402 protein-coding genes, 13 tRNA genes and 2 riboswitches (2 of these 417 running past the window's edge) are annotated in these 455168 nt (G+C 63.5%); of the genes, 262 read left to right on the top strand and 153 right to left on the bottom strand.

The features are described from left to right. Positions 1 to 117, bottom strand: partial view of a hypothetical protein gene (locus CSQ91_RS12090; RefSeq protein WP_099388364.1) — the 5' portion only. Its footprint begins 411 nt before the window's first position; the window shows 117 of its 528 coding nt (coding positions 1-117); it begins with the start codon at positions 115 to 117; the stop codon falls past the left edge of the window. Positions 118 to 241: 124 nt separating this feature from the next. Between CSQ91_RS12090 and CSQ91_RS12085 the strand changes: the two genes are divergently transcribed. Further along, the gene (locus CSQ91_RS12085; protein WP_070282182.1) at positions 242 to 625 is read left to right on the top strand and encodes a glutaredoxin domain-containing protein; all 384 of its coding nucleotides are present in this window, start codon (positions 242 to 244) and stop codon (positions 623 to 625) included. An 8-nt stretch (positions 626 to 633) separates the two neighbouring features. On the opposite strand, the gene CSQ91_RS12080 is transcribed toward CSQ91_RS12085, so the two are convergent. Next, entirely contained in the window at positions 634 to 870 is a 237-nt protein-coding gene (locus CSQ91_RS12080; protein ID WP_099388363.1) for a DUF3820 family protein, read from the bottom strand. Between the two features lie 144 nt (positions 871 to 1014). On the opposite strand from CSQ91_RS12080, the gene CSQ91_RS12075 reads away from it, so the two are divergent. The 15 genes from CSQ91_RS12075 to CSQ91_RS28670 all read left to right on the top strand — a co-directional run bounded on the left by CSQ91_RS12075 (position 1015) and on the right by CSQ91_RS28670 (position 31062). After that, on the top strand, positions 1015 to 2226 hold the full coding sequence (locus CSQ91_RS12075; protein WP_092606083.1) for an MFS transporter: 1212 nt from the start codon (positions 1015 to 1017) through the stop codon (positions 2224 to 2226). 93 nt (positions 2227 to 2319) lie between these two features. Beyond that, positions 2320 to 3537: a YeeE/YedE family protein gene (locus CSQ91_RS12070; RefSeq protein ID WP_099388362.1), complete on the top strand. Its 1218-nt coding sequence runs from the start codon at positions 2320 to 2322 to the stop codon at positions 3535 to 3537. A gap of 69 nt (positions 3538 to 3606) precedes the next feature. After that, positions 3607 to 5085 (top strand): sodium:solute symporter, encoded by a 1479-nt coding sequence (locus CSQ91_RS12065; RefSeq protein ID WP_099388361.1) that lies wholly within the window; start codon positions 3607 to 3609, stop codon positions 5083 to 5085. A 75-nt stretch (positions 5086 to 5160) separates the two neighbouring features. Then, on the top strand, positions 5161 to 7035 hold the full coding sequence (sppA, locus tag CSQ91_RS12060; RefSeq protein WP_099388360.1) for a signal peptide peptidase SppA: 1875 nt from the start codon (positions 5161 to 5163) through the stop codon (positions 7033 to 7035). A 196-nt stretch (positions 7036 to 7231) separates the two neighbouring features. Continuing rightward, positions 7232 to 7771 (top strand): GNAT family N-acetyltransferase, encoded by a 540-nt coding sequence (locus CSQ91_RS12055; RefSeq protein WP_099388359.1) that lies wholly within the window; start codon positions 7232 to 7234, stop codon positions 7769 to 7771. A gap of 408 nt (positions 7772 to 8179) precedes the next feature. Then, complete coding sequence (locus tag CSQ91_RS12050) at positions 8180 to 9550, top strand: efflux RND transporter periplasmic adaptor subunit (protein ID WP_070255545.1); 1371 nt, start codon at positions 8180 to 8182, stop codon at positions 9548 to 9550. Continuing rightward, positions 9547 to 12666 (top strand): efflux RND transporter permease subunit, encoded by a 3120-nt coding sequence (locus CSQ91_RS12045; protein ID WP_099388358.1) that lies wholly within the window; start codon positions 9547 to 9549, stop codon positions 12664 to 12666. The genes CSQ91_RS12050 and CSQ91_RS12045 overlap by 4 nt, the downstream gene beginning before the upstream one ends. Then, entirely contained in the window at positions 12663 to 15923 is a 3261-nt protein-coding gene (locus CSQ91_RS12040) for an efflux RND transporter permease subunit (RefSeq protein ID WP_099388357.1), read from the top strand. The genes CSQ91_RS12045 and CSQ91_RS12040 overlap by 4 nt, the downstream gene beginning before the upstream one ends. Further along, positions 15920 to 17341, top strand: coding sequence for an efflux transporter outer membrane subunit (locus CSQ91_RS12035; protein WP_180278408.1), 1422 nt, complete (start codon positions 15920 to 15922; stop codon positions 17339 to 17341). Before CSQ91_RS12040 ends, CSQ91_RS12035 begins: the two co-directional genes overlap by 4 nt. A gap of 141 nt (positions 17342 to 17482) precedes the next feature. Further along, positions 17483 to 20095, top strand: coding sequence for a chemotaxis protein CheB (locus tag CSQ91_RS12030; protein ID WP_099388356.1), 2613 nt, complete (start codon positions 17483 to 17485; stop codon positions 20093 to 20095). Then, on the top strand, positions 20092 to 22221 hold the full coding sequence (locus tag CSQ91_RS12025; protein ID WP_240317581.1) for a PAS domain-containing sensor histidine kinase: 2130 nt from the start codon (positions 20092 to 20094) through the stop codon (positions 22219 to 22221). The genes CSQ91_RS12030 and CSQ91_RS12025 overlap by 4 nt, the downstream gene beginning before the upstream one ends. 87 nt (positions 22222 to 22308) lie before the next feature. Then, positions 22309 to 24456, top strand: coding sequence for a S46 family peptidase (locus CSQ91_RS12020; RefSeq protein WP_371933469.1), 2148 nt, complete (start codon positions 22309 to 22311; stop codon positions 24454 to 24456). A gap of 144 nt (positions 24457 to 24600) precedes the next feature. Continuing rightward, positions 24601 to 27372 carry a type VI secretion system Vgr family protein gene (locus CSQ91_RS12015; RefSeq protein ID WP_099388354.1) on the top strand — a complete coding sequence of 924 codons (2772 nt, stop codon included), beginning with the start codon at positions 24601 to 24603 and terminating at the stop codon, positions 27370 to 27372. A 25-nt stretch (positions 27373 to 27397) separates the two neighbouring features. Then, a complete protein-coding gene (locus CSQ91_RS12010) occupies positions 27398 to 29455 on the top strand; it encodes a phospholipase D-like domain-containing protein (protein WP_099388353.1) in 2058 nt (685 codons plus the stop codon). A gap of 2 nt (positions 29456 to 29457) precedes the next feature. Next, positions 29458 to 31062 (top strand): tetratricopeptide repeat protein, encoded by a 1605-nt coding sequence (locus CSQ91_RS28670; RefSeq protein WP_143451017.1) that lies wholly within the window; start codon positions 29458 to 29460, stop codon positions 31060 to 31062. Positions 31063 to 31065: 3 nt separating this feature from the next. Here CSQ91_RS28670 and CSQ91_RS11995 read toward each other — a convergent pair whose 3' ends face one another. Beyond that, the gene (locus tag CSQ91_RS11995; protein ID WP_099388350.1) at positions 31066 to 31350 is read right to left on the bottom strand and encodes a hypothetical protein; all 285 of its coding nucleotides are present in this window, start codon (positions 31348 to 31350) and stop codon (positions 31066 to 31068) included. Between the two features lie 126 nt (positions 31351 to 31476). On the opposite strand from CSQ91_RS11995, the gene CSQ91_RS11990 reads away from it, so the two are divergent. After that, positions 31477 to 32010, top strand: a complete 534-nt coding sequence (locus tag CSQ91_RS11990; RefSeq protein ID WP_143451016.1) for a DUF4303 domain-containing protein — start codon at positions 31477 to 31479, stop codon at positions 32008 to 32010. A 27-nt stretch (positions 32011 to 32037) separates the two neighbouring features. On the opposite strand, the gene CSQ91_RS11985 is transcribed toward CSQ91_RS11990, so the two are convergent. After that, positions 32038 to 32529, bottom strand: coding sequence for a hypothetical protein (locus CSQ91_RS11985; RefSeq protein WP_099388349.1), 492 nt, complete (start codon positions 32527 to 32529; stop codon positions 32038 to 32040). Positions 32530 to 32565: 36 nt separating this feature from the next. Then, positions 32566 to 33213, bottom strand: coding sequence for a TetR/AcrR family transcriptional regulator (locus tag CSQ91_RS11980; RefSeq protein ID WP_099388348.1), 648 nt, complete (start codon positions 33211 to 33213; stop codon positions 32566 to 32568). A gap of 67 nt (positions 33214 to 33280) precedes the next feature. On the opposite strand from CSQ91_RS11980, the gene CSQ91_RS11975 reads away from it, so the two are divergent. From CSQ91_RS11975 to CSQ91_RS11965, 3 genes are all read left to right on the top strand, one after another. Beyond that, positions 33281 to 33799: a DUF2867 domain-containing protein gene (locus tag CSQ91_RS11975; protein WP_099388347.1), complete on the top strand. Its 519-nt coding sequence runs from the start codon at positions 33281 to 33283 to the stop codon at positions 33797 to 33799. A gap of 86 nt (positions 33800 to 33885) precedes the next feature. Then, complete coding sequence (gene pnuC, locus CSQ91_RS11970) at positions 33886 to 34497, top strand: nicotinamide riboside transporter PnuC (RefSeq protein ID WP_070282197.1); 612 nt, start codon at positions 33886 to 33888, stop codon at positions 34495 to 34497. Next, the gene (locus CSQ91_RS11965; RefSeq protein ID WP_070255517.1) at positions 34497 to 35045 is read left to right on the top strand and encodes an AAA family ATPase; all 549 of its coding nucleotides are present in this window, start codon (positions 34497 to 34499) and stop codon (positions 35043 to 35045) included. Before pnuC ends, CSQ91_RS11965 begins: the two co-directional genes overlap by 1 nt. On the opposite strand, the gene CSQ91_RS11960 is transcribed toward CSQ91_RS11965, so the two are convergent. Both CSQ91_RS11960 and CSQ91_RS11955 read right to left on the bottom strand, forming a co-directional pair. After that, complete coding sequence (locus tag CSQ91_RS11960) at positions 35046 to 37223, bottom strand: TonB-dependent siderophore receptor (RefSeq protein ID WP_099388346.1); 2178 nt, start codon at positions 37221 to 37223, stop codon at positions 35046 to 35048. 85 nt (positions 37224 to 37308) lie between these two features. Beyond that, positions 37309 to 37406, bottom strand: a riboswitch (TPP riboswitch). A gap of 77 nt (positions 37407 to 37483) precedes the next feature. Further along, positions 37484 to 38641, bottom strand: a complete 1158-nt coding sequence (locus CSQ91_RS11955; protein ID WP_034779411.1) for an iron-containing alcohol dehydrogenase — start codon at positions 38639 to 38641, stop codon at positions 37484 to 37486. A 142-nt stretch (positions 38642 to 38783) separates the two neighbouring features. Between CSQ91_RS11955 and CSQ91_RS11950 the strand changes: the two genes are divergently transcribed. Further along, positions 38784 to 39089: a ferritin family protein gene (locus tag CSQ91_RS11950; RefSeq protein WP_070282200.1), complete on the top strand. Its 306-nt coding sequence runs from the start codon at positions 38784 to 38786 to the stop codon at positions 39087 to 39089. Between the two features lie 125 nt (positions 39090 to 39214). Beyond that, positions 39215 to 39694 (top strand): Imm26 family immunity protein, encoded by a 480-nt coding sequence (locus tag CSQ91_RS11945; RefSeq protein WP_034779408.1) that lies wholly within the window; start codon positions 39215 to 39217, stop codon positions 39692 to 39694. Positions 39695 to 39819: 125 nt separating this feature from the next. Here CSQ91_RS11945 and CSQ91_RS11940 read toward each other — a convergent pair whose 3' ends face one another. After that, positions 39820 to 41178 carry a sensor histidine kinase gene (locus tag CSQ91_RS11940; protein ID WP_034779404.1) on the bottom strand — a complete coding sequence of 453 codons (1359 nt, stop codon included), beginning with the start codon at positions 41176 to 41178 and terminating at the stop codon, positions 39820 to 39822. A gap of 13 nt (positions 41179 to 41191) precedes the next feature. Next, entirely contained in the window at positions 41192 to 41893 is a 702-nt protein-coding gene (ompR, locus tag CSQ91_RS11935) for an osmolarity response regulator transcription factor OmpR (protein ID WP_223278807.1), read from the bottom strand. Between the two features lie 263 nt (positions 41894 to 42156). Between ompR and CSQ91_RS11930 the strand changes: the two genes are divergently transcribed. Together CSQ91_RS11930 and CSQ91_RS11925 are read left to right on the top strand one after the other, a co-directional pair. After that, positions 42157 to 42546, top strand: coding sequence for a hypothetical protein (locus CSQ91_RS11930; protein ID WP_070255514.1), 390 nt, complete (start codon positions 42157 to 42159; stop codon positions 42544 to 42546). Positions 42547 to 42705: 159 nt separating this feature from the next. Continuing rightward, a complete protein-coding gene (locus tag CSQ91_RS11925) occupies positions 42706 to 44565 on the top strand; it encodes a flagellar assembly protein A (protein ID WP_099388345.1) in 1860 nt (619 codons plus the stop codon). Here CSQ91_RS11925 and arfB read toward each other — a convergent pair whose 3' ends face one another. Then, complete coding sequence (gene arfB, locus CSQ91_RS11920) at positions 44566 to 44964, bottom strand: alternative ribosome rescue aminoacyl-tRNA hydrolase ArfB (RefSeq protein WP_034779396.1); 399 nt, start codon at positions 44962 to 44964, stop codon at positions 44566 to 44568. A gap of 195 nt (positions 44965 to 45159) precedes the next feature. Here arfB and CSQ91_RS11915 point away from each other — a divergent pair, with 195 nt between their 5' ends. Then, entirely contained in the window at positions 45160 to 45642 is a 483-nt protein-coding gene (locus CSQ91_RS11915) for a chemotaxis protein CheW (RefSeq protein ID WP_034779394.1), read from the top strand. Positions 45643 to 45678: 36 nt separating this feature from the next. On the opposite strand, the gene CSQ91_RS11910 is transcribed toward CSQ91_RS11915, so the two are convergent. From CSQ91_RS11910 to dapC, 7 genes are all read right to left on the bottom strand, one after another. Further along, positions 45679 to 47676, bottom strand: a complete 1998-nt coding sequence (locus CSQ91_RS11910) for an ATP-binding cassette domain-containing protein (protein ID WP_070255513.1) — start codon at positions 47674 to 47676, stop codon at positions 45679 to 45681. Positions 47677 to 47814: 138 nt separating this feature from the next. Further along, on the bottom strand, positions 47815 to 48705 hold the full coding sequence (prmB, locus tag CSQ91_RS11905; protein ID WP_099388344.1) for a 50S ribosomal protein L3 N(5)-glutamine methyltransferase: 891 nt from the start codon (positions 48703 to 48705) through the stop codon (positions 47815 to 47817). Positions 48706 to 48761: 56 nt separating this feature from the next. After that, positions 48762 to 49898: a succinyl-diaminopimelate desuccinylase gene (dapE, locus tag CSQ91_RS11900; RefSeq protein WP_099388343.1), complete on the bottom strand. Its 1137-nt coding sequence runs from the start codon at positions 49896 to 49898 to the stop codon at positions 48762 to 48764. A 48-nt stretch (positions 49899 to 49946) separates the two neighbouring features. Next, positions 49947 to 50303 carry an ArsC family reductase gene (locus tag CSQ91_RS11895; RefSeq protein ID WP_070282205.1) on the bottom strand — a complete coding sequence of 119 codons (357 nt, stop codon included), beginning with the start codon at positions 50301 to 50303 and terminating at the stop codon, positions 49947 to 49949. Positions 50304 to 50436: 133 nt separating this feature from the next. Next, positions 50437 to 51984, bottom strand: coding sequence for an FAD-dependent oxidoreductase (locus tag CSQ91_RS11890; protein WP_099388342.1), 1548 nt, complete (start codon positions 51982 to 51984; stop codon positions 50437 to 50439). A 122-nt stretch (positions 51985 to 52106) separates the two neighbouring features. Beyond that, on the bottom strand, positions 52107 to 52934 hold the full coding sequence (gene dapD, locus CSQ91_RS11885; RefSeq protein WP_099388341.1) for a 2,3,4,5-tetrahydropyridine-2,6-dicarboxylate N-succinyltransferase: 828 nt from the start codon (positions 52932 to 52934) through the stop codon (positions 52107 to 52109). Positions 52935 to 52947: 13 nt separating this feature from the next. Next, complete coding sequence (gene dapC / locus CSQ91_RS11880; protein WP_070255503.1) at positions 52948 to 54180, bottom strand: succinyldiaminopimelate transaminase; 1233 nt, start codon at positions 54178 to 54180, stop codon at positions 52948 to 52950. 224 nt (positions 54181 to 54404) lie between these two features. On the opposite strand from dapC, the gene tsaB reads away from it, so the two are divergent. Genes tsaB through CSQ91_RS11860 form a run of 4 tightly spaced genes read left to right on the top strand, consistent with a single transcriptional unit; the run spans position 54405 to position 57484 of the window. Then, complete coding sequence (gene tsaB, locus CSQ91_RS11875; protein ID WP_180278407.1) at positions 54405 to 55130, top strand: tRNA (adenosine(37)-N6)-threonylcarbamoyltransferase complex dimerization subunit type 1 TsaB; 726 nt, start codon at positions 54405 to 54407, stop codon at positions 55128 to 55130. Next, positions 55127 to 55636 (top strand): ribosomal protein S18-alanine N-acetyltransferase, encoded by a 510-nt coding sequence (gene rimI / locus CSQ91_RS11870; RefSeq protein ID WP_070255497.1) that lies wholly within the window; start codon positions 55127 to 55129, stop codon positions 55634 to 55636. The genes tsaB and rimI overlap by 4 nt, the downstream gene beginning before the upstream one ends. Continuing rightward, positions 55633 to 56544 (top strand): uracil-DNA glycosylase, encoded by a 912-nt coding sequence (locus CSQ91_RS11865; protein ID WP_099388340.1) that lies wholly within the window; start codon positions 55633 to 55635, stop codon positions 56542 to 56544. Before rimI ends, CSQ91_RS11865 begins: the two co-directional genes overlap by 4 nt. After that, on the top strand, positions 56537 to 57484 hold the full coding sequence (locus CSQ91_RS11860; RefSeq protein ID WP_180276899.1) for a DUF1853 family protein: 948 nt from the start codon (positions 56537 to 56539) through the stop codon (positions 57482 to 57484). The genes CSQ91_RS11865 and CSQ91_RS11860 overlap by 8 nt, the downstream gene beginning before the upstream one ends. Before the next feature lie 75 nt (positions 57485 to 57559). Here CSQ91_RS11860 and lplT read toward each other — a convergent pair whose 3' ends face one another. Next, the gene (lplT, locus tag CSQ91_RS11855) at positions 57560 to 58822 is read right to left on the bottom strand and encodes a lysophospholipid transporter LplT (RefSeq protein ID WP_034779369.1); all 1263 of its coding nucleotides are present in this window, start codon (positions 58820 to 58822) and stop codon (positions 57560 to 57562) included. A 248-nt stretch (positions 58823 to 59070) separates the two neighbouring features. Between lplT and alr (CSQ91_RS11850) the strand changes: the two genes are divergently transcribed. From alr (CSQ91_RS11850) to fliD, 4 genes are all read left to right on the top strand, one after another. Next, positions 59071 to 60168 (top strand): alanine racemase, encoded by a 1098-nt coding sequence (alr, locus tag CSQ91_RS11850; RefSeq protein WP_099388338.1) that lies wholly within the window; start codon positions 59071 to 59073, stop codon positions 60166 to 60168. Between the two features lie 69 nt (positions 60169 to 60237). Continuing rightward, the gene (radA, locus tag CSQ91_RS11845; RefSeq protein ID WP_099388337.1) at positions 60238 to 61614 is read left to right on the top strand and encodes a DNA repair protein RadA; all 1377 of its coding nucleotides are present in this window, start codon (positions 60238 to 60240) and stop codon (positions 61612 to 61614) included. 131 nt (positions 61615 to 61745) lie between these two features. Next, positions 61746 to 62066 (top strand): PilZ domain-containing protein, encoded by a 321-nt coding sequence (locus CSQ91_RS11840; protein ID WP_071653418.1) that lies wholly within the window; start codon positions 61746 to 61748, stop codon positions 62064 to 62066. A gap of 229 nt (positions 62067 to 62295) precedes the next feature. Beyond that, positions 62296 to 63681: a flagellar filament capping protein FliD gene (fliD, locus tag CSQ91_RS11835; protein ID WP_034779360.1), complete on the top strand. Its 1386-nt coding sequence runs from the start codon at positions 62296 to 62298 to the stop codon at positions 63679 to 63681. A gap of 112 nt (positions 63682 to 63793) precedes the next feature. On the opposite strand, the gene CSQ91_RS11830 is transcribed toward fliD, so the two are convergent. Continuing rightward, complete coding sequence (locus CSQ91_RS11830) at positions 63794 to 64594, bottom strand: AraC family transcriptional regulator (protein WP_070282210.1); 801 nt, start codon at positions 64592 to 64594, stop codon at positions 63794 to 63796. Positions 64595 to 64694: 100 nt separating this feature from the next. Here CSQ91_RS11830 and CSQ91_RS11825 point away from each other — a divergent pair, with 100 nt between their 5' ends. The 3 genes from CSQ91_RS11825 to CSQ91_RS11815 all read left to right on the top strand — a co-directional run bounded on the left by CSQ91_RS11825 (position 64695) and on the right by CSQ91_RS11815 (position 67251). Continuing rightward, a complete protein-coding gene (locus CSQ91_RS11825) occupies positions 64695 to 65945 on the top strand; it encodes an MFS transporter (protein ID WP_244517408.1) in 1251 nt (416 codons plus the stop codon). Between the two features lie 32 nt (positions 65946 to 65977). After that, positions 65978 to 66472, top strand: a complete 495-nt coding sequence (rraA, locus tag CSQ91_RS11820; RefSeq protein ID WP_034779352.1) for a ribonuclease E activity regulator RraA — start codon at positions 65978 to 65980, stop codon at positions 66470 to 66472. A gap of 137 nt (positions 66473 to 66609) precedes the next feature. Beyond that, entirely contained in the window at positions 66610 to 67251 is a 642-nt protein-coding gene (locus CSQ91_RS11815; protein ID WP_099388336.1) for a choice-of-anchor C family PEP-CTERM protein, read from the top strand. A gap of 58 nt (positions 67252 to 67309) precedes the next feature. Here the strand turns inward: CSQ91_RS11815 and CSQ91_RS11810 are convergent, their stop codons facing one another. Further along, on the bottom strand, positions 67310 to 67699 hold the full coding sequence (locus CSQ91_RS11810; RefSeq protein WP_070282213.1) for a MerR family transcriptional regulator: 390 nt from the start codon (positions 67697 to 67699) through the stop codon (positions 67310 to 67312). Positions 67700 to 67781: 82 nt separating this feature from the next. Between CSQ91_RS11810 and CSQ91_RS11805 the strand changes: the two genes are divergently transcribed. Together CSQ91_RS11805 and CSQ91_RS11800 are read left to right on the top strand one after the other, a co-directional pair. Continuing rightward, on the top strand, positions 67782 to 68219 hold the full coding sequence (locus CSQ91_RS11805) for a hypothetical protein (protein WP_099388335.1): 438 nt from the start codon (positions 67782 to 67784) through the stop codon (positions 68217 to 68219). A gap of 101 nt (positions 68220 to 68320) precedes the next feature. After that, positions 68321 to 70138, top strand: coding sequence for a DUF4153 domain-containing protein (locus CSQ91_RS11800; protein WP_099388680.1), 1818 nt, complete (start codon positions 68321 to 68323; stop codon positions 70136 to 70138). Positions 70139 to 70267: 129 nt separating this feature from the next. On the opposite strand, the gene CSQ91_RS11795 is transcribed toward CSQ91_RS11800, so the two are convergent. Continuing rightward, the gene (locus tag CSQ91_RS11795; protein WP_099388334.1) at positions 70268 to 71521 is read right to left on the bottom strand and encodes an MFS transporter; all 1254 of its coding nucleotides are present in this window, start codon (positions 71519 to 71521) and stop codon (positions 70268 to 70270) included. A 62-nt stretch (positions 71522 to 71583) separates the two neighbouring features. Here CSQ91_RS11795 and CSQ91_RS11790 point away from each other — a divergent pair, with 62 nt between their 5' ends. The 5 genes from CSQ91_RS11790 to CSQ91_RS11770 all read left to right on the top strand — a co-directional run bounded on the left by CSQ91_RS11790 (position 71584) and on the right by CSQ91_RS11770 (position 75977). Next, the gene (locus CSQ91_RS11790; protein ID WP_218963751.1) at positions 71584 to 72576 is read left to right on the top strand and encodes an AraC family transcriptional regulator; all 993 of its coding nucleotides are present in this window, start codon (positions 71584 to 71586) and stop codon (positions 72574 to 72576) included. A 10-nt stretch (positions 72577 to 72586) separates the two neighbouring features. Beyond that, positions 72587 to 73135, top strand: a complete 549-nt coding sequence (locus CSQ91_RS11785; protein WP_306508685.1) for a GNAT family N-acetyltransferase — start codon at positions 72587 to 72589, stop codon at positions 73133 to 73135. A gap of 242 nt (positions 73136 to 73377) precedes the next feature. Beyond that, positions 73378 to 73962: a LysE family translocator gene (locus CSQ91_RS11780; RefSeq protein WP_099388332.1), complete on the top strand. Its 585-nt coding sequence runs from the start codon at positions 73378 to 73380 to the stop codon at positions 73960 to 73962. A 10-nt stretch (positions 73963 to 73972) separates the two neighbouring features. Continuing rightward, a complete protein-coding gene (locus tag CSQ91_RS11775) occupies positions 73973 to 75439 on the top strand; it encodes an aminotransferase-like domain-containing protein (RefSeq protein WP_099388331.1) in 1467 nt (488 codons plus the stop codon). A 139-nt stretch (positions 75440 to 75578) separates the two neighbouring features. Further along, positions 75579 to 75977, top strand: a complete 399-nt coding sequence (locus tag CSQ91_RS11770; RefSeq protein ID WP_099388330.1) for a VOC family protein — start codon at positions 75579 to 75581, stop codon at positions 75975 to 75977. Positions 75978 to 76004: 27 nt separating this feature from the next. On the opposite strand, the gene motA is transcribed toward CSQ91_RS11770, so the two are convergent. Beyond that, entirely contained in the window at positions 76005 to 76868 is an 864-nt protein-coding gene (motA, locus tag CSQ91_RS11765) for a flagellar motor stator protein MotA (RefSeq protein ID WP_034779327.1), read from the bottom strand. 42 nt (positions 76869 to 76910) lie between these two features. After that, entirely contained in the window at positions 76911 to 77831 is a 921-nt protein-coding gene (locus CSQ91_RS11760; protein ID WP_099388329.1) for a LysR family transcriptional regulator, read from the bottom strand. Positions 77832 to 77929: 98 nt separating this feature from the next. On the opposite strand from CSQ91_RS11760, the gene CSQ91_RS11755 reads away from it, so the two are divergent. Further along, positions 77930 to 79099, top strand: a complete 1170-nt coding sequence (locus CSQ91_RS11755; RefSeq protein WP_099388328.1) for a mandelate racemase/muconate lactonizing enzyme family protein — start codon at positions 77930 to 77932, stop codon at positions 79097 to 79099. 3 nt (positions 79100 to 79102) lie between these two features. On the opposite strand, the gene CSQ91_RS11750 is transcribed toward CSQ91_RS11755, so the two are convergent. Both CSQ91_RS11750 and CSQ91_RS11745 read right to left on the bottom strand, forming a co-directional pair. Next, entirely contained in the window at positions 79103 to 79465 is a 363-nt protein-coding gene (locus tag CSQ91_RS11750; RefSeq protein ID WP_070255437.1) for a glyoxalase superfamily protein, read from the bottom strand. 42 nt (positions 79466 to 79507) lie between these two features. Continuing rightward, positions 79508 to 80212, bottom strand: coding sequence for a hypothetical protein (locus CSQ91_RS11745; protein ID WP_180278406.1), 705 nt, complete (start codon positions 80210 to 80212; stop codon positions 79508 to 79510). Positions 80213 to 80384: 172 nt separating this feature from the next. Here CSQ91_RS11745 and CSQ91_RS11740 point away from each other — a divergent pair, with 172 nt between their 5' ends. The 8 genes from CSQ91_RS11740 (at position 80385) to CSQ91_RS11705 (ending at position 88336) form a co-directional block, all read left to right on the top strand. After that, complete coding sequence (locus CSQ91_RS11740; RefSeq protein ID WP_180278405.1) at positions 80385 to 81443, top strand: Lnb N-terminal periplasmic domain-containing protein; 1059 nt, start codon at positions 80385 to 80387, stop codon at positions 81441 to 81443. An 85-nt stretch (positions 81444 to 81528) separates the two neighbouring features. Then, the gene (locus tag CSQ91_RS11735; protein ID WP_099388326.1) at positions 81529 to 82791 is read left to right on the top strand and encodes a DEAD/DEAH box helicase; all 1263 of its coding nucleotides are present in this window, start codon (positions 81529 to 81531) and stop codon (positions 82789 to 82791) included. Positions 82792 to 82873: 82 nt separating this feature from the next. Next, positions 82874 to 83338, top strand: coding sequence for a hypothetical protein (locus CSQ91_RS11730; protein WP_143451015.1), 465 nt, complete (start codon positions 82874 to 82876; stop codon positions 83336 to 83338). A gap of 172 nt (positions 83339 to 83510) precedes the next feature. Then, entirely contained in the window at positions 83511 to 84329 is an 819-nt protein-coding gene (locus CSQ91_RS11725) for a response regulator (protein ID WP_257217299.1), read from the top strand. Next, the gene (locus CSQ91_RS11720) at positions 84326 to 84682 is read left to right on the top strand and encodes a hypothetical protein (protein WP_180278404.1); all 357 of its coding nucleotides are present in this window, start codon (positions 84326 to 84328) and stop codon (positions 84680 to 84682) included. Before CSQ91_RS11725 ends, CSQ91_RS11720 begins: the two co-directional genes overlap by 4 nt. Then, entirely contained in the window at positions 84679 to 85518 is an 840-nt protein-coding gene (locus CSQ91_RS11715) for an HDOD domain-containing protein (RefSeq protein WP_099388322.1), read from the top strand. The genes CSQ91_RS11720 and CSQ91_RS11715 overlap by 4 nt, the downstream gene beginning before the upstream one ends. A 14-nt stretch (positions 85519 to 85532) precedes the next feature. Continuing rightward, on the top strand, positions 85533 to 86996 hold the full coding sequence (locus CSQ91_RS11710) for an ATP-binding protein (protein WP_099388677.1): 1464 nt from the start codon (positions 85533 to 85535) through the stop codon (positions 86994 to 86996). Between the two features lie 14 nt (positions 86997 to 87010). Beyond that, positions 87011 to 88336, top strand: coding sequence for an HD domain-containing phosphohydrolase (locus tag CSQ91_RS11705; RefSeq protein ID WP_099388676.1), 1326 nt, complete (start codon positions 87011 to 87013; stop codon positions 88334 to 88336). Here CSQ91_RS11705 and CSQ91_RS11700 read toward each other — a convergent pair. The 5 genes from CSQ91_RS11700 to CSQ91_RS11680 all read right to left on the bottom strand — a co-directional run bounded on the left by CSQ91_RS11700 (position 88333) and on the right by CSQ91_RS11680 (position 93257). Beyond that, a complete protein-coding gene (locus CSQ91_RS11700) occupies positions 88333 to 89661 on the bottom strand; it encodes an ATP-binding protein (protein ID WP_099388321.1) in 1329 nt (442 codons plus the stop codon). The two genes, CSQ91_RS11705 and CSQ91_RS11700, sit on opposite strands and share 4 nt — an antisense overlap. An 87-nt stretch (positions 89662 to 89748) precedes the next feature. Then, positions 89749 to 90420 carry a hypothetical protein gene (locus CSQ91_RS11695; protein WP_099388320.1) on the bottom strand — a complete coding sequence of 224 codons (672 nt, stop codon included), beginning with the start codon at positions 90418 to 90420 and terminating at the stop codon, positions 89749 to 89751. Beyond that, positions 90417 to 91448, bottom strand: a complete 1032-nt coding sequence (locus CSQ91_RS11690; RefSeq protein WP_099388319.1) for an MlaD family protein — start codon at positions 91446 to 91448, stop codon at positions 90417 to 90419. Before CSQ91_RS11690 ends, CSQ91_RS11695 begins: the two co-directional genes overlap by 4 nt. Positions 91449 to 91503: 55 nt before the next feature. Beyond that, positions 91504 to 92322 carry an MlaE family ABC transporter permease gene (locus CSQ91_RS11685; RefSeq protein ID WP_092605990.1) on the bottom strand — a complete coding sequence of 273 codons (819 nt, stop codon included), beginning with the start codon at positions 92320 to 92322 and terminating at the stop codon, positions 91504 to 91506. 68 nt (positions 92323 to 92390) lie between these two features. Beyond that, complete coding sequence (locus CSQ91_RS11680) at positions 92391 to 93257, bottom strand: LysR family transcriptional regulator (protein WP_099388318.1); 867 nt, start codon at positions 93255 to 93257, stop codon at positions 92391 to 92393. A 134-nt stretch (positions 93258 to 93391) separates the two neighbouring features. Between CSQ91_RS11680 and CSQ91_RS11675 the strand changes: the two genes are divergently transcribed. Further along, positions 93392 to 94768, top strand: coding sequence for an MFS transporter (locus CSQ91_RS11675; RefSeq protein ID WP_099388675.1), 1377 nt, complete (start codon positions 93392 to 93394; stop codon positions 94766 to 94768). A 1-nt stretch (position 94769) separates the two neighbouring features. On the opposite strand, the gene ribB is transcribed toward CSQ91_RS11675, so the two are convergent. Then, on the bottom strand, positions 94770 to 95417 hold the full coding sequence (gene ribB / locus CSQ91_RS11670) for a 3,4-dihydroxy-2-butanone-4-phosphate synthase (protein WP_035820303.1): 648 nt from the start codon (positions 95415 to 95417) through the stop codon (positions 94770 to 94772). Positions 95418 to 95512: 95 nt separating this feature from the next. After that, a riboswitch (FMN riboswitch) is annotated at positions 95513 to 95663 on the bottom strand. Positions 95664 to 95848: 185 nt separating this feature from the next. Between ribB and CSQ91_RS11665 the strand changes: the two genes are divergently transcribed. From CSQ91_RS11665 to CSQ91_RS11645, 5 genes are all read left to right on the top strand, one after another. After that, positions 95849 to 98683 (top strand): M16 family metallopeptidase, encoded by a 2835-nt coding sequence (locus tag CSQ91_RS11665; RefSeq protein WP_099388317.1) that lies wholly within the window; start codon positions 95849 to 95851, stop codon positions 98681 to 98683. Positions 98684 to 98776: 93 nt separating this feature from the next. Next, positions 98777 to 98974, top strand: coding sequence for a hypothetical protein (locus CSQ91_RS11660; RefSeq protein ID WP_010399555.1), 198 nt, complete (start codon positions 98777 to 98779; stop codon positions 98972 to 98974). 144 nt (positions 98975 to 99118) lie between these two features. Then, positions 99119 to 100702 carry a methyl-accepting chemotaxis protein gene (locus tag CSQ91_RS11655; RefSeq protein ID WP_099388316.1) on the top strand — a complete coding sequence of 528 codons (1584 nt, stop codon included), beginning with the start codon at positions 99119 to 99121 and terminating at the stop codon, positions 100700 to 100702. Between the two features lie 86 nt (positions 100703 to 100788). Beyond that, the gene (locus CSQ91_RS11650; protein ID WP_099388315.1) at positions 100789 to 101658 is read left to right on the top strand and encodes a ThiF family adenylyltransferase; all 870 of its coding nucleotides are present in this window, start codon (positions 100789 to 100791) and stop codon (positions 101656 to 101658) included. Then, a complete protein-coding gene (locus tag CSQ91_RS11645; RefSeq protein ID WP_099388314.1) occupies positions 101659 to 102759 on the top strand; it encodes a nitroreductase family protein in 1101 nt (366 codons plus the stop codon). A 26-nt stretch (positions 102760 to 102785) separates the two neighbouring features. On the opposite strand, the gene CSQ91_RS11640 is transcribed toward CSQ91_RS11645, so the two are convergent. From CSQ91_RS11640 to CSQ91_RS11630, 3 genes are all read right to left on the bottom strand, one after another. Continuing rightward, positions 102786 to 103781 carry an EDSAP-1 family PEP-CTERM protein gene (locus tag CSQ91_RS11640; RefSeq protein WP_099388313.1) on the bottom strand — a complete coding sequence of 332 codons (996 nt, stop codon included), beginning with the start codon at positions 103779 to 103781 and terminating at the stop codon, positions 102786 to 102788. Positions 103782 to 103890: 109 nt separating this feature from the next. Further along, entirely contained in the window at positions 103891 to 104871 is a 981-nt protein-coding gene (locus CSQ91_RS11635; protein ID WP_070280200.1) for an EDSAP-1 family PEP-CTERM protein, read from the bottom strand. A 187-nt stretch (positions 104872 to 105058) separates the two neighbouring features. Further along, positions 105059 to 106291 carry a glycosyltransferase gene (locus CSQ91_RS11630; protein WP_143451013.1) on the bottom strand — a complete coding sequence of 411 codons (1233 nt, stop codon included), beginning with the start codon at positions 106289 to 106291 and terminating at the stop codon, positions 105059 to 105061. Between the two features lie 133 nt (positions 106292 to 106424). On the opposite strand from CSQ91_RS11630, the gene CSQ91_RS28930 reads away from it, so the two are divergent. The 4 genes from CSQ91_RS28930 to CSQ91_RS11620 all read left to right on the top strand — a co-directional run bounded on the left by CSQ91_RS28930 (position 106425) and on the right by CSQ91_RS11620 (position 107979). After that, complete coding sequence (locus CSQ91_RS28930; RefSeq protein WP_176384904.1) at positions 106425 to 106598, top strand: hypothetical protein; 174 nt, start codon at positions 106425 to 106427, stop codon at positions 106596 to 106598. Positions 106599 to 106800: 202 nt separating this feature from the next. Next, positions 106801 to 106938: a hypothetical protein gene (locus CSQ91_RS28925; protein WP_162483240.1), complete on the top strand. Its 138-nt coding sequence runs from the start codon at positions 106801 to 106803 to the stop codon at positions 106936 to 106938. 129 nt (positions 106939 to 107067) lie between these two features. Then, complete coding sequence (locus CSQ91_RS11625; protein ID WP_034779283.1) at positions 107068 to 107436, top strand: hypothetical protein; 369 nt, start codon at positions 107068 to 107070, stop codon at positions 107434 to 107436. 84 nt (positions 107437 to 107520) lie between these two features. After that, positions 107521 to 107979, top strand: a complete 459-nt coding sequence (locus CSQ91_RS11620) for an acyl-CoA thioesterase (RefSeq protein WP_034750191.1) — start codon at positions 107521 to 107523, stop codon at positions 107977 to 107979. 88 nt (positions 107980 to 108067) lie between these two features. Here CSQ91_RS11620 and CSQ91_RS11615 read toward each other — a convergent pair whose 3' ends face one another. The 5 genes from CSQ91_RS11615 to CSQ91_RS11595 form a co-directional block, all read right to left on the bottom strand. Next, positions 108068 to 109474: a DEAD/DEAH box helicase gene (locus tag CSQ91_RS11615; protein WP_035820280.1), complete on the bottom strand. Its 1407-nt coding sequence runs from the start codon at positions 109472 to 109474 to the stop codon at positions 108068 to 108070. A 382-nt stretch (positions 109475 to 109856) separates the two neighbouring features. Then, positions 109857 to 110378 carry a helix-turn-helix transcriptional regulator gene (locus tag CSQ91_RS11610; RefSeq protein WP_099388312.1) on the bottom strand — a complete coding sequence of 174 codons (522 nt, stop codon included), beginning with the start codon at positions 110376 to 110378 and terminating at the stop codon, positions 109857 to 109859. Between the two features lie 5 nt (positions 110379 to 110383). Further along, the gene (locus tag CSQ91_RS11605; RefSeq protein ID WP_099388311.1) at positions 110384 to 110662 is read right to left on the bottom strand and encodes a hypothetical protein; all 279 of its coding nucleotides are present in this window, start codon (positions 110660 to 110662) and stop codon (positions 110384 to 110386) included. Positions 110663 to 110734: 72 nt separating this feature from the next. Continuing rightward, entirely contained in the window at positions 110735 to 111523 is a 789-nt protein-coding gene (gene fabI / locus CSQ91_RS11600; RefSeq protein WP_092605975.1) for an enoyl-ACP reductase FabI, read from the bottom strand. A 103-nt stretch (positions 111524 to 111626) separates the two neighbouring features. Beyond that, complete coding sequence (locus CSQ91_RS11595) at positions 111627 to 113039, bottom strand: transglycosylase SLT domain-containing protein (protein ID WP_034779271.1); 1413 nt, start codon at positions 113037 to 113039, stop codon at positions 111627 to 111629. A gap of 338 nt (positions 113040 to 113377) precedes the next feature. Between CSQ91_RS11595 and CSQ91_RS11590 the strand changes: the two genes are divergently transcribed. Both CSQ91_RS11590 and CSQ91_RS11585 read left to right on the top strand, forming a co-directional pair. After that, complete coding sequence (locus CSQ91_RS11590) at positions 113378 to 113950, top strand: DUF1415 domain-containing protein (protein ID WP_034779269.1); 573 nt, start codon at positions 113378 to 113380, stop codon at positions 113948 to 113950. Next, on the top strand, positions 113950 to 114144 hold the full coding sequence (locus CSQ91_RS11585; RefSeq protein ID WP_034779267.1) for a DUF1289 domain-containing protein: 195 nt from the start codon (positions 113950 to 113952) through the stop codon (positions 114142 to 114144). Before CSQ91_RS11590 ends, CSQ91_RS11585 begins: the two co-directional genes overlap by 1 nt. A gap of 107 nt (positions 114145 to 114251) precedes the next feature. Here CSQ91_RS11585 and CSQ91_RS11580 read toward each other — a convergent pair whose 3' ends face one another. Next, positions 114252 to 114758, bottom strand: a complete 507-nt coding sequence (locus tag CSQ91_RS11580) for a DUF1993 domain-containing protein (RefSeq protein ID WP_034779265.1) — start codon at positions 114756 to 114758, stop codon at positions 114252 to 114254. A 259-nt stretch (positions 114759 to 115017) separates the two neighbouring features. Here CSQ91_RS11580 and CSQ91_RS11575 point away from each other — a divergent pair, with 259 nt between their 5' ends. After that, complete coding sequence (locus tag CSQ91_RS11575; RefSeq protein WP_070280207.1) at positions 115018 to 118155, top strand: EAL domain-containing protein; 3138 nt, start codon at positions 115018 to 115020, stop codon at positions 118153 to 118155. A gap of 10 nt (positions 118156 to 118165) precedes the next feature. Beyond that, positions 118166 to 120439 carry a xanthine dehydrogenase family protein molybdopterin-binding subunit gene (locus CSQ91_RS11570; RefSeq protein ID WP_099388310.1) on the top strand — a complete coding sequence of 758 codons (2274 nt, stop codon included), beginning with the start codon at positions 118166 to 118168 and terminating at the stop codon, positions 120437 to 120439. A gap of 6 nt (positions 120440 to 120445) precedes the next feature. Here the strand turns inward: CSQ91_RS11570 and CSQ91_RS11565 are convergent, their stop codons facing one another. Then, positions 120446 to 120874: a thioredoxin family protein gene (locus CSQ91_RS11565; RefSeq protein ID WP_099388309.1), complete on the bottom strand. Its 429-nt coding sequence runs from the start codon at positions 120872 to 120874 to the stop codon at positions 120446 to 120448. A gap of 277 nt (positions 120875 to 121151) precedes the next feature. On the opposite strand from CSQ91_RS11565, the gene CSQ91_RS11560 reads away from it, so the two are divergent. Beyond that, positions 121152 to 122069 carry a 23S rRNA (adenine(2030)-N(6))-methyltransferase RlmJ gene (locus tag CSQ91_RS11560; protein WP_034749665.1) on the top strand — a complete coding sequence of 306 codons (918 nt, stop codon included), beginning with the start codon at positions 121152 to 121154 and terminating at the stop codon, positions 122067 to 122069. Between the two features lie 71 nt (positions 122070 to 122140). Here CSQ91_RS11560 and CSQ91_RS11555 read toward each other — a convergent pair whose 3' ends face one another. Beyond that, a complete protein-coding gene (locus CSQ91_RS11555; RefSeq protein WP_099388308.1) occupies positions 122141 to 122890 on the bottom strand; it encodes an SAM-dependent methyltransferase in 750 nt (249 codons plus the stop codon). 27 nt (positions 122891 to 122917) lie between these two features. Beyond that, positions 122918 to 123526 (bottom strand): Maf-like protein, encoded by a 609-nt coding sequence (locus CSQ91_RS11550; protein ID WP_099388307.1) that lies wholly within the window; start codon positions 123524 to 123526, stop codon positions 122918 to 122920. A 223-nt stretch (positions 123527 to 123749) separates the two neighbouring features. Here CSQ91_RS11550 and CSQ91_RS11545 point away from each other — a divergent pair, with 223 nt between their 5' ends. The 28 genes from CSQ91_RS11545 to CSQ91_RS11410 all read left to right on the top strand — a co-directional run bounded on the left by CSQ91_RS11545 (position 123750) and on the right by CSQ91_RS11410 (position 144860). Further along, positions 123750 to 124247, top strand: coding sequence for a YceD family protein (locus CSQ91_RS11545; protein WP_034779242.1), 498 nt, complete (start codon positions 123750 to 123752; stop codon positions 124245 to 124247). Positions 124248 to 124514: 267 nt separating this feature from the next. Further along, positions 124515 to 124697: a 50S ribosomal protein L32 gene (rpmF, locus tag CSQ91_RS11540; RefSeq protein ID WP_034749653.1), complete on the top strand. Its 183-nt coding sequence runs from the start codon at positions 124515 to 124517 to the stop codon at positions 124695 to 124697. 210 nt (positions 124698 to 124907) lie between these two features. Next, positions 124908 to 125975: a phosphate acyltransferase PlsX gene (gene plsX / locus CSQ91_RS11535; RefSeq protein WP_034779241.1), complete on the top strand. Its 1068-nt coding sequence runs from the start codon at positions 124908 to 124910 to the stop codon at positions 125973 to 125975. A gap of 15 nt (positions 125976 to 125990) precedes the next feature. Beyond that, positions 125991 to 126989: a beta-ketoacyl-ACP synthase III gene (locus tag CSQ91_RS11530; RefSeq protein WP_034779239.1), complete on the top strand. Its 999-nt coding sequence runs from the start codon at positions 125991 to 125993 to the stop codon at positions 126987 to 126989. Between the two features lie 32 nt (positions 126990 to 127021). Continuing rightward, the gene (gene fabD / locus CSQ91_RS11525; RefSeq protein WP_099388306.1) at positions 127022 to 127963 is read left to right on the top strand and encodes an ACP S-malonyltransferase; all 942 of its coding nucleotides are present in this window, start codon (positions 127022 to 127024) and stop codon (positions 127961 to 127963) included. 49 nt (positions 127964 to 128012) lie between these two features. Beyond that, positions 128013 to 128756 carry a 3-oxoacyl-ACP reductase FabG gene (gene fabG, locus CSQ91_RS11520; RefSeq protein ID WP_034749638.1) on the top strand — a complete coding sequence of 248 codons (744 nt, stop codon included), beginning with the start codon at positions 128013 to 128015 and terminating at the stop codon, positions 128754 to 128756. A 178-nt stretch (positions 128757 to 128934) separates the two neighbouring features. Further along, complete coding sequence (gene acpP / locus CSQ91_RS11515; protein ID WP_008449912.1) at positions 128935 to 129174, top strand: acyl carrier protein; 240 nt, start codon at positions 128935 to 128937, stop codon at positions 129172 to 129174. A 29-nt stretch (positions 129175 to 129203) separates the two neighbouring features. After that, a complete protein-coding gene (gene fabF, locus CSQ91_RS11510; protein WP_070280213.1) occupies positions 129204 to 130454 on the top strand; it encodes a beta-ketoacyl-ACP synthase II in 1251 nt (416 codons plus the stop codon). A 121-nt stretch (positions 130455 to 130575) separates the two neighbouring features. Further along, on the top strand, positions 130576 to 131124 hold the full coding sequence (locus CSQ91_RS11505) for a hypothetical protein (RefSeq protein ID WP_180278403.1): 549 nt from the start codon (positions 130576 to 130578) through the stop codon (positions 131122 to 131124). Between the two features lie 66 nt (positions 131125 to 131190). Next, positions 131191 to 131814, top strand: coding sequence for an RNA polymerase sigma factor RpoE (gene rpoE, locus CSQ91_RS11500; RefSeq protein WP_070280215.1), 624 nt, complete (start codon positions 131191 to 131193; stop codon positions 131812 to 131814). A gap of 72 nt (positions 131815 to 131886) precedes the next feature. Beyond that, a complete protein-coding gene (locus CSQ91_RS11495) occupies positions 131887 to 132222 on the top strand; it encodes a sigma-E factor negative regulatory protein (RefSeq protein ID WP_099388304.1) in 336 nt (111 codons plus the stop codon). A gap of 253 nt (positions 132223 to 132475) precedes the next feature. Then, entirely contained in the window at positions 132476 to 133978 is a 1503-nt protein-coding gene (locus CSQ91_RS11490) for a DegQ family serine endoprotease (RefSeq protein WP_070255333.1), read from the top strand. A 54-nt stretch (positions 133979 to 134032) separates the two neighbouring features. Further along, a complete protein-coding gene (locus tag CSQ91_RS11485) occupies positions 134033 to 134278 on the top strand; it encodes a glutaredoxin family protein (protein WP_099388303.1) in 246 nt (81 codons plus the stop codon). A gap of 318 nt (positions 134279 to 134596) precedes the next feature. After that, entirely contained in the window at positions 134597 to 136387 is a 1791-nt protein-coding gene (lepA, locus tag CSQ91_RS11480; protein WP_034749621.1) for a translation elongation factor 4, read from the top strand. Positions 136388 to 136390: 3 nt separating this feature from the next. Then, positions 136391 to 137308 (top strand): signal peptidase I, encoded by a 918-nt coding sequence (gene lepB / locus CSQ91_RS11475; RefSeq protein ID WP_034749618.1) that lies wholly within the window; start codon positions 136391 to 136393, stop codon positions 137306 to 137308. A gap of 92 nt (positions 137309 to 137400) precedes the next feature. Further along, positions 137401 to 138216 (top strand): ribonuclease III, encoded by an 816-nt coding sequence (rnc, locus tag CSQ91_RS11470; protein ID WP_034749615.1) that lies wholly within the window; start codon positions 137401 to 137403, stop codon positions 138214 to 138216. A 1-nt stretch (position 138217) separates the two neighbouring features. Further along, positions 138218 to 139120: a GTPase Era gene (gene era, locus CSQ91_RS11465; protein ID WP_034749612.1), complete on the top strand. Its 903-nt coding sequence runs from the start codon at positions 138218 to 138220 to the stop codon at positions 139118 to 139120. A gap of 28 nt (positions 139121 to 139148) precedes the next feature. Next, complete coding sequence (gene recO, locus CSQ91_RS11460; protein WP_070280219.1) at positions 139149 to 139997, top strand: DNA repair protein RecO; 849 nt, start codon at positions 139149 to 139151, stop codon at positions 139995 to 139997. Positions 139998 to 140039: 42 nt separating this feature from the next. Next, a complete protein-coding gene (gene pdxJ / locus CSQ91_RS11455; protein WP_034779221.1) occupies positions 140040 to 140801 on the top strand; it encodes a pyridoxine 5'-phosphate synthase in 762 nt (253 codons plus the stop codon). 14 nt (positions 140802 to 140815) lie between these two features. After that, entirely contained in the window at positions 140816 to 141211 is a 396-nt protein-coding gene (gene acpS, locus CSQ91_RS11450) for a holo-ACP synthase (RefSeq protein WP_099388302.1), read from the top strand. A 24-nt stretch (positions 141212 to 141235) separates the two neighbouring features. Then, the gene (gene uvrC, locus CSQ91_RS11445) at positions 141236 to 143116 is read left to right on the top strand and encodes an excinuclease ABC subunit UvrC (protein WP_070280221.1); all 1881 of its coding nucleotides are present in this window, start codon (positions 141236 to 141238) and stop codon (positions 143114 to 143116) included. A 257-nt stretch (positions 143117 to 143373) separates the two neighbouring features. Continuing rightward, entirely contained in the window at positions 143374 to 143958 is a 585-nt protein-coding gene (gene pgsA / locus CSQ91_RS11440) for a CDP-diacylglycerol--glycerol-3-phosphate 3-phosphatidyltransferase (protein ID WP_034749601.1), read from the top strand. Positions 143959 to 144063: 105 nt separating this feature from the next. Beyond that, a tRNA-Gly gene (locus CSQ91_RS11435) sits at positions 144064 to 144139 on the top strand. Between the two features lie 92 nt (positions 144140 to 144231). Beyond that, positions 144232 to 144307 (top strand) — tRNA-Gly (locus CSQ91_RS11430). Between the two features lie 71 nt (positions 144308 to 144378). Further along, positions 144379 to 144454, top strand: a tRNA-Gly gene (locus tag CSQ91_RS11425). 55 nt (positions 144455 to 144509) lie between these two features. After that, a tRNA-Gly gene (locus tag CSQ91_RS11420) sits at positions 144510 to 144585 on the top strand. An 83-nt stretch (positions 144586 to 144668) separates the two neighbouring features. Then, positions 144669 to 144744, top strand: a tRNA-Gly gene (locus tag CSQ91_RS11415). Positions 144745 to 144786: 42 nt separating this feature from the next. After that, positions 144787 to 144860 (top strand) — tRNA-Cys (locus tag CSQ91_RS11410). Positions 144861 to 144928: 68 nt separating this feature from the next. On the opposite strand, the gene CSQ91_RS28665 is transcribed toward CSQ91_RS11410, so the two are convergent. Beyond that, complete coding sequence (locus CSQ91_RS28665; protein ID WP_143451011.1) at positions 144929 to 145150, bottom strand: hypothetical protein; 222 nt, start codon at positions 145148 to 145150, stop codon at positions 144929 to 144931. Here CSQ91_RS28665 and CSQ91_RS11405 point away from each other — a divergent pair. Next, the gene (locus CSQ91_RS11405) at positions 145140 to 146627 is read left to right on the top strand and encodes a SulP family inorganic anion transporter (RefSeq protein WP_099388301.1); all 1488 of its coding nucleotides are present in this window, start codon (positions 145140 to 145142) and stop codon (positions 146625 to 146627) included. The genes CSQ91_RS28665 and CSQ91_RS11405 overlap by 11 nt on opposite strands. A gap of 33 nt (positions 146628 to 146660) precedes the next feature. Next, positions 146661 to 147113: a hypothetical protein gene (locus CSQ91_RS11400; protein ID WP_099388300.1), complete on the top strand. Its 453-nt coding sequence runs from the start codon at positions 146661 to 146663 to the stop codon at positions 147111 to 147113. A gap of 25 nt (positions 147114 to 147138) precedes the next feature. Here the strand turns inward: CSQ91_RS11400 and CSQ91_RS11395 are convergent, their stop codons facing one another. Beyond that, complete coding sequence (locus CSQ91_RS11395) at positions 147139 to 148845, bottom strand: methyl-accepting chemotaxis protein (RefSeq protein ID WP_070254521.1); 1707 nt, start codon at positions 148843 to 148845, stop codon at positions 147139 to 147141. A 382-nt stretch (positions 148846 to 149227) separates the two neighbouring features. On the opposite strand from CSQ91_RS11395, the gene CSQ91_RS11390 reads away from it, so the two are divergent. From CSQ91_RS11390 to CSQ91_RS11350, 9 genes are all read left to right on the top strand, one after another. Further along, a complete protein-coding gene (locus tag CSQ91_RS11390; RefSeq protein ID WP_099388299.1) occupies positions 149228 to 151372 on the top strand; it encodes a TonB-dependent receptor in 2145 nt (714 codons plus the stop codon). 286 nt (positions 151373 to 151658) lie between these two features. After that, positions 151659 to 154730, top strand: coding sequence for a formate dehydrogenase-N subunit alpha (gene fdnG / locus CSQ91_RS11385; protein WP_092605954.1), 3072 nt, complete (start codon positions 151659 to 151661; stop codon positions 154728 to 154730). Between the two features lie 13 nt (positions 154731 to 154743). Continuing rightward, entirely contained in the window at positions 154744 to 155667 is a 924-nt protein-coding gene (gene fdxH, locus CSQ91_RS11380; RefSeq protein WP_034779207.1) for a formate dehydrogenase subunit beta, read from the top strand. Next, positions 155654 to 156325 carry a formate dehydrogenase subunit gamma gene (locus CSQ91_RS11375; RefSeq protein ID WP_034779204.1) on the top strand — a complete coding sequence of 224 codons (672 nt, stop codon included), beginning with the start codon at positions 155654 to 155656 and terminating at the stop codon, positions 156323 to 156325. The genes fdxH and CSQ91_RS11375 overlap by 14 nt, the downstream gene beginning before the upstream one ends. Positions 156326 to 156434: 109 nt before the next feature. Continuing rightward, a complete protein-coding gene (fdhE, locus tag CSQ91_RS11370; RefSeq protein ID WP_099388298.1) occupies positions 156435 to 157490 on the top strand; it encodes a formate dehydrogenase accessory protein FdhE in 1056 nt (351 codons plus the stop codon). Continuing rightward, positions 157487 to 158896, top strand: coding sequence for an L-seryl-tRNA(Sec) selenium transferase (selA, locus tag CSQ91_RS11365; protein ID WP_099388297.1), 1410 nt, complete (start codon positions 157487 to 157489; stop codon positions 158894 to 158896). The genes fdhE and selA overlap by 4 nt, the downstream gene beginning before the upstream one ends. Beyond that, positions 158893 to 160848 carry a selenocysteine-specific translation elongation factor gene (selB, locus tag CSQ91_RS11360; RefSeq protein ID WP_099388296.1) on the top strand — a complete coding sequence of 652 codons (1956 nt, stop codon included), beginning with the start codon at positions 158893 to 158895 and terminating at the stop codon, positions 160846 to 160848. Before selA ends, selB begins: the two co-directional genes overlap by 4 nt. A 19-nt stretch (positions 160849 to 160867) precedes the next feature. Next, positions 160868 to 160963: transfer RNA gene (locus CSQ91_RS11355), tRNA-Sec, on the top strand. Positions 160964 to 161119: 156 nt separating this feature from the next. After that, positions 161120 to 161833, top strand: a complete 714-nt coding sequence (locus tag CSQ91_RS11350; protein WP_257217295.1) for a substrate-binding periplasmic protein — start codon at positions 161120 to 161122, stop codon at positions 161831 to 161833. An 8-nt stretch (positions 161834 to 161841) separates the two neighbouring features. On the opposite strand, the gene CSQ91_RS11345 is transcribed toward CSQ91_RS11350, so the two are convergent. The 7 genes from CSQ91_RS11345 to fur form a co-directional block, all read right to left on the bottom strand. Then, entirely contained in the window at positions 161842 to 162582 is a 741-nt protein-coding gene (locus CSQ91_RS11345) for a GGDEF domain-containing protein (RefSeq protein ID WP_099388295.1), read from the bottom strand. A gap of 3 nt (positions 162583 to 162585) precedes the next feature. Next, the gene (locus tag CSQ91_RS11340; protein WP_034779193.1) at positions 162586 to 162984 is read right to left on the bottom strand and encodes a DUF1987 domain-containing protein; all 399 of its coding nucleotides are present in this window, start codon (positions 162982 to 162984) and stop codon (positions 162586 to 162588) included. A 22-nt stretch (positions 162985 to 163006) separates the two neighbouring features. After that, entirely contained in the window at positions 163007 to 163564 is a 558-nt protein-coding gene (locus CSQ91_RS11335) for a SiaB family protein kinase (protein ID WP_034756676.1), read from the bottom strand. 65 nt (positions 163565 to 163629) lie between these two features. Next, positions 163630 to 164856: a SpoIIE family protein phosphatase gene (locus CSQ91_RS11330; protein ID WP_180278402.1), complete on the bottom strand. Its 1227-nt coding sequence runs from the start codon at positions 164854 to 164856 to the stop codon at positions 163630 to 163632. A 172-nt stretch (positions 164857 to 165028) separates the two neighbouring features. Continuing rightward, entirely contained in the window at positions 165029 to 165619 is a 591-nt protein-coding gene (locus CSQ91_RS11325; RefSeq protein ID WP_099388293.1) for an NAD(P)H-dependent oxidoreductase, read from the bottom strand. A 59-nt stretch (positions 165620 to 165678) separates the two neighbouring features. Continuing rightward, entirely contained in the window at positions 165679 to 166044 is a 366-nt protein-coding gene (locus tag CSQ91_RS11320; RefSeq protein ID WP_099388292.1) for a MerR family transcriptional regulator, read from the bottom strand. Between the two features lie 79 nt (positions 166045 to 166123). Then, positions 166124 to 166564 (bottom strand): ferric iron uptake transcriptional regulator, encoded by a 441-nt coding sequence (gene fur, locus CSQ91_RS11315; RefSeq protein ID WP_034756687.1) that lies wholly within the window; start codon positions 166562 to 166564, stop codon positions 166124 to 166126. A gap of 237 nt (positions 166565 to 166801) precedes the next feature. Between fur and CSQ91_RS11310 the strand changes: the two genes are divergently transcribed. Continuing rightward, positions 166802 to 167698, top strand: coding sequence for a LysR family transcriptional regulator (locus CSQ91_RS11310; protein ID WP_099388291.1), 897 nt, complete (start codon positions 166802 to 166804; stop codon positions 167696 to 167698). A 166-nt stretch (positions 167699 to 167864) separates the two neighbouring features. Then, on the top strand, positions 167865 to 168482 hold the full coding sequence (locus tag CSQ91_RS11305; RefSeq protein ID WP_034779183.1) for an OmpW/AlkL family protein: 618 nt from the start codon (positions 167865 to 167867) through the stop codon (positions 168480 to 168482). Between the two features lie 88 nt (positions 168483 to 168570). Here the strand turns inward: CSQ91_RS11305 and CSQ91_RS11300 are convergent, their stop codons facing one another. The 8 genes from CSQ91_RS11300 to CSQ91_RS11265 all read right to left on the bottom strand — a co-directional run bounded on the left by CSQ91_RS11300 (position 168571) and on the right by CSQ91_RS11265 (position 177457). Continuing rightward, complete coding sequence (locus CSQ91_RS11300; protein ID WP_034779181.1) at positions 168571 to 169398, bottom strand: MetQ/NlpA family ABC transporter substrate-binding protein; 828 nt, start codon at positions 169396 to 169398, stop codon at positions 168571 to 168573. Between the two features lie 32 nt (positions 169399 to 169430). Continuing rightward, positions 169431 to 170105, bottom strand: a complete 675-nt coding sequence (locus CSQ91_RS11295; protein ID WP_034779179.1) for a methionine ABC transporter permease — start codon at positions 170103 to 170105, stop codon at positions 169431 to 169433. Next, positions 170098 to 170907 carry a methionine ABC transporter ATP-binding protein gene (locus tag CSQ91_RS11290; protein WP_034779177.1) on the bottom strand — a complete coding sequence of 270 codons (810 nt, stop codon included), beginning with the start codon at positions 170905 to 170907 and terminating at the stop codon, positions 170098 to 170100. The genes CSQ91_RS11295 and CSQ91_RS11290 overlap by 8 nt, the downstream gene beginning before the upstream one ends. A 185-nt stretch (positions 170908 to 171092) precedes the next feature. Then, positions 171093 to 172244, bottom strand: coding sequence for a TonB family protein (locus CSQ91_RS29400; RefSeq protein WP_180278401.1), 1152 nt, complete (start codon positions 172242 to 172244; stop codon positions 171093 to 171095). After that, positions 172244 to 172864, bottom strand: coding sequence for a biliverdin-producing heme oxygenase (locus CSQ91_RS11280; protein WP_218963729.1), 621 nt, complete (start codon positions 172862 to 172864; stop codon positions 172244 to 172246). Before CSQ91_RS11280 ends, CSQ91_RS29400 begins: the two co-directional genes overlap by 1 nt. Positions 172865 to 172899: 35 nt before the next feature. Continuing rightward, positions 172900 to 175821, bottom strand: coding sequence for a TonB-dependent receptor (locus CSQ91_RS11275; protein WP_099388290.1), 2922 nt, complete (start codon positions 175819 to 175821; stop codon positions 172900 to 172902). 101 nt (positions 175822 to 175922) lie between these two features. Beyond that, positions 175923 to 176933: a FecR family protein gene (locus CSQ91_RS11270; RefSeq protein ID WP_099388289.1), complete on the bottom strand. Its 1011-nt coding sequence runs from the start codon at positions 176931 to 176933 to the stop codon at positions 175923 to 175925. Next, entirely contained in the window at positions 176930 to 177457 is a 528-nt protein-coding gene (locus CSQ91_RS11265; protein WP_099388288.1) for an RNA polymerase sigma factor, read from the bottom strand. Before CSQ91_RS11265 ends, CSQ91_RS11270 begins: the two co-directional genes overlap by 4 nt. Positions 177458 to 177779: 322 nt before the next feature. Between CSQ91_RS11265 and CSQ91_RS11260 the strand changes: the two genes are divergently transcribed. Beyond that, a complete protein-coding gene (locus CSQ91_RS11260; RefSeq protein ID WP_034779171.1) occupies positions 177780 to 178346 on the top strand; it encodes a YceI family protein in 567 nt (188 codons plus the stop codon). A 120-nt stretch (positions 178347 to 178466) separates the two neighbouring features. On the opposite strand, the gene CSQ91_RS11255 is transcribed toward CSQ91_RS11260, so the two are convergent. Then, the gene (locus CSQ91_RS11255; RefSeq protein ID WP_099388671.1) at positions 178467 to 180242 is read right to left on the bottom strand and encodes an NAD(P)/FAD-dependent oxidoreductase; all 1776 of its coding nucleotides are present in this window, start codon (positions 180240 to 180242) and stop codon (positions 178467 to 178469) included. Between the two features lie 175 nt (positions 180243 to 180417). Continuing rightward, positions 180418 to 181560 carry a sigma-54-dependent Fis family transcriptional regulator gene (locus CSQ91_RS11250; protein ID WP_099388287.1) on the bottom strand — a complete coding sequence of 381 codons (1143 nt, stop codon included), beginning with the start codon at positions 181558 to 181560 and terminating at the stop codon, positions 180418 to 180420. Between the two features lie 209 nt (positions 181561 to 181769). On the opposite strand from CSQ91_RS11250, the gene CSQ91_RS11245 reads away from it, so the two are divergent. From CSQ91_RS11245 to CSQ91_RS11235, 3 genes are all read left to right on the top strand, one after another. Continuing rightward, positions 181770 to 183266 carry an alginate export family protein gene (locus tag CSQ91_RS11245; protein WP_099388286.1) on the top strand — a complete coding sequence of 499 codons (1497 nt, stop codon included), beginning with the start codon at positions 181770 to 181772 and terminating at the stop codon, positions 183264 to 183266. Between the two features lie 28 nt (positions 183267 to 183294). Next, positions 183295 to 184614, top strand: a complete 1320-nt coding sequence (locus tag CSQ91_RS11240) for a serine hydrolase domain-containing protein (protein ID WP_099388285.1) — start codon at positions 183295 to 183297, stop codon at positions 184612 to 184614. A 93-nt stretch (positions 184615 to 184707) separates the two neighbouring features. Continuing rightward, entirely contained in the window at positions 184708 to 186276 is a 1569-nt protein-coding gene (locus CSQ91_RS11235) for a CHASE2 domain-containing protein (protein ID WP_099388284.1), read from the top strand. A gap of 2 nt (positions 186277 to 186278) precedes the next feature. On the opposite strand, the gene CSQ91_RS28660 is transcribed toward CSQ91_RS11235, so the two are convergent. The 4 genes from CSQ91_RS28660 to CSQ91_RS11220 form a co-directional block, all read right to left on the bottom strand. Next, positions 186279 to 187418, bottom strand: a complete 1140-nt coding sequence (locus tag CSQ91_RS28660; RefSeq protein ID WP_143451010.1) for a hypothetical protein — start codon at positions 187416 to 187418, stop codon at positions 186279 to 186281. A 566-nt stretch (positions 187419 to 187984) separates the two neighbouring features. Continuing rightward, the gene (locus tag CSQ91_RS11230) at positions 187985 to 190768 is read right to left on the bottom strand and encodes an Hsp70 family protein (RefSeq protein ID WP_099388283.1); all 2784 of its coding nucleotides are present in this window, start codon (positions 190766 to 190768) and stop codon (positions 187985 to 187987) included. 2 nt (positions 190769 to 190770) lie between these two features. Next, positions 190771 to 192642, bottom strand: coding sequence for an Hsp70 family protein (locus CSQ91_RS11225; protein WP_257217294.1), 1872 nt, complete (start codon positions 192640 to 192642; stop codon positions 190771 to 190773). After that, a complete protein-coding gene (locus tag CSQ91_RS11220; RefSeq protein ID WP_070254543.1) occupies positions 192639 to 193217 on the bottom strand; it encodes a DUF2760 domain-containing protein in 579 nt (192 codons plus the stop codon). Before CSQ91_RS11220 ends, CSQ91_RS11225 begins: the two co-directional genes overlap by 4 nt. A gap of 265 nt (positions 193218 to 193482) precedes the next feature. On the opposite strand from CSQ91_RS11220, the gene CSQ91_RS11215 reads away from it, so the two are divergent. From CSQ91_RS11215 to urtE, 7 genes are all read left to right on the top strand, one after another. Continuing rightward, positions 193483 to 194082, top strand: a complete 600-nt coding sequence (locus tag CSQ91_RS11215) for a transglutaminase-like domain-containing protein (protein ID WP_099388669.1) — start codon at positions 193483 to 193485, stop codon at positions 194080 to 194082. Positions 194083 to 194098: 16 nt separating this feature from the next. Further along, positions 194099 to 194887, top strand: coding sequence for a DUF4349 domain-containing protein (locus CSQ91_RS11210; protein ID WP_070254544.1), 789 nt, complete (start codon positions 194099 to 194101; stop codon positions 194885 to 194887). Positions 194888 to 195085: 198 nt separating this feature from the next. Next, the gene (gene urtA / locus CSQ91_RS11205; protein ID WP_099388282.1) at positions 195086 to 196339 is read left to right on the top strand and encodes an urea ABC transporter substrate-binding protein; all 1254 of its coding nucleotides are present in this window, start codon (positions 195086 to 195088) and stop codon (positions 196337 to 196339) included. Between the two features lie 110 nt (positions 196340 to 196449). Then, positions 196450 to 198063: an urea ABC transporter permease subunit UrtB gene (gene urtB, locus CSQ91_RS11200; RefSeq protein WP_099388281.1), complete on the top strand. Its 1614-nt coding sequence runs from the start codon at positions 196450 to 196452 to the stop codon at positions 198061 to 198063. Beyond that, a complete protein-coding gene (gene urtC, locus CSQ91_RS11195) occupies positions 198060 to 199181 on the top strand; it encodes an urea ABC transporter permease subunit UrtC (RefSeq protein WP_099388280.1) in 1122 nt (373 codons plus the stop codon). Before urtB ends, urtC begins: the two co-directional genes overlap by 4 nt. Next, the gene (urtD, locus tag CSQ91_RS11190) at positions 199178 to 200008 is read left to right on the top strand and encodes an urea ABC transporter ATP-binding protein UrtD (RefSeq protein WP_070280243.1); all 831 of its coding nucleotides are present in this window, start codon (positions 199178 to 199180) and stop codon (positions 200006 to 200008) included. Before urtC ends, urtD begins: the two co-directional genes overlap by 4 nt. Before the next feature lie 2 nt (positions 200009 to 200010). Then, on the top strand, positions 200011 to 200709 hold the full coding sequence (urtE, locus tag CSQ91_RS11185) for an urea ABC transporter ATP-binding subunit UrtE (RefSeq protein WP_070280244.1): 699 nt from the start codon (positions 200011 to 200013) through the stop codon (positions 200707 to 200709). Positions 200710 to 200711: 2 nt separating this feature from the next. On the opposite strand, the gene CSQ91_RS11180 is transcribed toward urtE, so the two are convergent. Both CSQ91_RS11180 and CSQ91_RS11175 read right to left on the bottom strand, forming a co-directional pair. Beyond that, the gene (locus CSQ91_RS11180) at positions 200712 to 201296 is read right to left on the bottom strand and encodes a chromate transporter (protein ID WP_034779146.1); all 585 of its coding nucleotides are present in this window, start codon (positions 201294 to 201296) and stop codon (positions 200712 to 200714) included. After that, positions 201293 to 201880, bottom strand: coding sequence for a chromate transporter (locus CSQ91_RS11175; protein WP_052139945.1), 588 nt, complete (start codon positions 201878 to 201880; stop codon positions 201293 to 201295). Before CSQ91_RS11175 ends, CSQ91_RS11180 begins: the two co-directional genes overlap by 4 nt. Positions 201881 to 202099: 219 nt before the next feature. Here CSQ91_RS11175 and CSQ91_RS11170 point away from each other — a divergent pair, with 219 nt between their 5' ends. Further along, a complete protein-coding gene (locus tag CSQ91_RS11170; RefSeq protein WP_099388279.1) occupies positions 202100 to 202321 on the top strand; it encodes a hypothetical protein in 222 nt (73 codons plus the stop codon). 417 nt (positions 202322 to 202738) lie between these two features. On the opposite strand, the gene CSQ91_RS11165 is transcribed toward CSQ91_RS11170, so the two are convergent. Together CSQ91_RS11165 and CSQ91_RS11160 are read right to left on the bottom strand one after the other, a co-directional pair. Then, positions 202739 to 203338, bottom strand: coding sequence for a response regulator (locus tag CSQ91_RS11165; protein WP_083299743.1), 600 nt, complete (start codon positions 203336 to 203338; stop codon positions 202739 to 202741). Positions 203339 to 203701: 363 nt separating this feature from the next. Continuing rightward, complete coding sequence (locus CSQ91_RS11160; RefSeq protein ID WP_092605902.1) at positions 203702 to 204250, bottom strand: phosphohydrolase; 549 nt, start codon at positions 204248 to 204250, stop codon at positions 203702 to 203704. Positions 204251 to 204460: 210 nt separating this feature from the next. Here CSQ91_RS11160 and CSQ91_RS11155 point away from each other — a divergent pair, with 210 nt between their 5' ends. Beyond that, on the top strand, positions 204461 to 207598 hold the full coding sequence (locus tag CSQ91_RS11155) for an NAD(P)-binding protein (RefSeq protein WP_257217293.1): 3138 nt from the start codon (positions 204461 to 204463) through the stop codon (positions 207596 to 207598). 46 nt (positions 207599 to 207644) lie between these two features. Then, positions 207645 to 208556 (top strand): alpha/beta hydrolase, encoded by a 912-nt coding sequence (locus tag CSQ91_RS11150; RefSeq protein ID WP_257217292.1) that lies wholly within the window; start codon positions 207645 to 207647, stop codon positions 208554 to 208556. Here CSQ91_RS11150 and CSQ91_RS11145 read toward each other — a convergent pair. Beyond that, a complete protein-coding gene (locus CSQ91_RS11145; protein ID WP_257217291.1) occupies positions 208541 to 211591 on the bottom strand; it encodes a hybrid sensor histidine kinase/response regulator in 3051 nt (1016 codons plus the stop codon). The genes CSQ91_RS11150 and CSQ91_RS11145 overlap by 16 nt on opposite strands. Here CSQ91_RS11145 and CSQ91_RS11140 point away from each other — a divergent pair. After that, positions 211590 to 212219 (top strand): LysE family translocator, encoded by a 630-nt coding sequence (locus CSQ91_RS11140; protein WP_034779141.1) that lies wholly within the window; start codon positions 211590 to 211592, stop codon positions 212217 to 212219. The two genes, CSQ91_RS11145 and CSQ91_RS11140, sit on opposite strands and share 2 nt — an antisense overlap. On the opposite strand, the gene CSQ91_RS11135 is transcribed toward CSQ91_RS11140, so the two are convergent. Both CSQ91_RS11135 and CSQ91_RS11130 read right to left on the bottom strand, forming a co-directional pair. Further along, positions 212182 to 212916 (bottom strand): YceI family protein, encoded by a 735-nt coding sequence (locus CSQ91_RS11135; RefSeq protein WP_240317574.1) that lies wholly within the window; start codon positions 212914 to 212916, stop codon positions 212182 to 212184. The two genes, CSQ91_RS11140 and CSQ91_RS11135, sit on opposite strands and share 38 nt — an antisense overlap. 548 nt (positions 212917 to 213464) lie before the next feature. Continuing rightward, entirely contained in the window at positions 213465 to 216170 is a 2706-nt protein-coding gene (locus tag CSQ91_RS11130; RefSeq protein ID WP_034779139.1) for a M1 family metallopeptidase, read from the bottom strand. A gap of 262 nt (positions 216171 to 216432) precedes the next feature. Between CSQ91_RS11130 and CSQ91_RS11125 the strand changes: the two genes are divergently transcribed. Then, positions 216433 to 217056 (top strand): glutathione S-transferase family protein, encoded by a 624-nt coding sequence (locus CSQ91_RS11125; protein WP_099388276.1) that lies wholly within the window; start codon positions 216433 to 216435, stop codon positions 217054 to 217056. Between the two features lie 75 nt (positions 217057 to 217131). Here CSQ91_RS11125 and CSQ91_RS11120 read toward each other — a convergent pair whose 3' ends face one another. The 4 genes from CSQ91_RS11120 to CSQ91_RS11105 form a co-directional block, all read right to left on the bottom strand. Then, complete coding sequence (locus tag CSQ91_RS11120; RefSeq protein WP_180278399.1) at positions 217132 to 219237, bottom strand: prolyl oligopeptidase family serine peptidase; 2106 nt, start codon at positions 219235 to 219237, stop codon at positions 217132 to 217134. Positions 219238 to 219419: 182 nt separating this feature from the next. Then, positions 219420 to 220079, bottom strand: coding sequence for a hypothetical protein (locus CSQ91_RS11115; RefSeq protein WP_143451009.1), 660 nt, complete (start codon positions 220077 to 220079; stop codon positions 219420 to 219422). Positions 220080 to 220082: 3 nt separating this feature from the next. Continuing rightward, on the bottom strand, positions 220083 to 220727 hold the full coding sequence (locus tag CSQ91_RS11110) for a DUF4304 domain-containing protein (RefSeq protein ID WP_099388274.1): 645 nt from the start codon (positions 220725 to 220727) through the stop codon (positions 220083 to 220085). 129 nt (positions 220728 to 220856) lie between these two features. Next, the gene (locus tag CSQ91_RS11105; protein WP_099388666.1) at positions 220857 to 221285 is read right to left on the bottom strand and encodes a RidA family protein; all 429 of its coding nucleotides are present in this window, start codon (positions 221283 to 221285) and stop codon (positions 220857 to 220859) included. Positions 221286 to 221413: 128 nt separating this feature from the next. Here CSQ91_RS11105 and CSQ91_RS11100 point away from each other — a divergent pair, with 128 nt between their 5' ends. Next, entirely contained in the window at positions 221414 to 222352 is a 939-nt protein-coding gene (locus CSQ91_RS11100; RefSeq protein ID WP_099388273.1) for a LysR family transcriptional regulator, read from the top strand. Here the strand turns inward: CSQ91_RS11100 and CSQ91_RS11095 are convergent. Continuing rightward, the gene (locus tag CSQ91_RS11095) at positions 222336 to 224024 is read right to left on the bottom strand and encodes a CehA/McbA family metallohydrolase (RefSeq protein WP_099388272.1); all 1689 of its coding nucleotides are present in this window, start codon (positions 224022 to 224024) and stop codon (positions 222336 to 222338) included. The genes CSQ91_RS11100 and CSQ91_RS11095 overlap by 17 nt on opposite strands. A 323-nt stretch (positions 224025 to 224347) precedes the next feature. Here CSQ91_RS11095 and CSQ91_RS11090 point away from each other — a divergent pair, with 323 nt between their 5' ends. From CSQ91_RS11090 to CSQ91_RS11060, 7 genes are read left to right on the top strand one after another with little or no spacing between them, the layout of a single operon-like run. After that, entirely contained in the window at positions 224348 to 225643 is a 1296-nt protein-coding gene (locus CSQ91_RS11090; RefSeq protein WP_099388271.1) for an MFS transporter, read from the top strand. A 10-nt stretch (positions 225644 to 225653) separates the two neighbouring features. Beyond that, positions 225654 to 228206: a nitrite reductase large subunit NirB gene (gene nirB, locus CSQ91_RS11085; RefSeq protein WP_099388270.1), complete on the top strand. Its 2553-nt coding sequence runs from the start codon at positions 225654 to 225656 to the stop codon at positions 228204 to 228206. 12 nt (positions 228207 to 228218) lie between these two features. After that, positions 228219 to 228572 carry a nitrite reductase small subunit NirD gene (gene nirD, locus CSQ91_RS11080; protein ID WP_070256593.1) on the top strand — a complete coding sequence of 118 codons (354 nt, stop codon included), beginning with the start codon at positions 228219 to 228221 and terminating at the stop codon, positions 228570 to 228572. After that, positions 228569 to 229795: an NAD(P)/FAD-dependent oxidoreductase gene (locus tag CSQ91_RS11075; protein WP_071653678.1), complete on the top strand. Its 1227-nt coding sequence runs from the start codon at positions 228569 to 228571 to the stop codon at positions 229793 to 229795. Before nirD ends, CSQ91_RS11075 begins: the two co-directional genes overlap by 4 nt. A 22-nt stretch (positions 229796 to 229817) precedes the next feature. Then, complete coding sequence (locus tag CSQ91_RS11070) at positions 229818 to 232487, top strand: nitrate reductase (RefSeq protein WP_099388269.1); 2670 nt, start codon at positions 229818 to 229820, stop codon at positions 232485 to 232487. Positions 232488 to 232511: 24 nt separating this feature from the next. Next, positions 232512 to 233081 (top strand): adenylyl-sulfate kinase, encoded by a 570-nt coding sequence (gene cysC / locus CSQ91_RS11065; RefSeq protein ID WP_373630449.1) that lies wholly within the window; start codon positions 232512 to 232514, stop codon positions 233079 to 233081. A gap of 4 nt (positions 233082 to 233085) precedes the next feature. Continuing rightward, entirely contained in the window at positions 233086 to 235101 is a 2016-nt protein-coding gene (locus CSQ91_RS11060) for a diguanylate cyclase domain-containing protein (protein ID WP_099388267.1), read from the top strand. A 3-nt stretch (positions 235102 to 235104) separates the two neighbouring features. On the opposite strand, the gene CSQ91_RS11055 is transcribed toward CSQ91_RS11060, so the two are convergent. The 3 genes from CSQ91_RS11055 to CSQ91_RS11045 all read right to left on the bottom strand — a co-directional run bounded on the left by CSQ91_RS11055 (position 235105) and on the right by CSQ91_RS11045 (position 237726). Further along, positions 235105 to 236022, bottom strand: a complete 918-nt coding sequence (locus tag CSQ91_RS11055) for a pyridoxal-phosphate dependent enzyme (protein ID WP_099388266.1) — start codon at positions 236020 to 236022, stop codon at positions 235105 to 235107. Positions 236023 to 236107: 85 nt separating this feature from the next. After that, entirely contained in the window at positions 236108 to 236611 is a 504-nt protein-coding gene (locus tag CSQ91_RS11050) for a MarR family winged helix-turn-helix transcriptional regulator (RefSeq protein WP_052139937.1), read from the bottom strand. 356 nt (positions 236612 to 236967) lie between these two features. Then, entirely contained in the window at positions 236968 to 237726 is a 759-nt protein-coding gene (locus CSQ91_RS11045; protein ID WP_180278398.1) for a DeoR/GlpR family DNA-binding transcription regulator, read from the bottom strand. 192 nt (positions 237727 to 237918) lie between these two features. Here CSQ91_RS11045 and glpD point away from each other — a divergent pair, with 192 nt between their 5' ends. The 8 genes from glpD (at position 237919) to glpK (ending at position 247102) form a co-directional block, all read left to right on the top strand. Further along, positions 237919 to 239475, top strand: a complete 1557-nt coding sequence (gene glpD / locus CSQ91_RS11040; protein WP_257217290.1) for a glycerol-3-phosphate dehydrogenase — start codon at positions 237919 to 237921, stop codon at positions 239473 to 239475. 74 nt (positions 239476 to 239549) lie between these two features. Next, positions 239550 to 240638: an ABC transporter ATP-binding protein gene (locus CSQ91_RS11035; protein WP_099388264.1), complete on the top strand. Its 1089-nt coding sequence runs from the start codon at positions 239550 to 239552 to the stop codon at positions 240636 to 240638. 1 nt (position 240639) lies between these two features. After that, entirely contained in the window at positions 240640 to 241743 is a 1104-nt protein-coding gene (locus tag CSQ91_RS11030; protein WP_099388263.1) for an ABC transporter ATP-binding protein, read from the top strand. Continuing rightward, a complete protein-coding gene (locus CSQ91_RS11025) occupies positions 241740 to 242624 on the top strand; it encodes a carbohydrate ABC transporter permease (RefSeq protein ID WP_034754965.1) in 885 nt (294 codons plus the stop codon). Before CSQ91_RS11030 ends, CSQ91_RS11025 begins: the two co-directional genes overlap by 4 nt. Then, positions 242621 to 243427 (top strand): carbohydrate ABC transporter permease, encoded by an 807-nt coding sequence (locus tag CSQ91_RS11020; RefSeq protein ID WP_034779108.1) that lies wholly within the window; start codon positions 242621 to 242623, stop codon positions 243425 to 243427. Before CSQ91_RS11025 ends, CSQ91_RS11020 begins: the two co-directional genes overlap by 4 nt. A 28-nt stretch (positions 243428 to 243455) precedes the next feature. Continuing rightward, on the top strand, positions 243456 to 243731 hold the full coding sequence (locus CSQ91_RS11015) for a DUF2160 domain-containing protein (RefSeq protein ID WP_034779613.1): 276 nt from the start codon (positions 243456 to 243458) through the stop codon (positions 243729 to 243731). Positions 243732 to 243803: 72 nt separating this feature from the next. Then, complete coding sequence (locus CSQ91_RS11010; RefSeq protein ID WP_034779106.1) at positions 243804 to 245531, top strand: ABC transporter substrate-binding protein; 1728 nt, start codon at positions 243804 to 243806, stop codon at positions 245529 to 245531. A 77-nt stretch (positions 245532 to 245608) separates the two neighbouring features. Continuing rightward, on the top strand, positions 245609 to 247102 hold the full coding sequence (gene glpK / locus CSQ91_RS11005) for a glycerol kinase GlpK (protein ID WP_099388262.1): 1494 nt from the start codon (positions 245609 to 245611) through the stop codon (positions 247100 to 247102). Between the two features lie 4 nt (positions 247103 to 247106). Here the strand turns inward: glpK and CSQ91_RS11000 are convergent, their stop codons facing one another. From CSQ91_RS11000 to CSQ91_RS10990, 3 genes are read right to left on the bottom strand one after another with little or no spacing between them, the layout of a single operon-like run. Continuing rightward, complete coding sequence (locus CSQ91_RS11000; protein WP_099388261.1) at positions 247107 to 247487, bottom strand: hypothetical protein; 381 nt, start codon at positions 247485 to 247487, stop codon at positions 247107 to 247109. 2 nt (positions 247488 to 247489) lie between these two features. Then, on the bottom strand, positions 247490 to 248050 hold the full coding sequence (locus CSQ91_RS10995; RefSeq protein WP_099388260.1) for a YdcF family protein: 561 nt from the start codon (positions 248048 to 248050) through the stop codon (positions 247490 to 247492). A gap of 54 nt (positions 248051 to 248104) precedes the next feature. Further along, positions 248105 to 248749, bottom strand: a complete 645-nt coding sequence (locus CSQ91_RS10990) for a cysteine hydrolase family protein (protein ID WP_099388259.1) — start codon at positions 248747 to 248749, stop codon at positions 248105 to 248107. A 143-nt stretch (positions 248750 to 248892) separates the two neighbouring features. On the opposite strand from CSQ91_RS10990, the gene CSQ91_RS10985 reads away from it, so the two are divergent. Beyond that, positions 248893 to 249855, top strand: coding sequence for a GlxA family transcriptional regulator (locus CSQ91_RS10985; RefSeq protein WP_099388258.1), 963 nt, complete (start codon positions 248893 to 248895; stop codon positions 249853 to 249855). On the opposite strand, the gene CSQ91_RS10980 is transcribed toward CSQ91_RS10985, so the two are convergent. From CSQ91_RS10980 to CSQ91_RS10970, 3 genes are all read right to left on the bottom strand, one after another. Next, positions 249838 to 250698, bottom strand: coding sequence for a tetratricopeptide repeat protein (locus CSQ91_RS10980; RefSeq protein WP_099388257.1), 861 nt, complete (start codon positions 250696 to 250698; stop codon positions 249838 to 249840). The genes CSQ91_RS10985 and CSQ91_RS10980 overlap by 18 nt on opposite strands. Before the next feature lie 100 nt (positions 250699 to 250798). Further along, positions 250799 to 251443: a response regulator transcription factor gene (locus tag CSQ91_RS10975; protein WP_070280276.1), complete on the bottom strand. Its 645-nt coding sequence runs from the start codon at positions 251441 to 251443 to the stop codon at positions 250799 to 250801. Beyond that, positions 251436 to 253538 (bottom strand): sensor histidine kinase, encoded by a 2103-nt coding sequence (locus CSQ91_RS10970; RefSeq protein WP_143451008.1) that lies wholly within the window; start codon positions 253536 to 253538, stop codon positions 251436 to 251438. The genes CSQ91_RS10975 and CSQ91_RS10970 overlap by 8 nt, the downstream gene beginning before the upstream one ends. Before the next feature lie 173 nt (positions 253539 to 253711). On the opposite strand from CSQ91_RS10970, the gene CSQ91_RS10965 reads away from it, so the two are divergent. Both CSQ91_RS10965 and CSQ91_RS10960 read left to right on the top strand, forming a co-directional pair. Further along, positions 253712 to 254788, top strand: a complete 1077-nt coding sequence (locus tag CSQ91_RS10965) for a GGDEF domain-containing protein (protein WP_099388255.1) — start codon at positions 253712 to 253714, stop codon at positions 254786 to 254788. An 86-nt stretch (positions 254789 to 254874) separates the two neighbouring features. Then, the gene (locus CSQ91_RS10960) at positions 254875 to 256527 is read left to right on the top strand and encodes a methyl-accepting chemotaxis protein (protein WP_099388254.1); all 1653 of its coding nucleotides are present in this window, start codon (positions 254875 to 254877) and stop codon (positions 256525 to 256527) included. Positions 256528 to 256552: 25 nt separating this feature from the next. Here the strand turns inward: CSQ91_RS10960 and CSQ91_RS10955 are convergent, their stop codons facing one another. Continuing rightward, positions 256553 to 256900 (bottom strand): hypothetical protein, encoded by a 348-nt coding sequence (locus CSQ91_RS10955; protein ID WP_099378671.1) that lies wholly within the window; start codon positions 256898 to 256900, stop codon positions 256553 to 256555. A gap of 148 nt (positions 256901 to 257048) precedes the next feature. Then, complete coding sequence (locus CSQ91_RS10950) at positions 257049 to 257549, bottom strand: Lrp/AsnC ligand binding domain-containing protein (protein WP_070222192.1); 501 nt, start codon at positions 257547 to 257549, stop codon at positions 257049 to 257051. A 105-nt stretch (positions 257550 to 257654) separates the two neighbouring features. On the opposite strand from CSQ91_RS10950, the gene CSQ91_RS10945 reads away from it, so the two are divergent. The 13 genes from CSQ91_RS10945 to CSQ91_RS10885 all read left to right on the top strand — a co-directional run bounded on the left by CSQ91_RS10945 (position 257655) and on the right by CSQ91_RS10885 (position 271379). Beyond that, positions 257655 to 258944, top strand: coding sequence for a D-amino acid dehydrogenase (locus CSQ91_RS10945; protein ID WP_034783073.1), 1290 nt, complete (start codon positions 257655 to 257657; stop codon positions 258942 to 258944). A gap of 13 nt (positions 258945 to 258957) precedes the next feature. Then, a complete protein-coding gene (gene alr, locus CSQ91_RS10940; protein WP_257217289.1) occupies positions 258958 to 260076 on the top strand; it encodes an alanine racemase in 1119 nt (372 codons plus the stop codon). Positions 260077 to 260164: 88 nt separating this feature from the next. Further along, positions 260165 to 260722, top strand: a complete 558-nt coding sequence (locus tag CSQ91_RS10935; RefSeq protein ID WP_070280283.1) for an NADPH-dependent FMN reductase — start codon at positions 260165 to 260167, stop codon at positions 260720 to 260722. A gap of 166 nt (positions 260723 to 260888) precedes the next feature. Next, on the top strand, positions 260889 to 262439 hold the full coding sequence (locus CSQ91_RS10930; protein ID WP_244965258.1) for a sensor domain-containing diguanylate cyclase: 1551 nt from the start codon (positions 260889 to 260891) through the stop codon (positions 262437 to 262439). A 135-nt stretch (positions 262440 to 262574) separates the two neighbouring features. Beyond that, complete coding sequence (locus tag CSQ91_RS10925; RefSeq protein ID WP_139144549.1) at positions 262575 to 263111, top strand: hypothetical protein; 537 nt, start codon at positions 262575 to 262577, stop codon at positions 263109 to 263111. Between the two features lie 41 nt (positions 263112 to 263152). Beyond that, positions 263153 to 263578 carry a hypothetical protein gene (locus CSQ91_RS10920; RefSeq protein ID WP_034783080.1) on the top strand — a complete coding sequence of 142 codons (426 nt, stop codon included), beginning with the start codon at positions 263153 to 263155 and terminating at the stop codon, positions 263576 to 263578. Positions 263579 to 263698: 120 nt separating this feature from the next. After that, on the top strand, positions 263699 to 264040 hold the full coding sequence (locus tag CSQ91_RS10915) for a hypothetical protein (RefSeq protein WP_052140184.1): 342 nt from the start codon (positions 263699 to 263701) through the stop codon (positions 264038 to 264040). Position 264041: 1 nt separating this feature from the next. Further along, entirely contained in the window at positions 264042 to 265400 is a 1359-nt protein-coding gene (locus CSQ91_RS10910; protein ID WP_257217288.1) for a TolC family protein, read from the top strand. Between the two features lie 2 nt (positions 265401 to 265402). Continuing rightward, positions 265403 to 266785 (top strand): multicopper oxidase family protein, encoded by a 1383-nt coding sequence (locus CSQ91_RS10905; RefSeq protein WP_034783083.1) that lies wholly within the window; start codon positions 265403 to 265405, stop codon positions 266783 to 266785. 183 nt (positions 266786 to 266968) lie between these two features. Then, positions 266969 to 268624, top strand: a complete 1656-nt coding sequence (locus CSQ91_RS29370; protein WP_306508661.1) for a methyl-accepting chemotaxis protein — start codon at positions 266969 to 266971, stop codon at positions 268622 to 268624. Positions 268625 to 268701: 77 nt separating this feature from the next. Beyond that, positions 268702 to 269469, top strand: coding sequence for a transporter (locus tag CSQ91_RS10895; protein WP_244965256.1), 768 nt, complete (start codon positions 268702 to 268704; stop codon positions 269467 to 269469). A 92-nt stretch (positions 269470 to 269561) separates the two neighbouring features. Further along, a complete protein-coding gene (locus tag CSQ91_RS10890; protein WP_099388251.1) occupies positions 269562 to 270065 on the top strand; it encodes a hypothetical protein in 504 nt (167 codons plus the stop codon). A gap of 15 nt (positions 270066 to 270080) precedes the next feature. After that, a complete protein-coding gene (locus tag CSQ91_RS10885) occupies positions 270081 to 271379 on the top strand; it encodes an NAD(P)/FAD-dependent oxidoreductase (protein WP_099388250.1) in 1299 nt (432 codons plus the stop codon). A gap of 41 nt (positions 271380 to 271420) precedes the next feature. Here CSQ91_RS10885 and CSQ91_RS10880 read toward each other — a convergent pair whose 3' ends face one another. Beyond that, positions 271421 to 271936: a DUF6265 family protein gene (locus tag CSQ91_RS10880; protein ID WP_143451007.1), complete on the bottom strand. Its 516-nt coding sequence runs from the start codon at positions 271934 to 271936 to the stop codon at positions 271421 to 271423. A gap of 147 nt (positions 271937 to 272083) precedes the next feature. Between CSQ91_RS10880 and CSQ91_RS10875 the strand changes: the two genes are divergently transcribed. Next, on the top strand, positions 272084 to 272683 hold the full coding sequence (locus tag CSQ91_RS10875) for a hypothetical protein (RefSeq protein WP_099388248.1): 600 nt from the start codon (positions 272084 to 272086) through the stop codon (positions 272681 to 272683). A gap of 27 nt (positions 272684 to 272710) precedes the next feature. Here the strand turns inward: CSQ91_RS10875 and CSQ91_RS10870 are convergent, their stop codons facing one another. Then, the gene (locus CSQ91_RS10870) at positions 272711 to 273424 is read right to left on the bottom strand and encodes a sensor histidine kinase (RefSeq protein WP_099388247.1); all 714 of its coding nucleotides are present in this window, start codon (positions 273422 to 273424) and stop codon (positions 272711 to 272713) included. Between the two features lie 309 nt (positions 273425 to 273733). On the opposite strand from CSQ91_RS10870, the gene CSQ91_RS10865 reads away from it, so the two are divergent. Then, the gene (locus CSQ91_RS10865; protein ID WP_034783088.1) at positions 273734 to 274129 is read left to right on the top strand and encodes a hypothetical protein; all 396 of its coding nucleotides are present in this window, start codon (positions 273734 to 273736) and stop codon (positions 274127 to 274129) included. Positions 274130 to 274201: 72 nt separating this feature from the next. Here the strand turns inward: CSQ91_RS10865 and CSQ91_RS10860 are convergent, their stop codons facing one another. Together CSQ91_RS10860 and CSQ91_RS10855 are read right to left on the bottom strand one after the other, a co-directional pair. Continuing rightward, positions 274202 to 275185: a GGDEF domain-containing response regulator gene (locus CSQ91_RS10860; RefSeq protein WP_034783090.1), complete on the bottom strand. Its 984-nt coding sequence runs from the start codon at positions 275183 to 275185 to the stop codon at positions 274202 to 274204. Positions 275186 to 275535: 350 nt separating this feature from the next. After that, positions 275536 to 278019, bottom strand: coding sequence for a hybrid sensor histidine kinase/response regulator (locus tag CSQ91_RS10855; RefSeq protein WP_099388246.1), 2484 nt, complete (start codon positions 278017 to 278019; stop codon positions 275536 to 275538). Positions 278020 to 278446: 427 nt separating this feature from the next. On the opposite strand from CSQ91_RS10855, the gene CSQ91_RS10850 reads away from it, so the two are divergent. The 4 genes from CSQ91_RS10850 to CSQ91_RS10835 all read left to right on the top strand — a co-directional run bounded on the left by CSQ91_RS10850 (position 278447) and on the right by CSQ91_RS10835 (position 279074). Further along, positions 278447 to 278523 (top strand) — tRNA-Arg (locus tag CSQ91_RS10850). Positions 278524 to 278605: 82 nt separating this feature from the next. After that, positions 278606 to 278682: transfer RNA gene (locus CSQ91_RS10845), tRNA-Arg, on the top strand. 78 nt (positions 278683 to 278760) lie between these two features. Beyond that, positions 278761 to 278837, top strand: a tRNA-Arg gene (locus tag CSQ91_RS10840). 160 nt (positions 278838 to 278997) lie between these two features. Beyond that, positions 278998 to 279074 (top strand) — tRNA-Arg (locus CSQ91_RS10835). Between the two features lie 55 nt (positions 279075 to 279129). On the opposite strand, the gene CSQ91_RS10830 is transcribed toward CSQ91_RS10835, so the two are convergent. After that, a complete protein-coding gene (locus CSQ91_RS10830; protein WP_099388245.1) occupies positions 279130 to 280002 on the bottom strand; it encodes a helix-turn-helix domain-containing protein in 873 nt (290 codons plus the stop codon). 115 nt (positions 280003 to 280117) lie between these two features. On the opposite strand from CSQ91_RS10830, the gene CSQ91_RS10825 reads away from it, so the two are divergent. Both CSQ91_RS10825 and CSQ91_RS10820 read left to right on the top strand, forming a co-directional pair. Next, positions 280118 to 281077, top strand: coding sequence for a phytanoyl-CoA dioxygenase family protein (locus CSQ91_RS10825; protein WP_099388244.1), 960 nt, complete (start codon positions 280118 to 280120; stop codon positions 281075 to 281077). 94 nt (positions 281078 to 281171) lie between these two features. After that, complete coding sequence (locus CSQ91_RS10820; RefSeq protein ID WP_099388243.1) at positions 281172 to 282317, top strand: alpha-hydroxy acid oxidase; 1146 nt, start codon at positions 281172 to 281174, stop codon at positions 282315 to 282317. On the opposite strand, the gene CSQ91_RS10815 is transcribed toward CSQ91_RS10820, so the two are convergent. The 3 genes from CSQ91_RS10815 to CSQ91_RS10805 form a co-directional block, all read right to left on the bottom strand. Then, positions 282314 to 282820 (bottom strand): AAA family ATPase, encoded by a 507-nt coding sequence (locus tag CSQ91_RS10815; protein ID WP_099388242.1) that lies wholly within the window; start codon positions 282818 to 282820, stop codon positions 282314 to 282316. The two genes, CSQ91_RS10820 and CSQ91_RS10815, sit on opposite strands and share 4 nt — an antisense overlap. 192 nt (positions 282821 to 283012) lie before the next feature. Continuing rightward, the gene (locus CSQ91_RS10810; RefSeq protein WP_099388241.1) at positions 283013 to 283666 is read right to left on the bottom strand and encodes a hypothetical protein; all 654 of its coding nucleotides are present in this window, start codon (positions 283664 to 283666) and stop codon (positions 283013 to 283015) included. Between the two features lie 41 nt (positions 283667 to 283707). Then, a complete protein-coding gene (locus tag CSQ91_RS10805) occupies positions 283708 to 284475 on the bottom strand; it encodes a CPBP family intramembrane glutamic endopeptidase (RefSeq protein ID WP_099388240.1) in 768 nt (255 codons plus the stop codon). A 180-nt stretch (positions 284476 to 284655) separates the two neighbouring features. On the opposite strand from CSQ91_RS10805, the gene CSQ91_RS10800 reads away from it, so the two are divergent. The 9 genes from CSQ91_RS10800 to CSQ91_RS10760 all read left to right on the top strand — a co-directional run bounded on the left by CSQ91_RS10800 (position 284656) and on the right by CSQ91_RS10760 (position 290334). Beyond that, positions 284656 to 285219: a GNAT family N-acetyltransferase gene (locus CSQ91_RS10800; RefSeq protein ID WP_099388239.1), complete on the top strand. Its 564-nt coding sequence runs from the start codon at positions 284656 to 284658 to the stop codon at positions 285217 to 285219. A gap of 2 nt (positions 285220 to 285221) precedes the next feature. Beyond that, the gene (locus CSQ91_RS10795; RefSeq protein ID WP_099388238.1) at positions 285222 to 285461 is read left to right on the top strand and encodes a hypothetical protein; all 240 of its coding nucleotides are present in this window, start codon (positions 285222 to 285224) and stop codon (positions 285459 to 285461) included. A 22-nt stretch (positions 285462 to 285483) separates the two neighbouring features. Then, the gene (locus tag CSQ91_RS10790) at positions 285484 to 285837 is read left to right on the top strand and encodes an SMI1/KNR4 family protein (RefSeq protein WP_143451006.1); all 354 of its coding nucleotides are present in this window, start codon (positions 285484 to 285486) and stop codon (positions 285835 to 285837) included. A gap of 15 nt (positions 285838 to 285852) precedes the next feature. Continuing rightward, complete coding sequence (locus CSQ91_RS10785) at positions 285853 to 286392, top strand: GNAT family N-acetyltransferase (protein ID WP_099388236.1); 540 nt, start codon at positions 285853 to 285855, stop codon at positions 286390 to 286392. Continuing rightward, the gene (locus CSQ91_RS10780) at positions 286389 to 287099 is read left to right on the top strand and encodes a response regulator transcription factor (RefSeq protein WP_099388235.1); all 711 of its coding nucleotides are present in this window, start codon (positions 286389 to 286391) and stop codon (positions 287097 to 287099) included. The genes CSQ91_RS10785 and CSQ91_RS10780 overlap by 4 nt, the downstream gene beginning before the upstream one ends. Further along, entirely contained in the window at positions 287096 to 288319 is a 1224-nt protein-coding gene (locus CSQ91_RS10775; RefSeq protein ID WP_099388234.1) for a sensor histidine kinase, read from the top strand. The genes CSQ91_RS10780 and CSQ91_RS10775 overlap by 4 nt, the downstream gene beginning before the upstream one ends. A gap of 76 nt (positions 288320 to 288395) precedes the next feature. Continuing rightward, a complete protein-coding gene (locus CSQ91_RS10770; protein WP_099388233.1) occupies positions 288396 to 289271 on the top strand; it encodes an extracellular catalytic domain type 1 short-chain-length polyhydroxyalkanoate depolymerase in 876 nt (291 codons plus the stop codon). 65 nt (positions 289272 to 289336) lie between these two features. Beyond that, positions 289337 to 289825 (top strand): hypothetical protein, encoded by a 489-nt coding sequence (locus CSQ91_RS10765; protein WP_143451005.1) that lies wholly within the window; start codon positions 289337 to 289339, stop codon positions 289823 to 289825. Beyond that, a complete protein-coding gene (locus CSQ91_RS10760; RefSeq protein ID WP_257217287.1) occupies positions 289822 to 290334 on the top strand; it encodes a DUF1993 domain-containing protein in 513 nt (170 codons plus the stop codon). The genes CSQ91_RS10765 and CSQ91_RS10760 overlap by 4 nt, the downstream gene beginning before the upstream one ends. A 3-nt stretch (positions 290335 to 290337) precedes the next feature. On the opposite strand, the gene CSQ91_RS10755 is transcribed toward CSQ91_RS10760, so the two are convergent. From CSQ91_RS10755 to CSQ91_RS10745, 3 genes are read right to left on the bottom strand one after another with little or no spacing between them, the layout of a single operon-like run. Continuing rightward, positions 290338 to 290796: a hypothetical protein gene (locus tag CSQ91_RS10755; RefSeq protein WP_099388231.1), complete on the bottom strand. Its 459-nt coding sequence runs from the start codon at positions 290794 to 290796 to the stop codon at positions 290338 to 290340. Beyond that, positions 290793 to 291770 carry a D-2-hydroxyacid dehydrogenase gene (locus tag CSQ91_RS10750; protein ID WP_099388230.1) on the bottom strand — a complete coding sequence of 326 codons (978 nt, stop codon included), beginning with the start codon at positions 291768 to 291770 and terminating at the stop codon, positions 290793 to 290795. Before CSQ91_RS10750 ends, CSQ91_RS10755 begins: the two co-directional genes overlap by 4 nt. After that, positions 291767 to 292729, bottom strand: a complete 963-nt coding sequence (locus tag CSQ91_RS10745) for a LysR family transcriptional regulator (protein WP_034783117.1) — start codon at positions 292727 to 292729, stop codon at positions 291767 to 291769. Before CSQ91_RS10745 ends, CSQ91_RS10750 begins: the two co-directional genes overlap by 4 nt. A 189-nt stretch (positions 292730 to 292918) precedes the next feature. Between CSQ91_RS10745 and CSQ91_RS28915 the strand changes: the two genes are divergently transcribed. From CSQ91_RS28915 to CSQ91_RS10720, 6 genes are all read left to right on the top strand, one after another. Beyond that, the gene (locus tag CSQ91_RS28915; RefSeq protein WP_161789575.1) at positions 292919 to 293089 is read left to right on the top strand and encodes a hypothetical protein; all 171 of its coding nucleotides are present in this window, start codon (positions 292919 to 292921) and stop codon (positions 293087 to 293089) included. Then, the gene (locus tag CSQ91_RS10740; RefSeq protein WP_052140188.1) at positions 293086 to 293946 is read left to right on the top strand and encodes an alpha/beta hydrolase; all 861 of its coding nucleotides are present in this window, start codon (positions 293086 to 293088) and stop codon (positions 293944 to 293946) included. Before CSQ91_RS28915 ends, CSQ91_RS10740 begins: the two co-directional genes overlap by 4 nt. Before the next feature lie 271 nt (positions 293947 to 294217). Beyond that, complete coding sequence (locus CSQ91_RS10735) at positions 294218 to 295462, top strand: efflux RND transporter periplasmic adaptor subunit (RefSeq protein ID WP_034783118.1); 1245 nt, start codon at positions 294218 to 294220, stop codon at positions 295460 to 295462. A gap of 2 nt (positions 295463 to 295464) precedes the next feature. Continuing rightward, positions 295465 to 298665, top strand: a complete 3201-nt coding sequence (locus tag CSQ91_RS10730; RefSeq protein ID WP_034783119.1) for an efflux RND transporter permease subunit — start codon at positions 295465 to 295467, stop codon at positions 298663 to 298665. Between the two features lie 44 nt (positions 298666 to 298709). After that, entirely contained in the window at positions 298710 to 300155 is a 1446-nt protein-coding gene (locus CSQ91_RS10725; protein ID WP_099388661.1) for an efflux transporter outer membrane subunit, read from the top strand. A gap of 175 nt (positions 300156 to 300330) precedes the next feature. Next, positions 300331 to 300888, top strand: a complete 558-nt coding sequence (locus tag CSQ91_RS10720) for a fasciclin domain-containing protein (protein ID WP_092605783.1) — start codon at positions 300331 to 300333, stop codon at positions 300886 to 300888. A 67-nt stretch (positions 300889 to 300955) separates the two neighbouring features. On the opposite strand, the gene CSQ91_RS10715 is transcribed toward CSQ91_RS10720, so the two are convergent. The 5 genes from CSQ91_RS10715 to CSQ91_RS10695 all read right to left on the bottom strand — a co-directional run bounded on the left by CSQ91_RS10715 (position 300956) and on the right by CSQ91_RS10695 (position 303825). Then, on the bottom strand, positions 300956 to 301219 hold the full coding sequence (locus tag CSQ91_RS10715) for a hypothetical protein (protein WP_046684064.1): 264 nt from the start codon (positions 301217 to 301219) through the stop codon (positions 300956 to 300958). Between the two features lie 42 nt (positions 301220 to 301261). Further along, positions 301262 to 301600 carry a hypothetical protein gene (locus CSQ91_RS10710; protein ID WP_070258028.1) on the bottom strand — a complete coding sequence of 113 codons (339 nt, stop codon included), beginning with the start codon at positions 301598 to 301600 and terminating at the stop codon, positions 301262 to 301264. A gap of 115 nt (positions 301601 to 301715) precedes the next feature. Then, on the bottom strand, positions 301716 to 302735 hold the full coding sequence (locus CSQ91_RS10705; RefSeq protein ID WP_099388229.1) for a serine hydrolase domain-containing protein: 1020 nt from the start codon (positions 302733 to 302735) through the stop codon (positions 301716 to 301718). Between the two features lie 223 nt (positions 302736 to 302958). Next, positions 302959 to 303300: a hypothetical protein gene (locus tag CSQ91_RS10700; RefSeq protein ID WP_099388228.1), complete on the bottom strand. Its 342-nt coding sequence runs from the start codon at positions 303298 to 303300 to the stop codon at positions 302959 to 302961. A 216-nt stretch (positions 303301 to 303516) separates the two neighbouring features. Continuing rightward, a complete protein-coding gene (locus CSQ91_RS10695) occupies positions 303517 to 303825 on the bottom strand; it encodes a hypothetical protein (protein ID WP_034783132.1) in 309 nt (102 codons plus the stop codon). 213 nt (positions 303826 to 304038) lie between these two features. Here CSQ91_RS10695 and ligD point away from each other — a divergent pair, with 213 nt between their 5' ends. Continuing rightward, positions 304039 to 306537, top strand: coding sequence for a DNA ligase D (gene ligD / locus CSQ91_RS10690; RefSeq protein WP_099388227.1), 2499 nt, complete (start codon positions 304039 to 304041; stop codon positions 306535 to 306537). On the opposite strand, the gene CSQ91_RS10685 is transcribed toward ligD, so the two are convergent. The 3 genes from CSQ91_RS10685 to CSQ91_RS10675 form a co-directional block, all read right to left on the bottom strand. Then, positions 306521 to 308842 carry a PAS domain S-box protein gene (locus tag CSQ91_RS10685; protein ID WP_180278396.1) on the bottom strand — a complete coding sequence of 774 codons (2322 nt, stop codon included), beginning with the start codon at positions 308840 to 308842 and terminating at the stop codon, positions 306521 to 306523. The genes ligD and CSQ91_RS10685 overlap by 17 nt on opposite strands. Before the next feature lie 105 nt (positions 308843 to 308947). Beyond that, positions 308948 to 309823 (bottom strand): non-homologous end joining protein Ku, encoded by an 876-nt coding sequence (gene ku / locus CSQ91_RS10680; protein ID WP_099388226.1) that lies wholly within the window; start codon positions 309821 to 309823, stop codon positions 308948 to 308950. Positions 309824 to 309826: 3 nt separating this feature from the next. Further along, positions 309827 to 310813 carry an SDR family oxidoreductase gene (locus CSQ91_RS10675; RefSeq protein WP_099388225.1) on the bottom strand — a complete coding sequence of 329 codons (987 nt, stop codon included), beginning with the start codon at positions 310811 to 310813 and terminating at the stop codon, positions 309827 to 309829. A 127-nt stretch (positions 310814 to 310940) separates the two neighbouring features. On the opposite strand from CSQ91_RS10675, the gene CSQ91_RS10670 reads away from it, so the two are divergent. From CSQ91_RS10670 to CSQ91_RS28655, 6 genes are all read left to right on the top strand, one after another. After that, positions 310941 to 311510 (top strand): TetR/AcrR family transcriptional regulator, encoded by a 570-nt coding sequence (locus CSQ91_RS10670; protein ID WP_070280414.1) that lies wholly within the window; start codon positions 310941 to 310943, stop codon positions 311508 to 311510. A gap of 67 nt (positions 311511 to 311577) precedes the next feature. Next, on the top strand, positions 311578 to 313218 hold the full coding sequence (locus CSQ91_RS10665) for a SulP family inorganic anion transporter (protein WP_034783139.1): 1641 nt from the start codon (positions 311578 to 311580) through the stop codon (positions 313216 to 313218). Continuing rightward, entirely contained in the window at positions 313215 to 313604 is a 390-nt protein-coding gene (locus tag CSQ91_RS10660) for an Imm1 family immunity protein (RefSeq protein ID WP_099388224.1), read from the top strand. The genes CSQ91_RS10665 and CSQ91_RS10660 overlap by 4 nt, the downstream gene beginning before the upstream one ends. 1 nt (position 313605) lies before the next feature. Then, positions 313606 to 313878, top strand: coding sequence for a hypothetical protein (locus CSQ91_RS10655; protein ID WP_099388223.1), 273 nt, complete (start codon positions 313606 to 313608; stop codon positions 313876 to 313878). Further along, on the top strand, positions 313868 to 314245 hold the full coding sequence (locus CSQ91_RS10650) for a DUF2750 domain-containing protein (RefSeq protein ID WP_034783143.1): 378 nt from the start codon (positions 313868 to 313870) through the stop codon (positions 314243 to 314245). The genes CSQ91_RS10655 and CSQ91_RS10650 overlap by 11 nt, the downstream gene beginning before the upstream one ends. Beyond that, a complete protein-coding gene (locus CSQ91_RS28655) occupies positions 314223 to 314411 on the top strand; it encodes a hypothetical protein (protein WP_143450341.1) in 189 nt (62 codons plus the stop codon). The genes CSQ91_RS10650 and CSQ91_RS28655 overlap by 23 nt, the downstream gene beginning before the upstream one ends. A gap of 4 nt (positions 314412 to 314415) precedes the next feature. Here CSQ91_RS28655 and CSQ91_RS10645 read toward each other — a convergent pair whose 3' ends face one another. The 7 genes from CSQ91_RS10645 to tssF all read right to left on the bottom strand — a co-directional run bounded on the left by CSQ91_RS10645 (position 314416) and on the right by tssF (position 323696). Next, a complete protein-coding gene (locus CSQ91_RS10645; protein ID WP_099388222.1) occupies positions 314416 to 314892 on the bottom strand; it encodes a GNAT family N-acetyltransferase in 477 nt (158 codons plus the stop codon). Positions 314893 to 314964: 72 nt separating this feature from the next. Beyond that, entirely contained in the window at positions 314965 to 315978 is a 1014-nt protein-coding gene (locus CSQ91_RS29225) for a T6SS immunity protein Tli4 family protein (protein WP_257217286.1), read from the bottom strand. A 104-nt stretch (positions 315979 to 316082) separates the two neighbouring features. Then, positions 316083 to 318011: a lipase family alpha/beta hydrolase gene (locus tag CSQ91_RS10635; protein WP_099388221.1), complete on the bottom strand. Its 1929-nt coding sequence runs from the start codon at positions 318009 to 318011 to the stop codon at positions 316083 to 316085. Continuing rightward, positions 318008 to 320605 carry a type VI secretion system Vgr family protein gene (locus CSQ91_RS10630; RefSeq protein WP_099388220.1) on the bottom strand — a complete coding sequence of 866 codons (2598 nt, stop codon included), beginning with the start codon at positions 320603 to 320605 and terminating at the stop codon, positions 318008 to 318010. The genes CSQ91_RS10635 and CSQ91_RS10630 overlap by 4 nt, the downstream gene beginning before the upstream one ends. A 12-nt stretch (positions 320606 to 320617) precedes the next feature. After that, positions 320618 to 320905 carry a PAAR domain-containing protein gene (locus tag CSQ91_RS10625; RefSeq protein ID WP_373630448.1) on the bottom strand — a complete coding sequence of 96 codons (288 nt, stop codon included), beginning with the start codon at positions 320903 to 320905 and terminating at the stop codon, positions 320618 to 320620. Continuing rightward, complete coding sequence (gene tssG / locus CSQ91_RS10620) at positions 320902 to 321927, bottom strand: type VI secretion system baseplate subunit TssG (RefSeq protein ID WP_099388219.1); 1026 nt, start codon at positions 321925 to 321927, stop codon at positions 320902 to 320904. The genes CSQ91_RS10625 and tssG overlap by 4 nt, the downstream gene beginning before the upstream one ends. Then, the gene (gene tssF / locus CSQ91_RS10615) at positions 321891 to 323696 is read right to left on the bottom strand and encodes a type VI secretion system baseplate subunit TssF (RefSeq protein ID WP_099388218.1); all 1806 of its coding nucleotides are present in this window, start codon (positions 323694 to 323696) and stop codon (positions 321891 to 321893) included. The genes tssG and tssF overlap by 37 nt, the downstream gene beginning before the upstream one ends. Before the next feature lie 174 nt (positions 323697 to 323870). Between tssF and tssK the strand changes: the two genes are divergently transcribed. The 12 genes from tssK to CSQ91_RS10555 all read left to right on the top strand — a co-directional run bounded on the left by tssK (position 323871) and on the right by CSQ91_RS10555 (position 338821). After that, the gene (gene tssK, locus CSQ91_RS10610) at positions 323871 to 325217 is read left to right on the top strand and encodes a type VI secretion system baseplate subunit TssK (protein ID WP_099388217.1); all 1347 of its coding nucleotides are present in this window, start codon (positions 323871 to 323873) and stop codon (positions 325215 to 325217) included. A gap of 162 nt (positions 325218 to 325379) precedes the next feature. Further along, positions 325380 to 328460, top strand: coding sequence for a sensor histidine kinase (locus CSQ91_RS10605; protein ID WP_099388216.1), 3081 nt, complete (start codon positions 325380 to 325382; stop codon positions 328458 to 328460). Further along, the gene (locus CSQ91_RS10600; RefSeq protein ID WP_099388215.1) at positions 328457 to 330622 is read left to right on the top strand and encodes a sensor histidine kinase; all 2166 of its coding nucleotides are present in this window, start codon (positions 328457 to 328459) and stop codon (positions 330620 to 330622) included. The genes CSQ91_RS10605 and CSQ91_RS10600 overlap by 4 nt, the downstream gene beginning before the upstream one ends. 175 nt (positions 330623 to 330797) lie before the next feature. Beyond that, on the top strand, positions 330798 to 333008 hold the full coding sequence (locus tag CSQ91_RS10595; protein WP_099388214.1) for an EAL domain-containing response regulator: 2211 nt from the start codon (positions 330798 to 330800) through the stop codon (positions 333006 to 333008). A gap of 130 nt (positions 333009 to 333138) precedes the next feature. After that, positions 333139 to 334005 (top strand): urease accessory protein UreD, encoded by an 867-nt coding sequence (locus CSQ91_RS10590; RefSeq protein WP_099388213.1) that lies wholly within the window; start codon positions 333139 to 333141, stop codon positions 334003 to 334005. A gap of 25 nt (positions 334006 to 334030) precedes the next feature. Next, positions 334031 to 334333, top strand: a complete 303-nt coding sequence (locus tag CSQ91_RS10585; RefSeq protein WP_034751936.1) for an urease subunit gamma — start codon at positions 334031 to 334033, stop codon at positions 334331 to 334333. A gap of 29 nt (positions 334334 to 334362) precedes the next feature. Continuing rightward, positions 334363 to 334692: an urease subunit beta gene (locus CSQ91_RS10580; RefSeq protein WP_092605741.1), complete on the top strand. Its 330-nt coding sequence runs from the start codon at positions 334363 to 334365 to the stop codon at positions 334690 to 334692. A 1-nt stretch (position 334693) separates the two neighbouring features. Further along, complete coding sequence (gene ureC / locus CSQ91_RS10575; protein WP_099388212.1) at positions 334694 to 336394, top strand: urease subunit alpha; 1701 nt, start codon at positions 334694 to 334696, stop codon at positions 336392 to 336394. A gap of 13 nt (positions 336395 to 336407) precedes the next feature. Continuing rightward, positions 336408 to 336923 carry an urease accessory protein UreE gene (gene ureE, locus CSQ91_RS10570; protein ID WP_034783158.1) on the top strand — a complete coding sequence of 172 codons (516 nt, stop codon included), beginning with the start codon at positions 336408 to 336410 and terminating at the stop codon, positions 336921 to 336923. Next, positions 336923 to 337603 carry an urease accessory protein UreF gene (locus tag CSQ91_RS10565; RefSeq protein WP_099388659.1) on the top strand — a complete coding sequence of 227 codons (681 nt, stop codon included), beginning with the start codon at positions 336923 to 336925 and terminating at the stop codon, positions 337601 to 337603. Before ureE ends, CSQ91_RS10565 begins: the two co-directional genes overlap by 1 nt. A 22-nt stretch (positions 337604 to 337625) precedes the next feature. Next, positions 337626 to 338264 (top strand): urease accessory protein UreG, encoded by a 639-nt coding sequence (gene ureG / locus CSQ91_RS10560; RefSeq protein ID WP_034783159.1) that lies wholly within the window; start codon positions 337626 to 337628, stop codon positions 338262 to 338264. After that, the gene (locus CSQ91_RS10555) at positions 338261 to 338821 is read left to right on the top strand and encodes a HupE/UreJ family protein (RefSeq protein WP_257217285.1); all 561 of its coding nucleotides are present in this window, start codon (positions 338261 to 338263) and stop codon (positions 338819 to 338821) included. Before ureG ends, CSQ91_RS10555 begins: the two co-directional genes overlap by 4 nt. Here CSQ91_RS10555 and CSQ91_RS10550 read toward each other — a convergent pair. After that, entirely contained in the window at positions 338818 to 339429 is a 612-nt protein-coding gene (locus CSQ91_RS10550) for a 1-acyl-sn-glycerol-3-phosphate acyltransferase (RefSeq protein WP_099388210.1), read from the bottom strand. The genes CSQ91_RS10555 and CSQ91_RS10550 overlap by 4 nt on opposite strands. Before the next feature lie 250 nt (positions 339430 to 339679). On the opposite strand from CSQ91_RS10550, the gene CSQ91_RS28650 reads away from it, so the two are divergent. After that, on the top strand, positions 339680 to 339901 hold the full coding sequence (locus CSQ91_RS28650) for a hypothetical protein (RefSeq protein WP_034783165.1): 222 nt from the start codon (positions 339680 to 339682) through the stop codon (positions 339899 to 339901). 179 nt (positions 339902 to 340080) lie between these two features. On the opposite strand, the gene CSQ91_RS10545 is transcribed toward CSQ91_RS28650, so the two are convergent. The 5 genes from CSQ91_RS10545 to CSQ91_RS10525 all read right to left on the bottom strand — a co-directional run bounded on the left by CSQ91_RS10545 (position 340081) and on the right by CSQ91_RS10525 (position 344002). Beyond that, a complete protein-coding gene (locus tag CSQ91_RS10545) occupies positions 340081 to 341145 on the bottom strand; it encodes an alkene reductase (RefSeq protein WP_099388209.1) in 1065 nt (354 codons plus the stop codon). Positions 341146 to 341213: 68 nt separating this feature from the next. After that, complete coding sequence (locus tag CSQ91_RS10540) at positions 341214 to 341510, bottom strand: ArsR/SmtB family transcription factor (protein ID WP_099388208.1); 297 nt, start codon at positions 341508 to 341510, stop codon at positions 341214 to 341216. A gap of 140 nt (positions 341511 to 341650) precedes the next feature. After that, the gene (locus tag CSQ91_RS10535; RefSeq protein ID WP_099388207.1) at positions 341651 to 342823 is read right to left on the bottom strand and encodes a helix-turn-helix transcriptional regulator; all 1173 of its coding nucleotides are present in this window, start codon (positions 342821 to 342823) and stop codon (positions 341651 to 341653) included. 74 nt (positions 342824 to 342897) lie between these two features. After that, a complete protein-coding gene (locus CSQ91_RS10530; RefSeq protein WP_099388206.1) occupies positions 342898 to 343479 on the bottom strand; it encodes a hypothetical protein in 582 nt (193 codons plus the stop codon). Between the two features lie 163 nt (positions 343480 to 343642). Further along, the gene (locus CSQ91_RS10525; protein WP_099388658.1) at positions 343643 to 344002 is read right to left on the bottom strand and encodes a DUF1304 domain-containing protein; all 360 of its coding nucleotides are present in this window, start codon (positions 344000 to 344002) and stop codon (positions 343643 to 343645) included. 212 nt (positions 344003 to 344214) lie between these two features. On the opposite strand from CSQ91_RS10525, the gene sugE reads away from it, so the two are divergent. Both sugE and CSQ91_RS10515 read left to right on the top strand, forming a co-directional pair. After that, positions 344215 to 344535 carry a quaternary ammonium compound efflux SMR transporter SugE gene (sugE, locus tag CSQ91_RS10520; RefSeq protein WP_034783172.1) on the top strand — a complete coding sequence of 107 codons (321 nt, stop codon included), beginning with the start codon at positions 344215 to 344217 and terminating at the stop codon, positions 344533 to 344535. Between the two features lie 23 nt (positions 344536 to 344558). Beyond that, on the top strand, positions 344559 to 344888 hold the full coding sequence (locus CSQ91_RS10515) for an SMR family transporter (RefSeq protein WP_070280339.1): 330 nt from the start codon (positions 344559 to 344561) through the stop codon (positions 344886 to 344888). Here the strand turns inward: CSQ91_RS10515 and CSQ91_RS10510 are convergent, their stop codons facing one another. Beyond that, positions 344889 to 345851: a succinylglutamate desuccinylase/aspartoacylase domain-containing protein gene (locus CSQ91_RS10510; RefSeq protein WP_080753417.1), complete on the bottom strand. Its 963-nt coding sequence runs from the start codon at positions 345849 to 345851 to the stop codon at positions 344889 to 344891. 138 nt (positions 345852 to 345989) lie between these two features. On the opposite strand from CSQ91_RS10510, the gene CSQ91_RS10505 reads away from it, so the two are divergent. After that, positions 345990 to 347102 carry an acyltransferase family protein gene (locus CSQ91_RS10505; RefSeq protein WP_180278395.1) on the top strand — a complete coding sequence of 371 codons (1113 nt, stop codon included), beginning with the start codon at positions 345990 to 345992 and terminating at the stop codon, positions 347100 to 347102. A 3-nt stretch (positions 347103 to 347105) separates the two neighbouring features. Here CSQ91_RS10505 and CSQ91_RS10500 read toward each other — a convergent pair whose 3' ends face one another. Then, positions 347106 to 347570: a hypothetical protein gene (locus CSQ91_RS10500; protein WP_099388205.1), complete on the bottom strand. Its 465-nt coding sequence runs from the start codon at positions 347568 to 347570 to the stop codon at positions 347106 to 347108. A gap of 136 nt (positions 347571 to 347706) precedes the next feature. Between CSQ91_RS10500 and CSQ91_RS10495 the strand changes: the two genes are divergently transcribed. From CSQ91_RS10495 to CSQ91_RS10440, 12 genes are all read left to right on the top strand, one after another. Further along, positions 347707 to 347783: transfer RNA gene (locus tag CSQ91_RS10495), tRNA-Val, on the top strand. 80 nt (positions 347784 to 347863) lie between these two features. After that, positions 347864 to 347940, top strand: a tRNA-Val gene (locus CSQ91_RS10490). Positions 347941 to 348150: 210 nt separating this feature from the next. Beyond that, positions 348151 to 350058, top strand: coding sequence for a threonine--tRNA ligase (gene thrS, locus CSQ91_RS10485; RefSeq protein ID WP_070280420.1), 1908 nt, complete (start codon positions 348151 to 348153; stop codon positions 350056 to 350058). 12 nt (positions 350059 to 350070) lie between these two features. Further along, positions 350071 to 350631 (top strand): translation initiation factor IF-3, encoded by a 561-nt coding sequence (infC, locus tag CSQ91_RS10480; protein WP_205711303.1) that lies wholly within the window; start codon positions 350071 to 350073, stop codon positions 350629 to 350631. Positions 350632 to 350858: 227 nt separating this feature from the next. Next, positions 350859 to 351056: a 50S ribosomal protein L35 gene (gene rpmI, locus CSQ91_RS10475; protein WP_038493025.1), complete on the top strand. Its 198-nt coding sequence runs from the start codon at positions 350859 to 350861 to the stop codon at positions 351054 to 351056. 26 nt (positions 351057 to 351082) lie between these two features. Beyond that, entirely contained in the window at positions 351083 to 351442 is a 360-nt protein-coding gene (gene rplT, locus CSQ91_RS10470; RefSeq protein WP_010399214.1) for a 50S ribosomal protein L20, read from the top strand. A gap of 145 nt (positions 351443 to 351587) precedes the next feature. After that, the gene (pheS, locus tag CSQ91_RS10465; protein ID WP_034751917.1) at positions 351588 to 352604 is read left to right on the top strand and encodes a phenylalanine--tRNA ligase subunit alpha; all 1017 of its coding nucleotides are present in this window, start codon (positions 351588 to 351590) and stop codon (positions 352602 to 352604) included. 78 nt (positions 352605 to 352682) lie between these two features. After that, complete coding sequence (pheT, locus tag CSQ91_RS10460) at positions 352683 to 355109, top strand: phenylalanine--tRNA ligase subunit beta (protein WP_099388204.1); 2427 nt, start codon at positions 352683 to 352685, stop codon at positions 355107 to 355109. 169 nt (positions 355110 to 355278) lie between these two features. Next, a complete protein-coding gene (locus tag CSQ91_RS10455; protein WP_010399205.1) occupies positions 355279 to 355626 on the top strand; it encodes an integration host factor subunit alpha in 348 nt (115 codons plus the stop codon). Between the two features lie 10 nt (positions 355627 to 355636). Further along, positions 355637 to 356041 carry a MerR family transcriptional regulator gene (locus CSQ91_RS10450; protein WP_034783182.1) on the top strand — a complete coding sequence of 135 codons (405 nt, stop codon included), beginning with the start codon at positions 355637 to 355639 and terminating at the stop codon, positions 356039 to 356041. A gap of 210 nt (positions 356042 to 356251) precedes the next feature. Beyond that, positions 356252 to 356884: a response regulator gene (locus CSQ91_RS10445; RefSeq protein WP_034783185.1), complete on the top strand. Its 633-nt coding sequence runs from the start codon at positions 356252 to 356254 to the stop codon at positions 356882 to 356884. 144 nt (positions 356885 to 357028) lie between these two features. Beyond that, positions 357029 to 358444, top strand: a complete 1416-nt coding sequence (locus tag CSQ91_RS10440; protein ID WP_034783186.1) for a sensor histidine kinase — start codon at positions 357029 to 357031, stop codon at positions 358442 to 358444. A gap of 65 nt (positions 358445 to 358509) precedes the next feature. Here CSQ91_RS10440 and CSQ91_RS10435 read toward each other — a convergent pair whose 3' ends face one another. Next, the gene (locus tag CSQ91_RS10435) at positions 358510 to 359319 is read right to left on the bottom strand and encodes a Crp/Fnr family transcriptional regulator (RefSeq protein ID WP_034783188.1); all 810 of its coding nucleotides are present in this window, start codon (positions 359317 to 359319) and stop codon (positions 358510 to 358512) included. A 226-nt stretch (positions 359320 to 359545) separates the two neighbouring features. Continuing rightward, the gene (locus CSQ91_RS10430; protein WP_099388203.1) at positions 359546 to 361603 is read right to left on the bottom strand and encodes a methyl-accepting chemotaxis protein; all 2058 of its coding nucleotides are present in this window, start codon (positions 361601 to 361603) and stop codon (positions 359546 to 359548) included. A 174-nt stretch (positions 361604 to 361777) separates the two neighbouring features. Between CSQ91_RS10430 and CSQ91_RS10425 the strand changes: the two genes are divergently transcribed. Continuing rightward, positions 361778 to 363457, top strand: a complete 1680-nt coding sequence (locus CSQ91_RS10425) for a peptide chain release factor 3 (RefSeq protein ID WP_070280421.1) — start codon at positions 361778 to 361780, stop codon at positions 363455 to 363457. 118 nt (positions 363458 to 363575) lie between these two features. Here CSQ91_RS10425 and CSQ91_RS10420 read toward each other — a convergent pair whose 3' ends face one another. Next, on the bottom strand, positions 363576 to 365468 hold the full coding sequence (locus CSQ91_RS10420) for a putative bifunctional diguanylate cyclase/phosphodiesterase (RefSeq protein WP_099388202.1): 1893 nt from the start codon (positions 365466 to 365468) through the stop codon (positions 363576 to 363578). Between the two features lie 740 nt (positions 365469 to 366208). Here CSQ91_RS10420 and rnk point away from each other — a divergent pair. Beyond that, positions 366209 to 366616, top strand: coding sequence for a nucleoside diphosphate kinase regulator (gene rnk, locus CSQ91_RS10415; protein WP_162835757.1), 408 nt, complete (start codon positions 366209 to 366211; stop codon positions 366614 to 366616). A gap of 65 nt (positions 366617 to 366681) precedes the next feature. On the opposite strand, the gene CSQ91_RS10410 is transcribed toward rnk, so the two are convergent. From CSQ91_RS10410 to CSQ91_RS10400, 3 genes are all read right to left on the bottom strand, one after another. After that, positions 366682 to 367710, bottom strand: a complete 1029-nt coding sequence (locus CSQ91_RS10410) for a transporter (RefSeq protein WP_170846295.1) — start codon at positions 367708 to 367710, stop codon at positions 366682 to 366684. Between the two features lie 116 nt (positions 367711 to 367826). After that, positions 367827 to 368525, bottom strand: coding sequence for a YXWGXW repeat-containing protein (locus CSQ91_RS29365; RefSeq protein WP_306508643.1), 699 nt, complete (start codon positions 368523 to 368525; stop codon positions 367827 to 367829). Between the two features lie 199 nt (positions 368526 to 368724). Then, positions 368725 to 368961, bottom strand: coding sequence for a hypothetical protein (locus tag CSQ91_RS10400; protein WP_099388201.1), 237 nt, complete (start codon positions 368959 to 368961; stop codon positions 368725 to 368727). Positions 368962 to 369283: 322 nt separating this feature from the next. On the opposite strand from CSQ91_RS10400, the gene CSQ91_RS10395 reads away from it, so the two are divergent. The 5 genes from CSQ91_RS10395 to CSQ91_RS10375 all read left to right on the top strand — a co-directional run bounded on the left by CSQ91_RS10395 (position 369284) and on the right by CSQ91_RS10375 (position 376095). Next, positions 369284 to 371605 carry a hypothetical protein gene (locus tag CSQ91_RS10395; RefSeq protein ID WP_099388200.1) on the top strand — a complete coding sequence of 774 codons (2322 nt, stop codon included), beginning with the start codon at positions 369284 to 369286 and terminating at the stop codon, positions 371603 to 371605. Between the two features lie 19 nt (positions 371606 to 371624). After that, a complete protein-coding gene (locus CSQ91_RS10390; protein ID WP_180278394.1) occupies positions 371625 to 373952 on the top strand; it encodes a bifunctional serine/threonine-protein kinase/formylglycine-generating enzyme family protein in 2328 nt (775 codons plus the stop codon). A gap of 62 nt (positions 373953 to 374014) precedes the next feature. Next, positions 374015 to 374734 carry an SIMPL domain-containing protein gene (locus CSQ91_RS10385; RefSeq protein ID WP_257217284.1) on the top strand — a complete coding sequence of 240 codons (720 nt, stop codon included), beginning with the start codon at positions 374015 to 374017 and terminating at the stop codon, positions 374732 to 374734. A 78-nt stretch (positions 374735 to 374812) separates the two neighbouring features. After that, complete coding sequence (locus CSQ91_RS10380; protein ID WP_034783198.1) at positions 374813 to 375211, top strand: OsmC family protein; 399 nt, start codon at positions 374813 to 374815, stop codon at positions 375209 to 375211. After that, positions 375208 to 376095 (top strand): pirin family protein, encoded by an 888-nt coding sequence (locus CSQ91_RS10375; RefSeq protein ID WP_070258114.1) that lies wholly within the window; start codon positions 375208 to 375210, stop codon positions 376093 to 376095. Before CSQ91_RS10380 ends, CSQ91_RS10375 begins: the two co-directional genes overlap by 4 nt. A 7-nt stretch (positions 376096 to 376102) precedes the next feature. Here the strand turns inward: CSQ91_RS10375 and CSQ91_RS10370 are convergent, their stop codons facing one another. The 5 genes from CSQ91_RS10370 to CSQ91_RS10350 all read right to left on the bottom strand — a co-directional run bounded on the left by CSQ91_RS10370 (position 376103) and on the right by CSQ91_RS10350 (position 383003). Further along, positions 376103 to 378583: a TonB-dependent siderophore receptor gene (locus CSQ91_RS10370; protein WP_099388197.1), complete on the bottom strand. Its 2481-nt coding sequence runs from the start codon at positions 378581 to 378583 to the stop codon at positions 376103 to 376105. Positions 378584 to 378698: 115 nt separating this feature from the next. After that, positions 378699 to 379667, bottom strand: a complete 969-nt coding sequence (locus tag CSQ91_RS10365) for a FecR domain-containing protein (protein WP_180278393.1) — start codon at positions 379665 to 379667, stop codon at positions 378699 to 378701. Beyond that, a complete protein-coding gene (locus tag CSQ91_RS10360; protein ID WP_070280351.1) occupies positions 379667 to 380185 on the bottom strand; it encodes a sigma-70 family RNA polymerase sigma factor in 519 nt (172 codons plus the stop codon). The genes CSQ91_RS10365 and CSQ91_RS10360 overlap by 1 nt, the downstream gene beginning before the upstream one ends. A gap of 105 nt (positions 380186 to 380290) precedes the next feature. Further along, entirely contained in the window at positions 380291 to 380893 is a 603-nt protein-coding gene (locus CSQ91_RS10355) for a metal-dependent hydrolase (protein ID WP_070280352.1), read from the bottom strand. Between the two features lie 523 nt (positions 380894 to 381416). After that, on the bottom strand, positions 381417 to 383003 hold the full coding sequence (locus CSQ91_RS10350; RefSeq protein WP_257217283.1) for an FHA domain-containing protein: 1587 nt from the start codon (positions 383001 to 383003) through the stop codon (positions 381417 to 381419). Between the two features lie 439 nt (positions 383004 to 383442). Between CSQ91_RS10350 and CSQ91_RS10345 the strand changes: the two genes are divergently transcribed. Further along, positions 383443 to 383862, top strand: coding sequence for a DUF2177 family protein (locus CSQ91_RS10345; protein ID WP_034783974.1), 420 nt, complete (start codon positions 383443 to 383445; stop codon positions 383860 to 383862). Here the strand turns inward: CSQ91_RS10345 and CSQ91_RS10340 are convergent. From CSQ91_RS10340 to CSQ91_RS10330, 3 genes are all read right to left on the bottom strand, one after another. Further along, positions 383843 to 384793, bottom strand: a complete 951-nt coding sequence (locus CSQ91_RS10340) for a PP2C family protein-serine/threonine phosphatase (RefSeq protein ID WP_099388195.1) — start codon at positions 384791 to 384793, stop codon at positions 383843 to 383845. The genes CSQ91_RS10345 and CSQ91_RS10340 overlap by 20 nt on opposite strands. Positions 384794 to 384942: 149 nt before the next feature. Beyond that, complete coding sequence (locus CSQ91_RS10335; RefSeq protein WP_034751896.1) at positions 384943 to 385389, bottom strand: glycine zipper 2TM domain-containing protein; 447 nt, start codon at positions 385387 to 385389, stop codon at positions 384943 to 384945. A 121-nt stretch (positions 385390 to 385510) separates the two neighbouring features. Then, on the bottom strand, positions 385511 to 386053 hold the full coding sequence (locus tag CSQ91_RS10330) for a GNAT family N-acetyltransferase (protein ID WP_099388194.1): 543 nt from the start codon (positions 386051 to 386053) through the stop codon (positions 385511 to 385513). A 174-nt stretch (positions 386054 to 386227) separates the two neighbouring features. Here CSQ91_RS10330 and CSQ91_RS10325 point away from each other — a divergent pair, with 174 nt between their 5' ends. From CSQ91_RS10325 to CSQ91_RS10305, 5 genes are all read left to right on the top strand, one after another. Next, positions 386228 to 387673: a M20/M25/M40 family metallo-hydrolase gene (locus tag CSQ91_RS10325; RefSeq protein WP_099388193.1), complete on the top strand. Its 1446-nt coding sequence runs from the start codon at positions 386228 to 386230 to the stop codon at positions 387671 to 387673. 255 nt (positions 387674 to 387928) lie between these two features. Next, positions 387929 to 389494: an ABC transporter substrate-binding protein gene (locus CSQ91_RS10320; protein ID WP_139179101.1), complete on the top strand. Its 1566-nt coding sequence runs from the start codon at positions 387929 to 387931 to the stop codon at positions 389492 to 389494. A 64-nt stretch (positions 389495 to 389558) separates the two neighbouring features. Further along, positions 389559 to 390497, top strand: a complete 939-nt coding sequence (locus CSQ91_RS10315; protein ID WP_099388192.1) for an ABC transporter permease — start codon at positions 389559 to 389561, stop codon at positions 390495 to 390497. Further along, positions 390494 to 391279, top strand: a complete 786-nt coding sequence (locus tag CSQ91_RS10310; protein WP_099388191.1) for an ABC transporter permease — start codon at positions 390494 to 390496, stop codon at positions 391277 to 391279. Before CSQ91_RS10315 ends, CSQ91_RS10310 begins: the two co-directional genes overlap by 4 nt. Continuing rightward, on the top strand, positions 391273 to 392880 hold the full coding sequence (locus CSQ91_RS10305; RefSeq protein ID WP_099388190.1) for an ABC transporter ATP-binding protein: 1608 nt from the start codon (positions 391273 to 391275) through the stop codon (positions 392878 to 392880). The genes CSQ91_RS10310 and CSQ91_RS10305 overlap by 7 nt, the downstream gene beginning before the upstream one ends. On the opposite strand, the gene CSQ91_RS10300 is transcribed toward CSQ91_RS10305, so the two are convergent. From CSQ91_RS10300 to gshB, 4 genes are all read right to left on the bottom strand, one after another. Beyond that, positions 392877 to 393641, bottom strand: a complete 765-nt coding sequence (locus tag CSQ91_RS10300) for an SAM-dependent methyltransferase (RefSeq protein ID WP_070280360.1) — start codon at positions 393639 to 393641, stop codon at positions 392877 to 392879. The genes CSQ91_RS10305 and CSQ91_RS10300 overlap by 4 nt on opposite strands. Positions 393642 to 393686: 45 nt before the next feature. After that, a complete protein-coding gene (locus CSQ91_RS10295; RefSeq protein ID WP_099388189.1) occupies positions 393687 to 395732 on the bottom strand; it encodes a TonB-dependent receptor domain-containing protein in 2046 nt (681 codons plus the stop codon). A gap of 245 nt (positions 395733 to 395977) precedes the next feature. Beyond that, positions 395978 to 398032, bottom strand: a complete 2055-nt coding sequence (gene paaZ / locus CSQ91_RS10290) for a phenylacetic acid degradation bifunctional protein PaaZ (protein WP_092605681.1) — start codon at positions 398030 to 398032, stop codon at positions 395978 to 395980. After that, positions 398029 to 398997, bottom strand: coding sequence for a glutathione synthase (gshB, locus tag CSQ91_RS10285; RefSeq protein WP_099388188.1), 969 nt, complete (start codon positions 398995 to 398997; stop codon positions 398029 to 398031). Before gshB ends, paaZ begins: the two co-directional genes overlap by 4 nt. Positions 398998 to 399270: 273 nt before the next feature. On the opposite strand from gshB, the gene CSQ91_RS10280 reads away from it, so the two are divergent. From CSQ91_RS10280 to CSQ91_RS10245, 8 genes are all read left to right on the top strand, one after another. Next, positions 399271 to 399687 carry an acyl-CoA thioesterase gene (locus CSQ91_RS10280; RefSeq protein WP_034783925.1) on the top strand — a complete coding sequence of 139 codons (417 nt, stop codon included), beginning with the start codon at positions 399271 to 399273 and terminating at the stop codon, positions 399685 to 399687. Position 399688: 1 nt separating this feature from the next. Beyond that, on the top strand, positions 399689 to 400246 hold the full coding sequence (locus CSQ91_RS10275; RefSeq protein WP_099388187.1) for a hypothetical protein: 558 nt from the start codon (positions 399689 to 399691) through the stop codon (positions 400244 to 400246). After that, positions 400243 to 400938 (top strand): peptidoglycan DD-metalloendopeptidase family protein, encoded by a 696-nt coding sequence (locus CSQ91_RS10270; protein ID WP_099388186.1) that lies wholly within the window; start codon positions 400243 to 400245, stop codon positions 400936 to 400938. Before CSQ91_RS10275 ends, CSQ91_RS10270 begins: the two co-directional genes overlap by 4 nt. Beyond that, positions 400931 to 401653 carry a glutamine amidotransferase gene (locus tag CSQ91_RS10265; protein ID WP_034783929.1) on the top strand — a complete coding sequence of 241 codons (723 nt, stop codon included), beginning with the start codon at positions 400931 to 400933 and terminating at the stop codon, positions 401651 to 401653. The genes CSQ91_RS10270 and CSQ91_RS10265 overlap by 8 nt, the downstream gene beginning before the upstream one ends. Beyond that, positions 401650 to 402870 (top strand): MalY/PatB family protein, encoded by a 1221-nt coding sequence (locus tag CSQ91_RS10260; RefSeq protein WP_257217282.1) that lies wholly within the window; start codon positions 401650 to 401652, stop codon positions 402868 to 402870. Before CSQ91_RS10265 ends, CSQ91_RS10260 begins: the two co-directional genes overlap by 4 nt. Before the next feature lie 36 nt (positions 402871 to 402906). Then, positions 402907 to 403515, top strand: a complete 609-nt coding sequence (locus tag CSQ91_RS10255) for a flavoprotein (RefSeq protein WP_034783931.1) — start codon at positions 402907 to 402909, stop codon at positions 403513 to 403515. Between the two features lie 23 nt (positions 403516 to 403538). Beyond that, positions 403539 to 404231 carry a glutathione S-transferase family protein gene (locus tag CSQ91_RS10250; protein ID WP_099388185.1) on the top strand — a complete coding sequence of 231 codons (693 nt, stop codon included), beginning with the start codon at positions 403539 to 403541 and terminating at the stop codon, positions 404229 to 404231. 66 nt (positions 404232 to 404297) lie between these two features. Then, positions 404298 to 405425 carry an acyl-CoA dehydrogenase family protein gene (locus CSQ91_RS10245; protein WP_099388184.1) on the top strand — a complete coding sequence of 376 codons (1128 nt, stop codon included), beginning with the start codon at positions 404298 to 404300 and terminating at the stop codon, positions 405423 to 405425. A 203-nt stretch (positions 405426 to 405628) separates the two neighbouring features. Here the strand turns inward: CSQ91_RS10245 and CSQ91_RS10240 are convergent, their stop codons facing one another. The 3 genes from CSQ91_RS10240 to CSQ91_RS10230 form a co-directional block, all read right to left on the bottom strand. Further along, entirely contained in the window at positions 405629 to 406516 is an 888-nt protein-coding gene (locus CSQ91_RS10240; RefSeq protein ID WP_034783934.1) for a LysR family transcriptional regulator, read from the bottom strand. Between the two features lie 234 nt (positions 406517 to 406750). Further along, a complete protein-coding gene (locus CSQ91_RS10235) occupies positions 406751 to 408154 on the bottom strand; it encodes an SLC13 family permease (protein WP_208672423.1) in 1404 nt (467 codons plus the stop codon). Between the two features lie 67 nt (positions 408155 to 408221). Continuing rightward, positions 408222 to 411746: an indolepyruvate ferredoxin oxidoreductase family protein gene (locus CSQ91_RS10230; protein ID WP_099388652.1), complete on the bottom strand. Its 3525-nt coding sequence runs from the start codon at positions 411744 to 411746 to the stop codon at positions 408222 to 408224. A 428-nt stretch (positions 411747 to 412174) separates the two neighbouring features. Between CSQ91_RS10230 and gshA the strand changes: the two genes are divergently transcribed. From gshA to CSQ91_RS10205, 5 genes are all read left to right on the top strand, one after another. Continuing rightward, a complete protein-coding gene (gshA, locus tag CSQ91_RS10225; protein ID WP_099388183.1) occupies positions 412175 to 413806 on the top strand; it encodes a glutamate--cysteine ligase in 1632 nt (543 codons plus the stop codon). A gap of 35 nt (positions 413807 to 413841) precedes the next feature. After that, positions 413842 to 414237, top strand: coding sequence for a lactoylglutathione lyase (gloA, locus tag CSQ91_RS10220; protein ID WP_034783936.1), 396 nt, complete (start codon positions 413842 to 413844; stop codon positions 414235 to 414237). Between the two features lie 85 nt (positions 414238 to 414322). Next, positions 414323 to 415840, top strand: a complete 1518-nt coding sequence (gene bufA1 / locus CSQ91_RS10215; protein ID WP_099388182.1) for a BufA1 family periplasmic bufferin-type metallophore — start codon at positions 414323 to 414325, stop codon at positions 415838 to 415840. Continuing rightward, positions 415840 to 416700 (top strand): MNIO family bufferin maturase, encoded by an 861-nt coding sequence (gene bufB / locus CSQ91_RS10210; RefSeq protein WP_099388181.1) that lies wholly within the window; start codon positions 415840 to 415842, stop codon positions 416698 to 416700. Before bufA1 ends, bufB begins: the two co-directional genes overlap by 1 nt. Beyond that, on the top strand, positions 416690 to 417502 hold the full coding sequence (locus CSQ91_RS10205) for an HvfC/BufC family peptide modification chaperone (RefSeq protein WP_099388180.1): 813 nt from the start codon (positions 416690 to 416692) through the stop codon (positions 417500 to 417502). Before bufB ends, CSQ91_RS10205 begins: the two co-directional genes overlap by 11 nt. Before the next feature lie 8 nt (positions 417503 to 417510). Here CSQ91_RS10205 and CSQ91_RS28900 read toward each other — a convergent pair whose 3' ends face one another. Then, on the bottom strand, positions 417511 to 417675 hold the full coding sequence (locus CSQ91_RS28900; protein WP_180278392.1) for a hypothetical protein: 165 nt from the start codon (positions 417673 to 417675) through the stop codon (positions 417511 to 417513). A 213-nt stretch (positions 417676 to 417888) separates the two neighbouring features. Here CSQ91_RS28900 and CSQ91_RS10200 point away from each other — a divergent pair, with 213 nt between their 5' ends. Continuing rightward, the gene (locus tag CSQ91_RS10200; protein WP_034783938.1) at positions 417889 to 418794 is read left to right on the top strand and encodes a LysR family transcriptional regulator; all 906 of its coding nucleotides are present in this window, start codon (positions 417889 to 417891) and stop codon (positions 418792 to 418794) included. A gap of 19 nt (positions 418795 to 418813) precedes the next feature. Here the strand turns inward: CSQ91_RS10200 and CSQ91_RS10195 are convergent, their stop codons facing one another. The 6 genes from CSQ91_RS10195 to CSQ91_RS10170 form a co-directional block, all read right to left on the bottom strand. Continuing rightward, positions 418814 to 420253 carry an efflux transporter outer membrane subunit gene (locus CSQ91_RS10195; protein ID WP_180278391.1) on the bottom strand — a complete coding sequence of 480 codons (1440 nt, stop codon included), beginning with the start codon at positions 420251 to 420253 and terminating at the stop codon, positions 418814 to 418816. Between the two features lie 5 nt (positions 420254 to 420258). Then, positions 420259 to 423399: an efflux RND transporter permease subunit gene (locus tag CSQ91_RS10190; protein WP_034783941.1), complete on the bottom strand. Its 3141-nt coding sequence runs from the start codon at positions 423397 to 423399 to the stop codon at positions 420259 to 420261. Between the two features lie 9 nt (positions 423400 to 423408). After that, positions 423409 to 424551: an efflux RND transporter periplasmic adaptor subunit gene (locus CSQ91_RS10185; protein WP_099388178.1), complete on the bottom strand. Its 1143-nt coding sequence runs from the start codon at positions 424549 to 424551 to the stop codon at positions 423409 to 423411. Next, positions 424548 to 426017, bottom strand: coding sequence for an MFS transporter (locus CSQ91_RS10180; RefSeq protein WP_081345714.1), 1470 nt, complete (start codon positions 426015 to 426017; stop codon positions 424548 to 424550). The genes CSQ91_RS10185 and CSQ91_RS10180 overlap by 4 nt, the downstream gene beginning before the upstream one ends. A 121-nt stretch (positions 426018 to 426138) precedes the next feature. After that, entirely contained in the window at positions 426139 to 426996 is an 858-nt protein-coding gene (gene cysE, locus CSQ91_RS10175) for a serine O-acetyltransferase (RefSeq protein WP_099388177.1), read from the bottom strand. Between the two features lie 289 nt (positions 426997 to 427285). Further along, complete coding sequence (locus tag CSQ91_RS10170; RefSeq protein WP_034783945.1) at positions 427286 to 428143, bottom strand: MBL fold metallo-hydrolase; 858 nt, start codon at positions 428141 to 428143, stop codon at positions 427286 to 427288. Positions 428144 to 428331: 188 nt separating this feature from the next. Here CSQ91_RS10170 and CSQ91_RS10165 point away from each other — a divergent pair, with 188 nt between their 5' ends. Together CSQ91_RS10165 and CSQ91_RS10160 are read left to right on the top strand one after the other, a co-directional pair. Next, positions 428332 to 428568, top strand: coding sequence for a hypothetical protein (locus CSQ91_RS10165; protein WP_070257673.1), 237 nt, complete (start codon positions 428332 to 428334; stop codon positions 428566 to 428568). 123 nt (positions 428569 to 428691) lie between these two features. Further along, on the top strand, positions 428692 to 428940 hold the full coding sequence (locus CSQ91_RS10160; protein ID WP_034783948.1) for a hypothetical protein: 249 nt from the start codon (positions 428692 to 428694) through the stop codon (positions 428938 to 428940). A 61-nt stretch (positions 428941 to 429001) separates the two neighbouring features. Here CSQ91_RS10160 and CSQ91_RS28645 read toward each other — a convergent pair whose 3' ends face one another. After that, entirely contained in the window at positions 429002 to 429259 is a 258-nt protein-coding gene (locus CSQ91_RS28645) for a hypothetical protein (RefSeq protein WP_143451004.1), read from the bottom strand. Positions 429260 to 429309: 50 nt separating this feature from the next. On the opposite strand from CSQ91_RS28645, the gene prpB reads away from it, so the two are divergent. From prpB to CSQ91_RS10125, 7 genes are all read left to right on the top strand, one after another. After that, positions 429310 to 430197 (top strand): methylisocitrate lyase, encoded by an 888-nt coding sequence (gene prpB / locus CSQ91_RS10155; RefSeq protein ID WP_034783951.1) that lies wholly within the window; start codon positions 429310 to 429312, stop codon positions 430195 to 430197. Positions 430198 to 430266: 69 nt separating this feature from the next. After that, a complete protein-coding gene (gene prpC / locus CSQ91_RS10150; protein WP_034783952.1) occupies positions 430267 to 431421 on the top strand; it encodes a bifunctional 2-methylcitrate synthase/citrate synthase in 1155 nt (384 codons plus the stop codon). Positions 431422 to 431444: 23 nt separating this feature from the next. Continuing rightward, positions 431445 to 434039, top strand: a complete 2595-nt coding sequence (gene acnD, locus CSQ91_RS10145) for a Fe/S-dependent 2-methylisocitrate dehydratase AcnD (protein WP_099388176.1) — start codon at positions 431445 to 431447, stop codon at positions 434037 to 434039. Positions 434040 to 434154: 115 nt separating this feature from the next. After that, on the top strand, positions 434155 to 435345 hold the full coding sequence (gene prpF / locus CSQ91_RS10140; RefSeq protein WP_099388175.1) for a 2-methylaconitate cis-trans isomerase PrpF: 1191 nt from the start codon (positions 434155 to 434157) through the stop codon (positions 435343 to 435345). A 137-nt stretch (positions 435346 to 435482) separates the two neighbouring features. Then, on the top strand, positions 435483 to 437036 hold the full coding sequence (locus tag CSQ91_RS10135; RefSeq protein WP_099388174.1) for an MBOAT family O-acyltransferase: 1554 nt from the start codon (positions 435483 to 435485) through the stop codon (positions 437034 to 437036). Then, positions 436934 to 438277 (top strand): hypothetical protein, encoded by a 1344-nt coding sequence (locus tag CSQ91_RS10130; protein ID WP_143451003.1) that lies wholly within the window; start codon positions 436934 to 436936, stop codon positions 438275 to 438277. Before CSQ91_RS10135 ends, CSQ91_RS10130 begins: the two co-directional genes overlap by 103 nt. A 92-nt stretch (positions 438278 to 438369) precedes the next feature. Next, positions 438370 to 440256: a propionate--CoA ligase gene (locus tag CSQ91_RS10125; protein ID WP_099388172.1), complete on the top strand. Its 1887-nt coding sequence runs from the start codon at positions 438370 to 438372 to the stop codon at positions 440254 to 440256. A gap of 44 nt (positions 440257 to 440300) precedes the next feature. Here the strand turns inward: CSQ91_RS10125 and CSQ91_RS10120 are convergent, their stop codons facing one another. After that, a complete protein-coding gene (locus CSQ91_RS10120; RefSeq protein ID WP_052140253.1) occupies positions 440301 to 441014 on the bottom strand; it encodes a S24 family peptidase in 714 nt (237 codons plus the stop codon). A 149-nt stretch (positions 441015 to 441163) separates the two neighbouring features. On the opposite strand from CSQ91_RS10120, the gene CSQ91_RS10115 reads away from it, so the two are divergent. From CSQ91_RS10115 to CSQ91_RS28630, 12 genes are all read left to right on the top strand, one after another. After that, positions 441164 to 441580 carry a FeoC-like transcriptional regulator gene (locus tag CSQ91_RS10115; RefSeq protein ID WP_034783960.1) on the top strand — a complete coding sequence of 139 codons (417 nt, stop codon included), beginning with the start codon at positions 441164 to 441166 and terminating at the stop codon, positions 441578 to 441580. An 18-nt stretch (positions 441581 to 441598) separates the two neighbouring features. Further along, positions 441599 to 442141 (top strand): zinc finger-like domain-containing protein, encoded by a 543-nt coding sequence (locus tag CSQ91_RS10110; RefSeq protein WP_034783962.1) that lies wholly within the window; start codon positions 441599 to 441601, stop codon positions 442139 to 442141. A gap of 335 nt (positions 442142 to 442476) precedes the next feature. Further along, positions 442477 to 443682, top strand: coding sequence for a phage tail tube protein (locus tag CSQ91_RS10105; protein WP_099388171.1), 1206 nt, complete (start codon positions 442477 to 442479; stop codon positions 443680 to 443682). A gap of 11 nt (positions 443683 to 443693) precedes the next feature. Continuing rightward, entirely contained in the window at positions 443694 to 444209 is a 516-nt protein-coding gene (locus CSQ91_RS10100) for a hypothetical protein (RefSeq protein WP_143451002.1), read from the top strand. Between the two features lie 8 nt (positions 444210 to 444217). Next, a complete protein-coding gene (locus tag CSQ91_RS10095) occupies positions 444218 to 444553 on the top strand; it encodes a phage tail assembly chaperone (RefSeq protein ID WP_070257666.1) in 336 nt (111 codons plus the stop codon). Between the two features lie 115 nt (positions 444554 to 444668). Further along, positions 444669 to 449234 (top strand): tape measure protein, encoded by a 4566-nt coding sequence (locus tag CSQ91_RS10090; RefSeq protein ID WP_099388170.1) that lies wholly within the window; start codon positions 444669 to 444671, stop codon positions 449232 to 449234. After that, positions 449231 to 450700, top strand: coding sequence for a hypothetical protein (locus CSQ91_RS10085; protein WP_099388169.1), 1470 nt, complete (start codon positions 449231 to 449233; stop codon positions 450698 to 450700). The genes CSQ91_RS10090 and CSQ91_RS10085 overlap by 4 nt, the downstream gene beginning before the upstream one ends. After that, entirely contained in the window at positions 450697 to 452871 is a 2175-nt protein-coding gene (locus CSQ91_RS10080) for a hypothetical protein (protein WP_143451001.1), read from the top strand. Before CSQ91_RS10085 ends, CSQ91_RS10080 begins: the two co-directional genes overlap by 4 nt. Beyond that, on the top strand, positions 452868 to 453152 hold the full coding sequence (locus CSQ91_RS28640; RefSeq protein ID WP_143451000.1) for a hypothetical protein: 285 nt from the start codon (positions 452868 to 452870) through the stop codon (positions 453150 to 453152). The genes CSQ91_RS10080 and CSQ91_RS28640 overlap by 4 nt, the downstream gene beginning before the upstream one ends. Then, entirely contained in the window at positions 453149 to 453853 is a 705-nt protein-coding gene (locus CSQ91_RS28635) for a hypothetical protein (RefSeq protein ID WP_143450999.1), read from the top strand. Before CSQ91_RS28640 ends, CSQ91_RS28635 begins: the two co-directional genes overlap by 4 nt. Positions 453854 to 453873: 20 nt before the next feature. Then, a complete protein-coding gene (locus CSQ91_RS10075; RefSeq protein ID WP_099388167.1) occupies positions 453874 to 454704 on the top strand; it encodes a hypothetical protein in 831 nt (276 codons plus the stop codon). Next, positions 454704 to 455168: the start of a hypothetical protein gene (locus tag CSQ91_RS28630; RefSeq protein ID WP_143450998.1), read on the top strand. The gene runs 1425 nt beyond the window's last position; 465 of the gene's 1890 nt are visible here — the first part of the coding sequence; it begins with the start codon at positions 454704 to 454706; its stop codon lies beyond the right edge, outside the window. The genes CSQ91_RS10075 and CSQ91_RS28630 overlap by 1 nt, the downstream gene beginning before the upstream one ends.

Raw genomic sequence — 455168 nt, 5'->3', positions numbered from 1 at the left:
CAGCGCATGGAGCAAGCCGCTTTCAAGGCCTGGATCGGCTGCGGCGTGGGCGCTGGCGCAGCTGGCAGCCAGCAGAAACGAGCCGATCAGGCGGCGGGTGCGGCGCCATTCAAGCATGGGATGGATTGCTGGCATACATTTCACGTGAAGAAGAGAAGAGGCGCAGTGTAGCGCACGCCACGCAGTGCGCATGGCACAATGCGTGATCCGCACGCCACGTGCCACTCACCCCAGGACTTTCATGACCCGCGCCATCCTTGACGAAGCCCAGATCCATCCCGCCGCCCGCCCCTTGATCGGCAGCAAACACAAGGACATCGTGCGCGAGGTGCAGGCGGCCATCGCCGCGCACCAGGTGGTGGTGGTCGGCATGGCGCTCAATCCGTTTCCGCGCAAGGCGCGCAAGATCCTCGACGTGCTGGGCACGCCCTACCAGTACCTGCAATACGGCAGCTATTTGAACCAGTGGCACCGCCGCAATGCCCTCAAGATGTGGACGGGCTGGCCCACGTTTCCCATGGTCTTTGTCAACGGTGTGCTCATCGGTGGCGCCAGCGAGCTGCAAAAGCTGGTGGAAAATGGCGAGTTCAGCGCCATGCTGGCAAAGAAGGTGCGCCAGTTTTAAGGTCTGCCTTATTCCCCGGGCCGCCACGGCGATTTGCGCGTGCGCAAGGGGTCGAGCAAGCTGCGCAAATCGTTGTGGTCGAGCTCGAACATCAGCGCAATCAAGCTGCCCAGTTCGCCCGAGGGGAAGCCCTCGCGCGCGAACCAGCCCAGGTAGTGTCCCGGCAAGTCGGCCAGCAAGCGTCCCTGATATTTCCCATATGGCATTTCGCGCGTGACCAGCAGCGCCAGTTTTTCTGAATTCATGGTGGTGATCCCGTGTGGATGCGGCCAGTGTAGCAGATCGCTCTATTGTTGATCTGTGCGCAACTATCTTCTGCCTGATGAGGTATTTTTCGAAACAAAGAAAACCCCGATACTGCATGCCAACATCATTTATCGGAGTTTGCCATGCCCATTGCCTTGCTCGCGCTGACCCTCAGCGCATTTGCCATCGGAACCACCGAGTTTGTCATCGTCGGGCTGTTGCCCACCATCGCTGCAGACCTGGGCGTCAACCTGCCATCGGCCGGCTTGCTGGTCAGCCTGTATGCGTTGGGCGTCGCCGTCGGCGCGCCCGTGCTGACGGCCCTGACGGGGAAGATCCCGCGCAAAACATTGTTATTGTCCCTGATGGTCTTGTTTACTTTGGGTAATTTGCTGGCGTGGAAATCGCCCGGCTATGAAACGCTGGTGGTGGCGCGCATCCTGACGGGGCTGGCGCATGGCGTGTTCTTTTCCATCGGCTCGACCATCGCCACGTCCCTGGTGCCGAAGGACAAGGCGGCCAGCGCGATTGCCATCATGTTTACGGGCTTGACCGTGGCCCTGGTGACGGGCGTGCCGCTGGGCACCTTCATCGGCCAGCATTTCGGCTGGCGCGAAACCTTCCTCGCCGTCTCGGCCCTGGGCCTCGTGGCGTTCATCGGCAGCCTGCTGTACGTGCCATCGAATATCGCCCACAGCAAACCGGCGTCCTTGCTGCAGCAAGTGCAGGTATTGGGCCAGCCGCGCCTGCTGTTGGTGTATGCCATGACGGCCGTCGGTTATGGCGGCTCCTTCATCGCCTTTACCTACTTGGCGCCGATTTTGCAGCAAGTATCGGGTTTCAGCGCGGGCGCCGTGGGCGTGGTGATGCTCGTGTATGGCGTGTCCGTGGCGTTCGGCAATATCTGGGGCGGCAAGCTGGCCGACAGGAAAGGCCCTGTCAGTGCCCTGAAACTGATCTTTTTACTGCTGGCGGCCGTCTTGCTGCTGTTGACCTTCACGGCGCCGCATCCCGTGCTCGTCGTCATTACCGTGCTGCTGTGGGGCGCCGTGGCCTTCGGTAATGTGGCTGGCCTGCAAGTGTATGTCGTGCAGCAAGCCGAACACTTCACGCCCCGCGCCGTCGACGTGGCTTCGGGTTTGAATATCGCCGCCTTCAACCTGGGCATCGCCGGCGGCGCTTGGGGCGGCGGCTTGATCGTCGAACACCTGGGTCTCGTGCACACGGGCTGGATCGGTGCCCTCGTCGTGCTGGGCGCGTTCGGCTTGACGGCCTTGAGCGGCCGGATGGATAGGCGCTATCCCATCCCCGTGCGTGCTGGCGGTGAAAAGTCGATCCATGCGGTGGGGCATTAAATTTCTGGCGGCCCGGCCTGTACAGTAAGTTTCTGGCAGAAAACATCAAAACGGGCGAGAATAGGGCTTACCTTCCTCTGGCCCATTCTCCCCATGTCCGATACAGCAACGTCACCCCTGCGCTTGCGCGCCGCCATCAATCCGAAACCGCTGGGCGTTGCGCTTGTGCTCATCCTGCTCGGCGCGTGGTACCTGGCGCAAACGGTCGGCATCAAACAGGCCGCGCTGTATGTGGTGGGCGCCTTGCTCGGCATCACCCTGTATCACGCGGCCTTCGGTTTTACGTCCGCCTGGCGCGTCTTCATCGCCGATGGCCGCGGCGACGGCTTGCGCGCGCAAATGCTGATGCTGGCCGTGGGCGTGGCGCTGTTCTTCCCCGCGCTGTCGGCCGGGACCCTGTTCGGCACGCCCGTCGCGGGCCTCGTTTCTCCGGCCGGCACTTCCGTCATCTTCGGCGCCTTCATCTTCGGCATCGGCATGCAGCTGGGCGGCGGTTGCGCGTCCGGCACCCTGTACACGGTGGGGGGCGGCAGCACGCGCATGCTCATCACCCTGGCCGCCTTCATCGTCGGCTCCGTGATCGGCACGGCGCACATGCCGTTCTGGACGGCGCTGCCGCAGCTCCAGCCGATTTCCCTCGTCACGACCCTGGGCCTGGCGCCCGCGCTGGCGCTGAACTGGATCGTCTTCGCGCTGATCGCCGGCATCACGGTGCTGGTGGAAAAGCGCCGCCATGGCAAGCTTGTCGCCACGCCCCTGCGCCCGGCACAGGCGTCACCTTGGCTGCATGGCCCCTGGCCGCTGGTGGCGGGCGCCGTTGCGCTCGTCGTGCTGAACTTCGCCACCCTGGCGCTGTCGGGCAAGCCGTGGGGCGTGACGTCCGCGTTCGCCCTGTGGGGTGCCAAGGCCGCATCCGTGGTCGGCATCGACACGGCTAGCTGGGCTTACTGGTCGACCAAGGCGAATGCCGCCGCCCTGGCCGCTCCGTTGACGCAAGACAAGACTTCCGTGATGGACATCGGCATCGTGCTGGGCGCCATGCTGGCGGCGGCGCTGGCCGGCCGTTACGCGCCCGTATGGAGCATCCCGCGCCGCTCGATCATCGCCGCCGTCGTCGGCGGCTTGCTGCTCGGCTATGGCGCGCGCCTGGCCTATGGTTGCAATATCGGCGCGTATTTCAGCGGCATCGTCTCGGGCAGCCTGCACGGCTGGCTGTGGCTGGTCTGCGCCTTCCTGGGCAATGTCATCGGCACGCGCTTGCGTCCGTGGTTCGGCCTGGAAGTGGAGAAAGTCAAACCGACCGGCTGCTGACGCCGGCGTAATCAGGGGCTTTGCTGTATATTTCTGCCCCTGTTCCCCTTTGTCGCCAGCGCATCGCCCATGTCCCCCCTCATCCTGTTTGCCATCGTCCTCGCGTATTTCCTGATCCTGCTGGGCGTGGCATGGCGCACGTCGCGCCATGCCACCAATGACAGTTTTTTCATCGGCAACAAGGACAGCAACTGGATGCTGGTGGCCTTCGGCATGGTGGGCACGACGCTTACGGGCGTGACCTTCATCAGCGTACCTGGCGCCGTGGGGAGCAACGGTTTCGGCTATATCCAGCTGATGATCGGCTATGTGCTGGGCTATCTGGCCATCACCTTCATCTTGCTGCCGCTGTACTACCGGCTGCAGCTCACGTCGATTTACCGCTACCTGGAACTGCGCCTGGGGCGGCGTTCCTACCAGAGCGGGGCGGCGTTTTTCATCCTGTCGCGGCTGCTGGGCGCCACGGCGCGGCTGTATCTGGTGGTCAATATCCTGCAAGCGACCATTCTCGATAGCCTGGGCGTGCCATTCTGGCTGACGTCGTGCGTCGTGCTGCTGCTGATCCTGCTGTACACGTATGAAGGCGGCGTCAAGACCATCGTCTGGACCGATACCCTGCAAACGGCGTGCATGCTGGCGGGCCTCGTGATTTGCAGCGTGTTCCTGCTGCGCGAGATGGACCTGTCCCTCATCGACAGCCTTGAGCGCATGCGCGCGCAAGGCCTCACGCGCATCTTCACCGTCGACCCGGACAGTCCCGCCTATGTCTGGAAACACATTATCGCCGGCATGTTCATCACCATCGCCATGACGGGCATGGACCAGGAGATGATGCAAAAGAACATTTCCGTACGGACCTTGCGCGATTCGCAAAAGAACATGCTCAGCCTGACCGTGGTGCTGACCGGCGTGCTGCTGCTGTTCCTGTTCCTCGGCGGCTTGCTGCACCTGTATGCGCCGCTGGCGGGTGTCACCGCGACAGGGGATAAACTGTTTCCCGCCGTGGTACTCGGGCATTTCCCCGCCGTGGTGCAGCTGATCTTCTTCATCGCCCTCATTTCCGCCCTGTTTCCCAGCGTGGACGGGGCACTGACGGCGTTGACGTCCACCTTCTGCATCGATATCCTCGGCGTGCAACGCAGGCAGGATTTGAGCCCGGCGGCGCAGATGCGCTGGCGCCGCCGCGTGCACCTGGGGTTTGCCGCACTGTTTTTGATCCTGATCATGGCCTTCAAATGGCTCGATGATCCCAGCATGATAGTCGTGATCCTGAAGCTGGCCAGCTATACCTATGGTCCGCTGCTGGGCTTGTTCGCTTTTGGCCTGCTCAGCCGGCGTGGCGTGCGCGACCGCTGGGTGCCTTTGGTGGCCGTGGCCGGGCCGCTGCTGTGCGCGCTGATCGAAGGGGAACAGGCGCTGCTGTTCGAACATTACCGCATCGGCCTGGAATTGCTGATACTGAATGGTTCCCTCGTGCTGGGCGGCCTGTTCCTCATTTCCACGCCGCCAGGGCAGGGCGCCCAAAGCGCGGCACACTTGTCAAAATAAGACGAATCCCAAGACGATCGCAGCCATTTTCAGCTATATTGATTTCCTTTAGGTACATAACCTCACGGAGCATCAATGTCACTCAACCCCTTCCCGCCGCTGCGCCGCGGCTTTGGCGCATTCTGGCGCGCGCTGGACGCCACCCGCCGCGCGGTCATCAACCTGATTTTCCTGCTGATCGTCATCGCCATCCTGATCGCCATCTTTGGCGGCGGCGCCAAGCCCCTGGCGGAAAAGACCACCCTGGTGCTGGACTTGCAAGGCCCGCTGGTCGAGGAAACCCCGGGCGGCGTGCGCGAGGCGGTGCTGGCCAATGTCAGCGGCGAAGTCAAGAAAAACGTGCAGCTGCGCGATGTGCTGGCCGTGCTCGACACGGCATCGAAGGACAAGAACATCGGCTCCATGGTGATCCTGCTCGACGAGTTGCAGGGCGGCGGCCTCGCTTCGCTGCGCGAAGTGGCGGCCGGCGTGGAACGCTTCCGCGCCACGGGCAAGAAAGTCACGGCCTGGGGTTCGAGCTACAACCAGCGCCAGTACCTGGTGGCGGCCAAGGCCGACGAGGTATTCCTGCACCCGATGGGCGGCGTCATGCTGGAAGGCTTTGGCCGCTACCGCAATTACTACCGCGACGCGCTCGACAAAGTGGGCGTGACGGTGAACCTGCTGAAAGTGGGCACGTATAAAAGCGCGGCCGAGCCTTTCATCGCCAACGGCCCGTCCGAAGCGGCGGCCGAAGCGGACCGTTACCTGAACAATGGCCTGTGGACCACCTATACGACGGACGTGGAAAAGGCGCGCAAGCTGCCGGCCGGCGCCATCATGCAATCGATCGATGCGTTGCCAGCGCTGATGACGGCGGCCGGTGGCGACCTGGGCAAGCTGTCGCTGGACGCCAAGCTGGTCGACGGCCTGAAAACGCGCGATGAACTGCGCCAGTTCATGATGGCGCGCGGCGCCAAGAACACGGAAGGCACGAATTTCCGCCAGGTGAACTATGCCGATTACCTGGCGCGCCTGCGCCCCGTGCACATCGGCGACGCCGTCGGCGTGGTCATCGCTTCCGGTGAAATCGGCGACGGCATCGCGGCACCGGGTTCCATCGGCGGCCTGTCCACCTCGCGCCTGATCCGCCAGGCACGCGAAGACAAGTCGATCAAGGCCGTCGTGCTGCGCGTCGATTCGCCGGGCGGCAGCGCCTTCGGCTCGGAATTGATCCGCCGCGAACTGGAGCTGACGCGCGCCGCCGGCAAGCCGGTGGTCGTCTCGATGGGCAACGTGGCCGCTTCCGGCGGCTACTGGATCAGCACCTCGTCCGATGAAGTGATCGCCGACGCGGCCACCATCACGGGTTCCATCGGCGTCTTCGCGATTCTGCCGACGGCCGACAAGGTGGTGGAAAAGCTGGGCATCCACACGGCCGGCTCGCCGACCACCTGGCTGGCCGACGCAGGCAACCCGTTGCGTCCGCTCGACCCCCGCTTTGCGCAAGTGATCCAGGGTTCGATCAACCACGTGTATGGCGACTTCCTGAACCTGGCCGCCAAGGCGCGCAAGACGACGCCGGAAAAGATCGATGAAGTGGCGCAGGGCCGCGTCTGGACGGGCTTGCAGGCCAAGGAGCGCAACCTGGTCGACCGCATCGGCAGCTATGGCGATGCGCTGGCCTCGGCGGCCAAGCGCGCCAACCTGGGCACCGACTACCGCGTGACGTACCTGGAGCAGGAAACGTCGAACGTGGACCGCCTGATCGGCATGTTCGGCTCCAAGGCCATGGCCTCGCTGGGGCTGGGCGAACACGTGAAACTGGGCCTGGCCACGTCCGGATTGCCGGCCGATGCGGCGCTGGGCATGGCGCAGGAGCTGAGCTGGCTGTCGGGCATCACGCGCGAGCACAAACCGTTCATGGCCCTCACGCACTGCCTGTGCGAAGTGCCACTCGGCAGCAAGTAACACCTGACCAAATCTACTGCGCTCGATGATTTGCGGCCTGCGATGCTCACTGTGCTCAAGCACAGCTCCGCTTCTCGGTCACAACTCATCTTCGCTCGCTACGATTTTGTCAGGCGTTACACGGCAATATAGATGACATACTTAAGCCGGCTTTGCCCGGCTTGTTTCACATCAGGAGCAAGGCATGGCAAGCGACATGAGCGGAGAAATTGACACGGCGATCACCATCCGGCCGTGCGTGAAGGGCGATGAACAGGCGCTGGCGCTGGTGGGGCAGGCCACCTTCCTGGAAGCCTTCGCGGGCATCCTCGATGGCGCCGATGTCATCGCCCATTGCCAGCGCCAGCACGACGCGCAGCTGTACCGCGACTGGCTGGCGCTGCCGGCCATGCGGCTGTGGCTGGCCGAGGCCACGCCGGGTGGCGCGCCCGTCGGCTACCTGGTGCTCAGCCCCGCCGGCTTGCCGGTGGCCGACCCGCGGCCGGACGACCTGGAAATCAAGCGCATCTACCTGCTGCACCGTTTCCAGGGCCAGCGCGTGGGGCAGCGCCTGATGCAGGCGGCGCTGAGCCAAGCGCGCGCCAGCGGGGCAGGGCGCGTGCTGCTGGGCGTGTACGCGGAAAACCACGATGCGCTGGCGTTCTATATGCGCTGCGGCTTTGCGCAGGTGGGCCGGCGCACCTTCCGCGTGGGCCGCACCGACTATCAGGATGTCATCCTCGGCATGACGTTGTAAGCGCAAACGTCCCCGCGCGGCGCCAGGTCAAGCCGGCTGGCGGGAGATTTGTAGCGAGTTTGTATCTGCATGCGAGTCGCCCTCGCCACGCGGTTGTCCGCCTGCGGCGCCCCGCAAGCCTGATTTTTCCACCGTTCCCCCACAGGGGCGGCATGCCTGCCGGCCCGCCTGATCCTCCCATGCCTGCCTGGCTGTGTGTAATTGTTTCAAGTAGAAATGAAACAGTTACATGACTATGCTAGAGTCGTTTCACGCTAGGGAACGATGTTTTTTCAGCTGATTTTCAGCTCTTGATTCCCCCGGCTTTGTACCGAAACAACCCCGAAAAACGGTCGTCCGGCCTGAGTGTGTCCCACCTCGGCCGGCGCCACAGACTCGCCGTGCCAGCGGCCACTACAAGGATAAGCGATGGATTCGCAGACAACACCCAACACCCCGCGGCGCAGCCGCCGTTCGAAAATCGTCGGCACGGTCATCGCGCTGGCCGTGATGGCTGCGCTGGGGGGCGGTGCCTGGTACCTGACCCATTCCGGCACCAGCGCCCAGGGCGGCCCCGGCATGGGCGGCCCCGGCGGTGCCGGCGGGCCAGGCGGCCCGGGCGGGCGCCGCGGCGGCCCTTCGACCACCGTGGGCGTGGCCACGGCCGTGAAATCCGACCTGCCCGTGGTGCTCGATGCGCTGGGCACCGTGACGGCCGCCTCCACCGTGACGGTGCGCCCGCAAGTGTCGGGCATCCTGAAGGAATTGAAATTCAAGGAAGGCGGCATGGTCAAGGCGGGCCAGGTGGTGGCGCAGATCGACCCGGCCCAGTTCGAGATGGCGCTGATGCAAGCCACGGGACAGCGCCAGCGCGATGAAGCGCAATTGGAAAACGCGCGCCTGACCCTGAAGCGCTATCAAACCCTGCTGGGCCAGGATTCCATCGCGCGCCAGGACGTCGACACGCAGGCTGCCCTGGTCAAACAATTGGAAGGCACCGTCATGACGGACCGCGCGGCCGAAGGCACGGCGCGGCTGAACCTGGGCTACACCAAGGTGGTGTCGCCGATCAGCGGGCGCGCGGGCCTGAAGGTGGTCGACATCGGCAACCTGGTGAGCACCAGCGATACGGGCGGCGTGGTGGTGGTGACGCAGCTCTCGCCTATCGACGTGGAATTCTCCGTGCCGCAGGATAAGGTGCAGACCATCCAGGAGCGCCTGAATTCGGGTTCGGCCCTGGCGGCGCTGGCGCTGGACCGCACGCGCACGCATACCCTGGACAAGGGCAGCTTGAGCGCGCTGGACAATCAGGTCGACGTACAGACGGGCACCGTGCGCGCCAAGGCCCGCTACACGAATGACAAGATGGCCCTGTTCCCCAGCCAGTTCGTCAACGTGCGCCTGGAGCTGGGCAATATCACGGGCGCCGTGCTGGTACCCGTGACGGCCCTGCGCCACAGCAATAACGGCGACTTCGTCTACGTGCTGAAAGCGGATAAAACCGTCACCGTGCGCATGGTCACGCGCGGCCAGGCCACCACCGACATGGTGGAAATCCGCGCCGGCCTGGAAGCGGGAGAACAAGTCATCACGGAAGGCGCCGACCGCCTGAAGGAAGGCGCGAAAGTCACCCTGGCGGGCGACAAGCCTGCCATGGGCGGCGCAGGGGGCGCGGGAACCGCCAACGGCGAACGCCGCCACCGCCGCCAGCACGCTGACGGCGCGGCCAGCGCATCGGCCTCGGCATCCGCGCCGGCCAGTGCACCGGCTGCAACCCCCGCGAAGGGCGCAGCGCAATGAGTCCATCGACGCCATTCATCCAGCGCCCCGTCGCCACGGCGCTGCTGATGCTGGCCATCGTGCTGGCGGGGCTGGTCGGCTTCAAGTTCCTGCCGCTGGCCGCCTTGCCGCAGGTGGACTTCCCCACCATCCAGGTGCAGACCCTGTACCCGGGCGCCAGTCCCGAAGTCATGGGGCAGACGGTGACGGCGCCGCTGGAGCGCCAGTTCGGGCAGATGTCGGGCTTGCAGCGCATGAGTTCCACCAGCGCGGCCGGCGTCTCCATCATCACCCTGCAATTCACCCTGGGCCAGACCCTGGACGTGGCCGAGCAGGAAGTGCAGGCGGCCATCAACGCGGGCGGCTCGCTGCTGCCGACGGACTTGCCGGCGCCGCCCGTGTACGCCAAGATCAACCCGGCCGACGCGCCCGTGCTGACCCTGGCGATTACCTCCGACACGATGCCGCTGACGCAGGTGCAGAACATCGTCAACACGCGCCTGGCCCTGAAGATCAGCCAGGTCAATGGCGTGGGCCTCGTCTCGCTGTCGGGTGGCCAGCGTCCGGCCGTGCGCATCCAGGGCGACACCAAGTTGCTGGCCTCGTACGGCCTGGGCCTCGACAGCCTGCGCACGGCCATCGCGGCGGCCAACGTCAACAGCGCGAAGGGCAGTTTCGACGGCCCCACGCGCTCGTTTACCATCAACGCCAACGACCAGCTGGTCACGGCGGAAGACTACAAGCGCCTGATCATCACCTATAAAAACGGCGCGCCCGTGCGCCTGTCCGACGTGGCGAATGTCGTCGACAGTGCGGAAAACACGCGCCTGGGCGCCTGGTCCGGCAAGCAGCCGGCCATCATCCTGAACGTGCAGCGCCAGCCCGGCGCCAACGTCATCAAGACGGTCGACGCCATCAAGGCCCTGCTGCCGGACTTGCAGGCCAGCCTGCCGGCGGCCATGAAGCTCGACGTGCTGAGCGACCGCACGACGGGCATCCGCGCTTCCGTCGAACACGTGGAAATGGAACTGCTGCTGTCCGTGCTGCTGGTGGTGCTGGTGATCTTCGCCTTCCTGCACAGCATGCGCGCCACGGTGATCGCCAGCCTGTCCGTGCCGATCTCGCTGATCGGCGCCTGCGGCGTCATGTATTTGCTCGGCTACAGCCTGAACAACCTGTCGCTGATGGCGCTGACGATTGCCACGGGCTTTGTCGTCGATGACGCCATCGTCATGATCGAAAACATCGCCCGCTACATCGAAGAGGGCGAAACGCCGATGGCCGCCGCCCTGAAGGGCGCGTCGCAGATCGGCTTTACCATCATCTCGCTGACGGTCTCCCTGATCGCCGTGCTGATTCCCCTGCTGTTCATGGGCGACGTGGTGGGCCGGCTGTTCCGCGAATTTGCCATGACCCTGGCCATCACGATTCTGATTTCCGCCGTGGTCTCGCTCACGCTGGTGCCGATGATGTCGGCGCGCTGGCTGAAAAGCCGTGCCGATGAAAAGGTCAGTGCCACGGGCCAGCGCATCCAGGCCTTTCTCGACCGCGTCATCGTGCAGTACGACCATGCGCTCGTGTGGGTGCTGAAACGCCAGGGCTTGACCCTGCTGGTGGCCCTGGCCACCTTGCTGCTGACCGTCGTCCTGTATATCACCATTCCGAAAGGCCTGTTCCCCACGCAGGACACGGGGCAGCTGAAGGCGCGCATCGAAACTTCGCAAGCCGTCTCGTACGAGCGCATGGCTGCCTTGCAGCAGGCTGCCGCCAGCGCGCTGCTGGAAGATCCCGCTGTCGATACCCTGAGTTCCCTGGTGGGCGTGGATGCGGCCAACAACACCATGCTGCATACGGGCAGCATGCTGATCAACCTGAAGCGTCCGCGCAGCGGCAACCAGGATGACATCATGGAGCGCCTGCGCAACCGCGTGGCCAAGGTGGCCGGCGTGACCCTGTATCTGCAGCCGACGCAGGATCTCACCATCGATGCGGAATCGGGCCCGACGCAGTACCGCGTGTCGCTCGAAGGGGCCGACACGGCCACCGTCACCGAGTGGGCCGGCAAGCTGGCCGCGCGCATGCGCGAAAAATCGCAGCTGCGCAATGTCGTCACGGATGCGGGCGCCACGGGCGCCGCCGTCACCGTGGGGATTGACCGCGACAGCGCCGCGCGCATGTCCGTCACCACGGCTACCGTCGACGACGCGCTGTACAACGCCTTCGGCCAGCGCATCATCTCGACGATTTTCACGGAAACCAACCAGTACCGCGTGATCCTCGAAGCGCAGCCTGGCATCGTCACCACGCCGTCCGACCTGTCGGATCTGCAGGTGCGCACGGGTTCCGGCAAGTCGACGCCGCTGTCCGCCTTTGCCAGCGTCAGCGAAAAACAGGCGCCGCTGCAGATTACGCACGTGGCGCAATATCCGGCCACGACACTCGGCTTCGATACGACGCAGGGCGTGGCGCTGGGCAGTGCCGTCGACGCCATCCGCCAGGCCGCAAAGGATATCGCCTTGCCGCCATCGGTGACCCTGACCTTCCTCGGCGCGGCCGGCGCGTATGAAAACTCGCTGTCGAACCAGCTGTGGCTGATTCTGGCCGCCGTCGTCTGCGTGTATATCGTGCTGGGCGTGCTGTACGAAAGCTACATCCACCCGCTGACGATCCTGTCGACCTTGCCGTCGGCCGGCGTGGGCGCCTTGCTGGCGCTGATGCTCTCCGGGCAGGACCTGGGCGTGATCGGCATCATCGGCATCATCCTCCTGATCGGCATCGTCAAGAAGAACGCCATCATGATGATCGACTTCGCCATCGAGGCCGAGCGCGACGAGGGCAAGAGCCCGCAGGAAGCCATCCACCAGGCGGCGCTGCTGCGCTTCCGCCCCATCCTGATGACGACCCTGGCGGCGCTGTTCGCGGCCGTGCCGCTGATGCTGGGCTGGGGCGAGGGCGCCGAGTTGCGCCGTCCGCTGGGCCTGGCCATCTTCGGCGGCCTGATCGTCAGCCAGGTGCTGACCCTGTTTACCACGCCCGTCATCTACCTGGGCTTCGACCGCCTGGGCCAGCGCTTCGCTTCAAAGACACGTGGCGTGAGCCTGGACAAGCCGGCCGATAATGCGGGGAGCGCCGCGTGAACCTGTCCGAACCGTTCGTCAAGCGCCCCATCGCCACCGTGCTGCTGACCATCGGCATCGCGCTGGCGGGTATCGGCGCCTTTTTCGTGCTGCCCGTCTCGCCGCTGCCGCAGGTCGATTATCCGACCATTTCCGTCAGCGCCAGCCTGCCCGGCGCCAGTCCCGCGACCATGGCCACGTCGGTGGCCACGCCGCTGGAACGGCGCCTGGGCGTGATCTCCGGCGTGAACGAGATGACGTCGTCGTCGGGCACGGGCTCGGCGCGCATCAACCTGCAGTTTGACTTGAACCGCAAGATCGATTCGGCCGCGCGCGAAGTGCAGGCCGCGATTGCCGCCTCGCGCGTGGACTTGCCAGCAACCTTGCGCAGCAACCCGACCTACCGCAAGGCCAATCCGTCCGACGCGCCCGTGATCATCCTGGCGCTGACGTCGAAAACGCGCACGCCGGGCCAGATCTACGATGCCGTGTCGAACCTGGTGCAGCAGAAGGTGGCGCAAGTCAAAGGCGTGGGCGACGTGGAACTGGGCGGCGGCTCGCTGCCGGCCGTGCGCGTGGAACTGCTGCCGTACCAGCTCAATCACTATGCCGTGTCGATGGAGGACGTGCGCGCGGCCATCCAGGCCAGCAACGCCAACCGCCCGAAAGGGGCGATTTCCGGCGACGAGCGCAGCCTGCAGATCTATTCGGGCGCGACGACGGCTTCGGGCGGGCGCAGCGCCGCCGATTACCGCAGCCTGGTGGTGGCCTGGCGCGACGGCGCCGCCATCCGCCTCGACGACGTGGCCGAAGTGGTCGACGGCGTGGAGAACAACAATACCCTGGGCCTGTTCAATGGCGACCCGGCCGTCATCGTGCTGATCACGCGCCAGCCGGGCGCCAACGTCATCGCCACGGTGGACGGCGTGCGCGCGCTGCTGCCGCAACTGCAGGCGCAGCTGCCGGGCGACATCAAGCTGCAGGTGGCGTCCGATAGCACCAATTCCATCCGCTCGTCCCTGCACGAGATCGAGTTCACCCTGATCCTCTCCATCGTGCTGGTCGTGCTGGTGGTCAGCGCCTTTTTGCGCAGCGTGCGCGCCACCATCATCCCGGCCGTGGCCACCATCGTCTCCCTGCTGGGCACCTTCGGCGTGATGTACATGCTGGGCTTTTCCCTGAACAACCTGTCCCTGATGGCGCTCACGGTGGCCACGGGCTTTGTTGTCGACGATGCCATCGTGGTGCTGGAAAACACGCAGCGCCACATCGAGGCGGGCATGGACCGTTTCAAGGCGGCCCTGCTGGGCGCGCGCGAAGTGGGCTTTACCGTGCTGTCGATCAGCCTGTCGCTGGTGGCCGTCTTCATCCCGCTGCTGTTCATGGGCGGGCAGGTGGGGCGCTTGTTCCGCGAATTTGCCGTGACCCTGTCGGCCGCCGTGATGATTTCGCTGGTCATTTCGCTGACGACCACGCCGATGATGTGCGCCTGGCTGCTGAAAAGCGGCGAGCAGCACAAGCCACCGGGCCTTGTCGCGCGCTGGTTCGAACGCGGTTTCGAGCGCATGCTGAAAGTGTACGAGCATTGCCTGGACTGGGCCCTGTCCAGCGCCGCGCTCGTGATGACGATCCTCGTGTTCGTCGTCGGCTTGAACGTGTACCTGTTCGCGGCCGCGCCCAAGGGTTTCTTCCCGCAGCAGGATACGGGCCAGATCAACGGCGGCATGCGCGCCGACCAGAGCATCTCGTTCCAGGCCATGCAGAGTAAATTGCGCCAGCTGGTCGACATCATCAAGGACGATCCGGCCGTCGCCACCGTCGTCGGGTTTACGGGTGGCGGCAGGGCAGGGGGCGGCTTCATGTTCATCGACCTGAAACCCGCGTCGCAGCGCACGGACAAGGGCCAGGCCGTGATCGCGCGCCTGCGTCCGCAGCTGGCCAAGGTGACGGGCATCTCGCTGTTCCTCAACCCCGTGCAGGATTTGCGCATGGGCGGGCGTTCCAGCAATTCGACCTACCAGTACACCCTGATCAGCGACAACCAGGCGGACTTGAAGAAATGGGCGGCCAAGCTGGCCGACCAGATGAAGATGCAGCCGGCCCTGATCGACGTGGACACGGACCAGGCGGAAAACGGCGTGGAAACCTTTGTCAGCATCGACAAGGACCGTGCCACGCAGCTGGGCGTGCAAGTCAAGGATATCGACAATGCGCTGTACAACAGCTTCGGCCAGCGCCAGGTGGCGACCATCTACGATGAGCTGAACCAGTACCACGTGATCATGGAAGTGGCGCCCCGCTATGCGCAAAGCCCGGAAGCGCTGCGCTCCGTGTACGTGCCGGCGTCGAATGCGGCCGCCGTCGCCGTCGCCGCCACCGGCACGACGGCCGCCAGCGCCGCCACGGCCAGCACCAGCGTTGCCGCGACGACGTCCAACACGACGGCGGCGCGCGACCCGTCCAGCGGTTCGGCCCTGTCCACGACCCTGGCGCGCATGGTGCCCCTGTCGTCGTTCAGCAGCTTTGCCGAAAGCTCGACGGCGACGTCCATCAACCACCAGGGAGGGGAGCTGGCCACCACCGTGTCGTTCAACCTGGCCGACGGCTATCCGCTCAGCGACGGGCAGGCTGCCGTGGCCCAGGCGGAGTCGGAAATCGGCATGCCCGTGAATGTGCGCGGCAGCTTCCAGGGCTCGGCGAAGAGCGCGCAGGACAGCAACAAGGAGCAGCCGCTGCTGATCCTGGCCGCCATCGTGGTGATCTACATCGTGCTGGGCATCCTGTACGAAAGCCTGATCCACCCGATCACCGTGCTGTCTACCTTGCCGTCGGCAGGGGTGGGCGCCGTGCTGGCATTGCTGATGTTCCGCATGGAGTTTTCCATCATCGCCCTGATCGGCGTGTTTTTGTTGATCGGCATCGTCAAGAAAAATGCTATATTGATCATCGACTTCGCGCTGGAGGCCGAGCGTTCGCGCGGACTGACAGCTGTGGAGGCGGTGCGCGAGGCATGTTTGCTGCGTTTCCGCCCCATTCTGATGACCACCCTGGCGGCGGCGCTTGGCGCCTTGCCGCTGGCGATCGGTTTCGGCGAGGGGTCAGAGCTACGCCAGCCCTTGGGGGTCGCCATTATCGGCGGCCTGATTGCCAGCCAGTTACTCACATTGCTGACCACCCCGGTGGTCTACATCCTGCTCGACAAGCTGCGCACGCGCAGCGCCGACGAGCAGCAATTGAGCCGCATTCCTGGGCCAGATAACCCGAGCACACAATCATGAAGCAAGTAAAACCTATTCCATCCGCCGTCCCTGCACGCCACCTGCTGGCGCTGGCCGCTGCCGTCCTGCTGGCCGGCTGCGCCGTCAGCCCCGCGTATGAAACGCCGACGGCCGCCGCGCCGCAAACGTTCAAGGAGGCGGCAGGCTGGCAGCCGGCCGTGCCGGCCGACACGCTGGAACGGGGTCCGTGGTGGACCCTGTTCGGCGATGCGCAGCTGAACCAGCTGGCCGACAGCATTGAAGTATCGAACCAGAACGTGGCGGCCGCCATCGCCTCGTATGAACAGGCGCGCGCGCTGGTGCGCGAACAGCGCGCCTCGCTGTTCCCCACCGTGAACCTGACGGGCAGCGGCGCCCGCTCCGGCGGCGGGGGCGAGCAGCAGACGAACAACAACTTCAAGGCCGCCATCGGCGCCTCGTGGGAACCGGATATCTGGGGCAAGCTGCGCGCGGGCGTATCGGGGGCGGACGCCAGTGCCGCGGCCAGCGCGGCGGACCTGGCCGCCGCCCGCCTGTCGGCGCAGGGCGAGCTGGCCACCAATTATTTTTCGCTGCGCCAGAGCGATGCGCAGATCGCGCTGCTCAATTCCACGATCGACGGCTACAAGCGCGTGCTCGAGATCACCGGCAACCGCTTCAATTCCGGCATCGCCGCCAAGTCCGACCTGCTGCAGGCGCAGACGCAGCTGGCCAATGCGCAGATCGACCTGTCCAGCCAGACGCGCGCGCGCGCCCAGCTCGAACACGCGATCGCCATCCTTTTGGGCCGCGCGCCATCCGACTTCAGCCTGGCCGTGGCACCGTGGACCCTGACCGTGCCGGACGTGCCGCTGGGGGTACCATCGACCCTGCTGCAGCGCCGTCCCGACATCGCCGCCGCCGAGCGCCGGGTGGCCGTGGCCAACGAGCAGATCGGCATCGCCCGTTCCGCGTATTACCCGAGCCTGAACCTGACGGGATCGTATGGCTCCGGCGCCAGCAAGTTGGGCGACCTGTTCAATGCATCGTCGAGCCTGTGGTCGCTGGGTGTGTCGGCCGCGCAAACCCTGTTCAACGCGGGCGCCACGACGGCCAGCGTGGACGCGGCCAAGGCGGGGCATGAGGCGGCCGTGGCGCGCTACCGCCAGACGGTATTGTCCGCCTTTGGCGCCGTGGAAGACCAGTTGTCGGCCACACGCGCGCTGGCCGAGCAGCTGGCCTTGCGCCAGCAGGCGTCATCGGCGGCCGACCAGGTCGAGCAGCAGATGCTGAACCGCTACAACGCGGGCCAGGTCGGCTATACGGACGTGGTGACGGCGCAAGTGACGGCCCTGTCGGCGCGCCGTTCGCTGGTGCAGGCGCAGGCGGACCGCCAGACGACGGCCGTGGCCCTGATCCAGTCGCTGGGCGGCGGCTGGCATGTGCCGCAGACGCAGTAGAGGGCGGGAGTAAAGGGCAGGCTGGCGCAGGGCAAATCCCTGCGCCAAATTTGCGTTTTGCCGCGCATCTTGAGTGCTAGAATGCAAGATTATCAATTGCTGGCCATGGCAAGGTTTGCCGAGGCTGGTTTCTAGCAGACGATGATAACCCGCAAACGCAGCAAAACCAGTCTGGTCAGCCTGCCTACTGTTCCTGAAGCGCCCACCATCGGTTTTCCCGTGGTGGCCATTGGCGCTTCCGCTGGCGGACTCGACCCTATTGTCGCTTTCCTGACCCATGTACCGCTGGAAAGCGGCATCGCCTATGTGGTGATCCAGCACCTTGATCCCACGCAAAAAGCCCTGTTGCCGGAACTGCTGCAGCGGGCCACCAGCATACCCGTCACGGAAATCACGCACCAGGCGTCATTGCGGCCCAACCATATCTATGTGATTCCGTCGAATGCCGACCTCGGCCTGTCGAAGGGCCGTTTCCTGCTCAGCGAACCGCTGCAGTTGCGCGGACACCGCTTGCCCATCAATGCCTTCTTTGAGAGTCTGGCGGTCGAGCTGGGCGAACTGGCCGTGGGCGTGATCCTGTCGGGCATGGGCAGCGACGGCACGCGCGGCTTGCAGGCCATCAAGCAGGCCGGTGGCCTGACCCTGGCCCAGCATCCCGATACGGCCAAGTTCGACATGATGCCGCAAAGCGCCATTGCCGCCGACGCCGTGGACCTCGTCGATTTTCCCGACAAGATGCCGGAAAAGATCATCAGTTACCTGTTTCGCAGCAGTTTCCTGGAATTGCCGGGCAAGGAGCCGAGCGGACGCAATTCTTTGCAGGAAATTGTCGCCTTGCTGGCCGAACATACGGGCAACAGCTTCTCGGACTACAAGGTCAATACGGTCCTGCGCCGCATCGAGCGCCGCATGAGCTTGTACCAGATGACATCGATGGAAGAGTACATTCCCTATCTGCGCAACAATCGCGTGGAAATCGACCTGCTGTTCAAGGAATTGCTGATCGGCGTGACGAATTTTTTCCGCGATCCGAAAGTGTGGGAATACCTGAAAATGGTGGTCTTGCCGCAAATGCTGGCGGCCCACCCGGAAGGGCGCGCCTTCAAGGCCTGGATTCCTGCCTGTTCCACGGGAGAGGAAGCGTATTCGCTGGCCATGGTCTTCCATGAAGTGGTGGCCGGCAGCAACCCGCCATCGAAGTACAGCCTGCAGATTTTTGCCACCGACCTGTCGGCCGACGCCATCGACCGCGCGCGCCAGGGCCGGTTTCCGCCAACGATCAGCAGCGATGTGTCGGCCGAGCGCCTGGAACGGTTTTTCTTGCAGGACAAGACCGATTACCTGGTCAGGAAAGAGATCCGCAACATGATCATCTTTGCCCAGCAAAACATCATTTCCGATCCGCCGTTTACCAAGCTCGATATCCTGTGCTGCCGCAACCTGTTGATCTACCTCAATGCCAAGTTGCAGCAGCGTTTGATTCCCCTGTTTCATTACGCCTTGAACCGCGACGGCGTTTTGCTGTTGGGCAGCGCCGACACGCCCGGACATTTTTCCGAGCTGTTCGCGCCGCTGACGACGTCGACCCGGCTGTACCGCCGGCTCGACAACCTGGCGCGCCAGCGCTTGCTGACGTACTTCCCCACGAAGGTATCGTCGGCCACTCCTCCTACCCCCAGCGACACGAGAGAAGTCAGCATGACTGGAAAAATCCAATCCCATGTCGAGCAATTATTGCTCCAGAAATATTCGCCTGCGGCCGTGCTGCTGAACCAGGATGGGGACATCCTGTATATCAACGGGCGCACGGGCGCCTTCCTGGAGCCGGCGGCAGGCAAGGCCAACTGGAATATCCACGCCATGGCGCGCGATGGCCTGCGTTACGAGCTGGCGGGCCTGATCAAGCAGGCGCTGCAAAGCGACAGCCTGGTACGCCTGAAAGGCTTGCTGCTCAAGGATCACGCAGGGCAGGCGCAGGGCGTGGATTTGACGGCGGAAGCCTTGCGCCAGCCCGAAGCGCTGCGCGGCATGCTCTTCGTGACGTTTGCCAGCGTGCCGCTGGCCGCCACCCCGCGCCGGGGCCGCTCGCTGAATCCCAAGGTGCTGGAACTGGAACAGCAGCTGATCCAGGCACGCAATGAAATCCAGGCCGTGCGCGATGAAATGCAGACCTCGCGCGAAGAATTGAAATCGGCCAACGAGGAATTGCAATCGACCAATGAAGAGCTGCAATCGGCGAACGAAGAGCTGACCACGTCGAAGGAAGAAATGCAGTCGTTGAACGAAGAACTGTACACGGTTAATGCGGAGCTGCAATCGAAGGTCGACGATTTGTCGCTGGTCAACAGCGACATGAAAAATCTGCTCAATAGTACCGATATCGCCACCATTTTCCTCGACAGCGAGCTGCGCATCCGCCGCTTCACGGCGCCGGCCACGCAAATCTACAAGCTGATCCAGACGGACCTGCGCCGTCCGCTCAGCGACATCGTCAACGACCTCGCCTACCCGAATCTGGAAGTGGACGCGCTGGAGGTCATCCGCAGCCTGGTGTTTTGCGAGCGGCAGGTGCAGACCAAGAACGGGCGCTGGTACAACGTGCGCATCATGCCGTACCGCACGGTGGAAAATGTCATTGATGGCGTGGTCGTGACCTTTATTAACATTACCGAGTCAAAGGTACTGGAAGCCCAGCTGCGCCAGATCCAGGCCGGCGCCGTGGCAGACGGGAAAGCAGGAGAGAGCGCGTCATGAGCGAACCATTCGACGAGGAGAGCGGGCCGGCCAGATTGCGAGAGCAGGCCGGGCAATTGGCGGCGCAGCAGCGCCAGCCCGTAGCGCCGCCGCAGTCGAATGAAGACGTGATGCGCCAGTTGCATGAGCTGCAGGTCAGCCAGATCGAGCTGGAAATGCAGAGCGCGGCCCTGGCCGAACTGGAGCAGCTGAAGAATGAATTTGAAAGCAGCCGCGACCGTTATGCGCAGCTGTATGAGCAGGCGCCCGTCAGCTATTTCTCGCTGGCGCGCGGGGGTGTCATCACACGCGTCAACGTAGCGGCCTGCGGCTTGCTGCAGCGCGACAAGAACCGGCTGTTGGGACGGCGTTTCGAGCAATTCGTTGCGCCGCAGGCGCAAGGGGACTTCCGCCGCTTCCTCGATGCGGTCTTTACCAACGGTGCGCGCCAGGTGCTTGAAGCGCAATTGTTCGAAGGCGAAGCGGGTGGCATGAGCGGCATGGTGCGCATCGAAGCCAATTATGATGCGGACAGCGCCACGGCGCGCATGGTGGTGACGGACCTGGGCGACGAGCACGCGCGCGAATCGGCCTTGCGGCGCGCTTTTGTGATACTCGACAGTATCCGCGAAGGCGTGCTGGTGACGGACAGCGCCAACCGCATCATTTCCGTCAATCCCGCTTTCACCACCATTACCGGCTACCAGGCGGAGGAAGCCATCGGCCGCGATCCGTCCTTCCTCGGCGGCGGCACGCATTTGCCGCATTTCTATGAAGCCATGTGGCGCAGCCTGCACCAGGATGGCAGCTGGTATGGCGAACTGGTGAACCGCCGCAAGAATGGCGAGCGCTTCGTCGAGTCGCTGTCGATCACGCCGATGCGCAGCCCGGATGGCGCGATCAGCCATTTTGTCGGCGTGTTTTCCGATATCACCGAGCGCAAGCTGGCCGAGGCGGACTTGCGCGAGTTGCACCGCGAGCTGGACCAGCGCGTGGTCGACCGCACGGCCGAATTGCTGCGGGCCAACCAGCATCTGCAGCTGGAAGTACACCAGCGCGAGCGGGCGCAGGAAGCCTTGCGCGATGCCGAGCGCTTCTTTCACGCCACCATCGATTCATTGACGGACCGCGTGCTGGTGCTGGACCGGGCGGGCCGCGTCGCGCATGCCAACCAGGCGTGCCTGGATTTTGTCGGGCAGATGCAAAAACCGCAGAATTACCTGGAGTTTTGCGAGCTGGACCCGCGCTGGCAGCGCAGCGCCGGGCGCGAGCTGGCCGCCGGCATCCGCGCCGTCATTGCCGGCAATGCGGACACGTTTGCGCTCGAGTATGAGTTTGCCACGCGCGCCGGCCCCCGCTGGTCGCAGGCCAGGATCAGCCGCTTTCTCGGCGAAGGGCCGCTGCGCGTGGTGGTGGCGCATACGGATATCACCGAACGCAAGCTGATGGATGGCGCCCTGCGCCAGTCGCATGCGCAGCTGCGCCAGCTGGCGCTGCACCTGGAAACGGCCAAGGAGGACGAGCGCAAGCGCATCTCGCGGGATATCCACGATGAGCTGGGGCAAAACCTGCTGGCGCTGCGCATCGATATTTCCATGCTCAGCGCGCGCACGGAAGGTTCCCATCCGCGCCTGCACCGCCGCGTCGGCGCCGTGCTCAGCAACGTCGACACCACCATCAAGAGCGTGCGCGGCATCATGAACGAGCTGCGCCCGATGGCGCTGGACCTTGGCTTGCAAGCGGCCATCGAGTGGCAGGTGGGCGACTTCCGCAAGCGCAGCGGCGTCGCTTGCCAGCTGCTGATACGCGACGAGGCATTGTTTTCCGCCATCGGCAGCCAGGTCGAGATCGTGCTGTTCCGCATCGTGCAGGAAGCGCTCAGCAACGTCATGCGCCATGCCCAGGCCAGCCAGGTGGAGATCGAACTCAGTTCGGATGCCTGCGCCGTGTATGTGGCCATCAGCGACAACGGCATCGGCATCACGCCGCAGCAGCAGCGCAAGAAACAGTGCTTCGGCCTGATCGGCATCGCCGAGCGGGTGACGGCGCTGGGCGGGCAATTCGAGGTCGGCATGCCGGCATCGGGCGCCGGTTGCCGCCTGGCCCTGCAGATCCCCTTGCAGGGGACGGGGCGGCCGGCCGCCTGATACAGAAATTGCAATGGGTTAATTTTTGCCGACTCATGCCGCCTGGACAGGCTATACTTTCGCCTGCTATTTATGGAGGGGCATATCTTGTTCAAAACAATCGTTTTACCAGTCGCCTTGTTGGGCGCGTTCGCCGGCGCACACGCCGACGAAGGGCAGTGGCAACCACATCAGCTGCCACAGCTGAAAGCCGAACTGAAACGGGTCGGCATCGAAATTCCTGCAGAAAAACTGGCTGACCTGAGCAAGCACCCGATGAGCGCCATTGTGTCGCTGGGCGGCTGCTCGGCCGCTTTCGTTTCCGACGCCGGCCTGGTGGTGACGAACCACCATTGCGCGTATGGCGCTGTGCAGCGCAATTCCACGCCGGAACACAATTACATCACCAACGGCTTCCTGGCCAAGACGCGCGCCGCAGAGCTGCCGGGCGGTCCGAACAGCCTCGTGTATGTGACGGACAAGGTGGAAAACGTCAGCGACCGCGTCTTGAAAGGCTTGACGGCCGACATGAGCGGCCGCGCGCGCCACGAAGCCGTGGAAAAGCGCGTCAAGGACCTGATCGCCGAATGCGAAACGGACAAGATGTACCGCTGCTCCGTGCCAGCCTTCCACCGCGGCCTCGAGTACTACCGCATCCGCCAGATGATGATACGCGACGTGCGCCTCGTGTACGCGCCATCGGACAAGATCGGCAACTTCGGCGGCGATATCGACAACTACGAATGGCCGCGCCACACGGGCGATTATTCGTTCCTGCGCGCCTACGTGGGCAAGGATGGCCGTCCGGCCGACCCGTCGCCCGACAACGTGCCGTACAAATCGAAGGATTTCCTGGTGGTCTCGGCCGAAGGCTTGAAAGCCGGTGACGGCATCTTGCTGGCGGGCTACCCCGGCCGCACCAGCCGCTACAAGCTGCCGGCGGAAATCCGCTTCGCGCGCGATACGGCCTTCCCCCTGAAAGTGTCGGAACTGCAAGCGGACCTGGCCGTGATGGCTGACGCCACGAATGGCGACGCGGCCGCTGCCGTGCGCTATGCGAGCGTGGTGAAAAGCATCAACAACGTGCTGAAGAAAACCCAGGGCTTGCTCGATGGTTTCGCGCGCAAGGACATCGCTGCCATCAAGGACGTGCAGGATGCCGAGTTCCGCGCCTGGTATGCGAAACAGCCGAACGTGTCGCCGACCCTGCTGGCCGAACTGGACGCGGCGATCGCCAGCGACATGGCCTTGAGCGAAGAAGAGTTCGCCTGGAGCGTGGCCACCAACAGCGACTTGCTGAAAAGCGCGCGCACCCTCTACCGTTTGTCGCTGGAGCGCCAGAAGGCGGATGCCGAGCGCGAATCGGGCTTCCAGCAGCGCGACCTGGCTTTCATCAAGGCCCGTCTGGCCCGCCTGGAACAGTCGTATGTCAACAAGGTCGACCAGGCGCGTTTTGAAGCCGGTCTGAAGCGCTACGCGCAACTGGCGGCGAAGAGCCATCCGCAAGGCCTGGACGCGCTGCTGCCGGCGCCAGCTGCCGTGGCGGCCCTGTACCAGCAGACGCAACTGGCTGACACGGCCAAGCGCCTGGCCTGGCTGGAGAAGGACCAGGCCGCTGTTGCCCAGTCCGACGACGCCTTCATGGCGCTGGCCATCAAGCTGCAGCCCGTCGAAGCGGCGCTGGAAGAGCGCCGCAAGGAAATCGACGGCAACCTGGAACGCGTGATTCCGCAATACATGCAAGCCGTGATTGCCTGGAAAAAGTCGCAAGGCAAACCGGTCTATCCTGACGCCAACTCGACCCTGCGCGTCACGTATGGCACGGTATCGCCGTACTCGCCGCGCGATGGCATCACCAAGGGACCGTTCACGACCGTGGAAGGCATCGTCGAGAAAGTCACGGGCAAGGCCCCGTTCGAAGCGCCGCAAGGCCTGATCGACGCCGTCAAGCAAAAACGCTACGGCCAGTTCCGCGATCCGGTGCTGGGCACGGTGCCCGTCAACTTCCTCACCAGCGCCGATACCACGGGCGGCAATTCCGGCTCGGCCGTGATGAACAAGCGTGGCGAATTGATCGGCCTGAACTTCGATTCGACGTATGAATCGATCACCAAGGACTGGTACTTCGACACGGCCATCACGCGCGCCATCCACCTCGACATCCGCTACATGCTGTGGGTGATGAAGGAAGTGGACCATGCGGATAACTTGCTGCAGGAAATGACCATCAAGTATCCGAAGGCTGCCAAGAAGTAATTTTTCCCAGCTGGGATAAAAGCCGCATCCGCCGCAGGGCCGATGCGGCTTTTTTGCGTATGCGCAACTAGTTTGAGTTCCATCAATATGCCAGCGTTCGCCATGGTTAGCATAAGCTAGGGAAACAAGTTTGAAGGGGGCAAGATGGATGATGGCGAGCTGGCAGCGGAACTGGCGCGCCTTTTCGGAGCGAGCTGGCGAGTCCAGGACAGCCGCTTGTTGCGTATGGATTTTCCGCGCGACGATGGCCCGCCTGATACCGCGCTGCTGGTTAACAGTTTACAGGCACACGAGGAAATGTCACGCGACTTCCGCTTCGACGTCGAACTGCTGTCCGACAATCTCCATGTTCCCCTGACAGCGATGATGGGACGCATGGTCACGATTTCGATGGTGCGCGATGACGCCAGTTTGCGCTATTTTAATGGTTATGTCGGCGAATTTCGCTTGTTGCGCAGCGATGGCGGTTTCGCGTTCTACCAGATGGTGCTGCAACCCTGGCTGGCGTTTTCCAGGCTGCGCATGGACAACGTCTCGTTCCACGAACGCACGGTCATCGACATCAGCGAAACGACCTTCGATCATTATGTGCAGCGCGACTGGCAAAACCGGTTGCATGAGGAAAAAGCGATATTAAGCTGCGCCAATCAGCATAATGAAACCGATTACAACCATCTGCACCGGCGCTGGGAAGACCAGGGTATTCATTATTGGTATGAACATCGCGCCGACGGTCATACGCTCTGTTTGGGCGACAATACCTGGCTGAGCGACAGCATTGATCCAGGCGACCGCGATGCCAGTGTAGCCGACGAGATGGTGTTTCGCAGCGGCGCGGGCTCGCTGGAGGGCGACGGCATACGCGATTGGCAGGCAATACGGAAGATCGCTGCAGGCTCGCTCACGCTGGCCAGCTTCAACTACAAACAGCCGTATGCCAGCCGCGCCAGCGGCTATGCGCTGCACCAGCAGGGCGACGTGTTTGCCCATGAACTGTATCAAAACACCGGCTATGGCTATGCCGACATGGGCGACGGCGAGGCGCTGGCGCAACGCCGCCTGGAGGAGCATAGCTGCCAGGCGCAATACTTCGAAGCTGACGGCAATCACCGCTGCGCCCAGGCCGGGCGCAGTTTCACGCTGGGCGGACACTTCAGCGGTAAGCAAGCCATGGCCGCCAGAGGTGAAGCGGCGCGTCCGGACATCCGCTCGCGCGAATACCTGATCCTGTCGGTCGATCATATCGCCAGCAACAATTACCAGGCAGGGACGGGCGCGAAGTCGCATTATGAAAACCGTTTTAGCTGCATCCGCAAGAGCATCCGCTGGTATCCGGGGCGGCACTTCAACAGCACGCCTTGTGCCTTGCCCGGCGTGCAGACCGCGATTGTCACCGGGCCGGCAGGCGAAACCATTCATACCGACGCGCTGGGCCGGGTGAAGGTGCAATTCCACTGGGACCGGCTGGGCAAGTTCGACGCGGGCAGTTCGCCGTGGGTCAGGGTCATGACGCCATGGGCGGGCCAGGCGTTCGGCCAGATCGCGTTGCCGCGCATCGGCCAGGAAGTGCTGATCCAATTTCTCGACGGCAATATCGACCGTCCCGTCATTGTCGGCGCGGTGTACAACGGCAAGCATGCGCCGCCGTGGAATTTGCCGGGGCAATGCGTACTGGGCGGCTGGCGCAGCGCCGAGCTGATGCCTGGCGGCGGCTACGGTGTGCGCGGCAACCAGCTGGTGCTCGACGACACGCACCAGCGCATCCAGGCGCAACTGAAAAGCGATCATCAGCACAGCCAATTGTCGCTCGGCTACATCAGCCGCATCGAAGACACCAGCGGGCGCAAGGATGCGCGTGGCGAGGGCTGGGAACTGGCGTCAGACGCCTGGGGCGTGGCGCGCGCCAGCCGCGGCATGTTGCTGACCACTGAAGCGCGCCCTGGCGCCGCCTCGCATATCAAGAGCATGGATGAAACCTTGCGCCGGTTGGCCGAGGCCGCTGAGCGGCACAAGGCGCTTGCCGCCTTGGCACAGCATTGCGGCGCGCAAGAAAGCGCCGCCCAGCAGGGCGCCATCGCCGATGTGCTCAATGCCCAGCATGCGGCGATCAAGGGTGCCGGCGGTGGCGAAGGCGTGTTTCCGGAGTTATCCAAGCCGCATCTGGTGCTGGCCAGCCCGGCCGGTATCGAAACGACGACCGCGCAATCGACGCACATCGCCAGCGCCGAGCACACCGCGCTGACGACCGGGCGCGACCTGTCGCTGGCGGCCGGCGGCGGCCTGTTCGCCAGCATCGGCGCAGCATTCCGCCTGTTCGTCCATAAGGCTGGCATGAAACTGATCGCCGCAGCTGGCCCGGTGCAAATCGCGGCGCAAACCGATACGGTCGATATCGTCGCCAACAAGGTTCTGGAATTGATCAGTCAGACCGACTGGGTGAATATTCGCGGCCGCAAAGGCGTGCGCCTGCATGGCGCCGATTGTATGCTTGAAATTAGTGACAAGGTACAGTTTTTTACCGCGTCACCGACGCTGTTTCATGGAAACCTGGAAACGCTGGCACCCAAGAACCGGGCGCAACCGGAGATGGAATCCCCCATCGCGCCGGTAGCGGGGCAATTGCAGCATACGATCCAGGCCCATGCGGATGGCGGCCAGTACGCCAATGTGCCATACACGCTGTACAACGGCGAAGTTGAAGTCGAGCAAGGCCTGACCGATGAATTCGGCCGCATCCTGATCGCGCACCAGGACGGCACCCCGCGCTACCGTGTCGTCCTTGGCAATGGCGAAGAGTTTTCATTGCAGGCCAGCGCACGCTTCGACCCGAACGCGGCGCCTGACGGCGAACAGAAGCTGTCGAACCGCGGCTTGCGCGCGCTCGACGATACTGCCGATGGCCGCTGGGTTCAATGATGCACGACACTGACTGGAGAGCGCCATGCCGGAATCGAGCGGCCGCATCGAAACCACCCACATCGACGAGGTTGGCCGTACCGCGGCCAGTTCGCTCCAGTGGCTGCTGGAAAACCGCAACCTGAAGGGCAAGGCCACTCATCCGATTACGCACAACAACAAGCTCGCGCTGTTCATTTGCGGCCAGGAAGCGTTCGCCGACATCGCCGGCGAGATTGCCAGGGCTGAAAAGTCCATCGACCTGTGCTGCTGGGGCTTCGATCCGGGCATGGAACTGGTGCGCGGCAACAGCGCCACCTGGCCGCGCGGCGACACGTATGGCGACTTGCTGATCGCCGCCGCCCGGCGTCACGTCAGGGTGCGCCTGCTGATCTGGCATGACCGGATCGGTTCGCCGATGGTGCACAATATGCCGGGTCATTCGCACGGCACCTCGCCATGGAAAACCGATGGACAACGCACCGACAAGCTCAGCGCTAAAGCCAGCCTGGCGATGTTGCACGACGCGGTCAAAAAAAAGAAACCGGTTGTAGGCAACGGTTATTGGGGCAAGTACGTCCGGCCTGAGGATATCCCGATGCTGGCGCGTGAAGAATATTGCCACAGCTGGTATGCGGCCGCGTTCAGCGGTTTGTTTGGCGGCCTTGAGATTCGCTTGCGGCACGGCGACAGCGGCGCGATCGGCAAGAGCATCGCGACTGAAATAAACCAGCCGGGCGGCTTGACGATGGGGGAAATCGAGAAGCCCGGCATGCAATACCTGGGCACGCACCACCAGAAGCCGGTTCTGATCGATTTCGACCACGAAGAGGGGGCCAAGGCCGTCGGTTACGTGATGGGCCTGAACTCGGTGACCGATTATTGGGACACGACGGCCCATCTGCTCGACGATACGCGCCGCGAACAGGGCGGTGTCAACGAGCGGCGCGAGTGCTTGCAGGGAAGGGCTGCGGACGGCGGGTTCGCCACGTTGAAACCGTATCAGGATTACGCCTGCCGCATCGACGGCGGCAAGGCGCTCATTGCGCTGTACAACAATTTCGCGAAGGCATGGGATCGCGCGGCCGGCGACCGCACGCGTTCGGCTTCCACCGACTGTGTAAGCCGGGAGTTGCCATGTGGCAGCCCACCGGCGCGGCTGTTGCGCGAGGCCGGGAAGGATGACTCCACCGTGCAGATCGTCCTGACCCAGCCCGAGGAGCAGGACAAGACCATCAAGGAAACCTACTTTCGCGCCGTGACCCAGGCCAGCCTGGCGGCCGGCTACCTGTACGTGGAAAACCAGTATTTTCAATATGAAGAATGGGCGCGGCACTTGCTGGCCGAGCGCAAGAAGGTGGTCGCCGCCTGGAAGGCCGGCAGTGTCAAGGCGGGCAAGAGTCTTGAAGATATGCCGGTCATGCACGTATTCATCGTCATCCCCGTGCCGGAACGCGCGCAGATGGTGCCGCGCACCCACGACACGCTGGCAGCGCTGGGGCAGCACGATGGCATGACGGGGCAAAACACCATGATCGACGGTTACAACAAGCGACAGAAAACCCGGCGTGTCAGGGATGAATTCGGCGTTCCCTCCGAGGTGGCGGTCCAGTTGCCTGACGTGGTGCGGCACTCCAACGGCATCAACAAACCCGGTGCGATGACGCTCGAGAGCGAATTCGGGCTGAAGGTATCGGTGGCCATGCTCAATGTCAGCGCGTTTGACAACGGCCGCTGGCGCTACCGTGAAATCTACATCCATTCCAAACTGATGCTCGTCGACGACGTGTTCATGACGCTGGGGAGCGCCAACCTGAACCAGCGCAGCATGGCCGTCGACAGCGAAATCAATATCACCACCATCGACCACCGCGTGGCGCGTGATTTGCGCAAGCGGGTGTGGCGCATGCATAGCGGCGGGCTGGTCGATGGTGGGGGTGGGACGAAGGCGGAGATTGTGGATGCTTTTGAAAAGTGGGGAAACTTAATGAAGGCCAATCGGACGAAAAAGCTGGCAAAACAAGGAGGAGCAAAATTAAAAAAAATGATTGGTTTTTTGTTGCCATTAGAAGATAGCCGAAGTTCTACCATACGTCTGGGGTGAGCATGAAAAAGTATCAAAATATATTCATTCGCCTGCCATGTTCCGTATTGGTAGTTTTCCTGTGTATCCCTTTATTCGCCTGCAAAATGCCAAACGACAAAGAAGACGTCTTGCCACGCAACCAAAGCCTACCCCTCTTCAATCCACATGTCCCCGATTTCATTTGTGAAATCGAATCGAACAAGGTGCCGCCCGTCGATGCGCAAGCGGAGGAGTGGTTTCTCGAAGCACGCGCCATGGAAGATCCTGAAATTGCCGTGGACGACCGCGATTACAAAAAAATCGTCGCTCTGACGCGTCAAGCGGCAGAGCGGTTGCATTGGAAGGCGATGCTCAATCTGTCCAGCCTGTATGTGGAAGGACGCGATCCCTTGCATGGTGAGGAAGAGGCGGTGCAACTGGTGGAAAAGGCAATGCGGCTTGGGATACCGGCAGCTTATGACCGGATGGGGACGTACTATGCGAATAGCACCGGCGTTGACGGCGACAACACTCGCGCCTATGCTTTCTGGCAAAAGGCTGCTGTCATGGGGAATCCTCAGGCGATGGCATTTTTAGGAGAGAAATTAAGAGCGGGAACAGACGGTGCTATTCCTGGATATTGGGCCAATATTCCTGTGGCGATAAAAATGATGGCATGTGCGCTTTCTCAGGGATACGGACCTGCTGCGTTTAACTTACACTATTTGTATGCAATACCAAGAGCTGCGAATGGCGATGAGATTGGTGATCGAACTCCCGCAACCAAACAGCGTGCTCTAAATGTATTGCATGAGGGAGTCAAGTTTGGTTGTGCAGAGTGTGCGAGCGCATTGGCAATTGAATTTGGTTCTCCTTTTGATCTTGCCGATATGCTGGTTCCATATGTGGACAAAGCGCGCGGTGAACGTTATGCGGTACTTAATCGTGCTCTCGGCTTCAACCCCAATCGCCGCTTCCCCAACCTCGATAAAATATTGCCATTACCGCCGGCCGATCTGCCGCCGTGGGATGGCCAACGAAAGAGCCTGCTCGACGCTGCCATGGGCGTGCGCCCGCCGCCAACCACCCCGAAGCCAAGCGCCACCTCGCTGTTGCAAAAACCATATTTCCTGGCCGCCGACTATGCGCTCCGCCCCACCGGCTTGCACAGCGACGCGCCGAGTGCGCCGTTTTCCGCATACTGGCAACCCGCCGGTGGGCAGGGTTTGACGGAGCCGGCCCGGCTGTTTCTCAAAGGCGAAGAGTTCCGCCATTTCAGCGTGCTCGATGCCGATGGCAGGAGCCGTTATGGCCTCGTGACGTGGGAACAGTGCCTGACGATACGGCATAACCATGGGGCCGTGGAACCGCGCGCGGCGCGCGGTTTGCTGCGCGAGGTGACGCGGCCCGAGCCATGGTTGAGCTGCACTTGCGGGCAAGCCTGTCCGGTCAGCGGCGTCTGGCAACCGTGGGTAGCGGCCGACCATCCGCTGCAGGCCATCGTCAACCAGTACTGGCGCCAGGCGTGGTTGAGCCAGGGTACGCCGTTCCCGCGACCGCGCCGCGACTGGCTGCTCGATTTGCCGGACGACGACGTGATGTGGCATTTGATGGATGCGTCCATTGCAGACCCGGCTAACGCTTAACGTTCACAGCTGTGCTGGCGTCATTGCCGCCACCGGCAATTGAAAAGACCGTGGCACCATCGCCGGCGACAGCTCGTCGCCGCCGTCCGCCATGGCCAGGCGGCCGCTCAGCAGCATCACGTAGCCGTGGCCCAGCGACCAGCCGGCGTTCGCGGCGGCCTTATCCCAGCGGGGATCGAGGCCCGCTTCGCGCACGGCCATGCTTGCTGCCTGCAGCACATACTGGAAGCACGCTTGCACCGATTCCTGCAGGGCGGGGAACTGGCGCACCTCCTGGTGCTCGAACATCTCTGACTCGCCGGTTTGCGGTCCCGCCATCGTCCGCACTGTTCACGCGCCACCGCCTGCCGCATCGGCTGCGCCACGTATAATTCTTTTCACTTCCCATCCTTATTTTTTTTCGACAGGCCCGCCATGCCCCCGACTCCCGCTTTACCCCTTGATTGGCAGACATTTGAAACTGCCTACGACGTGGAAGAAACCTGCTTCAAGCTGGCCAGCGCGTCGCTGGCCTTGCTGGGCGCGTCCCCATTCAAGGATCAGGCATTTTCCGCCTTTGCCTTCAACGCCGTATCGTTTCCATCCCTTTCGCTGAGCCTTGACACCGATCCCGCCAACCGGGAGCGCGATTACTATCCTCCGGATTGGTCGAACGAGTGCATCGAAGTCGACGTGCCGGAAATCGGCCAGCTGTGGGAGGAGGGGTATGCCAGGATCGAAGGCGCGCTGCTCGAGCTGATCGACGCTGCCGATGACGAACTGCTCGATGCCATCGAGGAGGGCTATCTGCACAGCCTGAGGAAAACCATGGTGCGGCTAGAAACGAGCCAGGCTTTCGAGCAGATCAGGACCTGCCCGCAATTCTGGACCGTGGTCACGCAAATCGACGCCGATACGGAGGAAGAGGAGCGGCTGCTCGACCAGGTGCGCCAGGGTCTGCCGGCGTGAGCCTCCGCCGCCATTGCAGGCCGCGCGCTATAGCAGGGCTTGCCAGCGCCTGACTTCCGCGTCCGTCAGCATCGGCCCCCAGCCGCCGCGCAGCGCCGCATCGTGCTGCACATAGTGCGCAAGCGGTGGCGCCGCCACGCCGTGCCTGGCGCAGATATCAAGGACGGCTTCCAGCTGCCGCCGGCTTGCCGGAAGGTCATCGCCATGCCAGGTGCAGGCGCTCGTTTCCAGCACATGCCCGACAAGTTGCTCCAGCGTGCCGAGCAGGTGCCCGGGCATGGCCAGGCGGATGTCATCCGGCCAGGGGTCGCCCATGCCGGTCACCGCCAGGGATGCAAAACCATGCTCCCATGCCGAAAAATCCCCAGGCGCGATCTGCGCCACTTTCCACACGTGTTCGGCGAATGCGGACAGCGCCGGATGGTGAATGTCAAAGCGCTGGCAAAAGCGTTGCAGGCAGCTTACGGCAATGCATTGCCTGGCGGTCACCGAGAGCGTGTCTATCGATATGTTGCGCATGAAAGTTCCTGACGTTGGCACTCGCCGATCACTGGGTCAATCTGACTTGATTGCGGTTGCCCCGCCTGGCAAGGCAGCCTGCCGCAACGCCTCCACCGGCAACTGGAAAAAGCGCGGCACCATCGCCGGCGACAAATCGTCGCCGCCGTCCGTCATGGCCAGGCGGCCACTCAGCAGCAGCATCACGTAGCCATGGCCCAGCGACCAGCCGGCGCTGGCGGCGGCCTTGTCCCAGCGCGGGTCGAGGCCCGCTTCGCGCACGGCCGCGCCGGCCGTCTGCAGCACGTACTGGAAGCACGCTTGCGCCGCTTCCATCAGGGCGGGGAACTGGCGCACGTCCTGGTGTTCGAACATCAGCCGGTAGTGGGCCGGCGCGGCCAAGGCGAATTCGATGTATTGCTGGCCCAGCAACTGAAAACGCTGTTCGGAGGGCAGGCTGCCCTGCGGCGGCAGTTCTGCCTCCCATTTGGCGATCAGGCTGGCGAAGCCGGCTGCCGCCACGTCGGCCAGCAAGGCTTCCTTGCTGGGGAAGTGGCGGTACACGGCGGCGATCGACACGCCCACCGTGCGCGCCAGTTCGCGCAGCGAGAGGGTGGCGTCGTGCTGCTGCGCCAGTTGGGCGATGGTGGCGGCGACCAGGGTGTCGCGCAGGTTGCCGTGATGGTAAGTACTTGTGCTTGTCATTCGATGTTATCGCTGTTCACATTGTCGTGTATGATGGCCATGTTATCACTGAACACATGGAGAGCACATGCAAGAGATAAGCAACGTGGTACGCGCCGTGGCCTTGCCGCCAGGCGCCAGCATCGCCCCCTTGTATCCGGGCAGCAACCTGGCCGACGCGTATGCCGTCGGCCTGCCCAGCGCTGGTGTACGGCAGATGGATATGCAGGCCCTGGCGCGTGTGGTGCTATGCAGCCAGCCGCGCTGGGCGCAGTGGCTGCTGGCGGTGCGCGACACGATAGTCTCGCCCTTCGGCATCAAGACGGCAAGACAGCTGGCGGCCAAGCTTGATGGACGCATCGGCATCTTTCGCATCTATGCCGTCAGCGATGATGAAATCATCGTGGGCGAGGACGATAGCCACCTGGACTTCCGTTTGTCCGTGCTGCGCAACCGGGACGCGGGGCTGCATGGCAGCGTTACCTTTTCCACCGTCGTGCATTGCCATAACTGGATAGGGCGTACCTACATCCTGGTGATCCGGCCATTTCACAAGCTGATCGTGCGGCGTACGCTGGCGCGCGCCGTCAAGGGGGGCTTTGCCTGAGTAGGGAAGGGCTGCGGCGGTGCGGGCAATCTTGCTTATTCATGGCTGGTATTGCATACTGCACCACCAGCCTCATCACGATTCCCATGAACGATACGCTTCTCCTGCTGGGTTTTGCCACCACGCCGCTTGAACTGATTTCCTTTGTCCTGGCATTGACAACCGTTGCGCTGAACATCCGCCAGAATCACTGGGCGTGGCTGTTCGCCATCATTTCCTCGGCCGCCTACGGTTTCGTGTTTTTCGAATCGCGCCTGTATGGCGACATGGCCTTGCAACTGCTGTTTATCAGCGTCTCGTTCTGGGGCTGGTACCAGTGGCTGCACCCGGCCAGCGGCGGCAAGACCTTGCCTGTCACGCGCCTCGATGGACGCGGCTGGATGGCGTGCGCCGCAGGCTGGCTGGTCGGCTTCCTGCTGATCGCCTGGCTGCTGACGACGACGGATACGGACGTGCCCCACGCGGACGGCTTCCTCACGGCAGGCAGCCTGGTGGGGCAATTCCTGCTGTCGCGCAAGAAACTGGAAAACTGGATCGCCTGGATCATCGTCGACGTGCTGTATGTGTGGCTATACCTGCACAAGGGACTGACCCTGACGGCCGTGCTGTATGCCTTCTTCGTCGTGATGGCCATCATCGGCTTGCTGGCGTGGAGAAAGTCGGCCCCGGCCGCGCCGAGCGCGATGGTCCTCAAGTGATGGAGCGTTGCGTGCGCGTGGCCATCCTGGGCGCGGAATCGTCGGGCAAGTCGACCCTGGCAGCCGCCCTGGCCGAACGCTACGGCACCGTCTGGGTGCCGGAATACTTGCGCGAATTTGTCGAGAAGCAGGGCCGGGTGCCCGTCGCAGCCGACCAGTTTGGCATTGCGCGAACGCAAGTCGAACGCGAAGCGGCCGCCACCGCGCAGGCGCGCCACTTCCTGTTTTGCGATACGACGCCGTTGATGACGGTGGTCTACAGCCGCCATTATTTCAATGGCGCCGATGCGCCGCTGGCGGCGCTGGCCGATGCCACGCAGTACGATCTGACGTTGGTGACGGCGCCCGACAGCCCGTGGGTGGCCGACGGCTTGCAGCGCGAGTCGGAAGCCGTGCGCCAGCTGATCTACCGCTATCTGCTCGACGAGCTCGATGCGCGCGGCATCGCCTACCACGTGCTGCACGACAGCCTGGAGGCGCGCCTGGAACAGGCGGCGCCCTTGCTGCAGCAGGCGCTCGATGCGGCGCCTGCCTTTACGTCAACTTAATTAAAAGTCGAATTGCGCCGACACCTTCAAGGTGCGGCTTGCACCCGGGAACAGGTAGCCGCCTGCTTCCGGAGTCACATCGCGCCAGTAGAACTTGTCCGTCACGTTGTTGACGGTGGCGCGCAGCACGGCTGGCGTGCCGGCCAGGCGCGTGGCCCAGGCGGCGCCCAGGTTGAACACGCTGTACGAAGGCACGAAGGTGGTGTTGTTGTTTTCAAACGCCTTTTTGCCCGCATATTCCCAGCTGCCATTCACGCTCAAGCCCGCCACTTGCGGCACGGCGTAGTCGGCGTGCACGGCCGCCTTGAAGGCCGGCACGTTGGGCACGCGCTTGCCATCGTAGTCCGCACTGCCCGTGCCTGATTGCTGGCTGTTCAGGGCCGTGATGGACGCGCCCAGGTTCAGGTTGGCCGATGCCTTGCCTTGGGCAGACAATTCCAGGCCACGGTGCTGGGCCTGGCCCGCGCGCACGAAGTTGTAGGTGCTCATGCTGCTGTCGAGGTACTGGTTGAATTCCAGGCCCTTGCGGATCTGGAACAGGGTGGCGGCCACCATGAAGTCCTGCGTCAGGTCCGCCTTCACGCCCAATTCGACCTGCTTCGAGCGGCTCGGCGTCAGTTCCACATTGGCGTTTTCCGCGTAGCGGTCGGCCGTGCCGCCGTGCTCCATGCCCTGCGAATACGATGCATACACGGCGATATTGTCTTGCGGGTTGTACACCAGCGCCACGTTCGGCAACAGGAAGTCGTGCTTGGCGCGGATTTCCGTGTCGGCCTTCAGCACATACTGGTAGCCATCCACATTGATGTGGCGCAGGCCGCCATGCAGCTTCCAGTTGGGCGCCAGGCTGACGATGTCCTGCACGAAGACGGATTTTTCCTTGTCGTTGCGTACCAGGCGCACGGGGCCCGTGACGCCGTCGGATGGCGCGACGATGACGGGGCGATAAATGTTGCTGATGCCCACTTCGTCGTACACGTACTTGCCGGCCCGGTCCTTGCGGTTGAAGTACGACACGCCGGCAGTGAATTCGTGGCGCAGGCTGCCGGTGGCGAACTTGCCCTGGATCATGGCTTGCGCGCTCAGCGGCTTTTTCGTTTCGCCCAGGCTGCGGAAGTCCCATACGGAGAAATCGCCATTGCTGCAGAAGACGGGCGCCCAGCTTTCCGGGCTGCAGCCATACGGATACGCCGTGTAGTCGTCGCGCTTGAACGAGTGCTGGTTGGCGGACAGGGTGGCGTGCCAGTCATCATTGAAGGCGTACTGGAAGCGCAGGCCGAGGTTGCTGGTGACGGTTTCCACCGGATGCGTCCACGGCTGCTTGTTGAGCATGGTGTCGGCGCTGACGTTGGCCGGCAGGCTGCCGTTGCTCAGCAGCTGGAAGCCGGGCGCCGTGACCTGCGCCTTGTCCTGGTAGTCGGCGTCGAGCTGCAGCAGCGCTTGCGGGGAAATCTGCCAGTCGAAGGCGCCGGAAATGAACCGACGGTTGCCGTCCGCGCCCTTGATGTAGGAACGCAGGCGCTCGGCTGCCACGTTGACGCGGTAACCGAAGCGCGTGTCTTCCAGGCGTCCGCCCAGGTCGACGGCGCCATACACGGTGCCCCGTTCGCGCGCTTCCACGGTGACGCTGCGCAGCGGTGCGGCGGTGGGGCGCTTGACGATGAAGTCGATCACGCCGCCAGGCGCGGCCACGCCTGCCTGCAAGCCGGCCAGGCCTTTTAATACTTCGATGCGTTCCTTGTTTTCCAGCGGAATTTGCGTGTCGCCAGGAATGGCCACGCCATCCTTGCGGTAGCTGGAGTTCGTGTCGAGCTTGAAGCCGCGGATGGTGAACTGTTCTGCGTAGCCGACGGCGTTGTACGATTCGTTGATGCTGGCGTCGAGCTTGACGGCATCGCTGAGATTGCGGATCTGCAAGTCCTGCATGTCTTTTTGCGAAATGACGGTGACGGACGCCGGTGTCTGCAGCAGCGGCGCGTCGGTAAAGCCGCCCACGGAGGCGCGCTTGGCGGCCGGCGCCTTGCTGGCCGTGACGACGACTTCGGCCATGTTTTGGGCCTGCGGATCGGTGGCTTCGGCGGTGTCGTTCGCAGCAAAGGCAGGCGCGGCAAACGCGTGCAGGATGGCCAGGGTCAGTACAGGACGGGAAAAATGCGCAGATAAATTCGGTGTGGACATAGATTGCTCGTGGTTCAAGCCGTCTCTGTAAAGAGCACGGCAGGCTGCTTGTTCGGCTGGCGCCAACGCAGGAGCTATCAAAGGAGGGAGGTACTTTGCGCTTTCCTTCGCTGGCATTATCCAGATCAGGTACGAAGGGTATCTCTCACCCGGATAACGACTCCAGGACCCCTAGCGGTTGACAGCTTAGCATGAACCACGGCCAGCTGTCCCCCTGGCTGACCGTTTTACAACAGTGTGGCTGGAATTTGCAAACTGCGCTACAGACTCAGTTCCAGCACCTTGCGGCTGACGGCGGGCGTCACTTCGCGCTGCTCGCCCAGCGCCGTCATGCCGTGCGCTTCCAGGGCGGACACGACGGCATCCACGCTGGCGTGGTTCAGGCCGTAGTCGGCCAGGCGCGTCTTGACGCCCATGTGGCGGAAGAAGAATTCCGTGCGCGCGATGGCGGCCTCGATGCGGCCATCCTCGTCGCCGCCGTCGAGTCCCCACACGCGGGCCGCGTATTGCAGCAGCTTGGCGCGCTTGGCCTGCTTGCGCACGCGCAGCATGCTGGGCAGGATGATGGCCAGGGTTTGCGCATGGTCGAGCTCGTACAATGCCGTCAATTCGTGGCCGATGGCGTGCGTGGACCAGTCCTGCGGCACGCCCACGCCGATCAGGCCGTTCAAGGCCAGGGTGGCGCTCCACATCACGTTGGCGCGCACGTCGTAGTCGTCCGGGTGCGACAGGGCTTTCGGGCCTTCCTCGATCAAGGTCAATAAAATGCCTTCGGCGAAGCGGTCTTGCACGGACGCGTTCACAGGGTAGGTCAAATACTGTTCCATGACATGCGCAAACGCATCGACGACGCCATTGCCCACCTGGCGTAGCGGCAAGGTGAACGTTTTCGACGGGTCCAGCACGGAGAATTTCGGATACACCTTGCGGCTCATGAACGAGCGCTTTTCCTGCGTGGCCTTGCGCGTGATCACGGCCGAGCCATTCATTTCGGAACCCGTGGCCGGTAACGTCAATACCGTGCCGAAGGGCAGGGCGGCCTCGACGATCTTGCCGCCTTTCGCCAGGATGTCCCACGCCTCGCCTTCATGCAGGGCGGCCGCGGCGATGAATTTGGTGCCATCGACCACGGAACCGCCGCCGACGGCCAGCAGGAAATCGATGCGCTCGCTTTTCACCATGGCCACGGCCTGCATCAGGGTTTCATAGCTGGGATTGGGTTCGATGCCGGCAAATTCCAGCAAGGTATGGCCGGCCAGCGCCGCCTTGACTTCATCGTAGACGCCGTTCTGCTTGATGCTGCCGCCGCCATACGTCATGAGCACTCTGGCATGCGGCGGGATCAGCGCCGTGATGGCGGCGATCTGGCCCTGGCCGAAGAGGATTTGCGTCGGATTGTAAAAGTCGAAATTGAACATGGGGCTCCTGCCGCTGGGGTTTAGGCTGTTGCTGAGCCATGATTATGGCCGAACGGGTGGAAACGTGTCGTGGACGCTTGAGCTTTTCGCCCGCGCGGTGGAGAATGCAGCCGATGTCACCACCACGCGAAAAGGAATGCGCATGACCAACGTCCCACTGGAAGAATCCGGCTTGCCGGCCACCGCGCTCGACATGCACCGCGCCATCGGCGCCACCATCGCCGCGCTGCAGGCACTGGACTTGAACAGCCAGCGTTTCGAGGCGTGCACGGACCCGGAACTGCGCCGCGTGCTCGCGCATGCGGGCGACACCAGCCGCAAGGAAGCGGCCATGCTGCTCGAATGGATGCGCCGCCGCGATGCGCGCCTGGACGCGGCCATGAAGGAAGCGCTGTTCAAGGCGGGACCGATTGTTGCCCAGTATCACTATGACGAGAAAATATTGTAACTATTGGTTTGTTACTGTGGCGTACCATGCGCCACTTTTGCATCGTTTCGCGTAGACTGTGCCCCTAATTAAATTTAACGTCGGATAGCAGCGGCTGTCCGGTGTATTCCAGGGGGCTTCAAGAAATGAGATCATTACCATACCGAGAAGGCAGCTGGTTTGCCGTGCCCTTGCCGGGCGGCGGCTATGCCGTCGGCGTGGTGGCGCGCAGGGCGCCTGCCGGGCGCATCATGCTGGCGTATATGTTCGGGCCGAAGCGCGACAGCTTGCCGACGCTCGATGAGCTGGAAGGCTTGCGGCCGGAACAGGCCGTACGCCGCCTGCGCACGGGCGACATGGCCCTGCTCAACGAGCGCTGGCCCCTGCTGGGTGACAGCCTCCACTGGGAGCGCGACGCCTGGCCCATGCCGGCCTTTATCCGCCGCAATGAATCCTTGCAGCGCGCCTGGCGCGCCAGCTATGCGGACGCGGACCCTGCCAAGCTGAACCGCGAGGAATCGATCCCCTTCGATACGCCGGGCATGGAGAGCGATTCCCTGTACGGCTACGGGGCGACGGAATTGCTGATGAATAAATTGCTGGCGCAGGAGCAGGCGTCCGCTTGACCGTTGTCGGGCGGCGGAAACGCCGGAGCCGGTAGCGTAGGTCGGATTAGCGCCTGGCGCGTAATCCGACAGGAACAGCCAACAATGTTGTCGGATTATGCGAGGCAAGGCCTCGCTGATCCGACCTACGCCGCTGGCAAGCTGATCTGAAACGCCAGGCCGCCGCCTTCGCGGTTGCGCACTTGCAATTCGGCGCCATGGCGCAGCAGCACGCGGTCGACGATGGCCAGGCCCAGGCCGGCGCCGTTTGCCTGCCCGCGCGCCGTGTCGAGGCGGGTGAACGGCTTCATCAGTTGCTCGATCTTTTCTGCCGGCACGCCCGTGCCGTGGTCTTGCACTTCGATGATGACCTTTTTCGCGCCGTGGCTGGTGCGCACCTGGCAGGCGATGTCGATTTCCGTCACGTCGCTGCCCGGCGTCTTGCCATAGCGGCGCGCATTCTCGATCAGGTTGTTCAGCACGCGGCGCAGGTCGGTGGGGTTGCCCATCGCATGCGCGCCGTCGGCGATGCTGGCGTTGATCTTCACATCCGGCAGGCGCATGGCTTCGCGCGTCATGTCGCTGAGCAGGCCACTGAGGTCGACGTCCGTAAAGCTCGACGCTTCCGTCGGCTTGGCATAGTCGAGGAACTGGCCGATGATGGCGTCCATCTGCCCGATATCGGACTGGATGCCTTCGCGCGCCTCGTCCGACAGGTTCGCCATTTCCACTTCCAGCTGCATGCGCGCCAGCGGCGTGCGCAAGTCGTGCGAAATGCCGGCCAAAATCACGGCGCGGTCCGATTCCACCTGTTTCAGATCATCGACCATCTGGTTGAAGCTGCGGTTCGCCTCGATGATTTCGATCGGGCCCTTTTCCGGCAGCGGCGCCGGCTGCTTGCCCTTGGCGATGTCGCGCGCGGCCGCCGTCAAACGCGACAGCGGCAGATTGATCAGGCTGGAAATGATGGCCGCGCCCAGCAGGGACAGCAGCGACACCAGGCTGGCCCAGCCCAGCCACTGGAAGCCCGTCAAGCCGCGTAGGCGCTCCCGGTCCAGCATCAGCCAGTACTCGTCGTCGTCGATCTTGAAGCTGACCCAGAAGCCGGCCACGCCGTTGACGCGCGCGGAAAAGCGCGTGTCCTTGCCCAGCTTGGCCTTCACCAATGCCTCGATGTCGGGCATCAGGTAATTGTCGGGCGGCGGCTCGATGCGGTCGTCCTCTTCCAGCGAGAAGATGCGGATGCCTTCATTGCTGACGAGATCGAACAGCAGCTCGCGCCGCAGCTCGGGAGCCGAGTGCGTCAGTGCCGCATGCGTGATGGTGACGACGGAAATGATCTGGGCGGAAATCTGCTGCGCCTGCGGCTCGCGCTGGATGAAGGAAATCATGCTGAACCAGGCGATCATGCTGACCGTGGTCAAGGTGCCGAGCAGCAAAAAGGTGCGCCAGAACAAGCCGCTTTTCAGCCGCGCCAGGCTGATATCGGGAAAAAGCTTCATCATGCCTCGCCTGCGATCAGCGCGGCTGTCCGTCCGGGATGAAGACGTAACCTAAGCCCCACACGGTCTGGATGAACAGCGGGCTCGACGGATCAGGTTCGATGAGTTTGCGCAGGCGCGAGATTTGCACGTCCAGGCTGCGGTCGAACACTTCGTATTCGCGGCCGCGCGCCAGTTCCATGAGTTTCTCGCGCGACAGCGGCTGGCGCGCATGGCGGGCAAACACTTTCAGCACAGAAAATTCACCGGTTGTCAGCGGCACTGTTTCGCCATTCTTTTTCAGGGTACGCGTGCCCAGGTCCAGCACGAAGTCGCCGAATTCGAAGGTTTGCGGCGTTTCCGACGGTGCACCCGGGATTTCATCGGGACCCTTGCGGCGCAGCACGGCGCCGATGCGGGCCACCAGTTCACGCGGATTGAATGGTTTCGGCAGGTAATCGTCGGCACCCATTTCCAGGCCCACGATGCGGTCCACGTCCTCGCCCTTGGCCGTCAGCATGATGATCGGCGTCTGGTCGCCCGCGCCGCGCAGGCGGCGGCAGATCGACAGGCCGTCTTCGCCCGGCAGCATCAGGTCGAGCACCAGCAGGTCGTAGCGTTCGCGCAGCCACAGTTTGTTCATGGCCGTCGCGCTCTCTGCCGTGAAGACATTGAAGCCCTGTTCGGTCAGGTAGCGCCGCAGCAGGTCGCGCAGGCGCACATCGTCATCGACTACCATGATTTTTGCCTGGTGGCCGTGGATCGATTGCGTTGTTGTATTGCTGCCGGAAGTGGAGGTTGTGGTCATTTAGGGTGTCGTGTTATCTTATATTAGTTGCTATAGTAACGCCTCGCGCGGCGTCGGCAAGGGGCTGTGGCGACCCATTACAAAGTGTTACAAACTTTACCCAATTACTCTTACTGCACCGTGTAAAGCATCATACACTGGGGCCACAGTGGAAATCAGCTTTAGTTTATACGGCATCGCGGAAGAGGAACTCAATGAATATCTTTACTAAAAAAATTCACGCCGCTCCCAGCGCAGCTATTGCTGCACGTACGACCGTGCTGTCCGCATTTGCCGTTTGTTCCGTGTTTGCCGCCAGCCTGGCGGCAGCGCAAAACCAGCCGCCGCCACGCCGTGACGACCAGCAGCAAATGCAGGCCCAGCGGTATGAACAGGTACAGCGCAGCAACAGCAATGATACGCGACTGCGCGAACAGCGTGACGCACGCAGTTTCGACACGCGCGCAGAAGAGCAGCGCCGCGCCAACGAAGGCGCCGACGCCTCGCGCCGCACGGGCCGCATGACGCCCGACGAACGGCGCGACCTGCGCCGCCAGATCAACGAAGTGGGGCAGGACATTTACTCGAATCCCCCGCGCCGCTAGGCAGCCATTCCCCCTCCGACAGGGCCATCTCGCAAGACATGGCCCTGTTTGCATCTGGCCGCATGCATTGTTGCTCAGTCAGGCACACGGCCCCGCCCCGTGATATTGTTCTAGTGCACGGAGGCAATTCTTTGAAATGGCTGCTGGGGGAGGCAAGGCGTGAGCGACGACGACACACCCGTTCCGGATGCGGTCCCCGCAGGCGGCTTGCCGCACGGCCTGGTCCAGCGCGACGAGGGCGTGTTCCTTGACCTGTCCCTGGCGCCGGCGCAGCTGCGCACCGCCGTCGAGCAGCTGTTCCAGTCGGGCCAGCTGCTGGCCGGCCTCGATTACGGGTTGTTCCTGCTGACCCTGTTCCATGCCCCCACTCCCCGCGCCGCGCCCAAAGGCGATGCCCTGCTGCGCATCGCCGTGCGCGTGGCGCCATTCCCGCCCGCGCGCCGCGCGCTGTACAAACAAATCAAGATCCGTGGCGACAGCGCCGAATTTTACTTTGAAGCCTTGCCTGCGGACGCGGACGGCCAGGTGCCGGCGCGCCGCGAATTCGACGAGCTGGTAGCCGACCTGTGGTGCAAGGGCGTGCACTACGGCATCGATAGCGCGGCCGTGCGCGCAATGCTCGCCAGCGGCAAGGCCGAGCGCATCACGGTGGCGCGGGTGCTGCCGCCACAGCCGGGGCGCGACGCCCAGCTGGTCGAAGTATCGCAAGGCATCCACCGCGACGATGCGCCGCGCGAACGCTCCGATGGCCGCCTGGATTTGCTCAGCTTCAAGAACCGCTTTCCGCAAGTGAAAAAACACGCGCGCCTGCTGCGTCTGCTGCCGGGCACGCCCGGCTTGCCTGGCTACGACCTGGCCGGCAAGGCGCTGCCACCGCCCGTGCCGCTGGAACTGGACCTGGCCACCGTGGCGGGGCCAGGCACGGCGGTCGAGCATTTCAGCGATGGCGATTTCGTCGTGGCCACGCAAGATGGCTATGTGAATGTCGATGAGCACGGCAAGATGTCCATCGAAAACAAGATCGTCAGCCGCGAAGGCGTCAGCAGCCGTACGACGGGCAATCTGAAGCTGAGCGCCGCCTACGAGGAGTATGGCGAAGTGCAGGAGCAGCGCCAGCTCGACGGCAGCGACATCACCATCCATGGCGACGTCTACGGCCACTTGCACTCGCATGGCGGATTAATATGGCTACAGCGCAACCTGGTGGGCGGCACGGCCTTTAACGAGCATGGCGACGTGCGCGTCGAGGGCGTCGCTTCCGGCTCCGTGCTGCAGGCGCTGAGCGGCGAAGTGCATGTGAAGCGGGCGGAAAGCTGCGTCATTGCCGGCACGCGCGTGGTGATCGACAGCGCCAGCAATTGCGAGATCATCGCCGACGAGGTCGTCATCGAACTGGCCGAAGGCTGCGCCGTGGCGGCGCGCACCATCCGCATCGGCAGCGCTGGTCCCCGCAAGCAGGTGGAGATGCTGCTGTTCCCGCTGGTGCCCGACTTGAGTGCGCTGGAACAAAAGATCGCCGAGAGCCTGGCGAAGGCGGCGCAATTCCTGCAGGTGCAGCACAAGCGCCAGCAGGAAATCGATGCCATCGCGCAATTGCCCGAGGTACGCAACTACCTGACCCTGGCGGGCCAGCTGCGGCGTGGCGAATTGCAACTGCAAGCAACGCAGCAGGTACAGTACGACAAGCTGGCCGCGCGCATCGCTCCCGTCCTGAAAGAGGTGGCGCGGCTGCGCGTGGAGGTAAAACAGTCGGAAATCCTGCACGCGCAGATGCTGGCGCTGGTGGAACAATTGCGCCAGGAGCGGCAGGCAACGGCGGGCCAGTCGCGCTGCACCCTGAGCCTGATTGATGGCGAGACGACGGTGCGCGCCCTCGTCGTGCCGCCCGGACCGGCCAAGGTCTACGACCGGCCGCCGAAGGAAATCAAGGCCTTGCTGCGCAGCGCCACGCCGGCCACGCAGCCCGTGTTCGCGGATAGCACAGGCAGCCTGGACTGGACCTACCAGCCGCCACTCTGATCAGTCGATAACCTTGCCGCGAGATTGTTTGAGGACGCTGTGCGTGCTCTTGCTGTCGAGACGGCGCCGCTGCGAGCTGCGCGTGGGCTTGGTGGCGCGGCGCACGGCGGGCAGGAAGGTCACGCTGTCGATGATTTCCTGCAAGCGCCGCAAGGCTTCTTCCTTGTTCTGTTCCTGGCTGCGCGACTGCTGCGCCTTGAGCACCAGCACGCCATCCTTGCTGATGCGGCTGTCGCGCAGGGCCAGCAGCCGTTCCTTGTACGCTTCCGGCAGCGACGAGGCGGCGATGGGGAAGCGCAAATGGATGGCGCTGGACACCTTGTTGACGTTCTGCCCGCCCGGGCCCTGGGCGCGGATGGCGGAAAATTCAACTTCAGCGGGGTTGACGAGGTGTTGCATGGCCTGCCTGTTGGGGGATGATGGGGGTATTGTAAGGGAAGATGGCTGCGCCGGCGCAAGGCCGGGCGCTGAGGCCAGGCTGCCTTCCGGGAAAGTTGATGTTTCTCAACGTCGCCTGCGGCGATGCTGGTTAGCATGGGGCCAACGTTGCGCCACTGCGCATCCTGGCAGCGCCTACCGGATGAAAGGAACACCATGCAGCCCACGACCACGCCTGGCGCCGCAACGACCCAATACCTGACGCAGTACTTGAGCTTCCGGCTGGGCGGCCTGGAATACGGCCTCGATTACCGTTGCGTGCGGGAATTGCGCCCCCTGAAGGAACTCGACCGTTTTTCCTCGGAAGGGGAAGTGCTGCACAGCGTGGCCGTTTCGCGCGGCGTAATCATCCCCATCGTCGACATGCGCGCCGCGTTTGGCAGCGCCCACGGCGCGCCCGACCCGGCCACCGACGTGATCATTTTGCAGCTGAGCAATGGCGTGATGGGCATGGTGGTCGATGGCGTCACCGATATCGTCAGCCTGGCCGCCAGCGACATCGCCGCCGTGCCCGGCCTGGGCGAGGCGGAAGCCGATTACCTGCTGGGCCTGGGCACGGTGGCGGGGCGCCGATTGATCCTCGTCGACATCGACCGCCTGATGGCGATCCGCAGCCCCAGTCCCATGCAGGCGGCATAAAAAAAGACGACCCGGGAGTCGTCTTTGTGTTTTGCGTTAGCCCAGTTTCTCTAACTGATCCTGCAAGTCCAGCCATTCCGCTTCCAGCTGCGCCAGGTCCTTGGTGAAGAAGGTCTGGTCGGCCAGCAATTGCTTGAGCTTGGCCTTGTTGGCCGCGTCATAGATGGTCGGCTCGCCCAGCTTGGCGTCGGTTTCCGCCTTTTGCGCATTGCGCTTGGCGATCTGCTCTTCCTGGCGCTTGATCTTGTTTTCGATCGGTTTGCGCAGGGCGGCGGCCTTCTGGCGGTCTTCCGCTTCCTTGCGCTTGTCGCGCACGGGCGCGGCAGGGGCGGCGGCTACCGGCGCAGGGACGGAAGACGTCACGGGGAAGTCAGTCTTGTTGGCCTTGCCGGCGGCCGGCAGCACGTCCGTGCCCTTGCCCAGCTTGGTCTTGAACAGCCAATCCTTGTAGTCGTCCAGGTCGCCGTCGAACGGTTGCAGCTTGCCGTCGGCAACGATGATGAATTCGTCCGTGGTGGCGCGCAGCAAGTGGCGATCATGGGAAACGACGACCAGGGTGCCTTCAAACTGGGCCAGCGCTTCCGTCAGCGCTTCGCGCGTTTCCAGATCCAGATGGTTGGTCGGTTCATCGAGCAGCAGCAGGTTAGGACGCTGCCAGACGATCAGGGCCAGCGCCAGGCGGGCTTTTTCACCGCCCGAGAACGGTGCGATCGACGCGGTGACCATGTTGCCGGGGAAGTTGAAGCCGCCCAGGAAGTTGCGCAGTTCCTGCTCGCGCACGGTCGGGGCGATCTTCGCCAGATGCCACAGCGGCGATTCGTCGTGGCGCAGCATTTCCACCTGGTGCTGGGCGAAGTAGCCGATGTTGAGGCCCTTGCCCATGGTGGCGTCGCCCGTCAGCGGCATCAGTTCGCCGGCGATGGTCTTGATCAGGGTCGACTTGCCGGCGCCGTTCTGGCCCAGCAGGCCGATGCGCTGGCCGATCTGCAGCGAAAACTTGATGCCGTTGACGATGGTTTTATGAGTGATTTCGCCCGTCGCTTCGTTCTCGATCTTGTAGCCCGCATCGACGTCTTCCATCACCAGCAGCGGATTTGGTGCCGACAGCGGCTCGCGGAATTCGAACGAGAATTCGGCGGCGGCGCGCAATGGCGCCAGCTCTTCCATCTTCGCCAGCGCCTTCATGCGGCTTTGCGCCTGGCGGGCCTTCGAGGCTTGCGCCTTGAAGCGGTTCACGAACGATTCCAGATGGGCACGCTTGCGCTGCTGCTTTTCCAGCGCGCCGGCGGCCAGGATCATCTGCGCCGCGCGTTGGCGCTCGAAGCTCGAGTAGTTGCCCGAATAGCGCTTCAGCTTGCGTTCGTCGATATGCACGACCACGTTGACGACTTCATCGAGGAAGTCGCGGTCATGGGAAATGATCAGCAGGGTGCCGGCGTAGCGCTTGAGCCAGTCTTCCAGCCAGATGATGGCGTCCAGATCCAAATGGTTGGTCGGTTCATCGAGCAGCAGCAGGTCGGATGGGCACATCAGCGCTTGCGCCAGGTTCAAACGCATGCGCCAGCCGCCGGAGAAACTGGCCACCGGTTGCTGCATCTGGTCCAGGGTGAAGCCCAGGCCCAGCAGCAATTGCTCGCCGCGCGACTGCACGGTATACGCGTCGGCATCGGCCATGGCGCTGTAGATTTCGCCGATGGCGATACCGTTTTCCGACGTGGCAGGCTCCGATTCCAGGCGCGCCAGTTCCGCTTCCAGTTTGCGCAGGGTGACGTCGCCGTCGATTGCATAATCGAGCGCGGCACGGTCCAGCGGCGGCGTTTCCTGCGCCACGTAAGCCACGCGCCACTTGGCCGGGAAATCGATCTCGCCCTGGTCAGGGTGCAATTCGCCACGCATCATGGCGAACAGGCTCGATTTGCCCGCGCCATTGGCGCCGATCAGGCCGATCTTGTCGCCCGGATTGAGGGTGACATCGACTTGTTCGAGCAACGGTTTGATGCCGCGCATCAGGCTTACTTGTAGGAAACGTATCATTTTTTTCTTTGTAAAGGCTGGGCTTTGACCCTCGCCGTAAAAACATCGTGTAGGTCGGATTAGTCCGAAGGACGTAATCCGACGGGTGCCGCGCAGGCATGTCGGATTACGCTACGCTAATCCGACCTACCAATTCCATTAACCCAGCTTCAACTGCTCGGCCGTCAGCAGGAAGACCATGTCGTCGCCGGCGCTCGTCGTCAGCCAGGTCAGGCCCAGCTCGCCGAAGGCCGCTTCCGCGTAGGCGCGTTCGTTGCCGATTTCAATCATCAGGATGCCGTCGTCCGTCAGGCGCTCGGCCGCGCCGGCGATGATCTTGCGCACCAGGTCCATGCCGTCGCTGCCGCCGTCGAGGGCGATTTGCGGTTCAGCCAGGTATTCCTGGGGCAGGGCGCCCATCGAGGCGGAATTCACGTATGGCGGATTGCTGATGATCAAATCATATTTCTTGGCCGGCACGTTCGCGTACAGGTCCGATTCGATCAGGGTGACGCGGTCCTGCAATTTGTAGGTGTCGACGTTGCGCTTGGCCACGGCCAGCGCGTCGGCGGAAATGTCCACGGCGTCGACTGCGGCGTTCGGGAAGGCATCGGCCATCATGATAGACAGGCAGCCCGAGCCGGTGCACAGTTCCAGGATGTTTTCCACGGCTTCCGGTTCCGCCACCCATGGCGAGAAGTATTCAGGGATCAGTTCGGCGATGAAGGAACGGGGCACGATCACGCGCTCGTCAACGTAGAAGTTATACGTGCCCAGCCAGCCTTCCTTGGTGATGTAGGCGGCCGGCACGCGGTCGATGCTGCGGCGGTCGATGACGCTCATCACGCTGGCCACTTCCGACGGCAGCAGCTTGGCGTCGAGGAAGGGTTCGAGCTTGTCGAGCGGCAACTTCAAGGTGTGCAGGATCAGATAGGCCGCTTCGTCGAACGCTTCGGCGCTGCCGTGGCCGAAAAACAGCTTGGCGGTATTGAAACGGGTAACGGCGTAGCGCAGCAGGTCGCGTGGCGTGGAAAACGGGTTCGGGGTCATGGCATTCTCGAAAAGACGGTGTTCTGGCCCGCCGTGACGGGCCTCGGTATTCTGGTTCAGACGGGCAGCAAATGCTCCAGCGTGCGCCGGTAAATATTCTTCAGAGGATCGATGTGGCGCAGTTCGATGTGCTCGTCGATCTTGTGAATACTGGCATTGGGCGGCCCGAATTCTATCACTTGGGGGCAGATTTGCGCGATAAACCGGCCATCCGAGGTGCCGCCCGTGGTCGACAGCTCCGTCGCGAGGCCCGTTTCTTCCAGGATGGCGGCGGACAGCGCATCGGAAAGGGTGCCGCGCGGCGTGAGGAAGGGCAGGCCGCTCAGGGTCCACTGCAAATCGTATTGCAAATCATGCTTGTCGAGGATGGCGTGGACCCGTTCCTGCAGGTTTTCCGCCGTGCTGGCCGTGGAAAAGCGGAAATTGAAATCGATCACCATGTCGCCGGGAATCACGTTATTGGCGCCCGTGCCCGCGTTGATGTTGGACATTTGCCACGAGGTCGGCAAATAGTACTCGTTGCCGGCATCCCATTTTTCCTCGACCAGGTCGGCTAGCGCCTGCGCCGCTTCGTGAATCGGGTTTTTTGCCAGGTGCGGGTAGGCGATATGGCCTTGCACGCCCTTGATCGTCAGCCGGCCCGACAGCGAACCGCGGCGGCCGTTCTTGATCATGTCGCCCAGCTGCGCGCTCGAGGTCGGCTCGCCCACCAGGCAATAGTCGATCTGCTCGCCGCGTGCCTTCAATTGCTCGCAGACGATGACGGTGCCATCCGTGGCCGGGCCTTCCTCGTCGCTGGTGATCAAAAAGGCGATCGAGCCCGTGTGCCCGGGTGTGGCGGCGATGAATTCCTCGCAGGCGATCACCATGGCGGCGATCGAGGTCTTCATGTCGGCCGCGCCACGGCCGTACAGCTTGCCGTCGCGGTGCGTGGGAATGAAGGGCAGCGAACGCCATTGCTCGACGGGGCCGGTCGGCACCACGTCCGTATGCCCGGCAAAGACGAAGACGGGAGATGTCGTGCCACGGCGCGCCCACAGATTGGTGACGTCGTTCGACTGTATCGTTTCGCAGACAAAGCCCAGCGGCGTGAGGAGGTCGATCAGGTGCTGCTGGCAGCCCTTGTCGTCGGGCGTGACCGAGGACAGGGCGATCAGTTTTTCGGTCAGGGCAAGGGTTTTGGAGGTGGTCATGGGTAAGGTCGTGCCGGCAACATCGTTCCGGTGGTCAACTAAGTATGGTTACAGCGAAAAAAGGGTCTTGTACTGCGCATCGGAAAACGCCACGCTGAACTGGCCATCCTTGTCCAGCACGGGGCGCTTGATGATGGACGGGTTTTCCAGCATCAAGTCCAGGGCACTGGCCGCATCGACGGTGGACGCCTTGCGCTCGTCGGACAGGGCGCGCCAGGTCGTGCCTTTCTTGTTGACCAGCACATCCCACGGCAATTGCTGCAGCCACGCCTCGACGGTGGCGCGTTCCAGGCCCTGCTTCTTGAAGTCGTGGAAGGTGAAATCGAGTTGTTGCGCGGCCAGCCAGGTGCGGGCCTTTTTGACGGTATCGCAGTTGGGGATACCGTAGAGTGTAATGGTCGTCATGGGTAGGGCTAAGGGGAATGAATGCGGTTCGCTTGACCGTGGCGCTTGCGCCAGGGAAAAATGCGATGGTAGCCGCCATTATACAGTCGATGCGCAGTCGATGCGGCAGTGCAACACGCCCCAGTGATTTGCCCTACACGGGCCGTGGCGCCGCCTTGCCCGATTCGGCCGGACCGAAATGCAGGCCAAGTCGCAAGGCCAGGGCGCGCAGGGCGCCGCTTTCCTGCAGGTGCAGGGCCAGCGCGATGTGGCCGTCGGGGCGCACGAGATAGGCCGCGTCGCGGCCCAGGCCGGCCAGTTTGGCGGCCACGTTATACGTGTAGCAATGCACGGGCAGTTTCAGCACGCGCGCTTCGTCGAGCAGCTCGGGCGCTGCTTCGCCATAGATGTGCAATTGCCAATCCATGCTGCGCAAGGCCGTGAAATTGTCTTGCGTGCCGTCCGAGAACCACGGCAGGCGGTCGCCGCCGCGCAGGTATTCCGCATGGCCCGCGGAAAGGGCGCTGTCTTCATAGCTGATCTGGATTTGCGACACGGTCCGGAACAGCAGCCGGCGCGCGCGCGCGAAGCCGGAGAGGAAGGGCAGCGCGTGCGGCACCAGCCAGCGGCGCAGGAATTGCCCGGCCATGCCTTGCGCGACGATGGCCTGGAAGGCCCGGTCGGTGGTGGCGACGAGCTTGCGGGCAAACACGATGCGCTCGCTTTCATAGGTGTCGAGCAGGGCGTCGTTGCTTTGTCCCCGCAGTTTTTGCGCCAGTTTCCAGGCCAGGTTGACGGCGTCGCCCAGGCCCGTGTTCATGCCCTGGCCGCCCACGGGGCTGTGCAGGTGGGCCGCGTCGCCGAGGATGAAGCAGCGCCGTTCGCGGAATTGTCCGGCCACCCGGTGGTGCACCTTATACGTGGAAAACCAGTTCACGTGTTCGACCTCGATGCCCAGCAAGGCTTGCACCTGCTCCCGCACGTCGTCGAAGACGGGCGCGGGCGCGCCATCGGGGCGGTCGGGCAGGATGCCGATCAGGCGCTGCATGCCGCTGGTGCGCACGGGCAGCATCAGCGCAAACGAGTTCGCGCCCAGGTGGGCGTGCAAGTCCGTATTCTTGCCGGCCACTTGCGCGTCGGCCACGTAATACAGGTGGTCGTAGGTGCCGCCGGAGAACGCAAAGCCGGCGATCTCGCGCACCTTGCTGCGGGCGCCGTCGCAGCCGCAAATATAGTTAAACGTGCAATATTGGCGTTCGCCATTGTTGAGCAGGATGGCTTGCACTTCGCTATCGTCCTGCGTCCACAGGTCCAGCGCCACGTTCCATTCCACGTGCACGCCGGCCGCCGCCAGTTTGCTGATCAGGAAGCGTTCATGCTCGTCCTGGGGCAGGCTCAGGACGAAAGGGTAGGGGCTCAGCCCTTCGCCGATCTCGCCCAGCGCCAGTTTCACCAGCTCCTCGCCGCCTTCGTGGATATGCATGGCATTGATCTTGATGCCCAGGTGCACCAGCTCGTCGGCAAAGCCCAGCTGCTGGTAAAACTCCAGCGTGCGCGCATGCACGGCCATGGCCCGCGACGCCTGGCCCGGACCGCTATTCCTGTCGATGATGCGGCAATCGACGCCATGGCGCGCCAGGCGCAAGGCAAGCATGAGGCCGGTAGGACCGGCGCCGACGATCAAGACGGGAGGAGTATTCATGCCATCCAGTATAGGACAGGATGGGGGATGGCTGCGCGACGATTGAAGTTGCTGGCCAGAAATGAAAATGTCCCGCCGGAGCGGGACATTCACGGTGCTACGTGCGCCTTACGGCGCAGTAATTAAATACCGCGCAAGAGTTCGTTGATGCCGGTTTTCGCGCGCGTCTTCGCATCCACGCGCTTGACGATCACGGCGCAGTACAGCGAGTACTTGCCGTCTTCCGAAGGCAGGTTGCCCGAGACCACGACGGAACCGGCTGGCACGCGGCCGTAGGTCACTTCGCCCGTGGCGCGGTCGTAGATCTTGGTCGACTGGCCGATGTACACGCCCATCGAGATGACCGAGTTTTCCTCGACGATCACGCCTTCGACGATTTCCGAGCGGGCGCCGATGAAGCAGTTGTCTTCGATGATGGTCGGGTTCGCTTGCATCGGTTCCAGCACGCCGCCGATGCCGACGCCGCCGGACAGGTGGACGTTCTTGCCGATTTGCGCGCAGGAACCGACGGTGGCCCAGGTGTCGACCATGGCGCCTTCATCGACGTAGGCGCCGATGTTGACGTAGGACGGCATCAGCACGACGTTCTTGGCGATGAAGCTGCCGCGGCGGGCGACGGCGGGTGGCACGACGCGGAAACCGCCCTTGGCGAAGTCTTCCTTCGTGTAGTTGGCGAACTTGGTCGGGACCTTGTCGTAGAACTGCATCGTGCCATCGGATGGCAGGACGACGTTGTCTTCCAGGCGGAACGACAGCAGCACGGCTTTCTTGACCCACTGGTTGACGACCCAGTCGCCCGAGGTTTTTTCCGCCACGCGGATGCTGCCGTTGTCCAGGCCATTGATGACGTGGGAGACGGCGTCGCGCAATTCGGCCGTGCCGTTGCCCGGATTGATCTCGGCGCGGTTTTCCCAGGCCAGGTCGATGATGGTTTGCAGTTGTTGGCTCATGATGATGTCTTGTTTATGTAGGGGTTGATGCGGATGCGGAAAGCTGCTGGCAGAATTTTACTATGCGCAACGCTGCTTCCAGCCCTTCGGCCGTTTCGGCCACGAGGGCCATGCGGATGCGGTTGCGGCCCGGATTGATGCCGTGCGCGTCGCGCGCCAGGTAGCTGCCAGGCAATACCGTGACATTATATTCGGCGTACAGGCGTTGCGCGAATTGCGTGTCGGACAGTCCCGTGCGGCTGACGTCGGCCCACAGGTAGAAGCCGGCGTCCGGCAATTGCACGTCCATCACCGATTGCAGCAGCGGCGTGATGGCGTCGAACTTGGCGCGGTACTTGGCGCGATTTTCCTCGACATGGGTTTCGTCGTTCCAGGCCGCGACGGAGGCCGCCTGCACGGCAGGGCTCATGGCGCCGCCGTGGTAGGTTCGGTAAAGCAGGAATTTTTTCAGGACTTCCGCGTCGCCGGCAACAAAGCCCGAGCGCATGCCCGGCACGTTCGAACGCTTCGACAGGCTGGAAAACACCACCAGGCGTGCATACGGGCGCTCGATGGTGGACAGGCCCAGCATGTGCGCCGCCTGCAGCGCGCCCAGCGGGGGCGTGTCGCCGTGATAGATCTCGGAATAGCACTCGTCGGCGGCGATGACGAAGTCGTAGCGCTCGGACAGGGCGAACAGGTGTTCCCAGTCCGTCAGGGTCAAGACGGCGCCGGTCGGGTTGCCGGGCGAACACAGGAACAGCAGTTTGACCTTTTCCCACACGCTGGCCGGTACGCTGTCGTAGTCGCAGCCGAAATTGCGCGCCGGGTCAGAATTGACGAAATACGGCTCGGCACCAGCCAGGTAGGCCGCGCCTTCATAGATCTGGTAAAACGGGTTCGGGCTGATCACCAGCGAGCCGGCCGACGGGTCGATCACCGTTTGCGCCAGCGCAAACAGCGCTTCGCGCGAACCGTTCACGGGCAGGATTTGCGTGGCAGGATTGAGCTTGGGGATGCCGTAGCGGCGCTCGAGCCAACCAGCGATGGCCGTGCGCAAGGCTTCCGAGCCGATGGTGGTCGGATAGCTGGCCAGGCCATGGATATTGTCGGTCAGCGCCTGTTCGATGAACGCCGGCGTCGGGTGCTTGGGTTCGCCCATGCCCAGGCTGATGGGCGCATACTCGGGGTTGACCGTCACGCCGGCAAACAGCTGGCGCAGCTTTTCAAATGGATATGGTTGCAGTTTAGCAAGAAGTGGATTCACGGAACGGACCAGGGCAAGAGTGGAAAGACGATGTTGCTAAGCGACTAACTGGCGCGGCAGACTGGATGCCGGTCAAATAATAAGCTGCGTCTTTCATTATAGCCGTCCTCGCGGGCCCGCTGTGCAAGCCGCATCGGGCCGCGCCGGCCTGATCGTTGCCCGGCTTGCCACGGCATGCCGCAGCGGGGAGTGCCGCGCCATGGCGCGGCAAGGTAAAATACGCTATGTCTACCTTACTTCCCACCCTGCTTGCTATTGAAACTTCGTCCGAACTCGCCTCCTGCGCCTTGCTGCGCGGCGATGTCGTCCTGTCCCGCGCGTCGTCGGGCGTGCGCACCCATTCCCAGTCCATCTTGCCGATGGTGCAGGAATTGCTGGCTGAAGCGGGCGTGACCCTGGCCGACGTCGATGCCATCGCCTACGGCTCCGGTCCCGGTTCGTTTACGGGCGTGCGCACGGCCTGCGGCATCGCGCAAGGCCTGGCCTATGGCGCCAGCCTGCCCGTCGTGCCCGTTGTCACGCTCGACGCCATGGCGCTGGCATGCCACCAGCAGCATGGCGCGCAACGCATCGTGACCGTGCTTGACGCCCGCATGGGCGAAGTGTACTGGGCGCAATATGATTGCCAGGATGGCTTGCAGCTCGTTTCGCCACCGGCACTGAGCGCGCCGGCTGGCGTGGCGCCGCAAGGCGATGTTGCCGGCTGTGGCAACGGCTTTAGTGCCTATGCCGAAGCACTGGCCGTGCTGCCATGCGCTGCGACTGCTGACGCGGCCATCATGCCGCATGCCGTGCAAGTGGCGCAACTAGCGCGCATCGCCTATGCCGCCGGACATTTCGTGACGGCGGCCGAGGCGCAGCCTTTGTACTTGCGCAACAAGATCGCCTACACGAGCGCGGAACGGCACGAGATGCAACAGGCCAAGGCCGCCGCGGAGCCGGCACAATGATGGAGGCGGGCAAGGACGCAGTGACGCAGGATGGCAGCGCGGCAGGCTGGGACTTGCTGCGCCTCGACTATCAGCCCATGGTCGAAGCGGACCTGCTTGAGGTGCTGGCGCTGGAGCAGCGCGTGTATCCGCATCCCTGGACGCATGGCAATTTCGTCGATTCCCTCAAGAGCGGCTACCCTGCCTGGGTGCTGCGTGACGTGGACGGCACCTTGCTCGGCTACTTTTTGCTGATGCTGGTTGTCGATGAAGCGCACTTGCTCAACGTGGCCGTCGAGGGCGCCATCCAGGGCCAGGGGCTGGGCCGCTTCCTGTTGAATCAGTCCTGCGCCTGCGCCCGCCAGCTGGGCATGGAATCGATGCTGCTGGAAGTGCGCCCGTCGAACGTGCGCGCGCTCGATATTTACCAGCGCTATGGATTTGAACAGATCGGCCGGCGCAAGGGATACTATCCGGCCAGCAACTCGCAACGTGAGGACGCCATCGTGATGCGTTATACCTTATGAGCCGCAGCGCTGTTTTCCTCGATGAAATGGGCGTCGGTCCCCTGTGGCACTTGCGCCAGGGCGCCGCAGCCGAAGCCGTTGATGTCGTCGAAGCTCCCATGGAGATGGAAGTCGCCGTGGCGGCTCCCATGGCCGAAGCCGCTCAAGCCGTGACTGAGGTGGTTGCCGAGGTGGCCGCTGCGGTCGTTGCCGAAGTGGTCGCCGAGGTGAAGGCTGAGGTACCCGTCGCCGTTGCCGCCACGCCAGTGCCCGCCGCCGCGCCCGACGACACGGCCTGGTTCGACGATGCGCCGCCACCGCCGCCTGCCAAACAGTTGAGCGATACGGATATCGCCGCCCTCGACTGGGAAGGCTTGACGGCCGCCGTCGCCAAGTGCGCGCGCTGCGACTTGTGCAAGACGCGCAAGGGCGTCGTCATGGGCCGTGGCGATCGCCAGGGCGATTGGCTGATGCTGGCCAGCAGTCCCTCGCGCACGGAAGAACGCGAAGGGCGCGCCTTGCCGGGCGAGCAGGGCAAGTTGCTCGACAATATGCTGAAAGCCATCGAAGTCGATGCGGGGCGCGACGTGTACATCACGCATTTGCTGAAATGCCGTCCGCTCGATGAGGCGGGCCAGGAGCGCTTGCCCACCGAAGCGGAATCGGCCGCTTGCCGCCCGTACTTTGACCGCGAACTGGCCCTGCTGCAGCCGCGCACCATCGTCACCCTGGGTTCGATGGCCGCCGCCGGCATCAATCCCGGCGAGAAACCCGTGCGCGGCACCGTACGCCAGCTGGGCAATGCCTCGGTCGTGGCCACCTTCCATCCGGAAATGTTGCTGCAGGACGAGACGGGCAAGGCCAAGGCGCGCGCCTGGGCCGACCTGTGCCTGGCGAAAAGCGCCCACGGCGATTCGCACGGTGAGTGATGCGGCCGGCGGCACGTTTCAGGTCCGCTTCGAGCAGCGCTGGGGGCATCTGACGCACCCCCGCGTGCGTGCGCTGGCCTGGCTGCTGGACTCGCCCGACTTGCTGGACCCGGCCAGCCCCCACTGGGGCGGGCGCATCGCCAGCCTCGCGCCCGTCACGCCCTTTGTCGCGGCATGGCTGGGGGCGCTGCAGGATGATCCGTCGCCGCTCGATGCGGCGCTGGGGCCGAAATTCTATTCCCGCCTGGGCCTGTATGCTGAAAAGCTGCTGGCCTTTTATTTTGAGCAGCATGGACTATTGCAAGCGCATGGCTTGCAAGTGCAGGTCAATCGCAACGACACGGTGGGCGAGTTCGATTTTTTGCTGCGTGATGGGGTGCAGGGTGACGCGTTGCTGCACTGGGAATTCGCCACCAAGTTCTACCTGCTGGAAGGCGCGCCCGATCCCGGTATTTTCAACCACTTGATCGGCCCCAACCTGGCCGATACTTTGGGCTTGAAGATGCGCAAGATTCTCGACAAGCAGCTGGCCTTGTCTCGTCATCCGGCCGCGCAAAGCCTGCTGGCGCAACCTGTGCGCGCGGCGCAGGCACTGGTCAAGGGCTGGCTGTTCTATCCATCAGGCGCCACGCCCGCCATGGACGGCATTTCCCAGGAACATGGACACGGCTTCTGGTGCACGCCGGCGCAATTGCCGGCGCGGCGCTATGTCGTGCTGCCGCGCCTGCAATGGCTGGCGCCATTCAAGGGGCGCGACGTGGAAGTGCTGGACGTGGATGCCTTGCGCGCACAGTTGTTTGATCTGGCGCAACCCGTAATGGTGGCAACGGTGGATACTATCGAAGGCTGGGAGGTGGAGTGCACGCGCGGTTTTGTCGTGCCACATGACTGGGTGGAGCAGGCTGCCGCGCGGCGGCTGACAGGCACGTTACCTGCGTAACCATGTACCGTGAGCCTAATGCCGAAGTCATGTAGGTCGGATTAGCGCGTAGCGCGTAATCCGACGTCACATTGCTTAATGTTTTTGCTCGCCAATCAAGGACAGATTGTCGTGCTCTGCCTGGTTCAGCTTGTGCTTGCGCATGATCATGTACATGGTGCCGGCGACGAACAGGCCGAACAGGGTAATGATGATATTGAGCGGCAGGTGCAGGCGGATCATGATCGAGTACACGGCCAGCATGGTCAGAATCGACAGGTTTTCATTGAAGTTCTGCACGGCGATGGAGTGGCCGGCGCTCATCAGCACGTGGCCGCGGTGTTGTAGCAGGGCGTTCATGGGCACGACGAAGAAGCCGGACAGGGCGCCGATCAGTATCAGCAGCGGGTAGGCGATCCACACGGAGTGCACTTGCGTCATCATCATGACGATCACGCCCATGGCGATGCCCAGCGGAATGACGGTCAGCGATTTGCGCAGTGGAATGAAACGTGCCGACAGCACGGCGCCGGCGGCCACGCCGATGGCGACCACGCCCACCAGGCTGGTTGCCTTGTCGAAGGGCATGTTCAGCGATTGCTTGGCCCATTCCAGCACGATCAGTTGCAAGGTGGCGCCAGCGCCCCAGAACAGGGTCGTCACGGCCAGCGTGATCTGGCCCAGCTTGTCTTTCCACAGGATGGAATAGCAATTGGCAAAATCGGTAATGAGTTTGATAGGATTGCGTTCCTGGTGCGGATACACGCAGCCCGTGTCGGGAATCTTCAGGTTGGCCAGGGTTGCCAGCACATAGATGCCGACCACCACACACAGGGCCGCTTCCGTCTTGTTGGTGATGCCCGTGTCGATCAGGGGGAAGTCGAAGGACAGCAGCATGTCGGACACGTGGCCGCTGACGAGCGCGCCGCCCATGACGGTGCCGAGGATGATGGAGGTGACGGTCAAGCCTTCGATCCAGCCATTCGCCGCCACCAGCTTTTCCGGCGGCAGCAGTTCCGTCAGGATGCCGTACTTGGCGGGCGAGTACACGGCCGCGCCAAAACCGACGACGGCGTAGGCCAGCAGCGGGTGTACGTGGAAGAAGACGAGGGCGCAGCCGAAGATCTTGACCATGTTGGCGATGAACATGACCTTGCCTTTCGGCAGAGCATCCGCGAAGGCGCCGACAAAAGCGGCCAACAGCACGTAAAACAGGACGAATGACAGTTTAAGCAGCGGCGTGATCCACGCCGGTGATTTCATGGACACCAATAAATCGACGGCGACAAAAAAGAGGGCGTTATCTGCCAGCGAGGAAAAGAACTGCGCCGCCATGATGGTATAAAAACCACGATTCATTCTGGAATGCCTGAAATCATATCTGGCTTGCTTTATACCACGAAAAAACGGCAAACCCCAAGTTTGGACGGGGCTGCTTTGCATAGTCTTGTCTAAGCGAAGCTTAATTTTTCTGCCGTAGAAAAATACACATACATGTGAGCATTTTGTACATGGTGTCCTGCGCGCCTATCCTGCTCCCGCTAGCGGCTCCCCCTTGCGGCCCATCCGGTAAAATACGGCTTTCCCACCCGCCGTGAACGACGCATATGCCCAGGCCCCTTATCGCCACCATCCATCTCGATGCCATGCAACACAATCTGGCGCGCGCCCGTGCCGGCGCCCGCGGCGCCAAGGTGTGGGCCGTCGTCAAGGCGAACGCCTATGGCCACGGCCTGGAACGGGCCATGCGGGGCTTTTCTGACGCTGACGGACTCGCGCTGGTCGAGGTCGATTATGCCGTGCGCTTGCGCGAACTGGGGTGGACCAAGCCCATCTTGTTGCTGGAAGGGTTTTTTGATGCCAGCGATTTGCCTGTCATGGCGCAATATGGATTGAACGGCAGCGTGCATTGCGAAGAACAGATCGCCATGCTGGCAGCGGCGCACTTGCCGCACAGTATTGATGTGCACTTGAAAATGAATACGGGCATGAACCGCCTGGGTTTCACACCGCAGGCCGTGGCGGGTGCGTATGCGCGCCTGCGCGCCATCCCGCATATCGGCGCGATCACCTTGATGACGCACTTCGCCAATGCGGACGAGGCGGCGCCCACGCGCTTGCCTTTGGCCCAGCAGATGCTGCGTTTCGAGGCGGGCGCGGCCAGCATAGGCACGCCGCTGCCGCGCAGCCTGTGCAATTCGGCCGGCGTGCTGCTGCACCACCTGGACAGCGATTGGGTGCGCCCCGGCATCATGCTGTACGGCGGCACGCCTAGCGGCGCTCCCGGCGGCACATCGGCGCAAGCATTCGGCTTGCTGCCCACCATGACCTTGCGCAGCCGCATTATCGGCATCCAGGATATTGCCGCCGGCGAAGTGGTGGGCTATGGCAGCCGCTACGAAGCGGCCGGCAATATCAAGGTGGGCGTGGTGGCCTGCGGCTATGCGGATGGCTACCCGCGCCACGCGCCCGAAGGCACGCCCGTGCTGGTCGACGGCGTGCGCACGGGCCTCATCGGCAGGGTGTCGATGGACATGCTGATGGTCGATCTGACGCACGTGCCGGGCGCAAAAGTTGGCAGTGCCGTGACCTTGTGGGGCCAGGGCATGCCGATCGACGAGGTGGCCCTGGCTGCCGGCACCATCGGCTACGAGCTGATGTGCGCACTGGCGCCGCGTGTGCCCGTGGTCGAAGCGACACAGTGACGGCGGCCCGCTGTTTGTATATACTGTATATATAGACAGCAGTTTCACCTTACCCGGGCAAAGTACACCATGGCAAAAGTCAAGACCATCTACACCTGCAGCGATTGCGGCGCCATCAGCAACAAATGGATGGGGCAATGCACCTCGTGCAACCAGTGGAACACCATGGTGGAAACCCTGCCCGAGACGGGCGGCAACAACCGCTATTCGAATCCGCAGCACATGTCGCTGGCGCAGACGGCGCCCGTGCTGTCGCTCGATGATATCGACGCCATCGACGTGCCCCGCTTCGGCACGGGCATCGAGGAATTCGACCGCGTGCTGGGCGGCGGCATGGTGGCGGGCGGCGTCGTGCTGATCGGCGGCGACCCCGGCATCGGCAAGTCGACCCTGCTGCTGCAGGCGCTGGCCAACATGTCGCACCACAAGCGCGTGCTGTACGTCAGTGGCGAGGAATCGGGCGCGCAGATCGCCCTGCGCGCCAAGCGCCTCGTCATCGACGCCAAGGAACTCAAACTGCAGGCGGAGATCCAGCTGGAAAAGATCCTGGCCACCTTGAACGACCTGAAGCCGGAAGTGGTGGTCATCGACTCGATCCAGACCGTGTATTCGGACGCGCTCAGCTCGGCTCCCGGTTCCGTGGCGCAAGTGCGCGAATGCGCGGCCCAGCTGACGCGCGCGGCCAAGCAGACGGGCGTGACCATCATTCTGGTCGGCCACGTGACGAAAGAGGGCGCGCTGGCGGGTCCCCGCGTGCTCGAGCATATTGTCGACACGGTGCTGTATTTCGAGGGTGACGCGCACTCCAGCTTCCGCCTGGTGCGCGCCATCAAGAACCGTTTCGGCGCCGTCAATGAGCTGGGCGTGTTCGCCATGACGGAAAAGGGCCTGAAGGGAGTATCGAACCCGTCCGCCCTGTTCCTGTCGCAGCACGACAATCAGGTGCCCGGTTCCTGTGTGATGGTGACGCAGGAAGGCACGCGCCCGCTGCTGGTGGAAATCCAGGCCCTCGTTGACACGAGCCACTTGCCCAACGCGCGCCGCCTGTCCGTCGGCCTGGAGCAGAATCGCCTGGCCATGCTGCTGGCCGTGGCGCACCGCCATGCGGGCATCGCCGCCTTCGACCAGGATGTGTTTATCAACGCCGTCGGCGGTGTCAAAATTACGGAACCGGCGGCCGACCTGGCCGTGTTGCTGGCGATTAACTCGTCGATGCGCAACAAGCCGCTGCCACGGGGACTCGTGGTGTTTGGCGAAGTGGGGCTGGCCGGTGAGATCCGCCCCGCACCACGGGGCCAGGAGCGCTTGCGCGAAGCGGCCAAGCTGGGCTTTACCCTGGCCGTGGTGCCCAAGTCGAACTTGCCCAAGCAAGTCATCGAAGGCCTCAAGGTCATCGGCGTCGAGCGTATCGACGAAGCGTTCAACAAGCTGCGCGACCACGAGTAAAAGTTGGTATGGTTTAAATGCCAAGCTTGAGACAAGTCAAACAGAATTTCCGTTTAGAACTATAATATTTGTCCGATGGATTCTCCCCATGAATCCGCATCGACAATGAATTGATAGAGAAGCGGAATACAGTGTCAGTTGAGCAAAGGCAGGGCGCACGCAAGATATTGCGTGCCAAGGCGATGTTGGTAATGGATGGCGCGGGCCCCGTGGCGGCGCGCACCCTCGATGTGGGGCCGGGCGGGATGGCGGCCGTCATCGCGGAACCGGTGCCGACAGGCAAGAAGGGCAAGGTGCTGTTCGAATTGTTTTACGATGGCGCAGCGCACATCATCGAGGCGCGCGTGTCCGTCTCGCACTGCATTTTCAGCAGCGCAGGTTTCAAGGTGGGACTCACTTTCCTGCAGTTGGACATGGCCGTCAGCAGCGCCATCTCGAAATTCATGCGCTGAGGCAAGCCGGGAGGGTGCTGCAGGTGAACTGCGCTAAAATGGTGCATATGGGTTTGCAGTCAGGAAAAACCTGTTCTGTTCGCTGTTTTGATATTCCAGTAATACTGCATAATTATCAACCAGAAGAGGGGCCTTGCCGCGTCACGCGCGCCTGCCGTCCGTCTTTCGCGCAGCACGGTCACGACCTGAACCGTGCGCCATGACCTTACATCCGACGGGAACGCCTACCATGTTTAATTCGACCATCAACAGCAGGGCCTACACCAACAATACGCAGCAGACGACGCAGGGCAATATCTCGGCCGATGTGTATGCGAAGGTGGAGCGCCAGATGCAGTCGCAAAACACGGGCGTCGTCAAGCTCAACGCCAGCCTGGCGCGCGACCAGGCCAAGTTCTCGGGCCTGGGCCAGCTGCAATCGGCGCTGGCGAAATTTCAGACCGTGGCCAAGAACATGGCCGGCAGCGGCCTGGCCACGTCGGCCACGTCCAGCAGCAAGGATGTGCTGAGCGCCACCACCACCGACAAGGCCGCCAGCGGCAGCCATGAACTGAACGTCAAGCAACTGGCGCAGGGACAGACTTTGCTCAGCGGCGCGCAGAAATCCTCGAGCGCGGCGATCGGCACGGGCGCGCCCGCGCTGGTGAAGATCGAAGTGGGCTCGGCCGACGGCAAGCAATTTACGCCAGGCAGCGGCAAGATCATTTCGCTGACGATTGACAGCAGCAACAATAGCCTCGACGGCATCGCCGCCGCGCTCAAGCAGCAGGGTATCGACGCCAGCGTGGTCAAGGGCCCCGATGGCTACTCGCTGGCCTTGAACGGCAAGAGCGGCGCCGACAGCAGCATGCGCATCAGCGTGGCTGGCGACGCGGCCGTCAGTAATTTGCTCAGCTATGCGCCCGGCGCCGGCAAGGGCATGCAGCAGACGGCCGCCGCGCAGGACGCGCTGCTGACCGTTGACGGCAAGGAAATCAAGAGCGCCACGAATACCCTGACGACGGCCGTCGAGGGCGCCACCATCGAATTGAAGAAAAAAGGCACGACGGACCTCGTCATCGCCAAGGACAGCAGCCAGATCGCCAGCAATGTGGCCAGCTTCGTCACGGCCTACAATGAACTCAACAGCAAGCTGCAGAGTCTGCAGCAGGGCGATTTGAAGTCCGACACGGCCCTGGGCCAGGTGCGTTCGCAGATGGAGCAGGTGCTGCGCACGGCCAGCACGGGTGTGCCATCGTCGGTGCTGGGCAGTGCCGGCGTGACCCTGGGCAAGAGCGGCGAGCTGGTGCTGGACGATAAAAAGCTGAAGGCCGCCATCGCGGCCGATCCGGACGCCGTCAGCAAGATGTTCACCAATAACGGCAAGGGCGTGGCGGACCAGTTCGCCAGCAAGATCGGCGAGCTGACGGGTGAAACGAGCATCATACGCAAGGAAGTGCAGACGGTCGGCAAGGACATCACGACGCTCACCAACAAGAAAGCCGTGCTGGCCAAGGCGCTGACGGCCCAGGCGCAGGCGCTGGTGAAAGCATATTCGGCCCAGGAACAGATGGGAACGAACTCGGCCTTGCCGGGCTATACTGGCAAGAATTCCTTGTTCGACTTCATGGCTTAAGAGCGCACCGCTAAAGCGCCCATGGCGGCGTTGCATCGCCTTGCCGTACCAGCGTACTGCCTGCGGCGCTGCGCCTTGCCCTGAGCGCTGTATCGGCGCGCTTTCCAGTTGGCTAGATTCTGTCGCCCTGGGCAAAGAAGGCTGACGGCGAGCTGCCGAAGGTCTTCTTGAACATGGCGGAAAAGGCCGACTGGCTGGCATAGCCCAGCTCTTCGGCCACTTGCGACAGCGGCACGCCGCGCGCGATCAGGGGCGCCGCGTGCGCCAGGCGCACTTGCTGGCGCCACTGGCCAAAACTCATGCCCAATTCCCGTTCGAACAGCCGCGCCAGGGTACGCTCCGAGGCGCCGACTTGCTGCGCCCAGTGTTCCAGGGTCTGGTGCGAACCCGGTTTCTCGATCAGGCTGTCGCACAGGGTTTTCAGGCGCTTGTCGCTGGGCAAGGGCACGCGGATGGGGCGCGTGGCCGAGCGTTTCAACTCATCAAGGATCAGCTCGGCCAGCAGCGCCTCGCGCGCCGGTTCCTGGCCCGGATCCAGCTGTTCCAGCGCCATGATCAGCTGGCGCAGCAGATTCGACACTTCCAGCACCTTGCAGTCGCGGCCCGCGAATGGCGCGCGCGCGGCATGGATGCACAGGGGGCGCAAGCGGGTTTTTTCCAGTATCGTGACGGCATGCTCCACGTTGGGCGCGATCCAGATGGCGCGCATGGGCGGCAGCACCCAGCTGCTGTTGTTGGCGGTGATGCGCAGCACGCCTTCGAGCGCCATGGTCACCTGACCCCATGGATGGCTGTGCGGCAAGAGAAATTCATCGGTTTGCAGGTCGCGCGCGACCATCGTCACGGGGATGGTCGCGCTGGGCGCTTCCCGTGGCGGACACATGCGGGTATGGTGGAGGATAGGTACACCCATCAGCTTGGCCTTAATTCGATAAATTATGTCGTTCTGTCGGAAAACAGACGATGGTATTTTGCATACACTTGAGCTTCACCAGTATAAGACAGGGTATGACATGATAACAACTAACTCGGCAATGGACTTGCCACCGCACTCACCGCCAACTCTGCGCAACGATGCGCGCGTCATCGCCCTGGTGGGGCTGGCGCATGGCGTGTCGCACTTCTACCATCTGATCCTCGCGGCCCTGTTCGTCTGGCTGAAACCGGCATTCGACCTGTCGTATGCGGAGCTGGGCCTGCTGATGACGGTGTTCTTCATCATCTCGGGCGTGGGGCAGGCGCTGGCCGGCTTTGTCGTCGACCGTTTTGGCGCCCGCGCCGTGTTGTTTTCTGGCATCTTCTTGCTGGGCGTGTCGGCGCTGGCCCTGTCGACCGCGCACAGCTATGCGGCGCTGATGCTGGGCGCCATGCTGGCCGGTATGGGCAACAGCGTGTTTCATCCAGCCGACTACACGATCCTCAACCAGCGCGTCTCGGCGGCCCGCGTGGCCTACGGCTTTTCCGTGCATGGCATCAGCGGCAACATCGGCTGGGCCCTGGCGCCCCTGTTCATGACGTATGTTGCCACCCATTATGACTGGCGAGTGGCGCTGCAATGCGCGGCCGTGCTGCCGTTTGGCGTGCTGCTGATCCTGTTCCTGAACCGCCACGCCATCCGCCCCGAGCCCGTGAAAATGGCTGCGCCAGGCCAGGCGGCCGGCGGCGAAGGCACGCTGGACTTTCTGCGTTTGCCAGCCGTGTGGATGTGCTTTGCCTTCTTCTTCATTACGGCCATCGCCCTGGGCGGCATCCAGAGCTTTGCCAGCGTGGCCCTCGTCAAGCTGTACGGCATGAGCCTGGCGCTGGCCACCAGTGCCTACACGGCCTATATGCTGGCCTCGGCCGTGGGCATGCTGGCCGGCGGCGTGGTGGGCGCGCGCAGCAAGCAGCCGGACCGTAACGTCGCCATCGCCTTTTCCGCCGCCGCGCTGCTGGCCGTGCTGCTGGCCATGGCCGTCGTGCCGGCCTGGGGCGCGGTGGCGCTGATGGGCGCCATCGGCTTGATGTCGGGCGTGGCGGGGCCATCGCGCGACCTGATGATACGCGCGGCAGCGCCGAAGAATGCCACCGGGCGCGTGTATGGCGTCGTGTATTCGGGCCTCGACAGCGGCCTGGCCGTCGGTCCCCTGTTCTTTGGCGCGCTGATGGATGGCAACCATCCGGCCCTGCTGTTTGTCTTCATCGGCGTGTTCCAGGCGCTGGCGATTGCCACGGCCGTGGGCGTGGGCGGCAAAACCCGCGCGGCGGCGCTGCAAAAGGCATAGAATCGTTGCCATCTGCCACTCAAGGAACTCCCATGACCTTTGCCACCACCGACCTGTGCGACGACTATGCAGCCATGCTGGATGATGGCACCCTGGCCGTGCTGCCGCCCGTGTACCGCGCCTTTGGCCAGCGCGTGCGTTTCAGCGGCCCCGCCACCACCTTGCACGTGTTCGAAGACAACGCGCTCGTGCGCAGCACCCTGGAAACGCCGGGCCACGGCCATGTGCTGGTGATCGATGGCGGCGGCAGCCTGCGCCGCGCGCTGGTGGGCGGCCAGCTGGGTGTGCTGGCCGAAAGCAACGGCTGGGCCGGCATCGTCGTCGATGGCTGCATCCGCGACAGCGAGGAAATCAATGTCTGCCAGATCGGCGTGCGCGCCCTGGCCACGCACCCGCGCAAGAGCAACAAGACGGGCGCCGGCCAGCGCGACGTGCGCGTGCAGATCAGCGGCGTGGCCGTGCATCCGGGCGACTGGATCTACGCCGATGCGGACGGTATCCTGGTGGCGCGCCAGGAGCTTGATTGAGGCATTACTCTCCGGAAGATACGTTGCAAATTGTCTACATTAAATATATTTTTGCAAAGTTCTTTGATTTTCATCATGGCTGGGATATGATTTCACTTAAGGTAACTTTAATGTCAACAAAGTAAGGAAATCAGATCATGAAAATCGCCACCATCGCCGCAGTTGCCGCCCTGTTCGTCGCCGGCAGCGCCAGCGCCAGCCCCGTCAACCTGATCGCGAATGGCAATTTTGAAACGGTCGCTTCCGGTTACGCCTTCGACAGCGGCTTTAAAGTCGTCAACAGCGGTTCGTCGGGCATCACGGGCTGGACCGTGGGTGCCAGTTCCGTCGACCTGATCCGCAATGCGTATAACGCCATCGATGGCTACAGCATCGATTTGCTGGGTACGCCAGGTCCGGGTTTCCTGTCGCAAAATTTCAGTGTCGTTGCCGGCCAGACATATAACCTGAGCTTTGACATGGCGCGCAATTCCGGCGGCCCGGCAGGCCAGGGCGTGAGCGTCAATTTCGGCGGCGTGGCCGGGGATTTCTATTCGACCGCTGCAGCCTCGAATACCTTGTACAGCAACACGCTGAGCTTCACGGCCGCTGCCACCGGCCTGGCGACCCTGTCGTTTGCCAGCGCCGCCAAGGCCGGTACGCCGTTCGACAATTACTCGGGCGCCGTGATCGACAATGTTTCCGTGATGGCCGCCGTGCCGGAACCGGAAACCTATGCCATGCTGCTGGCCGGCCTGGGCCTGATGGGTTTCCTGCGCCGCCGCAAGGCCGCCAGGTAATCCCGGCTCCGCCCCACGTCAGACCGCCTGCTGCATTGCACAGGCGGTTTTTTGTTTTTCAGGGGGCTGTTGCTGCATCGGCATCCCCCCGCAACGGACAGGCGGCCGCCTGTGGCTCCATCCGCCGCGCCAGTTCGCCGCGCAGCTGCGTCAAGCCGGCGATGCGCGCATCGATGTCGGCCAGCTTGCGCGCCAGCGCCGCGCGCAGCAGGTCCGCCATGGCCGGATCGCCTGCGCCGGCCAGCAGCGGCATGTCGGCCTCGATTTCCGCCAGCGTAAAACCCAGCTGCTGCGCCGTGCGCAGGTAACGCAGCCAGTCCGCCGCCTCGGGCGGATAGTCGCGGTAGCCATTCGCGCCGCGCCGCGCGCGCAGCAAGCCCCGCTTTTCATAGAAGCGCAGGGTATCGCGGCTCAAGCCCGTCGCCTGCGCCATCTCGCCGATCTGCATGGAAATATTCCTTCATAAAATGCTTGACCATGGAGTGTACTCCAGCCTTGAGAATGGGCGCTTTCCATACACAGGAGTTCCCATGTTATCTGTTGTTGCTTTCCGCCGCCTGGTGCGCGCCAGCGCCATTTACGATGTCCTTATGACGGCCGCGTTTGTCACGCCGTGGACGTTCCTGCTCATGCGCGAGCACTTGAACGCCCTCAACCTGGCCCTGGGCGGCGCGCCACTGCCAGTGTTCGAACCCTTGCATTTGCTCATCAGCAGCATGATGGGCAGCGTGGTGATGGTCTGGTCGGTGCTGCGCATGCTCGATCCGCAGCCGCGCTTCGGCCGCTACGACGCGGTGGCCCGCTACCTGTTTTCCACCTGGATGGCGTGGGCCTTGCTGGTGACGGGCCAGCCCCTGCTGTGGCTGTTCCTCGTGCCGGAACTGGCCTGGGGCCTCGCGCAAAGCTTGCCATTGCGCCGCAGCGAAGGTGGGCGGGAAGGGCATCCACGCGAATCGCTGTTGAGATGACGATAACGAAATGCAATAATGGCCGTGCTCGCAGTGCAACAATGACTGCAATGAACGACTCTAAGGGAATGAATATGCAGCAGGATGCGGCTGGAAAAAACATGGCGTTACTCGATCCGGTGGTGGCGCCGCGCATCGCGGTGACGCGCCTGGTGACGGGCCTGCTGCAAGGCTTGCTGCTGTACTGGCTGTACAGCACGGCCCAGGACAAGGTGTGGCCCGCCACGGAAGCCTATCTGCTGGGTCCGTTGATGCTGATCAGCTTGCTGTTACCGATCCTGCTGGTATCCAGCCTGGGCCATATGTCGGCGAAGCGCATCGTGCTGTGGATGGCGGGCGCCGCCGTCGTGCTGGCCGTGCTGGCCTGGCATGACGTGGCGCGCGGCGCCGAGCACGTAATCTGGGGCAACTACAAGCCGGGCGCGCCCCTGCGCGTCATTTCCGCCCAGCTGTTCGGTTTTTGCGTGGTGGGCTTCTATATCGCCCACGCGCTGGTGCTGGCCAGCGCCCAGGATGGCCAGCGCATCGCCCGCTATCCCACCTACTTTGAAATCGCCTGGAAGCTCGGCATCCAGTTGCTGTTTTCCCTGCTGTTCGTGCTGGGCCTGTGGCTGGTGCTGTGGCTGGGTGGGCAGCTGTTCCTGCTCATCAAGCTGAGTTTCCTGAAAAAACTGCTGGGCCAGGCCTGGTTCGTGATTCCCGTCATCTGCTTCGCGTTTTCGTTTGCCATCCATATCACGGACGTGCGCCCATCCATCGTGCGCGGCATCCGCACCTTGCTGCTGGTGCTGCTGTCGTGGCTGATGCCGATCGCCGCCGTGCTGGTCTCCGGCTTCCTGCTGACCTTGCCATTCATCGGCTTCGAGCGCCTGTGGGCCACGCGCCACGCTGCATCCGTGCTGCTGGGCATGGCCGGCGTGCTGGTGGTGCTGATCAATGCAGCCTTCCAGAATGGCGAAGTGGGCCATGGCGTGGCGCGCGGCATCCGCCTGGGCACGCGCCTGGCCTGCCTGCTGCTGCCGTGGGTGGTGGGCATCGCCATCTATGCGCTGACCTTGCGCGTGATGTCGCACGGCTGGACGTCCGACCGCCTGATCGCGGCCGCCTGCCTGCTGGTCGCCACCTGCTACGCCGCCGGCTATGCCTGGGCGGCCAGCAAGTATGGCGACTGGCTGCACCTGATCGCCAACGTCAACGTGGCCACCGCCGGCGTCACCCTGCTGGTGCTGTTTGCCCTGTTCTCGCCGCTGGCGGACCCGGCGCGCATTTCCGTGGCCAGCCAGATGGCGCGCCTGAACAGCGGCAAAGTTGGCGTGGACAAGTTCGATTTCGAATACCTGCGCTTCCAGGGCGCCCGTTATGGCCAAGCGGCCTTGCAGGAATTGAGCAAACGCACGACGGGGCCTGACGCGGCCATCGTGCGGGCTCGCGCCGACGCCATGCTCAAGCGCCAGAACCGCCTCGACGAGACGGGCGCGCTGAGCGACGTGTCGATCAACCTGACCCTGCGCCCGGCCACGGCGAAGTTGCCGGAGAGTTTCCTGCGCCAGGATTGGACGCAAGTGAGCCCGGCCTGGCGCCTGCCCGCCTGCTTGAAGCGGGCAGGGCCGCAGTGCGACGCGTATCTGCTCGATTTCGATGGCGATGGCAAGCAGGACGTACTGCTGATCAGCAATGACCCGCGCGCCTCGTCGGTGTTGCTCGCGGAAAAGGAAGACGGCAGCTGGTCGGCGCGCGGGCAAATCCCCACGGATGCCCTGCGCTGCAAGCCCCTGCGCGAGAAGCTGCAGGCGGGCGAATTCCAGCTGGTGCCGCCGAAAGTGCGCGAACTGGAAGTCGACGGCCAGCGCGTGCCGATGACTTTATATACGCCAGAGGACGAGGTCAGCTGCCCCGATGAGACGGCGCCGACTCCGTAAATGGCAGTGAGAGGACTTGGCGCACGGGACCAAGCCTCTTGCTGGTTCCGAAGGCAGCAACTTCGTGCACTGAATCTGCAGACTGCCCGGTAGCGGCTGCGGATTCAATCGCTCAACGCAACACACTGTTCAAATCGTTGAGCCGGTGTCGGGTAGTGTCGCGTCTTCCTGTGGCAGTTCGACTTGAACTCTGAAAGCGATGAGGAGAGAAGCGAACAGCATCACAACGCCAGCAATAATGAAAACGCCTGTGACGCCACCAAACCCGAACATCATGCCACCCAATGCCGCGCCGGCAGCTATTGAGGATTGCACCGCAGCGACGACCATGCCGCCAGCCGTCTCCGCTTGATCCGGAACGGCACGAGCTACCCAGTTGGACCAGGCGACAGGTACGCCGCCGAACGCCAAGCCCCAGAGGGCCACCAAAAGCATCAGGCCGGTTCCCTGGACTGGCAGTAAAATCATGCCGAATGCCGCCAAGCCCACCAGCGCAGGCATGCTCACTAAAGTAGCATGCAGGCTACGCTCCATTAGCCAGCCGGCCAGCAGCGTGCCAATGAAGTTGGCGACACCAAAACCCAGGAGCATCAGAGACAAACTGTTTACATCAATATGGGCAACGCTTTCAAGCGCGGGGCGAATATAGGTGAACAATGCGTATTGCCCCGTATGGGCAAGTACACAGCCCAGCATCCCGATCCCGATCCCCGGGCGACGCAGCAGTGCCAGTACAGACGGGGTACGCATCATCGTGCGCGGTGCCATACGGGGCAGTGTGAACAATTGAAACAACAGTGTTAGCCCTCCGACAGCTGCGGCTGCTATAAATGCACTGCGCCAGCCATATATCCCCCCCAAGTAGCTGCCCAACGGTACGGAAACAACCGTCCCGATGGCGATACCGCTGAAGATTATGGATAGCGCTCGCGGCACTGACTTTGCTGGCACCAGTCGCATAGCCACGGCTGCGGCCATACTCCAAAAGCCTCCCAAGGCAACGCCCAGCAGAATGCGCATCACCAACAAAACGGTCAGGCTTGACGATAACGCCACCAGCAAGTTCGACGCGATCATCAGCACTGTGAAAGCTAACAAGACGACACGTCGGTCAAAACTGCGCGTCAGGCGTGGCACTGAAAGCCCGGCGACCATGGCCACGACGGCCGTCACCGTCACTGCCTGACCAGCCAGCGCCTCCGACACACCAAGATCGAAGGCCATCGGGGTCAATAGGCTGGCTGGCAGGTACTCCGCCGTCAGGAGGCCGAAAACGCCCATTGCCAGTGAAAACACTGCCATCCATGCTGCTGCCGCTGGCTCTGCAACAGACGCATCGCTCGCGTTGGGCGTTTGCCCGTTACCCAAAACATCATTGTTCATCTCTAACATTCCTAAAACGATCAGAGTCGAAAGTCTAGAGGGAAAGTCCAGGATGATCTATGATGACAAGTCTTGATGTTTTGATCGAAACTCCTGAAATGACCAAGAAGAATCAAGTTTTCCTGTCCTCAAGTCTCGTCAGTGAACTGTTGATGGGGATGCGCCTGCGTGGCGTCCAGTACCGCCGCATTCAGACCGGTCCAGCTTTCGGCATAGGCTTTGAAGACAAGCCAGGCCACGCCTACTTCCACTTCGTGGCTGTTGGTACTGCCTACCTATGTACGGATGATGGCGAGTTGCATGAGCTGTCCGCCGGTAGCGCGGTGTTCATGCCGCACGGCAGGAGGCACCAGCTGCTATCGGATGCGGGCGTTGCATTTCAGGACATCGACAAGTTCGATGTCGCGCCCCTTGGTGAAGCCGTTAGCGGAGTCGACACATGTCCCAGTACGGCCTCCGTGCCCAGTGCAATTATTTTTTACGGCTGCATGGAATTCGATCTCGGCGGGATGCAGGGGGTCGGAAAGTTGATGCCAACCGTCATGGTGGCCGACACGCAAGCGCAGGGTTATCCCGGCTTGCTGCCGGTGCTGGATTCAATGAAGCGTGAAATCTGCGCCGGTCGTATCGGCTTTGCAGGCATTCTGGCTCGACTGGCAGAGGTTGCGGCAGCAATGATCGTGCGCGGCTGGATTGAATGCGGTTGTGAAAGCGCCTCCGGTCTCCTCGCCGCATTGCGTGATCCGCGCCTCGCTCTTGCCATATTGGCGCTGCACCGCCAGCCAGGACGGGAATGGACAGTTGCACAGTTGGCTGCGGAGTCTCATGTCTCTCGTTCTGTCTTCGCACGACGCTTTCAAACCACCATCGGGGTGCCGCCCCTGAGGTATGCCACGGAACTGCGGATGCGTCTTGCTAAACAATTGCTCACTCATGAAAGAGTGTCCATCGACGCCGTTGCCCAACGCCTTGGCTATACATCTCAAGCGGCGTTCAGTCGTGCTTTTAAGCGCGTCATCGGCAGCCCGCCGGGTCGCGATCGGGACGTGCTGTGAGGAGAATAGCTTGCGGGGAGCAAATATTGATTTGGTGCGCCACTTTTCAAACCTCGCCACTGGAAGGTTCATTTTTGATATGTTATTGAAAAGACCGTTTGTAACGTTTACACCGGTGCAGGAAGGCGACGCAGATGAACTTGTCGCACTTCGCATTGAGGCGATGCGCGATAGCCTGATGCAGGTGGGGAGATTCGATCCGGTTCGAGCGAGAGAGAGGTTTCTGTCAGGTTTCTTGCCGGAGCACACACGCCATATTGAAACAGAAGGCAAACGGGTCGGCTTTGTTGTTCTCAAACAGCAACCAAAGGCCATGCTGCTCGACCACCTCTATATTCATCCAGACAACCAGGGCAATGGTATCGGGGCCGTTGTTCTCGCTCGTATTATCGAAGAGGCAAACGCTCTTGGTTTGCCGGTTCGAGTGGGAGCCCTGCGCGGTAGCGGCTCAAACCGTTTCTATGTGCGCCACGGATTTACATTGATCGAGGAAGGAGACTTTGACAATTATTACATTCGTCCATGCGAAATGGACACCAAGCGCCCGGAGCAAATGTAGAGCGCCATTTATAATAAAGATGAGCCTCCGTTTTGTGGCGGAAACTGCCAATGAGCCCAATTGGCAATCCGCCAGTTGCGTTGCGCGCCTGCGGTGGAGTTTGTCCGGGCAGGGCCGCCTGTATCGCCGCTGTAGCAGTCGTCCGACTGATACAGCATGTGTTTGTACGCGTCGCCTTGTGCCTTGTCCCTGCCGTGCCGCGCTTCTAGACTGGGGCCTTCTCCACGCTGCGACTGCCTGCCATGACCGAACTGCTGCCCCTGATGAGCTATTGCTTTGTGATGTCCGCCACGCCGGGGCCGAACAACGTCATGCTGGCCACCACCGGCGCCAATTTCGGCTATCGCGGTGCGCTGCCGGTGATCCTCGGCATCCAGGCCGGCATCTTCGTGCAGACCGTGCTCATGTGCGTGGGGCTGGGCAGCGTGTTCGTCGCGTATCCGGTGGCGCAGCAGCTACTGCGGATCGCGGGCGCGCTGTACCTGATATTCCTGGCCTGGAAGCTGGCCGGCGCCTCGGTGGCGGGAAGCAGCGCACCGAAGGCCGTGTCGTTTGCGCAGGCGGCCCTGTTTCAGGCGCTGAATCCCAAGAGCTGGCTCAAGGCGGTCACCATGGCGTCGGTCTTCATGCCTGCGCAGGGCAATATGCTGGCCAGCGCGCTGCTGGTGTCCGTGACCGGCACCGTGGTGGGCACGCCGTGCAACGCCATGTGGGCGCTGTTCGGCGTCTCGATCCGCAGCGTGCTGAAAGCGCCCCGCAACCAGCGCCTATTCAATCTGGCGATGGGGGCCGTCCTGCTGGTCCTCGCCTTGATGTTTTTACGCTAGACTGCCACCCATGTTCGCCATCGACCGCTCCTCGCCCATCGCCCTGTTCAAGCAGATCGAGGCCGCATTGCGCCTGCAGATCGCGCAACGCGTCTTGCCTGGCGGGACCCGGCTGCCGTCGATCCGCCAGCTTGCCACGCAGCTCGCGGTCAGCACCAACACCGTGGTGGTGGCGTATGACAGGCTGGTGGCCGCAGGCGTCATCGATACGCACGGCACGACGGGCTTCTTCGTCTGCGCACCAAGCGATGCCAGCCGCGCCATTCCCGACGAGGTGGCGCTGGAAGCGGGCCAGGAGCAGGAGCCGGTTTGGCTGAGCCAGCAAGTGAACGACCAGCGGCCGGGCGTGCTGCTGGCCAGCAGCGGCGCCTTGCCGCCCACCTGGCTGCAGGACGCGCTGCCGGCGGCTGCCGTGCAACGCGGTCTGGCGCGCAGCGCGGCCGGCATGGCCTCGCGCTGTCCGCCGCAAGGGCTGGCCGAACTGCGCGAGCAGATCGCGCTGCTGTTGCGCGGCATCGGCATCGCTGCGGATGCCAGCCACATCCTCACCACTTTCGGCGGCACCCATGCAATCGATCTGATCTGCCGCACGTTTCTGCAGCCCGGCGATACGGTGCTGGTGGAAGACCCCGGATACTTCCTGATGTTCGGCAGGCTGCGCCAGGACGGCGTGCGCCTGGTACCCATCAAGCGCCGCCCCGATGGCCTCGACCTGGACGAACTGGAAGCGGCCTGCCGCGCGCACCGTCCGCGCCTGCTGTTCGTGCAGACGGCTTTGCACAATCCCACCGGGTGGAGCAGCAGCGCCGCCAACCTGCACAAGGTGCTGATCATGGCGCAGCAGCATGGCTTCCTGATCGCCGAAGACGACGTGCACGGGCATTTTCAGCAGGGCCACAGCACGCGGCTGGCATCGCTTTCCGGACTGGACGGCGTGATCTATTACTCGAGCCTGTGCAAGGCGCTGAGCCCGGCCCTGCGCATGGGCTACCTGGCCGCGGCGCCCGCCCTGCTCAAGCTGCTGATGCGCACCAAGATCCACGCCATCATGACTCTGCCTGCGCTGAACGAATACGTTTTGCTGGAAGTGCTCAAGGCCGGCAACCTGCGCAAGCACCTGGAGCGGCTGCAACGCAAGATCATGGTGGCGCGCAACGCCAGCACGCGGCAACTGAGCGCGGCCGGCGTGCTGTTCGAGCAGCCCGGCGACGCCGGCATTTTCCTGTGGGGCAGCATGCCCGAAGGGCTGGACGTGGACTTGCTGGTGCAGGACGCCTACCGCAACAAGATCCTGCTGATGCGCGGCGCCGCGTTCTCGGCCAACGACACGCCCGACCAGCACATCCGCTTCAACGTCGCCTTCAGCCAGCATCCCCGCGTGAGCGCCTACCTGGAAGAACGCCTGCGGGCGGTGGCTGGCGCGCGCTCAAGCCTGGCCCGCGCCAGCCGCGCCGCCAGCATCGGCGGCAAGTCCTGAGCATGGTCTGCGCCTTTCCTTGTCATTTGTTGATATTCTGGAGGGGCTCTTTTTTCGCCAGCGTGTCAATTTGGTGTGCCGCCACCCTTCACCGGGACGGCGCACCGGTTGCCCATTCCACTTTTATCAGGGAAGCGCCATGAACAAACAGATCATCCTGAACCTGCCCGTGAAGGACCTGGAGAAATCCAGGGCCTTCTTTTCCGCCCTCGGCTTTGCCTTCGATCCCCGCTTCAGCGGCGAAAACGCGGCCTTCATGAATATCGTCGACGGCAGCATCCAGGCCATGCTGACGACCGAATCCTTTTTCCAGTCGCTGATCGGCAAGCCGGTGGCGAATGCGAAGGAAGCCAATGAAGTCGTCATTTGCCTCAGCTGCGAAAGCCGGGAAGAGGTGGACAGCCTGATCGCCAGGGCCAAGGCCGCAGGTGGCCGCATACCGCATCCGCCCGAGGACCATGGTTTCATGTATGACCAGGGCTTCGAGGATATCGATGGCCACCTGTGGAACCTGGTCTGGACGGCGCCGGAAGCCTGACGCGCCGAGCAAGCGGAACAGGCCGTATCAGTTCTTCGTGCGCACCTGGCGCACGTGGTTTTCCAGTTCGCTGAACGAGGGGCGTTCCGTGGCGGAAATGACCTTGCGGCCGAATTCCACGGCCAGCGCCGGAGCGTAGCCGTTCAGGCTGGCCAGCAAGGTGACTTTCACGCATTGGTACATCTTTGCCGTTTCATGGTGCTTGCGGCGCAGCAAGCTGGCCAGCGGCGCGATGAATCCGTAGGCCAGCAGGATGCCGATGAAGGTGCCCACCAGCGCCTGCGCGATCAGCACGCCCAGCTCGGCCGGCGGCAAGCCGACGGAGGCCATCGTGTGCACCACGCCCATCACGGCGGCCACGATGCCGAAGGCGGGCATGGCGTCGGCCAGCTGCGAAATCGTCTGGATCGGCATTTCCGCATCTTCATGGTGCGTCTCGATCTCGTTATCCATCAGGTTTTCGATCTGGTAAGCATCCATATTGCCCGACACCATCAGACGCAGGTAGTCGGTGATGAATTCCAGGATGTGCTCGTCACCGAGCGTGTACGGGTATTTCACGAAGATGGGGCTGCGGTAAGGGTCGTCGATATCGTCTTCGACCGACATCAGGCCTTCCTTGCGGATCTTGCTGAGGATTTCATACATCAGCCCCATCAGTTCCATATAGCGCGCCTTCGTGTATTGCGAGCCGTGGAACAGGGTGGGCAGGGCGGCGAACGTGGCGCGGATGGCCTTGGCGTCGTTGCCGACAAAGAAGGTGCCCAGCGCGGCGCCGCCGATCATCAGCAGTTCCAGCGGCTGGAACAGGGCGCCCAGGTGGCCCCCCTGCATGGCGAAGCCGCCAAAGACGGAAAACAGCACGACGAGAAATCCGAGTATGACTAGCAAAACCTACTCCTTCATAATATTGCCATATCGCAATATTGTAGTTTAACCTGATTTGGCCGCCGTGGCCGCTTCCGGCTGCAACTGCTGGATGAGAAAATTGATAAAAGCGCGCACTTTGGCGGGCAGCTGGTGCCGGCTCGGGTAGTAGGCGTACAGGTCGGCCGGCGCCAGCGCGTAGTCGGCCAGCACCACGCGCAGGCGGCCGCTGTCGAGGTAGCGGGCCAGGTCCCATTCCGAGCGCAGCAGGATGCCGTGCCCGTCCAGCGCCCAGCCCAGCACCACGTCGCCATCATTGCTGGCCACCGTGCCGCGCACCTTCACCGTGTGCGTGGCGCGGCCTTTACTCAGGCGCCAGATGCCGTAGGCGTCGTCGTTTTGCCGGTGCACGATGCAGCGGTGCTGCGCCAGCTCGTCCGGGGTCTGCGGCGTGCCGTGCGCCTGCAGGTAGGCGGGTGAGGCGCACAGGAAACGCCGGTTCGACATGATGCGCCGCGCCGACAGGCGCGTGTCGGGCAAGTCGCCGAAGCGGATGCCCAGGTCGTACGCCTGCTCGACCAGGTTGATGGGGCTGTCCGTCAGTTGCAGCTGCACTTCCAGCTGCGGGTGGCGCAGGGCAAATTGCGACAGCAGGGGGGCGATCACCGTGCGCCCGAAACCCAGCGTGGCATTCACGCGCAGCAAGCCGCGTGGCTCCGCGCTGCCGCTGGCCAGGGACTCTTCCATGGCGCGGATATCGTCGAGGATTTGCCGCGCCTGCTGCAGATAGCTTTCGCCGTCGCCCGTCAGGCTGATGCGCCGCGTGCTGCGGTTCAGCAAGCGCACCCCCAGGCGCTGCTCCATCAGCACCAATCGCTTGCTGACGGCGGGCGGCGTGATGCCCAGCTCGCGCGCCGTGGCCGACAGGCTGCCCAGCTTGGCCAGCAGCACAAAGAAAGCCATTTCCGTCGTGGCGTCGCTTTTCATTATTAACCTGAAGTGAAGAATGGTTTAAATTGCTATCGATTATACGGTTTCATATCGCGGTTAAGCTGGCGTCATTGTTTTCACTACAGGAGAACCGCATGAAAATCGTTGAAATCCGGGAAAAGACCATCCCTATCTCGTCCCCCATCCGCAACGCTTACATCGATTTCAGCAAGATGACGTTAAGCCTGGTGACCGTCGTCACGGATGTGATGCGCGACGGCAAGCCTGTCGTCGGCTATGGCTTCAATTCGAATGGCCGCTATGGCCAGGGCATGCTGATGCGCGAGCGCTTCATTCCCCGCATCCTCGACGCCGATCCCGCTTCGCTCGTCACGGCGGATGGCAGCAACCTCGACCCGCACAAGGTGTGGGATAGCATGTACACGAATGAAAAGCCGGGCGGCCACGGCGAACGTTCGGTGGCCATCGGCACCATCGACATGGCCATCTGGGATGCCGTGGCGAAGATCGACAACAAGCCGCTGTTCCAGCTGCTGGCCGAGCGCCACGGCACGGGGGCGCCGGACAAAAAAGTCTTCGTGTATGCGGCCGGCGGCTATTACTACCCGGGCCAGAGCCTGTCTGCCTTGCAGGATGAGATGCGCAGCTATATCGACCGCGGCTACACGGTGGTCAAGAAAAAGATCGGCGGCGCTTCGCTGGACGAAGACTTGCGCCGTATCGACGCCATCATGGAGGTGCTGCAGGATGGGCAAAAGCTGTGCGTGGATGCCAACGGCCGCTTCGACCTCGACACCTCGATCGCCTACGCCAAGGCGCTGCGCCAGTACGACCTGTTCTGGTATGAAGAGGCGGGCGACCCGCTCGACTTCGAGCTGCAATCGACCTTGCGCAGCTACTACGACAAGCCGATGGCGACGGGCGAAAACCTGTTTTCCATGCAGGATGCGCGTAATCTGATCCGCTACGGCGGCATGCGCGCCGACCGCGACTGGCTGCAGTTCGATTGCGCCCTCAGCTACGGCCTGGTGGAGTATTTACGCACGCTGGACATGTTGCACCAGCACGGATGGTCGCGCAGCCGCTGCATTCCGCACGGCGGCCACCAGATGTCCTTGAATATCGCGGCCGGCCTGGGCCTGGGCGGCAATGAATCGTATCCCGATCTGTTCCAGCCGTTCGGCGGTTTTCCCGATGGCGTGCGCGTGGAAAACGGTCATATCACCATGCCGGATCTGGTCGGCATCGGCTTCGAGGGCAAGGCCAACCTGTATGCGGAAATGCGCGCCCTGAGCGGCCAGTGAGCGCTATGGCGTTCTTTGCCAGAAGCGCAGCCGGTTGCCGAACGGGTCCGCCACTTCCAGGATACGGCCCCAGTCCTCGTCGCGGATGCCGGGCCGCGCATACGGGTAATCCTTTGCCTGCAGCTCCGCGTGCAGGGCGGCGATGTCGTCGACGGGGATCAAGAGCGCCGTGCCTGGCGTGGCGTCGCCGTAGTGCTCGGACAGATGCAGCACGAGATCACCGCGCGTCACCTGCAGGTACAGCGGCGCCGTGGGCGCGAAGCGGTGTTCCCAGTCCAGGGTAAAACCGAGAAAACCGAGGTAGAACTCGCGCGTTTTTTCTTCGGAAAAGCTGCGCAGGATGGGGATGGCGGGGGACAGCTGCATGGCGGCCCTTTCAATAAAAGTGGCAAGATTCCTATTCTAGCGTCAGGCCAGCGCCTGCCGTTTCATGCGCGCGGCGGGGCTGGCCTTCTCCCAGCGGAACAGCCACATGATGATCAATTTGGTCGTGGCGCTGACGCAGGCCAGCAGCAGCAAGGGCCAGCCTGTCGCCAGTCCCATGGCGCAGGCAAAGAAGATGGTGCTGACATCCATCGCCAGGATGAACTGGCTCATTTTCAGGGACACGGCACCCGTCCTGCCCGAGCGCCAGATCAAGCGGATCTGGTGCGCGTAGCCCTGCGCCAGCAGCACGGTGACGGCAACGATCAGGCTTTGCGACATCACGCGCTTTTCATCCGTGAAGGTGGGGCCGAACAGCAATCCCGCCACGCCCGCACCCAGCAGCAGCGCGCAGGCCAGCAGCGCGTGGCGCGATGCCCGGCTGCGGCGGTCGCGGTCGATTTCATACAGTATGCCCAGCGCGATCAGCGAGGCGATCAGGCGCGGCCAGACGATGTAGTGGTTGAACGGCGTGATCGAATAGCCGTAGACGAAGAAGGCGCAGTAGGCGAGGAAGCTGACGGTGAACTGGTTGAGCGACAGGATGTCCGTCGCCTGGCCTGCGCCCAGGCTGGCGTCGTGCTTGCGCCGCCAGATTTTTTGCAGCTGCGACCATAAACCAAGCAGGCTGACGACGATGAAGAGGGAGTTGAGGCTGCCGGCGATGGCGTACAGTGAACTGGATTGCAAGGTGTCTCCCTGGAGGACAAGGCAGCCCTGCGAGATGGGACGCCTTGTCTATACATTTTGCAACATATTCTCATGAGGTAAATTGCCATGCAAGCAATATTTCATGTCTGGCTGGCTTTGCCAATACTTGCCCGAACTCACCTCTCGCCGTACTTGCCCCTATAATCATGGCATGACTTTCTTATCACTGCGTGCCCGCTCCGTGCTGGGCAGTATCGGCAAAATGGCCGTTTCCCTGATTCTCCTGTTGACCGCACTGTGGGGCGCACTGGCGCTGTGGTACCAGCTGTCCGGCGGCACGGCGGCGCAAGCCATCGGCGCGCTGCTGTGGGGTGCGCTGGGCGTGGCCAGCATCGCGCTGTGGTGGACGCGCGGCGATGCGCGCGTGCTGCTGCCGTATGCGGCCGGTTTTATCCTGCTGCTCGTGTGGTGGAGCCTGATCACGCCGAAACAGCAGCGCGTGTGGGCCGACGACGTGGCGCGCAATGTGACGGGCACGCTCAAGGGCAATCTCGTGACCCTGGACAATGTGCGCAATTTCGACTGGCGCAGCGACGACGACTACACGGTCAAGTGGGAACAGCGCAGCTACGACCTCGACGAACTGCGCACGGTGGACACGGCGCTGTCATACTGGACGGGACCCTATATCGCACATACCCTGATCTCGTTCGGCTTTGCCGACGGGCGCTTTTTGACGTTTTCCATCGAAATCCGCAAGGAGAAGGGCGAGAGCTTTTCCGCCATCGGCGGCTTCTTCAAGCATTTCGAGATGAGCCTGATCGCCGCCGACGAGCGCGACATCCTGCGCGTGCGCACGAATGCGCGGGGCGAGGACATGCATCTGTACCGCGTGATGATGCCGAAAGCGGCCATGCGCTCGCTGTTCCTCGCCTACCTGGACGAGGCGCAGGCGCTGAAGAACCAGCCGCAGTTCTACAACACCCTGACGGCCAACTGCACCACCATCGTCTTCGAGATGGTGCGCCGCATCGTGCCGGGCCTGCCGCTCGACTACCGGCTGATGGCTTCGGGCTACCTGGACCGCTACCTGTTCGACGTCAAGGGCCTGGTGCCCGGCTTGACCTTCCAGCAGCTGCGCACAGGGGGCCACATCACGGCGCGCGCGCGCGCCGCCAACGACGATGCGGATTTTTCGCACACGATCCGGCGCGGCATGCCGGGCTATGACGAAGCGGGCTTCCCGAAGCTGCAAATGCCCAGGCAGTAAGCGCCTGCTTTATACTGTCGCTATTCCGACCGGCCGCACATTGCGGCCGGTCTCACTTCATGACTAAATAATAAGAAGGCCCGCTATGCCATTTTCCTCACTGGGTCTGATTCCCTCCCTGGTCCGCGCCGTCGACAAGGCCGGCTATGCCGCGCCGACGGCCATCCAGGCGGCCGCCATTCCCGCCATCCTGCGCGGCAGCGACGTGCTGGGCGCGGCGCAGACGGGTTCCGGCAAGACGGCCGCCTACGCGCTGCCGCTGCTGCAGGCGCTGATGGCGCCGGCCTCCGGTCCGCGCCAGGTGCGCGCGCTGATCCTCGTGCCCACGCGCGAGCTGGCGGCGCAGGTGGGGCAGACGGTGCACGCGCTGGCCAAGCCGCTGCCCGTCAAACTGAAGATTTCCGTGCTGTTCGGCGGCGTGTCGATCAATCCGCAGATGATGGACTTGCGCGGCGGCGCCGATATCGTCGTCGCCACGCCGGGCCGCCTGCTGGACCTGGTGCGCCAGAATGCCGTCAAATTGGGCGGCGTGTCGCTGTTCGTCCTGGATGAAGCCGACCGTTTGCTCGACATGGGCTTCAGCGAGGAAATCAACGCCATCCTGGCGCTGCTGCCCAAGCAGCGGCAAAACCTGTTCTTCTCCGCCACCTTCCCCGACAGCGTGCAGGCGCTGGCCGACAGCCTGCTCAAGGAGCCCGTGCGCATCGAAGTGGCGTCCGAACCGCAGGACAAGCCCGACATCGTGCAGCGGGCCATCACGGTCGACGTGCCGCGCCGCACGCAGCTGCTGCGCTACCTGATCCTGCAGCAGCAGTGGGAGCGCGTGCTGGTGTTTGTCGCCACCAAGTACGCGGCCGAACACGTGGCCGACAAGCTGCAGCGCGCGGGCCTGCACGTGGGCGCCTTTCACGGCGAATTCAGCCAGGGCACGCGCAGCCAGCTGCTGGCCGACTTCAAGGCGTGCCGCTTGCAGGTGCTGGTGGCCACCGACGTGGCCGCGCGCGGCATCGACATCGCCGGCCTGCCTGCCGTCGTCAATTACGACTTGCCCCGCTCGGCCGTCGACTACACGCACCGCATCGGCCGCACGGGCCGCGCCGGCGAAAGCGGCACGGCCATCAGCTTCGTGACGGCCGACACGGAAGCGCATTTCCGCCTGATCGAAAACCGCAACGACTTGCGCATCGTGCGCGAAGTGGTGGCCGGTTTCGAACCGACGGAACTGCCCGCGCCCGTGAGCACCGTGACGGACACGGTGAACGGCGGCGTGAAGGGGGCGCGCAAGAGCAAGAAGGATAAATTGCGCGAAGCGGCAGCCCTGGCGGCGAAGGCGGCCGAGGGCAATTAAATCGCCCTTATGTGCGCTAGCCGCTTGAACGGCTGGCCGTCCCGCTTTAAGATGATGTTTCTATAAAGCAAGGGGACTGTTGATGCACATGACATTCATCACGCGCGCGGGCGCTCTGGCTTGCGCGCTGGCGCTGGCAGGCTGTGCCGGCATGGGCGGCAAAAGTGATGGCAGCGGCATGCAGATGCCGGGCAAGGCGCCTGCCGATGCCGCCGTGGCCGCCACCTGGTACAACCCGCCCAGCGAATTTCCCGGCATTTGCCTGACCCAGTTCAAGGATGGCAGCCTGCGTTTCGATGGCGGCTTCGCCTTCTATAATCCGGGCCGCTGGGCGTATGACAGCGCCACGTCCGAGCTGCGTTTGCAACTGGCGCCGACGCCATCGCTGGAACTGTCGCACGCGCAAATCGTGCAACACATGAACCTGCTGCGTATCGAGGCGGACAAGAGCACGCTGGTGTATGGGGTGAAAGCCGATACCAAGGCCATCGGCCTGGGCGGTTTTGTGTTTTACCGCGATACGCCTTGCCCGGCACGGCGCGGATAGGTAGCTGATAAATGCCATACAGGAATATTTAGTCGTATAATTTCAACGCAAGCTGGCTGCCGCGCAAGACTCGCAAGACTGTTCCGCGTAGCAGATTTCCCCCTCCAGGCAAGCTCCGATATCGCCGCGGCGATGAGAGGATGGTCCGATGGATGTGCACGATGAGCATGGTATGCCAGGGACTGCGGCACCGGCCGCGCAGCCGCGCACCTTGCTGCTGGTCGATGACGAGCCGAATATCCTCGCTTCTCTCAAGCGGCTGCTGCGGCGCGATGGCTACCATATCCTGACGGCGGGCAGCGGCCAGGAAGGGCTGGAGGTGCTGGCCAGCCATGCCGTCGACGTGATCGTGTCGGACCAGCGCATGCCCGGCATGCTGGGCGCCGACTTCCTGCGCAAGGCCAAGCTGCTGTGTCCGCAAACCATCCGCATCATGCTGTCGGGTTATACCGAGTTGCAGGCCGTCACGGATGCCGTCAACGAGGGCGCCATCTTCAAGTTCCTCACCAAACCATGGGAAGACCATCAGCTGCGCGAGCATATCGCCGAAGCCTTTCGCCTGAAGGGCATCGATGACGACAATGTGCGCCTCAATGGGCAGTTGCGCGAGGTCAACCTGGCGCTGGCGGCAGCCAATGCCGCCATGCAGGCGCTGGTGAGCCAGCAGCAGCATCAGATCAGCCGCGATGAAGTCAGCCTGGGCATCGCGCGCGAGTTGCTGCAATTTCTGCCGCTGCCCGTGATCGGGCTCGATGAGGATGGCATGATCGCCTTCATCAACGCGGCGGCGGCCAATCTGTTCGAACGGGGTGCGGCCCTGCTGGGCAACGAAGCGGCGATCGTCTTGCCGCAGCTGTTCGGCGGGCAGGGCGCACCTTGCCTGGCCGCCATCGATGGCCAGCCGTATGCCGTGGCGATCCATCCGATGGGCATGCATTCGCGTTCGCGCGGCAGCCTGGTCACCCTGAGCCGTCATGGAGCGGGTACATGAGTATAAGCGTGAGTACAAGCGTGAGTGACAGCGGCCGCGAGATTTCCATGGAGCAGGCGCAGGAAGGCATGGTGCTGGCGCAGGCGCTGAGCGACGCCAGCGGCGCCGTACTGCTGGCCCAGGGCGCCACGCTGACGGCGGCGAACCTGACGGCCTTGCGCAGGCGCAATGTGGAGCGCTGTCACGTCGTCATGGACGCGGCGATTGACCCCGCCGCGCAGGCGCATGCCGAGCAGGAACGGGCGCGCCGCCTGGAACGGCTGGCCGTGCTGTTCCGCGCCACGCCGCCCGATTCCGCAGGGGCGGAACTGCTGGCGCTGCTGCAGCGCTACCGGCAAGGGGGCGCGGCATGACACGGCTCAGTTTTGAACACATCATCCGCCAGATACAGGAACTGCCTTCGCTGCCGGTGGTGGTGCTGGAACTGCTGTCGAGCATGGACCAGGACGACACGGACGTGCATGTGCTGGCGCAAAAGATCGAGCTGGACCAGGCCCTGGCGGCCAAGACCTTGCGCATCGCCAATTCCTCGTTCTACGGCATGCAATCGAAGGTCACCAGCATTCCGCAAGCCGTTTCCGTGCTGGGTTTTCACAGCATCCGCACCGTCGTCACGGCCTGCGCGCTGACGGGCAGTTTCGCGCCCGTCAGCGGCGGCTTCGATTTCCAGGCGTTCTGGCGCCATTCGCTGGCCACGGCCATCGCCGCGCGCCTGCTGGCGCCGCACTTGCGCGTCAATCCCGAAACGGCGTTCACGGCGGGACTGCTGCACGACCTGGGCACCCTGGTGCTGGTGACGCGCTTCCCGGCCGAGCACGCGCTTGTGCGCAGCTACCGCCAGGCGCATGACTGCCAGATGGCCGACGCGGAACTGGCCGTCATCGGCATCGACCACGCGCAGGTGGGCAGCGCCCTGGCCGCCTACTGGAAGTTTCCCGAGGCGATACAGCAGGCGGTGGCCGACCACCACGCCATCGACCGGCTGGAGGCGGGCGGCTTGCCGCTGGCCGTGCATCTGGCCAATGCCGTCGCCCTGGCGCTCGACCTGGCCGGCGTCGATGATGCGCTGGTGCCTCCCCTGTCGCCCGCGGGCTGGCGCAGCGTCGCGCTGGATGAGCAGGCCTGGATGGCGCTGCTGCGGCAAACGGAACACACCTTCGATGAAATGTCGCGGATCATGCTGGCATGAACAGGATACAGGCCATGGAAACAGACGCAGGGCAGGCACTGTCCGCCACGCCGGAACGCCGCCAGGGCGATTCCATCGCGCTGTCGGCGTTTTTCGATGGCCATCCCGTGGCCACTTTCGCCATCGACACGGACCACGTGATCACGCACTGGAACAGCGCCTGCGAACAGTTGACGGGCTTTACGGCCGCCGAGATGGTCGGCACGCGCGACCACTGGAAGGCGTTTTATCCGCAGCCGCGCGCCTGCCTGGCCGACTTGCTGGTGGCCGACGATATCGCGCTCGGCGAAAATGACCTCTACCTCGGCAAGCTGAAGCGCTCTCCCGTGATCCCCGGCGCCTTTGAGGCCGAGGATTTTTTTGCCGATATCGGCCCCGAAGGCCACTGGCTGCATTTCACGGCGGCGCCCCTGCGCGACCGCCAGGGACGCCTGGTGGGCGCCATCGAAACCCTGCGCGACGTGAGCGAGCGGCGCCTTGCGGAACTGGCGCTGCGCAAGGCGCACGACAACCTGGAACACCTGGTGGCCAAGCGCACGGCCCAGTTGGCCGACATGAACGAGCGCCTGGCCGACGATATCCGCCAGCGCCAGATCGCCGATCTCGAATTGCGCGAGCGTAACCTGGCCCTGACGGAATTGAACAGCAAGCTGTCGCTGGCCCAGCAAAAACTGCTGCAGTCGGAAAAACTGGCCTCGATCGGCCAGCTGGCCGCCGGCGTGGCGCACGAGATCAACAATCCCATCGGCTATGTATTTTCCAATGTCGGCACGCTGGAAGGGTATCTGGACGACCTGTTCAGCATGCTCGACGCCTATGAGGAAGCCGAACCGGCCGTCACCGACCCCGTGGTGGCGGCGCGCCTGCGGGCGCTGCGCGAACAGGTCGACCTGGACTTCCTGCGCACCGACATTCCGCTGCTGATGGGCGAGTCGAAGGAAGGCATTGCGCGCGTGCGCCGCATCGTGCAGGACCTGAAGGATTTTTCGCGCACGGATGCGCACCAGGAGTGGGTCTGGGCCGACCTGCGCCAGGGCATCGATACCACGCTCAATATCGTGAATAACGAGGTCAAGTACAAGGCCGACGTGGTGCGCGAGTACGCCGACATTCCCGATATCGAATGCCAGCCTTCCGAACTGAACCAGGTGATCATGAACCTGGTCGTCAACGCGGCCCACGCCATGGGCGAGGCGCGCGGATGCATCACCCTGCGCACGGGCAGCGACAACGCGACGGAAGTGTGGATCGAGGTCGAGGACACGGGCGGCGGCATCGCGCCCGAACACCTGTCGCGCATCTTCGATCCGTTCTTCACCACCAAGGCCGTCGGCAAGGGCACGGGGCTGGGCCTGTCGCTGGCCTACACCACGGTGCAGAAACATCACGGCCGCATCGACGTGCGCAGCATCATCGGCCGCGGCACCACCTTCCGCATCACCTTGCCCGTGCGCCAGGCGCAGGCCATCGCACCATGACCGAACAGGACAGCATGAGCACCAGTACCAGCGCCAGCACCGCGGCCGCGCCGCCCACCATCCTGTGCGTCGATGACGAACCGAATATCCTCTCGTCGCTGCGCCGGCTGTTCCGCCCGCACGGCTACCGCGTGCTGACGGCCGATGGCGGCGCGGCCGGCCTGGCCCTGCTCGAGAGCGAGACGGTGGACCTGGTCATTTCCGACATGCGCATGCCGCACATGGATGGCGCGCAGTTCCTGGCCCAGGTGCGCCAGCGCTGGCCCGGCACCATACGCTTGCTGCTGACCGGCTATGCCGACATCCAGTCCATCCTCGACGCCATCAACCAGGGCGAGATCTACCGCTACGTGACCAAGCCGTGGGACGAGAACGATATCGTGCTGGTGGTGCGCCACGCGCTGGAACGGCGCGCGCTGGAGCAGGAAAAGCTGCGCCTGGAAGCGCTGACGGCCAGCCAGAACGTGGAGCTGCAGGCGCTCAACGCCAGCCTGGAAGCGAAGGTGGCCACGCGCACGCAGCAGCTGAAGCAGTCGCACGACGAAGTGCAGGCGGCCAACGAGCGCCTGAAGGCCACGTTCGTGACGACGATCAAGGTGTTTTCCAACCTGATCGAGATGCGCGGCGGCAAGCTGGCCGGCCATGCGCGGCGGGTGGCCGAGCTGTCGCGCAAGCTGGCGCAGGCGCTGGGCCTGGAAGGGCAGGAGGCGCGCGACGTGTTCATCGCGGCCCTGCTCAAGGATATCGGCAAGCTCAGCTTGAGCGACGATGTGCTGGAACTGCCGGCCAGCGCCTGGACGGGCGAGCAGCTGGCCGCGTTCCGCAAGCATCCGCTGCGCGCCGAACAATTATTGATGGCGCTCGAGGAGCTGCGCGCCGTTTCCGTGATCCTGCGCTCGCAGCTCGAGCGCTTCGACGGCGGCGGCTTTCCCGATGGCCTGGTGGGCCTGGCCATTCCGATGGGCGCGCGCGTCCTCGCGCTGGCGTCGGACTACGACGGCTTGCAGATCGGCGCCATGGTGCAGCGCAGCCTGCGCGCCGAAGAGGCCCGCAGCCTGATCTACGACAGCGTCGGCAAGCGCTACGACCCGGCCGTGGTGGCCGCTTTCCGCAGCATCATGGAGGAGACGGAACCGCCGGCGCGCGACCTGACCGTGCTGTCGGGCCAGCTGGAACCGGGCATGGTGCTGTCGCGCGACCTGATCAGCCGCGATGGCCTGATGCTGCTGGCGGCCGAGCACGTGCTGACGGCCCGCGTGATCGCCCAGCTGCTCGACTTCGAAAGCAAGAATGGCGGCCGCCTCAGCATCCGAGTGTATGTGCCCGTCAAGGAAGGCTAGGACACTGCCTGGGCCGCCGGAGGCGATACGGGCAGGTGCACGGTAAAGCGCGTGCCGCAGCCCACTTCCGAGGCCACGTCGATGCGTCCGCCGTGCTTGTTGACGATGCCGTATGACAGCGACAGGCCCAGGCCCGTGCCGCTTCCGACGGCCTTGGTGGTGAAGAACGGTTCGAAGATGCGGTTCAGGTGCTCGGGCGCGATGCCGGCGCCCGTGTCGCCGATCTCCACCCAGACCCAGTCGTCCGCATGGCCGGTGCGGATGCTGATCACGCCGTCGCTGCTGATGGCCTGGCCCGCGTTGACGAGCAGGTTCATGAAGACCTGGTTCAGCTGCGAGGCAAGGCACAGTATCGGCGGCAGCTCGCCATACTGCTTCTCGATGCGCGCCTTGTATTTCAATTCGTTGGCGACGATATTCAGGGTGCTGTCCAGGCCCGCATGCAGGCTGGCCACTTGCCAGTCCGTCTCGCCCACGTGGGAAAAATCCTTCAGCGCCTGCACGATGTCGCGCACGCGTTTGAGGCCATCCATCGATTCGCGCACCAGGTCGCCGATGTCGTCCTGCAGGAAGGCCAGGTCGGCCTGCGCGCGCACCTGGGCCACGTGCGCGGCCAGGGCCGGGCCGTCGAGCGGCTCGCGCATCGCCGCTTCATACTGGGCGATGACGTCGAACAGGGTGCCGACATAGGCTTGCAGCGAACTCATGTTCGAGTTGACGAAGCCGATCGGGTTATTGATTTCATGCGCGATGCCGGCCGCCAGCTGGCCGATGGACGCCATCTTTTCCGATTGCAGCAACTGGTCGTGCGCTTCCTGCAGCTTGCTGATCAGTAGTTGCTGCTCTTCGCCGCGCGCCTGCAGCATCGCTTCCATGCCCTTGCGCTCCGTGATGTCCGTCAGCGAGCCGATCACTTCGAACGGCACGCCATGCTCGTCGCGCACGAGGCGCAGGCTGTCGTGCATCCACAGATAGCTGCCGTCGCGCACGCGGAAACGGTATTCGTAGGCGCGCGCGCCTTCGACGAAGATCTGCGCCAGGCTGGAAAAAATCCCGGGCGCATCGTCGGGGTGGATATGGTCGAACCAGAAATTGGGGTCGGCCACCATCTCCTCGGGCTGGTAGCCCAGCACATTCAGGGCATTGTTGCTGACAAACGTCATCTTGAAGTCGCCGCTGGGCACGGTGCAATAGATGATGGAGGGAGTATTGTCGAGCAGGTATTGCAGGCGCACGGCCGTGGCGGCCGGTGCATCATCGCCAGGCGCCGCCCCGGCATGCCGGCCGGTATCGTGAGTGGAAAGGTCGAAATCCTCGAACTGCATCGTCACACCTCGCTGCCTGCACGGCATAGCTGTCGTCCTGCTTCGATTATGCCTGATTCCGTCTGCCTTGGGCCGGCATCGGCGCGCTCAGGGGGCCAGCGGCTGCTCGACGATTGCCATGCGCCGCGCGATGCGCTGCGCCGCCAGCGTGTCGCCCGCCTGTTCGGCGCGCAGGCGCTGCACGCCCAGCCACGCCAGCAGCGGCCGGCGCCAGCCCTGGTCCGAGGCGGTGGCCACGGCCGTATCGAGCAGTTCCGGCGTGGCGCGGCCCGAGCGCAGCAGCACGCCGGCCGCCACCAGTTGCGACAGCGGGTCCTTGATGGCCGCCACGGCGCTGGCGGCGGCCGTGTCGGAGCTGGCGCCGGCGGCCGCCCGCTGCGCTTCCGGCAGCAGGGCGACGTCGGCCGCCTGCGCCTTGCCGGCCAGCCAGGCCGCATACGCGCGGTCGGCGGCTGTCGCATCGGCTTGCAGGGCGTCAAAGCCGGTGCAGTCCTCGAAGGCCAGGCTGGCCACGCGCGTGGCGCAGCGCAGCAGTTCGATGCGCGCCACGAGTTCAAGCTTGCCCGTGCCGGCCACCTGGCTGCGGGCACGCCGGAATTCCGTCTGCTCGACCAGCGCGTTGCCGCCCAGGTAGGCCGCCTGGAAGCGCTCGACGGAACTTTGCGCATTCATTTTCCAGTCCGGCACGGGCGGGCCGCTGGAGCAGGCGGCAAGCAAGGCGGACAGCAGGGCGGCGATGGCGGGGCGGGATATTTTCATGGCAGTTTGATCTCCGGATTGCGCTTGAACGGCCATTTGCGGTTGATTTCATTGACCAGCTGCTCGACCTTGCGCAGATTGCTTTCCACGTCGGCGCGCAGCGGATCCAGGTCGGCTGTCGCCGCCTTGGCATTGGCGCCCACGGCTTGCGCCTCGACCAGCACGGCGTCGACTTTTTTCAGGCTGTTGCGGGTGTCGGCCAGCAGGGCGTTCAGCTGCACGATGGTCGCCTGCGCATCCGTCATCACGCCCTTGTCGCCGAAGACGCGCGTATCGGCATTCGCCACCAGGCCGTCCGTGCGGCGGGCCAGCTGGTCCGCCGTGATCAGCAGGGCATTGGCCCGCTCGACCAGCAGGCGCGACTGCTTGTCGTCGCCCGTCAGCAAGCCCATGGCGCCGCCCGGGCCGCTCAGCTTGCCGGTGACGGCCTGCACATTGCGCAAGGTGCCGTCGAGCGCGGAATCGGTGCCCGTCAGGCTGGCCACGTTGTTCAGCAAGTCCTTGGCGGCGGCCAGCAGGCGGGGGATTTCCGCAGCCATGTCGCCCACCAGCAAGTCGCGCGTGGCGTCGTCGGGCAGCGGCGGGTCCGTCAGGATGCCGCTGTAGGCGCGCAGCTTGGCGCCGCCCACGATGCCACGTTCCAGGGTGAAGATGGAGCTGGTGCGCAGCCAGTGCGCGTCTTTTCTCGGCACGTCGATGATGACGCGCGCGCGGCCGTCCGGCGCCAGCTCGATGCGTTGCACGCGGCCGATGGGAAAGCCGGAAAAGGTCAGGTCGGCGCCCACGCCGACGCCGTCGGAATCGTCGGCCGTCAGCACCAGCGTCTGCGTCGCTTCGAAGGCGCCGCGCGCATACATCAGGTAGACGACGGAGCCGACCACCAGCACGAACATGAAGACGAGCAGGATGGCCGCCTTCAGTTCGGCGTGGCGCACGGGCGGCGGGGCGGGCAGTACGGAATCTTGCGTGAGACCGGCGGGCGCCGTGACGTCGACCTGGTCGGGATTCGGGGGTTGGCTCTGGCTCATGGCTTCTGGCTCTCGTATGGGTGGTTCGGGATCGCTGGCGGTGGCGGGCGGGGCATCAGTAGTAATTGCCCATCAGCGAAGCCACTTCGACCAGCAGGATGACGGAAAACAGGCGCAGCATTTCGGACAGGCCGTGCGCGGCCCACAGGCGGTTGCGCCGGCCGTGCGGCTCCTCCGGATAATAGGAGGAGGCCAGCGGGATCAGGGCCACGGCAAAGCTGAAGAAGATGACCTTGAGCATCAGGATCAGGGCCACGGCCGGATTGAATATCTGCCCTACGACGCGCGTGTAGCCCTGCAGCGCCCACGGCGTAAAACCGTAGATGGTGACATAGGCGAGGATGAGCGAAGTGACGCAGCTGACGATAGCCAGCATCCACACGGCGAAGATGCCCGACATGACACGCGGAAAGTATTCGCGGCGCAGCAGGTCGACGCCCTGGCGCTGCATTTTCTCAAGCATGCCGGACGAGCGCATTTGCGCGAACGCAATGCCGTCGGGCAAGGTCAGGCGCAGCGCCACGAACAGGGCGGCCGTCAGCGGTATCAGTTCCAGCACCAGCACGCGCACCACCATTTCCAGCGCATAGCGCGACAGGCCGTAGCTTTGCGCGCTGACGACGACGATGCGTATCAGCACCAGGCTGACCAGCGCGCAGGCGACGCTGAACCACACGAGGTTCGGCGCCGTATTCGTCACCAGGCGGTGCGCGAGGATGGGGCGGTTGTCGCGGTTATAGCTCGAAGGCGACAGGGCCAGCGAAAACACGAGGATGGCGAAATGCAGCATGCGCCACCAGCTGACCAGCCAGGCCATGGTGGCCCGGTGCAGGCGGCGCAGGCTGATGATGAGGGAGACGGATAGGGTCATCATGGCATCTTAACATTGGATGCGTTCGTTACAAGCGATTCTCCAGCCGTGCGCCGTGCAGGCCGGGCCCGCTATTGGCCGGCCACGCTGGCGATGATGGCGTCGGCCGCCGCCCGTACCCGGGCGGAACGATTCAGGTCGGCATGCATGACCAGCCACACGTCGTAGCTTTCCGCCCGCTCGGGCCAGATGCGCACGAGCAGCGGGTCGATGTCGCCCAAATGGGTGGCCAGCTCGGCCACGCCCAGGCCCGCGCGCGTGGCGTCCTGCAGCATCGCCGCCGAGTTCACTTCCATGGCGACCCGGGCGTTGGCGACGGGTTCGCCGGCGATTTTCTCCGCATGGCGGGGCGTCACGGAATGGTGGTAGATGACGATATCGTGGCCGGCCAGCGCCGTGCCGCGCACGGGTTCGCCCCGTTCGGCCAGGTAGCTTTTCGACGCGTACAGGCCCAGGCTGCGCTTGACGAGGTGGCGCGAGATCAGGTCCGGGTCGGTGGGACGCACGCCGCGCACGGCCAGGTCCGCTTCGCGCCGCGTCAGGCTGGCCAGCGCTGGCGCCACGTTGAGCACGATGCGGATGTCCGGATGGGCCGCATGCAGCTGCTGCATGGCGCGGATGACGAAATGGCTGGCCATGGTGTCGGTGGTGGCCACGCGCACCAGGCCGCTTAAACGATTGTCGACGCCCTGCATCTCGCGCTGCAGCTTGTCGGCCGCCCGTTCCATGGCTTCGGCCGCCGTGAGCGCCAGTTCGCCGGCCGGCGTGGGCACGTAACCCGACGGCGTGCGCAGGAACAGGGTGGCGCCCAGCGAGCTTTCCAGCGCGGCCAGGCGGCGCCCGCACGTGGCCTGGTCGATGTGCAGCAGGGCCGCCGCGCCGCGCAGGGTGCCGGCCCGGCCGATGGCCAGAAAGATGCGCGCGTTATCCCAGTCCATAAGCACAGTCCATGACTTGTTTCCCTGTCGTTATCTTGATGCATTTTTGCATCATAGTGCTGATTTTATGCCTGTTTACTGCATCATGCAACGCTCGCATAATGGCTGCCCCGCTGTCCCTGCAAGGAAATACCATGTCCGCCCCCACACCGCGCCGCGCCAGCGGCTTCATCCTGCTGACCCTGGCATTCGGCTTCGTCATGGCGATGCTCGACGTCACGGCCGTCAACGTGGCCCTGTCCGATATCGCGCTGGACCTGGCCATACCGCTGACGGGCCTGGTCTGGGTGGTCGACGGCTACACCCTGACGTTTGCCGCGCTGCTGCTGGCGGGCGGCGCGCTGGCCGACCGCTACGGCCCGAAAGCCGTGTACCAGGGCGGCCTGGGCGTCTTCCTCCTCGGCTCGATCCTGTGCGGCGCCGCGCCCGACGGGCATTTCCTGACGGCCGCGCGCTTGCTGCAAGGGGCGGGCGCGGCCCTGTTCATGCCCAGTTCCCTGAGCTTGCTCACGCACAGCTTTGACGACGAGCGCGAGCGCACGCGCATGCTGGGCGCCTGGTCGGCACTGGTGGGCGTGGCCGGCGCATCCGGCCCCTTGATCGGCGGCATCCTTGTGCACCAGTTCGGCTGGCGCAGCGTGTTCTGGGTGAATGTGCCGCTGGGCGTGCTGGCCATCGTCATGGCGCAAGTGCTGCTGGCCGCACCGGCGCGCCACCCGCGCGATCTGTCGCTGCTCAGCCATGCCCTGGGCGTGGCGGCGCTGGCGGGCCTGAGTTTCGTGCTGATCGAAGGTCCCGTGCTGGGCTGGCTGTCGCCGGGCGTGCTGGCGGCGGGGGCGTTGACGGTGCTGTCCGTCGGGCAATTGCTGCGGCGCGAACGCAGCGGCAGCCATCCGCTGTTGCCGCGCGCACTGTTCCACAGCAGCAGCTTTGGCGCGGCCAATGGCGTGGGTTTCCTGATCAATTTCTGCGTGTTCGGCCAGCTGTTCTTACTGAGCCTGTTCCTGCAGCAGTCGGGCGGCGCCGATGCCTTGCAGTCGGGCTTGCGCCTGCTGCCCATGATGGCAGCCTATACGGTGGGAAACTTTATGGCAGGCAGTATCGCGGCCCGGCATGGCACGCGGCTGCCGATGCTGGCCGGCTTGCTGGTGGGCGCCATCATGGCGTTGTTGCTGATGGGTTTGCATCCGGGTACGCCGTACGTATTGCTGGCGCTGGGCACGGCCGTCATGAACGTGGCCATCGGCATCGCCATTCCCGCCATGACGGCCACCGTGATGCGGGTGGCCGGCAAGCTGCATGCGAACAGCGCGGCGGCGGCCCTGAATGCCAACCGGCAAATTGGCGCCCTGGTGGGCGTGGCCCTGATCGGCAGCATCCTGCACATGGTGCCGGACTGGTCGCTGCGCTTGCCGCTGGCCTACGCGACGATTGCCGCCGCGTATGGCCTGGCGGCGGGCCTCGTGTACAAGCATGTACATTTGCCCAAGGCCGTGGCCGCCTTAAGCTAGCTTACTGTTCGCGCGTGCTGCGCCACTCCACCAGTTCCTCGATGGTGAGGATCGGCATGCCGTGCAATTCGGCGAAGCGTTCGATATCGTCGCCGCGCATCATGGTGCCGTCCGGGTTCATCAGCTCGCACAGCACGGCGGCCGGGTTCAGGCCCGCCATGCGCGATAGGTCGACGGAGCCTTCCGTGTGGCCACGGCGCTCGAGCACGCCACCGGGCGCGGCGCGCAGGGGAAACACGTGGCCAGGACGCACCAGGTCGGCGGGCTTGGCGTTCGGCGCGATGGCGGCACGGATGGTGGTGACCCTGTCGGCGGCCGACACGCCCGTCGTGACGCCGTCGCGCGCCTCGATGGAGACCGTGAACGGCGTGCCGTAGCGGCTGCCATTGTCGGACGACATGGGCGGCAATTCCAGCGCGCTGACGACGTCCGTCGGCAGGCACAGGCAGACGATACCGCTGCATTCGCGGATCAGCAGGGCCATGGTTTCGTTCGTCAATTTTTCGGCCGACAGGATCAAATCGGCTTCGTTTTCACGGTCGAAATCGTCGAGCAGGATGACGGGAATGCCGGCGCGCATGGCGGCCAGGGCGGATTGGATGCGACCTTCCAGGTCGTTGGAAAGCAGGGTGTAGCTGTTGACTAACATGGTGAAACGCTCCTCGCATAGGCGAAAAACGCTGCAGGGCAAGCGAATAGACGCAGCCGGCCGCATCGACAGGTCGATCGGACATCGCGTTTACTGCACATCTTCTTTCATCCGGACTATACCGTCGGCTCTGGAGTCACACCAGATCTGCTGACCTTATCAGGCGAAACCTGATAAGCGCTCGCGGGCTTGACCGTTGCCGGTCTTACCGCCGGTGGGGAATCGCACCCCGCCCCGAAGACGTATTGTTGTGCCGGTCCACATGACCGGCGGCAATACTTTAGCACAATTGAAAGAAGCTGGCAGGGCACTGTTGAGTTTGTCATTCGGCAAAGTTGCCTGGGGAAAGCAGTTCTTCCTAAGCTGTTTTTAATGGCGGAAAGACGATTTCAGTGTAAGGTACGCTTACTGAATCTTACCGTTGAGAATACATGAAGCTGAGTAAATTACGCCTGATCTCGGGCGCCGTCTTGCTGGCGTGCGCCTGCATGGCCCAGGCGGAAATCCGTTTGAGCGATCCCTTGCCGCTGGCACCAGAAGTTACCGTCGGAAAACTGCCGAACGGCTTGACCTATTACATCAAGAAAAATGCCCGTCCCGCGCAAAAAGTGGAATTGCGCCTGGTGGTGAAAGCCGGTTCCATCCTGGAAGATGACGACCAGCAAGGCCTGGCCCATTTCACGGAACACATGGCCTTCAATGGCTCCACGCATTTCAAGCGTAATGAGCTGATTTCCTATCTGCAATCGATCGGCGTGAAGTTCGGCGCCGACCTGAATGCCTACACGAGCTTTGATGAAACCGTGTACGTGCTGCCGATTCCGACGAACAAGAAGGAAAACCTGGAAAAGGGTTTTCTCGTGTTGGAAGACTGGGCGCATGGCTTGAAATTCAATCCGGCCGATATCAACAGCGAGCGCGGCATCGTGCTGGAAGAGGCGCGCCTGGGCAAGGGCGCCAGCGACCGCATGAACAAGATCCTGTATCCGAAGCTGCTGAACGGTTCGCGCTATGCGGAGCGCATGCCGATCGGCAAGGAATCCGTCTTGAAGACGTTCAAGCCGGAAGCCATTAAGCGTTTCTACAAGGATTGGTACCGTCCCGACCTGATGGCCGTGATGGTGGTCGGTGATGTGGAACCGAAACAGGCTGAAAAGCTGATCCAGCAGCATTTCGGCAAACTGAAAAATCCCGTGAAACCGCGTCCGCGCCTGTACGCGGAAGTGCCGCAGCGCTCGCAAACGGAAGCGCTGGTGATCACGGACAAGGAAGCGCCGGACGACACCGTCTTCATCCGCTACCCGATCCGCGCCGCGCAGGAGCCCGTCACCATTGCCGACTACCGCCGCCAGATGATCGAAAACCTGTATGGGCAAATGCTCAGCGCGCGCATGCAGGAATTGACGCAGCAAGCCAATCCCCCGTTCATCCAGGGCGGCAGCAGCATGGGCAAGCTGGTGCGCGGCTATGAATCATTCAGCGCGTATGCCTTGTTGGGCAAGGGCGGCGTGCAGCCGGCCGTCGATGCGCTGGTGCAGGAAGATGAGCGGGCGCGCCGCTTCGGTTTCAGCCAGGACGAGCTGGACCGCGCGCGCAAGAACATGCTGCGCAATTACGAGCGCGCGTACAGCGAGCGCGACAAGTCCGACTCGGCCGGTTTCGTGGCCGAGTATTCGCGTAACTTCCTGGAGCAGGAAGCCATCCCCGGCATCGCCAATGAATTGCTGTACGCGCAGGAACTCTTGCCGCTGGTAACTCTGCAGGAAATCAACGAGACGGTGGCCAAGGTGATTCCCGACCAGCAAAAGAAATTGGTGGTCTTCATGGGCGCCGAGCCGAAAGCGGGTGCCAGCGTGCCGACGCAGCAGCAATTGCTCGACGCGGTGGCGAAGGCCGAGCAGCAAACCATCGAGCCGCGCACGGAAAAAGTCCTGGCCAGCAAGCTGATGGACGGCCCGCCGGCCGGCGGCAGCATCGCCTCGGAAAAGTTGAATAGCGCCATCGGCGTGACGGAGCTGACCCTGGGCAATGGCGTGCGCGTGCTGCTCAAACCCACGGACTTCAAGAATGACCAGGTGCTGATGGGCTCGACGCGTTTCGGCGGCCAGTCGCTGTTTGGCGACACCGACATCTACAACGCCCGCTACGCGAGCGCCGTGGTCGGCAGCATGGGCCTGAAAGACCTGGCGCCGCTGGACTTGCAGAAAGTGCTGGCCGGCAAGACGGTCAACGTGGGCGCTTCGCTGGGCGAACTGAGCGAAGGCTTTGGCGGCTCGGCCAGCAGTGCCGACGTGGAAGCCATGCTGCAACTGGTGTACCTGTATTTCAACGACGTGCGCAAGGATGCGGGCCTGTACCAGTCCTTCATCGGCAAGCAGCAGGACCTGGCAAAAAACAGCATGGCGCAGCCGGAGGCCGTGTTTTACGATGCCATCCAGCACGCCATGTTTGGCGACAACCCGCGCGTCGATGGCGTGCCGCGCGTGGCCGACTTCGACAAGGTGGGCCTGGACCGTTCGCTGGAAATCTTCCGCCAGCGTTTTTCCAGCGCGCGCGGCATGACCTTCATCTTCACGGGCAGCTTCGAGCTCGACAAGATCAAGCCCCTGATCGCCAGCTACCTGGGCACCTTGCCCGTGGCCGACGTGCCGCACGCCTACCGCGATGTGGGCATGCGCCCGGTGACCGGGATCGTCAAGAAGGATATCTACATGGGCAGCGAGCCCAAAAGCACGATTTCCATCACCTTCAATGGCGACGTGGCGTATTCGGACGAGCAAAAGCTGACCCTGCAGGCGCTGGGCGAGGTGCTGAACCTGAAAGTCATCGAAGTGCTGCGCGAAAAGATGAGCATGATCTATGGCGGCGGCTTTGAAACCTCGATGGGCCAGCATCCGTACGGCCATTACTCGGTGGCCTTGAACTTGCCCACCGGACCGGAAAACGTGGACAAGGTGATCGCCGCGGCGTTTGCCGAAATCAACAAGATGAAGACGGACGGGCCATCCGCGGCGGACCTGGAAAAGGTCAAGCTGAACTGGATCACGCGCCAGCAGAAATCCTTGCGGGAAAACAATTACTGGATGAACCAATTGATGGGTTCGGTAACGCAGGGGCGCGACCCTGCGCACATCCTGCGCTACGAGCAGCGCGTGCGCGCCATCACGCCGCAAGCGGTGAAACTGGCGGCGCAACGCTACCTGGACATGCACAATTATGTGCAGGTAGTGCTGTATCCGGAACGCAAAAACGTTGCAGCCAAGTAAGCTTCATTGTTGAACTGCAGGGGCGGCAGTGTGGCGAAGCTGTTAAACTGCTGCTTATTGATGTGATCGCAATTTAACAAGCAAGGAAATACGATGGCTAAGAAAGAAGAACTCGATCCGGAGACCCTGGAGTTGATCAACTGGTGTATCGAGGTCGAAGGCTTCCTCGTGGCGGGCGGCGCCACCGTGGCGCAGGCGCAGGACCACATCGAAGAGCAGGTTGAGTGGTTTACCGACCAGTTCTACGACGGCTTGACGCCGGAAGAGGCAGCCAAGGAAGCCTTGGCCTGACCTTTCAGTCATACTTCAGCAAGACATATGCGGGCGGTGCCTGCCGGGCATCAGCCTGGTAGCGCCGCCCGCTTTGCTTTTCTGAAAAGATTTCCATATGGAAATTGTTTATAATTCCACATTTTATTCTTTACCCAGGCACCCATGACACTCCGTTCGCGCATTCTCCTCCTGTGTTTCAGCACCTTGCTGGGCATTGTCCTCATCGCCTCGTTTTCCCTGTATTCCTTGCGTCAGACCATGATGGCGGAAAGGGTCGAGCAGCTGACGGTGCTGGTGGAATTGGCCAATGCCTCGGTGGAAAAGGCGTATGCGCTGGAACAGTCTGGCAAGCTCACGCGTGAGCAGGCGCAGCAGCAGGCCAAGCTGGCCATCGGCAGCTTCGTCAAGGACGAGATGTATTATTTCGTGCGCGATTTCAGCACGGACTTGCTGTACGTGCACCCAAATGCGTCGCGCATCGGCACGCCGCAAAAGAACATGAAGCAGTCGGGCGACCGCTACCGCGCGGCCCTGGCCACCAGCCGCATCGGCCTGGTGCAGGCGGACGGCACGCGTCCGGGCGTGAAGGACCCGGTGGCGAAGATGTATGCCGTGGTGAAATTTGCGCCGTGGGATTGGCTGATCGGCACAGGCACGTACATCGATGACATCAACCACAAGTTCTGGGCCCAGGCGGGCGTGCTGCTGGCCATCGGCGGCGCGCTGATGCTGGTGGTGGGCGCCCTGGCGGCCTTGATGCTGCGCCGCATCCTGGGCCAGCTCGGTGGCGAACCCGACTATGCAGCGGCCATCGTGGCGCAAATCGCCCAGGGCGACCTGACCACGCAGATCGACACCCGCCCCGGCGATACATCCAGTTTGCTGATGGCCATCAAGGCCATGCGCGACAACCTGGCCCATCTGGTGAGCCAGGTGCGCACCGATGCGGAATCCATTTCCACGGCATCGGGCGAGATCGCTTCCGGCAACCACGACCTGTCGGCGCGCACGGAACAGCAGGCGGGATCGCTGGAAGAGACGGCCTCGACCATGGAAGAAATGACCTCGACCGTGCGTCAGAATGCGGACAATGCGCGCCAGGCGAACCAGCTGGCTATTTCTGCCTCGCAAGTGGCGACGCAGGCCGGCGGCGTGGTGAGCCAGGTGGTCGACACCATGGGCGCCATCAATGCCTCGTCGAAGAAAATCGGCGACATCATCGCCGTCATCGACGGCATCGCCTTTCAGACGAATATCCTGGCCTTGAACGCGGCCGTGGAAGCGGCGCGCGCGGGCGAGCAGGGCCGTGGCTTCGCCGTCGTCGCCAGCGAGGTGCGCAACCTGGCGCAGCGTTCGGCTGCGGCCGCCAAGGAGATCAAGCAATTGATCGACAGTTCCGCCGAGCAAGTGGGCGCCGGTGAAAAACTGGTGGCGCTGGCGGGCGAGACGATGGAAAAAGTCGTCTCCAGCGTGCAGCATGTGACCGATATCGTGGCCGAGATTTCCTCTGCCAGCGCCGAGCAAAGCGCCGGCATCGAGCAGATCAACCAGGCCATCGTCGAGATGGACAACATGACGCAGCAAAACTCGGCCCTCGTCGAGCAGGCGTCGGCGGCGGCGCAAGCCATGAACGAGCAGGCGGCGGGGCTGGCGCAGATCGTCAGCGTGTTCAAGGTGGGCGCAGTGGCGCCGGCAGCGGCAGCACTACAGCGCAGCGTGCCTGCGGCGCGGCGCCTGACGCGCTAAGCGCTTTTTTCTGTCACTGGGGAACTTAACCCCGGCTCACCTGTCCAAACTTTTTCGTCCGCACTGGACGCACAGAAGAGGTGAGCATGACAGACGGTTTTTCCTATCACGCGGCGTTCGCCCGCAACCTGGGCTGGGTCACGCAGGCGGAGCAGGATAGCTTGCGCGGCAAGCGCGTGGCCATCGCCGGCATGGGCGGCGTCGGTGGCGTGCATTTGCTGACCCTGGCGCGGCTCGGTATCGGCGCTTTTCATATCGCCGATTTCGACACCTTCGATATCGCCAACTTCAACCGCCAGGCCGGCGCCATGGTCTCCACCCTGGGCCAGCCCAAGGTGGCCGTGCTGGCGCAGATGGCGCGTGACATCAATCCCGAACTTGAGATTAAACAATTTCCAGACGGTATACACGACAGCAACCTGGCCGAGTTTTTTGCCGGTGTCGACCTGTATGTGGATGGCCTGGATTTCTTCGCCTTTCCCGCGCGCCAGGCCACCTTCGCCACGTGCGCCCGCCTGGGTATTCCCGCCATTACGGCCGCGCCGCTGGGCATGGGCACGGCCGTTCTCAGCTTCATGCCGGGCGGCATGACGTTCGAAGAGTATTTTGGCTGGGGCGACTTGCCCGAGGAAGAAAAAGCCTTGCGTTTCCTGGTCGGATTGGCGCCGGCCGGCTTGCACGGCTCCTATCTGGTCGACCCGTCCGCCATCAACCTGAAGGAGCGGCGCGGGCCGTCGACCATCATGGGCTGCCAGCTGTGCGCGGGCGCGGCCGCCACGGAAGCCTTGAAGATATTGTTAAAGCGGGGCAAGGTGATGGCGGCGCCGCACGGCATGCATTTCGACGCTTACCGCAACAAGCTCGTGCATACCTGGCGTCCGGGCGGCAACCGTCATCCGCTGCAGCGCCTGACGATGGCCGTCATCAAGCGGCGCCGCGCGGCGCAGGGGGCATAAATGGCGCAAGCACCGCAGATCGATCCCGTACTGGAAAATATCCTCGAGCAGGCGCGCTGGGCGCCCAGCGGCGACAACACGCAGCCGTGGCGCTTTGAAGTCGTGGACCCGCGGCACGTGGTCGTGCATGGCTTCGATACGCGCAGCCATTGCGTGTATGACCTCGACGGCCATCCCAGCCAGCTATCGCTCGGTGCCTTGCTCGAAAGCATGGCACTGGCGGCCAGCAGCCATGGCTTGCGCATGGAAGCGCGCCGGCGTCTGTCCATGCCCGACACGCTACCCACCTTCGATGTGCGCCTGGTCGACAGTCCCGGCATGCAGCCCGACCCGCTGGCGGCCTTCTTGCCGCAGCGCAGTGTGCAGCGGCGCCGGCTCAGCACGCGCAGCTTGCGCGCCAGCGAAAAGGCGGCGCTGGCGGCCAGCTTGCCGCCCGGGTACGGCGTGCAGTGGTTCGAAGGCGGGCGCGCGCGCCTGGCCTGCGCGCGCCTGATGTTCGACAATGCGAAGCTGCGCCTGACTATGCCCGAGGCGCACAAGGTGCACCGCGACGTCATCGAATGGGGCGCGCGCTTCAGCAGCGACCGCATCCCGGAGCAGGCGCTCGGCGTCGACCCGATGACGGCGCGCCTGATGCGCTGGGTCATGCACAGCTGGCGCCGCGTGGATTTTTTCAATACCTGGCTGGCTGGCACCGTCACGCCGCGCCTGCAGATGGACTTGCTGCCGGGCCTGTATTGCGCCGCGCATTTCATGCTGCTGGCCGATGCGCCGCCGCGCCACATCGACGATTACGTGGCGGCCGGCCGCGCCATGCAGCGCTTCTGGCTGACGGCCACGCAGCTGGGCCTGCAATTGCAGCCGGAATTGACGCCGCTGATCTTTGCCCGCTATGTGCGCGAACGGCGTACTTTTTCGCACACCGATGGCATGCAGGAGCTGGCGCAGGAGCTGGCCGCGCAATGCCAGGCCGTGCTGGGCGCCACGGCGGTTGAGCGGGCCGTGTTTCTCGGGCGCATAGGCGCCGGGCCGGCGGCCAGTGCGCGCTCGCTGCGCCGTCCGCTGCAGGAATTGCTGGTGGCGCCAACGGCGGGGCAGTGAGGCGCACGTGACGCCATGCGCGCGCCTCAGCCTTGTCGGCGCCGTGGCGCCAGGCTGGCCAGCGCTGCCAGGCCAGCCGCCAATAGCGGCAAGGTTCCCGGCAGCGCCACTGGCGTGACGCCTGGCACGTAGACCAGTTCGGAACTGTTCAGCATGTTCAACACCAGCGTGTAGTTGCCCGCCACCAAGTGATCCGTGACGGCGCTGTACTGCCCGCCGCACGTCGTGCCGATGCCGGTGCCTGTGGGTGCGCCGCAGCCGCTTGGGTCGTAGGTGAACATGCTGCCGCTGGTGAGCGGCGTTTGCGCGTAGCCGGTATTGAGGTTGGCGGCATCGGCCAGTTCGGTGCCGCCCAGGATGCCGGAACCGAGGTTGCCGTCGGGCGCCCAGCTGAAGACGATCTGGCCATGTTCATCGATGATGCTAAACGTCATCGCCATATTCGTGGTGGCCGCCGAGCCTGTGCCGGCCAAGGCGTCCAGGTACAGCTGCATGAAGGGCAGGGCCTGGAAGTCGAAGGCCATGGTTGCGCCCGGTTGGCCGACGACAAAATTGACGGTCATCGCGGTGCTGGAACCATTGCGTCCCGAGGCGTCGGCGCTGCCGCCGCCCGCCAGGAAGGTTTCTGCCGCGTTTACGGTATGTGTGCTGGTCGAGCCCGGTGGAAAGGGGGGGATTTGCGAGGTGACGATTTGCGCCTCGCCGCGCGCATACGAGGCATTGCCCATGCCTTGCCGGGTAAAGTCGTTTTCTCCCTTGGTGACGGCGCCGCGTGTCGCTTGCGGCGCGTCGATCTCATTGCTGCCGCCCTTGATGATGCTGCTGCCGTTGAGCGTGGCGGTGGTGCGCGACAGGTCGATGTTGCTGAGCAGGGAGACGGAGCCGGAGGGATTGCTGATGACCAGGCCAAAGACACTGGTGTACGAATAGCCGTAGGCGGCGGCGCTGGCGGTGCCGCTGCTGGCCAGCAGCAGAAAGGCTAACAAGACCATTGGCAGTCGGGTGCAAGAAAATGTCGTCATGAAAAATCCTCATCTCCTGATCGGCCGCGTTGTAAGGAAAACCGACAGGCTTGCCACATAAAAAAGGCGAGGAGAGCCTCCTCGCCTGTGAATCCCCCTGTTGCCTGGTTCAGGCGGCAACCTTGCGGCGACGGGCATAGCCCAGGCCAGCCAGACCCAGGCCCAGCAGAGCCAGGGTGCCGGGCTCAGGCGCGGCCTGTTTCACCAGATCCACGCTTTCCACCGCATTCAGGGTCAAGGTGTAGTTGCCGGCTGTCAAAGCATTGCTGACGGAGCTGAAGTTGCTGCCGCACGCTGTGCCGACACCGGTGCCCGTGGGCGTGCCGCAGCCGGATGGGTCGTAGGTGAACAGATTGCCGCGTGTGAGGAAATTGGTCGCCAGGCTGGTGTTCAGGTTGGCGCCATCGGCGTTTTCCGTGCCGCCCGAGATGCCCGAGCCGATCACGCCATCGGGCGTCCAGTTGAACACGGTTGCGCCGGTCGCATCCGTGATGGTGAAGGTGACGACCAGGTTGGCCGTGGCGGTGGACAGCTGCCCGACCGTGCTTTGCAGGAAGACCTGCATGAAGGGCGAGGCCAGGAAGTCAAAGCTCAGCGTTGCCGTGGGCGAACCGACGATGAAATCGACGGAGAAGCCCGTGGTCGAGCCATTGCGCCCGGACGCATCGGCCGTGCCGGCGGGGCCGTCCAGGTGGGCTTCGGCCACGTTCACCACCTGGGTGGAGGTGGAGCCGGGCGGGAACGAAGGGAACTGCGTGCTGACGATCTGCGCATCGCCGCGCGAATAGGTGTTGGTGGGGCCTTGCTGTGTGAAGTCGTTCTCGCCTTTGGTGACGGCGCCGACGTTGGCGCGGAGGGCATCGAGCGAGCCGGCGCCGCCATTGATGACGCTTACCCCATTCAGGGTGGCCGTGCTGCGCGAGATGGTGGTGCTGTTGGCCACCGTGATCTGGCCCGTTGGCACGCCGATCACGAGGCCGAAGATGTTGTTGTAGGAATAGCCGTAGGCGCCCGCCTGTGCGCTACCTGCGGCGCACAGCATGGCCAGTGCCGCAGCGGCCGGGAGCAGTTTCAGTTTCGAGAGTTTCATTGTATTCACCTCGTGGTTGAGTGAGTCTGGAAGTCTTGCTGAGTCCTGTCGGCAGGTGCTCATGGCCAGTACCTAGCGACTTCCATGCCAACGCATGAGGCCCTTTTGAAATCAATGACTTGGCGTGTTTTTGTTGATGCGGTGCAGGCTTTGCCGGACTCGCTGTAAGAAAAACCGACGCTGCCCGTCAAGGCTGGCTGCCTTGCGGCAACGAGCCCAGCAGGGCGTGCATATGGGGTAGCAAGCGTTGCCCTGGCACATAGTCGCGCATGGCCGTGGCCAGCTGGCGCGCCGCCAGCTTGGCCTGGCCATCGTCGAGCATGCGCGTGGCGGCATGGCGCAGGGCGGTTTCCTGGAAGCGGTCGGCGCGCAGCAGCAGGCCGGCCCCGGCCTCCGTGATGCCGTGCATGTTGAGGAATTGATCGAGGTTGCCGGCGATACCGATGACGGGTACGCCCGCCGTCAGCGCCTGCTGGCTGGTGGGGCTGCCACCGTTGCAGATCACCAGGCTGGCGCGCCGTGCGGCCACATCGCCCGGCAGAAAGGGCGCGACATAGGCGTTCGGCGGCACGGCGTCGACGCGGATGGTGCCGGCCGTGGCTGCCAATACGGTGACAGGCAGGGGCGCCAGCGCGCGCAGCACGCGCGGCAGCAATTGCCCCTGGCCGGAACTGCCCAGGGTGACATAGATGATGGGCCGTCCGCTGCTCAGTTCCGGACGCTGCCACCAGTCCGGCAAGTCGAGCGGCGGCGCCCAGATGATGGCGCCCAGGTAGTCGTGCGTGGACGGCATGGCGTGCGGCGGGAACAGTTGCGGAATATCCGCATACAAGGTGCGGTCGGCATCCGTATAGATGCGCCGCAAGTCGCTGCCCAAGGATGGCAGGCCATGGCGGCGGCGCACGCGGTTCAGGGGCACGGCATGCGAGGCGAAGGCCAGCGGGCGGATCAGGCGGAACAGGGGGGCGGCCAGCCAGATGGGCAGCAGGCTTGTCAGGGGCAGGCTGGGCACCGTGTAGTGCTGGCGCACGTACGGACTCCAATAGGCATTGCTGAGCGTAATGTAGGGAATGCGCTGCAGGCGCGCGCTGACCGACAGCGACAGGCGGAAGTCGCCGATCACGAGATCGGGCTGGACCGCATTGAGCAGGCGCAAGTCGTCTTCCACGTACGCGTGCAGGGTGCTTTCCGTGTAGACAGGCTTGCCGTAGGCCAATGCCTGCAGGAATTGTAGCGATGAAATGCTGTCGATGCGCCAGCGCCGGAAGGAGGCTTGCTTGAAACAAAAGTCATAGCCATCGGCGCAGGCAAAATGCACCTCATATTTATCCTCGTCGAGGCCCTGGGCCAGGCTCAGAGGGCGGCCGACATGGGCCAGGGTCACTGCCTCGGCCATAAAGAGGATTTTCTTGCGCGCCATGGGAACCGCTGTACTCGCAGGAGGGGATGCCTGCCAGGTTGGAGTGGCGCCACGCTGTTTAGTTCCCCTTGGCGTGCCACTGGCGGGCGCCAGGATTTGGCCGCATCGGCTAGAGTGGGGCAAAGGAGGTCACATGCAAACCCAATTCCGTCCTGCCCCGTTGCGTGCGCACAGCACGCCCGAACCCGATATGCCGCCACCGCCGGAAGGCGATCCCGTCACGCCGCCGCCGGAAACGCCGCCCCACATCGAGCCCGTGCCCGTCGAGGAGCCGACGCCACCACCACCGCCCGTGAAAATGCAGTGACGGGGCGCGGTGCGCCGCGTTTATTTCCGATCGGAAATGGACTGTGGGGCCGTCGCCGGCGCCACGCCATTTAAACAACAAAAACGTCAATAAATGTTGCCGAGTGGATACAAATCAAACTCTAACTGTCGAGTGTCATGCGGCCGTCACGATTCTGTTCTTATAATGAGACATCATAAAAATTCTTGTACAGGAGACCATCATGGGCAATTCCTTGCATAACAAAATTTACCTGGGCCGGCGGCCGGTGATGACCAGCAAAAACCTCGTGGCGCTGGCCCTGGCGGGCGCCGTGGCGGGTTGCGGCCTGGCCTGGCTGCTGCTGCGCAACTATAAATAAGGGCTGTCCTGCCCGTCTTCCAGTCAGCCGTCCGCCGCGCGGGCGGTGACTGATTCACGTTGCCTGTTGCCGATGCGCAGCGGGGCGCGTACCATGGGGGCCGAACACCTGGCCTTTTATGGAAAAGTAATGAAGAACGAGAAATTAACAACCGATGAATATGACGCGCTGGAGCAAGTTGCACGCGGCATCAAGACCGAGCGCCCCAGCGCTTGCGTTGCCCGCAATGCCAAGCGCCTGTCCGGCCTGAAGCTGCTCAGCTATGCACGCGATGGCCGTCTGTCCATCACCGAGAAAGCACAGCAACTGCTGTTCCTGCGCCGCTGCATCATGGGGCTGCGCGCCGTCGCCACCGATCCCCTGACCAAGCTGGAGTCGGATGTGGCTTACTTCCTGGGCAAGAAAGCCCACATCGTGGCGCGCGCCGAAGGCGAAGGCTACGACATTTCCGACAAGGGCCGCGAGTCGCTGGCCGATATCGACACCCTGGGCCTGTAAGGCTCACAACCGGCCCTCGTGGCCGGTTTTCACATCTCCCCTCACTTTTAATTTCCCCTTTTGGAGAATACTTTGGACAGCGCGATGAACTGGTCGGCCCACGAACTGACGATGACGGTCTTGATGACGCCCGATATGGCCAATTTTTCCGGCAATGTGCACGGCGGCACCATCCTGAAATACCTCGACAGCGTCGCCTATGCTTGCGCCAGCCGCTATTCGGGCAGCTATGTGGTGACCCTGTCGGTGGACCAGGTGATGTTCCTGCAGCCTATCCACGTGGGCGAACTGGTGACGTTCCTCGCGTCGATCAATTACACGGGCACGACGTCGATGGAAGTGGGTATCCGCGTGGTGACGGAAAACATCCAGCAGCGCCTGGTGCGCCACGCCAACAGCTGCTATTTCACGATGGTGGCCGTGGATGCCAACCGCAAACCCGTGGCCGTGCCGCCGCTGGTACTGGAAACGCCGGAGCAGCACGCGCGCTTCGAGCAGGCCAAGCTGCGCAAGCTTTCGCGCCAGAAGGTGTCGAAGAAATAAGTCGTTGCGGACATAAAAAAACGGCCACCAGAGCGATCTGGTGGCCGTTTTTTATTGCTTGCCGCCCGTGGGCGGCATGGCGCCGTGATTAACGGTCGCCGTAGCTGCGGCGTGCGCCGTCGGTGCTGCGCGGGTTGGAACCCTTGTAGCCGCCGCCGGTGCTCGGTGCGCCGTCTTTGCGTGGTGCGCCTGGCTTGCTGAACGTGCGTTGACCTGGCTTCGCGCCGCCACGGTTGTCGCCTGGTTTCCAGCCGCCTGGACGGGCGCTCGAACGTGGAGCCGATGCCGTTTTCTTAGGCTCGAAACCTTCGATGACATTGACCGGGATCAATTGCTTGGTGAAGCGTTCGATACGCTTGACGTTCATGCCTTCAGCGTGGTTCACCAGCGAGATGGCCAGGCCATTGCGGCCAGCGCGGCCGGTACGGCCGATGCGGTGGACGTAGTCTTCCGGGAACTTCGGCAGATCGTAGTTGAACACGTGGGTGATCGTTGGCACGTCGATACCGCGGGCGGCAACGTCGGTGGCAACCAGCACCTTGACCTGGCCGCGGCGCATGCCGTCCAGGGTGCGGTTACGCGCGCCCTGATGCATGTCGCCGTGCAAGGCGGCAGCCGAGAAGCCGGCGATGTTCAGACGGTCGGCGATGGTGTCGGCGTCACGCTTGGTGGCGGTAAACACAACAGCCTGGTCCAGCGATTCGTCGCGCAGCAGGTGGTCCAGCAGGCGATTCTTGTGCGACAGGTCGTCGACGAAGTGAACGCGCTGGGTGATGTTTTCATGCTTGTTGCTCGAGCTTGCCACTTGGATGACCAGCGGGTTCTTCGTGATGCGGCGAGCCATGTTGCCGACGACGCCGTCCAGCGTTGCCGAGAACAGCATGGTTTGACGGCCTTCCGGCGTCGCTTCCACGATCTTTTCGATGTCGTCGATGAAACCCATGTCCAGCATGCGGTCGGCTTCGTCCAGCACCAGGATTTCCAGTTGCGAGAAGTCGATCTTGCCCGAGTCCATGTGGTCGATCAGACGGCCAGGGGTGGCGACCAGGATCTCAGGATTCTTGGCCAGCAATTGCATCTGTTTAGGGTAAGGCATGCCGCCCAGGATCGACACAGCCTTGATGCGGCGGATGCCGGTGCTGTACTTGTCGGTATTGGTGGTCACTTGCAGGGCCAGTTCGCGCGTTGGCGTCAGCACCAGCATTTTTGGCTGGGCAGCCTTGAAACGTGGACGCTCGCCGCGGGCGCGCGATGCTTGCATTTCCTGGTTCGGCGTCTTGCCGGCGGCGCTTTGTTCGGCGCTGGCCAGTTTGTGCAGCGATGGCAGCATGAAAGCTGCCGTCTTGCCCGAACCGGTCTGCGACGAGACCAGCAGGTCACGGCCTTCGATCGCGGCTGGAATCGCTTGCGACTGTACCGCGGTTGGCGCGGTGTAGCCCGATTCGGTCAGAGCGGCGATGATGGACGGATGCAGGCCTAAGGATTCAAATGTCATTCTTTTTCTTTCGTGAAAATCAGCGTTCTTGCAAAAAGCAGAACGCAAAATAGCAACGCCAACCAAAACGAAATGACTCAACTAGAAAGAAATTTCGGCACAAAAGCTTTGCGCCGGGACGGTGTCAGGTGCGACACACAAGGCGGGAGGGCTTTATAAGCGGCATCCTGTGGATGCGCTAAGGCTTGCGAAGCTGCTAAGTTTGTAGTGCATGTAACTGCGGTGTTGCCATCGCTTCAAGGAAACATATTGCAGCGCACAACGACACTATACCGTATTTGCAGCCGTTTTGCACGGCTTAAATGGGAAGAAACGACAGTCCTACCACGTTTTGATCATGTTTCCTATGTGAAATCAGTAAGAATACGTAGTTTTCTTCCGTTTAATGGAGCATGGCCACGATGTCGGCGGGCAGCGGCGGCGCCTGTCGCGTTTCCCTGGCCAGGTTGATTTGCCGGGCCGCTTGCGCCACGTCGACCAGGCTGCGTTCCAGCTGGTAAGTCCCCTTGGCCTGCAGCCAAGCCAGCACGTCGGCCAGGTGCCAGATGGTGGCGCTGCCCTCATGCACGGGCGCGGGGAAGTTGTGGCGGTGTTTGTTCATCAGCTTGTGCAGGTTTTGGCGAGACAAGCCCAGCACTTGCGCCACGTCCGTCAGTCCCACGAAGTCGGGGGCGGCCTCGACCAGCACGGCCCCCGGCACGATGGCTTTCACATCGGCCATGGCGCTCAGCAGTGCTTCGCTGGCATTGCTGGCCTCGCGCGTGAATTCCAGCGCCAGGCGTCCCGCTTGCCCGATGCCGGCCAGGGCATCGTCGCAACCGCCGCCGCCCAGGCGCTCAGTCAGCGCATCGAGGTCGGTTTCGTTATCGGGCAGGCGGTATTTGAGAGTAAAGATGTAATCCATGATGGCTACCCCTTGGATTTGCGTTGCATGCAGTCGTGCATCAGCTTATTGAAAGTGCAATTGTCGACCACCCGTCGTATCGCCCGCGCATGGTTGCCGGGATTTTTCGGCGTGCTCCAGATGCAGGCGATGCAGAATTCGCCGCAACGGCAGCTGGCATCGTTGTACGGGCAGTAGATCTTGCCCCAGGCATGGCTGCCACCCACTTCCACGCACCAGCCCTGGTTTTCCGCGTGGCGCAATGCCGCTTCGATGTCCTTCTTCGGGTGCGGGGAGCGCGCCATGCGATGCCTCCAATGTAGGTCGATATTGGTCGGTTGTCAAGTGACAACCGCAAAACATCGGCCATCACCGCCTCACTCTACTTCGGGATTCACGGCCATCACTTGCGAAAAACCGCCATCGACGTAGGTAATCTCGCCCGTGATGCCCGAGGCCAGGTCGGATAGCAGGAAGGCGGCCGTGTTGCCGACTTCCTCGATGGTGACGTTGCGGCGCAGCGGGGCATGTTCGGCCACAAAGCCCAGGAGCTTGCTGAAATCCTTGATGCCGGAGGCGGCCAGGGTCTTGATGGGGCCGGCCGAAATCCCGTTGGCGCGGATGCCGCGCGGACCCAGCGATTCGGCCAGGTAGCGCACGGATGCTTCCAGCGACGCCTTGGCCAGGCCCATGGTGTTGTAGTAGGGCACGGCGCGCACGGCGCCCAGGTAGGTCAGGGTCAGCACCGAAGCGCCCGGGTGCAGCAGGGGCAGGGCGGCCTTGGCCATGGCGGGAAAGCTGTAGGCGGAAATGTCGTGCGCGATACGGAAGCTGTCGCGCGACAGGCCATCGAGGAAGTCGCCGGCGATCGCTTCGCGCGGCGCAAAACCGATGGCGTGCACCAGGCCATCGAGATGTTCCCAGTGGCGCGCCAGGTCGCTGAAGACGGCGCTGATCTGTTCATCGCTGGAAACGTCGCAGTCGAATACCAGTTCGCTGCCGAATTCCGCCGCAAATTCCGTGATGCGCTCCTTGAAGCGTTCGCCCACATACGTGAAGGCGAGGGTGGCGCCTTCGCGGTGGCAAGCCTTGGCGATGCCATAGGCGATGGAACGGTTCGACAGCAAGCCCGTGATGAGGATTTTTTTGCCTTGCAAGAAAGCCATGACGACTCCTGTCTGGGTAGGTGGGCGGGGTGGGCGGATGTACAACCGGCCGCGACAGCAAAGCTGTGGCGGCCGGTGAGGTAGGTCAATACAGCTCAGGCGATCAGTGACGGGCCTTGGCGCGACTGTTGCCACCGCCGCGCTGGATGCGCGGTTTCACCAGGGAAATTGGCGCGGCTTGCACCTTGCCACCCTTGGCGGCGCGGCGCAGTGCCTTGGCGGCCCGTTCCGGACGGTCCGCTTCCAGCAGCATGGTGGCGCTGTCGGCGATTTCCTGGGTGATGTCCTTGTTCATCGTGGCCGAAGTTTTCGGCACGAGGATGGTGGAGCCGGCACGCAGGCTGGTGCGCTGGGGAATATTGTTGGCCTGGCGCAGCACGTCGGCCGTGGTGCCGAATTTCGACGCCAGGGTTTCGATGCGTTCGCGCGCATTGGTGATCTTGTGCGTCGTCCAGCTGGACAAGGCATGGCCCCATTGCGCCAGGTTGGTGGTGAACTTGGCGGCGTTTTCCTGCGGCAACAGAATCTTGGTCTTTTCACCGCCGATGATGACGGGGCGGTTAAATTGCGGATTCAAGGCCTTGAATTCATCCATTGACAGCTCGGCCAGCTGGGCGGCAACGGTGATGTCGATGTCGCTGGTCTTGTCGATGGCCGTGAAATACGGCTGGTTGTCGACCACGGGCAGGGTCAGGCCGAACTGGGCCGGATTGGCGATGATGTTTTTCACCGCTTGCAGTTTCGGCACGTAGTTGCGCGTTTCGGCCGGCATCAGGTCGGCCAGGCTTTCGAAGTCGGTCGGCTTGCCCAGCGCCTGGTTTTTCTTGATGGCGCGCTGCACGGAGCCTTCGCCCCAGTTGTAGGCGGCCAGAGCCAGTTGCCAGTCGCCAAACATGTCATACAGGCGCTGCAGGTAGGTCAGGGCCGCATCGGTCGAGGCCAGCACGCCGCGGCGCTCGTCCTTGAACATGTTTTGCTTGAGGTTGAAATCACGCCCGGTGGCGGGCACGAATTGCCACATGCCGGCCGCATTGGCGCTGGAGAATGCTTGCGGGTTGAAGGCGGACTCGATGAACGGCAGCAAGGCCAGTTCCGTCGGCATGCCGCGCTTTTCCAGTTCCTGCACCACGTGGAAGATGTAGCGCGACGCGCGTGCCGTGGTGCGGGCGATGTAGTCGGGGCGGGTGGCGTACCAGTTGACGTGGTTCGCCACCAGCTGGTTGTTGATGTCGGGAATCGCATAGCCGCTGCGGATGCGGCCCCAGACGTCGGCTTCGCGCAGCGGATCGGAATTGTCGCTGAGGTTTTTCAGCAGACGGTCGGTCTTTTGCAGGCGGTTGTCGAGGGTGGGGAGTTTCGCCGTGACCTGGGCGGTCATCGGGATCAGGGCGGGTGCGGCGGCGGCGACTGGCGCGTTATCGCTCTCAACACCGGCTTCGTACGCCTGGCTGAGGGCGGGCGCAAGCGCCAGGGCCAACGCCGCCAGGACGGTAGATTTAAAGGAGTTTTCGTGCATAGTGTTCCATTGTTGTCGTCGGAGAAACATCGGACAGACCCATGATTAAGCAGCGAGTGTACGTATATCCACATGCCGGAGTCAAGAATTATGTCAGCATGATGACAGGAAATAAGCGGCAATAAGTGGGTAACGGCTGAGTTTCCATTCGCAAATGCTGTCATTATTGCAAATTTAATTTGCCCGATGCGTGATTCGGCCGCTGTTATAGCATACATGGCGAGGAGGCTGGCGCAAGCCTGGATGGCGCCCGGTATGAGGCTGCGCAAAAGTGCGTACAATTTGGCTTTGGCCGGCCATTCAGCCGCCGGCCGCCTTATTAATAGAGAGTCAAGTATATGAACACCCCGCCGCGCCACGACGACGACAACGCCGTCATCATCGCCAATACCGTTGCCTGGCTGGAAAAGGCCGTGATCGGCCTGAACCTGTGCCCGTTCGCCAAGGCCGTGCACGTCAAGAAGCAGATCCGTTACGTGGTATGCGAATCGGGCAATCCGGAAGATCTGCTGGCGATGCTGATGGACGAGCTGCAAACCCTGGCCGACACGGATCCCGAACAGATCGACACGACCCTGCTGATCCATCCGTACACCTTGAACGATTTCCTCGACTACAACGAGTTTCTCGACGTGGCCGACGCGGCCGTGGAAGACATGCACCTGGCCGGCGAACTGCAAGTGGCCAGTTTCCATCCGAATTACCAGTTTGCCGAAACGTTCGAGGACGACATCAGCAACTACACCAACCGCTCGCCGTACCCGACCCTGCACCTGCTGCGCGAAGACAGCATCGAGCGCGCCGTCGAGGCGTTCCCGGAAGCGTCGGAGATCTTTGACAAGAATATTGCCACGCTGGAAGCGTTGGGTACCGAAGGCTGGGAAAAGCTCGGCTTGCCGAAGGTGTCCTGATGGCGGACAAGGAATTGCCGCCGCGTCCAGACACGCCCTGCGTGGCCGTGTGCTCGACAACCTTCGATGAAATCTGCCGCGGCTGCGGCCGCAGCGTAGTGGAAGTGGCCCACTGGGTGTCGATGACGGATGAAGAGAAGGAAGTGGTGTGGGTGAGGATTCTGGCGCAGGGCTATCCGCGCCGGAATACCTGATTTAACCCAACTGCAACTGTCGGGGTCAGACCAGACGGGGGAATGCTTCCCAATGGGAAGCATTCCGATTCCGAAGGAACTGACCCCGCTACTTTTGGCGCTAGTGATTAATAGCTGCCAATAAAATCTTTCTTGCCCACTTCAATGCCATTGTGGCGCAGGATGTCGTACGCCGTCGTCGCGTGGAAGAAGAAGTGCGGCAGCGCGTAGTGGAACAGATAGGTCTGGCCCGTGAAGTGCTTGGTCTTTTCGCCGCTGCCGGTGGTGATGGCGCGCGTTTCGCTGCCGTCGATGTCCGCTTGCGGCAGGCTTTCCAGGAAGGCGATGGTTTTCACGATGCGCGCTTTCAGTTCCGCAAAGCTCTGTTCGCTGTCTTCATACGGTGGCACGGCCACGCCGGCCAGGCGCGCGCCGCAGCCCTTGGCGAAGTCGGTGGCGATCTGGATCTGGCGCACGAACGGCAGCATGTCCGGGAACAGGCGGAATTGCAGCAGGGCGTTTGGGTCGATTTTCTTGTCTTGCGCGTGCGTTTCCGCCTTGTCCAGGATGGCGGCCAGGCTGCCCAGGATCTGTTTGAAGACGGGGATCGAAGCGGAGTAGATGGAGAAGGTCATGGTGGTTCCTCTAGGTAAAGTGGCGCGATGATAGCAAGCTGCGCGCTTTTCTGCTGGCGCCGGCCGGGCGCGCCGGGCGGCGTGTGGTTTTTCAACCCTGTTTATATGACATGAGGTAGCCGTTGGCGTGTGTTTATTGGTGACTTCCCCCGCTTTTTCCATGCATAATTGCTCCTGATAAAGTTTCTTCCCGCCTCACCACCCGATTCCCCTGTAAAGTCAATGATCGCCCGCCTGATCCCTGTTGCCCTGTTGCCGCATGTTTAATTCACCTTACCAGCGCCTGCGCGCCAGCCTGCGTGTGCTGTACGGCTCGTCTATCTATGGCGCCTTGCTGCTGGTGGTATTTGGCGGCCTCGTCGTTCCGGCCATCTTCGGCAGCTATGTGCTGGTCGGCGTGCATGAGCGCCAGTCGGCGCGCACCAGCCTGAACGAAGCCTTGCAGCGCAATGCCGATATCCTGGCGCTGGGCATGCAGGAGTCGCTGTGGAACATGAACGCGGAATCGGCCCACTCGCTGGTCGAGTCGGTGATGCGCGACCGTTCCGTGCTGCTGGTGAAGGTGCTGGGGCAGGGCGACACGGAATTCATCCGCCTGCAGGCGCCGCAGCGGCCCGTGGGCAATCTGTACCGCGCCGAGCGCGACATCCTCGTGCGCGGCGAACGCATCGGCCACGTCGTCGTCGAGATGGACGATGCGCGCAGCCAGCAGGAGCTGCGCGAAAAGCAGATCTCCTATATTTTCGTGCTGGGTGCGCAACTGGCCGTGTCGATGGCGCTGATCGTGCTGTTCCTGAACCGCCGCCTGTTGAAACCCCTGCGCCGCCTGACGCGCTTTTCCGACCGCCTGTCGCACGGTGATTTCGACACGCCCCTGACCTCGCACAGCACTGACGAGCTGGGCCGCCTGACGGCCCAGCTTGAGCAAATGCGCGCGGCCATCGGCCAGCTGTTCGAGGATGTGGGCCAGCGCGAAGAGCGTTTCCGCACCATCGTCACGCAGGTGCCGGGCGCCGTCTTCCGCTACCGGCCCGACGGCCCCATCGATTTTGTCAGCGATGCCATCGAAGAGATTTCCGGCTATTCGGCGCGCCAGTTCATGCGCGGCACCACGCATGCCTGGGCCGACCTGATCTGCCCGGAGGACCGCCGCGAGCACCGCCGCGCCGTCCGCCAGGCGGTGGCCGAGGTGCGTCCATATGCGCTGGAATACCGCATCATCGACGCTTTCGGCATCGAGCGCTGGGTGGCCGAGAATGGCCAGCCGCAGGCGGGCGAGCAGGGCGTCATCTGGGTCGACGGCATCATTGCCGACATCAGCCAGCGCAAGCACCACGAGATGCGCATCGAAGCGCTGCTGACGGAGCAGAGCGCGATTCTCGACAATGTGATGTTCGGCGTGATGTTCGTGCGCCACCGCCGCATCATTTCCGTCAACCGCCGCTGCGAGGAACTGTTCGGCTACGAGCATGCCGAGATGACGGGTAATTCGACGGCCATGGTGTTTATGAGTTCGTATGACTTCGAGGAGGCGGGCGAGCGCCAGTATCCGGCGCTGGCCATGGGCGGCGATTTCAGCGAGGAGCGCCAGTACAAGCGCCGCGACGGCAGCCTGTTCTGGGCGTTGGTCAGCGGCTGCGCGCTCGATCCGCTGCGCCCCAATGAAGGCAGCATCTGGGTGTATGCCGATATCACGGCGCGCAAGGAAGCCGAGGAAAAACTGCGCCTGTCGGCCACCGTGCTCGAACATATCGCCGACGGCGTGATGGTGGTCGATGCCAGCGGCATCATCGTCACCGTCAATCCCGCCTTCACGCAGATCACCGGCTATGCCGAAGCGGAGGCGGTGGGCCAGCACTCTTCGCTGACCCGCTCGGCGCGCCACGACTCTGCGTTCTACGAAGCCATGTGGAACGAGCTGAAGGGCAGCGGCTTCTGGCGCGGCGAAATCTGGCATCAGCGCAAGAATGGCGAGCTGTATCTGGAGTGGCTGACGATCAGCGCCGTGCGCGACGCGCGCGCCGGCACCACGCATTACGTGGGCGTGTTCAGCGACATCACCCTGATCAAGGAGTCGCAGGAAAAGCTCGACCACATGGCCCACCACGATCCGCTGACGGCCCTGCCGAACCGTTTGCTGTTCCACGACCGCCTGCAGCACGCCTTGCTGCGCGCCGCGCGCGACCAGGAGCAGCTGGCCGTGCTGTTCATCGACCTGGACCGCTTCAAGAACGTCAACGACACCCTGGGCCACCATGTGGGCGACGAACTGCTGCAAAAGGTGGCCGGCCAGCTGGCGGCCCGCCTGCGCGAGGGCGACACCCTGGCGCGCCTGGGCGGCGACGAGTTCATCGTGCTGCTCGAACGCGTCGACGGCGAGTACGGTGCGACGCAGGTGGCGGAAAAGCTGATGACCATGTTCGACCAGCCGTTCACGGTGGCTGACCACGAACTGTTCGTCACCTGCAGCGTGGGCATCAGCCTGTATCCGGACGATGCGCTGGACTTGAACATGTTGATCCGCAATGCCGACGTGGCCATGTACCAGGCCAAGGCGCGCGGGCGCAATGGCTACCGCTTCTATGCGCCGTCGATGACGGGCGAAGGCGTCGAGCGGCTGCGCCTGGAAACCTTTTTGCGCCGTTCGCTGGAGAAGAACGAGATGTTCCTCAATTACCAGCCGCAGGTGGAAATCGACACGGGCCGCCTGGTCGGCGTCGAGGCGCTGGTGCGCTGGAACCACCCGGAACTGGGCCTGGTGCCGCCCGCGCGCTTCATCCCGCTGGCCGAGGACAGCGGCTTCATCAACCAGCTGGGCAAATGGGTGCTCGACGAAGCATGCCGCCAGATGATGCGCTGGCAGGCGCAGGGCTTGCACGTGCCGAAGATGGCCGTGAATCTGTCGGTCAAGCAGTTCGAGCGGGGCAGCATCGCCGGCATGGTGGCCGACATTCTGAAGGAAACGGGTCTCGAGCCGCAACGCCTGCAGCTGGAAGTGACGGAGTCCGTCATCATGAACACGGGCGACGCGCTCGGTTTCATCAACGACTTGCACGCCATCGGCGTGGGCCTGGCCATCGACGATTTCGGCACCGGCTATTCCTCGCTCGCGTATCTGAAGCAGCTGCCCGTGCAAACCCTGAAGATCGACCGCTCCTTCATCAAGGATATATCGACGGACGTCAATGACGAAGCGATTGCGATTGCCATCATCCAGCTGGGCAAGAGCATGCAATTGTCCGTGATCGCGGAAGGCGTGGAGACGGAAGAGCAGGCGGCTTTCCTGCTGCGCCATGGCTGCAAGCTGGCGCAAGGTTATTTTTATAGCCGCCCGGTGCTGGCACAGGATATGCTGGAGCGCTGGATCGACCCGCTGGATCAACCACTAACCAATTAAAGGGTATCCCATGGCCGGAGAAAAAAATACGTCGCGCCGCCGTTTCCTGCTCCGCGGCCTGGGTCTCGGCGTGGCCGGCGTGGGTGCCCTGGTGCTGGGCTGGGGCGTGCTGCCGCCGCGCCAGCGCCTGCATGGCAGCGTGCCGCTGCCGCTGCAGGATGGCGCCGTGGCGCTGAACGGCTGGCTGGCCATCGGCACCGACGGCGCGGTGACCCTGGCCATGCCGCGCAGCGAGATGGGGCAGGGCGTGCACACGGCCTTGCCGATGCTGGTCGCGGAGGAGCTCGACGTGCCGCTGTCCAGCGTGAAGCTGATCCAGGCGCCCATGGACAAGATCTTCGGCAATGTCGCCATGCTCCAGGACGGCTTGCCTTTCCACCCGGACGACCAGGGCCGCGTAAAAGCGCTGGCCCAGTGGACGGTGGCCAAGGCGGCGCGCGAGCTGGGCGTGATCGTCACGGGCGGCTCGTCGAGCGTGAAGGATGGCTGGGGTCCCATGCGCGAAGCGGGCGCGTCGGCGCGCGCCATGCTGGTAGGCGCCGCCGCCGCGTTGTGGCAGGTGCCGGCTGCGCAGTGCCGCACGGAAAATGGCGCAGTGCTGCACCCGGATGGCCGGCGCGCCAGCTACGCCAGCCTGGCGCAGCACGCCGCCGCAATCGACCCGGGCACGCCCGTGCTGAAGCTGCCCAAGGATTTCAAATTGATCGGCCAGCCGGCGCCGCGCCGCGACACGCCATCCAAAGTCAATGGCAGCGCGCGTTTCGGCATCGATGCGCGCCCGCCCGGCATGCTGTATGCGGCCCTGCATCTGCCGCCGCGCCTGGGCGATATCCTGTCCGCGTTCGACGCGGCGCCCGTGCTGGCCATGTCCGGGGTGAAAAAGGTGCTGGACCTGACGCCGCACCTGGCTCAGCGCAGCGTCTCGTGTGCCGCCGTGGTGGCCGACACCTGGTGGCGCGCCAGGCAGGCGGCGGCCGCCTTGCCGACGCAGTGGAAGGCTGGCCCGCAGGCGAATTTGTCCAGCGCCGGCGTGTATGCGGAGTTTGCCCGCCTGCTCGATAGCGAAGCGGGCTATGCCTATCACGCCAGCGGCCAGGTGGAAAGCAAGGCCGTGCAGGGCATGCGGCAGGTTACTGCCGAGTACCGCGCGCCATTCCTCGCGCACGCCGCCATGGAACCCGTCAATTGCACCGCGCAAGTCAAGGATGGCAAGGTGATGCTGTGGGTCTCGACGCAGGCGCCCGGCATCGCCGTCGACGTGGCGGCGAAAGTGGCCGGCGTCGCTGCGAAGGACGTCGTCATCGAGGTGCTGCTGCTCGGTGGCGGTTTCGGCCGCCGCCTGGAAGTGGACATGATCGCCCAGGCCGTGGCCATCGCACTGCAGTGCGGCGGCGCGCCCGTGCAGCTGGTGTGGACGCGCGAACAGGATACGCAGCACGATATGTACCGTCCCGCCGCGCTGGCCCGCTTTGCGGCCCGCCTCGATGAACACGGCCGCATCGCTTCCTGGGACAACAAATCCGTCAGCGGCTCCATCACGCACCAGTTTTTGCAGCGTAATTTCGGCTTGCCCGGTGCGGGGCCGGACAAGACCACGGCCGAAGGCGAATTCGACATGCCGTATGAAATTGCCAGCCAGCGCATCGCCCACGTGATCGCCGACAGTCCCGTGCCCATCGGTTACTGGCGCTCGGTGGGGCACTCGCACAACGCTTTTTTCAAGGAAAGCTTTATCGACGAACTGGCCCATGCGGCGGGGCAGGATGGCATCGCTTTCCGCCGTGCCATGCTGGTGCGGCACCCGCGCCACCTGGCCGTGCTCGATGCGGCAGTTGCCAAGGCGGGAACGCCTCCGCCCGGCCATGCGCATGGCGTGGCCTTGCACCAGTCGTTCGGCAGCATCGTGGCGCAAGTGGCGCAGGTGTCCGTGGAAAACGGAGAAATCCGCGTGCAGCGCGTGGTGTGCGCCATCGATTGCGGCATCGCCGTCAATCCGAACATCATCGCCCAGCAGATGGAGTCGGCCGTGCTGTTTGGCCTGTCGGCGGCGCTGGGCGGCGAGATCACCTTCAAGGAGGGGAAAGTCGAGCAGGCTAACTTCCACGACTATCCCGTGCTGCGCATGGGGCAAACGCCCGAGGTGGAAACCGTCATCATCGCCAGCGCCGAGCATCCGGAAGGCGTGGGAGAGCCCGGTACGCCGCCGATTGCGCCGGCCGTGGCCAACGCCGTGTTCATCCTGACGGGAAAACGGCTGCGCAGCCTGCCGCTGCGCCTGGGTTAATTTACATCAAGCCAGGGTGGCGGCGAGGAGGTTGCGCAGATTGCAGTCGCGCTGCCAGTCGCGCCGCTCCTGCGTGCTGGTGGCCAGCGCCGCCAGTTCAGCCGCGCTGAGCGCCTGCTGCGCCTGCACCATGCGGTGCGCCAGGCCGCCGTCGGGCAGCACGGTGCCGAAGAAGGCCACGTTGTCCTCGTGCTGGATCAGCAGGGTGGGGAAGTTGTCGATGTCGAGGTCGCCCACCACGTCGGCCTGGTCTTCGATGTCGACCCAGACGAAGACGGTGTCAGGATGGCGCGCGGCCAGTTCCTCGAATGTGGCGCGGTAGCTGCCGCAAGTGCCGCACCACAGCGCGCACAGGCAGGCCACCGTCCAGCGCGGGCCGGCCAGGGCTGCCGCGACGTCGGCGCGGTTATCGGTCGTGAGGGTCAGGCTGTGCATGGTCGTATCTGGTTAGTAGGGCGATGGGCGCCGGGCGCCCGATGCGCGTATTCTACCGCGCCCGGCCACCGCAGTCCCGGGAATGCATGGGCTTGTTTATCCGTGTTTTTTGATGCAATACACCTTTCTGGTGGATAATGCTGGATATTGCGCGCTGATTACGCTGGTCCATGCTGTTTCCTGGCCCCGCAGCCTGACCCCTCCAGTCTGTTTTCATGCCCTGCCCGGTGTCAGCGCTCCCGCCTTTATTTATTTTTATTATGGAATTAGCCAGCTTATGTTGAGTTACCGCCACGCCTTTCACGCGGGTAATCACGCCGATGTGTTGAAACATTATGTGCAGATTCAGTTGTTGCAATATCTGAATCAAAAAGATACCGCCTATAGTTATATCGATACCCACTCCGGCGCGGGTGTGTATGCGCTCGACGGCGGCTATGCGTCGAAAAATGCCGAGTACGAAACGGGCATCGCGCCCCTGTGGGACCGCACGGACTTGCCGGCCTCGCTGGCCGAGTACATGAAGCTGATCAAGGAAATGAATCCGAGCGGCAAGATGCGCTACTACCCGGGGTCGCCGTACTGCGCGGACAAGGTCAGCCGCGAGCAAGACCGTCTGCGCCTGTTCGAGTTGCATCCGGCGGACGCAAAGATTCTGGCCGACAACTTCCGCAAGGTCGAGGCGCATGCGCTGGCGCAGGGCGAGCGTCCTACCGTGCGCGGCAAGCGCGTGCTGATCACCAAGGCGGACGGTTTCCAGAGCCTGAAAGCCCTGCTGCCGCCGCCATCGCGCCGCGCGCTGGTGCTGATCGACCCGCCATATGAAGACAAGATGGATTACCGCAAGGTCAAGGACACCCTGGCCGACGCCCTCGTACGCTTCCCTTCGGGCATGTATGCCGTCTGGTACCCCGTGCTGCAGCGCATGGAATCGCGCCAGTTTGCCGACAAGCTCAAGCAATTGCCCAGCTCGGACTGGTTGCACGTGACCCTGACGGTCAACACCCCGTCGCCGGACGGTTTTGGCTTGCACAGCAGCGGCATGTTCATCTTGAACCCGCCGTACACGCTGGAGCCGATGTTGCGCGAAGTCATGCCGTACCTGGTGAAGGTGCTGGGCCGCGACGATGGCGCGAAGTTCGTATTGGAAACGGGCAAGGGCGGACAGAAAAATACCGGTACCCGTCGCGTGTAGTGACTGTCGTAGCGGGGTAATGCAAACGCCACGGTGCATTTGACCGTGGCGTTTTTTTTATGGGCGGGGGATTACTGTCCCAGCAGCAGGAACACGGTCGGTTTCTTGTGGAAGTCAGGTGCCTTGCCGGCAGCCAATTGTTTCTTCCATTGGCCGCCATTCCACGTTTGCACGCTTTCCGTTTCCAGGCTCAGGTCGGTGGCAACGCAGATCAGGGTCGACGGCGCGCATTGCGCCACCAGCGCGTCGAGCATGGCCGCATTGCGGTACGGCGTTTCGATGAACAGCTGGGTCTGCTTTTCCGTGCGCGAACGCACTTCCAGTTCCTTGATGCGCTTGGCGCGCAGGGCCGCATCCGTGGGCAGGTAGCCGTTGAAGGCGAAACTTTGGCCGTTCAAGCCGCTGGCCATCACGGCCAGCAGGATCGACGACGGCCCCACCAGCGGGCGTACTTTAATGCCGTGCTGATGCGCCAGGCGCACCAGGTCGGCGCCGGGGTCGGCCACGGCGGGCACGCCCGCTTCCGAGACGAGGCCCGCATCGCGCCCCGCCAGCAGGGGCGCCAGCAAGCCGGCCAGCGCTTGCGCCGGGGTATTCACGTTAAGTTCGGAAATCGTGATTTCCTGCAGCGGCTTGGCCAGCGGATGCTGGTTGCCGATCAGTTTCAGGAAGGCGCGCGCCGTCTTGGCGTTTTCTGCCACGAAATAATCGAGCTGCGACGTGATCTGCCGTACTTGCTCTGGAATGATGTGGGCCAGCGGGTCGGCCGGGCTGTCGGACAGGCCGAGGTGGTTGGGAATCAGGTACAGGGTGCCGGTCATATTGTTATTGTCGGTATATTCAATGAATTAAAGGGTGAAAAACGCGACGCCCGCCTTGCGCAGCATGCCGGTGAGGGCGATCAGCGGCAAACCGGTCAGGGCGGTCGGGTCGGTGCTGTCAATGCGCTCGAGCAGGGCGATGCCCAGGCCCTCGTTCTTGGCGCTGCCGGCGCAATCGTACGGCTGCTCGATGCGCAGGTAGGCATCCAGTTCGGCATCGGACAAGTCGCGCACGGTGACGAGGGTCTGGATATCTTCCACTTGCGCCACAGGCGGACTCTGGCGACCGTCGAGCAGGCACAGGGCCGTGTGGAACACGGTCTGGCGTCCGCGCATGGTTTGCAGCTGCAGCAGGGCTTTGGCATGGTTGCCCGGCTTGCCGATCTGCGCACCGTCCAGGGTGGCGACCTGGTCGGAGCCGATGACGAGGCTGCCAGGGTGGCGGTCGAGTACGGCCTGCGCCTTTGCCTGGGCCAGGCGCAGGGCCGTGGCGCTGGGGCTTTCGCCTGGCAGCGGGCTTTCGTCGAGATCGGGAACGGCGACCTCGAAAGGCAGGCGCAGGCGTTCCAGCAATTCCTTGCGGTAGGTCGAACTCGATGCAAGAATCAAGCGCAATGGGACGGAAGTTGGTATCATTCGGTAGTGGATGGCGGCCGGCATGGCCGCGCTGGTCGATGTCAGTGGAATTTCACGCAAATTCCAGGGCGCAGAGCCCACAACTGAGGCTCCATGCGGCATGACGGTGTTGATGAAGTTGTCATGTTTATGGCAATGATTGCGTCAAAAAAGATGCTTAGCCTTTGACTCCGTGCTAAAAACCCTGTTATTATCGCAGGTTTTCCGGGGAAATTTTCTACCAATGAATGCTTTTGTGATCGACGCCTTTGATTTTTGTCGTATCAGCGGGAGCCGCGAGGGTGTAACTCCTGTCGCTGAAATGACCCGGTTGACCAAGGATTGTGCAGATAGTTCCGGCGAGATCGCCTGGAAGATCGTCGGCGGCACCAGCAAGCTGGGCTACCCACAACTGACCTTGTCGGTCAACGGCACCGTTCAGCTGGTTTGCCAGCGCTGCCTGACTCCGTATGCTTACGCAATTGATTCGACGACCACTCTGATGCTGGGCAAGGATGACGAGCACGCGGACGAGATCGAAGAAATCATCAACGATGAATCGATCGACGTGATCGTCGGCAGCCGCAGCATGGATGCCGCGGCCCTGATCGAAGATGAAGCCTTGCTGGCCCTGCCGCAGGTACCCAAACACGACGTCTGCCCCGATACGGCGCAGCTCGATGCTCTCAAGACTGAAAAGAAGTCGCCGTTCGCGGCCCTGAAAGACTTGAAGCCAGAATAAGTTAAGAGAATAAGTAGTAGTGGTAGTTTGTAGGGGGCCTCAAAAACCGTAGCGAGCGGTCAGCGCAGCAGGTTTGTGAGGCTCCGCTTAGAGAACGTGTCAAACGCGTGTAGTAATCGAGTATGGCAAGTGTAGTGAAATGTAATTGTAATAAACGATGTCGGTCCGGGCTATTTTCGGGTAGTCTTTGCCGCTGGGATACTCGATTCGCATGTATTTGCTAATCGATTGTGCTAAAATTTTAGAACTTATGTATTAGGAGTCATCATGGCAGTTCAACAGAACAAGAAAACCCCTTCCAAGCGCGGCATGCACCGTTCGCACGACTTCCTGGTCGCGCCGCAATTGAGCGTCGAGCCAGTTACTGGCGAAACACACATGCGTCACCATATCAGCCCTAACGGCTTCTATCGTGGCCGTAAAGTGTTGAAGACCAAAAACGACGAGTAATCGACGTTTTTGTTGGGTAAGATGAAAGCGGTGTTGCGTGGTTATTCGGCGTGGCGCCGCTTCTTCTTTTTTATCGGCTGCAATTCATCTTGCGCACCCGTCATTTTGAATCAAGCTTGCTCAGGCGGTGCATGACATGCTGCGCCCTGCATATGCTCCAGTCCGATTCACATCTTGCCGCACGCCCGCAGCGGTATTGAATCAACACAAATGACAATCAAAATTTCTATCGACTGCATGGGCGGAGATCACGGTCCCTCAGTCACTATCCCCGCAGCAATTTCCTTCGTAAAACATGAGCCTGAAGCTGAACTGATCCTGGTTGGATTGGAAGACGTGATCCGTGCCGAACTGAAAAAACATAAAGCCGACACGCATCCGCGCCTGTCGGTATTGCATGCCTCCGAACAAGTTACCATGGACGATCCCCTGGAAGTGGCCCTGCGCCGCAAGAAGGATTCCTCCATGCGCGTGGCCATCGAACAGGTCAAGAACGGCGTGGCGCAAGCCTCCGTTTCCGCCGGTAATACGGCAGCCCTGATGGCCGTCTCGCGCTATGTATTGAAAACCATGTCCGGCGTCGACCGCCCGGCCATCTGCAGCATCTTGCCGAATCAAAAGAACGGTCCCACCTACATGCTGGACTTGGGCGCCAACGTCGATTGCGAACCGCATCACTTGCACCAGTTCGCCATCATGGGTTCCGTGCTGGTGTCCGCCATGGAAGGCATTGCACGCCCGACGATCGGCTTGCTGAACGTGGGCACGGAAGATATCAAGGGCAATGAAGTGGTGAAACTCACCTCGAAGCTGCTGCAGGCCGACCACGAGCGTGGCGCGCTGAACTTCTACGGCAATGTGGAAGGCAACGATATCTTCAAGGGCACGACCGATATCGTCGTCTGCGACGGTTTTGTCGGCAATGTCACCCTGAAAGCCATCGAAGGCCTGGCGCGCTTCATGAAAGACGTGCTCACTTCCGAATTCAAGCGCAATCCGATTACCATGCTGGGCGCGCTGATCGCCCGCGGGGCCCTGAAAGCCATCGGCAACCGTTTGAATCCATCGCGTTACAACGGCGCCAGCCTGCTGGGCTTGCGTGGCCTCGTCTTCAAGAGCCATGGCAGCGCCGATGCCTATTCGTTCGAATGGGCCTTGCGCCGCGCCTTTGATGCGGCAAAAAATGACGTGCAAGCGCACCTGGCCAGCCTGATCGCCGAGCTGATGCCGCGCACGCCAGTACCGGACGAACCTACATCAACAAGCTCTACCATTTAGTGGACGGGTATTTGCATGACTGTTTTTAGCAAAACTTACAGCAAAATTATCGGTACCGGCAGCTACTTGCCGGAGAAGCGCGTCACCAACCAGGATTTGACCGAACAGCTCGCCGCCAAGGGCATCGAGACGTCGGATGAATGGATCGTGTCGCGCAGCGGCATTTCGGCGCGCCATTACGCGGCGCCGTCGCAAAACTCCTCGGACCTGGGCGTGGAAGCGGCCAAAAAAGCCCTGGAAATGGCTGGCCTGAACGGCAATGACCTGGACTTGATCATCGTTGCCAGCTCGACTCCCGATTTCTTCGGCAGCTTCCCCAGCACGGCCTGCATCGTGCAAAACAAGCTGGGCATCACGAACAACTGCGCTGCCGTCGACGTGCAAGCCGTCTGCAGCGGTTTCGTGTATGCGGTCGCCACGGCCGACAGCTTCATCCAGTCGGGCATGCACAAGAATGTGCTGGTGATCGGCGCCGAAGTGTTTTCGCGCATCCTCAATTTCGACGACCGCGGCACCTGCGTGCTGTTCGGCGACGGCGCCGGCGCCATCGTCATGACGGCCTCCAAGGAGCCGGGCATCCTGGCCACCAAGCTGCACGCGGACGGCCGCCACTCGAACATCCTTAGCGTGCCGGGCAGCCTGGCTGGCGGCGCGCTGGACGGCAGCGCCTTCCTCTACATGGATGGCCCGGCCGTATTCAAGCTGGCCGTGTCCGTGCTGGAAAAGGTCGCGCACGAAGCGCTGGAACACGCCAACATGACGTCGGACCAGATCGACTGGCTGATCCCGCACCAGGCGAATATCCGCATCATGAACAGCACGGCCAAGAAACTTGGCTTGCCGCTGGAGAAGATGGTTGTTACCGTCGACCAGCATGGCAACACCTCGGCCGCCTCGATCCCGCTGGCGCTGGACATCGCCGTGCGCGATGGCCGCGTCAAGAAGGGCGACAACGTCATGATGGAAGGCGTGGGCGGCGGCTTTACCTGGGGCGCCGTGCTGGCGCGCATGTAATCCCGCAACACTATTAAAAAAACGGAGTCGACATGACACAATTTGCATTTGTTTTCCCAGGTCAAGGCTCGCAAGCGATTGCGATGCTCGACGGTTTCGCCGGCAACCCCGTGGTTGCGCAGACCGTTGCCGAGGCGTCGGACGCCCTGCAATTCGACCTGGGCAAGCTGATCGCCGAAGGTCCGAAGGAAGAACTCGATCTCACCACCAATACGCAGCCGGTGATGCTGACGGCGGCCGTGGCTTTCTATCGCGCCTGGCTGGCGGCCGGCGGCCCCGTGCCGACGGTCGTGGCCGGTCACAGCCTCGGTGAATACTCGGCGCTGGTCGCCGCCGGCGTCATCTCCTTCAAGGATGCCGTGCCGCTCGTGCGTTTCCGCGCGCAAGCCATGCAGGAAGCCGTGCCCGTCGGGCAGGGCACGATGGCTGTCGTGCTGGGCTTGTCGGATGACGACGTGCGCGCCGCCTGTGCGGAAGCGGCGGCGGAAAACCCGGCCCTGGTGGTCGAGCCCGTCAATTTCAATGCGCCAGCACAAGTCGTCATCGCCGGCCATACGGCGGCCGTCGAGCGCGCCTGCGAACTGGCCAAGGCCAAGGGCGCCAAGCGCGCCATGAAGCTGCCCGTCTCCGCGCCATTCCACTCGTCGCTGCTGAAGCCCGCATCGGACCGTTTGCGCGAATACATGGCCGGCTTGACGTTCTCGGCGCCGCAGATCGCCCTGATCAACAACGTCGACGTGGCCATCGTCAACGATGTGCCCGGCATCAAGGATGCACTGGTGCGCCAGGCAGCCAGCCCCGTGCGCTGGGTGGAAACCATGCAAAAAGTGGCGGCCGACGGCATCACGCAAGTGATCGAGTGCGGTCCGGGCAAGGTCCTGATGGGCCTGGCCAAGCGCATCGATCCGGTGCTGGTGGGCGACGCCATCGTTGACCAGGCCTCGCTGGAACGCATTTTGACGCAGCTCAAATAAACATCAGACCGCGGCAGCCTGCCTGCCGCGGTTGCTCTTAAGGATACTCATGAATTTAGCAAATCAAGTCGTGCTGGTCACGGGCGCCTCGCGCGGCATCGGCCGCGCCATCGCCACCGAACTGGGCAAGCAGGGTGCCACCGTGGTCGGCACCGCCACCTCGGAAAGCGGCGCGCAAGCCATCACCGATTACCTGGCCGCCGAAGGCGTGACGGGCAAGGGCCTGGTCCTGAACGTGACCGATGCGGCGCGCTGCGCTGCCGTCGTCGATGAGGTGCAGAAAACCTACGGCAGCCTGTCGATCCTCGTCAACAATGCAGGCATCACGCAAGACCAGCTGGCCATGCGCATGAAGGATGAAGAGTGGGACAGCGTCATTTCCACCAACCTGTCGGCCGTCGGCCGCCTGTCGCGCGCCGTGTTGCGCGGCATGATGAAAGCCAAAACTGGGCGTATCATCAATATCACGTCGGTGGTGGCTTCGTCGGGTAATCCTGGGCAAATGAATTACGCGGCGGCCAAGGCCGGCGTGGAAGGCATGAGCCGCGCCCTGGCGCGCGAAATCGGCAGCCGCAACATTACCGTGAACTGCATCGCCCCGGGTTTCATCGATACCGACATGACCAAGGCGCTGAGCGAAGAGCAGCACGCGGCCCTGTTGACGCAAATTCCCCTGTCCCGCCTGGGCAAGCCGGAAGACGTGGCAGCGGCGGTGGCCTTTTTGGCTTCGCCGCAAGCGGCGTATATCACGGGCACGACGCTGCACGTGAACGGTGGAATGTACATGAATTGATGTGAAAGCTAGACGGGGCGGGCGTTTGTGGCATGATTCAACGGCCGTTTTTGTCTATAATCGCATCTTTTAGCAGCAGCTTCGGTCGAATTAGCAGCAGACACCGAAATTAGTATTCGGACGCGCAAACCTGATAAAATGCGCGCACTTTCCGTAACACACACTTTGGAGCCATAACATGTCGGATATCGAACAACGCGTTAAGAAAATCGTCGCTGAGCAACTGGGCGTTGCAGAAGCAGACATCAAAATCGAATCCTCCTTCGTCGACGATCTCGGCGCCGATTCCCTGGACACCGTGGAACTGGTCATGGCCCTGGAAGACGAATTCGAAATGGAAATCCCTGACGAACAAGCTGAAAAAATCACCACCGTGCAACAGGCGATCGACTACGCCACTGCACACGTCAAGGCCTAAGCCTGTCTGACCGACTTCAGGAGAATCGCTTGAGCCGTTCTAAAAACCGTCGTGTTGTTGTCACCGGCCTGGGCTGCGTTTCACCTGTCGGCAATACTATTGCCGAGGCGTGGGGCGCAATCATTGAAGGTAAATCCGGCATTGCCACGATTACCAAGTTCGATGCACTGCCATTCACCACGCATTTTGCTGGTGAAGTCAAAGGCTTCAATATCGAAGAGTACATCTCCGGTAAGGAAGCCCGCCACATGGATACCTTTATCCATTACGGCATGGCTGCAGGCATCCAGGCGATGCAGGATTCCGGTCTGGAAGTCACTGAAGAGAACGCCGAGCGTATCGGCGTGATCATCGGTTCCGGTATCGGTGGCTTGCCGCTGATCGAAGAGACCAAGTCCGAGTACGAAAAGCGCGGTCCGCGCCGTATCTCGCCATTTTTCGTGCCTGCCTCGATCATTAACATGATCTCTGGCAACCTTTCGATCAAATATGGTCTGAAGGGCCCGAACCTGGCGATCGTTACAGCGTGTACCACCGGTTTGCACAGCATCGGTGCCGCAGCGCGCATGATCGAGTACGGCGATGCCGACGTCATGATCGCCGGCGGTGCTGAATCGACCGTGTCGCCACTGGGCCTGGGCGGTTTCGCTTCGGCGCGTGCCTTATCGACCCGCAACGACGATCCGGCAACGGCATCGCGTCCGTGGGATACCGACCGCGACGGCTTCGTGCTGGGCGAGGGCGCTGGCGTCATGGTGCTGGAAGAGTACGAGCACGCGGTGGCCCGTGGTGCCAAGATCTATGCCGAAGTGCATGGTTTCGGGATGAGCGCAGATGCTTATCACATGACCTCGCCGCTGGAGGATGGTAGCGGCGGCAGCAAATCGGTGATCGCGGCCCTCAACAACGCTGGCTTGAACGCGGATCAGATTCAGTACCTGAACGCGCACGGCACGTCGACCCCGCAAGGCGACGTGGCGGAAGTGATGGGCATCAAGCGCACCTTCGGCGAGCACGCCAAGAATCTGGTCGTCAACTCGACCAAGTCGATGACGGGCCATTTGCTGGGCGGCGCGGGCGGTCTGGAAGCGGTGTTTACGGTCCTGGCATTGCACCATCAGGTGTCGCCACCGACCATCAACATCTTCAACCAGGATCCGGCTTGCGATCTCGATTTCTGTGCCAACACGGCGCGTGATATGAAGATCGATTATGCAGTGAAGAATTCGTTCGGCTTCGGCGGAACGAATGGCACGCTGATTTTCGGTAAAGCGAAATAAGCAGGAACTTTCAAGCGCTCGCTACGGTCAAACTGTAGTGAGCGCTGATTCGGCGCCAACGTTCGTTGGCGCCTGAATTTGCCCGGCATGGTGCCGGCGCGCCTTTTTTTTCCCATGAAGTATGTCGATCGCGGTAGCGGCTGTTATTCGCACGCCTGTCTGTTTGCGCCTGTTGCAAGCGGTGCTGGGGTTGTGCGCGGTGCTGGCCGCCTGGCCCTTGAGCGGTGCGTGGCGCGCTGCGGCCCTGTCCGGGTCTGCTTCCGGCCCTGGTCAGCTGGTGGGCGGCTACGCGCTGGGCTGGAGTGCTGCGCTGCTGAGCGCTGCTGGCGGCGTGTTTTTGCTGGCTTTGCTGCGCCGGCGCAGAAAGCCGCAGGCGCTTGATATTTCGCCGGTTGGCCAGGTGCGCCTGGCGGTATATCTGGAGCATGGCGAGGTGCCAGGGGCTATTGCTGACGGGGGAGCGGAGCCGGCCGGGCCGGGGCCTGTGGCGGCACCGGGGCTGCGCCTGTTGCCGGGCTCGACCTTGTGGTCGTCGCTGCTCGTGCTGTGCCTGGCCGATGCTGCCGGGCGGCGCACGGATGTGCTGGTGCAGCGTGGCGGCAGCTGCGCCGCCTTCCGTCCGCTGGCCGTGGCTTGCCGGGCGATCGCGGCGCGGAACAGGGAAGAATAAAAGTGCGGCGAACACTGAACTTCTTGCAGCGGGCCAACTCTATATCCATACAGGCGCCCACGCTGCATGACTACAGGGACATCGGGCGTGAGGACAGAGCGCGAGTATGATCAGTTGCTGGTCGAGCGGGTACAGGCTGGCGACAAACGGGCATTTGATGTGCTGGTATCGAAATATCAGCGCCGCTTGATGCGCCTGGTGTCGCGCCTCGTGCATGACCCGGCGGAGGCCGAAGATGTGGTGCAGGAAACCTTTATCAAGGCCTACCGGGCGCTGCGCCATTTCCGCGGCGAGGCTGCCTTTTATACGTGGTTGTACCGCATCGGCATCAATACTGCCAAGAATTATCTCGTCACGCAGGGGCGGCGCGCCGCCACGTCCAGCGATACCGACGCCGAGCAGGCGGAGTCTTTCGATGACGGTAATAAATTGCGCGATAACAATACACCCGAATCGGTGCTGGCCAGCAAGCAGATTGCCGCCACCGTCAATGCGGCCATGGATGTGCTGCCCATCGAGTTGCGCACGGCCATCGTGCTGCGCGAGATCGAGGGCCTGAGCTATGAAGAAATATCGGAGATCATGGCGTGCCCCATCGGCACCGTGCGCAGCCGGATTTTTCGCGCGCGCGAAGTGATTGCGGAGAAATTGAAGCCATTGCTGGACATGCCAATTGACAAGCGCTGGTAATCTGGGGAGTATGAGGTTGGCATGGCTGCGTCCGTTTTTCGCACCGACCCTCTTGACATGGCAGGATCCATCATGGATACGCACACACGATTGCACGAGACTATTTCCGCGCTGGCCGATGGCGAGCTGGCGGCGAACGAACTCGAACTGGCTTTTGCCGCCCTCGATACGCCATCGGGACGGCAAGCCTGGGATGCCTATCGCCATATCGGTGACGTGCTGCGCTCGGAGCAGTACGGCCATGCCTTGAGCGCCCAGTTCGATGCGCGCCTGGCCAGCCGCCTGGCCACCGAGCCGGCGCCCGATGAGCCGGCTGCCCATGCGGAACCGCTACCACCCCTTGCCGCCGGCATCGTGCCGCCGGGCGCGGCCGAACCGCTGGAGGCGGGGCCGCTGGCGCAGCGCTAGCTGTCGCGTTTTCCATCTTATGCCAGGCTTAACGTTCCTGTCGCCCTCTTGACACTGGCCTTCGGTACGATTGACACTGTGCACAGGCAATATCTTGCTTTTGCGATATATTGTTTCATTATTTGCCATGCGCGCTGTCAGGTGGGTTTGCCCCTGGTTTTCCGTCATGACGGCCAATCATGCGCGCAGGCAATTGCCTGATCCGCGTTTTGATCCGTTTTACCGTTTATATATACTCGAAAAGATCCTTTCCATGAAAAAAAACATGTGTGCCGCCAGCAAGTCGTTTTCAGTGAAGACGCTTTCCGCCTTATTGTTCGGTACGGCTGGCGTCTTCCTTGCTCCCACCATGCTGGGCCTGGCGCCACAGGCGCAGGCCGCCGTGCCTTCCGTGAAACTGCCTGATTTTTCGGACCTGGTCGATGCCGTCGGCCCGGCCGTGGTGAATATCCGCACCACCGAGCGCCTGAAAATGGGCGCCGCCGGGGCTGGCGTGGGCGGCCAGGATGAGCAGGAAATGCAGGAATTCCTGCGCCGCTTCTTTGGCGGCGCCATGCCCACGCCGCGCCAGCAGGCGCCACGCGGCGGCCGCCGCGCCGTGCCGCAGGAGCAGGAAGTGCAGCGCGGCGTCGGTTCCGGCTTCATCATCTCGGCCGATGGCTATGTGCTGAGCAATGCCCACGTGGTCGATGGCGCCGACGAGGTGTACGTGACCTTGACGGACAAGCGCGAATTCAAGGCCAAGGTGATTGGCGCCGATGCGCGTACCGACGTTGCTCTGCTGAAAATCGAGGGCGGCAACCTGCCGCGCCTGACCATTGGCGACTCGGACAAGATCCGCGTGGGCGAGTGGGTCATCGCCATCGGTTCGCCGTTCAACCTGGAAAACACGGTGACGGCCGGCATCATTTCCGCCAAGTCGCGCGACACGGGCGACTACTTGCCGCTGATCCAGAGCGACGTGGCCGTCAACCCCGGCAACTCGGGCGGTCCGCTGATCAATATGCGCGGTGAAGTGATCGGCATCAATTCGCAGATCGCCACCTTGTCCGGCGCCTACAATGGCATTTCGTTTGCCGTGCCCATCGATGAAGCCATGCGCGTGGGCGAGCAGCTGAAAAAGACGGGTAAAGTTGTGCGCGGGCGCATCGGCGTGCAGATCGGCGAAGTGAGCAAGGATGTGGCGGAATCGCTGGGCTTGCCGAACGCCAAGGGCGCGCAAGTATCGATGGTGGAGCCGGGCGGTCCGGCCGACAAGGCGGGCATCAAGCCGGGCGATATCATCCTGAAATTCAACGGTGCTCAGATCGAGCGTTCGTCCGATCTGCCGCGCCTGGTAGGCGGTGCCGCCGTCAACGGCAAATCCACGATAACGGTCTGGCGCAAGGGCGCGCAGCAGGATATTCCCGTCACCGTCGTCGAGCTGGAAAGCGAGAAGACGGCGAAGAAGGGCGCCAAGGAGCCGGAAGCGCAAGCCGTCAATGCACTGGGACTGAAGGTCAGCGACGTGCCGGCCGCGAAAAAGCTGGAATTGAAGATCGACGCGGGCGTGCTGGTCGACGAGGCGGATGGCGTGGCGGCCTTGGCTGGCCTGCAGCCTGGCGACGTGATCTTGCAGTTGAATAACGTTGCCGTGAAAGACGCCAAGCAATTCAACGCCCTGGTCGCCAAGCTCGATCCGAAAAAGACATCGGCCGTGCTGGTGCGCCGTGGCGACGTGGCGCAATTCGTTTCGCTGCGTCCATCAGCGAAGTAACTATGTGATCATCCCGCATTCCGGCCGCAGCCGGGATGCGGTATTCTTCCCGCTATGCACTTCACCCTCTATTCCCGCAGTTATTGCCATTTATGCCAGGATATGCTCGATGCCTTGCTCCTGCTGCAGCTGCCTGAAAAACCGTTTACCGTGGACGTGATCGATATCGATGCCTCGCCAGATGCCTCGCTGCTGGCCCGTTTCGATGAACTGGTGCCGGTGCTGTTTGGCGACCTGGCGCAGCCCGAGCTATGTCATTATTTTCTTGACGAAGCGGCTGTGCGGCGCTGCCTGGCGTAGCTTAACTGTCAATATTGACACTGCAATGCACCATTCTGGTGCCGAAAACAGCCGAAAATGTCGGCTCGCCCCGGTGCCGGCCTCATAAGACGGGCTTTCTACTCTGAAATCCGGTAAAATGGGGAGGTCGAAAAAGCTACTGTCCGAGGCAGCAGCTTCTGTCGCTTCAAAAGCGCTCGCCTGGGCATGCAGATGTCCTGCTCGGAGCGCTTTTTTTCATCATGAGTGGGGCGCCCGGTTTTGGCCCTGTTTGGCCCGAGCATGATCCCCATGATTCCTGTTAAAGCAGTGTCGTCAACTTCGCACTTATATTAGTTAATGAACAACATACGCAATTTCTCCATCATCGCCCATATTGACCACGGTAAATCGACCCTGGCTGACCGCATCATTCAATTGTGCGGCGGCTTGTCCGACCGCGAGATGGAGGCGCAGGTGCTCGATTCGATGGATCTGGAGCGCGAGCGCGGCATTACCATCAAGGCGCAAACGGCGGCCTTGCACTACAAGGCGCGCGATGGCCAGATCTACAATCTGAACCTGATCGATACGCCAGGCCACGTCGACTTCAGCTATGAAGTGTCGCGCTCGCTGTCGGCGTGCGAAGGCGCGCTGCTGGTTGTTGACGCGTCGCAAGGCGTGGAAGCGCAAACGGTCGCCAACTGCTACACGGCGCTGGACCTGGGCGTGGAAGTGGTGCCCGTCCTGAACAAGATCGACTTGCCGAACGCGGATCCTCCGAGCGCCATTGCCGAGATCGAAGACGTGATCGGCATCGACGCGGGCGACGCCGTGCATTGCTCGGCCAAGACGGGCTTCGGCGTGCTGGACGTGCTCGAGCAGCTGATCGTCAAGGTGCCGCCACCGAAGGGCGACCCCGATGCGCCGCTGCAGGCGCTGATCGTCGACTCCTGGTATGACGCCTATGTGGGCGTGGTCATGCTGGTGCGCGTCATCAACGGCACCCTGAAACCAAAAGACAAGATCCGCCTGATGGCCACCGATTCGGTGCAGCTGGTGGAAGACATCGGCGTGTTTTCGCCCCGTTCGCAATCCTTGCCGCAATTGTCGGCAGGCCAGGTGGGCTTCATCATCGCCGGCATCAAGGAATTGAAGGCGGCGAAAGTGGGCGATACCGTCACCCTGGCCAACCGTCCTGCCGCCGCGCCATTGCCCGGCTTCAAGGAAGTGCAGCCGCAAGTGTTCGCCGGCCTGTTCCCTGTGGAAGCGAACCAGTATGACGCGCTGCGCGACTCGCTGGAAAAGCTGAAACTGAATGACGCGGCCCTGATGTACGAGCCGGAAGTGTCGCAGGCGCTGGGCTTCGGCTTCCGCTGCGGTTTCCTGGGCTTGCTGCACATGGAAATCGTGCAGGAACGCCTCGAGCGCGAATTCGACATGGATCTGATCACGACGGCGCCAACCGTGGTGTATGAAGTGATCCAGCGCGACGGCACCATGATCAACGTCGACAATCCGTCGAAGATGCCCGATCCGTCGCGCATCGAGGAAGTGCGCGAGCCTATCGTCACGGTCAATCTGTACATGCCGCAGGAATACGTGGGCTCCGTGATCACCCTGTGTATCGGCAAGCGCGGCATCCAGATGGACATGAGCTACCACGGCCGCCAGGTCAAGCTCGTGTATGAAATGCCGATGGCCGAAATCGTGCTGGACTTCTTCGACCGCCTGAAATCGACGTCGCGCGGCTATGCCTCGATGGATTACGAGTTCAAGGAATACCGCGCGGCCGACGTGGTCAAGGTCGACATGCTGATCAACAGCGAAAAAGTCGATGCGCTGGCGATTATCGTCCACCGCTCGAACAGCCAGTACCGTGGCCGCCAGGTGGCTGCCAAGATGCGTGAACTGATCCCGCGCCAGATGTTCGACGTGGCCATTCAAGCGACCATCGGCGCCAACATCATTTCGCGCGAGAACGTGAAAGCCTTGCGCAAGAACGTGCTGGCCAAGTGCTATGGCGGCGATATCAGCCGCAAGAAAAAATTGCTGGAAAAACAAAAGGCGGGTAAGAAACGCATGAAGCAAGTGGGTTCCGTGGAGATCCCGCAAGAGGCATTCCTGGCAATTTTACAAGTGGATGGTTAATCAATGAACCTGCAAGTGATTTTAGGAAATTTCGCTTTAATCCTGTTCGTGCTGATGGTGTTGACGGGCCTGGTCTGGTGCCTGGATGTGTTTTATCTGTCCAAGCAGCGCCGCAAGGCGGCCGACCGCGCCCTGGCCGAGTTCGACGCACGCCAGTCCAAGCTGGCCGCCGAGGGCATCAAGTCCGATGCGGGCGGCAGCCGCGCCAGCATCGAGGCGGCCCTGTTGCGCCAGCCGACCTGGGTCGAGTATTCGGGCAGCTTTTTCCCCGTCATCGCGCTCGTGTTCTGCCTGCGCTCGTTCCTGTACGAACCATTCAAGATCCCGTCGAGCTCGATGGTGCCGACCTTGCTGGTGGGCGACCTGATCCTGGTGAACAAGTTCACCTATGGTATCCGTTTGCCGATCGTCAACAAGCGCATCATTGAAGTCAACGATCCGCAGCGCGGCGACGTGATGGTGTTCAAGTATCCGAAAGATATGTCGCAAGACTATATCAAGCGCGTGATCGGTGTGCCCGGTGATAAAATCACCTATGAAAACAAGCGCTTGACGGTCAACGGCAAGGAAGTGGCCTACACGCCGCTGGACGACTACCTGGACGATGAAAGCACGGTCTACCACAAGCAGCTGGAAGAAAACCTGACGGGCGTGAGCCACCGCATCCTCAACGACGAGCCTGCTCCAACGTTGAACTTGCGCGAAGTGAAGGATTTCCCGCACAAGGATGCGTGCAACTACAACGAAGACGGTTTTACGTGTGTAGTGCCACAAGGCAATTACTTCATGATGGGCGACAACCGCGACAATAGTGCGGACAGCCGCTACTGGGGCTTCGTGCCGAACGAGAACATCGTCGGCAAGGCTTTCCTGGTGTGGATGAACTTCAGCAATCCGAAACGCGTGGGCGGCATACACTAAGCCGGTCTGGTCTGTAAAAGACCAGCCATGGCTGTCGCGCCGATTCCCCGCGTGGCGGCCAGCCGAATTACTCAGATGACACAGAAACAACAATGAATCTTCAGCTATTGCAAACCCGTTTAGGCTATACGTTCCAGGATGCTGGCCTGTTGCAGCAAGCCTTGACGCATCGTAGCCACAGCAGTTTGCATAATGAGCGGCTGGAATTCCTCGGCGACTCCATCCTCAACTGCGTGGTCGCTTCCATCCTGTACGAACGCTTCAAGTCCATCGACGAGGGCGACCTGTCGCGCCTGCGCGCCAATCTGGTCAAGCAGCAGTCGCTGTATGAAATCGCGCAAAAGCTGGAACTGTCGCAATTCCTGCGCCTGGGCGAAGGCGAACTCAAATCGGGCGGCTTCCGCCGTCCATCGATCCTCGCCGACACCCTGGAAGCCTTGCTGGGCGCGATTTTCCTCGACACGGGCTTCGATGCCGCCAGCACGGTGATCCGCGCCTTCTACATCCCCATCCTCGATTCGGTCGATCCGCAAACCCTGGGCAAGGATGCCAAGACCCTGCTGCAGGAGTTTTTGCAAAGCAAGAAAATTTCGCTGCCACAGTACAACGTGGTGGCCACCCACGGCGCCGCCCACAGCCAGGAATTCGAGATCGAATGCCTGGTGCCGAAATTGAACATCCAGGTCTACGGCCGTGGCGGAAGCCGCCGCGCCGGTGAGCAAGCCGCCGCCAAACTGGCGCTGGACGTGGCCGAGCAGGCGCTGTTGAAGTCGCCTGCCGCCAGCCGCAAGCCCAAACCGCGCGCCGCCCAGCTCAAGCTGGCCGGCATTGCCACCATCCAGAGCGACGACGCGCAAGCTCCTGCAGCCCCGGCGATCGCCGCTCACACTAAACAGAATCGACACTAGCATGACAGCCACCAAAATGCCCGACAACTTCCGCTGTGGCTATATCGCCATCGTGGGCCGCCCCAACGTGGGCAAATCGACCCTGATGAACGTGCTGATCGGCGCGAAGGTCAGCATCACCTCGCGCAAGGCGCAAACCACGCGCCACCGCATCACGGGCATCCAGACGGTGCCGGACGCGCAGTTCATCTACGTCGACACGCCAGGCTTCCAGACGCGCCACTCGAACGCGCTGAACAAGACGCTGAACAAGACCGTCACGAACACCCTGATTTCCTCGGACGTCATCCTGTACGTGATCGAAGCGGGCACGTTCGGCCCGGCCGACCAGCAAGTGATGGACCTGTTGCCGAAGGAAGTGCCATGCATCCTCGTCATCAATAAATCCGACCGCGTGAAGGACAAGGCCGTACTGCTGCCATTCGCGCAAAAGATCGCCGCCATGCGCGACTTCGCCGCCATCGTGCCTGTTTCCGCCAAGCTGCACTTCCAGCTGGAAGGCTTGCAGAACGAAATCAAGCGCTTCTTGCCGGAAAACCAGCCGATCTTTGGACCGGACGACATCACGGACCGCAGCGAGAAATTCCTCGCCTCGGAAATCGTGCGCGAAAAACTCTTCCGTTTCGTGGGCGACGAACTGCCGTACACGAGCACCGTGCTGATCGAGAAATTCGAGCAGGAAGGCGATCTGCGCCGCGTGTTTGCCGCCATCCTGGTCGAGCGCGACACGCACAAGTCCATGATTATCGGCAACAAGGGCGCGCGCCTGAAGGAAGTCTCCACCCAGGCCCGCCTGGATATGGAAAAGCTGTTCGGCGGTCCCGTGTACCTGGAAATCTGGGTCAAGGTCAAGTCGGGCTGGGCCGACAACGAGGCGGGCTTGCGCGCCTACGGCTACGAGTAATCCGCAACCCGGGGGCGACGCCACACGCATGAGCACCACCACGCCAGCGCTGCACCATCCTGCGCCAGCTTCACCTGCTGTTTCCGCACCTGTCCCCGCGCCGGTGGCCATCGCGCCGCCGGCCGTACCTCCCACAGCACCCCGGCGCAGCCGTCCGCCCACGCGCGACGGCCGCATCACGGGCCAGCCAGCCTTTGTGCTGCACAGCTACCCGCATAAAGAAACCAGCCTCATCGTCGACGTGTTTACGCGCGAGTACGGCCGCATCGCGCTCGTTGCCAAGGGCGCCAAGCGGCCCCATTCGCAGTTGCGCGGCGTGCTGCAGACCTTCCAGCCGCTGCAAGCGGGCTGGACGGGCAAGTCCGAGCTGCGCATTCTCACCGGTGCGGAATGGGTGGGTGGTATGTTGCCGCTGGAAAAGACTGCCTTGCTGTGCGGCTTTTATTTGAACGAATTGCTGGTCAAATTGCTCGCGCGCGACGACCCGCATCCCGTCCTGTTCGACCACTACGTTGCTACCTTGAATCAACTGGCGCACAATGAGCCGCCGCCCATCGTGCTGCGCAAGTTCGAGCGCGCCCTGCTCAAGGAAACGGGCGTGGCGGCCGACCTGACGCGCTGCACGGGCACGCGCCAGGCCGTCGAGGCGGGGCAGGTGTACGTGGTCGACCCGGAGCGGGGGCCGCGCCCGGCGCGCGCCGCCGACGCCTGGCCCAGGATCACGGGCAAGACCTTGCTCGACATGGAGCGCGAAGATTATCTTGACGTGGCCACGCAGGCGCAAAGCAAGCTGCTGATGCGCTTTTTGCTGGCCCATCAACTGGGCGGCGCCACCTTGAACACGCGCCAGATACTGATTGATTTAATGCAGCTGTAGCTGAAGTTTGCAGCAGGACAGCACTTTACGGATACCATTTATATGAGCTTTTTGCAGCCTTCCGGCCCCGTCATCGACCTGGGCGTCAACATCGACCACGTGGCCACCTTGCGCAATGCGCGCGGCACCGCGTATCCGGACCCGATCCGCGCGGCCCTGCTGGCCGAACAGGCCGGCGCCGACGCCATCACCCTGCATTTGCGCGAAGACCGCCGCCACATCAAGGATGCGGACGTGATCGCCATCGCGCCGCAATTACTGACGCGCATGAACCTGGAAGCGGCCGTCACGGCCGAGATGATCGATTTCGCCTGCCGCATCAAGCCGGCGGACGTCTGCCTGGTGCCGGAAAAGCGCACGGAAGTGACGACCGAAGGGGGGCTGGACGTGGTGCGCTACTTCAAGGAAGTGCAGGCGGCGGTGCAACAATTGCAAGGCGAGGGCATCCGCGTGAGCCTGTTCATCGATGCGGACGAGCAGCAGATCGCTGCCGCCGCCGAGCTCGGCGCGCCCGTGATCGAGCTGCACACGGGGCGCTATGCCGATACGCAAGGCGCCGAGCAGCTGGCGGAGCTGGAGCGCATCAAGGCGGGCGTGCTGTTTGGCGTGGGCCGTGGCTTGAAAGTCAACGCGGGCCACGGCTTGCATTACACCAATGTGCAGGCCATCGCCGCCATTCCCGATATTGCTGAGCTGAACATCGGCCACGCCATCGTCGCGCATGCCGTGTTTGTCGGCTGGGAAAACGCCGTGCGCGAAATGAAGGCCATCATGGTGGCCACGCGCCTCGGTCACAGGGCTTGACAGGGGAGTAGGGCATGATCTACGGCATCGGTACCGATATCTGCAAGATACCCCGCATCGAGGCGGCTCTGGCACGGCACGGCGAGCGTTTCGCGAAAAAGATACTGGGGCCGCAGGAGCTGGAAAAATTCCGCGCCCGCAGCGCCAAGAATGCCGCGCGCGGCGTGCGCTTCCTTGCCACGCGCTTCGCGGCAAAGGAAGCGTTTTCCAAGGCCATCGGCCTGGGCTTGCGCATGCCGATGACCTGGCCCGCCGCGCAGATGCTGAACCACCCCAGCGGCAAGCCGATGATCGTCTGCAGCGGCATACTGGCGGAGTTCATGGAGAAAAATCGCCTGAGCGCGCAAGTGACCATCAGCGACGAGGAAGAATATGCGGTCGCGTTCGTGATCGTGGAACAGGCAGTGTAACTATAAGTGCGCAATGAGCCAGCAATGACCGAAGCAAGCCCAGAATCTTCCTTGGCGGAAACGCCACCCGACCCGCGCGCGCAAGTGCTGGCGACCGTCGCCAAGCTGCCGAATTTGCCCGGCGTGTACCGCTATTTCGACGCCGCCGACAAGGTGCTGTATGTCGGCAAGGCGCGCGACCTGAAAAAACGCGTCTCCAGCTACTTCCAGAAGAACCTGGCCAGTCCCCGCATCGCCATGATGGTCGAGCGCATCGCGCGCCTGGAAACGACGGTCACGCACAGCGAAGCGGAAGCCTTGATCCTGGAAAACAACCTGATCAAGGCGCTGCAGCCGCGCTACAACATCCTGTTCCGCGACGACAAGTCGTATCCGTATCTGAAGATCACGAATGGCGATGCGCCGCGCATGGTGTATTACCGGGGCGCGGTGGACAAGAAAAACCAGTATTTCGGGCCGTTCCCCAGTTCCTGGGCCGTCAAGGAATCGATGCAGATCCTGCAAAAGGTGTTCCTGATCCGTACCTGCGAGGACAGCGTGTATGCGAACCGCACCCGTCCGTGCCTGCTGCACCAGATCGGCCGCTGCAGTGCGCCCTGCGTGGACCTGATCAGCAAGGAAGACTACAAGAACGACGTGGAAAACGCGGCGCGCTTCCTGCGCGGGCGCCAGAGCGAAGTGCTGGCCGACCTGGAAAAGAAGATGCACGCGTTTGCCGCTGAATTAAAATTCGAGCAGGCCGTGGTGGTGCGCAACCAGATCGCCTCGCTGTCGCGCGTGCTGCACCAGCAAAGCATGGAGACGACGGGTGACGCCGATGTCGACATTCTCGCCGTGCTGGTGCAGGGCGGGCGCGCCTGCGTCAACCTGGCCATGGTACGCGGCGGACGCCATCTGGGCGACCGCGCGTATTTCCCCAGCCAGCTCAGCGATGCGGCGGCGATTGCCGAAGAACCCATCGAGGTGGAAGTGCTGGCCGCCTTCCTGGCCCAGCACTACACGGAAAAATTCATTCCCGGCACCCTGATCCTGAATATCGAATTCGACCAGCCAGCCCTGATGGTGGCGCTGATGGAGCAGTGTGGCCACCGCATCAACCTGATCTTCCAGCCGCAGGGGCAGCGCCGCCAGTGGCTGGAAATGGCGCAGAAGGGCGCCGAGATTTCGCTGGCGCGCTTGTTGTCCGAACAGGGTTCGCAGCAGTCGCGCACGCGCGCGCTGGCCGAGGCGCTGCGCCTGGAAACGGAAGACCTCGACAGCCTGCGCGTGGAGTGTTTCGACATCAGCCACACGCAGGGCGAGGCGACGCAGGCATCGTGCGTCGTGTTCCACCATCACGCCATGCAGAATGGCGAATACCGGCGCTACAACATCAACGACATCACGCCCGGCGACGATTACGCGGCCATGCGCCAGGTCCTCATGCGCCGTTACGAGAAAGTGGCGAATGGCGATGGCGTGATGCCCGACGTGGTCTTGATCGACGGCGGCAAGGGACAGATCGAAATGGCGCGCCAGGTGTTCGCCGAGCTGGGACTCGATATCAGCTTGATCGTCGGCGTGGCCAAGGGGGAGGGGCGCAAGGTGGGTCTGGAAACCCTGCTGTTCGTCGATGGCCGCGCGGCCCAGGAACTGGGCAAGGAATCGGCGGCGCTGATGCTGATCGCGCAGATCCGCGACGAGGCGCACCGCTTCGCCATTACGGGCATGCGCGCCAAGCGGGCCAAGACGCGCCAGACGTCGCGCCTGGAAGAGATCGAGGGCATCGGCGCCAAGCGCCGCCAGAAATTGCTGTCGCGCTTTGGCGGCTTGCGCGGCGTGGTCGACGCCAGCATCGAGGATCTGATGTCGGTGGAGGGGATTTCCACGCAGCTGGCGGAAGAGATTTACAAGCAGCTGCATTAGAACTCCTAACCAAACCTACTGCGCGTCGCGACTTGCGGCCTGCGATGCTCACTGGCTCGGCGCCCCCGTGTCAAGCACAGCTGCGCTTCTCGGTCGCAACTCACTGCCGCTCGCTACGGTTTTGTGAGGGCTCTATGACGGCCTGATCCGGTACCGCGGCAACCGGACTAGGCTAATACCCTGGGGCCATGTAGACTAGTGGCGCTTTCTTCACGCTTTCCTCATGTTCAATTTACCCGTCGGCCGATTGCTCTCTTATGCCTTTTAATATTCCCATCCTTTTGACGTGGCTGCGCGTGGCCCTGATACCGCTCGTCGTCGGCGTGTTTTATTTGCCGCCGTCGATGCTGCTGCATGGCGACCAGAACCTGGTTGCCACCCTGGTCTTCATTGTTGCCGCCGTCACCGACTGGTTCGACGGCTTCCTCGCGCGACGCTGGAACCAGACCTCGGCCTTCGGCGCCTTCCTCGACCCGGTCGCCGACAAGCTGATGGTGGCGGGCGCCTTGCTGGTGCTGGTGCAGCTGGACCGTGTGAATGCCGTGCTGGCCTTCATCATCATCGGCCGCGAAATCACGATTTCCGCGTTGCGCGAATGGATGGCGCAGATCGGTGCATCGAAATCGGTGGCCGTCAGCTCGATCGGCAAGATCAAGACGGCCGCGCAAATGACGGCCATTCCCTTGCTGCTGTACCACGAAGTGATCTTTGGCGCGATCGACACGCACGTGTGGGGCGAGAAGCTGCTGTGGATCGCCTGCGTGCTGACGGTGTGGTCGATGTTCTATTACTTGCGCCTGGCGTGGCCGCTGATTAAAGAAAAAGCGGGAAATTTGCACTAAGAATAGGCAGGCGGCTGCTTTGTGCGGAATATTTTGCAAAAGACCAGATATTGCCCGTTGACAGCCCCTGTAATCCCTCTATAATGCTGGCCTGTTGTTGATGACGCGGGAGTAGCTCAGTTGGTAGAGCGCAACCTTGCCAAGGTTGAGGTCGAGAGTTCGAGACTCTTCTCCCGCTCCAGTTTTCTGGATCGTGTCATAGGTAAAAACAGCGAATGCAGTAAAAAGTAGTACTGGCGATGTAGTAGAGCTTCTGATACAATGTTGTCCACTGCGGGAGTAGCTCAGTTGGTAGAGCGCAACCTTGCCAAGGTTGAGGTCGAGAGTTCGAGACTCTTCTCCCGCTCCAGTGAATACTGGATCAGCAGTAAAGCAGCACTGGTAAACGGTAGCAAAAAGCAGTAAAATAGCGGTTCGTATGCGGGAGTAGCTCAGTTGGTAGAGCGCAACCTTGCCAAGGTTGAGGTCGAGAGTTCGAGACTCTTCTCCCGCTCCAGCGAAAGCTGAAGCAGTACAGCAAGATGGCAGTAGCAGAAAATAGAAGCTCCAATGCGGGAGTAGCTCAGTTGGTAGAGCGCAACCTTGCCAAGGTTGAGGTCGAGAGTTCGAGACTCTTCTCCCGCTCCAGAATTCTAAAGGGAAGCTAAGCTGGCTTCCTTTTTTTATCCGCCGCGGTACGCAGCGAGATTAAGCAGTAACCAAGCTCCAATGCGGGAGTAGCTCAGTTGGTAGAGCGCAACCTTGCCAAGGTTGAGGTCGAGAGTTCGAGACTCTTCTCCCGCTCCAGTTTTCAAGGTGTGCCGCAAGGCCCATCCAAGCAGTTCCTCTGGCGAGGTAGCAAAGAGGTTATGCAGCGGCCTGCAAAGCCGTTTAGACGGGTTCGATTCCCGTCCTCGCCTCCAGATGAAAAAAATAGCCCACTTTCGAGTGGGCTATTTTTTTGTCCGCGCATTTGCCTGACTTTTGCCGGCTACGCATCTTGTATAATGCCGGCAAGCTCAGCCGCGCCGCCTGGCGCCTTGATGAAACTTCCCCTTTCCGCCATACCGATGTAGTCACTGACGACTTTCCTGCTCCGTTCGACCTCAGCGCAGCTTTTTTGTGAGGCCCGCTGGTATGGCTGTGCCTGATGATTGTCCATCAGGCCGGCATTTTCCTGTTCCGACTTTGGATACGCATCAATGATCAACACAACTTTTCGGGATGAGTGGTTCTCGAACCTGCAAAAGAACGTCCTGGCGGGCTTGACCACTTCCTTTGCCCTGGTGCCTGAATGCATCGCCTTTGCCCTGGTGGCGCAATTGAATCCCCTGATGGGCCTGTATGGCGCCTTCATCATTTGCGCATTCACGGCCATTTTTGGCGGACGCCCCGGCATGATTTCCGGCGCCGCCGGCTCCATGGCCGTCGTCATCGTGGCACTGGTGGCCCAGCATGGCGTGCAATACCTGCTGGCGACAGTCGTGCTGAGCGGCATCCTGATGGCCTTGTTCGGCATCTTGCGCCTGGGTAAGCTGATCCGAATGGTGCCCTATCCGGTGATGCTGGGCTTTGTGAATGGCCTGGCCATCGTCATCGCCATGGCCCAGTTGGAACATTTTCGCCAGGCCACGCCGCAAGGCGAAGCGTGGCTGCAAGGCATGCCCTTGTATGTGATGGGCGCGCTGGTGGCGCTGACCATGGCCATCGTCTACGTGCTGCCGCGCGTCACGAAGGCCGTGCCTCCCGCGCTGGTGGCCATCCTCGGCGTGGGCGTGCTCAGCCATTTCTTGCACCTGCCCACGCGCACCCTGGGCGACCTCGCGCATATCGCCGGCGGCCTGCCGGCCCTGCATTGGCCCACCGTGCCGCTGGACATGGCGACCTTGCACATCATTTTTCCATATGCAGCCCTGATGGCCATGGTGGGCTTGCTGGAAACTTTGCTCACTTTTAATCTTACCGATGAGATGACTGAAACGCGGGGCCAGCCGAACCGCGAATGCATCGCCCTCGGCGCATCGAACGTCGTTTCCGGCCTGTTCGGCGGCATGGGCGGCTGTGCCATGATCGGGCAGACCATGATCAACCTGAGCTCGGGCGGCCGTTCGCGCCTGTCGGGCGTGACGGCCGGCGTGATGATTTTGCTGTTCATCCTGTTCCTGTCGCCGCTGATCGAGCGCATCCCGCTGGCCGCCCTGGTGGGCGTGATGTTCGTCGTGGCGCAGCAGACGTTTGCCTGGGGTTCCTTGCGCGTACTGGGCAAGGTGCCGTTGCAGGATGCGCTGGTGATCGTTGCCGTGACGGTCATTACCGTATTCACGGACCTGGCGATGGCCGTGCTGTGCGGCATCGTCATCGCCGCCTTGAATTTTGCCTGGCAGCATGCGCGTGAAATGCGTGCCGATATCGATGACAGCAGCGCCGGCACGCGCGTGTACCTGCCGCATGGCACGCTGTTTTTTGCTTCCACCACGCATTTCCTGGAACTGTTCCAGCCAGCGTCGGACCCGGCCCGCGTCATCCTTGACTGCCGGCACCTGCACATGGCCGACCACTCGGCCATTGCCGCCATCGAATCCTTGTATGAACGCTATGACAAGGCGGGCAAGCATCTGCAGGTGACGCATCTGTCCACCCGCAACCAGGCCTTGCTGCAGCGGGCCGGGGTGGATGTCGGCGTGGCGTAAAATAGGGGATTGTTGAATGTCTGTGGAGTGGGAATGCTGTCGAACGAACAAGAGCAATTGTTGCAACAAAGCCAGGCGGGATTCGACGCCTACTATGACGCGCTGGGCGCCTCGCTGGTGAATTTCGTCGAGCGCCTGGGCATCCAGCCGGCGCACGAAGTGCTGACCAGCGCGGCTGAATACCTGCCCTACATCGATGCTGCCATGCGCACCATCGTCATCCGCGACGAGAGCTGGCAGTGGGTGAAAACCATGCTCGGCTACTTTATCGGCGAATACTTCGTGCAGGGCCATGCGGGTTGCTGGTATGTGGAAACGCGGCCGGAATCGCCGCATTTCTGCCGCACCATGGTGGGCGGCTTCGAGCATGGCTTGCCAGCGGACGCCGCCATCGATCCGGAGGCGCTGGCGCTGGAATTTCTGGGGCAATCCGTGCCGCGCGAGCTGGCGGTACTGATCGCCAAAGCGCAAGCCCGTGCGGCTTGATGCCGCACGGCTTGCTTAAGCAGATTTAAAACTCTTCCCACTCGCCTTCGGCCGGCGCAGTTGCCTTGCTGCTGGCGCGCGTCGCGGGCAGGCGCAGGGCAGGGGCCGAAGCCTTGCGGGCTGGTGCGGCAGCAGTTGGCGTTGCGCTGCGCTGTGCCGCTTTTACGCTGAAACGGTCGGTCGCTACTGCATTGGCATCGAGGCGGAAGACGCTGACCACCTGCGCCAGTTCGCTCGCCTGTTCCTGCATCGCTTCGGCCGCTGCCGAGGCTTCTTCCACCAGGGCCGCATTTTGCTGGGTCACCTGGTCCATTTCGGAAATGGCCTGGTTGACTTGCTCGATGCCCGCGCTCTGCTCTTCGCTGGCGTTGCTGATCTCGCTCATGATGGAAGTGACAAAGCCGATGCTTTGCACGATTTCTTCCATCGTCTTGCCGGCCTTGTCGACCAGGTCCGTGCCCACATCGACCTTTTGCACGGAGTCGTCGATCAAGCCCTTGATCTCTTTTGCCGCCGCTGCCGAGCGCTGCGCCAGGTTGCGCACTTCCGTGGCCACCACGGCGAAGCCGCGGCCCTGTTCGCCGGCGCGCGCCGCTTCCACGGCCGCGTTCAGGGCCAGGATATTCGTCTGGAAGGCGATGCCGTCGATGACGGAAATGATGTCGACGATTTTCTTCGACGAGGTATTGATCTCGCCCATGGTGGCGACCACTTCGGCCACCACGGCGCCGCCGCGGCTGGCGATGCCGGCCGCGTCGCCGGCCAGTTTATTCGCCTGGCGCGCGTTGTCGGCGTTCTGTTTGACGGTCGAGGTCAGTTCTTCCATCGACGAGGCCGTTTCTTCCAGCGAACTGGCTTGCTGTTCCGTGCGCGACGACAGGTCCTGGTTGCCGGCGGCGATTTCCGCGGAGGCCGTGGCGATGGTATCGGTGCCGCTGCGCACCTGGCCCACGATGCCCACCAGGCTGTCGTTCATGGTTTTCAGGGCATGCATCAGCTGGCCCGTTTCATCGCGGCCCTGTGCCGTGATGGTGCTGGTGAGGTCGCCAGCTGCCACGGTTTCCGCCACCTTCACTGCAGCGCGGATGGGGCCGGTGATCGAGCGCGTGATCCACCACGCGAAACCGATGCCCATCAGCACGGCCAGCACGCCCATGGTGATCAGGAAGATGCGGGTGCCGCTGTAGGCTTCGATGATGCTGGCGCCGACGCCGTCGGCGGCCTTGATCTGCATGTTGGCAAAGCGTTTGACTTCGGCCAGGTAGGCCACGGTGATGGGTGCCACTTCCTTGTCGAACACGACCTTGGCGCCCGCCACGTCGCCGTCGGCCTTCATCTTGAAGGCGCGCGCGCGCGTCGTCACGTAGTCGGTGCGCACCTTGCGCACGACCTTGAATTGCTCGATCACGGCAGGATTGAGCAAGGACGCGATGATGTCATCCTGCAGCTTGCTGGAACGCTCCGCATCGACTTTCAAGTCTTCCTCGATCTTGGCGCGCACGACAGGATCGGTGATCTCGAACGAGGCGACGCCGCGCACGCTGTTGAGTTCAATGATCTTCGACCATTCGGCCACCATGCGCTGGTTCTTGATGCTGGTATTGATGAGACGGTAAGTCAGGTCGCTGGCCGTTTGCATGCGCACGAGGGCGGTGATGGTCAAGGCGGCAAGCAACAGCAATACGACAGCAAAGCCGACGCCAAGGCGGCTGCCGATGTTCAGGTTTTTCATGTAATTCCTAACAGTTTAATAGTCATGATCGCCGCCGCCAGCAGGGGCGGACAGGCGCCGCAAGGCGCAGGGGATCGGGGTCTTCGGGTGCCGCGTGATGGCTGTGCGGCGCGCCACGCTGAGCGTGGCGATGGAGGTGAAGCAAGGGGCATGTCGGTCAGGCTGACCGCTGCCCAGCAAGCCGCAAGTATAGCATTGACGCAGAGAAATAGTTTTTCAAAGCAATTTTAATTGTTTTTTGATATTGATTTCCTGTTGTGTTTTTACATCAAGTACCTGCGCTATAAGTACTATCACTTACATAAGTGCTGACTTATCGCATGGCTGCCTGATAAAATACTAATGATAATCATTCGTATTAAAACATCGACCAGGGAATTGTATGCAGCGCAAGCCAGGATTCAAACCGATCACCATCGCCGTACTGGGCGCCTTGACCTTGGGCGCCACGCCATTGGCTACTTGGGCACAGGAAAGCTTGCCCGCCGTCACCGTGACGGCGGCTAAGGACAAGGATGGCTATGTTGCCGCCACCTCCGCCAGCGGCACCAAGACGGAAATGGCTTTGCGCGACGTGCCGCAGACGATCAACGTGGTGCCGGCCGCCGTCATCCGCGACCAGAACGCCATGTCGATCCAGGACATCATGAAGAATATCCCGGGCGTGGGCTTGTCCACGGGCGACGGCCAGCGCGACCAGGTGTTCATCCGCGGCTTCACGGCCATCGGCGACCAGTTCGTCGACGGCTTCCGCGATGACGCGCTGTACTTCCGCGACCTGTCGAATGTGGAGCGCCTGGAAGTGATCAAGGGACCGGCCGCCGTGCTGTATGGCCGCGGTTCCTCGGGTGGCCTGGTCAATCGCATCACCAAAAAACCGGGCGTGGATATCACGGACGTGGCCCTGAGCCTGACGAACACAAAAGGGCGCCGCGGCGAAGTCGACGTGGGCCGTGTCGGCGAGACGGTGGACTGGCGTGTCACGGGTGCGCGCGAATTGTCGGACAGCTACCGCGACCAGCAATTCATCAACCGCACGGCGCTGGCCCCTTCCGTGGCCATCCGCTTGTCGAGCGCGACGAAACTGCTGCTGCAGGGCGATTACCTGGAAGACCGCCGCCTGACGGACTTCGGCATTCCATCCTACCAGGGCCGTCCCGTCGCCGTCGATGCGGGCACCTATTATGGCGCGGCCAACGCCCGCGATGCGGACTTCAGCCAGTCGCGCGTGGTGTCCACGGCCGCCACCCTGACGCACAAATTCAGCGATAGCTTGTCGCTGCGCAATGCCTTCCGTTACTACGATTACCACCTGGACCGCAACAACACTAACATTTCCGGCAACGTCAACGAAGTCAAGGGCACGATGAGCCTGGGTCACGCCAAGCTCAACCGCGACGAGAGCGGCTGGTTTAACCAGACGGAACTGACGCAAAAGCTGGTCACGGGCACCTTGCGCCACGAAGTGCTGTACGGCGCCGAGTTCGGCAAGCAAAACAAGGATGCGTCGAGCTGGGCTTCGACCGTGGTGGCGACGAATGTATCGATCTTCAACCCCGTCCTGCCGCAGGTGAACCGCAGCAAGCTGGGCGCGCGCGGCGATACCTTCGGCACCTATGACACGGCCGCCGCCTACGTGCAGGACGCCATCAGTTTCAGCGACGAGTGGAAGGCGCTGGCGGGCCTGCGCTACGACCGCTACAAGCAGCAGTCGCGCCTGGCCAATGCGCTTGGCGTGACGACGGCTGACCTGTCACGCACGGATTCGGCCTACAGCCCCCGCGCCGGCCTCGTCTGGCAACCGGGCGCCGCGCAATCGTATTACGCGTCGTGGAGCCGTTCGTTCCAGCCGAGCGGCGAGAACTTCGCCCTGGCCGCCAACAATGCCGACCTGGCGCCGGAAACCACGCGCAACACGGAAGTGGGCGCCAAATATGACCTGTGGGGCGGCCGCGCCAACGCCACCGTGTCGCTGTTCCGCCTGGAGCGCGACAATATCAAGACCAGCGACCCGATCACGAACCGCATCGTGCCCGTCGGCACGCAGCGTACGGATGGCCTGGAACTGACCTTCAACGCCGACTTGCACGATGGCTGGAAGATGATGGCCGGCTACGCTTACCTGGATGCCACCATCACCGATTCCATCGCCGTCGACCGCAGCGTGAATGCGCCGGGCACGACGACGGCCAGTTCCGTCGCCATCAAGGGCAAGCGCGCCACTTTGACGGCGCGCAACACGGCCAATCTGTGGCTGACGAAAGACCTGGGCCACGGCTTCACCGTGGGCGGCGGCGCGAATGCCGTCGGCAGCCGCTTCGCCAACCCGGGCAACACCGTCGTGCTGCCAGGTTACGTGACGGCCGACGCCATGGCCGCTTACCGCACGGGCCGCTATGAAGTGCAACTGAACGTCAACAATATCGGCGACACGCGCTACATCGTTTCGGGCCACGGTTCCAGCCCGAACCTGAGCTTGCCGGGCGCGCCGCGCAACGTGGCGCTGACCTTGCGCTACAGCTTGTAATTTGTCATTTTTCTGACGCATCCCAAACCCGCTCGCGAGCGGGTTTTTTCATGGTGGGTAGCGATGTGCAAGCGTGCCGGGCAGGCTGGCATTGTTTAGAGGGAATATTCGGTATCGTCAAATTAATGTTGACTAAAGGCAATTTTTTCCAGTGGACTAAGCCTTGTCGGAGTTTGAGGGGTAAAATACTGTCATACGGCACAGGCATGGTGCTTATATCTTGGTGATATGACACGACCACGACGCCGTATGACTTTTTATTTACTCACATCATAGAGGCCTGAATATGGTTCAGATGTCCAGGCGCCAGTTCCTTCGGGTAACTGGCGCGACCATTGCTGGTTCCAGCCTCGCCCTGCTCGGTTTCGCACCGGGCCAGGCGATGGCGGAAGTGCGGCAATACAAGCTGTCTCGCACGACCGAGACACGCAATACCTGTCCCTACTGTTCGGTAGGATGCGGCGTCCTGCTGTATGGGCTGGGTGACGGCGCGAAAAATGCCGTTTCCAGCATCATCCACGTGGAAGGCGATGCCGATCACCCGGTGAACCGCGGCACCTTGTGCCCGAAAGGCGCCAGCCTGGTCGACTTCATCCACAGTCCGAACCGCCTGAAAGTGCCCGAATACCGCGCACCGGGCGGCACGGAATGGCAACCGATCTCCTGGGATGTGGCGCTCGACAAGATCGCGCGCCTGATGAAGGATGACCGCGATGCCAACCTGATCGAAAAGAATGCCGACGGCAAGACCGTCAACCGCTGGCTCTCCACCGGCATGCTTGCCGCGTCCGCCGGCAGCAACGAGGTGGGGTATCTGACCCACAAGACAGTGCGCAGCATGGGGATGCTGACCTTTGATAATCAGGCGCGTGTATGACACGGACCGACGGTGGCAGGTCTTGCCCCGACGTTTGGCCGTGGCGCGATGACGAATCATTGGGTCGATATCAAGAATGCCGATGTGATCCTGGTCATGGGCGGCAATGCAGCAGAAGCACATCCTTGCGGATTCAAATGGGTAACGGAAGCGAAGGCGCATAACAAGGCCAAGCTGATCGTTGTCGATCCGCGCTTTACCCGTACCGCATCCGTGGCAGATTACTACTGCGCCACGCGTACCGGCACGGACATCGTCTTCCTCGGCGCGATCATCAATTACCTGCTGACGAACGACAAGATCCAGCATGAGTACGTGCGCAACTACACGGACATGCCTTTCATCGTGCGCGAAGACTATGCGTTCGAGGACGGCCTGTTCTCGGGTTTCGACAAGGAAAAAGGCAAGTACACGGACAAGGCCACCTGGGATTACGAGATCGGCGACGATGGTTACGCCAAGGTCGACCCGACCCTGGAACACCCGCGCTGCGTCTACCAGATGATGAAGAAGCACTATGCGCGCTACACGACCGAGATGGTCGAGCGCACGTGCGGCGTGTCGGCCGACAAGTTCCACAAGGTGGCGGAGGCATTGGCTTCGACCGCCGTGCCGGGACGCGCCGGTACCATCCTGTACGCGCTGGGCTGGACGCACCACTCGACGGGCGCGCAAACCATCCGCACGGGCGCCATGGTGCAGCTGTTGCTGGGCAATATGGGGATCGCCGGCGGCGGCATGAACGCCTTGCGCGGCCACTCGAACATCCAGGGCTTGACCGATCTGGGCCTGATGTCGAACCTGTTGCCAGGTTACATGACCCTGCCCAACGAGGGCGAGCAGGACTTCGACGCCTACATCGCCGCGCGCGCCACCAAGCCGCTGCGGCCGAACCAGCTCAGCTACTGGAGCAATTACCGCAAATTCCACGTCAGTTTCATGAAGACGTGGTGGGGTGATTTCGCCACGGCGGAAAATAACTACGCCTTCGACTACCTGCCGAAACTCGACAAGCCGTATGACTTGATGCAAGCCATCGAGAACATGCACCAAGGCAAGATGACGGGCTATATCTGCCAGGGCTTCAATGTGCTGGCGTCCGCGCCGAACAAGCAGAAGGTCACGGAAGCGCTGTCGAAGCTGAAGTTCCTCGTCATCATGGATCCGCTGGCCGTGGAAACGGGCGAATTCTGGAAGGCGCACGGGCAGTACCACGAAGTCGATCCCACCAAGATCATGACGGAAGTGTTCCGCCTGCCGACCAGCTGCTTCGCCGAAGAACGCGGTTCGCTGGTGAGTTCCTCGCGCGTGCTGCAATGGCACTGGCAGGCGGCCGAACCGCCGGGCCAGGCGCGCAGCGACCTGGAGATCATGTCCGGCCTGTTCCTGCGCATGCGCAGCATGTACCAGAAGGAGGGCGGCAAGTTCCCCGATCCTATCGTCAACCTGACGTGGAATTATGCGCAGCCGCATAATCCGCAGCCGGAAGAAATCGCCCGCGAATTCAACGGCCGTGCGCTGGCCGACCTGTACGATCCGAAGGACGCGACCAAGCTGCTGGTGAAAAAGGGCGAGCAGCTGGCATCGTTTGCGCAATTGCGCGACGACGGCACGACCACCAGCGGTTGCTGGATCTTCGCCGGCAGCTGGACGCAGGCGGGCAACCAGATGGGACGGCGCGACAATAGTGACCCGACCGGCATCGGCCAGACGTTGGGCTGGGCCTGGGCGTGGCCGGCCAACCGCCGCGTGCTGTACAACCGCGCCTCGTGCGACTTGAAGGGCAAGCCTTTCGATCCGACCCGCAAGCTCATCGAGTGGAATGGCACGAACTGGAGCGGGGCCGATATTCCCGACTTCAAGGTCGACGAACCGCCGGAAAACGGCATGGGTCCGTTCATCATGCTGGGCGAGGGCGTGGCGCGCTTCTTTGCGCGTGGCGCCATGGCCGAAGGGCCGTTCCCCGAGCATTACGAGCCGTTCGAAAATCCGCTGGGCTACAACCCCATGCATCCGAAAAACCCGCAGGCGACCAGCAATCCGGCCGCGCGCGTGTTCGCCGATGACCGGAAAATGTTCGGCACGCACGAGGAATATCCGCATGTGGCCACCAGCTACCGCCTGACCGAGCATTTCCATTACTGGACCAAGCATGCACGCCTGAATGCCATCATCCAGCCGCAGCAATTCGTTGAAATCGGCGAAGAGCTGGCCAAGAGCATCGGCGTCGTCGCCGGTGGCGAAGTGCGCGTCAGTTCCAAGCGGGGCCACATCATCGCCAAGGCCGTCGTCACCAAGCGCATCAAGGCGTTGATGATCGAGGGCAAGCCGGTGCATACCGTGGGCCTGCCGCTGCACTGGGGCTTTACGGGCGTGGCCAAGCCGGGGTATCTGATCAATACCTTGACGCCGGGCGTGGGGGATGCGAATTCGCAAACGCCGGAATTCAAGTCCTTCCTCGTGAAGGTGGAAAAAGCATGATGGGAGCTCAATAATGGCACTGCAATCCTTAGATATCCGGCGCCTGTCGGCTACCACGGTAACGCCGCCGCAAGCGCGCAGCCCGGTGACGGGCACCGTGGCCAAGCTGATCGATGTGTCGAAATGCATCGGCTGCAAGGCTTGCCAGACGGCGTGCATGGAATGGAACGACTTGCGCGATGAAGTCGGCGAAAACCATGGCACCTATGACAATCCGACGGACCTGACGCCGCAATCGTGGACGGTGATGCGTTTTGCCGAACACGAAAACAATGACGGCAACCTCGAGTGGCTGATCCGCAAGGATGGCTGCATGCACTGCGAGGACCCGGGCTGTCTGAAAGCCTGTCCGGCGCCGGGCGCCATCGTGCAGTACACGAACGGCATTGTGGATTTCCACCAGGAAAACTGCATCGGCTGCGGCTACTGCGTGGCCGGCTGTCCTTTCGACGTGCCCCGCATTTCGAAAAAGGACGACCGCGCCTACAAGTGCACGCTCTGCTCGGACCGCGTGGCCGTGGGCCAGGAACCGGCCTGCGTGAAAACCTGCCCGACGGGCGCCATCGTTTTCGGCACCAAGGAAGACATGAAGGTGCATGCAGAAGAGCGCATCGTCGACCTGAAGTCGCGCGGTTTCGAAAATGCGGGCCTGTACGATCCGCTGGGCGTGGGCGGCACGCACGTGATGTACGTGCTGCATCATGCGGACAAGCCGAAGCTGTATTCGAACTTGCCGGAACGTCCGCGCATCAGTCCGATGGTGGGCTTCTGGAAGGGCTGGTCCAAGCCGCTGGCGGTGGCCGGCATGGCCGCCACGGCCCTGGCAGGCTTCTTCCATTACACGCGTGTCGGTCCGAACGAAGTGAGCAAGGACGAAGAGCACGAAGCGCTGGAAGAGGCCAAGCGCATCCGGGAGGAAGACCATGAGCCACAGTGATCTGCATGATGGAAAGCTGCGCGACAAGGATGGCAACCCGCTGATCCAGCGCTACGACCCGAACGAGCGCACGAATCACTGGGTGACCGCCATCACCTTCGTCATGCTGGCCCTGTCCGGCCTGGCCATGTTCCATCCGTCGATGGCGTGGCTGGCAAACCTGTTCGGCGGCGGGCAATGGACGCGCATCCTGCATCCGTTTGCCGGCCTGGTGATGTTTGTCTCGTTCGCGATCCTCGTGGTGCGCTTCTGGCACCACAACAAGTTCGAGGACGGCGACAAGCAGTGGCTGAAACAGATGGACGACGTGCTCAACAACCGCGAAGAAAAGCTTCCGAAGATCGGCAAATACAATGCCGGCCAGAAGATCCTGTTCTTCGTGCTGCTCGCTTGCATGGTGGGCTTGCTGTTGTCGGGCATCGTGATCTGGCGCGCGTACTTTGCGTTCTATTTCCCGATTCCCGTCATCCGCGCGGCCGCCCTGCTGCATGCCGTGTGCGCGTTCGGCATCATCTGCTCCATCATCGTGCACATCTATGCGGCCCTGTGGGTCAAGGGTTCGATCGGCGCCATGGTGCGCGGCACCGTCACCTACGGCTGGGCGCGCAAGCACCATCCGAAGTGGTTTGAGGCTGTCATTCGCAATACAAAAGACTAAGTTCTTGATATTGATGACACCGGCATTACCCGGGGTCAGTCCCAGGACTGACCCCTTTCTTTTTATCGATTAGAATACTTTACAGCCCCTTTTTTGATGGGAAACTCCATTGGTACAACGCATTCTTCAGCCAGGCGAAATCGAAGGCCTGGACCACAACGCGATTCCGCGCCTGCTGCTGCCGCAGCCTGACAGCCTGTTCAAGGCGCGCGCCTTGCGCTTGCGCGAACTGGCGCAAGGAAACATCAAGGGCATCCCCGTCGACGCGGGCATGCAGGGTTACCTGGTGCTGATGGCCGCGCTGGCCGATGCGCAGGCTGCCGTGGCGGGAAGACTGGCGCCCGGCGCCGTGCCTGCCGCCGACCCGGACGCGCTGCGCCGCGCCATCCAGCACCGCATGCCGGTGCTGCCCGTCAGCGGCGCCCGTCCGCCCGTCTGGCGCGACATCTTTGCCAGCCTGCTCGATGAACTGGCCGCCACGGCGACAAGCCAGCCGGCATTGTCCGGCGGCCTGACGCAGGTGCTGGCCCAGCTGCGCGCGCTCGACGCGCCGGCGCTGGACGCCTGCGCCGATGCCGTGCTCGATGAAAACGGCGATAACCTCAATCCCATGCATGCGCCGTTCGTCGCGGCCGCCCTGCAAATTTTATGGTCGGTGTCGGCCAGCGAATTGCGCGCCGCGCGCGTGCCGGACCTGGAAACGGGCGCCCTGTGCCCCGTCTGCGGTTCGCATCCCGTCGCCAGCGTGATCCGCATCGGCGGCGGGTCGCAGGGCTACCGCTACCTGCACTGCGGCATTTGCGAAAGCGAATGGCATATGGTGCGCGTGAAGTGCTCGACCTGCGAACAGAATGGCAAGATCGCCTACCAGGGCCTGGACGCTGCCGACGCCGCGCCGTTCGACCCCGTGACGGCGAAGGACGACAAATTGCCCAACAAGGCGAACGATCCGAAGAAGGTGGCGCGCGCGGAAACCTGCGACGACTGCCACACCTACCGCAAGGTCTTCAACCAGGAACACGATTACAACGTCGAACCGCTGGCCGACGACCTGGCCAGCCTGATGCTCGACCTGCTGGTGGGCGAAGCGGGCTACCAGCGCGCCAGCGGCAATCCGCTGCTGTGGCTGGGGAAGAGCGACAGCAGCGAGGGCCAGCAGTCATGACGACGGGGCAAACCGTGCGCCTGCCATCGGTAGACCGCATCCTGGGCGACACGGCTTGCCTGGCCCTGATTGCGCACCATGGCCGCGTGCAGACGCTGGCCTGTGCGCGCGCCGTGCTGGCCGAATTGCGTACGGCCATGCTGGCGGGTGCCGTGTGCGAAGAGGGCGCGTCGATTGCCGCCATCGCCGCGCAAATCGGCGAACGGCTGCAATCGCAGTCGCGCTCGCAACTGCGCGCCGTGTTCAACCTGACGGGCACCGTGCTGCACACGAACCTGGGCCGCGCGCTGCTGCCCGACGCCGCCGTGCAAGCCGTGGTGGAAGCGCTGCAGTGGCCGATGAACCTGGAATTCGACCTGGAAACGGGCAAGCGCGGCGACCGCGACGACCTCGTCGAGGAACTGTTGCGCGAACTGACGGGGGCCGAAGCGGCCACCGTCGTCAACAACAATGCGGCCGCCGTGCTGCTGATGCTGAACACCCTGGCGCAGAACAGGGAAGTCATCGTCTCGCGCGGCGAACTCGTGGAAATCGGCGGCGCCTTCCGCATCCCCGACGTCATGACGCGCGCCGGCGCCGTGCTGCGCGAAGTGGGCAGCACCAACCGCACGCACCTGGCCGACTATGCGAATGGCGTGAATGACGACACGGCCCTCTTGATGAAGGTCCATTGCAGCAATTACGCGATCACCGGCTTTACCAAGAGCGTGGAGCTCGACGAACTGGTGCCGCTGGCGGCAAAACACCATGTGCCAACCGCCGTGGACCTGGGCAGCGGCACCCTGGTCGACCTGGCGCAATACGGCCTGCCGCATGAAACGACGGTGCGCGAAACCATAGCAGCGGGGGCCGACCTGGTCACCTTCAGCGGCGACAAGCTGCTCGGTGGCCCGCAATGCGGCGTGATCGTCGGTCGCGCCGACCTGATCGCAAAGATCAAGCGCAACCCCTTGAAACGCGCGCTGCGGGTCGGCAAGCTGACGCTGGCCGCCTTGGAACCCGTATTGCAGCTGTACCGCGCACCGGACTTGCTGGCCGAACGCCTGACCACCTTGCGCCTCTTGACGCGTCCCGCCGCCGCCATGCGCGCGCAGGCGCAAACCCTGCTGCCGCTGTTGCAAAGCGTACTCGGCGCCACCTATATGGTTAGCGCCGAAGCCATGAAAAGCCAGATCGGCAGCGGCGCCTTGCCCGTCGACCAACTGCCCAGCTTTGGCCTGGCCATTCGCAGCGCGCCCGGTTCGCGCCTGAGCAATCCATTGGGCGTGCTGGAGCAGCGTTTGCGCGCCTTGCCGTGCCCCGTGATCGGGCGCATCGGGCAAGATACGCTATGGCTCGACTTGCGCTGCCTGGAAGCGGCGCACGAGACGACCTTCATCGCGCAGCTTGCCGGGTTGTCCGCATGATCGTCGGCACCGCAGGCCATATCGACCATGGCAAGACGACGCTGACGCGCGCGCTGACGGGCGTGCACACGGACCGCCTGAAGGAAGAGCAGGCGCGCGGCATTTCGATAGAACTCGGTTACGCCTATCTGCCGCTGGCGGACGGCACGGTGCTGGGCGTGATCGACGTGCCCGGCCACGAAAAATTCATCCGCACCATGGCTTCCGGCGTGACGGGCATCGATTTCGCCCTGCTGGTGGTGGCCGCCGACGACGGCATCATGCCGCAGACGCACGAGCACCTGGCCATCTTGCAGCTGCTGGGCGTGACGCAGGGTGCCGTGGCGCTGACGAAGATCGACCGCGCCGATGGCGCCCGCGTGGCGCAGGTGGAAGCGGATATCGAAGTGCTGCTGGCCGGCACGCCGCTGGCCGGCAGCCCGATTTTCCCCACGGCCGCCAATCGCGACAACGATGCCGGCGTGGCCGCTTTGCTGGCGCACCTGACGCAAGCGGCGCGCAGCCTGCCGCAGCGTGACGAGCGGCGCTTGTTCCGCCTCGGCGTGGACCGGGTGTTCACCTTGTCGGGGCAGGGCACCATCGTCACCGGCACGGCGCTGGCGGGAAGGGTGCAAGTGGGCGACATGCTGCAGCTGGCGCCCGGTGGCGCGCAGGCGCGGGTGCGCAGCATCCATGCGCAGAACCGCGCAGCCGGGACGGGCATGGCGGGCCAGAGATTGGCGCTGAACCTGGCAGGCATCGACCGCGAGCGCATCGAGCGGGGCAACTGGATCGTCGCGCCCGAGCTGGCGCAGTGTGCCGAGCGCCTCGACGTGGAACTGACCCTGCTGCCCGACGCCGGAGTACACCTGAAAGCCTGGTCGCCGCTGCACGTGCACCTGGGCGCGGCGCACCAGCTGGCGCGCGCCGTCATGCTTGATGGCGAGACCCTGTCGCCAGGACAGACGGGCAGGGTACAACTGGTATTCGAGTCTCCCATGCACGGCGTGCCGGGCGACCGTTTCATCGTGCGCAACGCGCAGGCGACGCAAACGGTGGGCGGCGGCATGGTGCTCGATCCGTTCGGGCCCGCGCGCAAGCGGCGCAGCCCGGCCAGGCTGGCCTGGCTCGATGCGCTGGCCGCGTTTGTCGCGCACGGCGACTATGCGGCCCTGCTGGCGCAAGGCCCGCTGGGCTTGCGCGAATCGCTGCTGGTGCGCCTGTCCCTGCTGCCGGCGCACGCCCTGGCGCTGGCGCCCGACACGCGGCGTATCGCCCTGCGCGGTGGCGACGCCCTGCTGGTGGCGCCGCCGGCGTTGCTGGCGCTGGAAGGGCGGGTGCTGGCGGCATTGGAAACCTTCCACGCGCGCGCGCCCGACGAGGCGGGGCCGGAACTGTGGCGTTTGAAACGCATCGTCGACGCGGAGATGGAAGACGCCTTGTGGAGCCACCTGGTCGAAGGCTTGCTGGCGCGCGGCGAGGTGCTGGCGCGCGGCGCCAGCCTGCACTTGCCGACGCACAGCGTGGAACTGACGCCGCAGGAGCAGGCGGTGGCCGAGCCCTTGCTGGCCGCCCTGGAGCAGGGGCGATCCGATCCCCCGTGGACGCGCGACCTGGCGCGCGGCTTCGGCCTGGCCGAGGATGAAACGCGCCGGCTGTTGCGCAAACTTGCCAAGGCAGGGCAGATCAGCCAGGTCGTGCACGACCTGTTTTATCACCAGGCGGCGCTGGCCGAGCTGGCGCAGCTGGTGCGGGAACTGGCGCACAAGGCGGAAGGGGATGCAGGCTTGCCGGCCGGTAATGGCGCCGTGGGCGCGGCCACCTTCCGCGACGCCAGCGGCCTGGGCCGCAAGCGGGCGATCCAGGTTTTGGAATTTTTTGACCGCGTCGGTTATACTCGCCGTGTTGGCAATGGGCATCTATTACGCCCGCAAGCGTTGTGGTCCTACACCACAGCCTTGCCCAAGAGCTAAGTACTAGTTCAGGTACCGCGGAAAGCACACTCATCCGGTGATGTGGCCGGGCTTCAAACCCGGTGGAGGGCGTCAGACGTTCTCCCGTAGGTTCGACTCCTACTGTTTTCCGCCAATCATTTCTCTCTCCTCCTCCCTTGCATCATCCTCCGCTGGCGTTGGCCTGTTGCCACGTTGTGGAAAGTATGTCCCGAAATTGACAATATCCGGCAATGCCAGGGTGAGCCGATGGTAACATCGGCTTGTATCCCTGTGGCAGATGAAAGCAAGCATGAAACAAGCAAGCATGGCACGGCTGCTGGCAGTGGCGCTGCTGATGCCGGCGCTGGCCGCGGCGGCGGACGTGCGCATCGTCGGCGAGCATTTGCCGCCGTCGAGCATGATGGAAGGCAATGTCGTCGTGGGACGTGAAACGCTCAAGGTGCGCGACATCATGGCGCGCGCCGGCCTTTCCTACAGCATCGAGCTGCTGCCGTGGAAGCGCGCGTATGCGCAGGCGCTGCGCGAGCGTGATACCTGCATCTTTTCCACCAGCCGCACGCAGGAGCGCGAAGCGCAATTTCGCTGGATCGGTCCCCTCAACGAAGCCGAATGGATACTCTACGGCCTGGCCGAACGGCACCTGGCGTTGCGCACGCTGGCCGATGCGCGCGGCCTGGTGATCGGCACGGTGCTGGGCGACGCGCGCGACGATTACCTGCGCCAGCGCGGCCTGAACGTGGCGCCCGTGACGCAGGAGTGGCTCAATCCGCAAAAGCTGCTGCTCGGACGCATCGACTTGTGGGCCGTCGGCATGGCGGTGGGCAGCAAGCCGTTTGCCGGCAAGGAGTGGGAGGGCAAGGTGGTGCCGCTGCTGACCTTCAACCGGGTGCAGACTTACCTCGCCTGCAACAGGCAATTGCCCGAGGCGCAGGCATTGGCCATGCAGCGGGCGGCGGCGGCCATGCGCCGCGACGGCAGCATGGCGCGCGAACATATCCGCTAAGGGCCGCTTCAGCTTTCCAGCCACTGGCGCACGCAATTGCGTCCTTCGCGCTTGGCCTGGTACAGGGCCTGGTCCGCGTGGCTGTAGGCCGTTTCAAATGCCGTGCCGGCGCGGTTCCAGCTCAGGCCCACGCTGACGGTGATGGCGCGCGTGATGGGCGCCGCATGGCGCTGGCGGCCGACAGTCTCGCAGATGCGCTGCGCCACTTGCGCCGCGTCGTCGCGCGAGGAGGTGGGCCAGACCACGGAAAACTCTTCGCCGCCGACCCGGCCGATGGCCGTCTCCTGTCCCAGCAATCCTTTCAGGCAGTCGACCACGGCCTGGATCACGCCGTCGCCGGCAGGGTGGCCGAAATCGTCGTTGACCTGCTTGAACAGGTCGATGTCGAGCACGATCAGCGCCATGTCGCCCTGCGCCAGGCAGCGCGAGGCGTGGTCGATCACGGCGCCGCGATTCAGGGCGCCCGTCAGCGGGTCGTGCGTGGCGCGGTATTCGAGCTGGCCGGCCAGGGTTTGCAATTGCCGGTTCAGCAGATGCATGTCGCGCTCGGCGCGGTCGCTGCGGCCGATCAGGCGCCGCGTCTCGCGCATCAGCCGCTCGTAGTGATTGATCAGTTCACCGAGCACGCGCCGCTGTTCCGCGCTCGACGCGCCGGCGTCGGCGTGCATGCGGCGCGCGGCAGCCAGCGCCGCCGCTTCCACGGTGAACAGGTCGGGCTCCAGTCCGGACTCGGAGATGGCGGCGCGCATGTCCTAGCTGCCCTGCACGGGATGGTCGCGGAAGTCCAGCGCAGTGAAGTCCTGCTGCAGCTCCTGGCCGAATTCCAGGATGGTGTCGTCGTCCTCGTCGTGATACCAGTTCAGGCGCACCTGATTGCCGTCCACGGCCGCCTGGTTCAGGGTGTCGAACAGGGTAAACAGCATCTTCGTGCTGGAGCTGTTGAAGTAGGCCAGCGAGACGTTGACGGTGATGGCCGCTTCGCGGCAGCCTTCCAGGTAGGCGCGCACGGCGGCGATCAGCGGGCCATAGAAGGCGGCCGCGTTTTCCGGGTACGACTCGCCCTTGATCGACAGGGTGTGCTGCTCGAAACGGAAGTCGATTTCGGGCGAACTCGGGGTCGCGGCGATGAACAGTGGTGACGGTAATTGCATATGCTTTCCTGAGTCGGCTCTTTCAAATGATGGCTTTGATGCAGAAGATGGTGTGGCCCGGTTCCTGGGGATCCTGGACGAATTCGAATTCCAGCGGCTCGCTGGCGTCGCGCGCCATGGTGAGGAAACCCAGACCCGCGCCCTTGCTGTCGGCGGGCGCTTCCTCGCGCAGGGCCTTTTTATACGCCAGGCGGATTTCCTCCATCGTCATCGTGTGCAGCGGCTCCAGTCGGGCGCGGATCTGCGCCACGTTGTCCGTCGAGACGGGGTTGGCGCACAGCAGGAAAAAGCTGTCGCCGCGCGTGCCGATGCAGAACGAGCCGCGCCGCATCTGTTGGTCCAGCTGCGCATCGGGCGTCAGGCTGTCGGCGGAATAATGCATGATGTTTTGCGACATCTCGATGAACGAGGAAAAGATGCGCCGCCGCGTGGGCCCGGCCGCGCCGGCCGTATCGAGGCGCGCCTTGATGGTTTCGGAAATGGCATTCACCACGTGCTGCGAGAAATAGCCCACGTAAAAAAAGATGATGTTGCGCTTGCGGGCCACATCCCAAAACTCGTTGAATTCTTCGTACAGCACGTCCGTGCTCCTGGCTAGCCGGTGACCCGGTTTCTTGTTGATAAGGTGGCTCGATGGCGCCAAAACTACAGGCGGAAACAGAAAAAGGTCAGGTCGTCGCGGCGCGGCTGCTTGCCTTGCCATGCGGCGCTGTCCTGCAGCAGCGCCGCCGCCACGTCGCCGGCGCAAGCGTCGCGCCGCGCCAGCAATTGCTCGCGCATGCGCCGCTTGCCGTAGGCGATGTCGCGCGCGCCGCCGATCTGGTCGAGCAAGCCGTCGGTGGTGAGGAACAGCAGGCTGCCGGCGGGAATGGCGAGCGTCTCGTTGTGCCAGCAGTAGCCGGCTGGCGTGTCGACATAGCCCACGCCCATGCGCGCGCCGTCGATGGCGCGCACGCTCTCCACGCTCTCTTCGCCCGGCGCGACCACATGCAGCGCCAGTTTCGCGCCCGCGAAACGCAGGCTGGCGCTGGCCGTGTCGTAGCACAGGAAGGCGCAATCCATGCCGTCGTTCGAGCCGGCGTGGCCGGTGGCTTCACCGCTGCCGGTGCCGTCCTGGCCCAGCAGGGTCTTGATGGCGCGGCTGACGGCGCCGATCAGGGCGGCCGGGTCGTGCGGCCCCAGCTCGCGCAAGGCCTGGCTCAGGGCCGACGAGGCGATCAGGGTCATGAAGGCGCCCGGCACGCCGTGGCCGGTGCAGTCGGCGATGGCGGCGAACCAGCCGCCCGCGTGGCGCTCGAAGAAGTAGAAATCGCCGCCGACGACGTCGCGCGGCTGCCATTCCAGGTGAGCGTCGGGCAGGGTGGCGCGCAATTCCGCATCGGAGGTGCGCAGCAGGGCGCGCTGGATCACGCTGGCGTAATCGATGCTGTGCATGATTTGCCGGTTCTTTTCCGCCTGCATGGTGGCCACGACGTTCATCAGCTGCAAGCCGAAGCCCACCCCGGCCAGCGCGCCATCGGCAGTGATGATGAAGCCGTCGGCCAGCGCCTTTTCGCCCGCTTCCACGGCGCGGAAGGTGAGGTCTTCGATGCTCATGGCGCCATCGACGATCAGCGGTTCCTTGTCCATGAAGGCGATGCAGCTCTTCTTGCCGTACACCTCGTGATAGAAGGGCTTGGACATCTGCGACATGAAGATGTTGCGGCTGATCAGGCCGATGGGCTTCTGCTGCTCGGTGACGGGCAGGCTCATCATGTCGCGCCGTTCCGTGAACAATTCCAGCACGGCGAAGTTGCTGGCGTCGGCCTGCACGGATTCCGTGGGGATGCACAGGTCGTACGCCACGGACGTGCGATAACGGGGAAGATGCAATCGAGAAGCGTTGAACTCCACAGCGGCTACCTTTACATGACGATCGGACCCTTGTTGTCGCGACGGCAAGGCGACTGACAAACAGGCAATATCATCATGGTAGCCGTTGAATATGACGGCTTGATTACCAGCTTGTCAAAACCGTATGCAAGATGGCTGCATGGCAAGCAACTTACAGGCGCCGGGCCAGCACCTGTGCCTGCGCCAGCCAGCGCGCGCGCTGCGGCTCGGTGGAGTGCAGGATGGGGCCGAAGCTGGCCACCCTGACGGGCTGGATGCCGCAAAATTCGAGCGTCGTCTTGCGCAGCTGGTGGATGCCGGGCATGCGGTAGACCCAGCGGAAATACCAGGGCGGAGTATCCATCGTCACCAGCAGCTGGGCCGTGCGGCCTTTCAGCAGTTGCGCCGGGAAAGCCTTGCCGGGCCGGTACTTGAAAGCGTAGCCGGGCAGGAAGACGCGGTCGACAAAGCCCTTCAGCAGGGCCGGTGCGCCGCCCCACCAGATCGGGTAGGCGAACACCAGGTGTTCGGCCCAGCTGATGGCTTCCTGCGCCGCCAGCAAGTCCGCTTCCAGCGGCTGCACCTGGCGGTAGCCTTCGTGCAGGATGGGATCGAAGTCCAGCTGGCCCAGGCGCAGTTCGCGCACGATGTGGCCTGCGCTGCGGGCCGTGGCGGCATAGGCCTCGGCCAGGGCGGCGCAAAAGCTGTCGCCCGACGGGTGGCCGAGGAGTATCAAAATGCGCTTGGGTGTCGTCTTGGTCATGATGCAGGCTGTCCGTTAAAGAAGAGCTTGCATGCTAAAGCCTGCCCCTGGGGGCAGAGTCAAGCGGCCTTTTGCAGACGCTGCTCCGCCAGGCAGTCGCGGATTTCCGTGTCGATGTCGGCCAGTTGCGCATCGAGCTGGCGCAGGCGGGCGATATCCTGCCGCACCTGTGCGCGCTTGGCGGCGATGTGCTGCGACAGGACGGCCCAGTCGGTATCGTCGCCGGCCAGGATGGGCAGCAGTTCGGCCAGGCGGAAGCCCAGGGCCTGCGCCTGGCGTATCAGCCTCACTTGCGCCAGGTCTTGCTGCGTGTAGACGCGGTAGGCGCCCGAGCGGCGCACGTCGCCAAGCAAGCCCAGCGCTTCATAGTGGCGCAAGGCCTTGGGCGAGGTGCCCGCCAGGCGGGCGATTTCTCCGATGTACATGCTGGTCCTTTGTTGAGCTGAGCTGCGGCGCACGCAGTGTAGCGCAGGTGGCTTGCCAGGCGCTACGCTGCGCGCTGCCTCAGGACGCTTTGCGCGGCGGGACTTTCTTCGCCGTGCACTCGGCGCAGGTGCCGTACAGCGACAGCGCGTGCTCGTGCAGTACGAAGCCCCGCTCGGCGGCGATCTCGTTCTGGCGCAGTTCAATGCCTTCGTCGACGAATTCATCGACCTTGCCGCAGCCCGTGCAGACCAGGTGGTCGTGGTGCTGGCCTTCGTTCAGTTCGAACACGGCGTGGCCCGATTCGAAGTGCCGGCGAAACAAAATACCCGCTTCGGCAAACTGCATCAGCACGCGGTAGATGGTGGCCAGGCCCACGTCGATTTTTTCGGCCAGCAAGAGTTTGTAGACATCGTCCGCACTCAGGTGCTTGATCGTGCCTTCTTGAAACAGCTGCAGAATCCGCAAGCGGGGGATGGTTACTTTCAAGCCCGATTCACGCAGTTCCCTCAATATATCCATGTCTCCCATTCCTTTTTGTAGTCGCTTGAGCGAGGTAGTGCATTATATCGCAAATGATAATCATTACTATTCTCATTTGTATTGTGCGGAGTGGAAATATTATGCTGGCTAGCCGGCCGGCAGACCAGTGACATCGGCGCAAGCGTCGATTGCGTTGCACGCATCTTGCGTTGGAATTGCAAAACCAACGGTGATATCGCTACACTGTGCAGCAAGGAATAACAATGGGGCAGGAAGATGGACCGATTTGATGCGATGCGCATTTTTACCCGCATCGTCGAACTGCGCAGTTTCACCCAGGCGGCGCATGACCTTGGCTACCCGAAGGCGACCGTCACGCATGCGATCAAGCAGCTTGAAGCGCGGCTGCGCGTGCGCCTGCTGCAGCGGACCACGCGGCAAGTGACGCCCACGCCCGATGGCGAGGCGTATTACCAGCGCTGCGTGCGCCTGCTGGCGGACCTGGAAGAAACGGAAGCCGTGTTCAGTTCGGCGGCCCAGCAGCCGGCCGGCAAGCTGCGCATCGACCTGCACGCGACCCTGGCCATGCATTTCGTCATGCCCGTGCTGGACCAGTTCTGCGCCCGCTATCCGCTGATCGAACTGGAAATCGGCATGGGTGACCGCCTCGTCGACCTGGTGCGCGAAGGCGTCGATTGCGTGCTGCGCGTGGGCGAGCTGGGCGATTCGTCCATGGTGGCGCGCCGCGTGGCGCTGCTGGAGCAGTTGACGTGCGCCAGCCCCGCCTACCTGGCCGCGCACGGCACGCCGGAGAGTCTGGCGCAACTGGATGGCCACCGCGCCGTCAATTTCTTTTCCGCCCAGACGGGCAAGGTCTGGCCCTTCGATTTCAAGGCGGACGGCCAGCGGCACAGTGTGGCCTTGCCGGGCACCGTGTCCGTCAACAGTGCGGACGCATACCACGCCTGTTGCCGCGCGGGCATGGGCCTGATCCAGGCGCCCCGCTACCATCTGGAGCGGGCGCTGGCGGCCGGCGACCTGGTGGAAGTGCTGCGGGACTTGCGGCCCGACCCGCTGCCCGTGTCCGTGCTGTATCCCCACCACCGGCAATTGTCGCCCCGTGTGCGCGTGTTTGCCGACTGGGTCGCCAGCCTGTTTGACGGCGTGCATTGATAGGTATGCGTGCGCTGCGCTGCCGCATTTTCTTGACCTGGGCAAAGGAAAAAATCCCTCTGATGATGCCATCTAGCACTATTTGATGTGGATCAAAGTTTTTGTTGCACTGCACTCTTAGACTTCGCAGCGTTACTTAACGACATTAACGACAGAGGGAAATAAAATGAAAAAGTCCGCAACTGCAGCAGCAATCGTCCTGGCCGCCATCGGCGCATTCGCCGGCAACGCAATGGCACAGGAAAGCCCATGGCTGGTCCGTGCGCGCGCCGTGCATATCGATCCGGCCAACAAATCTGCTCCCGTTGGTGGCGTCGGCGCATCCGACCTGATTCACGTCAGCAGCAAGACGATTCCTGAAATCGATATTTCCTACTTCTTCACGCCAAATATCGCTGCCGAGCTGATCCTGACGTATCCGCAAAAGCATGACGTCACCCTGTCCGGCACGAAGATCGGCAGTTTCAAGCATTTGCCGCCGACCCTGTCGCTGCAATACCACTTCATGCCTGAAAAACAGTTCAGCCCATACGTGGGTGCGGGCGTGAACTACACGAATATCTCGGACGTGAAATTGCTGAACGGCGCCGGCCGCCTGGAACATGACAGCTGGGGCTTCTCGCTGCAAGCCGGTGTCGATTACAAACTGGACAAAAACTGGTCCTTGAACTTCGACATCAAGAAAGTGCAGATCCGCAGCGACGTATTGGCCGGTGGCGCCAAGATCAGCGAAGTCAAGGTGGATCCACTCCTGATCGGCGTCGGTGTGGGTTACCGTTTCTAAGCATGGCATGACGGCGTCCACGCGGCGCGGGCAATAAAAAAACGGCCAGGTGTAAACCTGGCCGTTTTTTTGCGTGCAGCGCTTTGCTTTATTTTTTCAGCGTCTTTTCCAGCGCCAGCTGGTAGTCCGTCTTTTCGTAGCCGGCCAGGTATTTGTTGGTCGCGTCGAGGAAGGCGCGCGAGCGGTAGGCCGCTTCCAGGTCCTTGACCCATGGCTTGGCCTTGTCGGCCGTGCGGATGGCGACCAGGTTGATGTAGCTGTCCGAAATCTTTTCCACGGCGAGGGCCGACGTCAGCTTCATGCCGGCGGCCAGGGCGAAGTTACCGTTGACAAAAGCGTAGTCGGCATCGGCCAGCGAACGTGGCAGCTGCGCCGCTTCCAGCGGCACCAGTTTCAGCTTCTTCGGGTTTTCCAGCACGTCGCGCTCGGAAGCGCGCAGCGGATCGACGTTCGGTTTGAGCTTGATCCAGCCCATCTTGGCCAGCATCACCAGCGCGCGCGCCTGGTTGGTCGGATCGTTCGGCATGGTGATGGTGGCGCCGTTCTTCACGTCGGCCAAGGACTTTTGCTTGCCGCCGTACAGGCCGATCGGCATGGTCGGCACGGTGATCAATGAGCTCAGTGGCAGCTTGTTATCGGTGGCGAACTTGGTCAGATAGACGATGTGCTGGAACACGTTGGCGTCCAGCGAACCTTCGGCCAGCGCGTAGTTCGGCTGCACGTAGTCGTTGAATTCCACGATCTTGACCTTGTAGCCCTGTTTTTCCAGGATGGGCTTGATGCCCAGCTTCAGCTGGTCCGAATACGGGCCGGAGCTGGTGCCGATGACGAGTTCTTTCGGGTCCTTGGCGTGGGCGGCGGTGGCGAAGGCCAGGCTGGCGGCGGCCAGGAGCAGGTTGCGGCGAATGTGGTTCATGCTTTTCCTTGTACTGAAATACTGAATATGAATTAACGTTTGTCGAGGCGCTTGGCGATGCGCGTGCCGGCGAACTGGATGGTTTGCACCAGCACGATCAGGATGGCCACGGTGGCGATCATGATGTCCGTCTCGAAGCGGTAGTAGCCGTAGCGGATGGCCAGGTCGCCGATACCGCCGCCGCCCACCACGCCGGCCACGGCCGAATACGACAGGAAGCTGATCGACAGCACGGTCAGGGCCAGCACCAGGCCGGAGCGCGCCTCCACCAGCAGCACGCGGAAGATGATCTGCATTTCCGATGCGCCCATGGCATGCGCCGCCTCGATCACGCCGCGCGGTACTTCGCGCAGGTTCTGTTCCACCAGGCGCGCCAGGTAGGGAATGGCGGCAAACGACAGCGGCACGCTGGCCGCCAGCGGACCGATCGAGGTGCCGGCGATGACGCGTGTAAACGGCGTCAGGGCGACCAGCAGGATGATGAACGGGAAGCTGCGCACGGTATTCACCAGCCAGCCCAGGATCGTCGACAGCGGACGGTTTTCCAGCGACTGGCCTTCCGAGACGAGGAACAGCAGGATGCCCAGCGGGCCGCCGATCAGGATGGCGGCGGTCAGGCCGATGCCCAGCATGGTCATGGTCTGGCCCAGCGCCACCCAGATTTCCGGCAGCAGGTTGATGACGTTATTGATCGATTCTTCAAACATGTGTTGCATCCTTCCATGCGGTGGCTTCAAACGCCTCGGTGCCGTAATAAGCCAGCTCGCGTCCCAGCGCCGTCTTGCGCGGGGTGGCCGTGTCGCTCAAATCGAACTGTTCGGCGATGGCGCCGTTTTCCACGACAGCCACGCGGTTGCAGATGGCGCCCAGCACCGACAGCTCATGGCTGACGATGACGATCGTCACTCCCAGGCGCGCATTGATGTCGCGCAGGGTGTCGAGCAGGGCGCGCGTGGTTTCCGCGTCCAGCGCGGACGTCGGCTCGTCGCACAGCAGCACGTCGGGATGGCTGGCCAGGGCGCGGGCAATGGCCACGCGCTGTTTCTGCCCGCCGGACAATTGTGCCGGATAGCTGTGCAGCTTGTCGGACAGGCCCACCAGCGCCAGACATTCCTCGACGCGGGCGGCGATCTGCTCGCCCTTGGCCGTGCCATGGATTTTCAGCGGGAAGGCGACGTTGTCGAACACGCTGGCGTTTTGCAGCAGGTTGAATTGCTGGAAAATCATGCCGATGTTCTGGCGCGCGTCGCGCAATTCGCTCTTGCCCAGGCGTGTCAATTCGCGCCCGGCCACGGTAATGGTGCCGCTGTCGGGGCGCTCGAGCAGGTTAATCAGGCGCAGCAAGGTCGATTTGCCGGCGCCGCTCTTGCCGATCAGGCCGAAAATATCACCGGGATAGACTTCCAGCGTGACCGATTTGACCGCGTGGAATTGTTCGCCTTTGGGCAGCGCGAAGGTCTTGTTTGCGCCATCGATGCGAATCACCGGCGTACGGTGTGGTGTGGTCATGCAGTGTTTCCTTTTTTATTGGACCGTGACAGGCTTGCTTGCAGGGGCCAAATCGCCCAGCCTGCCACGTCGGTTGCGTAGTATACCTCCGATCGTGTTATTACTCCTACGACAGAATCTTGCTTTGAATATGCAAATAATGTCTATATGGGTGTTTGGCGAGAGTAAAAGCGGTTTTTGTGCGATCAGCCAATGGAAAATTCGACGGGAATCGATAATTCCAGCGGGTCCGGCCGTTCCTTGGGAATGCGCGGCAGTGGCGCGGCCCGTTGCAAAGTATCGAGCGCGGCCTGATCCAGCGCCGCGGAACCGGAACTGCGCTCGATGGCGGCGGCCAGCACCTGGCCATCGCGGTCGATGCGGCAGCGCAGGTACACCACGCCCTGTTCCTGCTTGGCGCGCGATGCCGTCGGGTAGCGGCGGAAGCGCTCCATGCGCGCCAAAACCTTGCCTTCCCAGCTCGATACGCCGCTGCGCAGCTCCTGCGGCGCGGGCGGCAGGGCGGGCGAAGGCGGCGCCGCCGCGATGGACGGCGCCGCCGCCGGTGCCGGTGTCACGGGGGCATGCCGCACCTCGGCGACGGCTGCGATGCTCTCGGCTTGCGGCGGCATGGGTGCGGCATCCGGCTGCGGTAGTACCAATTGTTGGATTGCCGGCGCTGCCTTTTTGGCAATGGCGGCGGATGGCGCGGCGGCGGCGCTGACCCGTTCAGCAAGATTCTGCTCCAAAGGGCGGGGCGGGGCGGCGGCCGGCAGGAACAGCAGCATGGCCGGTTGCGCGGCGTCGGGCACGATGGCCAGCACGGGCGGAGCCGGCGCGCGGTGGTACAGCGCCCATCCCAGCAGGGCGCCATGCATGGCGAAGACGGCGGCTATCGTCAGCGGACGGCGCCAGTCGGTCGGCGGCGTCTTGTCGGCGGCCGCCGTCGGCGCCGGCCCTTCCGGGCGGCGCAGCAGATAGATGAGGACGGCGATTTCCACCGCGCCCACCATGGCGATCACCCACCAGGGCGGATGGCCGAGGCACATGGCGACAAAGCCGATGGCCATGCCCAGGCAGGCCATGGCCTTGCCGCGCCGCGACACGGCGCGGTGTTCGCGCCACTGCCGCAGGGGCGCGCCGAAGCGGGGGTGATGCAGCAGCCAGTGCTCCAGGCGCGGCGAGGCGCGGCTGAAGCAGGCCAGCGCCAGGATCAGGAAGATCGTCGTCGGCATGACGGGCAGCATGGCGCCGATCACGCCCAGCGCCACCATCAGCATGCCGGCGGCCGTCCACGCCCAGCGGCGCAGGCGTGCCGTGTGCGCTTCCGCGCCGGCCTGGATGACTGGCTCTTCCATCAGGCGCAGGCCTCCACGTGGCCGTGCATGCGCAGGAAGGCGGCGCGCGCGCCGTCGATCATGCGCGCTTCACCCGCCTCATCGAGGATGGCCGTATCGAGCACGGAGGTAAATTCGCGCCAGTGCCGCGCGCGTCCGTCAGGATGGCCAGCCAGGTGGCGCGCGCCGTGATGCTCGTCAAGGCCGATCTTGCCGGCCAGTTTATACAGGATGGCCGCGCCCAGCTTCGAGCCTTCGCTCACATACAGCCAGCCCAGCGCCGTGGCCAGGTCCAGCTGCGCGTCGAACGGCGGCGTGGCCGCATCGGACGGCAGCGAGGTGTCCAGGTCGCGCAGGTCGGCGGCGATGCTGGCGTAGCGGCGGCGCTGTTCCAGGTCCGGCAGCAGGGCCGCCAGCTGCGCGTTGTCGTACAGCGCGTCGACGTCGCGCAGGAACGCGTATTGCGCCTGCAAAAAGCGCGCATAGTTCTCGCGGCTGGAAAACGGTGCGCTGGCCATGATGCGCTGGTCCAGCAATTCGTGGGTGGCCATGGTGTCGGCTTTCAGGCGCTGGCTGCGGGTTGGGGCCGCGTTAATCGGAACGGTGTTCAAGGTGCTGCTGGTGTCGCTTGCTGCATGCATGGAATATCTGCTCTCTATTATAAGGATGAATCAAATCAGAAACGAAGGCCAAGCGTGACGCGCGCCGTGCGGCCCGGTCCCGGCATCAGGCTCAGGGTCAGCGGATCGAGGTAGTAGCGGTCCGTCAGGTTGTCCACCGCCAAGTCCAGGGTGGCGTTGGGTGTGATCTTGTAGCTGGCGAACAGGTCGGCCAGGGTATAGGCCTGCGTCAGCACTTGCGGCGAGGTGCCTGTCCACGACTGCCAGACGGCCTTGTCGTCCTGGCGCGCGAGCGGATGGCCCACGTGCGTGAGGCGCGTACCCACGGTGAGTTTTTCCTGCAGCCAGCGCGTACCCAGGGTCAGGTTGGCGCTCAGCTTGGGCTGGATATGGTTGCTGACATACGAGCTGGAAAAACCGATGGGCGAGCAGTCTGGCGTGTTCCAGATATCCGATTGCCACTTGCTGGCCTTGCGCAGATACGCTGCGGTGGCCGCGTCGCAGATCAGGGTCTTGCGGTTCCAGGTGCCGGAAAAATCGGCGAACACCGTGCCGCGGTCATACGCCGATTGCAGCTCGACACCCGAGACGCTGTATTTGTCCGTGTTCGCCATCGAGAAGTTTTGCGCATAGGCCGGCAGGTCCGGGATCGGGCGGCGCGTGATGTAGCCATGCGTGACGTTGTCGAAGTAGGACACGCGCAGGCGCAGCTTGTCGCTGGCGCTCCATACGCCGTCCTTGACCAGGCTGACGCCAACTTCGCGGTTATGGCTGCGCTCCGGCTTGAGCGGCGACGAATATGTGGCGGAAAAGCCCATCGTCGATTCGTACAGGCTGGGCATGCGCAAGCCGCGCGCGTCGCGCAGGAACAGGCTGACGCTGTCGGACAGGCGCGCCGTCAGGGCGAAGGTGGGCGCGAAACCGTGGTCCTTGCGGCGGATCGGCGTGCTGTACTTGAACAGGCCGGGGATGGCGTCGCGGAAGACATAATCGTTGCCGCTCCACTGGTCCACCTGCGACAGGTCCAGCGGCGCCGGTTCCTCGCCATAGCGTTCCACCATGCCGCCCACCAGCGCGGGATTGGTGGCCGCCGTGAACTGGCCCTGCGCATCCTGGTACCATTTCGCGGCGCCGAGCTGGTCGCCGTCCTTGTCCCACATGGTGACCCATTGCCAGCCCTGCGGCTGGTACTGCTGTTCCGCGCGGCGGTTGCGGTCGCGGGAATCAAAGCGCTGGAAGCGTCCACCCGCGTCAACGGTCAGCCAGTCGCGCGCCTGCCACTGGAGCGAGGCGAATACGCTTTGCTCGTGGCGCTTGCCGTTGCGCAGGGTGTGATTGGCGTTCAAGTCTTCATCTAGGATGCGCACGCTGTCGGCCGGACCGATATCCTCGTTCTGCAGGGACAAGCCGTAATCGAGCTTGAGCGCGCCGATGCCGGTGGCGAAGCGCGAGGTGTTCGTCAGGTCGGCGCCAACGCGGCGCGCCTGGTTCTTCGCCAGGTACAGCACTTCCACGCACTCCTTGCATTCATGGTCGCCCGGATTGGGCTTGCCTTCCAGCGGATTGCTGAAGATGTCGCCGTTGCGCGACTTGCTCTGCATGTCCGTCAGCCACAGGTTGGCCTTCAGGTCGATGAGGTTCTGGCCTTCCGGCTTCCACTCGTAGCGCGCCGTCAGCGCGTTGGTGCGCACCTGGCTGGGGTCCCACTGCGGGATGCTGCCGGTGCTGTTGCGGTAGATTTGCGAGGGCATGATTTCGCCATAGCTGCTGTCGAAATAGCGGTAGCCCAGTTCCAGCTTCTGCTCGTGCGGCAGGCGCAGGATGGCCTTCAGCAGGGCCGAGGTGGTGCGGTTGGCCGTGTTCAGCACCTCATCGCCGCGCTTGAAGAACTGCGTCACGCCATTGTCGTCGCCCCATTCGTTGAGCAACTGATAGCGTTCGAAACCGCGCGTGCCGGAAAAATAATTGCCGATGCTGCGGTGGCTGATGGCCGCCACCAGGTCGTAGTCGTCCTGGCGCGTCGCCACGGCGATGCTGCCAAAGCCGCTGCGCGGGTCGCCCAGCTTGTTGCGGTGCGTGCGCGGCGCGCTGCCGAAATCGCCGGGTGCCGTGACGCTGTTGTCCTGGATGCCGCCGCGCAGGCGCACGCCCGTGCGCTGGCCTGGCAGCAGAATGTCTTCCGGGCGCAGGGTCTGCATGCTGACCATGCCGCCGATGGCGCCGGCGCCCTGCGCCGACAGGTTCGGGCCCTTGTCGATGCGGATGGCGCTGATCAGGTCCGGGTCGATGTAGCTGCGGTCGGCGATGCCCGCGTAGCCGCGGTAGACGGTCGACGATTGCAGGCTGCCGTCGATCAGCACGGGCACGCGGCCCTGGCCCTGCATGCCGCGCACGTTGACGTCGACGGCGCCGCTGTTGCGGCTGTCGCCCACCTGCACGCCGGCCACGCCCTTGAAGATATCGGCCGGCGAGGTGCCGCGGAAGCGCTCGATCTGTTCGCGCCCGATGTACACGGAGGCGGCCGGCGTCAGGTAGGGCAGGTCGGCCGGATCCGTGTCGTCCGCCTCGAACGTGCCGCTGCCGCCCTGGCCATTCACGCGCAGGGTGCCGATCTGCACCGCGCCGGCGGCGACAGGCGCGGGTGCGCTGATGATGATGGTCGTGCCGCCCTGCAGCTGTGCTTGCAGGCCGCTGCCGGCCAGCAGCTGGCGCAGCGCATCGGGCAGCGAATGCCGGCCTTGCAGCGGGGCGCTGTGCCGGCCTTCGGTCAGGCGCGCATCGGCCAGCAGCACCATGCCTGCCTGGCGCGCCAGTTCGTTCAGCGCGCGGTTCAACGGTTGCGCGGGGATCTGCCATTCCACCTGCGCCACCGGCGCGGTGGCGGCATGCGTGGCGGGTGTGGCGAAGGCCAGGCCGATGGCCAGGAACAGGGGAGACAGGCGGGCGTGCAAGGGATGGCGCGGTGGAGTCGTGTGCATGTTTTTCCTATGGTGATGTGGTGATCATTCATAGTTAAAACGAATGAGTATCATTTACCCTGACGTGCGGATTGATTTTATTTCGCTGCATGTTCCGGCAATCAGCGGGCGACGATATGCAGCTTGCCGTCCTGGCGCAGCAGGCGCACGGGCAAGGCCAGCGGCAGGGCGGCGGCAAATTGCGCCGGCAGCTTCGCGTCGAAGCTGCCGTTCAGGCGCAGGCCGGCCAGCGCCGGATCGCCGAGCACGAGGTTTGTGTCGCCATAGCGCTCGAATTCGGCCAGCGCTTCGGCCAGGGTGGCGTCCTCGAAATCGAGGCGCCCGGCACGCCAGTTGCCCACCGCTTGCGCGCTGACCCGGGCCAGCGTTTTCACGCCCTGCGGCGTGACGGTGACAGCGTCGCCCGCCTGCAGCACTTCAGCGCGCGCGTCGCCTTCCCCTTCCACGCGCACAGTGCCTTGCGCCACGCTGACTTGCGTGGCGGCTCCTACATGGCGCACGGAAAAATGCGTGCCCAGCACCGTGGCCGTGGCCGGCCCCGCCAGCACCTGGAATGGACGGGCCGGATCGGCCTGCACATGGAACATGGCCTGGCCGCGCAGCAGGCGCACGGTGCGCCTGTCGCGGTACAGGGCCACGTCGACGGCGCTGCCGCTATCGAGTTCGATGCGGCTGCCGTCGGGCAGGACTTGCGTGGCGAACTGGCCGCGCAGCGTGCTGTAATCGTGCTGGAAGCCGGGCTGCTGCAGATGGCTGGCCAGCGGCCAGGCCAGCAGGCCGCACAGCAGCAGGCAGCCGCCGGCCAGCGCGCCGCGCGGCAGCCGGCTCGCCGCCAGCGGTAAATGCGCCAATCGCCGTAGCAGCGAAACAGGGGCCGCGGCGGATGAGGGCAGGGCGGGCTGGCTGAAGGCGGCCACGCGCTGGGCGGGCAGGCTGGCCAGCAGCGCGTCGGTGCGCGCCAGCGCATCCCAGGCATGCTGGTGGCGCGCGTCCGCTTCCAGCCATTGCCGCAGCGCCGCCAGTTCAGGCGCGGCCAGGCCGGCGTCGTGGCGCAGCAGCCACTGCGCGGCCTGGAAATCGATGTCGTCTGCCGGAGTCGGGTTGGGTGTCATGCGCGGTCTTTTCCAGTATCGCGTTCGGGCATGCCTTTTTTACAGGCGAGCATGCCATTAATGATATGTTTTTCCACCATGTTGACGGAGATGTCCATCTGGGCGGCGATCTCGATCTGGCTCATACCTTCGAATTTGTACAGCGCGAAAGCCTGTCGGCAGCGCGGCGGCAAGGCTTCGATGATGGCCAGCAGGCGTTCCATGGTTTGCCGGTCGTGCAGCCGTTGTTCGGGTTCGTCGGCGCGTGGCGCGCGCAGCTGGAAATGCGGTGTGTCGATGTCGTCGTGGGGGCGGCGCTGGCGCAAGCGCTGTTCGTCGATGGCGATGTTCTTTGCCGTCACGTAGAGCAGTGCGCGCTGGCCGCTATCGGGCGCCATGTTCCCTTGCAGGGGAGCTGCGCCGCCGAGCGGCTTGCGCGCCAGGATGCGGGCGTAGGCTTCCTGCACCACGTCCTGCGCCTTGTCGCGGCAGCCGGTGGAGCGCGAAATCAAGCGCAGCAATTCCTGGTAATAGCGTTCAAGCACCGCGCGTTTCCTCGTTATCAAAGCCGGCAATGATAGCAAGCCCATCAAATAATAACAAGAATCATTCTCATCTGCATTACTGGATAACGCTGGATATTTTTGGCATTACAGACAATAATCGGCAACAGAAGGCGCTGTGGCGGACCTTATTGGCGGGTATTATCGATTTTATCGATGCTAACTAGGTATATTTTCCGTTTTACATCGATCTTCATGCCATGCATAATCTGTTGCAACTGAAGCCAGACAATCAGCCGCATGCGCCATTCGCCTGCAGCTGCTTGCGGTTTTGACATCCTCTACTTTCTATCAGGAACCTACAATGAAAAAACTGCTCGCTTTTATCGCCGCCGCCGGCTTCTCGCTGTCCGCGTTTGCCGCTCCTGAAGTCTATGTCATCGATGGCAGCCACACCTTCCCCCGTTTCGAGTACACCCACATGGGCTTCTCGACGCAGCAAAGCCGTTTCAATAACACCACCGGCAAGGTCACCCTGGACCGCGCCGCCAAGACGGGCGCCGTCGAAGTGCTGATCGACACCAAGTCCGTCGATACGGGTTCGACCCTGTTCAACTCGCACATCCAGGGCGAAGATTTCCTCGACACGGCCAAGTTCCCGGTCGCCACCTACAAATCGACCAAGTTCAATTTTGACGGCGACAAGCTGGCGTCCGTCGACGGCAACCTGACCCTGAAAGGCGTGACCAAGCCAGTTACCCTGACCGTCACCTCGTTCACCTGCGCACCGCACCCGATGCTGAAAAAAGACGCTTGCGGCGCCAACGCCACGGCCAAGATCAAGCGCTCGGAATTCAACGCCGGCAAATATGCGCCAGCCGTCAGCGATGATGTCACCCTGACGTTTGCCATCGAAGCGATCAAACAGTAATTGTTGGCTGCATGATGCAAAATGGCGGCGGACTTCGGTCCGTCGCCATTTTTTTGTCATTGGTGGGTCGGATTACGCGCTTCCCGCGCTAATCCGACCTACACGGGTTGCTGGTTACGATCACGCCAGGTGATGCACCTCCTGCTGCCCATACACGGGGGTAGTTAATCCCTCCATGCGCGCCTTCAGCTGCAGCGACAGGTATTGCGAATAGTGGCGCGACTGGTGCAGGTTACCGCCGTGGAACCACAGCGCCTGTTGTTGCGTGGGCTTCCACATATTGCGCTGTTCGCCCTCCCACGGGCCCGGGTCCTTCGTCGTGGCGGAACCGAGTCCCCAGACCTTGCCCACCTTGTTGGCCACCTCGGGCGAGATCAGGTCGGCCGCCCAGCCATTCATGGAGCCGTAGCCGGTGGCGTACACCACCAGGTCGGCCGGCAGTTCCGTGCCGTCGGACAGCACGATGGAACGGGCTTTCAATTCCTGCACGCCGACGCCGCTTTTCAGCTTGATCTTGCCCTCGGCGACCAGCTCGGAGGCGCCCACGTCGATGTAGTAGCCGGAGCCGCGGCGCAGGTATTTCATGAACAGGCCGGAATCGTCGTCGCCGAAATCGAGCATGAAGCCCCGTTCTTCCAGGCGCGCATAAAAGTCCGCGTCGCGTTCGCGAATGGCCTTGAAGACGGGTTTCTGGAAGTCGGCCAGGATTTTATAGGGAATCGAGGCGAACGTCAGGTCGGCCTTGGCCGTCGTCATGCCGGCGGCCAGCGCCCGTTCCGAGTACAGGTCGCCCAGCGCCAGGTCCATCAAGGAATCGGACTTGACGATGTGCGTCGACGAGCGCTGCACCATGGTCACGTCCACGCCCGCCTCCCACAGGGCGGCGCAGATATCGTGCGCGGAATTGTTCGCGCCGATGACCACCACCTTCTTGCCGGCATACGCATCCGGCCCCGGATGCTGCGACGAGTGCTGCTGCTCGCCCTGGAATATGTCCATGCCCTTGAACTTCGGCATGTTCGCCTTGCCCGACATGCCCGTGGCCAGCACCAGCTGTTTTGGCTTGAGGGTGACGGGCTGGCCGTCGCGCAGCACCTGCACCGTCCACTCGCCGCTGGCCTCGTCGAAGCTGGCCGATTCGCATGAAGTCGAACCCCAGTAATTGAGCTCCATTACCTTGGTGTACATCTCGAGCCAGTCACCCACCTTGTCCTTGGGCGTGAAGACGGGCCAGTTGTCGGGGAAGGGGATGTACGGCATGTGGTCGTACCAGACGGGGTCGTGCAGGCACAAGGATTTGTAGCGCTTGCGCCAGCTGTCGCCGGGGCGCGCGTTTTTCTCGATGATGATGGTGGGGACGTTCAGCTGGCGCAGCCGCGCACCGAGCGCGATGCCCCCCTGGCCGCCGCCGATGATGACGCAGTAGGGCTGGCGCGCGTAGCCCAGTTCCGCCGCTTCCTGCTCGCGGTGCTCCAGCCAGCTGCTGCGGTTCGTGCGCGCGCCGTGTTCCGCGCCCATGGGCCGCCGGCCGCCCTTGGCTTCCTCAAAACCCTTCAATTCGCTCATGGTGGTAAGCAGGGTCCAGATCTTGCCGTCGCGGATGCGGATGAAGCCCACGCCGCGCGCCACGTTCGTTTCCACCGTGATCCAGCTTTGCAGCACGCCACCGGCTTCCACCGCATGTTCACCATCGGCGATGCGGATGGAAACGGGCTGCACGGCGCCCAGCTGGGCGGCCAGCATGGCGGCGATCTGCTCGCGGCCCTCCAGGGTTTTCAGGTTCCAGGTAAACAGCACCAGGTCGCGCCAGTAGCCGTCCTGTTCGAACAATTGCGCGGCGCCCGTGCCGTCGCTGGCGCGAAGAAAGCCTTCGAGCTGCTCCAGGATGCCGGCCATGGCCAGGTCGTGCGGGTTGATTTCGGTTTGCATCGTGTCTCCTCCAAGTCTGCTGACTTTATGATGGGATGCGGCTGTCTTGCCGCTGACGATGTTGTAACACTGGCGTTCTGGCACCGCATCCCGCAGCGCAGCATGGCGGCGATTGAGACGGAAATCTCAGCTTTTCGATCGGTTACTGGCGGTGCGGCGGCACGATGTGCAGCTGCTTGAGGCGCCGGTACAGGGTGGCGCGCGAGATGCCCAGCATGGCGGCAGCCTGCAGCGGACGCCATTTGGCGGCGTTCATGGCGTGGACGATGCGCGTGCGCTCGGCCAGCTCCGGCGGCGTGCAGGCCAGCACGCCCTCCGTCACAGGGGCCGTGTTCTTGACGCGTGTTCGCGCGCTGGCCTGGCGCAGCGGCGCGCGCACGCGGGCGTGCAGCCAGGTGCTGCCGCCGGCCAGGCGCAGGGACAGCAGATTGTGTCCCGCGCGCGCATCGAACAGCCGCTCGGCGCGCACTTCGAGCACCTCGCCGACGGGACGCGGCAGGACGTCCAGACCCCCGATGACATCGCGCGCGCAGCGGTTGGCGGCGACGATGTCGCCATGCTCGTCGATGGCGAGCAGCATCTCCGGTTGCACTTCCACGAAGTGGCGGTTGCGGTGCGCCAGCAGGATGCAGCAATGGCCGTAGGACTTGAGAAAAAATCCGTCCTCGATCAGCGTCGCGCCTTGCCGCACCAGTTGTTTCACTAGGCGCTGGCTGTCGCGCGCGTCGGGCGAACTCAGGGCCGACGCATCGAGCACGCCGATCAAGTCGCCGTGCGGCGAAAAAATCGGCGCGGCGCTGCAGGTCAGGCCCGTGAACGCGGCGCGGAAATGGTCGGTCTTGTGCACGGTGATGGCTTCATGGTCGAGCAGCACGGAGGCGATGCCGCACGTGCCTTCCTCTTCTTCCGACCAGCACGAACCGGGATACAGGCCCGCCTTCTTGAAATCCTTGCGCTGGTCCGCGTCGACCGCGTAGTCGATGGTCACGCCGCGCGCATTGGCGAGGATGACGCAGTAGCCCGCTTCGCGCACCATGGCGTGCAGGCGCGGCAGGCACTGGCCCGTGGAGCGCAGAAAATTTTCCTCGGACTGCTGGATGGCGCGCAGTTCGGCGCTTGTCAGGATGCGCGGCCCTGTCGTCGAGGCGGGGTCGAGCCGGTAGTCGTCCAGCGAGCGCCGGTACGACGACGCCAGCCTGGCCGTATCGGCTCCCGGATTGACGATACGGCCGGCGATCAGGTCGCGCACGCGGTCGATATGGCTGGTCTGGCGGACGTAGGGCATGGCGCTCTCCAGTGTCTCGGTATCTGGTGTTTTGATGGTCTTTCCGTTTGTAGCACGAAGCGCCGGCACATGCATGCCGCATTGCAGCATGGGACTGCCGTGAGACGTTTGTCTCACCTCGGCCGCACCGCACGATAGGATGCCTTACAACAAGAGCATCTCTGATAACATTCGCTCAAATATACAGTCAGCCAGCGCAAGGGATATCTATGGCAATGCAAGCGATGTTCCTGGTACGCAGAACGATGGTGCTGGCGATGCTGGGCTGGAGCGCCGCCTGCGGCGCCGCCGGCCAGCTCGATCCCGATGGCCAGAGCAGCATGGAAAAGGAAGTGGCCCGGCGCGCCGCCGTCGAGCCGGCCATCGGCGCCGACTGGCAGGTGACGCGTTCCGTCGAAGCGGGCGTGCAGGTGGCAGGCGAGAGCAATCTGTTCTGGAAGCTGTCGAATACGCCGGCGCGCAATCCCGGCTTCGATTTTCATCCCTACTGGTACGAGTTCTATGTCAAGCCGGCGCTCGGCTTCAAGCGCAATCTGGGCGACGGCAAGCAGCTGTATGCGCGCGTTTCCGCCGTCGGCTCAGGCACCTTGCGCCATGACCCTTTTGGCGCGGGCGATACGGGCCGCATCTCGATCGAGGAATTCGTCGCCGGCATCCGCATGCCGCTCGGCGGCACGCGCGCCACCCTCGACCTGTCGGCCGGCGCGCAGAGTTTCACGCTGGGCACGGGCATGCTGGTCGCCAATGGCGGCTCGAACGGCTTTGACCGTGGCGCGCTGAAACTGGGACCGCGCAAGGCCTTCCAGAATTCCGTGGTGGCCAAAATAAGCCAGGATGCGCTCAGCGCCCAGGCGTTCTATCTCGACCCGAATGAAAACCCCGACAACGATTCGGGCACGCGCGTCGTCGGCGTTGACGTCAGCTACGCGCCCGCGAACGACCGCAAGGCGGGCATCGCGTATGGCAAGGCGCCCCGTTCGCATGCCGCGTATCCGCAGGCGGCGCCGGGCGGCATCGGCGCGCCGCTGGCGGTGCCTGACGGCCGCAAGGACCTGCAGTTCGTGTATGGCTATGCGCGCGTTCCCGTATTGCCCTCCGTGCTGCCGAAAGGCTGGTTCGGTGTCGACGCGGCGCGTGAATGGAATACGCGCGAGCCGATGCGGGCCTGGGGCTGGCGCACGGAAGGGGGCTTTTCCCTGCCCGACGTGGCGTGGACGCCGAAGTTCACCCTCGGCTACCAGAGCTTTTCCGGCGACGATCCGCGCACGGCGCGCAACGAGCGCTTCGATCCGCTGTTTTTCGAAGGCACGCCGGGCGCCTGGGCTTCTGGCAGCAAGGCGACCTGGGTCTTTGTCAATGCCAACGTGAATGCGCTGCAGGCCACCATCGAGCTTCACCCGACGCCGAAAGACACCGTGACCGCTTACCTGGCCCAGGTACGCGCCAACCGGATGGGCAGCCCGCTGCAGTTCGGCCAGGCGACGCGCCTCGACGTGCCGGGGGACGCGCCCGTGGTGATCTCCGGCGTGCTGCGCCCGATGCTGGCGAACGATGTCTTCGTCAAGTATGTGCGCGTCGTCAACCCGAATACCTACCTGACCCTGGGCTTCAGCGCCTCGTTCGCTCAGTCCGGCGTAAACCAGCTGGTGAACGGGCAGGCCCGGACCTGGACGGGCTGGCTGGCCAACGTCGTATGGGTATATTAAGTATTCCGTTTATCAAGGAGAGCATCACATGAACGATTTTCCCAGCATGAAACGTATGGCCCTGGCCGCAGCCTGCCTTACGCTGGCTGCCAGCGCCCATGCGGCAGCGCCGCTGTCTGCGGCCGCCAGCGACCCGGCTACACTGCAATGGATGGTGGGCGCGCCGCCGCCGGCCGATAAGATCATCCGCTTCGACGATGGCAGCTATTTCAATTTCCCCCAGCTGCGCTGGAGCGTGTCGCACTTCCGCCAGCTGATGCCGACGGTGGAAGTGGCGCGCGGCCTGAAAGCGCCCGTGCCTTTGCCGCGCGCGCTGCGCAGTGATATCGACAGCCTGCGCTTCACGCCCCTGGGCGCGCAGGACGCGATGACCTGGGAGCAGTCGCTGGCTGCCAACTACACGGATGGCATCGTCGTGCTGCACCGGGGCCGCATCGTGTATGAACGCTATTTCGGCGTATTGAAGGAAAGCGGCCAGCACGGCGCCATGTCCGTGACGAAGTCCGTCATGGGCACCATCGGCGCGGCCCTGGTGGCCGAAGGCAAGCTCGATCCAGGCAAGAAAGTGGCCGAGTATGTGCCGGAACTGGCGAAGTCCGCGTTTGGCGACGCCACCGTGCGCCAGGTGCTCGACATGACCACGGGCCTGAAATTCAGCGAAGATTACGCGGACCCGAAAGCGGAAGTATGGCAGCACGCGGCGGCCGGCAGCCCGCTGCCCAAACCGAAGGATTACACGGGGCCGCGCAGTTATTTCGAGTATCTGCAGACGGTGCGGCACGAGGGCCGGCATGGCGAGGGCTTCGGCTACCGCACGGTCAACTCCGACGTGCTGGGCTGGATCATCGCCCGCGTCACGGGGCAGAACGTCAACGAATACCTGTCCGAGCATATCTGGCAAAAGCTGGGGGCCGAGCAGGATGCCTACATGACGGTCGATTCGACCGGCACGCCGTTTGCCGGCGGCGGCTTGAATGCGGGCTTGCGCGACCTGGCCCGCTTCGGCGAGATGCTGCGCAACGATGGCCGCTACAACGGCCAGCAGATTTTGCCCAAGGCGGCCGTCGACGATATCCGCCGCGGTGGCGACAAACAGCTGTTCGCCAAGGGCGGCTATGATTTGCTCAAGGGCTGGAGCTACCGCGACATGTGGTGGGTCACGCATAACGACCATGGCGCCTACATGGCGCGCGGCGTGTACGGCCAGCGTATCTACATCGACCCGAAGGCGGAAATGGTGATCGTGCGTTTCGCTTCCACGCCGACGGCGGCCAATGCGGCCAACGACCCGACCACCACGCCGGCCTTCGAGGCGCTGGGCAAGTTGTTGCTGGCCAAGCCGAAGTAATCTGCGGGCGGGCCCGTGCCAGCCGTGCGGCGGCACGGGCGCAACTGCAATACACTATCCTTTCGTCATCATTCGTTGCTTGAATGGTAATTCATGCGCCGTACGCAAGGGGAACGCACCGTGGAAACCAGCCAGCAGGATCAACCGCGCCCGCCGTTCTGGCGGCGCCTGCTGTGGCCGGTCGCCCAGCTGGGCTCGGCCTTCAAGCTGACGGGCACGCACCTGCTGCACCACGTGATCGGCGCCAGCCTGATCGCCGCGCTGATGCTGGCGCTGGAAGGTTTTCACGTGCTCGAATGGCTCGATGCGGCCATGCTGCGCGCCAGCGCGGAACAGGGGCAACTGCTAAACCGGGGCAAGGACCCGGGCGCCGCCTACCGCCCCGGCATCATCGAAATCGACCAGCCCGCGTTCGAGCAGGTCTTCGACGAGCGCGAACCGCTGGAGCGTTCACGCCTGGAACAATTGATCGCCAGCGCCGCAGCGCGCGGCAGCAAGGTGCTGGCCATCGACCTGGACCTGGCGCCAGCCGTGTACGAGCAGCACAAGGCGGGCGAGCGGCCGCTGGACCGCCTGCTCGACCGGCTGGCCGCCGATGGCCGGCAACTGGTGCTGATCCTGCCCGAGCAATCGGACCGCAATGCGAACCTGCCGTGGATACGCGAGCGCTGCGCCGCCGGCATCCACTTTGCCAGCCCGCGGATCCGCGAACGCATGGGCGCCGTCACGCGCATCGAGCTGAAAAGCCCCGTGCTGGCGGCCGTGGCCTTCGAGCTGGCGCATGGCGCCGACGAGCAGGAGCAGAAGCAACCCATGCCGGCCGCCCTGTCCGAGCAAAAGGAAGTGGTGGCGCTGGCTGGCCGCGTGTGCCAACTGGCGCGGCGTACGGGCAGCGAAAAGGAGTTGGCGCGCTGGGCGTTCGAGCCCGTCATCCGCGGCGACGCCAAGGCGGCGGCCGAACAGAACGCCGTCACCGCACCGTTTCACCCGGCCGCCGTGGCGCCGGCATTCCTGAATCCCACGCGCACGCGCGTGAAACTGATCGATGGCCAGGCCGGCGTGGAGGCCGCGGCATTGCGCAAGAACGTCGTGTATCTCGGCAGCACGTATGACGTGCGCGACCGCTACACGACGGCCGAAGGCGAGCAGGCCAGCCTGCACCTGCATGCGGCCGCCCACACGTCGCTGGGCATCGGCACGGCCGACGTCAACAAATATGCGGTGTTCGTGGCCGACATCGTCATCGGCGTGCTGCTGGGCTGCCTGTTCGGCGGCCTGTGGACCTTGTACGGCCGCGCCGAGCTGGCCATCGACCGGCGCATGGAAGACCACGATTTCAGCCGCCTGCACCGCATGGGCACCCTGGCGGAATTCTATGGCATCCGTCTGATGCTGGTGCTGGTGTGGGCCTCGCCGTTTGCCATCGGCGCGCTGGCCATCTACCTGTCGCGCGGCTTGCTCGAACAGGGCTGGTGGGTCAACCCCGGCCCCCTGATTGCCGGCATGTTCCTGCACGCGATGTCGCTGCGCGACGAAGCCCACCATCCGCACGAGGAAGTGCCGGGCCTGTCCGTGTGGGCCCAGCTGCGCCGCACGCATCCGGGCATCGTGCTGGTGCAGGCGCCGCTGGCGGTGGTGCTGTTGGTGGTGGCGCTGGTGTAAAGCTAATTACTGAATTCACGCAGGTCGCCAGGTACAGTCGCTACGCAGTTTAGGGTGCTTGATTTATCTATCTTATTCCGTTTTTTTGACGTCGAATTGGAGAAATCGATGAATTCCAATGGCTCATTGCAGATCAGTTTTGTTCCTGCAAAGCTGTAGCGAATGTAAGCTGAAATCGTGCTCAATTCGCCATCCGACTTTGTTTCTATATTCGTGTGTTTTATTATTTCCTTAAGCTCTGGTTTTAGTATTTGGAATTTCTTTTTATTGTTGTTGTATATTTCGGTGCTTTCTAAAAGTATTTTTGATGCGGGAGTAAAAATTAATACAAGGAAAAATGTTGAATAGATGAAAATAACTGAAGTATTTGCTAGTACTTTAGGTATGTTATGTGCTCCAGTATTTTCTTTTCGTAACATTAGGTAAATCAGGCCTGGAGAAAGCGCTGCAAGCGGGATAAGAAATAATGTTATTAATTTATTCATTATTTCATTGCCTGAATTTGCTGCATAATGCGACATGATTCCATCAAAGAAAAATATCGGGAAGATTATTCCGAATATTGCAAAATTCGACATGGCAATCACTGCAAGCGTATTGGCGATTTTCCATTTTCTGGTATGTGTTGTCGGGTTTGAATTTCCCAACTTATCTGATTTTACGTATCCATAAAGGGATGTTGTTATTATTGGAAGAATAAATATCCAGGTATAAGTTTCGTCCATATATGGACTCGCATTTATCACGAGCAACCAGGAACTAAGTGCTAACCAATAAATGGTAGAGACTTCTTTTTTTATTTTTTGATTTTTATCAAAATAAGATAGGGTAATTCCCATCAGTATCGATGGCGTTGAAAGAATGAATAAACTAATTGCGCTCAACGCTACCGCTGCCAGAACCAGAAAGGTGAGTCCCGTTACTGTCATGGCTGATTCATAAAATAAGCCACTCCATTGGATATGTTTTAAATACATCCAGAGGAATAATCCGGCGCATGCCAGCGATAGGGGTGGCGCTACTCGCCATGCGATGTCAAGCATGTCTTTTGTTATGGATAACCAATCTTTGATGGTTTCCTTTTTTGTGGATGGGACTTTGTTTTTCGATTTGAAGTTAAGTATTTTATTTTGCGAAGTCATTTTTTATTGGAAATGTATGAGGTGTCAAATAGTACAATAAATATCATGATGTGGCATTTAAAATATTTCAGTATTGATGCATGTCATGATTATGGTGGTTGAATTGAATGAGGTTGTGATTTTTAGGTATTTGGATGTGATTATTTAATGGCATAACCGAGTTGCCATTTTTAGTGGTTTCGGAAAACCATAGACACCTAAAGATGCCTGCAGCAATTTCGGATGATTTTCCGGTGATGTCGGCTTCCGGTGCAGACAAAAGCTTATCCTGGTGTTGCATTTGGCCGGCTGAGACGTTCGGCTGGAAAATGCAGACACACCCTTGAACAGCACACAGTCGCGGCAGTGAAGAGGGAGCTGCGCGGGCTTTTAATATTGATGCGATGGAAGCACAGTCATCATGGGATAAGGAGGGTTGCCCGCTTGTCAGTGCTGCTGGCGCGTGCCAGGTAGTATATATACGCGCCTGGACTGCCTGATGGGCGACGTGGGGATATGTGCGCCGCACCTATCCCGGAATCATGCTGCTGTTGGCGCTGGCGTAGGCAGGCTGCGCTTGAATCCGATCAGCCGATCAGCTTCAACCCCGGCGGCAGCGCCTCGCCCAGCATGCGTTTCGTGTTCGCTTCATCCAGCTGCGTCACTTCGCTGACCATGGCCTGCCACAGGGGCGGGGCGCCCACGGCTTTCAGGCGGGCCAGGATGGTGGTCCGCAGCTCGTCGCCGATGTCGCGCGAGCGGTCGCCCGTCATGCGCGCCAGGTGGGTGGCGGCGAAGGCGGCCGGTTCCACTTTTTTCCAGTCCAGCGCCAGCAGCACGTGCAGCCAGTCGGCCACGCTGGCGCTGTCGACCACTTCGTGCGCGCTGCCGTGGAAGGGCTGGCGCGCGCCGACCCTGGCCAGCGCCCACAGGGTATTCGTATCGGCCGCTTCCCCCTTCTTGCTGGCTTTCTCCAGCCGCTTGATCAGCCAGACGCCCACTTCGGCCTTGTAGGCGCCGGGGATGCGCTCGAGCGACGCGCCCACGCGCAGCATGTCGTCGTCGCTGCCGTTGACCAGGGTGACGGGGCGGCTGCCGCGCTGGGCCGCATCGGCTTGCAGGTTGAAGGCGAAGTCGTCGAGCAGGCGCAGTTGCTGCTCGGGGTTCAAGCCGCCAGCCACCCGGCGCCACAGGGTCCACCATTCGGCGCACACCTGGTTGTCCTTGTGATGCTGCACGCCCGCGTCGAACATGGCCCACAGCTGCTCGATGCGCCACGGGTCCAGCGCGTCGCCATAGCCGGGCCGCAAACAGTAGCCGGCCAGGTTCAGCCAGACCCGCTCATGCTCGGCGGAGCGGCGCCGGCCACGGGCGCGCAGCAGCAGGGCGTCGAACAGCTGGCGCAGCAGGGGAGTCTCCCAGCTTTCGCGTCCGCCCAGCCCCCGTTCCAGGTGCTGGCGCAGCTGCCGCACTTCCTTGGCTTCGACCTTTTGCGCCTTGCCGCCAAAGATGCGCTCGATCTTCTCGACCGCTTCTTTCACGCGCGGCGAAACGGCTTGAGCCTCGCCATCTCCTTGCTCTTCCTTATCAGTGCGCAACTGGAATTCCAGCAGCCAGCGCTGGCCGGCATCCGCTGCGGCCACGCAATGCACTTCCAAAGTCCCTACCTCGGTCATGACTGTCGCCAGCTGCACGGTGATTTCGCGCTTGTCACTGGCATCCTGTTTGTCGTGCAGCACGCTGGCCAGCGGCGGCAGGCGCAAGTATTCTCCGGCGTCCAGGTCGACGATTTCGCCCAGTTGCGGCGGCGTGCCCGCCTCAAAGAGGGACGTGGCCAGGTGGAAGCGCACGGGCCTGCCCAGGCGCAGCGCGAACAGCCGTTCGGTCAGGCGGATTTCCTCGCCGCTGGCGCTGCCACGGGGCAGGATGCAGACGGCGCGCTTGTCCTTGCCCGCTTCGCCCAGCACGAGGAAATAGCTGCGCGGCGAGCCGCCGCCGATGCGCGGCGCCTGGCCGCGCCGGGCCAGCGCGTAGGCGACGGCGCCACGGGCCACGGCCACGTCGGGATTGTCATTGTGCAGGATGGTCAAGGGCTGTCCGCGCCAGTGCTCCAAGGTCTCGGCCAGGCGGCGCGCCAGCGCGTCGGCGCGGAACACGCCGCCATTGAGCAACAGGGTATCGGGCAGTGCGCCCTGATGTTGTTGTAAAAAGCCGGCCAGGTGACGCGTGATGGCCGCGTCCTGCGCATACGGCAGGCCGAATTCGACGATGCCGGCGCGGCCCTTCCTGGCCACCTCGTTCAGTTCCACCTTCGGGAAGAAGCCGTCGACCACCATGGCCGCCACTTCCTCGCGCGTGACGTCGGCGGAACGGCTGCCGCCGATCAAACGAGATCCTGCGCCCAGCAGGGTGACGGTGGCGCTCTCCGGCGCATCGTTCGACAGCAGCAATTCCTTGGCGGCGCGGCAGCGTTCCATCAGCTGCGACAAGCGCGCGGCCGATAGCTTCATGCCGCCTTCGCTGCCCGCCGCCATGCGCGTTTCCACCAGGTGGGCCAGCGCCAGGTCCATATTGTCGCCGCCGAGGATCAAATGGTTGCCCACGCTGCTGCGCGTGAGCTGCGGTTCGCCGTCGTCATCGAAGTCCACGTCGATCAGGCTGAAATCCGTGGTGCCACCGCCCACGTCGCACACCAGAATGCGGCGCGTATCGGCCAGGTCCTCGCGCAGGGTGGCGCGCTGGCGCTGCAGGAAGTCATAAAAGGCCGCCTGCGGTTCTTCTACCAATCGTAGCGCAGGCAAGCCCGCCATGCGGGCCGCTTCCAGGGTGAGTGCGCGCGCACCTTCATCGAACGAGGCGGGGATGGTCAGCACCAGTTCTTGTTCCTCCAGCGGAGAATCCGGGAAGCGGTGATTCCACGCGGCGCGTACATACGCGAGGTAGCTGGCGCTGGCCGCCACGGGCGACACCTTGGCCACGTCGGCCTCGGCGCCCCACGGTAGGATGGGCGCCTGGCGGTCCACGTTCGCGTGCGACAGCCAGCTCTTCGCGCTGGAAACGAGGCGGCCCGGCACCTGGGCGCCGAGCTGGCGCGCCAGAGCGCCCAGCACGGCATGCTCCAGGTCCTGCTGCGGCCATGGCAGCTGCAAGTCGCCCGCCGCCAGTTCGCCGGCGGCAGGATGGTAGCGCAAGGACGGCAGCAGGGGGCGTGCGCCCACTTCGCCGGGAGCGACCAGCTGCTCGATGGCGAACAGCTCGATGCCCGCCTGCATATCGGCTGCATTGGCCGCATTGGCATAGGCGACCACCGTGTTGGTGGTGCCCAGGTCGATGCCGACCAGGAAGGCCGGCTTGCCCACAGCGCTGCGCATGCCTATTGCTGCGGCGTGCCGCGCACGTCGAATTCCACCTTCCAGCGCTCGGCGCCATCAGGAGAGACGGCCAGCAGCTCCAGCGTGCCCGCTTCCGTCACGCGCGCGTGCAGTTTGACCTGCACCACGTCGCCGGCCTGACGGCCTTCGGCGGACAAGGTCGCCTGGATTTCGCTCAGCTCCTGCAATTCATCGGGGCCCCAGAAATCGAGCAAGTCGCCGATCTGGTCGTTGCGCCGCGTGGACGAGGCGAAGAAGCGGAAGTGCACGGGTTCGCCCACGACCAGGCCGAATTGCTGGCCTGGCAGTTCCAGTTCGCTGCCTTCTTCCATGCCGAACGGCGCCACGCACAGGGCCTGGATAGGCGGTTCCATGCCGGGGATGGCCGGCATGGCCGACTCGATGGCGACATAAAAGGCGCTGGCGGTGCCGCCGCGGATGCGCACGCCATGGCCGCGCCGCACGTAGCTGTAGTAGGCCGCGCCGCGCGCCACGGCCAGATCCAGGTCGGCCCCGGCCAGCATGCGCGCCGGTTCCGCGCCTTCCATGTACAGCCAGTCGTTGACGGTGGCCATGATGCGCTGCACCAGCAGGTCCGACTTGAAGACGCCGCCGTTGAACAGCACGGCCGTCGGGTGCAGGAAGCTGGCGCCGTCCGCCTGGCGGCCGGCAAAGCCTTCCAGCTCGCTGGTGGCCGCCACCTGGCGGCCCAGGAACGCGGCCAGGTGGCGCGTGATGGCCGCATCCTGCGCATACGGCAAGCCCAGTTGCGTCAGGCCGGCGCGCGTGCGCACGGCAGGACGGCTCGATGCTTCCACTTGCGGGAAGAAGCCGTCGAGGATGAAGGTGGACACTTCCGCGCGCGTCAGTTCCGTGCGGATGGAGCCGCCGATCAGCTTCGAACCGCGGCTCGGCACGACGATGGGCGCCACATCGAGGCCGCTGTCGGCCAGCAGGCTTTCCTTGGCGCTGCGGCAGCCGTAGGTCAGCGCGCGCATCTGCCAGGCGTCGAGCTGGGTGCCGTTGGCGGCCAGCTTGCGGGCCACCAGGTGGGCCAGCGCCAGGTCCATATTGTCGCCGCCCAGCAGGATATGTTCACCGACGGCCACGCGGTGCGGTTCCAGCACGCCATCGCGCTCGAGCACGGCGATCAGCGAAAAGTCGCTGGTGCCGCCGCCCACGTCGACCACCAGGATGATGTCGCCCGGCTTGACTTCCTTGCGCCAGCGGCCTTCGCTGGTCTGGATCCAGCTGTACAGGGCCGCTTGCGGCTCTTCCAGCAAGGTCAATGAGGAATAACCGGCCGCCTGCGCCGCTTCCATCGTCAGCTCGCGCGCTGCCGGGTCGAACGAGGCGGGAATGGTGACGGTGATTTCCTGCTCGGCGAACGGTGCTTGCGGGTGGGCGTTGTCCCAGGCCTGGCGCAAGTGCGTCAGGTAGCGCGTGGCGGCCGTGATGGGCGAAATGCGCGCGACTTCGGCCGGCGCGTCGTTCGGCAGGATCGCCGCGCGGCGGTCCACGCCCGGGTGGCACAGCCAGCTTTTCGCGCTCGACACCAAACGGATCGGCGTGGTGGCGCCACGGCTGCGGGCCATTTCGCCAACGACGAACGGCGCTTCGGCTTCCTCGGTGACCCAGGGCAGGGCCAGGTCGCCCGCCGCCACTTCATCGGCGTGCGGCAGGTAGACGAACGATGGCAGCAGCGACAGCTCTTCGACGGTGCCCGGCGCCGACAGCTGCGGCACTTTCAGCACGCCATGGCTGGACTTTTCGCCGTCGCTCTCGACCAGGTTGACATATGACAGGGCGCTGTGGGTGGTACCCAGGTCGATGCCGATGGCGTAGCGCGGGGTAGGGTTGATCGTGTCGCTCACAGTTCCACCTCGGCCGGTGCCAGGATGGCGGCGTCGTGCTGCTCGCTCAGTTTCGGCAGGCGCACGCTGGAGGCGCGCCAGCCGCGGTGGCTGAGGGTACCCGTGAACGGCGCGGAGCCGACCACGTTGCCCGTCAGGCGTACCTGGGCGGAGTCAAAACCTTCCTGCAGGACGATGCGGCTGCCCTCGGCTTCCTGGCGCACGGCCTCGATGGTGAAATACTCGCGCATGACCTTGGCGCAGCCTTCATGCACCACGCGGGCGGCCGCGCCGATATCGGCATCGGCATGGCTGCCCAGGTTTTCCTGGGTGAAATCGATCAATCGCGCTTCGCGTTGCAGCAGGGCCAGCAATTGCAGGGCCGCGTCCGGCGTCGCTTCCTTCAAAATGACGGGCGCGGCGGCTGGCGCCGGGGCAGGGGCCACTGGCGCGACGGGAGCGGCGGGCGCCGCCTCGGGCAAGGCCAGCTTTTCCACGCGGGCCGCATAGGCGGCGTCCGACAGGGTGCTGAAGAAGGCGCCGAAAGCCAGCGGGACACGGCGCCAGAACGATGGGTGCGACGATGATGTGCTCATAGGGAACTCGTTTCTCTGATCTGTAGGGAGGCGTCGGCGGCGCGCCGGAGGGCAGGTCCGCTTCGCAGGGTAGTGCCTGTGCCACGCCAATATGGCCGGCTGCGTTTGCCCGCATGATACCAGCTACCGGGCCGCCGCCAAAGTCGCCGCCCCCCAGGCCGGCAGGCCGAAGCGTGGATTTTCTTTGTTCCTGCGCAAGGAAACGCTCGATTTCCTGCCGTTTCGACTAGAATCGCGCATTATCTTTTCGCATGACCTTGACGCCATGTCTACCGACTTTTCCCCGTATCTAGCCAGCAGCACTTACATCGACAGCGACCATCCTGCCGTGCGCGCCAAGGCGGCTGCACTGGCGGCAGGCGCGGTGGGCGACGCCGCCATCGCGGCCCGCTGCTTTGCCTTCGTGCGCGACGAGATCGCCCATAGCTGGGACTACCAGCGCAATCCCGTCACCTGCCGCGCTTCCGACGTTTTGCAGCACGGCACTGGCTATTGCTATGCGAAGAGCCATCTGCTGGCGGCGCTGCTGCGCGCCAACGGCATTCCTGCCGGCCTGTGCTACCAGCGCCTGGCCGTGGGTGAGGTGGGGCCGCCGTTCTGCCTGCATGGCTTGAATGCCGTGTATCTGCAGGAGTTCGGCTGGTACCGCATCGATGCGCGCGGCAACAAGCCCGGCGTCGCTGCCGCCTTCACGCCGCCACGGGAACAGCTGGCCTTTCCCGTGCTCGCGCCCGAAGAGCGCGACTTGCCGGAAATCTGGCCGGAACCGTTGTCGCAGGTGGTGGCGTCCTTGACCTGCCATGCGACCGTGCAGGATGTGGCGGCGCACTTGCCCGATATCGAATTGTTGCCGCTGCAAAAATAATCCAAAGAAAGAAATCATGAAAAAAATATCCATATGCCTGTTTGGACTGTTGCTGCTGGCCGGCTGCGGCAGCAAGGGCGAGAGCGGCGGGCAGTCGAGCGCCGCGCGTCTCGAAGGCAAGGAAAAGGGCAGCGAGTTCCTTGCCTATGAACATAATGTCAGCGTTGATACGCGCGAGGCGCAAGTGCGGCCCCTGTATGAAAAAGTGGTCGCCGCCTGCAAGGCCGATACGGAAAACGGCTGCCTGCTGCTCGATTCCAGCGTCGACAGCGGCCGCTACGTGCATGCGCGCATCAGCATGCGCGCCAAGCCGGCCGGCATCAAGAAGCTCGTCGCGCTGGTCGCGGCCGAAGGCGACGTCACCAGCCAGGGCACCAAGGTGGAAGACCTGGGCCGTCCCGTGCTCGACAGCAAGAAACGCCTGGAAATGCTCAAGCAATACCAGGCGCAATTGCAAGACCTGGAAAAACGCTCGGGCACCAACGTCGATGCCCTCATCAAGGTGACCAAGGAACTGGCCACCGTGCAAGTGGAACTGGAGCAGGCGACGGCCGCCAATGCGCTATTGATGCAGCGTATCGATACGGACTTGTTGAACGTGGCCATCAGCGCCGAAGGCAGGCAATCGTTCTGGCGGCCCGTCAAGCGCGCGCTGGGCAATTTCACGGAAAACCTGTCGGAAGGCGTGGCCAACGCCATCACTGCCATGGCCTACATTCTGCCGTGGCTGATCGCTTTCGTGCTGCTGTTCCCGCTGGGCCGCAAGGGCTGGCGCCGTCTGCGTGGAGCTCCGCGCAAGGATTGATGCCGGGATTGCTGCGTCCTGCGCACCGTTTTACGGCAATTTGAAACCTGGCTGCACAGTCCTTGTGCAGCCAGGTTTTTTTTCGTGCGGCGAGCGCCGCTTGCACCATGGCGGACGCCTGCCGGTGCTGGCATGCATTCTGCTTTAACAACATAGCAGACCCAGCTCGACCCCCACGAACCCATCACAGGAGTCCCCATGACACGACGCATCATCCTGAAAGCGGCCGCCGCCGGCGCACTGGCCCTGGCCATGTCCACCACCATGCAGGCAGCCTTGGCCGCCGACACGATCAAGGTGGGCATCTTGCACTCCCTGTCGGGCACCATGGCCATTTCCGAAACGTCGCTCAAGGATGTGGCGCTGATGACGATCGCCGAGATCAATGCCAAGGGCGGCGTGCTGGGCAAGAAGCTGGAAGCCGTCGTCGTCGATCCCGCGTCGAACTGGCCCTTGTTCGCGGAAAAAGCGCGCCAGCTGGTGGCGCAGGATAAAGTGGCTGTCGTGTTCGGCTGCTGGACATCCGTGTCCCGCAAATCCGTCTTGCCGGTGTTCAAGGAACTCAACAGCCTGCTGTTTTACCCGGTCCAGTACGAGGGCGAGGAGCTGGAAAAGAATGTGTTTTATACGGGCGCCGCGCCGAACCAGCAGGCGATTCCTGCCGTGGAATACCTGATGAGCAAGGATGGCGGCGGCGCCAAACGCTTCGTGCTGCTGGGCACGGATTATGTGTATCCGCGCACCACCAACAAGATCCTGCGCGCTTTCCTGAAAAGTAAAGGTGTCAAGGATAGCGATATCAGCGAGGTCTACACGCCGTTCGGCCATGCCGACTATCAAACCATCGTCGCCAACATCAAGAAGTTTTCCACGGGCGGCAAGACGGCCGTCATTTCCACCATCAATGGCGATTCCAACGTGCCGTTCTACAAGGAACTGGGCAATGCGGGCTTGAAAGCCACGGACGTGCCCGTCGTCGCGTTTTCCGTGGGCGAGGAAGAATTGCGCGGCATCGATACCAAGCCCTTGCTGGGGCACTTGGCGGCGTGGAATTACTTTGAATCCGTCAAGAACCCCGTGAATGCGGCCTTCATCAAGCAGTGGAAAGCGTATGCCGTGGCGCAAAAGCTGCCGAACGCGGGTTCTGTCGTGACGAACGACCCGATGGAAGCGACCTATGTGGGCATCCACATGTGGGCGAAAGCCGTGGAAAAAGCGAAATCGACGGACACGGACAAGGTGATCGCCGCCATGGCCGGCCAGAGCGTCAAGTCGCCGTCCGGCTTTACCCTGACCATGGACCCGACCAACCACCACTTGCACAAGCCCGTGATGATCGGCGAGATCAAGTCCGACGGGCAATTCAATGTCGTGTGGAAAACCAAGGAACCGATACGCGCCCAGCCGTGGAGCCCGTTTATCAAGGGGAATGAGGGCAAGCAGAAGCTGTAGGCGCTATCACCCACCAGCAAATGCCGGGGTCGGACCCTGAGGGACTAGGCGTCCCCATCCGACCCCAGTCCTCGCCTTTGGGGTAAGCGCACGCCCCGTGCAGTTTTTCCATGGAACTTACAATGAGGTTCATCTCCAAACTGCTGGTCCTCGCCTGCCTGTTGCTATCCTCGCTGGCGCAGGCTGCCATCCCTCCCGATCTGCTCAAAGCGCTATCCGGCGACGATCCCGACACCAGGATCGCCGCCGTCGCCCAGATCGCCGCCCTGGCCACGCCCGAGGCCGCCCGTGTGCTGCAAGCCTTGCAGGACGATCAGTTATATGCGGCCCCCGACGGCAAGGTGTATATCGTCGACGGTGAACGGGCATATGAGCCGGCAAGCGGCCAGAGCCTGCCGCTGCCCGATGGCATCGACGGCGTGATGGTCAACAACCGCTTGCGCGCGGCTGTGGCGGGCGCCTTGTCGGGGCTGAAACTGCTGGCGCCGGAGCGGGCCACGCGCCTGGCCGCCGCGCAGGCGCTGCAGCAATCCGTCGATCCCGCACAGGTCCCCCTGATCCGTAGTGCGCTGGCGCAGGAAAACGATGCTGACATCAAACAGATATTGCAGGTGCTGATCGCCAGCGCCAACCTGCATGCGCCCGACGCCGCCACGCGCAAGGCCGCCGTGCAGGCGCTGGCGGGCAGCAGCGATGCGCGTCTGCTGCCCGTGCTGCAAGCCATGCTGGAGAAAGGGCCAGATGGCAAGGCCGGCGAGCCGGACGAGGCCGTGCAGCTGGCCGCCATCGAGACCATGCGCCAGATCAAGGGACGGGTGGCGCGCATGGAGTTCGCCGGCAATGTGTTCTACGGCATTTCGCTGGGCAGCGTGCTGCTGCTGGCCGCGCTGGGGCTGGCCATCACGTTTGGATTGATGGGCATCATCAACATGGCGCATGGCGAATTGCTGATGATAGGCGCTTACACGACCTACCTGTGCCAGCTGTTCTTCCGCAGCTACCTGCCTGGCTTGCAGGATGCGTATCTGCTGGCCGCCTTGCCGGCCGCCTTTTTGGTCGCGGGACTGGTGGGCGTGATGCTGGAGCGCACGGTGATCCGCTGGCTATATGGCCGGCCGCTGGAAACCCTGCTGGCCACCTGGGGCATCAGCCTGATCCTCATGCAGGCCGTGCGCACGGTCTTCGGCGCGCAAAACGTGGAAGTGGCCAATCCCGCCTGGATGTCGGGCGGCGTCACCGTGCTGGGCGGCCTCGTGCTGCCATACAACCGCCTGGCCATCATCGTCTTTGCCATCGTTGTCGTCGCGGCCGTGTGGCTGATCCTGAACAAGACGCGCCTGGGACTGTTCGTGCGGGCCGTGACGCAAAACCGCCGCATGGCCGATTGCGTGGGCGTGGCCACGGGCAAGGTCGACATGCTGACCTTCGGTCTCGGTTCCGGCATCGCGGGGCTCGGTGGCGTGGCCCTGTCGCAGCTGGGCAATGTGGGGCCGGATCTGGGCCAAAGCTACATCGTCGATTCCTTCATGGTGGTGGTGCTTGGCGGCGTGGGCCAGCTGGCCGGCACCGTGATTGCCGCGCTGGGGCTGGGTGAAGTCAACAAATTCCTCGAACCGGTGGCGGGCGCCGTGCTGGCGAAGATCGCCATTCTGGTATTCATCATCATTTTCATCCAGCGCCGGCCGCAGGGCCTGTTTGCCATGAAGGGACGCAGCGTCGAATGACTACCTCCTATCAAATCAAGCCTGGCCTGTTCACGCGGCCCGTCTGGCTGGCCATCGCCGGATGCACTGTGCTGGCGGCGTTGTTGCCGGTATTTAACCTGGCGTTTGCCGAAGGGCATGCGCTGCATGTGTCCGCCTATACGGTGGCGCTGGTGGGCAAGTTCATGTGCTACGCGCTGGCCGCGCTGGCGCTGGACCTCGTCTGGGGCTACACGGGCATATTGTCCCTGGGCCACGGCGTGTTCTTTGCCCTGGGCGCGTATGCGCACGGCATGTATCTGATGCGCGCCATCGGCGACCAGGGCCAGTACCACAGCAGCCTGCCCGACTTCATGGTCTTTCTCGACTGGAAAACCTACCCCTGGTACTGGGCGTTTACGGAACATTTCTGGTACTGCATGGCGCTCGTCGTGCTGGTGCCGGGCGTGCTCGCCTTTGTGTTTGGCTACTTTGCCTTTCGCTCGCGCATCAAGGGCGTGTATTTTTCCATCATCACCCAGGCGATGACGTATGCCTTCATGCTGCTGTTCTTCCGCAATGACACTGGCTTTGGCGGCAACAACGGTTTCACGGATTTCAAGACCATCCTCGGCCATGGCATCACGGCGCCCGCCACGCGGGCCGTGCTGTTCCTGCTGACCCTGGCCTTCCTGCTGGCGGCCTTGATCGGCGCGCGCGCCATCGTCCGCTCGAAGCTGGGCCGGGTGCTGCAGGGCGTGCGCGACAGCGAGGCGCGCTTGATGTTCCTCGGCTACAACCCGCTGTGGTTCAAGCTGTTTGTGTGGACCTTGTCGGCCGTGCTGTGCGGCATCGCCGGCGCCCTGTACGTGCCGCAGGTGGGCATCATCAACCCGTCCGAAATGTCGCCGGCGAACTCCATTGAAATGGTCGTGTGGGTGGCCGTGGGCGGACGTGGCACCTTGATCGGTCCCATCCTGGGCGCCTTCACCGTCAACGGCTTGAAAAGCTGGTTCACGGCTGCCTTGCCGGAACTGTGGCTGTTCGCGCTGGGCCTGTTGTTCATCGTCGTCACGCTGTTCATGCAGCAGGGCATGCTGGGCGTGCTGAACAAGCTCAAACGTAAAAAAACCGCCGCCATGGCAGAGGAGGCCGCATGAGTATCCGCATGTTGCCCGGCATGGCCAGCGCGGAAGCGGGGCCGACGTACTCGCGCGTGAAAGGCGAGGGCGTCGATACGACGCATGGCGCCATTTTGTACCTGGAAGACATCAGCGTGTCCTTCGACGGCTTCAAGGCCATCAACAAGCTCAGCCTCGATATTTCCGTGGGCGAATTGCGCTGCATCATCGGCCCGAACGGGGCGGGCAAGACGACGATGATGGATGTGATCACGGGCAAGACGCGGCCCACGTCCGGCACGGCCTGGTTTGGCCAGACCATGAACCTGGCCACCATGACGGAAGCGCAGATCGCCCACGCGGGCATCGGCCGCAAGTTTCAGCGCCCCACCGTGTTCGAGCAGCACACGGTGTTCGACAACCTGGAACTGGCGATGAAGATGGACAAGCGCGTGGCGCCCACCCTGTTTGCGCGCCTCACGTCCGAGCAGGAAGGCAGGATCGACGCGATATTGCGCCTGATCCGCCTCAACGGCCAGGAGGCGCGGCCGGCCGGTTTGCTGTCGCACGGGCAAAAGCAGTGGCTGGAAATCGGCATGCTGCTGATGCAGGAGCCGCAGCTGATTTTGCTGGACGAACCCGTGGCCGGCATGTCGGATGCGGAAACGGCGCGCACGGCCGAGTTGCTCAATGAGTTGCGCGGCAAGCATTCGATCATGGTGGTCGAACACGACATGGGTTTTGTGACGGAGATCGCCCGGCAAGGCATTGTCACCGTGCTGCATGAAGGCGCCGTGCTGGCGCAGGGCCGCATGGACGAGGTGCAAGCGGACGAGCGGGTCATCGAAGTCTATCTGGGAAGGTAAGCATGCTGGAAGTCGAACAATTGAATCAATACTATGGCTCCTCGCACACCTTGCGCGGCATCAACCTGTCGGCGCGCAAGGGCGAATGCCTGGCCTTGCTGGGCAGGAATGGCGTGGGCAAGACGACCTTGCTGAAATGCCTGATGGGCGTGCTGCCCGTGGCGCAGGGCAAGGTGGTGTTCCATGGACGCGACATCACCAGGCTGGCGCCCCATGCGCGGGCCAAGCTGGGCATCGCTTACGTGCCGCAGGGCCGCGACATCTTTGCGCGCCTGACGGTCGAGGAAAACTTGCTGATGGGTATGGCGAGCAAGGGCGGCCGGCAAGCTGCGCGCATCGATCCCCACGTGTATGAACTGTTTCCGGTGCTCAAGGAGATGCTGCAGCGGCGCGGCGGAGATTTATCGGGCGGGCAACAGCAGCAACTGGCCATCGCCCGCGCCCTGCTGGCCGAGCCGCAGCTGATCATCTTCGACGAGCCGACGGAAGGCATCCAGCCCTCCGTCATCAAGGATATCGGCCGCGTGATCAGCCTGTTGAAACAGCGGGGCGACATGGCCATCGTGCTGTGCGAACAGTATTTTGATTTTGCCCGCGAACTGGCCGACGAATTCATCGTCCTGTCGCGCGGCAGTGTCGTCGCCAGCGGCAAGGCGGAACAGATGGATGGCGAGGACGTGAAGCGGCACCTGGCCGTGTAAGGTCAGACGAGCTGGAACCAGCCCAGCACGGCGCCGGCCGCCAGCAGCCACAATAAATGGATCTTCGTGCGCCAGATGATCAGGCCAGCCACGATGGACAGGCTCCACAGGGGCCAGTCCGTGCGGATGTCATGGTTGGCGCCGCCCAGTATCATGCCCGTGGAAATCAGCAGGGCGACGACGATGGGCGCCATGCCTTGCTTGAAGGCGCGCACGGGGCGCAGGTCGCGGTTGCGGTAGCCCCACTGGGCCGCCACGTAGGTGAGGGTGGTGCTGGGCAGCATGATGCCCACCATGGTCACCAGCACGCCGAGGTAGGCCGCCGCGTAGCTGCCCGCGTTCATGCCCACGTTCCAGCCCATCAGGGCGACGAACAGCACGTTGGGGCCGGGCGCGGCCTGGGCGATGGCGATCGATTCGTTGAATTGCGCCTGTGTCAGCCAGCCATGCTGTTCGACGAGGAAGCGGTGCATTTCGGACGTGGTGGAAATGGCGCCGCCGATCGACATCAGCGACAGCATCAGGTAGTGGCCGAACAGGTTCAGCCAGTCGCCCGCGCTCAACACCAGTTGCAGGGGCGGATTCATGCGGACAGCTTTCGGTAGGTCAGCAGGCAGCCGATGCCGCCCAGGCCCAGCAGGATGTACAGCAGGGGCCAGCGGAAGATCGCCACCATCAGCACGCCGAGCACGGTGATGGACAAGGTCAGCCACAAGGGCAGCGGATGCTTGCCCAGCGCGGCAGCCAGTTTCACGCCCGTGGCGGCGATCATGCCGGCCGAGACGGCCGCCATGCCGCGCAAGGCGCCCGCCATCTGCGCATTGTCGCCAAAGCGCGTGTACAGCACGCCCAGCACGAGCACGATGAGGAGGGGCACGGCCAGCATGCCGGCCAGCGCCGTCAGCGCGCCTTTCAAACCGAAATAGCGCCCGCCCACCATCAGCGACAGGTTGACGACATTTGGCCCGGGCATGATTTGCGCCACGGCCCAGTCTTCCAGAAATTCTTCCTGCGTCAGCCAGCGCTTGCGCTCGACCATCTCGCGCTGGATCACGGCCAGCACGCCGCCGAATCCCTGCAGGGCCAGCCAGGTGAACGAGAAGAACAGGTCGGCAAGCGAGGCGGGCTGCGGGCGGGGCAGGTCGGGCTGGATGGAGGAGGGGGAGGGCATGGCTGATTATCGCCGTGGCCGATCGCGCTTGTCCATCGCTTTCGGCTGCGCTTGTGCCTGCAAGAAAAAAACCGTGGCTCATGTTTCCCTGCCATTGACATCGAGGGTTTATCGGCAATACTTTTATCGGCAACATAACCGCTGTCCCTGTCCGGGCTGTCGCGGGTCGCACCGCTACGCCGTCTCCTCCCTCCGTCCCCTTCGCAGGAGTTGTTCATCATGCCTCATTCCACAGAAACGCTGCATATGCCCGTCAAAACCGTGGTGCTGCATGCCCGGGTCGACCAGAAGATGTGCGATATCGTCAATCTGGGCATCGCCGTGCAGGCGGCCTTCAGTACCTTGTGCGCACTGGAATACCTGAAGTCATACAATGTCGCCCCGGAACTGATCGAGCGCGTGCTGCTGCATCCCGAGCAGCGCCGCCAGACCGTGCATTAAGTATCCCCACGGCAACTGTGTTGCCGGAGGCCGCGATCCGCTGTTGTCGGATTGATCATTACGGCTCAGTTATGCACAAATGATGAGTTAACGAAATTGGCGAAATAATTTTCTTGTGATTATGTGTGAGTTTCTAAGTGCTTGATTTTAATGTGTTTTATTTTTGCTGTTTGATTGAGCAGTTTATTGAAAGCCGCACGGGCTGTGGCTTTGAGGCCTGTCAATAGGCCCTTATCCACAAAGATATCCACAGTCCGTGTGGATATCTGAAAAAGCGCTTAACAATCCGCCACTTAGGAAATGGGAGCCGCCCAACCCATGCAATCGGCGGGCAAGATGGGCCAAAATGGGGCATTCCACAAGCCTGTATGCCTATCCAGTGCTCTTGTTTTTATGACTGAAAGTAGCGGCCGCTGGTCAGGGCGTGCCGCTGGCCGGCGCCGCCGGCGTGTCGCCGCACTGGGCCAGGGCGGCAGCGAGTTCGGTAACCTGCTGCTGCGCTTCGCGCAAGGTGGCATAGGTGCGCAGCGAGGCGATCACGGTGGTAAACAACTTGCGCGTGGTGAGGTCGGTCTTGCACCAGAAATCATTGATGTCGTAATCGATGATGATGCGGTGTTCCAGGGCCTGGCCGGGCTGGCCCGTGCGCAGGATGATGCGCACGGCGCTGTTGTGCAGTTCTTCGCGGACCTGGCGCGCCACTTGCAGCCCGGCATCCTGGGTTTCCATGATGACATCGAGCAGCACCACGGCGATATCAGGCGTGCTGCGCAGCAAGGCCAGCGCCTCGGCGCCCGAATACGCGTGCAAAAAGCTCAGCCTGCGTCCCTGGAAGCTGGCTTGGCTGAGGGCGAACTTGGTCACCACATGCACGTCGACATCGTCATCGACAATCAGCACGCGCCAAGGCGCCGCAGTGGACGGTTCTGCCGCCGCGTCTGTCCGTCCCAGCGGTTCGTCGACCAGCCAGTCGGGTTCGTCCGCCTCCTTGGCGGCGCTATCGCTATCTATATTCATGCGTTTATCCACCGTTGATCGTACTCGCTACTCCACACTATGCCAGTCTGCGGGGTTTGTCAAAACAATGCTGTTCAAGCAAGACGGCCTCGCGCCACATCGGCTTATGCACAGCAAAAATATATTTTCATGGTGGCAGATTAAGTTTGCGCCAGCGCAAATTCATGATTGCAAGTCATTGATTTCATTGGGGTAAAAAATTGCCTGTGAAATCAGCAAATTATTGAAACCCGCATCAATACTGGCGTTGCGGCTTGTCAAGAGGGGCTTATCAACAACTTTATCCACAGTTGCTGTGGATATCTAAAAAAGCCGTGAAAAAACCGGGGCTTAGCGCCGATTCGTACGGCAGGGTGGAAGCATTCATGCGGCCAGCCCAAGCCCGCCCAGTTGGGCAAAGGCATGCAGGAAGCGCTGCTTGGCTTCGGCAGGGCCCATGGCCTCGATTATACCGGGCAAGGGGGCGATGCCGTCAAGGTAAGCCCAGCGTTCGGCCGAGTGCGGCATCAGGTCGCGCTTTTCCGTGGCCAGCGCGATCAGGTCGGCCCGCTTGATGGGCGCGTAATCGGAAAAATCCAGTCCATACGTGGCGGCGATGATGGCGCTGACCTTGTCTTCCAGTACGGCAAATTCCGGCAGCAACACTTTCAAGGGTTTCACCATGTCGCCCAGGTAGGCTTCGGCCGCGTCGTGCAGCAGGGCGGCCAGGCGCAAATGGGGTGGCACCAGTTCGGCGACGATCAGGCTGTGCTGGGCGACCGAGTAAAACACTTGCGTCTGTCCATTGAAGCGGCACTGGTAGGCGAGGCCGTGGGCGATGTCCTCGATGGCTACCTTGTCGATATGCGGGCGCAAGGGATAAAAACGGTTGCCTGAATAGGTGGAAACGTAGTCGGTGGTAATCATTGCCATGGCATGTTGCTCGGAATGCTCAAGATGCTTCATCGTACACCCGATGGCATGGGCTTGCCCCGGCTGCCGTGCGCAAGCGGCTTTCTGCCGGGATCGCCTCCAAGCCTATGCATCTTGGCAAATCCTTTAATTTATTTCATATCATTCATTGATATTTCTCAAATACACTGTAGAAATCTTGTTTGACTGAAACTTAAAGGGGACAGGGCAATGACGGCGACACCTTCGGCAAGACCTTCGTATATCTATCAGGGCGGTTCGGTGATGATGCACTCGCCGCTGCAATTGAAACAGTCGGAAATGTACGGTTATTTCGTCAGGGGCGAGCTGGCGAAACTGCAAGCGACCGTGAATACCACCCTGAACCAGGTGGCGGGCAGCAAGATGACCCTGAAAGTCCTGTCGCCGTATGTCATGCTGACGTTTACGCGCGTCAACCATGCGGACTCCGCCAACCCCGTCGACCAGGCCAAGGGCTGGATCACGGAAGTCGACATCGTCACCTGGATCATGGTCGGCCAGATGGATGCCCAGGGCAAGCTTGCGCATATCTACTGGTATCCGTGCCACATTTTCGTCGATGACGCGATGGCCCTGATCAACGGGCGCGAGCTGTTCGGCTATCCGAAATACCTGTGCGACTACGAGATTCCCGCCGCCGGCAGCGAGCCGCTGCGCTGTTCCGTGGCTGCCAAGGGCTTCCAGCATTTTTCGCCGGAAACGAAACTGGCCCTGCATCCGTTGCTGGAAGTCAACGCCACCGTGCAGACAGGGCAGCACAAGAGCGTCAACAGTTTCCTGGAACTCATCGAGCAGGCGTTCCAGATTTTCCTCTCCATTCCCGATTTCTTCGACATGGACCAGGCCGGCTGGGCCGATATTTTGTCCTTGCTGCGCACCCCCCGCATCGACCAGATATTCCTCAAGCAATTCCCCGACAGCGCCGGCGTGAAAGCCGTGTACCAGGCCCTGGTGGCCGCGCCCGCCGAGATCAACCGCCTGCACAGCGCGCGCCTGCTCGGCTACGAATATGAATGCACGCTGCATGCGTTCGACAGCTTCCCGCTGGACCAGACCCTGGGTCTCAAACTGGGGCCGCAGGCGGCGATATTGCCGTTCCAGGTGAATTTCGACTTCACGGCCATGCCGGGCGAGGAGCTGGTCGACAATTCCCGCATCGCGCCGGAAAAGATCGCCATCCTCGGTGGCGGCGTGGCGGCCATGACCACGGCGTATTATCTGACGAACCAGCCGGGCTGGCAAAACCGGCATGCCATCACCGTCTACCAGCTGGGCTGGCGCCTGGGCGGCAAGGGGGCCAGCGGGCGAAATGCACAGGTGGGCCAGCGCATCGAGGAACACGGCCTGCACATCTGGTTCGGCTTTTACGCGAACGCCTTCAAGATGATCAAGGAAGCGTACGCGAGCCTGGAGCGTCCGCCCGGCGCGCCGCTGGCCACCTGGCGCGACGCTTTCAAACAGCACGATTACGTGGCCCTGTCGGAAGACGTCAAGGGCAAGTGGCGCAACTGGTCCATCGTCTTTCCCACCTTGCCGGGCGAGCCGGGCGAGGGCGGCGAAGACATCACCCTGTGGCAGATGGCCATCGCCATGGTGGGCTGGATCGAGCAGTGGATCCGCCAGATCCGGCAAGTGGCGGACGCCGACGCGCGCATCGTGCGCGCCAGCGCGTCGCAAGGCGAAGGCGTGTGGCCGGGCTGGCTGCGCCGGCTGGCCGACGAAGTGGTGGGGCAGGCCGATGAACTGGGCCTGGACGTGGGCCTGTCCGTGGGCGCGCTGGTGGCGCTGGTGGCCGACCTGGCGCCCGATTCCACGCGCCACGACCAGGCGCGCCACCAGCTGCTGGCCAGTACCCTGAACGGCATCCGCGCGTGGCTGCGCCTGCGCTACCGCGCCCTGATCGATGGCGACGATGAATTGCGCCGCCTGTTCATTTGCCTGGACCTGGGCATCACGGTCATGAAGGGCATGTTCGAGGATGGCGTGTTCAAGAACGGCTTCGACGTCATCAACGATATCGACTTCCGCGCCTGGCTGAAAAAACATGGCGGCGACGAGCAGTTCAGCGTCAATTCGGCGCCCGTGCGCGGCTTCTATGACCTGGTGTTCGCCTACGAGGGCGGCGATTTTGCGAAACCGAACATCGAGGCGGGAACGCTCTTGCGGGCGATGGCGCGCATCGGCCTGGCCTACAAGGGCGGCATCATGTTCAAGATGCAGGCCGGCATGGGCGACACGATTTTCACGCCCATGTACGAAGTGCTGCGCAAGCGCGGCGTGGAATTCAAATTCTTCCAGCGCGTGGAAGAGCTGGTGCCGGGCGCGGGCGACATCGACAGCATCCGCATCACGCAGCAGGTGCAATTGAAGGATCCCGCCGCCGGCTACGCGCCGCTGGTGGACGTCAAGGGACTGGCTTGCTGGCCCAGCGCGCCCGATTACGCGCAGATCGAACCAGCCCAGGCCGCGCTGCTGCAAGCGCAGGAAGTCAACCTGGAGTCGTACTGGAGCGACTGGCCGCAGCAGTACCAGCAGGCGTTCGGCCGGCAGCTGCCCGCCACTGTATTGAAGAAGGGCGTCGACTTCGACAAGGTGGTGTTCGGCATTTCCATCGGTTCGCTGCAGGCCCTGTGCCCGCAACTGCTGGCGCAAAGCCCGGCCCTGCAACTGGCGGCCGACAAGGTACAGACCGTGGCCACGCAGGCCTACCAGGTATGGATCAACAAGAATCTGGCGCAGATGGGCTGGACCACGCAGCCGAAAGGCCAGCAGCCGGTGCTGTCGGCCTTCACGGAGCCGTACGACACGTGGGCGCCGATGGATCAATTATTGGCGCACGAAGACTGGCCGGCGGGGCATGAACCGAAAAATGTCTCGTATTTTTGCAGCGCCTTCCCCGTCGACAGCTATCCGCCCGTCACCGACACGGATTTCCCGGCCCGCTGCGCGGCCAGGGCGAAGCAGGGCGCGCTGCACCAGCTGGAGCGCGAGATCGGCGCGCTGTGGCCCGAAGCGGGCGGGCCGGGCGCGTTTCCGTGGCAATGGCTGGTCGATGCGAAGGAGGGGGCGGGGCCGGCGCGCTTCGACAGCCAGTACTGGCGCGCGAATGTCGATCCGTCCGAGCGCTACGTGATGTCGGTGGTGGGCAGCACGCAGTACCGGCTGGCCACCGACCAGTCGGGCTTCAGCAACCTGTTCCTCACTGGCGACTGGATCAAGACGGGCATCAATGCGGGCTGCGTGGAGGCTGCCGTGATGGCCGGCATGCAGACCTCGCGTGCCATGACGGGCTATCCGGCCGTGATCCAGGGGGAGACGGATTTTTAGTTATTTCGCTATGATGGCGTTTCATTGTTCCCTGCGCGAGCGGGCCATGCAACGCCTGATGCTGTTGAGTCTTGTCCTTGTCCACCTGTACGCGGGCGCCGCGCCGCCCGGCGCGATTGTGCTGTGGCCCGGTGCGCCGCCCGGCGGCGCGGCGCCTGGGCCGCAGCGCGACAGCGCCAAGGGCTCCATCACGCAGGTTGATCAGCCTTACCTGATCGCCCACCGCCCGGCGCAGCCGAACGGCATGGCCATCCTGCTTGCCAGCGGCGGCGGCTATGCGCATATCGAGGCGGGCAAGGAGAGCGGACCGGCCGCCAACTGGCTGCAGGCGCAGGGCATCACGGCGTTTGAGCTTGTGTACCGCCTGCCACGCGAAGGCGGCGGGGTGGCCGCGCCATTCCAGGATGGCCAGCGCGCCATGCGCGTGATCCGCGCGCGGGCGGCCGAGTGGGGCATCGACCCGGCGCGCATCGGCATGCTCGGTTTTTCCGCCGGCGCGCACCTGGCCGGCATGACGGCCGTGCGGCCTGACGCTTCCCGCTACGCGCCCGTCGACGCCATGGATGGCGTCTCCGCGCGGCCCGACTTTGCCGTGCTGCTGTACCCCGTGCTGACCATGCAAGCGCCATTCGACACGACACACGCGAAGAAGCAGTTGCTGGGCGCCCATCCCACGCAGGCGGCGCGCGACGCCTTGTCGGTGGAGCTGCATGTCGATGCGCGCACGCCGCCCGCTTTCATCGCGCAGGCGCTGGACGATCCCATTTCCCCGCCCGAGAACAGCCGGCTGATGGCAGCAGCCCTGCGCCGCGCAGGCGTGCCCGTCGAGCTGCATTTGTTCCAGCACGGCGGCCATGGCTGGGGCCTGGGCAAGCCGGGCAGCGAGCCGGCCGCCTGGCCGCAGCTGCTGCTGGCATGGCTGCGGGCGCATGGCTGGATGGCTCAGCCGGCAGGCTGAGCTTCCAGGTCGCGCCGCGCCGCATCCAGCGCCGCCTGGAGCTGCGGCAGGAACTGCTCCACGTTATCGAGCTGGCCGTTCGATGCCAGGGTTTCCATTTGGTGGCACAGGCCGTGCAGGGTAGGGCGGCTCAGGTAGCCGGCGCTGCCCTTCAAGGCGTGGAAGGCGGCAGCGGCAGCGCTGGCGTTGCCGTCGCGCACGGCGTGGCAGGCCAGGTCCAGGCGCCGCGGCGCTTCCGTCAGGAACGCTTGTGCGATGCGCTGCAAGTGCTGCGGCGACAGGCCTGCCAGCGGCAGGATGTGCACGGGCGCCGTCATGGGATCGGCCGGCGCCGGTGGCTCGTCGGCGGCGCCTTCCAGACCGAACTGGCGCGCCAGGGCGTCGTCTTCGGTGGGCGTGGCAGGCGGCAGCGCGTGGCCGCGCGCCAGCAGCAGGTCGATGATGGCGTCGATTTTCTCGAACAGCAGCGCTTCGTCGACGGGCTTGCTGAGGAAGTCGTCCATGCCGGCGGCCAGGTAGCGTTGCCGGTCATGTTCGCTGGCGTTGGCCGTCAGCGCGAGGATGGGGATGTGCGCGTCGGGAATGGGGAATTGGGCGTTGCCGCCGTCGCGGATCAGGCGCGCGGCCTGTTCGCCATCCATCTGCGGCATGCGGCCATCCATCAGCACGCAATCGTAGGCGCCGGATCCCAGCGCGCGCAGCGCCTGCTCGCCGTTTTCCACGATGGTCACGTCATGTCCCATGCCTTCCAGAAGGGTGCCGATGATGATCTGGTTGGTGCGCACGTCTTCGGCGCACAGGATGCGCAGGCGGCAGGCGTGGCGCGCGTGGCGTGCGGGCCGGCGCGCGTCGGCCGCCGGCGCGCTGCCGTCTTGCAGCGGCAAGGTGAAATGGAAGCGCGAGCCGATGCCGACGCGGCTCTCCACGCCGATCATGCCATCCATCAGTTCGACCAGTTCCTTGCAGATGGCCAGGCCCAGGCCCGTGCCGCCGTAGCGGCGCGTGGTGGAATGGTCGGCCTGCTCGAATTTTTGGAACAAACGGGGCAAGGTGTCCGCGTCGATGCCGGGACCCGTATCGCTGATGATGAATTCGATGGCGCTGCGGCCATCGTGGCGCGGCGGCGTGCGGGCGCGCCGCACTTCCAGCAGCACTTCGCCATTGGCCGTGAATTTCAGCGCGTTCCCCAGCAGGTTGATGAGGATTTGCCGCAGGCGCGTGGGGTCCGCGCGCACGTAGCGCGGCAGGTCCAGCGCCAGTTCGCGGCGCAGCAGCAGGCTTTTCGCATCGGCCTGGCCCTGCACGATGCCGGCCGCGTCGCCGATCAGCGCCAGCAGGTCGAAGTCCACGGTTTCCAGGGTCAGCTTGCCCGCGTCGATCTTCGAGAAATCGAGGATGTCGTTGAGGATGGTCAGCAGCGACACGCCATTGTGCAGGCCGATGCGCAGGTATTCCTGCGTACGGCCACGTACAGACTGGTCGCGCAGGGCGAATTTCAGCATGCCGATGACCCCGGCCAGCGGCGTGCGGATGTCGTGGCTCATGGCGGACAGAAAATCGATGCGGTGGCGGCTGACCACTTCCGCGTGTTCCTTGGCCTTCAGCAGGGCGTCGTTGCTGAGGGTGAGCGCCAAAGTCCGTTCCTGCACGCGCTGTTCCAGGTTGTTGCGCAGCAGGCGGATCTGGTCGGCCAGGGCAAACGCCAGCAGCAAGCCGTCGAAGGTGCCGCCGAGCAGGGTCACCAGCTGGGCGTTGGCCACCATGGCGGGCATCAGGCCCAGGTTGGCCGGCAGGATCAGAAAGCCGGGCAGCATCAGGGCGACGAAGGCCAGCACGAAGAAGCGCGCCGGCTGGTAGCCGCGGCACCAGACGACGATGCCGCAGATGAGCGCCAGCAGCATCCAGATGCTGATGGCGATGGTGGCCAGGGTGTGGGCATACGACAGGGCGAAGAAGCAGCTGGGCAGGAACAGCAAGGGCAACACCAGGTTGACCTTGCTGATCCGGTACAGCAGGGGCGAGTAGTCGCGCAGGCGCAGGAAATGCGTGTAGAACAGGGTGCTGAAGACGGGCAGCAGGAAAAACGGCACGTAATGCAGCTGCAGCATGTGCCAGTCGAACAGGTCGGCAAAGACGTGGAAGGTCATGGCCCAGGCCAGGCCATAGGTCAGCACGTACAGCGCGTAATAGGCCGAGGCTTTTTCCAGGGTGATGGAAAAGATGAAGAAATTGAACAGGCCCAGCGCCAGCAGGGCGCCGATGGATGCCACCATCAGGAAGTTTTCCTTGCCCACCAGCTTGCGGTAATCCTGCTGCGTCTTCACGCCGAACATGGGTGCGCGCGCGTAATAGGGGCTGGAAAAGCGGATCAGGATGTCATACGTGGCACCGGGCGCCAGCTGCACGTTCCTGCCGTAGTGCAATAGATACTCGTGCGGGCGCTGGTAGCCGGTCAGCAGGGTCTGCGGCGCCGTCTGTGGCCCGGGGCCATACACGTGCACATCGACCAGGTCGATCAGGGTATCGTTCGGGTCGATGACCCAGGCCGCTACGCTGCTGTCGTTGCGCACTTGCGCATGCAGCCAGTAGGCGCCGCCGAACAGGTCGACCTGTTCGGCCGGGCGCTGGCGCGCCAGCCAGGCGGGCAGGGCGGCCGCATCGGCAGGTGCGGCCTCACTTCCGGCGAGAAACAGTTGCCCACCGTTGCCCAGGTGCTGGATGCCTTGTTTGTTCAGGGGCAAGGGTGCCGCCTGCGCCGCACCCGCCAGGCCCAGCAGGCTGATCAGCAAGCTGAACAGAAGCGGCCAGCCGCATAGCCAGGCGCTGACGCGGGAGCTGGAAGCGCGGTGGCTGGATGGGGGCGGGTGGGCTGGCATCGATGGGTTTGGTGATGGTCGCGCGGAAAATGGCGGCAACGCCGTTTGCTGTGGAGTACCCATTTTAATCGACTCTCGGTGGCACACGGGCAATTTCATGTCCTGCCGGCATGGCGAGCGCTCCGGTATCATGGCGCCTTTTGCTTGCGAGATATTCATGCTCAGTCCTGACCAGTTCCTGGCCTTCCTGGCCGCCGCCGTCGTCATTACCGCCAGTCCCGGCCCCGACAACCTGATGGTGCTGGGCGTGGGCATGTCGCGCGGGCGCCGCCAGGGCATGGCGTTCGGCCTCGGTTGCGCCCTCGGCTGCCTTACGCACACCGTGCTGGCGACCATCGGCGTGTCGGCCCTGCTGGCCGCCTCGCCCACCGCATTTACCCTGCTGAAAGTGGCTGGCGGCCTGTACCTCGTGTGGCTGGGCATCGGCGCCTTGCGCAGCCGTGGCGGCGCCAGGGTCGATGGTGCGGCGGCCTTGCCCGACGAGTCCTTGCTGCGCCTGTTCGGCAAGGGCTTGTTTGCCAACAGTATCAATCCGAAAGTCGTGCTGTTTTTCCTCTCGTTCCTGCCGCAGTTCATCGTCGCTGGCCAGGGCAATGCCAGCTGGCAGACGGCGCAGCTGGGCCTGGTCTTCACGGCGCAGGCTTGCGTGCTGTTCGGCCTGCTCGGCTATTTTTCCGGCGCCGTCGGCAAGTGGCTGAACCGCCGCCCGCGTGCCGGCCTGTGGCTGGACCGCGTGGCCGGCACCATCTTCATCGGCCTGGGCTTGCGCCTGATCCTGGCGCGCTGATTTCCTGCCGGGCGGTGATGCGGAACGCCAGTTCCATCTGGTCCTGCACGGCCATGGCCCCGCCCAGGACGGCGAATGGCACGATGCCGAAGTCGCTCTGTTTCAGCAGCAGGCTGCCGCTGGCCTGCAGGCGGCGTCCATCGGCCGCTTGTTCGATCCGCACCGGCAGCTGCACCGTGCGCGTCACGCCATGCAGGGTGATGTCGGCCTCGAGCACTTCCTTGTTGCCCATGCGCCGGGCGTCGATGCGCACCCACGGATAGCGTTCCGCCTCGAGCACGCGCACCAGCATGTTGTGGCGCGTGCCGGCGATGGCGTCGGCCGACGGCGTCGTCGTCAAGCCGGCCGCCTGGCGCAGGCTTTCTTCATCCACACTCATCTCGTCCAGCCGGAACTGAAAGGCGGCGCGACCCGGCGCAGGCGCCACCACGCCCTGCAGGCTGCGGCTGGCGATCACGTGGTCATGTCCGAGCCGCGCCAGCGCGCCGCCGCGGCGCACGGTGATGGTCAGCAGGGATTCTTGCGGGACGATGTGCAGCACCTGCACGCCCTGCTGTTGCCACGCTGGCGCTTGCATGGCGGCAGGGGCGGCCGGTGCAGGGGCCGGCGGCAAGGGCGTGCAGGACGCCAGCACGGCGCAGGTAAGCAGGAAAGTGGTGCGGATGGTTGACTTCAGGCGGTGGTTCTGGCTGGGCATGGGCGTACGAGGCAAGGGCGATGGGGGAATAGTACGCGATCCGCGCGGCGGCGCGCGTGCATTGTTAGAGCTACGTCATAAGGCGGTCATATGGCGCTGTTATGATGCTTTTGTTGGCACACAGCATGCAATGCGCAAATCACTACGCTCCGGGAGCGATAGGATGCAGGCATGACTCAACAGCTTAGCCGGTGAGCTCAACCATCGGCACCAGATATGTAAAACTTGTTTTATAGTAATGATTGCAGGGTGGGACAGGGGAAATGCGGGGATCGGGCGGGGATTTAATGAAGTCCTAAGCCTGTTTCCGGCAAGGGCTGGCATAGTGGATACATGGCGCACGGAAACCCCGGGCGCAAGGTTGCCGGACACCTCAATGACCGGCACGATTTCCACTTTTTCATGTGTTTTCCTGCTTTATCCCTGCGCTCTGAAACAGCGTTTCAACCGGCTACCGCACTTTGCGAAGCCGGTTTTTTTTGCCCGGATTTTCGTACAGGGCTGGAAAATGCCCGGCGCTGCCGTACTGCGGCGCCGGGCGCGGGAGCTTAGCCCGTTTGCTTGGCCAGCCACGCATCGACGGCCGGCAGGCGCTCGGCACGCACCTTGATGCGGTACTTGATGCCGGCCACGGAACTGTCGGCGTCGCCGCGCGCGCTGGCCGGCAGGTTGGCCTGCGCATACGCTTCCAGCTTGGCGATCATTTCCGGCTGCGCCGAACCGGCCGCCAGGCGCGGGAAGTAGCGGCTGCGCGAACTGGCGTCGATGCGCGCATTGACTTGCTCCAGGTGCGCCAGCGCGAAGTCGAAGGCCAGTTCAGGATGCCTGCGCGAAACGCGCGAGATCATGGCCGGGCTGTTGGTCACGCCAGGTTCATCCGTCAGCGCCAGCGCCAGCGCCCGCTGCGCCAGGGCCGCATCGTCGGTCGAGGCCAGCAAGTCGTACAGCTGGTTCTTGACCAGCGGCGTCTTTTCCTGCTGCGCCTTGGCGTGCAGCTGCTCCCAGGTGGCGGCGTCCGCATGCTGCGCCACCACGCCCAGGATGGTGCGGCGCAGCGGCGCAGGCATGGCGGCCGGATCCTGTTCGCTGGCCGCGTAGCGGCGGCGCGCTTCGGCGATCACCCCCGGCTCGCCCATGTCGCCGAGGATGGAAATCAGGCGTCCGCGCAGGGTCGCCACGCTCGACGCTTCGCCCGCGCGCGCTTCCCAGCCCGTCTGCGCCATCATCGGCGCCAGGCGCGCCATGGCGAAGCGGCCGAAAGCCTGCTGGCGCGCCTTGCTTTCCGCGCTATCGCCCGCATACTGCTCATACAGGCCGTTCAGCGAGCCGGCCACGCGGCCCAGCACTTGCGGATCGGCCGACAGCGGCGTGGCCTTCACCAGTTCCAGGAAAGCCGCCGGGTCTTGCAAGCCCGCCATGCCCAGCGACTGGCTGTCCGCCAGCAAGCCCAATTGATCGATCGGCGCCAGACGCGCGAAGCTGCCCGCCAGCGCGTGCGTGCCGGCTGGCGCGTACAGGGTGCGGTAGTAGCCGCTTTGGCCCGCGTTCACCAGCAGGGCGCCGCAACCGGGCACGTTCAGGGTCGCCTTGCCATTCTTGATCACTACCTTGGCCAGCTTGCCGTTGCCGACCGTAGAAGCGATCACCGGCACTTTCCACGACAGCGGCTTCTTGTCCGGCTGATCCTTGGAAAATTCCGTCTGCGTCAAGGTCACGCGCGTACTGCCCTTCCTGCACACGGCTGCGCCGACGGTGATCATCGGCACGCCCGGTTGCAGGGTGAAGTCATGGGCGATGGCGCTGACGGGCTTGCCCGCGGCCGCATCGACTTCGCGCCACAGGTCGTCCGACACCGTATTGCCATAAGCATGCTTGCGCATGTAGCTGCGCACGGCCGTGCGCCACGTGTCGGCGCCCACGTACGCTTCGAGCATGCGGATCACCGCTTCGCCCTTCTGGTAGGTGATGCCGTCGAAGGCCTGGCTGGCCTGTTCCACGGTGGCGATGCGCTGCACCACCGGGTGCGTGGTGCGCAGCGCATCCTGGCTCATCGCTGATTCGCGTCCGCCCACGTTGGACAGGGCCGTGTTCCATTCTGGGTGCAGACGCTCCGTGGTGCGGCTTTCCATCCACGACGCAAAACCTTCGTTGAGCCACAGGTCGTCCCACCAGCGCATGGTGACCAGGTCGCCGAACCACTGGTGCGCCATTTCATGCGACAGGGTGGTGTAGATGTTTTCCTTGTCGGTCTGCGTCGAGATGGTCGGGTCGAGCAGCAGGCCGTATTCGAAGGTGAAGACGGCGCCCCAGTTTTCCATGGCGCCGAAGAACTGGCTGCGGCCCGGCGCGGCGATGTTGTCGAGCTTGGGCAGCGGGTAGCGCACGCCGAAATAATCGTTGTATTCGCGCAGCAGGGCGGCCGATTCGTCGAGCGCGAAGCGGCTTTGCGCCAGCGCGCCCTTCTTCGTGATGACGCCTATTTCCGTGCCGTCGCTCATGGCCGTGGCGCGCTCGAAGTCGCCCAGGCCGAAGAACAGCAGATATGTCGACATGCGCGGCGTGGTGGCGAAATACACGTGCTTCTTGCCATTGCCCAAGTCTTCGCTGCGGGCGATCGGCATGTTGCCGACGGCCATCTGGTTGCTCGGCACGACCACGTCCAGCGCGAAGGTGGCCTTGTAGTCCGGTTCATCCCACGATGGCAGCATGCTGCGCGCATCCGAATTCTCGAACTGCGTGTACAGGGCGCGCTGGCGTCCTTGCGGCGTATCGTAGTCGAGCGAGAACAGGCCCGTCGCCTGCGTGCCGATCTTGCCGGTGTAGTCGATGCGCAACAGGTACTCGCCCTTGGCCAGCGGCTCGGCAAAATGCACGGTGGCCGTCTGCTTGTCCGCATCGATATCGATCTTTCGCGTCACCTGCTTGCTGCCGCCCGCGCCTTCGATGGCGGCGGCGGCAAACGCCAGGTTCAAGGCATTGAAGGTGATGCTGGCCGTTGGCGTGTCGACGGCCACCTTGATGGCGGCTTCGCCCTTGAAGGTCGAGGCGGCGGCATCCGGCGTGATCGACAGGATGTAGTGCAAAGGCGTGACGCCGCGCGGCAGCTGCGTGGTGGTGCCAAGGGCGTGGCTGGCCGACGCGTATTTGGCGGCGGGCGCGGCGTGGCCCGGGGTGAAGCCGGTGACGGCGGTCAGCGCCAGGACGGCGGCGGCCAGATGGCTGCGGCGGAAACGCGGAGTCGGTGTGCGATGCATGGTATGCCCTTCGTTCATGGGTAAAACGCCCGCCGGCCGGGTAGGCTGCGAGCGTTGATGGCGGTTGGGGGACATCGCTGGAACTGGAAGCCAGCGTTCCCGTACAGCAATCTAAGTGGAAACGGGGGCAAAGTCAACGCGCCAGGAGCGCCGCACCACGACGGTGCGCTGGTATGATGGGCGCCTGACTGCATTGCCACAGGCTGGTGCCGCACCTGATTGTCAACCACCATCCACCACTACAACGAGACGAGACCTGCACATGAAACTGACTATCAGCCCCCGCACGCCCAATCCACGCCGCGTCACCATGTTCATCGCCGAGAAGGGCATCACCGGCATCGAGGAAGTGGCGCTCGACCTGATGGCGGGGCAGCACCGCGATCCCGCCTTCCTGGCGAAAAACCCGCTGGGCCGCGTGCCCGTGCTGGAATTGCAGGACGGGCGCGTGCTGACCGAGACGCGCGCCATCTGCACCTACCTGGAAGGCTTGCAGCCGCAGCCGAACCTGATGGGCGAAGGCTTCGAGGAACGCGCCTTCATCGAAATGGCCGACCGCCGCGTGGAACTGCATTTGTTCAGCGCCACCGCCAACTGGGTGCGCCACGGCCATCCGGCCCTGGTGGCGCTGGAAAACCCGCAGTTTCCCGATTTCGCCGCGGCGCAGGCGGGCAAGCTGCGCGAAACGGCGCAATGGCTGGACCAGGTGCTGGGCAGCCAGCCGTACATCGCCGGCGAACGGTTCACGATTGCCGACATCACGGCCTTTTGTGCGCTGGAATTTGCGCGCGGCCTGATGAAGTACCGTCCCGGCGCGGAAGGCTTGTCCAACCTGCAGGCTTACCGCGACCGTATCGCCGAACGCCCCAGCGCGCAGGCGAAGTAGGCAATCCTGCAGCCGGGCAGGCCGGGTAGGCCGGGCAGGTCGGATTGGCGGGACGCGTAATCCGACACCACCCCATTACTTCAGCTGCTCCAGCAGGAAGGTGTAGGTCAGCGCCCACATCAGCGCCTGCTGGTCGTTGTTGGCGGCACCCGCGTGGCCGCCTTCCGTGTTTTCCCAGTACAGCACGTCGTGGCCTTGCTCTTCCATCTTCGCCACCATCTTGCGCGCATGGCCAGGGTGGACCCGGTCGTCGCGCGTCGAAGTGGTAAACAGCACGCGCGGATATTTCTTGTCCTTGAAGACGTTCTGGTACGGCGAGTACTTGCTGATATAAGCCCATTGTTCCGGCACGTCCGGGTCGCCGTACTCTCCCATCCACGAGGCGCCCGCCAGCATCTTGTTATAGCGGCGCATGTCGAGCAGCGGCACCTGGCTGACGACTGCGTTGAACAGGTCGGGACGCTGCACCAGCACGGCGCCGGTCAGCAGGCCGCCATTGCTGCCGCCCATGATGCCCAGGTGGCGCGGGCTGGTGACCTTGCGCTTGATCAGATCCTGCGCCACCGAGATGAAGTCGTCATACGCGCGCTGGCGGTTTTCCTTCAATGCCGCCTGATGCCAGCGGGGACCGAATTCGCCGCCGCCGCGGATATTCGCCAGCACGTACACGCCGCCCTTTTCCAGCCACGCCACGCCCGTGGTGCCGCTGTAGCTGGGTTTCAGCGACACTTCGAAGCCGCCATAGCCATACAGCACGGTGGGGTTGCTGCCGTCGAACTTCGTCTTCTTGGACATGATGGCGAAATACGGCACCCTGGTGCCATCCTTCGACGTCGATTCGAACTGCTCCACCTTGTATGGCGCCGCGTCGTAGTAGGCGGGCAGCGACTTGATTTTCGTGCGCTTGTCGCTCTGCGCCGTGGCCAGGTAAAGGGTGGTCGGATTGAGGAAGTCGGTCACCGTCAGGAAGTATTGGTCCGAATCGACGGGATCGAGCGCGCTGACGGCCAGGGTGCCCAGCTTGGGCGCATCGACGGCGCGGCGCTGCCACTTGCCGTTCACGTGGCGCAGTTCCGTCAGGCGGTTCTTGACCTTGTCCAGGGTCGTCACGAGGATGGCCGATTTCGTCGCCGTGACATTGTCCAGCGAAGACGTGGCCGTCGGCGCGTACAGCACTTCCAGTTCCTGCTTGCCCTGCATGAAAGACTTGAAGTCGGTCGCCAGCAGCGAACCTTGCGCATAGGTCTTGCCGTTGACTTTCCAGTCCGAGCGCAGGGTGATGACCAGCTGGTCGCGCACGGTGAATGCCGTGGAGTCGTCCGGTTTCGGCACTTTCTTCAACTCGGCGCCGTCGCGCAGGAACATTTCGCCGCTGTAGAAATCGATTTGCCGCTCGATGAACTGGTGTTCGTGGCCGGGCGTGAAATCCTTGTAGGCGCCCGCGCTCAGGTCGTCGGGCTTGGCTTCGTACAGCGTTTGCGCCTGCGCCAGCGGCGTGCCGCGCTGCCACTGCTTGATGATGCGCGGGTAGCCGGAGCTGGTCATCGAGCCGGGGCCGAAATCCGTGGAGACGAACAGGGTATCCTGGTCGATCCAGCTGGCGCTGCCCTTCGCTTCGGGCAGGGTAAAGCCGCCGTCGACAAAGGCGCGCCTGGCCACGTCGTATTCGCGCACCACCTTGGCGTCGCCGCCGCCGCGCGACAGTGAAATGAGGCAGCGTTCGCCCTTCGGATACAGGCAGGTGGCGCCGCCCCAGACCCAGTTTTCACTCTCGCCGGCGGCCAGCTGGTCGAGGTCGATCACGGTTTCCCAATTTGGCTCGGCCAGCTGGTATTGCGCCAGGGTGGTGCGGCGCCAGATGCCGCGCACGTGCTGGGCGTCGCGCCAGAAGTTGTAGTAATACTCGCCTTCCTTGCTGACGTAGGGAATGCGTTCCTTGGAATTGAGGATGGTTTTCAGGCGCGCCTGCAGGGCGGCGAAACCGGGCTGGCTTTCCAGTTCCTTGGTGCTCACGGCATTGTGCTGCTTGACCCAGGCCAGCGGCTTGTCGCCGAGGACTTCTTCCAGCCAAAGGTGGGGATCGGTAGGGGTAGAGGCGGGCGCCGGGGCTTGGGCATGGGCGATGCCCGCTGTGGCCAGGCCCAGCAGCATGCTGCCGGCAAACTTGCGATAAAAAGACATGGACAGGGTTCCTTGACGATGGTCGGTTGTGCCGTGTTGCTGTCAAAACGGCGCACCCATGGTGCCATGGATTGCTGCGGGGAACCAGTGTCTATAAACGACTATTTAAGAATTAACATGCTTTTCCAATATTGTTTGCTGGAACGGAAGCAGGCCGCAGAATCTGCGGCGTGATGCGCCCTTCAGGGGGCGCCAGGCCCAATCAGGGAGGTCACGGTGAGCCGTGTCTTGTCGACATCGCCGCCATCGGAGTGATAAATCCACAATGCCTCGTTGTCGCGGCTGTCGATGAACAGGATGCGCGTATTTTCCTCGCCGATGGTCAGGCAAGCCGCCAGCTCGGCAGGGCTGAACGGTGCTGCCTGCTTCGAGCCTGTTCCCGCCGCTTGCGCCAGGGCCTGGGCAAAGCCTTCCAGTTGCCTGACTGCCAGATAGCTTGTTCCATCCACATCGACCTCTTTGCACAACTCGTCCAGGCTGTACAGCGTGAAAGGATCTTCATCGCTGCAAATCGCCACCTCGCGACGCGACTTTCCGCTGTGGAGGTGATCGAGATAGGCCGGGGGCAGGGCCACTTTTTCCCTGGCCAGCAATTTGTCCAGCTGCTTGCCGCTTTTCTTCGCTACCCTGGCAGCCTTGGGCGCGGCAGCTTCGCAAGCCTGCGCTGTCCAGGCGACCGGATTGAACTGGAACATCCTTGTACATGCGGGGCAGTGCAGGAACATGAACGTCATCTTTTTGGTGATGGCCGTCGTTAAGAATGCGCCATCCGACGCTGCCATTGCGCTGGGGGCGAATGAGTGCCCGCAGTCGCCATCGTAGGGGCAAGTGATCTCTGTCATGGTTCAGATTGCTGTCGCATTGAAGTAGTGTTCCATACGCAAAGCGATCTCCTCTTTTTCCTGTGGATAAGATGCCTTGGGGTTTCTTTCCCAGTAGGCAATGCCTTCGTGCAAGGCCCACAAGGCTTTTTCCTGCTTGCCGGCCATCAGATAAAAATCGCAGGCCCTGGCATGCGAGCCTTGCGCTTCGACCAGGGCCAGGGCCGCATTTTCCCAGTTGGACCGGTGCTCGAGCCAGGGAATGGCCAACTCCAGCAGATTGTCCCGCAGGCAGGCCATGACTGTTGTCCGATGGGACGGATCGACGAGCTGGTGTTCCTTGTCCTCCTTGCCATCGATGACAGGGAATTGCCAGTTTCTGATATTCCAGTCGGCTACATCGCCAACGATATTGTTGGCAGGTTCGTGAGCGTAACGCGCCTTGTGCCACGATGTATAGAATCTGGACGAAACCTGATAGTGGCTCCAGAATGCCACGCAGAGATGCTCTTCGTTATGGCGGTTGGCCTGGAAATGGATGGCCTGGACGAATTCGTTCCGCGTGCGCTTGAACGTCAGCTGGCTTGGCGAGAACTTGAAGCCTGCTGCGCTCAGCGGCTCCAGCAAGAACGCTTCGATATGGGCGATGATCAGCGCTTTTGGCTTCATTGGGTTTCCTGGCATGGGTTGCTTGCGCCGCCTTGCTGTCAACATGCTGTCCAAACGGCGCTGCCATGTTGCCACAGATCAGTGCCAGCGCACCTAGCGGCGGGCAATCGTGCGAGGGAAAACCTGCCGCTATTTTTCCTGCACGCTTCCGGGGTCTGCGTGGTGGCCAGGCAGCTTGGCCACCACCTTGATCTCGAACTGGAAACCATACAGCCACGTCACGCCCACGGCCGTCACCGTCGGGTGCGGCGCCTGGCCCCAGTACCCGGCCTGCACGATATCCCAGATGCGCTGGAAGTTGGCCTGCGGGTCGACGATGAAGATGGTCACGTCCTGTACATCGTCGAAGGTACAGCCGGCCGCTTGCAAGATGGCGTTCAGGTTGTCGAACGCACGCCGGACTTGGGCGTCGAGGCCTGGTTCGGGCGTGCCGTCTTCGCGGCTGCCGACCTGGCCGGAGACGAACAGCAGGCCGTTGGCGCGCACGGCCGGGGAATAGCGGTTCTGTTCATACAGGGCTTGGCGGCCCGGAGGGAATACGACGTCGCGTTTCATCAGCTTTCCTTTGTTGATGCAGCGAAGTTGCTGCCTGGAGAACACTTTATCTGCTGCCAGCCAGCTGATAAAGCGGCCAGAATCGCCTGCACTGTTTGTATAATCCAAACAATCGAATGGCGGAGGTGTAGATGGACAGGTTTGACGCGATGAAGGCTTTCGTGCGGGTGGTCGAGACGGGCAGTTTTACGCGGGCGGCCGCGACCTTGCACATGAGCCGCACCACGGTGACGCAGCTGGTGCAGCAGCTCGAGGCGCGGCTGCGCCTGAAGCTGCTGAACCGCACCACGCGCAAGGTCAATGTGACGGCCGATGGCGCCGCCTATTACGAGCGCATCGTGCAGGTGCTCGACACCCTGGAAGAAATCGAAACGAGCTTGCCGCACGCCGCCGCCTTGCCGCGGGGCCAGTTGCGGGTGGACGTGCCCAGTCCGCTCGCCGCCTTGCTGCTGGTGCCGGCGCTGCCCGGGTTCCATGCGCGGTATCCCGATATCGTGCTCGACATGGGCGCCAGCGACCGCATGGTCGACGTGATCGGCGAGAATGTCGATTGCGTGATACGCGGCGGTGACATCACCGACCAGTCGCTGATGGCGCGCAAGCTCGCCGACTTGCCGCTGGGCGTGTATGCGGCGCCCGCCTATCTGCAGCGGGTAGGCACGCCCTTGCATCCGCTGGACTTGCAGGACAGCGCGCACCGCATCGTGCGCTTTCGCTGGGCCAGCAGCGGCAACGGCTTTCCGTACGTGATGCACCGCGAGGGCCAGAGCGTGAAGATCCATGGCCAGTACGTGCTGTCGATCGACGACGGCAACGCCTACCTGGCGGCCGGGGTGGCGGGGCTGGGCGTGCTGTGGCTGCCCGATTACATGGCGCGGCCGCACGTGGCCAGGGGCGAGCTGCTGCCGCTGTTCCCCGCATGGACGGTCGATGCCATGCCGCTCCATCTCGCCTATCCGCCGAACCGCCATGTCAGCAAGAAACTGCGCGTCTTCATCGACTGGGTGGCCGAGCTGATGGCCCGGCATTCCGCCCCCGCTGTCACTGTCACCGTCACGGCAGCTGATTGACCCACACGGGCGCCGACCAGACGATATTGCCATCGTCCTGCGCCAGCCGCGCGTAATAGAAATGGGGGCCGGGCGGGGGCGTGAGGGTGAGCTCGGCCTGGTCCGATACCTGTGTGACGGAGCCATTGCTTCCCGGCACGCCGTGGAAGATGGCAATGGCGGCCGCTTGCCGCCCCGCGCTGTTGCTGAAATGGGTGGCCAGGTGCAAGGGGCCATGGTTGTCGAAACGCTCGCCCATCAGCTTGCCGTTGGCCGTGAACAGCAGCTGCGCATGCTTGTCCATGGTGGCAAACACGCGGCGCGCGCGCAGCGCGTCGAGGAAGCTGTCGCGTGAGACGGGCATGCCGGCGGCCGGGCTGGCCACCAGCACGGCCGTGCGGTTGCCGTACGACGCGCCCCAGTTGGCGCAGTGGTTGTCCTGGTTGCTGCTGAAGGCCAGGTGGTAGCCGGCCGACAGGGCGCGGTTGCAGGCTGCCTCGTAATTGCTGCGCCGCGTCTCCGTTTCCTGGTCGTTGGTGGAAAACGCGGACGTGTTCATGACTTCGCACAGCACCATGGCCGCGTCGCCATCCGGCGTGTAGCCCAGCGGCTGGCCATTGACGAGAAACTGGCCCGTTTGGGCCGGGTGGTTGAACTGGCCGACCCAGCCCCGTTCGCGCATCAGCGCGTACAGGCCCGCGTAATCGCCCTTCGGCGTTTCCACGTCGGCCAGCAGCTCGCCCAGGGCATTCCGTTCCCAGCCCAGCAGCTGCTCGCTATTGAGGATATTCACATGGCCGCCCTTGTTGATGACGCCCCATTCCATGCCGTACAGGGCCAGGAAACCGGGGTGGGCGGCCGAATACGCGGCCGCTTCGGCCAGCCCCGTCTGGTACAGGGCTGTCGCTTCGGCAGCGGTGGCGGCTGGGTTGGTGCCGTCGGAACCGTCATACATATGGTTGTGCTCGGATGTCAGCAGGGCGTCGAGCCCATGTTGCTGCGCATACTTGTAGGCATCGATGGGGCCGAAGGGCGCCGTTTGCGGATCCTGCGCGCCGTGGCAGGCGTCGAGCGCCGCGCCGCCGTCGCTGTGGCGCGTCTGGCTGTGCAGGTTGGCGTAGACGATGCGGTAGCCGGGCTGGCCTTCCAGGCTGGGCAGTTGTTGCAAGCCGGCCTGGAAGGCGGGCACCGTGGGGGCCGTGCCGCTGCGCCGCCGCACCTGGATTGGCCATTGCTGCTCCACCTGCGTTTCCTGTGGCGTGCCCGCATCGGCCACGGCCAGCAGGCGCAGTTCATATAAACCGTCCGGGACCGGTATGCGCCGTTCGCGCGCTTCGGCGTCGGCGCGGCCATCCCAGGGCAAGGTGACACTCTTGCCGCCGGCCCCTACCTGTTGCGTGCCCGACCAGCGCCGCAGCACGGCGCCTTGCGGCCCCGGGCCGGACAAGGTCAATGTCCAGCGCACCGCATGGGTGCGGCCTTCGCCCGGATAGGCGAGGCGCACGACAAATGCACGCGCCTGCGTTGCCCGCTCGCCGCGCGCGGCGTGGAAGGGCGCGGCGACGGTGGCATCGAGTTCGCTGTGTTCCTTCGGCTCTTGCGCGGCGGCAGTGTTACTCCACGTAATGAGCAGCAGCCCCGCACACACGCCAGCCAGCCATGGCGGCCGTAGCCAACGCAGTGTCTTGACCATCGTGGCCTCCCGTACTGCTTCAGATGGCAGTTAGACAAGATATGCCACTTGCTGGTTCCCGCATGCACCAGCAAGTGGCATGCTTGCACCGTGATTGGCCATGATCTGGCGCAAAGCCGGTGTGAATGATGCTGCGTGCCCGTCAGGCAAGCTGGCACGGCACTTGCTAAACAGAGGGTACGGATCAACGGCGATCCCCTGAATAAACGCACAACGGTCCAACGACGGACCACATGGACAACGGCGTCCGCCCAGGCTGATTTTTCTCATCGGCGGGGGCGGGCGCCGTTTTGTTTTATCAACGGGATACTTCGGGAACCATCATGGCCAGCCAAAAAGCAACGCGCATCGCGCTCTTCTCCCTCGCCACGCCACCCATGCGCGCATTCCACCTGACGTGGATGGCATTTTTCGTGTGTTTCTTCGCCTGGTTCGCCTGCGCCCCCTTGATGCCGGTCATCAAGGGCGAGTTCGGCCTTTCCTTGGCACAAGTGGCGAACATCAATATCGCGGCCGTCGCCATCACCATCCTCGTGCGCCTGATCGTGGGGCCATTATGCGACCGCTACGGCCCACGCAAGACCTACACGGGCTTGCTGCTGCTGGGCGCCATTCCCGTGCTCGGTGTGGCCGCCTCGCAAAGCTATGAAAGTTTTCTGTTCTTCCGCCTGGGCATCGGCGCCGTCGGCGCCAGCTTTGTCATCACGCAATATCACACCTCCGTGATGTTCGCGCCCCGCGTGGTGGGCACGGCGAATGCGGCGGCAGCCGGCTGGGGCAATGCGGGCGGCGGCGCGGCGCAGGCGCTGATGCCCTTGCTGCTCGGTGCCGTGCTGATGCTGGGCGTGTCCGAATCGATGGGCTGGCGCGTGGCCCTGCTGGTGCCGGGCGTGCTGATGCTGGTGATGGCCGCCCTCTACTGGCGCTATACGCAGGATTGCCCGGAAGGTAATTACTCGGACTTGCGCGCCGCCGGCGTGCCTATCGAGGGTGGCAAGAAGGGGGGCTGGGACAGCTTCAAGGCCGCCAGCAGCAATTATCGCGTCTGGCTGCTGTTCGTCACCTACGGCGCCTGCTTCGGCATCGAAATCTTCATCCACAACATCGCCGCCGTGTACTACGTCGACCATTTCGGCCTGTCCCTGAAATCGGCCGGCCTGGCCGCCGGCAGCTTTGGTTTGCTGGCCCTGTTTGCCCGCGCTTTGGGCGGCTGGATGTCGGATAAATTGGCCCTGCGCGGCAACCTGAACAGCCGCGTCACCCTGCTGTTCATGCTGATGATCGGCGAGGGCGTGGGCCTGCTGTGGTTTGCCAAGGTCGACAGCGTCACGTACGCCGTCATCGCCATGCTGGTCTTCGGCCTGTTCACCCACATGGCGTGCGGCGCGACCTATGCGCTGGTGCCTTTCATCGACAGCCGTGCCCTGGGTGGCGTGGCCGGCATCATCGGCGCCGGCGGCAATGTGGGCGCCGTGGCGGCCGGTTTCCTGATGAAGGGCACGGGCGACATCCGCCAGACCCTGATCATCCTCAGCGCGCTGGTGGTGATCTCGGCCCTGTGCGCCATCGCCGTGCGCTTTACCCGCGAAGCGGCAGAACCAAACATGGCCGCGGCCTGAGGAGAAAACAATGAACCACCCCCTGAACATCGTCGTCCTTGGCCATGGCATGGTCGGACACAAATTCCTCGAACGCCTGGCGCTGGAGAACAACACGCGCCTGTCCGTGACGGTCTTGTGCGAAGAGCCGCGCCCCGCCTACGACAGGGTGCACCTGTCCGAATTTTTCAGCGGAAAATCGGCCGAGGACCTGTCGCTGGTGGCGCCCGGCTTCTTCGACAAGGGCAACGTCGTCCTGAAGCTCAATGCGCGCGCCGTGTCCATCGACCGCGCGGCGAAAACCGTCACCGCCAGCACGGGTGAAGTGCTGGGCTACGACAAGCTGGTGTTCGCCACCGGCTCCACGCCGTTCGTGCCGCCGCTGCCGGGCAAGGAGCGCGATGGCTGCTTCGTCTACCGCACCATCGAAGACCTGGAAGCCATGCTGGCCTGGGGCGGAAAGTCAAAAACGGGCGTGGTGATCGGCGGGGGATTGCTGGGTCTCGAATGCGCGAAGGCCTTGAGGGATCTGAAGCTGGACACCCACGTGGTGGAATTCGCGCCGCGTCTGATGGCCGTGCAGGTCGATGAAGGCGGCGCGCGCGTCCTGCGCCGCAAGATCGAGGAACTGGGCGTGACCGTGCACACGCAAAAGAACACCCTGGCCATCGTCGACGGCGAAGCGGCCACGCACCGCATGCAGTTTGCCGACGGCAGCCACCTGGAAGCGGACATGATCGTCTTCTCGGCCGGCATCCGCCCGCGCGACGAACTGGCGCGCGCCTGCGGCCTGGACGTGGGACCACGCGGCGGCATCGCCATCGACGACAGCTGCGTCACGTCCGACCCGGACATCTATGCGATCGGCGAATGCGCGCTGTGGGGCGGCCTGGTGTTTGGCCTGGTGGCGCCCGGCTATGAAATGGCGCGCATCGCGGCGCGCCACGTGCTGCAGGAAGAGGGCGAAGCCTCGTTCAAGGGCGCCGACATGAGCACCAAGCTCAAACTGATGGGCGTGGACGTGGCCAGCCTGGGCGACCCGCACGGCAATGCGCCGGGCAGCCGCTCCTACCAGTTCATGGATGAACGCAAGCAGATCTACAAGAAGATCGTCGTTTCCGATTGCGGCAAATACCTGCTGGGCGGCGTGATGGTGGGCGACGCCAGCGAGTACGGCACCTTGCTGCAGATGATGCTCAATAAAATCGAGCTGCCGGCATCCCCCGAGTTCCTGATCCTGCCCCAGGCCGACGGCCAGCAAAAAGCGGGCCTGGGCGTGGATGCCTTGCCCGAGTCGGCGCAAATCTGCTCGTGCAATGACGTGTCGAAAGGCGCGCTGTGCGCGGCCGTCGCCGATGGCGCCACCACCATCGGCGCATTAAAGTCCTGCACGAAAGCGGGCACCGCGTGCGGCGGCTGCGTGCCGCTGGTGACGCAGATCATGAAGGCGGAAATGCAGAAGCAGGGCCTGGCCGTCAACAACCACGTGTGCGAACACTTTGCGTATTCGCGCCAGGAATTGCACCACCTGGTCCGCGTGGGCAAAATCCGCAGCTTCGGCGCGCTGCTGTCCGCGCATGGCCAGGGTTTGGGTTGCGACGTGTGCAAGCCCGTGGCGGCGAATATCCTGGCATCGTGCTGGAACGATTTCGTCCTGTCTCCGGTGCACGCCAGCCTGCAGGACAGCAACGATTATTTTCTCGGCAATATCCAGAAGGATGGCACGTATTCCGTCGTGCCGCGCATGCCGGGCGGCGAAGTGACGGCCGACGGCCTGATCGCCGTGGGCATGGTGGCGAAAAAATACGGTCTCTACACGAAAATCACGGGCGGCCAGCGGGTCGACCTGTTCGGCGCGCGCGTCGACCAGTTGCCGGCCATCTGGGAAGAACTGATCGCGGTCGGCTTCGAGTCGGGCCACGCCTACGGCAAGTCGCTGCGCACGGTGAAATCGTGCGTCGGCTCCACCTGGTGCCGCTATGGCGTGGCCGACAGCGTGGGTTTTGCGATCCAGCTGGAAAACCGCTACAAGGGCTTGCGCACGCCGCACAAGATCAAGTTCGGCGTCTCCGGCTGCACGCGCGAATGCGCCGAGGCGCAGGGCAAGGACATCGGCCTGATCGCCACGGAAAAGGGCTGGAACCTGTACGTGTGCGGCAATGGCGGCATGAAGCCGCGCCATGCGGAGTTGCTGGCGTCCGACCTCGATGAAACCACCCTGGTGCGCTACGTCGACCGCTTCCTGATGTTTTACGTGCGCACGGCCGACCGCCTGCAGCGCACCAGCGTGTGGCGCGACAACCTCGAAGGGGGCCTCGATTACCTGAAAGCCGTCGTCATCGCCGACCGGCTGGGCATCGCCCACGAGCTGGAAGCGGACATGCAGCACGTGGTCGACACGTATGCCTGCGAGTGGAAGGAAGCCGTTTCCAACCCGGCCGTGCGCCAGCGCTTCCGCCATTTCGTCAACAGCGACAAAGGCGATGAAAACGTGGTGTTCGTCGAAGAGCGGGGCCAGATCCGGCCCGCCACCGAGATGGAACGCCGCAGCACCGTGATCCCCATCCTTGCCGTGGAGGCTTGAGCCATGAACGCCATGAATGAACTTTCCGGCGCCACCGCCGACAACTGGGTAGCCATCTGTCCCTTGACCGACATCGTGCCCGACACGGGGGTGTGCGCGCTGCTCGGTGGCCGCCACGTGGCCGTGTTCCGCGTCGGCGATGCCGCGCCGCGCGTGTACGCCATCGACAATGTCGACCCGAATGCGGGCGCCTCGGTGCTGTCGCGGGGCCTCGTGGGCAGCATCGGCGAGCGCGTCGTCGTCGCCTCGCCCATCTACAAGCAGCACTTCGACCTGGCCAGCGGCGAGTGCATCGAAGCGCCCGAGCATTCGGTGGCCACCTGGCCCGCGCGCGTGTTCGCGGACATGGTGTGGGTGGCCCTGTGAACCCGCCCCGGCGTCCCGCGCTCGTGGTGGTCGGCAACGGCATGGCCGGCATGCGCACGGTCGAGGAACTGTTGAAACTCGCGCCGGACCTGTACGACATCACCGTGTTCGGCGCCGAGCCGCACGGCAATTACAACCGCATCCTGCTCTCTCCCGTGCTGGCCGGCGAAAAGTCGGTGGATGACATCATGCTGCATACGCGCGACTGGTATGCGCAAAACGGCATCACCCTGCACGCGGGCGACCCCGTCGTGCGCATCGACCGCAAGGCGCGCACCGTGCAGTCGCTGTCCGGCATCACGGTTGCCTATGACCGCCTGCTGCTGGCCACCGGTTCCACGCCCTTCATCGTGCCCGTGCCGGGCCATGCGCTGCCCGGCGTGATCGGCTTTCGCGACATCAGCGACGTCGATACCATGCTGCAGGCGGCGCGCACGCACCGCCACGCGGTGGTCATCGGCGGCGGTTTGCTGGGGCTGGAAGCGGCCAACGGCTTGCAGCGCCAGGGCATGGACGTCACGGTCGTGCACATGAGCGGCGCCCTGATGAACCAGCAGCTCGATGCGCCCGCATCGATGCTGCTGAAATCGGCGCTGGAAGCGCGCGGCCTGCGTTTTCTGATGCACGCGCAAACGTCCGCCATCATGGGCAGCGCCCGGGTGGAAGGCGTGCAGTTTGCGGACGGCAGCAGCATCCCCGCCGACCTGGTGGTGATGACGGCCGGCGTGCGCCCCAACATCGCCCTGGCGCAAGCGGCCGGCCTGCACTGCGAACGGGCCATCGTCGTCGACGACTGCCTGCAAAGCTACGACCCGCGCGTGTACGCCGTGGGCGAATGCGTGCAGCACCGGCGCGCCACCTTCGGCCTGGTCGCGCCCATCTGGGAACAGGCGCGCGTGTGCGGCGCGCACCTGGCCGGCGCGGGACACCGCCGCTACGTGCAGCAGGCCAGCGCCACCAAGCTGAAAGTGACGGGCATCGACCTGTACTCGGCCGGCGACATCATCGGCGGCGAGGGCAGCGAAGACCTGGTGCTGCGCGACCCGCGCCGCGGCGTCTACAAGCGGTTGGTGGTGCAGGGCAGCCGCCTGGCCGGCGCCGTGCTGTATGGCGACGTGCAGGACGGTCCCTGGTATTTCGACCTGATCCAGCAGCGCCGCGACATCAGCAAACTGCGCACCCATTTATTGTTTGGCCAGGCGCTGTGCGCCCAGGCCGCCTGACAGCGACCAACAGGATACTTTCATGACTAGCTGCATGCCCGTGAAAACCACTTGCCCGTATTGCGGCGTCGGCTGCGGCGTGGAAGCGACACGCCTTCCCGACGGCGCCATCCGCATCGCCGGCGATAGCGGCCACCCGGCCAACCTGGGCAAGCTGTGCGTGAAAGGCTCGGCCCTGGGCGACACCCTGGACCTCGACAAGCGCCTGCTGCATCCGCAAGTGCGTGTCGATGGCGTGCTGCAGCGCGCTTCCTGGGATGCCGCGCTGGACCAGGTGGCCGGCGGCTTGCGCGCCATCATCGCCGAGCACGGCCCCGACGCCGTCGCCCTGTATGTCTCGGGCCAGCTGCTGACGGAAGACTATTACATCGCCAACAAATTCATGAAGGGCTATGTGGGCAGCGCGAATATCGACACCAATTCGCGCCTGTGCATGTCGTCGGCCGTGGCGGGCCACAAGCGGGCGTTCGGCGAGGATATCGTGCCGGGCTGCTATGAAGACCTGGAACTGGCCGACATGGTGGTGCTGGTGGGCTCGAACACGGCCTGGTGCCACCCGATCCTGTTCCAGCGCATCACACGTATCAAGGAAAGCCGACCGCACATGAAACTGGTGGTGATCGACCCGCGCCGCACGGCCACCTGCGAGCTGGCCGATTTGCACCTGCCCGTGAAACCGGGCACGGACGTGTGGCTGTTCAACGGCTTGCTGTGCTACCTGGCACGCGAAGGCGTGATCGATGACGATTTCGTCACGCGGCACAGTGCGGGACTGGACGACGCGCTGGCGGCTGCCCACGTGGATTGCGGCGACCCCTTGCAGGTGGCGGCCATCTGCAAGGTCGACCCGCACGCCTTGCTGGCGTTTTACCAGGCGTTTGCCGCCACGCGCAATGTCGTCACGGCGTTTTCGCAGGGCGTGAACCAGTCGTCCTCCGGCACGGACAAGGTCAACAGCATCATCAACTGCCATCTGGCGACGGGGCGCATCGGCCAGCCCGGCATGGGGCCGTTCTCGCTTACGGGCCAGCCAAACGCCATGGGCGGGCGCGAAGTGGGCGGCCTGGCCAACATGCTGGCAGCGCACCTGGAGCTGGACAAGCCGCTGCACCGCGAAGCCGTGCAAACCTTCTGGGGCTCTCCGCGCATGGCAAGCAAGCCTGGCCTGAAGGCGGTGGACCTGTTCCAGGCCATCGAGGCGGGCAAGGTGAAAGCCGTGTGGGTCATCGCCACCAATCCGCTGGTCAGCATGCCGGACGCCGACCAGGTGCGCCGCGCGCTGGCCAAATGCGAACTGGTGGTGGTGTCGGACATCAGCGCCAGGTCGGACACGAATGCCCATGCCGACGTGCTGCTGCCGGCCCTGGGCTGGGGAGAGAAGGATGGCACGGTGACCAATTCCGAGCGCCGCATCTCGCGCCAGCGGGCGTTTTTGCCGGCGCCCGGCGAGGCGCGCGCCGACTGGGACGTGCTGTGCGACGTGGCACGGCGCATGGGACATGCCGGCTTCGATTTCACGTCGCCGCAGGCCATCTTCGACGAACACGCGCGCCTGTCCGCCTTCCGCAACGCGGGAGACACGGCGCGCCTGTTCAACCTGGGCCACCTGGCCGGCCTGGATGCGGCGCACTATGACGCCCTGGCGCCGCAGCAGTGGCCGCAGGGCCAGGCGAGGTTGTTCGGCGACGGCCGTTTCGCGCATGCGGACGGGCGCGCGCGCTTCATTCCCACGGCGCCGCGCGCGCCGCGCAACATGCCCGACGAGGACTATCCGCTGATCCTCAACACGGGCCGGGTGCGCGACCAGTGGCACACGATGACGCGCACGGGCAAGGCGGCGAAACTGTCGGGCCACATCGCCGAAGCCTTCATCGATATCCACCCGCAGGATGCGCTGCTGTACAGCGTGCGCGAAGGCGAGCTGGCGCGCATTTCCAGCGCCTGGGGCGCGATGGTGGCGCGCGTCGTGCATGGTGGCGGCATCGCGCGCGGCCAGGTCTTCGTGCCGATACACTGGAGCGACGCCAATGCATCCGATGCGCGCGTGGGCGCCGTCGTCAACCCCGTCGTCGATCCTGTCTCGGGCGAGCCGGAATTCAAGCACACGCCCGTGCGCATCGAGCAGTTCCGCGTGCACTGGCATGCGTTTGTCCTGAGCCGCACGCCCTTGAACCTCGACGGCGTGGCGCACTGGACGCGCATCCAGGGCGAGCAGTTCCTGCGCTACGAGCTGGCCGGCCGCCAGCGCATCGAAGACCTGGGCGCCTGGGCGCGCGCGCTGCTGGGCGTCACGGACGATAATGCCGACTGGCTCGATTATGCGGACGCCAGTGCCGGCGTGTACCGCGCCGTGCACCTGGACGAGGGGCGCATCGCGCAATGCGTGTATGTCTCGCCGCGTCCCGACCTGCCGTCGCGCAGCTGGCTGGCGGGCCTGTTTGCGCACGCGCAAATGGATGCGGCCGACCGCGCCGGCGTGCTGCTGGGGCAGCCCATCGGCAAGGGCGTGGACGCGGGGCCCACCGTGTGTTCGTGCTTTGGCGTGGGACGCAACACCATTTGCGCGGCCATCGTGGAACAGCGGTTGACGACGACGGCGCAGGTGACGGCCTGCGTCAAGGCGGGCGGCAATTGCGGCTCCTGCGTGCCGGAGATACGACAATTGCTGCTTGAGACGCGCAGCGCTGCCTGATAATCTGTCCTTTCCTGCGCGGCTTTGTTATATTGCCAGCTCTACAAGAGGAGAGGCAGTGTGATGACAGCAGGACAACACGACACGGTCTGGCTGACGGGCTTGAGCGGCGCCGGCAAGTCCAGCATCGCCGATGCGCTGGCGCGCCGGCTCAAGGCGGAGGGCCGCGCCGTGGCGCTGCTCGACGGCGACCAGCTGCGCCATGGCTTGAACCGCGACCTGGGGTTTACGCCCGAAGACCGGCATGAAAACATCCGCCGCACGGCCGAAGTGGCGCGCCTGATGAACGGAGGGGGGCTGACCGTCATCGCCGCCCTCATTTCGCCGTATCGCGCCGACCGGGCCATGGCCGCCGCCATCATCGGCACGGCGCATTTCATCGAAGTCCACGTCAGCACGCCGCTGGCCGTGTGCGAGGCGCGCGATCCGAAAGGCCTGTATGAAAAGGCGCGCGCGGGGCAGCTGGCGCAATTCACGGGCATTTCCGCCCCTTACGAAGCGCCGCTGGCGGCCGCGCTGACCCTGGACACGGGCACCCTGGCGCTGGACGAGTCGGTCGAGCGCCTGTACCGGTATTTGCAGCGGCGGACGTGACGGCATGACGGCGACAAGAGGGAAATTGCGTCAGTGGCTGCGCCGGCGCCTGCCCGCCAGCCTGAAGGCGCGCATGAGCGTGGTCGTCTTCCTGCTCGTGCTGGGCGCGGTGGCTTCGCTGGCGCTGGCCACCCTGGCCGTGGCCGAACGCGGCATGCGCGACGTGATGGGGCGCCAGCAGTACGTATCGCTGGCCAGCGCCGCCGTCTTCATCGACGAGGAACTCGACGCGAAGCGCAATGTGCTGCGCGCGATGGCGGACAGCCTGGCGGCCAGCGACGGGCACGACGGCGCCAGCCTGCAGCGTTTCCTGGCCGCGCAGACGGTGCTGGGGACGGAGTTCTATTCGGCCGGCGTGGTCGGCATCGACGGCGACGTCCTGGCCAGCGTGAGTCCCTTCAAGCCGCAGGCGGGGCTGAACGTGAAGGGCCGTCCTTACTTTGAACAGACGCTGGCGACCCGGCGCTCGGTGATTTCCGCGCCGCTCAACGGCAGTATTTCCGGCATGCCCATCGTGGTGGTGACGCAGCCCGTGTTCGACGCGCAGGGCGGCGTGCGCTATGTGCTGGCGGCCAGCGTGAACCTGCGCCAGCCCGATTTCCTGGGCCGTCTGGGCGCCCTCAAGCCGGGGCAGGGCGGCTATCTGTACATCATGACCAGCGAAGGCGTCATCGTCGAGCATCCCGACAAGTCGCGCATCATGCAGCATATCGAAGCCCATGGCCCCGTCAGCGTGCCCACGCGGCGCGCCATGCAGGGCTACGAGGGCTGGCTGACCGGCACCACCACGCAAGGCGTCGATGCCCTGTTCGCCTACCACCGCATCGCCTCGACGGGCTGGATACTGGCGTCCGTGTATCCCATGAGCGAAGCCTTCGCGCCGCTGCACGCCATCCGCAGCAAGATCCTGCTGGCCGCCGTGCTGCTGGCGACGCTGGCGGGCCTGGCCGGCTGGCGCGTGGTGCTGCGCCTGCTGCTGCCGCTTGAGCGCTTGCGCCGCCAGGTGCACCAGATCCGCCGCCAGCGCCTGGGCATCGAGGCGCTGCAAATCGAGCGGCGCGACGAGATCGGCGACTTGAGCCGCGACTTTTACTCGCTGGTGGCCGAGCGCGAAATCGCCGAGGCGCAGACGCGCGACAGCGAGCGGCGCCTGAAGCTGCTGACGGACCACGTGCCCGTGGTGATCGTCTATATCGACCGCGAGCACCGCTACCAGTTCATCAACGCCACGTTTGAAAAATGGTTCGGCAGGTCGCAGCAGGAAAGCCTGATGCAGTCGATCCGCGACGTGCTGGGCGAGGAAGCGTACCAGCTGCGCGAGCAATACCTGCGGCGCGCCTTCGCGGGCGAGGAGGTCGAGTATGAATTCACCATCGGCGGCGAGGGGGACGCCGGCCGGCGCGCCTTCCAGACCAGCTACGTGCCCGACGTGGGCGAGAGCGGCACGGTGGAAGGCGTGTATGGCCTGATTCATGAAATCACCAAGACCAAGGCGATGCACACGGCGCTGCAGTTTGCCGCCGCCACCGACACCCTGACGGGCATCGCCAACCGCCGCCGCTTCGACGAGCAGCTGGCGCAAAGCATGCAGCGCACGCGGGCTGCGCGCGCGCCGATGGCGCTGGCCTATCTCGATATCGACCGTTTCAAGGCCATCAACGACAGCCTGGGACACAAGGCGGGCGACGAGGTGCTGAGGGAATTCGCTTCGCGCCTGGTGCGCAGCGTGCGCGCCAGCGACCTGGTGGCGCGCCTGGCCGGCGATGAATTCGTGATCATTCTCGAAGGCGTGAACGGCGCGGCCGAAGTGCGCCACGTGGGCGCCAAGATCATCGACGCCATCCGCCAGCCCTTTGAACTGGCCAGCGGCCCGTTGCCGGTGACGACCAGCATCGGCATCGCCATCTTCCGCGAAGGCGCGCTGACGGCGGCGCAGTTGCTGGACCTGGCCGACCAGGCCCTGTATGCCGCCAAGGGGCAGGGCCGCGACGGCGTGGCGCTGCTTGAGGCGGCGCCCTGAGTATTACAGGGTGGCAGTCCAGTGGTCGAGCTGCTGCGTGGTGGCCGTCACGCCGCCGCACACGATGACCAGCACATTGCGGTAGGGCGCCAGTTCCTGCACCTTGCTGTAGACGGCCGCCAGCGCCGCGCCGCAGGCCGGCTCCACCACCAGGCGCTGGTCGGTGATGAAGCGCTGGCAGGCGTCGACGGCGGCCTGGTCCGACACCACCACGCTGTGCAGCAGGCGCGTCTGGCTGATGGCGAATGCCTGCGCGCAGACCTGGCGCGCGGCCAGCGACGTGGCGATGCTCGTCACGGCCGGCAGGGTCACGTGTTCGCGCGCGGCCACGGCCGCCGCCAGCGAGGCCGCGCCTTGCGTTTCCACGGCCACCAGGGCCACGTCATCCCAGCCGTTGCGCTGCAAGCCTTCGGCCACGCCGGCCAGCAGGCCGCCGCCGCCCACCGACAGCACCACCGCGTCCGGCTTCAGGCCCGCGCGCGCCACTTCATCGATCATGCCGGCGTGGCCCTGCCACAGCAGCGGGTCGTCGAACGGATGCAAGAAGGCGTCCTGCGGCGTGAGCATCGACTGCGCCAGCGCGTTCGCTTCCTGCCACGCGGCGCCGTGCACGATGACTTCGGCGCCTTCCTGCGCGATCAGGGCCCTGGCCCGTTGGCTGGTCGTTTCCGGCACGACGACGATGACGGGAATGCCCAGCTGGCGTCCCGCATAGGCGACGGCGATGCCGGCATTGCCGCCGGAAGAGGAGATGAAACGGCTGGCGCCGCGCCGCGCATATTCTTCGCAGGCGAGGCCGATGCCGCGGATCTTGAAGGAGCCTGGCGGCTGCAGGGCTTCGAGCTTGAGCCAGATGGCGCGTTCGCTGTGCAGGCTCAGGGCGCGTGAATTGAGCAAGGGAGTTTCGATGTGCAGGGCCATGCGTGTTCCTGGTAGACAGTCAGGCCAGCATCATAGCCGAAGCGCCCGCGCCACCGTGTCACCCTTGCAGGGAGTGTTACTGCTGTTAATTCAGCGGGGCGCTCTTGAGCTGATGCGTGCGCGCCACTTCCTTCATCGCTTCGAGCAGGTCGTCGCGCAGCTGGCGCGGCAGCTTGCCAAAGAATTCCTCGTCGTTCTGGTCGGCCATCTCGGCCAGCACGGGCACCAGCGCCTCGCCTTCCGTGGTCAGTTCGATCGAGTGCTGGCGGCGGTCGGCCAGCAGGATGGACTTGCTGACCATGCCCTTGCTTTCCAGGCGGTCGATCAGTTTCGATACGGCGCCCTTGCTCATGCCGGACACTTGCGCCAGTACCGTGGGCGAGGTGCAGCCCAGGCGGAACATTTCGCGCAGCACCACCCATTCGGAGACCGTCACGCCATTGGCTTCGGCTTTTTTCTGGAAGCTGTGGGAAACGTGGTTGGAAACGAAACGCAGCCAGTAACCGAGGTGGGCTTCCAGCTCGCTGACGGGGACGCTGTTGGGATGGGCGGATTGCGGCATGGCGGCCGCTTCAAAATTATGGCTCATTTCTTTTCCTTCACTGGGCGGCGTTGCCGGCATGGTTAAGGCCTTCACGCTTGCTGTCGAGTGGTTTGTTTGGGAACAATCATCGTGCTTGAGATAGTTTTAACACTGTTTTCACAGGAAATCACTTACCGGCAAAGAGTTTTTCCTTTTTTCTTGCTCTGGAGAGATAAAAAAACAATATCAAGCAAATAATCGTATTGCCAGAGAGGAAGATTAAAAAAATAACTCATGTTGCATCAATGGTAACAGCATTTTTGCCGAATTGATAAATATTTCATATCATTCGGTGCGCTTGCCCACACACGGCGTATTGCCCACGCGACAGTGCGGGGTTTTCTTGCAGAAATGCGGCCCGCTCAGGCCAGCACCACCTTCACGCCCGCGTCGCGCAATACTTCGGCAAAGCGGGGCGGTGGCGGCGCATCTGTAAACAAGATGTCGATTTGCGCCAGGTCGGCCAGGCGCACCAGCGCCTTGCGGCCGAATTTATGCTGGTCGGCCACCAGCCACACTTCGCGCGACTGCTCGATGATGGCTTGCGCCACCTTCACTTCGCGCGCGTCGAAGTCGCGCAGGCTGCCGTCTTCGTCGATGCTGGAAATGCCGATGATGCCGATGTCGACCTTGAACTGGCGGATGAAGTCGATGGTGGCTTCGCCGACGATGCCGCGGTCGCGCCCGCGCACCACGCCGCCGGCCACGATGACTTCGCAAGCGGCGTTGTCGGCCAGGATGGCGGCCACGTTCAGGTTGTTCGTCACCACGTGCAAGCCCGTGTGCCGGCCCAGCGCGCGCGCCACTTCCTCGGTGGTCGTGCCGATATTGATCAGCAGCGAACAGCCGTGCGGCACCTGCGCGGCGACGGCGGCGGCGATGCGCCGCTTGGCGTCGCTGTTGAACACCTGCCGCTGGCTGTAATCGATATTTTCCACGGACGAGGGCAAGCCGACGCCGCCGTGGTAGCGGGCCAGCAGGCGCGCTTCTTCCATCTGCTTGACGTCGCGGCGCACGGTTTGCGGCGTCACGCCCAGCTGCTGGGCCAGCTCTTCGACGGACATGGTGACCTTCTGGCGCACCACTTCGAGCAGGCGGCGCTGGCGGGGATTCAAAATCATGGATTTGTCTCTTTAAAAATCATAAACGAACAGAAACGAACAAATAGTGATGAAAATATGTTGCTATGAGTTCGCATTCTGGCGTATCTTATTCATATTGCATGCGTATTACCAGATGGTGATCTTAACGACAGTCGCCGGCGATGCCTAGTCTTTCCTCGCCAGCGTGTCCCCGACATACACGGAGTCCCGATGACCGCAGCACAGCAAGGTGTGGAGACAGCGATGGCATGCGATGTGCTGGTGGTGGGCGGCGGCATCAATGGCGCCGGCATCGCGCGCGATGCGGCCGGGCGGGGCTTGTCCGTAGTGCTGTGCGAAAAGGACGACCTGGCCGCGCACACCTCATCCGCATCGACCAAGCTGATACATGGCGGCCTGCGCTACCTCGAATACTATGAATTCGGCCTCGTGCGCAAGGCGCTGATCGAGCGCGAAGTGCTGCTGCGCTCGGCGCCGCACATCATGTGGCCGCTGCGCTTCGTCATGCCGCATGCGCAGGGCCAGCGCCCCGCCTGGCTGATACGCGCCGGCCTGTTCCTCTACGACATGCTGGCGAAGCGGGAAATCCTGCCGGGCTCCAGCGGCATCGACCTGACGCGCCACGCCGCCGGCAAACCGTTAAAACCCGAGTTCAAGCGCGGCTTCGTGTATTCCGACGGCTGGGTTGACGATGCGCGCCTGGTGGTGCTGAACGCCATCGATGCGGCGGACAAGGGCGCACACGTGCTGACGCAGACGCGCTGCACGGCGCTGGCGCGCGAGGGGGCTTCCTGGCTGGCTACCTTGCAGCACGCGGGCGGCAGGCAGACGATGGTGCGCGCGCGCAGCGTCGTCAATGCGGCCGGGCCGTGGACGGCCGAATTCCTGCAGCAGGCGGCGCCCGGCGGACAGGGCCGGCATTTGCGCCTGATCAAGGGCAGCCATATCGTCGTCAAGCGCCTGTTCGAGCATGATCACGCGTATATCTTCCAGCATCCGGACGGGCGCATCGTGTTTGCCATTCCGTATGAACACGATTTCACCCTGATCGGCACCACCGACCTCGACTATCACGGCGACAGCGGCAAGGTGGAAATCGACGACGAGGAAATTCGTTACTTGTGCGAGCTTTCCAGTTACTATTTCAGCAAGCCCATTGTGCCTGCCGATGTGGTGTGGACGTATGCGGGCGTGCGCCCGCTGGTGGAAGACGCGGCGGCCGATGCCAAGGCCGTCACGCGCGATTACCGCTTCGAACTGGACCAGGAAGGTGCGCCCCTGCTCAGTGTTTTCGGCGGCAAGATCACCACCTTCCGCAAGCTGGCCGAGGAAGCGCTCGATGTGCTGGAGCCGTTGCTGGTGTCCGAGCCGGGCAAGCGGCGGCGGGCCTGGACGGAGCAGGCTTGCCTGCCCGGCGGCGATGTGTATGGCACCGTGCCGCAGAACCGCTCCGTGCGCGAGTTCGGTCAGTTCGTGCAAGGCTTGCAGCGCGAGTATGCGTGGCTGCCGGCGGCGCTGGTGGCGCGCTATGCGCGCGCCTACGGCACGCGCATCCACGTGCTGCTCGAGGGCAGGGCGGACGTGGCGGCCATGGGCGAGGAAATCGCCGCCGGCCTGTACGCGGCGGAAGTCGAATATTTGCGGCGCCATGAATGGGCCGTCAGCGCGGCCGACATCCTGTGGCGGCGCTCCAAGCTGGGTCTGCACCTGCCGCGCGAGACGGCGGAGAGGCTCGATGCCTGGCTGTTGCAGCACCCTTTGCCGTAAGCACAACACGTTGGCGACCGCGCCCCGCAGAGGGTGCGGCGAAGAATAAGAAACCATCACTGGAGGAGAAGCGCGTGCAACTGGTACTGGACAAGATCAGCAGGAAGCAGGGGGCTGACGACTTTTTATATCCGATGTCGCTGGCCTTGGTGCCGGGCGCCATCAACGTCTTGCTGGGCACCACGCGTGCCGGCAAGACGACCCTGATGCGCGTGATGGCGGGCCTGGACAAGCCCAGCGGGGGCACCGTGACGGCCGATGGCGTCGACGTGACGGGCGTGCCCGTCAGCCGCCGCAACCTGGCCATGGTGTACCAGCAATTCATCAACTATCCGGCCTTCACTGTCTACGACAATATCGCCTCGCCCTTGCGCTTGCGCAAGGTGCCCGAGGAACAGATACGGACGAAAGTGCTGGCGCTGGCCGAGCGCCTGCATATCACGCCGTACCTGCAGCGCACGCCCGGGGAACTGTCGGGCGGGCAGCAGCAGCGCACGGCGCTGGGGCGCGCGCTGATCAAGGATGCATCGTTGCTGCTGCTCGACGAGCCATTGGTGAACCTCGACTATAAGCTGCGCGAGGAATTGCGCCGCGAATTAACGGAACTGTTTTCCAGCGGCAGCACGACGGTCGTGTACGCGACCACGGAGCCGCTGGAAGCGCTGCAGCTGGGCGGCCACGTGGCCGTGCTGCACGAGGGACGCCTGCTGCAGCAGGGGCCGACCCTGGACGTTTTCAATGCCCCCAATTCCATCGATGTGGCGCGCACCTTCAGCGACCCGCCCATCAACCTGATCCCCGCGCGCGTGGATGCGAATGGCGTGGCGCAGGCGGCGGACGGCCTGTCGATACACCTGAGCGGCGAACAGCGCGCCCGCCTGGGCGACAGTACGGAGGTGATCCTCGGCGTGCGCGCACACAGCCTGCATCTGTCTCCCCAGTCCGATGGCGACGTGCCCATCGCGGCGCTGGTGGACCTGGCGGAAATCAGCGGCTCGGAAACCTATGTGCATGCGCGCCGCGGCGAGCTGGCCCTGGTGGCGCAGCTGGGCGGCGTGCACAACCTGGAGATCGGCAGCGCCTGCACCGTGTATTGCCAGCCGCACGCCTTGCTGATCTTCGCGCAAGACGGCGGGCTGCTGTTTGCACCGGGAGGAGCTTGACATGGCGCGCATCGAACTGGTCGACCTGGCCCACGCCTACAAACCGAACCCGACGGCGCCAAGCGACTACGCGCTGCGGCCCATGAGCATGGAGTGGCATGACGGCGGCGCGTATGCCTTGCTGGGACCGTCCGGCTGCGGCAAGACGACCTTGCTCAATATCATTTCCGGCCTGGTGAAACCGTCGCATGGCAAGGTGCTGTTCGACGGCAAGGACGTGACGCAGCTGCCGACCGAGGCGCGGAATATCGCGCAAGTGTTCCAGTTTCCCGTGATCTACGACACCATGACCGTGCACGACAATCTGGCGTTTCCGTTGCGTAATCGCGGCTGGAAAGAGACGGAAGTGAAAAAGCGCGTGCAGCAAGTGGCGCAGATGCTGGAATTGACGGGCGACCTGAAATTGCGCGCCAGCGGCTTGTCCGTGGATGCCAAGCAAAAGATTTCGCTGGGACGCGGTCTCGTGCGCCCCGACGTGGCGGCCGTGCTGTTCGACGAACCGCTGACGGTGATCGACCCGCATTTGAAATGGCTGTTGCGCAGAAAATTGAAGGAAATCCACCACGAACTGAAATTGTCGTTGATCTACGTCACGCACGACCAGGTGGAAGCGCTGACCTTTGCCGACCAGGTGGTCGTCATGACGCAGGGCGAAGTGGTGCAGACGGGCAGCGCGCAAGCCCTGTTCGAGGAACCCGAGCACACCTTTGTCGGCTATTTCATCGGCAATCCGGGCATGAACTTGCTCGATTGCACCTTGGACGATGGCGGCGTGCGCGTGGCGGGGCAGCTACTCGCCGTGTCCGCAGCCGCGCGCGCGGCGCTGTCGGGTGCGCAAGGAAAAATCACGGTGGGCGTGCGGCCCGAATTCGTCGAGTGCGTCAAGGCGTACCCGGGAGACGGGGGGGGCGACCACTGCCTGGATGCCACGGTCACGGCCGTGCGCAACATGGGTACGCATTACCTGGCGGAATTCCAGCTGGGTGGCGCGACGGTGGCGGCCAAGCTGCGCGCCATCGATGCCGTCGCGGGAGATGCCGTGCGGCTGCGCTTTCCGCCGCAACGCACCTTGTTCTATGTCAACGATAAGCGGGTGGCCTTATGATACATAACGGTAAAACCGATAACAACCGCCGCGCCTGGCTATTGATCCTGCCCGTGCTGCTGTGCGTGGCCTTTTCCGCCATCCTGCCGCTGATGACGGTGGTGAACTATTCCGTGCAGGATATTCTGAGCCCCACGCAAAAGGTCTTCGTGGGCACGGAGTGGTTCCGCATGGTCATGCTGGACGGCGACCTGCACAGCGCCTTGCTGCGCCAACTGCTGTTTTCCGGCTCCGTGCTGGCGATCCAGATTCCGCTGGGCATTCTGATCGCCCTGTGCATGCCGGCCGATGGCTGGAAGGCGTCGCTGGCGCTGGTGCTGATCGCGCTGCCCTTGCTGATCCCCTGGAACGTGGTGGGCACCATCTGGCAAATCTTTGGCCGCGGCGATATCGGCCTGATGGGCTATACCCTGAACCAGCTGGGCTTTGACTACAATTACAACGGCAATTCGCTCGACGCCTGGCTGACGGTGATGGTGATGGATATCTGGCACTGGACGCCCCTGGTCGTGCTGCTGTGCTATGCGGGCTTGCGCGCCATTCCCGACGCGTACTATCAGGCCGCGCGCATCGACGGCGCCTCGCGTCTGGCCGTGTTCCGCTACATCCAGCTGCCGAAACTGCGCAATGTGCTGATGATCGCCGTGTTGCTGCGCTTCATGGACAGTTTCATGATCTACACGGAACCGTTCGTGCTGACGGGCGGCGGGCCGGGCAATGCGACCACCTTTTTGTCGCAGTACCTGACGCAAAAGGCCGTGGGCCAGTTCGACCTGGGGCCGGCGTCCGCGTTTTCCCTGATCTATTTCCTCATCATCCTGCTGTTCTGCTTTGTGCTGTACACGTGGATGCAGCGCGTCGGCACGGGAGACCAGAAATGATGCACAAGAAAATGAGCAGTGCCATCCTCGCCGTCTTTTTGCTGGCGTCATTGTTGCCCATCTACTGGATGCTCAACATGTCGCTCAAGACCAACGAGGAAATCGTCGGCGTGCTGAGCCTGTGGCCCCAGCAACTGACGTTCGCCAACTACCACACGATCTTCACGGACCGGTCCTGGTACAGCGGCTACATCAATTCCATGATTTACGTGGCCTTGAACATGGTGATGTCGGTCACGGTCGCCTTGCCGGCCGCGTATGCCTTTTCGCGTTATAACTTCGTGGGCGACAAGCATCTGTTCTTCTGGCTCTTGACCAACCGCATGACGCCGCCCGCCGTCTTCCTCGTGCCATTCTTCCAGCTGTATTCGACGGTGGGCCTGATGGATACGCACCTGGCAGTGGCCTTGGCGCACATGGTCTTCAACGTGCCGCTGGCCGTGTGGATACTGGAAGGCTTCATGTCCGGGGTGCCGAAGGAAATCGACGAGACGGCGTATATCGACGGCTACAGCTTTCCCCGCTTCTTCATCCGCATTTTCTTGCCAATGATCAAGTCGGGCGTGGGCGTGACGGCCTTCTTCTGCTTCATGTTCAGCTGGGTGGAACTGTTATTGGCCCGCACCTTGACGTCCGTCAATGCCAAGCCGATTGCCGCCACCATGACGCGCACCGTGTCGGCGGCCGGCATGGACTGGGGCGTGCTGGCGGCAGCGGGCGTGCTGACCATCGTGCCCGGCGCGCTGGTGATCTGGTTCGTGCGGCATTACATTGCCAAGGGTTTCGCGATGGGGAGGGTGTGACATGGAAAATACAGATAGCACAGCCAGCCTGTTCGGCTGGATGGCGTGGACGCCGGAAGTGGCCATCTTCTTCATTTGCATCGGTTTGATGCTGGCCGGCATGACGGTGTGGCAGATCCGTTCGCCCAGCATCGAGCGCAAGGGCTTCCTGCCGATGCCGACCACGCGCGGCGACCGTTTGTTCATCGGGCTGTTGACGGCCGCCTACGTGAATCTGGCGTGGGCGGGGTTCACGGAAATGCAGCAAGCCATCGGGGCTGCGATCAGTTTTGTCTTGTTGTTGGTTGTAATGCGTTGGGGATGACCGGCTTGCCGGTGTTGATGGATGCCGTACCGCCAGCAGGCGGCCGGTAAAAACTATAAAAGGAGATTCACGATGAAATTGAAGTTCACGGTCTTCGCGGCTGCGGCCATGCTCGTGTCGAATGCGGCCCTGGCGGACGCCAAGCAGGCGCAAACCTGGATCGACAAGGAATTCCAGCCATCCAGCCTGAGCAAGCAACAACAGCTTGCTGAAATGAAATGGTTCATCGATGCGGCGGCCAAGCTGAAAGCCAAGGGCATCAAGGAAATTTCCGTGGTCTCGGAAACCATCGACACCCACGTCTACGAATCGAAGACCCTGGCCAAGGCATTCGAGGAAATCACGGGCATCAAGGTGCGCCACGACATCATCCAGGAAGGCGACGTGGTGGAAAAGCTGCAGACCTCCATGCAGTCCGGCAAGAGCATCTATGACGGCTGGATTTCCGATTCCGACCTGATCGGCACGCACTACCGCTATGGCGCCGTCGAGCCGCTGTCCGACTACATGGCCGCCAAGGGCAAGGAATTCACGAATCCGGGCCTGGACCTGAAGGATTTTATCGGCATCAGTTTTACGACGGCGCCCGATGGCAAGGTGTACCAGCTGCCCGACCAGCAATTCGCCAACCTGTACTGGTTCCGCGCCGACTGGTTCGCGCGCAAGGATTTGCAAGCCAAGTTCAAGGCCAAGTATGGCTATGAGCTGGGCGTGCCGCAGAACTGGTCCGCGTATGAAGACATCGCCGACTTCTTCACGAATGACGTGAAGGAACTGGACGGCAAGAAAGTCTATGGCCACATGGATTACGGCAAGAAAGACCCATCCCTGGGCTGGCGCTTCACGGATGCGTGGCTGTCGATGGCTGGCGCGGCCGACAAGGGCATTCCGAACGGCATGCCTGTCGACGAATGGGGCATCAAGGTGGCGGCCGACAAGTGCACGCCCGTGGGCGCATCGATGTCGCGCGGCGGCGCCACCAATTCGCCGGCGGCCGTCTTTGCGCTGACGAAATACATCGACTGGATGAAGAAATACGCGCCGCCGCAGGCGAACGGCATGAATTTCTCGGAATCGGGCCCCGTGCCGGCGCAGGGTGAAATCGCCCAGCAAATCTTCTGGTACACGGCGTTTACGGCCGGCATGACGAAACCGGGCTTGCCAGTGGTCAACAAGGATGGCACGCCGAAGTGGCGCATGGCGCCGTCGCCGCACGGCCCGTACTGGAAAGAGGGCATGCAGAACGGCTACCAGGACGTCGGTTCCTGGTTCCTGTTCAAGTCCACGCCGGACGACCGCAAGGCCGCCGCCTGGCTGTATGCGCAATTCGTCACGTCGAAAACCGTGTCGCTGAAGAAATCCATCGTCGGCCTGACGTTTATCCGCGATTCGGATATCCGCCACGATTACTTCACGAAGCACGCGAACGAGTACGGCGGCTTGATCGAGTTCTACCGCAGCCCAGCCCGCGTAGCGTGGACGCCGACGGGCAACAACGTGCCCGACTATCCGAAGCTGGCGCAGCTGTGGTGGAAGAACGTGGCCACGGCCATCACGGCGGAAAAAACGCCGCAAGCCGCCATGGATAATCTGGCCGAGGAAATGGACCAGGTCATGGCGCGCCTGCAACGTGCCGGCATGAAGGCGTGCGCGCCCAAGCTCAATCCCAAGGTCGATCCGAACCAGTATCTGTCGGACCAGCACGCCCCATGGAAAAAGCTGGCGAATGAAAAGCCGAAGGGTGAAACGATTGCCTACGACAAGCTGCTGCAAGCCTGGAAAGAAGGCAAGGTAAGGTAAACTGCCTGCGCTGTCCTGAGGGCACGGAGTGAACACCCTCCGTGCCTGTTTTTACCCGCTTTTCGCACCACCAGACAATGACCAAATACATACTTGCTTTAGATCAGGGCACCACCAGTTCGCGCGCCATCCTGTTCGACCATGCGGGCCGGCCGCACGCCAGCGCGCAGCGCGAGTTTCGCCAGATTTTCCCCCAGCCTGGCTGGGTCGAGCATGACGCGGGCGAAATCTGGGCGTCGCAAGAGGGCGTGCTGCAGCAGGTCTTGCGCGACAGCGGCGTGGCCGCTTCCGACGTGGCCGCCATTGGCGTGACCAACCAGCGCGAAACGACGGTGCTGTGGGAGCGCGCCACGGGCGAACCCGTCGCCAATGCCATCGTCTGGCAAGACCGCAGAAATGCGGCTTACTGCGAGCAACTGGTCGAGCAGGGCAAGGCGGACTTGATCCAGCAAAAAACGGGTCTGGTGCTGGACGCCTATTTTTCCGCCACCAAACTCAAATGGCTGCTCGACAACGTTCCCGGCGCCCGCGCGCGCGCCGAGCGGGGAGAGCTGGCCTTCGGCACCGTCGACAGCTGGCTGATCTACAAGATGAGCGGCGCCCACTTGACGGACACGAGCAACGCGGCGCGCACCATGCTGTTCAATATCCACACCCTGCAGTGGGATACGGATCTGCTGGCGCTGCTGGACATTCCCGCCTCCTTGCTGCCCGATGTCGTACCCTCGAGCGGCGTGGCGGCGCACACCTATACCGGCTTGCTGGGTATCTCCGTGCCGATCGCCGGCATCGCGGGCGACCAGCAGGCGGCCACCTTTGGCCAGGCCTGTCTGAAGCCGGGCATGGCGAAGAATACCTACGGCACGGGCTGCTTCATGCTGATGAACGTGGGCAAGCGCCCCTTGCCATCGAAAAACCGGCTGCTGACGACGGTGGGCTGGAGCCTGGGCGCGGGCAGCGACAAGACAGATTATTTGCTGGAAGGCAGCGCCTTCATCGCCGGCGCGGCCGTGCAATGGATGCGCGACGGCATCGGCATCATCCGCGACTCGTCCGAAGTGGAGGCGTTGGCCACCAGCGTGCCCGATTCGGGCGGTCTCGTCTTCGTGCCCGCATTTGCTGGCCTCGGTGCACCGTACTGGGACCCGTATGCGCGCGGCACCCTGATCGGCATCACGCGCGGCACGGGCAAGGCGCATATCGCGCGCGCGGCGCTCGAGGGCGTGGCTTACCAGAACGTGGACGTGCTGTCGGCCATGCAGGATGACGCGGGCATCGCCTTGAGCGAGCTGCGCGTTGACGGCGGCGCGGCCCGCAACGACATGCTGATGCAGTTTCAGGCCGACATCCTGAATGTGCCCGTGGTGCGTCCCGTGGTGACGGAAACGACGGCCCTGGGCGCCGCCTACCTGGCGGGCCTGGCCGTGGGTTTCTGGGAATCGCAGGAAGAAATCGCCGCCCAGTGGCAGGTGGGACGCCGTTTCGAACCGGCCATGGCGGCCGACGAACGCCTGACGCGGCTGCACAAATGGCAGCGGGCCGTGGAGCGCTCGCGCGACTGGAGCGAGTGACTGCTTACTGGCCTGGCCTTGCCATCAGCCTTGCCGCCCGCTTCAGCAGGCCCGGCATCAACAGGGCCGCGCTGGCGGCGCACAGGGCGCTGGCGGCATAGGCTAGGCCCGCCGTGATCGATTGCGTTGCAAATGCCAGCGCGAAACTGCCATATAGCACCGCGCCGCACAGCGCGCCCGCGCAGGCCGACAGCCAGTGTCCATGCGCCACATCCACACGCCGCGCCAGTGCGCCAAAGGCGGCGATGCACAGCCCCAGCATCAGCACGCCAAACAGAGACAGGCTTGCAGCAGCGCCAATCGGCTCCGCATCGGCGGCGGCCATCGATGGCACTGCGCATGCGGCCACCAGGCCAAAACTGGCGGCAAAGGCAAGTATCTTCATGTTCAGGATTTCACGTAATACACAAGGTAGCCCACGGTTTCCCTGGGAACGGAATACAGGTCGCGCAGCTCGAAATAGGGCGCGTGCACGTTGCCGCTGACGGCGATGCCGCTGCGCTCCAGCGCCAGCCGGAAGCGGGGCACGTGAAAATATTGCGTGGCGACCATGGCCGTGCGCCAGCCATGCTGGCGCATCAGGGCCGCCGCATTGCGGGCCGTGGCGTCCGTGGTCCAGCCTTGATTGTCCTCAAGGATGGCGCTGGCAGGCACCCCGCGCGACTGCAGGTAACGGGCCATGGAAGCGGCCTCGTCAAAACCTTCCTTGCCCGTGGCCCCGCTGACGAGGATGCGCGGCGCCCGGTGTTCCTGGAATTGATTGAGCGCCACGTCGAGGCGTGCCTGCAGGCGGGGGCTGGGCGTGCCGTCGGGCGCAATCGTATTGCCGGGCACGACGATCACGTCGGCGGGCGCCAGCTTGTCGTGGAGTCCCGCCAGCACCAGGGCGGCGGTGGCCAGCAGGAACAGACCGGCAACGCTTGAACCGAGCAGTATTATTTTTCGCATTGCGCATCATCAAGTTGGGAATGGACGCATGATACCCGTCCATTCCCGCCGGCGTCAGTTCGCCTGCGCCTTGCGCGCGCGCTGGTTCGACAGATAAATATTGTCCTTTTCCAGCGGCTTGCCCTCGCGCACGGCAGCGAGCCAGTCCTGCGTGCTGGCGACGGCGGCGAAATTGGAGTGGAACACGGCGCTGAAGACGCGGTGGATTTCCTCGGCGCTGGCCGTGCCGCCCGCGTTGGCGTAGGGCAGGGTGCCGGTGGCATCCTGCAGGAATTCGACTTGCAAGCCATCGTGCGCGGCGTGGTAGATGGTGGCGGCGTCGCAATTGTGCGTCATGTAGCCGATCACCGTCAGGGTATCGATGCCGTGGCCCTCCAGCCAGGCGCGCAGGTCCGTGCCCGCAAAGACGCTGCCCATGACCTTGTTGATGCGGTGGTCGGCGGCAAACGCGGCCACTTGCGGATGCAGCTGCCAGCCGTCGCTGCCCCTGGCGAAGATGGGGGAAGCTTCCGGCGCATCGTGCTGGACGACGATCACGGGCACGCCGGCGGCGCGGGCGGCGGCCATGGCGGTGACGATGTTCGGCAGGGAAATTTCGACGGACGGATATTCGATGGGCATGTCGCCCGTGAAGTATTCATTTTGTACATCGATGACGAGCAGGGCGCGGCGCGGGGTGGTGGATGTTGCGGCAGACATGGATAACTCCTGGCATGGTTGAGCGGGGAAGGGCTTCCCCGATACCGTCATTGTCTGCCCGTATGCTGTCAATAAAAAGTGGCCCGAAGGCATATCTGCGATAAAATCGGGCCATGACTACTATTCCCGCTTCTGCCTCTCCCTTGCGCGTGGCCGTGATTGCCTTTGACGGCATGACGCCATTCCACTTGTCCGTGCCTTGCCTCGTGTTCGGCGCCCAGACGGACGAGGCCGATCTGCCGCCTTTCCACGTGCGCGTGTGCGCCGCCGATCCCGCACCCCTGCGCACGGCGGCCGGCTTCGGCATCACGCCCGAGTTCGGCCTGGAAGGACTGGAGGGGGCCGATATCGTCATCATGCCCGCCTGGCACGACGATTGCCGCGCTGCGGCGGCGCCCCTGGTCGCGGCGCTGCAGGCGGCCAGCCGGCGCGGGGCGCGCATGGTGGGCCTGTGCCTGGGCGCGTTTCCCCTGGCACAGGCAGGCTTGTTGGATGGCAAGAGCGCAGCCACGCACTGGGGCATGGCGGACCGGCTGGCGGCCCGTTATCCCAAGGTCAGGGTGGACCGGGAAGTGCTGTATGTGGATGATGGCGGCGTGCTGACGTCGGCCGGCGTGGCGGCCGGCCTCGATTGCTGCCTGTACCTGCTGCGCCAGTTGGCGGGCGCCGAGGTGGCCAACCGGGTGGCGCGCCGGCTGCTGGTGGCGCCGCACCGCCAGGGCGGGCAGGCGCAATTCATCGCGCGTCCGCTGCCCGTGTCCGGCAGCGAAGGGCGTTTTGCCGAGGTATTGGCCAGCGTGACAGCCGATTTGGGGAAGGCGCACAGCATCGATGCGCTGGCCGAACAGGCCGCCATGAGCCGGCGCAACTTTACGCGTCACTTCCGCCAGGCCATGGGCACCTCGTTCAAGCAGTGGCTGCTGAACCAGCGCCTGGCGCATGCGCAAGGCTTGCTGGAGAAAAGCGCGGCATCGATCGATATCGTGGCGCAAGAGGCCGGCTTCGGCACGGCCCTGTCGCTGCGCCAGCATTTCCGGGCCAGCTTGCAGACGTCGCCATCGGCGTATCGCAAGCTGTTCCGGCAGCAGCTAGGCCAGCTCGCTTGACCATAGCGCCGCCGGGTCGCGGCAGCCCTGCGGCAGCTTCGCGCTGACGGCGATTTGCCGCGCAAGGAAGGCGGCAGGCTCGAAGGCGTAGCGCTCCTGGAAGGAGACTGTTTCCGCGCTCATCAGTTCGGCGTAGGTCTGCATCAGGGTCGAGGCGCCAACATGGTTGCCTTGCTCCAGGTAGGTGGCGATGGCGGCCAGCAGCACGGGGTAATCGGCATTTTCCTTGCTGCCGCCAAAGTTGAACGACAGCTGCCCGCAGGCGCGCCAGATGGGGTCGATTTCCCCCGCCGGCACCGCCTGCGTGCGCAGCCATTGCAAGGCCTTGAATGGCGGGCCGCCAAATGACGGCGGCGAAATGATCGCCTGGATGGCCACCTTGACGGCTTCACCGATTCTTCCCGCGCGCACATACTGGCCATGCAGCAGCACCAGCGCATCCGTGTATTCGGGCAAGAGGGCCAGCGCCGCTTCCAGCAGCGCGATGGCCGCATCCGGGTTGCGCTGCGCAATCAATTCCTTGGCCTCCAGATAGGCGGCGCGCGGCGAAGCTGGGTCGTCGGCCAGCGATGGCGCGCCGACATATTCGTCTTCCGCTGCCGCGCAGGCTTGCAAGAACGTCGTCAGGCTGGAAAAGTGCGGCTGGATGCGCCACTCGTCGTGCCACGTCTCGACGACGATCGGTTCCGCCGCTTCGCGGCCGATGGGCCAGTACAGGCCGAAGGTGTCGCCATTGCCCAGTGCGCCTTCGGAAAAGGGGGTGAAGCCGAGAGGCGGGTAAGGCGTGTCGTGTTGCCAGTCCTTGTCTGTCGAAATATGGGCGAGGCGTGCGGGTAATAGCATGGGGGCACCGGAGAATAAAACGCCAGTGTAGAACAAGAGGACGCCGCCGGGCGTCCGCCAGGGCGGGCTTGGCATGGCAGGCCCACCAGACTCGCCCTGATCAGCGTCCGCTGGCTTGCGGCTTGAGCAGGCGCAGGGTATTGATCGTTGTCATCAGGTCGGAGAAAGAGTCGGCCTGCATCTTGCGCATGACGCTGGCGCGGTGCAATTTGACCGTATGTTCCACCGTTCCCAGTTCCGCCGCGATTTGCTTGTTCAGCCGGCCAGCGACCACCAGCTCCATGACCTGGTGTTCGCGTTTCGTCAGCCTGCCCAGGCGCAGTTCGATGGAACGCAGCAGCGCCCGGTCCGCGGTGAGCCTGCCATTCAGCTTGAGCGCCAGTGTCACGGCATCGAACAGGCGCAGGGCGTCGACGGGCTTGGTCAGGAAATCAACCGCCCCCAGCTTCATGGCCTTGACGCTGCTGGCCACGTCGCCATTGCCTGTTAAAAAAATCACCGGCAGCAGCGATTCGCAATGCAGCAGGTGTTCCTGGAGCAGGGGACCGGACATGGCGGGCATGGACAGGTCCAGGACGAGGCAGCCCGCCTGCTGCAGGTCGGCCTCGGCCAGAAACGCTTCAGCGGAAGAGAAGGACTGTACCTGGTGGCTGGTACAGGAAAGAATTCTTTCCAGTGCGCGCAGGATGAACGGGTCATCGTCGACGAGGAAAACGCAGGGCGCTGCGGCACTGGTGTTATTCATCAATGGGTATGGTGAATTCAATGGTGGAGCCGAAGGGATAGGCGGAGCGGGCCCAGATTTCGCCATAGTGGGCAGCGATAATTTTCTTGCAAATATTCATGCCCAGGCCCATGCCGCCTTCCTTGGTGCTATAGAAAGCATCGAATATCCTGTCGTGATGGTCGGGCGGCAAGCCGACCCCCGTATCGCTGACGGTAAACAAGGCATATTTGCCCAGATAGTGGCGCACCGACAGGTAGATGCACTTGCGCTCGTCGGGCAAGTCCTTGACCGCGTCGATTGCATTGGCCAACAGATTGATGAGGACTTGCTGAATCTGCACCAGGTCTCCGCTGACATGCATTTCGTGGTCGCAATATTCCGTCAAGCGAATATTTTTGAGCGCCAGGTCGTGCCGCATGAATTGTCGTACGCTGGCCAGTACGTCATTGACGCGTATACGTTCCGTGCACTTCTTGCCGGGATACAGCAGTTTCCTGATTTTCGTGAGCACCGTGGCAGCCCGCTTGGTCTGATCGATGATGTCGCGGATGATCGCCAGTTGTGCGGGTTCATTGAAGTGCCGGTTCCTGATCATGAATTCCGCGGCCTGGGCATTGCCCAGGATGGAAGTGAGCGGCTGGCTCAGTTCATGGGCGATGGCGCCGCTCAATTCGCCGGCCAGGGTGACGCGCGACAGGTGCATCAGTTTGAGCTCGTTGTCTTGCAGCGCGATCATGGATGTCATTTCGCGCGAGCTAGCCTCCTGCATCGCCTGCCGCATGATTTTCATGGAGTAAGCGATGGAAAAACTTAAGGCGATCACGGAAAAAATCGTGCTTTCCGCCATATGGAAATTATGTTCAAACAGATGCTGGGAGGTAATGAAGTTATCCAGGCTAAGTAGTTTTAAGGAAAGTGTTGTTCCAAGCGGAAAGAAAGCAATCAATAGAAAAATGGCATTCATATTTTTGTTCAGGCATAGAGGAATAAGCAGAATCAGAAGGACAAGTATATTGGTCTGCACGAGTATCGTATTGATGGTATAGCTGGCTGCATAGCCAATCAGGAATGCCAGCGGCGATGCCAGTAAAATGGCGACAGTGATGATGTTGTAGATTGTGATGAAACTGTTGGATGGAAGATCCGGCATTTTCAGATAGGATCTGGCGAAAATGAAAAAAAAGAACATGCACAGTGAAAAGAGGAATGGCAGTAGTGAATTATTGAATTCTGGATTGCTATAAAAGAGAAATTCAGCGCTGGCGCCATAATAGAAGAATGTGGTGGAACTCAGCAGGGCGAGAAATGCCGCGTAGATGATATGAATATTGTCTTTGGTGGAAATAAAAAGAAAGATGCTGTAAATGCAGAAGGCCAGCAGGCAGCCAAAATACATTCCCATCAAGAGTTTTTCCTTGGATTTCTGCAGGAAAAACGTATCGCTGGCCTGCACGGTAAGGGCAAGCGGTTCCTGAAAGCCGTCCAGGCTGGCAAGCCTGGCATACACTGCCAGCTTTTGTCCTGCAGCGATGGCCAGCGGTAATGACAAGGTCCAGGACTGTTGGTAGCGGAAGTTGAAATTGCGCCGGTCGCCGCTATGGATGCTCGTCATGAGGCGTCCATCGGCCCTGTCAAGCACATGCCAGTCTACAAAATCCTGCAAGGGTGTGCCCAGGTCAACCGTCACCTGCGCCGGCTGCGGGCCAGAATTGTCGAGGTTGAACCTGATCCACCGGCAAGCGCCAGCGAGGCCGACGTTGGGCGGGTCCCCCGTCACGGAGATCCAGTGCGGGCTATGCCTGACGGCATCGACTGGCTGTTCACAGCTGCTGTCTTCCAGTGCCTGGTAGTGCCGGAGCAAACCTAAGCTCGTCGGCTGCGCGGCATCTATCGTCTCCCTTCCTTGCGCCCCGACATGCGCCGCAAATCCCAAGACACTGATTGCTATTAAAAAGACAATATGGGTAATGAGAAGCCAGTAATTTCTTTTGAAAATAATTTCCCCACATTCCCTAAATAGCAACATTGCTGTTATCTCCATCAGTGAGACGATTTGGTTGAAGTTGCCGAGCGAGATGCTACGGATTTCGCGTGCCGCTATCAATAGAACCAAAGTGTAGTATCGCTTGCTTCAGTATAAATGTACCGTGTCGTGGTTAGATTTCCAAGTGGAAATATCATGATTGCATGGCGAATAAAGAAATATTAGTAAAATAAAATTTACAAAAAACGCACCCTTGCTTAAGCGGTAAGTATTTTTTAAATAATGGCGATGTGGGAGCGGAGATGCGTGCATTACACAAAAAAATGGCGGAAATATGCAGGGTGCCTCATGCCGGTGCGTATGATTTATCGCAGCAGCGATACTTTTATCTGGAATTGAAGACGCCGAGTCTGGCATTGCAATGCATGGCCTTTATTGGCATGCTCGCGTCATATTTCCTGGCTGGCAGATTATCTTATGCGGTGGGTCAGGAATATTTTATTTGTGTAGCCGGAGTCTTGCTTGGAATTGTGATCAGCTGCAGGGCAGGAAATTTACGGTATCTGAATATTGGCGGCCTGGTGACTGCCATTTTTTCCTGTGCCGGCTTTCGCGTGCTCATGTCGGCAAGCGGCATTAGCGGGTACTGGATGTTTCCACTCGGAGTCTTGATGACGGTTTCCATTTCGGCCATCGCCAGTGATCCATTGACGTATCTGGTGCTGATACTGGTTGTGTGGTTTTTACTGGGGCTGGGCGGTTTCGAGCAGGCGTTGCTGGCCAGCGGCGAATGGTCGGTAATGTATGCGGCGGCGGGGGTGTTGATCGGCCTGCTTTTCAGCAGCTGTTTTTTTCGCCTGCGCTATATGCACCATGTCGCCACGGCGCGCCTGGAAGACATGGCTTACCGCGATTATTTGACTGGCATACCCAATCGCCGCTGTTTTCTCGATGCGCTGCATGCGGCAATGAGAGATGGCAAGTCGTCGCCTGCATACCTGTTAATGGCCGATGTCGATGATTTCAAGAGGATTAACGATGAATTTGGACATGATACCGGCGATATCGTCCTGCGGGAGCTGGGCCAGATTATTGCCGCGTCGGCGGCAGGTTGTCCGCACGGGCGGATCGGCGGCGAGGAATTCGCCATGCTGATCGATGCCGACCTGGCGTGCGTGGCCTACATTGCGGATCAGCTGCTGGACACGGTGCGGCGCTCGACGGCTGTCAGGCGGGGCGTGACGATCAGTGTCGGTATCGCGCGCATGCAGGGAAATGCCGTGGCGGACAGTTTCCGCAGGGCCGATGAGGCGCTGTACAGCGCGAAACTGTCCGGCAAGGATTGCGTGGTCTTTTTTCCCGACGCAGCGCCAGCTTAGGCGCCGTACCTCAAGAAATGCAAGCAAGAAGATGCGCGTGCAAGTGCGCAGGCCGCCGTGGCTATACCATTCACAGGGGAAATGATATGAATATCCGTACGATCAAGGGCAAATTGGCCATCGCCTTTGCCGGACTGGCGCTGATGGTGCTGGCCGTTTCCGGCATTTCCATCACCTCGCTGCTGGATGCGAATGCGCGTTTCGATTCCTATTTGTCCGAAACGAATGCCCGTTCCGTCCTGGTTGCCAAATTGCAGGAGGCGGTTGATAGCCGGGCCATCGCCGCACGCAATTTGCTGCTGTTTGTGAATGCACAAGATATCGCGCAGGAAAAGGAGCGTGTCGCCGAAGCCCACGCCCGGGTGCAGGCGCAGTTGCGGCAATTGCAGCGCAGCGCTGCGCAATCGGCCCAGATCACCGAGACAGCGACCAGACTGATACGGGAAATGGAAGCGGTGGAAGCCCTGTATGGGCCGGTGGCGTTGTCCATCGTCGATTTGGCGCTGACTGGTCAGAAGTCTGCCGCCATCGACAAGTTGAACCGCGAATGCCAGCCATTGCTGATGCGCCTGGAAAGGACGACCAATGAGTACGCGCGTTATGCCGCGGCCAGGGCCGAGGCGCGCTTGCTGACGGGTAAGCAGGCGTTTGCCGCCCAGCGCAATCTGCTCGTCGGCGTTTGCCTGCTCGCTTTCATGGCGGCCGGCGGCGCCGGGCTGTGGATCGTGCGCACCTTATTCCGTTCCTTGGGTAGCGAACCGGCGCTGCTGGGCGCGGCGGCTCAAAAAGTTGCCGGAGGGGATTTGAGCCATGCAGGCGAGCAAGTGCAGGCGCCGGGCGGCAGTGTCATGGCCTCGCTGGTGGCCATGCAAACAGCCCTGGCGACGATGGTGGGCCAGGTGCGCGAAGCGTCGCAGGCGATGTCCACGGGGGCAGTGGAAATCGCCATGGCCAATACCAGCCTGAGCATGCGTACGGAGGAGCAGGCGTCCAGCCTGGAGCAAACGTCGGCCTCGATGGAGGAATTGACTGGTGCTGTCGGCAATACGGCCAACGCGGCCAGGAAAGCTACCGAGCTGGCCAACTCCGCCTCGCGGGTCGCCAGCCGGGGTGCCGATGTCGTTGCCCGGGTGGTGCAGACCATGAATGCGATCAATGCGGGTTCCCAGCGCATTGCCGATATTCTTGGCACCATTGACGGCATTGCCTTCCAGACCAATATCCTGGCCTTGAACGCGGCCGTCGAGGCGGCGCGCGCGGGGGAGGAGGGACGGGGCTTTGCCGTAGTGGCCAGCGAGGTGCGTAACCTGGCGCAGCGCAGTGCCGTCGCGGCCAAGGAAATCAAGGTGCTGATCGACGCCTCCGTGGCCAGCGTGGCGTCGGGCAGCCGCCTGGTGCAGGATGCCGGCGTGACGATGGATGAAATCGTCGACAGTGTCGGCCATGTCATGGCCATGATAGGCGAAATCAGCACTTCGGCCAGGGAGCAGAGTGATGGGATCGGCCAGGTCAATGTGGTGGTGAGCCAGCTTGATCGCATGACACAGGAGAATGCGGCGATGGTGGAGCAGACGGCGGCCGCCGCCGAGCAGTTGAAGGAGCAGGCCATCCAGATGGCGGAGCTGGTCGGTACGTTCAGGCTCGGCGACGAGCGCGATGGGGCGGGCAGTCCAAAGGCAATCGATGCCGGCGCGCGCAGGCTTGCCCTGGGCGCCGTTGCCGCACCATGCCCGGCCTGAGCCGTTTATTCAGGGGAGCAGGTGTTTACTTGCGCGGCTCGTGTATCCGGAATTTCCTCACGATGCCCGCCTGGTCGAACATGACGGCCACTTCGCGCGTGCCCTTTTCGCCCAGCAGGGGGATCAGGCGCGTCATCTTGGGTGCTTGCAGCTGGTTCTTGTAGACCCAGACCTCATAGCCGGGATCGAAGCTGACGACGGTGGCGTTGCCCAGGGCAGCGTCGAGGTCGAGGCGGGTGGTCTTGCCCACCTTGATGTTTTGATAGATGGCGCCATTGTCCGGCGCGCGGTTGACCTTGTATTCACTGGCGGTGCACATGGCCACGGCCAGGCCCGCGAGGCAGGAAGCTGCCAGTTTTATCAATGTGTTCATACGGACTCCCAGTGTGCATCACTGCTTCCAATCTCAGAGGGGACGGGCGTGATGTCAGGACAGGAGTGTGCTTGTGTCGCCGCGAATGTGCTACAAGATTATACAAAGGTGCAAAATTTGATGCTGTCGGTACCGGCAGGCGGTACCTTCACCGATTTTGCAGCACGTCGGTCGACAGCGCCAGGGTTTCCTTGATTTCTTCCATCACCACATAGCTTTTCGATTGCGCGGCGCCGGGCAGCTGCAGCAGCATGTCGCCCAGCAGCTTGCGGTACTCGGCCATTTCATGGATGCGCGCCTTGATCAGGTAATCGAAGTCGCCCGACACCAGGTGGCATTCCTGTACCTCGGGAATTTGCAGCACTTCGCGGCGGAATTGCTCGAAGGCGGACGCGGATTTTTGATTCAGCGTAATCTCCACAAAGACGAGCAGCTTGGCGCCCAGCGCGGCCGGGTTCACCTTGGCATGGTAGCCCGTGATGACGCCGTCGCGCTCCATGCGCTTGACCCGCTCGATGCAGGGCGTGATGGACAATCCCACCTGTTCGCCCAGGTCTTTCATCGAGATGCGGCCATCCTGTTGCAGGATGCGCAGGATGTGGCGATCCAGCTTGTCGAGGCCACGTGCCGATTCTTTAAGGATTCTCATGATTTATTGCTGAATATCTCGATTTATACGTGAACAAATACTGGCTCTTTCCCAATATGATAGCGGTTAATCTGGCGTCAGCCTAAAAAATATAATGAGGAAACTATGCGTATCGTGATTCTGGGTAGCGGCGTCATCGGCGTCACCAGTGCTTACTATCTGGCCAAGGCAGGACATGAGGTGACCGTCATCGACCGCCAGCCGGGCCCGGCACTGGAAACCAGCTTCGCGAATGCGGGGCAAATCTCGCCCGGCTACGCTTCGCCATGGGCTGCGCCCGGCATTCCCCTGAAAGCCGTGAAGTGGATGATGCAGCGCCACGCACCGCTGGCCATCTCGCTCGACGGCAGCGCCGCCCAGCTCAAATGGATGTGGCAGATGTTGCGTAATTGCACACCGGAAGCGTATGCGGTGAACAAGGAACGCATGGTGCGACTGGCCGAATACAGCCGCGATTGCTTCAAGGTGCTGCGCGCCGAGGCCGGCATCACGTATGAAGGCCGCCAGCAAGGCACGATGCAATTGTTCCGCACCGAAAAGCAATACAACGACGCCGCCAAGGATATCGAAGTGTTGAAAGACGCGGGCGTGCCGTATGAAGTGTTGCAGCGCAACGAGCTGTCGCGCGCTGAACCGGCCCTCGAAGCGGTCAAGGATAAACTGTTCGGCGGCTTGCGCCTGCCCAACGATGAAACGGGCGATTGCCAGCTGTTTACCACTCGCCTGTCCGAAATGGCCGTGGCGCTGGGCGTGAAGTTCCGCTATGGCGTCGCCATCGATGCATTGCTGACGCAGGGCGATGAAATCGCTGGCGTGCAATGTGGCGCGGAAATCGTCAAGGCCGACTCCTACGTCGTGGCGCTCGGTTCCTATTCGACGGGCTTCATGAAGCCGCTGCTCGACATCCCCGTGTATCCGCTGAAGGGCTATTCGATCACCGTGCCTATCGTCAACGCGGCCAAGGCGCCCGTGTCGACCATCCTCGATGAAACGTACAAGATCGCCGTGACGCGTTTCGACGACCGCATCCGCGTGGGCGGCATGGCGGAAATCGCCGGCTACAACCTGAACCTGAACCCGCGCCGCCGCGAAACCCTGGAAATGGTCGTCAACGACCTGTTCCCAGGCGGCGGCAACACGGCCGAAGCCACGTTCTGGACGGGCTTGCGTCCGATGACGCCGGACGGCACGCCGATCGTCGGCCGCACGCCGCTGCGCAACCTGTTCCTCAATACGGGCCACGGCACCCTGGGCTGGACCATGTCCTGCGGTTCGGCGCAATTGCTGGCCGACCTGATGTCGTCGAAAAAGCCGGCCATCCTGGCCGACGACCTGTCCGTCAGCCGCTACAGCGGCGCACAGGGCAATGGCAAACTGCAACACGCGGTGGCCTGAGATGGGGGCCAGCATGCCTCCAAAGGAACGTAGCGGCGCCATCCTGACGGTGGACCTCGACGCCGTGCGCGCCAACTACCGCTTGTTGCGCGACAAGGCGCATCCTGCCGCCTGCTCGGCCGTCGTGAAGTCCGACGCGTATGGCCTCGGCGCCGCGCAAGTGGGCGCGGCCCTGTATGAAGAAGGTTGCCGCCATTTCTTCGTGGCCCACCTGGAAGAGGGTATCAGCCTGCGCCCGCATGTGGCGCCGGATGCGGACATCTTCGTGCTGCACGGCCCGCCCGTCGGCACGGAAGGCGAATTCACGGCCCATGGCTTGACGCCAGTGCTCAACAGCGAGCCCCAGGTGGCCGGCTGGCGCGCGCATGCGAAGGCGCTGGGCACCACACTGGACGCCATCGTGCAGGTCGACACGGGTATGTCGCGCATGGGCCTGTCGCCGCAGGAAATCGACGCCTGGCTGCTGGACCCGCATTTTCTCGACGGCATCAAGGTGCGCTACATCATGAGCCACCTGGCTTGCGCCGACGAGCGCAGCAACCCCATGAATGGCGAGCAGCTGGCCCGTTTCATCGCTATCCGCGCCCGTCTGCCGCAGTATCGCGCCAGCCTGGCCAATTCCTCGGGCATCTTTTTATCCCCCGATTTCCACTTCGACCTGGTGCGTCCCGGTGCGGCCCTGTATGGCATCGGGCCGCAGGGCGGCGAACCGAATCCCCTGCGCTCCGTGGTGCGCCTGCAAGGCAAGGTCATGCAGACGCGCACGATTGCCGCCGGCGACCACGTGGGCTACAGCCGCCGCTACACGGCCAGCGAGCCGCGCCAGGTGGCCACTGTTTCCGTCGGCTACGCCGATGGCTGGCTGCGCAGCATGAGCAACCAGGGCCTGGCCATCGTCGACGGCGTGAAAGTGCCGCAGATCGGCGCCATCTCGATGGATTCCATCACGCTCGACGTGAGTGCCATCGCCGGCGACCGCGTCGCGCCGGGCAGCCTGGTCGACCTGATCTGCGCCGAACATCCGGTCGACGCGGTGGCAGCCATGGCCAATACCATCGGCTATGAGGTGCTGACCAACCTGGGCGGACGCTATTACCGCGAGTATCGAGGCCTGGCTGGCGGCGCACGCTAAGCAGCGCAAAACCGATGATTGTGTGGCAAGATAGCCCCGGTGTGAACTCCACTCCGGGGCTTCTTTTTAATCATCATCGGGGATTTATATGAGTCAATATAACGTTGCTATCATCGTCGGCAGCCTGCGCAAGGATTCCTTCAACCGCAAACTGGCTGATGCGCTCGTCAAGCTGGCGCCGCCCGAGTTTTCCTTCAAGCACATCGAAATTGGCGACTTGCCGTTGTACAACCAGGATGACGATGGCGCCCAGTCCGAGCAGGTGCTGCGTCTGAAGTCGGATATTTCTGCTTCGCAAGCTTTGCTCTTCCTCACCCCCGAATACAACCGCTCGATCCCCGGCGTGCTGAAAAACGCCCTCGACCACGGCTCGCGTCCGTATGGTCAGAGCGTGTGGGGCGGCAAGCCGGGTGCAGTGCTCGGCGTTTCCGTGGGCGCCACGGGCACGGCGCTGGCGCAGCAGCATTTGCGCAATGTGCTCGCTTACCTGGACGTGCCGCTATTGGGACAACCGGAAATGTTCATCCAGGCCAAGGAAGGCCTGTTCGACGAGCATGGCGGCATCGGCCCGGCCAGCCTCGGTTTCTTCCAGGGCTGGATGCAGCGCTACACGGACTGGGTCCGCAAGCACGCCATCCACGCTTGACGCATATCAAGGCGGCAGCGCTCTGCGTTGCCGCTTGTACACATTCTTTGACCATGGATGCCAACATTTCAATATTGGCACGGGTGTCTCGGTATAATGCGCCCTTTCTTTAGCGCAATACTTTCCGATTTTTTGCCGACCCATGTGGACTAAACCTGTTCTGCGCATGAATTTGCGCCGTTTGATCGTGCTCGTGGCCTTCGCCAGCGCCCTGGTGTCCCTGGCCAATACCTTCTATGCCAGCTACAGCGTGCAGCGCCAGTTGCTGATCGATACCACGCTGGAAGCGAACCACGCCTACGCCAGCAAACTGGCCAGCACGGCCGAGGATTTCCTGCAGTCGGCGCGCCAGCAACTGGCCTACAGCGCCGGCAGCCTGCCATCGCGCATGGGCGACGAGCACTGGCTGACGGACGAGGCGCAGCGCCTGCGCCTGCAAACGAACAGCTTCAATTCCGTGCTCATCGTCGATGCCCAGGGCAAGGTGCTGGGCGTGTCGCCGGAAACCCTGGCCTTGAAGAATCGCACGCTCGATTCGGCCGGTGCCGTGCAGGCGCTGCGCGAACGGCGCCCGCTGGTGACGCAGCCGTACGTCTCCTCGGCCGGCAACCTGGTGGTCTTCATTTCGCATCCCATCCTGGGCAAGGATGGCCGCTACCTCGGCTATGTGGGCGGCAGCATCTACCTGAAACAGAAAAATATCCTGTACACCATGCTGGGTCAGCATTACTACCGCGACGGTTCCTACCTGTACGTGGTTGACCAGAGCCGGCGCCTGCTGTACCACCCGGACCCCGAGCGCCTGGGCGACGTGGCCGGCAGCAATGAAGTCATCGACGCCATCATCGCGCAGCAGGGCGGCGGCAACCGGCGCATGCACAACAGCCTGGGCGTGGACATGCTGGCCGGCTACGCCATCATGCCGTCGACGGGCTGGGGCATCGTGGCGCAGCGCCCCACGGCCATGACCCTGGCCCCGCTGAACCAGCTGATGGCCAACACGGTATGGCATTCCCTGCCGATCGCCTTGCTGAGCCTGCCATTCATCTGGTGGCTGGCCAGCCTGATTTCGCGGCCCCTGGTGCAGCTGGCCGAGGGCGCGCGGCGCATGGATGCGCCCGGCACTGCCGAGCACATCGCCGCCATCCGCTCCTGGTACGTGGAGGCGGCGCAAATCAAGAAAGCCCTGCTGAAGGGCCTGGCGCTGTTGCAGAACAAGATCGGCAAGTTGAAGACCGACGTGCAGACGGACCCGCTGACAGGGCTGTCGAATCGGCGCGGCATGGCGGCGGCGCTGGATGCGTGGCAGGCACAGGCGCGGCCGTTTTCCGTCATCGCCATCGATATCGACCATTTCAAGCAAGTCAACGACCAGTGGGGCCATGCCGTGGGCGATGAAGTCATCCTGCGCCTGGCGCAGCTGATGCGCGCCTGTTCGCGCGATGCCGACGTGCTGTGCCGCAATGGCGGCGATGAATTCATCATGCTGCTGCCCGATGCCGACCTCGACGTGGCCATGCAGGTGGCCGAGCGCTTGCGCGCCAAGGTAGCCGCCGCCGTGATTCCCGGCGCGGGCTTTGTCACGGTATCGCTGGGCGTCGTGTCGTCGGAACAGGAGGCGGGCAATACGGACGCCGTGCTGCGCGCCGCCGATGCGGCCCTGTACGTGGCCAAGGAAAATGGGCGCAATTGCGTGGGCATCACGGAGCCCGCCTGACAGGCGGGCCGTGCGGCATGAACTGATACGCTGTTTTCTGTTGCATCTGAGCCTGTTCCGTTTGCCTGCCAGCGCTTACCATATAGCCCTGATGAGGTACAACGAGGATAACGGACATGGCAGGGTTGGATGTTGATGACGTTTGAGCAAGAACTTGGTATCCGCTGCGACGTCAATGGGCGGCCACACCCGCTGGCCTTCCTCGGATGCCGCGGACTCAACTATGGCCAGCACAGCGTGCTGCCGCTGCACCCATTTCGCCTGAGCGTGCCGGAAACGGCGCTGGCGGGCCTGCTCGACGAGCCGTTCAACAGTTTTATCCAGACTTGCCGCGAAGACGACCTGCAGGACGAGGAAAGCGACTTGCCCGAGCTGATGCAGGCCGGCTACCCCGACATCACGGCCATGCTGGCGGGCCACCGGCCGCTGCTGGCCGAAATGCTGTACGACTTCATGATCAGCGATTTGATGGACGCGATCGGGCGCGCCAGCGGCTACCGGCCCCTGCGTGCACGCTACTGGGGCGATGTCGAGGCGGCGGATGCCCGCGCGTATTTCACCGTCAATGAAGTGCAAAAAGTGTCTTTTGCCGATGGCCAGGCCATCTTCGAAGGGCAGGGCTACTACGGCATCTATGTCATCTGGCTAACGCACGGCTACCGGCGCAAATAGGGGCTTGACCTTCCTTATGTGGGAAGGTTTATAGTGGCGCCATGAACCGTGCCTTTTTCCGCTTTCTCGCCCGCTCGCTGCTCTGGCTGCTGGCCGTCACGCTGCCCATGCAGGGCTTTGCGTCGGCCATGCGCAGCTGCTGCGTGGACGAGCTGGCGGTCGCCGTCACGGTTGCCGTCGAGGCCATGCAGGCACCCCAGTGCCATGACATGGGCGACATGGCCGGCATGCACATGCAGGACCCGCCGATGAAAATGGCCATGGACGATGGCGGCGCCACGCACCACGGCCACGATTGCAGCAACCATGGCGCGTGTACGGTGGGCGCCACGGCGCCGCCCGGCATGCCAGCCTTGCACGCCTTGACCCTGCGCGCGCCGCCTCCCGCGCTGGCGCCCGATTCCCTGTTCGCCGGGCATATCCCGCCTGGTCCCGAACGTCCCCCGAGAAGCACGCGCTCCGCCTGACCGCCCGTTGAACCTGGCGGTGCCGCCGTCGCACGTCCCAGCATCTTGAGCCTTGCACCGGCCGCGCCAGCGTTCCAGTCGCGCGCCCGCCGCGCCACACCCTGTCATTCAAGGAATACCATGAAACACCTGTTCAGCCTTGCGCTGGCTGTACTGCCGCTGGCCGCCGCAGCGCAATCCCCGTCCGCCCCGCAAGAGGCGCAGGCATCCGTGCCGGCCACCACTTACCGCTCCGCCTTCCTCGGCTACCGTCCCGCCGCCGAGGGCGACGCCACGCCCGACCAGGCCTGGCGCGCCGTCAACGAGAAAGTCGGCAAGGCCGGCGGCCACATGGGCATGATGAAGATGGACGGCCACAAGATGGATGGCCATGCCATGAAGGGCCACACGATGCCGATGGATAAGCCGGGTCCCAAGCCGGATGGCCAGCCCGCCCCGCAACACCAGCATGAAGGACACTGACATGGCCCGCTTCACAAAATCAACTTGCCTGACGCCGCTGGCGCTGGCGGCAATCTTGCTGCTCAGTGGCTGCGCCAGCTTCAGCCAGGATGGCGGCATGCAGGCGGTGTCCGCGCTGGCCGGCGCCCGCACGGGCGCTCCCGCGGCGCTGGCCGACAAGGGCGGCGAGGAAAAATTGGCTGCCCTGCTGGCCCAGCCTCTGGATGCCGACAGCGCCGTGCGCATCGCCCTGATGAACAACCACGGCATGAAGGTGGCGCTGGCCGAACTGGGCGCGTCCGAAGCGGATCTGGTGCAGGCGGGGCGCTTGCGCAATCCCGGCCTGTCGTTCGGCCGCTCGCATGGCAGCCATGGCAATGAAATCGACCGCGGCGTCAGCTTCGACCTGGCCGGCCTGCTGACCATGCCGATGCGCGTCAACATCGAGAAGGGCCGTTTCGAGCAAGCCAAGCTGCAGGCCGCCAATAGCGCCGTGCAACTGGCGTCGGACACGCGCCGCGCCTACTTCAATGCCGTGGCCGCCGTACAGACGGAAGCTTTCATGCAGCGGGCGCTGCTGTCGGCCGAGGCGGGCGCCGAACTGGCCACTCGCTTGCAGCAGGCGGGCAACTGGAGCCGCCTCGACCAGGCGCGCCAGCAAGTGTTTTATGCGGACGCCGTCGGCGACCTGGCCCGCGCGCGTCACCAGGCCACGGCCACGCGCGAGCACCTGACGCGCTTGCTGGGCCTGTGGGGCAAGCAAACGGCCTTCACCTTGCCGTCGCGCTTGCCCGATTTGCCAGCCAAGCCAGCCGAGGCGGGCAATATCGAGGCGCAGGCGATGGAGCAGCGGCTCGACGTGCAGATGAGCAAACTCGACGCGCATGCCACGGCCGACGCGCTGGGCCTGGCCAAGGTGACGGGATTCGTCAACGTGCTCGACGTGGGTTATACCAACAAGAGCAGCAGCGAGGCGCCGCGCGAAAATGGCTATGAAGTCTCGCTGGAATTGCCCCTGTTCGACTGGGGCTCGGCGCGCAATGCCAAGGCGCAAGCGTTGTACGAGCAGTCGCTGCAGCGCACGGCGGGCACGGCCGTACGGGCCCGCTCGGAGGTGCGCGAGGCTTATTCGAGCTACCGCACGGCCTATGACCTGGCGCGCCACTACCGCGATGAAGTTGTGCCGCTGCGCAAGACGATCTCGCATGAAGTATTGCTGCGTTACAACGGCATGCTGGCCAGCGTGTTCGAACTGCTGGCCGATGCGCGCGAACAGGTTGCCAGCGTCAACAGCGCCATCGAGACCCAGCGCGATTTCTGGATTGCGCAAACCGAACTGCAAGGCGCCATCAATGGCAGCGGCCCAGCCAACAAGGAATAATGATGATTACACGTAGAAACTTTTTCATGAACGCGGGCGCTGTCGCCCTGAGTGCCGCCGCTGTCAGCAGAGTCGGTGCGGCATCGTTGCCGGAAGCCGTCAGCATGGCTGGCGCCGACACCAAGGCGCCGCCACCGCCGCCGAACGGGCGTCCATACAACCCCGTCGTCACCCTGAATGGCTGGTCCTTGCCTTGGCGCATGAACAACAACGTCAAGGAATTCCATCTGGTGGCCGAACCCGTCGTGCGCGAACTGGCGCCCGGCATGATGGCGAATCTATGGGGCTACAACGGCCAGTCGCCAGGGCCCACCATCGAAGTGGTGGAGGGCGACCGCGTGCGTATCTTTGTCACCAATAAATTGCCGGAGCACACCAGTGTGCACTGGCATGGCCAGCGCTTGCCCAACGGCATGGATGGCGTCACGGGCCTGACCCAGCCCGGCATCGCTCCGGGCAAGACCTTCGTCTATGAATTCGTCGCCAAGCGGCCCGGCACCTTCATGTACCACCCGCATGCCGATGAAATGACGCAGATGGCCATGGGCATGATGGGTTTCTGGGTGACGCATCCGAAAGACCCGAACTTCATGAAGGTGGACCGCGATTTCGTCTTCTTGCTCAGCAACTACGACATCGATCCGGGCAGCTACACGCCGAAGATCATGACCATGACGGATTTCAACCTGTTCACGTTCAACAGCCGCGTCTTCCCCGGCATCGACCCCATGGTCGTGCGCCAGGGCGACAAGGTGCGCGTGCGCGTGGGCAATCTGACCATGACGAACCACCCGATCCACATGCATGGCCATGAATTCGAGGTGACGGGCACGGATGGCGGCTGGACGCGCCCTGAGTCGCGCTGGCCCGAAGTGACGACGGACGTGGCCGTGGGCCAGATGCGCGCCGTGGAATTCACGGCCACGGACCTGGGCGACTGGGCCTTCCACTGCCACAAGTCGCACCACACGATGAATGCCATGGGGCATGACGTGCCCACCATGATCGGCGTCGACCACCAGGGCGTGGCCGCAAAGATCAACCAGCTCGTGCCCGGCTACATGGTGATGGGCGAGCGGGGCATGGCCGACATGGGCGAGATGCAGATGCCGATCCCCGACAATACCTTGCCGATGATGGCCGGCGACGGCCCGTTCGGCGCCATCGGCATGGGCGGCATGTTTACCACAGTCAAGGTGCGCAAGGACCAGAAACCGGGCGACTACCGCGACCCGGGCTGGTACAAGCACCCGGCCGGCAGCGTGGCCTATGAATGGACGGGCGCCTTGCCGGAACCCGTGCGCGGCCAGGGTGCGGGCAAGCAAGTGGTGAAAGGCGGCGTCGAGATGACGGTGCGTAAACCTGGAGCTCACACGGGTCATTAACGCGGGCAATCAGGTACCGTCCTGAACGGCTTGCCTAGCATGGCAAGCCGTTTCGTGTGTTGCTATAAATCAATGAATTGTTGTTTGGTGACAATCCGAGCATTTTTTTCCGTGTTTTTTCTTTATATTCAAGCCAGTACGCTCCAGTTACATCGAGTATCGGCCAGTCTTATGGGAGAAATCATGTTGAACCGGATGAAGGTGGGAACGCGTTTGCTGACGGCTTTTTTTTGCGTCGCGCTAATGGGGGCCATCGTGGCCGGCATCGGTATCTTCAACATGGGCAAGATCGATACCATGGCGGGGCAGATGTACAACCATGAATTGCTGGGCTTGTCGTACATCAAGGAAGCCAATATCGCCTTGATCAAGGTGGGCCGCGCGCGCAGCAATTTCTTGCTGGCGACGACCGCCGAGGAACGTGCCACGCGCCAGGCCGACATCGCCAAATTTCTCGATTCAAACAGGGCCTATCTTGCCAAGGCCCAGCCGCTGTTCGTCACGCCGGCCGCCAAGGAACTGTTTGCCCGCTTTGCCGCCGTCGAAGCCGAGTATGTCGTCACCATGCAGCAGGCGCTCACGCTGGCCGCGGCCGAACCGCTGGCCCAGCGCAGCGCGCAGCTGATCGAATTGCTCAACAAGACGCGCCTGCATGCCGATGAGCTCGATGGCGTGCTCGACAAATTATCATTGCAGAAAGAAGAGCGCGCCAAGGCCGCTTCCGAACAAGCCTCGGGCGTGTACCAGGCCAGCCGCAGTTTCATGATCGCGCTGGTGCTGGGCAGCGTGGCCGCCGGCCTGGCGCTGGGTGCGCTGATCACGCGCGGACTGACGCGCCAGCTGGGCGGCGAACCGGCGTATGCCGTCAAGATCGCCGGCGCCATCGCCGAGGGCGACCTCACCGTCGATATCCGCACGGCCAGCCACGACAGCGCCAGCCTGTTGTTTGCCATGAAAACCATGCGCGACAAGTTGGTGGGCATCGTCAGCCAGGTGCGCTCGGGAACGGACACCATCAACACGGCCTCGGGAGAAATCGCCCAGGGCAACCTCGACCTGTCGTCGCGTACGGAAGAGCAGGCCAGCTCGCTGGAAGAAACGGCTTCATCGATGGAACAGCTGACGTCGGCCGTGCGGCAGAACGCGGACAATGCGCGCCAGGCGAATGCTTTGGCCGGTGCCGCCTCGGAGGTGGCCGGCAAGGGCGGCGCCGTGGTGGGGCAGGTGGTGCAGACGATGGAATCGATCAATGCGTCTTCGCGCAAGATCGTCGACATCATCAGCGTCATCGACAGCATCGCCTTCCAGACGAATATTCTGGCCTTGAACGCGGCCGTGGAAGCGGCCAGGGCGGGCGAGGAGGGGCGCGGATTTGCCGTCGTGGCATCCGAAGTGCGCAACCTGGCGCAGCGCTCGGCCAGTGCCGCCAAGGAAATCAAGACCCTGATCGGCGACTCCGTCGAGCAGGTGGAGATCGGTTCCAAACTCGTGCATGACGCGGGCAAGACGATGGATGAAGTGGTCGCCAGCGTGCGCCAGGTGGCCGACATCATGCAGGAAATCACGGCCGCCAGCGCCGAGCAAAGCGCCGGCATCGAGCAAGTCAACGAGGCCGTGCTGCAGATGGACCAGGTGACGCAGCAAAACGCGGCCCTGGTGGAGGAAGCGGCGGCCGCCGCCGAATCGCTGCAAGACCAGGCGCAAACCCTGACGGAACTGGTCGGCGTGTTCCGCCTGCATGCCCAGGCGCAACAGATGGCCGTGCCCGCGTCCAGCAACGTCACGCCGCTGCGCCGGCCGGCGCCACCCGCCAGGCAGGGCGTGCGGCGCCTGGCCTGACGGCGGCGGGATCGGGCGCAATCGGCGCGGCGGTGGTAGGCTGTCGCTATTGCGCGTTTACCACTTCCGGGTCTTTCATGCCGTCTTCCTGCTTGCTGTGCTTACCTCTGCTGTTGCTGTCCCTGGCGCCCCTGGCGCAGGCGCAGGACAGCGATCCCGTCCTGCCTTACCGTCCTTCGGTGGCCAGTCCCGCCCAGCTGCCCGTGCCGGGCCAGCTGGAATTCGAGGCCGGCGGCCTGCTGTCGAAAACGGACGGCACGCGCCGCGCCAGCCTGCCGTACACGTTCAAACTGGCGTTTACGCCCGAATGGGGCGTGCTGCTGGAAGGCGAGGGCTTCGTGCGCGCGCGCGACGCAACGGGCCGGCGCGAAACGGGCGTGGGCGACACGACGGTCGTGCTCAAGCGGGCCTTTTTGCTCGACAGCGCCACGGCCCTGGGTCTGGAGCTGGGCTGGAAGTTGCCGACAGCCAAGGACAGCATCGGCAGCGGCAAGAGCGACGTGTCGCTGAACGGCATTCTCAGCCGCGACCTGGGCGCCGTGCACGTGGATGCCAACCTGAACGCCACGCGCCTGGGGGCATCGGACCCTGGCGCGGGCAGGGTGCAAACGGGCTGGGCGACCTCCTTTTCCACGCCCGTCAGCGACCGCTGGGGCGCCACGGCGGAAGTGTCGGGCACGCGCTTGCGCGGTGTGCCGGCCACGGCCCAGCTCTTGTTGGCCGCCACCTACAGTCCCACGCCGCGGCTGGCCATCGATATCGGCTTGGCGCGCGGTGTGACGGCGGCGTCGCCGGACTGGTCGCTGTTCAGCGGCCTGGTCGTGCCGTTGGGTAAGCTGTGGTGAGATTGCCACGGCTTTCCTTATGTGTCCTTGCGAACAAACAGTTGGTTGTACAAGGTCTACAATTGCGGCATAACTGATAAAAGGAGTGTCCCATGAAAACCCTCATTCTCGCCGCCGTCCTGCTGTCGGCCGCTACCGCTGCCGTCGCCCAGGTTGGCGTCTCCGTCACCGTCGGCCAGCCGGGCTTTTACGGACGCATCGACATAGGCGACTATCCAGCGCCGCAATTGATCTATGCCCAGCCCGTCATCGTGCAGCGCCCGCAATACTATTCGGCGCGCCCCATTTATCTGCGCGTGCCGCCCGGCCATGCGAAAAACTGGTCGAAGCACTGCCGCAAGTATAATGCCTGTAACCAAGAGGTATATTTCGTCCAGGATAGTTGGTATAACAACCAATATGTGCCCCGTTACCGCCAGCAGCATGGCGACCATGGCCGTCCCGATTACGGTGACCGCGGCCGTCATGACAACAAGCATGACAAGCACTTTGACAAGCATGATGACAAGCGCGACAAGCATGACAACAAGCATGACAACAAGCCGGGCAAGGGCCATGGCAATGGTCACGGCAATGGCAACGGGCACAGGGATTAACACGCAGGAGGATCTTTGCACAGTAAAATCGTTATCGTAGGGGGAGGAGCAGGCGGCCTGGAGCTGGCCTGCAAACTCAGCCGCAAGCTCGGCGCCGGCCAGGTCACCCTGGTCGACAGCCGGCTGTACCATATCTGGAAGCCTTCGCTGCATGAAGTGGCGGCCGGTACCCTGGACATTCATCAAGAGGGCCTGTCGTACCAGATGCTGGCGCATGACAATGGTTTTACCTATGTCTATGGTCCTTTGATCGGGCTCGACGCCGCGTCGAACAGCCTCACCGTGGGCGCCATCGCCACCGACAAGGATGAGCAGCTGCTGCCGCAGCGCACTGTCAGCTACGACCAGCTGGTGCTGGCCGTGGGCAGCACCTCCAATTACTTCGGCGTGCCCGGCGCCCAGGAAAACACGATTTCCCTGAATGCCACGGAAGATGCCGAACGTTTCCGGTTGACCCTGCTGAAACTGCTGGCCATGGCCGAGCAGCGCCAAGGCGACGCGGGCCACCCTGGTGTCGACATCGTCATCATCGGCGGCGGCGCCACGGGCGTGGAACTGGCGGCCGAATTGCGCGAAGCGAGCGGCGTGTATGCGGCGTATGGCTTCCAGAATCTCAATGCCATCAAGGATGTGCGCATCACCCTGCTCGAAGGGGCGCCGCGCATCCTGGCGCCGCTGCCCGAGCGCGTCTCCATCGCCGCCTCGAAACTGCTGCATAAACATGGCATCACGGTGGTGACCGACACGCGCGTCACCACGATCGAAGCCGACAAGGTGACGGTGGCCAGCGGCACCAGCTATGCGGCCGACATCTGCGTGTGGGCCGCCGGCATCCGCGCGCCGGAATTCCTGTCCACGCTGGGGCTGCCGACCAACCGCGCCGGCCAGCTGGAAGTGACGGGCATGCTCAATGTGCAGGGCCACGCGAATATTTTCGCGCTCGGCGACTGCGCCGCCTGCACGGGGCCCGATGGCAAACTGGTTCCCCCGCGCGCCCAGGCGGCCCACCAGCAAGCCGATTACCTGCTGAAAACGTTCCTGCTGCAAGCGAAGGGCAAGCCGTCGCAAACGAAGCCGTACGAATACCTGGACTACGGTTCGCTCGTGTCGTTTGGCCGCACCACCTCGGTCGGCACCCTGATGGGTTCCCTGAAGGGCCTGAGCTGGTTCGTCGAAGGGTTTGTCGCGCGCATGATGTATGTCAGCCTGCACCTGATGCACCACAATGCCGTGCTGGGCAGCGTGCGCACGGCCGTCATGGCCATGGGCCGTTTCCTGATCAAGCGCAGCACGCCGCAGGTCAAGCTGCACTAAGCCGTTGCTATCCCATCAAAAAGGGGCCTTGCGGCCCCTTTTTATTTGCCGCGCGCGATGGGCGCCGCTTCGCAGCGTCCCCGCGTCATGGGGAAATCGATGGTGGTGAGCTTGCCTTTCAAGGTGCCAGTGATGCTGGCATGCAGGATGCGCTCGCTGTCGCGGCGGTAGATGATGCGGCTCGGGAAGTCATTGTCCAGGTTGGCGAAGATGAATTCATTCGGTTTGTCCTGGCGCAGCAGATTGAAGATCACGGGCGGCTGGCCCGACGGCTGCACGATGTAGGCCAGCTGGCCCGGCTCCGTGAGGCGGATCTGCACGAATTCAAAGGCCGTCGTCTTGCCGCCCTTGACGGTGCGGCTGGTGCCGAGGATGGTGCCGCCGGCGGCCGTGCTCCATTGTTCGCCGGAGCCGGGCTCGGCGCCGTCGACGTTCCAGCAGCCGGCCAGCCAGGCCAGCTTGTCCACGGTTTCCGGCGGCGGCACGGTATTGTCGGCGGCCTGGGCGGCGCCCATGGCCAGCAGCGCTGCCAGCAAGGTCGTTGCGAGTCGTTGCATGCCATCTCCTGTCGTTGCGATGTTAGCGGTCACTAGGGCACGCCGGCGGCGTGCCTGGCCAGTGTAGCCGATGCTGGGCTGCACACGGCAAACACTTTATACTCGGGAAAGATGCCGACCGTCACCACCATCACGCCAAGGACAATCATGCACGATACTTCCACACAGCCGCGCGGCGCCGCCAGGCCGGGCCAGTTCGACGAGCGCTACATCAGTCTGAAAAGCCTGGGCCTGGACCCGGAGCAGCTCGATTTTTACCAGCTGCTGCTGGCCTGCAGGGCGAAGGGGGATGCCGGGGAAAGCCTGCGGCAGGTCGCGCGTTTCCGCACGGATGGCTATGGCAAGTCCCGCTTCATCAGCAGCCTGGATGCGTTGCCGGCGCCGTTGGCCACGTTTCCCCTGTGGCGCGCCGAGCTTGACGGCTGGCCCGGCGAACTGGCGCGCGAGGACTTGCTGGCGCGGGCCTGTGTAGCGCTGGAGCAGCCGGTCGGCGTCTTCCTCGCCTCGGCTGGCTGGCGCACGGCATTGCCCGACATTTGGCAAACCCTGCTGGCGCTGGGATGGCGTCAGGCGGGTTCTCCGGCCGATGCCGCCCTGGCGGCGCAATTGACGGATGTATTGCGTGTTGGACATTTCTTGCAGGTGCTGGCAGGCGATCGCAGCAGCCTGGCCGGGCATGGCGCGCGCCGCGATGTGCTGGGGGCGCAACTGCTGTTGCCGGAAGAGGGGATGCCGCTGCCCCGTTGAGGCGGGCAGGGCGCCCGTTGCGGGAAATTATTCTTTTGGCGTAACGCGCGGCAAGACGACGGTCAGGGCCGTGCCGCCTTGCGGATTGGCCGTCAGGCTCAGAGTGCCGCCCAGGTAATGCACGCGCTCGCGCACGGAGCGCAGGCCGTGCTTGCTCATTTCGACGGGTTCGCTCTTCGGCAGCCCCACACCGTCATCCTTGACGGTCATCATCAGCGCGTCCTCATTGTCGTCGATGATGATATCCACTTGCGTGGCGTGGGCGTGCGCGGCGATGTTGCCGAGCGCTTCTTCCAGGGTGCGCAGCAGGGCCACGCCCACGTTGCGCGGGCAAATCAGTTCATCTTCGGGCAGGCTGCAGCGCACGGTGATCTTGTGCTGTTCGGCAAATTGCGCGGCCAGTTCACCCAGCGCGACATTTACGCCGAGAAACTCGAGCTTGTCGTTCCACAGCTTCATCTGCATCTGGCGGTTGGTCTCGATCACATTCAGCAGCAATTGCTTCATGGTCGCCGCGCGGTCGAGCAAGGCGGCTTCCTGCGGCATCTTTTGCGTCAGCAGCGACAGGTGCATGGTCAGCGCCGTCAGCGAGGAGCCGAGGCTGTCGTGCAACTGGCGCGACAGGGCGCGCCGTTCATTGTCCCAGCTGGTGTTGACATGACCCAGCAACTCGCTGAGGTCGGCGGCGCGTTCCGCATCGGCCTGGGCCGCTTCCTTGTTCGGATCTGTTTGTGCGGACATAGCGCCCCGTGAATGGTGAAAGGTGAGGACCAAATTCAAGTTGTGGATCATACATGAGGATTTCATCGCGGGGCGCATGGATGGAAAATTTCTGTCTTTTCGGCAATTTTGATCTCCTTCCATCACTTTTATATGATAGGCAATATTATCGCTTTCGCCAGCAGGCAAAGTTCCCGTCGTTACGTACGGCTGCGCACATACCGGGACGCTGCGCGCTGCCATAGTGGGGCTGTGCATCCCCATGCAGCATAGCCGCCCCGCGGCGCAGGGCGCGATACAGGCCCGCTTACCGAAACGAAAGGACATGCCATGAATATCGATACCATCGTCGACAAGGAATACCTCGACAAAAGCTTCCGCGACATTGTCAATGCACCCATCAGCGCCCTGCGCGGCGTCAGCGCGAAGGATGCCAAGGCATTGCAGCAAGCGTTTGGCGTGAACACCGTGCGCGAACTGTCCAACCTCAATTTCGTCAAATGGGCCAGCGCGCTGGCCATCCTGGCCGATGAGGAGGGCATGAGCGGCGAAGAGCGGGCCAAGGAAGAATTGCTCGATGACGCCGTGGAAATGACGTTCCCTGCCAGCGACCCGATTTCCGTCGATGCCGGCATCACGCGCATCGAAGTGCCGCCCGAAACCGTCAATGCGCAAACGGATCACCAGCATGCGGGCCAGCATGAAGTGAGCGCTGGCAAGAAATAAAGCGTCCAAAGCAAAAAAACCGGCTGGCCGTGAGGCTTGCCGGTTTTTTTACGTGCCGCTCAATAAAAAACTTCAGGCGATCGACGGGATGCTGCTTTTCTGCATGTTGACCTGCGAGGCGATCACTTCGTGCGGCGTGCAGCAAAAGCGGTTCTTGCCGGCGCGCTTGGCTTCATACAGGGCCGTGTCGGCCGCGCCCAGCAGGGATTCGACGGTGCTGGCGTCGTCCGGGTAGATGGCGATGCCGATGCTGGTCGACAGGCGCAGGGTCAGGTCGTTGATGAAATACGGCTCGGAAATGACTTCGATCAGCTTGGCGGCCGGTTCGCGCGCGTCGCCCTTGCCGGCCAGGTTGCCCAGCACGATGACGAATTCATCGCCGCCGATGCGCGCCACCGTGTCTTCTTTGCGCGATGCGCCCACCAGGCGGCCCGCCACCATTTTCAGGATATCGTCGCCATAGCCGTGGCCGTAGCTGTCGTTGATGGCCTTGAAGCCGTCCAGGTCCAGGTACAGGATGGCGGACTTGCCGCGGCTGCGGGCCGATTGCTGCAAGGTATGCTCGATGCGGTCTTCCAGCAGGCGCCGGTTCGGCAAGCCCGTCAGCGGATCGTGCAGCGCCAGTTCCTGCTGCTGCTTGCTGTATTGCGCCAGTTCCTTGTACAGCAGGCGCACTTCCAGCATGTTGTGGATGCGTTTGTGCACTTCCATCAGGTCGAAGGGCTTGCTGATGAAGTCGCGCGCGCCCGCTTCCAGGGCGGCGATCTTGAAACTCGGCTGCGCCGTCAGGGCCAGCACGGGCAGGTAGCCGCCATGTTCGATTTCCTTCAAGCCTTTCATGACCTGGAAACCATTGAGTTCCGGCATTTGCAGATCCAGCAAGATCAGGTCGTAGCAATGCTCCTGGTGCAGGGGGCAGACCTGCGCCGGACGCATGGTGGCCGTGACATTGGTGTAGCCGGCATCGCGCAGGATTTCCAGCATCAGGTCGACATTGTCGGGTGAATCGTCAACGACCAAAATTTTGGCTTTCAAAATCTCATCTTGGCTGGGCATGTAGGGTCTCGGTTATACGGTCTATGCAACACTGGCTTCTACCGCAGCGAATGGGCTGGCGGCGCGGCTGACGGCGGTCGGATGATAGTAGCGCCTTGCAACAAGATAGGGCGCACAACAGCGCTTGAACTCGCTTCTGCCAATGACGGCAGCCAAGGTCGACGGTCTCCAGCCTGCCATGCAGGTGTGCTTCTGCATTTCAGTGTAGCAAACTTCAGCTTAGTTGCTTGTAGGACAGTGCCGCGTCTGAAAGTAGGAAGGCTAAACCACAAAATAGTTATTTTGTTCTGCACTATGTATTTCTTTGCATCATCTTTTTGCGGGCTATCTTGCCGCCCTGGCGGCGCTGTTCAAGGCGGCGAGCCGGTCACGCGCGCGGCGGCCAGTTGCGCCACTGCCGCCACCAGTTCGGCCGGGTCGAGCGGTTTCGACACCCAGTCCTGGAAGCCGCTGGCCAGCGCCCGCTGGCGATCCTGCGGTTGTGCAAACGCCGTCAGGGCCAGCGCGGGCAGCCGGGCCGCCTCAGGGGAGGCGTGCGCGCGGACTTGCGCCAGCAAGTCGAAACCGTCGGCATCAGGCATGCCGATGTCGCTGACCAGCACATCCGGGCGTACCTGGTCCAGCAGTTGCAGCGCTTGCGCCACGCTGCCGGCGCTGTGCACTTCGGCGTTGTTGTCGCGCAAGATACGCTCCGTCAGCTCGCGCGCATCGGCTTCGTCATCGACCAGCAGCACCGTGACGCCGCGCAAGTCATGGCTGGCGGACGGGGTGCTGCCCGCCTGGCGCGCGGCAACGGCCGGCGTCCCCAGGGGCAGGCGCACGGTAAAGCTGGCGCCCTGCATGTCGCCGGCGCTGCTGACGGTGACCGTGCCGCCGTGCTGCTCCACCAGGTGCTTGACGATGGCCAGCCCCAGCCCCAGTCCGCCATGCCGGCGCGTGGTCGAGGCGTCGGCCTGGCGGAAGCGGTCGAATACGTGGGGCAGGAAATCTTTCTTGATGCCGACGCCGTTGTCGGCCACCGTGATGGCCAGTCGGGTCGCTTCGCGGTGCACGTCGATATCGACCCGCCCTCCTTGTGGCGTGAACTTCAGGGCATTCGACAGCAGGTTCCAGATCACTTGCTGGATGCGGCTGGGGTCACCCGTGATGCGGCCCGCATCGCTGGCGATATTGCTGTGGATGGCGATGTGCTTGGCGTCGGCCGCCGGGCGCAGGGTTTCGATGGCCGAGGCGATGATGCTGGCGGGCACGATGGTTTGCAGGTCGAGCAGCACCTTGTCTGAGGTGATGCGGCTCATGTCGAGCAAGTCTTCGATCAGCTGCGCCTGCGCGCGCGCATTGCGTTCGATGCTTTGCAAGCCGCGGTGCAGGTCGGCCTCGTCGCGCGTGCCGCGCCGCAGCACCTGGGCCCAGCCCAGGATGGCCGACAAGGGCGTGCGCAGCTCATGCGACAGGGTGGTGAGAAAATCGTCTTTCAGCTGGTTCGTGCGCTCGGCCTCGGCGCGCGCCTCGCGTTCGCTGTCGAGCAGCACCTTGCGCTCTTCGGCGGCGCGCGTGGCAGCCGCGTACAAGCGCGTATTGTCGAGCGCGACGGCGGCCTGGGCAGCGATGGCTGAAACGATGCGTTCGCTGCGCGCACTGAACATGCCCGCCTGCGGATGGCCGAGCAGCAAGCGCCCCAGCAACAGGCCCGAGCGCGAGCTGACAGGCAGGCTCAGGCAGCTGCGCAGCGGCGGCGCGCCGCCGGCGCTGGCGTCGGGCGCGGCCAGCAAGTCGTTCTGGCGCATGGCTGGTCCCTGGCGCAGTTCCGTGGCAATGGCATCGGCCTCGCACAGGCTGATGCCGTTGACGGCGCGCGCCGCGGGCAGCGGGGCGGCGCTGTCGTGGAGCTCGCCCGCATCGTCATAATACAAGGCGCCGAAGTGCGCGCCGCTGATGCGCGTGGCCGCATCGACGGTTTCCTGCAGCAGGGCCGGCAAGTCCAGGGTGCCGGCCAGGGCCGCGCCCGTATTGTTGAGCAACTCCAGCACGCGCGTTTCATCGCGCAGGGCTTCCTGCGCGCGCTTGACCTGGTCGACATCGGTGCTCGTGCCAAACCAGCGCAGCAGCTGGCCGCCCCGGTCGCGTACGGGATTGGCGCGCGTCAGGAACCAGCGGAACTGGCCGTCGGCGCCGCGGATGGGGAATTCCATTTCGAAGGGCGTGCCATCGCGCAAGGCGGCCTTCCAGGCATGCAGCATGGGTGGCAGATGCTGCGCGTGATAGGCGATGCTCCAGCCATCGCCCGCCATCTGTTCGGCGCTGGTGCCCGTATAGTCGTGCCAGCGCTGGTTGTACCACGCAATGGTGCCGTCGAAGCCGGCGATCCAGGCCAGTTGCGGGATGGAATTGGCCAGCGCGCGCAAGTCTTCCTCGCTGTGGCGCAAGCTTTCTTCGCTGGCCTTGCGCTGGCTGATGTCCTGGATATACGTGGTCAAGCCATCGCTGGAAGGGAAGATGCGCACTTCCAGCCAGCGCCCCAGCGGCGTGTACAGCAGTTCGAAGCTGCCGCCGTGCTGTTGCGCCATGGCGCGCCGATACTGCGTTTCCAGTTCCGTGCCCAGCAGTTCCGGGCAGGCTTGCCACAGGCTGCTGCCAGCCAGGCTGGCGCCAGGCGGACGCTGCGGCGCCAGCATGTCGGTGCCGCGCGTATTGATATAGCGGATGCGCCAGTCGCGGTCGAGCAGGCAAAAGCCATCGGTGATGCCCTCCAGCAGGTTGGCCAGGCGCTCGTCGGATAGGCTCAGCGGCGCTGATGGGGGAAGCAGATCTTGCTCGCGGTCATGCTTGGCCATCGGAAATCCTGCAACAGTGAGTCTGCCGCACGGGCGCTTGCCCCGCCGGGCCGCCGCCGCTAAGCTCAGTTAAATGGAGCATGATGGAATTGCCCGCCGTCATGAATTAGGGGAGGCACAAGCGCCCCTGTCTGACTGGTATTGTAGCCCCAAGCGCCGCGCCGCCACCGCACGCTTGCGCGCCGCCTGCAGATAGCACTGGACAGGCTTGAAAGCAGTCCCTATAATCCCGCTTCTTTCGAGACAGCAACTTCTCGATTCGCTGGAAGCTCCTGTGAAAGCAGAAGTGTCCATCGATAAAAAGGCGTGAGCTTTTTGGCAGTGAAAAGGTAGTCGATCATGCGGGGCGGTATTCTGCAAAATCAGCTAAGCGATTGAAAAATCGAACTTTTCAAAGCGAAATGAATACGCTATAATGTTTGCCTGCGCGGCTGTAGCTCAGCTGGATAGAGTACTTGGCTACGAACCAAGGGGTCGTGGGTTCAATTCCTGCCAGCCGCACCAGAATACTGAAAATCAGACTTTGCCTGGTTTTGTTGTAAGCAGTTTCACCTCCATGCTGTCGATGGAATGTTGTAGAAGTTTTGCGGCTGTAGCTCAGCTGGATAGAGTACTTGGCTACGAACCAAGGGGTCGTGGGTTCAATTCCTGCCAGCCGCACCAGTATTGCCAAGATGGAGTTCGCTTCATGTTGATGAAAGTTTCAAGCTTCGCGCCGTCCGGCGAAGTGTGTCAGAGTTTGCGGCTGTAGCTCAGCTGGATAGAGTACTTGGCTACGAACCAAGGGGTCGTGGGTTCAATTCCTGCCAGCCGCACCAGTATTTGCAGTAGTGAAAAAACCCGGAAAGTTCGCTTTCCGGGTTTTTTTTCGTCCTGACGGGACGCGGGCAGGGTGCATGTTGGCGGCCTGGGCAATTGTGAAATATCCGCACGGCGCCCTTTGCCATTCTGCAAAGCCCTGCTATAATCTTGTCTTAGGCGGCTGTAGCTCAGCTGGATAGAGTACTTGGCTACGAACCAAGGGGTCGTGGGTTCAATTCCTGCCAGCCGCACCAGAATATTGGGGGTCAGATTGTAAAATCTGATCCCCTTTTTCGTTTCTGAATGGATTTACGCTGCGCCAGTGGCGCCACGCCGGTATTGCAGGCGAAACGCGCGCGGCGTGACTTGCCTGGCGGCGCGGAACTGGCGGTTGAAATGCGCGAGGTTGCGGTAGCCAGCCTCTTGCGCGATGACGGCGATGGCGAGATTGCTTTCGATCAGCTGTTGGCAGGCGCGGCCGATACGCAGCCGCGCCAGGTACTCGCCCGGCGTGCAATGCGCGTGGCGCTTGAAACAGCGGTGAAAGGCGCCCAGCGACAGGGCCGCCCGCTGCGCCAGGGTTTCCAGTGCAATCTCTTCCCGGAAATGCGCGTGCATGAAGTCAAACACGATTTCCATGCGCTTTTGCTGCCCATCGGGCATCGGCGCCTGCGCCGTTGACGCCAGCGGCTGCGCACCCCCGTCGCCCGCCAGATCCAGCAGCACGTCGAGCAGCAGCGGCAAGCGCTGCGGTACGGGCAGCGCATTCAATTGCAGCAGTCTGGATGCGCTGCGCGCGCTCGTTGCCGGCGAAAAATGCAGGGCAGGGCCGGCGCGGCGCGCCAGTTGCCGGACGCTGTGCAACTCCGGAAAACAGGCCGCCAGCTGCTCCACCCATTCGAGGGAAAACCACACGACGACGGCCAGCATGGGCTGCGTGCCGTCCATGCGTTCGCTGGCCGACCACGTGTGCGGCAAATTCGGCCCCAGCAGCACCAGGTCGCCCGGCTCGAAATCGCCCAGGTGGTCGCCGATGTAGCGTTGCCCCCGCGCATTGACCGTCAAGGTCAGCTCGAACTGCGGGTGGTAGTGCCAGATGAAGGGAATGGCATCGAGTTCGCGCCATAGCAAGCCCCAGGAGTGGCCTGTCGGGATCGTGACTTGTTCGAATAAAGGCGTCATCGTGACGTTTTAAGGTAGTGGATAGTCAGGATAGTATCAGGATTGGTTGCTGTGCACCCATTTTACACGGCACTGCCGAAGCACAATCTGTCTCACACCAACACAGGAGACAGCGATGCAAGAAGACCGATATCAATACGGCGAAGACCGTCCCGGCAACCCGTCCGTGGCCTACACGGAACAAACCCAGTTGCGCGACATCCAGAAACAGCTGCCGCTGCGCGTGCTGTCCGACAGCGACTTTTTGCACTGGCAAACCTACGGTTACGTCATCGTCAAGGATGCCGTGCCGCCGGAACAGGTGCGCCGCACAACCGATTTCCTGTGGGAATTCCAGGGACTGGACCAGCATGACCCTGCCACCTGGAACCGGGACCAGCTGCGCGACCACGCCATGAAAGAGCTCAACGGTTCCGGCATGGTCGAGGCTTACCACAACCAGACCCTGTGGGATAACCGCCAGACCCAGCGCGTGTATGACGCCTTTGTCGACATCTGGGACCGTCAGGATTTGTGGGTGACCATCGACCGCGCCAACCTGAACACGCCGAACAACGGCAAGCGCAAGTTTGGCGGCTTCATCCACTGGGATGCCGACACCACGCTCGACCCGCTGCCCGTCAACGTGCAAGGCGTGCTGGCCCTGTCCGACACCTCGCCCGAGAGCGGCGGTTTCCAGTGTTATCCAGAATTGTTCAACAAATTGCTGGCGTGGCGCAAGACGGTGCCGCTTGATCGCAACCCGTGGCAGCCAGACCTGGCGACGGTGCCGTACCCGATGGAATTCATCGCCATGAAGAAAGGAGAGCTGCTGATCTTCAACAGCTTGCTGGCGCACGGCATCCGCCCGAACACGTCGGCGGACCAGGTGCGCCTGGCGCAATATATTTCCTTCACGCCGGCGCAGGAAGACAATCAAGCCTTGCGCGACTGGCGCGTGCAAAGCTGGCGCGAGCGCAGCGCGCCGCAGGGCTATGCGTTTCCCGGCGACCCCGAGGAAAAGGAAAAGCTGCGCTATCCGCAGGCGCGGTTGACGGCGCTGGGCGAGCAGATCCTCGGCGCGCGCGACTGGTAAGTGTGGCGCGGGTTCCGATGGCATTGCCTGCCGGATAGACAATTGCAGGCAAATGCACGATCATGGTTCGACTTGCCATCGACCGAGGAAACGCATGAGTATCATCACCTGCATCGAAGACTTGCGCGTGCTGGCCCAGAAACGGGTGCCGCGCATGTTTTACGACTACGCCGATTCCGGCTCCTGGACGGAGTCGACGTACCGCGCCAACAACAGCGATTTCGCGAAGATCAAATTCCGCCAGCGCGTGGCCGTCAACCTGGAAAACCGCAGCCTGGCTTCGACCATGGTGGGGCAGCACGTATCGATGCCGGTGGCCCTGTCGCCCACGGGCTTGACAGGCATGCAGCATGCGGATGGCGAAATCCTCGCGGCCCAGGCGGCTGAGCGTTTCGGCGTGCCATTCACGCTGTCGACCATGAGCATCTGCTCGATCGAGGATGTGGCGGCGAACACGACGAAACCGTTCTGGTTCCAGCTGTATGTGATGAAGGACCGCGAATTCATCAACCGCCTGATCGACCGCGCCAAGGCGGCCAAATGCGGCGCGCTGGTGCTGACCCTGGACTTGCAGGTGCTGGGGCAGCGCCACAAGGACTTGCGCAACGGCCTGTCGGCGCCACCGAAATTGACGATTCCCAACATCATCAACATGGCCACCAAGCCGCGCTGGGTGGCGGGCATGCTGGGCACGAAGCGGCGCGGCTTCGGCAACATCGTCGGCCATGCCACTTCCGTGTCCGACATGTCGTCCCTGTCGGCCTGGACGCAGCAGCAGTTCGACCTGAGCCTGTCGTGGGCGGACGTGGAATGGATCAAGCAGCGTTGGGGCGGGAAATTGATCATCAAGGGCATCATGGACCCGGAAGACGCGCGCCTGGCCGTGGAAAGCGGCGCCGACGCGCTGATCGTCTCGAACCACGGCGGGCGCCAGCTCGATGGCGCGCAATCGTCGATCGAAGCCTTGCCCGCCATCGTCGACGCCGTCGGCAGCCAGATCGAAGTGCACATGGATGGCGGCATCCGCTCGGGCCAGGACGTGATCAAGGCCGTGGCCCTGGGCGCGAAAGGCGTGTACATCGGCCGCCCCTTCCTGTACGGCCTGGGCGCCATGGGCGGCCCGGGCGTCACCAAATGCCTGGACATCATCCGCAACGAGCTGGACCTGACGATGGCCTTTTGCGGCTTGCGCGACCTGCAGCAGGTGGACAAGAAGATCCTGCTGCCGGGCACGTTTTAAGCGGCAATCCGCACAATATCAAAGCCTTCCGAGGCCTGGGGCGGCACGAAGTGGCGCGTGATGGCGTCAAAATCAGCGTCGCTGGTGGAGAACGGGTGCAGCCCGCTGGCATTGCGCTGGCGCAAGCGCGCCTTGCATTCCTCGTCCGGCACGTCCAGGTAATGCAGCACGTGCGGCGTGCCCGCCTGCTGGAACAGCTCGCGCATCCAGGCGCGGCTGGCGGGCGTATTCGCGGGGAAATCGAGCACGACGGACACGCCCGCCTGCAGCATCTGCAGGGCCAAAGGGGCGATGGCTGCGCGCAGCCGCGCAGCGCAGGCCGCGTAGTCGGCCAGGCTGGCGATCTGGCCCGGATACAGCTGCGCCAGCAAGCTGTCTTCGCTGATGCGCACGGTGTGTGGCGCGCTGGCCAGCCGGGTGGTCAGGGTGGATTTGCCCGAGGCAATTTTGCCGCACACGAGGTGCAGGGTGGGGGCAGCGGTGGTGCTGGAGGTAGGGGACATGGTCGCTCGCTAGAAAGAAATAATGCCTGCGAGACGTCTTGATCTATTACTGCAAATCAAAGCCGCCTCTCAGGCGGCTTTGGCAATCACTGTCCTGCTAAGCCACCATCGGTCGAATGGCGGCAATAATCGATGGCAGGGGAGGAAATGGCGATTGCATGGCGCAACGATGTCATGGAATGGCTGGCGCTGTCAATTGTCGATGCGCGTCCATGGCTCGCGGAACGTGGCCGCATCGAGCGGCCGCGCATGCGGGTCGTCGGGCTGGAACAGGCCGCCGATCAGCATATCCTGGATGGCGCCCGTGAAACCGCCGTACGCGGCGCGGCCCCACTGGCGTTGCGTGCAGGCGAAGAGGACGGCGTCTTGCTGCGCCGCCAGCTGCGTCAAGGAGTGCCGCAAGGTGGCGCTCGCTTCCGGCCCCATGTCCGTGGCGATGGCGCACACCAGGCGCTGGCCAAATTGCAAGGGCTTGCCTGCTCGTCCCAGCAGCGATTCGTTGGCCAGGGTGAGGAACACATCGGGCGCCTGGTCGTCCTTTTCGCAAATGGTCCAGATGGGCGCCCATGCTTCCAGGCTCATGAAGCGGGCGTCGCGTGTTTCCGGCGTATGCGTCCACTTGGCGTGCGATTTGTCGTCCCAGCCCAGGCGGCCAAAGGAAATCGGCTTGCCCTTGGGATTGTATTGATGGCTGCGCACGCCGGGCTTGCCCCTCGCGCTTGCCTGCGCCATGAGCCCATCGAGGCTGGCGGCAAACGGCGTCCATTGCGCCGCATCCCACAGCGGCGCCGCAGCGGGCGCGGCCAGCAGCAGGAATACTTCGTAATCACGTGAAAAAAACGCCATGCAGCTTCCTCGGCAAGTGGATGGAAAAATGTGTCGCAATATTATAGTTGCGCTTGCGACAGGACGGCGCGCTGGCTGGGGCGCAGCAGGTAGACGCCGTACAGGCACAGGGGCAGCACGGCCAGCAGGGCGATATATGGCAGGATCGACGCGCCGTCTTCGGCCGGGTTGGGCAAGGTGGCCGTCACCAGCGCGTAATCCCACAAGCCATGCACGAGCACCATGGGCCAGATGGAGCGGGTACGCAGGCGGATGGCCGCGTAGCCGACGCCCTGCAGGGTGGCGGCCACGGCTTGCCACAGGGCGCCGCTGACGTCGCCCGTGGCCAGGCCGTTGGCCGTGTGGGCCAGGCCGAACAGTGCCGATGACATCAGGACGGCCGGCCAGACGGCGTAGCGCTCCAGCATGCCTTGCAGCAAGATGGCGCGGAACATCAGCTCTTCCGAGACGGCCACCAGCGCCGCATTGCAAGCGACGATCAGCAGCACGCGCGGCTGCGGCCAGCCGCCGGCCCAGGCCAGCAACAGCATCAGCAGCGCATACAGCAGGGGCGGCCAGACGAGCCACAGCGTTTTCCATGGCTGCGGCGCGCACAGGCCCGCCGCTCGGCGCCGGCTTGAGGCCAGCAGCAGCGCCAGCGCGAACAGGGCGGCCAGCGCCCACGACAGTCCGATGCGGCCGGTGACGGCGGCGCCCGGCAAGGCGTAGCCGGCCGCTTCCAGCCAGCGGCCGCCCAGGCTCAAGCCCAGCCAGATGGCCAGTGCGATGAGGGTGACGGGCATGGTGAGGGCGATTCTAGGGAAGGGCATGGTTGGCTTCGGTGTTGGCCGCGTCGGTTACTGCGTACATGGGCGAATCATGAAGTTGCATCAATGATATGGTGAAAAATATTGCCATAGTACATTAAAAGCATCGTCACAAAATTGCCACATCGTTATAGTTGCATGGAATAATAAGCATTCGTCCGTTTGCCGCCAGACTGGAGCGCCATGACCTACAGCAAGACCATCACCACTGAACGATTGATCCTGCGCAAGCCGCAACCATCGGATGAGGCGGCGCAATTCGCCATGCATTCCGACCCCGAAGTGATGCGCTATTTCAGCGAACCACCATGGACCGATGCCAGCCGCGCCGCGCGCCAGATTGCCGAGGACATCGCCGCTTTCGAGAAAGAGGAATTCTTCCGCTTCGCCGTCGAGCTGAAGGCGACGGGCGAATACCTGGGCAGCTGCAGCCTGTTTTCCGAGCACCGCCAGAACCGCCGCGCCGAGATCGGCTACGCGCTGGGCCGTCCGTACTGGGGCAAGGGCTATATGCACGAAGCGCTGTCGGCGCTGATCGAGTATGCGTTTGTCGAGCGCGACCTGAACCGCCTGGAAGCCGACATCGACCCGCACAACGCCGGTTCGGCCAGCGCCCTGGAACGCCAGGGTTTCAACAAGGAAGGTTTTCTGCCCGAACGCTGGATCGTGGCTGGCCAGGTCAGCGATTCGGCCTTGTATGGCTTGCTGCGCCGCGAGTGGGAAGCGCGGCGCCTGCTGGAGGAATAAACATGCGAGAGCACAGGACTGCGCGCTGGTCGTCCCCTGCGATCGTGGCGCTGGCCATCATTGCGACGATCAGCGTGTATGTGCTGGCCGCTTATCTGTCGCGCTTTTTCCCCTCGGAGCAGGAGATGTGCACCGCCACGTGCGCGAAGGAGAACCAGGTCGGCTATCTGGAGTATCTCCATAGCGCGCAGCAAACGGCGGGAATGAGAGATAAGGGGCCGACACAATGCAAGTGCCGCTGAGGCACAGACAGGATCAGGAGTCATGAGTAAGACGATGCAAGAAATCGATGTCTTCCAGCAAGCGTTGGGCCACACCTTGCCAGCGTACTATTTGGCTTTTCTCAAGGACTGGCACGAAGACATGCGCGGCGAACAGGTATTGCTGTACGGCGCAGAGAGCTTGCGGGAGCGTAACGAGACCTATGACACGCAGCAATCCTGTCCTGGCTACATGACCATCGGCGACGACAGCGGCGGACGCGCCGTCATGCTGGCGCTCGATGGCGCTGAGCGCGCCGTCTACCTGGTGGGGCATGGCTCGATGCAGCGCGACGATTTCGAGCTGGCCGCCGATGATTTCGTGTCCTGGCTGGCCGCCGATTGCCCGCTTGACTAAAAAGGATGCAAGGCGATGAAAGCTGCTGATTTACCCGCTTCAGGCCACCCGCTGGTGACTTTGCGCCAGCTGGAACGTAGCGACGCGCCCGCCTGGTATGCCTACCTGGCCGACCCTGCCGTCGTGGAGCACACGAGCTGGAACTTGCGTTGCGTCGACGATCTGCAGGCCAATTTCGATGACTACGCATCGGCAGAACCGTCTTCGTCCATACGGCTGGCTGTCGTGCTGCGCGAGGGTGGCCAGCTGGTGGGCACGATCGGCTTCAACGCCATTTCTCCGCAGCACCGCACGGCGGAGATCGCCTATGACTTGGCCCCAGCTGTATGGGGGCAGGGCGTGGCCACGTCCATCGCCGCGTCGGTCGTGGACTGGGGCTTCCAGCGCCTTGGCTTTCTGCGCATCCAGGCCACTGTGCTGGAAAGCAATGAACGTTCGGTCCGCGTGCTCGAACGCTGCGCTTTCGAGCGGGAGGGCTATCTGCGCTGTTACCGGCAAGTTCGCGGAAGATCCGGCAATTTCTGGCTGTATGCGCGCATTGCCGGCGTGCGATGAACAAGCCACCCTTGAGTATCCTGCTGGTGGAAGACCACCTGGCCATCGCGCGCCAGGTGCTCGACTTTCTCGACGGCTTGCGCTGGCAGACGGACCATGCGGGCACGGGCGCGCTGGCGGTGCAACTGGCCACGTGCAACAGCTATGACGTGGTGCTGCTGGACCTGAACTTGCCCGACATGGATGGCTTGCAAGTGTGCCGCGCCATCAAGGCAGCCGCTCCCAGCAATGTGCCGATTTTGATGCTGACGGCGCGCGACGCGTATGAAGACAAGGCGCGCGGTTTTCGCGACGGCGCCGACGATTACCTGACCAAGCCGTTCGACCTGCGCGAGGTGGCTTTGCGCTGCGAAGCGCTGGTGCGCCGGCAGCAGTTGCACGTGCACCAGGAAATACGCGTGGGGCCATTCACCTTGCAGACGCGCGCAGGGCGCGCCCTGTATGGCGATGTATCCCTGCCGCTGACGCAGACGGGTTTTAAAATCTTGCTGCTGCTGTGCCGCGAACATCCGCATGCCGTCTCGCGCTCGGCCTTGCTGCAGCAACTGTGGGGCAGTCAGCCACCCGACAGCGACGCCCTCAAATCGCACATCTATGCGCTGCGCAAGCAGCTGGAGTTGCTTGGCGGGGCGGGTGCGGCGGGCATGCTGGTGACCATACCGCAGCTGGGCTACCGCCTGGCCTTCGATGCTGCGGCGTCTGCATGAGCAAGTCGATCCGGCAGCGCCTGTTCGCCGCCCTGGCCGGCTTCACCGTCTTGCTGTGCCTGTGCTACACGGGCCTGGCGCTGGTGATCGCCTACGTGACGGAAGACATGCTGGTGCAGCGCCTGCTCGAGCGCGAAGCGGCGGCCGTCAGCATGCGCTGGCAGCAGCACGACAAGCTTACGCCTTCCGGCAGCGACCTCATCACGGTTTATGGCGGCTACCTTGACTTGCCTCAAGCGGTGCGCGCGCAAGTGCCGCAGTCTGCCCCGCGCGGGGAAGTGTTTACGAAGACGGGCCAGCATTATCACGTGCTGGCGCTCGATGTCGTTGCCGGCGGCAAGCCGGCCCGCTGCTATCTGCTGGCCGACGTGGCGCCCGTGCTGGTGGTGTCGCGCCTGGCGCGGGAAGTGGGTGGTGTCGTGGCTGGCGTGGCGCTGGCGCTGATCGCCCTGGCCTTGCTGCTGGCATACTGGCTTGCGCGGCGCCTCGTGCTGCCCTTGCAGCGTCTGGCCCAGGAAGCACGCCAGCTGGCGCCCGGCAGCGCCGTCCATTTCAGCGAGCGCGACCGCCCCGACGAGATCGGTTTCCTGGCGCGCCGCCTGGAAACCACTTTTGCCGAACTGCAGTCGGTCTTGCGGCGCGAACAGGCATTCACCCGCGACGTCAGCCATGAATTGCGCACGCCGCTCACCCTGATGCATAACACCCTGGCGCTGGCGAATGCGCAGCCCTTAAGCGGGCAGCAGCAGGCGCAGCTGCGGCAATCCATGGACGAGATGCGCGCCACCATCGACGTGCTGTTCGCGCTGGCGCGGGCCGAACGGCTGCCCGGCGACGTGGTGGAATTGCGCGGCTGTATCGAGCAATGCCTGCTGCGCCTGCTCGACGAACATCGCTGGGATGCCAGCCTGCTGACCCTGGACTTGCCCGAGCGGCTGGAGGTGGTCGGCAACCCGCAACTGCTCATGTTGCTCATCAATAATTGCCTGGCGAATGCCCTGTTCCATGGCGGCCCCGACTGCCGCATCAGCATTGCGTTTGCGCAAGGCCGCCTGAACATCGTCAATACCGTGCAGGCGGGGCATCCACGGCGCATCCACGGTTTCGCGCATGGCCAGAACCTGCTGCTGCGCCTGGCACAAGCCATGCAATGGGACATTGTTTTCCACCCCGGCGCGATGCAGTACCGTGTCGCCATCCTTCCCGTCCAGGCGCCATAAAAGAAGTCACCGGATTTCACCGCGATTTCACCTCGCCTTGCTTATGCTGGCTGCTCTTTTACATGAAGGGAAGCCCATGAAAATCGCCATCAGCCTGTTCATCCTGTCCTGCCTGTGTACGCCAGTGCTGGCGCAGGTGCAATCGCTGCAGCACAAGGAAGACAAGCGCCGCTACATCGTCTATACGCCCGCCGCCTACGACAGTGCGCCGCAGCAAGCCTTTCCCGTCGTCTTCAATTTCCATGGCGGCGGCATGAGCATGGCCGAGCAGATGCTGTACACGCAGATGAACAAGACGGCTGAACGGCACCAGTTCATCGTTGTGTACCCGCAAGGTATCAAGCAGGACTGGAACGTGGGCTTCGGCATGGATTACCTGGCGGGCACGGATGATATCGGCTTTACGCTAGCCATGCTGGCCAAGCTCAAGCAGACTCACCGCATCGATGAGAAGCGCGTGTATGCCACGGGCTTGTCGCGTGGCGGTTTCTTTGCCCTGCGCCTGGCGGCCGAGCTGCCGCAGCAGTTCGCCGCCGTCGCCTCGGTGGGGGCGCCGATGCCGGAACCGGTGCTGCAGCAGCATAAAAAGACGGACAAGGTCGGCATGCTGTTGATACAGGGGACGGCCGACAAGGTCGTGCTGCATGAAGGCAAGGCTGCCAGCTACCTGTCGGCAGCAGGCACGTTCGATTACTGGCGCAGGCACAATGGCATCGTAGGCGCCACGCCACCGGCGCGCCTGCTACCCACCGTGGCAGGTGACGATACGCAAGTGACGCATGTGGCGCAGGGCAATGGCGCGCAGCAGGTGGCCTTGCTCACCGTCAAGGACGGCGGCCATACCTGGCCGGGCGCCGATGCCTTCAATATCGGCCTGCCCATCGGCAAGACCACGCGCGCCATCGATGCGAATGAAGTCATGTGGGACTTTTTCAGCCGCCATCACCGCTGACGCCATGCTAGGATGGCGGCCATCGCTGCAGTGCTATGCGGCAACTTGAGGGGAGCATGGTGGCAATGTCAGAAGCAGGTATCGCGGCCATGGCCGAGGCGATCTTCGCCAAGCCCGGCGCGGCCGTGGCGCAGGCGTATTCGGAGGCGGAACAGGAAACGCTGCACTTTCACTCGCCGGCCGAGCTGTGCGCGTATGCGGCCAGGCTGGAGGCCGAAGGCGCCAGCGAGGTGTTCCTGGCCGTGCATTACCCGGACATGGGCGGGCAGTTTGCCCCGCGCCGTATCGCGCTCGACCCGGCCAAGTGCGCTGGCCTCACTTACCGTTACGTGTGCGAAGGCTGGGGCCTCATCCGCGTGTACCTGCGCTTGTCCAGCGGCAAGGGACTGGCGTCGCATGTGGGCGCCAATTCGCAGAAGCGCGCGGAAAAATGGCAGCGCCACTACCCGGAATTCGGTCCGACCGATGCCTGGCACTGGGACGCCGTGGGCCGCCATGAACGCCGGCTGATCCGCGTGCTGAAGAAGGTCGCCGCGCAGGAAGGCTTGTCATGACGGACGCGATGCACATCAATCCCGCCACCATCTTTTGCCGTTCGCTGGCGCAGCTCTCCGCCATGCTCGACAAGACCGGCACCGAGCCGCACATGCTGGCGGCGCGTTTGCACCCGGACATGCTGCCGTTCGCCCAGCAAGTGCGCGCGGCCGTGAGCTTTTCCCTGCGCGGCTGCTGTCCGCTGGCGGGGCTGGAGGTGGCCGATTTCAGCGCCGCCGCCAGCCTGCAGGAGCAGATCGCGCACACCATGCGCTACCTCAAGGACATTCCCGTGGAGCGCTTCGACGGGCCGCCGGGGCGCATCTGCCGCGACCGCGCCGGCTTTGCCGATATCGCCTTGCCCGCCGACGAATATTTGAATTTGTACATCCTGCCGAATTTCTATTTTCATTTCAGCATGGCGTATGCGATCGCGCGCAGCGGCGGCGCGGCCATCGGCAAGGGCGATTTCGACGGTTATCACGCGTATGCGCCTGGTTTCAGCTTTGAGCGGTCTGCCGCGCTGTAGTTCCTACAAGCCCGCATCCTTCCACGATGCCAGTCCCAGCCGCTTCAGCAGCCGGCCCGATAGCCCGCAGCTCCAGCAACTGATCTGGATTTGCCGGTGCCGGGCCGGCCCCTGCGCATGCCAGGCTTGCTCGGCGTAATCGAGCAGCGCTTCGTTGAGCGCAGAGGCGTCGGCCACGGGCGGCAGGCGCGTCATCAGTTCAAACACGCCGTGGGTGGTTTCCTTGATCTGCAGCAAACCTGCCAGCAGGGTGCGCAGCACGGCGGCGTCGATGCTGGTGCTCGCTTGCGTGCAGCGCTGCTGCCAGCACAGGCTGCGTTGCGGCCACAAGGCCAGCAGTGCAGGCACGTCGGCCGACCGCAGTTGCCCGATCAGCTCAGCCACCTCCTGAAACAGGTCGAGGCGGTCATACTCGCCGCTGTCCAGGCCCAGCAGCTCATCGAGTTCGTGCAATACGCTCATGCCACCACGTTCGTGGGCGCGCCGCGCTCGAACGCTTCCACGTTGCCGATCAAGATGTCGGCCAGCTTCTGCATGGCTTCCCCGCTGGCCCAGGCCGTGTGCGGCGTGAGGATGAAGTTGGGCAGGCGCAAATTGAGCAGCGGGTTGTCCGGCAGCGGCGGCTCCTTGGATAATACGTCGAAGCCGGCGCCGGCGATCACGCCGTTCGTCAATGCCTCGGCCAGCGCCGCTTCATCGACGAGGCCGCCCCGCGCCGTGTTGATCAGGAGGGATGTGGGCTGCATGCGCGCCAGCTCTGCCGCACCGATGATGTTGCGCGTCTTGTCCGTCAACGGCAGGTGCAGGCTGAGCACATCGGAGGTGGCCAGCAATTCGTCGAAGCCCACTTGCGTCACGCCGTCCTCATCGACAGGGGAGCGGTTGTGTACCTGCACCTGCATGCCGAAGGCGCGGCCCAGCTGCGCCACGGACTTGCCCAGCGCGCCATAACCGAGCAAACCCAGGCGGCTGCCGGCCAGGTCGCGGATCGGGTGGCCGAACAGGCAGAAGCGGTCCGATGCCTGCCACAGGCCAGCTTCCACATCGGCGCGGTAGGCAAACAGCTGGCGGCGCAGGGCCAGCATCAGGGCCAGGGTATGCTCGGGCACGGTGGCGCGCGCATAGTCGCGGATATTCGCCACGACGATGCCCCGCTCGCGGCAGGCGGCCAGGTCGAGGATATCCGTGCCGGTAGCGGCCACGGCGATCATCTTCAGGTCCGGCAGCTGCGCCAGCTCGGCCGCGCGTAGCGGCACCTTGTTGGTGATGGCGATGCTGGCACCTTGCAGGCGAGACACCGTCTGTTCGCTGCCCTTGGTATGCGGATACTCTTCCCAGCCGTGCGCAAAGGCGGGCGGGCGCACGGTGGCGATCAGGCTGTCGCGGTCGAGAAAGACGATGCGGTGCGGCTGCGGCGATGTGCTTGCTGTTGTCATGGCTGGACCTCGGTCAGGTTGGCGCGCGCGCTCGCGGGACTGCTCTTGCCCTTGAGCTGCGTGGCCGGGTGGTTGGTAAACATGTCGGCGACCCATTCGACAAACACGCGCACCTTGGCGGACAGATGGCGGTTGGGCGGATAGATCACGTGGATGGGCAACGGGTCGGATTCCCATTCGCCGAGCAATTCCACCATTTTGCCCTGTTCTATCAGGGGCGCAAGCATGAAGTGCGTCATTTGCACGATGCCCAGGCCCGCCAGGCCGGCGGCCGTGTAGGCGTTCGAATCGTTCAGGGCGATATGGCTGGGCATGGCGATCTGGATGCGTTCGCCGGCGCGCGTGAAATCCCAATCAAACGTTTTGCCTGTCTTGGCGGAGAAAAAATTCACGCCCCGGTGCTGTGCCAGGTCGTCCGGATGCAGCGGCGTGCCGTGCTGCGCCAGGTAGCCGGGCGAGGCGCAGGTCATGAAGTGCAGCACGCCGACCCGGCGCGCGATCAGGTTCAGGTCGCCCAATTCGCCGCCGCGCACGGCGCAATCGACGCCTTCCTCGATCAGGTCGACGGGACGGTCGCTGCAGCCCAGTTCCAGCGAGATGTCCGGGTAGCGGGCAAAGAAGTCGGGCAGGGCGGGTATGATCAGTTCGCTGGCCAGGGCCGTGGGCGCATCCACGCGCAGGCGTCCGCTGGGACTCAGGCGCGTGCGCGACAGCGATTCCTCGGCCTCGCGCACGTCCGACAGGATGCGCACGCAGCGTTCGTAATAGGCGGCGCCGTCGGACGTGATGCTGACATGACGCGTAGTACGGTTGAGCAACTTAACCGACAGGCTTGCTTCCAGCGACTGGATCAGGGTCGACACGGTGGCTTTCGGCAGCTGCATGTTTTCCGCCGCGCGCGTAAAGCCGCCCGCATCGACGACTTGGATGAAAACTTCCATGGCTTGCAGCTTGTTCACTTGAATTCCTATCACTTTATGCGTGATTATTCAGAATCCTGAACAATCAATTCGTCATTGCACTCTTTATCAGATTGTAGATCAAGTCTATAGTTGTTGTACTGCAGCATAAGATGATTGCCGCAGGAAGTTCACAGGAGAAAAATCATGGGTCATCGGAATGGAATCTTTGCAGTGCTCGCTCTCGCTATGAGCTCGCTCGCTCTGGCCGCGATGGTATCGACGGATGCATACTCGATGGCGGCGCAAAGCGAAGCCAGCGGTTATAGCGCCCTGACCCATGAAGTGGGCGGCGTCGCCCTGTTGTGCCTGAACGACACGGTGCTCGATGTTGCGGTGCAGCCGGTGGTGGCGCAATGAGCTTTGCCGACACTGCGGCCGAACTGGCACCTGGCCAGGCGCTGAAGATACGCGACATCCAGGTGCAGGGCGCGCAGGATGCGCTCGGCGCGCGCGTCTACACGGCCGGCGTGCCGGGCGCCAGGCAGCCGAACCTGATGGTTTTCTTCCATGGCGGCGGCTTTGTCGACGGCGACCTGGACGATGCGGACGACTTCCTGCGCTGCCTCGTGCTGAGCAACCCCGACCACGTGGTGCTGGCCGCGAACTACACCCTGGCACGTGTGCGGCCATTTCCCGCCGCCGTGGAAGACGCGCATGCCGTGCTGCTGTGGGCAAAAAAGAACAAGTCCAAACTGGGCTGGACGGGCAAGCAGATGGTGGTGTCGGGCATCGAAGCGGGCGCCAACCTGGCTGCCGTATGCGCCATGATGTCGCGCGACCGGGGCGGACCGCCCCTCGCGGGCCAGGTGCTGATCATGCCCATGCTCGACCCCGGCCTGTCGACCTGCTCGATGCGCAACTTGCCGACCTGTCCTGACCTAGCGGAAGTGGCCGATCAATGCGCCGCCGCCTACCGCGGCTATCTGCCGAATGCCGCTGACCGTACCCATCCGTATGCGTCGCCATTGCAGTCGAGCCGCCTGAAGAACCTGCCGCCGGCGCTCATCCTGTCCAGCGAAGACGACCCATTGCGCGACGAGGCTGAACAATACGGCAGCAAACTGATCGCCTGCGGCATCAAGACCACCGTGCGGCGCATGGCCGCCGCGCCGCTGCAGGACGCTACCGCCCGCAATGAGTGCGCTTGCAAGGTGCAGGTATTGAGCGAAATTAGCAGTTTCGTCGCCGGACTGGGGCAGGAGCCCGAGTCATGACGCCGCCATCCGCGGCACCGCAAAAAAACTTACACTAATCAGTTTACTTTTTGAGTTTTGGTTGCTACACTACGCGGTGTAGTTCCCTTCATGCCTGAGTTGTGCGTTCGCACAGCCAGCTTCGTCGTCCCCGTCCGCTTTTAAGCAGCTGGCGGCCTGTTTACCTTTGATCGAGCGCCGTCGGGCGCCATGGCACCACCATTCACTTTTTCAGTTGGGTTGCTTCCTGCCGCCCATACCATTAGAAATTTTCATAAAACAGGGAAATAAAATGAAAAACGTTCAACAATTTTCCACTCTGCTGAAGCCCCTGGCTGCCTCGCTCGCGCTGGCAGGACTGGTGGCCGTGAGCCTGGCTGGCTGCGATTCGGCCAACAGCAAGGTGCCCGACGCGCCAGCGGCCGGCGGCCCGCCCATCTCGGCCGCCGCCGTCGTTGAAAAACAGATCACGGAAACACAGGAATTCTCGGGCCGCCTGGAAGCGATCGAGCGCGTGGAAATCCGCTCGCGGGTCGGCGGCTTCATCACCGCCGTCAACTTCAAGCCGGGCAGCGAAGTGAAAAAGGGCGACGTGCTGTTCGTCATCGATCCGCGCCCATTCCAGGCTGAAGTGTCGCGCGCCGAAGGCACGGCCGCTTCGGCCCGCGCCAAGGCGGAACTGGCCAAGCTGGAACTGTCGCGCGCTGAAAAGCTGCTGGCCGAAAAAGCCATCGCCCAGCGCGAATTCGATGAAAAAGCGTCGGGCTTGAAAGAGCTGGACGCGAACGCCCGCTCGGCGCAAGCCGCCTATGAAGCGGCCAGGCTGAACCTGTCGTACACGCAGGTGCAGGCACCGATCAGCGGCCGCGTCAGCAAGGCGGAAATCACCGTCGGCAACCTGATCGACGCTTCCGCCATCCTCACCTCCGTGGTGTCGACGGACCGCATCTACGCCAGCTTCGACGGCGATGAAGATACCTACCTGCGCGTGGCCGGCACGGCGCAAAAAGGCACGCCCGTCACCGTCAAGGTAGGCCTGGCCAACGAAACGGGCTTCCCGCACGAAGGCAAGCTGGAATTCGTCGACAACCAGCTCGATCCGGCCACGGGCAGCGTGCGCATGCGCGCCACCTTCGCCAACGCCGAGCGCCAGCTGGTGCCGGGCCTGTTCGCGCGCATCCAGCTCGACGGCGGCAACGGCCCGCAGGCGCAAAGCACGGCGCTGTTGATCTCCGACCGCGCCGTCGGCACGGACCAGAGCCGCAAATACGTGTACGTGGTGGGCGCCGACAACAAGGCCGAATACCGCGCCGTCAAGCTGGGCCCGGCCTCGGACGGCTTGCGCGTGGTGCGCGAAGGCTTGAAGGCGGGCGAAAAGATCGTCGTCAACGGCTTGCAGCGCGTGCGCCCCGGCGCCCCGGTGACGCCGCAGATGGTGGCCATGGACTTCGATCCGACCGCGCCTGCCGCTCCCGCAAAACCTGAAGTAAAAGACGCCAAGATCGCCGCGAAAGCAGCATCGACTTCCAAGGAATAAACATGAATTTTTCCCGCTTTTTCATCGACAAGCCGATTTTCGCGGCGGTGCTGTCGATTGTCATATTCGTGGCCGGGCTGCTGTCGATTTTCGGCCTGCCCATCTCCGAATATCCCGACGTCGTGCCGCCATCCGTGGTGGTGCGCGCGCAATACCCGGGCGCCAACCCGAAAGTGATCGCCGAAACCGTGGCCGCGCCGCTCGAAGAGCAGATCAACGGCGTCGAGAACATGCTCTACATGTCCTCGCAAAACACGTCCGATGGCGCGATGATGCTGACCGTGACCTTCAAGATCGGCACCAACGTCGAGCAGGCCGAGACGCAGGTGCAGAACCGCGTGCAGCGCGCCTTGCCGCGTCTGCCCGAGGAAGTGCGCCAGATCGGCGTGACGACCGTCAAGTCGTCGCCCAATCTGACCATGGTGGTGCATCTGGTCTCGCCGAACAAGCGCTATGACGACATGTATCTGCGTAACTACGCGGTGCTGAACGTCAAGGACCAGCTGGCCCGTCTGCCCGGCATGGGCGACATCCAGATCTTCGGCGCCGGCGACTATGCCATGCGCATCTGGCTCGACCCGCAAAAGGTAGCGGCGCGCGGCATGACGGCCAATGACGTTGTCGACGCCATCCGCGAGCAGAACGTGCAGGTGGCTGCAGGTGTCATCGGCGCTTCGCCGGCGAAAAACTCGGACTTCCAGCTGACCGTCAATACTCAGGGCCGTCTGCAGACACCCGAGGAATTCGGCGCCATCATCGTGCGCACCAATGCCGACGGCGCCGTGACGCACCTGAAGGACGTGGCGCGCGTGGAAATGGGCGCCAACAGCTACTCGCTGCGTTCGCTGCTGAACAATAATCCGGCCGTCGGCATGGGTATTTTCGAAGCGCCGAATGCCAACGCGCTGCAATTGTCGTCCGACGTGCGCGCCAAGATGGACGAACTGAAGAAAGACTTCCCGCAAGGCGTGGAATACCGCATCGAGTACGACCCCACGCAGTTCGTGCGCTCGTCCATCGAAGCCGTGATCCATACCTTGCTTGAAGCGATTGCCCTGGTGGTGCTGGTGGTGATCATCTTCCTGCAAACCTGGCGCGCATCGATCATTCCGCTGCTGGCCGTTCCCGTGTCGATCGTCGGTACTTTTGCCGTGATGCTGGGCTTTGGCTTCTCGATCAACACGCTGTCGCTGTTCGGTCTCGTGCTGGCCATCGGTATCGTCGTCGATGACGCCATCGTGGTGGTGGAAAACGTCGAGCGCAATATCGAGGAAGGCCTCTCGCCGCGCGACGCCACCATCCAGGCCATGAAAGAGGTCAGCGGTCCTATCGTCGCCATCGCCCTGGTGCTGTGCGCCGTGTTCGTGCCGATCGCCTTCGTGCCAGGTTTGTCCGGCGAGTTTTACCGCCAGTTCGCGCTGACGATCGCCATTTCGACCGTGATCTCCGCTTTCAGCTCGCTGACCCTGGCGCCAGCCCTGTCTGCCGCGCTGCTGAAACCGCACGATGCGCCGAAAGACGCGCTGACGCGCGGCATGGACATGGTCTTCGGCCGCTTCTTCGCCTGGTTCAACCGCTTCTTCGGCCGCGCTTCGCACCGCTATGAAGCGGGCGTGAAAGGCGTATTGGGCCGCAAGAGCGCGTCGCTGGGCGTGTATGCGCTGCTGGTCGTTGCCGCCATCTTCACCTTCAAGTCCGTGCCGGCCGGCTTCGTGCCGGCGCAGGACAAGCAATACCTGGTGGGCTTTGCGCAATTGCCTGACGCCGCTTCGCTGGACCGCACGGAAGATGTCGTGCGCCGCATGTCCGACGTCATCAAGTCGGTGCCTGGCGTCGAATCGACCATCGCCTTCCCCGGCCTGTCGATCAACGACTTCACCAATGCGCCGAACGCCGGTATCGTGTTCGCCACCCTGAAACCGTTCGATGAACGCAGCAGCAAGGAATTGTCGGGCGGCGCCATCGCGGCCGAGATCAACAAGCGCCTGGGCGGCATCCAGGACGCTTTCATCATGGTCTTCCCGCCACCGCCGGTCAACGGCCTCGGCACCATCGGCGGCTTCAAGATGATGATCGAAGACCGCGGCAATCTCGGTTACGACGCGCTGTACAACGCCACCCAGGCATTGGCCGCGAAAGCGTACCAGACGCCGGAACTGGCGGGCGTGTTCTCGGGCTACCAGATCAACGTGCCGCAGCTGTTTGCCGACGTCGACCGCGTGAAAGCCAAGCAGATGGGCGTGCAGCTGCAAACGATTTACCAGACCTTGCAGATCAACCTCGGTTCGCTGTACGTGAATGACTTCAACCAGTTTGGCCGCACCTACCAGGTGCGCGTGCAGGCCGATGCGGCGTTCCGTTCGCATGCGCAGGATATCGCGCAGCTGAAGGTACGCAATGACAAGGGCGAAATGATCCCGCTGTCGTCGTTGATGCGCGTGAAGGACAGCTATGGTCCGGACCGCGTGCAGCGCTACAACGCGTATGCCGCAGCCGACTTCAATGGCGGCGCAGCCCCCGGCGTATCGAGCGGCCAGGCGCAAGCCGCGCTGGAACGCATCGCCAAGGAAGTGCTGCCGCAGGGGATCGCGTATGAATGGACGGAGCTGACCTACCAGGACATCTTGTCCGGCAATACGATGATCTATGTCTTCCCGCTGTGCGTGCTGCTGGTATTCCTGGTGCTGGCCGCCCAGTATGAAAGCTGGACCTTGCCGCTGGCCGTGATCCTGATCGTGCCGATGTCGATCCTGTGCGCCTTGCTGGGCGTCAAATTGACCGGTGGCGACAACAATGTGTTCACCCAGATCGCGCTGTTCGTGCTGGTGGGGCTGGCGTCGAAGAATGCGATTCTGATCGTGGAATTTGCCCGCGAACTGGAAGAGCATGGCCGCACCGTCGTGCAAGCGGCGCTGGAAGCGTGCCGCCTGCGTCTGCGTCCGATCCTGATGACGTCGATCGCCTTCATCATGGGCGTGGTGCCCCTGGTGTTCTCGCACGGCGCCGGTTCGGAAATGCGTCATGCCATGGGCGTGGCGGTCTTCGCCGGCATGCTGGGCGTGACCTTCTTCGGCCTGTTCCTGACGCCCGTGTTCTATGTACTGCTGCGCACCCTGGCGCAGCGTTTTGAGAAAAAACCAGCCGATGCTGCCGCCAAGCCTGCCGCCGCGCCAGCATTGAACCTGGAAGGAGATATATATTGAAAACCAAGGAAATCATCTGGCGCGTCAAGCCCGTGCTGACCGCCATGGCCGCAGCCGTGCTGCTGGCCGCCTGCGCGGCGCCGGAGTTCAAGCAGCCGCAGATCGAGACGCCGACGGCGTTCAAGGAAGCGCAAACCTTGCCCGCCGTGCAGACGGCAGCCGATGGCACGCGCTGGAAGCAGGGCGTCCCCGCCGAGCGCCAGGCGCGCGGCGAATGGTGGCTGGCCTTCAATGACCCGGCTTTGACCAGCTTGATCAACGAAGCCACGCAGGCCAATGCCAACCTGGCCGTCGCCGCCGCCCGCGTCAAGCAGGCGAGGGCGATTGCCGGCATCGCCGAAGCGGACCGCATCCCGCAAGTGGGCGTGAACGTGGGCGGCCAGCGCAACCGCGCTTCCGCCGTGTCGCTCGGCTTGCCGAACGGCGCGCCGGTGGCTGCCACGAATGTCTACCAGGCCAACCTGACGGCCAGCTACGAAGTCGATCTGTTCGGCAGGGTCGCCTCGAACGTCAGCGCCTCGCGCAGCGATGCGCTGGCCGTGGAAGCGACATACCGTTCCGTGCTGCTGTCCTTGCAGGCCGACGTGGCGCAGACCTATTTCCAGCTGCGCGCCACGGATGCGGAACTGGCGACCCTGGAACAGACGGTGCGCCTGCGCGAGGAAAGCGTGCATGTGAACCAGCGCCGCTACGACCTGGGCGACATCGGCGAATTCGACCTGTCCCGTGCCCGCACGGAGCTGTCGACGACGCGCGCCGAAGCCATCGGCCTGCAGCGCCAGCGCGCCACCAGCGAACATGCGCTGGCCGTCCTGCTGGGTAAACCTGCCGCCAGTTTCACGGCGACCGTCAACCCGCTGCAGGACAGCGGCTTCCTGCCCGTGATCCCGGCCGGCATGCCGTCGTCCCTGCTGGAGCGCCGTCCCGACATTGCGTCGGCACAGCGCACCATGGAAGCGTCGAATGCGCGCATCGGCGTAGCGAAATCGGCCATGTTCCCCGCCTTGACCCTGAACGCCTCCGGCGGCGGCGCGTCCGATACCTTCTCGGACATCTTCAAGTGGAGCAGCCGCTCCTGGCTGCTGGGCGCCCTGATGTCGATGCCGATCATCGACGGCGGACGCAATAAAGCGGCCGTGAGCCGCAGCGAAGCGCAGCTGGAAGAGTCGGTGGCGACGTATCGCCAGAGCGTGCTGGTGGCCTTCGCCGAGGTGGAAGACAACCTGGCCGGCTTGCGCATCCTGTCGGGCCAGACGCAGCAGATCGACGAAGCCGTCGTTTCGGCACGCCGCTCGGCCGACCTGGCGCAAAAGCTGTATGACGCGGGCCGTTCCAGCTACCTCGATCTGCTGGACGCGCAGCGCAACCTTGCCACCATCGAGCGCAATGCCGTGCAGCTGCGCGGCAACCGCGCCGTCACCACGGTGGCGCTGATCCGCGCCCTGGGCGGCGGCTGGGGCGAAACGGAGCCGCAGGTCGCGGCCAACTAGTTTCCCGGCACCGCGGGCTGGATCAATCCGGCCCGCGACGCGGGAGTCTGCCAGGAACGGCGCCGTGCACTGCACGGCGCCGTTTTTCTGTTTTCAGCGAGTTGAATCCGTTTGCGGAACGGCGGCGTAAGTACTCCTGCAATCATGCAAACGCAGTCATCCAGGAGATATCATCATGCGCACCTTCGTTCCCGCAGCATTGTTCATTACGTCCATGCTGGCCGCCAGCGCCCCGTTTGCCGCCGACATGACGACCATGGTGGGTGGCCAGAGCATGTATCCGTCCAAGGACATCGTCGATAACGCCGTCAATTCGGCCGACCACACGACCCTGGTCGCTGCCGTCAAGGCGGCCGGCCTGGTCGACACCCTGAAAGGCAAGGGTCCATTTACCGTGTTCGCGCCGACGAATGCGGCCTTCGGCAAGCTGCCCGCAGGCACCGTCGAGACCCTGGTGAAGCCGGAAAACAAGGCGACCCTGACGAAGATCCTCACCTATCACGTGGTGCCCGGCAAATACGACTTCAAGGCGCTGGCGAAGGAAATCAAGATGCACGACGGTAAAGCCACCTTGCCCACGGCCAGCGGCGGCAAGCTGATGTTCGCCATGAACGGCATGCACAACATCGTCGTGATGGACGAGGGCGGCAACAGCGCCACTATCAGCACCTATGACGTGTACCAGTCGAATGGCGTGATCAATGTGATCGACACGGTGCTGATGCCGAAATAAGCGCACAAAAAAGCGGACGAAAAAAAAGACAGGGAAAACCCTGTCTTTTTTGATGGTGCCGCCGCGATTACTTGGCTGGCGCTGCTGGCGTTGCCGGTACTGCTGGTTCCGCAGGCGCTGCCTTGTCGGCTGGCGCGGCTTTCTTCGCCTTGTGATGCTTGGCTTTCTTGTGCGCCGCTGGTTTGACGGCGGCTGCCGGCGCTTCGGCCTTGACGACAGGGGCGACGACAGGAATCGGTGCCACTGGAGCGACTGGCGCGACGGCTGGCGTCTGGGCGAATGCGGCGGTGGCGAACAGGCTGGCGATCAGGGTGGCGATAACTTTTTTCATTTTAAGATCCTTGGTATGCGTGGTCAGTAAAGTGTGTCGGAATTACTTGGCTGGAGCCGCTTCGGCGGTAGCCGATGCCAGCTTTTCGTCAGCCTTGGCCTTGGTTTTCTTGGCCTTGTGGTGTGCCTTGGCCTTGGTGGTGGCCGCTTCCGCTTTGGCGCTGGCGACGTCCGTTTTTGCGGCGACGACGGCTTTCGCTTCCTTGGCATCCGCCTTCACGACGGCTTGCGCTTCCTTGGCGTCCGCTTTCACGACGGCCTTGGTGTGGGCCGCTTCCACTTTGGCGGGTGCTGCCGGAGCGGCCGCAGGTGCTGCCGGGGTTTGGGCGAAGGCTGCAGTTGCGAACAGGCCGGCGATCAGGGTAGCGATTACTTTTTTCATGGTGCAGTCCTCAGTGGTGGTTTGTCTGGTATGTCTGTTTGTGTCGGGATGATTCCCGTGTCACTGAGCATAAAACGCGCCCCCGGACGCTTGCGTTGACGGTCATTACAAACGCTTACATCTGCGTTGCATCCGCTTTCAGGATGGCCTTCAGGATGTCTTCCGAACGGCGCTGCCCATACCCCTTGCCATACGCGCTCGATGCGATGCTGACCACCATGCGACGGGCGGGTATCACATAGATCTTGTTGCCGCCATTGCCCGAGGCGAAATGCACGGCAATCTTCTGTCCTCCGACGTCCTGCGTCTTCGCGTACCAGAAATAGCCGTAGCTGTCGGCGTAGCGGTCCACGGCGCCGATGGCCACGCGCGGCGCCAGCGCCGCTTTCAGCCAGGCGGCATCGATTACCCTCTTGCCGTCAAATACGCCTTCGTCGAGCACCATCTGGCCGATTTTCGCCGTGTCGCGCGCGCGCAGCGACAGATTGCCCTGGCCTTTCGGGTGGCGTGCCACGTCGCGGCCCCAGCTCCAGCGGGTGATGCCCAGTGGCGCGAACAGCACCTTGGCGGCGTAGTCTTCCAGGTCGGCGCCGCTGGCGTTTTCCACCACTCTGCCCGCGACATATGATCCCAGCGAGTTGTAGCGATACATGCTGCCCGGCGCCGTGGCAGCCGGTATCGCACGCACGAAGGCGGCCGGGTCGGGCGCCGCATCGAGCTTGTCTTCATTGCCAGGCGACTGTTCGTCTTCATCGAAGGCGGCCAGGCCCGAACGCATGGTCAGCAAGTCGTCGAGGATGACCTTGCCTGCCGCGCTGCCGGCGACTTCGGGCCAGTAGTCGCCCACTGTTTTTGTCGTGGCCAGCTGGCCGCGCGCCACGGCCGCGCCCACCAGCAGGGCGGTGATGCTCTTGCCGGCCGAGCGGATGTCGTGCAGGGTATCGACCGTCTCGCCGTTGTAATAGCGTTCGGCCACGACGGCGCCATCGCGCAACACGACGACGGCGCGCAAATCGCCATGGCTGTCGCGGTCCTGGGCTTGCAGGACTTGCTCCAGGGTGGCGGGGATATCTTGCGCATTGGCGGCGCAAGGCAGATACAGGGCGGTAGTCAGGATGAGGGGCAGGTGGCGCATGGGATAGGCTTCGCGGCGATGGTGGAAGTGCCAGTGTCCTCCATGTGCACCGCTTTGTCGCGCGCAAGCTGGCCGGTTCGATGAAGTTTGCATGAAGGCGCGCAGGAAGCCATGTCATTTGGCGCCGCGCCATGCAAAAAGGACAGCCGAAGCTGTCCCTGGTAATCAGCGTAGCCACGCAAGCGCAGACCCGGCGGACGCGCTCCCGTGACGTCGTTCGCGCTTACTTCGCTGGCGCTGCCGGCACTGCGGGAACGGCTTCCGCCGCTTTGGCCGCATCCGCTTTCACTTTGGCTTTGCTGGTTTTGTGATGGGCCTTGGCCTTGGTGGCTTTGGCGTCGGCCTTTGCGCTGGCCACATCGGCTTTCGCATCGGCGGCGACGACCGCTTCCTTGGCATCGGCTTTCACGACGGCCTTGGTTTCCTTGGCTTCAGCCTTGGCCACGGCTTTCGTGTGGGCCGCTTCCGCCTTGGCGGGAACCGATGCTGCGGGAGCGGCAGGGGTTTGGGCGAAGGCTGCGGTAGCGAACAGGCCGGCGATCAGGGTAATAATTGCTTTTTTCATGGTGCAGTCCTCGGTGGTGGTTTGTCTGGTGTGCCGGGATGATTCCCGTATCACTGAGCAGAAAACGCGGCCCGGAAGATAATGGTTGACCTGGTTTACACTTTCTTACAATCAGGTGATTTGAGCGACGTTAATTGAAGAAGAAGGAGCGAAAATGCAAAAAGACAGCCGAAGCTGTCTTTTTGCATGGTGCCTCCCGCCATGGCGGGATGGCGATTACTTCGCTGCTGCGGTCGCTTCAGCTTTGTCTTCGGCGGCTTTTGCCTTGGCCTTGGTGGCTTTGTGATGGGCTTTGGCCTTGGTGGCTTTGGCGTCGGCCTTGGCGCTGGCCACATCGGCTTTCGCATCGGCGGCGACGGCGGCTTCTTTCGCATCGGCTTTCACGACGGCCTTGGTTTCCTTGGCTTCCGCTTTTGCCACTTCCTTGGTGTGCTTGGCTTCGGCCTTGGCAGGCACGGCTGGCGTTTGAGCAAAGGCTGCGGTAGCGAACAAGCCGGCGATCAGAGTAGCGATTACTTTTTTCATGGTGCAGTTCCTCGAGAAGTGGGGTTGTAGTTCAGGAGATGCATTTCCCCTGTCACTGAGGCAAAAACGCGCCGTACGGCAATAGCGTTGACAGCGATTCGGGCTAATTACAAACACTTACATTTGCCGGGGCAGGTACTCTGTTAGCTGGCGTACCGCGCCAGGGACGGCAGCGGCCTAGACTCGATGCCATCGTCACCGCATGGGTCCGCCATGAAAGCCGCCTTGAAAACCTATCAAGCCAAGCGCAATTTCGCCGCCACGCCCGAGCCTGCGGATGGCGGCGAGGAAGCGGGCGAGGCGCTCACCTTCGTCATCCAGAAGCACTGGGCCAGCCGTTTGCACTATGACTTTCGCCTGGAACTGGACGGCACGATGAAAAGCTGGGCCGTGCCGAAAGGGCCCAGCTACGACCCGCGCGACAAGCGCATGGCGGTGCAGGTGGAAGACCATCCCATTGCGTATGCCGGTTTTGAAGGCACGATCCCCGAAAAGCAGTATGGCGCGGGCAAGGTCATCATCTGGGACAAGGGGACGTGGCAGCCCCAGCCGGCCACTCCCGATGCGCGCAAGGCGCTGGCGGCCGGCGAACTGAAATTGACCCTGCATGGCCACAAGATGCATGGCAACTGGGTGCTGGTGCGCATGAAAGGCAAGGGCGATAAACGCAGCGCAAAGCAGCCTGCCTGGCTGCTGATCAAGGAAAAGGACGCATTTGCCCGGCCGGCACTGGAATTTTCTGTCGTGGACGAGTTTCCCGACAGCGTCAAGAACAAGGCCATGCCCAAGCGCAAGAAGAGCGCGGACGGCTCCGCAGCGCCGGATGCCGATTTGCCCGCCACCCTGTCGCCGCAGCTGGCTACCCTGGTCGATGCGCCGCCGCCAGACGCGCAGCAGTGGCTTTTCGAAGTGAAATTCGACGGTTACCGCATCCTCGCGCGTTGCGATGGCGAGCGGATCAATTTGATCACGCGCAATGGCAATGACTGGACGGAAAAACTGCCGAAGCTGCGGCAGGCGCTGGAACAGTTGAGTTTGCCGCCGGGCTGGTATGACGGTGAAATCGTCGTCAACGACGCCAGCGGCCACCCGGATTTTGGCGCCTTGCAGCGCGCGTTCGATGCGGAAACGACCAGCGAGATCGTGTATTACCTGTTCGACGTGGCGTTTTTCGATGGCCGCGATCTGCGCGGCCAGCCTGTCGAGGCGCGCAGGGCGTTGCTGGAACAGTTGCTGCAGAGCTTGCCAGCGTCGCCCCTGGTGCGCTTCAGCGCCGCGCTCGACGCGACGCCGCAGCAGATACTGGCCCACGCCTGCCGGCTGGGGCTGGAAGGCGTGATCGGCAAGCGGCGCGGTTCGCCCTACGTCACGCGGCGCTCGGGCGACTGGATCAAGCTCAAATGCGGGCTGCGCCAGGAATTCGTCATCGGCGGCTATACGGCGCCGCAGGGCGCGCGCGAAGGCATCGGTTCTCTGTTGCTGGGCGTGCATGATGACCAGGGCAGGCTGCTCTATGCGGGCAATGTGGGCAGCGGCTTCGACGATGCCAGCCTGCGCGAATTGCGGCGCCGGCTTGACGCCCTGGCAGCCGGGACGAGTCCGTTCGCGGGCAAGGCGGGCGGCGCGCGCCAGCCCATCTGGGTCAAGCCGCAACTGGTGGCCGAAGTGAGCTTTGCGCAATGGACCAGCGGTGGCGCCGTGCGCCATGCCGTGTTTCACGGCTTGCGCGAGGATAAACAGCCAGCCGCCATCGTGCGCGAGCGGGCGCAGCGAATCGACAGGGAGAAGAAGATGCAGAGCAAATCCACGCCGGACGGCGTCTTGCCGGCCAGTTTCAAGGTCAGCCATGCGGACAGGGTGATCGACCGGGACAGTGGCGCGACGAAGATCGACCTGGTGCGCTACTACGCGCTGGTGGGCAAGCTGATGCTCGTGCACTTGCGCGGGCGGCCCGTGTCGCTGGTGCGCGCGCCGGCCGGCGTGGGTGGCGAGCTGTTTTTCCAGAAGCATGCGGACACGTCCAGCATGCCCGGCGTCAAACAGCTCGATCCCGGCCTCGATCCGGAGCATGCCGCCATGCTGGAAGTGGCCAGCGCACAGGGCTTATTGTCTGCGGCGCAGTGGAACGTGGTGGAATTTCACACGCAAAACGCCCTGGCCAGCGCCTACGACACGCCGAACCGCCTGGTGTTCGACCTGGATCCGGGCAAGGGCGTGGCCTGGCCCGCCATCCGCGAGGCGGCCGTATTGCTGCGTGCCTTCCTGACGGAGCTGGGACTGCCCGCCTGGCTGAAAACCAGCGGCGGCAAGGGCTTGCATGTGGTCGTGCCGATCCGCCCGAAACACGATTGGGATACGGTCAAAGCGTTTTCGCAAGCCATCGTGGCGCATATGGCGCAGCTCATTCCGCAGCGCTTCGTCCTGAAAAGCGGCCCCGCCAACCGCGTCGGCAAGATTTTCATCGATTATTTGCGCAATGGCCGGGGCGCCACCACCGTATGCGCGTGGTCTGCCCGCACGCGGTCGGGGCTGGGCATTTCCGTGCCGCTGGCCTGGGATGAACTCGACAAACTGAAGGCGGGCGATCAGTGGAACGTGGGCAATGTCCACAGCCGTCTCGACGTGGGCAACGCGCCATGGGACGGCTACGCGCGTAGCGCGAAGGGCATCGATGCGGCGATGAAAAAGCTGGCCTTTACTCCTCCGGCTTGAATGGCAGGACGGCGCGCGCCAGCTGCAGCGCTTCCTCGATGGCCGCGTTGAGCAGGGTGATCTCGACGGGCTTGGTCAGGTAGCGAAAAAAGCCCGCGGCCAGGCCATGCCGGATATCGCCCTTCATGGCGTTGGCCGTCAAGGCGATGACGGGGATGTGCGCCGTGCGCGTATCGTTGCGCAGGATGCGCTGCGCCTGGTTGCCATTCATGCCGGGCAAGTTGATATCCATCAGGATCACGTCGGGGCGGCGTTCCAGCGCCAGCGCGATACCCTGGCGGGCGTCGGTGGCCGAGATCATGCGCAGATGGGGCAGGAAGCTGACGATATCTTCCACCAGCCGCAGGCTGGCCGGATTGTCTTCCACGTACAGCAGCAGGGCCTGGCCGCCGGCATCGTCCCGGACGTCGCAGGCGGGCTCGGGCAGGTATTCCGGCTGCCGGTTGGCGGGCGGGGCGGTCATGGTGTCGAGTTCGATCCAGAACACGCTGCCCACGCCGACGCAGCTGTGCACGCCCATGCTGCCGCCCATCAGCTCAACCAGGCGCTTGGTGACGACCAGGCCGATGCCGGTGCCTTCCTCGCTGCCTGCCTCCTGTCCCAGGCGGTTGAATGGCTGGAACAGTTCCGCCATCTGCGTCTCATCCAGTCCCTTGCCTGTGTCGCGGATGGCGATGCGCACGCGCTGCGCCCCGGGCTGCGACACTTCCAGCTCCACCTTGCCGGCCGGGCGGTTGTACTTGATGGCGTTTGACAGCAGGTTCAGCAGCACTTGCTTGAGGCGCGTATGGTCGGCCCTGAGCGTCAGCGCCTCGCAGGCTGGAAACACCAGGTGAATCTGGCGCTGCTGCGCCTGTTCTTCCACCATGACGCGCACTTCCTCGAGCAGCACGGGCAGCGCCACCGGCTCGATCGACAGGCTCAGGCTGCCTGATTCGATCTTCGCCAGGTCGAGGATTTCATTGATCAGGGTGAGCAGGTGGCGGCCCGAGGTGACGATGTTGTGCACGAAAGCGCGTTTTTGCAGCACGGTCGCGGGCAGGGCTTCATTGGCCAGCAGCTGGGCGAAGCCGAGGATGGCGTTCAGCGGCGTGCGCAATTCATGCGACATGCTGGTGAGAAAGCGGTCCTTCGCCTGGCTGGCCCGTTCCAGTTCGATTTTCTGTTCGTTCAGCGTGCGCTCGATGCGCTTGCGCTCCGTGATGTCGCGGATGGCTGACGAGACCAGCACGCCTTCCTCCGTTTCCAGCGGCGACAGGCTGATTTCGACGGGAAACTCGGTGCCATCGCGGCGCAAGCCATACAGTTCCAGGCCCGCGCCCATGGAGCGGGCGCGCGGCGCCGCGGAAAAGGACTGGCGGTGATGCGGATGATCAGTTGCATAGCGGGCCGGGATCAGCACTTCCACATTGCGCCCGAGCAACTCCGCGCGCGAGTAACCGAACAGGCGTTCCGTTTGCGAGTTGACGAGCACGATCTCGCCATCGCCGTTGACGATGACGATGGCGTCCGGCGCCGATTCGAGCAGGCCGCGGAACTTTTGCTCGGCCCGGCGGCGGTCGCTGACGTCGCGGATGGCGCTGATGACGAAGGTGCCGATTTCCGTCTGGATCGGCGACAGGCTGATTTCCACAGGGAATTCGACGTTGTCCTTGCGCAAGCCCAGCAATTCCAGGTCGGCGCCCATGGTGCGCGTACGGGGCTGGTCGAAATAGCGCGCGCGGTGCCCCACGTGCGCATGGCGCAGGCGTTGCGGCAGCAGACTATCGATTTGCCTGCCGCTCAATTCGCCTTCCGCATAGCCGAACAGGCGCTGTGCCTGCTGGTTGGCCAGCACGATGGCGCCCGTGGCATTGACCATGATGACGCTGTCCGGCGTGGACTCGAACAGCACGCGGTAGCGCACGTCGACGAACTGGGCGTCGCGCGCCGCCTTCAGCAAGGTCGTGTCCTTCATGGTGGAAATCAGGTAGCGGTGGCCATCCGGCGCGCGCTGTGCGGCCTGGCATGCCACGTCGACGTAGATGAGCTCGCCATCTTTGCGCCGCCGCAGCGATTCGCGGTCGTAGCTGCCGTGTAGGATCAGTTGCTCGGCGATCAGCGGGCCAGCTTCGGCCTGTCCCGGCAAGGAGATCAGTTCCCACAGCGTGCGGCCCAGCGCTTCGTCGCTGGCATAGCCGAAAATGCGCTGCGCCCCCGCCGTCCAGCGCACGACGACATGCTCTTCGTTCGTGATGACAACGCCGCCAGGGGCGTTGCTGAGGATAAGCTGATCGAACTCGGCATCCATTTTTTCCGCACGCATGACAGGGCTTGCCGGGTGGCAGGCCTGTGCATAACGTAGCGAGAAGCCGGATCAAAGTCAATGCATTTATATGATGGCAGAGTCTCGCTAAGCAGGTAGGGTGGTTCAGGCCGCCTTGCGCCTGGCGGGCGGCGGCTTGCGGGCGGCGGACGAGGCCGCGCGCTTGCGGGCCGGCGCGGCGGACGCTTTCTTGCCCAGGCTTTGCTGCAGCAGGGCGACCAGGTCGATCACGTTGCTGCCGTGCTCTTCTGCTGGCTCGGGCGCGGGCGGCGTGATGGTCTTGGTCTGCTTGGCCTTGACTTTCTTCTTGACCAGCGCCAACACGTCTTCGCGGTAGCTGTCGTGGTATTGCCCGGGTTCCCACGCTTCGCTCATGCCTTCCACCAGCGACAGGGCCATCTTGAGTTCCTTGTCGGAAATGCCGGCCGATTTCAGGGTGCTGCCGGGCAAGTCCAGGTCGTCTGTGGGGCGGATTTCATCGGCGTAGCGCAGGGTGTTGAGCACGATGGCGTCGCCCACGCACACGAGTGCGCACAAATGCTGCTTGGTGCGCATGACCACGCTGGCGATGCCCACTTTGTTCGCCTTGCGCAAGGTTTCGCGCAGCAGCGCATAGACTTTTTCGCCGCCCTTGGCGGGCAGCAAATAATACGGGTGCTCGTAAAAGGTCAGCGGCACTTCAAGCGCATCGACAAAGGTCAGTATGTCGATGGTTTGCGTAGCCTTCACATTGGCTTGCCTTAAATCTTCCTCGGACAGCACCACGTACTCATCCGTCTTGTATTCATAGCCCTTGATGATGTCGTCCCACTCGACTTCCTTGCCCGTCTTCTTGTTGTAGCGCTTGTAGCCGATGGGTGAAAAGTCGCGCCGGTCCAGCATGGACAAGTCCAGTTCATGGTCGAGGCTGGCTGAAATCAGCTCGACGGGGATGTGCACAAGGCCGAAGCTGATGGCGCCTTTCCACAGTGCGCGCGCCATCGCCTAGTTCCCCACGCTGCCGGTGATGGGCAGGACGATGCCGCTGATATAGCTGGAACAGGCGGGCGAGGCCAGGAAGACGTAGGCGGGCGACAGCTCTTCCGGCTGGGCCGGGCGGCGCATGTCCGTGTCCTGGCCGAATTTCTGGATGTCCTCGGGGCTTTTGTCCGCCGGGTTGAGGGGCGTCCAGACCGGCCCGGGCGCGATGGCGTTCACGCGTATGCCCTTGTCCAGCAAGTTGCCGGCCAGCGCCATGGTAAACGCATGGATGGCACCCTTGGTGGTGGAATAGTCGAGCAAGTGCTTCGAGCCTTGCAAACCCGTCACGGAGCCGGTGTTGATGATGGACGCGCCCCGCTGCAAGTGGGGCAGGACGGCCTTGGCCATATGAAAGTAGCCGTAGACATTGGTTTTCATGGTGAGGTCGAAGCGTTCTTCGCTCAGGTCCAGCAAGGATTCCGCATGTTCCTGGAAGGCTGCGTTGTTGACCAGCACGTCGATGTGCGTGAATTTGTCCAGCACCTGGCTGACGGCTTGCTGGCAAAAGCCCTGGTCGCGCACGTCGCCGGCAATCAGGAGGCAGCTCTGGCCTTCCGCTTCCACGTAGCGCTTGGTTTCGTGGGCGTCCGCGTGTTCGTTCAGGTAAATGATGGCGACATCCGCCCCTTCGCGCGCGTACAGCACGGCCACGGCGCGGCCGATGCCCGAATCGCCGCCCGTGATGATGGCCACCATGCCGGCCAGCTTGCCGCTGCCGCAGTAGTCGGGCGCCAGGAAGCGGGGTTTCAATGCCATCTGTGTTTCAAGGCCGGGCTTGTCCAGGTGCTGGGCGGGCAGGGGAGGCGTCGGCTGGTTGCGGTGGCCCGTCTGCACGGGCGGCTTGCTTGCCTTGCCTTGCTTGGTGGCATCGCGCTGCTTGTCTTCCTGATCCTGCTCCTGCTGTATGCTGCGCTGCAAGTTACCGGCGGACTGGTCCTTGTTCTCGTTCATGCTGGCCTCCCTGGAAACGAAGGTCCAGTATCGGCGCGGCAACCGCATCCAACGGTGCGCTTGCTAACAGAGTGGCGCAAACAGGCGTAAAGTTATATGATGATTGACATAAATGTGGGAGGGCAGCATGAAGGTAAGCAGGGAACAGGCAGCGCTGAACCGCGAGCGCATCGTGGAGGTGGCGGCCAAGTTGTTCCGCGAAAAGGGCTATGACGGCATCGGCGTGGCCGATTTGATGAAGAACGCGGGCCTGACGCATGGCGGTTTCTATGGCCATTTCGCGTCCAAGGAAGACTTGATGATCGAGGCGTGCCAGCATGCCCTGGAGAAATCGCTGGAAGGCTGGCAGGCAAAGGTCGCCAGCGACCCGCAGCGGGCGTTGCCGGCCATTATCGACAATTATTTGACCACCCGGCACCGCGACCAGCCCGGCGGCGGCTGCCCTGCGGCGGCCATGGGCGTCGACGTGGCGCGCATGTCGCCCGGCGCGCGTCCCGCGTTTACGGCGGCCACGCAGCAGCAGTTCGCCTTGCTGCAGGGTTTGCTGCCCGACGGCGCCCCGGAAGAGCGGCGCCAGCAGGCCATCGCCACGTTTGCCGCCATGGTGGGGGCCATGGTGCTGGCCCGTTCCGTCGATGACGAAGCCCTGTCGGCGGAAATCCTCGATGCCGTGAAGGCGCAATTGCTGCAAGAGTGAACGCGTTCCCCCTGTCAGCCGGCCTCGTCGCATGATAGGCTTCGGTTTTCAGATTTCGGGATCATCCATGCTGCTCTGGCTCAGGCAATACCGGCGTCCTCTGTTGGCCGGAGACATCACTGCCGGTATCGTTGTCGCCATGATGATGGTGCCGCAAGGCATGGCTTATGCGCTGGTGGCCGGCTTGCCGCCCGTGGTGGGCATCTATGCCAGCATCTTGCCGCCCGTGCTGTACGCCCTGTTCGGCAGCAGCATGACGCAATCGGTGGGCCCCATGGCCATCGTATCCCTGATGACGGCCGCCGCCCTGGCGCCGCTGGCCGACCCCGGCTCCTCCTTGTATATCGTCCTGGCCGCCCAGCTGGCCTTCATCAGCGGCCTCGTCCTGTTGCTGTGCGGCGTGCTGCGCCTGGGCTTCATGGCCAGTTTCCTGTCGCGCCCCGTGATCAGCGGTTTCAGCAATGGCGCCGCGATCCTGATCATCTGGGGCCAGATCACGCCCTTGCTGGGTGCCACCTGGCCCCACTGGCATACGCCCAGCCTCGTGCTTGGACTGTCCGGCCTGTTGTTCCTGTGGCTGGCCAAGCGTTATCTGTCGCGCCTGCTGCAGCGTTGCGGCCTGAACAAGGTGGCGGCCGACGTGGGCGCGCGCCTCGCGCCGATGGCGCTGGTGCTGGCCGGCATCGCGCTGGTCGCCTATGGCGGCCTGGAAGCGATGGGCGTGCAGACGACCGGTCACGTGCCCAGCGGCTTGCCGGGCCTGAACCTGGCTACCTCGAGCGCCCATTGGCGCACCCTGCTGTCGCCGGCGCTCCTGATCGCCTTCATCATCTTTTTGATGAGCATGTCCGCCGCCCAGACCCTGGCGCAAAAACGCGGTGAAAAGCTGCAGACCAACCGCGAACTGCTGGGGCTGGGCGCGGCCAACGTGGCCAGCGCGCTGTCGGGCGGCTTCCCCGTCACGGGCTCGATTTCCCGCTCGGCCGTCAATTTCCAGGCGGGCGCCAACACGCCCCTGGCCAGCATCATCACGGCCGGCCTGCTGGCGCTGGCGCTGGTGGCCCCCACGGGCTGGCTGGCCCTGCTGCCGCTGCCCGTTCTGGCAGCCACCATCATCTTTGCCGTCAGCAGCCTGCTGGATTGGGACACCTTGAAACTGTCGTGGCGCTACGACCGCAGCGATGCGCTGGCCCTGCTGGCGACGACGGCCGGCGTGCTGGTGCTGGGCGTGGAAGCGGGCGTGGTGATCGGCGTGCTGTTGTCGATGGGCACCCTGATCTGGCGCGCCAGCCGCCCGCACATCGCCGTGCTGGGCCGCATCCCGAATAGCGAACACTTCCGCAACGTGGAGCGCTATGAAGCGCAAACCTTGCCGGACGTCTTGCTGTTGCGCATCGATGCGGGCCTGTTCTTCGGCAACGTCGAAGCCGTGACGGAGCGCGTGGAAGACGAGTTGCGCGGCCACCCGACGGCGCGCCACCTGGTGCTGGTGCTGTCGGCAGTCAACCAGATCGACAGCACGGCCTTGCTGGGCTTGATCGAACTCAACAGCGCGCTGATCAAGCGCGGCATCAGCTTGAACCTGGCCGAAGTGAAAGGGCCCGTGATGGACCGCCTGCGCCAGAGCAGTCTATTGAAAGACCTGAGCGGCAAGCTGTACCTGAGCACGGCCCTGGCGACGGCCGATCTAAGTGGGGAAAAAGCATGACGATGGAACTGAATCTGCATGGCGAGCCGCGCGTGGTGGATAGCATCTTTGCGCTGGAGCAAGCGCTGCATGAGGCGCGCGCGCTGGCGCAGTGCGAGCTGTGGCTGACCTTGGCCACGGACGCCGAGCAGGGCCCGGCCCTGTGCATGTTGCGCAATGGCGGCAATGCCTGGCTGATGTATCTGTCGGGGCAGGACGACCTGAGTTTTCACTCGCTGGGCGACGAGGAGGCAGACGGTGCCTGCAGCTATCTGCTGTCGAATGGCCAGGTGGACGAGTATCCCGAGGCATGGTGCGTGGACGTGGAACAATGCCAGCGTGCCTTTGCCGAGTTTTTCAGGACGGGCGGCGCGCGGCCGGCCGCCCTCGCGTGGGAGGCGGATTGAGATGCCGCAAACCATCATCGCCGATATCGACCGGGACTTGCTGGCCGCGCTGGACGCCAGGGCAGGTTTGCTCACGTTGCGCGCCATCCTGCTGCGTTACAAGGCCAGCGGCGTGACGGCTGCGCAAGTGGCGGCCTTGCTGCAGGAATTGCGTTCAGCCACGCAGGAGGGGCCGCTGGAAGACGTGATACTGGACGCCCTCGACATGGTGACGGGCTGGTGCACGCCGCAGCTGCGGGTATGGGACGGGGCAGGAGACGAGCATGCATCCTGACAAGTTCAAGCAGGTGGCGGGGCTGCCGTCGGCCGAGCGCCATGCCTACTTTGTGCGCAAGGCAGCCGATACGCAAGAGGTGTGGGGCTTGTACCGCGATGGCTGGGCCACTGCGCAAGTCGACGGCAAGGTCGCCATCCCGTTCTGGCCGGAAGCCGCGTTTGCGCAGGCGTGCGCCAGCGGCGACTGGGAACATTTTCAGCCGCGCGCCATCGCGCTCGGCGATTTCCTGGCCAAGTGGCTGCCCGGTATGAACCAGAATGGCCAGCTGGCTTTCGTTTTCCCTGTGCCTCAAGGCAGCGCCAGCATCGCGGCGCCGGCTGATTTACTGAGGGATTTGCAACATGAATCAGAGCAATATGAATGAGGGCAAGGAACGCCTGGACGCCTGGTACGACGGCTCGGCCATCTGCCTGATCGCCGTCGGCGCACAAGGCGACCCGCTGGACCTGGGCGGCGACGAAGTACGCGCCCTGATCGCGAAGCTGCAGCACTGCCTGGCCGAGTCCGAAGCTGCTGCGACGGACGACTGACGGCTCAGGCGGCCGCCAATGCCTTTTCCATCGCCACGCTGGCCAGGCTGATGCCGCTCGGGTGCGCATACGCTTGCTCGCGCAAGGCTGTAAAGCCGGCAGCCGCGTAAAACGGCACGGCATTGAGCGATGCGGACAGGTGCAGACGCGCAATGCCGCGCCCGCGCGCCAGTTGCTCCAGCGCCGCCAGCAGGCGCTTGCCGATGCCGAGTCCCGCATGCGCGGGATCGACAAAAACGGCGTCCACTTCCTGCTTGTCCGCATCGAGCATGGCGTAACCGGCAATGATCTCGCCCTGCATCGCCACGATGCCGCCACCCGCGGCCAGCATGGCGGCATACGTGTCCGGCACGGGCGAGGCCGTCCACACAGCAATTTGCTCCGCTGCATAGTGCGTAGCGCAACTGACGCGCACGGCCACCGTGCGCAGGGCCCACAGGGCGTTGATGTCGTCGGGCAGGGCGGGGCGAAGATGAATCATCGTTGAGTCCTGAGAAAAGGCCATGCTAGCGCAATGGCTGGCTGGGGGCGCCAGCAGGGGCTTATCCGACCGTCACTGCGCCGGCTGGTCCGGATCGATATAGTACGAACCCGGCGGCGCACCCGGCACCTTCACCCGGAACTTCAGGCCGGACAGCAGCTTGTCCCACAAGGCGATTGCCTCCTCGTCGGTCAGCGACGATGCTTCGGCGGCGCCGACCATGTTGTGGGCGACCTTGGTGAACATCCTGACCTCCAGTACCGATGGATTCGCGATGTCCTTTGGTTTGCCTACCAATGCCCATTCAAAATCATGGACACCGTCGGTACGCCGTATCAGCGACTCTTCGCCTTTCCAGTGTTGAACGGTACGTTTGCCTTCGCGTAGCAAGGTGCGCTTGGGATAGTTATTGCGTTGAATTTCTTTTGCATCTTGTATGCGACTGAGTAGTGATAGTTTTCCACGCAACCTTGATTCAAATTCTGTCGAAGGGTAGTCGCCATATGCATCTTTATTTGAACTGATGGAGATAGTAACATCTTGCAAGCTGGGTAAATAAATGCCTACGTCGTCTATTTCTTGATATTTATACTGATTTTCACTCAGGAATCCATGCTCCACGCAAAGTCCTGGCGTGACCGGAATTTCTTCCGTATCACGTAAACGCAGACTTTTCGCTTGAAGGAGTTGTCTTTCCGCTGTTGCTCTTTCGGTGTCGCCATTGCCGACAGCATCACCTATTGCAAATATGAAATCCCCTTTATTTATTAAGGTTCGATAAATTATAAAATTATCTTCTTTGGCTGAGCTGCTACTGTAGTATCGAAGTTGCCAACTGTTTTCTATTGGGCCATTGCCATTGTAAATAATTTCAGGGGAAATATTAAGGGTTTTTATTTTTCTTAAATCAATTTCTGCTTGGTGTTTCAAATTATTCGGGCCTCCTTTAAATAAATCCACTGCCGAGTTCCCGGTTATTAATTCTGCTTCGTTGGGTAGATTTAATAGATATCTACCAAAGCATAGTTTTTTTGTGTTCTGGAACAGGGTTTCTATTTTCCTTTTTTGAATGGTGGTTTCGTTCATTTTTTTTGCCCTATGTATTTTTGGTGGATTATTCTCATTTGCTGCTGTTTGGATTGATATTATTGAAATTATGAATATAAGTGCTTTTTTATGATTTTTCATAATTATTCCCATTTTGCCGTTTTTGCAATTTGCACAATTGAATAAAGCATAGATGCTAGGACATGTGGATGAGTATAGCTATTTTGATGTTCATATCCAGTTCCAGCTTTCTCCCCGTGGAGAAATTTTTTTCCAGGTATGTGTTTCGCTGAGCGATCCGATGGGACGGTTTCATCGCCAGCAGAACTTGCTGGTTGTAATTTTAGCTTTAATACACGTGTTCCCGCCTGTATAGTGAGATTGCCTTTCGCATCATCACTCAGCAGCCTCCATTTATTTGGTGGGGGCGTCGCATTTTCTGGATGGTTTGTTTTTTTTATTTCTAATCCCTCAATAACTTTGAACGTAATTTCTCCATAGCTTAGGAATTCTTTTGATGCGCAATAACTTGCGTATGTGTTCGGATGAAATGTTTTATCTATTTCCCTTAATAATGCAGAGGCATCTTTCAATCGTTGCATGACATTGCTTATGCCTCCTCCTTTGTTAAGCGGAATATTTGCAGGGTTCACCCACGAAGGATTTATGAGTCTCCACCAAGCATTCACAGGTTGCAGGTAAATACTCTCCAGCGCACTTTCCTTGTCGCGTGGCCAACTCCAAAGTAAATTATCACTTGCGTCAACAACTTTGAGCCATTCTTGACCATATGCCGTACCGGGCATCATCTCTAGAGGTGCTTGCGTATTTGCGAGAATCGCGGTGGCGTGTTCGCCGTCGATGCCAAGAACTTGGGCTGCGAGTGTATTTAATGGGCCGCTCTTTTCCTGAAAACCGAAACGCATGCGTTTGTATGCACTGGCGGCTCCTAATGTAGGCATCACGTTATGATATATTCCAAGTATTTTTACAATTTTATCATTAAGCATGTTTCCATATTTTGGATGCATTAAAGCCCTGGCGAGCAAACCTCCCATACTGTGCGTGATGAGAATGACTTCACTGCATTTAAAGCCACATTTCTGATAACCTATTACTATGCCGCGTATGCGTTCGGCAATAACGGCGGCAGAAATGGCATTGCTCTGTAGGAAATTGTATCCCAACGCATGAACCGGATACCAGCATGGAGAAATCTTTAACATGTCAGAATTGTTAATTGCTGTTCCGGAGGAGGCGCCAAATTCTTTTGGATCTTTTATTAGAAGCTTGGCAATAGGTGGGTGGGATTGTTGGCCATATGAATATCTGCCCGTTGTTTGATCGGAAGGATCAATTTTCCAATGAGGTAAAACTTGTCCATTTTTTATTATATTATTCATGAAAAATTCTGTCTTTTGAAGCATTTCTCCATATGCGCCGGCGAAAAGAACTTCGCTCCATCCTCGCCATCGTGCAATATGTGCTGGCGTTTCACGTATCTCACGGGGAATAAATCTTCCTGTTACTCCAGGTTTCTGAATAGAATCTACTTGTGCATTTCTTTTTGGGCTAACAGAAATCAATGGTGGAACTCCAGGAAAATCGTCAGGAACATTGTTGTGGCGTACGTCGGATCCTTTGGTGACATCTCCACCTGGAAAGAAGCGTTCATTTTCAATTGAATATTGATAGTACTCAACTTCAGTTTCGTTCGGGTCAAAAGCCAATTGTCGATCTCTTGGGGATGCACTCCTGAACCAACCGCCTAGACCGCTACCAGTTGCAACCGCCAAATTTCCGGATTTGTCTACCATGTCATCAGGCCTCCATGATCTGTTATCTGGTCGCTTCAGATCATCTTGACGTTTTTTTGTTATTCTTAAGTTGCTACCCATAACACCCGGTAGAAATATGATAGGAATTATTTTCTTAGGTGGAATAATTACGTCATGACGAATCGTATCTTTTATTTCAGTCATATTAACTGTGTATTCAGCCCATCCGCCAACACTCTGCCTAAACTCGCCTTGGTGATTGCCGTGTTCATTCAGATCCATATCGTCACTCATGGAAGTTCTCCCTTGTAGCGTATTGTGTAGCTATCCATGCCGTCCCCTTTCTGTACAGGGGTGTGTCCATCACTGTTACTCTTTTCGCTGATTCTGTGACCATCTTCGCGTATTAACTCAAAGGCTATATCGGGGGCGGGCGTGCCGTCGACTTGCAGCAGTCGGACAGCCTGGTCAAAACGGGTTATTGGCCTCTCATTAAATTCCTGCGACACACTCTTCGGCGCCAATGTTTCCAGGTTGCCGTTAAAGAGCACGGGAGAAGAGGTGAAGAACTGCACCTTGTCGCTGATTTCCAGCATGTGGTTGGCGCCGTGCAGGCGTACGCCTTTTTTGCCCTTGATGTTGACCCAGTCCGCTTCGCTGATCAGAGACAAGACTTTCTGGGCGAGGATTTCCACCTCGTCGCTGTGGGCCTGGATGGACACTTTGCCGCTGGCGGCGATCAGTTTCATGCCGGCCTTGTGCACGAACAGGCTGAAGGTCCTGGCAATGCTGGCAAACATGCTGTCGCCGCTGGCGAGTGAAATATGCTTGCTGCTGGTGAGCGCCACATGCTCGCTGGCGGCGAGGTGGATGGACTGGGCCGTGCTCAACTCGATGCCGGCCGGGCTGGCCAGCAGCAAATGCGGTTCGGACAGTTCCGGGAAATCGCCGCCGGCGCCCTTGATTGCGGCGTTTTGCCGCTGGATGGACTCGGCGACGGCGCCTTGTTGTGCTGCGCTGTCTTGCGCGCCCGCGTCGACCGCCATGCCGGCCAAGCCTTGCTGCAGTTGACGTGCTTGCGCCAGACGGGCCTGTGTTTCGTCGAGTTGCTTGACGGAGCCGCCGCCTGCCGGTGTTTCGGTGGTGATCAGCATGCCTTTGGCCGCGCGCAGGGCGCCCCAGGCGCTGCTGGCCAGTTCAAAGCCCACGCCGCGCGCTTCCTTGCGGCCGGCATTGTCGTCGATGCGGGTGATGTTGCCCAGTGAAAGCCGGCTGTCCTGGTGTTCGCTGCGCAGCTGCGCCTGGATCGCACCCTTGGTATCGTCGAGCACGAGATGGTTGGCGCTGCGGGCGCCCAGTTCACGGCTGCGCAAGCCGGACAGGGCACGCTGCTGCGGCAGTTGCCATGGAGGCGGATTGGCGCTGTTGTAGACCACGCCGATGACGATAGGGTGGTCGATATTGCCGTCTTGAAATTGCACAACGACTTCCTGGCCCACGCGCGGCAAGGCGATGTGTCCCATTTGCGCACCCGCCATCGGCATCATCACGCGTATCCATGGCGAGCTGCGCTCATCGAATTCACCCAGACGATCCCAGTGAAACTGCAGGCGGATGCGTCCCAGTGCATCGGTATGGATTTCCTCTCCGGCCGGTCCGACCACCAGCGCCGTCTGCACACCGGCAACCACGCACGGTGTGCTGTTGTAGCCACGACCCGGCCGCCAGCGGATGTCCCGACGCACGCACACCAACTTGTTGACATAGTGGGAAGGTGTGCCAGGGCCAAGCTGATAATTATTGCTGGCGCTATGCACGACTGACAGGATCAGGTACTCGCGTTCGGCGATATTGTCCGGGCGCTCCTGGCCAGGCTGGCAGCGTTTTTCCTCGGCGCTGAAATGTCCATCGAGCCGGAAGCAAAGGCCAGGCTGTGCGCCACGGTGATTGCCGGCCGCCTCGAAATACTGGCGCAAATGGTCGCTTTCTTCCATGCGGCGTTGCGCCAGGGATTCTCCCTCGTCGATATTCTTATAGCCATATGCGCCCGTGTTTTCATATAGCTCGTGGGCAAATACATCACCCTGGCGATTCAGGGAGTAGCCGCTGGCAAGGCGCGGCTGGGGATTTTTATAGTCGAAACTGGCCAAGGTCAGCTGCCCGGAGCCGATGCGGCGCACGGCTTGCCACTGTTGCAGGCCATCGTCTTCCATGGCACCCGATTCGGCGTGAAAGCGCATGGCACCGTCTCCGGACGCCGTTGCGACCATGTCCGCCAGGGTGCTGTTGTCCGCGAGCCACAGCGTATGGCCATCGGCGCGGTGTTCGTACCAGTAATGCCAGCCCAGCGCCTCCCAGCGCCGGTGCAGGTGGTTATAGTCGGTCTCATTGTGCTGGTTGGCGCAGGTGATCTGCGGATCGTCCCCATGGATGCTGGTTTTCCAGTCGCGCTGCTCGTAGTGTGCGAACGTTGTTTCGGTCAGCTGCATCACGCTTTGGCCATGAAAGGACACATTGTCCTGGCGCAGCCGGGCGAAGGCCAGCCATGGTTGCAGCACCATGCGGTACCACGCAAAGCCGCCATCGGCGCGCAGCAGGCAAAACTCGCCCACATAGCCATTGAAGTGGCGCAGCGTGCCATCGTCGCGCACCATGGAAATGCTCACCATGCGGCCCATCATGGCCTTGAGCGCAATATGCGCGTCATCGGAAAGCAGTTCGGCCTCGAAACGGAAGTCGCGCGACACCTCCTCCCTGGCCGTCAGCGAATTGACCAGCAGGATGGCGCCGGCTGGCCCATCTTCATGGGGGAAATCGATCTTCAGCAGGCGCCGTTCTTGCGCGGCGAGGTCGAAGGCCGACAGTGCCGCCTGGATGCTTGCATGCATGGCCTGCCTCCGTTACAGGGATGTGATCAGGTGGGCGCCGCAGGCGGTGGCATCGCCGTCATAGGCGTACGGCTTGCCCATGTGTTTTGCGCCGGCGCCATCCGGCGTGATCGGAAAACTGCCCTTGCACTTGGGGCAGAACGTTGTGTCGTCGGCCAGCGCCGCAGTCTTCCCCATCACGGTGCTGCCGGACGATGCGCTGGTGACCTTGCCGCCGTGATCGGTGGCGTCTCCGAGCCGGATGACGCCGCGTCCCGCATGTTTCATGCTTGCCTCGCTTTCCAAGAGTGAAGTACTCAAGCCAGTTGCAGCAAATAACGCACTTCGGCGCCGCGTACCTTGCCTTGTGCTGTCTGCAAGAACGTCGTCCAGCCCAAGCGCCGCCTTTCTGAAGGGTTGGAGCTCAGGAGCAGGGGAGTAATGCATGGCGGGCTCAATATCAGCCGCACTTCATATTGCAAGTCTGGTACGCCGAACAGCGCCAGCATCTTTGCCAAAGCCGCCGCGCCTGTGCTGCGCGGCAGGAAGCGTTGCAGGCCAGCAGCATCCAGCGGACCGATATGCAGGCACACGCGCATATCCTGGCGCCACAGCCGTAGGCCAAGCGTTGCGCCGCGCGCCAGGGTAAAGTTGACACTGCCCAGCAGGCTGCGCCTATCTTTTTCAAGATAGTCCCAGCCGCCGACAAATTGTTGCAGGGTGACGGGTACGGCGCAGTACTCGGCCAGCACGGGGCCGATTGCTTGCGCGGAGACGGGGCGGCAGCGCAGCAGACCCGCGTACCAGGCCGCGACATCCTGCGTCACAGCATCAGTTTCTCCGTTCGACGGCAGTGCAGTGCGCTGCACGCCGGCCAGTGCCATCAGCAAAGGTAGTTGCGCATCCGTTGCCTGGGTCTGGAGCGTGGATTCCAGTCGATACTTTTCCCACGCCTGGTAATACAGCGTGAGCATGCGGTGCGAAAAGATATCGAGGAAGGCCGGAACGCCGGCGTCTTTGCTCGACAAGCGGTGGCCGGCGATACGCTCCGAATGGTGCAAAGGCAAGGTACCGCCGATGCCCAGAAAGCGCATGAACGTCGGTATCAAGGTCAGCTGTTCATTGTCGTCGAGTGAAAGCTGTTCGATTTCACTGGCGGGAAAACTCAATGACAAGCTGTTCTTGAAACGCAACACCTGGCCAAAGGCTTGCGCATGGGACACGTTCTGCTGACGTAGCCAGCACAGCAGAATACGCACCGCCTGCACGAACTCATAGCGGTAGGGCTCGGCAAGCAAGTGTTGGATTACACCAGATTCTGCAGCCCGCTTCTTGGTTTGCATCGGATCAGTTCCTCTCCGCTTTGCAGTGACAGCACCACCAGTTCGATGAAACTGTTGATTTGCACATATAGCCCAAGGAAGTGATCGATCACCTGCACAAACAGGTGCATGCTGCTGCCGACGAACGCCCCCTCGTCAAGCGTGATGCGCACCTCCACGCCATGCGCCAGCGAGGTGCCGCGCTTGTGCCGCAGCCAGGTCGTGGTCGGCGAGTGCGTCAGTGCGACGATGCCGTCGATCTGGCGTTGCGAGCTTGCCGATTGGGACAGGTCATACAGTGTCAGCATTTCGCGCAGCGCCGGCAAGCCCTCCTGGACCAGCGCGTGATGATTCAGCGTCAGGTGCGAAATCAGGCGCCAGTGCAGGCCCGCGCCCTGTGAAAAGCGTCGCGGCTGGCTGGGGCGTCGCAGCATGTGCAATGCGGGTCCGCCGCCGCACGGTTGCAAGTCTCCTTGCGGCTGGCCGTATTTGAGCGACAGCGGAAGATCGCGGTTACTGCATGTCAGCGACAGCGACAAGCTGGCCTTTTCATGGATCAAGGGATTGAAGTCGCCATCGACCAGCGTGATTTTCTTTTCATGGCCAGGACTTTTGATGGCCAAAGCCATGTCGTGGCGAACGATCCAGTAATGGCCTTGTTGCGCCGCGCTTTCGCCATGGCGCAGGCTGTACAGCGGGCGAAATTCGGTCAGCGTGCTTTCCCCTCCCCGCTGGCGCAACAAACGCACCGTATCGACAGTGACGACTTCGTAACCATGGGCATGGGTAGCATGGGCCAGCACGGCGTAGTCGGCTTTCTGCCGGGTGATGGCGATCGGCACGCCTTCCTGGCGGAAAAGATTGACCGCCGGACTGCAGCCCAGTCTTAAGTTTTCGCTGGAAATGCTGGACAACATGCGTGCCGCAGCGCAATCGGGTCGCAAACCTGCCATGCACAGATGCAGGGTAAAGCGCTGGCACCCAGGCGGCAGGGCCGTACTCAGCGTCGCGATATCGATGTCGAAGAAATTGAATTTTTCCGGATACGCAAAATACTCGCTCAGGATGCGGTAGGCCGGCTGGGAACGGGCACCGAAAGGTATCAAGGCATCCGCGTCGGCGAAGCCGACGGGCGTCAAGGGCACGGCGGGTAAAGCAAACCATTGCACTGCGTCGATGGACACAAAAGCGCAGACTGCATGCATGAACAAGGCATCGCGCAATGCGGCGGAAAAAGAAGCTTCGCCATCGATGAAAACGCGCAGTGATGCAGGCGCTGCGTCGAGATGCCGGATGCAAATGTTCAGCGAGGAACTGGCTTGTGCCGGCAGGCGTATGCCTGGCGGCACCTTGATCATCGTATCGAAAAACGTGCTTTCCAGTACCGATGCTCCTGTCGTCATGCCGTAGGCAGTCTTGAAGCGGCAGCGCACGCCGCGCACAGGCGTTGCGTCCATTTCACTGCCCGCCGGCAAGTGCAATACGCCCGCTCCAGCGGCCGGGGCGGACTGGTGAACGATGGTGCACGATGGAAAGGGGCGCAGATAATGGGGGAACAGGGCTTCGAACAAGGCTTCGGTAAATTGCGGATAGTCGTCATCGAGCCGTTTCGAGATGCGTGCCGCCAGCATGGCCACCGATTCGATCAAGTGTTCGACGTGGGGATCTTCGCAAGACTCGCCGGACATGTGCAGTTTGCCGGCGATTCGCGGATAGCGTTCGGAGAACTCACGGCAATGTCGCCGCAGCATCACCAGCTCGCGTTCGAAATACGGCAGCAAGTCCTCCATCTCTGTTTCCTGTGTCTTTGCGGCGGAATGGCCAGTATCCGAGCGTTTGCTCAAAGGTAAATTGCGTTTGCGCAAATAATTGAATAGGGTTACTGCGCAACATCAAAGACGTCAACGCTGGCAACATCAGACTGGCAAGGCAGCATGATTCCAACGGTCAACATGGAGAACGCAATGACATTGCCATCCAAATTACTTTGGTCCGAAGGACTGGCCATCGGACCCCAGCAGTTCCAGCAACTGGACCGCTACCATGAGGCGCGCCTACAACGTCTGGCCTCACTCATTAATCCACATTTATGGGGCGTGCACAGCGTCAGCTGGAATGCGGATGCACTGGCCAACAACAGCCTGCGGGCGGACGCCATGTCGCTCGTCTTTCAGGATGGAGAGCTCTTTGACGCGCCGCTTGGCGATGTATTGCCCAGTGCGGTTGACCTGTCCAAGCTACCTTCCAGCGAACATAGTTTTACGTTTTATGCCGCGCTGCCCGCGCTGCGGGCACATGGCGGCAATTCGAGTTCTGCCGGCGCGCGCTATGTTCAGGTGGATATCGAAACCCCGGATCTGTATAGCGAAGCAGTCAGCATTGACGTGGCTTACCTGAAGAAACGCGTGTATCTTCTGTCGCAACTGGAGCCCCTGAACGATTACCTTGCCATTCCGCTGATCCGTTTGTACCGCGCTGGCAATGGCGGCTTTGAAGTCGATACGTCCTTCATTCCACCTGGCCTGACCATCAGCGCCGAGTCTTCTCTGCAAAAAATGCTCGAGTCGCTGATCGACCGCATGGGTGCGAAAGTTGAGGCGCTGTACAGCCGCCACCGTCAGCCCGGTAAAAATACGGTTGAATTTCATGGGGGGGATGTTTCCTCATTCTGGATGCTCAATACATTGAGTACGGCCAGCGCCACGCTCAGCCATTGCGCCAGTTATCGGCGCCACCATCCCGTATATTTGTTTGAAAAATTGATGGCATTGGCCGGTGGCTTGATGACGTTTTCGAAAAAATACACACTGAGCGACTTGCCGGCGTATTGTCACGATGACGCGGCTCCCGGTTTCGGCAAGCTCGATGGCATCATTCGCGATCTGATCGATACTGTGCTGCTGTCGCGCTACTTCCCGATTGCACTGTCCAACGACATGCAACAAAACACCCACTATCACGGCTTGCTCGATGCCAAGCGGATTGACCGGCAGACTGAACTCTGTCTTGCGGTAAACGCCGATATGCCGGCGCTGGAACTGGTCGCCACGGTGCCATTACAGTTCAAAATTTCCTCTCCGGACACTATCGAACTATTACTGGGGCGGGCGCTTCCGGGTGCCGAGTTGCGCCATATGGCCCAGGTCCCTGCCGAAGTGCCAGTGCGGCCCAATACGTATTACTTTTCGATCGATAACAAGGGCAGTATTTATGACAGCATGATCAAGGCCCAGGCGATTGCGATTTATGTGCCGTCTGGCATAAAAGGGTTGAAGCTGGAATTGTTCGGTATCAGCGGCACCGCCGCGTAACGATGGTGGGCGTGGCGAGCGGATGTCTTGTCAAAAGATTGCCCTAAGGAATAGACTTGCCCCTGCAGTTGACGTTATCATGTTTTTGTAAGTGTCGGTGGCTGAGCAGTCAGCGCATAGTTGAAACATGGTGACAGGCGGGAGTGAGCATGGGCATGGCGAATGATGCGTGATGTGCCGGGCGGCTGGCGGCCTGGCGGCGGGATGGGCAGGGCAGCGGTGCGTCGCTGTGGCCGCGCATTGCTGCTGGCGTTCTGTGTCGCCGCAGCCCCGGCCGCCGTGCCGGCTGCGACGCCGGCCGCTGCGCCGCCGCACCAGGGCCAGCGCGTGCTGTTTCTCAACGCCTACGATTACGGCCGCGCCGGCGTGGAGTCGTACACGCGGACCTATGTGGCCGCCATGGCCGCCGCGGGCCTGGCCAGCGAAGACATCATGGTCGAGCACCTGAACCTGAATACCCAGGGCGACCCGGCGCTGCGCAACGAGATGCGTGATTTGTTGCTTTTAAGATACACCCAGATGATGGGCCGCAAGGCCGACCTGATCATCGCCATGCAGCAGCCGGCGCTCGATTTTTTATTGTCCGACCTGGCGCCGCTGGCGCGCGGCGTGCCCGTGCTGGCGATTAACACCTCGGGCAAGGCTTTGCCGGCCGGCAGCCCGGCATCCATCTGGCAGCAAAAGGCGAATGTCGATTTCCCCGGTACCCTGGCGCAAGCCATGGCGCTGTTCCCGGAGACCAAAACCATCGCCATGGCCGTCGGCGCCAGCGAGGCCGACCAGGCATTGAAGCGCAACATGCAGCAGGCGGCGCAGGCATGGCAGGGCAAGGTGGCCATGCGCTACCTCGATGACCTGACCCTGGAGCAGATGCGCGCGGCCGTGGCGCACCTGCCCGCCGATACCTTGCTGGTGGCGGGCAACGTCAACCGCGATGTGGACGGCGCCATCGCCACGCCCGTGCAGTTTGCAGGGGAACTGGCGCGGCTGGCGAACGTGCCCGCGTTCGGCATGTACAACACGAACGTGGGCAAGGGGATCCTCGGCGGCTCCATCCTGCACATCGAAGGGGCCGCGCAGCAGGTGGCGCAGATGTCGCTGGCCGTGTTGGCCGGCAAGGCGCCTGCCGCGCCGGGCGCCTTGCTGCCGCCGGTCCGCCCGGTGCCCATGTATGACTGGGAACAGCTGCAGCGCTGGGATGCGGACTTCAGCCGGCTGCCGCCGCACACCCTGTTCTTCAACCGCCCGCCGCAACTGTGGCACGAACACCGCGTCGCCGTGCTGTCGGCCGGCGCCGTGTTTCTTGCCATGGCGTGCATGCTGAGCGCCTTGCTGCTGCAGCGCCGCCGCCTGCGCCGCGCCGAGAGCGATGCGCGCGAAAGTGAGCAGCGCTTCCGCATCCTCGTCGAGCATGCGCCCGAAGCCATCGTCGTGTATGACCTGGACCTGGACCGCTTCATCGACGCCAACAGCAGCGCGCAGCGCATGCTGGGGATGTCGCGCGAAGCGCTGCTGGCGCGTGGGCCGTTCGACCTGTATACCGGCGAGCAGCCCGATGGCCTGCCGCTGGGACTGATGATGGAAGAGCATCTGCGCCGCGCCATGCTCGGTGAACCCATCCTGGTTGAACGCAATGTGCGGCGCGCCGACGGCAGCATCTTTCCCTGCGAAGTGCGGCTGGTGCGCTTGCCGATGGAAGGGCGGCGCCTGGTGCGCAGCGGCATCGTCGACATTTCCGAGCGCAAGCAAAGCGAGCAGGAGCTGCTCGGCTACCGCGACCATCTGGAAGAATTGGTGCAGCAGCGCACGGCGGCCCTGTCGGTGGCCGTCACCGAGGCCGAATCGGCGAACCGCGCGAAAAGCGTCTTCCTGGCCAACATGAGCCACGAATTGCGCACGCCCTTGAATTCCGTGATCGGCTTTTCGCAGATGATGGCCGATTCGAGCAGCATGTTCGAGGAAGAAAAGCATAACCTGGCCATCATCAACCGCGCCGGCCATCATTTGCTGACCTTGATCAACGATATCCTGGAATTGTCGAAGATCGAGGCGGGCCGCATGCAGCTGCAAGCGGGGCCCGTGGACTTGAATGGCTTGCTCGACGAGGTGCTCGAGATGGTGCGCATGCGCTCCGGCGACCAGGGCATCGCGCTGCGGCTCGAACGTGCCGGCGTGCCGCCGCTGGTGCGTCTCGATGGCGCCAAACTGCGCCAGGTGCTGTTGAATTTGCTGTCGAACGCGCTCAAGTTCATCGAGCAGGGCAGCGTGACCCTGTCGCTGGCCTGCCAGGCGGACGGCGATGGACAGGTGGCGCTGGCGTTTGCCGTGCGCGATACGGGCAGCGGCATCGCGGAAGAGGATCTGGAGCGCATCTTTGAACCGTTCGTGCAGGCCGACAGCGCCGTGGCGCAGGCTGGCACGGGACTGGGGCTGACCATTTCGCGCGAATTCGTGCGTCTGATGGGCGGCGAGCTGCGCGTCGAATCGACCCTGGGGGCCGGGTCCCGCTTCAGTTTCGAGCTGCGCGCGCCGGTGCTGCAGCAGCCGGCCATCGCGTCGCTGGCGCCGGGCCGCGTGGCGCGCCTGCCGCCAGCCCAACGCGGGCGCATGGTGCTGCTGGTCGACGATGACGATAACTGCCGCAAGCTGCTGGCCGGCTTGCTGGCGCCGCTGGGCTTCCAGCTGCAGGAGGCGGCGGGCGGCGTGCAGGCGCAAGCCATGCTGGCGGCGCAGCGCTACGACATCGTGCTCAGCGACTGGCGCATGCCGGACATGGATGGCCTGGCGCTGACGCGCTGGCTGCGCGCGCAGCCGGCGCTGGTGCAGCCGCGCCTGGTGATCATGACCGCCTCCGCCTTCGAGGAGGAAAAACAGGAAGCGCTGGCGGCCGGCGCCGACGGCTTCCTGCGCAAGCCAATCGAGCAGGAACACCTGTTCGCCATGCTGGAGCAGCAGCTGGGCGTGCGCTTCCAGCGTACTGCCGCCGCGCCGCCGCGCGTGCCGGTGGCTGTCTTTGACTTGCAGCAGGCGCTGGGCCAGCTGGGCGCTGCCGAGCGGCAGGCGCTGCTCGAATCCGTGCAGGCCCTCGATCTGCGCCGCAGCGCCATCGTGCTGGCCGGCGTGGCGACCAGCCTGCCGCAGCTGGCCGCGCATATCGCCGCCATGCTGGAACAGCATCAGTACCAGCCGCTGTGCGCCTTGCTGGCGCAGCTGGCGAGCGAGCCGCAGGGCGAGGACGCATGACTTTTCACTTGCCCAAAGACGCGCGCCTGGGCGGCGTCTCCATCGTGCTGGCCGTCAGCGTGGCGCTGACCTTTGTCGTCACCGCGCTGCTGCTGGTGTTTGCCGTGCTGTTTTACCAGTCCGAACGCGAGCAGCGCTGGCAGCAGCTGCATCGCAGCCTGGCCGTGAGCGCGGACCAGCTGGCCGTGGCCATCGAACTGCCATTGTGGAATCTCGATGAAAAGCAGATGCAGGCCATCATGCGCAGCATGCTGGGCAAGCGCGACCTGGTGGCCAGTTCCCTGACGCCGGGCATCGGCAAGGAAGCGCTGGTCTTGCGCCGCACTGCAAGCGGCGCCATCGACAGCTTTTCCTCGCTGTCCGCGGAACCCGACTGGCTGGTGCAGCGGCGTCCCGTGACGATGGGCGGACAGGTCATCGGCAGCGTGGCCGTGTATGCGACGCCGGCACTGCTGCACGCGCAGCTGCAGCAGCGCGCGCTGGGCATCGGCGCCATGATCGTGGCGCTCGACGTGATCCTGGTGGCCAGCGTCTGGCTGCTCATGTGGTGTCTGATGCTCAAACCCCTGAAGGCGATCGGCCAGTATGCGGCCGGCATCAAGGCGGGGCAGGGCGAAGCATTCGGCACGCCGCCGAAAGCCTGGTTCCTGGGCGAACTGCGCACGCTGTACCGCTCCATCCGCGACATGGTGGCACTGCTCGACAGCCGCTACCGGGCCCTGCAGCGCAGCGAGGAGCGCGTGCAGATGGCCACCGGCGCGGCCAGCATCGGCATCTGGGACTGGAACGTCGTCAACGATGCCTTGCAGTGGGATGAACAGATGTACGCGCAGTTCAAGGCCGATGCGGACAGCAGGATGGCACCCGCGGCGATCTGGCGCGCGGCGCTGATGCCCGACGACGTGCCGGCCGCCAAGGAAGCCCTGCGCGCCGCGCTGGGAGCCGGCCAGGCGTTCACGCACGAGTACCGCATCCTGTGGCCCGATGGCGCCATCCGCTACATCAAGGCCGATGCCGTGATCTTCCGCGACGGGCAGGGCCAGCCCATGCGCCTGGTGGGCTCGAACTACGACATCACGGCGCACCGCGAGGCCGAACTGGAACTGCTGCGCCACCGCCATCACCTGGAAGAACTGGTGGCCGAGCGCACGAGCGCCCTGTCGGTGGCCGTCAGCCAGGCGCAGGCGGCGAACCGCGCCAAGAGTACCTTCCTGGCGAACATGAGCCATGAACTGCGCACGCCCTTGAATTCCGTGATCGGCTTTTCGCGCCTGATGGCCGCCTCGCCCAACATGCAGGACGATGAAAAGCGCAACCTGGCCATCATCCACCGCTCCGGCAATCATCTGCTTACCCTGATCAATGAAATCCTCGAACTGTCGAAGGGCGAGGCGGGACGCCTGCACGCGCAGACGGCCGTGGCGGCGCTGGCGCCCCTGTTGCAGGAAGTGATGGACATGCTGGGCATGCGCGCCGAGCAGCAGGGCCTGGCCCTGCGCCTCGATTGCGCGGACCTGCCGGCGGCCGTGGTGCTCGACGCGACGCGCTTGCGCCAGGTGCTGCTGAACCTGATGTCGAACGCCGTCAAATTTGCCGGCGGCGGTGAAGTCACCTTGCGCGTGCGCGCTGAGCGGCGCGATGGCGATCAATGGATGCTGTCGTTTGCCGTCAGCGACACGGGCATCGGCATCGCCCCGGAGGACCAGCAGCGCATTTTTGAACCCTTCGTGCAGGCCGACAGCGCGGGACCGAAGGATGGCACGGGCCTGGGCCTGGCCATTTCGCGCGAATTCGTGCAATTGATGAAAGGCGAATTGACGGTGGAATCGATGCCGGGGCAGGGCGCCACCTTCCGTTTCAGCATACCCGCGCAGGCGGCGGAAGCGCCCGTGGCGGCGCCCGTGCCGCTGCCCGTGGCGCCGGCGCCCGAGGCGCCGCCGGCGCTGCGGGCGCGAGACTTGCAGTTGCTGCCAGGTGAAGAGCGCGCGGCCTTGCTGGTGGCGCTGCGCGAATTGAACCTGGCCAGGGTGGCGCTGCTGCTGGGTGACTTGCCGCCGGCGGCTGCGCCCGTGCTGGCGCCGCTGCAAGCCATGCTCGACCAGCATCAGTACCGCCAGCTGTGCGACTTGCTGGAGAGTGAGGGCGCGCCGGCGCACGCTTGAAAAGTGTGGGCTGACAACATCGGATTCGATGAAAAGACGGGCTAAGTGCCACCGATGGATGGTGCTAAATTGCAATAAAGATTATGATGATAGTACGTAGTTCATCGCAAAGAAATGTCTTGTCCAGCGCGGCAACGGATCGCCGCGCCTCATCCAAAGCTGAGAGAACTGCTACATGCACCGCGATTTTTCGGAAGTGAACTCGAAGGGCGAAGTACTGATCGTTGAAGATACGCCGGCTTCGCTGAAGCTGTTGAGCGATTTGCTGGGCGGCGCCGGCTATGCGGTGCGCCAGGCGCCGAACGGCGAATTGGCCCTGTGGACGGCCCAGGCGCGCCCGCCCGAGCTGATCCTGCTCGACGTGCGCATGCCGGGCCTCGACGGCTTTGAAGTGTGCCGCCGCCTGAAGGAAATACCGTCCCTGCGCCAGGTGCCGGTGATCTTCCTGTCGGCCCAGTACGACACGGACGACAAGGTGCGCGGCTTCGCGCTGGGCGCCGTCGATTTCATCGCCAAGCCCTTCCAGGCCGAGGAAATCCTGGCCCGCACCGATGCCCACGTGCGCCTGGCGCGGGCGCAGCTGCAGCTGGCGCAGGAGCGCGCCAACCTGGAACGGCGCGTGGCCGAACGCACGGCCGAACTGGAACAGGTGGCCAGCACGCTGGCGCGCGAAGTGCAGATCCGCCGCGCCAATGAAGAATTGCTGCGCCTGTCGGGCCAGGTCTTTGAAGCGACCCAGGACGCCATCCTGATCACGGATCCTGCCGGCGTCATCGTCACGGCCAATCCCGCCTTTACGCGCATCACCGGCTACGCGGCGCAGGAAGTGGTGGGCACGGACATCCTGCGCCTGCACGCCGAACACACGGGCGAAGCGGTGCTGCTGGCCCTGCGCCAGGGCTTGCGCAGCAGCGGTTGCTGGTCGGGCGAGGTGCAGACGCGGCGCAAGAGCGGCGACACCTATCCCTGCCTGCTCAGCGCCTCCACCGTGCACGGGCCTGATGGCGCCGTCGTCAACTACATCGGTGTCTTCCTCGACATCAGCGAGCGCAAGGCCGAGCAGCATCTGATCGATTTCCTTTCCTACCACGACGCGCTGACGGGCTTGCCGAACCGCGTGCTGCTGCGCGAGCGCTTCGAACAGGCGCGCGCGAACGCCCTGCGCGACAGCCAGCAAGTGGTGCTGATGTGCCTGGACCTGGACCGCTTCAAGAACATCAACGATTCGCACGGCCAGGCCGTGGGCGACAAGGCGCTGCAAGTGGTGGCGCGTTTCCTGTCCGGCTGCGTGCGCGAGGGCGACACGGTGGTGCGCCAGGGCGGCGACGAATTCCAGATCCTGCTGCAGGACGATGCCCTGCTGGGGCGCACCCTGGGGCTGGCGCAAACCATCCTGGCCGGCTTGCGCGAAGAACTCAGCGTCGATGGCGAGCGCCTGGCGCTGACCACCAGCATCGGCATCGCCATGTGCCCGGCCGACGGCGACAGCCTCGACGACGTGCTGCGCCACGCCGATACGGCCCTCGTGCGCGCCAAGGAAATGGGACGCGACCATTACGCCTTCTTCACGGAGCGCATGGGCAGCGATATCCGCGCCCGCCTGGCGATGCAGCAGCAGCTGCGCGGCGCCATCGGCCGCGATGAATTTGAAGTGCACTACCAGCCGCAGATGTGCTTGCGCACGGGCGCCTTGCTGGGCGCGGAAGCCTTGCTGCGCTGGGATAATCCGGTGCTGGGCAAGGTGCCGCCCGGCCTGTTCATCGCGCTGGCAGAGGAATATGGCTCGATCACGACCATCGGCGAATGGGTGCTCGAAAGCGTGTGCGCGCAGATCCGCGCCTGGCACGACGCGGGCCTGGGCAGCATCAAGGTGGCCGTCAACCTGTCCGGCAAGCAGTTCGCGCAAGACCGCACGGTGCCGTTCGTCGAGGCGGCCTTGCGCAAATACGCCATCGCGCCCGCCTGCCTGGGCATCGAGATCACGGAAAGCACCGTCATGGGCGATCCGGACAAGGCCGTCGCGGCCCTGACGCGCCTGAAGGATATCGGCGTGGGCATTTCGCTCGACGACTTCGGCACCGGCTATTCCAGCCTGGGCTACCTGAAGCGCTTTCCCATCGACGTGCTGAAGATCGACAAATCGTTCGTCGACGATGTCACCACCAGCAGCAGCGATGCGGCCATCGCCCGTTCCGTCATCTCGCTGGCGCACAACCTGGACATGCGCGTCATCGCCGAGGGCGTGGAAACGCGCGAACAGGTCGACTTCCTGACGGAACACGGCTGCGACGAAATGCAGGGCTATTACTTCAGCCGCCCCCTGGCCGCGGAAGCCTTCACGGCCTTGCTGCGCGAACGGCGCACCCTGGCCGTGGTGGCGGCCTAAGCGCCGCGGTGCGGCCGATGCACCATGCCGGTGCGTTCGCTGCAGCGCGGTGCACGATTCTCACTTTTATTTCCCCTGACGCTGGCACATATCCTGCTTAGGTAATCGCTTATTTACGCGATTGCCCCGCATGCCAGACAGTACCCCTCCAGCCATGCTTTCACAGGCCAGCGCGCACGGCGCCTGGCAGGCGCACTTGCGCCTGGGCTTCGCGCTGCACGATGGCGTCAGCCGCCTCGTCGAGCGTACGCACAGCGGCCCCCTGCGCGTGCAAAAGCCCCTGTATCCGGAGGGCGATCGCGTCTGCCACGCCATCATCATCCATCCGCCCGGCGGCGTGGTGGGCGGCGACCAGCTGGCCGTCGACGCCACGGTGGGCGAGGGTGCGCACGCCTTGCTCACGTCCCCGGGCGCCGCCAAGTGGTACCGCGCCAACGGCCATGTCTCGGGCCAGCACATCATGCTGCGCGCCGCCAGCGGCGCGGCCATCGAGTGGCTGCCGCAGGAGAGCATTTTCTTCGACCAGGCTTGCGTGCGCCTGCGCCATGAAGTGGAACTGGCGGCCGACGCCAACTACATCGGCTGCGACATCGTCTGCCTGGGCCGCAGCGCCTCGGGCGAAATTTTCAATACGGGCAGCATCAGCCAGCAGGTGCGGATCCGCCGCGGCGGCAAGCTGCTGTGGTGGGAGCAGGGCGTGCTGGCCGCCGGCGGCGCGCTGATGGCCAGCCCGCTGGGCCTGGGAGGCCACACCGTGTGCGCCACCCTGATCGCCATCGGCACGTCAGTTTCTCCCGCCGTGCTGGCGGCCGTGCGCGAGATCGCCGTGCCGGACGGCGCCGCGTTTGGCGCGACGCACATGAAATCGCTGGTGGCGGTGCGCCTGCTGTGCGGCGACAGCGAGGCGGCGCGCCGCATCATGCTGGCCGCCTGGCAGCTGCTGCGTCCCGCCATGCTGGGGCGCGGCGCCGTCGTGCCCCGCATCTGGAACACTTAATCAGGAAAGAAGCGCAAGGAAAACCATGGACCTGACTCCCCGCGAAAAAGACAAGCTGCTCATTTTTACGGCCGCGCTGCTGGCCGAACGGCGCCTGGCGCGCGGCTTGAAGTTGAATTATCCGGAAGCGGTGGCCCTGATCAGCGCGGCCATCATGGAAGGGGCGCGCGATGGCAAGTCGGTGGCGCAGCTGATGTCGGACGGTACGAAGATACTCTCGCGCGCCGACGTCATGGACGGCATCGCCGAGATGATCCCCGATATCCAGGTGGAGGCGACCTTCCCCGACGGTAGCAAGCTGGTCACCGTGCACCACCCGATACCTTAACCATACAAGCGACATTACAGGAGCCGGTCATGACCCCAGGCGAATACAAATTGGAAGAAGGCGAAATCAGCTTGAATGCCGGACGCGCCACGGCCACCGTGGTAGTGGCCAACCGGGGCGACCGGCCGATCCAGGTGGGCTCGCATTTCCACTTTTTCGAAGTCAACCCCGCGCTGTCCTTCGAGCGCTGGCGCGCCTACGGCATGCGCCTCAATATCACGGCCGGTACGGCCGTGCGCTTCGAGCCGGGCCAGCAGCGCACGGTGGAACTGGTGGCGCTGGCGGGCGAGCGCAAGGTCTACGGCTTCAATGGCGCAGTGATGGGCGAACTGCAAGATACTCCACCGGGAAAGGATTGAGATGGCCAGCATTCCCCGCAGCGCGTACGCCGAAATGTTCGGCCCCACCAAGGGCGACCGCATCCGCCTGGCCGACACGGAATTGTTCATCGAGGTCGAGCATGACTATGCGATCTACGGCGAAGAGGTGAAGTTCGGCGGCGGCAAGGTGATCCGCGACGGCATGGGCCAGTCGCAGCGCTGCGCGGCAGAGGTGATGGATACCGTCATCACGAATGCCGTCATCCTCGACCACTGGGGCATCGTGAAGGCGGACATCGGCCTGAAAAACGGGCTGATCTTCGGCATCGGCAAGGCGGGCAATCCGGACATCCAGCCCGGCGTGACCCTGGCTATTGGCGGCGCCACCGAGATCATCGCCGGCGAAGGCATGATCGTCACGGCCGGCGGCGTCGATACCCACATCCACTTCATCTGCCCGCAGCAGATCGAGGAAGCGCTGATGAGCGGCGTGACCACCATGCTGGGCGGCGGCACGGGACCGGCTGTGGGCACGGCCGCCACCACTTGCACGCCGGGGCCGTGGCACCTGCACGCCATGCTGGCGGCGGCCGACGCCTTCCCGATGAACCTGGGCTTCATGGGTAAAGGTAACGTCAGCCTGCCGCTGCCGCTGGAAGAGCAGGTGCGCGCGGGCGCCATCGGCCTGAAACTGCACGAAGACTGGGGCAGCACGCCGGCCGCCATCGACAACTGCCTTTCCGTCGCGGACCGCATGGATATCCAGGTGGCGCTGCACAGCGACACCCTCAACGAAGGCGGTTTTCTCGAACACACCTTGGCCGCCTTCAAGGACCGCACCATCCACACGTTTCACACGGAAGGGGCGGGCGGCGGCCATGCGCCCGACATCATCGCCGCCGTGGGCCAGGCCAACGTGCTGCCTTCGTCGACCAATCCCACGCGGCCCTTCACCGTCAACACGCTCGACGAGCACCTGGACATGCTGATGGTGTGCCACCACCTGGACCCGGCGATCGCCGAAGACGTGGCCTTTGCCGAGTCGCGCATCCGCTGCGAAACCATCGCCGCGGAAGACATCCTGCACGACATCGGCGCCATTTCGATGATGTCGTCCGACTCGCAAGCGATGGGGCGAGTCGGCGAAGTGATCATGCGCACCTGGCAGACGGCGCACAAGATGAAGGTGCAGCGGGGGCCGCTTGCGCCCGATACGGCGCGCAGCGACAATTTCCGCGCCAAGCGCTATATCGCCAAGTACACGATCAACCCGGCCATCACGCATGGGATCTCGCACGTGGTGGGCTCGATCGAGGCGGGCAAGATCGCCGACCTCGTGCTGTGGAAGCCGGCCTTCTTCGGCGTCAAGCCCTCGATGATTCTAAAAGGCGGCATGATCGCGGCCGCGCAGATGGGCGACCCGAACGCCTCGATCCCCACGCCGCAGCCCGTGCACTACCGCATGATGTTCGGCGCCTTCGGCGGCGGCCTGAAAAAGTCGTTCACCTTCGTCTCGCAGGCGGCTTACGACCTCGATATCGGCCACCAGCTGAAACTGAATAAATCCATCATCGCCGTGAAGAACATGCGCGGCTTGCGCAAGCACGACATGATCCACAACAGCGCCACGCCGCACATGGAGGTGGACCCGGAAACCTACGCCGTGCGCGCCGACGGCCAGCTGCTCGTGTGCGAGGCGGCCGCCGTGCTGCCGATGGCGCAGCGCTATTTTCTATTTTAAGCAGGAGACGATCATGCTCACATTGCATACCAAACTGGCACCTGGCGATGAACGCGCGCCGTTTGCGCAACTGGTGCTGCCCTACGACCAGCGCGAAAAATGCCGGCTGCGCGCCGTGCTGTCGACTGGCGACGACGTGGCCGTGTTTACCGTGCGCGGCACGGTGCTGCGCGATGGCGAGCGCATGACGGGGCCGGATGGCCAGGTGGTGCAGATCGTCGCCGCGCGCGAGCCAACCTATCTGGTGCGCTGTGCGGACGCGCATACCCTGCTGCGCTGCGCTTTTCACCTGGGGAACCGCCACACGCAGGCACAGGTGGGCGACGGCTTTTTGCGCATCCGCAAGGATGTCGTGCTGAAGGAGATGCTGGAAGGCTTGCAGGCGAGCGTGACGGAAGAAAGCGCGCCGTTCGAGCCGGAAGCGGGCGCGTATGGCGGCGGCCATGGCCACCACGACGGCCATGGCCAGCATTTGCTGGCGCCCGTGCCGCTGCGGCAGAAAATCCACCGCCCCGGTGACACTGCATGATGCAGGCGTCCGCCCTGCTGCATTTGCTGCAGTTTGCCAGTCCGGCCTTGCCGATTGGCGCCTACAGCTATTCGCAGGGGCTGGAGGCGGCGCTCGAATCCGGCCTGGTAGTGGATGCGGTCACGGCGCGCGAGTGGATCGCCCAGCATCTGACGCACGTGGTGGCGCGTTGGGAAGCCCCGCTGTGCTGGCGCTTGATGCAAGCGTTCGAAGCGCAGGATTTGTGCGCCGTGCAGCGCTGGAGCGAGCGTTTCATCGCTTCGCGCGACACGGCGGAATTTCGCGCCGAAACCATCCAGATGGGCTATTCGCTGACCAAGTTGCTGGCCGAGCTGGGCGTGGCCGACGGCGTGCTGATCGACATGCTGCAGGGCCAGCCGGAGGTGGCCTTGCCCACGGCCTATGCCTGCGCCGTGGCGGCACTGGCGATTCCGCGGGAGCAAGCGCTGCTGGCCATGCTGTTCGCGTGGGCGGAAAACCAGGTGCTCGTCTGCGTGAAATCCGTGCCGCTGGGACAGGTGGCGGGCCAGCGGCTATTGCTGTTGCTGCGGCCGGAGCTGGAAGCGGCGGCCCTCACGGCGCAGACGTTGGCAGACGACGAGATGGGCAACTGGGCGCCCGGCCTGTCGCTGCTGTCGATGCGGCACGAAGTGCAGTACAGCCGGCTGTACCGTTCCTGAAAATTTTATGAGAGAGCAAAAAATGACATCGATCACCTCCAATCCCCTGCGCGTGGGCATCGGCGGCCCCGTCGGATCGGGCAAGACGGCCCTGTGCGAAATGCTGTGCAAGGGCATGCGCGAGCGCTACGACATGGCCGTCATCACGAATGACATCTACACCAAGGAAGACATGGAAATCCTGCTGCGCGCGGATGCTTTGCCGGCCGAGCGCCTGATGGGCGTGGAGACGGGCGGCTGCCCGCACACGGCCATCCGCGAAGACGCGTCCATCAACCTGGAAGCGATCGCGCGCATGCAGGCAGATTTTCCGAATCTCGATTTGATCCTGGTCGAATCGGGCGGGGACAATCTGGCCGCCACCTTCAGCCCGGAATTGTCGGACCTCACCATTTATGTGATCGACGTGGCCGGCGGTGAAAAAATTCCGCGCAAGGGCGGGCCCGGCATCACGCGTTCCGATTTGCTCATTATTAACAAGACGGACCTGGCGCCGTATGTGGGTGCCAATCTGGACATCATGGCGCAGGATGCCAAACGCATGCGCGGCGAGCGCCCCTTCGTGTTCACCAACCTGCGCAGCGGCGACGGCGTGCAGGTCGTCATTGATTTTATCCGCGAGCAAGGTTTGCTCGATCAACCAGGCAAGGAGCTGCAATGAGTGCAAGACTGATGAAGAATACGGCCGCCGTGGCGGCGCTGTGCCTGCTGGCCTTGCCCGCCATGGCCCACCCCGGCCATGGCGAGAGCGCCGGTTTCCTGGCCGGTTTCGCCCATCCGTTCACGGGCATCGACCATTTGCTGGCCATGCTGGGCGTGGGCATCTGGGGCGGCCAGCAGCGCCGCGGCTTGGCCCAGCCCGCCACTTTCCTCGGCATGATGCTGCTCGGTGCGCTGGCCGGCATGGCGGGCGTGGCGGTACCCGGGCTGGAAACGGGTATCGCCGCCACGGTGGCGCTGGTGGGACTGGCCATCGCGCTGGCGCTGGCCTTGCCGAACTGGCTGGGCATGGGATTGGTGGGCCTGTTTGCGCTGGCGCATGGCAATGCGCATGGCCAGGAATTGCCGGCCGCCTCGGCCGCGTGCGGCTTCCTGCTGGCTTCGGCCATCTTGCTGGGGGCGGGACGTTTCATCGGCCAGGTACTGGCCGAGCGCATGCTGCGTGTGGCCGGCGTGGCCTTGGCGGCTGCCGGCGTGGTGCTGATGGGAATGAATTAGGCGCCGGGGCGACGTTCCGACAGCACGATGGGCGCCGCCTTTTCAGGATGCAAGCCCTGATGGCCCGCATACACGGCGGCGATGGCGGCCATGTCGGCGTCCTTGTCGCCCGTCAGATAGATATGGTCGACGACGCCCAGCACCTTGTTCGGGTAGTCGATATACACCAGCAACAGCGGCACCTTGGCGGCCAGGGCCAGGTGATAAAAGCCGCTCTTCCAGTTCGGGCGGTAGCTGCGCGTCGCTTCCGGCGTGATGGCCAGCCAGTACCAGTCGGCGGCCAGCATGCGCTCGGCCTGGCGCTGGATCGTGCCGCTGGTGGTACTGCGGTCGACGGGTTCGCCGCCGAGGTGGCGCAGCACCTTGCCCATCGGGCCGCGGAAGAGGGAATCCTTGGCCAGCCAGCGGAACGGCAGGGACAGCGTCCATTTGCCGAACAGGCCCACCATGAAATCCCAGTTGGACGTGTGCGGGTAGACGACGGCGATGCCGCGCGGTCCCGGCAGGGGACGGAAGCGCATGCGCCAGCCAAACAGGTGCAGCACGCGCAGCGCGCAGCGCTGGTGCCAGGTCGGCAAGTCGCCCGCTTGTACAAATAAATCGTCCATTGATACCCTTCAGTGACACTGTTCTTAATGGGATGGCGCTGGTGGCCATTTTCCTTGAAGCAAAAATTCTGCGCAGGCATTCTATACGGGGCTGGCGATGGCGACAAGCAGCCGAGGCCGCTATTCATGCGGTGTCGAGGCGGTTGCTGCCGCTATTTTAACGATGCTTGGTCACTGTGTCGGGCACTAAATGCGCACAATGTGGTCAAAACTTGACGCAGCGTTGATCCACCCGACATGGAGCCATGGCATGAAAAACAACATCGACGATGTAAATGGGGAGCATGTGCGAACGGACAAAGCGATGGCCGAGCTCGTCGAGCGGGGCGTCGCTTTTCATCACACCCTGGGACGGACGGTGGCGACAGCCTATTTGCGCGAACACGCGGTACCGGTCGAGGTGATACGCCGGGTCTTCAGCAGCGTGCAGGCGCGTCGTCCGGCCCGACCGGCACGGCGCCGATGGCGCTGACGATGGGGGAGCGGCGGCGTCATTAAAAAAGCGGCGAAAACGGCGGGCGCCGCGATCGTCACGCAGTGAGTTGCGTTGGTATCGTTGCGTCCGCCGCCGGTGGGGGATGAGCGGGGATGAGCAGCTTAGTGCCGCTCAGAGAGCTCTCAGGGTATTCTCAGGGAGTCTCAGGGAGCCGTTCAGGCGTGCGCCGCCAGTGCCGGGTAGTCCGTGTAGCCGGCAGCGTCCGCTGCGTACAGGGTATCCGGGTTCAGGGGATTCAATGGCGCGTCGCTGTGCAGGCGGATGGGCAGGTCGGGGTTGGCGATGAACCACAGGCCAAAGGCCACGGCATCGGCTTCACCGTTGGCCAGCAGGGCTTCGGCCGCCGCCTTGTCCATTTTCTCGTTGGCAATGTACACGCCGCCAAATTCCTGCTTCAGGTACGGGCCTAGGCGGTCGTCGCCCAGCGCTTCGCGGGCGCAGATGAAGGCGATGCCGCGCTTGCCCAGCTCGCGTGCCACATAGCCGAAGGTGGCGCGCGGGTCGGAATCTCCCATGTCGTGCGCGTCGCGGCGCGGCGCCAGATGCATGCCCACCTTGTCCGCGCCCCAGACTTCGATGCACGCGTCCGTCACTTCCAGCATCAAACGGGCGCGGTTTTCAACGGAGCCGCCATAGTTGTCGGTACGCAAGTTGGTGCTGTCTTGCAGGAACTGGTCGAGCAAATAACCATTCGCACCGTGGATTTCCACGCCGTCGAAACCGGCTTTTTTCGCATTCTCGGCGCCCAGGCGGTAGGCTGCCACGATGCCGGGGATCTCTTCCGTGTCCAGCGCGCGCGGCGTGACGAATTCCTGTTTCGGGCGCAGCAGGCTGACGTGGCCGGCCGGCTTGACGGCGCTGGGCGCCACGGGCAAGTCGCCATCGAGAAAGGCGGGGGCGGAAATGCGACCCACATGCCACAGTTGTAATACGATCAAGCCGCCTGCGTCATGTACGGCCTGGGTGATGTGTTTCCAGCCTTCCACCTGTTCCTCGGACCAGATGCCCGGCGTGTCGGCATAGCCCACGCCTTGGGGCGTGACGGCCGTCGCTTCCGAGATGATCATGCCGGCCGAAGCGCGCTGCGTGTAGTACTCGGTCATCAGGGCGTTGGGCACGCGGCCCGGGTTGCCGGCGCGCGAACGCGTCAGCGGCGCCATGATGATGCGGTTTTTCAGTTGCAAACTGCCAATGGTGATGGGGTCGAATAAAGTTGCCATGATTGTCATTTCCTTGTTGGGGCCGCTCGGGCGGCGTTGAGACGGAGTTATCGAGATGAAAGCTGTACTTACAAACCTTGCTGCATGTGATCGAGAAAGGCCTGGATGGTGGCTTCATTGCGGCTGAAGAAACTCCATTGGCCCACCTTGGTGGCCCAAATCAGGCCTGCCTTCTGCAAGCTGGCCAGGTGCGCCGAGACCGTCGATTGCGACAGGTTCAGGCGGCGGTCGATCAGGCCGGCGCATACGCCCAGGTGCAGCGGGTGATCCTGCTCCTGGAAATACTGCTGCGGCTCTTTCAGCCATTGCAAAATCTGCCGGCGCACCGGATTGGCCAGCGCCTTGTGGATGGCGTCGATATCCATATTGTTTCTCCTGAATATACAATTCGCTTTTCAGCGATGTATATATCGTAGTTGTTCAATTCTAATATCGCTGTTTTACGATATATCTATCTTACGATATAAATGAAAAGCGTGCTGGCGGCGCGCGTTTTTGAACGGATTCAGGCGGGTAGGGGATTGCGCTGCAGCACGGCCGGGCCCGTCAGCACGATGCGCACCAGATCCACCTGGCGCTGGGCGCCGGCCTTGGCGGTGGCGCTCTTGATCTGCGTGCGCGCCGTGTGGATGGAAATGCGCTGGCGTTCGGCGTATTCCTGCAAGGAATAGCCGTTGACGAGCGCTTCCGTCAGGCGCGCCTCGGCCACCGTCATGCCATAGAAATTGCGCAGGGTGGCGGCCAGGGAGGTGATCAGGTCGCTGCTATCGCTGAGGAAAACGGCGATGGCGCTGGCCGAGCCGAACGGGCTGTGCCAGGAAGGCAGGGGCGTGACGCGCAGGCGCAGCTGTTCGCCCGTCAATCCATTCAGATTGAGCACGCCGCCGGGACCGCCTGCCGCCGTCGTGCCCGTTTGGGCCGCCTCGTGCAGCATGCGCCGCAGCGCGCCGTTGTCCGCTTCGCGCGGGCAATACAGGGGGGCGCCTTCGCGCAGCTGCAGCAGCCTCGTCGCGGCCGTCATGGCCAGTGCCCGCTCGTTGGCGTACAGCAGTTGCGAGGTGGCATCGAGCAGCAGCACGCCAAACGGCAGCAATTCGAGCACCTGCGTGGAACTTTGGGACAGCACTTCCAGCCGGCGCAGCTTGCGCTGCAGGGCAAAGGCCGTTTGCAAATGCGGCATCAGGCTGCGGACCAGCGCCAGTTCGCCCGCGTCATAGGCGCCCGCCTGTTCGCGGCGCACCACGGTGACATTGGTGGAGCGCTCGGCGCGCAGTTCGACGATGGCCGCCGCCGTATAAAAGATGTCTTGCGGGCGCAGCCAGTCGTTCCAGTATTCGGTTTTCTTCAGGCAATGGTCGGGAAACAGCATGGAGCCGGTGACGACGGCTCCCTCGCGGTGCAGGGTGGCGTCTTCCAGCCAGACATTGCGCGCGCCGTAATAGCTGGCAAAGCTGGCCATGGCATCCGACTCGAAGCCATACGTGGCGGACAGGCCGCTGCCGGGCAGCTGGACGTCGACCGAGCGGTTGCTGAAATCATTGGCCCAGATCAAACCCGCGTGCGATTTCAGTTGTTGCGCAAAGGCGGCGAGGAATTGCGACCAGGCGCCATGCCGCGTGGCCGCTTCGTAGATCAGGGCAATCAGTGCCTGGCTGGCGACGGCGAGCGATGGCGTCATTGGCGATCCTCATGGCGGCAAGCGGTGGACAAGACACATCTGGGGGCGGCCCTTGCTACGGCCGCCCGGCTTCCCTAGCGCGATTCCAGCCAGCTTTTGCCGCCGGATGTGCACGTGCTGAGGCTGGCATACTGGCTGACATAGTTATAGCCGCTGCCGCAGCCGCCTTCGCCCGATTTGACGGGGCCGTAGCAAGCGCCTTCATAGCTGAGCTTACCACTGACGGTGGTGCTCTTGACACAGAAATTGTAGTTGCTTGCCGTCGTGTTGTTGGGCAAGGTGGGGCCATTGTTTTGCCCGCAGCCGAGCTCCTTGCTCACGGAGCGCGCGTAGTCGACCATTTTCTGGTACGTGCCGCTGTAATAGGTATCGGCAACGGTTTTCTGCCCCTGTTTGCAGGCGGCGACCACGCTGTCGTATCCCGAGTCCGCCTGGGCGTAGTTGCCCGATACCTGGACGCCGCAGGCGCTGGCCTGCTTGCGTTCCGTATCGCTGATCAGGTTGCTGTACTGGCAGTTTGCCGAGGTGCCGCTGGTGCCGCCGGCGCTGGTGGAACCGCTGCCGGAGCCACTGCCGTCGCTGCCGCCGCCACCGCAGGCGGACAGCATGAGGCAGCCGAGCAACGTGACGGCAAAGGTGGTTGGATGTGCTTGCATGATTTCCCCTGTGGACTGTGACTTGCCACCATGTGTCTGGTGGTATTTTTGCTACAAGGAATTGTATCGGGCATGTTTTTTGGAAACATCACCCATTTGGGGTATGCGCAGGCAGTGCGGAGTGGAGCGGGCCAGGGCGGCCGGCTGGCCGCCCTGGCAAGTATCAGGCGAAGTGGAACAGCAGCAAGGCGATGACGGCAGGGACGGTTTGCAGGTAGAGGATGCGCGTCATGACGGTCGCTGCGCCCCACACGCCGGCCACGGCGATGCACGCCAGGCCGAACACGGTAAACGCATGGGCGATGGCCGCGTCCGGGTGAAAAAAGCCCAGCGCCAGCGCGGCGACGAGAAAGCCGTTGTAGCAACCCTGGTTCGACATGGCGGGACGCACGATCTCCGCCTTTTCCTTGGACAGGCCAAACACCTTGCGTCCGCGCGCATCGAACAGCACGGTTTCCAGCAGCACGATGTAGGCGTGCAGCAGCAGGATGAGGGCGGTAAGGATTTGGGCCATAAGTAGCATCATTGTTCCCGAAAGTGAATGGATGCGGCAATTATGCTGCCATCAGCATGTTTTTTGGCAACTTTCGATTGGAGCGGCCGCACTAGAAAAAATGTGCTGACGGCAAGAGTTTTCACCCAATGGTATACTTTTCCTTTTGCTCCAGTGGGGACGACCCTGCTCGATGACGGGGCTGTATGGCGGGGACGACCCTGCCGCCTCGGGAGAAAAGTATGGCGTGGATCATTCTGGTATTGGCGGGCTTGCTGGAAATTGGCTGGGCCATCGGCCTCAAATACAGTGCCGGCTTTACCCGCCTCGTGCCATCCGTATTGACCGCCATTTCCATGCTGGGTAGCGTAGTGATGCTGGGCCTGGCCTTGCGCACCTTGCCGCTGGGCACGGCCTACGCCATCTGGACGGGCATTGGTACCGTCGGCACGGCCATCTTCGGCATCATGGTGCTGGGCGAGCCGGCCAGCGCCGCGCGCATCGCCTGCATCGCCCTGATCGTTTCGGGCATTCTGGGCTTGAAACTGCTCAGCCCACAATAAAGGATGCCAGCATGAGTCTCGCCATGACGTATTTCTACCTGGCTATCGCCATCATCGCCGAGGTCATCGCCACCAGCGCTTTGAAGGCGTCCGAGGGCTTCAGCCGTTTGTGGCCCAGTGTCATCACCGTGATTGGCTACAGCATCGCCTTCTGGTGCCTGTCCCTGACATTGAAGGTCATTCCTACCGGCATCGTGTACGCCATCTGGTCGGGCGTGGGTATCGTGCTCATTTCCGCCGTCGGCTGGTTCTGGTTCAAGCAAAGCCTCGACACGCCGGCCTTGATCGGCCTGGGGCTGATCATTGCTGGCGTGCTTGTCATTAACTTGTTTTCCAAGTCGGTCGGCCACTGATCAAAAGCTGGCGGCGACCCTTGCCAGGTAATACCACTCCGCATTCGCCGCCGCATTGACGTCCGGGAACAGGATGTAGGCGTCGAATTCGGCCGTCACGGGCGTGCCGTCCGCGCGCACGCCGATCTGCTCGCCCTGTTTGACCTTGTCAAAGCTGGACCAGGTCTTGATGAAGCGGTCGCCCGCATCGAGCTTGTCGTGCACGACGACCATGTTCAGCGCTTCCATGTCGGCGTCGGCGATCGCTTCCGGCTGTGGCGCGTCGATGAAACCCAAAAAAGCCAAGGTGTTCATGATGGCGCGGTAAGCGACATCCGGCGCGGCCGGGTCCGCATGCTGGCCGCATTCCAGGGTCAAGGCGTAGCCGCCCGTCGAGCGCATGTATTCCGTCGTGCCCACGCCGTAGCGCAAGACCAGGCCCACCTGGTCGCTATTGCCCAGGCGGCGCTGCACGCCCTGGCCGTACGCATGCAGCCAGCCGTCGACGAAGCGGCGCACGCCCAGGCGGCGCGCCAGCGCGCGTTCCTTTTCTTCATGTTTAAACGGTTGCAGCGGGCCATCGTTGTTGCGCGGCCCCACCATGACGAAAGGCTGGCTGTCGGCATTGAATGAGTGCAAGTCCAGCAGCACGTCATGCTGGCCCAACAGCGGGCACAGCCAATTGGCGATGCGGTCTTCGAAATCCTGCGGATTGTCGTTCGGGAACAGATTACGGTTCAGGTTGCGGTCGCCGCTGCGCACGCCCTTGGCATAGGCCAGCGGATTGGTGATGGGCACGAAGGTGACGCTGCCGGCCACGATGGAGAGGGCGCCGCTGTCGAGTTCGGCCATCACGCGGTGAATGCCCTTGGTGCCGCAGGTTTCATTGCCGTGCACGGCGCCCGTGACGATCAGGCGCGGGCCGCTGCCCTGGCCCGTGTAGTTGATGGATTTGAAGTGGAGTGCGCTGCTCATGCTGGACATATCCTATGCTGTTGCGGGAAGGGAAAGCGGGGTCGGCATATTTTAGCGGGATTCGCCATGGACGCCTGTAAAAAGTTGGCAATGGCGGCGTGCGGCGTGGCATGATCGGCGCCACCGTTGTTTTCCCTTGCCGATTCCATGTCCAGTACGTCCCATCCTTCCCGCCTGTACGGCCTCGATACCTTGCGCGCGCTGGCCATCGTGCTTGTCTTCATGAACCATTATTTGCTGTTCGTTAGCGAGGGTGGGGCGTTTGGTTTCTGGGGTGAAATAGGCTGGACGGGCGTGGACCTGTTCTTTGCCCTCAGCGGTTATCTGATCGGCAACCAGATTTTTGCGGCCTTGCGCAGCGAACATGGATTTTCCTTGCCGCGTTTCTATGCGCGGCGCTTCCTGCGCACCTTGCCCAGTTTCTATGCCGTGCTGGCCCTGTATTATTTGTGGCCCGCGTTCCGCGGCGATAGCGCGCTGCTGCCCCTGTGGAAATTCCTGACCTTTACGCAAAACATCAATCTGACGCCGGGTACGGCGTTTTCGCATGCGTGGTCCTTGTGCGTCGAGGAGCAGTTCTATGTGCTGCTGCCGGCCGTGGCCCTGGTGATCGCCGCCTGCCGCAAGTCGCTGCTGTGGGCCTGGCTGGCCGTGGCCGCCAGCTTTATCGTCGGCATGCTGGTGCGCGCCTATTTGTGGGATGAATACGTGCAAGTGCCGCGCGGCCGCCTCGGGTATTACAAGTATATTTATTACGCGTCGTGGTGCCGCTTCGACGAGCTGGTGGCGGGCGTGGCGCTGGCGCTGCTGAAGAACTACCACCCTGGCGCCTGGTCGCGCCTGACCTCTTACGGTAACCGCAGCTTGCTGGCGGGAATCGCGGGCACGGCGCTGATGTTTTACGTGTTTATCACCGATCACTATGGCTATTGGGTGACGGTGTTCGGCTATCCGGCCCTGGCGGCCAGTTTTACTTTATTGCTGATCGCCGCGCTGAGTCCCGCCAGTGCTTTGTATCAACTGCGCGTGCCCGGTGCGGCCAGCCTGGCCTTGTGGTCGTATGCGATCTATCTGCTGCACAAGCAGCTGTGCATTTTGCTGCGCCCCTTGTTGCAAGACTTTGGCTACGGGCCGGATGGCCTCACAGCGATACTGGTCAGTATCGCTGTGAGCATCGTCACGGGCTGGCTCTTATATAGATTGGTGGAAACGCCGTTCATGCGCTTGCGGGCGCGCTACGTTCCCGCGAATCATGCGTGACGACTACATGTCGATTACATCGAGTCCCCGTGGTGTGCCCACCAGCAATTCCAGGATGGCATGCACGCGCAGATTCGTGTCTTCGTGCTCCGTGTTGTAGATCAGGGCGCGCAGGCCTGGCACGGCTTCCGTGATGTGGTCGCTGGCGTAGGCATGGATCAATAACAAGACCAGGTCCGTGGCGCCCGCGCCGGGCTGGCGCCGCAGCCGGTCGTGGATCACGTTCAGCAGCGCGCGCTGCATGCGCGGCGTGGGATTGGTGATGTAGGCGAAGACGCTCGGCGTATTGGCAATGGCCGCGCAAATGCGCCGTTCGATCTCGTCAGGTTTTACGTCGGAGGCGATATCGAAATACGCGGCTTCCCAGTGCGTGCGCGCATATGGGTGGCCGGGGGGGAAGGAGTCGGCCGTTTCAAAACCGCAGATGCGGCTCAGGGTTTTCAGCCAGGCTAATATGGTGGAGTTCATGCCGCGATTCTAGCGGCATTCCGCGTGCGCAGGGCCTACTCTATATAAAGGGGGCTGACGCCCGGAGAGTGATTAAAGTTTCCTGTAAAACAGCCCTTGTCATTCTGGGAAAGCCTCTCTATAATGCTGGTCTTCGGGGCGGTTAGTTCAGCTGGTTAGAATACTTGGTCGACATCCAAGGGGTCGGGGATTCGAATTCCTCACCGCCCACCAGAATTTGGCAGTAGATGGTTTTTAAGCTGGCGCAAGCCGCAAGCGGTCATTTGAAATACAATGATCAACAAAAGTTTTACGGGCGGTTAGTTCAGCTGGTTAGAATACTTGGTCGACATCCAAGGGGTCGGGGATTCGAATTCCTCACCGCCCACCAGAATGCAGTTAGAGAGAAAGGTAAAACCGGTTATGACACCGCGAACTACTACCAAGCTTTGGGAGTGACGCTAGTCGAACGGGTTTCCTTTGTCTCAAGAAAGTGAAAAACGCGGCTAGTCCGCGTTTTTTTGCGTCTGCGTTTTCCTTTCAGTATTTTACCCATCACATTGCAGTTTTACCTGGCGCCAGCGCCGATATGGAGATCAATATGCTTACAATCCGACTTCCCGATGGTTCCGCCCGTCAATTCGACGGCCCGGTCACCGTGGCCCAGGTTGCGGCCAATATTGGTACCGGTCTGGCCAAGGCTGCGCTGGCCGGCAAGGTCGACGGCAAACTGGTCGATACTTCCTATCTGATCGAGCAGGATGCGGAACTGGCGATTGTCACGGACAAGGACGCGGACGGCCTGGAAGTGATCCGCCACTCGACGGCCCACTTGCTGGCGTATGCTGTCAAGGAATTGTTCCCTGACGCGCAAGTGACCATCGGTCCCGTGATCGACAACGGCTTTTACTATGACTTCGCCTACAAGCGTCCGTTCACGCCCGAAGATTTGACGGCGATCGAAAAGAAAATGGCGGAACTGGCCAAGAAGGATGAGCAAGTCACGCGCAAGGTTGTCGCGCGCGACGAAGCCATCGAATACTTCAAGGGTATCGGCGAGGCGTACAAGGCGGAGCTGATCGGCTCGATTCCCGCCGACCAGGAAGTGTCGCTGTATTCCGAAGGCAAGTTCACGGACTTGTGCCGCGGCCCCCACGTGCCATCGACGGGCAAGCTGAAAGTCTTCAAGCTGATGAAGCTGGCCGGCGCCTACTGGCGCGGCGACTCGAAAAACGAGATGCTGCAGCGTATCTATGGCACGGCCTGGGCCAAGAAGGAAGACCAGGAACTGTACCTGCACAATCTGGAAGAGGCGGAAAAGCGCGATCACCGCAAATTGGGCAAGCAGCTCGATTTCTTCCATTTCCAGGAAGAAGCGCCAGGCCTGATCTTCTGGCATCCGAAAGGCTGGTCGATCTGGCAGCAAGTCGAGCAATACATGCGCAATGTGTATCAGGTCAACGGCTACCAGGAAGTCAAGGCGCCGCAAATTCTGGACCGTGGCCTGTGGGAAAAAACCGGTCACTGGGACAATTACCGTGAAAACATGTTCATCACGGAATCGGAAAACCGCGCCTATGCGCTGAAGCCGATGAATTGCCCTGGCCATATTCAGATTTTCAACAATGGCATGCGCAGCTACCGCGACTTGCCATTGCGCTACGGCGAATTCGGTCAATGCCACCGCAATGAGCCGTCGGGCGCCTTGCACGGCATGATGCGCGTGCGCGGCTTTACGCAGGATGATGGTCACATTTTCTGCCTGGAAGAGCAGATCGCCGGCGAAGTGACGGCGTTCCACCAGCAGGCGATGGATGTGTACACGGCTTTCGGCTTCACGAATATCGACGTGAAACTGGCTTTGCGCCCGGATAACCGCATCGGTACGGAAGAGTCGTGGGATTTCGCCGAGGAATCGCTGCGTTCGGCCTTGCGCGCCTGCGGCGTGGAATGGACGGAATTGCCGGGCGAGGGCGCGTTCTACGGTCCGAAGATCGAATACCACCTGAAAGACAGCCTGGGCCGCGCATGGCAAGTGGGTACCGTGCAGATCGATCCATCCATGCCGGGCCGCCTGGGGGCCGAATACGTGGCCGTGGACAATACGCGCCAGGTGCCCATCATGCTGCACCGCGCGATCGTCGGTTCGCTGGAACGTTTCATCGGCATCCTGATCGAACACTATGCGGGCGCCATGCCGCTGTGGTTGTCGCCAGTGCAAGTGTCGGTGTTGAATATTTCCGACGCTCAAGCCGACTATGTACAGGAAGTTACAACAAAACTGCGCAAAGCGGGGCTGCGCGTACAGGCTGATTTGCGTAACGAGAAGATTACCTATAAAATACGTGAACATTCCGTACAAAAATTGCCTTACATCTTAGTGATTGGCGACAAAGAGCGGGATGCGAATACAGTGGCCGTGCGGGCGCGGGGCAATGTCGATCTGGGCGTCATGTCCGTCGATGCCCTGATTGAGCGACTCAAACATGAAGTCGACACCAAGGCCTGACGAGGAAACTCGCTGCACGACCGTCTTACAAGATTTTTAAAGGAAATTACAATAGCTACTGACAAGTCACATCGCATCAATGGCGAAATCACTGCCCCTGAAATGCGTTTAAGCGGGGTCGATAACGAGCCACTCGGTATCGTAAGTTTGGCTGAAGCCTTCCGCCTGGCGGAAGAGGCAAACGTCGACCTGGTGGAAATTGCGCCTACCGCGCAGCCACCGGTGTGCCGTTTGATGGACTACGGCAAATTTAAGTATTCGGAGCAAAAGAAAGCTCACGAAGCCAAATTGAAGCAAAAGATCATCCTCGTGAAGGAAGTCAAATTCCGTCCGGGGACTGATGATGGTGACTACAATATCAAGTTGCGTAATCTCATCAAGTTCCTCGAAGATGGCGATAAAACCAAGATCACCTTGCGTTTCCGCGGTCGTGAGATGGCGCATCAGGATATTGGCTTCCGCATGCTGGAACGTCTGAAAGCCGACCTGGAGCCGTACGGCCAGGTCGAGCAGTTCCCGAAGATGGAAGGCCGCCAAATGATCATGGTTCTTTCGCCTAAGAAGAAGAAGTAAGCTACAATAGCGTTTTACTGTGGATCGACGTGGTTTGTGCCTGCATGGGCGCGACACCAGATTCCAGGCAGAATTTGCGCGGCCCGGTCAGCAATGCCCGGGCCGCGTGAACTGTAGTGGACTCGCATCCGCTGCACAACATGTGAAAGCAGGCATCTAAGCGCAGCGTCGTGTTGCCACCTGCAATCCTGTTATAAATGGAGCTGTCCGTAAGAGGACAGATTGCTATGCCTAAAATGAAGACCAAAAGCTCCGCGAAAAAACGTTTTCGCGTGCGTCCAGGTGGAACAGTTAAGTCGGGTCACGCGTTCAAACGCCACATCCTGACCAAGAAAACCACCAAAAACAAACGTCAGTTGCGCGGTACCCGTAACATCAACGCATCGGATGTCACATCCGTCATGCGCATGATGCCGACTGCTTAATCTCACACTCAATTTAAGGAGTTACTATGCCTAGAGTAAAACGTGGGGTTACAGCTCGTGCCCGTCATAAAAAGATTCTTGTTCAAGCTAAAGGCTACCGTGGTCGCCGCAGCCGTGTATACCGTGTTGCCAAGCAAGCAGTTATGCGCGCTGGCCAATACGCTTACCGCGATCGCCGCAACAAGAAACGCGTTTTCCGCCGCCTGTGGATCGCACGTATCAACGCCGCTTCCCGTGAGCATGGCGTAACGTACAGCGTATTCATGAACGGCTTGAAAAAAGCAAATATCGAACTGGACCGTAAAGTCCTGGCCGATATGGCTGTGATGGACAAGCCAGCATTCGCTGCGATTGTCAACGCAGTTAAAGCAAAAATCGCTGCGTAAGCATCGGTCATTGCACAACGTCATCCGTAGGGTGACGTCATAAAGAGCGGGGCAGGGGTGTGAACCTTATGCCCCGTTTCCGTTTTTGATTGTTGGACTTTAGATAAGCGAGTCCAGAATTGATGTCCAAAACAGGAAATGCCGCATGAACTCCCTAGAAGAACTCGTCGTCTCGGCCCAGGCTGACTTTATCGCCGCCGCAGACGCTGCCGCACTTGAAAACGCCAAAGCCCGCTACCTGGGCAAGACTGGCCAGATTACTGAAATGATGAAGGGCCTGGGCAAGCTGGACCCGGACGCGCGCAAGGCGCAAGGCGCCCTGATCAACGCCGTCAAAGTGCAGATCGAGGACGCGCTGACGGCGCGCCGTGATGCGCTGGCCGATGCCCAGATGCAAGGTCGTCTGAACGCCGAAGCGATCGACGTGACCCTGCCAGGCCGTGGCCGCATGCCCGGTGGCATCCATCCCGTGATGCGCACGTGGGAACGGGTCGAGGAAATCTTCCGCTCGATCGGCTTCGACGTGGCCGACGGCCCCGAAATCGAGAACGACTGGACCAACTTCACGGCGCTGAACAGCCCGGAAAACCACCCGGCCCGTTCCATGCAAGACACCTTCTACATCGACGGCAACGATACCGATGGCAAGCCCTTGCTGCTGCGCACGCACACGAGCCCGATGCAGGTGCGCTATGCGCGCACGCACACGCCGCCGATCAAGGTCATCGCGCCAGGCCGCACCTACCGCGTCGACAGCGACGCCACCCATTCGCCCATGTTCCACCAGGTCGAAGGCCTGTGGATTGCCGAAGACATCAGCTTTGCCGACCTGAAGGGCGTGTACCTGAATTTCGTCAAGGCGTTCTTCGAGACGGACGATTTGCAGGTGCGCTTCCGTCCATCGTACTTCCCGTTCACGGAACCGTCGGCCGAGATCGACATCGCCTTTGGCTCCGGTCCATTGAAAGGCCGTTGGCTGGAAGTGTCGGGCGCCGGCCAGGTGCATCCGACCGTGGTGAAGAACTTTGGCCTCGATCCCGAGAAATTCATCGGTTTTGCTTTCGGCTCCGGCCTGGAACGCTTGACGATGCTGCGTTACGGCATCAACGACCTGCGCCTGTTCTATGAAGGCGATTTAAGGTTCCTGAAGCAATTCAACTAAGCGTTGTTCCGTTTGATTCATGGCGCTTGAGCGCCTGTGCGCTCGCGCTGTGAGCTTTGACCCTTTGAAGGCTTGATTATGCAATTTTCCGAAAACTGGCTCCGTACCATGGTCGATCCGAAGATGACTTCGGACGAACTGGCCCATCTGCTGACCATGTCCGGTCTCGAAGTCGAGGACGTCGATCCTGTCGCCCCTCCGTTTTCGAACGTGGTGGTAGGCCTGGTCCTGGAGATGGAAAAACATCCGAATGCGGACCGCCTGAATGTGTGCCAGGTCGATGTCGGCACGGGCACCATGCTCAACATCGTCTGCGGCGCGCCGAACGTGCGCCCGGGCTTGAAAGTCGTGTGCGCGATGGCGGGCGCCGTGCTGCCGCCAGGCGCCGATGGCAAGCCGTTTGAAATCAAGGTGGGCCAGCTGCGCGGCGTCGAGTCGCAAGGCATGCTGTGCTCCGCGCGCGAATTGAAATTGTCGGAAGAAAACGCCGGCTTGATGGAATTGCCGGACGACGCGCCGATCGGCCAGAATTTCCGCGATTACTTTGCGCTCAACGACTTGAAATTCACCATCAAGTTGACGCCGAACAAGGCGGACTGCCTGTCCGTGCTGGGCGTGGCGCGCGAAGTGTCGGCATTGACGGGCGTGCCCCTGAATGCGCCGCAGTTCCGCACCGTGCCGGTTTCCAGCGACGAAATCCTGCCCGTGAAAGTCAGCGCGCCGGACCTGTGCGGCCGTTTCACGGGCCGCGTCATCCGCGGCTTGAACGCCAAGGCAGCCACGCCGGACTGGATGAAGCAGCGCCTCGAGCGCAGCGGCCAGCGTCCGCTGTCGGCCCTGGTCGACATTTCCAACTATGTCATGCTGGAACTGGGCCGTCCCAGCCACGTGTTTGACCTGGCAAAGATCCACGGCAGCCTCGATGTGCGTTGGGGCAAGGCGGGCGAATCCGTCAAGCTGTTGAATGGCAACACCATCGCCGTCGACGAGTGGATCGGCGTCATTGCCGATGAGCAGGAAATCGAATCGCTGGCCGGCATCATGGGCGGCGACGCCAGCTCGGTGTCGGACGATACGGACAGCATCTACCTGGAAGCGGCATTCTGGTGGCCGAACGCCATTCAAGGCCGCGCGCGCCGCTTGAATTTCTCGACCGATGCGGCACACCGCTTCGAGCGCGGCGTCGATTTCGCCACCACCGTCGAGCACATCGAGCGCATCACGGCCCTGATCGTGGAAATCTGCGGCACGCCGGCCACGACCGTCGGTCCTGTCGACGACCACGTGGTGAATTTGCCGCAGCGCCAGCCCGTGTCGATGCGCACGGCGCGCGCGCAAAAAGTCATCGGCGTGCCGCTCAACGATGAGCTGATCGCCGATATCTTCACGCGCCTGGCCCTGCCATACACCCTGGCGGACGGCGTGTTTTCCGTGACGTCGCCCAGCTACCGTTTCGACATCGAGATCGAGGAAGACCTGATCGAGGAAGTGGCGCGCGTGTACGGCTTTGAAAACATCCCGACCTTGCCGCCCGTGGCCGCGAACGTGATGCAGATTGCACCGGAAAATACCCGCTCGCTGTTTGCGGTACGTCATGAGCTGGCCGACCTGGGCTTCCAGGAAGTGGTTAACATGAGCTTTGTCGATACGGCATGGGAGCGCGATTTCTCGGGCAATACGAACCCGATCAAATTGCAGAACCCGATCGCCAGCCAGATGAGCGTGATGCGTTCCTCGCTGATCGGCAGCCTGATCGCCAATGTGCGCTACAACCTGAACCGCAAGACGAACCGCGTGCGCATCTTCGAAGTGGGCGCCATCTACCAGCGCGACGACAGCGTGGAAAACGGCCCCTTGTCGGTGGCTGGCTACGCCCAGCCGAAGCGCGTGGCGGCCATGGCCTACGGCGCGGTTGCCGACGAGCAGTGGGGCCAGGCTGCTCGCACGGTCGACTTCTTCGACGTGAAGGCGGACCTGGAAGCGCTGTTTGCACCGCTGGTCCTGCGTTTCACCAAGGCGGAACATCCGGCCCTGCATCCGGGCCGTTCGGCCAATGTGGAGCTCGATGGCAAGGTCATCGGTTTCATCGGCGAATTGCACCCGCGCTGGATGCAAAAGTACGACTTGCCGCTGGCGCCCGTGCTGTTCGAAGTCGACGCCGCTGCCTTGACGCAACGAGTCGTGCCGTCGTACCAGGAAATCTCGAAATTCCCTGGCGCCAGCCGCGACTTGGCCGTGGTCGTCAAGCAATCGGTAGCCGTGCAGGATCTGCTCGACAGCTTCCATGCCGCCGCCAAGTCGAGCCCGGCAGCGCGTATCGTGCAAGCCATTGTTTTATTTGATGAATATCGTGGAAAAGGGCTGGAAGTGGATGAAAAAAGCCTTGCTTTCCGGATTAGCTTGCAAGATACTCAAAACACCCTGCAAGACGATGTCGTCGACGGCCTGATGGCTGTCCTGATCGATGCGGCCAAGCAGGGCCACGACGCGAAACTGCGTTCGTAATTACCGGACGGCCGTCGCCTTGCGTGACGGCCTTTCCGTCGTCAACCGTAGACGAGCTTGCCATGTGGCAGGCTCGGGCGCACAGAAAAGGCAGGGCAGGAAAATTAATAACAGCGACGTTGATTCCGCCGTACTGCAATCCGCACTGGCCGCCGATTTGCATCGGGCCATGCTGGTTGCCAAAGTGCGCCAGGAAGCGGAAAAAGATTTACCCACCTTGACCAAGGCGGAACTGGCCGAACTGTTGTTCGAGCAAGTGGGCCTGAACAAGCGCGAAGCGAAGGATATGGTCGAGACCTTCTTCGACGAGATCCGCAATGCGCTCGAGCGTGGCGAGGCCGTCAAGCTGTCCGGTTTCGGCAATTTCCAGTTGCGCGACAAGCCGCAGCGGCCCGGCCGCAATCCGAAGACGGGCGAAGAGATTCCCATCACGGCGCGCCGTGTCGTGACCTTTCATGCGAGCCAGAAGCTGAAAAGCATGGTCGAAGAGACCAGTCCGCTGGCACGTGCTGCCTGAGTGAGTGGCGATGAACGAGCGCATCAGTAAAACCGAGTTGATCGCCTTGCCGCCCATTCCGGCGAAACGCTATTTCACGATCGGCGAAGTGAGCGAATTGTGCGGCGTCAAACCGCACGTGTTGCGCTACTGGGAGCAGGAGTTTTCCCAGCTCAAGCCGGTCAAACGACGTGGCAACCGCCGTTATTATCAGCACCATGAGGTGCTGCTGATACGCCGTATCCGCGAATTGCTGTACGAGCAGGGCTTTACCATCAGCGGCGCGCGAAACAAGCTCGACAGCCGTGGCGCATCGCATGCCATCCTTGACGAGTTGCCAGTGCTGCCGGCCATGCCCGTTGTGCCGCAGGAAGCGCCGCTGGACCGCGTGTGGATACGCAATGAATTAATTGCGATTTTAAACTTGCTAAAATAAGATTTGTACCAATATAGGTGGGGTTGTCCGGTAGCAGTTGACTAAGTTGACTATACTGCATGGGCGCTCCGTCTTGGCGTTGACGCTACCGTACGGCGCGCCATATTTTGAATATAATGTTAATGTTGCGTTTTTGTTAGTGACGCTAAGCCGGAGCAGCGTTCAGGTTCCGGTAGTCTTTCCCAGGCCAGGAAAATTTAAGGGGAAACAATGATACGCGTTGCCATTTGTGATGATCACCAAATAGTACGAGCTGGATTCAAACAGATTTTTTCGTCGTCAAGCGATTTCAGTGTGGTGGCGGAAGCCGGTACGGGGCGTGAAGCCCTCGATATCGCCCGCCGCGAAATTTGCGATGTATTGTTGCTCGATATAGCCATGCCCGATCAGAGCGGCATTGATACCTTGCGCACGATCCGCCAGGGCCAGCCGGAATTGCCCGTACTGATCCTCAGCGGCTATCCCGCGCAGCAATACGCGCTGAACCTGTTCAAGATGGGCGCGAATGGCTATCTGAACAAGGAATGCGAAGCCGACGAGCTGATGACGGCCGTGCGCACCGTTTTCCAGGGACGCCGCTACGTCAGCTCCACCGTCGGTGAATTGCTGGCGCAGTCGTTCGACCGCGACACGAATGCCGCCCTGCATACGGAATTGTCGGACCGCGAGTTCCAGGTCTTCCTGCGCCTGGCGCGCGGCGCCACCGTGTCCGATATCGGTGTGGCCTTGTCGCTGAGCATCAAGACGGTGAGTACCTACCGCACGCGCATCATGGAAAAAATGGGCTTGCAATCGAACAGCGACTTGACCTATTACGCAATGAAAAACAATTTGCTTGACTAGCGCTGCGGTGCGATCATGGAAACATGATCGCTCAGCCAGCTGGCCAGCACGACTTGTGCAGTGCAGCAGTTTGTGGCGAGGACTATAATTGGCCGGCGCCGGCGCTCTCTCCCGCGCCGAACCTTGCTAAGGATGCACATCAGGATGTATTTCACCGCTGAACCGGCCCCGAATCACCGCCTGCCCCTGTACAAGACGATCCTGTGCGTGACGTGCGCCTTGTTGCTTGTACTTAATGGTTTCAGTCTCTTTCATAACCTGCAGTCGCTGAAGGGCACGAATGCCTTGCTCAGCCAGAGCGCCCGCGTGGCGGACCGCCTGCAGTATTTGAACGTGCTCGTGCTCGACGCGGAAAGCAGCTTGCGCGGCTATTTCATTTCCGGCTCCGAAACCTATCTGGGGCCGTCGAAGACGGCTACCACCGAAATTGAAAACGAATTCAACGAGCTGCAGACTTTGCTCGCGGGCAGTCCCACCCAGCTGAAAAACCTGGGCCAGCTGAAAAGCTTGATCCGCCGCAAGATGTCGATGCTGCAAGAGTCGATCGAGGTCTACAGGCAGGGCGGGCTGGCCGAGATCGTCAACATTTCCCGCGTGACCGATGACCGCGCCACCATGGACGAGATCCGCCTGCAGGTGGTGATCATGACGCGCGAGCAGAATGAAGCGCTGTCGTCCGGCAGCGCCGCCTTTTACCATGAGTACCAGAAAGCCGTGCTGCTCGGCATCGGCATCAATGCCCTGGCCATCCTCGTGCTGATCATGTTTTACCAGCTGGTGCGGCGCAGCTTCCAGAACCGCGCGGCCGTCGAGTATGCATTGCAAAATGCCAACGACAATCTGGAATCGACGGTCAGCAAGCGCACGGAACAGCTATCCGTGCTGTCGCGCCATTTGATCAGCGTCAACGAAGTGGAAAAGGCGCGCCTGGCGCGCGAATTGCATGATGAGCTGGGCGCCAACTTGACCTCGATCAGCATGGACCTGGGCGCCGTTACGCAGCAGCTGGCGCACACGCAGCCGGAACTGGCCGCGCAATTACGGCGCGCCAAGGCAACCTTGCTGGAAACGGTGGAACTGAAGCGCCGCATCGTCGAGGATTTGCGCCCGAGCCTGCTGGACAACCTGGGCCTGTGCGCCGCCATCGAAAGTTATTGCGAGGATTTTACGCGCATGAGTTCCGTGCGCTGTGAAACGGACGTGGCCATCAATATCGACAACCGCGAAGCCACCCTGACGATTGCCCTGTTCCGCATCGTGCAGGAATCGCTGACGAACATCCTGAAATATGCGCGCGCCGGCATGGTCAGCGTGACATTGAAACGCAACGAGCATGGCCTGGTGCTGCGCGTGATCGACGACGGCATCGGCATCACGGAAGATGCCTTGCAAAAACCCATGTCGCACGGCTTGCTGGGCATGCGCGAACGGGCTTTGTTGCTGGGCGGCACTCTCACCGTGCGCCAGGGGCCGGAAGGCAAGGGGACCTGTGTGGAAGCCGTGATTCCCCTGCCGCTGACGCCGGAGCCGGAAGACATCGATGCGGATGCTGAAGCCTAGTTGAGGTTGCGGCAAAAAAAATGGCCGGGCATGCAGCCCGGCCATTTTTTTATCTGTCTGCCTGATCAGCAGCGCGATACGTCGCGCAGCAAACGGTCGTATTCCGTCTTGGCTACTTTGTAGCACTCGCCCGCATAGCATTCCAGGCCGGCGCGGTCCAGCACCGTGATATTGCCGCGGCGATAGTGGATCAAGCCTTCTTCCTGCAGCTTGCCGGCGGCTGCCGTGATGCTTTCGCGGCGCACGCCCAGCATGATGGAGATCAGCTCTTGCGTGACTTTCAATTCATTCGATGGCGAACGGTCCAGGCGGTCCAGCAGCCAGCGGCACAGCTTTTGCTCGATCGAGCTGTGGCGGCCGCCGACGGCGTTCTGCGCCATTTGCGCAAACAGGGCGTTGGTGTAGCGCATCAGCAACTGGGGCAGGGCGCCGCCTTGATTAAAGGCATCACGCAAGCTTTGCGTTTTCAGGCGGTAGCCGTAGCCGGCGCTTTGCACGACAGCCGTGCACATGGCGCGCTCGCCTGCCAGCAGCGAGGCACCGGCCACGCCTTCATGGCCGACAACGGCGATTTCCGTCGTGGCGCCGTCTTCCATTACATACAGCAAGGAAATGATGGCGGTGGTAGGGAAGTAGCTGTATTCCAGGTTGTTACCGTAGGCATACAGTTCCTTGCCGAAAGGCAGTTCGACCAGTTCCAGGTCTTCGAACAGCGATTCGAGCGCGGCGCGCGGCAGGGCGGCCAGCAATTCATTCTGTTGTGCACTGCTGAGGCTAACCCGCGACGCAAGCTTGATTTCCCGACCGGCCGCCGGCATGGCGCGCGGCAGCAACTGGTTCTTCTGGACCGGGGCGATAAGTTGAGTATGGCTCATAGTATTCCTCACAGGCTTTTTACATCGGAGTGCGACTGCCGCGTTGCTGGTCAAAAAAAACTGCCGTACTCATGTGGTAACGGCGTTTTTGTCGACCGCGCGGTGCAGATCGCGATGTAGCTACTTTAAAAGCTTATGTAAGTGGCGAACATAAGATTAGCAGTCGCCACTTTGTAGTCTCCATTGAGGCGAAATTGTAGTCCTTGTCCTACGTGCACACTTTTGACTAGCTAGCCTTGCGCCGTTCCGCGCGATTTTGTGATATGACGCGCGGCTTGTTGGCGCTCCACAGGCCGGCCGGACGCACGCTGGGCAAACCGTCGCGCACGGTTGCTGCGGGTGTCTGGCGTACGTTTGGCGCCTCGTGTTCCCCCAGGCGGAAGCGGCTGACGGCCTGCGTCAGCGCTTCGCCTTCCTGGTGCAGGCGCTGCGAACCGGCGCGCGCCTCGTCGACCAGGCCTGCGTTCTGGCGCGTCATGTCGTCGATTTGTGCCAGCGCGCCGTTGATGCGGGCGATCTCGCCATTCTGCTCGGCGCCGGCGCTGCTGATGCGCCCGATGACGACAGACACCTGCTGCACGGCATCGACGACCTGGCGCATGGTGCTGCCGGCCGCATTGACCAGGTCGCCGCCCGCATCCACGGTGGCGACGGAATCGCCGATCAGGCGCTTGATCTGCTGCGCCGCCTCGCTGGAGCGCTGCGCCAGGCTGCGCACCTCGGACGCGACGACGGCAAAGCCGCGTCCCTGCTCGCCCGCGCGGGCCGCTTCGACGGCCGCGTTCAGGGCCAGGATATTCGTCTGGAAGGCGATGCCGTTGATGACGCCGATGATGTCGACGATCTTGTGCGAGCTGGCCTTGATCGAGGCCATGGTCTCGACCACGGCGCTGACGGTCTCGCCGCCGCGCAGGGCCACTTCGGCGGCCGAGGCCACCAGGGTGCGCCCCTGTCCTACGTGGGCTTCGTTGCGGCCCACGGTGGCCGTCAGCTCGCGCATCGAATCCACGGTGGCGCCCAGCGCATCCGCTTGCGTGGCCGTATGGCCGGACAGGGCCGCGTTGCCCTGCGCGATATCGGCGCCGGCCGCGGCGATGACGGCCGCGCCGCCGCGGATTTCCTGCACCAGGGTGGCCAGGCCGTGCGTCATGGCGCCGAAGTCGCGCACCAGGTCGCCGATCTCATCGTGCGCCTGCGAGGTAATGCGCTGCGACAGGTCGCCCGCCGCCGCCGCGCCGACGGCCACGCGCAATTGCGTCACGTCGCGCACGAAGGCGGCATAGAAGCCTGCGCACAGGTAGGCGGCGGCCAGCAGCACCAGCAGCATGGCCGCCAGGATCAGGCCGCGGCGCGCCTCGTCGCGGGCGATGCGCTGCGCCAGCAAGCCGTCCAGGGCGGTGGCCGAGGCGCCGGACAGCGCCTGCAGGGCATCGATCGCTTGCATGCCGGCCGCATGAAATTGCGCGCCCGAGGTCTGATCGTAGGAATTCGTCACTTCATTCTTCGTGCGTTCGAGGAAGGCCAGCGCGGCCGGCACGGCTTTCAGGGCTGGCTGCAGGCTGGCGCGCAGTTCCGGCTTGGCAGTGATGATTTCGTCGAAGCGGGCCGGCAGGCGTTCCAGTTCGTGGCGCGCGATCAGGGCGTTGGCATTGACGAGCTGATCTTCATTCGCCTCGAACAGGCCCGTGTCGATGTAGGCGGCGCCGCGCCCGGCGATGTCCGACAGGCTTTCGGCCAGGTCGGGCAGGGTGGCGGTGAAAACTGCGCTCAGGTGGTTGGCGCCCGCGTCCGGGTCCAGGCTCAGGTGCGAACGGTCGGCCACCAGCTGGCCCAGTTTGGCCGCCTGGCGCAGCAGCGCCGTGTGCGCCGCGTAGCTGTCGCGCGCCGCAAGGCCCGCCTGGCGGCCCAGCAGGGCTTGCCACTGCTTCGTCAGTTCGGCCGCCTGGGGCAGGCCTGCGCCAGCCGGCAAGCGCGCCAGGGCGGCCAGCGTGGCCGTGATGCGCGCGTTCAGGGCCGTATTGTCCATCCCCGCCTTGCCGCTCAGGCGCAAATGTTCGAGGCCGCGCCGCTGCTGCAGCAGCCGCGTGCCTTCCTGCAGCTGGCGCACATAGGCCACGCCCCGCTGCGCATCCTGCGCCTGGGCCAGCGATTTGCCCAGTTCCGAGATCAGCAGGGTGGTCGCCAGCGCCAGTGGCAGCAGGAAGACCAGGCAGACAAGCATGAATTTGGGCAGCAGGCGCAAGCGCTGCATGAGTCGGATGGCGGGGGTGAGGAGCATTTTCATCGGGTTTCCAGGAAAGAGTGGCAACATTTCTGCAGTGCAATGTTGCCTGTGGATTGTGACCCCTTGATGAAGTGGGCGATTTTGCCGTTCGCCAGAGTGAAGCAGTTCACACGGAAGGCCGATCCTTCTGTAAAATCGAGGGTTTTTTGCGAGGGCCATATTATGGTCACCAATATGGCCAACGAGAACGACATCAACACCCCCGATTCCAGCGACAGCGCAGCCGATTCCGCCAGCACTGCCGTCAGCAGCAAGGCGCCGGCCGTGATCGCGCGCGAAGTGCAGCGCCGCCGCACCTTCGGCATCATTTCCCACCCGGATGCGGGTAAAACCACGCTGACGGAAAAACTGCTGCTGTTCTCGGGCGCGATCCAGATGGCCGGTACCGTCAAGGCCCGCAAATCGGGCCGCCACGCGACGTCGGACTGGATGGAGATCGAGAAGCAGCGCGGCATTTCCGTCGCTTCCTCGGTGATGCAGTTCGAATTCCGCGACCACGTCGTCAACCTGCTCGACACCCCGGGCCACCAGGACTTCTCGGAAGATACCTACCGCGTGCTGACGGCCGTCGACTCGGCGCTGATGGTGATCGATGCGGCCAAGGGCGTGGAAGCGCAGACGATCAAGCTGCTGGCCGTCTGCCGCATGCGCAATACGCCGATCGTCACCTTCATGAACAAGATGGACCGCGAGACGCGCGATCCGTTGGACCTGCTCGACGAACTCGAGTCGGTGCTGAAGATCCAGTGCGCGCCCGTCACCTGGCCTATCGGCATGGGCAAGAACTTCCGCGGCGTGTACCACCTGCTGAACGACGAGATCATGCTGTTCAAGGCCGGTGAAGAAAAGGCCGATGGCGCCTTTGAAATCATCAAGGGCATCGACAACCCGCGCCTGCAGGAGATGTTCCCGCTGGAGATGGACCAGTTGCGCATGGAAGTGGAACTGGTGCACGGCGCGTCGAATCCGTTCAACCTGGAGGAATTCCTCTCCGGCGTGCAGACCCCCGTGTTCTTCGGTTCGGCCATCAACAACTTCGGCGTGCGCGAGATTCTCTCCGCGCTGGTTGACTGGGCGCCGGCGCCGCGCGAGCGCGACGCCACCGTGCGTTCGGTGGCCCCGTCCGAGCAGCCGTTTACCGGTTTCGTCTTCAAGATCCAGGCCAACATGGATCCGGCCCACCGCGACCGCATCGCCTTTTTGCGCGTGTGCTCGGGACGTTTCGAACGCGGCATGAAGGTCAAGCATTTGCGCCTGGGGCGCGAGATCAAGGTGTCGAACGTGGTGACCTTCATGGCTTCCTCGCGCGAACAGGTGGAAGAAGCGTACGCGGGCGACATCATCGGCTTGCCGAACCATGGCAACATGCAGATCGGCGACAGTTTTTCCGAAGGCGAGATGCTGACCTTTACGGGCATCCCGTACTTCGCGCCGGACTTCTTCCGCTCCGTGCGCATCCGTAATCCGCTGAAGATCAAGCAGTTGCACAAGGGCTTGCAGCAGCTGGGCGAAGAGGGCGCGGTGCAGGTCTTCAAGCCGGTGCAGGGCGGCGAACTGGTACTGGGCGCCGTCGGCGTGCTGCAGTTCGAAGTGGTGGCCAGCCGTTTGCTCAACGAGTATGGCGTCGACGCCGTGTTTGAAGGCACCAGCATCAGCAGCGCCCGCTGGGTCAGCTGCGACGACAAGCGCATCCTGCAGGATTTCGAAAACGCGCTGGGCCACAACGTGGCCTACGATGCGGCCGGCAACATGGCCTACCTGGCCACGTCGGGCGTGAACCTGCGCCTGACGGAAGAGCGCTGGCCGAAATTGACATTCCACGCCACGCGCGAGCATTCGGCCAAGCTGGCTTGATGTAGCGCTGGTGGTGTCGGATTACGCGCTTTGCGCTAATCCGACCTACCGGTTCCTGGCGTAGGTCGGATTAGCGCGGCCACGCCGTGCGTAATCCGACACCCTTGTTGGCAGCAATTCAAGCCGGCAGGATCGTGCGCGTACTCCAGTCGCGCCGTTCCAGCAGCAGCGCCGTCAACTGCGCCGCCGTCATCGGACGCGCGAAGAAGAAGCCCTGCACGTTGTCGCAGCCGGCTTTTCTCAAAAACTCCACCTGCCGCAAGGTTTCCACCCCTTCTGCCACCACTTTCAGGTGCAGGCTGTGCGCCATGGCGATGATGGCCGTGACGATGGCTTCTCCCTCGCCGGGCAGGTCGTGCACGAAGCTGCGGTCGATCTTCAGCTGGTCGATGGGCAGGCGCTTCAGGTACGACATCGACGAATAGCCGGTGCCGAAATCGTCGATCGACAGGTGGATGCCCGTTTCCTGCAGGCGCCGCATCAGTTCCACGTTGGCGTGGACATTGTCCATCAGGACGCCTTCCGTGATTTCCAGTTCCAGCAAGCCATGCGGCAGCTGCGTTTCATCTAGGATGGCGCGGATATCGTCCATCAGGCCCGGGTCGCGCGCCTGGCAGGCCGACAGGTTGACGGCCACGTGCTCGAGCGAATCGAGCAGACCTGCCTTGCACCACAGGGCCGCCTGGCGGCAGGCGCTTTGCAGCACCCAGCGTCCCAGGTCGACGATGATGCCGCTTTCCTCGGCCACGGGGATGAATTCGGCGGGGCTCAGCTGGCCCATGTCGCGGCAGTTCCAGCGTATCAGCGCTTCCACGCCGACGATGCGCCCGCTGCGCAAGTCGATCTGCGGCTGGTAGTGCAGATACAGTTCCTCGTTCTGCAGAGCCTTGCGCAGGTTCGCTTCCATGCGCAGGCGGCGCTGGGCGCGCAATTCCATTTCGGCCTTGAACACGGCGTAGCGGTTCTTGCCCTGGTGCTTGGCGTGGTACATGGCGGTATCGGCATTGCGCGTCAGGGTAGCCACGTCCTGCGCGTCGAACGGATACAGGCTCACGCCGATGCTGGCGCTGACATATAGCTGGTGGCCTTCGAGGTCGAACGGCGCGGCCAGCACGGCCAGGATCTTGCGCGCCACGCTGGCCATTTCCGAGGCGTCGTCGGCCGGTTCGACGATGACGACGAATTCATCGCCGCCGATGCGGCAGATGATGTCGGTGCCGCGCAGGATGGCCACCAGGCGCTCGGACACGAGCTTGAGCAGCTGGTCGCCGCAGTGGTGACCCAGCGTATCGTTGACGATCTTGAAGTTGTCCAGGTCCAGCAGCAGCAGGCCCACGCTGCTATCCTGGCGGTCGGCGCGCGCCAGCGCGTAGGCCAGGGCATCGTTGAATTCATGGCGGTTCGGCAGTTGCGTGACCGGGTCGACATGGGCCAGGTAGTGCAAATGGCTTTCCGCATGCTGGGCGGCCGTGCGCGTGCGGCGCACCATCAGGAACGTCAGGCCGAACGCGCACAGGCAGACGAGCAGTGTGAAGGCGGCAAATTGCGCCAGGCTGGCGTACAGCGGCGCCAGGCTGGCGCGCAGGTACAGCGCGCCGCCGCCGGGCAAGGTTTTCAGGATGGCGGCGCTGCCGTCCAGGTAATCGATGTGCAGGCCGTTGCGCGGCGCCGCGGGCGCGGCATCGCTGGCGCTGCGCGCGTAGCTGGCAAACGGCGCGCCATAGGGGCTGTAGAGCAGTGCTTGCCGGACATGCGGGGCGGCGGCGAGGGAGGCGAGGAGTTGTTGCGCTGCAAGTCGATTGTCCTGGCGCACGGCCTGGGTGGCGGCAGGCGCCAGCATGTCGGCCTGGATGCGCAGCGTGCGCTGGAAGGAAGTTTGGAGGGAAAACAACTGGAAGAGGACCAGCAGCAGGCTGGCCATCGCCAGCATGGCCGCCGCGGCCAGCAAGTTCAAGCGGGCAATCCGGTCGCCGCGCAATTGCGCCGACGGCAGCATCAATGGCGCCATCATGACGCGCCCTCCTGCCGGCCCCGCTTGCCGCCGCCCCGTGTGATCCCGCCTCGCCCTGCCATACTTTACGTTCCAGTCTGATGAAAACCGAAGTGAGCCGGAACTCTCAACGTGTTGTTAAGGCCGACATATTGTCATTTTGCAGCGTGAAAGTACAGGGCGCGCGGCAATTTAGTGTCCATACCGCAGGCCGGTGGCAGCAGGCTAAGTAGGTCGTAATAAATTATTGTGATTTCTGACTTCCATAACCGGCGCTCTGCGGCGTTACCCGCTGCTAGCAGTGCCTGCACTGCGTCGCAACGGGCGCCTTGCAGCGCATCCGGTTCTGTTCGTCATAACTTCACAATAATTTCCCACGACCTACTTAGGCGACAAGACGGACGGAAAAGGCGGGACGTGTCTTTCTAATAATAATTCCAGATGAATTTTAATCCTTTTTTTGCCCGCCGGTTTTTTTCTTTAAAAACATGCTGACGGTAAACAAAATACCATCAAGAATAACTTCAATACCTGCGACCATCCCGGCGTGGATTAATTTCTTGTCCGTATGGTCGATTGCAAGTCATTGATTTTAATAAATTTTAATGAAGAATGCGCGAACGCTATGGCCTTGCTCCGCGACTTCGTCCATAATCCGCTGATGATGGACGTTCTGATGCTGTTTGTTTTGTCTGCCGCGGCCAAGCAAGCTGCCGCCAGTAAAACCGGACGTCGCCCTAATGATCAATAGTGAGGATATCTTGGAAAAAAAACCAAAAATTATTTTGTCGTCACAAGACCTGGAACGACTGGAAGCGTTGTTGTATGCCTTGGGTAATAATCTGTCACCGGACAAGGCTGCCTTGCTCGATGAGCTGGGCCGCGCCGAGGTGCTCGAGCCGCAAGAGATTCCGCCGACCGTCGTGACGATGAATTCCACCGTGCGCTTCACGGTGGAAAACAAGGAGGAATTCTGCCTGACGCTCGTGTATCCGAAGGATGTGGAAGGCCAGGCCGACCGCATTTCCGTGCTGGCACCCGTCGGCAGCGCGCTGCTGGGCCTGTCCGTCGGCGACAGCATCGCCTGGCCCATGCCGGGCGGCGTGGTGAAGGTCAAGATCGAGGAAATCGTCTATCAGCCTGAACGGGCTGGCGAATACCACCGTTAAGCGCAGCAAGCAGTAATGGCGGACGGCGCCTGCCGTTCGCCTGCCAGGCCGTGCCGGGACGGGAATTAACTGTTTCGCTGCACGCGCACCACCAGCCATCCCGCCACGACCGTAAACGTGACGATGATGGCAACGATGATCCAGAAGCCCTGCGGGTGCTGGGCCAGCGGAATTCCCCCCACGTTCATGCCCAGCATGCCGGCGATGATATTGATCGGCAAGGCCAGCACGGTGACAATGGTCAGCACGAACAGGCTGCGGCTGTTTTCCTCGTTGACGCTGGCGGCGATCTCTTCCTGCAGCAGCTTGATGCGTTCCTGTAGCGAGGACATATCGCTGAGCACCACGGAAAATTCCTCCGTCGACTGGCGCAGTTCCAGGCTGTCCAGCTCCGACACCCACGCAGGTGGGCGTTGCAGCAGGCGGAACAGGGCGGCCGGTTCCGGCGCCAGCAGGCGCTGCAGCCGCACCAGCACGCGCCGCATGGCGCCCAGGTCTTCGCGTTTCGGCACCAGGCGCCCGGCCAGCAAGTGATCCTCGATATCGTCGACCCGCGCCACGGCGTCGCGCACGATGTTGACGAGCACGTCCGCCTGGTCGCGCAGCAAATGAATCAGCAGCTCCACCGACGAGCGGATCGGCTCGTGATTCTTGATGACGGCCTGGCGCAGGCGCTCGATCGACTGCAGCGGCGCGCGGCGCGCCGTGATGACGAGGTTTTGCGCCACGCTGGCCCACATGGTGGAAATGTCGGATGCCTCGAACGAGAAATTGTGCACCACATCGTTGACCACGGCGATCAGGGTGTTTTCCGCCTGTTCGATGCGCGTCGAGCGCGACCCCTGGTGCAGGGTTTCATAGAATTCGTCGGCCAGCTGCGTATGCGTCATCAGCCATTTTTCGCTGGCCGCATGCGACAGGTTGAAATGCAGCCAGACGAATTCCTGCGCCGGACGCGCCGCGCCATCGGCCAGCCAGGCCAGTGCCGCCGTCGAGTCGAGCGCCAGCGGTGGCCCGTCGCGGCCAAACAGGAAGCCCCAGACCAGGCCCGAGGTGTCCGAGCCGTAGGTAAAACCGGCAGTTTCCATCGCCATCGTGAATCTTTCTCGCGCAGTGTGATTGATCGTCGCGCGATTCTAATACACGGATATGTCGGGAAAATGACAAGGCCACCGCGAACGGTGGCCTTGGTGCCAATTACAGCCGCATATCAGCTGCGGTTCGGGTTATCCGGACGCCGGTCGTCGCGGTTCGGCACGCCGTCATGGTCGCGGTCATGGCGGTTGCCATTGTCGCGGTCATAGCGGTTGGGGATACCGTCGCGGTCGCGGTCGCCGTTCGGCCCGCGTGGCGACCAGCGGCCTTGCTCCATCTGCCAGCGGCCATCGCGCTGGTTCCAGGCGGGCGGCGCATACACGTAGCCGGGGCGTTCGGCGATCCATATACCTGGCGTCCAGGCGTAGCGCTGGCCGCGCCATTCCCAGTGGCCCGGCGCCCAGGTGTAGCCGTGGCGGGCGCGCGGGATGGCTTCGCGGCGCGGCGGCGGCGGGGCGATGCGGATGTCGTCATAGCGCACGGGCTGCACTTGCGCGGCGACCCAGCCGCCCCGGTCCAGGCGCCAGCGGTTGTTCTCTTGTATCCAGGCGGCGCGGCGGTACTGGTTGCCGCTGCGTTCGCGCAGCCATTCACCGTTGTTCCAGACATGGCGCTGGCCATCCCAGTTCCAGTAGCCGGGTGCCCAGACATAGCCGGCGCGCGGCGCGGGTGCGCTTTCAAACCGTGGCGGAGGCGGGGCGTTGCCGACGACAATGCTGACGCCAAGCTGATTCTGTGCCATGGCCTGCACGGGCAAGAACGCTGCGGTGCTGATGGCAAGCATGGCTGCTGCGTAGAGTGTGATGGGTTTCATGGTGTACTCCATTTCGGTGATTGCGTGAAATGGACTATAGGCGCTTGCCGGCGGTTTTTCGCCTTTGATTCAACTTATTACAATTGACACAATGCTGTGTGTCCATGTATCCGTGGCGGATACATTTGCGATGCAAATGGCGGCCTGGCGCGGCGGTGATCAAGCGGGTGCCAGGCGGCGTGGTGTCAGCATCGGTGGCTCACAGGGTGCTGGCGGTGGCGTTGCCCAGCAAGGCTTGCCTTTCCTCGATCAGCGAGATTTTCTTTTCCGATTCCGTCATGCGCTTGGCGCTGACCGTCACGACGGGGATGGCGCTCGCTTGCGCCACATCGGCAGCCTTGGCGGCCGATGGCTGCATGAAGCTGACATAGCTGGCACCGCAGGCGATGGCGACGGCGACGGTGAAGATGGCTTCCATGTTTTTCAAGGCTTTCATGATGTTTCCTTTCGGGTGGCGGGTGGGTATGCATGCACTGTAGCCAGGCGCGGGCCGCTGCGCCATGCGGATGCGACCAGCCGTGGTTTTGGCGGGATGGCCTGCAAAAAAACGGCGCTGAAATGCCTGCGCGTGGGGCTGGCAAGCCGACCGTTTGAATTGAGGCCTAAATTGCCCTGTATCCGGGCATATGAATGTAATTGCCGCGTGGCATTATTTGACGCTGCACACTGCCGCGCGCGGCAAGTGCAGGGCCAGCTGTCCTGCTAGAATCGGCATGGCGGCCCCGTCGCGTGGATAAAAATATCATCAGGAGTCACATATGTTCCAATTGTTTGGTTTTGGCGGCGCCTGCTGCCCGCGCTGCGAGCACAAGAACGGCGCTGCCGCCGGCTATTGCGCGCAATGTGGCTTGTCGCTGGGAGCACCCGACAGCGACGCGGTGCTGCATGCCAATCAATGGCATCTTGCTGATGGGCAACTGGCACTGTTCTTTGGCGTGCGCGAACTGTCTTCGCTGTTCGGCAGCGCCGCGCGCCGCCTGCAGGTGCCGGCCGAGTCGCGCGCCTGGATCGTGCAATCGGACGCTTTCACCTTGATACCTGCCGGCGACTATGACAGCGCCGCCTTCTTTGCGCGCCTGCCCGCGCTGCTGCCGGCGCGTCCGGCCGAAGTGCTGATCGCACGCGCCGACGCCGTCAGCCTGGAATTCGACTTGCCCGGCCTGGCCAGCACGGAGCGGCTGGACGTCGCCGCGTCCCTGCGCGTGGATATCGCCCTGGGCCAGCCCGATGCGTTCGCGCGCCAGTTCATGCGCGCACCGGGCGCCGTCACGCGCGCCCACCTGCACGCCCTGTTGCTGCCATCCGTGCGCCAGATTGCGCTGGAATTCATCGGCAGCCGCGCGCTGCGCGAGATGGATGCGAATGCCGACCTGCGCCCGGAATTGAATGAACGCCTGCAATCGGCGCTGACGCAGCGCCTGGCGTCCAGCGGCCTGGCCGTGGCGCGCGTGGAAACCCTGGCGCTACGCCACGACAAGCGCGAAGGCGACGCCGGCGCCAGCATCGGCACCCTGTGGCTGGGCGGCTTGCCGGCGCAGGAACTGGAGCAGCACAGCCTGGAACGCATGAAGCAGCTCGACCAGCTGTATGACGAGGAAGAGTGGCAGCGTATTCGCCGCGAGGAACTGGCGGCGCGTCATGCGCACCGCCGCGCCGAGCTGCAGCAGGACGCGACGGTGGAAAAGGCGGAACTGAACCACCAGGAAGCGGAGCGCCTGCAAGCGCTGCGCGGACGCCAGATCGACCTGTATGGCCGCATCCTGGAAGCGAAATCGCGGCGCCAGGCGCTCGACCATGGCGCCGCGCTGGCGCTGGGCGAACTGGAACAGGAACTGGCGCAGAAGGGCGCGCAGCGCGCCGATGAAGCGGCCAACTGGGAACACGTGCGGGCGCTGGCCGCCATCAAGATGCGCAGCGAGCTGGAACTGTCGCAGCTGCACGGGCGCGAACAGATCCAGCTGGCGCAGCAGCGTTTTACGCATCAAGTCCACTTGCAGTCGATCGCGCAGCAAGTGGAAAGCGCGCTGCTGATCGATGACGAGACGGGCCGCCGCACCCAGCTGGCGCGCCTGCGCCAGGCGGAAGCGGATGCGGCCCAGCGCGAGGCGCAGCTGGAAGCGGAACAGCACCAGGCCGCCTGGCAGGGCCTGATGCTGGCGAACGCGGCGCGCAAGCGCGAGGCCGAGCGGGTGCAGGAGTGGGAAGACCAGATGCAGCTGGCGCGCCAGCGCGAACTGCTGCGCGCCGAGGCGCACAAGGATGAAGCGGCCCAGGTGCAGGCGGCGGAAATCGCGGAAAAGGTGGCGGCGCTGCGGCGCGGCGGCGCCCGCGAAGACGCCATCGCGCAGCAGGAAAAGCTGCTGCGCACCATCGAGGCCGATGGCGTGCACGCGCGCCAGCTGCAGCAGCAAACGCAACTGGCGCAGCTCGACGCGCTGGCCATCGAGGAACAGCGCCAGCAGCTGCGCCAGCTGGAACAGGAAGCGCAATGGCAGCGCGATCTGCTGGCCATGGCGCAGCAGCGCGAAAGCGATTACGCGCGCTGGAAGGGCGAGTACGAAGCCCTGCTGGCGCAGCAGGCGCATGCGGCCGAACTGGCGCGCATCGACATCGACCGCATCGAGAAAATCGGCTCGCTGAGCGACACGGGCAAGGTGGCCATGGCCGCCGGGCAGAACGCGGCCGCGCTGGCGCAAGTGCTGAAAACGCAGCTGCAGGCGGGCATGAGCGCCGAGCAGATCCACGCGCTGGCGGCGCTGGCGGCGGCCGAGAACAGCGTCGCGCCGCTGGACGCCATGCGCATGGCGCAGGACGGCGTGGCGCAGGAGCGCAGCTACCTGGAAGGCCAGGCGGAACGCGAACGGCGCCAGCAGCTGGACCTGATCAACCTGCAAAATGCGGCGCATGCGCATGGCCTGTCGGCGCAGGCGCAGCTGGGCGTGGCCGTGGCGCAGGCGCTGCAGCCAAGTGTCGGGCTGGGCGCCGCTGCGCCGCTGCGCTGCAAGAACGGCCATGCGCAGCGCGCGGGCCATCCGGAAGATAAATTCTGCGCCGCCTGCGGCGTTGCCTTGCAGCCTTGATGGAAGCGTTTCACCCCAGATGATGCAAAAAGCACGAGACAAACTGCGGGAACTGCGCGCCCTCCACGATGATGGGCTGCTCAGCGAGCAGGAATTTGAAAGCCGCAAGAACGCCATCCTCGACGCCGAGTACGCGCCGCCCGGCGCCGCACCTGCGTCCGCGCCGCTGCCCGTGCGCCAGGGCACGGAGCTGGGCTTCATGACGGGCCAGGAAATCGGCCCGCAAAACCGCCGCTACCGGCTCGAACGGCTGATCGGCACGGGCGGCATGGGACAGGTGTGGCAAGCCACCGACCTGGCCACGCACGCGGAGCTGGGCAGCAGCGAAATGGTGGCGCTGAAGATCTTGCCGCCGCAGCTGACGCAGAGCGCCACGCATGCAAAACTGCTGATCGAGGAAGCCACCCAGGCGCGCAAGCTCGCGCATGAAAACATCGTGCGCGTCTACGAGTGGGCGCAGGATCCGGCCACGGCCAGCTATTTCATCATCATGGAATGCCTCGATGGCGAAGACCTCGAGCACTATCTGGCGCGCGAGGGCGCGCTGCCCCTATCGACCGTGCAGCAACTGCTGCAGCCGGTGGCCGACGCCCTGTCGTATGCGTGGGAAAAGCACAAGCTGGTGCACCGCGACATCAAGCCTGGCAATGTCTTCCTGACGGCGAAGGGCGACGTCAAGCTGCTCGACTACGGCATCGCGTCTCGCGTGCGCAATGCGGACAGCAGCCTGGCGCTGGAGATGCCGAATGCGGGCACGCACGGCTACCGGGCGCCCGAGGCCGGCGCCAACCAGCGCCAGCCCAGCCCGCGCCTGGACGTGTATGCGGTGGCCGTGATGATTTACCAGATGCTCGAAGGGCGCATGCCGTTCGACGACATGCGCAGCGCCAGCCACTTGCCGTCGGCGCCGCAAGCGCTCAACGCGCAACAGTGGCAAGTCTTGCAGAACGGTTTTTCCTTGACGGCGGAATTGCGGCCGCAATCCGTGCAAGCCTTGCTGGAAGGGCTGGAGCGGGCCGCCGGGCCGTCGCCCGAAGAATTGGCGGAACAGGCGCGCCAGCAGCAGGCGCGTGCGGCGCAGCAGGCGCAGCAACAACGGCAGGCGGCGCTGGCCGCCGAACAGGCCCGCGAGGAAGAGATCAAGCGGGCCCGGATACGCCAGGAAGAACTGGATCAGCGCCGCAAGGCGGAAATCCAGGCGGCCGCGCTGGAAAAGCAGCGCCAGGACAAACTGCGCCGCGAGCAGGAGGCGCAGCGCCATTTCGAAGCGGAAGAGGCGCGCAAGCTGCGCAAGGAAGCGCTACGCGGCCAGCTGCGCGCGCGCCGCGAAGCCGACGCCGCCACCGCCTTGCAGGAACACCAGGAATTACAGCGCAAGGCCATCGTCGCCAAGGCGGAGGCGGCCTACCGCGCCGAGCAGGAGCGCGCGCGCAAGGAAGAGGTCAGCCGCGCCGCGCCGCAGCAGGCGCCGGCCGCCGCCGCGGTGAGCGAGCCGGCACCGGCGCCCGCACACGCGGAACCGGTGGCCAACGCCGAAGGCATCTTGCGCGATGATTTTCTCGATGGCGCGGGACAGGGGCCGGAACTGGTGCTCATCCCCAGCGGCCGCTTCCAGATGGGCGCGCACGAGACGGAGCACAAGGCGGCCTTGCAGGCCGGTTCGCAGCAGTCATGGCTGGACCGCGAAACACCGCAGCACTGGGTCGGCATCGAGCGCCCGTTCGCGCTGGCGCGCCACCCAGTCAGCGTGGGCGAATGGCGCGCCTTCGTCAAGGCGACCGATTGGGCGGGCGGTTCGGAAACGGACTGGGACAATCCCGGCTTCGTGCAGAACGAGCAGCACCCGGTGGTGGGCGTGAGCTGGAATGACGCGCAGCTGTACCTGGCGTGGATGAGCGAGCGCACAGGCCGGCAGTACCGTTTGCCCAGCGAAGCGGAATGGGAATATGCGTGCCGTGCCGGTACGCGCACGGCCTTCAACGTGGGCGACACGATCAGTACTGATCAAGCCAACTACGACGGCCTGTATGTGTACAACGGCGGCCCGCGCGGCGTGTACCGGGGCGGCACGACGCCGCTGGGCACTTTTGCGCCGAATTCCTGGGGCCTGTTCGACATGCATGGCAATGTGTGGGAATGGGTGCAGGACGTGGTGCACGACAATTACGAAGGCGCGCCCGTCGACGGCAGCGCGTGGGAAGAGGGCAGCGACAGCAGCCGGCGCATCCTGCGCGGCGGCTCCTGGCTGTACCACCCGCGCTACCTGCGTTCGGCCTTGCGCAACGGCTTTTCCACCGTGCTGTCGAACGACATCGTGGGCTTCAGGGTGGCGCGCACGCTCGATTAGCATGTTGTTAAATCGGTCATCTTGGCGGATACTTCATGCACCTTAACCGTGCCGGAGTGTCCGTGTTCAAACGCCGCCTGCTGTCCATCGTGTTTGCCTGCCTGCCCCTCGCCGCCCTGGCCGGCGATCTGCCCTCCTATCCCTTCATCCACGCGACGGGCACGGCCTACAGTTTCGTCACGCCGGACCTGGGCGAGATCGATTTCGACGTCAGTGTCTTCGACCCGGCGCCGGACGTGGCCACCGCGCAGGTAGCGGCGCGCATCGCTGAAATCAAGTCGCTGCTGGTGGAGCAGGGCTTGCCCGAGGCGGCGGCCGGCATCGAGGTGCGCGACGTGCGCAAGGAGATCCGCAAGGGCGCCGAGCAGGACCCGGCCAACCCGCAGTACCAGATCAAGGCGAGCGTGCATATCAACGTGGCGGATTTGTCGAAATGGCCCGCCATCATGCGTCCGCTGCTGGCCATGCCCAACCTCGATGCGTTTGCCGTCACCTTTGGCGCCACGGAGCGCATCCGCCTGGAAGAGGAACTGATGGGCGAAGCCGTCAAGGATGCACAGCGCAAGGCCGATGCCATGGCGCGCGGCTTCGGCAAGCGCGCGGGCGCCGTGGCCGGCATCTCGTCGGACCAGCTGAAAAACCTGGGCAATGCGGTAGGCCTGGTGCCTTCGGACCGCTACAACCGCGCGAATAGCCGCCAGCGCCAGAACCCCGAAGACATGCTGATGGTCACCAGCCTCAAAATGGCGCAGACGGTCGACGCCGTGTTCCGTATCAAATGACCAGGTAGCAGGGCAGCAGGCTGCGCAAAGCGGGCAAACGGTGTAAATTGTGGCTTTCCAAACGCACCAAGGAACGCCATGACCATCAAAGCCATCCGCGATCAGTCGCAACCCATGCGCCACATCGTGCACGTGCGCGATCACATCATTTCCGCCGACGCCTCGGTGGCCGAAGGGGGCGGCGATGCCGGCCCCTCGCCGCACGACCTGTACGACGCGGCCCTGTCGGCCTGCAAGGCGCTTACCGTCGTCTGGTACGCCAAGCACAAGGGCATTCCCCTGGAACACGTGGAAGTGTCGACCGAGCGCGATGCCAGCGAAGAGCGCAAGGGCGTGTACCGCCTGGCCGCCACCCTGCACCTGACGGGCGAGCTGACGGATGCGCAGCGCGAGGAATTGCTGGCCGCGGCAGGCAAATGCCCGCTGCATAAATTGATGACGGCCGTGACGACCGAAGTGACGACGGTGCTGGCATGAGCGCGGCCATCCTGAAAAGCCACGAAAAAGACCTCGGCGGCGGCTTCGTCGTACGGCGCCTGCTGCCCTCCGCAGTAAAACAGGCCGTCGGTCCCTTCATCTTCTTCGATCATTTCGGCCCCATCGACGTGGCGCCCGACGCCAACCACGACGTGCGTCCCCATCCGCATATCGGCCTGGCCACCGTCACCTATCTGTTCGAGGGCGCGATCGACCACCGCGACAGCATCGGTTCCTGCCAGCGCATCGAACCGGGCGCCATCAACTGGATGACGGCCGGACGCGGCATCGTGCATTCGGAGCGCACGCCGCCCGACCTGGCCGGCCAGCCGCACCGCACGCACGGCTTGCAGCTATGGGCCGCGTTGCCCAAGGCGCATGAAGAGGACGAACCGAGTTTCACGCACACGCCGCAAGCCGACATTCCCGTCGTGCCGCTCGATGGCGCCGTGGTCAAGGTCTTGATCGGCACGGCCTTTGGCCAGACCTCGCCCGTGCGCACCTACATGCAGACGCTGTATCTGGACGTGGCGCTGCAGGCGGGGCGCGAGTTGCGGCTGGAAGGCTTGCCGGCGGAAGCGGCGATCTATCCGATCAGCGGGGAAGTGCTGGTCGATGGCGTGGCGCTGGTGCCGCACACCATGGCCTTGCTGGAAGCTGGAGCCGCGCCCGTGGTGACGGCAGGCGGCGGCCCGGTGCAGTTCGTCGTCATCGGCGGCGAGCCGCTCGATGGCCACCGCTTCCTGTTCTGGAACTTCGTCTCGTCGAGCAAGGAGCGCTTGTCGCAGGCGGCCGACGACTGGAGCGCCCAGCGCATGGGACAAGTGCCGGGCGAGACGGAATTCATCCCGTTGCCGAAGGCGCCATTGCGCCCGGCAAGCTAGGCATCGTTCAGAACCGCGCGCGCAAGGTCAGTTGCGCCTTGCGCGGCTCGCCATAGAAATTGCCCCACGCAGGCGCGCCCACTGTCTGGTAGTAGCGCTTGTCGAGCAGATTCGTCACGGACAGCGACGCCGTCCAGTTACGGTCGATCTGGTAGGCGGCGCGCGCGCTCCACAAGGCATACGCGCCTTGCGCCACCGTGATGTTCTGCGTCACGCGCGAGCTCTCCGTCTGGAAGTTCACGCCGCCGCCCACGCTCCACTTCTGCAGGGCGCCGGGCAGGCGGTAGTCGCTCCACGCGCGCAGCATGTGGCGCGGCGAGTAGGTGCTGGCGAACATCACGCCCGCATTCGACGTCTGGTCCAGGTACTTGAAGTTGTTCAGCGTATAGCCGGCGAACAGCTGCCAGCCCGGCGCCACTTCGCCGCTGATTTCCGCATCGAGGCCTTCGCTGCGTACCTTGCCGGCCGAGAAATAGCACTCCGTGCCGCTGGAGCAGGTGTTGACGAGGTCGAGCTCCGCGCGGTTGCGCTGTTCGATACGGAACAGCGCCAGCGAGGTATTGACCTTGCCGTCGAACAGTTCACCTTTCACGCCCACTTCCAGGTTGCGGCCTTTCAGCGGGTCGAGCAGGGCGCCGTCGGCCGTGCGCTGGTTCTGCGGCTGGAAGATGTCGGAAACGCTGGCATAGCCGGACCAGCGCGGGTCGAATGCGTAAATGACGCCGCCATACGGCGTGACGACGCCATTTTCGCGGTACGGATCGATATACACCTCGCCCGTGTCCCGGTACACGCTGCTCGATTTGTAGTTCGACACGCGCGCGCCGGCCACCACCGTGAGCGGATCGCTGACGCTGAAGCGGGCCACGCCGTAGGCGCCCGTCTGCGTCATTTTTGTTACGCTGGGATCGCCCCGGTAGCTGTTCTCGCGGAACCAGGCGTCGCTCGGTTCGGCCACGCCGTGATTGGGCCGCAGCGGATTGTTCGCTTGCTGCAGCAGGGCCAGGCTGAAATCGCTGTCGCTTTCCAGCCGGTTCGTGTTGATGCCGGCGCTGAAGCCATGACGGCGGCCGAAGGCGTTGAATTTGCCATCGAGCGACAGGTCGATGCCCTTGTTGGTGCTGCCGTAGTCGAACACGCCGCCATACATCATCATGCCGGCCAGTGTGGCGGGATTGAGCGCGCCCTGGCTGAACATGTATTTCACGTCATGCCGCTCGCGCGTGTAGTTGGCGCTGGCCTTGAGCGACCAGTCGGCGTCGAAGCGGTGCTCGAATTCGGCGAAGACGGCCGTCTGCCTGCTATTCCAGCGGTTCCAGTCGGCGCCCAGGAAGGTTGCGCGGGGCAGCTTCGGGTCGCTGCCATCGCGGTAGCGCGGCATGCCGGAGAAAAACGGTGTCGAGTGCAGCTTCTCGTAGCTGGCGCCCGTCGTCAGCTTGCTGCCCGGCGCCAGGTCGAATTCCAGCACGCCATACAGCACGTCCGTGCGGCTGTCGGCCACGTCATAGAAATAATCGCGCTGCTCCATGGAGGCCACGGCGCGGCCGCGGATGCTGCCTGATTCGTTCAATGGGCCGGTGACGTCCACTTCGCCGCGCACGTCGTTCCAGCGGCCCGCGCTGAGCGCCAGCTGCACCTGCTTTTCCGCCAGCGGGCGCTTGCGCACCATGTTGATGGCAGCGCCCGGCGAGCCCGTGCCCTGCAGCAGTCCCGTGGCGCCGCGCACGATTTCCACGCGATCGAGCATGGCCGTATTGCTGGTAAAGCTGTTTGCCTGCGGGTAGTACATGGCGCGGTTGACGCCATCGAACTGGTACGTTTCGACCATGAAGCCGCGCGAATACACATAGCGCCCGCCCATGGGACTGTCATACATGGTGATGCCGGTGGTATTGGCCAGCACGGCGTCGATGGTGTTGAGGTTCTGGTCATCCATCTTCTGGCGCGTGACGACGCTGACGGATTGCGGGATCTCGCGCAGGGTCTGCACGCCCTTGCCGACGGTGACGGCGCGCGCCGCATACGAGTTGCTGTGCTCACTGACAGGGTCGCGCTCCATGCTGGCGCTGACCGTCACGGGCGCCATGGTCTTTTCCACGCCGGCCGCCGACGCGGAGGAGGGAGGGGCCTGGCGCAGCACATAGGCGCCGTTCGGCAGCTGCACGGCCTCCAGGCCGCTGCCGGCCAGCACCTGGGCAAAGCCTTGGCTGACGTTGAAGCTGCCGCGCACGCCGGGCGAGCGCAGGCCCCGCGTCTGCGCGGGATCGGTCGACAGGCTGACGCCGGCGGCGACGGCAAAGTCGTTGAGGGCGGTGGCCAGCGGCCCGGCTGGCACGGCATAGGCTTGCGGCGCTGCGGTGGCGGGGACCTGGCCTTGCGCCAGCGCGGGCGCGGCGACAAAGGCGGCGGGGGCGGCGCAAGCCATGGCGATGACGGCCAGGCGGATGGCGCGCGCGGCGGGATGGAGAACGGGGGTGGTCAGCTGCATGCTCGGTCTTTCTGCTCAGAGGGATAAGAAAATGGCGTATGAATCGGCTTCTTACTTGTCAAGCCGAAGCAGCGCATCGAAACACCAACCCCTGGCGCAAAAAAACTGAAAATAATTATGCCGGCCGTGCCGCCACCGTGGCCCAGTAGCGCGTGAAGTACGTCACTTGCAGCCCGTGCGAGGCGCACAGGCTTTCCAGCACGGCGTCGATATCGTCGAGGCGGTAAGTGCCTGTGACGGGGCGCTGCGCCACGCCGGCATCGCACGCCAGGCGTCCGCGCCGGTAGCGCGCCAGTTCCTTGACCAGTTGTTGCAGCGGCCAGTCGGCCGCCACCAGCATGCCGCGCAGCCAGCTGTCCTGGTGCGCCGGCATGGTCTGCACGTCATCCGCGCCGGTGTCGCCAAAGCGCAGCTGCTGTCCCGCTTCCAGACGGCGCACGGCGTCCGGGCGCGCCGCGCAACGTACTTCCACGGCGTGCTCGAAGACGCTGACGGTGCTGCCATCGTCGTCGCAGCGTATGCCGAAGCGCGTGCCCAGCGCGCGGATCACGCCGTGCGGGGTGTCGACCAGGAAGGGGCGCGGGTCGGGTGCCGTCGTGATCATGATTTCGCCATGGTGCAGGCGGATGCGGCGGTGCGTGGCGCCGTAAGCGATATCCAGGGCGCTATCCGTATTCACCTCCATGCGTCCGCCATCGGCCAAGGTCACGTGGCGGCGCTGGCCCGGCGCCGTGCGCAGGGACGCCGTCAGGGCTTGCCATGGGCCGGACTGCAAGCCCGCCTGGCCCAGCGCGATGCCGCCGCCGGCCGCCACCAGCAGGGCGAGTATCCTGGCGGCCGCGCGCCGGCGCTGCTGCGCCGCCTGCAGGGCCGGCATCGCCAGCGCTGCCGGTATCGTGCCCAGCTGGCCGTGCATGCGTTGCAACAAGTCCCAGGCCCGTTCATGCTCGGCGCTGGCGTCGCGCCATGCCTGCACGGCGGCCGGGTCGGCGCTGCCGCACTGGAGTTCCACATGCCAGTGCGCGGCGGCGGCCAGCACCTTGCGGGCAATGGGTGCGGAAGGCGAGATCGCGGGGCCGAACATCAGCCGGCCGCCAGCATCAGGCATTCCGTGTAGGCGCGCACCAGGTGTTTTTTCACGGTGGGCAGGGAGACGCCGAGGCGCCGGCTGATGTCCACATAACTGAGCTCCTCGATCTGCGCCAGCAGGAAGATGGTCCGCGTGCGCGGGCCCAGGCGGTCGAGCAGGCGGTCGATGGCGAGCAGGGTTTCGATGATAATGGCATGCGTTTCGGCGCTGATCGTCGTTGCTTCGGCTTGCTGCGCCAGCGCTTCCAGGTAGGCTTGCTCCAGCGCCTGGCGCCGGTAGCGGTCGATCAGCAAGCCGCGCGCAATCGTCGCCAGGTAACCGCGGGGTTCGCGCAGGGGCGCCAGCGGTGTCACCTCGCGCTTGCCCAGCAGGCGCACGAACGTATCCTGCGCCAGGTCGGCCGCCTCGGCGCGGTTGCCCAGCTTGCCGCGCAGCCAGCCATACAGCCAGCCGTGGTGCTCGCTGTACAGGGTGCTCAGGTGGCTGGTATGGACGGGACTGACGGTGCTCACTGCGTTCTCCAGGCAAGGGAAGAGCTGGGCTGACGGAACGCGCGGTGCCGGCTGGCTGGGCTGTTTGAGAATGATACTCATTATCACATTGCCACGCCGCCGGCGTCAATTGGCGTCGCCGCCCAGGCGCCAGCGCAGCTGCCATTGTTGCAGATCTGCCCAAGCCTGCTGTAGGGCGCTGGCGGACCAGTGCAGCAGGCCGTCGAACGCCTGCAGGGTGCGGCGCAGGTGGATGCCGTCAAAAAACACATGGTCGGCCACGACGGTGGCGGCCAGCCAGGCGGCGATGATGACGATGATGTCGTGGCGGCCGCTTTTCCACCAGCGCAGCGAGTGGCGGCGGAAAATCCACGGCACGCCCAGCGGATTGGGCCAGTCGGCCAGCAAATGCATGATGCCGCCGGCCGCAAAGCCGAACAGGGGCGGCGCCCACAGGTGGTGCGGCAATTGCAGATAGGTGTAGACGAGCAGGGCGATCCAGGCCAGGCCCCAGTGCGTCCACGTGCGGTGCGTGATCCACAGCCGGTGCGTGCGCGCCCACCAGGCCACTTCCAGCCAGTCCGGCGCCGTGCCGCCCAGGGCACCCATGACAAAGGCGAGCATGCTCAGCACTTGATACGGGCCACCGGCGCCAGCGTGCGCGACCAGGGCCGCGGCGATCACGCCGGCAGCCCAACCGGTCGCATGATGCGCTTTGTTGGAAGCCATAGGAAATGTAAAACGCCATGCGGGCGCTGTGTGAAATACAGGGGAATATTAACTGGATGAATATACAGTATGCAAGGGCGTGGAGGGGGCTATTTGCGGAATATCTGCCGATAATTTGTTAAATTGTGTGTCGGCATGGCTTGGCCAGCGGACTCGGCAAGTCATGCCGGGCGGTCAAGTGTATTGCGTGGCTGATAATGCAATTGGCGCAGGGCGCGCTATGCTGAAGGCAGTCCTGTGTTTTGAAGAGGTGTCGCCATGAAAATCCCGCGCGAATTGCAGATTCCCGCCATCGTGTTTACGCTGGAAGCGGTGTTTATATTCGGTTTGTCAATGATTTTTCTCGTACTAGTACCCCGCTAGTGCCTTGCGGATAACTGCAGATTTACAACACTGAACAAAACCGTAGCGAGCGGAAGGGAGAGGTGGTCGAGAAGCGCAACCGTACTCGGTACGGGGGCGCCGAGCCGGTGAGCATCGCAGGCCGCCTATACCGACGCGCAGTAGGTTTGGTTCAGTGTCCCTATGCAGTTTGCATGGCGCTGTCGCACAGCGCAGCACCTTCGGTGCGGATGATCCAGCATTCCGGATACGGTTCGCTGGCGAAGCGGTTGTGCCGCGCGAAGCCGCTGAGCTTGTCGAGCGCGGTAGCGGGTGCGAGCGCGGTTTCCTTGCCGCTGGCCGTGTCCAGGTGCCAGAAACCGCCATTGCGGTGGAATAGCACGGGCAGGCAGCTGGCTTGCGGCGTGGCAAGGTGGCTGGCCGGCGCAGGCTGGGCTTCCGGCAGCAGCAGGTAAAAACACTCGGCACGGGCGCCGTGGTCGATGCGGTGCAGGATCACGCCGTGCGCGAGCAGGGCCGTGACGCTGAGCACGACGATGCCCTTGATGCTGGCAGACAATTCGATGCGCATGCCCAGGCGCAGGGTGACGGGCTTGTGCTTGCCAGGCCATACGCCGTCGAGCAGCACGCCATAGCGCGACACGTCTTCGATTTCAAAGCCTTGCTGGCCGCGCCGGATGATGGCGTGGCGGCCCGACAGGCGGCGCGTCAAGCCATTGTTGTCTTGGCCGTCGGGGCTGAAATGGCTGAGCAGCACGTCGGCTTCCGGGTCCACCAGTTCGAAGCGGCCCAGCATGCATTCTTCCAGCGCGAACAGGCGGATCTGGCGCTGCTCGCCCGCTTCCGGTGCCGCATTGACGAGGCAGGCGGCCTGGCTCGGGTGCGGATGGCAGTGGCTGGCGGCGGGCAGGTCGACTTCGATCAACTCCTCGTCCCAGGCGATGGTGGTAAAACCCATGTCGATCTTGCCTTGCGGCGCAGATAAATCCACGTGGGCGATGCCGGCATTGCGCGCCGTCACGTCGAGGTTGCAGCCGTCGCCACCCGTCACGCGGGCGATCGAGGCGTCATCGGCCATCACGCGCACGTTCTTGTGCGTGCTGAGGAAGATCTGGTGGATTTCCGTCAGGGTGGCGTCGCGTCGCGGCACGAGGATGACGAAGGTGCACACCCATTTCTGCGCCACGGCGCCATCGACGTGGCTGTGCACTTCCACTTCGATCTGGTATTGCCCGTGTTCCTTGTTGCGCGAGGAAAACTCGACAAACACGGGACGCCAGTCACCGCGCGTGGTGCGCACGAAATCATGCTGCACGTGCCCGCGGGGGATAAGGTCCGAGCGCAGGCGCAAGGTCAGCTGCGGCGCGCAGGCGGCGCTCATGCCGCGCAATTCCATTTTCAGGGTTTGCCGTCCGCCTGCCGCGCGCGGATCGAAGCCGCTGATGTGCAGGTGGGCTTGCACCAGCTGGTAGGCCTGCGGGCCCGATGGCGGCGCAACCGGCGTTGGCGTGAACGCCGGAGGCGCGGCGGAAGCCGGCACGGGGCTCGTCAGCGTTTGCATAGCAGCATCGCGAATAACAGCATCACGGGCAGGGGCGTGCGAAGGCGCCGTTGCCGATGGCTCGGAACGGGCGCTGCGCAGTGCGGTCAACAGGTCGTAGCTGCTGGGGGCAGTCGTCGCTTGCGGGTGGTTGCCCGCGCAGACTGTTTCCCCAGGCAAGACCCAGAACGTACAGTGCGGGTGCTCCGGGTTGCTGCATTTTTTCATGACATTCTGACTCGAATCGAGCGGGGACATTTTGCCCTCTGTTATACATGAGAGCTTACGCGCTTTTGCGCCTGCTTGGCAACTTTCACGGCGCCGGAACGCGCTCTTTTTGCCCAAATTCATGTCCCTGGTCACATCTTGCCATGCAAGCCATGGAAACTATTGCTCAAAAACACATTTAATGTCCTTGTTGGCATGTTATTTTGATATGCCTTATCATTGCGTCGTTGGTTGGCGGTCACTTCCAGATACTCGCCGCAGCGCCAGCGAGAGGATGCAGGCAGAGTTCATGCGTTCGAGTAAGGCGGGCAGTTCGCGCACCTGAGCCATGGTGTATTTTCATGCGGGCTATTTGATCCCATGGCATCCATGGCGGCGTTTTGCATTATGCTGGCGTAACCGTTATCCCCCACACGCTGCCTGACGCCGAAAGATGACCATGCCTGTCCAACGTCCGCTCCAGCTTGCCATTGCCTATGGCGCCACCTTGTGCGTATTTTTGGCCATCGATGCCCTGTGGCTGGCCGTGCTGATGAAACCGATGTACGCCGCGGCGCTGGGGCCGTTGCTGGCGGACACGCCCCGCTGGGCGCCGGCCACGCTGTTTTACCTGCTGTACGTGGCGGGGCTGCTGGTCTTTGCCATTTTGCCCGGCTTGCGCCTGCGCCGCGGGCGCACTGCGGCTGCGCTGGGCGCGTTGCTCGGGCTGCTTGCCTACGGCACCTATGATTTGAGCAACTACGCGACATTGCGCGACTGGCCGCTGGCCTTGACGGCGATCGACATGGCCTGGGGCGCCGTGCTGTCGGCCGTGTCGGCGACGGCCGGCTACCTGGCCGCTAGCCGCCTGGGGCGCTGAACTCCGCATCGAAGCGCAGCGCCAGCATGGTAATGTTGTCGCTATGCAAGCCTGTTGGCGGGTGGGAGAGGAAGTCGTCGAACAGGGCGCTGACGGCCTGTGCCGCAGTCTTGCCGGCACACAAGGCGGGCCAGCGGGCCGTGAGGGCCAGCGGATCGTCGCAGGCCCAGAAACCGTCGCTGGCCAGCAGATAGTGGGCGCCGGGGCGCACGCGCAGCACGCGGCGGTCGCCCAGGTGCGCGAGGAAGGGCGGCAGGGTGGCCGCATCGAGGCCGCGCAAGGGCTTGTCGAGCTGCAAGCTGTCGCTGATGGCATTGCCCAAAATGAATGCCTGCGAGATTTGCGGATGATGCTCGCCGTGCACGGCGGCACGCCAGCGCGTCTCGTCGAGCGCGCCGCGCATGGCGTACACGGTGGCCGGCACGTGGTCCACGGTGAGGATGCTGGCTGCCCCGTGGGCGATTTCATACAGGCGCGAATCGCCCACGTGATACAGCAGCGGCGCTTCGCCGGGCGGTACTTCCAGCAGGGTCAGGGTGGTGCCGGGCGGACGCGCCTGGGCTGGCGCGGCCATGGCGAAACTGTGCTGCAGCCGCGTGTGCAACTCGTCGAGCCTGGCGGCCAGGCTGGCCGTGTCGAGGCAGGCGGGCATGGCCAGCAAGCCTTGCACGGCCGCTTCCGCCGCTTCACGCCCCTGGCCGTGGCCGCCCATGCCGTCGAGCACGGCGACGCGCACATGGCCGCGCGGCCAGCCCGGCACCTGGCAGTGGAATGGCGCTTGCTGCGACAGGCAGACGGCGTGGCCGCTGGCATCGATCAGCAGGAAGTTGTCCTGGTTCTCGCGGCGCGGCAGGGGACCGGCGCCCACGCTGGTGCCGGCGGCGGCATCGAGCCAGGGGCCGAAGTCAAGTCCGTCTTTAATTAAATGCATCGGTTGGTGCGGTCCAGGCGGCCAGAAATGTTGATCATAGGACACAGCTTAGCCGATATTGTGCAGGGGCGATACCTTGCCTGTCGCGCAAAAAAACCTGCGGCAGCAGGCTGGCGCAGGTTTTTCATGGTGCAGGTGCAGGGCGGTGCTTAACGGCGATGGCCCCAGCCGTGGCCGTGACCGTGGCCACGGTCATAATAGTCGCGGCGGCCATGGTCGCGGTAGTAGCCGCGGCCCGGTTGCACGTAGACGACAGCCGGCGGGCCGTAGTAGCGCGGTGGCGGTGCGTAATACACCGGCTGCGGGGCAGGGGCGTAGTACACCGGCTGCGGCGCAGGCGCGTAATAGGTTTCGCGGTAACCGCCGCGATAGCCGCCACGGTCATAATAACGGTCATTCGTGCTGATGCTGTTGCCGACGGCGGCGCCAAGCACGCCACCGACGATCGCGCCATTGCGCCCGCCGGTGCTGTTGCCAATGGCCGCTCCGACAACGGCGCCTGCAACGGTATTGAAGTCGCGGTCACCGGCGACTGCGGCCGAAGACACAGCCACTGCCGCTACCATTACCGCACCCAGGAGTTTCTTGTTCAACATGGCATTTCCTTCCATTCCGGCGAGATCACAATGATCTGCATGGAGTGGACTATATCCGCTGCCGCAAGCTTGTTCCACGTCTAATACAACTTATTACAATCAGGGCGGCGTGGTAACAGTTTCAGCCTGACACGATAGGCGCAAACGCTTGCCATTCCGGACGCAGCAGGCTATACATTTTCACGTCGCGCATGACGCCATTGATGAAAAAGGCCTGGCGCTTCACGCCTTCCTCGGTAAAGCCGCACCTTTGCGCGATCCGTTCGGAAGCCGTATTTTGTGGGTCCATCAGCAATTCCAGACGGTGGTAGGGGTAGGCATTGAACAGGTAGTCGACCACCAGGCGCGTCGCCTCGCCGCCATAGCCGCGTCCGCCCCACTTGGGGTCGAACAGGCGGTAGCCGATTTCGCGGCAAGCCGGGGTGCGGCCCTTGAAGTGCGTGATCGAGCCGATGATGTGCTGGTGATGGTCTTCAATCAGGAACAGTTCACTATCTTCCGTGACCAGGCCCGTCTGCAGGAATTCGCGCCGGATCGCTTCGGGCGACTTGAATTGCATGGAAAAGAACTCGCTGCGCGCGGGCAGGTCGTTGATCAGCGCGATATAGGTATTGAGGTCGGCGGCGGTCAAATGCCGGACGATACAGAGTCTTCCCTTGAGCATGGCGGTATCCGGTAGCGATCACGATCTGCATGGTAATCGACTGTGGGGGAAAGAGGCAATCGATCCCGTAAAAGTTGCTGCAATGACAGAATAAATACGCTATCGTAGAAAAATTCGCGCCTTGCCCATGGCTACGGCGTACCCGCTTCGACCTTGTTGACTGGAACTGAACACATGCATAGTATCCTGACTGGCGCGCCACTGCGCCGTTCCGCCGTATCCCTTGCCCTTGGCTGCATCGTCAGCGCCGGCGCCTTTGCCGCCGCGCCAGGCAACACGCCGCAAGCGCTGGCGCAGGTGCGCGACACCGCGCTGCAAAGCGACTGGGCCTACGCCCGCCTGGCCGACATGACGGATCTGATCGGCCCGCGCCTGTCCGGCTCCGCCGGCGCCGCCGCCGTGCAGCAGGTGGCCGACACCATGCGCCAGCTGGGCGCCAAGGTCACCTTGCAGCCCGTGAAAGTGCCGCACTGGGTGCGCGGCGTGGAAACGGCGGAAATCGTCGACTATGCGGGCCGTCCGCAGGGCGTGTCGCAGCGCGTGGTGCTCACGGCCCTGGGCGGCTCCGGCGCCACTGCGGCCGCCGGCCTGACGGCGCCCGTGATCATCGTCAAGAGCCTGGAAGAACTCAAGGCGCGTGCGGCGGAAGTGAAGGGCGCCATCGTGCTGATCGACACGCCGTTCGACCAGGAGATGGCCGAGCGGGGTCTGGCCGGCGTCACCTACGGCCAGGGTTCGCGCTCGCGCTTCCTCGGACCGAAGGCGGCGGCCGACCTGGGCGCGGCGGCCGCGCTGGTGCGCTCGGTGGGCGGCGCCGATTTCCGTATCCCGCATGCGGGCGCCACGGGCCTGGACGACAATAAACGCATTCCCGCCGCCGCCGTCACCGTGGAAGACGCCCTGCTGATCGGCCGCCTGGCCGCGCGCGGCCCGATGAAAATGCACCTGACCCTGACGCCGCAAAACCTGCCGGAAGCTGATAGCTACAACGTCATCGCCGACTGGCCGGGCACGGACAAGGCCGACGAAGTGGTGGTGGTCTCGGGCCACCTCGACTCCTGGGACCTGGCGACGGGCGCGCACGACGACGGCGCCGGCGTGGTGGCGGCCATGGGCGTGGTGGAAACCCTGAAAAAGCTCGACTACCGTCCGCGCCGCACCATCCGCGTGATCGCCTGGATGAACGAGGAAAACGGCGGCCGCGGCGGCCAGGCCTACTTCGAGGCCCACAAGCAGGCGCTCGGCAAGCAATATGCGGCCATCGAGATGGATAGCGGCGCCGGCCGTCCGTTCGGCATCAAGGCCAGCGTGGGACCGAAGGCGGAAAAACTGTTCACGCCTTTGCTGGCCGCCCTGCAGCCGATGGGCGCACACGCGTTCACGCGCCGCGATGCGCTGGGCACGGGCGATTTGCACCGTCTGGAAACGGGAGGCGTACCCAGCTTCGAGCCGCTGGTCGACAGCCACAGTTACTTCCACTACCACCATACGCCGGCCGACACCCTGGACAAGGTCGACCCGAATAACCTGAAACGCAACGTGGCGCTGATGTCGTCGCTGGCCTGGTTCCTGGCCAATATCGACGGCGAGATCGGCCGCGCGCCGGAGCAGGGCGAGTAAGCGGCATGGCGCCGGGACAGCGCCAGCTGTGGCGCCTTGACAGGGCCGGCGCCTGGGCAAGGGGAGTGTGCACCCCGGCCCCTCAGTTTTTCAGATGCCAGCCCTCCGGAAAGACAATTTGCCTGGCCAGCGCGGCAACCATAAGATATGCAGCTGTAAATAATTCTCATTTAGTTGAGAATCCATTCTACGCAGCACACTTGCCCGGCCCATGGCGGCCGGGGTTTGCCTCTCTTCTGATCGTCAGGAACGCTGGTGCCCCGTCTTCGCTTGCTTTTTCCCCTACTCCTTGCCGGCTGGCTGGCGTGTGCCGGCGCCAGCGCCAGTACGCAGCAGCCGTCGCCGGCGCCGCGCATCGAGCGCTGTACCATTGCCGATGAACAGGGCGACTTCGGCTTGCCGACTCCCTACACCCATGCCAGCGGCGGCATGGGCTATACGCTGACGAGCCTGATTTTCGACACCCTCGTGTGGCGCGATGCCAGCGGCAAGCTGGTGCCGGGGCTGGCCAGCGCGTGGCGGGAAAGCGCCGACCACCGCACCATCGATTTCACCTTGCGCCCCGATGCGCGTTGGCATGACGGCAAGAGCGTCACGGCGGCGGACGTGGTGTTTACTTTTGCGTATTTGCGCCAGCACCCGCATCCCCTGTTCGACCTGGGGGCCATCGACGGCGTGGACGACCTGGGCAAGGGGCGCGTGCGCGTGCGCCTGAAGCGCGTGTATGCGCCGTTCGTGGCGCAGCTGGCCGGTTCGGTGCCCATCCTGCCACAGCATGTGTATGCGCGCCTGGACGACCCCCAGCACGTGAAACAGGCCGACATCGTCGGCAGCGGCCCCTATCGCCTGGGTGCGTATGACAAGGCGGCGGGCCGCTACCTTTTCACCGCGAACGAAGAGTACTACCTGGGTCCGCCCAGGGTGCGCAGCCTGCTGTTCCTTCGCATGCAGCCTTCGCTTGCCGTGGGCGCGCTCAAGCGGGGCCAGGTGGACATGATCCGCAGCCTGCCGGCGCCCCTGGCTGCCGAAGTGACGCGCTTTGCCACCGTGGTCAGCGCGCCTTCCGGACATCCGGTGCGGCTGCGCTTCAATCATGCGCGCCCGCCGTTTGCCGACAAGCGCCTGCGCCAGGCCATCGCGCGCGGCATCGACCGGCAGGAACTGCTGCGGGTGGTCGAGAACGGGCAGGGCGAGGTGTCCGCCGGACGCTTCGTGCGGGGCAGCATCTGGCAGAGCGGGGCGCCGTTCGATGCGTATGCCTACGATCCGGCGGCAGCGCGCCGCATGCTGGCGGAGCTGGGCTACCGTGCCGCGCCGGACGGTCGCCTGCGCGACAGCGGCGGCAAGCCGTGGGTGCTCGAACTGGCGGCGACGCGCAGCCTGGCGCGGCCCGCCAGCCAGCTGGCTGGCCAGCTGGAAAAGCTGGGCATGGAAGTCAATGTGCGCATCATGGACGGCGGTATCCTGGGCGCGCGCATGGTCGCGGCCGATTTCGACCTGGCGCTCGTCAGCCAGGGCAGCAATGGGGACCCGGAAAGCATGCTGCGGCAAACGGCGGGCAACGGCGCCTTCAGCGATGCCTTCCGCCGCGCCGATCTGCTCGAGCTGCTGCAGCAGCAGGTCGGCACCGTCGACGTGGCCAAACGGCGCGCGCTGCTCGACCGCGCCCAGGCCATCTATGCCGAGGAGCTGCCGGCGTTTTTCCTGTATTCGCCGCAGTGGATCACGGCGGCCAATGCGCGCCTGCGGCCGTGGTTCACGCCGGGCGGCATCGCCGTCGGCATCTCGCTGCCGCTGAACAAATTGATGTTCGTGCAGTAGACGGGAGCCGACGCTGAGCGCTTCTACGTTCCCGGGCCGGCGCGCCGCGGGCTATGCGCTGGCCTTGCTGGCGCTCGTCAGCCTCGACTTCGCGCTGCCGCTGCTCATGCCCGGCGACCCCGTCACGGCCATCCTGGGGCAGGATGCGCTGATCGAACTCGATGCGGCCGAACGCGGCGCCCTGCTGGCGCGCCATGGCCTGGGCGGCGGGCAGCCGCTGTGGCAGCTGTACCTCGGGCACCTGGCGCAGCTGCTGCGGCTCGATTTCGGCTATTCCATCCGCCACGGCATGCCGGTGAAGGATTTATTGGCGCAGCACCTGCCTTGGACCATGCTGCTGGTGGCGTGCGCGCTGGTGCTGGCCCTGCTGCTGGGCGTGGTGCTGGGCATCGAGGCCGCGTTCGCGCAGGGCAGGGCGCCGGACCGCGTGCTGACGGCCGCCACCCTGGCACTCGACAGCATCCCGCCTTTCGCCCTGGCGATGGGCCTGGTCATGCTGTTCGCCTATGGTTTGCAATGGTTTCCCAGCAATGGCGCCATGGCGCCGTTTTCCATGCAGACGGGTGCGGCCGCATGGCTGGAGCGCGCGCAGCACCTGGTGCTGCCCGTGTGCGCCATGGCGCTGCCAGCGGCCGCCGGCGTATTCCTCAGCGCGCGCGCCACGGCCGTCAGCGTACGGCAGCGCACCTTCATGGACCTGGCCCGCGCGCAGGGCGTGGGGCCGTTCGCCTTGCGCTACCGCCACCTGGCGCCCAACGTGCTTGCCGTCGTGCTGTCGCGCCTGGGCGGCGTGGCCGCGCGCCTGGTGTCGGGCGCCGTGTACGCGGAAACCGTGTTTGCCTATCCCGGCATCAACCTGGTGCTGACGGACGCCATCATCAAGCACGACTACCCGCTGGTGCGTGGCGCCCTGCTGGCGACGGGGCTGCTGCTGTTCGCCCTGAACTTGCTGGCCGATGCACTGGCCGCCCGCCTGGCGCGGCGCGCGCAGCGCGCGCCATGAACGCGTCCGTGCGCGCGGGGACCGGGCTGCTGCTGGTGCTGGCCCTGATGCTGGCCGGCGCCAGCTGGCTGCAGCCGGCGTCCGGCGGCGCCATGGATGCCGTGCTGGCGCCGCCCGGCGCCCTGCACTGGCTGGGCACCGATGACCTGGGCCGCGACGTGCTGCGCCGCCTGGCCGTCGCCGCGCTGCCGACCCTGGGCATCGGCGTGGCCGTGAGCGCCGCCAGCATCGTGCTGGCCGTGCTGCTGGCGCTGTGCGGGCTGGCCTGGCCGGCGGCCGATACGCTGGTGCTGCGGCTGGCCGACCTGTTCAGCGCCTTGCCATCGACTCTGGTTTTCATCGTCATCGCCTCGGCCATGCAGCCGGGCGTGGCGGCGCTGGTGGCGATGCTGGCGGCATTCGGCTGGGATGTCGAGTTTCGCGCGCTGCGCCTGCGCCTGCGCCAGGTGTGGCGCCAGGAGAGCCTGGACGCGGCACGCCTGGCGTCGGCGTCGGGCATCTACCTGCTGCGCCGCCATGTGTGGCCGGCCATGGCGGGATTGCTGGCCGTGCAAGCCGTGGCCCTGGTGCGCCGCGCCGTGTTTCACTACGCGGGCCTGGCCTTCCTCGGGCTGGCCGATCCGCGTACCCCGACCTGGGGCGGCATGCTCAATGAAACCATGCCCTATCTTGCCCACCCGGACGCGCGCGCCTGGATACTGGCGGCCTGGCTGTGCCTGGCCATGCTGCTGATCGCGCTGGCGCTGCTGGGCCAGGGCCTCGACGAGCGCGCGCGATGCTAGCGGCGGCCGCTTTCTGCATCGAGGCGGATGGCCGCCAGCTGCTGCGCCAGCTGCATTTTCAGGCGCGCCCCGGCGTGCCGCTGGTGATCATCGGCGAATCGGGCGCCGGCAAGAGCACCCTGGCGCGGGCCTTGCTCGGCATGGCGCCGGGGCGCGGCAGCGGCAGCTTGCGCGCCGGCGGCATGCAACTGGTGGATGCGGACGAAGCGGTGCTGCGGCGCTGGCGCGGCCGCCAGGCTGGCCTGGTGCCGCAAGACGTGCACGACGCCCTCAATCCCCAGCACACCTTGCTGGCGCAGGTGGCGGCGCCTTTGCGGCGGCATCTGGGCATGCGGCGCGGGCCAGCCGAACTGGCGGCCGGTGCCCTGCTGGTTTCGCTGGGCCTGGCCGAAAACCTGCACCGGCGCTATCCGGCCCAATGCAGCGGCGGCCAGCTGCAGCGCGTCCTGCTGGCGGCGGCGCTGGCGCCTGACCCGGCACTGCTGGTGCTGGACGAGCCGACGTCCGCGCTCGATCCCGCCACCAGCGCGCTGGTGCTCGGGCGCCTGCGCGCCGAAGCGGCGCAGCGCCAGCTGGTGGTGGTGACGCACGACCTGGAGCTGGCGCGCGCGCTCGATGGCGACGTGCTGGTGCTGTACGGCGGCAGCGCCGTGGAAACGGGGCCGGCCGCAGCGGTGCTGGCGGCGCCGCGCCATCCCTACACGCGCGGCCTGCTGCGCGCCTGGCCGCGCGAGAACGGCAAGGACTTGCAGGGCATCGCCGGCACCCATGAAGAGGGCGCGCGCGGCTGCGCCTTCGCCAGCCGCTGCAGCCAGCGCATCGCCCGCTGCGGCGAGGAAGCGCCGGCGCTCGATGCCACGGGCGTGGCCTGCCTGCGCGGCGGCATCGTCACCGTGCTGTCCGCGCGCGGCGTGCACAAGCGCCTGGGCGGACAAGCCGTACTGGCGGGCGTCGACCTGGACGTGCAGTCGGGCGAAACGGTGGTCATCGTGGGCGCGTCCGGCGCGGGCAAGTCGACTTTGGCGCGCATCCTCGTCGGCCTGCAGCAGGCTGATACGGGCACGGTGACCACGCCGGAGCGCGAAGAGGGAGGCGCGGCGGCGGGCATCGCCTACGTGCCGCAGCATGCGGGCGCCTCGGTGGCCAGCCACTTCAGCGTGTTCGAGGCGGTGGCCGAGCCGCTCGCCATCGCGGATCGCGTCAGCGTGGACGCGATCCGCGCGGCGGCGCGGCGGGCGCTGGCCGACGTGCGCCTGCCGGCCACAGAAGCCTTCCTGGCGCGCCAGGCGCGCAGCCTGAGCGGCGGGGAATTGCAGCGCCTGGCCATCGCGCGGGCGCTGATCGCCGATCCGGCCGTGCTGGTGGCCGATGAACCGACCGCCGCGCTGGATGCCTCGGTGCAGGCGAAGGTGCTGCGGCTGCTGCTCGACGTGCAGGAGGCGCGCGGCCTGGCCCTGCTGCTCATCACGCACAATCTGCCTGTCGCCCGCCACGTGGCGGACCGCATCGTGCGGCTGGAAGATGGCCGCTGCGCGGCGTTGCCCGGGCCGCAGGACGGCACGGAGGGCGCCGCGCCGGCGGCCTGGATGCGCCTGGCCTAGCCGAGGAAATCGCCTACGTACACCAGGTGTTCGAACGGCGGCTTTTCGTTCTCCGTGCGGGCCAGCACCGTGCCCAGCGTGGCGCGCAGCACGGCCTGTTTCGCGTCGGCGCCCGCGTGGGCGACGATGGCGAGCGGCGTGCTGCCGGGCAGGTGGCGCGCCAGGCGCTCGACTAGCGAGGGCAGGTCGGCGCGCATGGTAAAGAAGACCAGGGTGGAACCCGTGGCGGCCAGCTTGTCCAGGGTGTCGCTGCCCGTGTAGTCGTCGCGCGTGTCGGCCGAGGCGGCGAGGATCACGGAACGGCTGTGCTTGCCGCCGGTGACATCGCGGGCCAGCGCCGCATTGGCCGCATTGAAGCAGGAGATGCCAGGGATGACGACGGGATTCAGTTCGCTGAACTCGCTCAGGTAGCCCGATTGCGGCCCGAAGATCATGGCGTCGCCATAGTCGAGCACCGCGACGGTCTTGCCTGCCGCCGCCGCCGCGTGGATGATGTCGCGCGTCTGTTTTTCCATGGCGTCGACTTCCTCTTCCGGCGTGTCGCGCCGCGCCAGGGGGCTGAACAGGCCGTGGCCCGCCTTGTGCAGTTCCTTGCCGTCAAGCAGGTCGGCAAACGCCTCCAGCAGGCGCGGGATGCCGAACACGATATCGACGCCGCGCAGGGTTTTCTGCGCCTTCACGGTGATGCTGTCAGGGTCGCCGATGCCGGCGCTGACGAGGTACAGGCCGCAGCGCGCGCCCGCTTGGGTGGTATAGGTCATGGTTCTCTTCTCTTTACGGATGGGTGATTGGGATGGTGGAATCGCTTAAAAGTGGTAACTGGCGCTCACGCGCACGTCGCGTCCCGGCTCCGGCAGGATATTGCCGACGCCGCCGTCGAGCGAACTGTGGCTCGTGTAGCGCTTGTCGCCCAGGTTGCGCACTGCCAGCGCCAGCCTCAGCGCGCGCAGCGCGGCCGGCTGCCATTGCAGCTGGACGTCGTGCAGCACGTAGCCGGCCCGCTGTACCGCCGCTTTCGGCACGTCGTCCAGGCGCCGCACGGCGTTCAGGGTATAGCCGGCCGTGAGGCCGGGCAGCATCTGCCAGTGGCTGTCCCACGTGAGCCGGTCGCCCAGCGCCGTGCCCACGCGGCGCGCCGGGTTCAAGGGCTTGCCGCCCACCGTGGTATCGGCCAGCACCACGCCGACGGACGTGCCGTAGCCGCCCCGCTGCCAGCGCGCCTTCCATTCCCAGCCCTTCGAGCGCAGGGTCTCGGGCATGTTGCGGATATACGCGGGATACACGACGCCCTGGCCGGCCCATTCGATCAGGTTGGCAATGCGGGTGTCGAAGTAGCCGAGGCGTACGGTCAGGCTGTCGCCGTCCAGCAGCGCATTGGCGCCCTCGTACTTCAGGCCCGCTTCGCGCGTGGTCGAGGTTTCCGGCTTGAAGGGCTTGCCGTTGTTGAAATTGCTCTTTTTGTCCAGGCTGGTGAGGAAACCGATGGGGATGATGCCGCTGGCGCGCACGGCTTCGCCATAGCTGGCAAAGGCGCCCACGCCGCGGCCCAGCTCCAGCTCGGCGCCCGCGTTCGGCGATGTCTTGCCACCCTTGAAGGTACGCGGTCCGAAGGCGGTATCGTAGCGGTCGTGGCGCATGCCCAGCGACAGCTGCAGGGCTTGCCAGCGCATGTGCTCCTGCACGAACAGGCCCAGATTGCGCGCCTGCGTGGATTTGCGGCCCGGCCCCAGGATGGCGGCGCCCAGCACGCCGTTGGTGATGCCTTCCTCGTCCATGAAGTCGGCGCCGGCCGTCAGGCGGTGCTGCGTGCCGGCCAGGGCCAGGTTTGCCGTATTGCGCAGGCTGCCGCCCCGTTCCGTCGTCCTCGCGCTGCGCGCCTGGCTGACGTCTTCCAGCTCGTTCTCGTTCAGGTACAGATTGAATTTCCAGTCCAGCAGCGCATTGCCGGCCGGCTGGTAGCGGTGCTCCAGGGTATAGGTATGGCGTTCGCTGCGCTGGTAGGTGGGCACGGCGTTCGCGGGCGCATAGCCGTTGTCGCTGCCGACCCGGCTGAATAGGTAGAGCCCCGCATTGCGGTTGCGCGCCGCGCCCAGGCGCAGGCTATGCCCGGCCAGGTCCAGCAAGCTCAATTTGAGCAGGTAGTCGCGGTCATGCCCGGCCGAATTGGGCACGTCGCCACCGCCGCCGATGCGGTAGTTGTCGCGGTTGACGGCGCTGACATGGGCCAGCAAGCCCAGCTTATTGTCCAGCGTCTCGCCCGGCATGCCGTACACGCTGACGGCGCCGCGCCGCGCCTCGTCGGCGCTGGCGTATGCCGCACGCACGCTGGCGCCGGCGCGTTTGCCAGGCGCCAGCAAGTCCTGCGCATCGACGGTGTCAAAGCGGATGCTGCCGCCCAGCGCGCCCGGTCCCGCGTCGGCGCTGGGGCCGGGCTGGATATCGACCTGTTTCAGCAGGTCGGGATCGATGCCGCCCAGGTCGCCCCGGTGCTGGTGCAGGCTGCGGCCCTGGCGCGCGCCGTCGATGCTGATGTTCAGGTTGGCGCCATCGACGCCGCGCAGGTAGATGCGCTGCGCATTGCTGGCGCCGCCGCCCACGCTGACGGCAGCTTCGCTGGCGAAGACGTCGGCCATGTTCATGGCTTGCGGGCGCTGCAGGGTCTCGCGGGAAATGCGCGTGATGCCCGGCAGTGGCGCGTCCGGCGCGGACTGGTCGATCAGCTTGACTTCGGGCAGGGTCGCCAGCGGCGCGGCCTGTTCGGCGCGCGTGTCGGACATTTGCTGGGCGAAAGAGAAGGGGGCGATGGGCAGCGCGCTGGCGCCAAGCAGGAAAAGGGGAACGGCATGTCGCATGGGAAGGTCGTCTTTGTCAGAAGGGAAGCTACGGGAAGGGAGGGCGCAGGTGCTGGCCTGCGCAGCGTCAGTCGAATCTGCTACAGCAGCGCTGTCCCGGGACCGGAAGCGGCGCGCCGCACCGCTTCCGGTCCCTGAAATACCCGGTTGGCTTCATCTCGTCAGCCGCCATTCTGAAAGACGGGGGCAACGTTGGCTATTTGTATTTCTTGAGCGGCGCCATCAGGAAAACTGAGGGCTGCCGCTCACGGCCCTGCACGCTTGGCGACCAGGGTCAGGATGTCGTAGCTGGCCACCAGTTCATCGTTCTGGTTGGTGACCTGCACGTCCCACGACACCACGCCCTGGCCGACGCCCTTGTCGTCGCGCCGCTGGCGGTCGACCTTGCGCTTGCACGTCAGGCGCGCGCGGATGGTGTCGCCGATGCCGACCGGCGCGACGAAGCGCAGGTCGTCGAGCCCGTAGTTGGCCAGCACGGGACCCGGCGCCGGGGAGACGAACAGGCCGGCGGCGGCGGCCAGCACGAAATAGCCGTGCGCGATGCGCCGGCCGAACTGCGAATCGCGCGCGGCGATCTCGTCGAAATGCATGTAGAAATAATCGCCCGAGATGCCGCCGAAGGCCACGATATCCGCTTCGCAGACGGTGCGCCGGTGCGTCAGCAGCGATTCGCCCACTTCCAGCTCGTCGAAATGCTTGCGGAACGGATGCTGCACGCTTTCGCGCACGGCGGCGCCGCGCACGTATTCGCCCGTCACGGCCGTCAGCATGGTGGGCGAGCCTTGCAGCGCCGAGCGTTGCAGGTATTGCGAGATGGCGCGCAGGCCGCCCAGCTGCTCGCCGCAGCCGGCGCGGCCAGGGCCGCCGTACTTCAGGTGCGCCGACGCCAGCACGTCCGTCCCCGCCGCCGCCACTTCGCGTTCCAGCACCAGCACGCGCCCGTGCGAGGCGGCCAGGCGCGGCACCGCATACGCGGCCAGCTTCGGATCGCGCGTGGCCAGGGTGCTGGCCAGGCTGCCCCTGCCGCGTGCGGCCAGCGCCAGCGCTTCCTCCACGTCCGCATACGGCATCAGGGCGCAGACGGGCCCGAAGGCCTCGATTTCATGCACGGCGTCGCTGCGCGCCCCGCCGCGGCACAGCAGCAGTGTGGGCGCGGCAAAGGCGCCATCGCGCACGCCTGCGCCGGAAGGCGCGTAGCCGTCCGCCTGGCCGCAGACGATGTCGCTTTCCTCGGCCAGGGCGCGCACGCGGGCGCCCAGTTCGCTGCGCTGCTCCTGCGATGCCAGCGGTCCCATTTGCACGCCTGCCTGGGCCGGGTCGCCGATCACCACCGCCGCCAGGCGTTCGCGCAGGCGCGCCGTCAGCGCTTCGATCTGCCCGTGCGGCACCATCACGCGGCGGATGGCGGCGCCGTCCTGGCCCGCCTTGACCGTCATCGAACGCACGATGGCGTCGACCAGCAGCTCGAATTCCGGCTCGCCGCTGCGCACGTCCGGTCCCAGGATGGCGCAATTGAGCGACGCCGCGCCCAGGCTGACCTGGACCGAACGCGCCAGCAGGTTGGGATGGTTGCGCAAGGTCGTGGCGGTGGCGTCCGAACCGGTGAAGCTGACGGCATCGTTGTCCTGCAGGCGGGCCAGCAAGGCATCGGCAGGGCCGATGGCCAGCTGCAGCGCGCCTTTCGGCAGCACGCCGGACGCGTCGATCAGGCGTACCAGCGCTTCGGCCAGGTAGCTGGTGCAGGTGGCGGGCTTGACGATGCAGGGCATGGCGGCCAGGAAGCTGGCGGCGAATTTTTCCAGCAGCGACCAGACGGGCAGGTTGAACGGGTTGATGTGCAGGGCCACGCCGCCGCGCGGCACCATGATGTGCGTGCCGGCCGCGCCGCCGCGCCGGCACAGCGACATGGCGGGCGCTTCGTGCAGCACATTGCCCGAAGGCAGGCCGCTGGCGGCGATGCCGGCGTAGGAATTGAGCACGCCGATGCCGGCGCAGATATCCTGCTTGCTGTCGGCGCGCGTGGCGCCGCTCAGGTAGGCGATCGTGTACAGCTCCTCGCGGTGCTGCTGGATGTGCGATGCCAGCGCCCGCAGGCAGGCCGCCCGCTGCTGGAAGTCGAGGGCCATCAGCGCCGGCACGCCGGTGCGGCGCGCATAGTCGAGCGCCTGCTGCGCGTCGACCGACTCGGCATGCGTGTGATAGATCAGCGAATTGTCGATGGCGCTGTGCAGCGACAGGCCCGCTTCGCTGCCCATCCAGCGTCCGCCTATCCAGCTTTGCAGTGTGCTTACCTTGCTCATGATTGTTCCTCGTTCGTGTGCGTGAGCGATGCCGCCGTTTCCAGCGCATCGATGAACATGCCTGCCACGTCGAAACCCGTCTGCTGCATGATTTCGCGGAAGCAGGTGGGACTGGTGACATTGACTTCGGTGAGATGCGCGCCGATCACGTCCAGCCCGACCAGCAGCAGGCCGCGCGCCGCCAGCACCGGCGCCAGGGTATCGGCGATCTCGCGGTCGCGCGCCGTCAGCACGCGCGCTTCGCCGCGCCCGCCGGCAGCCAGGTTGCCGCGCACCTCGCCCGCCTGCGGTATGCGCGCCAGCGCATGCGGCACCGGCTTGCCGCCGATGAGCAAGATGCGCTTGTCGCCCTCGCTGATGGCGGGAATGTAGCGTTGCGCCATGATGGTGACGGCGCCGTCGCGCGTCAGCATTTCGACGGTGGCGCCCAGGTTCATGCCGTCCTCGCGCACGCGGAAGATGCCGGCGCCGCCCATGCCGTCGAGCGGCTTGAAGATCACGTCGCCGTGCTCGGCGTGGAAGGCGCGCAGGCGCGACGGCTCGCGGCTGACCAGGGTCGGCGCGCAGAACGGCGCAAATTCCAGGATCGCCAGTTTCTCGTTGTGGTTGCGCACGGCCGATGGCCGGTTGAAGACGCGCGCGCCCTGGCGCTGCGCCATTTCCAGCAGGTAGGTGCTGTACAGGTATTCCATGTCGAAAGGCGGATCCTTGCGTACCAGGACGGCGTCGAACCGCGCCAGCGGCAGCGTCGCCGCCGCCTCCCGGTGGAACCACGTGCCGGCGTCGTCGACCAGCTGCACGCGCGTTGCACGGGCGCTGACCACGCCGCCCTCGCAGTGCAGATGCTGCTGTTCGAACACATGCAGTGCGTGGCCGCGCGCGGCCGCTTCCTGCATCATCGCGTAGGTCGAATCTTTCTTGATGTTCAACAGCTCGAGGCGGTCAGCCAGGATCGCGATTTTCATCGATGCGCCTTTCATTCAATAGGGTGGGGTAGAGGAAACCAGTGGGCCGCGCCAGTGCGCGCGGCAGCCGTGGCGCCATGCGCCGGGTCCTTGTTGCTGGAATATTTCTGCAGCGATGGTAGCGCAACGGGCGCCATTCGGCTCCTCAGATATTTGGACGTCCGCCCTCAGATATTGCGTCTTGTGAGGTACCCGCTATCGGTCTTAGCATCATTGGCGAAATGTCACTACCCAAGCCGGCCCGACCGGATATAACCGCCACATGAGGACACAATGATGCGCCGCTCTTTCAAGACCAATCTCGACATCCGTTACCGCGACACCGACTCGATGGGCCACGTCAGCAGCCCCGTGTACTACGAGTACATGCAGACGGCCTACCTCGAATACATGCACCGCATCCTGGAAATTCCGAAGAGCGAAAAGCTGCCGCACATCATGGTGAAAACCGCGTGCGAATACATCGCCCAGGCCAAGTACGGCGACAAGGTGCTGGTGCTCAGCCATGTCTCCAAGTTCGGCGGCAAGAGCTTTGAAATGGAGCACATCATGCACATCGGCGACGAGCAGGGCGTGGTGATGGCCAAGGCCATTTCCGTGCACGTCATGTACGACTATGAAAAGCAGGCCACGCAGCCCGTGCCCGAGTCGTTCAAGCAGACCGTGCTGGCCTACCAGGGCAGCCTCTAAGATGGCGCGCCTGGCATTCCTGCAAGCGCTTGGCGCGCTGGGCCTGCTGGCGGGCGCTGCGGCGCCGCTGGCCGCCAGCGCCGGCGAACCGGTGCGGCGCGTGCTGACGCCGATCGACTGGCCCGCGGCCAGCTTGGCGCGTGCCGGCGCGGCGCAGGCCGACGCGGTGCTGCGGCCGCTGCGCGCCACGGCGCCCGCCGGGCTGGCGCAGGTCAACATCCCGGTACTGCTGCTGCCGGCCGAAGGCGACTGGGGCGCGCCGCGTTTCCATGGCCAGGGCACGGCCTATGCGGCCCTGTATGCGCCGGCGGGCGCGAAGCTGGGGCTGTTCGGCAGCGCCACGCACCTCGTCGCACCAGGTGACCTGAAGCTCGAACATGCGGGCGGCGCCTTCGAATCGATAGGCGACGGCGCCGACTACAGCTTCACGCGCTTTGGCGCCGCCTACACGCTGCGCATGAGCTGCGACGAGCCGCTCAAGGACAAGCGCTGCACCGATCCGCAATATCTGACCGACACGGCGCGTGCGCTGCTGCTCGTGGCGGGAGAAAAACCATGATGAAGACTTTGTTACTGGCTGGCGTGCTCGGTGCGCTGGCGCTGCCGGCACTGGCCGGCAATGATGAACGTTTCCTGCCGCCCGGAGCACTGCTGCCCGGCAGCGGCAGCGGCGTGGCCAGCGCCGCCGTGCTGTACCCGGACATGCGCTTTCCCATCGAGAAGGGCGCGGCCTACGCCAGTTCGCATTTCTACGGCGTGGGCGGCCAGCGCGGCAAGGCAGGCGATTCCTGCGACGACGCCAACTATGCCTATCCGTGGCGCGACAATTTTTGCGAGCTGCGCAAGGACAACCTGCCGTTCTGCCTGTCCGGCGGACATCAGGGACAAGACTTGCGCCCGGCCACCTGCCGCGCCAATTTTCACTGGGCCGTAGCGGCCGACGATGGCGTCATCGTGCAGATCGCGCGTTTCAGCGTCACCCTGCAGACGGCCGCCGGCACCTTGTACCGCTATGTGCACCTCAATACCAGCGACCTGGCCGTGCGCGAACTGCAGCCGGTGGCGCGCGGCGCGCGCATCGGCAGGATTTCGAACAACTGGATCGACAAGCTGCCGATCCACCTGCATTTCGACGTCAAGGACACCATCAAGGTGGGCCAGCAGACCCTGGTGACCTTCGTGCCGCCGTATGCCAGCCTGGTCGAGTCCTACATTCAGCGCAACAAGATACAAGGAGAGCAGCATGAGTGAAACGATGCAAGGCCGGCGCGGGCGCAAGCGGCCGATCCTGGCGATATTGCGCCAGGAGGCGTCGACGCCGGGTCGCGCCGGCAAGCTGCTGCGCGACAAGGGCTTTGAACTCGATATCCGCCGTCCCGTGTGCGGCGACCCGCTGCCCGACACCCTCGATGGCCACGCGGGCGTGATCTCGTTCGGCGGCCCGATGAGCGCGAACGACAGCGACGCGCACATCCGCCGCGAGATCGAGTGGCTGTCCGTGCCGCTGGCGGAAAACCGGCCGTATCTGGGCATCTGCCTGGGCGCGCAGATGCTGGCCAAGAATCTCGGCTGCAAGGTGACGGCGGCCGAGGGCGACGTCACGGAGATCGGCTGGTATCCGCTGAAGCCGACGGCCGAAGGCCAGCGCATCATGCCCAAGTGGCCGGACATGGTGTACCACTTCCACATGGAGGGTTTCGAGCTGCCCAAGGGCGCCATCCTGCTGGCCGAGGGCGACGCCTACCGCAACCAGGCCTTCCGCTACGGCGAGAAAGCCTGGGGCATCCAGTACCATCCCGAGCTGACCCTGGCCATGCAGCGCCGCTGGGCGGTGAAGGGCGCGCACCGCTTCCACCTGCCGAACGCGCAGCAGGGCGAACAGCACCTGCAGGGACGCGTGCTGCACGACAAGGCGCTGCGGGCATGGTTCAACGGCTTCCTGAACCGCGTGTTTACCGAAGCATGAGCCGCCAGCTCGCTACCCTGCAGGACGGCCTGACGCTGACCCTGGACCAGCTGCTGGCGCGCCAGAGTTTCAAGTGGCGCCAGTACCAGCCCGGCGTGCTTGCCGCCTGCGTGGCCGACATGGACCTGGGCACCGCGCCCGCCGTGCAGGCGGCGCTGGCGCAGGTGCTGCAGCGCGTCGATTTCACGTATCCCCTGCGCGACGGACGCAAGGCCGACCGCGCCGTGGCACATGCGTTCGCCGCGCGCATGCGCCGCCTGTATGGCTGGCAGGCCGAGGCCGACCAGGTGCTGGTCCTGCCCGACCTGGTGCAGGCGACGTTTGCCGCGGTGATGGCGTTTTCCGACCCGGGCGACGGCGTGATCGTGCAAGTGCCGCACTATGCGCCCTTCCGCGAAGCGGTCGAGGGCACGGGCCGGCGCCTGGTCGCGCTGGAAATGCGCACGGGTGCCGACGGCTTCCAGCTCGACCTGGAGAGCCTGGAACAAGCCGTCGATGCCCGCACGCGCGTGCTGATCCTGTGCAATCCGCACAATCCGACGGGGCGCGTGCTGAGCCGCGCGGAACTGGACGGCGTGCTGGCCTTTGCCGAACGCCATGCATTGATCGTGGTGTCCGACGAAATCCATGCCGACCTGGTCTACCCGGGAGCGCGCCATCTGCCATTCGCTTCCCTGTCGCAGGCGGCCGCCGCGCGCACCGTTACCCTGAACTCGGCCACGAAGAGCTTCAATATCGCCGGACTGCGCTGCGCCGTCGCCCATTTCGGCACGCCGCAGCTGCAGCAGCGCTTCCATGCGCGCCTGCCGGCGCGCCTGACGGGCGCCGTCAATAACCTGGGCATCGACGCCACCGTGGCGGCCTGGAACGACGGGCAGCCCTGGCTCGACGCCGTGCTGGCGCACCTGCTGGCCATGCGCGACTACGCGGCGCAGATCCTGCGCCGCGAGTTGCCGGGCGTCCGCTTCCACGTGCCGCAGGGGACGTATCTGCTGTGGCTCGATTGCGGCGCGCTGGAGCTGGACCAGCCGGCGGCGGATTTCTTCCTCCAGCATGCGCGCGTGGCGCTCAGCCCGGGCGAAGTCTTCGACGCGCGCGCCGCGCACTGCGCGCGCCTCAATTTCGCCACCTCGCAGCCGCTGCTGGCCGAGATCCTCGACCGCATGGTCATGGCGGTGCGCGCGCACCAGCGCCGCCGTCCGCCTGCACCCCATTAACCCGGCACAGCCGTGCCACCACCTGGACACAACACCATGGAAACGCCCATCAAAAAACACAAGCCGCGCATCCTCATCGGCGTCACGGGTTCGCTCGATTCGACCCTGCTGCCGAACTACCTGCGCATCATCAAGGACCACCTCGATTGCGAGCTGAGCGTGCTGATGACGCCGAATGCCACCAACTTCCTCAAGCCGGAATCGATCGCGCTGTACGTCGACCGCGTCATCAGCGGCGAGCGGCCGCAGGATTGGCCGACCGACAAGCCGGGCCGCCTGGCCGCCGAGCACGATCTGCTGCTGGTGCTGCCCGCCACCGCGAATACGCTGGCGGCCGTGGCAAACGGCTTTTCCGGCAACCGCCTGACCACCGTGATCCTGGCCGCCACCTTTCCCGTGCTGCTGTTCCCCGTGATGGGCGGGCCAATGCTGGCCAAGCCGGCCGTGCAGCGCAACCTGGCGCAGCTGCGCGAGGACGGCTACATCATCATCGACCCCGTATGGCGCGACCATTTCGATCCGCTGCTCGAGCGCATGCACGGCCACCACTCGCTGCCGAGTCCCGAGCAGGTGCTGGCGCTGCTGCGCGAACGCTTCCCCGCCAGCGGCGTGCAGCGCCTGGCGCTGACCGGCGCCGCGGCCTGACCTTCACAACCAGAGAGAACCGCATGTCCATCATCCTGTACAGCCTGTGCGCCGCCGACCGGCGCCGTCATTATTCGCCCCATGTATGGAAGATCATCATGGCACTCAAGCACAAGGAACTGCAGGCCGAGGTGCGGCCCGTCTCCTTCGCGGAAATCGCCGGCATCGAGGACGGCAGCTATAAAAGCGTGCCGGTGCTGAACGACAACGGCCACATCGAGGGCGACAGTTTTGAAATCGCCGTGCACCTGGAGCGCGCCTATCCGGACCGGCCCAGCCTGTTCGGCGGCCCCGGCGGCCAAGCCATGGCCCGTTTCGTCGAAAGCTTCAGCCAGACGGTCATCCATCCGCCCGTCTCGGCCATCGCCGCCATGGACATGCATGCGCTGATGTCGCCGGCGGACCAGGCGTATTTCCGCGCGGCGCGCGAGAAACGCTTCGGCAAGACCCTGGAAGAGGCCTCGGCCACCCGCCACATCGAGCTGGCGGCCCTGCCGGAAAAATTCGCGCCGCTGCGCAGCGTGCTGGCCAAGCAGCCCTGGCTGGGCGGCGCGCAACCCCTGTTTGCCGACTACATCCTGTTCGGCGTGCTGCAATGGGCGCGCATCACCGTGCCGTATTCCTTGCTGCCGGCCGACGATCCCGTCAGTACCTGGTTCGAGCGCTGCCTTGACCTGCACGGCGCCATCGGGCGCTCCGTCGTCCTGTCGGACTGACGGCCGGCGTACCTGCCAGGGCCGCCTGCGCGGCCCTTTTTCTTTCATTGACCAACAAGGCTAACCATGATGTTTACACCGCAACAGGGCGAGATACGCCAGCGCTACGCCGGCATCGGCAGCGACATTGCCGCCGGCGCCGCCGCGCGCGCCGAAGGTTTCGATTTTGACGGCTGGCAGCGCCTGCGCGATGCCGGTCTGTGGCGCATGATCGTGCCCGGCAGCGATCACGCGACGGGCGACTGGTGGAGTTTTACCGCCGCCCTCGACGGCCTGTCGTCCACCATCGGCGCGCCGGAGCTGCTGCTGTCGGTCATCGCCCAGGCCGGCATGGTGCGGGGCCTGGAGCGGCACGGCACGGAAGGGCAGCGCGACCGCTATTTCGGCGCCATCCTGCGCGGCGACGTCAGCGCCACCGGTATCGCCGAGCCGGGCACGGGCACGGACGTGCGCAGCATCCAGAGCACCTTGCGCGCCACGGCCGACGGCTACGTGCTCAATGGCGGCAAGTACAATATCGCGCACGCGCCCATCATGGATTTCGCCCTGATCGTCTGCCGCCTGGCGGACAAGGACGAGCACAATATCGCGCTGGCGCTGGTCGACCGCGGCACGCCCGGCCTGCGCGCCGGCCTGGTGGACGACAAGCTGGGCAATCGCAACCTGCCCACCGGCGCCCTGCATTTCGAGGATGTGGCCGTGCGCCCGTCGCAGCTGCTGGGCGCGCCCGGTCGTGGCCTGGCCACGCTGATCGACACCATTTCGCTGGGACGCCTGTATTACGGCCTGGCGGCGGCCAACCTGATCGCGCCCTACCTGGACGAGGCGATGCGCTACGCGGCCAGCCGCAGCAGCTTCAATAGCAGCATCGACAACCACCAGTACGTGCAGCGGCGCCTGGTCGATATCCGCATCGGCATGGAACGTTCGCGCTGGCTGGCGTTTGGCGCGCTGTCGCAATTGCTGGCAGGCCAGCGGGAAGGGTTGATGAGCTGTTCCATCGCCAAACTGGTGGGATCCGAAGACCTGATCAACAGCGCTACCAGCCTCGTCAAGCTGTACGGCAGTCTTGGCTATCACAATGGCCGCGTGGCCGAGCTGATGAAAAACGCCCTGGCTTTCGCCAGCGTGGGCGGCACCGAAGAAATGCACCGCAAAAATATCTTCAATCAGATGCAGCGCCTGGTTAAGTAACCCCCAATAAATTATTGTGATTTCTGACTTCCATAACCGGCGCTCTGCAGCGTTGCTCGCTGCTAGCAGTGCTCGCACTGCGTCGCAGTGAGCGCCTTGCATAGCATCCGGTTCTGTTCGTCATAAATTCACACTAATTTCCCGAGGATTACTTAGCTAGGTTTCCCGGGCTGGCTGTGGCACTCGCACGGTATATTGGCGGTTCAGGCCGCCAATATGCCCGATTCGCTCAGCGCATCATTGATCGCCTCGAACATCGGCTCTCTGGCGCGTGAGGCCAGGTGCGCGAACAGATTGCGCACGGACGACTGTGCCACGCACAGGATGTCGATTTCACCGAGACGCTGCGCTTCCAGCGCCGTGTCGCCATGCAGCAGGCCGACGCCGAGGCGCTCGGCCAGCATCGAGCGGGTAACGCTTTCGCGGTCGATGCTGATGATGCGGCGCGGACGGAAATTGCGCGTCTTGAACAGGTGCTCGGCGGCCCCGCCGCAGCACAGGCTCGATGGCGCGAAGATCCACGGCAGCTCGGCCAGCGCGTTCCAGTCGAGCGGCTGGGTGGTGTCGAGCATGCCGGCAGGCGCCGCCACGTAGACGGGGAAGCACGCCACTTCGATCGTCATCAGGTCATCGTCGGGCGAGCGCGCCTCATTGTAGAAACCCGCGTCGAGCGTGCCGCTGCGGATGCCGTTCAGGGTGCCGGTGGAACTGCCGTGCTCCAGCGAGACCTCGACTTCCGGATGGTGCTCGGAAAAGCGCCGCACCAGCCGGCCAATGGCTTCGTTGTTGGACTGGCCGCCGACGCCGATGCGCAGCTTGCCGGCCAGGCGGCCCTTGATGTGGTTGGCTTCGTCGAGCAGTTCGCGGTGAATGTTGAGCGTGCGTTCGGCCTTGGCCAGGATGCGCTGGCCGCTGCTGGTCAGGCTCATGCCGCGCGCCGTGCGTTCAAACAGGGTCAGGCCGAGATAATCCTCCATCGCCTTGACATGGGCACTGACTGCGGGCTGGCTCAGGAAGAGCCGTTCGGATGCGCGCGTAATGCTGCCCTCGCGCGCCACCGTGGCGAAGGTTTTCAGGTGATGGATTTCCATGAGGGGCGGGTCCACTAAGTTAAAATATGGGTGAAATTTCAGATATTCTTATTTGTTTTTCAACTATGCATTATATGTGATTTCATTAAGAAAACCGCATTAACAATGCCTGCAGGATGGGTAATTATTTGTGACTTTTCCCTTCTCCCTGTCACTTGCGCGACGCGCGTCAGCCCTTGAAATGGCGTAAATTGTTACTTTTCGTGAGAAAGTTTCTGCCCATGGGCCAGCGCGCTACAGCAGGCCGACCACGTGCCACCATACGAAGTCCAGCGGCGTGAGTATCAGCAGGCTGAGGATGAACAGGCTCAGGCACAGGCGGGTGACGGCCGCCACCGGCAGGCTGGCCGCCTGCATGGCGAAAATCAGGGGCGGCGCCTGGTAGGGCAGGCAGACATTGGAAAATGCCAGCACTTGCGTCATCAGCACCGTCATCAGCGGCAGGCCCGTGACGGCAGCCAGGTCCTGCGCCAGCGGCGTCATCGTCGCCGGCACGCCCGCCAGGTTGGTCACCAGCGACACCACCGTCGAGATCACCGTCAGCACGGCGGCGTTCCACAGCGGCGTGTCGGTGGCAAAGCGCGCATGCCGGCTCAGGCCGTGCACCACGGCTTCGCCCAGGCCGCTTTCCGAAATCACCGCGCCCAGGCCCATCACGCCGGCCACGAACAGCAGCGAGCCGTAGTTGATTTCCTGGTTCAGGCATTTTTTCGACGTCAGGTCGGCGGCCGGCCACAGGCAGACCAGGGCGGCGGCCAGGCCGACCCAGGCCGGCGACACATGATGCAGGCCGTCCGTCATCCACAGGGCCAGGCAGCCTCCCAGCACCACGGCCAGTCCCGTCTCCTGCGCCGACATGGGACCTTGCCGCTGCGCCGGCGCGGCCGCGCGCACGGGATCGGCGGCGGGAAACATCCACAGGATCAGCAGCACCAGCAGGACGGACTTGAGGATGCCCAGCACGGGGAAGTGCAGCAGCAGGTAGTCGACATACGCGATCTGCACGCCATATAGATTGTCCGCCATGCCGGACAGGATCATGTTCGGCGCGTTCGACGGCAGGATGGCGAAGGTCGGCAGGAAGCTGGAAAAGCTGGCCGCCATCAGCATGCCCGTGCGGCCGTTATGGCCCGCGCCATAGCCGATATGCTCGGCCACGGCCATGGTGATGGGAATGAGCAGCACCACGCGGCCCATGCCTGAAGGCATGACGAAGGCCAGCGCCACGCTGAACAGCACGATGCCGGCGATGACGCCCGCGTAGCGCCGCCCCAGCATGCGCGACAGGATGGCCGCCGCGCGCTTGCCCAGGCCCGTGTGGCCGATCGCCGCCCCCATCACGGCACCGCTGAACAGCAGCCAGAAGGTGGTCGACTGCAGGCCGGAGAACACGGTTTGCGCGGGCGCCATATTGCACAGCATCGCCACCAGGAAGAAGGCCAGGGCCGGCCAATATTCGGGTACCAGGGCCGTGGCCCACATGCTGATGCAAAAGACCAGCAGCGCCACCACGCCGGCCATGGAGGCCGGCAGGTAGAGCGCGGCCGCCAGGCCGCTGGCGAGCGTCAGCGCGGCGATGGCGGCCAGCGCGCGCAGGCGCGCAACGGGCAGGGGAAGGGCGAGGGACAAGGACTTCAAGGCTGGGCTCCTGGGCGCGCCGGCGCGGCAAGGCGCCGCGCCGTGTGGTGGTCAATGAAAAACATGTTTACTGGTAGCGCCGGATGGCGATGGTGCGGAAAGGCTGCTGGGTGTGTGGCGCGGCAGGGGCAGCGGCAGCGGCCGGCTGCTCCAGCCTGGCCAGCAGCGCCTGCGCGCGCAGTTCGGCGGCATCGATGCTGGCCAGCTTCACGTGGCCGTAGCCGCGGATGGCCTGCGGCAGTTCGGCCAGCGCCACGATGGAATCGAGGTTCCCGGCGCTCAGGCGCGGCAGCAGGGCGTCGAGGCGTGCCGTGTAGTCGGTGATCAGCTGGCGCTCGCGGCGCCGTTCGGCGCTGTAGCCAAACACGTCGAACCGCGTGCCGCGCAGCCCCCTGGCCCGGGCCAGCAGCGCCAGCAGCCTGCCCATCCAGGGGCCGAAGGCGCGCTTGCGCTTGCCCAGCAGCGGCGGCGCCATGTGGAAGGTGAGCGTCACGTCGCCCTCGAACTGCTGCTGCAGCTCGCGCTGGAACTGGCCGTCCGAGAACAGCCGCGCCACCTCGTATTCATCCTTGTAGGCCAGCAGCTTGCTGTAGCCGCGCGCCACGGCCAGGGTCAGCACGGGCGGCGCATCGGCGCCGAAGACGGCGCTTTCGCGCTCGCGCACGCGCGCGACAAACGCCTGGAAGCGTTCCGCCAGCGCCGCGTTCTGGTAGCGCGCCAGCATGGCGCTGCGCTGTTCCACCAGCGCGCCCAGGCTGGCGTCTTCCGCCACCGGACCCGCGGCCACGCCTTGCAGCAGGGGCGCGCCGCAGGCGGCCAGGCGGCCGGCGGCAAAGGCCGCCTTGTTGGCGTCGACGGCCACGCCATTCAATTCGATGGCCCGTTCCAGCGCCGCCAGGCCGACGGGGATCAGGCCGCGCTGCCACGCAAAGCCCATCAGCAGTATATTGGCCATGATGGTGTCGCCCATCAGCTGGCGCGCCAGCACCTGGCCGTTGCATTCGGCGATGTGTTCCACGCCGACGGCGTGGCGCAGCTTGTCCATCAGGGCGCCCGCGTGCTGCGGCGCATCCGGATCGCGCACCATGGCGGCGGTGGGGAACTGGTGCGTGTTGGCGACCACGCGCGTGTGGCCGTGGCGCAGGGTCTGCAGCGCGTCGGCGCTGGCGCCGACCACCATGTCGCAGGCCAGCATGGCATCGGTCTGGCCGATGTCGATGCGCGCCTGGTGCAGATCCTGGCCGGCCAGGGCCAGGCGCACGAAGGACAGCACGGCGCCGCCCTTTTGCGCAAAGCCCATGAAGTCGAGCACCGAGGCTTGCTTGCCCTCCAGGTGCGCGGCCATGGAAACGAGCGCGCCCACCGTCACCACGCCCGTGCCGCCCACCCCCGTCACCAGCAGGTTGAACGGGCCGTGCCAGGCATGCGGCGCGGGCAGGGGCAGGGCGGCTGCGGCGCGGCGCAGGGCTTGCGGATCGATGGCGGCGTCGGCTGCCTTGCGCAAGGCGCCGCCGCGCACGGAGACGAAGCTGGGGCAAAAGCCGTTGGCGCAGGAATAATCCTTGTTGCAGGACGACTGGTCGATGGCGCGCTTGCGCCCGTAGCCCGTTTCCAGGGGCACGATGGACAGGCAATTCGACTGGACACCGCAATCGCCGCATCCCTCGCACACGGCGCTGTTGATGACCATGCGGCGCGGCGGATCGGGCAATTCCTTTTTCTTGCGGCGCCGGCGCAGCTCGGCCGCGCAAGTCTGGTCGTAAATCAGCACGGTGACGCCCTTGACGTCGCGCAGGCGGCGCTGCACCTGGTCGAGCTCTTCGCGTCCGTGGAAGGTGGCGGGCGGCGGGAAGCGGCCGTGCAGGCCCGCGTATTTTTCCGGCGCGTCGCTGACCACGGCAATCGCCTTGGCGCCTTCGGCATGCACTTGCCAGGCGATGGCGTCGACCGTCAGGCTGCCGTCGATGGGCTGGCCGCCCGTCATGGCCACGGCGTCGTTGTATAAAATCTTGTAGGTGATATTGGCGCGCCCGGCGATGGCCTGGCGGATGGCCAGGAAGCCCGAGTGGAAATACGTGCCGTCGCCCAGGTTCTGGAACACGTGCGGGGTGGTGCTGAACATCGAGTGCGCCACCCAGTCAACGCCTTCGCCGCCCATCTGTATCAGCCCGGTGGTATCGCGCTCCATCCACGAGGCCATGAAATGGCAGCCGATGCCGGCTTGCGCGCGTGAACCCTGCGGCACCTTGGTCGAGCTGTTGTGCGGGCAGCCGGAACAAAAATAAGGCTGGCGCCGCACGCCGTCGGCCGCATTGGCCAGCAGCGCGGCGGGCGCGAAGCCGGGCAGCAGGGCGCGGCGGTCGAGCGCCGGCTTGTGCCGCGCCAGCCAGGCCGCCAGCACGCCGGCGATGCGCGACGGGCGCAGCTCGCCCTGCGCCGGCAGCAGCGGCGCGCCGCCGGCATCGAGCTTGCCCAGCACCAGCGGGCGGGCGCTGTCCGGCAGGTTGTAGAACAGGGTGCGGATCTGCTGCTCCACCAGCGGCCCCTTTTCCTCGATGACGAGGATTTCCCGCAAGCCCGCCTTGAATTGCGCCAGGCGTTCGGCTTCCAGTGGAAAACTCAGGCCCACCTTGTACAGGCGCACGCCGGCGCGTTCCAGCACATCGAGACTGAGGCCCAGGCGCCGCAGCACTTCGAGCACGTCGAGATGCGCCTTGCCGCAGGTGACGATGCCGATATCGGCTTGCGGGCTGGGACACAGCAGGCGGTCGATGCTGTTGGCGCGCGCGAACGCGTGCACGGCGGCCAGCTTGTGCGCGTGGCGCGTCTCGATGGGCAGGCCGGGCAGGTCGGGCCAGCGGTAATGCAGGCCGCTGGCCGGCACCGTGTAGTCGGCCGGCTGCTCGAAGCGCGTGCACAGGCCGTCCAGGTCGACCGTGGCGCCGCTTTCCACCGTTTCGGAAATGGCCTTGAAGCCCACCCACATGCCGGAAAAGCGCGACAGCGCCCAGCCGTACAGGCCAAATTCCAGGTATTCGGCGATGCTGGCCGGATTGACGATGGGCATGCTCCACGCCTGCATGGCGAAATCGCTCTGGTGCGGCATCGATGACGAGACGCAGCCGTGGTCGTCGCCGGCCACCACCAGCACGCCGCCGTGCGGCGAGGAACCGTACACATTGCCATGCTTGAGCGCATCGCCGGCCCGGTCGACGCCCGGCCCCTTGCCGTACCAGAGGGCGAACACGCCATCGGCCGTGCGCTGGGGATCGGTCTCGACCTGCTGGCTGCCCAGCACGGCGGTGGCTGCCAGCTCTTCGTTAATGGCGGGCAGGAAACGGATCTGCTGCGCTTCCAGCACGCCGCGCGCGCGCCACAGCGCCTGGTCGTATCCGCCCAGCGGCGAGCCCCGGTAGCCGCTGATGAAGCCGGCCGTGTTCAGGCCCCGCTCGCGGTCGAGCCAGCGCTGCATCAGCGGCAGGCGCACCAGTGCCTGGGTGCCGGTCAGGAAGACGCTGCCGCCGCGTGCCAGCAAGTTGTCTTCCAGCGCATAAGTGCTCAGGCGTACAACGCCCGGGTCGTCCGCGACCATCTTGTCCATCACTTCCACCTGTGTTCTCCCATCGCCTTGTCGGCTTCCTTGTTGGCTTGCATGCCGCATGCACGCATGCATGTGTCTTGAGCACGCTGCCGTGTCGGCGCGCCGGATACGGAAGAGGGGCGCGCCGGCGCTGCGATGCCGGCGCAACCAAACTTTTCCGTCTATTGATATTCGTTTATCAAGATAAGGGGCCGCGCGGGACGGCGCAATTCGCAAATGCTGAGTGCAGCACTCAATAACACTGATGCGAACGCCGGTGCCGGGCGCAGGCCTCGGAAATCCGGGTGCCTGGCCCCTGGCATCAGTGTTTCTGATCCCCGCACTCAGGATTTGCGAGTTGTGTGGTGCGGGGCTTGGGGCTTATCGTCGGCGTCGAGATGGAAAGCCGAACGATGTTTTTTTGTAAAGGCAGCACAGCTATGAGTTCATTATTGACGCGCCGCATGGCGCTGCTGGCAGGCGCGGACGGACATGCGCTGCTGGCCCAGGGATTGCGCGGCATCGAGCGCGAAGCGCTGCGCGTGGACGGCCGCGGCCACCTGGCCGCCACGGCGCATCCGCTGGCGCTGGGCGCGGCCCTGACCCATCCCACCATCACGACCGACTATGCGGAGGCGCTGATCGAGCTGATCACGCCGCCCGAGCAGGATACGGCCGCCATGCTGGACGGTTACGACGCCTTGCACCGTTTCGTCTTCAGCGGACTGGGCGACGAAATGCTGTGGAGTCACTCGATGCCGTGCCGCCTGCCCGCCGACCCCGACATCCCGATCGCCTGGTACGGCAATTCGCACATCGGCATGCTCAAGCATGTCTACCGGCGCGGCCTGGCGCTGCGCTATGGCAAAAGCATGCAGTGCATCGCCGGCATCCACTACAACTACTCGCTGCCGCCCGCATTGTGGGAGCGCCTGCGCGCGGACGAGGGCGATGGCCGCACGGCGATGCAGTTTCAGTCGGAAAGCTATGTCGGGCTGATCCGTAACTTCCGCCGCTATGGCTGGCTGCTGATGTATCTGTTCGGCGCCGCGCCAGCCCTGTCGGCGCATTTCCCGGGACGCGGCGACTTCCCGCTGGAGCAGCTGTCGGCCGATACCTTGTACCTGCCGTACGCCACCAGCCTGCGCATGAGCGACATGGGCTATCAGAACGATGCCCAGGCCGGCCTGACCCCCGACTACAACACGCTCGACAGCTATATCACCAGCCTGGCGGCGGCGATGAACCATCCGTACCTGCCGTATGTCGAGCTGGGCACGCGGCGCGAGGGGCAGTGGGTGCAGATCAATACCAACCGCCTGCAGATCGAGAACGAGTACTACTCGGCGATCCGCCCCAAGCGCGTGGCGCACAGCGGCGAGCGCCCCTTGCATGCGCTGGCCCAGCGCGGCGTGCAGTACGTGGAGGTGCGCTGCCTCGATGTCGACCCGTTCGAGCCGCTGGGCATCGGCGCGCCAGCCTGCCACTTCCTCGATGCCTTTCTGCTGTTTTGCGCGCTGCAGGACAGCCCGCTCACCGGCCATGCGGAAAGCCGCGAGAACACCGAGAATTTCGCCCGCACCGTCAAGGAAGGACGCCGTCCGGGACTGCTGCTGGAGCGCCACGGCGAACAGCTCAGCCTGCAGGCGTGGGCTGGCGAGCTGCTCGATCGCATTGCCCCCATGGCCGCGCTGCTGGACCAGGCGCGCGGCGGCGACGATTGCGCCACGGCGCTGGCGGCGCAGCGCGCCAAGCTGGCGGACGTGACGCTGACGCCTTCGGCGCGCGTGCTGGCGGCGATCCGCGCCGAGCAAGGCAGTTTCGACGCGTTCGCCCTGCGCCAGAGCGCGGCGCACGCGGCGCATTTCCGCGGCCGACCCCTGGCGCCTGCGGCGCTGGCGCGCTTCACGGCGCAGGCCGATGCCTCGCTGGCCGAGCAGGAGCGCGTGGAACGCGCCGACAGCGGCGACTTCGGCCAGTTCGTCCAGCGCTACCAGGCGGGCGCCCGCTACCTGCCGGTGCCGGACGAACCGGCCATGGAAACCGTCTTGCCACAGCAGCGCGTAGCCTGAAGTCCTTGTCCCAACCTGATCCGAGCCATCACACCATGCGCATACTTCATTGCATGCTGCGCGTCGCCGACCTCGACGCCGCGCTGCATTTCTACCGCGACGCCCTGGGCATGACCCTGCAGCGGCGCCACGATTATCCGGATGCGCGCTTCACGCGCGCCATTGTCGCCTATGGCGAAGCGCCGGCGCATGCCGCCATCGAACTGACGCATAACTGGGACCGGCAAGCCTACACCCACGGCGACGCCTACGGCTACCTGGCCCTGGCGGTCGACGATGCGGCCAGCGTCTGCGCCAGGGTGCGCGCGCATGGCGGCACGGTCACGCGCGAGGCGGGACCGATGAAACACGGCAGCAATGTCATCGCCTTCGTGCAGGACCCCGACGGCTACCGCATCGAGCTGATCGAAGCGAGCGCGCACTATGACTGATGCATCGACTTAACAACGACTGACACGGCATGGCAGGCGCGCCGCTGGCGGCGCCTGCCGGCATTTTTGAAAAGGAAGCCACCGCATGGTGCAAGTATCAACGACAAGCAAGGCCGCCACGCCGCCAGCGCCAGCGCCAGTGCCGCAGCCGCAGAACCGGCAGGCGCTGGTACAGGCGGCCGTGGCCGCGGCCTGCGCCTTGGCCGTGGCGCTCCCCGCGCCGGCGCAGGCGCCGGAAAAAAAGGCCGCCGCCAAGAGCGAAATCTGCTATGGCGTGGCCAAGGCCGGCCAGAATGAATGCGCCAATACCACCTGCTTCCATTTGTGCTCGGGCATGGCGACCGTCGACCGCGATCCTGGCGAATGGATGACCGTTCCGGCCGGCACGTGCACGGCGCTGGGCGGCAAGGTGGAAGCGGCACCGCTGGCCTGCCCGGGCGCGGCGCCCGCCAGGACCGGCCCACCGGCCGATGTGGCGGCGGGCGATGCGCTGTACCACGAGGGCGACGCGGCGCGCGCGCTGCCGGCGTGCGCCGCCTGCCATGGCCCCAAGGGCAATGCCGCCGTCGCTGATTATCCGAAGCTGGCCGGGCAGAACCTGGCCTACCTGGATAGCCAGCTGCGCGCCTTCCGCTCGCATGCGCGCGTCAGCCCCCTGATGAACACGGCTGTCGCGCCCCTGACGGATGGCGATATCGCCAACCTGTCCGCCTATTTGTCCAGGCAAAAGCCGGACGCCATCGACCCCAGCCTGACCACCCCCGTGGCCGCCGGCAAGTCGTTCCGCGATTGCGACGGCGCGTGCCCGGAGATGGTGCCGCTGCCGGCCGGGCGCTTCCTCATGGGATCGCCGCCTGGCGAGAGCGGGCGCTTCGGCAATGAAGGCCAGCACCCGGTCGAGATCCTGCAGCCGTTTGCCATCGGCCGCTTCAGCCTGACGTTCGAGCAGTTCGACGCCTGCATCCAGGATGGCGGCTGCGACGGCTACCGGCCGTCAGACGAAGGCTGGGGACGCGGCACGCGCCCGGCCGTCAACGTCAGCTGGAACGATGCGCAAAGCTATCTGCGCTGGCTGTCGAAAAAGAGCGGGGCGCGCTACCGCCTGCCCACCGAGGCCGAGTGGGAATATGCGGCGCGCGCAGGCACCGTCACGGCGCGCTGGTGGGGCGAGGACATCACGCGCGGCGACGCCAAGTACGGCCCAGACGACTGCCCGCAGCAGAAGCATTGCGGCGGCGTGGTGTCCGGTTCGGGCAACTGGCCCACCACGGCGCCCGTGGGCAGCTACGCGCCCAATCCGGCAGGGCTGTACGACGTGCTGGGCAATGTGTGGCAGTGGACGGCCGATTGCTGGCACAGCGACTACGAAGGCGCGCCGAAAGATGGCCGCGTGTGGGATGAAGCGGCTTGCAAGAAGCGCGTGGCGCGCGGCGCCTCCTGGACCGACACGCCGAACTTCGTGCGCGCGGCCACCCGCCTGGGCCTGGGCGCGGAAGGGCGGCGCGGCTGGATCGGCCTGCGCGTGGTGCGCGAGATGGACGCGGCGCCCGGCACGGCGGCCAAGGGCGGCGCGGCGCCGGCGGGCACGCGCGGCTTGCCTTGATGCGCGACGTGGCGCAGGCCGCGCCCCTGGTGGGCATCGGCCTGCGCGGCGCGCATTACCGCGACATGCTGGCGCGGCGCCAGCCCGTGGACTGGCTCGAGGTCCACAGCGAGAATTACCTGGCCGAAGGCGGCTGGGACCTGCACGTGCTCGAGACGCTGCGCGCCGATTATCCCGTCTCGCTGCATGGCGTCGGCATGGGCCTCGGCTCGGTGCACGGCTTTTCGCGCGCGCACGTGGAGCGCATCGCCCGCCTGGCCGCGCGCATCGAGCCGATGCTGGTGTCCGAGCACCTGTGCTGGGGCGCCACTGGCGAGGCGATGCTCAACGACTTGCTGCCGCTGCCGCTGAACGGTGCCAGCCTGGAACTGGTTTGCCGGCGCGTCGACCTGGTGCAGGAGGTACTAGGCCGTCGCCTCCTGCTGGAGAACGTCTCGACCTATCTGCGCTTTCCCGGCGACAGCTGGGGCGAGACGGAGTTCCTCGCCTGCGTGGCGCACCGTACCGGTTGCGGCGTGCTGCTGGACATCAATAACCTGTATGTCAATCAATGCAACCACGGCGAGGATGCCCTGGCCGCGATGGCGGCGCTGGCGCCGGGCCTGGTCGGCGAATTGCATCTGGCCGGCCACTGCGAAGATGGCGGCCTGCTGGTCGACCACCACGGCGCGCCCGTGGCCGCTGCCGTGTGGGAACTGTACCGGGCCGCCTTGCGCCGCTACGGTCCGCTGCCCACCCTGGTCGAATGGGATACCAACTTGCCGCCCTTCGCCGCCTTGCTCGACGAAGTGGCCCGCGCGCGGGCGCTTGCCGGCGAGGTGCTCGCGCCGGCGGGCCTGGCGGCGCGCGATGACGCTTGAGGAGCTGGCGCGCCTGCAGGCCGCGTTCGGCGCGCAGATCAGCGCGCAGACGCCGGATGCCTGCGCGCTGGCGTCGTGGCTGGACACCGATGCGCGCAGCGCCAGCGCCCTGGCGCGCTATGGCCAGGCGCTGCGCCAGCATCACGCGCGCTCGCTGGAGCTCGTGTATCCGGTGCTGCGCGCGCTGGGCGGCGCCTCCTGGTTTCTGGCCATGGCGCATGCCTATGGCGATGCGCATCCGTCGCGCAGCGCCGACCTGGCCCGTTTCGGCGTCAGCCTGCCGGTGTTTCTTGCCGCCTGGCCGCCGGCCGCCGCGCATGGCTATTTTGCCGACGTGGCGCGCCTGGAGTGGCTGCTGCATGAAGCCCATGGCGCGCCCGATGCCGCTGCGCTGACCTTGCGCGACGTGCAGGCGGCGGGGGCGGGCCAGGTCGATGCCTGGCAGCTGGCGCTGCATCCGGCGGCCGTGCCGTACCGTTCGCCCTGGCGCGCGGCGGCGATCTGGCTGGCGCACGACGCCGCGGCGCGGCATGCCATGCCGCCTGATGCATGGGGCGAGACGCTGGCACTCGTGTACCGCCACGGCTGGTCGGCGCAGGTGCGCGAGATCGACGCGGTGGAAGCGGCGGCGCTGGACGTGCTGGCTGGCGGGTCCACCCTGGGCGCTGCGCTGGCGGCGGCGCAGCAGGCGCACCTGAAGGGCAACGGCTGCACGCCGTTCGCGCCGGCGCCCTTGCTGCTGCGCTGGCTGGCCGATGGCTTGCTGGTGCAGGCGAGTGATGGCGCGCGCGTGCTGAGGTAGAGGCGTGCCTACAATGGCCAGCCGCAGGTACCCCAGCCGGTGGCGTCCAGAGGATAGGCATCGGCCGGCGCGGCCGCAGCCTTGCCTTCACTGCCTTCTTGCTCCTGCTCCGGGATTGGCGCTTCGCTGGCCGGCGCAAGGAAGCGCGCGGCCCAGGACAGCAGGCGGCTCACCGGGTGCTCCCTGGCATCGATGCCAGTGCGTGGTAAATGGTGCGGAAGGCTGGGGCGGATGAAGGAGCAAGAATGGCTGGCATGTCGTTGTCGATCAAAGTGGCGATGCAGCCATCGTAGCGCCGCGCCGGGCGCGCCGGAAGGCGTGTGGCGCGCAATGTATCCATGCGTCTGGCGCCATGGCGCCGGCAAATCATGCTAAGGTAAGAAACTATGTCGATACCCGATCTGAACCTGTTAATCACCCTCGATGTCCTGCTTGCCGAAGGCAGCGTCACGCGCGCCGCGCGGCGCTTGCGCCTGAGTCCATCGGCCATGAGCCGCGCCCTGGCGCGCCTGCGCGAGACGACCGGCGATCCGCTGCTGGTGCGCGCCGGGCGTGAACTGGTGCCCACGCCGCGCGCGCTGGAGCTGCGCGAACGGGTGGGCCAGCTGGTGGGCGAGGCGCTGGCCGTGCTGGGGCCGGCGCAGCGGCTCGATCCGCGCCAGCTGGAGCAGACCTTCACGCTGCGTTCGAGCGACGGTTTCGTGGAAAATTTCGGTCCTGCGCTGCTTGCGCATATCGGCGCGCAGGCGCCCGGCGTGCGCCTGCGTTTCGTGCAAAAGGTCGACCGCGAAAGCGTGCAGCTGCGCGAGGGCAGCATCGACCTGGAGACGGGCGTGATCGGCAATTTCACCAGCCCGGAAGTGCGCACGCGCAGGCTGTTCGGCGACCGTTTCGTGGGCGTGGTGCGCAGCGGCCATGCGCTGGCCCAGGGCGAGATCAGCGCCGAGCGCTATGCGGCCGGCCAGCATGTGCTGGTGGCGCGGCGCGACCAGGATACGGGACCGATGGACGACGCGCTGGCGGCGCTGGGACTGCAGCGCACGATCGCCAGCATCGTCGGCGGCTTCACGGCGGCGCTGGCGCTGGCCGCCGGTTCCGACCTGATCGCCACCGTGCCGGAACGGCATACGGGCAATCTGCGCGCCGGCATGTTCAGCTTTGCGCTGCCGCTGCGCATGCCGGATCTGACCGTCTCCCTGATGTGGCATCCACGCATGGACGCCGACCCCGCCCACCGCTGGCTGCGCGGCTGCGTGGTCGACGCCTGCGCCGGCCAGTCAGGCGCCGCCTGACGCCGCCGGCAGCGTCATCCTAGCGCGTCACGGGCCCGTCGAAGCCGCCCGCCATGGCCGTGTAGCCACGGGCCGTGGCGATGGCCACGTCGCGGTGGGCCGTCACCAGCTGCTCCTGCGTGGCCAGCGCAATACGTTCCGCTTCGAGCACGCCGAGCAGGCTTTCCGCGCCTTCCTGGTAGCGCACCCTTGCCAGGCGCGCGCTCTCCTGCGCCAGCTGGTGCGCCTCGCGCAGTTCCGCGTGGCGGCTGCGCAGCTGTACCCATTGCGCGATGGCGCTGTCGGTTTCCTCCAGCGCCAGCGCCAGCGCCTTGTCGAAGCCGGCCTGCGCGGCCAGCACTTCGGCGCCGGCTGCGCGCGCGCGGGCGCGGCGCGTGCCGCCATCGAACAGCGGCAGGGAAAAGGCGGCGCCCGCATGCCAGCGCGCCGCATCGCCGCCATTCCAGTCGCCGGCCACGCCGGAGGCGCCGAACAGCGCGCCCAGGCTGATGCGCGGGAAGCGCTCGGCGATGGCGGCGCCTTCGCGGGCGCTGGCCGCCGCCAGCGCCCGCTCGGCCGCGCGCACGTCGGGCCGGCGCAGCAGCAAATGGGCCGGTTCGTCCGTCAGCAAGGATTGCGGCAGCGCCAGCGGCATCGGCTGGTCGAGCGCCGCCAGTTCCGGCGCATCGAGGCGCTGTCCCGTGAGGGTGGCCAGCCGGTTGCGCGCCACGCGCTCATCAAAGTTCAGGCTGGGCAGGCGGGCACTGGCCAGGCGCATCTGCGCCTCGGCGCGCATGCGTTCGGCCGGCGCGGCGCGGCCCGCGTTCTCGCGCTCGCGCACCAGCCGCAAGGTGCCGGACTGGTTCGATAATTGCTCCTGCAGGCTGGCGCGCATCTGCTGCGCGCCGCGCAGCACCAGATAGGCATCGACCACCTGCGCCAGGATCAGGCGCCGCACGTCGTCGCGCACGGCGGCGCGCTCGTCCGCCGAAGCCTCGGCCGCGGCGATGCTGTGGCGCACGCGGCCGAACAGGTCGAGCTCCCAGCTGAAGACGGCGTTCCACTGCACCGGCGAGGCGATGTGCGGTTGGCCGTCGCTGCTCTCGATCGCCGCCAGGCGCGCGCGCCCGGCCTGGGCATCAAGATCCATCGCCGGCAGGCGGGCGCCGCGCGCCGCTTGCGCGAACTCGCTGGCGCTGGCCAGGCGCGCGGTGGCGATGCGCACGTCGTAATTGTCTTGCCAGGCGCGCTTGACCAGCTGCTCCAGCCTGGCATCGCCCAGCTCTTGCCACCACAGCGCGGGCGGCGCGCCGGCCTGCAGCTCCGGTGCGCCGGCGGCCGAGGGCAGGACCGACAGCTGCGCCGTGTCGAGCGCCCGCGTGGCCGTGGGCGTGCCGACGCTGCAGCCGGCCAGGGACAGCATGGCGGCCGCCAGCAGCGGCGCGGCGTGGCGCGTGTTCAAGTGAGTCATGCGGCTCATGCGGCTCATGCGGCTTCTCCCAGCGCGACCGTGCGCGCGGCAGGCGCCGTGCGGCGTCTGCTCAGCAAGGTGAAAAACAAGGGTGTAAACAACAGGCCCGACAAGGTCACGCCCAGCATGCCGGCGAAGACGGCCGTGCCCATCGACTGGCGCATTTCCGCGCCCGCACCGGAAGACAGCATCAGCGGTATCGCGCCCAGCAAAAAAGCCAGTGAGGTCATCAGGATGGGCCGCAGACGCGTGCGGGCGGCGGCGATGGCCGCTTCGCGCGCATCGGCGCCGGCCGCCATCGCCTGGCGCGCGAATTCGACGATCAGGATGGCATTCTTGGCAGCCAGGCCGATCAGCACCACGATGCTGATCTGCGTCAGCACGTTGTTGTCCAGGCCGCGCCACGATACCCCGATCAGCGTGGCCAGCACGCAGCTGGGCACGATCAGCACGACGGACAGGGGCAGCAGCCAGCTTTCAAACAGGGCCGCCAGCAGCAGGTACACCAGCAGCACGGCCAGGCCCAGCACCATGCCGGTGCTGCCGCCCGCGTGCTTTTCCTGCAACGCCAGTTCCGTCCACTCGTAGTCGAAGCCGGCCGGCAGACGCGCCTTGAGCAGCTCTTCCATCGCGGCGATGGTTTGCCCCGTCGAGTAGCCAGGCTTGGTGCTGCCCTGGATTTCGGCGGCAGGATACAGGTTGTAGCGCGGCACGCGGAACGGCGCCGTGCCTTCGCTGAAGGTGGCCACGCTGCCCAGCGGCACCATGTCGCCGTTGGCGGCGCGTGTCTTCAGCGCAGCCAGGTCGGCCACGCTGCGCCGGTAGGGCGCGTCCGCCTGCGCGGTGACCCGCCAGACCCGGCCCATCAGATTCATGTCGTTGACGAACACCGGCGCCATGTAGCTTTGCAGGGTCTCGTTGACGCGCAGCAGCGGCACGCCCAGGTACTCGGCCTTGGTGCGGTCCAGTTCAACCTTGATCTGCGGGCTCATGGCGTTGAACGGCGTGAAGGCGCCCATCACCGAGGGCAGTTTTCCCGCTTCCTCGGCGATGCCGCGCGCGGCCGCCTGCAACGCTTGCGGTCCCAGGCCGCCCGTGTCGCGCAGCATCAGCTTGAAGCCGCCGCCGGTGCCGATGCCGGGCACGGAAGGCGGGGGTATCACCATCACGCGCGCCGCGCTGATGGGCGCCAGCCTGGCGCGCATGGCGCCCAGCATGGCCGGGCCGTCCAGGCCATCGCTGGCGCGCGCGCCGAAGTCCTTGAACATGGTGAAGATGACGGCCGTGTTGGGCGCCGAGGTAAACGTGGCGCCGTCGGTGCCGACGAAGGCGGCCGTGTGGGCCACGCCGGGGTGGCTCATCAGGCGGGCCGTGGCGTCCTGCACCACTTCGCTGGTGCGCGCCAGGGTCGAGCCGGCCGGCAGCTGGATCGAGACGATGGCATAGCCGCGGTCCAGCTGCGGCACGAAGCCGCGCGGGGTCACGTCCAGGCGCCACAGGGTCAGGCCCGCCAGCACCAGGTACACGGGCAGCATCAGCCAGCGCCGCGAGAGTATGCGCCCGGTCAGCTGCACGTAGCCGCCTGTCAGGCGGGAAAAACCGCGGTTGAAGATGGTCATCCAGCGCGCGCCCAGGCTGTTGGCATCGTGCTGCGGCTTGAGCAGCAGCGCGGCCAGGGCCGGCGACAGCGTCAGCGAGACCAGCGCCGAGATCACGGTGGAGGCGGCGATGGTGACGGCGAACTGGCGGTAGAACATGCCGGAGATGCCATCGATGAAGGCCGTCGGCACGAACACCGCCACCAGCACCAGCGCGATGGCGACCAGGGCGAAGCCCACCTCGTTCATGCTGCGCTGCGCCGCGGCGACGGGACTCATGCCTTCCTCCATGTGGCGCTCGACGTTTTCCACCACCACGATGGCGTCATCGACGACGATGCCGATCGCCAGCACCAGGCCGAACAGCGACAGGGTATTTAGCGTATAGCCCATCGCGGCAAGCACCGTGAAGGTGCCGACCAGGGACACGGGAATGGCCAAGATGGGAATGATGGCGGCGCGCCACGAGCCGAGGAACAGCAGCATGGCCAGGCACACCAGCAGTGCCGCCTCGAAGATGGTGTCGCGCACCTTGTCGATCGAGGAGCGGATGAATTCGGTCGGGTTGTAGTAGGCGTGGTAGGCGACGTCCTGCGGGAAATCGGCTTCCATCTTCGCCAGCTGGGCCAGCACGCGGTCGCCCGTGGCCAGCGCGTTCGAGCCGGGCAGCAGGCTGATGCCCAGCGCGATGGCCGTGCGGTTGTCGACAAAGCCGCTTTCCGTGTAATCCTGCGCGCCCATCTCGACGCGCGCCACGTCGCGCAGGCGCACCACGCCGCCATCGGCATGGGCGGCCACGACGATCGCTTCGAATTCGGCCACGTCGCGCAAGCGGCTTTGCGCCTGCACCTGCACCTGGTAGGCGCCGTCGCTGCCGCCCGGCGGCTGGTTCAATACCCCCGCCGCGACCTGCGAATTGGCTTGCCGCACGGCGGCGATCACTTCCGGCGCCGTCAGGCCAAGCGAGGCCACGCGCGCCGGGTCGAGCCAGATGCGCATCGAGAAGTCGCGCGCGCCGCGCGTGTAGATGTCGCCAACGCCTTCAACGCGGGCCAGCTTGTCCTTGATGGCGGTGCCGATGAAGTTGGAGATGTACTGCTGGTCGCGCGTGCCTTTCGGCGAATCGAACAGCACCACCATCAGCAGGTCGGGCGAGGCCTTCTTGACGGCCAGCCCCAGCCGGCGCACGGCTTCGGGCAGGCGCGCTTCGGCTACCGCCACGCGGTTCTGCACCAGCGACTGGGCCTGCTCGACGTTGGTGCCCGGCTTGAACACCACGCTGATGGTCAGCTTGCCGTCGCCCACCGATTGCGAGGACATGTAGAGCATGCCGTCGACGCCATTGATTTCCTGTTCGATCGGCGCGGCGACGGTATCGGCGATTTCCTGCGCCGAGGCGCCCGGGTAGTTGGCCTTCACCGTGACCGTGGGCGGCACGATCTCGGGAAACTCCGAGATCGGCAGACGCATGGCCGACACCGCGCCCACCAGCGTGATCAGGATAGACAGCACGATGGCAAACACGGGACGGCGGATGAAAAATTGGGAAAAACGCATGGTCTCTCCTTATGCGCCGTTGGCGCGGGGAGTCGCCACCAGCACCTGGTCGCCCGGCCGCACCTTGGCCGCGCCGGAGACGATGACCCGGTCCTGCGGCGTGAGGCCGGAGAGCACGATCTGCTTGTCGCCCTGCAGGCCGCCCAGCTCCAGCTTGCGCGGCGCCACCTTGCCCGCCGCGTCCACGACGAACACCATCTTTTTGTTCTGGTCGCTGAGGATGGCGGCGTCGGGCACCAGCAGGCGCTCTTGCGCCGCGCCGACGGGAATGCGCACGCGCGCAAAGCTGCCCGGCATGACGGCGCGGTCGGCGTTGGCCAGGCTGGCGCGCAGGCGCACCGTGCCCGAGCGGGCGCTGATCTCGTTGTCGACAAAGTCGACGGTGGCATCCTGGGCGGGGCCGCCGCCATCGAGCGCCAGCTGTACCTTGCCCGGCAGCTTGCTTTGCTGGCGCAGGCGCTGGAAATCCGCTTCCGACAGGTCGACCATGGCGCGCACGGGGCTGTGCGCAACGATGGTGGTCAGCACGCCGCTCTGCGCCGCGCCGCCGACCACGTAGTTGCCGACATCGACGCGGCGGTCCGACACGGTGCCGGCGATGGGAGCGCGCATGGTGGTGAAGGACAGCTCCAGTTCGGCGCTACGCAATTCCGCCTTGCTCAGCATGACGGCCGCCTGCGCGCCTTCCAGCTCGCCGCGCGCCCGTTCCAGTTCCTCGGTGCTGGCCGCGCCCGTTTGCTGCAGCCGGCTGCTGCGCTCGAACTGGGCCGTTGCCAGCTTGCTGCGCGCATTGGCCTGGGCCAGGCTGGCCTGGGCGCGGTCGCGTGCCGCCGCGAAGGGACGCGGGTCGATGACGAACAGCGCATCGCCGGCCTTGACCTGCTGGCCATCGCGAAAGGCGATCTGCTGCAGATAGCCCGACACGCGCGAGCGCACTTCCACGCGCTGCGACGGCTCGATGCGGCCCGTGTAGTCGAGGGTCGTCTGCACCATCGACGTTTCCGGCAGCGCCACGGAAACGGTGGGCTTGGGCGGCGGGCCGCCAGGCGCGGCCTGGGAACGGCCGCAGCCGGACAAGGTGGCGCTGCAGGCCAGGGCCAGCAGCAGTAACAGCGGGACGGGCAGGGATGGGATCGGACGGGGGCGCATCATGCGGGGTCTCCAGAAGGCGTAGGGGGCTTGGCCAGGGCGCGGCCGAGCGCGAAAATGGCCAGCGCGGCGAGTATCAGCGCGCTGGCGACGGCAAAGGTGGCGTGCATGCCACGGATCATGGCGGCTGGCTGGGCGCTGGCGATATCGCTGGCGCTGGCAAAAAAAGCGAAGATGGCGCCCATCACGGAGGCGCCCGTGACGAGGCCCAGATTGCGCGACAGATTGAGCATGCCGGAGATGAGGCCGCGCTGGTCGGGAACGATGTCGCCCATCACGGCGGTATTGTTGGCTGCCTGGAACAGCGCGTAGCTGGCCGTGAGCAGCATGATCGGCGCGACGTAGCCGGGGATGCCCAGGCTGGCGGGCAGCAGGGACAGCGCCAGGCAGGCAGCGGTCGCGCCGCACAGGCCCGCGCCGCCCATGCGCTGCGCGCCGTAGCGGTCCACCAGCCAGCCGGACGGCACACCGCAGAACGCCGCCACCAGCGGTCCGGCCGCCAGCACCATGCCGGTGACGGCCGTGCCCAGGCCCAGGCCGCGCGCCAGGTAGAAGGGGCCGACCACCAAGGTGGACATCATGACCGTCGACACCAGCATGCTGGTCGCCAGGCCGGCGCTGAGCACGGGCGCGCGCAGCATGGCCAGGCGTATCAGCGGCGCCGGCGCCTTCAGTTCCACATACACGAACAGGGCGCCGCCCACGCAGGCTGCCAGCAGCAGCGCCACGTTGCGCATGCCGAAATGGCCGCGGCCCAGGGTCATGGCCAGCGCATAGGCGGCCAGGGTCAACGCCAGCAGCAGCGTGCCGCGGTGGTCGAAGACGGGACGCCTGGCGTGCGCGCCGCGCTGGTCGGCCGGCAGAAAGCGCCATGCCATCAGCAGCGCCACGCCGGCCAGCGGCACGTTGACGAGGAAAATGGCTTGCCAGCCGAACTGCGCGATCAGCAGGCCGCCCAGTGCCGGACCGAGCGTGGTGCCGACGGCCGACATGGTGCCGAGCAGGCCCATGGCGCTGCCCGTCTGCGCCTTGGGCACGGTGCTGCCGACAAAGGCCATGGTCAGGGCCATCATGACGGAAGCGCCGAGGCCCTGCAGGGCGCGCGCGGCGACCAGCAGCCACAGGGTGGGCGCCAGGGCGCACAGGATGGAGGCGACGGCAAACAGCGCGATGCCTGCCAGCAGCAGGCGGCGCCGGCCGATCATGTCGCCGAGGCGGCCCACGCTGACGATCAGCGCGGTGATGGCCAGCAGGTAGGCCAGCACGATCCATTGCACATCCTGGAACGGCGCATGCAGGGCCTTGGCCATGTCGGGCAGGCCCACGTTGGCGATGCTGGTGCCCAGCGCGGGCAGCAGCATCGACAGGGACAGGCTGGCAAGCGCGCCGCGCACGGGCATCGTGGCGGTACCGGCCGGGGCGGCCTGCTGGCTGGGTGAGGGTGGTACGGGTTTTGACGGCGAATTCATAAGGTGGTTGATCCATCCATTAACGGTCATTACATGGTACTGAGGGATTTGGTATGGCGGAAGACGCACAATTTGCACTTTGTTATTGCGTTTGACGCCATGTCTGGTGCGCCGGGCAGCGCTACAGCATCTGGTCCATCTCGAAGGCCGGCAGGCTGTCGGCCTGGTGGTAGCGGACGATGCGCCCGGGAATGCCGGCCACGGTGCAATGCGCGGGCACGTCGCGCAGGACCACGCTGCCGGCGGCCACCTTGCTCATGGCGCCGATCTCGATGTTGCCGAGGATTTTGGCGCCCGCACCCAGCATCACGCCCGAACGGATCTTCGGGTGGCGGTCGCCATGCTCCTTGCCGGTGCCGCCGAGGGTGACGTTCTGCAAGATGGAGACGTTGTCGTCGACCACGGCCGTTTCGCCGATGACGATGCCGCTGCCGTGATCGAGCATGATGCCCGCGCCGATGCGCGCGGCCGGATGGATGTCGATGCCGAAGACGCTGGCCGCGTGGCTGGACAGGGCAAAGGCGGCCTCGCTGCGGCCCGCCGTCCACAGATGGTGCGCCATGCGGTAGGTCTGCAGCGCATGAAAGCCCTTCAGGTTCAGCAGCGCGTGCAGGCCGTCGGGACAGGCCGGATCGCGCTGCGCGATGGCCGCAAGGTCGGCCGTGATGCTGGCCAGGATGCGCGGCTGCGTGCTTAAAATGTCCTCGAACAGGGGGCGCAGCACGGCCGGGCGCATGTCGCGCGCGCCCAGGCGGTGCGCCAGGATGGCGGCGAGCAGTCCGGCGGTGCTGTCGTGCGGCAGAATCAGCTCGTCGAGCATGGGCCGCAGCAAGGGCTCGCGCGCGGCGAGCCGCAGCGCCAGTTCGCGTACCTGCTCCCAGGCGCAGTCCACGCTGGCGGGCTGGCAGGCTGCGGCGGCGTCGATGCGGCGCAGGGGCGGCGCGGGCGGCAGGGGGCTGGCGTATGTCAAGTAAGTCATCGTGGCGCCTGTCCAGGCAAAGGAAGGAAAAGTGGAGCGCCTGGCAACAACGCCGGCGCCGGCTGGCAAGTGCCCAGGGCCCCGGAAGGCCGGGCTGCGCGGATTGCGGGTACACGATAAGCCGCCGCAGGGGGCGAAGCAAATCGTAAATACTGAGCGCGCGGCTCACGATTCCTGATGCTTGGGGAGGGTGTGGCAGGGGCGCATGCCGCGCCGGCGCTCGGGCCGGCGGCGCCAGGGGGCGGTGCGATGCGGCGGGAAGGAGGGGGCGCAGCGTGGCCCCGCGAAATTACAGCGCGTTGAGCGGAATCTTCAGGTAGCGCACGCCGTTGTCTTCCGGCTCGGGCAGCTTGCCCGCATTGATGTTGACCTGGATGGCGGGCAGGATCAGTGTCGGCATGTCGAGGGTGGCGTCGCGGCTGGTGCGCATGGCCACGAACTGCTCTTCCGTGATGCCGTCGCGCAAGTGGATGTTGCCGGCGCGCTGCTCGGCCACCGTCACTTCCCAGCGCGCCTCGCGGCCGTTGGGCGGGTAGTCGTGGCACATGAACAGCCGCGTCTGCGGCGGCAGCGCCAGCAATCGCTGCGCGGAGCGGTACAGCAGGGCAGCGGAACCGCCGGGAAAGTCGCAGCGGGCCGAGCCCACGTCCGGCATGAACAGGGTGTCGCCGACAAACACGGCGTCGCCGATCTGGTACGCCAGGTCGGCCGGCGTATGGCCGGGCACGTGCAGGGCGCGTACTTCCAGCTTGCCGATATGAAAGACCTGGTCGGGCGCGAACAGCTGGTCGAACTGCGAGCCGTCGGCCCTGGCGTCATCCTGGTGGTAGACGGCCGCGAACGCCTGCTGCACCGTCTGGATGGCGGCGCCGATGGCCACGTCGCCGCCCAACTGCTGCTGCAGGTAGGGCGCGGCGGAAAGATGATCGGCGTGCGCGTGGGTTTCCAGCAGCCAGCGGCATTGCAAGCCGTGTTCGCGCACGAAGGCGATCACCTTGTCGGCCGAGGAGGTGGACGTGCGCCCCGCCTTGGGGTCGTAGTCGAGCACGGAATCGATGATGGCGCAGTCCCGGCCATCGGCCTCGTACACAACATAGGTGACGGTGGCGGTGGCGGGGTCGAAGAAAGCTTGGATTTGTGGAGTCATCACGGCGGCAAGGGGCGGGCAAGGGAAGGACAGGGAATGGCATTATATCGCCAGAGTTCGCCTAAAAAATGTTGAAAATTGACATTTAACATGCGAAAAACAGATAAGAGGGCGCGCATGCGCCTGGCACAGTCGTGCGCACCCTGGCGCTTGCAGCATGGTAACCTCATTCTTCCAAGGAGGAATTCATGAACGATATCACTGCACGCAGCGAACAATACCGCGGTTTTACGATTTCGGTGACCCCGCAAAAGGATAACGACGATTTATGGGATTTCACCTACCGCCTGCAGCGCGAAGGCGAACCCGAGGCGCAGGCGATCACGCGCAGCCGCACCCTGGGCGGCTACGCGGCCCCGGAAACGGCTTGCACGGCTGGCCTGGAAGTGGCCAGGACGGAAGTGGATAATCTGCTGCGCCCTTGAGCCGGCGTAAATCGTTTAGCCCGAAAGTGAGCCTGACTACGGCTGGCGCGTGAAACACATCGCTGCCAGTCGCGCTTCATGCTACGATTTCCACTATTGAGTCAGTCACGAAGGAGGCACCCCATGGATAGCAGTTCTAAAATTCACTATAAAGGCTGGGAAATCGTTCCCCTGGCCGTGCCCACCACCGACGGCAAATGGTCGGCCAGTTGCGATATCGAGCGCGCCACCGCGGAAGGCCTGGAAGTGTTCGAAGGCTCGACCATGCAATTCGTGCGCGACGACGAGGAAGGCGCCATTGCCGCCGCCTGCGAAGAAGCCGTGCGCCAGATCGACAACATCATCGCCAATCCGCTGGTGCGGCTGGCCTAGTTTGCCTTCGCACTATCTGTCGCAGTCCCTGTATTACTCAGCCGGCGCCCGCCGGCTGTTTTTATTGCGCGTCTTGCCAGCCTTGGCCTTCATCCCCGCTGTTCTCCTGTTTGTTGCATGTTTCATGATATGTTTCAAAATGGATAGTATGAAACATATTTGAAACATTCTTGACGCCAAACGTGACATCGCTGCTCCGCTGCGTGACAGCGCACGATGCGCGGCCCATGGCCGTCTTGCCCGCATTTTCACTCTGCGGCAGATGGTGTGTCCCCTGGCCAGCAGGTCCTGGCACGGCATTTGCAATACTGATGCTCATAGCCACTCCGTGAAACATTCGGGACCATCCGAAACCCATAAGGTGAACACATGACTCAATACTCCGCAGGTGCCGCATTCCGCAAGGCCGTCCAGGAAGAATCCCCGTTGCAAGTCGTCGGCGCCATCAACGCCAACCACGCCTTGCTGGCCAAGCGCGCCGGTTACAAGGCCATTTACCTGTCTGGCGGCGGTGTCGCGGCCGGCTCGCTGGGCTTGCCCGACCTGGGCATTTCCAGCCTGGATGACGTGCTGACCGATATCCGCCGCATCACCGACGTGTGCGATCTGCCGCTGCTGGTCGATGCCGACACGGGCTTCGGTTCGTCCGCCTTCAACGTGGCGCGCACCGTGAAATCGATGATCAAGTTTGGCGCGGCGGGCCTGCATATCGAAGACCAGGTGGGCGCCAAGCGCTGCGGCCACCGTCCGGGCAAGGAAATCGTCAGCAAGGAAGAAATGGTCGACCGCATCAAGGCGGCCGTCGATGCGCGCACGGACCCGAATTTCGTCATCATGGCGCGCACCGATGCGCTGGCCGTCGATGGCCTGGAAGCGGCGCTCGAGCGCGCTGTCGCCTGCGTCGAAGCGGGCGCCGACATGATCTTCCCGGAAGCCATCACGGACCTGGACATGTACGCCACGTTCGCCAAGGCCGTCAACGTACCGATCCTGGCCAACATCACGGAATTCGGATCCACGCCGCTGTTCACGCTGGACGAATTGCGCAGCGCCCACGTGGGCCTGGCCTTGTATCCGCTGTCGGCCTTCCGCGCCATGAACAAGGCGGCGGAAAACGTCTACCAGGCGCTGCGCCGCGATGGCACGCAAAAGAACGTGGTCGACACCATGCAGACGCGCATGGAACTGTATGAATCGATCAATTACCATGATTTCGAGCAAAAGCTCGACGCGCTGTTCGCCGCGCAAAAGAAATAAACAGAAGCAGGGGCCGCATGCCGGCCCCGCAGTGACGCAACCGAGACTAGTCAATTTTTGGAGAAATCAATGAACGCACCGCAAGCCGCCACTTTCAAGCCTAAAAAATCCGTCGCCCTGTCCGGCGTCACCGCCGGCAACACGGCGCTGTGCTCGGTCGGCAAGACCGGCAACGATTTGCACTACCGCGGCTATGACATCCTGGACGTGGCCGACAGCTGCGAGTTCGAGGAAATCGCCTACCTGCTGGTGCATGGCAAGCTGCCGACGTCCGCGGAACTGAAAGGCTACAAGGCCAAACTGAAATCCTTGCGCGGCCTGCCGTCCGCCGTCAAAGCCGCGCTGGAAGCCTTGCCCGCCGCCGCGCACCCGATGGACGTGATGCGCACGGGCGTGTCCGTGCTGGGCTGCACCTTGCCGGAAAAAGACGACCATAACGCGCCAGGCGCGCGCGACATCGCCGACCGCCTGATGGCGTCGTTCGGCTCCATGCTGCTGTACTGGTACCACTATAGCCATAACGGCAAGCGCATCGAAGTGGAAACGGACGACGACTCGATCGGCGGCCACTTCCTGCACCTGCTGCACGGCGAAAAACCGTCGGCGTCGTGGGAAAAAGCCATGCATACGTCGCTGATCCTGTACGCGGAACACGAATTCAACGCTTCGACCTTTACCAGCCGCGTGATCGCCGGTACGGGTTCGGACATCCACTCGGCCATCACGGGCGCCATCGGCGCGCTGCGCGGCCCGAAACACGGCGGCGCGAACGAAGTGGCGCTGGAGATCCAGAAACGCTACGACAACGCCGACGAAGCGGAAGCGGATATCCGCGAGCGCGTGGCCAACAAGGAAGTGGTGATCGGCTTCGGCCACCCCGTCTACACGATCTCCGACCCGCGCAACGTCGTCATCAAGGAAGTGGCGCGCAATCTGTCGCTGGAAGCCGGTTCCACGAAAATGTTCGACATCGCCGAGCGCCTGGAATCGGTCATGTGGGAAATCAAGAACATGTTCCCTAACCTGGACTGGTTCTCGGCCGTGTCGTACCACATGATGGGCGTGCCGACGGCGATGTTTACGCCGCTGTTCGTCATCTCGCGCACCTCGGGCTGGGCCGCGCACATCATCGAACAGCGCATCGACAACAAGATCATCCGCCCGAGCGCCAACTACGTCGGCCCGGAAGACCTGGAATTCGTGCCGATCAAGGACCGCAAATAATGAGCACTGCAATGACTACCCCGATGAATACGCTGCACCGCAAGCCCTTGCCGGGCACCCAGCTAGACTACTTCGACACGCGCGCCGCCGTCGATGCGATCCAGCCAGGCGCCTACGCCACCTTGCCCTATACCTCGCGCGTACTGGCCGAAAACCTGGTGCGCCGCTGCGACCCTGCCACCCTGGACGCTTCGCTGAGCCAGTTCATCGAACGCCGCCGCGACCTCGATTTCCCCTGGTTCCCCGCGCGCGTCGTCTGCCATGACATCCTGGGCCAGACGGCCCTGGTCGACCTGGCCGGCTTGCGCGACGCCATCGCGGCCCAGGGCGGCGACCCGGCCCTCGTCAATCCGGTGGTCCCCACGCAGCTGGTGGTCGACCATTCGCTGGCCGTCGAATGCGGCGGTTTCGACCCCGACGCCTTCGCCAAGAACCGCGCCATCGAAGACCGCCGCAACGAAGACCGTTTCGACTTCATCGACTGGACGAAAAAAGCGTTCAAGAACGTCGATGTGATCCCGCCGGGCAACGGCATCCTGCACCAGATTAACCTCGAGCGCATGTCGCCCGTGATCCAGGTGCAGGACGGCGTGGCCTACCCGGATACCCTGGTGGGCACGGATTCGCACACGCCCATGGTCGATGCGCTGGGCGTGATCGCCATCGGCGTGGGCGGCCTGGAAGCGGAAAGCGTGATGCTGGGCCGCGCCTCGTGGATGCGCCTGCCCGACATCATCGGCGTCAAACTGACGGGCAAGCCGCAGCCGGGCATCACGGCCACGGACACCGTGCTGGCGCTGACGGAATTCCTGCGCAAGCAGAAGGTCGTCTCGTCCTACCTGGAATTCTTTGGCGAAGGCGCTTCGCACCTGACCCTGGGCGACCGCGCCACGATTTCCAACATGGCGCCGGAATTCGGCGCCACGGCCGCCATGTTCTACATCGACGCGCAAACCATCAAATATCTGAAACTGACGGGCCGCGACGACGAACTGGTGAAACTGGTGGAGCTGTATGCGAAGGAAACGGGCTTGTGGGCCGACAGTCTGGCCGACGCGCAGTACGAGCGCGTGTTGACGTTCGACCTGTCGTCCGTCGTGCGCAATATCGCCGGCCCATCGAACCCGCACAACCGCGTGCCGACGTCGGAACTGGCCGCGCGCGGGATTTCCGGCGTGGTGGAAGACGAACCTGGAAAGATGCCCGATGGCGCCGTCATCATCGCCGCGATTACCAGCTGCACCAATACGAACAACCCGCGCAACATGATCGCGGCCGGCCTGATCGCGCGCAATGCGAACCGCCTCGGCTTGACGCGCAAGCCGTGGGTGAAATCGTCGCTGGCGCCCGGCTCGAAAACGGTGGAACTGTACCTGCAGGAAGCGGGCCTGATGCCTGAACTCGAAACACTGGGCTTCGGCGTGGTGGCTTTCGCCTGCACCTCGTGCAACGGCATGTCGGGCGCGCTCGACCCCGTGATCCAGGATGAAGTGGTGTCGCGTGACCTGTACGCCACGGCCGTCTTGTCGGGCAACCGCAACTTCGACGGCCGCATCCACCCATATGCGAAGCAGGCTTTCCTCGCTTCGCCGCCGCTGGTGGTGGCCTACGCAATCGCCGGCACCATCCGCTTCGATATCGAAAAGGATGTGCTGGGCCATGATGCGGACGGCAAGGCTATCCTGCTGAAGGATATCTGGCCGTCCGACGAGGAAATCGACGCCATCGTCGCTTCCAGCGTCAAGCCGGAGCAGTTCCGCAAGGTGTATATCCCCATGTTCGCCAAGCAGGCGGACGACGGCATCAAGGTCAGCCCCCTGTACGACTGGCGTCCGCAGACGACGTATATCCGCCGTCCGCCATACTGGGAAGGCGCGCTGGCTGGCGCTCGCCCATTGAAAGGCATGCGTCCCCTGGCTGTTTTGGGCGACAACATCACGACCGACCACTTGTCGCCATCGAACGCCATCATGCTCGATAGCGCGGCCGGCGAATACCTGGCGAAGATGGGCTTGCCGGAGGAAGACTTCAATTCCTACGCCACGCACCGGGGCGACCATCTGACGGCGCAGCGCGCCACGTTTGCCAACCCGACCCTGAAGAACGAGATGGTCATCGAGGACGGCAAGGTCAAGGCAGGTTCGCTCACGCGCATCGAGCCGGAAGGCACGATTTCACGCATGTGGGAAGCCATCGAGGTGTACATGGAGCGCAAGCAGCCATTGATCATCATCGCCGGCGCCGACTACGGCCAGGGTTCTTCGCGTGACTGGGCCGCCAAGGGCGTGCGCCTGGCCGGCGTGGAAGCCATCGTGGCCGAAGGCTTCGAGCGCATCCACCGCACCAACCTGGTGGGCATGGGCGTGCTGCCGCTGGAATTCCTCCCTGGCGTGAACCGCAAGACCCTGGGCCTGGACGGCAGTGAAACCTACGACGTCGCCGGCGAGCGCACGCCGCGTTCCACCTTGACCTTGCTGATCCACCGCAAGAACGGCGAAACGGTGGAAGTGCCCGTCACCTGCCGCCTCGACACGGCGGAAGAGGTGTCGATCTACGAGGCCGGCGGCGTCTTGCAGCGCTTTGCGCAGGACTTTTTGGAGTCCTCAAAAGCCGCGTAAACGGGTAGGTCGGATTAGCGTAGCGTAATCCGACAATATTTGTGAAAAACCCGCCAACAATGTGTCGGATTAGCGTGGCGACGCCACGCTAATCCGACCTACTTTCGGACAGACCATGACTCACATCCCCCAAATCAAGATCCCCGCCACCTACATGCGCGGCGGCACCAGCAAGGGCGTGTTCTTCCGCCTGCAGGACCTGCCCGCCAGCGCGCAAGTGCCGGGCGCGGCGCGCGATGCGCTGCTGCTGCGCGTCATCGGCAGCCCCGACCCGTACGGCAAGCAGATCGACGGCATGGGCGGCGCCACGTCGAGTACCAGCAAGACGGTGATCCTGGCAAAAAGTAGCAAGCCGGAGCACGACGTCGACTACCTGTTCGGCCAGGTCTCCATCGACAAGCCTTTTGTCGATTGGAGCGGCAATTGCGGCAACCTGTCGGCCGCCGTCGGCTCGTTCGCCATCGCCAGCGGACTGGTGGACGCCGCCCGCGTGCCGCGAGACGGCATGGCCACGGTGCGCATCTGGCAAGCCAATATCGGCAAGACCATCATCGCCCATGTCCCCATGACACATGGCGAAGTACAGGAAACGGGCGACTTCGAACTCGATGGCGTGACTTTTCCGGCCGCCGAAGTAAAACTGGAATTCCTCGATCCGGCCGCGGAGGAAGAGGGGGGCGGTGGCGCCATGTTCCCTACTGGCAACCTCGTCGATGACCTCGACGTGCCCGGCATCGGCAGCCTGAAAGTCACCATGATCAACGCCGGCATCCCGACGATCTTTGTCGACGCGGACGCCATCGGCTACACGGGCACGGAACTGCAGGACGCCATCAATGGCGACCCTGCCGCGCTGGCCCGTTTCGAGACCATCCGCGCGCATGGCGCGCTGCGCATGGGCCTTATCGCGCATCTCGACGAGGCGGCGAAACGCCAGCACACGCCGAAGGTCGCGTTTGTCGCCAAGCCGGCCGGCTATGTCTCGTCCAGCGGCAAGCAGGTGGACGCGGGCGATATCGACCTGCTGGTGCGCGCCATGTCCATGGGCAAGCTGCACCACGCCATGATGGGCACGGCCGCTGTCGCCATCGGCACGGCGGCAGCCATCCCCGGCACCCTGGTCAACCTGGCGGCGGGCGGCGGCGAAAAAACCAGCGTGCGCTTCGGCCATCCGTCCGGCACCCTGATGGTGGGCGCGGAAGCGGCGCTGGCCGATGGCGCATGGAGCGTCACCAAGGCCATCATGAGCCGCAGCGCGCGCGTGCTGATGGAAGGGTTCGTGCGCATTCCCGGCGACGCGTTTTAAGGCCAAGCAGGCGAATGCGCATGCAGATCAGTTGATATTTCTGCTAGCAAAGAAATTGAGCGACAAGGAAAATGGGGGAGCGCCGGCCGCGATGCGCATGCGGCGGCGACCTTCCATGCTTCCCGACGGGTGAATTGATGCTATTTAACTCCTACGTCTTCCTGTTTGCGTATCTGCCCATCACGGTGGCGGGATTTTTCATCCTGGGACGGCGCAGCCAGTTGTGGGCTGCGGCCTGGCTGGCTTGCGCCTCGCTGTTTTTCTATGGCTGGTGGGATTACCGCTACCTGCCGCTGCTGCTCGGCTCCATTCTCTTCAATTACGGCAGCGCCGCCCTGCTTGGGCCAGGACGCATCCGCCACCGCAAGGGCCTGTTGATCGTGGCCATTGCCGCCAACCTGGGGCTGCTCGCCTATTACAAGTATGCGGGATTCTTTGTGGCCAGCCTGGCGCAATTGCTGGCGCAGCCGCTGCCCGCTCTGCACGTGGTGCTGCCTATCGGGATCTCGTTCTTTACGTTTACCCAGATCGCCTTCCTGGTCGATACCTACCAGGGCAAGGCGCAGGAAAGCCGCTTTGTCCATTATTTGCTGTTCGTTACCTATTTCCCTCACCTGATCGCCGGCCCTGTATTGCATCACAAGGAAATGATGCCGCAGTTTGCCGACAGGCGGATATTCAGGCTCTCGGCCCGGAACATCGCTATCGGCAGCACGATCTTTTTCATCGGCCTGGCAAAAAAAGTGTTAATTGCCGACAATGTCGGCCCGTATGCGGCGCCGCTGTTCGATGCCCCAGCCGAACCTTCGCTGCTGCTCGCCTGGGGCGGGGTGCTGGCGTACACCTTCCAGCTGTACTTTGATTTTTCCGGCTATTCCGACATGGCCATCGGCTTGTCACGCCTGTTCGGCGTGCGGCTGCCGCTCAATTTCGACTCGCCCTATAAATCGCGCAATATCGCCCAATTCTGGCGCCGCTGGCACATGACGCTGTCGCGTTTCCTGCGCGATTACCTGTATATTCCGCTGGGTGGCAAGCGCTGCGGGCCGGCGCGGCGCTACCTGAACCTCATGATCACCATGGTGCTGGGCGGCTTGTGGCATGGCGCCGGATGGAATTTTCTCGTCTGGGGTGCGCTGCATGGCGCCTACCTGGCCATCCACAAGGCCTGGAGCGCGGCTGCACGGCGGCTGCATCTGCCGCTCGATAGTCGCGCCTGGAAGATCATCGCCACCTTGATCACCTTTGCCGCCGTCAGCGTTGCGTGGGTCTTTTTCCGCGCCCCGGACATGGCGACGTCATGGACGATCCTGCAGGGTATGGCGGGCCGCTATGGCGTGGCCGTGCCCGATGTGCTGGCCAGCCGCGTGCCGTCGCTGCAGCATCTGCTGGAGACGATAGGCACGACGTTTTATCTGGGCGGTGGACGTCTGTTCGTCGAGACCTGGGCGTGGATAGCCGTCGCCGCGCTGCTGGCCTTTGCCTTTCCGAACACGCAGCAGATCATGCGCCGCTGCGAACCGGCGCTGGATTTCCGGCGTGCGCGCACTGCAGGAACGGCAAGCCGGGACATGGCGCGCCTGCTGACGTGGCGCGCCTCGCCTGCGTGGGCGGCCGCCATCGCGCTGCTGGCGCTGGCGGGCATCCTGGCCCTGAACCGGCCTGCCGATTTCCTGTATTTTCAGTTCTGATGGGGATCGGTGAAATGACAAGACCATCGTACGGCCGATATCTGTCCATTCTGGTGCTGGTGCTGCTATCCTGCGCATGCCTGATATGCGCCTTTGTGTACATTGTCGACCCCTACAATCTGTATGGCGCGGTCAGGCGCGACAATTTCAACGCCGTCAAGCCTGGCCTGCAACGCTACCAGAGCCAGATCAAGCACGAACACGCGCTGCGCCTGCAGCCGCGCTTCATCATCCTGGGCAATTCGCGCGCGGAGATAGGTTTCGATCCACGTGCCGCTGCATTTGGCCCGCTACACGGCGCCGGCTATAACATGGGCATTCCCGGCACCGGCATGGCCACGGCCATCAGCCAGTTCGCGCAATTGTCGCAGGCAGGCATCAAGCCGGGGACGGTGATCGTGGGACTTGAGTTCATCGACTTTCTGAAGCCGGCCATCGCGCCGCCGGCGCGTACAGAGGCGCCGTCCGGCCATGTTGCCGGATTCTGGCGTTTCGATACCTTGTTTTCTCTGGCCTCGGTGAAGGACGCCGTGAAGACTCCGCTGATACAGCATGACAGGGCGGCGTTCACCATGGCGCCGAGCGGCCTCAATCCCGCGCTGGACTATGGCGCGCAAGTGGTCCGCGATGGCTATTACAAGGTGTTCAAGCATCGGGCACAGAAAAGTGCCGCTCGATTTGTCAAAATGTCGACGACCGATTTTGCCGACGGCGATTTTCAATCGCTGCACGACTTCTTGCTGGCGATGGCGGCCACGCAGGCCGATGTCAAACTGGTGATCTATCCGTATCACGCACAGATGCTTACCCTGTTCGAAGGGGCAGGCCTGTGGCCCCTGTTCGACGAGTGGAAACGGCAGGTTGTGCTGGAGGTGGCCGCCGTCAAGAAACAGTATCCATCGGCGCGCATCAGCGTGACCGATTTCAGCGGCTTTGGCAGCTACAACTGCGAGATGATCCCTGCTGAAAAACAGCGCGATGGCAGTACGCGCTGGTACTGGGAAGCTGGACACTTCAAGAAGGCACTGGGCGATATCGTCATGCTGCGCGTGATGACGCAAAAGGAAGGCGCCCCGGTGGATGGCCAGTTCGGCATGCCCCTGACCGGTGCCACGCTGGCGGCGAATCGCGACAGGATCGCGGCCGAGCGAAGCGCCTGCGTGGCAGCACAGCCGCAGATGTTCCTTTTCTCCAAAAAACTGTTCGCAAGACCTTTGGAGGATGGACCAACAGATAAATAATAGCCAGCAGCACGCAAGCAGATAGTCCACATATCAAGGCCAAACCAGTTCGCCCAAGCCCGATACAAGGTTGCACGACTACCGGAGGAGACATGAATTTCGCAGCATTTTACCAACGCTCGATCGACACACCTGACGCTTTCTGGCGCGAGGAAGCGGACAAGATCGACTGGAACATCCCGTTTTCGCAAGTGCTCGATTATTCCCGTCCGCCATTCGCCAAATGGTTCGTCGGAGGCACCACGAATTTGTGCCACAACGCCGTTGACCGCTGGGTGGAAAGCCAGGGCGATGCCGCCGCGCTGATCGCCATTTCCACCGAGACCAATACCGAGCGCAGCTACAGCTTTCGCGAGCTGCAGCGCGAAGTGGAGCGCTGCGCCGCCATCCTGCTGGCGTTGGGCGTGGGCAAGGGCGACCGCGTATTGATCTACATGCCGATGATCGCCGAGGCGGCGTTTGCCATGCTTGCTTGCGCGCGTATCGGCGCCGTGCATTCCGTCGTGTTCGGCGGCTTTGCCGCCAACAGCCTGGCCAGCCGCATCGACGATGCGCAGCCCAAGCTGGTGTTCTCCGCCGATGCCGGCTCGCGCAATGGCAAGGCGATAGCCTACAAGCCGCTGCTCGACGAAGCCATCCGCATCGCCGCGCACAAGCCGCGGCAGGTGCTGCTGGTCGACCGCCATCTCGTGCCGATGGAACTGACGCCCGGCCGCGACGTCGACTACGCGGCCCTGCGCGAGCAGCACATGGACGCGCAGGTGCCCGTCGCCTGGCTCGAATCGAACGAGCCGTCGTATGTGCTGTACACCTCGGGCACGACGGGCAAACCGAAGGGCGTGCAGCGCGACGTGGGCGGCTACGCGGTGGCGCTGGCATCGTCGATGCAGTACAACTTCTGCGGCAAGCCCGGCGAAACCTTCTTTGCCACCTCGGATATCGGCTGGGTGGTGGGCCATTCCTACATCGTGTACGGCCCGCTGATCGCCGGCATGGCCACCATCCTGTACGAAGGCTTGCCCATCTGCCCCGATGCGGGCATCTGGTGGAGCATCGTTGAAAAATACAGGGTCACGCGCATGTTCTCGGCACCGACGGCCATCCGCGTGCTGCGCAAGCACCCGGTGGAACTGATGCGCAAATATGACCTGTCTTCCCTGAAGGCGCTGTACCTGGCGGGCGAGCCGCTCGACGAAACCACCTCGCAGTGGATCGCCGATGAACTGAAAGTGGACATCATCGACAACTACTGGCAGACGGAGACGGGCTGGCCGATTCTCTCGGTGGCGAAAGGCGTGGCCGATACCCCGACGCGCCTGGGCAGCCCCGGCCTGGCCATGTACGGCTACCAGGTCAAGCTGCTCAACGAAGCGACGGGCGAGGAGTGCGCCGCCAACGAGAAGGGCGTGCTGGTACTGGAAGGCCCGCTGCCGCCGGGCTGCATGCAAACGGTGTACGGCGACGATGCGCGTTTCGTCGACACCTACTGGTCCACTTTCAGCGGCCGGCAAGTGTATTCCACCTTCGACTGGGGCCTGTGCGATGCGGATGGCTATTATTTTATTCTGGGCCGCACCGATGACGTGATCAACGTGGCCGGCCATCGCCTGGGCACGCGCGAAATCGAGGAAAGCATCACCAGCCACCCGAATGTATCGGAAGTGGCGGTGGTGGGCGTGGAAGACAAGCTCAAAGGCCAGGTGGCGATGGCTTTCGTGATCCTGAAGGATCCGCGCGGTTTCGACAGCGTTGAAGCGAAAGCGGTGCTGGAGCGCGAAGTGATGGCCGTCGTCGATCGCCAGCTGGGCGCCGTGGCGCGGCCTGCGCGCGTGCTGTTCGTGTCGCAGCTGCCGAAGACGCGCTCGGGCAAGCTGCTGCGCCGTTCGATCCAGGCCATCTGCGAAGGGCGCAGCCCGGGCGACCTGACGTCGATGGACGACCCGGCATCGCTGCAGCAGATCCAGGCGGCGCTGGCGTAAGTGCCAGGAAGCAAGCGAAGTTTATCAATCGATAAACTTCGCTTTCAAATCCGGTCGCTTTCCTTGCGCACGACCCTGCCGACGATCAGGCATTCATTGCCGCGGCACAGCTTGCGATGGTATTTGCGCTGGTCGGGGTTGTCCGACGTCAGCCACCATTCGCCGATATCGCGCGCCATGCGCTTGACCACCGGCTCGCCTTCATAATTGATGGCGAACACAATGCCGTCGGCTGGCCGGTTGTCCGCCGTATTGATGATCACCACGTCGTCCTCGTACAGGGCCGGCTCCATGCTCTCGCCCTTGACCTTGATCGCCACCAGTTTTTCAGGATGGTAGCCATTGCGCTCGACCCAGCTGCGCGGCACGCTGATGGTACTGCCGTCGTGCGTTTCCGGTTCGATGGCAAAGCCCGTGATGCCTGCCGACAGGCGCAGTTTCACCTTGCGGATCGGGTAGAAGCGTTCATCCTCGCCATCTTCCACCACCACGGCCTGCACGCCTGCCAGCGCGCGCGCGGCCATGGTCACCTGGTCCGGTGCCGCACCCTGGTCGAAGTACATGCTGTCCAACTGCAGGTCCGCTTCCAGCTTGCGCGCGATCTTTTCGCTGAAGGCGCGGCCCTCGCGGTAGGTGGGCGAGAGGATTTGCGAGATGCGTGCCTCGCTCCAGCCGCTGACGTCGGAAATTTTCTTGCGCGTGTTGTCGTAGTGCTCGCGGATCAGGGCCAGCAGGCGGTCGCGTCTGTATTGATACATATTCATCTCCACATTAAACCTGAAATTTACCGTTTGATAAATTACCAAATGCTTGACTTTAACATTAGCGATTGATAAAGTCCACTCGTTGCCTGTCGCAAACGCACTACAGCGTCTGCCGGTTGGCGACACCACGGGAGGTCAGGCAGATGTTGAACAGCAGTCAGTTGGTTGAAAGCAGGGCGGCGCCGCGGCAGGGGCGCCAGTTACAGGGACGCAGCAAAAAGTCGCAGCTGCATATCGCCCGCATCGCGCAGTACATTCGCGAGCAGGGCCAGGCCAGCGCGGCGCAATTGTCCGCCTTGCTGGGACTCGATGCAGGCACCATGAGCCGCTATTTGCGCCACATGTGCGGCATGGGACAGATCCACCTGGCGCAGCGCCATTGCACGGAACCGGGACGCCAGCGGCCCGCCCTGTACGCGCTGGGCGAGCAGGATGACGAGGTCGATGGCTGGGCCGAACTGCCGCCGCAAGTGCGACGCACGGCCAGCTGGGCACGCGGCACGGCGCACCGCGATCCGCTGGTGGCGGCGCTGTTTGGCCCGGCACAGAATAACGATTAGTATCAACGAGGAGAAATCATGGGGTTTGCAGAAAAATTCATCGCATCGCTGTCGTCGCAGAACTTGCGCGACGATGCCGTCCACCACGACCTGGATGTTATCGCGGCGGCCGCGCTGGCGGGCGACATGGGTGCCTTGCTGTGCCGCGTCAAGTATGCGGACGGCACCGTCAGCCGCCTGTTCGAAGGCAATGCGGGCAACCTGGCGCAGTTGCTGCGCGCCTGGACGGCTGCCGTGACGCAGAAGGGCCGCGCGCGGCGCTGGGTCAAGGCGCAGACGGCCTGGGATGCGCAGGCGGCCAATACCTTGTACCGCCGCGTTGCCGAAGCGTCGCTCGCGCATTGGCTCGACAGTAAATGTAAGGTCTGCCACGGCACGGGCGTCGTCGCTGCCATGCAGGCCGGCGCGCCTGTCGTCTGCAAGGCTTGCCACGGCGCCGGCGAAGCGGCCATCAGCTGCTCCGGCGGCTTCGAGCTCGAACGCATCAAGGATATGGTCAGCGAACTGGAAGGCATCTTCCAGTCGCACGGCGCCCGCGCCATGCGCCGCCTCGGCCACTGACAAATTTTTTGCAATATGCCTGGCACTGGAAAAAACGCCCCTACAATAGAGTCTCGATCACGCAGCAACAGCAACACCGGCAGCACCGCAGTACACCACATGCTTCTCCACTCGTAATAGACGCGCCCAAGGCGCGACACCGATAGGGGAACTCAGCGCAGCGAACGGCCTTCATGGCCCCTTCGCCCACCTTCCGTCCGGTATGGCCCCGCGCCATCCGGACGCCAGCCCGCCGCCTCACCGCGTGCGGGCTTTTTCGTTTCCTGATTATCGGCAGTTCCCCCCTCAAGACCGCAGATGCGGTCTTTTTTTTCATCCCACGAAAGGTATTACTTATGGCATCGACAGCAAACGGCATCGACAGCTTGATCGTTATCAGCAAACAAAGCGCCGAAGGCAGCAAGGCCGCCGCCGGCGGCGGCCAGATTTATCCCCGCGTCACAGCCACTTTCGACACGGAAGCGGACAAATACGCGAGCGCCGAAATCGACGCCAGTCAGCAGCAGGGCGATACCCGCCTGGGCAATTTCCGCACCACGGGCGCCATCAAGGCCGAAGCGGCGTGCGGCACGTATGCACCGCTGATGGCGGCGCTGCTGCGCCGCGACTTCACGGCAGGCGGCGTGGCTGCCGCACAAACCACCATCGCCGCGGCAGCCTCCGGCCTGACGCGCAGTGCCGGTTCCTGGCTGAGCGAAGGCTTCCGCGCCGGCAGCGTGGTGCGCATCACCGGCATGACGGCGCCGGCCGCCGCCAACAACGCGAAGAATTTCTTCGTCACGTCGGTGACGGCCACCAACCTGAATGGCCAGTTCATGGACGGCTCGGCGATGATCGTCAAGGCGGCCGGCGACTCGGTCGGCGTGGCGGCCGTGGGCAAGCGCAGCTTCACCCCGTTGACGGGCCATACCACCGACTGGTTCACGGCCGAAGTGCAGGACCCGAAGATCGGCGTGCACCGCAGCTTCATCGACCAGCTGGTCAGCAAGATGGATATCGCCGTGCAGCCGAACGGCATCACCAGCCTGGACTTCACCCTGATGGGCAAGGCGGAAGGCCCGACCACGGCCGTGCCGTACTTCCCCGCGCCGCTGGCCGCACCTGGCTCCGGCAAGTTTTCGGGCGCCACGGCCATGCTGTCGGTGAACGGCATCCCGTCGCAGATCTGCACCGGCATGTCAGTTTCGCTGGACGGCCAGGTCAAGGTCGACCCGGTGATCGGCTCGAAGTACGCCACGGCCGCCTCGCGCGGCAAGGTGATGGGCTCGGGCCAGTTCACGGTGCTGTTGCAGGACGCCACCTACCTCGACTACTTCAAGTCCGAGACGGAAATCCCGCTGGCCTACGCCATGGCGTCGGGCACCGCGCCGGCCGCCGACGTGCTGGCGCTGGCCATGGGCCGCATCAAGATCACCTCGGCCAAGATCGACGACGGCGAGAAAAACAAGATCGTCACCTGCGCCTTCGACGTCCTGCGCTACAAGGGCGCGGACGCGCAGCACGAAGCGACCACCTTGACCATCCAGGACAGCGCGCTGTAAGCGGCTGACGCTTGACCCGGGGCCGCCTGATGGCGGCCTTTTTACTTTTACCTCAATCAAGAAAGCAAATACATATGAACAACGCACAAATGATCGCCTCGGCTGGTTTTGATATTTCCCTGTTGAATGATGGCAACAAATCGGTGGATCAGGTGCACCTGGTGTCGGTGTTGTTTGACGAAGACGGCGCGCACAAGGCGGGCTTTGAAATTGTCAGCAAAAATTCCGACCAGTACCGTGCCGTGATTCGCGAAACGTCGGTGGTGGCGATCAAGCGCTCGGTGCAAAAAAGCAAGCAAATCGACGCGAAGACCGACGAAGGCGCCGCGGAACTGTATGACCTGGCGGAAAACCGCAACATGAAGATCGCCATCGCGGTGGTGGTGGGCATGCCTGGTTTCGTCGACAAGGGCGTCCCGGTACAGCCTTCCCCGGCTTTGCTGAAGGCGATTTTTGAAAAAATGCCGTCCTGGCAGGAAAAAGTGCTGGCCGCACTCGAGGCGGACGGCAATTTTTTGACGGTCTAACCGCCGCCTTGCTGCTCTTTGCCGAGGAACAGTTCGAGCGTTCGGCAAAGGCGGCTGATGGCAATGCGAAAGGCGAGCACCTGGATGCCGCCAAGCGCCATCCACTCTACCGGGAGCCGCAGGCTCCCGTTCGCGCGCAACTGCCGTTTGAACTGGCGCATGTGTGGCAGTTTTTCGTGCAGATGAGCCGCAAGCGGCAAAACGGCATGGCGGTCAATCCCTTGAGCAGCCTGGATATCCTGGCATGGCAACTGCGGCATCGTATCCGTCTGGCGGTTTGGGAAGAGGAGCTGGTCGATCAGCTTGATGCAGCGTATATCTCCCATCAAAACAGTTCGCCTTAGCCCTGGTTTTGCCCTGATTTTTACAGCAGAGGTGACACGGAAAACACAACAGCCGTCGCGCAGGTGGCCTCGATTGCACGGTCACCTTTGCGGTGGCTTTTTTTATGGGTAAATTATGACCGTTGAAATTGAAACATTACAGATACGCATCGATACGCTCAATGTGCGCATCGCGGCAGATGACCTGGAACGCATGCGCGAGGCCAGCGAGCGGGCTGCCAAGTCGACTTTCAAACTCGAAGATGTCACGAAAAAATACACGGAGATCCTCTCCAACCTGGGTATTTCCAACAATATTGGCCAGATCGTCAAACTGTCTGATGAATATACGAAACTGACAGCGCAACTGCGCATGTCGACCAGTTCGACGCAGGAATATGGCGAGGCGTACGACAATGTCAAGCGCATTGCCGCCTCGGGGCAGACAGACCTTGCCGCCACGGCAGGGTTGTATGCCCAAATGAACGATGCGACCAAAAAACTGGGCATCAGCCAGGCCGAAGTGGCCGGCATCACCGAGGCGCTCAATCTTGGCGTCAAGATCAGCGGCGCCTCGGCGGCAGATTCCGCCACCGCCTTCAAGGGGCTGTCCGACGCCTTCGCCGATGGCGCCCTGAGCAGCCAGCAATTTAACGATATCAGCCAGGCTGCGCCCGAAGTCATGGCGGCCATGGCCGCCGGCCTGGGCGTGTCGAAAGAAGCGCTCGCCGGGCTTGCTGGCGCAGGATTGATCACTGCCGACGTGATGGCCGTCGCGCTGCCAAATGCGCTGGGCGAGTTGCGCAAGGAAGCTGTGCAGTTCGAAACCATCGGTGGCAGCTTTACCGTCTTGAGCAACAACGTGATGGAATTCACGGCGAGACAGGCGGAGTCGACCGGCGCCGTGCGCCTGATGACGAGCGGCCTCGAATTTCTGTCGAATAACCTGACCCTGGTCGTTGGCGTGCTCGAAACGCTGACCACCGCGAAATTTGGTTCCTGGGCTGCCGGCGTCGTCGTGGCTACGTATAGCAAGGTCACGGCCAACCGGGCCTTGCTGGCATCCACCCTGGCGGCGGCGAATGCCGACGTGACGGCGACCGCCGCCACCTCTGCACTGGCGACCGCACGTGTTGCTGAATTACAAGCGACGATACGCGCCAGCCAGGCCGACGTGGCGCTGGCGCTGACCACCAATGGCCTGATTCCGGCACAAGCCCGTGCCGCAGTTGCCGCCGAAGCCCATGCTGGCGCATTGGTGGCGCAGACAGCGGCAATGCGTGCCGCGTCCGTTACCGCTGGCGTTTTGCGCGGTGCGTTGGCCTTCCTGGGCGGCCCGATCGGCTTGATTGTCACGGTGCTGGGCTTGGGCGCAACTGCCTGGGCCATGTGGGGGAGTTCTTCGAAGGACAATGCGGAGAAAGCCGTAGAACCCATGCGCAAGAGTACCAAGGAAATCGTTGCTGAACTCGACAAGCAGATGGTCCAGCTTGCAAAGCGCAATGAGCTGGCAAAGCTGGGCGTGTCGGAGAAAGGACTGAATACCCCGGCTGGCGAACGCATGCTGGAGATTTCGACGGAAATGGATGCCGTGCGCAATCGCACGGGAAAATACCAGTCCCTGGACAAGGCCGGGGTGGACAGCAACCTGGCAAGGCTGCAGGGCGAACTGGATATGGTGCGCGGCAAGCTCAAGCAGCTAGAGCAGCAAGGTGCGTCGGGTAAACCGCAGGGTGGAACTGGTACAGGCGCGCCATCGCTTCCCGCTCCGCCCACGCCTTTCGAATCCATGATGAATGAGATGCGCGGCAAGTCCCGCGACCTGAAGCGCGAAGCTGCCGGCTATGCCGAGATGAACGAGGCGCAAAAGTACGATTATCAGTTGAAGGAACTCCTGGCGGATCGGACGAACAAAGTGACCGCGTCGCAGCAGGCAGGATTCGAGGTTGCGCGCAAGGGGATACAGGCCCGCGTCGATGAGATCGAGGTGGGCAAGCAAGCCAAGGCTGTGACCGAGCAGGCGCTGGCAGACGCGAAAGCGCTGTCCGATACGCGGACGCAGGCCGTCGCCGATGCCGTCAAGGAAGCCGAGGCTGGCGAAAAGCTGGTGGCGGTGTATGGCATGAGCAAGACCGCCATCGCGCAAAACGAAATGGCGCTGCTGAAGGAACAGCGCGCCGCGCTGGCGGTGGGCAAGGAAAACGCGGCCCAGATTGAGTATTTGAATGCCTTGATCGATGCCAAGCAGCGCAGCATGAAGGCGACGGAAGAACTGGCCGCCAAGGAAGCGTCTGCCGCTGCGGCCAAGAAGGCCTCCGATGACTGGGCCGCCAGCGCCAAGGATATCGAAAAGTCGCTGACTGACGCGTTCATGAACGGCTTCGAAGGCGGCAAGAACCTGGCGACCATGTTCAAGGATAAGTTGAAGAGCATGTTCAACAACCTCGTGTTGCAACCGATCATGTCGCCCATCGCGGCCGGCTTTGCCTCATTCCTGAATCCGGGCGCGGCGCAGGCACAGGGCAGTTTGGCCAACGGCGGGGGCATCCAGTCGTTCCTGAGTTCGGCGAAGGGCATCTACGATTCACTATCCAGCGGACTTTCCGGTATTGGTACATCGGTGGCCAATGGCGTGCAGCGTGGCATGAGCATGCTGCAAGGCACTCCTTACACGGCCGGGGCCAATGGCGCATTCGCCACCGGTGCCGGTGCGGCGGCAAGCGTTGCCGCCGGCGTCATGGGCGGAGTATATGGCGGCAAGATGATTTCAGGGGAGTACGGCCGTAATGGCATCGTCAATGCTGGCACGGCGATCGGAGCTGTCGTTGGCAGCGTTTTCCCGGTGGTAGGTACTGCCGTGGGCGCGCTGGTGGGCGGCTTGCTGGGCGGAGCAGCGAACCGCCTGTTCGGCATGGGCGAGAAAAAGGTCAGCAGTGCCGGTATTTCGGGCAACCTCGGTGCCGATGGCTTTACGGGTGAGAGTTATTCGAACTGGACCCAGAAGGGCGGCCTTTTCCGCAAGAATAAAAAAGGTACCGACCGCTCTGAAGTCGATGCCGAGCTGGCGGCCTCGCTTGGCGATACGTATGCGCAGATGAAGGCGGTGACGGGCGCTTTCGCCAGCACCTTGGGCGTCAACACGGATAGCCTGGCCACGCGCACGCAGTCGCTCAATATCGTCATGACCAAGGATGACGCCGCGAACCAGAAAGCCATTGCCGATTTCTTTACCGGCGTCGGCGATGCGATGGCAAAGGAACTGGTGCCATCGCTGTCGCAACTGAGCCAGAAGGGCGAATCGGCCAGCGCTGCGCTGCAGCGCCTGGCGGGCAACTACGCGGTCGTCGATGCCATGCTGGCTACCCTGGGCAGCACATCGCAGCAGGCATTCGGCGCCGTTGGCGTGGCGTCCCTGGCGGCACGCGAGCAGCTGGTCAAGGCTGCCGGCGGCGTGGAAGCACTGGGCAATCGGACTGCATTCTTTGCCGAAAACTATCTGACCGAAGCCGAGCGTCTGGCGCCCGTGCAAAAACACGTGACGGAACAGATGGCGGCCCTGGGCTATGCGAGTGTGACTACGCGAGCGCAGTTCAAGGACACGGTATTGCAATTGGTCAATTCCGGCGCATTGGCTACCAAGACGGGGGCCGACCAGTATGCGGGCCTGATGGCATTGGCCGATGCGTTCGCGAAGACGCATGCTGCGACGGAAAGCCTGACCAGGTCGGAACAGAGTATTGCCGACGAGCGCAAGGGTATGCAGGAAAAGCTTGACCAGATGACGATGACTACGGCGCAATTGCGTGCCAGGGAGCGTACAGCGGTCGATGCCGCTAACCTGGCCTTGTATGACCAGTTGCAGGCGCGGCAGGATATTGCAACTGCCTATGAAACGGAGTCTTCGGCCCTCAAGTCCACCATCGAGCGCCTGAAATCGTTTGGCGACGGCATCCGCACCTTCAAGGATTCTCTGTTGCTGGGCAACCTGTCGACCTTGACGCCGATGCAGAAGATGGTAGAGGCGCAGCGTCAGTATGAAGAGACGCTGGCCAAGGCGAAGACGGGCGATGCGGCGGCGCAGTCGGCGCTGACAGGTACTGCCACCGCGTATTTGACGGCCAGCCAGGTCGTGAACGCTGCAAGCGCGAGCTATGCCGCCGATGCGGCCAGGGTCCAGGCCGAGCTGGCGGCGCTGGCTGCGGTCACCGGAACACAGTTGAATGATGCGCAGAAGCAACTGACGGCACTCGATATGCAAGTGGGGCAGTTGATCAACCTGAACAAGACGGCGGTCGGCATCCAGCAGGCGGTCGATGCGCTGGGTGCTGCGTTGCGGGCAGGCGGGCAGACCGATGTCACGGGTGGCATGCGCTTTGCGCCTGCTGCCGGCATGTCTGTCGCCGCCTCCTTTGGCGAAGCAGCGGTGGAAGCGCCGGCCGTCTTCGACCCCGTGCGCTACTCGTCGGCGGCGAACGTCGGCTCCGATGTACTGGTGGCCGAAATCCGCGGCCTGCGCGAAGACAACCAGGCCATGCGCGTGGAGCTGGAAGGTTTGCGCGCCGACCAGCGGGCGCAGACGGGCGCCACCATCCAGGCCACCTTTGAATCGAATGCCAGCGCCGCCAGGACGGTGGTCGATGGCGTGGATAAATCGTCCCGGGCATCCGCCTGGGCCAATGCAGTGAAAGGAGAGTACGCATGACCGATGCGCAATTTCAGGATTGGCTGCAAAGCCCGTCGGCCATCCGCATGGTGCTGATCGAGGCGCAAGTGAACGTGGCCGGCAGCGAGGTGACGCGGTATATCGCTTCGCGGCCCTACATCACCGGGCCGCGCGAAGTGCCGGCGAATACCGCCTACCAGCCGCTAGCCAAGGGCGGCCTGGCCTTCACGGAACAGGTCAGCCTGTCCGGCGAGGCCGGGCTGTCGGGCGGCGATATCGAACTCGATAACGCCGACGGCGCGCTCGATGGCTGGCTGGATGATGTCTGGATGAACCGGCCGATCAAGGCCTGGGCAGGTGATCCGTCCTGGCCGCGCGCCGACTTCCAGCTGGTCTTTGACGGCATCATCGCCGACGTGGCCAGTGCGGGGCGCGAGTCGGTCAACCTGGTACTGCGCGACAAGCTGCAGCGCCTGAATACGCCGATCTCCGAGGCGAAGCTGGGTGGCACGACGCCGAACAAGGACGCCATCCTGCCGATATCGTTTGGCGAGTGCCACAACGTGACGCCCTTGCTGACCAATCCCGCCACGCTGGAATACGGTTTTCTTGGCGCGGTCGAATCGACGTTTGAAGTGCGCACCAATGGCAAGCCGATTGCCGTGGCCTTGAATGACCAGGCGGGCCGCTTCAACCTGACTACCGATCCGTTTTCCACCACGATCACGGCCAGCGTACAGGGCGACAAGGGCGGCGGCTATGCGCCGCGCATCGCGCCGCTGGTGCAGCGTATCGCTACGGCCTACGGCAAGGCGGCCGACCGTTTTGCCCTGGCGGACCTGGACCTGGACAACCTGGCCGCCTTCGACGCGTCCCACCCGCAGCCGGTGGGGCTGTATGTTGCTGACCGTACGAACCAGGCGCAGGCCATCCAGCAACTGGCGGCCAGCGTGGGCGCCCAGGCGATCATGTCGCGCACCGGCCAGCTGCGCCTGGTGCAGATCGCGCTGCCGGCCGCCGGCGTGCCGGTGGTGATCGGTCCGGAGCAGATGCGCGAACGCTCGCTGCGTCCCGCGCAGCGCCTGCCGGTGACGGCCGCCGTGAAGATCGGTTTTGACCGGAACTGGACGCCGCAGGCTGGCCTGACGACCAGCATACCGCCCGCGCATGCAGATTTGTATGCCACCGAATGGCTGACGGAGACGGTGGTCGACGCGGCGGTGCGCACGCGTTACCGCTTGAGCGACGACCCGGTGCAGATCGATACGTGCCTGAAGACGCGGGCCGATGCCCGCGCGGAAGCGCAGCGGCGCCTGGCCTTGAGCAAGGTACCGCGCACCATTTACGAATTCGATGGAGAACCCGAGATGATGATGCTGGAACTGGGACAGCCCGTACAACTGCGCGCTGAACGCTTTGGCTTGCAGGACGGCGTGCCGGGCGTGGTGGTACTGCTGTCGCGCTTCTGGCTGACCGGCCGAGTGACGGTGGGGGTGCTGGCATGAGCGCCATAGTGGGGGAACGCGATACGCTGCTGCAGGCGACGGCGGAGCGCTTCAGCACGACGGCCGATGGCAAGGCGCTCCTGATGTCCGCCAGTACGCCCGTCTTTCGCGTGAACAGCGCCGGCGCCGGCGCGCCCGGCTCGATCGCCATCACCGCCAAGCCCGTCAATGTGGTGGGCGATATCGTCTTTTCGGTATCCGCCGGCACGGCGTTGCGGGTGAACGGCAACGTGGCCACGGTCGATTTTGCCAGCATGACTACGGATACGGCGCTGGTGCAGGCACGCATCCGTGAATTTGGTGTCGATTACATCGCCAACTACATGGTCAGCAAGGTCTTCGACGGCGTCAATGGCGATACCGGCCTGGCCGGATTGAACACGGGCCAGGCCTTCGCCTACAAGCGCGCCGCTGCGGCACCCGTTGACTCTCCGGGCGACGTTATCTTTACCTTCGCCACGGGGGCCATCACGACGCCGGCCGGCAACGATCTGGCCAATGGCTGGTCGAAGAACATCCCTGCCGGCACGGCGCCGCTGTACGTGCGCGTGGCAGCAGCCAGTTCGCGCAATGCCACGGACAATATCGCCGCCAATGAATGGTCGGCGGCGGTGCAACTGGCCAAGGACGGCACCGACGGTTTGAACGTGGCACCCGTGCGCATCTACCAGCGCGGCGCCACCAACATCGCGCCGGCACTACCGAGTGCGGCGTGCACGTTCACGTTTGCCACAGGCGCACTGACAGGCCTGAACAATGGCTGGTCGGCCCAGGTGCCGACGACGGGCGGTGCGTACCTGTTCACCTCAGGTGCTACGGCCGCATCGCGCACGGCGACCGACGACATCGCCCCAGGCGAATGGGCCGCCGCGGCGCGCCTGGCCGCCGATGGTGCTACTGGCCAGCGCGGCACCGTCACGGTGGCGGCGCCTGGATATTCAACGTGGTCGGATGCCTCGGCCGTGTACGAGTTGGGCCGTGCCGGCTATGGCGCGCCGATCAACCGCGACGTGGTGACCTTGTATGACGCGACGCATGCGGTGACGAAGTTTTATGTCAATGGCGCCTGGGAGAGCTCGGATACTGTTCTGAACGGCAATTTGCTGGTGCCGGGCACGGTGGCAACACAGGCGCTGGCGGCAGACTCAGTTACAGCCGAAAAGATTGATGCGCGAGGGCTGAGCATCAAGGATACCGCTGGAAACATTATCCTTAGCGCCGGCACGCCCTTGACGTCGAACTATATAAATGCAGGGATAGGCGCAGGTAATCTGATCAGTAATTCCGGTCCGTACCCTGGCACCGTGGGGGACTTCGGCGTGGAATATTCTTTCGCCCCAGGGCTGACAGCTGTCGTTGATAGCCCTGAGTTCTTCCAGCCGACCGGCGCCGGCGGCGTCTACATGCGGTGCCCCGGGACCGTTCCAGTAGATGCGGTGGCTATCATGACCCCGAGGCAGGCCGGCGCATTCCGAAAATTTCCGGTGATTTCTGGCGTGCGCTATGAATTCAGTATCTACATGACGACTCACCGCTGCAAGGGCGCGGCGAATGTCGCTTTTTACGACGCCGCAGGCACGTATATAACGGAGATGGGTGGGAACGCTGTGGACGACGTGTCGACCACGGGCCCCCTGAGCGCGTGGCCAAGATCCGTTGTATTTGCTGTGGCGCCGACAGGGGCCGCTTACGCGTCTGTGCGCGGCGTGCTTGTTGGCAAGGGTGCCGTCGATGCCTACCTTTTTACCTCGTCGTGGTACTTCGGCGTGGCGCTTGCCGCGCAGACGGTGCCATCGGCTTGGGCGGATGGCCCAGGAGCGAGGTTTGGAGACAATCTTTATGGCCAGATCACGCCGTCCAATTCGCCGACTTACATCGCCAACGCCGCCATCTTAAACGCCCAGATCGGTGGCGACATTTACAGCAACAACTGGAGTGGGAGTGGCAGCACGACGGGATGGTGTTTGGATCGAAATGGGAATTTACACGCGAATAGTGGCACTTTTCGCGGTACCTTGTCTGGGGTAACGGGCTCGTTTCAGCTGATACGCAGTCCAGGCCGTATTCCTAGAGGGGACGGGGCAGGTTACGACATGACCAGTAGCGGACTGTATTTTTACGATGGCATTCATTCGCTGCCCTGTATTGAGCTGGGAGAATACATCACATGAGTACCGGTCTGAAAATCCGCCGCGGCGGCGTGGTGGTCTTTGATTCCCGAATTACTGCTGGCGGCATTTGTCTCGACATCATTGAAATATCGGGCGCCGCGAGTGTGCGTTCCTTTCCCCTTATGCCGAGAGGTCGTACGCCGATGGTGGTCTACAGCGATGGCGCGACACCCAGTAACTGGAGCTACGACGAACTATCAGGCGTTCCACGTTTCAGTTTTCCAGCAACGGGAACAGCATCCTCTCAAAACCGCACATTTGCAGGGATATATCTCAAATGAAGACTGCACTCAGGATTAGTAATTTAAAGCAGGAATTGGTAGTGCACAACGAATCGCGTGGCACAGAATGCATCGGCAAGGCTACGCTGTCGCGCGTGGTACAGCCATCGACTTCTGGAGGCGTTCGTACTGCAGGTTACTCCACGCACACATTCACATCTACCAGGCCTGTTTTATGGGCTATCGATCTGCCTATGGGGAGACGAGTCGGTATTGTTGGCACCGGTCACAAAAACGGTGTTTACACTATCGGTGCGTATTGTGGAGGCAACCCCGATTTTTCTGGATTTGATCAGCAGTATGCGGTTGATATATGGGCATTTTCAACGATTTCCGCTGCCAGTTCACAGTTTGGTTTGCTACTGAGGAATAGCGATGGTGCCATTGCCCATGACTTTGCCGCACCCAATATCACGTTTCCTGTAGCTGCGGGCGATCTGTCTTCCGCTGCGTACTTGCCTCCCACTGTCCGTCCAGTTGCTATCGGTAACAGCCCTTTCTACGACGTCAACTATATCGACCGTGAGTCAGGCTTTATAAAGATGGATAGTCGGCAATTTTTGCTGCGTGAAAGTAATAGCGTCGCGTATTCGACAGGTGTGATGTTCATGTCGGGCGTCATGAGCGGAAATATGCCGGAAGGGTCAACGGTCAGCGATCCATCTCCTTTTTTCGTGATCGACGGGCAGTTTTTGCCATAAAGCTTATTGCTGGAATTTATATGAAAAATCTTCGCATCATCTATGACAATGCCGCCGACCGTGCTGTGTTGACGGCATCGAGCCAGGCCGGCACCTTGGGGCCGGCCAATTTGCAGCGGGAAGGAAAATCTTCGGTTTTACGTTCAATCGGTGCTGCGCTGGCCATCACGGCAACGTGGCTGTCACCGGAAATTGTCGGTGGCGTGGCCCTGCCGTTTTGCAACCTGACCCCAGGGGCAACCATCCGCGTGCGCGGCTACATCGAGCCCGGCAACATTGCGCCTGCATTCGATACGGGCGTCATGCCTGCATGTGAGTATGCGCGGCTGGGCATGTGGGATTGGGGCGCGTTGCCGCTGGGCTTGAATGCCTACAGTTACGGCGGCGGTACCTACGCCCGTTGCTGGTTCCAGATGCGCAGCATCAGGAAGCTGGTGATCGACCTGGCCGACCCCGGCAATCCTGCCGGCTACATCGAGGCCGCGCGCCTGGTCGCAGGGGCATATTGGAGTCCCGAGCAGAACGCCTCGTATGGCGCTGGTATTACACCGGTCGACACCAGCACCCAATACCGTAACGGCGCTGGCGAACAGAAGGTGGAACGGGGTGTGATGTACCGCAAACTGTCGCTGGCGCTCGATCACATGACGCCGCTGGACCGTGCAGAACTATGGCGCATCGTGCGCGGCAACGGTCTGTCGCGCCCGCTTTTCGCCAGCATGTATCCGGATAGCAACGATGTCGAACTGGAGCAGGCACACCAGGTGTATGGCCGTCTGGCCAACCTGGCCGCCATCACGACGCCATCTTTCCAGGCTTATGCCACCAACATTGAAATAGAGGAGTTGTAATGAGCGATTTTTTTTATTATGGACAGAAGGACACGATCCAGCGCTTGAACGAGCTGGCTGGACGGGGCGCCGTGGTGGCGTCGTATGCGCCAGCCGTGGGGCGGTCGCCGCTTGGTGGGCCGAATGGCTATATGGATGCCGCGTGGATTGATAGTGCAACGCCAATTAAGTCACAATTCCCTATCAGTATTGGTGAAGGGATGGCGAACAAGTATGGATACAACTACCTGCAAGGTGGTCAAGGTCAGCGTCTGTATAAAATCGCAACCTTGGAGCCTACGGCTTCCAGTACGTACTCATCGCTGCGTATTGATGCAATGGTAGGGGGGTGGGGCGCTTATGATTTGACAGCAATGACTATCATCATTGGCAGTCGTGTCGCTACGGCAGTTGAAGGTGTGAACGTCGAATGGTCGTCCAGCCGCTTCATCCCGCTTAATGTACGATTCTTGGCGTACTTGGAA

Source organism: Janthinobacterium sp. BJB301 (genome assembly GCF_002735685.1).
In the GTDB taxonomy this organism is placed as follows: Bacteria; Pseudomonadota; Gammaproteobacteria; order Burkholderiales; family Burkholderiaceae_D; genus Janthinobacterium; species Janthinobacterium lividum.
This window is presented reverse-complemented; position numbering and strand designations above follow the sequence as displayed.

Excerpts from the sequence above, each read along its gene's own strand:
- CSQ91_RS12075 (WP_092606083.1), top strand. The coding sequence starts at position 1,015 with ATGCCCATTGCCTTGCTCGCGCTGACCCTCAGCGCATTTGCCATCGGA.
- CSQ91_RS11945 (WP_034779408.1), top strand. The coding sequence starts at position 39,215 with ATGAGATCATTACCATACCGAGAAGGCAGCTGGTTTGCCGTGCCCTTG.
- CSQ91_RS28930 (WP_176384904.1), top strand. The coding sequence starts at position 106,425 with ATGCAAACCCAATTCCGTCCTGCCCCGTTGCGTGCGCACAGCACGCCC.
- CSQ91_RS11800 (WP_099388680.1), top strand. The coding sequence starts at position 68,321 with ATGGCGTTACTCGATCCGGTGGTGGCGCCGCGCATCGCGGTGACGCGC.
- CSQ91_RS10760 (WP_257217287.1), top strand. The coding sequence starts at position 289,822 with ATGACGGACGCGATGCACATCAATCCCGCCACCATCTTTTGCCGTTCG.
- CSQ91_RS11630 (WP_143451013.1), bottom strand. The coding sequence starts at position 106,291 with ATGGCGCGCAAGAAAATCCTCTTTATGGCCGAGGCAGTGACCCTGGCC.
- CSQ91_RS11090 (WP_099388271.1), top strand. The coding sequence starts at position 224,348 with ATGGCCAGCCAAAAAGCAACGCGCATCGCGCTCTTCTCCCTCGCCACG.
- CSQ91_RS11395 (WP_070254521.1), bottom strand. The coding sequence starts at position 148,845 with ATGAAAAACCTGAACATCGGCAGCCGCCTTGGCGTCGGCTTTGCTGTC.
- CSQ91_RS10730 (WP_034783119.1), top strand. The coding sequence starts at position 295,465 with ATGAATTTTTCCCGCTTTTTCATCGACAAGCCGATTTTCGCGGCGGTG.
- CSQ91_RS11340 (WP_034779193.1), bottom strand. The coding sequence starts at position 162,984 with ATGCAATTACCGTCACCACTGTTCATCGCCGCGACCCCGAGTTCGCCC.
- CSQ91_RS10530 (WP_099388206.1), bottom strand. The coding sequence starts at position 343,479 with ATGCAAGCACATCCAACCACCTTTGCCGTCACGTTGCTCGGCTGCCTC.
- CSQ91_RS10250 (WP_099388185.1), top strand. The coding sequence starts at position 403,539 with ATGTCCATCATCCTGTACAGCCTGTGCGCCGCCGACCGGCGCCGTCAT.
- CSQ91_RS10395 (WP_099388200.1), top strand. The coding sequence starts at position 369,284 with ATGTTCCAATTGTTTGGTTTTGGCGGCGCCTGCTGCCCGCGCTGCGAG.
- tssF (WP_099388218.1), bottom strand. The coding sequence starts at position 323,696 with ATGGAGGACTTGCTGCCGTATTTCGAACGCGAGCTGGTGATGCTGCGG.
- CSQ91_RS10325 (WP_099388193.1), top strand. The coding sequence starts at position 386,228 with ATGCATAGTATCCTGACTGGCGCGCCACTGCGCCGTTCCGCCGTATCC.
- CSQ91_RS10400 (WP_099388201.1), bottom strand. The coding sequence starts at position 368,961 with ATGAAAGCCTTGAAAAACATGGAAGCCATCTTCACCGTCGCCGTCGCC.
- CSQ91_RS10920 (WP_034783080.1), top strand. The coding sequence starts at position 263,153 with ATGAACCGTGCCTTTTTCCGCTTTCTCGCCCGCTCGCTGCTCTGGCTG.
- CSQ91_RS10975 (WP_070280276.1), bottom strand. The coding sequence starts at position 251,443 with ATGAATAACACCAGTGCCGCAGCGCCCTGCGTTTTCCTCGTCGACGAT.
- CSQ91_RS10380 (WP_034783198.1), top strand. The coding sequence starts at position 374,813 with ATGACCATCAAAGCCATCCGCGATCAGTCGCAACCCATGCGCCACATC.
- fliD (WP_034779360.1), top strand. The coding sequence starts at position 62,296 with ATGTTTAATTCGACCATCAACAGCAGGGCCTACACCAACAATACGCAG.
- CSQ91_RS10945 (WP_034783073.1), top strand. The coding sequence starts at position 257,655 with ATGCGTATCGTGATTCTGGGTAGCGGCGTCATCGGCGTCACCAGTGCT.
- CSQ91_RS10820 (WP_099388243.1), top strand. The coding sequence starts at position 281,172 with ATGAGTATCATCACCTGCATCGAAGACTTGCGCGTGCTGGCCCAGAAA.
- CSQ91_RS11750 (WP_070255437.1), bottom strand. The coding sequence starts at position 79,465 with ATGCAGCTGTCCCCCGCCATCCCCATCCTGCGCAGCTTTTCCGAAGAA.
- ureC (WP_099388212.1), top strand. The coding sequence starts at position 334,694 with ATGGCCAGCATTCCCCGCAGCGCGTACGCCGAAATGTTCGGCCCCACC.
- CSQ91_RS11700 (WP_099388321.1), bottom strand. The coding sequence starts at position 89,661 with ATGCAGTTCGAGGATTTCGACCTTTCCACTCACGATACCGGCCGGCAT.
- CSQ91_RS11565 (WP_099388309.1), bottom strand. The coding sequence starts at position 120,874 with ATGCACAGCCTGACCCTCACGACCGATAACCGCGCCGACGTCGCGGCA.
- CSQ91_RS11545 (WP_034779242.1), top strand. The coding sequence starts at position 123,750 with ATGAATGCTTTTGTGATCGACGCCTTTGATTTTTGTCGTATCAGCGGG.
- selA (WP_099388297.1), top strand. The coding sequence starts at position 157,487 with ATGACGACGGGGCAAACCGTGCGCCTGCCATCGGTAGACCGCATCCTG.
- CSQ91_RS10665 (WP_034783139.1), top strand. The coding sequence starts at position 311,578 with ATGCTGCTCTGGCTCAGGCAATACCGGCGTCCTCTGTTGGCCGGAGAC.
- recO (WP_070280219.1), top strand. The coding sequence starts at position 139,149 with ATGAGCACCACCACGCCAGCGCTGCACCATCCTGCGCCAGCTTCACCT.
- CSQ91_RS10425 (WP_070280421.1), top strand. The coding sequence starts at position 361,778 with ATGGCCAACGAGAACGACATCAACACCCCCGATTCCAGCGACAGCGCA.
- CSQ91_RS28925 (WP_162483240.1), top strand. The coding sequence starts at position 106,801 with ATGGGCAATTCCTTGCATAACAAAATTTACCTGGGCCGGCGGCCGGTG.
- CSQ91_RS10555 (WP_257217285.1), top strand. The coding sequence starts at position 338,261 with ATGAGTGCAAGACTGATGAAGAATACGGCCGCCGTGGCGGCGCTGTGC.
- fdxH (WP_034779207.1), top strand. The coding sequence starts at position 154,744 with ATGGCACTGCAATCCTTAGATATCCGGCGCCTGTCGGCTACCACGGTA.
- CSQ91_RS10230 (WP_099388652.1), bottom strand. The coding sequence starts at position 411,746 with ATGGTCGCGGACGACCCGGGCGTTGTACGCCTGAGCACTTATGCGCTG.
- CSQ91_RS10605 (WP_099388216.1), top strand. The coding sequence starts at position 325,380 with ATGATGCGTGATGTGCCGGGCGGCTGGCGGCCTGGCGGCGGGATGGGC.
- CSQ91_RS11055 (WP_099388266.1), bottom strand. The coding sequence starts at position 236,022 with ATGGCCCTGCACATCGAAACTCCCTTGCTCAATTCACGCGCCCTGAGC.
- acnD (WP_099388176.1), top strand. The coding sequence starts at position 431,445 with ATGAATACGCTGCACCGCAAGCCCTTGCCGGGCACCCAGCTAGACTAC.
- CSQ91_RS10580 (WP_092605741.1), top strand. The coding sequence starts at position 334,363 with ATGACCCCAGGCGAATACAAATTGGAAGAAGGCGAAATCAGCTTGAAT.
- CSQ91_RS10430 (WP_099388203.1), bottom strand. The coding sequence starts at position 361,603 with ATGAAAATGCTCCTCACCCCCGCCATCCGACTCATGCAGCGCTTGCGC.
- CSQ91_RS10240 (WP_034783934.1), bottom strand. The coding sequence starts at position 406,516 with ATGGAAATCCATCACCTGAAAACCTTCGCCACGGTGGCGCGCGAGGGC.
- urtA (WP_099388282.1), top strand. The coding sequence starts at position 195,086 with ATGACACGACGCATCATCCTGAAAGCGGCCGCCGCCGGCGCACTGGCC.
- CSQ91_RS10765 (WP_143451005.1), top strand. The coding sequence starts at position 289,337 with ATGTCAGAAGCAGGTATCGCGGCCATGGCCGAGGCGATCTTCGCCAAG.
- CSQ91_RS11125 (WP_099388276.1), top strand. The coding sequence starts at position 216,433 with ATGAAACTGACTATCAGCCCCCGCACGCCCAATCCACGCCGCGTCACC.
- rimI (WP_070255497.1), top strand. The coding sequence starts at position 55,127 with ATGATGGAGGCGGGCAAGGACGCAGTGACGCAGGATGGCAGCGCGGCA.
- lplT (WP_034779369.1), bottom strand. The coding sequence starts at position 58,822 with ATGAATCGTGGTTTTTATACCATCATGGCGGCGCAGTTCTTTTCCTCG.
- CSQ91_RS10750 (WP_099388230.1), bottom strand. The coding sequence starts at position 291,770 with ATGACAACAGCAAGCACATCGCCGCAGCCGCACCGCATCGTCTTTCTC.
- CSQ91_RS10105 (WP_099388171.1), top strand. The coding sequence starts at position 442,477 with ATGGCATCGACAGCAAACGGCATCGACAGCTTGATCGTTATCAGCAAA.
- cysE (WP_099388177.1), bottom strand. The coding sequence starts at position 426,996 with ATGACTTACTTGACATACGCCAGCCCCCTGCCGCCCGCGCCGCCCCTG.
- CSQ91_RS10930 (WP_244965258.1), top strand. The coding sequence starts at position 260,889 with ATGAATTTGCGCCGTTTGATCGTGCTCGTGGCCTTCGCCAGCGCCCTG.
- selB (WP_099388296.1), top strand. The coding sequence starts at position 158,893 with ATGATCGTCGGCACCGCAGGCCATATCGACCATGGCAAGACGACGCTG.
- CSQ91_RS10275 (WP_099388187.1), top strand. The coding sequence starts at position 399,689 with ATGGCGCGCCTGGCATTCCTGCAAGCGCTTGGCGCGCTGGGCCTGCTG.
- CSQ91_RS12070 (WP_099388362.1), top strand. The coding sequence starts at position 2,320 with ATGTCCGATACAGCAACGTCACCCCTGCGCTTGCGCGCCGCCATCAAT.
- CSQ91_RS10080 (WP_143451001.1), top strand. The coding sequence starts at position 450,697 with ATGAGCGCCATAGTGGGGGAACGCGATACGCTGCTGCAGGCGACGGCG.
- CSQ91_RS11725 (WP_257217299.1), top strand. The coding sequence starts at position 83,511 with ATGCCAGGGACTGCGGCACCGGCCGCGCAGCCGCGCACCTTGCTGCTG.
- CSQ91_RS11290 (WP_034779177.1), bottom strand. The coding sequence starts at position 170,907 with ATGACCACACCACACCGTACGCCGGTGATTCGCATCGATGGCGCAAAC.
- CSQ91_RS11690 (WP_099388319.1), bottom strand. The coding sequence starts at position 91,448 with ATGAGCCAGAGCCAACCCCCGAATCCCGACCAGGTCGACGTCACGGCG.
- CSQ91_RS11070 (WP_099388269.1), top strand. The coding sequence starts at position 229,818 with ATGACTAGCTGCATGCCCGTGAAAACCACTTGCCCGTATTGCGGCGTC.
- CSQ91_RS10535 (WP_099388207.1), bottom strand. The coding sequence starts at position 342,823 with ATGACGCCATCGCTCGCCGTCGCCAGCCAGGCACTGATTGCCCTGATC.
- CSQ91_RS10815 (WP_099388242.1), bottom strand. The coding sequence starts at position 282,820 with ATGTCCCCTACCTCCAGCACCACCGCTGCCCCCACCCTGCACCTCGTG.
- rnc (WP_034749615.1), top strand. The coding sequence starts at position 137,401 with ATGAATCTTCAGCTATTGCAAACCCGTTTAGGCTATACGTTCCAGGAT.
- CSQ91_RS11180 (WP_034779146.1), bottom strand. The coding sequence starts at position 201,296 with ATGAATCCGCCCCTGCAACTGGTGTTGAGCGCGGGCGACTGGCTGAAC.
- CSQ91_RS10255 (WP_034783931.1), top strand. The coding sequence starts at position 402,907 with ATGGAAACGCCCATCAAAAAACACAAGCCGCGCATCCTCATCGGCGTC.
- CSQ91_RS11100 (WP_099388273.1), top strand. The coding sequence starts at position 221,414 with ATGGACAGGTTTGACGCGATGAAGGCTTTCGTGCGGGTGGTCGAGACG.
- CSQ91_RS10995 (WP_099388260.1), bottom strand. The coding sequence starts at position 248,050 with ATGCGAAAAATAATACTGCTCGGTTCAAGCGTTGCCGGTCTGTTCCTG.
- CSQ91_RS10865 (WP_034783088.1), top strand. The coding sequence starts at position 273,734 with ATGAATATCGATACCATCGTCGACAAGGAATACCTCGACAAAAGCTTC.
- prpF (WP_099388175.1), top strand. The coding sequence starts at position 434,155 with ATGACTCACATCCCCCAAATCAAGATCCCCGCCACCTACATGCGCGGC.
- CSQ91_RS10700 (WP_099388228.1), bottom strand. The coding sequence starts at position 303,300 with ATGAAAAAAGCAATTATTACCCTGATCGCCGGCCTGTTCGCTACCGCA.
- CSQ91_RS11830 (WP_070282210.1), bottom strand. The coding sequence starts at position 64,594 with ATGGGTGTACCTATCCTCCACCATACCCGCATGTGTCCGCCACGGGAA.
- CSQ91_RS11320 (WP_099388292.1), bottom strand. The coding sequence starts at position 166,044 with ATGTACATCGGAGAAATCGCCCGCCTGGCGGGCACCTCGCCCAAGGCC.
- CSQ91_RS11625 (WP_034779283.1), top strand. The coding sequence starts at position 107,068 with ATGAAGAACGAGAAATTAACAACCGATGAATATGACGCGCTGGAGCAA.
- CSQ91_RS29370 (WP_306508661.1), top strand. The coding sequence starts at position 266,969 with ATGTTGAACCGGATGAAGGTGGGAACGCGTTTGCTGACGGCTTTTTTT.
- CSQ91_RS11530 (WP_034779239.1), top strand. The coding sequence starts at position 125,991 with ATGACTGTTTTTAGCAAAACTTACAGCAAAATTATCGGTACCGGCAGC.
- CSQ91_RS10525 (WP_099388658.1), bottom strand. The coding sequence starts at position 344,002 with ATGCTACTTATGGCCCAAATCCTTACCGCCCTCATCCTGCTGCTGCAC.
- CSQ91_RS11825 (WP_244517408.1), top strand. The coding sequence starts at position 64,695 with ATGATAACAACTAACTCGGCAATGGACTTGCCACCGCACTCACCGCCA.
- CSQ91_RS10880 (WP_143451007.1), bottom strand. The coding sequence starts at position 271,936 with ATGCAACGACTCGCAACGACCTTGCTGGCAGCGCTGCTGGCCATGGGC.
- CSQ91_RS10685 (WP_180278396.1), bottom strand. The coding sequence starts at position 308,842 with ATGCGTGCGGAAAAAATGGATGCCGAGTTCGATCAGCTTATCCTCAGC.
- CSQ91_RS11890 (WP_099388342.1), bottom strand. The coding sequence starts at position 51,984 with ATGAATACTCCTCCCGTCTTGATCGTCGGCGCCGGTCCTACCGGCCTC.
- CSQ91_RS11950 (WP_070282200.1), top strand. The coding sequence starts at position 38,784 with ATGACCAACGTCCCACTGGAAGAATCCGGCTTGCCGGCCACCGCGCTC.
- CSQ91_RS11805 (WP_099388335.1), top strand. The coding sequence starts at position 67,782 with ATGTTATCTGTTGTTGCTTTCCGCCGCCTGGTGCGCGCCAGCGCCATT.
- CSQ91_RS10875 (WP_099388248.1), top strand. The coding sequence starts at position 272,084 with ATGCACGATACTTCCACACAGCCGCGCGGCGCCGCCAGGCCGGGCCAG.
- CSQ91_RS11985 (WP_099388349.1), bottom strand. The coding sequence starts at position 32,529 with ATGCGCAACATATCGATAGACACGCTCTCGGTGACCGCCAGGCAATGC.
- CSQ91_RS11130 (WP_034779139.1), bottom strand. The coding sequence starts at position 216,170 with ATGCATCGCACACCGACTCCGCGTTTCCGCCGCAGCCATCTGGCCGCC.
- CSQ91_RS29365 (WP_306508643.1), bottom strand. The coding sequence starts at position 368,525 with ATGAAACCCATCACACTCTACGCAGCAGCCATGCTTGCCATCAGCACC.
- CSQ91_RS10780 (WP_099388235.1), top strand. The coding sequence starts at position 286,389 with ATGAACAAGCCACCCTTGAGTATCCTGCTGGTGGAAGACCACCTGGCC.
- CSQ91_RS12035 (WP_180278408.1), top strand. The coding sequence starts at position 15,920 with ATGAAGCAAGTAAAACCTATTCCATCCGCCGTCCCTGCACGCCACCTG.
- CSQ91_RS10895 (WP_244965256.1), top strand. The coding sequence starts at position 268,702 with ATGCCGTCTTCCTGCTTGCTGTGCTTACCTCTGCTGTTGCTGTCCCTG.
- CSQ91_RS11675 (WP_099388675.1), top strand. The coding sequence starts at position 93,392 with ATGTCCGCCCCCACACCGCGCCGCGCCAGCGGCTTCATCCTGCTGACC.
- CSQ91_RS10980 (WP_099388257.1), bottom strand. The coding sequence starts at position 250,698 with ATGCTATTACCCGCACGCCTCGCCCATATTTCGACAGACAAGGACTGG.
- CSQ91_RS12015 (WP_099388354.1), top strand. The coding sequence starts at position 24,601 with ATGGATGATGGCGAGCTGGCAGCGGAACTGGCGCGCCTTTTCGGAGCG.
- CSQ91_RS10345 (WP_034783974.1), top strand. The coding sequence starts at position 383,443 with ATGCCTGTCCAACGTCCGCTCCAGCTTGCCATTGCCTATGGCGCCACC.
- CSQ91_RS11695 (WP_099388320.1), bottom strand. The coding sequence starts at position 90,420 with ATGAAAATATCCCGCCCCGCCATCGCCGCCCTGCTGTCCGCCTTGCTT.
- CSQ91_RS11735 (WP_099388326.1), top strand. The coding sequence starts at position 81,529 with ATGCCATTTTCCTCACTGGGTCTGATTCCCTCCCTGGTCCGCGCCGTC.
- CSQ91_RS11390 (WP_099388299.1), top strand. The coding sequence starts at position 149,228 with ATGCAGCGCAAGCCAGGATTCAAACCGATCACCATCGCCGTACTGGGC.
- CSQ91_RS10800 (WP_099388239.1), top strand. The coding sequence starts at position 284,656 with ATGACCTACAGCAAGACCATCACCACTGAACGATTGATCCTGCGCAAG.
- CSQ91_RS10545 (WP_099388209.1), bottom strand. The coding sequence starts at position 341,145 with ATGGCAACTTTATTCGACCCCATCACCATTGGCAGTTTGCAACTGAAA.
- CSQ91_RS12050 (WP_070255545.1), top strand. The coding sequence starts at position 8,180 with ATGGATTCGCAGACAACACCCAACACCCCGCGGCGCAGCCGCCGTTCG.
- CSQ91_RS12010 (WP_099388353.1), top strand. The coding sequence starts at position 27,398 with ATGCCGGAATCGAGCGGCCGCATCGAAACCACCCACATCGACGAGGTT.
- radA (WP_099388337.1), top strand. The coding sequence starts at position 60,238 with ATGGCAAAAGTCAAGACCATCTACACCTGCAGCGATTGCGGCGCCATC.
- CSQ91_RS10600 (WP_099388215.1), top strand. The coding sequence starts at position 328,457 with ATGACTTTTCACTTGCCCAAAGACGCGCGCCTGGGCGGCGTCTCCATC.
- CSQ91_RS11095 (WP_099388272.1), bottom strand. The coding sequence starts at position 224,024 with ATGGTCAAGACACTGCGTTGGCTACGGCCGCCATGGCTGGCTGGCGTG.
- urtD (WP_070280243.1), top strand. The coding sequence starts at position 199,178 with ATGAGTATCCGCATGTTGCCCGGCATGGCCAGCGCGGAAGCGGGGCCG.
- CSQ91_RS10205 (WP_099388180.1), top strand. The coding sequence starts at position 416,690 with ATGACGCTTGAGGAGCTGGCGCGCCTGCAGGCCGCGTTCGGCGCGCAG.
- CSQ91_RS11305 (WP_034779183.1), top strand. The coding sequence starts at position 167,865 with ATGAAAAAGTCCGCAACTGCAGCAGCAATCGTCCTGGCCGCCATCGGC.
- CSQ91_RS11815 (WP_099388336.1), top strand. The coding sequence starts at position 66,610 with ATGAAAATCGCCACCATCGCCGCAGTTGCCGCCCTGTTCGTCGCCGGC.
- CSQ91_RS10450 (WP_034783182.1), top strand. The coding sequence starts at position 355,637 with ATGAACGAGCGCATCAGTAAAACCGAGTTGATCGCCTTGCCGCCCATT.
- rpmF (WP_034749653.1), top strand. The coding sequence starts at position 124,515 with ATGGCAGTTCAACAGAACAAGAAAACCCCTTCCAAGCGCGGCATGCAC.
- ureE (WP_034783158.1), top strand. The coding sequence starts at position 336,408 with ATGCTCACATTGCATACCAAACTGGCACCTGGCGATGAACGCGCGCCG.
- CSQ91_RS10740 (WP_052140188.1), top strand. The coding sequence starts at position 293,086 with ATGAGCTTTGCCGACACTGCGGCCGAACTGGCACCTGGCCAGGCGCTG.
- fabD (WP_099388306.1), top strand. The coding sequence starts at position 127,022 with ATGACACAATTTGCATTTGTTTTCCCAGGTCAAGGCTCGCAAGCGATT.
- CSQ91_RS11570 (WP_099388310.1), top strand. The coding sequence starts at position 118,166 with ATGGCCGGAGAAAAAAATACGTCGCGCCGCCGTTTCCTGCTCCGCGGC.
- CSQ91_RS10635 (WP_099388221.1), bottom strand. The coding sequence starts at position 318,011 with ATGAGTGACGATATGGATCTGAATGAACACGGCAATCACCAAGGCGAG.
- fabG (WP_034749638.1), top strand. The coding sequence starts at position 128,013 with ATGAATTTAGCAAATCAAGTCGTGCTGGTCACGGGCGCCTCGCGCGGC.
- CSQ91_RS10915 (WP_052140184.1), top strand. The coding sequence starts at position 263,699 with ATGAAACACCTGTTCAGCCTTGCGCTGGCTGTACTGCCGCTGGCCGCC.
- CSQ91_RS11250 (WP_099388287.1), bottom strand. The coding sequence starts at position 181,560 with ATGCCCTACGTCCGCCAGACCAGCCATATCGACCGCGTGCGCGACCTG.
- CSQ91_RS11585 (WP_034779267.1), top strand. The coding sequence starts at position 113,950 with ATGGCGGACAAGGAATTGCCGCCGCGTCCAGACACGCCCTGCGTGGCC.
- nirB (WP_099388270.1), top strand. The coding sequence starts at position 225,654 with ATGAACCACCCCCTGAACATCGTCGTCCTTGGCCATGGCATGGTCGGA.
- CSQ91_RS10115 (WP_034783960.1), top strand. The coding sequence starts at position 441,164 with ATGTTGAACAGCAGTCAGTTGGTTGAAAGCAGGGCGGCGCCGCGGCAG.
- thrS (WP_070280420.1), top strand. The coding sequence starts at position 348,151 with ATGCTTACAATCCGACTTCCCGATGGTTCCGCCCGTCAATTCGACGGC.
- CSQ91_RS10350 (WP_257217283.1), bottom strand. The coding sequence starts at position 383,003 with ATGAAAAAATGCAGCAACCCGGAGCACCCGCACTGTACGTTCTGGGTC.
- CSQ91_RS10195 (WP_180278391.1), bottom strand. The coding sequence starts at position 420,253 with ATGAGCCGCATGACTCACTTGAACACGCGCCACGCCGCGCCGCTGCTG.
- paaZ (WP_092605681.1), bottom strand. The coding sequence starts at position 398,032 with ATGAGCAAGGTAAGCACACTGCAAAGCTGGATAGGCGGACGCTGGATG.
- CSQ91_RS11020 (WP_034779108.1), top strand. The coding sequence starts at position 242,621 with ATGATGCACAAGAAAATGAGCAGTGCCATCCTCGCCGTCTTTTTGCTG.
- CSQ91_RS28915 (WP_161789575.1), top strand. The coding sequence starts at position 292,919 with ATGAGCTCGCTCGCTCTGGCCGCGATGGTATCGACGGATGCATACTCG.
- CSQ91_RS11865 (WP_099388340.1), top strand. The coding sequence starts at position 55,633 with ATGAGCCGCAGCGCTGTTTTCCTCGATGAAATGGGCGTCGGTCCCCTG.
- bufA1 (WP_099388182.1), top strand. The coding sequence starts at position 414,323 with ATGGTGCAAGTATCAACGACAAGCAAGGCCGCCACGCCGCCAGCGCCA.
- CSQ91_RS10585 (WP_034751936.1), top strand. The coding sequence starts at position 334,031 with ATGGACCTGACTCCCCGCGAAAAAGACAAGCTGCTCATTTTTACGGCC.
- fabI (WP_092605975.1), bottom strand. The coding sequence starts at position 111,523 with ATGGCTTTCTTGCAAGGCAAAAAAATCCTCATCACGGGCTTGCTGTCG.
- CSQ91_RS10660 (WP_099388224.1), top strand. The coding sequence starts at position 313,215 with ATGACGATGGAACTGAATCTGCATGGCGAGCCGCGCGTGGTGGATAGC.
- CSQ91_RS10180 (WP_081345714.1), bottom strand. The coding sequence starts at position 426,017 with ATGAATTCGCCGTCAAAACCCGTACCACCCTCACCCAGCCAGCAGGCC.
- era (WP_034749612.1), top strand. The coding sequence starts at position 138,218 with ATGACAGCCACCAAAATGCCCGACAACTTCCGCTGTGGCTATATCGCC.
- CSQ91_RS28640 (WP_143451000.1), top strand. The coding sequence starts at position 452,868 with ATGAGTACCGGTCTGAAAATCCGCCGCGGCGGCGTGGTGGTCTTTGAT.
- CSQ91_RS10505 (WP_180278395.1), top strand. The coding sequence starts at position 345,990 with ATGTCCAGTACGTCCCATCCTTCCCGCCTGTACGGCCTCGATACCTTG.
- CSQ91_RS12080 (WP_099388363.1), bottom strand. The coding sequence starts at position 870 with ATGAATTCAGAAAAACTGGCGCTGCTGGTCACGCGCGAAATGCCATAT.
- CSQ91_RS10770 (WP_099388233.1), top strand. The coding sequence starts at position 288,396 with ATGAAAATCGCCATCAGCCTGTTCATCCTGTCCTGCCTGTGTACGCCA.
- CSQ91_RS11680 (WP_099388318.1), bottom strand. The coding sequence starts at position 93,257 with ATGGACTGGGATAACGCGCGCATCTTTCTGGCCATCGGCCGGGCCGGC.
- CSQ91_RS11240 (WP_099388285.1), top strand. The coding sequence starts at position 183,295 with ATGAACGATTTTCCCAGCATGAAACGTATGGCCCTGGCCGCAGCCTGC.
- CSQ91_RS11635 (WP_070280200.1), bottom strand. The coding sequence starts at position 104,871 with ATGAAACTCTCGAAACTGAAACTGCTCCCGGCCGCTGCGGCACTGGCC.
- CSQ91_RS11620 (WP_034750191.1), top strand. The coding sequence starts at position 107,521 with ATGAACTGGTCGGCCCACGAACTGACGATGACGGTCTTGATGACGCCC.
- CSQ91_RS29225 (WP_257217286.1), bottom strand. The coding sequence starts at position 315,978 with ATGAACGAAACCACCATTCAAAAAAGGAAAATAGAAACCCTGTTCCAG.
- CSQ91_RS11010 (WP_034779106.1), top strand. The coding sequence starts at position 243,804 with ATGAAATTGAAGTTCACGGTCTTCGCGGCTGCGGCCATGCTCGTGTCG.
- CSQ91_RS11310 (WP_099388291.1), top strand. The coding sequence starts at position 166,802 with ATGGACCGATTTGATGCGATGCGCATTTTTACCCGCATCGTCGAACTG.
- CSQ91_RS11375 (WP_034779204.1), top strand. The coding sequence starts at position 155,654 with ATGAGCCACAGTGATCTGCATGATGGAAAGCTGCGCGACAAGGATGGC.
- CSQ91_RS11215 (WP_099388669.1), top strand. The coding sequence starts at position 193,483 with ATGTCTACCGACTTTTCCCCGTATCTAGCCAGCAGCACTTACATCGAC.
- CSQ91_RS11605 (WP_099388311.1), bottom strand. The coding sequence starts at position 110,662 with ATGGCGCGCTCCCCGCACCCGAAGAAGGACATCGAAGCGGCATTGCGC.
- CSQ91_RS10270 (WP_099388186.1), top strand. The coding sequence starts at position 400,243 with ATGATGAAGACTTTGTTACTGGCTGGCGTGCTCGGTGCGCTGGCGCTG.
- CSQ91_RS11650 (WP_099388315.1), top strand. The coding sequence starts at position 100,789 with ATGACAGACGGTTTTTCCTATCACGCGGCGTTCGCCCGCAACCTGGGC.
- CSQ91_RS10335 (WP_034751896.1), bottom strand. The coding sequence starts at position 385,389 with ATGTTGAACAAGAAACTCCTGGGTGCGGTAATGGTAGCGGCAGTGGCT.
- CSQ91_RS10170 (WP_034783945.1), bottom strand. The coding sequence starts at position 428,143 with ATGACTCCACAAATCCAAGCTTTCTTCGACCCCGCCACCGCCACCGTC.
- CSQ91_RS11155 (WP_257217293.1), top strand. The coding sequence starts at position 204,461 with ATGACGGCGACACCTTCGGCAAGACCTTCGTATATCTATCAGGGCGGT.
- CSQ91_RS10720 (WP_092605783.1), top strand. The coding sequence starts at position 300,331 with ATGCGCACCTTCGTTCCCGCAGCATTGTTCATTACGTCCATGCTGGCC.
- arfB (WP_034779396.1), bottom strand. The coding sequence starts at position 44,964 with ATGCAACACCTCGTCAACCCCGCTGAAGTTGAATTTTCCGCCATCCGC.
- CSQ91_RS10120 (WP_052140253.1), bottom strand. The coding sequence starts at position 441,014 with ATGTATCAATACAGACGCGACCGCCTGCTGGCCCTGATCCGCGAGCAC.
- CSQ91_RS11345 (WP_099388295.1), bottom strand. The coding sequence starts at position 162,582 with ATGCGCGCCGCCATCTCCGAGTCCGGACTGGAGCCCGACCTGTTCACC.
- CSQ91_RS10390 (WP_180278394.1), top strand. The coding sequence starts at position 371,625 with ATGATGCAAAAAGCACGAGACAAACTGCGGGAACTGCGCGCCCTCCAC.
- sugE (WP_034783172.1), top strand. The coding sequence starts at position 344,215 with ATGGCGTGGATCATTCTGGTATTGGCGGGCTTGCTGGAAATTGGCTGG.
- CSQ91_RS11615 (WP_035820280.1), bottom strand. The coding sequence starts at position 109,474 with ATGACATTTGAATCCTTAGGCCTGCATCCGTCCATCATCGCCGCTCTG.
- CSQ91_RS10125 (WP_099388172.1), top strand. The coding sequence starts at position 438,370 with ATGAATTTCGCAGCATTTTACCAACGCTCGATCGACACACCTGACGCT.
- CSQ91_RS10825 (WP_099388244.1), top strand. The coding sequence starts at position 280,118 with ATGCAAGAAGACCGATATCAATACGGCGAAGACCGTCCCGGCAACCCG.
- CSQ91_RS11060 (WP_099388267.1), top strand. The coding sequence starts at position 233,086 with ATGACGGCGACAAGAGGGAAATTGCGTCAGTGGCTGCGCCGGCGCCTG.
- CSQ91_RS12030 (WP_099388356.1), top strand. The coding sequence starts at position 17,483 with ATGATAACCCGCAAACGCAGCAAAACCAGTCTGGTCAGCCTGCCTACT.
- CSQ91_RS11325 (WP_099388293.1), bottom strand. The coding sequence starts at position 165,619 with ATGACCAAGACGACACCCAAGCGCATTTTGATACTCCTCGGCCACCCG.
- CSQ91_RS12065 (WP_099388361.1), top strand. The coding sequence starts at position 3,607 with ATGTCCCCCCTCATCCTGTTTGCCATCGTCCTCGCGTATTTCCTGATC.
- CSQ91_RS11000 (WP_099388261.1), bottom strand. The coding sequence starts at position 247,487 with ATGAAGATACTTGCCTTTGCCGCCAGTTTTGGCCTGGTGGCCGCATGC.
- CSQ91_RS11145 (WP_257217291.1), bottom strand. The coding sequence starts at position 211,591 with ATGAATATCTCGCAAGCAAAAGGCGCCATGATACCGGAGCGCTCGCCA.
- CSQ91_RS10785 (WP_099388236.1), top strand. The coding sequence starts at position 285,853 with ATGAAAGCTGCTGATTTACCCGCTTCAGGCCACCCGCTGGTGACTTTG.
- pheT (WP_099388204.1), top strand. The coding sequence starts at position 352,683 with ATGCAATTTTCCGAAAACTGGCTCCGTACCATGGTCGATCCGAAGATG.
- tsaB (WP_180278407.1), top strand. The coding sequence starts at position 54,405 with ATGTCTACCTTACTTCCCACCCTGCTTGCTATTGAAACTTCGTCCGAA.
- rpoE (WP_070280215.1), top strand. The coding sequence starts at position 131,191 with ATGACTACAGGGACATCGGGCGTGAGGACAGAGCGCGAGTATGATCAG.
- CSQ91_RS12045 (WP_099388358.1), top strand. The coding sequence starts at position 9,547 with ATGAGTCCATCGACGCCATTCATCCAGCGCCCCGTCGCCACGGCGCTG.
- CSQ91_RS11230 (WP_099388283.1), bottom strand. The coding sequence starts at position 190,768 with ATGCGCAGCGCTGTGGGCAAGCCGGCCTTCCTGGTCGGCATCGACCTG.
- CSQ91_RS11895 (WP_070282205.1), bottom strand. The coding sequence starts at position 50,303 with ATGACGACCATTACACTCTACGGTATCCCCAACTGCGATACCGTCAAA.
- CSQ91_RS10305 (WP_099388190.1), top strand. The coding sequence starts at position 391,273 with ATGCTAGCGGCGGCCGCTTTCTGCATCGAGGCGGATGGCCGCCAGCTG.
- CSQ91_RS11210 (WP_070254544.1), top strand. The coding sequence starts at position 194,099 with ATGAAAAAAATATCCATATGCCTGTTTGGACTGTTGCTGCTGGCCGGC.
- CSQ91_RS11245 (WP_099388286.1), top strand. The coding sequence starts at position 181,770 with ATGGCAATGCAAGCGATGTTCCTGGTACGCAGAACGATGGTGCTGGCG.
- CSQ91_RS10310 (WP_099388191.1), top strand. The coding sequence starts at position 390,494 with ATGAACGCGTCCGTGCGCGCGGGGACCGGGCTGCTGCTGGTGCTGGCC.
- CSQ91_RS11490 (WP_070255333.1), top strand. The coding sequence starts at position 132,476 with ATGAAAAAAAACATGTGTGCCGCCAGCAAGTCGTTTTCAGTGAAGACG.
- CSQ91_RS10435 (WP_034783188.1), bottom strand. The coding sequence starts at position 359,319 with ATGAGCCATACTCAACTTATCGCCCCGGTCCAGAAGAACCAGTTGCTG.
- ompR (WP_223278807.1), bottom strand. The coding sequence starts at position 41,893 with ATGGTAGTCGATGACGATGTGCGCCTGCGCGACCTGCTGCGGCGCTAC.
- CSQ91_RS11645 (WP_099388314.1), top strand. The coding sequence starts at position 101,659 with ATGGCGCAAGCACCGCAGATCGATCCCGTACTGGAAAATATCCTCGAG.
- CSQ91_RS10365 (WP_180278393.1), bottom strand. The coding sequence starts at position 379,667 with ATGTTCGGCCCCGCGATCTCGCCTTCCGCACCCATTGCCCGCAAGGTG.
- CSQ91_RS10200 (WP_034783938.1), top strand. The coding sequence starts at position 417,889 with ATGTCGATACCCGATCTGAACCTGTTAATCACCCTCGATGTCCTGCTT.
- uvrC (WP_070280221.1), top strand. The coding sequence starts at position 141,236 with ATGACCGAAGCAAGCCCAGAATCTTCCTTGGCGGAAACGCCACCCGAC.
- ribB (WP_035820303.1), bottom strand. The coding sequence starts at position 95,417 with ATGTTAGTCAACAGCTACACCCTGCTTTCCAACGACCTGGAAGGTCGC.
- CSQ91_RS12025 (WP_240317581.1), top strand. The coding sequence starts at position 20,092 with ATGAGCGAACCATTCGACGAGGAGAGCGGGCCGGCCAGATTGCGAGAG.
- lepB (WP_034749618.1), top strand. The coding sequence starts at position 136,391 with ATGAACCTGCAAGTGATTTTAGGAAATTTCGCTTTAATCCTGTTCGTG.
- CSQ91_RS10245 (WP_099388184.1), top strand. The coding sequence starts at position 404,298 with ATGATGTTTACACCGCAACAGGGCGAGATACGCCAGCGCTACGCCGGC.
- CSQ91_RS11740 (WP_180278405.1), top strand. The coding sequence starts at position 80,385 with ATGACTTTCTTATCACTGCGTGCCCGCTCCGTGCTGGGCAGTATCGGC.
- plsX (WP_034779241.1), top strand. The coding sequence starts at position 124,908 with ATGACAATCAAAATTTCTATCGACTGCATGGGCGGAGATCACGGTCCC.
- rraA (WP_034779352.1), top strand. The coding sequence starts at position 65,978 with ATGACCTTTGCCACCACCGACCTGTGCGACGACTATGCAGCCATGCTG.
- CSQ91_RS11730 (WP_143451015.1), top strand. The coding sequence starts at position 82,874 with ATGCACATGACATTCATCACGCGCGCGGGCGCTCTGGCTTGCGCGCTG.
- CSQ91_RS28655 (WP_143450341.1), top strand. The coding sequence starts at position 314,223 with ATGAATCAGAGCAATATGAATGAGGGCAAGGAACGCCTGGACGCCTGG.
- CSQ91_RS10340 (WP_099388195.1), bottom strand. The coding sequence starts at position 384,793 with ATGCATTTAATTAAAGACGGACTTGACTTCGGCCCCTGGCTCGATGCC.
- fur (WP_034756687.1), bottom strand. The coding sequence starts at position 166,564 with ATGGATATATTGAGGGAACTGCGTGAATCGGGCTTGAAAGTAACCATC.
- CSQ91_RS10735 (WP_034783118.1), top strand. The coding sequence starts at position 294,218 with ATGAAAAACGTTCAACAATTTTCCACTCTGCTGAAGCCCCTGGCTGCC.
- glpD (WP_257217290.1), top strand. The coding sequence starts at position 237,919 with ATGACCGCAGCACAGCAAGGTGTGGAGACAGCGATGGCATGCGATGTG.
- CSQ91_RS11960 (WP_099388346.1), bottom strand. The coding sequence starts at position 37,223 with ATGTCCACACCGAATTTATCTGCGCATTTTTCCCGTCCTGTACTGACC.
- CSQ91_RS10085 (WP_099388169.1), top strand. The coding sequence starts at position 449,231 with ATGACCGATGCGCAATTTCAGGATTGGCTGCAAAGCCCGTCGGCCATC.
- CSQ91_RS10370 (WP_099388197.1), bottom strand. The coding sequence starts at position 378,583 with ATGCAGCTGACCACCCCCGTTCTCCATCCCGCCGCGCGCGCCATCCGC.
- CSQ91_RS10355 (WP_070280352.1), bottom strand. The coding sequence starts at position 380,893 with ATGGCTTCCAACAAAGCGCATCATGCGACCGGTTGGGCTGCCGGCGTG.
- CSQ91_RS29400 (WP_180278401.1), bottom strand. The coding sequence starts at position 172,244 with ATGGAAGAGCCAGTCATCCAGGCCGGCGCGGAAGCGCACACGGCACGC.
- CSQ91_RS10590 (WP_099388213.1), top strand. The coding sequence starts at position 333,139 with ATGCCAGACAGTACCCCTCCAGCCATGCTTTCACAGGCCAGCGCGCAC.
- CSQ91_RS10755 (WP_099388231.1), bottom strand. The coding sequence starts at position 290,796 with ATGAGCGTATTGCACGAACTCGATGAGCTGCTGGGCCTGGACAGCGGC.
- CSQ91_RS10715 (WP_046684064.1), bottom strand. The coding sequence starts at position 301,219 with ATGAAAAAAGTTATCGCCACCCTGATCGCCAGCCTGTTCGCCACCGCC.
- CSQ91_RS11175 (WP_052139945.1), bottom strand. The coding sequence starts at position 201,880 with ATGCCCTCCCCCTCCTCCATCCAGCCCGACCTGCCCCGCCCGCAGCCC.
- CSQ91_RS11975 (WP_099388347.1), top strand. The coding sequence starts at position 33,281 with ATGCAAGAGATAAGCAACGTGGTACGCGCCGTGGCCTTGCCGCCAGGC.
- CSQ91_RS11050 (WP_052139937.1), bottom strand. The coding sequence starts at position 236,611 with ATGAGCCATAATTTTGAAGCGGCCGCCATGCCGCAATCCGCCCATCCC.
- CSQ91_RS11780 (WP_099388332.1), top strand. The coding sequence starts at position 73,378 with ATGACCGAACTGCTGCCCCTGATGAGCTATTGCTTTGTGATGTCCGCC.
- CSQ91_RS11270 (WP_099388289.1), bottom strand. The coding sequence starts at position 176,933 with ATGACACCCAACCCGACTCCGGCAGACGACATCGATTTCCAGGCCGCG.
- urtE (WP_070280244.1), top strand. The coding sequence starts at position 200,011 with ATGCTGGAAGTCGAACAATTGAATCAATACTATGGCTCCTCGCACACC.
- pnuC (WP_070282197.1), top strand. The coding sequence starts at position 33,886 with ATGAACGATACGCTTCTCCTGCTGGGTTTTGCCACCACGCCGCTTGAA.
- CSQ91_RS10090 (WP_099388170.1), top strand. The coding sequence starts at position 444,669 with ATGACCGTTGAAATTGAAACATTACAGATACGCATCGATACGCTCAAT.
- CSQ91_RS10540 (WP_099388208.1), bottom strand. The coding sequence starts at position 341,510 with ATGGATATCGACGCCATCCACAAGGCGCTGGCCAATCCGGTGCGCCGG.
- CSQ91_RS10890 (WP_099388251.1), top strand. The coding sequence starts at position 269,562 with ATGAAAACCCTCATTCTCGCCGCCGTCCTGCTGTCGGCCGCTACCGCT.
- CSQ91_RS11295 (WP_034779179.1), bottom strand. The coding sequence starts at position 170,105 with ATGTTTGAAGAATCGATCAATAACGTCATCAACCTGCTGCCGGAAATC.
- CSQ91_RS11720 (WP_180278404.1), top strand. The coding sequence starts at position 84,326 with ATGAGTATAAGCGTGAGTACAAGCGTGAGTGACAGCGGCCGCGAGATT.
- CSQ91_RS10630 (WP_099388220.1), bottom strand. The coding sequence starts at position 320,605 with ATGCATGCAAGCATCCAGGCGGCACTGTCGGCCTTCGACCTCGCCGCG.
- CSQ91_RS10925 (WP_139144549.1), top strand. The coding sequence starts at position 262,575 with ATGACGTTTGAGCAAGAACTTGGTATCCGCTGCGACGTCAATGGGCGG.
- CSQ91_RS11760 (WP_099388329.1), bottom strand. The coding sequence starts at position 77,831 with ATGAAAAGCGACGCCACGACGGAAATGGCTTTCTTTGTGCTGCTGGCC.
- CSQ91_RS11755 (WP_099388328.1), top strand. The coding sequence starts at position 77,930 with ATGAAAATCGTTGAAATCCGGGAAAAGACCATCCCTATCTCGTCCCCC.
- prpC (WP_034783952.1), top strand. The coding sequence starts at position 430,267 with ATGAACGCACCGCAAGCCGCCACTTTCAAGCCTAAAAAATCCGTCGCC.
- CSQ91_RS11300 (WP_034779181.1), bottom strand. The coding sequence starts at position 169,398 with ATGAACCACATTCGCCGCAACCTGCTCCTGGCCGCCGCCAGCCTGGCC.
- CSQ91_RS11810 (WP_070282213.1), bottom strand. The coding sequence starts at position 67,699 with ATGCAGATCGGCGAGATGGCGCAGGCGACGGGCTTGAGCCGCGATACC.
- CSQ91_RS28670 (WP_143451017.1), top strand. The coding sequence starts at position 29,458 with ATGAAAAAGTATCAAAATATATTCATTCGCCTGCCATGTTCCGTATTG.
- CSQ91_RS11555 (WP_099388308.1), bottom strand. The coding sequence starts at position 122,890 with ATGACCGGCACCCTGTACCTGATTCCCAACCACCTCGGCCTGTCCGAC.
- CSQ91_RS11150 (WP_257217292.1), top strand. The coding sequence starts at position 207,645 with ATGCAACGCCTGATGCTGTTGAGTCTTGTCCTTGTCCACCTGTACGCG.
- CSQ91_RS11655 (WP_099388316.1), top strand. The coding sequence starts at position 99,119 with ATGACACTCCGTTCGCGCATTCTCCTCCTGTGTTTCAGCACCTTGCTG.
- CSQ91_RS11350 (WP_257217295.1), top strand. The coding sequence starts at position 161,120 with ATGAAACAAGCAAGCATGGCACGGCTGCTGGCAGTGGCGCTGCTGATG.
- CSQ91_RS11255 (WP_099388671.1), bottom strand. The coding sequence starts at position 180,242 with ATGGCCGGCATCCTGGAGCAGCTCGAAGGCTTTCTTCGCGCCAGCGAC.
- CSQ91_RS11685 (WP_092605990.1), bottom strand. The coding sequence starts at position 92,322 with ATGATGACCCTATCCGTCTCCCTCATCATCAGCCTGCGCCGCCTGCAC.
- CSQ91_RS11965 (WP_070255517.1), top strand. The coding sequence starts at position 34,497 with ATGGAGCGTTGCGTGCGCGTGGCCATCCTGGGCGCGGAATCGTCGGGC.
- CSQ91_RS11955 (WP_034779411.1), bottom strand. The coding sequence starts at position 38,641 with ATGTTCAATTTCGACTTTTACAATCCGACGCAAATCCTCTTCGGCCAG.
- CSQ91_RS28635 (WP_143450999.1), top strand. The coding sequence starts at position 453,149 with ATGAAGACTGCACTCAGGATTAGTAATTTAAAGCAGGAATTGGTAGTG.
- CSQ91_RS10440 (WP_034783186.1), top strand. The coding sequence starts at position 357,029 with ATGTATTTCACCGCTGAACCGGCCCCGAATCACCGCCTGCCCCTGTAC.
- CSQ91_RS11025 (WP_034754965.1), top strand. The coding sequence starts at position 241,740 with ATGATACATAACGGTAAAACCGATAACAACCGCCGCGCCTGGCTATTG.
- CSQ91_RS10960 (WP_099388254.1), top strand. The coding sequence starts at position 254,875 with ATGAATATCCGTACGATCAAGGGCAAATTGGCCATCGCCTTTGCCGGA.
- CSQ91_RS11665 (WP_099388317.1), top strand. The coding sequence starts at position 95,849 with ATGAAGCTGAGTAAATTACGCCTGATCTCGGGCGCCGTCTTGCTGGCG.
- CSQ91_RS10330 (WP_099388194.1), bottom strand. The coding sequence starts at position 386,053 with ATGCTCAAGGGAAGACTCTGTATCGTCCGGCATTTGACCGCCGCCGAC.
- CSQ91_RS10565 (WP_099388659.1), top strand. The coding sequence starts at position 336,923 with ATGCAGGCGTCCGCCCTGCTGCATTTGCTGCAGTTTGCCAGTCCGGCC.
- CSQ91_RS11980 (WP_099388348.1), bottom strand. The coding sequence starts at position 33,213 with ATGACAAGCACAAGTACTTACCATCACGGCAACCTGCGCGACACCCTG.
- CSQ91_RS11575 (WP_070280207.1), top strand. The coding sequence starts at position 115,018 with ATGTTTAATTCACCTTACCAGCGCCTGCGCGCCAGCCTGCGTGTGCTG.
- CSQ91_RS10710 (WP_070258028.1), bottom strand. The coding sequence starts at position 301,600 with ATGAAAAAAGTAATCGCTACCCTGATCGCCGGCCTGTTCGCAACTGCA.
- CSQ91_RS11660 (WP_010399555.1), top strand. The coding sequence starts at position 98,777 with ATGGCTAAGAAAGAAGAACTCGATCCGGAGACCCTGGAGTTGATCAAC.
- CSQ91_RS10645 (WP_099388222.1), bottom strand. The coding sequence starts at position 314,892 with ATGATTCATCTTCGCCCCGCCCTGCCCGACGACATCAACGCCCTGTGG.
- CSQ91_RS10515 (WP_070280339.1), top strand. The coding sequence starts at position 344,559 with ATGACGTATTTCTACCTGGCTATCGCCATCATCGCCGAGGTCATCGCC.
- urtC (WP_099388280.1), top strand. The coding sequence starts at position 198,060 with ATGACTACCTCCTATCAAATCAAGCCTGGCCTGTTCACGCGGCCCGTC.
- CSQ91_RS10775 (WP_099388234.1), top strand. The coding sequence starts at position 287,096 with ATGAGCAAGTCGATCCGGCAGCGCCTGTTCGCCGCCCTGGCCGGCTTC.
- CSQ91_RS10910 (WP_257217288.1), top strand. The coding sequence starts at position 264,042 with ATGGCCCGCTTCACAAAATCAACTTGCCTGACGCCGCTGGCGCTGGCG.
- ligD (WP_099388227.1), top strand. The coding sequence starts at position 304,039 with ATGAAAGCCGCCTTGAAAACCTATCAAGCCAAGCGCAATTTCGCCGCC.
- CSQ91_RS10860 (WP_034783090.1), bottom strand. The coding sequence starts at position 275,185 with ATGCCCAGCCAAGATGAGATTTTGAAAGCCAAAATTTTGGTCGTTGAC.
- ureG (WP_034783159.1), top strand. The coding sequence starts at position 337,626 with ATGACATCGATCACCTCCAATCCCCTGCGCGTGGGCATCGGCGGCCCC.
- CSQ91_RS10705 (WP_099388229.1), bottom strand. The coding sequence starts at position 302,735 with ATGCGCCACCTGCCCCTCATCCTGACTACCGCCCTGTATCTGCCTTGC.
- CSQ91_RS11400 (WP_099388300.1), top strand. The coding sequence starts at position 146,661 with ATGCTGTCGAACGAACAAGAGCAATTGTTGCAACAAAGCCAGGCGGGA.
- CSQ91_RS10500 (WP_099388205.1), bottom strand. The coding sequence starts at position 347,570 with ATGAACTCCACCATATTAGCCTGGCTGAAAACCCTGAGCCGCATCTGC.
- CSQ91_RS10165 (WP_070257673.1), top strand. The coding sequence starts at position 428,332 with ATGAACGATATCACTGCACGCAGCGAACAATACCGCGGTTTTACGATT.
- nirD (WP_070256593.1), top strand. The coding sequence starts at position 228,219 with ATGAATGAACTTTCCGGCGCCACCGCCGACAACTGGGTAGCCATCTGT.
- CSQ91_RS10510 (WP_080753417.1), bottom strand. The coding sequence starts at position 345,851 with ATGTCCAGCATGAGCAGCGCACTCCACTTCAAATCCATCAACTACACG.
- CSQ91_RS10420 (WP_099388202.1), bottom strand. The coding sequence starts at position 365,468 with ATGATGGCGCCATTGATGCTGCCGTCGGCGCAATTGCGCGGCGACCGG.
- CSQ91_RS11990 (WP_143451016.1), top strand. The coding sequence starts at position 31,477 with ATGCCCCCGACTCCCGCTTTACCCCTTGATTGGCAGACATTTGAAACT.
- CSQ91_RS11710 (WP_099388677.1), top strand. The coding sequence starts at position 85,533 with ATGGAAACAGACGCAGGGCAGGCACTGTCCGCCACGCCGGAACGCCGC.
- CSQ91_RS11135 (WP_240317574.1), bottom strand. The coding sequence starts at position 212,916 with ATGCCCAGCCAGAACCACCGCCTGAAGTCAACCATCCGCACCACTTTC.
- CSQ91_RS10260 (WP_257217282.1), top strand. The coding sequence starts at position 401,650 with ATGAGCCGCCAGCTCGCTACCCTGCAGGACGGCCTGACGCTGACCCTG.
- CSQ91_RS11045 (WP_180278398.1), bottom strand. The coding sequence starts at position 237,726 with ATGATTTTGAATCCCCGCCAGCGCCGCCTGCTCGAAGTGGTGCGCCAG.
- CSQ91_RS10295 (WP_099388189.1), bottom strand. The coding sequence starts at position 395,732 with ATGCGACATGCCGTTCCCCTTTTCCTGCTTGGCGCCAGCGCGCTGCCC.
- CSQ91_RS11910 (WP_070255513.1), bottom strand. The coding sequence starts at position 47,676 with ATGATACGTTTCCTACAAGTAAGCCTGATGCGCGGCATCAAACCGTTG.
- CSQ91_RS11715 (WP_099388322.1), top strand. The coding sequence starts at position 84,679 with ATGACACGGCTCAGTTTTGAACACATCATCCGCCAGATACAGGAACTG.
- CSQ91_RS10550 (WP_099388210.1), bottom strand. The coding sequence starts at position 339,429 with ATGGACGATTTATTTGTACAAGCGGGCGACTTGCCGACCTGGCACCAG.
- rplT (WP_010399214.1), top strand. The coding sequence starts at position 351,083 with ATGCCTAGAGTAAAACGTGGGGTTACAGCTCGTGCCCGTCATAAAAAG.
- CSQ91_RS11995 (WP_099388350.1), bottom strand. The coding sequence starts at position 31,350 with ATGTTCGAGCACCAGGAGGTGCGCCAGTTCCCCGCCCTGCAGGAATCG.
- CSQ91_RS10795 (WP_099388238.1), top strand. The coding sequence starts at position 285,222 with ATGCGAGAGCACAGGACTGCGCGCTGGTCGTCCCCTGCGATCGTGGCG.
- CSQ91_RS10855 (WP_099388246.1), bottom strand. The coding sequence starts at position 278,019 with ATGGCCAAGCATGACCGCGAGCAAGATCTGCTTCCCCCATCAGCGCCG.
- CSQ91_RS11405 (WP_099388301.1), top strand. The coding sequence starts at position 145,140 with ATGATCAACACAACTTTTCGGGATGAGTGGTTCTCGAACCTGCAAAAG.
- CSQ91_RS11260 (WP_034779171.1), top strand. The coding sequence starts at position 177,780 with ATGAAAAAACTGCTCGCTTTTATCGCCGCCGCCGGCTTCTCGCTGTCC.
- pheS (WP_034751917.1), top strand. The coding sequence starts at position 351,588 with ATGAACTCCCTAGAAGAACTCGTCGTCTCGGCCCAGGCTGACTTTATC.
- CSQ91_RS10870 (WP_099388247.1), bottom strand. The coding sequence starts at position 273,424 with ATGTCCGCACAAACAGATCCGAACAAGGAAGCGGCCCAGGCCGATGCG.
- CSQ91_RS10160 (WP_034783948.1), top strand. The coding sequence starts at position 428,692 with ATGGATAGCAGTTCTAAAATTCACTATAAAGGCTGGGAAATCGTTCCC.
- CSQ91_RS10650 (WP_034783143.1), top strand. The coding sequence starts at position 313,868 with ATGCATCCTGACAAGTTCAAGCAGGTGGCGGGGCTGCCGTCGGCCGAG.
- CSQ91_RS11580 (WP_034779265.1), bottom strand. The coding sequence starts at position 114,758 with ATGACCTTCTCCATCTACTCCGCTTCGATCCCCGTCTTCAAACAGATC.
- rpmI (WP_038493025.1), top strand. The coding sequence starts at position 350,859 with ATGCCTAAAATGAAGACCAAAAGCTCCGCGAAAAAACGTTTTCGCGTG.
- CSQ91_RS10810 (WP_099388241.1), bottom strand. The coding sequence starts at position 283,666 with ATGGCGTTTTTTTCACGTGATTACGAAGTATTCCTGCTGCTGGCCGCG.
- CSQ91_RS11915 (WP_034779394.1), top strand. The coding sequence starts at position 45,160 with ATGCAGCCCACGACCACGCCTGGCGCCGCAACGACCCAATACCTGACG.
- CSQ91_RS10935 (WP_070280283.1), top strand. The coding sequence starts at position 260,165 with ATGAGTCAATATAACGTTGCTATCATCGTCGGCAGCCTGCGCAAGGAT.
- CSQ91_RS10905 (WP_034783083.1), top strand. The coding sequence starts at position 265,403 with ATGATTACACGTAGAAACTTTTTCATGAACGCGGGCGCTGTCGCCCTG.
- CSQ91_RS11110 (WP_099388274.1), bottom strand. The coding sequence starts at position 220,727 with ATGAAGCCAAAAGCGCTGATCATCGCCCATATCGAAGCGTTCTTGCTG.
- CSQ91_RS10595 (WP_099388214.1), top strand. The coding sequence starts at position 330,798 with ATGCACCGCGATTTTTCGGAAGTGAACTCGAAGGGCGAAGTACTGATC.
- CSQ91_RS11505 (WP_180278403.1), top strand. The coding sequence starts at position 130,576 with ATGTCGATCGCGGTAGCGGCTGTTATTCGCACGCCTGTCTGTTTGCGC.
- CSQ91_RS10300 (WP_070280360.1), bottom strand. The coding sequence starts at position 393,641 with ATGACCTATACCACCCAAGCGGGCGCGCGCTGCGGCCTGTACCTCGTC.
- CSQ91_RS11160 (WP_092605902.1), bottom strand. The coding sequence starts at position 204,250 with ATGGCAATGATTACCACCGACTACGTTTCCACCTATTCAGGCAACCGT.
- CSQ91_RS11030 (WP_099388263.1), top strand. The coding sequence starts at position 240,640 with ATGGCGCGCATCGAACTGGTCGACCTGGCCCACGCCTACAAACCGAAC.
- CSQ91_RS28650 (WP_034783165.1), top strand. The coding sequence starts at position 339,680 with ATGAAAAACAACATCGACGATGTAAATGGGGAGCATGTGCGAACGGAC.
- CSQ91_RS11590 (WP_034779269.1), top strand. The coding sequence starts at position 113,378 with ATGAACACCCCGCCGCGCCACGACGACGACAACGCCGTCATCATCGCC.
- CSQ91_RS11280 (WP_218963729.1), bottom strand. The coding sequence starts at position 172,864 with ATGCATGCAGCAAGCGACACCAGCAGCACCTTGAACACCGTTCCGATT.
- CSQ91_RS10670 (WP_070280414.1), top strand. The coding sequence starts at position 310,941 with ATGAAGGTAAGCAGGGAACAGGCAGCGCTGAACCGCGAGCGCATCGTG.
- prmB (WP_099388344.1), bottom strand. The coding sequence starts at position 48,705 with ATGACCCCGAACCCGTTTTCCACGCCACGCGACCTGCTGCGCTACGCC.
- CSQ91_RS10375 (WP_070258114.1), top strand. The coding sequence starts at position 375,208 with ATGAGCGCGGCCATCCTGAAAAGCCACGAAAAAGACCTCGGCGGCGGC.
- acpP (WP_008449912.1), top strand. The coding sequence starts at position 128,935 with ATGTCGGATATCGAACAACGCGTTAAGAAAATCGTCGCTGAGCAACTG.
- CSQ91_RS10445 (WP_034783185.1), top strand. The coding sequence starts at position 356,252 with ATGATACGCGTTGCCATTTGTGATGATCACCAAATAGTACGAGCTGGA.
- CSQ91_RS11120 (WP_180278399.1), bottom strand. The coding sequence starts at position 219,237 with ATGTCTTTTTATCGCAAGTTTGCCGGCAGCATGCTGCTGGGCCTGGCC.
- CSQ91_RS10790 (WP_143451006.1), top strand. The coding sequence starts at position 285,484 with ATGAGTAAGACGATGCAAGAAATCGATGTCTTCCAGCAAGCGTTGGGC.
- CSQ91_RS11275 (WP_099388290.1), bottom strand. The coding sequence starts at position 175,821 with ATGCACACGACTCCACCGCGCCATCCCTTGCACGCCCGCCTGTCTCCC.
- CSQ91_RS11220 (WP_070254543.1), bottom strand. The coding sequence starts at position 193,217 with ATGAGCACATCATCGTCGCACCCATCGTTCTGGCGCCGTGTCCCGCTG.
- CSQ91_RS10675 (WP_099388225.1), bottom strand. The coding sequence starts at position 310,813 with ATGAACGAGAACAAGGACCAGTCCGCCGGTAACTTGCAGCGCAGCATA.
- CSQ91_RS11795 (WP_099388334.1), bottom strand. The coding sequence starts at position 71,521 with ATGAACAATGATGTTTTGGGTAACGGGCAAACGCCCAACGCGAGCGAT.
- ku (WP_099388226.1), bottom strand. The coding sequence starts at position 309,823 with ATGGCGCGCGCACTGTGGAAAGGCGCCATCAGCTTCGGCCTTGTGCAC.
- prpB (WP_034783951.1), top strand. The coding sequence starts at position 429,310 with ATGACTCAATACTCCGCAGGTGCCGCATTCCGCAAGGCCGTCCAGGAA.
- CSQ91_RS10725 (WP_099388661.1), top strand. The coding sequence starts at position 298,710 with ATGGCCGCAGCCGTGCTGCTGGCCGCCTGCGCGGCGCCGGAGTTCAAG.
- CSQ91_RS10075 (WP_099388167.1), top strand. The coding sequence starts at position 453,874 with ATGAAAAATCTTCGCATCATCTATGACAATGCCGCCGACCGTGCTGTG.
- CSQ91_RS10190 (WP_034783941.1), bottom strand. The coding sequence starts at position 423,399 with ATGCGTTTTTCCCAATTTTTCATCCGCCGTCCCGTGTTTGCCATCGTG.
- CSQ91_RS10965 (WP_099388255.1), top strand. The coding sequence starts at position 253,712 with ATGCGTGCATTACACAAAAAAATGGCGGAAATATGCAGGGTGCCTCAT.
- CSQ91_RS11235 (WP_099388284.1), top strand. The coding sequence starts at position 184,708 with ATGCGCCGTACGCAAGGGGAACGCACCGTGGAAACCAGCCAGCAGGAT.
- CSQ91_RS12055 (WP_099388359.1), top strand. The coding sequence starts at position 7,232 with ATGAGCGGAGAAATTGACACGGCGATCACCATCCGGCCGTGCGTGAAG.
- CSQ91_RS28645 (WP_143451004.1), bottom strand. The coding sequence starts at position 429,259 with ATGAGCATCAGTATTGCAAATGCCGTGCCAGGACCTGCTGGCCAGGGG.
- CSQ91_RS11705 (WP_099388676.1), top strand. The coding sequence starts at position 87,011 with ATGAGCACCAGTACCAGCGCCAGCACCGCGGCCGCGCCGCCCACCATC.
- CSQ91_RS10135 (WP_099388174.1), top strand. The coding sequence starts at position 435,483 with ATGCTATTTAACTCCTACGTCTTCCTGTTTGCGTATCTGCCCATCACG.
- CSQ91_RS11790 (WP_218963751.1), top strand. The coding sequence starts at position 71,584 with ATGACAAGTCTTGATGTTTTGATCGAAACTCCTGAAATGACCAAGAAG.
- acpS (WP_099388302.1), top strand. The coding sequence starts at position 140,816 with ATGATCTACGGCATCGGTACCGATATCTGCAAGATACCCCGCATCGAG.
- CSQ91_RS11485 (WP_099388303.1), top strand. The coding sequence starts at position 134,033 with ATGCACTTCACCCTCTATTCCCGCAGTTATTGCCATTTATGCCAGGAT.
- bufB (WP_099388181.1), top strand. The coding sequence starts at position 415,840 with ATGCGCGACGTGGCGCAGGCCGCGCCCCTGGTGGGCATCGGCCTGCGC.
- CSQ91_RS11930 (WP_070255514.1), top strand. The coding sequence starts at position 42,157 with ATGAATATCTTTACTAAAAAAATTCACGCCGCTCCCAGCGCAGCTATT.
- sppA (WP_099388360.1), top strand. The coding sequence starts at position 5,161 with ATGTCACTCAACCCCTTCCCGCCGCTGCGCCGCGGCTTTGGCGCATTC.
- CSQ91_RS10185 (WP_099388178.1), bottom strand. The coding sequence starts at position 424,551 with ATGATGCGCCCCCGTCCGATCCCATCCCTGCCCGTCCCGCTGTTACTG.
- gshA (WP_099388183.1), top strand. The coding sequence starts at position 412,175 with ATGAGTTCATTATTGACGCGCCGCATGGCGCTGCTGGCAGGCGCGGAC.
- alr (WP_257217289.1), top strand. The coding sequence starts at position 258,958 with ATGCCTCCAAAGGAACGTAGCGGCGCCATCCTGACGGTGGACCTCGAC.
- CSQ91_RS11595 (WP_034779271.1), bottom strand. The coding sequence starts at position 113,039 with ATGCACGAAAACTCCTTTAAATCTACCGTCCTGGCGGCGTTGGCCCTG.
- CSQ91_RS10410 (WP_170846295.1), bottom strand. The coding sequence starts at position 367,710 with ATGGCGATGGAAACTGCCGGTTTTACCTACGGCTCGGACACCTCGGGC.
- CSQ91_RS10280 (WP_034783925.1), top strand. The coding sequence starts at position 399,271 with ATGATGCGCCGCTCTTTCAAGACCAATCTCGACATCCGTTACCGCGAC.
- CSQ91_RS10990 (WP_099388259.1), bottom strand. The coding sequence starts at position 248,749 with ATGTCTGCCGCAACATCCACCACCCCGCGCCGCGCCCTGCTCGTCATC.
- CSQ91_RS11115 (WP_143451009.1), bottom strand. The coding sequence starts at position 220,079 with ATGACAGAGATCACTTGCCCCTACGATGGCGACTGCGGGCACTCATTC.
- CSQ91_RS11550 (WP_099388307.1), bottom strand. The coding sequence starts at position 123,526 with ATGATACCAACTTCCGTCCCATTGCGCTTGATTCTTGCATCGAGTTCG.
- pdxJ (WP_034779221.1), top strand. The coding sequence starts at position 140,040 with ATGAGCTTTTTGCAGCCTTCCGGCCCCGTCATCGACCTGGGCGTCAAC.
- gshB (WP_099388188.1), bottom strand. The coding sequence starts at position 398,997 with ATGAAAATCGCGATCCTGGCTGACCGCCTCGAGCTGTTGAACATCAAG.
- dapE (WP_099388343.1), bottom strand. The coding sequence starts at position 49,898 with ATGACCACCTCCAAAACCCTTGCCCTGACCGAAAAACTGATCGCCCTG.
- CSQ91_RS11170 (WP_099388279.1), top strand. The coding sequence starts at position 202,100 with ATGCCTCATTCCACAGAAACGCTGCATATGCCCGTCAAAACCGTGGTG.
- tssG (WP_099388219.1), bottom strand. The coding sequence starts at position 321,927 with ATGCAAACCAAGAAGCGGGCTGCAGAATCTGGTGTAATCCAACACTTG.
- lepA (WP_034749621.1), top strand. The coding sequence starts at position 134,597 with ATGAACAACATACGCAATTTCTCCATCATCGCCCATATTGACCACGGT.
- CSQ91_RS11640 (WP_099388313.1), bottom strand. The coding sequence starts at position 103,781 with ATGACGACATTTTCTTGCACCCGACTGCCAATGGTCTTGTTAGCCTTT.
- CSQ91_RS10950 (WP_070222192.1), bottom strand. The coding sequence starts at position 257,549 with ATGAGAATCCTTAAAGAATCGGCACGTGGCCTCGACAAGCTGGATCGC.
- CSQ91_RS12085 (WP_070282182.1), top strand. The coding sequence starts at position 242 with ATGACCCGCGCCATCCTTGACGAAGCCCAGATCCATCCCGCCGCCCGC.
- alr (WP_099388338.1), top strand. The coding sequence starts at position 59,071 with ATGCCCAGGCCCCTTATCGCCACCATCCATCTCGATGCCATGCAACAC.
- CSQ91_RS11140 (WP_034779141.1), top strand. The coding sequence starts at position 211,590 with ATGCTCAGTCCTGACCAGTTCCTGGCCTTCCTGGCCGCCGCCGTCGTC.
- CSQ91_RS11940 (WP_034779404.1), bottom strand. The coding sequence starts at position 41,178 with ATGATGAAGCTTTTTCCCGATATCAGCCTGGCGCGGCTGAAAAGCGGC.
- tssK (WP_099388217.1), top strand. The coding sequence starts at position 323,871 with ATGACATTGCCATCCAAATTACTTTGGTCCGAAGGACTGGCCATCGGA.
- gloA (WP_034783936.1), top strand. The coding sequence starts at position 413,842 with ATGCGCATACTTCATTGCATGCTGCGCGTCGCCGACCTCGACGCCGCG.
- CSQ91_RS28660 (WP_143451010.1), bottom strand. The coding sequence starts at position 187,418 with ATGACTTCGCAAAATAAAATACTTAACTTCAAATCGAAAAACAAAGTC.
- glpK (WP_099388262.1), top strand. The coding sequence starts at position 245,609 with ATGACCAAATACATACTTGCTTTAGATCAGGGCACCACCAGTTCGCGC.
- CSQ91_RS10830 (WP_099388245.1), bottom strand. The coding sequence starts at position 280,002 with ATGACGCCTTTATTCGAACAAGTCACGATCCCGACAGGCCACTCCTGG.
- CSQ91_RS11770 (WP_099388330.1), top strand. The coding sequence starts at position 75,579 with ATGAACAAACAGATCATCCTGAACCTGCCCGTGAAGGACCTGGAGAAA.
- urtB (WP_099388281.1), top strand. The coding sequence starts at position 196,450 with ATGGAACTTACAATGAGGTTCATCTCCAAACTGCTGGTCCTCGCCTGC.
- CSQ91_RS11610 (WP_099388312.1), bottom strand. The coding sequence starts at position 110,378 with ATGGATTACATCTTTACTCTCAAATACCGCCTGCCCGATAACGAAACC.
- dapD (WP_099388341.1), bottom strand. The coding sequence starts at position 52,934 with ATGAGCCAACAACTGCAAACCATCATCGACCTGGCCTGGGAAAACCGC.
- CSQ91_RS11560 (WP_034749665.1), top strand. The coding sequence starts at position 121,152 with ATGTTGAGTTACCGCCACGCCTTTCACGCGGGTAATCACGCCGATGTG.
- pgsA (WP_034749601.1), top strand. The coding sequence starts at position 143,374 with ATGCCTTTTAATATTCCCATCCTTTTGACGTGGCTGCGCGTGGCCCTG.
- CSQ91_RS10805 (WP_099388240.1), bottom strand. The coding sequence starts at position 284,475 with ATGCCCTTCCCTAGAATCGCCCTCACCATGCCCGTCACCCTCATCGCA.
- CSQ91_RS10265 (WP_034783929.1), top strand. The coding sequence starts at position 400,931 with ATGAGTGAAACGATGCAAGGCCGGCGCGGGCGCAAGCGGCCGATCCTG.
- CSQ91_RS10110 (WP_034783962.1), top strand. The coding sequence starts at position 441,599 with ATGGGGTTTGCAGAAAAATTCATCGCATCGCTGTCGTCGCAGAACTTG.
- CSQ91_RS11495 (WP_099388304.1), top strand. The coding sequence starts at position 131,887 with ATGGATACGCACACACGATTGCACGAGACTATTTCCGCGCTGGCCGAT.
- CSQ91_RS10655 (WP_099388223.1), top strand. The coding sequence starts at position 313,606 with ATGCCGCAAACCATCATCGCCGATATCGACCGGGACTTGCTGGCCGCG.
- CSQ91_RS11165 (WP_083299743.1), bottom strand. The coding sequence starts at position 203,338 with ATGAATATAGATAGCGATAGCGCCGCCAAGGAGGCGGACGAACCCGAC.
- CSQ91_RS10955 (WP_099378671.1), bottom strand. The coding sequence starts at position 256,900 with ATGAACACATTGATAAAACTGGCAGCTTCCTGCCTCGCGGGCCTGGCC.
- CSQ91_RS10695 (WP_034783132.1), bottom strand. The coding sequence starts at position 303,825 with ATGAAAAAAGTAATCGCTACTCTGATCGCCGGCTTGTTCGCTACCGCA.
- CSQ91_RS10455 (WP_010399205.1), top strand. The coding sequence starts at position 355,279 with ATGCTGGTTGCCAAAGTGCGCCAGGAAGCGGAAAAAGATTTACCCACC.
- CSQ91_RS11775 (WP_099388331.1), top strand. The coding sequence starts at position 73,973 with ATGTTCGCCATCGACCGCTCCTCGCCCATCGCCCTGTTCAAGCAGATC.